We start from the raw sequence: 450390 nt of genomic DNA on the forward strand, positions 1-450390 counted from the left end.
CTGCGCGTTGAGGATGCGTTCCAGGTAATCGGGAGTGGAGCTCATGGCCGGCCAGTAGGCTGCTGCAAAGCGATCGAGCGTAACAGCCGGCGGCGCCGTGCCGCAAGTGCGGGTGGCTCAGTCGGCGCGGTAGGCCTCTTCGGCGTGCAGCGCGCGCGCCTGGCGGTCGATGAATTCCTGGGTGGAGTCGATGCCGCGCAGCTTGAGGATGGTCGAGCGCACTGCGGCCTCGAGCAGCACCGCGAGGTTGCGTCCCGCGGCCACCGGCAGCACGACGCGGGCGACCTTCACGCCGAGGATGTCCTGCGTCTCCTGCTGCAGCGGCAGCCGGCAGGGGTCGTCGGGACCGGGTTGGCGGCGGTCGAGGTGGCAGATCAGGCGCAGGCGCATCTTCCGCCGGCACGCGGTCTCGCCGAAGATGGTGCGGATGTTGATCAGGCCGAGGCCGCGCACTTCGATGAAATCCTGCAGCATCTCGGGGCAGCGGCCCTCGAGCACCGTGGGCGCGATGCGCGACAGCTCGACCACGTCGTCGGCGACAAGGCCGTGGCCGCGCGAGATCAGCTCGAGGCCGAGCTCGGATTTGCCCGCGCCGGAATCGCCGGTGATCATCACGCCGAGCCCGAGCACGTCCATGAACACGCCGTGCAGCGAGACCTTCTCGGCGAGCTCGCGCGACAGGTAGAGGCGGAGCTGGTCGATCACGCTCGCCGAGGGGTGGCGCGCGGTGAACAGCGCGACGTCGTGCGCCTCGCAGATGCCGTGGAGGATGTTGGGGATCTCGCAGCCGTCGGCGACGATGATCGCGGGGGGGTGCGCCGAGAGGATCTCGTTGAGGTGGTGGGCGACCTTCTCGTTCGCCTGGCGTTGCGCCCACGCGAGCTCTGCGGCGCCGAGCACCTGTAGCCGGGTGGGGTGGATCAGGTTGAGGTGGCCGACGAGGTCGGCCGGCCAGATGCGCTCTTCGGCGACCGACAGACGGGCACCGATCGGTCCGCTGACGTGGACGAGGCTCAGGCTTTCGCGGTGCGCCTCATACAGCCGGGTCAGGCTGGTTTGCCGCATCGGCACCCCAATTCACGAACAGGCGGTGGATCTGTGCGGCATCCGTCGCGCCGTGCAGGGTCTCGCGGAACTCGCGGTCGCTGAACATCTGCGCGAGCTCGGAGAGCAACTGCAGATGGGTTTCGTTGGCCTGTTCGGGCACGAGCAGCACGAACAGCATGTCCACCGGACGGCCGTCGGGAGCATCGAACTGCACCGGGGTGGCCAGGCGCAGAAAAGCGCCGGCGGCGTCCTTGAGCCCCTTGATGCGGCCGTGCGGGATGGCGATGCCCTGACCCAGTCCGGTCGAGCCGAGGCGTTCGCGGGTGAACAGGCTGTCGAACACGGTGCTGCGGGCGATGCCCTGGTTGTTCTCGAACAGCAGGCCGGCCTGTTCAAAGACGCGCTTCTTGCTGCTCGCGTCGAGATCGATCACCACGTTGGAAAGCGGCAGGAGTTGGGATATCAGGCTCATTCGCAGGTGGGCTCGCGCACTCTTCCGTCAGCTGCCGCCAGGGGGGCGGGAATCCGGTCCGGGGCGTGTGCGGCCGCGCTTCGTGAAAACGCGCGCATTATAACCACACCCCGGACGGGGAGCTTCAAGCCGGTCCTCAGGCCTCGGGGACCTGGTGCTTGAGCGACTCGTGGTTATGGTCGGACTGCTTCTGCTTGTACTTCTGAACCTGACGGTCGAGCTTGTCGGTCATCGCGTCGATCGCCGCGTAGAGGTCGGCGTCGTCCGCTTCGACGAAGAGGTCCTTGCCGCGCACGTGCAGCGTCACCTCGGCTTTCTGCTTGAGCTTTTCGACCGACAGGATGACGGTGACGCTGGTGACGTTGTCGAAATGGCGGATGACGCGATCGAGCTTGGAGGTCACGTATTCGCGGATGGCGGGGGTGACTTCGACGTGGCGCCCGGTGATGTTCAGATTCATGGATGACTCCTGTTGTTGTCAGAGGGATTTGCGCAGGCTGACCGGCGGGATGTTGAGGGACTCGCGGTACTTGGCGATCGTGCGCCTCGCCACGACGATTCCCTGTTGGCCGAGAATTTCGGCGATCTTGGCGTCGGACAGCGGCTTCTTGCTGTCCTCCGCGTCCACCAGCTGGCGAATCAGCGCACGAATCGCCGTGGAGGAAGCCGCACCGCCGGTGTCGGTCGCGACATGACTGCCGAAAAAATACTTGAGCTCGAAGACTCCGCGCGGCGTCGCCATGTACTTCTGCGTGGTGACGCGCGAGACGGTGGATTCGTGCAGCTCGAGCTGGTCTGCGATCTCCCTTAGGGTGAGTGGCCGCATCGCCACGTCCCCATGATCGAAGAACTGCCGTTGCTGGTCAACGATGGCCTGGGACACGCGCAGGATGGTGTCGAAGCGCTGCTGGACGTTCTTGATCAGCCAGCGCGCCTCCTGCAGCTGCCCGCCGAGGCCGCCGCCCTGTGCGCGGTTCTGCTGCAACAGGCTCGCGTACAGGCGGTTGATGCGCAGGCGGGGCATCGCTTCCTGGTTCAGGCTCACGGTCCATTGGCCGCGCAGCTTGCGCACGACGACGTCGGGCAGCACGTAGCGCGTCTCGGCGGTGGAGTAGCGCGAGCCGGGGTGGGGGTCGAGGCTGCAGATCAGGGCCTGCGCTTCGCGCAGACCCTCGTCGTCACAGCCGGTGAGCTTGCGGATACGGGCGAAGTTGCGCTCCGCGAGCAGTTCGAGGTGGCTGGTCACGATCTCGAGAGCGAGAGGGCGTATCGGGCACTCGGGCAAGGCCTGGAGCTGCAGGGCCAGACATTCCTGCGGGCTGCGCGCGCCGATCCCGGCCGGCTCGAGGCTCTGCACGTGGCGCAGGGCGATGGCGAGCTCGTCGAGATCGACCTCGGCGTCCTGCGGCAACAGCTCGAGGAGATCTTCCAGCGGCTGGTGCAGGTAGCCGTCGTCGTCGAGTGCCTCGATCAGGAAGCGCACCAGCGCGCGGTCGCGGTCGGACAGGGGCGAGAGGGCGACCTGCTGGTCGAGGTGTTCGCGCAGCGACACGCCGGCGGCCTGGATGTCCTGGTAGTCGCCGTCCTCGTCGTCCTCGCTGCGGCTGGACGCGCCCTGACCCACGTTGGACCAGTCGATGCCCTCGTCCTCGCTGCTGCCTTCGCCGCCCTCGTGCGTGATCGACTCGCCCGCCGGTTCGGCGGCGGGTTCCGGCGCGGCTTCGCGCTCGGGCGCGTTGCCCGGCGGCGGCGCGGGGGCGTAGTCGACGCCGCCGTCGCCATCCTCGCGCTCGAGCATGGGATTCTCGAGCAGCACGCGCTCGATCTCCTGGTTCAGCTCGATCGTAGACAGCTGCAGCAGCTTGATCGACTGCTGCAGCTGGGGCGTCAGCGTGAGGTGCTGGGAGAGCTTGAGCTGGAGGCTGGGTTTCATCGCGGTCGGCAGGAGGGCGGGCTCACAGGCGGAAGTGCTCGCCGAGGTAGACCTGGCGCACGCGCTCGTTCTCGATGATCTCGGTAGGCTCTCCGCTCGCCAGCACGCGACCTTCGCTGATGATGTAGGCGCGGTCGCAGATGCCCAAGGTCTCGCGCACGTTGTGGTCGGTGATCAGCACGCCGATACCGCGCTCCTTGAGGAAGCGGATGATCTTCTGGATGTCGATGACCGCGATCGGATCGACCCCGGCGAAGGGCTCGTCGAGCAGGATCAGGCGCGGGTCGGTGGCGAGCGCGCGGGCGATCTCGCAGCGCCGGCGCTCCCCACCCGAGAGCGAGATCGCGGTGTTGTCGCGCAGGTGATGGATGCCCAGTTCCATCAGCAGTTCCTCGAGCCGCTCCTCGATCTGGCGGCGTTCGAGCCCCTGGAGTTCGAGCACGGCGCGGATATTCTCGGCCACGCTGAGCTTGCGGAACACGCTCATCTCCTGCGGCAGGTAGGACAGGCCCAAACGCGCGCGGGCGTGGATCGGCAGGTGGGTGAGGTCGGTGCCGTCGAGGGCGATCTGGCCGCCGTCGGCGCGCACCAGACCCACAATCATGTAGAAGCAGGTGGTCTTGCCGGCGCCGTTGGGACCGAGCAGGCCGACGACCTCGCCCGAGCCGACCTCGAAGCCGACGTCATGCACCACGGTGCGCGCCTTGTAGCGCTTTTGCAGGCCGGCGACCTTAAGCAGACTCATCGTAGGGCTCTTTCAGCAGCTTGCGGATCAGCTCGGGGGCGAAGCCCCGGGTTTGCAGGAAGCGCGCCTGGCGCGCCCATTCGCGTGCGTCGGCGGGTGGGGTGGCGAAGCGGCCGTGCAGCACCGCGCGCGCCCGCTCGATCTCGGATTCTACGCACTCGTCGGCGAGCGCCTCGTCGATCCGGTCACGGTCGATGCCTCGCCGCACGAGCTCGTTGCGCAATCGTGCGGTGCCGAAGCGCGCCGCCTTGCCGCGCACGAAGGCCTCGGCGTAGCGCTCGTCGGACTGCAGGCCGAGCTCGCGCATGCGCTCGAGCACCGCTTCGATCTCGGCCGGCTCGCCATGGGGTGCGAGCTTGCGCGCAAGTTCGGCGCGCGAGTGGTCGCGCCGGGCGAGATGGCGGAGCGCACGTTCGCGCAGGCTCGGCTCGCCCATGTCGGTGCCGACGGGGTCAGGCCTCGGCCGGCGCCGGGGCGGACGCGGCGGCGGGCGGCAGCTCGGGCAGGCCGACCGCGACCCGCACCTTGTTCTCGATCTCGCGGGCCAGCACCGGGTTGGCGCGCAGGAACTCGCGCGAGTTGTCCTTGCCCTGGCCGATCTTGTCGCCCTTGTAGGCGTACCAGGCGCCCGACTTGTCGACGATCTTGTGCTCGACGCCGAGGTCGATGATCTCGCCTTCGCGCGAGATGCCCTCGCCGTAAAGGATGTCGAAGTGGGCTTCCTTGAACGGTGGCGAGACCTTGTTCTTGACCACCTTGACGCGGGTCTCGGAGCCGACCACCTCGTCACCCTTCTTGATCGTGCCGGTGCGGCGGATGTCCATGCGCACCGAGGCGTAGAACTTGAGCGCGTTGCCGCCGGTGGTGGTCTCCGGGCTGCCGAACATCACGCCGATCTTCATGCGGATCTGGTTGATGAAGATCACCAGGGTATTGGTGCGCTTGATGTTGGCGGTGAGCTTGCGCAGTGCCTGCGACATCAGGCGGGCCTGCAGGCCGGGGAGCTGGTCGCCCATCTCGCCCTCGATCTCGGCCTTGGGGGTGAGCGCGGCGACCGAGTCGATGACCACGATGTCCACGCCGCCCGAGCGCACCAGCATGTCGGCGATCTCGAGCGCCTGTTCGCCGGTGTCGGGCTGCGAGATCAGCAGATCCTCGATGTCGACGCCGAGTTTTTCCGCGTAGCCGACGTCGAGCGCGTGCTCGGCGTCGATGAAGGCCGCGGTGCCGCCGAGCTTCTGCATCTCGGCGATGACCTGCAGGGTGAGCGTGGTCTTGCCGGAGGATTCGGGGCCGTAGATCTCGACCACCCGACCGCGCGGCAGACCGCCGAGCCCGAGCGCGATGTCGAGTCCGAGCGAGCCGGTGGAGACGGTCTGGATGTCGCGCTCGATGCTGCCGTCGCCCATGCGCATGATCGAACCCTTGCCGAACTGCTTTTCGATCTGCGACAGCGCCGCGGAGAGGGCTTTGGCCTTGTTTTCGTCCATGGAAGTGCGTCCTGTTTGATTGCCTGATTATGGCACAAAGATTGCAGACATGCGGGGTGCAGGCCTGATGCCGTAAGTGTAGAGCCTGTATGCAATTACAGCAAACATGTCATGCGGATTTCCGGCGCGGGGCTGCGTCCGGCGAAGTGGCGAGGGTGGCGGTTCGGATTTCCCGGCCCCGTGCGCCCTGCGCCCCTCAGACGCAGCGTTCGAGTACGCCTTGCAGGGCGAGGATCACCGTCTGCCGGCGCACCGCGGCGCGGTCGCCGTCGAGATGGACGGTGACGACCCCGGTGGGGCCGTCGCGCCGTGCCCAAGCGAGGCAGACCGTGCCGACCGGCTTGGCGGGGCTGCCTCCACCCGGTCCCGCGACCCCGGACACGGCCACCGCGAGGTCGGCGCGGCTGCGGTCGAGCGCGCCCGCGGCCATTTCGCTCACGGTGGCTTCGCTGACCGCGCCGTGCGTCTCCAGCGTCGCGGCGCGCACGCCGAGCATGTCAGCCTTGGCGTCGTTCGAGTAGGTCACGAAGCCGCGGTCGAACCAGCCCGAGCTGCCGGCGATCGCGGTGACGGCCTCGGCGATCCAGCCGCCGGTGCAGGACTCCGCGGTGGCCAGCCACAGCCTGCGGTTGGCGAGGGCTTCGCCCACCCTGCGCGCGAGGGCGTCGAGTTCGTGATCGGTCATGGTCTCAGCTCCCCAGCAGGTGGACCAGCACCGCGAGCGCCAGCAGGGTGTAGCCGGCGGCGACGAGGTCGTCGAACATGACCCCGAAGCCGCCCTTGAAGCTGCGGTCGGCCCAGCGCACCGGAGGCGGTTTGACGATGTCGAAGAAGCGGAACAGTGCGACCGCGATCGCCTGCCACAGCAGCCCGGCGGGGGTGAACAGCAGCACCAGCCAGATCGCCACCATCTCGTCCCAGACGATGCCGCCGTGGTCTGGCACCCCCAGCGCTTGCCCGGTGCGCTCGGCGGCGAGCACGCCGGCGAGGAAGAAGCTGGCGAGCAGTGCGAGGAAGACGAACTCCGACACCGGGGTGCGGATCAGTGGGTAGATCGCCCACCCGAGCAGGGTACCGACCGTGCCCGGCGCCCACGGCGACAGCCCGGCGCCGAAGCCCAGCGAGATGAAGTGGGCGGGGTGGCTCATCAGCAGGCGGGCGGTGGGGCGCATGGTCGTTTCGAGAGGTGGGCCGGATCGGGCCTCAGGCGAAGTGATCGTAGCCGCATGCGGCCGGGGCCGCCAGGCCGCCGTCGGCCTCGCGCAGCAGCAGGCGCTCGCGTGCGGGGGTGAATTCGCCGATGCGATGCAGGGGGAGGTCGAGTCGGGCCGACAAGGCATCGATCTCGGCACGGTGTCGGGGCGCGGCCGCGAACAGCAGCTCGTAGTCGTCTCCGCCCGCGAGCAGGCAGCGCCGGCACAGCGCGGGATCGGCGCCGCTGGCGGCGAGCGCGGCGAGCGGCAGCGCCGCGACCTCGACGATGGCGCCCGTGCCCGAGCATTCGAGGAGGTGTCGCAGATCGCCGAGCAGGCCGTCGGAGACGTCCAGCATCGCGCTCGCCAGGCTGCGCAGCGCGAGCCCGAGCGCTACGCGCGGCTGCGGCCGTTGCAGGGCGTCGACGAATTCGGCGTGGTGGATGGCGTCCAGGCCGGTTTCGCCGCGCAGCGCCGCGAGCCCGAGCGCGGCGCGGCCGGGCTGGCCCGAGATCCACAAGTCGTCGCCCGCACGCGCTCCGCCACGGGTGATCGCGGCGCCGGCCGGGACCTCGCCGACGATGGTCACTGAAAGCGTCAGCGGTCCGCGCGTGGTGTCGCCGCCGGCGAGGTCGATCGCAAAGGCGTCGGCGCAGGCGAAGAAGCCGCGCGCGAAGGCAGCGATCCAGGCCTCGTCCGCCTGCGGCAGCGCGAGCGCGAGGAAGGCCCAGCGCGGCTCGGCGCCCATGGCGGCGAGGTCGGAGACGTTGACCGCGAGCGTCTTCCAGCCTAGCCCTTCCGGGTTGGTGTCGGCGAAGAAGTGGGTGCCGGCCACCAGCATGTCGGTGGACACCGCCAGCCGCATGCCGGGGCGCGGCGCGAGCAGGGCGGCGTCGTCGCCCACGGCGAGCTCGGTGTGGCGCGCGGGGCGGGTGAAGTGGCGCCGGATCAGGTCGAATTCGGAGGGCATGGCGGCAAACGTCGGGCAGCGGACCGCGAGCTTACCGCGGATGCGGACGGACGCGCTGCGGTCGATGCGCGGCGGTGGCCGGAGGGGCCGGTTCGCGGCTTGCGCCGCTCCTGCAGGGGGTCAGCCGTGGCGGCCGAGCAGCTTCGCCTTGAGGGCGTCCCAGTCCACCGCGTCGAGCGTGTTCTTGACCAGCAGGCCGAGATCGGTGTCGCCTTCCATGCGCAGGCGGCGGCTGAAGAAAAGGGTGTCGGGGTCTTCCTCGCGCAGTGCCAGCGCCATGAAGTCGCGCGTGGTGGCGGAGAGGATCAGGTCCGGTCTGGCGCCCGCGGCCGGGGTGGCACGGCGGAAGCCGCGCTCGCCGAGGGTGAAGTCGAGCGTCAGCCCGGCGTCGAGCACACGCATCTGCAGGTGGCGGCCGCTCAGCGGTTCGAGGGTGTCGCGCGGCAGGATGCGGTCGAGCGCGAGGTTGAGCGCGAGCGTGAGCACGTGGGTCGGCGGCTGCTGGGGCAGGCGCGACACCAGCTTCGCCACCGGGGCGGGCACGGTGAAGTCGGGGATGCGCAGGGTGGCGAGGCGTTCGCCGATGCGCTGGCGCAGGCTGCCGGGCAGCAAGTGCGAAGGCAGCGGCGGGCGGGGCAGGGCAGGCAGTGCGGGCATGTGCGGACTCCGGGTTTGCAGCAGGTCGGAAAGGGGTCAGGCGGCGACGTACTGTTCGACGCCGGCGCGGCCGTGCCAGAAGCCGTTGCAGGGCTCCTCGACCATCCACTCGCGGCTGGCGGCGAGCGCGTCCGCCGGACCGCGCTGCTCGTCGAGCGCGGCGCGGAAGAGTTCGACGATCTGGCGAGTGTGCGCCCCTTGCGGGCTGATGCGCAGCACCTCGGCGCTGGCGCGCACGGCGGGCAGGTCGCCGAGCAGGTTGTGCACCCGTGCAGACTGGGTCTGCACGCCGTTGAGCGTCAGGAAGGGCGCGCCCTCGCGGGTGCGCAGCGTGATCCCGTCCATGATCGACAGGCAGCGGAACTCGCAGGTGTCCTTTTGCAGGTTGAAGTGGCGGGCGGTGAAGCAGCGCGCCGAGTGCGCCAGTGGCAGGCGGCCGTAGGCGAAGACTTCGGTCTCGATCGGCCTGGCGAGCGCGGCGCGCACCTCGGCGAGCGCCGCGCCCGACATCTCGGGGGCGACCGCCCAGCGCGTCGCGCCCGAGTCGATCATGAGCTGCAGCGTCGTGGGGTTGAAGATGTTCAGCGTGGGGCCGGCGATCCAGTTGTCCACGCCGGCCTCGACGAGCAGGCGCACCGCGCCCATGTCGTTGGCCTCGACGCGGAAGTCGTGCTGCCGGACGATGCGGCGCAGGGTCTTGAGGTCGGACTCGGATTCGATCAGGGCCTGCGAGCTGATCACCACCTCCTTGCCGGCGGCGGCGAGAACCTTGCCGACCTCCAGCCAGTCGTCCAGGCGCAGTTCGTGGCGGCGCGAGCACACCGTCTCGCCGAGATAGACGCTGTCGAGCGGGGCTTCGGCCAGGTCGGCGTAGAAGTCGAGCACGCTCTGGTGGGGCCAGTAGTAGAGCAGGGGGCCGAGGGCGAGTTTCATCGGGCGGTTCTCATTCGGATGGGGGGCTCGACGCCGCGGGCGGGCGCGCTGCGGGCGCCTGCTCCGCGCGGCGGCGATCGGATCGGGTCGGGACGGCGCGGGCGGTCGGCGCGAGGCTCACTTCCACGGGCGGTAGTAGGCGCCGAGGGTGTGGCTCTGGCCTTCGGAGACCTTGTTGAGTTCGGCCATCCACGCCGGCAGCACGCTGAAACCTGCGGCGCCGCCGCTGTTCAACTTGTCGAGCGCGGCACGCCACACCTTGGTGACCTGGGCGACGTAGGCCGGGCTGCGCTGGCGACCCTCGATCTTGATCGCGCGGATGCCGATGCGCGCGAGTTCGGGCAGCAACTCGAGCGTGTTGAGGCTGGTGGGCTCCTCGAGGGCGTAGTAGGTCTCGTCGTTGACCTCGAAGCGACCCTTGCACAGGGTGGGATAGCCGGCACGCTCGCCTTCGGAGAAGCGGTCGATGAGGATGCCGTTGAGCCGCGTCTCCATGCCGCGCGGGGTGTCTTCCCAGCGCACGTGCTTGCCCGGCGAGCAGGCGCCGTTGCAGTTGGGCGACTCGCCGGTGGCGTAGGCCGACAGTGCGCAGCGGCCCTCGACCATCACGCACAGGCCGCCGAAGCCGAACACCTCGATCTCGACTTGGGTGTTGGCGACCACGCTCTCGACCTGGGCCATCGACAGCACGCGCGGCAGCACCGCGCGCTGGATGCCGAAGCGTTCGCGGTACCAGTTGATCGCCTCGTAGCTGGTCGCCGAGCCCTGCACCGACAGGTGCAGGCGCAGCTGCGGGTGGGTCTTTGCGGCGTAGGCCATGAGCCCGGGATCGGCGAGGATCACCGCGTCAACGCCGTAGTCGGCGGCGCGGTCGATCGCCTGTGTCCAGGACGACCAGTTGTCGGTCTGGGGATAGGTGTTGAGCGCCAGCAGCACCTTGCGCTTGCGTGCGTGCGCATAGGCGACACCCTCGCGCACCTGCGCCGGATCGAAGTTGAGCCCGGAAAAGTTGCGTGCGTTGGTGGCGTCCTTGAAACCGAGATAGACGCAGTCGGCGCCGTGATCGATGGCCGTCTTGAGGGCCGGGAGGCTGCCCGCGGGGCAGACGAGTTCGATCGGGGAAGACACGGACATGGAGCGGGGTTTCCAGAGGAAAAAAACGCCGCAACCATAAACGAGACCGGCGACCGACGCGTTGATCACCATCAAACGCGTCGGCCGCCGGTGCGGGCTGCACGCACCCGGGCGGGCGCGGGACGGTCAGCGATGCGTGTGGTGGGTGCCCGCCGCCGCATGGTGGCCGCCGATGTGCGGGCGGTGGTGCGGCTGCCGGCCGATCAGTCCACCCGCCAGCATGCCGAGCGCGCTCGCCGCCACGCCGTAGAGCTGGGGCTCGATGTCGCCTTCGGGGACGAAGAGCTCGAAGAGGATCCAGGTCGACAGGCCGAGGATGATCGCCAGCGCGGCGCCGAGGTTGTTGGCGCGCTTCCAGAACAGGCCGGCGGCGAGCGGCACGAAGGCGCCGGCCAGGGTGACGCGGTAGGCGTTCTCGACCATCTCGTGGATCGAGGATTCGGTGCTGGTGGCGTACCAGGTGACGAAGGCGGTGAACAGCACCACGGTGATGCGCGTGCTGAGCAGGAAGGCGCGGTCGCCCATGCCCGGGAAGAAGCCGCGCAGCACGTTCTCGGAGAAGGTCACCGAGGGGGCGAGCAGGGTGCCGGAGGCGGTCGACATGATGACCGACAGCAGCGCGCCGAAGAAGATCACCTGGGCGTAGAAGGGCATGTACTGCAGGATCAGCGTCGGCAGGATGAGCTGCGAGTCCTGCTCCATCAGGCGCTCGACCATGCCGGGATCGATGATGTTGGCGGTGTAGGCGAGGAAGAGCGGCACCGCGGCGAAGAAGAAGTAGCTCACCCCGCCGAGCGTCGTGCCCCAGATCGCGACGCGCTCGTTCCTGGAGGAATTCACGCGCTGGAACACGTCCTGCTGCGGGATAGAGCCGAGTGCCATGGTGGCGAACGCGGCGATCCAGGCGACGATCTCGACCGCGTCCAGCGCGGGCAGGAACTCGAACTTGCCTTCGGCCGCGGCCTTGGCGATCACGTTGTCGAAGCCGCCCGCCATGTCGCCGGCGATCCAGCTCACCCAGACCAGGCCGATCACGATCACGATCATCTGCACGAAGGTGGTCATCGCCACCGACCACATGCCACCGAACAGGGTATAGACGAGGACGACGCCGGCGCCGATCAGCATGCCCTGGTTCATCGTGACCGCGTCGCCCGAGAGCACGTTGAACACCAGCCCGAGCGCGGTGACCTGCGCCGCCACCCAGCCCAGGTAGGAGAGCACGATGCAGATCGACAGCACGAGTTCGGTCGTGCGGTTGTAGCGCACGCGGAAGAAATCACCCAGCGTGAGCAGGTTCATGCGGTACAACGGGCGGGCGAAGACGAGGCCGAACAGCACCAGGCAGGCCGAGGCGCCGAGCGGGTCGGAGATCAGGCCGTGGAAGCCTTCCTCGAGGAAGGTGGCGGAGATGCCGAGCACGGTCTCGGCGCCGAACCAGGTGGCGAACACCATCGCCAGCACGACGATCATCGGCAGGTTGCGCCCTGCGGTGATGTAGTCACGCGCATTGTGCACCCGGGTGGCGGCATACAGGCCGATGCCGATGGAGACGACCAGGTAGGCGACGACAAGCCAGAGCAGCATGGTTGGGCCTTTCGTGTTGGCGCATCCGCGCGCGGTGAGCGAAAAAAGAGGGCGCGAGTGTACCAACAGAACGCCGCCGCGGGGGGCGGGATGCGCGCGCCAAGGGCTTGATCGTTCGCGCTTTATTGCATGGGCGCAACGTCGGCGTTGAATGCCGCGGCGCGCGTCAGCCGAACAGGCGGTAGAGCTCCAGGCCGAGCAGGCCCATGGCGATGGCGCCGATGAAGAGCAGCAGGCGGCCCTGGGTGCGTTGCCCGGCGGCGAGCTCTTCGAGGCGCTGCTGCTGGGCGCTCTGGTGACGGGCCGATTCGGTGAGCGCCTGGTGCACCAGGCGCGGCAGCTGCGGCAGGGTGCCGGCCCAGGCCGGCGCCTCTTCCTTGACCCCGCGCACCAGCGCGCGCACGCCCATGCGCTCGTCCATCCAGCGCTCGAGGAAGGGCTTGGCGGTCTTCCACAGATCGAGCTCGGGGTCGAGCTGGCGGCCCAGACCCTCGATGTTGAGCAGGGTCTTCTGCAGCAGCACGAGCTGCGGCTGCACCTCCATCTCGAAGCGGCGCGCGGTCTGGAACAGGCGCAGCAGGGTCTTGCCGAAGGAGATGTCCTTCAAGGGCTTGTCGAAGATCGGTTCGCACACGGTGCGGATCGCCGCCTCGAACTCGTCCACCCGCGTCTTTGCCGGCACCCAGCCGGCCTCGATGTGGGCGAGCGCCACGCGCCGGTAGTCGCGCTTGAAGAAGGCGAGGAAGTTGGTCGCGAGGTAGTTCTTGTCCACCTCGTTGAGCGTGCCCATGATGCCGAAGTCGAGCGCGATGTAGCGCCCGTCCTGATGCACGAAGATGTTGCCCGGGTGCATGTCGGCGTGGAAGAAGCCGTCGCGGAAGACCTGGGTGAAGAAGATCTCCACGCCGGCACGGGAGAGTGCTTTCAAATCGGTGCCCTGGGCGAGCAGCGCCGGCGTCTGCGAGATCGGCACGCCGCGCATGCGCTCCATCACCATGACCTTGCTGCCGCACCAGTCCCAATACACCTCGGGCACGATCAGCAGCGAGGAGTCGGTGAAGTTGCGCCGCAGCTGCGAGCAGTTGGCCGCCTCGCGCATCAGGTCGAGCTCGTCGTGCAGGTACTTGCTGAACTCTGCGACCACCTCGCGTGGCTTGAGGCGGCGGCCTTCGGGCCAGATCTTCTCCAGCAGCACCGCGGCGACTTCGAGCAGGGCGAGGTCGTGCTCGATGACGCGCTCGATGCCCGGGCGCAGCACCTTGACCGCGACGTCGGTGCCGTCGGGCAGGCGCGCGAAATGCACTTGCGCCACCGAGGCCGAGGCCACCGGCGTGCGCTCGAAGTCGTCGAAGACCTCGTCGATCGGACGACCGTAGAAGCCTTCCAGCACTTCGAGCGCCTGCTCGGTCGGGAAGGGCGGGACGCGGTCCTGCAGCAGGGCGAGCTCGTCGGCGAGGTCGGGCGGCAACAGGTCGCGCCGGGTCGACAGCATCTGGCCGAACTTGACGAAGATCGGCCCGAGCGACTCCAGCGCCTGGCGCAGGCGCGCGCCGCGCGACTCGGAAAAGGTGCGCCAGAAGAAGACCTTGTGCCACACGTGCGCCAGCCGGCCACTGCTGTCGGCGTCGAGCACCATGCGGTCGAGGCCGAAGCGCAGGCTGACGGAGACGATCTTGGCGAGGCGGAAGAGGCGCACGTTAACAGGCCGGGCAGACGCAAACCGCGGACTTTAGCCCGAAAGCGCCTGCGGGGGAACGGGCGGGAGCGCACCGCAGCGCAACCTGCGCTCACATCCTCGCCGGGGCGGACCGTGCCGATCCGCTATAATCGCGCGTTTCGAATTCATTCCGAGTGCCATGAGCGCCGATCCCAAAGTCCTGCTGACCGACCTGCTCCAGACCGCGCTGAAGAGCGTCGCGCCGGATCTCGCCGCCACCCCCATCCTGCTGGAGCGCCCGAAGCAGGCGAGCCACGGCGACTTCGCCACCAACCTCGCGCTGCAGCTCGCCAAGCCGCTCAAGCGCAACCCGCGCGAGCTCGCCGGCCTGCTGCTCGCCGAGCTGCCGCCCTCGAAGCTGGTCGCCAGGGCCGAGGTCGCCGGCGCCGGCTTCATCAACTTCACGCTCGCCTCCGACGCCAAGACCGCGGTGGTGCGCGAGGTGCTGGCCAGGGGCGCGGATTTCGGCCGCGGGGCAGGCAAGGGCATCAAGGTGCAGGTGGAGTTCGTCTCCGCCAACCCCACCGGCCCGCTCCACGTCGGCCACGGTCGCGGCGCCGCCTATGGCGCCTCGCTCTCGGACGTGCTCGCCTTCGCCGGCTACGAGGTCAGCCGCGAGTACTACGTGAACGACGCTGGCCGCCAGATGGACATCCTGGCGCTGTCGACCTGGCTGCGCTACCTCGCCTTCTTCGGCATCGAGATTCCCTTCCCGCCCAACGCCTACCAGGGCGACTACGTGGTCGACATGGGTCGCGAGATGCGCGACGCCCATCAGGACCGCTTCGCCAAGGTCACCGCCATGCAGATCCTGGCCGGGACGCCCGGCCTGCCGCCTTCCGATCGCAAGGACGACGAGGCCAAGCAACAGCGCGAGGAACACCTCGACGCGCTGATCGCCAACGCCAAGAAGCTGCTCGGCGAGGACTACCCTTGGGTGCACGGCTTCGCGCTCAACGAGCAGCTCGGCGATGGTCGCGAGGACCTGCAGGAGTTCGGCGTGCGCTTCGACAAGTGGTTCTCGGAGCAGAGCCTGTTCGACACCGGCCTGGTCGAGCGCGCGGTGACCCAGCTCGAGAAGGCCGGTTACATCTATCTCCAGGACGGCGCGAAGTGGTTCCGCTCCACCGCCTTCGGCGACGAGAAGGACCGCGTCGTGCAGCGCGAGAACGGCCTCTTCACCTACTTCGCCTCCGACATCGCCTACCACCTCAACAAGTACGAGCGCGGCTTCGACCGCATGATCGACATCTGGGGCGCCGACCACCACGGCTACATCCCGCGCGTGAAGGGCGCGATCGCCGCGCTCGGGCTCGATCCGGCCCGACTGGACGTTGCCTTGGTGCAGTTCGCGGTGCTCTACCGCGACGGCCAGAAGACCTCGATGTCCACCCGCTCGGGCGAGTTCGTCACCCTGCGCGAGCTGCGCCGCGAGGTGGGCAACGATGCCTGCCGCTTCTTCTACGTGCTGCGCAAGTCCGACCAGCACCTCGACTTCGACCTCGACCTCGCCAAGAGCCAGAGCAACGAGAATCCGGTGTATTACGTCCAGTACGCCCACGCCCGCGTGTGCTCGGTGCTCGACCAGTGGGGCGGCGAGGCCGCGGAGCTGGCCGGTGCCGACCTCGGCCTGCTGCAGAACGAGCGCGAGCTCGCGCTGTGCGCGCGTCTGGCGAGCTTCGCCGAGCTGGTGCAGGACGCCGCCGCCGGCTACGCGCCGCACCAGATCGCGTTCTACCTCAAGGATCTCGCTGCCGACTTCCATAGCTGGTACAACGCCGAGCGCATGCTGGTCGAGGACGAGGCGCTCAAGCTCGCCCGCCTCGCGCTCGCCGCGGCGGTGCGCCAGGTGCTGGTCACCGGCCTGAAGATGCTGGGCGTGTCCGCGCCCGAGTCGATGTGATGCAGGGGGGGCAATCGTGAGTCGAGATCGCGGCCCGGTCCGCAAGCCGGCGCGCGCACCGGCCAAGAGCGCCGGCGGAACGCTGATCGGCATCTTCATCGGCCTCGTCTTCGGTGCGCTGATCGCGGCTGGCGCGGCGTGGTACTTCACCCGCAGCAATCCCTTCCAGGCTGCGCCGGTGGCGCCGCGCGTGCAGGCGCCGGCGGAGCAGGGGCCGGCGGCGCTGCCCGGCAAGCCGGGCGACCGCCCGGTGGCCAAGCAGGATTTCGAGTTCTACCGCATCCTGCCGCAGGGCGACAACGTGCCTTCGTCGGCGGCGCAGGTCGTGCCGGTGCCCGCGCCCCAGGTGCAGGCGCCGCCCCCGCCCGTGCCCGCGCAGCAGGCCCCCGCGCCGGTGTTCGAGGCCTCGCCGCAGCCCGCGGCGGTGACGCCGCCCGCGCCCCAGCGCAACGAGCGCATCTACCTGCAGGTGGGCTCGTTCGAGAACCCGTCCGAAGCGGACAACCTCAAGGCGCGGCTGGCGCTCTCGGGCATCCAGGCGAGCGCGCAGCGCACCCAGCTGCCCGACGGGCGCATCGTGCACCGCGTGCGCGTCGGTCCCTTCGCCAAGCCCGAGGACATGAACCCGATGCGGGCCCGCCTCTCCGATGCGGGTTTCAATGCCTCGGTGAGCCGCAACCAGTGAGCCTGGACACGCTACGGATTGAACGTCCGTGCGCCGTCCGCGTCTCACCCAGCCTCAGTCAAAGGAGTTCCGCATGAATCGTCGTGATGCCCTCAAGCTGGCCGGCCTGGCCCTCGCCCTTCCCGCCGCCTCGGTCGTGCAGGCGAACGAGCCCTTCCAGATCATCGAGCCGGCACAGAAGGCGGACGATCCCTCGAAGATCGAGGTGCTCGAGTTCTTCCACTACGGCTGCCCGCACTGTCGCGACTTTCATCCGCTGATCACCGCGTGGAAGAAGAAGCTGCCGGCCGACGTCGCCTTCCGCGCGGTGCCGGCGGTGTGGAACAACGCCCAGCTGAGCGGTCTCGCCCGGCTGTTCTACGCCGCGCAGATCACCGGCGATCTCGCCGCGCTCGAGCCGGCGATCTTCGCCGCGGTGCAGGACGACAAGCGTCCGCTGTTCAACGAGCAGCAGGTTTCCGAGTGGGTCGCCGGCAAGGTGGGCGATGCGGCGAAGTTCGTCGAGACCTACAAGTCTTTCGGCGTGGGTTCGATGGTGCAGCGCGCCGACCAGCTCGCGCGCGCGCTGAAGATCCAGGGCGTGCCGTCCATGGTGGTCGGCGGACGCTACCTGACCTCGGCCTCGCTCACCGGCAGCCACGAGAATACGCTCAAGGTCGCCGACGAGTTGATCGCCCGCGTACGCAAGGAGCGCGGCTGAAGATGAGCGATCGTGGCGCCAGCGCCGTGCCGCAGGCGGTCGAGGCCGCCGAGCGCCGCCGCATTCAGCGCTTCCTGGCCCAGCGCCGTGGCCAGCCTTGGTTCTGGGTGATGATCGGCGACGAGCGCATTGAGCTGCGCGACATCTCGGTCGATGGTTTCGCCATCGCCGCCGAAACGCCTCCGGCGGGCGGCGAGCCTTTCGACTTCGTGCTGCAGCGCGAGGGCGTTCCCGACCACATCCGCGGTCGGGCGCAGGCGGTGAATTTCATCGCTGCGAGCGGGCAGGCGGGCTGCCGCTTCCGCGCGCTCGAGGGCGATGGCGCCGAGCGCTTGCGCGACTGGCTGATCGCATTGGTGATCATGAACGCGAGCGTGCGCATCAGCGAGAAGGACGCGGCGGCAATCGTCGAGGGGCCGTCGCTGATCTGAAACTTCCTGACGTGCCCGGCAGTCGTGGGGGACGGACGTCGCTCTGGAGGTAGCGACGTCCGTCCCCCACGGTCTTTCAGGCGCGCGTGGGCTGCTGCCGTCGCGCGCGGCGAGTCTGCGCGAACCAGACGAAGCCCAGCAGCGCGAGCGCGGGCACGAACATCCATTCCCTCGACGGACGGTCGACGGACGGTACCTCGATGCGGGCGATCTTGTACCCCTGCTCCAGCCCCAGCTTCTCGCTCTGGCTCCCGAAGCGCACCGCGGCGACCTGGACTTCATCTCCAAGGCTCATCAAGGTCAGCCCGACCCTGCCCAGGCGCTCCCTGGCGCTGGGCGCAGTGTCGCCGAGCGGAAGCAGCATGCCTTTCGAGACTTCCTCGCCCTCGAGCGAAATCCCCTCCACCCAGATGCGCAGGTTGTCGTTGCGTGGAGCCTCCTCGACCAGGCGGGTCAGCTCCGAGGCCGGCAGCTCCTGATAGGGTGGGTACAGCATGTCCATCCAGAAGCCCGGGCGGAACAGCGTGAAGGTCACCAGCAACAGCAGGATCGACTCGTGCACGCGGTTGCGGGTGATGAACCAGCCCTGGGTGGCCGCCGCGAACATCAGGTTCGCCACGATCGCACTCGATACCGTCAGGGCGAACAGCCACACCGAATCGACGCCGATCATCAGCAACTGGGTGTTGAAGATGAACATGAAGGGCAGGATCGCCGTCCGCATCGAGTACAGGAAGGCCTGCACGCCCGCAGCGATCGGGTCGCAGCGTGCGATCCCCGCGGCGGCGTAGGAGGCGAGGCCGACCGGTGGGGTGACGTCGGCCATCAGGCCGAAGTAGAAGACGAACATATGCACCGCGATCAGCGGGACGAGCAGGCCGCTTTGCGCGCCGACCTCGACCACGACCGGCGCCATCAGGGTCGACACCACGATGTAGTTCGCCGTGGTGGGCAGGCCCATGCCGAGGATCAGGCAGATGACCGCGACCATGACCAGCATCACCATCAGATTGCCGCCAGACACCGCCTCGACGAACTCGGTGAGCACCAGGCCGACACCGGTCAGCGTGACGGTGCCGACGATGATGCCGGCGGTCGCGGTCGCGATGCCGATGCCGATCATGTTGCGCGCCCCGGTGACCAGGCCGGTGTGGAGGTCGGCGAAGCCCTGCCGGGTTGCCTCACCCACGTTGCCGGTGTTGCGGAAGATCGCCTTGAGCGGGCGCTGCGTGACCAGGATGAAGATCATGAACAGGGTCGCCCAGAACGCCGACAGCGCAGGCGAGAGCTCCTCCACCATCAGGTTCCAGATCAGCGCGACCACCGGCAGCAGGTAGTACAGGCCCGTCTTCAGCGTCGGGCCGGTCTCCGGCAGCTCGGTCAGGGGGCTGCTGGGGTCGTCCATGTGCAGCTCGGGGTGCCGCGTCGCGTACCACAGCAGGCCGATGTAGCAGCCGAACATGAGCACCGCGACGATGATCGCCGAGGCGTCGCCTGCCAGCGCCTTGATCCAGCCCATGCCGTAATAGACCGCCCCGGCAAGGACGATCAGGCCCGACACGGTGAGGCCGAAGGACAGCAGGCGATGTCCGGCGGATTTCGTCACCCGGCGCGGCAGCCCGCGGATGTCGGCCTTGAGCGCCTCGAGGTGCACCACGTAGAAGAGCGCGATGTAGGAGATCAGCGCCGGCAGGAAGGCATGCTTGATGACCTCGGTGTAGGGAATGCCCACGTACTCGACCATCAGGAAGGCCGCAGCGCCCATGACCGGCGGCATGATCTGGCCATCGACCGAGGCCGCGGCCTCGACCGCCGCCGCCTTCTTGGGCGCATACCCCACGCGTTTCATCAGCGGGATCGTGAAGGTGCCGGTGGTGACGACGTTGGCGATCGAGGAGCCGGAGATCAATCCCGTGCTCGCGGAAGCCACCACGGCGGCCTTGGCCGGGCCGCCGCGCAGATGCCCGAGCAGCGAGATCGCCGACTTGATGAAGTAGTTGCCGGCGCCCGCGGTCTCGAGCAGGGAGCCGAACAGCACAAAAAGGAAGATGAAGCTGGTCGATACCCCGAGGGCCACCCCGAACACGCCCTCGGTGGTCAGCCACAGGTGGCTCATCCCCTTCGCCAGCGAGGCGCCGCGGTGGGCGATCATCTCCGGCATGTAGGGGCCCAGAAAGACGTAGCCGATGAACACCACCGACAGCACGACCATGGGCAGGCCGAGTGCGCGGCGTGCGGCTTCGAGCAGCAGGATCAGGCCGCACACGGCGACCGCGAGGTCCGTCGTGGTCGGCAGGCCGGGGCGGGCGGCCAGTTCCCTGTAGAAGAGGAACAGGTAGCCCATGCAGAACGCCCCAACCGCTGCAAGTACCCAGTCCCCGAGCGGGATCCGGTCGCGTGGAGAGCGCTTCAGTGCCGGGTAGGCGAGAAAGGCGAGAAACACGGCCAGTGCGAGGTGGATCGAGCGCGCCTCGGTGTCGTTGAAGACGAACATGCCGAGCGAGAACGGCAGCGGCGAGGCGATCCAGAGCTGCATCAGGGACCATGCCAGTGCGACCAGCACGATGAGGCGCGCCGGCCATCCGGTCGGCTTGCGCCCACCCGTGTCGGCCTCGGCGACGATCTGGCGGAGTTGTTCGTCGGTGAGCTCGAAACCGTGTTCTTGTTTTTCCGGGCTGGCCATGGCCTACCTCGTCGTGAAAGTCCGCATTCGACGGACGATGGAAAGAAAACGGCGAGGGCCTCGGGACCGCCGCCGTTCTCGTGACATCGGGCTTGCTCGCCAGGGATGTGGCAAGCGGTGGACTTACATCCAGCCCTTTTCCTTGTAGTACTTCACCGCGCCCTCGTGCAGCGGGGCCGACATGCCGTTCTTGATCATGTCCTGCGGCTGCAGGTTGGCGAAGGCCGGGTGCAGCTTCTTGAAGTCCTCGAAGTTCTCGAACACCGCCTTGACCATGATGTAGACCGACTCCACCGGCACCTTGGCCGAGGTCACGATGCTCGCCACCACGCCGAAGGTCTTGGTCGCATCCGGGTTGTTGGCATACATGCCGCCCGGGATGGTGACCGGAGCGAAGTAGGGGTACTGGGCGAGGATCTTGTCCACGCCCGCGCCGGTGATCGGCACCAGCTTGGCGCCGCAGGTGGTGGTCGGATCCTGGATGTTGGCCGCCGGGTGGCCGACCACGAAGGCGAAGCCGTCGATCTTGTTGTCGCATAGCGCGGCGCCGTGCTCGTCGGGCTTGAGCTCGGAGGCGAGCGAGAAGTCGGCGAAGCTCATGCCCATCGCCGGCAGAAGCACCTCGAGGGTCGCGCGCTGGCCCGAACCCGGGTTGCCGATGTTGAAGCGCTTGCCCTTGAAGTCCTCCATCTTGCCGATGTTGGCTTCCTTGCGCGCCAGCACGGTCAGCGGCTCGCCATGCAGCGAGAACACCGAGCGCAGGTCTGCGAAGGCGCCGCCGTCCTTGAACTGGACCTCGCCCTTGAGCGCGTTGTACTGGATGTCCGACTGCGAGACGCCGAAGTCGAGTTCGCCGGCCTTGATGGTATTCACGTTGTACACCGAACCGCCGGTGCTTTCGACCGAGCAGCGCACGCCGTGCTGGGCGCGGTCCTTGTTGATCAGGCGGCAAATCGCGCCGCCCGCGGCGTAATAGACGCCCGTCACACCCCCGGTACCGATCGTGATGAACTTCTGCTGGGCGTGCGCGGGGGCGGCGCCGAGCGAGCCGGCGATTGCGAAGGCGGCAGCCAGGGCAGTCAGTCTTTTCATGTGAGCTTTCTCCGTGAAGGTGGAACGCCGGCTGGCCGAAGGGGCGCCGACAGGGAGGACACGTGCTGCGGATCGGGGCGGGAGCCGGGTGGCCGCGAAAGCGGCCACGAGCGCCCACCAAGGATGGCCAAGCTTGGCACAAAACGATTCCTGCCTGCACTCGGGATTTCCCGAGGTGCGCGGCTTGCGCATGAATTCCCCGCAGGGTGCGAGGACGGGAGGGTGTGGCGCGATAAGATGCGGCTCCGCACGTTTCATCCGAGCATCGACCATGCATTCCAAGGCTTCACAGGACGGGTGCCCGACCTGGATCGACGCTGCCGGGCGGCTGCATTCGCCCGCCGGCGCGGACGCGCGCATCGTCTCCCTGGTGCCCTCCCTGACCGAACTGGTGTTCGACCTCGGCCTGGGCGAGCGCCTCGTCGGGCGCACCGGCTTCTGCGTACACCCGCGCGAGGCCTTGCGCGCCGTTCCCAAGGTCGGCGGGACGAAGGACGTCAATCTCGCGCGCATCCGCGAGCTCGCGCCCACGCATGTTCTCGTCAACATGGACGAGAACCGCCGCGAGACCGTCGACGCGCTCGCCGCCTTCGTGCCCCACATCGTCGTCACTCATCCCAACACGCCGCAGGACAACCTCGTCCTCTTCGCGCTGCTCGGCGGCGTCTTCGGCGCTGAAGGAGCCGCCGCCCGGCTCGCCCACGAACTGCGCGCAGTGCTCGACGAGGCCGCGGCGTTGCGCGCGGCGCTCGCCGACGAGCGCGTGCTCTACCTGATCTGGCGCGAGCCCTGGATGACGGTCGCGCGCGACACCTACATCGCCGCCACGCTCGCCGAGGTCGGCTGGAGCACCCTGCCAGCGGTGGAAGGTGGCGAGACCGGAGCGGCGCGCTATCCCGCCTTCGACTGGAATGCGCCCTGGCTCGCCGGAGTCGAGCGCGTGCTGCTGTCCACCGAGCCCTACCGCTTCCGCGCGGCGCATCTCGCCGAGGTCGCGCGCCTGGCTGCGCGCCCGGCGCTGCTGGTCGATGGCGAGATGGTGTCGTGGTACGGTAGCCGTGCCGCGCGCGGCCTGCGCTGGCTGATGGCGCTGCGGCGCGGGCTGGCGTGAGCCGGGGGCTCAGGCCGGCGTTGCGCGCGGCTGTGCGAGCGTGTGCTGCACTCGTTCCGGGGTGAGGATGGCGAAGCGCTCGCGTACGAGGCGGTGGCGCGCCAGGCGCAACAGGGCTTTGTCGCGGGTGATCAGCGTCGCCATGCCGGCGGCGCCGGCGATTTCGAGGAACTTCTGGTCGTCGGGGTCGCGACAGCTGGGGAGCGTGCCGGCGTCGGCATCGTCCGCCAGCACTGCGATGCGGTCGATGTAGCGTGCGCGCAGGCCATCCTGGCGGCCCGGGTCGAGACCGAACTGCGCATAGGCGAGCACGCGGCGCAACTCTTCCAGCGCATCTGCACGCGAGACCAGGCGGCACGATCCTGCGTCGATCCACGCGCGTAATGCCTCGAGCGCGGGGTCGCGGAACATCCACAGCGCGAGCACCGTGTTGGTGTCGAGCACGAGGGTGGGCGGCAGGGGGGCTTGCGAGGAGGGTTCGGTCACGTTCGCAGTGGGTGAGCCGGGTCGCCGGCGCGGCGATGCAGCGTGGTGAACGAAAAACGGGGAGGGCTTCCCCTCCCCGTACTCGTCGCGACAAGGCTCAGGCGGCGGCCTTGGCGTCGATGCGGATCTTGACGAAGCTGCCCGGGGCGTCTTCGAGGACCTCGAGCTTGCCGTTCACCGGATCGCGCGCCTCGGTCTGCTCGCTGTCGTGTGCGGTGACCCAGGCCTGCCAGTCGGTCCACCACGAGCCCGGGTGCTGCTGCGCGCCTTCCAGCCAGGCGTCGGCGGTCTCGGCGAGCTTCGCGCTCGGGTTGAGCCAGTAGCCGTACTTGTTGGCGGCGGGCGGGTTCACGATGCCGGCGATATGGCCGGAGCCGCCGAGCACGAAGCGGGTCGGGCCGCCGAAGCGACGGGCGCCCATGTAGGTGCTCTTCCACGGCGCGATGTGATCCTCGATCGTGGAAATGAAGTAGCACGGCACCTTGATCTTGCCGAGGTCGATCGGGGTGCCGTCGATCTCGATGCCGCCCGGCTCGATCAGGCGGTTTTCCATGTACATCGTGCGCAGGTAGAAGCTGTGCATGGCCGCCGGCATGCGGGTCGAGTCCGAGTTCCAGTACAGCAGGTCGAACGGGAACGGATCCTTGCCGAGCAGGTAGTTGTTGACCACGAAGGACCAGATGAGGTCGTTGGCGCGCAGCATGTTGAAGGTGCCGGCCATCTCCGAGCCTTCCAGGTAGCCGCGCTCGAACATCTTCTTCTCGAGGCTGGACACCTGGCCTTCGTCGATGAACACGCCGAGTTCGCCCGGATCGGTGAAGTCGGTCATGGTGGTGAAGAAGGTCGCCGAGAGGATGCGCTTCTGGCGCTTGGCGGCGAGGTAGGCGAGCGTGGTCGCCAGCAGGGTCCCACCCAGGCAATAGCCCGCGGCATTCACTTCCTTCTCGCCGGTCTGGCGCTCGATCGCGTCGAGGGCGGCGATGACGCCTTCCTTGACGTAGGCGTCGAAGCTCTTCTGCGCCAGGCGCTCGTCGGGGTTGACCCAGGAGATCACGAACACGGTGTGGCCCTGGTCCACTGCCCACTTGATGTAGGAGTTCTTCTCGCGCAGGTCGAGGATGTAGAACTTGTTGATCCAGGGCGGCACGATCAGCAGCGGCTTCTTGAGGACCTTTTCGGTGCTCGGGGTGTACTGCAGCAGCTGCATCATCTCGGTCTGGAAAACGACCTTGCCCGGCGTGGTGGCGACGTTCTTGCCCAGCTCGAAGGCCGAGGTGTCGGTCATCTTGACGCGCAGGTTGCCGCCGCCGTCCTCGACGTCGCGCAGCAGGTTGTTGAGGCCCTTGAGCAGGTTCTGGCCGTGGCTCTTGACCGTCTCGCGGAAGACCTCGGGGTTGGTCATCGCGAAGTTCGACGGCGACAGCGCGTCGATATACTGGCGGGTGTAGAAGGTGACCTTCTTCTGCGTCTGCTCGTCGAGGCCGTCGACGCCGCTGACGGTGTCGTGGATGTGGCGCGCGGCGATCAGGTAGGACTGCTTGATGAAGTCGAACAGGAAGTGCTGCTCCCACTCCTCGTCCTTGAAGCGCTTGTCGCTCTTCTCGGGGGCGGCGACGGGCGAGGCGCTCAGGCCGGCGACACGCATCATCGAGTGCTGCCACAGCGAGAAGTAGTCCCACACCAGATTCATCTGCGCCTGGGCGAGCTTGTACGGGTTGGCCAGCAGCTTGGCCATCATGTCCATGAAGGCCTGGGCGATGCCGAGCTCGTCGGCGGGGGTGCTCACGCCCTTCTTGAGTTGGCGGTGCACGTGGTCGCTGATCAGGTGCGAGGCGCGGCGGGCGACTTCGGCATAGGTCTTGGCGACTTCCTGCGGGTCGGGCAGGTCGCAGGCGGGGGTCTCGTTGCTGGGTGCGGCCATCTTGTTCGGGCTCCTGTTTTTGCGGCGGGGCGGTCTGTTGCGGACAATGTTACGGACAATGGGTGAAACGGATCAGGCCGTCCGCATCGACGCGTCTCGAGAGCTCTCCCCTCTTCTCGAGATGGTTGAGGTGAGCGATCGCTTCCCCCATGGCGAACATGACCTGATGGGTATCGAGCTCGCGCGGAAACAGCGTCGGCAGCAATGCTGCGGCGCTTTGCGGCATGGCACAAGCCGCCACAAGCACCTCGCAACGTTCGCGATGATGCTCGACGAGCTGCTCCACGCGTGCCCGGATACCCTTGAAAGGTTTGCCATGTGATGGTAGCACGAGCGTGTCGTCGGGCAAGGTGCAGAATTCTCGCAATGAGTGGAGAAACCATCCCAGGGCGTCGCCATGCGGCGTTGCAGCATAAACGCTGACGTTGGTGGAGATGCGCGGCAGCAACATGTCGCCCGCGATCAACACGCCGAGCTCCGCGCAGTACAGGCTGGCGTGCTCGGGTGCGTGGCCGAAGCCGACGATGACGCGCCAGGTATGGGCGCCGATGCGCAACTCGTCGCCGGCAAACATGCGCTCGTAGCGGCCGGGCACCTGCGGCGCACCGATGCGGTAGGCGTTGCCGCGGGTCAGCAGGGCGTCGCGGCGCATCTCGTCGAGGCCGTGGCGGCGGAACTGCTCGACCATGTCGGTGGCGCAATAGCCCGGCAGCTGGTGCCACACTGCCTGGGCGGCGAAGAACTCGCCCTGGGTCATGTGGATCGCCGCGTCGTCGCGCGCGGCCAGCCAGGTGGCGAGGCCGATGTGGTCGGGGTGGTGGTGGGTCACCACGACGCGGCGCAGTGGCCGGCCGTCCGCGGCGAGCACGGCGTCCCACGCCTCGCGCGTCTCGTCGCGGGCGAAGCCGCAGTCCACCACCGCGAGCGTCTCGCCTTCGTCGAGCAGCCACAGGTTGATGTGGTCGAGCGCGAAGGGCAGGCGCATGCGCACCCAGCGCAGGCCGGGGGCGATCTCGATCGAGTGACCGGGCGAGGGCAGGCTGTCGAAGGGGTATTCGAGGACCGTGGGGTCGGGGGGGCTCATGGGGTCTCCTCTACGGGGGGGCGGGCACGTTCAGCGTGCGGACCGGCGTGCGCGGGCGGCGCTCACGCCGTCGGGCCGTTCCGGAATGGGATCGATTACGTTAACGTTAACGTATTGGCTGGCATAATTACACACTCGACGGAGACACGAAGATGCGCCCCGAATTGCCCCAGTTCCAGCCCCGCGACCCCGGCTACGCCGAGCGCGTGCGCGCCAGCTTCGCCCTGCAGCAGGCAATGCGCCTGATCGGCGCCGAGATTCCGGTGGTCGAGCCCGGCTACACCGAGATCCACCTGCCCTTCAAGGCGGAGATCTCCCAGCAGCACGGCTTCGTCCACGGCGGGGTGGTCGGGATGATCGCCGACTCGGCCGCGGGCTACGCGGCCAACACCCTGACCCCGGCCGACACCAGCGTGCTCACCGTCGAGTACAAGCTCAATCTCGTCGCCCCCGCCGACGGCGAGCGCCTGGTGGCGCGCGGCGAGGTGGTCAAGCCGGGGCGCACGCTGATCATCACCAAGGCCGAGGTCTTCGCCATCCGCGACGGCAAGTGGACCTTGTGTGCGCTGATGCAGCAGACGATCATGGCCATGCACGGCAAGAAGGAGCGCGCCGCCTGAAGGCTTGCTCTTCCCCCTCCCCCGAGAGATCCGTCCCCGAACCTTCCCGGAGTCCTGCCATGCCCACCCGTCTTTGCGCCCTCGGCGCCAACGACACCGTCGAGCTCGAGCACGTGCGCGGCTTCTTCCGCCAGTACGCCGCCTGGCTCGGCGTGGACCTGAGCTTCCAGGGGTTCGCCGACGAGATCGCCAACCTGCCGGGGGCCTACGGCGCCGCCGACGGCCGCCTGTTCTACGCCGAGGTCGATGGCAAGCCGGCCGGCTGCGTGGGCATCCGCCGCTTCTCCGAGGGCGTGTGCGAGATGAAGCGGCTCTACGTCGATCCGGCCTTCCGTGGTGGCGGCGTGGGGCGCAAGCTCGCGCTCGCCGCCATCAAGGCGGCGCGTCTGTTCGGCTACCGCCGCATCCTGCTCGACACCATCCCGTCGATGCGGATCGCGGTCAAGCTCTACCGCGAGCTCGGCTTCAAGGAAGTGCCCGCCTGCTACCCCTCGCCGATCGAGGGTGCGATCTTCCTGACCCTGGACCTGGAGAACTGGTCGGAGGACGACGTCAGCAACGAGAACCTCTTCCACCTCTTCGACTACAACCAGGCGTGGTCGCGCCAGATGCAGCAGCTCGACCCCGGCTTCTTCGGCAAGCTGGCGCAGCTTCAGGCCCCGGAGTACCTCTGGATCGGCTGTTCCGACTCGCGCGTGCCGGCCAACCAGATCGTCGGCCTGCTGCCGGGCGAGGTCTTCGTCCACCGCAACATCGCCAACGTGATCGTGCACACCGACCTCAACGCGCTGGCGGTGATCCAGTACGCGGTCGATGTACTGCAGGTGAAGCACATCATGGTCGTTGGCCACTACGGCTGCGGCGGCGTCAAGGCCGCGCTCGAACGTGCGCGCGTCGGCCTCGTCGATCTTTGGCTGCGCCACGTGCAGGACGTCCATGTGCGCCATCTGAAGGCCGTCGATGGCCTGGCGCCCGAACTGCGCCACGATCGCCTGTGCGAGCTCAACGTCATCGAGCAGGTGGCCAACGTGGCGCAGACCGTGGTCGTGCAGGACGCCTGGCGGCGCGGCCAGCGCCTCACCGTGCATGGCTGGATCTACGGCCTGCAGGACGGTCTGATCCGCGACCTCGGGATGAACCTCAGCCGTTCCGACGATCTCATGCCGCGCTACGTCGCGGCGCTGGAGGCGCTCGGCAACTGAGCGCCGCGCAAATCGAATCGATCAACACCCATAACAGGAGAGTTCCATGTCCGATCCCGTCGTCATCGTTTCCGTCGCTCGCACCCCGCTGGGTGGTTTCCAGGGCGACCTGTCCAGCCTCACCACGCCGCAGCTCGGCTCGATCGCGATCAAGGCCGCGGTCGAGCGTGCCGGCGTCGCGCCCGCGCAGGTGCAGGAAGTGATCATGGGCTGCGTGCTGCCCGCCGGTCTCGGCCAGGCGCCTGCCCGCCAGGCCGCGCTCGGCGCCGGCCTGCCGCTGTCGGCCGGCTGCACCACGATCAACAAGGTGTGCGGCTCGGGCATGAAGGCCACCATGCTGGCGCACGACCTCATCCTCGCCGGCAGCAACGAGGTCATGGTCGCCGGTGGCATGGAGTCGATGTCCAACGCCCCCTACCTGCTGCCCAAGGCGCGTGCCGGCTATCGCCTCGGCCACGGCCAGATGTTCGACCACATGTTCCTCGACGGCCTGGAAGACAGCTACTCCAAGGAGAACAAGGGCCGCCTCATGGGCACCTTCGCCGAGGATTGCGCCGGCCACTTCAACTTCACCCGCCAGGCCCAGGACGAGTTCGCGATCGCCTCGACCACGCGCGCGCAGGCCGCGATCAACAACGGCGACTTCAGCTGGGAGGTGGTGCCGGTCACCGTGGCCAGCCGCAAGGGCGACGTGGTGGTCGACAAGGACGAGCAGCCGCTGAAGGCGCAGATCGACAAGATCCCCTCGCTCAAGCCGGCGTTCAAGAAGGACGGTACCGTTACGCCGGCCAACTCGAGCTCCATCTCGGACGGCGCCGCCGCGCTGGTGCTGATGCGCAAGTCCACCGCCGAGAAGCTCGGCGTGAAGCCGGTCGCGACCATCATCGGCCACGCCACGCATGCGCAGGAACCGGCGCTGTTTACCACCGCGCCGGTGGGCGCGATGCAGAAAGTGCTGGCCAAGGCCGGCTGGAGCACCGAGCAGGTCGACCTGTGGGAGATCAACGAGGCCTTCGCGGTCGTCACCATGGCGGCGATGCACGAGATGAAGCTGCCGCACGACAAGGTCAACGTGAACGGCGGCGCCTGCGCGCTCGGCCACCCGATCGGCGCTTCGGGCGCGCGCATCCTGGTCTCGCTGATCGGCGCGCTGCGCAAGCGCGGCCTCAAGCGCGGCGTGGCCAGCCTGTGCATCGGCGGCGGCGAAGCCACCGCGATGGCGATCGAGGTCGATTCGTCGGTGGCCTGCGGCTGAATCGGATCAAGCGCTGCGGCCGCTCGCGAGACGACTCTGCCAGGACCCGCGTTTCGTTAGGGGCGACCCGCCGGGGCGCCCCTACGACGTGCAGCGCCACACCAGCAAGGATTTCTACAAGGACAGCAGTGCAATGATTCTCACCCAGGAACAGGAACTCATCCGCGACTCCATGCGTGCCTTCGCGCAGGAGCGCCTGGCCCCCTTCGCTGCCGAATGGGACCGTAACCACACCTTCCCGCGCGAGGCGCTGAATGAGCTCGCCGAACTCGGCGCGCTCGGCATGGTGGTGCCCGAGGAATGGGGCGGCGCCGGCATGGACTACATGAGCCTGGTGCTCACGCTGGAAGAGATCGCCGCCGGCGACGGCGCCACCTCGACCATCGTCAGCGTGCAGAACTCGCTGCCCTGCGGCATCCTCAACCGCTTCGGCAGCGACGCGCAGAAGGAGGCGTGGTTGAAGCCGCTCGCCCGCGGCGAGAAGCTCGGCTGCTTCTGTCTGACCGAGCCGCATGTGGGCTCGGACGCTTCGGCGATCCGCACCAGCGCGGTCCGCGACGGCAACGAGTGGGTGTTGAACGGCGTCAAGCAGTTCATCACCACCGGCAAGCACGCCGATGTTGCCATCGTGTTCGCGGTGACCGACAAGGCCGCCGGCAAGAAGGGCATCACCTGCTTCCTGGTGCCGGCCAATGCGCCCGGCTACCAGGTGGGCCGCATCGAGGAGAAGATGGGGCAGAAGGCCTCCGACACCACCCAGATCCTCTTCGAGGATTGCCGCATCCCCGCGGATTCGGTGGTCGGCAAGGAAGGCGAGGGCTACAGGATCGCGCTGTCGAACCTCGAGGCCGGCCGTATCGGCATCGCCGCGCAGTGTCTCGGCATGGCGCGTGCGGCGCTGGAGGCTGCGGTCAAGTACGCCCAGGAGCGTGAGAGCTTCGGCAAGCCGATCTTCGAGCACCAGGCGGTCAATTTCCGCCTCGCCGACATGGCCACGCAACTGGAGGCTGCGCGCCAGCTCGTGTGGCACGCCGCCAGCCTGAAGGACGCGGGCCGCCCCTGCCTCAAGGAGGCCTCGATGGCCAAGCTGTTCGCCTCCGAGATGGCCGAGCGCGTGTGCTCGGACGCCATCCAGGTGCACGGCGGCTATGGCTACGTCACCGACTTCCCGGTCGAGCGCATCTACCGCGACGTGCGCGTGTGCCAGATCTACGAAGGCGCCAGCGACATCCAGAAGCTGGTGATCGGGCGCGCGCTGGCGGGCTGACCCTCGGCCGCCATTTGCCGCGGGCGCAGCGAGGCCGGCCTTTCCTGCTAGGGGAGGCCGGCCTCGCCCCGTTTGCGCTGACTCCTCGCCATGGTCACCGGCACCGGCAATACGCGCACGGTCATCGGCCTGATGTGCAGCCGGCTCAAGGCCGAGCACGTCCGCCGCACCCGACTCCTTCGCGCAGCGCGTTGCCCAGGCCGAGGCGCGCATCGGCTCGACGTGCGCCTCGGCGACAGGCTGCAGGCGGTGCTCGAGTTCAGGTTGTCGAGGTTGCGAAGCAGGCTGCATTGCGGGGAAACCGGGGGCAAGTCGCCATTCCGCAAAAATTCTCATTTCGGCAGTGACAGCGTCGGTTTCCTTGCCTACTCTTCCGTGAGGCGCCAACCCTCGGGGCGCGGCATACGGAGGTTGTCATGGCTGATCCATTTCTGGGCGAGATCCGGGCCTTCGCCGGCAATTTCGCTCCCCTCGGGTGGGCGCTGTGTCAGGGGCAGCTTCTGCCCATCGCCCAGAACGACGCCTTGTTCGCGCTGATCGGGACGACCTATGGCGGTGACGGGCAAACCACCTTTGCGCTGCCCAACCTCGCGGGCCGCATCCCCATCCATCAGGGTGCGGGGCCCGGCCTGACCCCGCGGGCGCTAGGGGAGGCGGGCGGCAGCGAAACCGTCGCCCTCGGCGTCCCGCAACTCCCCAGTCACAGCCACGTTGCGATTGGCGCCAACTCGGGTGCGGACAGAATCGGGCCGGCCGCCGCCTACTGGTCCACCGATCCAGGGGGCAACACCGGTGCGTACAGCACAACGGCCGGCAGCCAGATGGCGACCGGCGCGATCGGCGCTGCCGGCGGCGGACAGGCCCACGCCAACATGCAGCCCTTCCTCGTGCTCAACTACATCATCGCGCTGGAAGGCATCTTCCCGTCGCAAAGCTGAGCACAATCCGTCCAGTACCCTGAAGCGCATCCGAAAGGAGAGATGTCGATGAGCGATCCCTACATCGGAGAAATCCGATCGTTCGGCTTCAACTTCGCGCCGCGCGGTTGGGCCCAATGCAACGGGCAACTGCTTCCCATCGCGCAGAACACCGCGCTGTTTTCCATACTCGGTACCATGTACGGTGGCGACGGAAGGACGAATTTTGCGCTGCCCAATCTGTCGGGAGCGGTCGCGATGGGCAGTGGCCAGGGCAGTGGTCTCACGCCGCGTAGCCAAGGCGAGCGCGGTGGTTCGGAGTCCGTGACCCTGACGCTGGGCGAGATGCCGGTCCACGGCCACGCGGCCAATGCCAATCCGGCGAACGGCAATCAACCCGGCCCGGGCGGCAACTTTTGGGCGCAGGACCTGGGTGGAAGCAAGGACTACGCTGACGCTGGCACGGTGGCGATGGCGCCCGGGGCGATCGGGATTGCCGGGGAGGGGCAGCCTCACTCCAACGTCCAGCCCTTCCAGGTGCTCAACTTCTGCATTGCACTGCAAGGGATTTATCCGCCGAGGGGCTAGCAAGATCTGCCTGCGTGCGCCCGATGGGCGGCTTGGCCCGCCAAGCATTCAACACACACTGGAGCCGCGGTTCGGCTTGGTGATCAGTGAGGAGGCAAGTTCATGAGTGAACCTTTCGTCGGCGAGATCCGGCCCTTCGGCTTTGGCCATGCGCCCAGGGGTTGGGCGACCTGCGACGGTCAATTGCTGCCGATCAACCAGAATCAGGCGCTGTTTGCGCTGCTGGGCACGATGTACGGTGGCGACGGGCGAACCACCTTCGCGCTGCCGGATCTGCGAGGCAGAGCCGCGATGCACATCGCTCAAGCCCATCCGCAGGGGCAATCGGCCGGCACCGAGACCGTCAGCCTCACTGTCGCCCAAGTGCCCCAGCACAGCCATGCAGCCATGGCCAGCGCGGCGCCGGGCACCCAGTCGAGCCCGGCCGGAAAGGTCTGGGCCCAGGACTCCAGCGGGAATGTGATCTTCAGCAGTGCGGGAAATGCACCACTGGCCGCCGGGGCGATCGGCCCCGCGGGGGCGGGCCAGGCACACGCGAATATGCAGCCCTATCTCGCCGTGAACTACTGCATCGCGCTGCAGGGCATCTTCCCGTCCCGCGACTAGCCGGGATGGACGGCGAAGCGAGACCACTGTCCGCCGCTGCGCTCCGCGCAAGCCGGGGGGTGGCGCTGCGGGCCGAATGCGGGAACGACGAAGCCTTCGTCTTCACGCTTTTTGTCGAAGCGCGTGCGCCCGGTTTCGCGAATATCCCTCTCGAGCCGGCTCAACGGGATGCGCTGCTCCGCCAGCAATTCACGTTGCAGACAACGCAATATCGGCGCAGTTTTCCAGCGGCATCGTTCAGTATCGTCGAGTGGGGTGCCGCGTCCATCGGTCGCCTGTACGTCGACCGGTCGGCGCCGAGCATGCACGTGATCGACGTGGCGCTGCTGCGGGCGTGGCAGGGGCGCGGCATTGGCAGCCGCCTGCTGGGTGAGTTGCAGGAGGAAGCCCGCGTGGCCGGCCGCGCGGTTAGCCTGCATGTCGAGCGCGAGAGTCCCGCGCAATCTCTTTACCTGCGGCTGGGGTTCCGTGTGCTCCGTGACAAAGGGGTCTATCTGGAAATGGAATGGCGGCCTGCCCCGGGGGGGCGGGCCGCCTGAATCTGCCCGCCGCGGTCGGTGGGCCGCCCCTACTGCGCTCGTCTGCGACGCGTGGCGGCGAAACCCGCCAATGCCATCGACAGCAAGGCACCGGTTGCCGGCTCTGGCACGTTGTTCGTCGGTGGCTGTGCGGTGGTCGTGATCCTCAGGGTCGAGAAATCGAGCGCTGCGCCGTTGAACGCGGTCTCACCGAACAGGCCCAGGCCCGGGCCCTGCAGCGCAAGGGCGAAGGTGGCCGTCCCGGTTCCGAGCGTGGCGAAAACGGAACTCGGTAGCGTAAGCGTATAGACGTCGTATTCCGATCGCGCCCCGCCACTGGCTTCGAACAGCGTGCTCATCGCGCTGGTCAGGTCGAAGCCATTCAGCGTGAAGGCTGCGACCTGATTCCCCGGCGCGGCGGACTCATGGTCGTAGATGCCGAGCGTCAGACTCGCGCCGAGGATGGTGGGCTGCGATCCGTAGGACGCGAAAGTCCAGCTTGTCGAGAAGTTGCTCGCGGTGTCGGCGCCGCTGAACACGCCGTCGAACGGTGCCGATTCGTTGCCCCCCGCCGTCAGGAAATCGGCCGTACCAGGCGTGCTGCCGTTGGTGAAGTCTTGCTCGCCTAACGTCAGCAGCACATCCGCTGCCGCGGCCTGCGATACCAAGGCAAGCGCAGCGGGTGCCAGCACTTTGAAACCTGTCCAGTTTCGATTCATCGATCTCTCCTTGGGGCTTGTGGGTGAATCAGCAACGTTCAACGGGCCTCGCCGCGATTTCCACACGGACAGCGGGTTGATGCGTGTCATTAAAGACGTGGCGCCTTCCGGTAGCAAGGCAAAGTGAAGGCTAAGAAAGGGATCCCGACAGCACCGTCCTTTCTGGTGAGTCGCGCCGTTCGGGGCTGCGGCGTTCGGTGGCAGTCCAGCCATCCAGCCGAGCGTCCACCTGGCGGATGTGATCCGTGCAACACGCAGCGAGGCTGATTTCGTGAGAACATCCGCGACAAGGGCATTGGATGAATCGCAGGGGCCGCCCGCGGGTGGCGGCTCCGGTGCGCTGGAATGATTGAAGAACGATCTGCGAGGCGAGTGTCATGGAAGCCGTGTCCTCTGGAATGAATCCGGTCTCCCGCGAAGTCATGCGACCGACCGATCCGCGTCAGGTCGCGAGCGCCGAGCGCGAGCAGCAGGGCGCGCGTGCGCAGGACGCAGCGCGCGACCCTTCTGCGCGCCAGGTCGCGCAGCCGAGCGCGGTGGTCACGCTGAGCGCGGCCGCGCGTGGCGAGGGCGTGGTGCAGCCGCCTGCGCAGGGCGGCTCGGTCGAGGCACGTGCGATCGAGCAGGCGCGTGCTGCGGCAGCCAACGGCGACCTGCGGAGCAACTACTCCGCGCAACGTGCGCTCGCGTCCTACGAGGCGATGTCGCAGGTGGGCGCCAACAATGCTGCCGCGCGCCCGAGCCAGCCTGAGCAACCGACGGCGCCGGGCCAGCGCGAGCCGGGCGTGTTGCGTACCTGAGTCCCCGCAGCGGTGCTCAAGCCCGCTGAGGGCCGGCCATCATGTCCATACAAGGTCTCGGATCCTCCGCCTCCACGGCCTCCTGGGTCGGCGCGCAGCTCTCGCGCGAGCAGGCACGGCGAAGTGCCGAACAGCTCGAGGCCAAGGCGGCCGCGCTCTCCGCGGAGGCTGCGAGCGCGCGTGACGAGGCGGACACTGCCCAACGTCGCGCCGACGAACTTCAGACCCAGGCGGGGCAGGCACGCACCCGCGCGGAAATCGGCAAGCAAGCGGTAGCCTCGGTGCGCGGCATGGACCGTGTGGCGCAGACCTTATCGGCGGCGGTCGGCCGGGTCGCCGATGCGGCCGAGGCGGGCCCTTCCCAGGGGCTTGGGCTGCAGGAATCCGGCCGGATCTCCGCGCCCACAGCATCCTCTGACCTGTACACCCCCGCGGCCGGTGTCCGGCCTGCGCTGAGCGTCCAGCCCGGGCAGGTCGTCGATCTGAAGGTGTGACCTGCGTCCGGCGGGTGGGCGTTGCCGGGTTCTGGCCTCAGGTTTCGTCCCGCTTCGCGGCGAACTCCGCCGCCAGCTCCGGATATTCCTGCCTGAGTGTGTCCCCGTCTTGCCGCCACGCCGCGCAGCCGCCGACGAAGCCGACCGCGCGGCGGTCGGTCCATTTTCGTGGGTCCGGCTCGGCGGCGAACTGGCGGGCGATCAGCGTCGGCCAGATCGCCTGGGTGTAGGTGTTGCCGACCTGCACGAGCAGGTCGGTGAGGTGGGTGCAGCCCTCCACCCCGCCCACGCGCTCACGCACCTCGCGCATGAAGCCCGCGCCGATCTGCAGCCCGATCAGGCGGCGGTAGGCGGCCTGGCTTTCCGGACAGGCCGCCCAGGGCACGGTCTGCATCCGCGCGGCGACGTCGTGGATCACGGCGTCGTCATCGATCAGCACGGCGATCGTGATGTCGTGGAGGGATTGCCCCGGGCGCACCATCGGACGAGAGCGGAAGGGCATGTCCTCGCCCTTCTCGTCGATCACCGTCGCCTCGATTTCCCACAGCCCGTCGCGGCGCCGAAAGGCCTCGCACACGATGCGGCGCGTGTGCACCCGTTTCCGTTCGCTGTTTCCCAGCATGTCGTCCGCCCTCTGATCCGTTCCGCCTTCGTGGCCCGCGCGCCGTGGCGCCTATACTGCCGTGGCTGGGAGGTGGACGATAACAAGAGAGCGAGGAGGCTGAAAGATGGATATCGAACAATTCATGCAAGGGTACAAGAAGGCCTGGGAGGAACGCGACGAGGCGCAGTTCTGCGCCCTGTTCGCGGAGGATGGCGAATACCACAACACCCCCTTTGCGGTGCAGCGCGGACATGCGCAACTCGCCGCCTACTGGCAGCGCGTGAAGCTGCAGGAGGACGTGCAGGTGCGCTACGAGATCCTCGCCACCTCGCCCGCCGGCGGCATCGCGCACTGGCACGTCACCTACCAGGTGGCCTCGGAGGAGTTGTTCCGGATCTGGGCGCAATCCACCGGCACCAACCTGGTCGCGCGCAAGCCGGGCGACCCGCTGCCGCGCATGGTGCTCGACGGCGTGTTGAAGGCGGAGTTCGGCAGTGGCGTGTGCACGCGCTGTGCCATCTGGTGGCACAGCATGCCGGAACCGGTGTAAGGGCTGCAGGGGTGTGCGCGGACCGGGGCGCCCCGAGTCGCTGATCCGGGCGTGCGGCGTGGTGCTGTGGTGTCGACCTGCACCCGTCCCGCCGCGGGGGGTGCGGGATCCCGGCCGGGTCATCAGCGCTGGAAGAGTGTCGCGATTCCCGCCACGAGCAGGTAGCCGGCGGCAGTGAGGACGATGGCGAATTTCATCGTTGCGCAGACGGTGATCCATCGCGCCAGCGGTTCGCTCGCACCGTGGTCGATCATGCGCAGCGTGGCCAGATTCTCGATCGCGTCGAGCGGTATCGCCGCAAGTGCGAGCCAGGCGACGAAGATCCCGATCGTCGGCAGAGGGTTGCCTCGCGCCTCGGCCAGCATCGCGCAGGCGAGCGAGAGTACCGCCGGGTAGACCAGCAGGAAGAGGAAGTCCCAGCGGGTCTGCGAGCGCAAGAGATCCTCCAGGCCGCGCCAGGCGACGAGGAGATGCGCGGCGCGGGCCGCCGATCCAGCGAACTGGAGCGCCATGATGCCACCCTCGCCCCTGGCCTTGATGAACTCGTCCAAGCTTGCGATGCGTCCGAACAACAAGAGCGCAGAAAGGGCGAGCAGCACGGCCAACAGCAGCCAGCGTTGCGGCCAGGTCAGGAAGGCGAGTAAGGGCGCGTTCATTGTGGGGGCCTGGGGGCCTGATACGCTCATTCTAGACCCGCCGGCGCGCAGTCCGCGGCGGCCTCCCGGCCGGGGGAACGTGGTGGGGGCGTGAGGACAGGGGGCCGCGCGAGCGGTCGGGCAGCGAGGCTAGAATGCGGCCTCCACTGCATCCCCGTTGCCGCCATGCACAAGACGCTCACCGCCTTCTCCGCCGCAAAGACGCAACCGAGCTTCGACTTCCCCCGCCTCGAGCGCCTGGTCGCGGGCAATCCGCAGCGCGCGACGTGGGCCCACTTCGAGCGCGACGGCATGTCCGCCGGGCTGTGGGGCTGCGAGCCGGGCGCGTGGCGGATCGCCTTCGCCGACGACACCGACGAGTTCTTCCATGTGCTCTCTGGACGCATCCGCATCACCGACGAGGGCGGTCTCGCACGCGAGTTCGGGCCGGGCGAGGCGTGCGTGATCCCGGCGGGCTTCAACGGGGTGTTCGAGGTGCTGGAGACGGTGGCGAAGCACTACGTGTTCGTGAAGCGTGGCGAGATGGGTTGAGGGGCGCGATCGGGCGGACGCCTTGCCCGTGGCGGGTGCAGCGTCTAGGCTGCAGAAGCCACCCGGAGGTCGCTGCCATGCCCGCAAGATTCTGTTCGCTCGTTCTTGGCCTCTGCGTCGCTTCGGCGGTCTTCGCGCAGGCGCGCCCACCCGTCCCGAACGTGGTGCTCGATCACATGGACGAGCTCGACCGGCGCTGCGTCGCCGCTGGCGGTCGCGCCGGGGCAGGGCGTTTCGTCGTGGCGCAGGATTTCACGGGCGATGGCCGGCTCGACTATCTGCTCTCCGAGGGCGATTACGACTGCCTCGGCCGGCCGGGTCTGTTCCGCCCGGGGGGCGTAGGGCGGGTGGATATCTTCGTCGTCGATGCGCGCAACGCGGCGCGCCGCGTCTATTCCGATCGGCTCGTCGGCTATCGGGTGCTCGCCGGCAAGCCGGCCAAGGTGCAGATCGCCCGCCAGGGGGCAGCCTGCGGTGCAGGCAGCAACCCCCGCACGCAGTGTGCCGCGCAACTGGCGTGGAACGGGCATGGCTTTGGTGAAGCGGTCGCGGTCAGTGATGCGGGGGCGGCACCATCCGCGGCCGCGCCTGTGCCGGCGGCGCCAGGTGTCGGCGCAGCGGCGGGTTCCCCGCCCGCGCCCCTGGTGGTGCCGCCCGCGGCGCGTTCGCGCTTCCTGGCCGGATGCCGCCAGGCCTATGTTTCGCGCAGTGCGGATGCTGCACGCTGGGCCGACGAGCAATGTGTGGCGGACTGGGGCAAGGTCACCGAGAGTGCGGAGGCGACCGATGCACTGCTGGCCGCCCTGCCGGCCTCGGCGGGTGAAGCGGTGCCGCTGGCGAGTCTGCGCCAGCGCCTGGCCGGCGTGCGCTGGGCGGCCAGGCCCCGCTCACGCGAGCTGTCGGCGAGCGGTCGCCTGGGCAAGTTCGAGGTCTCGGTGACCGGCTCACCCGCCGCGAAGACCTTGGGAATGAGCTGGATGGAGGTCGGCGCCGAGCCACCCTACGACATCGTCGGTGCAATGCGCGTGCGCGGCGTCACGCTCACCGAGATCGCTTGCGAGGAATTCGGCGCCGGCGAGTGGCAACGGGTGTTCTCGGGCAGCGCGCCGGGACGGGCACCGTTCCGGCTCGAGCTCGGACAGCGCATCGCACCCTTCGCGAATTCCAGTTCCTATTACGCTGCGACGATCGACCTCTCGGGGCGGCCGCCTGCGCCAGCGGTGTCGAAGTCGGCGTGCTCCAACCCGAGCAACCTGATCTAGGCCGTGGATGAAAGGCGTCCGCTAGCAGGCGGGCTCTGCGTTTGACCGGTACGCGCTTGGCGCGACCCCCGTCCACTCCCGGAACGCGCGCGCGAAGCTCTTCTCGCTGTCGAAGCCGACGGCGGCTGCGATCTGCTTCACCGGTCTGGCGCTCTGCAGCAACAGCTTCACCGCATGCTCCCGCCGCGCCGCGTTCTTCAGGCGCTGCAGCGACACGCCTTCTTCCTTGAGCTGTCGGTGCAGGGTGCGCACCGACAGGTTGAGCTGTGCGGCAACCTCCTCGGCGGTGTGGGCGGCGGCGGGGTTGGCGGCGAGCAATTGCGCGACGCCATGCACCAGCAGGCGGTCGCGGCGATACTGCAGCACGGTGAGCGGCAGCGCACGCTGCAGCATGGCCTGCAGCGCCTTCTCGTCGCGGCGCACCGGCAGGGCGAGGTAGCGCGCGTCGAAGCGGATGCAGGCGGCCGCGGCGGAGAAACGCGCCGGGCCGGCGAAGAGGTAGGCGTAGGCGTCGGCGTGCGCCGGGGCAGGGAAGGGGAAGGCGGCCTCGCCGAGCGCGATGCGCGAATCGACCAGCCAGCAGGCGTAGCCGAGCAGGTAGCGCAGCGTGCTGACGAGGCAGAACTCGCGCAGCTCGCCGAGTCCGGCGTGCTCGGCGACGTGGATCGTAGCCATGCCGCCGCGTTGCGCGAGCTCGAAGACGATGTCCTCGGTCAGCAGGCGGTGGTGACGGCACCAGCGCTTGAGCGCCACCTCCAGCGTCGGCGAGGTCAGTGAGGCGCGGCAGAGCATGCCGTAGCTGCCCCAGGGCAGGCGGCGCGAGAACCAGCCCAGCGCCTCGTCGTCGAGCTCCTGCATCGCCACGCCCGAGAGCAGCTCCATCTGCGCGGCGGTGACATGTGCGGCCGGATCTTCCAGCAGCGCGGGCGGGATCTGCGCCTGCGCCAGCGCGCTGGCCGGATCCATGCCCCGCAGCCGATACCCGGCAACGATCGCACGGATGAAGGCGATCGGCGTGGCGGCGCGGCCGCGGGTGAGTTCGGCGGGCGAGGGGGCGAGGATCTTCATGTGCCGGAATGCTAGCCGGCGTGGCACGAATTGCAACCTCGATGGCACTCGCCGCGCGAGCGGCCCGGTTAATCTCGCCCCATCCGCGGGCATGCGCCGTCCATAATGGATTTTCCGCGCACCGCCCCACGCGCCAGGACAACCTCGAGAAGGAGACACCCCATGAACGTGCCCAGCCTGAACTTCAACCTCGGCGAGACCATCGACGCCCTGCGCGACACCCTGCAGGCCTTCTGCGCCGCCGAGATCGCCCCGCGCGCGGCCGAGATCGACCGCGTCAACGAGTTCCCCGCCGACCTGTGGAAGAAGCTCGGCGACCTCGGCGTGCATGGCATGACGGTGAGCGAGGAGTACGGCGGCACCGACATGGGCTACCTGGCGCACATCGTGGCGATGGAGGAGATCTCGCGCGCGTCCGCCTCGGTGGGCCTCTCGTACGGCGCGCACTCCAACCTGTGCATCAACCAGATCCGCCGCAACGGTACCGAGGCGCAGAAGCAGAAGTACCTGCCCAAACTGATCTCGGGCGATCACGTGGGCGCGCTGGCGATGTCCGAACCCAACGCCGGCTCCGACGTGGTGAGCATGAAGCTGCGCGCCGACCGCAAGGGTGACCGCTTCATCCTCAACGGCAGCAAGATGTGGATCACCAACGGCGGCGACGCCGACACCCTGGTGGTCTATGCCAAGACCGACATCGCCGCCGGCCCCAAGGGCATCACCGCCTTCATCATCGAGAAGGGCATGAAGGGGTTCAGCCACGGCACCCACCTCGACAAGCTCGGCATGCGCGGCTCCAACACCTTCCCGCTGTTCTTCGACGACGTCGAGGTGCCGGCGGAGAACGTGCTCGGCGGCGAGGCCAACATCGGTCGCGGCGTGCAGGTGCTGATGAGCGGCCTGGACTACGAGCGCGCGGTGCTCTCCGGCGGCCCGCTCGGCATCATGGCGGCGTGCATGGACGTGGTGGTGCCCTACCTGCACGAGCGCAAGCAGTTCGACACCCCGATCGGCGAATTCCAGCTCATGCAGGGCAAGGTCGCCGACCTGTACTCCACCTGGAGCGCCTGCCGCGCCTATGCCTACGCCGTGGGCCAGGCCTGCGACCGCACCGACCATGCGCGCACGCTGCGCAAGGACGCTGCCGGTGTGATCCTGTACACCGCCGAGAAGGCCACCTGGATGGCCGGCGAGGCGATCCAGACCCTCGGCGGCGTGGGCTACACCAACGAATATGCCACCGGCCGCCTGTGGCGCGACGCCAAGCTGTACGAGATCGGCGCCGGTACCAGCGAGATCCGCCGCATGCTGATCGGCCGCGAACTCTTCTCCGAGACCCGTTGAGCGGAGCCACCCCCATGAGCGTGATCAAATCCGGCATCAACACCCGCAGCGCCGACTTCCAGGCCAACGCCAGCGCCATGCGCGGCCTGGTCGATGACCTGCGCGCCAAGGCCGCCGAGGTCAGCCTCGGCGGCGGCGAGGCGGCGCGCGCCAAGCACACCGCGCGCGGCAAGCTGCTCCCGCGCGACCGCGTCGGCCACCTGCTCGACCCCGGCACGGCCTTCCTCGAGATCGGCCAGATGGCGGCCTACGGCATGTACGACAACGACGCGCCGAGCGCCGGCGTGATCGCCGGCATCGGCCGCGTGCAGGGCCTCGAATGCATGATCGTGGCCAACGACGCCACCGTGAAGGGCGGCAGCTATTTCCCGATGACGGTGAAGAAGCATCTGCGCGCGCAGGAGATCGCCCAGGCCAACCGCCTGCCCTGCATCTACCTCGTCGACTCGGGCGGCGCCAACCTGCCGACGCAGGACGAGGTCTTCCCCGACCGCGACCACTTCGGCCGCATCTTCTTCAACCAGGCCAACATGTCCGCCCAGGGCATCCCGCAGATCGCGGTGGTGATGGGCTCGTGCACCGCCGGCGGCGCCTACGTGCCGGCGATGTCGGACGAGGCGGTGATCGTCAAGAACCAGGGCACGATCTTCCTCGGCGGTCCGCCGCTGGTGAAGGCGGCCACCGGCGAGGTGGTGAGCGCCGAGGACCTCGGCGGCGGTGACGTGCACACGCGCATCTCGGGCGTGGCCGACTACCTCGCCGAGAACGACAGCCACGCGCTCCACATTGCGCGCCGCATCGTCTCCAACCTCAACCAGCGCAAGGAGGTCGAACTGGCGCTCGCCGACAGCGAGGAACCCGCCTACGACCCCGAGGAGATCTACGGCATCATCCCTGCCGACCCGCGCAAGCCCTACGACGTGCGCGAGGTCATCGCGCGCGTCGTCGACGGCTCGCGTTTCGACGAGTTCAAGCCGCGCTACGGCACCACCCTGGTCACCGGCTTCGCCCGCCTCTACGGCTACCCGGTGGGCATCGTCGCCAACAACGGCATCCTGTTCGGCGAGTCGGCGCAGAAGGGCGCGCACTTCGTCGAGCTGTGCGGCCAGCGCGGCATCCCGCTGCTGTTCCTGCAGAACATCACCGGCTTCATGGTCGGGCGCAAGTACGAGAACGGCGGCATCGCCAAGGACGGCGCCAAGATGGTCACCGCGGTCGCCACCGTGCAGGTGCCGAAGATCACCATGATCATGGGCGGCAGCTTCGGTGCCGGCAACTACGGCATGTGCGGCCGCGCCTACTCGCCGCGCTTCCTGTGGATGTGGCCGAACGCGCGCGTCAGCGTGATGGGCGGCGAGCAGGCCGCGAGCGTGCTCTCCACGGTGCGCCGCGACGGCATCGAGGCCAGGGGCGGCACCTGGAGCAAGGAAGACGAAGAAGCCTTCAAGGCGCCGATCCGCGAGCAGTACGAGGTGCAGGGTCATCCCTACTACGCCACCGCCCGCCTGTGGGACGACGGCGTGATCGACCCCGCGCAGTCGCGCCGCGTGCTCGGCCTGTCGCTGTCGGCCACGCTCAACGCGCCGATCCCGCAGACGAAGTTCGGTGTGTTCCGGATGTAAGGGGGCGAGATGAGCTACGAGACCCTGGAGATCGTGCGCGCAGCCGGCGTGGCGACGATCTGGATGAATCGCCCGGACGTGCACAACGCCTTCAACGCGCAACTGATCGCCGACCTCACGACGGCCTGCATCGAACTGGATGCCGACGAGGCGGTGCGCGCGGTGGTGCTGGCCGGGCGGGGAAAAAGCTTCTCGGCCGGCGCCGACCTCAATTGGATGAAGGCTGCCGGCGAGGCGAGCGAGGCGGAGAACTTCGCCGACGCGATGCGGCTTGCCGGCATGCTGCGCACCCTGGCCGAGATGAACAAGCCCACGATCGCGCGCGTGCACGGCGCGGCGCTGGGCGGCGGCATGGGCCTGGCGAGCGCCTGCGACATCTGCATCGCCGGGGACAAGGCGGTGTTCGCGACCTCCGAGGTCAAGTTCGGGATCATCCCGTCGGCGATCAGCCCCTACGTGATCCGCGCCATCGGTGAGCGTCAGGCCACCCGCTACTTCCAGACCGCCGAGCGCATCGGCGCGGCGCGCGCGGCCGAACTCGGCCTGGCGCACGAGGCGGTGGCGAGCGAGGAACTGGACGCCAAGGTGAAGGAGGTCGTCGAGGCCCTGCTGCAGGGCGGTCCGAAGTCGCAGGCCGCGGCCAAGGACCTGATCCGCGCGGTGGCCAACCGGCCGCTGAGCGATGCGTTGGTGGAAGACACCGCGCGCCGCATCGCCAGCCTGCGCGCCACGCCCGAGGCCAAGGAAGGCCTGGCGGCGTTTCTCGACAAGCGCCCCGCGGCGTGGATCGCGCAGGCTTGAGCGGCCGACGTGCCGAACCGACACAAGACACGCTGGAGACGAAATGTTCGACAAGATCCTGATTGCCAACCGCGGGGAAATCGCCTGCCGCGTCATCAAGACCGCCCGCCGCATGGGCATCAAGACCGTCGCGGTGTATTCCGAGGCCGACGCCAATGCCCGCCACGTGCGCCTGGCCGACGAGGCGGTGCTGATCGGCCCGGCGGCGGCGCGCGAGAGCTACCTGGTGATCGACAAGATCATCGCTGCCGCGAAGCAGACCGGTGCCCAGGCCATCCACCCCGGCTACGGCTTCCTGTCCGAGAACGAGGATTTCTGCCACGCCTGCGAGCGCGAAGGCATCGTCTTCATCGGCCCGCCGGTGTCGGCGATCCGCGCCATGGGCTCGAAGTCCGAGGCCAAGAAGCTGATGGAGGCGGCCGGCGTGCCGCTGACGCCCGGCTACCACGGCGACGACCAGGACCCGGCCTGGCTGCACCAGCAGGCCGACGCCATCGGCTACCCGGTGCTGATCAAGGCTGCGGCCGGCGGCGGCGGCAAGGGCATGCGCCTGGTCGACAGGTCGGAGGACTTCATCGATCTGCTCGCCTCCTGCAAGCGCGAGGCGATCTCCAGCTTCGGCGACGACCACGTGCTGGTCGAGAAGTACATCACCAAGCCGCGCCACATCGAGATCCAGGTCTTCGGCGACACCCACGGCAACGTGGTGTACCTGTTCGAGCGCGACTGCTCGGTGCAGCGCCGCCACCAGAAGGTGCTCGAAGAAGCCCCCGCGCCCGGCATGACGCTCGAGCGCCGCGCCGCGATGGGCAAGGCCGCGGTCGATGCGGCCAAGGCGGTGGGCTATGTCGGCGCGGGCACGGTGGAGTTCATCGCCAACCAGGACGGTTCCTTCTACTTCATGGAGATGAACACCCGCCTGCAGGTCGAGCACCCGGTCACCGAGATGATCACCGGGCTGGACCTCGTCGAGTGGCAGCTGCGCGTCGCCTCGGGCGAGAAGCTGCCGCTGGCGCAGGAGCAACTGCAGATCCGCGGCCATGCGCTGGAAGCGCGCATCTACGCCGAAGACCCGGCCAAGGGCTTCCTGCCCTCGACCGGCAAGCTGGTGCATCTGGCGCCGCCGGCCGAGAGCCTGCACGTGCGCGTCGACACCGGCGTCGAGGAGGGCGACGAGATCAGCCCGCACTACGACCCGATGATCGCCAAGCTGATCGTGTGGGACATCAACCGCGACCGCGCGCTCGCCCGCATGCTGCAGGCCCTCGCCGACTACCGGGTGGTGGGCGTGGCCAACAACATCGAGTTCCTGTCGCGCCTCACGGCCTGTCCGGCCTTCGCCGGCGCCGACCTCGACACCGGGCTCATCGAGCGCGAGAAGGCCTACCTGTTTCCAGCCGACGAGGCCGTGCCGGCCGAGGTCCTGCAGATCGCCGCGCTTGCCGAGCTGCTGCGCGACGCCGCCTTCGCCGACCGCCGCGCGGCGCGCGGCGCCGATCCGGCCTCGCCCTGGCATGCCCGCGACGGCTGGCGCATGAACGCCACCGCCTGCCGCAGCCTGCTGTTCCGCCACGGCGAGAGCGAGCGCGCGGTCGAGGTGGCCTACCTGCCCGGCGCCTGGCGGCTGACGGTGGGCAGCAGCAGCGTGGTCGCGCGCGGCGAGCTCAACCCGCGCGGCCTGCTGCGGGTCGAGCTCGACGGCACCCGCATGGACGCCACCGTGATCGCCGCCGCCGGCCGTCGCCACGTCTTCGCCAGGGGCCGCGCCTGGCAACTGGCCGCGGTCGACCCGCTGCACCACGGTGGCGAGGGCGGTGGCGCCGAGGGCGGGCTGATGGCGCCGATGCCGGGCAAGGTGATCGCGCTGGTCGCCGCAGAGGGGGCGAAGGTGGAGAAGGGCGCGCCGCTGCTGATCCTGGAGGCGATGAAGATGGAGCACACCATCACCGCGCCGGCGGCCGGCACGGTCAAGGCCTTCCGCTTCGGCGTCGGCGACCAGGTCGGCGACGGTGCCGAGCTGGTGGAGTTCGAAGCCGCGGCGGTTTGAGGCCAACGCCGTGGCGGGGCGCCTGCGCCTGTTCGGCGCGGTCGCGGGTGCCCGGCGGCAATCGCGACTGGCGTCGCTCCCACATGGCCCCCGAGGCGCGGCGGTTTTCCGCAGGAGGCGTCCAAGCATGCCGCAGGGCGCACCGGCGCCACGCCTGTGCCGCGCAGCCGCCCGATCGCGACTTGCGTCGCTCGTACGGGAAGCGCCGGGCATCTGGCGCTTCCTGCCCACCTGCGATGGGGTGCGTCGGCGATGCCGGAAAACCGCGCGCGTGTGGGGCTCCCCGCCCGCTTGCGATGGGGTGGGTCGGTGATGACGGAAACCGTGCGCGCGTCTGGGGCGCCGTGTAGGAGCGACGCAAGTCGCGAATGAAGCGGTTCCGTGGTGGCGCGGGCACGGGATGGACAGGATTGCGAGCGCGACATGCCGCGCGACGACAAGAACAGGAGAGAGGACGACACGATGAGCAGCACTGCGAGCTATGTGCACGGCGCTTCCGCCAAACCCCTGATCGGCCAGACCATCGGCCGCTTCTTCGACGAGGCCTGCGCCCGCCACGCCGGCCGCGAGGCGCTGGTGGTGCGTCACCAGGACGTGCGCCTGACCTACGCGCAGCTCAAGAGCAAGGTCGACGCGCTCGCCTGCGGCCTGATGCGCCTCGGCCTGGAACCGGGCGAGCGCATCGGCATCTGGTCGCAGAACAACATGGAGTGGGCGCTGACCCAGTTCGCCAGCGCCAAGGCCGGCCTGGTGCTGGTGAACATCAACCCCGCCTACCGCCGCTCCGAGCTCGAATACGCGCTCGAGAAGGTCGGTTGCCGCGCGCTGATCCTGTCGCCCGCCTTCAAGACCAGCAACTACCTCGAGATGATCGCCGACCTTGCGCCCGAGCTCGGCCATTGCGAGCCCGGCCTGCTGCGCAGCCACCGCCTGCCCAGCCTGGAGATGGTGATCCGCATGGGCGCAGAGAAGTCGCCCGGCATGATGAGCTTCGACGACTTGCTGCGCGCGCCCAGCCGCGAGGAACTGACCGCGCTCGCCGTGCTGTCCGAGAAGCTGCAGTTCGACGACCCGATCAACATCCAGTTCACCTCCGGCACCACCGGCCACCCCAAGGGTGCGACCCTGTCGCACCACAACATCCTCAACAACGGCTTCTTCGTCGGCGAGGCGATCAAGCTGATGCCCGGCGACCGGCTGTGCATCCCGGTCCCGCTCTATCACTGCTTCGGCATGGTGATGGGTAACCTCGGCTGCCTGACCCACGGCGCCACCATGGTCTATCCGGGCGAGGCCTTCGAGCCCCTGGCGGTGCTGGAGACCGTGGCCCAGGAAAAATGCACCGGCCTCTACGGCGTGCCCACCATGTTCATCGCCGCGCTCGATCATCCGCGCTTCGCGGAGTTCGACCTTTCCAGCCTGCGCACCGGCATCATGGCCGGCAGCCCGTGTCCGATCGAGGTCATGAAGCGGGTGATCGGCAAGATGAACATGTCCGAGGTGACCATCGCCTACGGCATGACGGAGACCTCGCCGGTGAGCTTCCAGAGCGGCACCGACGACCCCATCGACCGCCGCGTATCCACCGTGGGCCGCATCCAGCCCCATCTCGAGGTGAAGATCGTCGACAACGAGGGCCGCATCGTGCCGCGCGGCCAGTCCGGCGAGTTGTGCACCCGAGGCTATTCGGTGATGCTCGGTTACTGGGACGACGAGGCCAGGACGAAGGAGGCGATCGACGCCGGCGGATGGATGCACACCGGCGACCTCGCGGTGATCGACGACGAGGGCTACTGCAACATCGTCGGCCGCATCAAGGACATGGTGATCCGCGGCGGCGAGAACATCTATCCGCGCGAGATCGAGGAGTTCCTCTACGCCCACCCCAAGGTGCTCGACGTGCAGGTGGTCGGCATCCCCGACCAGAAGTTCGGCGAGGAGCTGTGCGCCTGGATCATCCCGCGCGAGGGCGAGCGCCTCACCGAGGACGAGGTGCGCGAGTATTGCAAGGGCCAGATCGCCCACTACAAGATCCCGCGCTACATCCGCTTCGTCGACAGCTTCCCGATGACGGTGACCGGCAAGATCCAGAAGTTCCTGATCCGCCAGAGGATGAAGGAAGAGCTCGGGCTCGACGAGGCGAAGACCGCCTGATCGCGGGTCTGTCGTGCTCGCGTGTTCTTGTCGGCGTGGCGGCATCGGCCAAGACGGCTGATCGCTGCTCCTGCAGCCCAATTGAACGCTTCTTGAGGAGACCCCCTCCATGGCGAATTCCATCCTTCCCGCCGCCGTCCGCATCGTCGAGATGGGGCCGCGCGACGGCCTGCAGAACGAGAAGCAGCTCGTCTCCACCGACACCAAGCTCGAGCTCGTGCGCCGCCTCGAGCGCGCCGGGCTGAAGGCGATCGAGACCACGTCCTTCGTGTCGCCCAAGTGGGTGCCGCAGATGGGCGACAACGCCGAGCTGCTGCCGCGCGTGCTCGCCGCTGCGGCGCCCGGCGTCGCCTATCCGGTGCTCACCCCCAACCTCAAGGGCTTCGAGGCCGCGCTGGCGGCCGGGGCACGGGAGGTTGCGGTGTTCGGCGCCGCCTCCGAGTCCTTCAGCCAGAAGAACATCAACTGCTCGATCGCCAAGTCGCTCGAACGCTTCCGCCCGGTCACCGAGGCGGCGCACGCGGCCGGCGTGAGGGTGCGCGGCTACGTCTCCTGCGTGGTGGGTTGCCCCTACGAGGGGGCGGTCGCGCCGCAGGCGGTGGCCGACGTGGCGGCGACGCTGCTGGAGATGGGCTGCTACGAGGTCTCGCTCGGCGACACCATCGGCGTCGGCACCCCGGCCGGCATCCGGCGCATGCTCGAAGCGGTGGCGAAGCGCGTGCCGGTGGTCAAGCTCGCCGGCCACTACCACGACACCTACGGCATGGCGGTGGCCAACGTCTTCGCCTCGCTGGAGATGGGCGTGGCGGTGTTCGACGCCTCGGTCGGCGGCCTGGGCGGTTGTCCCTATGCGGCGGGCGCCTCGGGGAACGTCGCCACCGAAGACGTGGTCTGGTTGATGAACGGGCTCGGCATCGATACCGGCATCGATCTCGAGGCGCTCGTCGACACCGCCGCCTGGATCAGCGCCCAGCTTGGCCGCGAGCCTGCCTCGCGTGTGGCGCGTGCGGTGCTGGCCAAGCGCGCCAAGACGGCCTGCGCCTGAGCGCGGGATGAAGCGACGGAGGGTGCGTGCGACGCGGGCGGGGAGGCGGTCGAACGCGGTCCTCGCGAGCCATGGCTTGCCGACTGCTTCATAATCCGGCTTCCGGATCACGAGGCGGACCACACGCATGGCCCGCCCGCCGCCCTACAGAGATGACTGCCATGAGCGTTCCTTCCCCCTGCATCAACCTCTGCCGCATGAGTCCCGACACGGGCTGGTGCGAGGGCTGCCAGCGCACGATCGAAGAGATCACGCGCTGGAGCCGCAGCACCGACGACGACCGCCGCGCCATCCTCGCCGCCGTGGCCGAGCGCCGCACGCGCCTGGCCGCGGCTTCCCCCGCCGTGGACTTGCGCACATGAGCGGCGACGCGCTCTGTGTCGGCGTGTGCATGATCGATTGGGACTCGGGCGTGTGCCTGGGTTGCGGTCGCACTGCCGAAGAGATCAACGGCGTGCCCACGCCGGCGCCCGGAGCGCAGGTCGCGGGGCAGCCCGATGCGGCGGCGTCCCCGGCGCAGGCGGCCGGCGTGCCCTTGCCGCCCAACGTCGCGGCCCGCGTCGGGGAAGGCAGCGATTGAGCGCGCGTCCGCATCTGCCTGCCAGCCTGCAGGTCTTCGAGCGCGGCTGGCTGTCGGCCAACAACGTGCTCCTGTTCGACGGCGACGAGGCGACCCTGATCGACTCCGGCTACGTGAGCCATGCCGACCAGACGGTGAAGCTGGTGCGCGCCGCGCTCGATGGCCGCAGTCTCGGCCGCCTCATCAACACGCACTCGCATTCCGACCACATCGGCGGCAACGCCAGCGTGCAGCGCGCCTTCGGCTGCAGCATCACGGTTCCCGAGGGCATGGCGCGCGCGGTCGAGGAGTGGGACGAGGAGGCGCTGCTGCTGAGCGTCGGCGCGCAGGCCGGCGAGCGCTTCCGCCATGACGCGACGCTCGCGGCCGGGGCGCGCTTCGTCGCCGGCGAGCTCGAATGGCAGGCGGTGGCCGCCCCCGGCCACGACATGGACGCGCTCGCCTACTACAACCCCGATCGCCGCATTCTCATCTCGGGCGATGCGCTCTGGCGCGACGGCTTCGGCATCCTGTTCGCCGAGGTGATGGGCCAGGGCGACGCGCTCGGCGAGGCGCGCCGCACCCTGGAGGCGATCGGCCGGCTCGCGGTGGATGCGGTGATTCCCGGCCATGGGGCCCCCTTCGCCGAATTCGACGACGCGCTCGAGCGCGCCTTCGCGCGCCTCCGCGCCTTCGAGGACGACGGCGCGCGCATGGCACGCAACGCGATCCGCGCCTGCATCACCTTCAAGCTGCTCGAGGTGCGCAGCATGGCGCTCGTCGAGCTGCCGCGGCATCTCGACGAGACCCCGCTGTACCGCACCGCCAACGCGCGCTTCCTCGGCCTCGACGCCGATGCGCTCGCAGCCTGGCTGGTGAAGGAGCTCGAGCGCGCCGGTGTGGCGCGGCGCGAGCACGGCATGCTGGTCGCGAGCTGAGGCGGGCGATGCGCGTGCCTGGCCGCCTCTTCGTCGCGTGCGACCGCCAATGCGCAGCGGGCCCGATGGACGCGTCGTCGTCGCGAGCCGGGTCATGCTCGCCGGCCTGATCCATGCAGAGCGGCCCGACGAGTTGCGCCGCGGCCTGCGCTGGCTGTACGGCTTCGTGCGCCCGCAGCGCCGCCGCATTGCCGGCCTGCTGCTGCTCTCCTGCGCGGCCACCCTGCTGGTGCTGCTGCAGCCCTGGCTGACCAAGCTGCTGATCGACGAGGGCCTGCTCGCGCGCGACTACCGCACCCTGCTGATGGTCGCCGGCGCGATGATCGCGGTCGGCATCGTCGGCACCGTGCTCGCCGGGGTGAACCGGCAATTGCACACCCGTCTGTCCGGCTCCATCCTGTTCGCGCTGCGCAGCGACCTCTATCGCCACCTGCAGACGCTGTCGCCCGCCTTCTACGGCCGTCAGCGCATGGGCGACCTGCTGTCGCGCCTCGACGGCGACGTCGCCGAGATCCAGCGTTTCGCTGTGGATAGCCTGTTCGCAGCGGTGAGCAGCGTGATCGGCCTGCTCGGCGCGGTGGCGCTGATGCTGAGCCTGTCGTGGAAGCTGTCCTTGCTGGTGCTGGTGCTGGTGCCGCTCGAGACGCTGTGGTTGCGGCGGATGCGGCGCAAGGTCGAGGCGCGCACGCGCACCGTGCGCGAGCGCGCGGCGGATGTCTCGAGCTTTCTGGTCGAGACCCTGCCGGCGATGAAGTTCATCCAGGCTTCGCGCCGCGAGGCCGACGAGCGCAGCCGGCTCGACGATCTCGGCGCGCGCTACCTCGACGATCTGCTGCGCCTGCAGCGCACCGAGTTCCTCACCCATGCGATCCCGTCCACGCTGACCTCGGCGACGCGCGCCGCCGCGTTCATGATCGGCGGCTGGTGGGTGATCGAGGGCAGCTGGCAGCTCGGCGCGCTGATCGCGTTCTCCACCTACCTCGGCATGGCCACCGGGCCGGTCAACAGCCTGCTCGGCCTGTATGTCGCGATCCAGCGCATGAGCGTGAGTCTGCGGCGGGTGAGCGAGCTGCGCGAGGCGCCGGCCGACGTCGTGGATAGCGCGCACCCCGGCGCGGCACAGCGGGCCGTGCCGGCGTGGCAGGGCCGGATCGAGTTCGATGCGGTCGTCTTCCACCACCAGGGACGCGCCGAGGCGGTGCTCGACGGCGCCCGACTGACGGTACCCGCGGGCAGCAAGGTCGCACTGAGCGGCGCTTCGGGCGTCGGCAAGTCCACGCTGATCGACCTGCTGCACCGTCATTACGACCCCCAGGCCGGGACCATCCGGCTCGACGGCGCCGACCTGCGCGCGCTGCCGCTCGGCGCGCTGCGCCGCGCGGTGGCGGTGGTGAGCCAGGACATCGTGCTGTTCCGCGGCACGCTCGCCGAGAACATCCGCTACGCCGCGCCGCAGGCGGACGAGGGGGCGGTGCGTGCCGCGGCGCGGCGGGCGCACCTCGACGCCTTGATCGCAAGCCTGCCACTGGGGCTGGAGACAGCGCTCGGCGAGCGCGGTCAGCAGCTCTCCGGCGGCCAGCGCCAGCGCATCGCGATCGCGCGTGCGCTGCTGCAGGAGCCGTGCGTCCTGGTGCTCGACGAGGCGACCTCGGCGGTCGACGAGGCGACCGAGGCGGCGATCATCGCCGAGGTCGATGCGCTCTTCGCCGGACGCACGCGGATCCTGATCAGCCACCGCGCGGCGACGCTCGCCGGTTGCGATCTGCGCGTGCACCTCGAGCGCGGGCGGCTCGAGGTGCTGCCGCCGGCGGCGGTGACGGTGCGGTCATGACGGTGCGGATCGCCGTGGTCGATAGCGGGTGCACGCCAGCACAGGCGCTGCAGGTGCGGGACGCGGTCGCCCTGGTGCTCGAAGACCGTGCCGTGCGCCAGGCGCCGGCCACCGCCGACGCGCTCGGCCACGGCGGTCGCGTGGCCGGGATCCTGCTGCATTGCGCGCCGCAGGCCGAGCTGCTGGTCGTCCAGGTGTTCCGCGAGCGCCTCACGACCACCGCGGCGCAGGTGGCGGCGGCGATCGACTGGGCGGTGGCGAACGGCGCCCAGCTCGTCAATCTGAGTCTGGGCCTGCGCGAACCGCGGCCGGTGCTGGCCGAGGCCTGCGCGCGCGCACTGGCGGCCGGCACCGTGCCGTGCGCGGCGGCGCCCGCGCGCGGCCAGACCGTGTATCCGGCGGGTTTTCCGGGCGTGCTGCGGGTGACCGGAGATGCGCGCTGCGCACCCGGCGAGCTCGCCGCGATCGGCTCCGCCGAGATCGATTTCGGTGCCCATGTGCGGCCGCTCGACGGTAGCCTCGCCGGCGCGGGTGCGAGCATGGCCTGTGCCTGGTTCACCGGACTGGCCGCGCGGCACTTCGCGCGGGGCGGCGACGCGGACGCACTGCGTGCCTGGCTGGTCGAGCAGGCGCGCCACCACGGTGTGGACGACCCGAGGAGAAGACAGCATGGCGGCTGACGGCATCGTCATCCTCGGCGCCGGCCCCGCGGGCGCGGCGGTGGCGATCGGACTGGCGCGGATGGGCGAGCCGGTGGTGCTGGTGGGCGAGCCGCGCCGTTTCGCCGCGGTCGAGGGCGTCTCGGCGCGCGTCATCGACGCGCTGCGCGGCCTCGGCCTGCAGCGGGCGCTGACGGCGTTCGCGCCGCCTTCGCCGCGGCGGGCGGTGTGGAATGGCACCTACACCGAGGCGAACGTGGAGAGCCTGGTCGACCGCCAGCGCTTCGACCAGGGGCTGCTCGAGGACTTGGAGCGCCTCGGCGTGCCCGTGGTGCGCGGCCGGGTGACGGCGCTGCACCCCGCGCCAGGGGGCCATGAGCTGGAGATCGACACCGATGCCGGGCCGCGCCGCATGGCGGCGGGCTTCCTCGTCGAGGCGCGCGGCCGCGCCGCGCCCGGCGGGGGGGCGCCGCGGGTGCGCGGAGTGGAGACGGTGTCGCTGCTGCAGTACTGGCAGGGACCGGCGGGCGAGGCGGGCTCGACCGTTCTCAGCGTCGAGGATGGCTGGATGTGGATGGCCGCGTTGGCCGATGGACGGCGCTATCTGCAGCTGACGGTGGACGTTGCCAGCGCCGACCTGCCGCCGAAAAGGGCCCTGGGCGACTACTGCAGCGCACGGTTTCACGCGGTCGAGGCGGCGGCGCCCTTCGTCCGCGATGCGCAGCCGGTCGGCGAACCGCACGCGCGCACCAGCACGGCGGTGCTCAACGAATCGGTGGCCGGCGACGACTGGATCCGCGTCGGCGATGCGGCGATGGCGGTCGATCCGCTCTCGGGCAACGGCATCTTCCAGGCGCTGTCGTCCGCGCTGCAGGCACCGGCGGTGGTGGCTACCCTCCGTCACGATCGGGGCCGCACCGCGCTCGCGCAGCACTTCCATACGCGGCGTATCGAGCACCTGTTCCACCGCTTCGCCCGAATCGGGCGCGATTTCTACGCTCAGGAAGCGCGCTGGCCGCAGGCGCCGTTCTGGGCCGCGCGCCGCGGCTGGCCGGATGCCCTGCCGCTGCACGCCAAGGTGAGGCCGGAGACCGTGCGTGTTGCGCGCGGGCCGGTGGTGTGCGCGGGGCGGATCGTCGAGCAAGACGTCGTGGTGACGCCCGACCAGCCGCTCGGCGTTTGGCACCTCGATGGTCTGGCGGTGGCGCCCATGCTTGCCGCCTTGCGTCGAGAGGGAGGCGATGCGCTGGAAAAAGCTGCCGGCGAGGCGCTGCTGTGCGCGCGTTTCGGGCTCGAGCGTGCGCGTGCCGCCGCCTTGCTGGCCTGGATGCGGGCACAGAACTGGCTGGATTGAGCGCCGCCTGCATCCATTTCGTCTCCCGGACGGCGGAGCGTGTTGCCGATTTGGGCTAATGGTTCCAGCAAAAGATTTTATTTTTCGCCCGCCGCGCCTGCTCAGCCCGCGCGCCTGAGCGTGTCCGACGGCAGCTCGCCGAACATCGTCTTGTACTCGGCGGAGAAGTGCGACAGGTGCCAGAAGCCCCAGCGTGCGGCGATGTCGGCGACCGTGCCGCGACCATTGGGGTCCGCGGCCTTGAGCGAGCGGCGCACCGCATTCAGGCGGATCGCGCGCAGGAACTTGACCGGGTTGAGATCGAGCACGTCCTGGAAGCTGTACTGCAGGGTGCGGCGCGAGATGCCGAGCTCGATGCACAGGTCGGCGACCGTGATCGGCTCGTCGATGTGGGCCTCCATGTAGGCGCGCGCGCGCGCCACCACCTGCTGGCGGGCGCGACAGGACGGTGCACCGGCCCGTCCGCCGCCACAGGAGAGCGTGTCGAGTAGGGTCGCGAACAGCGCCTGTTCCATCGCCTTGCGCATCTGCGGGTGCAGAAGCAGCTCGGGGGTCGCCCGCAGGCTGGCCGTCATGGTCGCCAGCAGTTGCCCGAGCGCCGCGATTCCCGCCGGGGTGGTCGGTGCCAGCTTGCGCCCGGCGAGCTCGGCCTCGAGGTTGCGGTGGTCCACCTGATGCGCGTAGTCGTGGAGCGCGGCCGAGTCGGCGGTGCAGGCGAGGATCTCGAGCCGGCGCGGGGTGCGGAAGTCGAGCTCGTCGTCGCCTCCGAGTGTCAGCATGGAGTGCGCGTCATACATCTCGCCGCCGAACCAGCCCGTGCCCTCGATCGCGACCGGCACGGCGAAGGTGCGCGAGCCGGGCCACGCCCCGCCAGCCTGATGCACCGACTGGTTCAGGCCCTCGCGGAACAGCTGCACCCTGCCGAAGCAGAACTCCTCGAACACGCCGTCGAAGGCGCCCGCGGTGAGCTGGTCGTAGCGTTGATGCCAGTTGGTCAGGCAGGCGGCGTGCTCGTCGGCATCGAGCGTGTGGCGCAGGGTGTAGGAGTACGGGGCGTTTCCCGAAGGCTGGGCAGCCGGGCTCATTGCCCGCACCCCCTGGGCAGTTGCCGGGTGGCGTTGGCCAACATGTCTCTTCCTCTCTCGATCGGTGGCCGATCGTGCTTGTCGTTATGTTTGTCCCTGCCGCTCAGGGTGCGGATGAACGCTTCCCCAGTGCTGTGCGGCCGTTTTTCAGAATGGCACGGCGGCGGGTCGTTTTGCAACCCGGGGTCCGGGACCGGCCGCCGCCGTGGCTTGCCGTTTTCGGATAACGCGCACGGAAGGTCCGCGCCTACGATCTGCTCGCCTTCCACATCGACCCGGCGCCGACCGGGCGTGCGGAGGCAGAGGCAGCAGTTGTGCAGGCCCTCGCAGAAGGGCAGCAAGCGGACTCGCGTGACCTTGCGGTGGCGTGAGGAGGAGACAGGATCGGATCGCCCGTCGCGAGCGGTGTCCGTGCTTGCCCTCGGTCTGTGCAGCGCTGCGGTGTTCCCCGCGCACGGGACGGCGATGCCGGCCCACCGGGTGGACGCCTCATCCAAGGACACGAAGAGGAGATCCGGTCTTGAAAATCAGAACCCTTGCCACTGCCATGGGCAGTATGGCTGCGCTCGGCGTCGTGCTGGCCGCCCCCCCGGCGCATGCCTCGGCCGAAGCGCTGATCCGCGCCAAGTGCCTGCCCTGTCACACCGAAACCGAGGACGGCATCAGCCGCATCAGCCACCAGCGCAAGACCCCGGAAGGCTGGCTGATGTCGGTGGCACGCATGCAGATCGTCCACGGCCTGAAGATCACCGACGAGGAACGCCGCACGGTGGTCAAGCACCTGGCCGACCGCCAGGGCCTGGCGCCGTCCGAGACCACCGGCGTGCGCTACGCGATGGAGCGTCGCCTGAATACCGTCGAGGCCTTCGAGTCGGAGAAGTTCACCCAGATGTGCGCGCGCTGCCATTCCGGTGCGCGCGTGATGCTGCAGCGTCGCCCGGCGGCGGAGTGGGAGCATCTGGTGCATTTCCATCTCGGCCAGTTCCCGACGACCGAGTACCAGGCCCTCGGCCGCGACCGCGACTGGTTCGGCATCGCGTTGAAGGAAATGGTGCCGGAGCTTGCGAGCAAGCTGCCGTTGCAGTCCGAGGCCTGGAAGCAGTGGCAGGCGCGCGCGCCGCAGACGGTCAAGGGCGAGTGGAGCCTGAGCGGCCATCTGACCGGCCGCGGCGGATTCTCGGGCGTGATGAAGGTGACGGCGGGTGAGGGCCGGGACCGCTACACGCTCGCCTTCGACGGGCGTTGGGACGATGGCAGGCCGATGCAGGGCAGGGGGCGGGCGCTGATCTACACCGGTTACGAGTGGCGCGGCGACCTGGTCGTCGACGGCACGCCGATGCGCCAGGTGTTCGCGGTCGAGGACGGCATGATGCGCGGCCGCATGTTCCTGCGCGACCAGGACGAGGTCGGCGCCGACGTCGTCGCCAGCCTGCAACAGGCGGGCAACAGCCGCGTGCTGGCGGTGCATCCGGCCTACCTCAAGGCGGGTGAAGGCGCCGAACTGCGCATCGTCGGCTCCGGGCTGGCGGGCGAGGTGACGCTGCCGCAGGGCGTGAAGCTGGTCGGTACGGTCAAGCGATCGGCGACCGAGGTCGTGGTCCGCGTGCAGAGCGACGCCGCGGCGCGCGGGGTGCACGCGGTGGCGGTCGGCAAGGCTTCGGGCGGCAGCCTCGCGCTGTACGACAGCATCGCCGCGGTCAAGGTGTCGCCCGCGTTCGCGGTCGCACGCATCGGCGGCAACGGCACGCCCACGGCCAAGGTCGAGGCGCGCTTCGACGCCGAGGCCTGGGCAGCCGGCGCGGACGGCAAGGCTGGCACCGAGGACGACTTCCGCATCGGCGTGGTGCCGGCGAAGTGGTCGGTCGAGCCCTTCGACGAGGCGGCGGTGCGCGACCAGGACGTCGAGTTCGCCGGCCTGATGGATGCCGCGAGCGGGGTCTTCGTGCCGGGTGATGCCGGTCCCAACCCGGTGCGGCGGATGTCGGCGAGCAACGTGGGCAACCTGAAGGTGGTGGCCGAGGTGGCTCAGGGTGGCGAACGCCTGCGCGGCGAAGGCCAGGTGATCGTGGCGCCGCCACGCTGGAACAACCCGCCGCTGCCCTGATCGGTGGCGCGTCCTGTTCCGGCAGGCGCTGCCTGCCCTCCGCAATCCCGACCCCGAAGGAGGCTCCCATGGGTGCCGTCTTGAATCTGGTGCAGGACAACCTGCACGAGCTGCGCATCGATGAGACGCGCATGCTGTTCCACATCCCGAGCAGTTCGCTGTTCGCGCTCGACCCGCTGAGCGCGGCGCTGATCGATCGCATCCGCCGTCAGAGCCTCACCGTCGAGGCCCTGATCGACGGCCTGCGCACCGAGTTCGACGCCGACGAGGTGGCCGAGGCGATCCGCGAGCTGGTCGCGCTCGAGCTCATCGACGACGGCCGCCCCGCCGGCGCCGGCACGCTCGCGCACACCTTCGAGCGCTTCCCGCTCACCACGGTGGTGCTCAACGTCAACACCGGCTGCAACCTGAGCTGTACCTACTGCTACAAGGAAGACCTCGACAAGCCCTCGGCGGGCCGCAAGATGGCCTTCGGGACCGCGCGCGACGCGATCGAGATGATGTTGCGCGAGTCGCCGGACGAGCCGCGCTACAACGTCGTCTTCTTCGGCGGCGAGCCGCTCAGCAACCTGCCGCTGATCAAGGACGTGGTCGCGTACTGCGAGGCGCGCTTCGCCGAGCTCGGCAAGCAGGTCGATTTCGTCATGACGACGAACGCGACCCTGCTCGCCGACGACACCATCGACTGGCTCGATGCCCACCGCTTCGGGCTGTCGATCAGCATCGACGGTCCGAAGGCGATCCACGACCGCAACCGGCTCACCGTCGGCGGCCAGGGCACCTACGAGACCGTGCGGCGCAAGGCCGAGCGCCTGCTGGCGCGCTACCACGCGCGGCCGGTGGGGGCACGGGTCACGCTCACCCACGGCACCACCGAGGTCGAGCGCATCTGGGACCACCTGTTCAACGAGCTGGGCTTTGCCGAAGTGGGCTTCGCGCCGGTGACCTCGGGCGACATCAGCACCTTCAACCTCACGGGCGCGGAGCTGGTCGAGGTCTTCGCCGGGCTGAAGCGGCTCGGTGCGCGCTATCTGGAGGCGGCGCTGGAGGGACGCAACATCGGTTTCTCCAACATGCACCAGCTGATCACCGACCTGCACGAAGGCCACAAGAAGGCGCTGCCCTGTGGCGCCGGGTTGAAGATGCTCGCGGTCGACCACAAGGGTGAACTGAACCTGTGCCATCGCTTCACCGGCTCCACGCTGCCGACCTTCGGCGACGTGAAGAACGGTATCCAGCGCGCGCAGCTCGGCGATTTCCTGTCCCAGCGCCTGGATCGCACGGATACCGGCTGCGCGAGCTGCCGCATCCGCAACCTGTGCTCGGGCGGCTGCTACCACGAGAGCTACGCGCGCTACGGCGATCCCGCACATCCCACCTACCACTACTGCGATCTGATGCGCGACTGGGTGGACTTCGGCATCGAGGTCTACAGCCGCATCATGGCCGGGAACCCGGCCTTCATCGAACAGCATATTTCCCCGAGGAGGGCGTCATGAAACATCTCAAGGCGATCAACAACAAGGCGCGGCTGCTGGACAAGGCGGTCGCGGAGGACCGGGTCGAGGAGGTGGTGGCGATGAGCGCCATCGCCGGCTGCGCGGCGACGGTGGACCCGGGCTGGGAAGTGGACGCCTTCGGCGGTGTGTCCTCGCTGTGCCAGCCGATGGAATCCGATCTCTACGGCTGCGCCGATCCGTGCTGGTGGCCGGCCCAGGTGCCGGACGTGATGAACACCTACCCGGACTGGAACAAGGACGCGACCAACTCGCGCGAGGACTGGCGCAATCTCGGCTCGGTCTTCCCGGGCGACAAGCTGTAAGGGGGCGGACATGAAGAAGACGATGATCGGCGGCGCACTGCGCCGCAGCGCGGCCGCGCTCGCCTGCCTGGCCGCCGGAGTCCTGCCCGCCGCAGCGGCAAACGAGGCGCGGCCGCTCGAGCCGGGCAGCGAATACCTGATGGTGGCCAACTACCCGAACAACCTGAACGTGGTCGATCTGGCCAGCGAGAGCGTCTACAAGACCTGCCCGCTGCCCGACGCCTTCGGACCCGGCACCACGCAGATCGCGCCCGACCGCCGCACCGCCTACATCCTCAACAACCGTTTCGGCACGATCTACGGCATCGATCTCGACACCTGCAGGCTCACCTTCCGCGCCGAGATGTCGCAGGGCGACAACGAGCGTGCCAAGTCGATCGCATCCTTCACCGTCAGCGCGGACGGCAAGGAGGTCTATGCGGTGCAGAACCCGACCACCATCCATCGCGACCACTATCGCGTGGGGGCGCCGCGCTTCGCGGTCTACGATACCCGTGCCGGTCTGGAGGCCAAGCCTGTGCGTGTGTTTCCGGCGCCGCGCCAGGCCAACATCATGCAGGCGGGTGAGGACGGCTCGGTCTACCTGGCCGGACCGAACCTCTACAAGGTGGATGTGAACACCGGTGCGATGACCGTCGCCCTGCCGATCCGCGACTGGCAGCGTTCCACGCACGCGCCGCTCGATGTGCTGTACATCTGGCCGGTGCAGACGCCGACGCGGGACTTCACCATCCTCTACACCACGGCGAAGTACCAGGACGACAAGCAGGACATGGCGACCGCCGAGTACCAGTACGGCTATCTGAACGTGAACCTGAAGAGCGGCGAGACCGAGGCACGCGAGTTCGGACCGCTGACCGAGATCTACTTCACCGGGCTGCGTTCGCCGAAGGACCGCAACATCGTCTACGGCCTGCTGCACCGCCTGACCAAGTACGACATCGCGCAGCAGAAGCTGGTGCAGGCCGCCGAGCTCGACCACACCTACTACACCGTGCTGAGCAACCAGGCCGGCAGCCGGCTCTACCTCACCGGCACCTTCAACGACATCTCCATCCACGACGCCGACACGCTGGCCAAGGTCGGGCAGGTGAAGCTGCCGGGCGGGGACATGTCGCTCGGTACCGGGCAGGTCTTCGTGCGCTGAGCGCCCGCTTCCGGACGGGGCAAGCCCGCAGCAGCGGGACACCACGGCGCGCCAAGCGGCGCACCGCGGTGTCCCGCGCGCCAAAACAATCATCGAGGAGACGAACATCATGCGCATGCGCATCACCACGGCCGTCCTGCTGGCCGGACTGGCGGCGCTCGGCACGGCCCGGGCAGAGACCTTGCACGAACGCGACGGCACCACGCTGAGCGCGAATATCGACGGCATGGCCGGCGCCTTCTCCACGCGCGAGGACTATCTCGGCGAGGGCGGCAGGCAGTGGCGCGAGGGCTTCATCCATGGCGTGCTGGCGGGCACCACCCGTGCCGGCGGCGGCAAGCTGTACGGCGGCCTGGGCGCGATCGCACAAGGCACCTGGGGCGACGGCGATGCCGGCGGCTATACCGACGGCCGCGAGCGCGACGTCGACCTGGAGGATGCGTACGTCGGCTGGCGCAGCGCAGGTGGCGCGTTCGACGTCTCGTTCGGCCGCCAGCAGTTCGTGCTGGGCGACGGCTTCCTGATCGCGAGCGACCGGATCAACCTCGGCAAGGGGCTCGATGCGCTCGGTGTGGACGTGGATCGGGGCGGGGCCTACTACCTCGCCGCCAAGAAGAGCTTCCGCAACACCGCGATCGTGCGCATCGATCCCGAGGGGCCCTGGCGCGGCGACGCCTTCTGGCTGCAGTCGGGCAACCCCTACCAGCAGGACACCGAGCTCGGCGGCGCGAACCTGGAGTACGTGTCGGAGACGCATGGCACGCTCGGGCTGAGCTGGATGAAGGTGCTCGACGTCGACCAGGGCGCCGGGCTGGGCATCTTCGACCGTCGCGACGGCATGCGCATCGCCAGCGTACGCGGCCAGGGCAGCCTCGGCGTGGAGAACCTGTTCCTCGCCTTCGAGTACGTCGACCAGCGCGGCGGCAGCGCCGCGGTGAAGAACGACGCCGACGCCTGGCACGTCGAGGGCGGGTGGACCTTCGCCGACCTGCCCTGGCGCCCCACGCTCGACTACCGCCACGCACGCTTCTCCGCCGACAAGTCCGCCACTGCGCGCAACGAGGCCTTCGACCCGCTGTTCTTCGGCCTCAGCCGCGGCCTGGGGACCTGGTTCCAGGGTGAGGTCGCGTCCAACTACGCCGGCCCGGCCAACAGCGGCAATCGGGTGGACCGCGTGGAGCTGAGCCTGGCACCCCGCGAGGATCTCTCCATCGGCGTGCAGTACTGGAAATTCGCGCCCGAGGGCGAGGCCGCGGACCTGGCCGGGCGCGAGTTCGATCTGTTCGCGTTCTGGCAGATCGACAAGCACTTCACCTTCGTGCCCCTGATCGGCCTCTACGAGCCGCGCGGTGCGGACGTGAAGGCGCTGCAGGGCAACGACCGCCGCAATGTCTATCTGCAGGCGGTGCTGATTTTCAACTATTGAGGGGGCGGCCTGCGGCCGTCCCGGGCAACACACATCAAACACGGAGACGAGGAATGGACCGATACAAGGGTGAACTGCTGAGCGACGACACGCGCCGGTTCCTGGCGCAGCCCAAGCGCATGGCGATCGGCGGCGAATGGGTGGAGGCCCTCGGCGGTGGCATGCTCGAGGTGGTGGATCCCGCCAGCGGGCAGGTGTTCGATCGCGTGCCGGCGGGCGAGGCGACCGACATCGACCGCGCGGTGGCGGCGGCGCGGCGCGCCTTCGAGCAGGGCGACTGGCCGCGCATGCGACCGGTGGACCGCGAGCGCCTGCTGCTGCGCCTGGCCGAGCTGGTGGAGGCGCATGCGCAGGAACTGGCCGAGATCGAGGCGCTCGACAACGGCAAGCCGGTGACCATGGCGCGTGCGGTCGACGTGGCGCTGGTGGTGGACTTCCTGCGCTACATGGCCGGCTGGGCGACCAAGATCGAAGGCTCGACGATGGAGGTGTCGGTCCCCCTGGTGCGCGACCGCGAGTTCTTCGGCTACACCCGGCGCGAGCCGGTGGGCGTGGTGGGGGCGATCATCCCGTGGAACTTCCCGCTGCTGATGGTGGCGTGGAAGGCGGGGCCGGCACTCGCCTCCGGGTGCACGATGGTGCTCAAGCCCGCCGAGGAGACGCCGCTGTCGGCGCTGCGCTTTGCCGAGCTGGTGCAGCAGGCGGGCTACCCCGCGGGGGTGTTCAACGTCGTCACCGGCCACGGCCACTCCGCGGGTGCGGCGCTGGCCGCGCACAAGGGCGTCGACAAGGTGGCCTTCACCGGCTCGACCGAGATCGGCAAGCTGGTCGGCAAGGCCGCGCTCGACAACATGACGCGGGTGTCGCTGGAGCTGGGCGGCAAGAGCCCGGTGATCGTGCTCGACGACGCCGACCCGGCGGTAGCGGCTGCGGGCGCGGCGCAGGCGATCTTCTTCAACCAGGGGCAGGTGTGCTGCGCGGGTTCGCGCCTGTATGTGCACAAGAGTCGTTTCGAGCGCGTGGTGGAGGGGCTGTCGGGGATCGCCGCGGACATGAAGCTCGGCGCCGGCATCGAGCCCTCGACGCAGATCGGCCCGCTGGTGTCGGCCGTCCAGCAGCAGCGCGTGCTGGGCTACATCCGCAGCGGCTTCGAGGAGGGCGCGCGCGCGCTGGCGGGCGGCGCAGCGGGCGAGGGCGAGGGCTACTTCGTCAAGCCGACGGTGCTGGTCGATACCCGCGACGACATGCGCGTGGTGCGCGAGGAGATCTTCGGCCCGGTGGTGGTGGCGATGCCCTACGACGATCTCGACGAGGTCGCCCGCCGCGCCAACGACACCCCATACGGCCTCGGCGCCAGCATCTGGTCCAACGACCTGTCGCGGGTGCACCGCCTGGTGCCGAAGATCAAGGCCGGTACGGTGTGGGTCAACTGCCACAACATCCTCGACGCCTCGATGCCCTTCGGCGGCTACAAGCAGTCCGGCATCGGCCGCGAGATGGGGCGCGCGGTGCTCGACCTGTACACCGAGGGCAAGTCGGTGATCATGGCCCTGTAAGGGGGGCGCGTCGCGCGGCTGCGGCGCTCCATGCCCTTTCGATCCCTTGTCGCGGCACCCGAGGCCGCGGGGAGAAAGCGTGATGAGTTTTTCCGAGTTGGCGGTGACGGCAACGCACGCAGTCGATCTGGCGTGGGCCGCGGGGGGGCCCGCGGAGCGCGAACGCCACTGGCTGCGCATCCATGGCGATGCTGCCCTGGCCGCCTGGCTCGCGGGGCTGCAGCCGACGCATCTTCATTTCGGCAGCGAGTTCTGCGAGCACCTGCTGCCCGCGGAGCGGGTGCTGCGCGAGGCGCTGCGGCGGGTGGAGGAGGCGGGCCTGCGCTTCGTCCTGCTCACGCCGGTCGCCTCGCCCGATGTGTTGGCCCGACTGCACGGGCTGCTGCCCATGCTCCCCGCCGGGACGGAAGTGGTGGCGAACGACTGGGGTGTGGCGCACGAGTTGCACACGCGCTTTCCGGCCTTGCTTCCGGTGGCGGGCCGCGTGCTGTGCCGCATGACCAAGGATCCGCGCCTGCATCCCGGCTGGGCGGGGCGCTGCGGTCACGGCCTGGCCGCGCCGACGATGTGCGCACTGTTCGAGCGCCTCGGCATCCTCCGCCTCGAGCTCGACATGCCGGTCTTTGCCGACGATGGGGCGCTCGAGGGGCTGCCGCTCCCCGCCGGCGTGCATCTGCCCTGCGTCTATGTGGCCAAGGGCCGCATGTGCCGGGCAGGTGGGCTTTCCATGAAGGGGCCGGAGCGCTTCGCCGTCGGACGCTGCTGCCGCAAGGAGTGCCTGCGCCTTGCCGCCGAGGCCTCACGCCCGGGACGGGACGATGCCTGCCGGACGATCCAGCTCGGCAACACCTTGTTCAGCCGCCATTCGGACGCGATGGCGCAGGCCTTGCGGCGGGCCGCCGACGCAGGGCGGATCGCCCGCCTGGTCGTTGCCGGAGAACCGCTGTGAGAATCGTCGCGCCTGTTTCGCGCGTCGCCGAGGTTGCAGTGCTCGCCGAGGCCGGCGCCACCGAGCTGTATTGCGGCCTGGTGCCGCCCGACTGGCGCGGACGCTTCCAGTCGATCAGCGCCAATCGCCGGCCGTCGGGCAATCTTGCGAGCTATGCAGACCTGGCGGAGGCGGTGCGGAGCGCGCATGCCCACGCTGCCGCGCTGTCGCTGGTGCTCAATGCCCAGCACTACGCTGCAGCGCAGATCGAGGCCGCGGAAGAGATCGCCGGGCGCTTTGCGGACCTCGGTGGCGATGCCCTGATCGTCAGCGACCTGGGCCTGGTGGAGCGCCTGGCGACGCGTTTCCCGGCGCTGCGCGTGCACGTCAGTTCGGTGGCGACCTGCCGCAACGCGGCGGCGGCGCGGCTGTGCCAAGCCCTCGGTGCGCGCCGGCTGATCCTGCCGCGCGACGTGACCCTCGCCGAAGCCACCGCCATTGCCGAAGAGGTGCCGGACATCGAGATCGAAGCCTTCGTGCTCAATGATGGCTGCATCTTCGAGGAGGGCGCCTGCCACACGATCCACCTCCCGGGGCAACTGGGCGGGCCGATCTGCCTCGACCGCTACGGTTTCCGCCATCGTCGGCGCGACGGCGGGGAGCTGTCGGCACGCCTCGCCGCACGCTTGCAGGAGAACGACGAGGCCTACGAGCGCTGGCTGTGGTACCGCTTTTCCTGCGGCTTCAGCACCACGCCCGAAGGCTTGCCCTTCGGACCATGCGGGCTGTGCGCGCTGCCCGCGCTCAGGCGCGGACGGGTGGCCGCGGTCAAGATCGCCGGGCGCGAGGCGCCGACGGCGCGCAAACTGGCGAGCGTGCGCATGGTGAGGTCCGTGCTCGACCGGGTCTGCGCAGGGGCGGATGCCGCCGCGGTGCGCGCGTTCGCCACCCGCCTGCGGCCGTCCGAGGCGCATTGCGCCACCGGCCACATGTGCTACTACCCCGAAGTGCTGCGGGCGGCGGAATGCTGAAGTGAGCGCGCCACGTCGTGACCTGGCGGTCTGGATGCTGGTCGCCGCCGCGACCATCGCCTTGGCATGCCGGGCGGAGCTGGGGGCGTTCGTCCTCGCCGCCGCAGCGGCGCTGGGGGCGTATGCGGCGTGCAGATCGACGGGGCGCGCGAGTGCGCTCGCCCTGTCGGCGGCGCTGCTTTGGAGTTGCACGCTCGCCCTGGGCTGGCACTTCGCAGTCGACCATTTCGCGCTGCGCTACGTCTGGCTGTACAGCAGCACAGCGCTGCCGCTGCACCTGAAGATCGCCAACCTGTGGGGCGGCGATGAAGGCACCACGCTGCTGCTGCTGGCCTGCTGCGCGAGCCTGGCGGCGAGTGGTGCCCGCGCCGGACTGGACAGCGGGCGTCGCTCGGTGGCGGCTGCGATCGTCGCCGCCTATGGCGCGGTCGTCCTGTGGTTGGCTCCCTTCGCCGCAACGCCCGCCGACTGGCTGGCACAGTCGCCCTCGCAGGGCATGAACGCGCACCTGATGAAACCCTGGATGCTGTTCCACGCCCCGCTGGTGATTGCCGCCTACGCCTGGGTGCTGGCACTCGCCGGGCCTGCGCTCGACGCCCTGCGCGGCGGGCAGGGCAAGTGGCCGGCGCGCGCGCATGCGTGCGCGGAGGGCCTGGCTGCTGCTCACCGCAGGGATCGGATTCGGCATGCTGTGGGCCTTCGAGGATGCGATGTATGGCCAGGTGTGGCACTGGGATCCGGTCCAGACCGCGGTGTTCGTCCTGTGGTGCCTGCTGGGGGCGCACCTGCACGGGATCAACGGCTGGGGCGTGGGCCGCAGGCACTGGCGCATGATGCCGCTGGCCGCCGTGCTGGCCGCTGCGGCGGTGCCCTGCGTGATGGCGGTGACGCGCAATCCGGTGCTGGCGAGCTCGCACCGCTACGTGGGGGCCGAGTCCTGGGTGGCACATGGTGCGCTCGGCAGCGCGTTGCTGGTGCTCGCCCTCGTCGCAGCGTTTTCCGGTCGCGGTGCCGGCGCGAGCCTGCGGCAGGGGGGTGCGCGTTCGTCCGCTGGCCTGGGCCTGTGGCTGGCACAGCTCTGCTTCCTGGGCGCAGCCGCTGTCGCCGTGGTGCAGTTGCTGCTCGCGTCCGCTGCGGCGGCGAGCGGCGCGCCACGTCCGGAGGAATACAAGCCCTTCCTCGCGATGCTCGCCAACCTCGTGAGCGGAGGCGAACTGGAGGCGCTGCGCGCGGCCTTCGAGCAGTGGGACGTGGACGGCCATGTGCTCGCACGCGGCCTCTTGCCGTCGCTGGCCGGGGCCGGACTGGCTGGAGGCTGGTACTTCTTCCGCCGCATCTCGGTCGGGGCGGGCCGCCTGTCGCTGCTGGCGGCGCTGGCTGTGACGGGGGCGAGCGCAGCCTGGGGCGGGTTGATGACGCGGCACTACGAGGGTGCGGGGATCCTCTCCCAGCAGATCGTGGCGCTCCTGCCGCAGTTCGACGCCGTGCTCGCGGGCTGTGCGTATCTTGCGCTCGGCGGTGGCGCGTGGACGGTATTCATGGTGCATCGGCATGGGCTGCGCGGGATTGCGCCGGCCTTGCCACTGCTGGCCATCCACGCGGGGGTCGCGCTGGCCCTTTCCGGCGGCCTGCTGGCAACCGCGCTGAACAGCTACTCGCAGCATGAGATCGTCTTCGACGGCGCGCCGAGCGCGTGGACGCGCGATCGCCACGGCTACGCCTTCAGGCTGGTCGATCTGAGGGTCGCGAGCGCAGGCGATGGAGGCGTCGGTGGCGCCGCCGGCGTGCATGCGCTGACCGCGATCGAGGCGCGCGCTCCCTCGGGCAGGACCTTCGACGGAGAGACGCTCTACCGGGACTCGCGCGCGCCCCCGGAGCGCTACGATGGCCCGCTGCGGCAGATCTGCGAGATGCTGGACTACCGTTACGCCCGCCACATGGGCAGGCCCGGTTATCTGCTCGACCCCCTGGTCGATCAGGGCTGGAAGCATGCGGTGCAGTTCTGGGTTTCCCCCGCGGGTGTGGTGGAGGCGCTTGCGGGACGCGCTGGAGGCCGGGCGGTGTTCGTCGTGGTGAAGGTCTTCCCCCTGATCTCCCTGCTGTGGAGCGGGCTCGTGCTCCTGCTGCTGGGCAGTGCGTGGCTGGCTCTGGCGCCCCCGGGCGGGCCGGCTCGGGCGGAGCCCGGCGGAGGGCGTTGAATGGGCAGTGTCCGGGTTATTCCCAACGATGCTGCCGCTCATCCGCTCGCAACAAGCAGATACAATCGCGGCTCGTTTCTCGGGAAAACACAAGAATGCAAGCGACCGTCGACTGGATCAACGGCTGGGTCTGGAGCCCCGCCCTCGTTTACCTGTGCCTGATCGTGGGCCTGTACTTTTCCATCCGCACCCGTTTCATGCAGGTGCGCCACATCGGCGAGATGGTGCGGGCGATGTTCCGCGGCAAGAGCTCCGCGGCGGGCGTGTCGTCCTTCCAGGCGCTCACCATCGCGCTCTCCGGTCGGGTGGGTACCGGCAATATCGCCGGCGTCGCCACCGCGATCGGCTTCGGCGGTCCGGGCGCGGTGTTCTGGATGTGGATGGTGGCCTTCCTCGGCGCCGCCACGGCTTACGTCGAGTCGGCACTCGGGCAGATCTACAAGACCGAACACCACGGACTCTACCGTGGCGGTCCGGCGTATTACATCGAGAAGGGCCTGGGCTGGCGCGTCTATGCGATCGTGTTCGCGGTCGCCACCGTGTTCGCGTGCGGCGTGCTGCTGCCCGGCGTGCAGACCAACAGCATCGCGGCCAGCATGGAAAACGCCTTCGGCGTGGCGCCGGCGGTCACCGGCACCATCATCGTGATCCTGCTCGGCCTGATCATCTTCGGTGGCGTGCGCCGCATCGCCCAGGTCACCCAGGTGGTGGTGCCCTTCATGGCGCTCGGCTACATCCTCGCCGCGGCCGTGGTGGTGGCGCTCAACGTCGACAAGGTGCCCGAGGTCATCCGCCTGATCCTGTCCTCGGCCGTCGGTCTCGACGCGGGCTTCGGCGCGATGATCGGCCTGGCCATCCAGTGGGGTGTCAAGCGCGGCGTGTATTCCAACGAAGCCGGCCAGGGCACCGGCCCGCACGCCGCCGCTGCCGCCGAAGTGCCGCACCCGGCTGCGCAAGGCCTCGTGCAGGCCTTCTCGGTGTATGTGGATACCCTCTTCGTGTGCTCGGCGACCGCCTTCATGGTGCTGATCACCGGCACCTACAACGTCACCGGACCGGACGGCGCGCAGGTGTTCACCGGGCTGGCCAACATCTCGGCGGGCACCGGCTTCACCCAGGCGGCGATGGAGCAGGTGCTGCCGGGCTTCGGCTCGATGTTCGTGGCGGTGGCGCTGTTCTTCTTCGCCTTCACCACGGTGATCGCCTACTACTACATCGCCGAGACAAACGTCGCCTATCTGACGCGCAATCTGCGCTCGGAGGCCTTGATCTTCGTGCTGCGCGTGGCGCTGATCGGTTCGGCCCTGTATGGCTGCGTGCGCACCAGCGACCTGGCCTGGGGCCTGGGCGACATCGGCGTCGGCCTGATGGCGTGGCTCAACATCTTTGCCATCCTGGTGCTGCAGAAGCCGGCGCTGCTGGCGCTCAAGGACTACGAGGCGCAGCAGGCCCAGGGACGCCTCGAGCCCCAGTTCGACCCGCGCGCGCTCGGCATCGTGAATGCCGACCTGTGGGTGAAGATCGCCGATCGCAGGAAGCGCGAAGGCTGATCGGGCGGGGGAAGCCCGCCGTCCCCGCGTGCAGGACCCGCCCGCCGACACTGGGCTATAGTGTGGGCGGGCTTTTTCATCCGGAAGGGCAATGCAGATCGTTCTAATCAGCGGCTTGTCGGGTTCGGGCAAGAGCATCGCGCTCAACGTGCTCGAGGATGCCGGCTACTACGTGGTCGACAACCTGCCGGCGGTGCTGCTGCCACAGCTGGCGGCGCACCTGCACGGTGCGGGCTGGCGGCGGGTGGCGGTTGCGGTGGACATGCGCTCGGGCGCGAGCATCGCGGCCCTGCCGCAGCAGGTCGAGGTCTTGCGCTCGACGGTGCGCGACCTGCGCTTCATCTTCCTCGAGGCGCGCGACGACGCGCTGATCGCGCGCTTCTCCGAGACGCGCCGGCGCCATCCGATGGCGGTGGACGGCTACACGCTCGAAGAAGCGATCCAGCGCGAACGCGACGCGCTCGCCAGCGTGGCCGAGCTCGGTCACCGCATCGACACCAGCGACCTGCACCCGAACACGCTGCGCGCGTGGGTGAAGGACTTCATCCAGATGGCGCCGGCCGAGGGCATGACGCTGATGTTCGAGTCCTTCGGCTTCAAGTACGGCATCCCGCTCGATGCCGACCTCGTCTTCGATGTGCGCTGCCTGCCCAATCCGCACTACGACCCGCGCCTGCGTCCGCTCACCGGGCGCGACCAGCCGGTCATCGACTTCCTCCAGGGCGTGCCCGAGGTCGGGCGGATGTCGCAGGACATCCACGATTTCGTCGCCAACTGGCTGCCCGCCTACGTGCGCGACAACCGCAGCTACCTGACCGTGGCGATCGGCTGTACCGGCGGCCAGCATCGCTCGGTGTACATCGCCGAGTGGCTGGCCGAGCGTTTCCGCGGCCAGGTCGAGGTCATCGTGCGCCACCGCTCGACGGCGCGCCGGGCGGCGGACCGCGCTGCCGGCATCGTGGATGCGGCCGGAGACGGGAACGGGCGGTGAGGCTGGAGCTTGCGGACTGGCGCGGGCTGCTGCGGCCCGGCGATGTCCTGGTGGCGATCGGCGGGCTGCTCGTGTGCGGCTATGCGCTGCTCGCGCTGTGGCAAGGCGGTGCGCCGGACGGCGCGGTGGTTCGTGCCGGCGGCAAGGTGGTGGCGCGGGTGGACCTGGCAGCCGAGCGCACGATCGAGGTGCCCGGCCCGCTTGGCGTCACGGTGATCGAGATCCGGCCCGGGCGCGCGCGTGTCGCTTCCGATCCCGGGCCGCGCCAGTATTGCGTGCGTCAGGGCTGGCTCACCCAGGCCGGCGCGGTGGCGATCTGCGCGCCCAACGAGGTGAGCCTGAGCCTCACCGGGCGGGCTGCGGATTATGACTCCCTCAACTATTGAACTGACTCCCACCGCCGAGGACCGCCGCATCGCCCGCCATGCGGCGGCGGCGATCGTGCTGACCGTGGCCGAGGCGGCGATCCCGCTGCCGCTGCCCGGGGTCAAGCCGGGGCTGGCCAACATCGTGACCCTGGTGGTGCTGGCACGCTGGGGCTGGCGCGAGGCGGTGTGGGTGTCGCTGCTGCGCGTGCTCGCCGGCAGCCTGCTGCTCGGCCAGTTCCTCGCCCCCGGCTTCTTCCTGAGCCTTTCGGGCGCGCTCGCCAGCCTGGTGTCGCTCGGTCTGGCGGTGCGCCTGCCGGCACGCTGGTTCGGCCCGGTGAGCCACAGCATCCTTGCGGCATTCGCCCACATCGGCGCACAGCTGGTGGTCGCGCGCCTGTGGCTGGTGCCGCACGACGGGGTGTTCTACCTCACCCCGGTGTTCGCGCTCGCGGCGGTGGTGTTCGGCCTGATCAACGGGCTGATCGCCGCGCGCCTGCTGCGCGAGCTGCAGGCTGCGCAGCGGCCCGCGGGCGATCCGATGGAACGCTGACCCGCTCCTGCCGTCCAACCAGCCGATGCCGGCAAGGCAGCGCCGGCGCAGCGGAGGGTGGTGGCATGCACGGACGGTGGTGGAGGTGGCTTGGCACGGTGCTCGCGGTCGTCAGCGGCCTGGTGTTCGGCTGGGTCGCGGGCTCCGGCCTGGTGCATGCGGCACCCGTCGGGATGTCGCATGCCGTGCGGTACCCGCCGGCGCAGTGTGCGGCGGCGAGTGCTCAGCCGAGCGCCGCGCCAAGGTGCGCGAGCGCGCGCTTCCAGCCGTCCTCGGCCTCGGCCTTGCGGTAGCTCGGCCGGTAGTCGGCGTGGAAGGCGTGGGGTGCGTCGGGATAGACGTGGATGGTGCTGCGGCCGCCCGCAGCGGAGAGCGCCGCCTGCATCTTCTCCACGTCGGCGAGCGGGATGCCCTGGTCCTGGCCGCCGTAGAGCCCCAGCACCGGCGCGTGCAGCCTGCCGACGATGTCGAGCGGGTGCTGCGGGGTGAACTCCGAAACGGCGCCGCTCAGGCGTCCGTACCACGCCACGCCGGCTTTTACCGATGGCTTGTGCGCGGCGTACAGCCAGGTGATGCGCCCGCCCCAGCAGAAGCCGGTGATCGCGAGGCGGGCGGGGTCGCCGCCCTGGCTCGCCGACCATGCGGCGCAGGCGTCGAGGTCGCCCATGACCTGGGCGTCGGGCACCTTGGCGACGATGTTCTGCAGGATCGCGGGGATGTCGGGCTGGGTGGTGGGATCGCCTTGGCGGAAGAAGAGTTCAGGCGCGATCGCGAGGTAGCCCGCGTGTGCGAGGCGGCGGCAGACGTCGCGGATGTGTTCGTGGACGCCGAAGATCTCCTGCACCACGAGCACGACCGGCAACCTGTCGCCTGCGGCGGGCCGCGCGTAGTAGAGCGGCAACTCGCCGCCCTCGACGGCGATGGCGGCCGTGCCCGTGGCGAGGCCGGTGCCGCTCGTGCTGATCACGGTGCTGGCATGGACAGGCTGCACGGCGAGCGCGAAGCCGGTGGCGGCGATGCCTGCGAGAAAGCCGCGGCGGTCGAGGCGGGCGGCGGGGAGCAGGCTGTCGAACTGGCCGCGCTCGTCTTCGGTGGCGTGTTGCGCACGGCTGGGGGTGGCTTGCATCGTGGCGGTCTCCTCTGGGGGGTAGTGGTCATGCCCCGGAGAGACAGCGCCTTGTGCCTGGTCGTTCCGCGCGTGGAGCGGGAAAGGGGGCGCGTAAACGACGCGCGGCCCCCGAGGGGCCGCGTGGGGCTCGAGGGCGCCGCGATGCCGCCTCGAGGACTCAGCGCCGGCGCGGCGGGGGCGCTGCGGCGGCACCGGCCGGACGACCGGGCAGGTGGCGGAAGGTGATCCGGCCTTTGCTGAGATCGTAGGGCGACATCTCCAGCGACACGTTGTCGCCGGCGATGATGCGGATGTGGTGCTTGCGCATCTTGCCGCCCGAGTAGGCGATCAGGTTGTGACCGTTGTCCAGCGTCACGCGGTAGCGGCCGTCGGGCAGCACCTCGGTGACGGAACCGTGCATTTCGATGAGTTCTTCCTTGGCCATGTCGGGGCTCCTGTAGGGGTTCCGGTGCCCGCTCGTGTGCGGGATCGGAGAGGCGCGTTCCGCCGTGCACGGGCCTCGGAAGGGCCGACCGCCACGTTCTTGTGCGGCAGCGACCAAAAAAAAGACGGCACCAGATCGGCGGGCCGGCTGGAATGTTGCGATTGCGCATCCAGGCAAGAAGCCGGAGGCGTGCAGCGAAGGCGAGATCGAAGAGCGTACGCGGGGCGCTCGGGATCGCTGCGGGATGACGATGACGCGCTGCGTCACGCACGGTCGCGCCGGATTGAATGCGTACATTCCAAACCGGCCAAGAATCCAAATAGAACTATACCAGATCAGGCCTTGTCGGTCCATGGCTTCGTATTGCGTCGCAGCAAGCCATCGAGCCGGTTCGTGCAGCTGCGCGCATCGGCTGCGGAGAAGGTGCTCGGGCTGCCGGTGTCGCGCAACGTGCCCATGAAGTTGCGCAGGTCGAACAGCTCGCGGCCGTTCTTGCGGCCCTCGAGCTCGCCGGCGCGGAACAGGGGTGTCCTTGACGAACACCAGGCAGGCGTCGGCATCGCCCCGGATGCGCAGGGAGGGGCTCCTGCGGGACTGACGCAAAAAGAAAATGCCCGGACCGAAGTCCGGGCATTTTCCGTGAAACTTGGTAGGCCGTGCGGGATTCGAACCTGCGACCAACGGATTAAAAGTCCGCTGCTCTACCAGCTGAGCTAACGACCCAAAAGCGAGGCCGAATGATAATGGCCGATGGAAACGTCGTCAAGCGCCTTGCCGGTTTCGCGGTCCCCCGATGGAGCCGCAGGGTGGCTCGTCGGGGCAGAGCGGCCGGCGGTTTGCCTCTTCAGCCTGCGCGGGTCGGCAGCCAGTACTGGAGCTTCATCGTCGCAACGGCTCCCGCGATGATGGCGGCGGTGGTGATCGCGGCGCCGAGCGCGAGGGTCGACAGGCCCGAGACGCCCTGGCCGAGCGTGCACCCGAGCGCAGTGACGCCGCCGAAGCCCATCAGCAGGCCGCCGGCGATGTGACGCACGAGGTCGGCGGGGTCGCGGAAGCTCTCGATGCGGAAGCTGCCCGTGGCCAGCGCCATCGCCGCCGCGCCGGCGATCACGCCGAGCGCGCTGGCGATGCCGAAGCTCATCTGGCGGTTGGCATCGCTCCACAGCAGCAGCAGCTCGAGGGTGAAGGCCTGCGGGGCGACGAAGCTGAGCGACTCGGCGCGGCCGCTGTTGGTGGCGAGGAAGACCTCCTCGAGGGTGTCGGGGTGCTCGGCGATGTGGCCGAGGTGGCCGGTGACGTACCAGCCGGCCACCACCGCGAGGCCGACGATGGCCCCGCCGAGCAGCACCTCGGGGTGGCGCGCGTCGCGGCTGGCCAGCGCCCAGGCGAGCAGGCCGCCGCCGGCGAGCGCGCTGGCGGCGAGCGCGGCCTTGCCTGCCTCCATGCCGGCCGCCGCGAGGAAGGCGGGCAGGGTCTGGCCGTGGGGCAGCTGCAGCGCCACCGGGTCGAGGAACTCGACCCGCCACACGCCGGTGAGCCCGCGCAGCGTCATCGAGGCGCCGATGGCGAGGAAGACGAACACCACGACCGACTTGAGGTTGCCGCCGCCGATGCGGATCAGGGTCTTGCCGGCGCAGCCGGAGGCGAGCGTCATGCCGACGCCGAAGGCGAGTCCGCCCACGATGTGTGACAGCCAGGGCAGGCGGGCGCCGGTGTAGAGGGTCTTGGCAGGGTCGAAGAGCCCGAGGGCGTGCAGCGCGCCAGTGCCGAGGGTGGCGAGCGCGACCGCGAGCGCCCACATCCGCATCCGCGTCCAGTCGCCGATGTTCACCGCGTCGGAGACCGCGCCCATGGTGCAGAAGCCGGTGCGCTGGCTGGAAGCGCCGAACGCGGCGCCGATCGCGAAGCCGAGCCAGACGATGGTGGAGGCGGAGACGAGGGCGTGGTCCATGGCGCGGCAGGGGGTCAGGCCGAACGCGGCTGGTAGGGCGTCGGATCGGGCACGCCGGCGGCTTTGAAACCGGCAGCGCGCAGGCGGCAGGCTTCGCAGCGGCCGCAGGCGAGGCCGTCGTCGTCGGCTTGGTAGCAGGTGACGGTGAGGCCGTAGTCCACGCCGAGGGCGGTGCCGCGGCGGATGATGTCGGCCTTGGAGAGCTCGATCAGCGGGGCGTGGATGTGCAGCTGCGCGCCCTCGACGCCGACCTTGGTGGCCAGCCGCGCCATGTGCTCGAAGGCCTCGATGAAGACCGGCCGGCAATCGGGGTAGCCCGAGTAATCGACCGCATTCACGCCGACGAAGATGTCGTTGGCGCCGAGCACCTCGGCCCAGGCGAGTGCGATCGACAGCATGACCGTGTTGCGCGCCGGCACGTAGGTCACCGGGATGCCGGTGTTGTCCTGATCGAGCGGCACCGCGATGCCGGGGTCGGTGAGCGCCGAGCCCCCGAACTGGCCGAGTTCGACGCTGGCGGTGCGGTGCTCGCGCGCGCCGAGCGCTTGCGCCACGCGCTTCGAGGCGGCGAGCTCGGCGGCGTGGCGCTGGCCGTAGGCGACCGACAGCGCGTAGGTCTCGAAGCCCATGTCGCGCGCGATCGCGAGGCAGGTGGCGGAATCGAGGCCGCCGGAGAGCAGCACGACGGCGCGGGGTGGGGTGTGGAGGCTGGTCATTCCGGAGTCATTCTGGATGGCGGGGCGGGGTGGATCTGCTCGCGGCGTCGCCGGGCCGGAACAGCGGCGCTCAGCGGCCGCGGGCGTCGTTCCACAGGATCTTGTGGAGCTGGAGCTGGAAGCGCACCGGCAGGCGGTCGCGCACGATCCATCCGGCGAGCTCGGCAGGGTCCAGCGCGCCGGCGACCGGCGACAGCAGCACGCCGCAGCGTTCGGCGAGGCGGTGCTCGGCGATCTGCTGCCTGGCCCATGCGTAGTCGGCGGCGTCGGCGAGCACGAACTTGAGCTCGTCGTGAGCGCACAGCAGCGCGAGGTTTTCCCAGCGGTTGCGGGCGAGCTCGCCCGAGCCCGGGGCCTTGAGGTCCACGATGCGCGACACGCGAGGATCGACCCCCGCGATGTCGAGTGCGCCGCTCGTTTCCAGCGACACGTCGTGGCCGGCATCGCACAGCGCGGCGAGCAGCGGTAGGCAGCCCTTCTGTGCGAGCGGCTCGCCGCCGGTCACGCACACGTGGCGCAGACCGTGGCTGGCCACCTCGGCGAGGATGTCGTCGAGCGTGCGTGTCTCGCCGCCGCTGAAGGCGTAGGCAGTGTCGCACCAGGTGCAGCGCAGCGGGCAGCCGGTCAGGCGCACGAACACGGTGGGCAGGCCGACGCGGGTGGATTCGCCCTGCAGCGAGGCGAAGATCTCGGTGATACGGAGGCGCACGGCCGTCGCCGGCGCCGTTTCGACAGCGGACATGGATCAGCGCGCGCTCAGGCGCTGGCGGGCGACCTGGGCGGCGTTGCTCTGCGGATAGCGCTCGACAAGCGATTGCAGGGTGCGCTTGGCGCCGGCGGCGTCGTTCATGGCCTGCTGACTGTTGGCCAGGCCGAGCATGGCGTCGGGCGCGACGTTCTCCTTGGGGTACTTGTCCATCACCGTCTTGAAATGGCGATTCGCACTGGCGACGTCGCGCGCCTGCAGTGCGGCGTTGCCGGCCCAGAAGTGGGCGCCGGCGGTGAAGTTGCCTGCCGGGTAGCGGGTGATGAAGCGCTCGAACGCGGTCTGCGCGTCCTTGTGCTTGCCGTTCTTGAGCAGCGCGAGGGCGCCCTGGTAGTCGGCGGATTCGGTGTTCGCGGATGCGGGGGCTGGCGCGGGGGCAGGTGCCTGCGGGGGCGCTGCGGCCGCAGCCGGTGCCGCCGGCGCCGCATCCCCGGAGGCCGGGGCGGCGGAGGCGGCGCCCGCCGCACCGGATTCGTACCGGCGCAGGCGGGCGTCGAGGTCGACGTAGAAATCCTTCTGGCGCTGCTTGAGCGTCTCCACCTCGTTGGTCAGCAGTTCGATCTGGCCACGCAGGCGCGCCAGTTCGGCGCGCATCTGTTCGTTCTGCATGGCGAGCTCGAGCTGGCCGCGGCTGGTGGTCTCGATCTGCCCCTGAACGTCCTGCCGGAGCTGGAAGATCTGGTTGCGGGCCTCGGTGTCACCCCCGAAGAGCTGGGCGTGCGCCGGGGCGCTCGGGATGAGGACGAACGCTGCGGCGAGCGGCAGAAGGCGTTTCATGTCGGGACTCTCTTAGAACTCGCCCGTGTAGAGCATGTCGCCGCGGCGGTTCTCGGCGTAGCAGTTCTCGGTGCGGTCTTCGCAGCGCGGCTTCTCTTCACCCAGGCTCACGGACTCGATCTGCGATTCCTTGGCGCCGAGCAGCATGAGGGCCTGCTTGACGACGTCGGCGCGCTTCTGGCCGAGGGCGAGGTTGTATTCGCGGCTGCCGCGCTCGTCGGTGTTGCCCTGGACGAGCATGTTCATCTGCGGGTTCTGCACCAGGAAGCGGGCGTGGGCTTCGATCAGCGGGCGGGCTTCCTGCTTGATCACGAAGCTGTCGAAGTCGAAGAAGACGCTGCGCTTGGAGAGGATGTTGTTGGGGTCGGTGAGCGCCGCGATGCCGCTGCCCTTGGCGCTGCCGGCCGTCACGGTGGCGACGCCGGTGCCGCGGTCCTGGACGGAGGCGGCGCCGTTCTCGGGGCCGGTGCTCGAGCAGGCGGCCAGGGTCAGGGCGAGCAGCGCGGGGAGGACGAGTTTCTTCATGGGTGATGCTCCAGTACGAGTGTTGATGACAGCAGAGAGGGGTATGCGGCTTTGTTGCCGCTTCATGGTTACCGGATCTGCGGACCCCAGGCGGGTTCGCGGACATCGGCGGCCTGCACCGTGAGCCGCTGGCGGATGCGCCCGTCGGTCGACACCGCCGACAGCACGCCACGGCCACCGGTGTCGGTGGCGTAGAGGATCATGCGGCCGTTGGGGGCGAAGCTGGGCGATTCGTCGCGTGCCGAATCGGTGAGGATGGTGGTCTGCCGGGTGGCGACGTCCTGCACGGCCACCTGGAAGCGGCCGGCATTGCGGGTGATGAAGGCGAGCAACTTGCCGTCGAACGACAGGCGCGGCGTCACGTTGTAGTTGCCTTCGAAGCTCACCCGCTGGGCGCTGCCGCCACTGGCAGGAATACGGTAGATCTGCGGACTGCCGCCGCGATCCGAGGTGAAGTAGATGTGGCCGTCGGCGCCCCAGAAGGGCTCGGTGTCGATGCCGGAGGATTGCGCGAGGCGGCGCACGCCGGAGCCGTCGGCACCGATCGCGTAGAGCTGCGACAGGCCGTCCTTGGTGAGCACGACCGCGAGCTGGCTGCCGTCGGGCGACCAGCTCGGCGCGGAGTTCGAGCCCTTGAAGTTGGCGACCACGCGGCGCTGGCCGGTGGCGAGTGTGTGCACGTAGACGATCGGCTTCTTCTGCTCGAAGGACACATAGGCCAGGCGCTGGCCGTCGGGCGACCACGAAGGCGAGATGATCGGCTCGCGCGAGCGCAGCGCGGTGGCGGCGTTCATGCCGTCGGCGTCGGCGATCTGGAGCTCGAAGTTGGGACCGGACTTGATCACGTAGGCGATGCGGGTGGCGAAGTAACCCGGCAGGCCGGTGAGCTTCTCGTACACGAAGTCGGCGATGCGGTGGCCGACCAGGCGGTTCTGCGCCGGACTCATCGGCAGCGACATGGCGCCGAGTTCCTGCTGCTTCTGCGCGTCGAAGAGCCGGAAGCGCACGTCGTAGCGGCCGTCGGCCATCGGGATCAGGCTGCCGGTGAGCACCGCGTCGGCGCCGCGACTGCGCACCGCGGCGAGGTCGGGCGCCACCGATTCGGGCATCGGCAGCGGGCCGGTGTCGATCAGGGTGAACAGACCGCTGCGCTCGAGGTCGGCGCGCACGACGTCGGTGACGCTCTGCGGCAGGCGGCCCTCGTTCTCGAAGATCGGGATGATGACCGGAAAGCGCGAGGCGCCGGTGCCGGTGATCTCGATCGAGAGCTGGGCGTGCGCACCCAGCGCGAGGCTGGCGAGCAGGCCGGCGAGGAAGAGGCGGAATGCGTGCAGTGTTTTGATCATGCGGGGTTTTCTCCAGCCGCGGATTATAGACATGACGGACTCAATCGTCCGCCAGCGGACGGAATTTCAGTTCGAGGGTACGCTCGAACTGGTTCTTGTTGTCCGGCAGCGGCAGCGGGCTCGAGCGCCGGATCGCGCGCTCGATGGCCTCGTCGAGGGCGGGCACGCCGGACGAGCGCTTGAGGCGGACATTGAGCACTTCGCCACTCGGCAGCTGGTCGACCTCGAACACCGCCTCCGGGTTGCCGGACAGGCCGGGCGGGCGCAACAGGTTGCCGCGCACCTTGGCAGCGATCGCCGCGCGGTATTTGTCGATGTCGCCACCGGGCGGACCCTGGCGGCTCGGACCGGCCGCGGCCGCGCGCGCACCTTCCTGCGCCATCAGGCTGGACAGGCGGGCCTGCTCGGCGCGCTGGGTCTCCTGCGCGAGGCGCTGCGCCATGTAGTCGTCGATCGGCTTGGTGTCCGGCTTGGGCTGGGGCTTGGGTTCGGGCTTGGCCTGCGGCTTGGGCTCGGGTTTCGGCTCCGGCTTGGGTTGGGGCTTGGGCTCGGGCTTCGGTTCAGGCTTGGGCTCCGGCTTCGGTTGTGGTTTGGGTTCGGGTTTCGGTGGCTCGGGCTTGGGCGGCTCCGGCTTCTTCTCGGGCGCCTTGGCGACGATCTCGGGCTTGGCCTGGGGCTTGGGCGGTTCAGGTCTGGGTTCCGGCTTCGGTTCCGGCTTCGGTTCCGGTTTGGGCTCGGGCTTCGGTTCGGGTTTGGGCTCGGGCTTCGGTTCGGGTTTCGGCTCCGGCCGGGGCTCCGGCGCCGGCTGCGGGCGCGCTGCGGCTGGCGCGCTGCGCTCCGGTGCCGAAGCCAGCCCGACCTCGAGCGCCGCGGGCGGCGGGCTCTGCCAGCGGATGCCGAAGAACAGGAACAGGAACAATCCCAGGTGGACCGCCACGGTCAACCCGAGGGACTGCCACTTGCCAGGCGGCTCGCGGCGGTGCGGTGCGGGGCGGTCCCTCATTTCTGCGAAGTCGCGCTCTGGGTGACCAGGCTGATCTTGCGCACTCCGGCGTCGCGCGCGGTCTCGAGCACGTCGATCACCTTCTGGTAGTCGAGCTTGCTGTCGGCGGCGACCAGGAAGGGCTGCTCGGGGTTCTTCGCGAGGGCGTCCTTGAGCGCGGTCGACAGCTGGTCGCGGCGCACCGGGCGCGAGCTCCCGCTGTTGCTGGCGCGCAGCGCATAGGCCCCGTCGGCCTTGACCTCGATGAAGATGGCCTCGGACTGAGGCGGCGGCGTGCCGGCGCCGGCGGAGGGCACGTTGATCGTGCCCTGCTGGATCATCGGCGCGGTGACCATGAAGATCACCAGCAGCACCAGCATCACGTCAATGTAGGGCACGACGTTGATCTGGTTCATGAGACGGCGTTGGCGCATCGTTGGAACTCCGTCCGGGTCAGCGCAGGTTGCGTTGCAGGATGTTGGAGAACTCTTCCATGAAGCTCTCGAAGCGGATGCCGAGGCGGTCGATGTCGTGCGCGAAGCGGTTGTAGGCCACCACCGCCGGGATCGCCGCGAACAGGCCGATCGCCGTGGCGACCAGGGCTTCGGCGATGCCGGGCGCGACCTGCGCGAGGGTGGCGGCGCCGACGCTGGAGAGGCCGCGGAAGGAGTTCATGATCCCCCACACGGTGCCGAGCAGGCCGATGTAAGGCGACACCGACCCCACCGAGGCGAGGAAGGCGAGGTGGGCCTCGAGGTCGTCGATCTCGCGCTGGTAGGTGGCGCGCATGGCGCGGCGGGCGCCGTCGAGCGTGGCGCCGTGGTCGTGGCCCTTGCCGCGCAGCTTGGTGAACTCTCGGTAGCCGGCCTCGAAGATGCGCTCCATGCCTTCGGACTGGTGGCGGCCAGCCGACTCGTAGAGGGTGTTGAGGTCGCCGCCGCTCCAGAAGTCGCGCTCGAACTCGTCGGTCTGTGCACGCGCCTGGCGGATCTGGAAGGCCTTGCGGAAGATCCAGTACCAGGAGACGAGCGACAGGCTTGCCAGCAGCGCCATGACGAGCTGGACGAGGACGCTCGCCTGGGAGATCAGGCTGAGGATGGAGAGGTCGTGGGTGACGGTCATGCTGGGCTTTCGAGAAGGGCGTGCAGGGAGGCGGGGAGGGCTGCGGGCTTCATGCGCCGCATGTCCACGCAAGCCACGAGGACCTGCGCGGTGAAGAGAAGTTCGCCGCCGCGGCGGATCTCGTGGTCGAACACGAGACTCGCGCGGCGCCGGCTGGCGATGCGGGCGCTCACCTCGAGCGCGTCGTCCAGGCGTGCCGGAGCGCGGTAGTCGGCCTGCACCGAGCGCACCACGAAACCCACGCCCTGCTCGTCGAGCAAGGCGTGCTGGGCGACGCCGAGCGCACGCAGCCATTCGGTGCGCGTGCGCTCGCAGAATTTGAGATAGTTTGCGTAATAGACGACACCCCCTGCGTCGGTGTCTTCGTAATAGACTCGGACGGACAGGGAAAAACGCGACGACGCGGGGAGCGATTCGCCGCCCGCGTCGGAAACGGTTTTCGGTTGCATTGCAGCATTCTAGCCGAGCCGCGGCACCGAATGCACGTCTGTCGCGTTCTTGATCGATGGATTTTTCTCGCGCTTATTGCTTGTTGCAAAAGCGCTTTTCTGTGAATGTCGTTGGTTGCGGCGGCTCGCATGGGGCGTCCGCGACATCGGAATACGGACGTGGCGCTCCCCTTCTTCGGCAAGAAACCCGTTTCGCCCGCGCCCGGCGCACCGCGCGACGCGCGAGCCGGGCCGGGAGCGGACGCCCTGCGCGACGAGCGTCCCCCGCCTACCGAGTTGTCCGCGCTCGACTTCACCGGCACCGACCACGGGCGCGCGCTCGCACGCGTGGCCGGGCAGGTCGAGGTGCGCGAGTGCGGAAGCGGGATCGGCGCGGCCTTCGAGGAGGCTGCGGTGCTGTATGCGAACGGTAGCGACGACGACGCGCTCGCCGTGCTCGAGGCCGCCGTCGGCGCGGAAGGTGGCGAGGGCGGTGAGGGTGCCTGGCTGATGTTGCTCGATCTCTACCGCCTGCGCGGGGAGCGCCAGCGCTTCGAGTCGCGCGTGCTCGATTACGCCACCCGCTTCGAGCGCTCGCCGCCGCCCTGGGAGGATCTGTCGCGGGTGGCGGGCAAGGCGGCGGGCACCGAGCTGCCGCTGGTCAACCTGAGCGGGCAGCTCTCGGCAGCCGCCGAGCGCCAGTTCGCCCAGCTCGCCAAGATCGCGCGCCGCAGCGGCGGGGTGCGCATCGACGTCGCCAAGGTGCGCGGGGTGGACGATGCGGGCTGCGCCGTCTGGCGCGGCCTGCTTGCCGGGCTGGCGGCCGAGCGGCTTCAGGTGAGGCTGGTCAATGTGCGCGCGCTCGCCGACATCCTGTCGCAGGCCGTATCCCCCGGGAGGGCGCAGGCGCGCGATACCTGGCTGATGCTGCTCGAGCTGTTGCAGTACGCCGGCGACCAGGCGCGCTTCGAGGATGTCGCGGTCGACTATGCGGTGACCTTCGAGGAGTCCCCGCCGTCCTGGGAAGGTCGCGGCGACGCTCCCACGGCGCGCGCGGCGCAGGCGGACGAGGCGCAGTCGACCGATCCGGAAGCGTTCGCGTTCGAGGGCGAGCTCTGCGGGGCTGCCAACGATACCCTCCGGCGCCTCGCCGCCTTCGCGGTCGAGCGCCGCGAGGTCCGGATCGATTGCCGGCGCCTGCGCCGGCTCGATTTTGTCTGCGCCGGCACGCTCTTCAATATTCTCGCCACGTTGCAGGCTCAAGGTAAACTCGTCTGTCTTCGCGACGTGAACGCCATGGTCGCCGGCCTGCTGCGGGTCATGAGCGTCGACAAGGTGGCTCACGTCACCCTGCGTCATTGAACAACACACCAGCCCCGATTTCCGCGGGGACGGAGAATCCTTCATGGAACAGTATCGCGGCACCACCATCCTGTCGGTGCGGCGCGGCAACCGCGTCGCGCTCGGCGGCGACGGCCAGGTCACCCTTGGCAACATCGTCATCAAGGCCTCCGCGCGCAAGGTGCGCACGCTCTACAACGGTCAGATCCTCGCCGGTTTCGCCGGTGGAACCGCCGACGCCTTCACCTTGTTCGAGCGTTTCGAGGCCAAGCTCGACAAGCACCAGGGCAACCTGTTGCGCAGCGCGGTCGAGCTCGCCAAGGACTGGCGCACCGACCGCATGCTGCGCCGGCTGGAGGCCATGCTTGCGGTGGCCGATCGCGAGCATTCGCTGGTGATCACCGGCAACGGAGACGTGCTCGAGCCCGAGCAGGGCATCGTGGCCATCGGCAGCGGCGGCGCCTACGCGCAGTCGGCCGCGCGCGCACTGCTCGAGAATACCGAGCTCGAGCCCAGGGAAATCGTGTCCAAGGCGCTTTCCATCGCCGGCGACCTGTGCATCTACACCAATCACCACCACACCATCGAAGTGCTGGATTGAGGCTGACCGCATGACCCAGATGACCCCGCCGGAGATCGTCTCCGAACTCGACAAGCACATCGTCGGCCAGGACAAGGCCAAGAAGGCCGTGGCGATCGCGCTGCGCAACCGCTGGCGGCGCGCTCAGGTGGAAGAGCCGCTGCGCAGCGAGATCACCCCCAAGAACATCCTCATGATCGGCCCCACCGGCGTCGGCAAGACCGAGATCGCGCGCCGCCTGGCGCGCCTGGCCAACGCGCCCTTCATCAAGATCGAGGCGACCAAGTTCACCGAGGTCGGCTATGTCGGCCGCGACGTCGACACCATCATCCGCGACCTCATGGAGATCGCGGTCAAGGACGGGCGCGAGCGTGCGATGAAGTCGGTGCGCGACCGCGCGCTGGATGCCGCCGAGGACCGCGTGCTCGACGCCCTGCTGCCGCCGGCGCGCCCGGTCGGCTTCAACGCCGAGCCCGAGCCGGCGCAGGATTCGTCCACCCGGCAGAAATTCCGCAAGAAGCTGCGCGAGGGGGAACTCGACGACAAGGAGATCGAGATCGAGGTCGCCGCGCCCTCGATGCAGGCCGAGATCTTCGCCCCGCCGGGTATGGAGGAACTCACCCAGCAGATACAGGGCATGTTCCAGAACCTCGGCGGCGGCAAGAAGAAGCAGCGCAAGCTGCAGATCCGCGAGGCCATGAAGCTGCTCGCCGACGAGGAGGCCGCGCGCCTGATCAACGACGAGGAGGTCAAGCTCGAGGCCGTGCGCGCGGTCGAGCAGAACGGCATCGTGTTCCTCGACGAGGTGGACAAGATCGCCGCGCGCAGCGACGTGCAGGGCGCAGATGTCTCCCGTCAGGGCGTGCAGCGCGACCTGCTGCCGCTGGTCGAGGGCACGACGATCTCCACCAAGTACGGCATGATCAAGACCGATCACATCCTGTTCATCGCCAGCGGCGCCTTCCACCTGTCCAAGCCCTCGGATCTGATCCCCGAGCTGCAGGGGCGTTTCCCGATCCGCGTCGAGCTGGAGTCGCTGTCTGTGGAGGACTTCGCCCGCATCCTCACCAGCACCGACGCCTGCCTCACGCGCCAGTACGAGGCGCTGCTCGCCACCGACGGGGTGAAGCTGGAGTTCGCCGACGACGGCATCCGCCGCCTGGCCGAGATCGCCTACCAGGTGAACGAGAAGACCGAGAACATCGGCGCGCGCCGGCTGTACACCGTCATGGAGAAGCTGCTCGAAGAGGTTTCCTTCGAGGCCGGGCGCAGCAGTGCGGAGCAGACCGTGGTAGTCGACGCCGCCTATGTCGACAGCCGGCTCGTCATGCTCGCCCAGCGCGAGGATCTGGCGCGTTACGTGCTTTGATCCCGGCTCGCGTCCGTTCGCGGACAAGCTCGCTTCGTCCGCGGGGACCGCGCGACGACGGGCTTGTCCGTGACCGCATCCGTCGCACCCCCTTCAGTCCGCTCCCGGTTTGCCCTGAATGCTGATCCGAATCGTCTCCATCCTGTTCCCGCTGTTCGCGATCACCGCGCTGGGCTATTTCGTCGGCCGGCGCATGAAGCCGGACCTGTCGCACGCCAACAAGCTGAACATGGATGTCTTCGTGCCCGCGCTGGTGTTCGGTGCGCTGGTCGGCAAGGACTTCCGCCTCGGCGAATACCTGCCGCTGCTGTTCGCGACCGTGGTGATCATCGTCGGCTCCGGTGTGGCCGGCTGGCTGGTCGCGCGTGCGGCCGGGATCGCCACCAAGACGCTGGTGCCGCCGATGATGTTCAACAACTGCGGCAACCTCGGCCTGCCGCTGGCGGTGCTCGCCTTCGGCGAGTCGGCGCTGGCTCCGGCGGTGGTGATGTTCGTGGTGTCGAACGTGATCCACTTCTCCTACGGCGCCTGGCTGCTGGACCACCATACCAAGCTGACCACGGTGTGGCGCTCGCCCTCCATCCTGGCGACGATCGCGGGCCTGGCGGTCGGCTTCCTCGGCATCGAGGTGTGGCCGCCGCTGCTGATGTCGATCGAGATGGTCGGCGACATCTCGATCCCCCTGATGTTGTTCGCGCTCGGCGTGCGCCTGGCCGATTCGCGCATCAGCGCCGTCGGCTTCGGCCTCTTCGGTGCGGTGCTACGCCCGGTGGTGGGCATGGCGCTGGCCTGGGCCCTGCTGCAGATGCTCGAGCTTCCGCCGCGCGAGCAGGCGCTGTTGCTCGTGTTCGGCGCCCTGCCGCCGGCGGTGCTGAACTACATGTTCGCCGAGCGTTACGACCAGGAGCCCGACAAGGTGGCCTCGATGGTGCTGATCGGCAACCTCGCTGCGGTGGTTTTCCTGCCGATCGCGCTGGCGCTGGTACTCGACTGAGGCACGGGAGTCGGAGCGGAGCCGGTACGGATCGGGCACCGCGAGGGCTCGCGCTTGGGGACGCGAGCTCAGCATCCCCCGAAGCGGTCCATCCTGCGGCGGTCGCGCTTGGTCGGCCGGCCGTGCAGGTCGGCGCCGGGCGCGGCGGCGAACTTGCGCAATTCACGGGCGCGTTCGCGCGCCTCGATGCTTTCCGCGGTCTCCTCGTAGAGCGCCTGCGCCACGGCGGCCGAGCCGCGCTTGTCCGCGATCGCGCGCACGATCACCGTACGCGTATCCTCGCCGATCGTGATGTCGAGGCGGTCACCGACCTTGAGTTCGCGTGCCGGCTTGGCCGCCATTCCGTTGAGCTTGACCTTTCCTCCATCGACCGCCTCGGTCGCGCCCGTACGGTGCTTGAAGAAACGTGCCGCCCACAGCCACTTGTCGAGGCGGGTACGCGCGGTGTCGGAGGGATTGCGGTCGGTCATGATGGTGGCGCTCGGTCGAAGGGCGCCGGATTGGCAAGGCGCCGCCGTGATTATCGAACACCCGGCGGCGTGCTGGGGCAGATGAAGCCTGCGAGCGTTCAGAACAGCCCGGAGATCGAATTGATCAGGCCTTTCTTCAACTCGGGCAGCGCCTCCTCGAAGGCGAGGTTGACCTTGTTCGCGGTCGAGCCGATGCGGGTCTGATAAGTCTTGTAGGACGACTCTTCGTCGTACGACACCTGCGAACCACCGCTGTTGCCCTGGCGCAGGCTGTGGTTCGAACTCACCCTTGCCTTGCCGGCACCGCGGATGCGCTCCTTGATCTGCAGGTCGGTGATCATCGAAAAATACACGTCCTTGACCGCGGCGCCGGCGATGCCTTCGGCCAGCGAGCCGATCAGGCCGGCGGCGGCGATGCCACGGCCGCTGGCGCCGCCGGCGTATGCCGCTCCCGCCCCCAGGACCAGGCCGCCCGAGGCGGCTACCCCGTAGCCTTGGTCGATCGCCGCCTCGATCGCGGTGGGTGCCGATTTTCCGACCTGCAGGATGTTCGCCTGCAGGACGTAGTGCGCCGCCTCCGGGTCCTGCAGCAGGGTGTAACCCTTGGTCTGCAGCGCGGCGGCGATCTCGTCATTCACCGCAAGGTCGGGCTTGTCGGAGGTATTGCGGATCTGCAGGAAGATGGTGCGCTTGTCAGGGCCGACCGGGTCGAGGAAGACCGTGTCGGACATCTTGGTCTGCACATCGAGGTCGCGCTTGCTGATGGCGACGTGGGTGGCGGCGCAGCCGGCGAGGACCAAGGTGGCGACGGTGACGAGGGTGATTCGCTTGAGCATCGGGAGACCTCCTCGAGGACGGATGAAGATGGCAGGCGGCGGGTTTCGGTGCGATCCGGGGATGACTCTTGCAGGTGCTGAAAAGACCTGAAAACAGTCGTATGGAATTTCATTATAGAAAACTTTATGCCCGATTGTCATGTTCTGTGATGCGGTAGGAATTTCTTCGTCCCCAAAATGGAGAACCCCGGCGCCCTTGCGGGGGCCGGGGTTCGCTCGCTGCGGAGGGCGGGCGGCGATCAGCCGATCATGCCCGCGCCTACGGTGTTGTTGGTGCTCTCGTCGATGATGATGAAGGCGCCGGTAGCGCGGTTCTCCGTGTAGCGGTCGGCGATGATCGGCTGGGCGAGCTTGAGCGTGACGCGGGCGATGTCGTTCATCGCCAGCCCGGTGGTGGCCTCCTGTTCCAGGGTATTCACGTCCAGGCGGTAGTCGATCTTCGCGAGCTTGGCCTTCACCTCGCGCGTGGTGTGGCGTACCAGGTAGGTGCGTGCAGGCGACAGCGGGGTCTCGGACAGCCAGCACACCGTGGCTTCGATCTGCTTGACCGGCTCCCGCGCCTCGGCGGATTTCACGATCAGGTCGCCGCGCGAGATGTCGATCTCGTCTTCGAGCAGCAGGGTCACCGACTGCTCGTGGATGGCGCGCGGCAGCGCGACGCCGCCGAGCTCGATCTTCCTGACCCGGCTGCTGGCGCCCGAGGGCAGTACGGTGACCGCGTCGCCCACCGCGACCTCGCCCGATTCGACCCGGCCCATGAAGCCGCGATAGTCGTGCAGTTCGGGGTTGGCGGACTCTTGCGGTCGGCACACGAACTGCACCGGGAAGCGGAAGTCCTCGGCCTGTTCGGTGTGGGCTGCGGGGGCGTTCTCGAGGATGTCGAGCAGGGTCGGGCCGTCGTACCAGGACAGGCGCTCGCCGCGGTCGACGATCATGTCGCCCTCCAGCGCCGAGATCGGGATGAAGCGCACGTCCCGGATGCCGAGCTTGGCGGCGAATTCGAGGTATTCCCCCTTGATGCGCTCGAACACCGCCTGGTCGTAGTCGACCAGGTCCATCTTGTTGACCGCGACCACCAGATGGGGAATGCCGACCAGGCTGGCGAGGTAGGAGTGGCGGCGGGTCTGGGTCAGCACGCCCTTGCGCGCGTCGATGAGGATGATCGCCAGGTTGGCGGTGGACGCGGCGGTCACCATGTTGCGGGTGTACTGCTCGTGGCCGGGGGCGTCGGCGATGATGTACTTGCGCCGCCCGGTGGAGAAGTAGCGGTAGGCGACGTCGATGGTGATGCCCTGCTCGCGCTCGGCCTGCAGGCCATCGGTCAGCAGCGACAGGTCGACCGCGCTCATGCCGCGCTTGGCCGAGGTCTTCTCGATGGCGTTGAGGGTGTCGGCGAGGATGGTCTTGGTGTCGAACAGCAGGCGGCCGATCAGGGTGCTCTTGCCGTCGTCGACGCTGCCGCAGGTGAGAAAGCGCAGCAAGCCGTTGTCGATTTCGGGGAGGTGCTCGAGGGCGGACATGGTCATGATTCCGTGCAAAGGTCAGGCGTGAGGTGCGAAGAGTGGGGGGTGGGGGCTGCGACGAGCGCGGATGCGCTCAGAAGTAGCCTTCCTTCTTGCGTTGCTCCATCGACGCCTCCGAGGTCTGGTCGTCCATCCGCGTCGCACCGCGCTCGGTGATCGTGGTGGTCGCCGTCTCGGCGAGGATCTTCTCCACGGTGTCCGCGTCGGATTCCACCGGCGCCGTGCAGGTGATGTCCCCCACGGTGCGGAAGCGCACCCGCACGTCCTCCACGACGTCGCCATCCTTCGCCGGCGTCAGCTCGGTCACCGGCTGCAGCAGGCCGTTCTTGCGCACCACCGGGCGGGTGTGGGCGAAGTAGATCGATGGCAGTTCCAGCTGCTCGCGCTGGATGTACTGCCACACGTCGAGTTCGGTCCAGTTGCTGATCGGGAAGGCGCGGATGTTCTCGCCCTTGTGGCTACGCGCGTTGTACAGGTTCCACAGCTCGGGACGCTGGTTCTTCGGGTCCCACTGCCCGAACTCGTCGCGGAAGCTCATGATGCGTTCCTTGGCACGCGCCTTCTCCTCGTCGCGGCGGGCGCCGCCGATGCAGGCGTCGAAGCCGAACTCCTCGATCGCCTCGAGCAGCGTCACCGACTGGTGCTTGTTGCGCGACTCGCCCGCGTGCTTCAGCACCACGGTGCCGCGCGCCATCGAGTCTTCCACCGAGCGCACGATCAGGCGCTCGCCCAGTTCGGCGGCGCGCCGGTCGCGGAAGTCGGTGACTTCCTTGTAGTTGTGGCCGGTGTCGATGTGCATCAGCGGGAAGGGGAAGCGGCCCGGGCGAAAGGCCTTCTCGGCCAGGCGCAGCAGGCAGATCGAATCCTTGCCGCCGGAGAACAGCAACACCGGGTTGGCGCACTGGCCGGCGACTTCGCGCAGGATGTGGATGGCTTCGGCCTCGAGCCAGTCGAGGTGGGACAGCGTCTGTTTGGTCAGCGTGGACATGGTGCGGTTACCGTTGCGGATGCTTGATCGGATGGGTTCTGAAGGCGCGCAGCGCTGCCCTGAGTCCGGCGCGCAGCGCGAGCAGGCGCTGCTGCAGGCTGCGGCGGCCGGCACCGATCGCGGGGCTGTGCGTGCCCTGGGCGGGGTGCTTGCCGTTCATGGCTCAGCTCGCCTTGACGTGGAGACCGCACTCCTTGGTCTCCGGGTTTTCCCACCACCAGCGTCCGGCGCGCACGTCCTCGCCGACCGCGATCGCGCGGGTGCAGGGGGCGCAGCCGATGCTGGGGTAGAACTGGTCGTGCAGGGCGTTGTAGGGCACCTCGGCGAGGCGGATGTAGGCCCACACCTCGGTCTCGCTCCAGTCCGACAGCGGGTTGAGCTTCTCCAGCCCGTTGGCGGTGTCGGTCTCGCGTACCGGCAGGCCGGAGCGGGTGACCGACTGGGCTGCGCGCAGGCCGGTGATCCAGGCCTTGCGGCCGGTGAGCGCGCGACGCAGCGGCTCCATCTTGCGCACGCCGCAGCAGGCCTTGCGCAGCTCGACCGTGTCGTAGAAGGCGTTGATGCCGTGGCTGCGCACATAGGTTTCGACCGCGCCCGCGTCGGGGAAGTAGATCTCGAGCTTCGTGCCGTAGCGGCGCTCGACTTCGCCGATCAGGCTGTAGGTCTCGGCGGGGAGCCGCCCGGTGTCGAGCGAGAAGATGGTGATCGGCAGGCCGTTCGACAGGATGAGGTCGGTCAGCACCATGTCCTCGGCGCCGAAGCTGTTGGCGAAGGCGAGCTCGCCGTGCGCGCCGAACTCGGCGACGGCCTCGCGCAGCAGTGCGAGCGTGGCTGCGGACTTGGCACCCACGGTGGCGCGCAGTGCGTCGGTGAGCTGCGGGCGGGTGGCGGCGTTGGTCGGGGCGGGGCGCAGCAGGCTGACGGCGGCGTTCATTGCTGCACCTCGCGGCCGGTGCCGCGTTCGACGCGGCGGAACAGCGGCAGCGGGTCCTTCACCGAGCGCTGGTAGGGCTGGGTGAAGTCGTCGATGCTGGCCACCGCCGCCTCGAGCTGTTCGTCGGTGTAGCGCTCGGCTTGCGGCTGCAGGGCATCGAAGCCGCAGCGCGTCATGTAGTTGAACTGGTCGCGCAGGACCTGGCCGATCGCGCGCAGTTCGCCCTGGTAGCCGTAGCGGGTGCGCAGCAAGGTTGCCGCGGAGTAGCTGCGGCCGTCGGTGAACTTGGGGAAGTGCAGGCCGACGATCTGCAGCAGCCCGAGGTCGTCAGCGAGTGCGGCGACGTCCTCGCCCGCGGCCAGCCACACGCCCACCTCGCCGCTGCGCGCACGCGCCAGCAGCTCTTCGCGGCGCGCCTGCCATACGGCGAGCGGCACCAGCACGGGGCCGGCGGGCACCGCGATGTCGGCAGGCACCTCGCCTTCGGCGAGGCTCACGGTCAGGCGGTCGTCGGCGACGACGCGGCCGTTCTTGATGATCTTGTCAGACATGGGCGGCTTTCCTTTGCGGCTGGCGGTCGGCATACACGCGTGCCTTGAAGGGCTCGGTGCCGACGCGTTGTACGGTGTCGATGAAGCGCTCGTCCTCATGGCGCAGTTCGACGTAGGTTTCGAGCAGCTTCTCGATCACGCCCACGATCTCGTCGAGGGCGAAGGACGGACCGATCACCTTGCCGAGCGTGGTGCCGTTGCCCTGTGTGCCGCCGATGCTGACCTGGTACCACTCCTCGTCGTTCTTATCGACGCCGAGGATGCCGATGTGGCCGACGTGGTGGTGGCCGCAGGAGTTCATGCAGCCGGAAATGTTGAGGTCGATCTCGCCGATGTCGTGCTGGTAGTCGAGGTCGTCGAAGCGGCGCTGGATGGCGTCGGCGATCGGGATCGAGCGTGCGTTGGCGAGGCTGCAGAAGTCGCCGCCGGGGCAGCAGATGATGTCGGTCAGCAGGCCGATGTTCGGCGTCGCCAGGCCGGCGGCACGCGCCGCCTGCCACAGTTCGAAGAGGTCGGTGCGGCGCACGTCGGCGAGCGCGACGTTCTGCTCGTGCAGCATGCGCGCCTCGCCGAAGCTGAAGCGGTCGGCGAGATCGGCGATCAGGTCCATCTGCTCGGCGGTGACGTCGCCCGGGGCGGTGCCGGTCTTCTTCAGCGACAGGACCACCGCCGCGTAGCCGGGCTGGCGGTGGGCGCGCACATTGCGCTTGACCCAGGTGGCGAAGGCCTTGTTGCCGGCGAGGAGTTCGTCGAAGGCGGCGTCCTGCGCGGGCAGGGTCTCGTAGGCAGGCGGGGCGAAGTGGGCCGACACGCGCGCCAGCTCCGCCGCGGTGATGGTGTTGGGGCCGTCCTTGCCGTTGGCCCATTCTTCCTCCACCTGGCGGCCGAACTCTTCCGGCCCGAGCGCCTTGACGAGGATCTTGATGCGCGCCTTCCACAGGTTGTCGCGGCGGCCCCAGCGGTTGTAGACGCGCAGGATGGCCTCGCAGTAGCTGATCAGGTGCTGCCAGGGCAGGAAGGGCTTGATCTCCTCGCCCAGGATCGGGGTGCGGCCGAGGCCGCCGCCCACCAGCACGCGGAAGCCGAGCTCGCCGGCCTCGTTACGGACCAGGTCGAGGCCGATGTCGTACACCCGCAGCACCACGCGGTCTTCGGCGGCGCTGTTGAAGGCGATCTTGAACTTGCGCGGCAGGAAGGCGAATTCCGGGTTGTAGGTCGCCCACTGGCGCAGGATCTCGGCGAAGGGGCGCGGATCGGCGACCTCGTCGGCGGCCACGCCGGCGAAGGGGTCGGCGGTGATGTTGCGGATGCAGTTGCCCGAGGTCTGGTTGGCGTGCATCTGCACGCTGGCCAGTTCGGCGAGCATCTCCGGCACGTCTTCCAGCTTCGGCCAGTTGAACTGCACGTTGGTGCGGGTGGTGAAGTGGGCGTAGCCGTGGTCGTAGCTGCGCGCGAGGTGGGCGAGCTTCCTCAGCTGGCGGCTGGCGAGGTGGCCGTAGGGCACCGAGATGCGGAACATCGGCGCGTGGCGCTGGATGTACAGCCCGTTCTGCAGGCGCAGCGGACGGAACTCGTCGGCCGAGAGCTCGCCGGCCAGGTGACGCCGCATCTGGTCGCGGAACTGGGCGACGCGCTGGTCGAGCAGGCGCTGGTCGTGTTCGTCGTATTGGTACATATGGGCTCTCTCTGTCGTATGCGTGGATTCGGGCCGGGGAGGGGCGTCGCGTGCTTGGTCGCTGCGGCTCAGTGCGCCATCAGCTTGGCGCCGACCAGCACCAGCATCGTCGCCAGGATCGGGCGCAGGACGCGGTCGGGTACCTTGGTGGAAATGTGGCTGCCGAGCCAGATGCCGGGCAGCGAGCCGACCAGCAGGCTGCCCAGCAGCAGCCAGTCGACGCTGCCGAGAAACCAGTGGCCGATGCCGGCGACCGCGGTCAGCGGCACGGCGTGGGCGATGTCCGAGCCGACGATGCGTAGCGCCGGCATCGCCGGGTAGAGGAAGAACAGCGCGGTGACGCCGAGCGCGCCGGCGCCCACCGAGGAGATCGATACCAGCACGCCGAGCACGGCGCCGGTGAGCACGGTCAGGCGGGCGGTGCGCGCCGGATCGGCGGGGCGGCCACCCGAGCGCGTCGCGGCATAGGCCTGGATGCGCTTGCGGAAGATCAGCGCCACCGCGGTCAGCACCAAGGCGACGCCGAGCGAGACCTGGATCAGGTGGGCCGCGCCTTCGATGCCGCCGGGCGCGAAGTGTCCGATCAGCGCCAGCGTGATCGCCGCCGCGGGAATGCTGCCGGTGGCGAGCAGGCGGGTGATCTTCCAGTCCACCGTGCCCTTGAGTCCGTGCGCCAGGGTGCCGCCGGCCTTGGTGATCGCGGCGTAGAGCAGGTCGGTGCCGACGGCGACCGAGGGGTGGATGCCGAACATCAGCACCAGCAGCGGCGTCATCAAGGATCCGCCTCCAACGCCGGTCAGACCGACGATGGCACCGACTGCGAACCCGGCGATGGTGTAGGCGAAGTCCATGTAACGCGCTCCTGGATGTTGCGGCGCATCGTAAGGACTTCAGTTAAGCGCAAGAAGCGGTTTGCAGTTAGACTTTAAGAACTGGTTGTTATATCTAGCGCGCCATGAACCTGCAGCAACTGCGTTACGTGCATGAAGTCGCCCGTCGCGGGCTCAATGTCTCCGAGGCGGCCGACGCGCTGTTCACCTCGCAGCCGGGGGTGTCCAAGCAGATCCGCCAGCTCGAGTCCGAGCTCGGCATCGAGATCTTCACTCGCCACGGCAAGCGCCTGGTGGCGGTCACCGAGCCGGGGCGGGCGGTGCTGGCGATCGCCGAGCGCGTGCTGCGCGACCTCGACAACCTGCAGCAGGTGGGTGACGAATTCGCCAACGAGGCCGTGGGCCGCCTGTCGATTGCGACCACCCATACCCAGGCGCGCTACGTGCTGCCCGACGTGATCCGCCGCTTCATGCAGCGCTACCCGCAGGTCAAGCTCGAGCTGCACCAGGGCAATCCGCGCCAGGTTTGCGAGATGGTGCTCGACGGCAGCGCCGACATCGCGATCGCCACCGAGGCCATCGCCGAGTACGACGAGCTGGTGATGCTGCCCTGTTACCAGTGGAACCGCTGCGTGGTCGCCACCCCGCGCCACCCCATCCTGCAGGCCGCGCCGCTCACGCTCGAGGCGATCGCGCGCTATCCGCTGATTACCTACGACGACGCCTTCACCGGCCGCGGCCAGATCAACAAGGCCTTCCTCGGTCGCGGCCTCAAGCCCAAGGTCGTGCTCACCGCGATCGACTCGGACGTGATCAAGAAGTATGTCGAGATGGACCTGGGCATCGGCATCCTAGCGCGCATGGCCTACGACCCCGCGGAGGATCGCAGGCTCGGCATGGTCGATGCGGCCCACCTGTTCGAGTCGAGCACGACACGGATCGGCCTGCGCCGTCGCGCCTGGCTGCGCGCCTATGTGTACGCCTTCATCGAGGGCTTCGCGCCGCATCTGTCGCGGCGCATGGTCGAGACCGCGCTCGCCGGCGGCGGCACCGATCCGGGGCTGTGAGGGGCGCGCCGGGGCGACGCAAGCACTGCCGCGTCAGGCGCGCTCGAACCAGCGCCGCAGGCGTGCGCCGCGCAATCCGGCGCCGAGGCCCGCGATCAGGCGCACGCGCGCCTTGAGCGGGTCGAGCGCGCCGGCGTCGAGCCAGTTGGCGGGGGCGTTGCCATGGTGCCGCCGTACGCCGCCGCCGCAGCGGCTGGCGAGCACCACCGGTACCGCGTTGGGCAGTTCTTCCAGCGCGGGTCGCCAGGCCTCGGGCAGGCTGGCGTTGCCGGGCAGGGCCAGCACCAGGCCTGCGGCGCCATTGAGCAGTTGGGCGCGTGCGAGCGCGCGCGCCACCGCCGAGGCGAGTGCGGGCGAGCTGCCCGCAGCGACGGTGAGCAGCTCCACCGGCGGCAGGTGCTGCAACTCGTCCGGCAGCACGACACGGCTGTAGCGCGAGGGCGCGAGCGCGTGCAGCGCGGCGTCGCTGGCGAGCGTGGTGAGCGCGCCCTCGAACGAGAACGCATCGACCGCCGAGGGGTGGCGCTTGGCGAGGGCCGCGGCTGGCAGGATGCGGTCGCCGACCACCGCGAGCACGCCCGAGCGTGCGGCCGCCGGGCGGCAGGCGAGCTCGACCGCCTGGTAGAGGTTGAGCGGGCCGTCGGCCGATAGCGCGGTGGCCGGGCGCATCGCCGCAGTCATCACCACCGGCTTGGTGGTGGCGACGGTGACGTTGAGGAAACAGGCCGTCTCTTCCAGCGTGTCGGTGCCGTGGGTGATGACGATGCCGTCGACCGCGGGGTCGTCCATCAGCCTCTGCACCCGGCGCGACAGCACCAGCCAGTGCTGTGGCGTCATGTCCTTGCTGTCGACGCTGAAGATCTGCGTGGCGTCGATGCGGGCGAGCTCGGCCAACTGGGGCACGGCGGCGAGCAGCGCCGCGGGGCCGAGCTGGCCGGCGGTGTAATCGCGGGTGTCGGTGGCCGAGCCGGCCGTGCCGGCGATGGTGCCGCCGGTGGCGAGGAGCGCGATGCGCGGCTTGCGCAGGATCTGGAGGGCGTTGTGCTGCGGGATCATGTGGGCGGGATTCGTCAGGGGGCCGTCAGGCGTTGCCGGTGTCGCGCAGCGCGACGATGCGCCGCTCGCGTTCCAGCTCGACCAGGCGTAGCGCGGCATCGGGGGGTATGCCGAGGGTCTCCAGCACCCAGCCGGTGAGCTTGAGGCTGGACTCGAGGGTTTCGGGCACCACCACCGAGGCGCCGGCCTCGCGCAGCAGCAGGGCATGCTTCTCGTCGCGCGCGCGGGCGATGATCCGCATCATCGGCACCATGCGGCGGATGCCGTGCACCGCGTGGATCGCGGCGGCGGTGTGGTCCATGGTCAGCACCACCGCGCGCGCCTGGTCGAGGCGCAGCTTGCGCAGCAGCTCCGGGCGGCTGGCGTCGCCGAACACCAGCGGCACCCCCGCCTTGCGCTGGTGGGCGATGAGCTGGGCATTGTTCTCGATGGCGACGTAGCCCACGCCCTGCTCCTCGAGCATCTGCCCGACCAGCTGGCCGACGCGGCCGTAGCCGGCGATGATCACATGCCCGCCGAGCTCGCCGAGCTCGGCATCGTTCGCCTCGGCCGGCGGCGCGATGCGTCGGTCGATGCCGTCGCCCAGGCTCTGTCCGAGGCGTGCGACCACCGGCGCGGCGAGCATCGACACGCCGACCACGATCAGCATGAACTGGCCCACATCGCGTTCGAGCAGGCCCAGCGTGAGCGCCATGCCGATCACGATGAAGGCGAACTCGCCGCCCTGGCCGAGCAGCAGGCCGCCCTCGGCGGAGCGCCCCCAGGACAGGCCGAAAACGCGCAGCAGCACGAACACGATGAGCGCCTTCATGGCCAGCAGACCGACCACCGAGAGCGGAATCCACAAGGGCTCGGCGAGCAGCGCGCGCAGGTCGATGCCCATGCCCACCGACATGAAGAACAGGCCCATCAGCAGGCCCTTGAAGGGCTCGATGGTGATCTCCACCTCGTGGCGGAACTCGGTCTCGGCAATGATCAGGCCGGCGAGCAGGGCGCCGAGCGCCATCGACAGGCCGGCCACCCAGGTCAGCGCCGCCACGCCCAAGGTGGTCAGCAGGGTGAGCGCGGTGAAGGTGTCGGGTTGCTTGTCGACTGCGATCTGGTGGAAGAGCGGACGGACCACGCGGCGACCGACGAGGTAGATGCCCACCACGGTGAGCACGCCCTTGAGCATCGCGAGGCCGAGCAGGCTCGCGAAGCTGCCCTCGCCCGAGGCGGCACCGAGGATGCTGATCAGCACCAGCAGCGGCACCACCGCGAGGTCCTGGAACAGCAGGATCGCGAACGAGGCCTGGCCGAGCGGCGTGCCGAGTTCGTGGCGCTGGATCAGCAACTGCATGACGATCGCGGTGGACGAGAAGGCCAGCACCACGCCGAGTATGACCGCGGCCTCGATGCCGTTGCCGAACCACAGCGCGAGCCCCCCGACCGCCGCTGCCGAGAGCGCGACCTGCAGGCCGCCGAGCCCGAACACCAGCCGGCGCATCGACCACAGGCGCTCGACCGGCATCTCCAGACCGATCATGAACATCAGGAAGATGACTCCGAGCTCGGCGAGAAACTCCACCTCGTCGGGGCGAGCGAAGGTGAACCACGACAGCGGCGGCCAGGCCTTTGCGAGCGAGGCGAGGCCGTAGGGGCCGAGCAGCACCCCGACCGACAGGAAGCCGAGCACCGGATTGATCTTCAGCCGCGACAGCAGCGGCATCAGCACCCCGCTGAGCGCGAGGAAGAGGATGATTTCCTTGAGGAAGGGAAAGCTTTCGTGGGCTTCCATGCGGGCCTTGTGCGAGGACTATCTGGTCAGTCTACGCCACGCCAACCGCAGGCGCGGCGAAAGACTCGCCTTCCGGGTGCTCGTCGTCGCGGTCGGTCGGCGTACTGCCGGCTTCCTCTTCCTGCTGCTGCAGCAGCCACATCTGCGCATAGGCGCCACCCTGCGCCAGCAGCGGAGCGTGGCGGCCGCGCTCGACGATGCGGCCCTTGTCCAGCACGATGATCTCGTCGGCGTTCATGATCGTCGACAGCCGGTGCGCGATTACCAGCGCGGTACGCCCCTCTGCGGCCAACTCGATCTGCGCCTGGATGGCCTTTTCGGTCCGGGAGTCGAGCGCCGAGGTGGCTTCGTCGAAAATCAGGATCGCCGGATTTTTCAATAGCGCGCGTGCGATCGCCACGCGCTGCTTCTCGCCGCCGGAGAGCTTCAGGCCGCGCTCGCCGACCCGGGTCTCGTAGCCCTCGGGCAGCTGGCGGATGAAGTCCTCCAGCTGTGCGGCGCGCGCAGCGGCCTCGACCTCCTCGCGGCTGGCGCCGGGGCGGCCGTAGTGGATGTTGTAGTACAGCGTGTCGTTGAACAGCACCGTGTCCTGCGGGACGATTCCGATCGCCGCGCGCAGGCTGTCCTGGGTCAGGCTGCGCAGGTCGTGGCCGTTGATGCGCAGCGCCCCGCCTTGCACGTCGTAGAAGCGATACAGCAGGCGGGCGAGCGTGGATTTGCCCGAGCCGGAGTGGCCGACCACCGCCACCGTGCTGCCGGCGGGGATGTCGAAATCGACGTCGAAGAGGATCGGGCGCTTGGCATCGTAGGCGAAGCTGACGCTCTCGAAGCGCACGCTCGCCGGCCCGGCGGGCAGGGTGTGGGCGTCGGGGGCGTCGGCGATCTCGCGGTGCGTGTGCATCAAGCCGAACATGCGCTCGATGTCGGTGAGCGATTGGCGGATCTCGCGGTAGAGCACGCCGAGGAAGTTGAGCGGGATGTAGAGCTGGATCATGAAGGCATTGACCAGCACGATGTCGCCGATCGTCATCTCGCCGCTGGCCACGCGGTCGGCCGCCTGCCACATCATCGCCGTCACGGCGACTGCGATGATCGCCGCCTGGCCGACGTTCAGCGCCGACAGCGAGTACTGGTTGGTGACCTGCGCCTTGGTCCACTTCTGCAATTGCTCGTCGTAGCGCCGGGCCTCGAACTCTTCGTTGTTGAAATACTTCACCGTCTCGTAGTTGATCAGGCTGTCGATCGCGCGCGCGTTGGCGGCGGAATCGAGCTCGTTGGCCTCGCGCCGCAGCGCGGTGCGCCAGTTGGTCACCTTGACGGTGAACACGATGTAGATCGTCAGCGCGCTGAGCGTGATGAGCGCGAACACCGCGTCGTAATTGACCAGCAGGATGCCGATCACCATGCCGATCTCGATCAGCGTGGGCAGGATGGAATACAGCGTGTAGCTGATCAGCGAGCCGATCGAACGCGTGCCGCGCTCGATGTCGCGCGTGAGCCCGCCGGTCTGGCGTTCGAGGTGGAAGCGCAGCGACAGCGCGTGCAGGTGGCGGAACACGCGCAGCGAGATCTCGCGCACCGCCTGCTGGGTCACGCGTGCGAACACCACCTCGCGCAGTTCGGTCAGCAGCGAGGTGGAGAAGCGCAGCGCGCCATAGGCCAGCAGCAGCGCCGCCGGCACCACGATGAAGGCCTGCTCGGGCGTGATCGTGAGGCCGTCGATCAGGTGCTTGAAGACGATCGGCACTGACACGTTGGCGCCCTTGGCCGCGACCAGGCAGGCGAGCGCAAAGAGCACCCGGCCCTTGTAGGCCCAGATGAAGGGGAACAGGCTCTTGAGCGTCTGCCAGTCGTGGCGCTCGCCGGTGGCGGGGGCGGGCAGGGCGGCGGAGGGGGCGCGTCTCATCGGAGGTCTGCCGGTGCGTGGAAGGCGCCCGATTCTGTTGCGCAGCCCTGCTGCGAGTCAAACGGCAGGCTCCAGAATCAGCCCGGCTTGACAGGCGATAAAGAAAACGTATGATTCAAACAAACGTTTGAAACATGCTGATCTCGATGACTTCGACCCCGCCCGCGCCGACCAACGACACCCGCGACCGCATCCTCGATGCAGCCGAGCGCCTTTTCGTGGAGAACGGCTTCGACGGCACTTCGATGCGCATGATCACCGGCGCAGCGAACGCCAACCTCGCCGCGATCAATTACCACTTCGGCGGCAAGGACGCGCTGGTGCAGGAGGTCTTCCGCCGCCGTCTCGCCGCCCTCAACGCGCGCCGCCTCGACGAACTCGACCGCCTGGAGGCCGAGGCCGCGGGAGCCCCGCTCAAGCCCAGCCGCATCGTCGAGGCCTTCTTCGGCACCGCGCTGGAACTCGCCGCCGACACCGAGCACGGCGGGCGCACCTTCATGCGCCTGCTCGCGCGTACCTACAATGAGCCCAACGCCTTCGTGCGCCAGTTCCTCGCAGAGGAGTACGCCGAGGTGATGGATCGCTTCCTTGGCGCGCTCTTCCGCGCCCTGCCCGAGGTGCCGCGCGCAGAGATCCTGTGGCGCTTCCACTTCATGATCGGTGCGATGGCCTTTGCGATCGCCGGACTCGGCGGATTGAGCGAATTGATGGAAGTGGGGCCGCAGGACGAGGATCCCGCCCGGCTGCTGCCGCGCCTGATGAGTTTCCTGCTCGGCGGCCTGCGTGCGCCCCTGCCCGACGGTGGTCTGCAAGGCTGACGACGATTTCGAACGGTACGCCCTCCGGCGCGCCGGCAAGAGGAGATGAAGATGATGACCTGGATTCTGCTGTTTTCCCTCCCTCCCTTGGCAGGTGCGCTCGCCTACGGGCGAGCGCCACTTTTTGCCTGGCTCGGGGCGGGGTTGGCCTGGCTGCTGGCGATGGGGGGCGCCGCCGGCTGGGGTTTCTGGCTGACGCTGTTCGCGATGGCAGTTTTCGCCGGCGTGCTGAGCGTCTTCCTGGTCGATTCGCTGCGTATGAAGTGGCTGACTTCGCGCATCCTCGGCGCCTTCCGCGCCACCCTGCCCACCATGTCGCAGACCGAGAAGGACGCGCTGGAAGCCGGTACGGTGTGGTGGGAAGGCGAGCTCTTCGCCGGCAAGCCGGACTGGAAGAAGCTGCAGGCCTATCCCTGGCCGACGCTGAGCGCCGAGGAGCAAGCCTTCCTCGACAACGAGACCGACGAGCTCTGCCGCCTGACCCATGACTGGGAATGCACCCGGCACGGCGACATGCCCGCCGAAGTCTGGCGGTACATCAAGGCCAAGGGCTTCCTCGGCATGATCATTCCCAAGGAATATGGCGGAAAGGGCTTCTCGGCCTATGCGCACTCCCAGGTGGTGACCAAGCTGTCTACGCGCTCGTCGGCGCCGGCGGTCACCGTCATGGTGCCGAACTCGCTCGGCCCGGCCGAGTTGCTGCTGCACTACGGCACGCCCGAGCAGAAGCAGCACTACCTTCCGCGCCTGGCTACCGGCCAGGAGATTCCGGCCTTCGCGCTCACCAGTCCATGGGCGGGCTCGGACGCCGCCTCCATCCCCGACGCCGGCGTGGTGTGCAAGGGCATGTGGAACGGCGAGGAAGTGCTCGGCATGCGGGTCAATTTCGACAAGCGCTACATCACGCTCGCCCCGGTGTGCACCGTGTTCGGGCTGGCCTTCCATCTTCACGACCCCGAGCGCCTGCTCGGTGGTGACGAAGTGCTCGGCATCACCTGCGCGCTCATCCCGCACGACCATCCCGGCGTCGACATCGGCCGTCGCCACTTCCCCCTCAACGCGGTGTGGATGAACGGCCCGGTGCGGGGCAAGGACGTGTTCGTGCCGCTCGATTTCATCATCGGCGGGCCGAAGATGGCGGGCCAGGGCTGGCGCATGCTGATGGAGTGCCTGGCGGCCGGGCGCAGCATCTCGTTGCCCGGCTCCAACACCGGCATGCAGAAGATGGTGGCGCGCGCCGTCGGCGCTTATGCCCGCGTGCGCTATCAGTTCAAGACCGCGATCGGCCGCTTCGAGGGCGTGGAAGAGGCGCTCACCCGCATCGGCGCCAACACCTACCTGAGCGACGCGGCGCGCGTGATGACCGCCGGCGCGATCGACCTCGGCGAGAAGCCCTCGGTGGTGTCTGCGATCGTCAAGTACCACGTCACCGAGCGCGCCCGCCAGACGGTCAACGACGGCATGGACGTGATCGGCGGCAAGGGCATCTGCCTCGGCCCGCAGAATTTCCTCGGTCGCGCCTACCAGCAGATCCCGGTCGGCATCACCGTGGAAGGCGCCAACATCCTCACCCGCAGCCTGATCCTGTTCGGCCAGGGGGCGATCCGCTGCCATCCCTACGTGCTCGCCGAGATGCACTCGGCGCAGAAGGGCGACCTGAAGGCCTTCGACAAGGCGCTGTGGGGCCACGTCGGCTTTACCGTGTCGAACGCCGCGCGCGCGCTGATCATGGGCCTGACCGGATCGCACTTCGTCAAGGTGCCCGGTGACGTGGCGCCCGAGACGCGGCGCTATTACCAGCAGCTCACCCGCTTCTCGGCCGCCTTCGCCTTCATCGCCGACCTCTCGATGGGCACCATGGGCGGCGCGCTCAAGCGCAAGGAGAAGCTCTCCGCCCGCCTCGGCGACATCCTGTCGCTGATGTACCTTGCCAGCGCCACGCTCAAGCGCTTCGAGTCCGAAGGCCGCCATGGCGCCGACGCGCCGCTGATGCACTGGGCGATCTGGGACTGCATGTTCCGCATCCAGCAGGCCTTCGAGGGGGTGATCGCGAACTTCCCCAACAAACTCTTCGCCTTCGTGCTGCGCCGCGTCGTGGTGTTCCCGCTCGGGCGCCCCTACGTCGTGCCCTCGGACAGGCTCGGCCACAAGGTCGCCGCGCTGCTGCTCGAGCCCTCCCCGACGCGCGACCGCCTGACCTCCGACGTGCATCTGCCCACCGACATCGAGGAGCCGGTCGGCGCGCTCGAAGCCGCGCTCGCCGCCACCATCGCCGCCGAGCCGGTGGAGGCCAAGCTCAAGGACGCGCGTCGCCAAGGGCGTTTCGATCCGAGGAACCTCGCTTCCGGCGATGTGGACGAGATCTGGCGCGTGGCCCTGCACGCGGGCGTGATCGACGAGCGCGAGTTCGCGCTGGTCGAGCGCCGCAATCAACTCCGCAACAAGGTGATCCGCGTAGACGACTTCCCCTACGACCTCGACCTCGGTGCTGCCGTCCGGGCCATGCCCGAGCGCTCGCCGGCGCAACAGGTGAGCGCATGAACGCGACCGCACGGCATTCCGACGGGAAGCGCTCGCGTCCCGCAGGGAAAAAGGAAGGTAGCGCGGTGCCAAAGCCGATCTACATCGTCGATTACGCACGTACGCCCTTCCTGAAGGCGAAGAACGCGCCCGGCCCCTTTACCGCGTCCGATCTCGCCACCGCGGCGGGTAGCGCGCTGCTGATGCGCCAGCCCTTCGCGCCCGACCAGCTCGACGAGGTCATCCTCGGCTGCGCCAGCCCCTCCGCGGACGAGGTCAACATCGGCCGCGTGGTCGCGCTGCGCCTGGGGTGCGGCAACAAGGTGCCGGGGTGGACGGTGATGCGCAACTGCGCCTCGGGCATGCAGGCGATCGACTCCGCGATCGCCAACCTCCAGTGCGGCCGCAGCCAGCTCGTGCTCGCCGGCGGCGTCGATGCACTCTCGCACGCGCCGCTGCTGTTCTCCGAGAAGATGGTGCGCTGGCTCGCCGGCTGGTACGCGGCGCGCAGCACCGGCGACAGGCTGGCGATGCTGAAGACCTTCCGCCTCGGCCATCTCGCCCCGGTGATCGGCATCATGAAGGGCCTCACCGACCCGATCGTCGGCCAGCTGATGGGCCAGACCGCCGAGAACCTGGCATGGAAGTTCGGCATCACGCGCGAAGACATGGACGCCTTCGCGGTCGAGAGCCACCGCCGCGTGTGCGCCGGGCAGGACGCCGGGCACTACGCCGACGAGATCGTCCCGCTGATCGACCGCGACGGCCAGGTGTACGCGGCCGACGACGGCGTGCGGCGCGACTCCTCGATGGCCAACCTCGCCAGGCTGAAGCCCTTTTTCGACAGGAAATACGGCCGTGTCACCCCGGGCAACAGCTCGCAGATCACCGACGGCGCCGCCTGGCTGGTGCTGGCCTCGCAGGAGGCGGTCGAGCGCCACGGGCTGCAGCCGCTCGGGCGCATCGTCGACAGCCAATGGGCGGGTCTCGCGCCCGACCAGATGGGGCTCGGTCCGGTGCACGCCACAATGCCCATCCTGCAGCGCCATGATCTGGCGCCCGACGACCTCGACGCCTGGGAGCTCAACGAGGCCTTCGCAGCGCAGGTCATCGCCTGCCTGCGCGCCTTCGCGGACGACGGCTACTGCCGCACGCACTTCGGCGTCGATGCGCCGGGTGCGCCCGATGCCGCGCGGCTGAACGTGGATGGCGGCGCGGTCGCGCTCGGCCACCCGGTCGGGGCGAGCGGTGCGCGCATCGTGCTTCATCTGCTCGAAGTATTGCGCCGCAAGGGCGGCGGGCGCGGCCTGGCGTCGATCTGCATCGGCGGCGGGCAGGGCGGGGCGATGCTGGTGGAGACGGTGCGATGAGCGCGAACATGCGACACGACTGGAAGCACTGGCGCCTGCGCCGTGAGGACACCGGGCTGGCCTGGCTGGATCTGGATAAGGCGGATGCGAGCACCAATGTGCTGTCGTCCGAGGTAATGAGAGAATTCGCCCGCGTGCTCGACGCGCTCGATGCCGCGCCGCCCAAGGCGCTGGTGATCGCTTCCGCCAAGCCGGCCGGGTTCATCGCCGGCGCCGACATCGAGGAGTTCTCGCGGCTGGATTCGGTGCTCGCCGCGCGCATGCTGGTCGAGCGCGGCTGGCTGCTGTTCAACCGCCTCGCCGCGGTGTCCTACCCGACGCTGGCACTGATCCGCGGCCATTGCATGGGTGGCGGTCTGGAGCTCGCGCTCGCCTGCCGCCATCGCATCGTCGTCGACGAACCCGGCACCAAGCTTGCGCTGCCCGAGGTCATGCTCGGCATCGTCCCCGGCTGGGGCGGCATGCTGCGCCTGCCCGCGCTGATCGGCCCTGCGGCGGCCCTCGACCTGATGCTGACCGGCAAGAGCGTCGACTCGAAGAAGGCCAAGCGCATCGGTCTCGCCGATGACTGCGTTCCCGCGCGGGTCATGGAGTCGGCGGCGCGCATCGTGGCGCTCGGCGCCAAGCCCTTCCGACAACTGCCGGCGAAGGAGCGTGCCACGCGCTGGGCGATGAACGGCCCGCTGCGCAAGATGGTCGCCGACAAGGCGCGCGCCCAGGCTGCGCGCAAGGTCAGCCGCGCCAACTACCCGGCCCCCTTCGCGATCGTCGACATCTGGGAGAAATACGGTGGCAACGCGCTCGACGTGCCGGCCAGCGACCCGTCCGCGCTCGACGCCATCTTCACCTCGCCCACCGCGCGCAACCTGGTGCGCGTCTTCCACCTGCAGGAGCGCCTGAAGGCCTTCGGCAAGGACAGCGACTTCACGCCGCGCCATGTGCATGTGGTCGGCGCCGGCGTGATGGGCGGCGACATCGCCGCGGTGTGCGCGCTGCGCGGCATGACGGTGACGCTGCAGGACCAGTCGGTCGAGCGCATCGCGCCCGCCATCGCCCGCGCCGCCAAATTGTTCGAGCGCCGCCACAAGGGCGATGCGAAGCAGGTCCGCTTCACCCTCGACCGCCTGATCCCCGACCCCAGGGGCGAGGGTGCGGCGCGCGCCGACGTGATCATCGAGGCGATCTTCGAGAACCTCGAGGTCAAGCGCGGCCTCTTTGCCGAACTCGAGGCGCGTGCGAAGCCCGACGCGGTGCTCGCCACCAACACCTCCAGCCTGCGCCTGGAAGACGTCGCCACGGCCTTGAAGGACCCGTCGCGCCTGGTCGGCATCCACTTCTTCAACCCGGTGCCGATGCTGCCGCTGGTCGAGGTGGTGCAGGGCGAGGCCACCGACGCCGAGGTGCTGCGCCGCGCCACCGGCTTCGTGCGCCGCATCGACAAGCTGGCGCTGCCGGTGAAGAGCGCGCCCGGCTTCCTGGTCAACGCCGTGCTCGGTCCCTACATGCTCGAAGCCCTGCGCTGCGTTGAGGAAGGCGTCGCGCCCGAAACCGTGGACGCCGCGCTGGTTGCCTTCGGCATGCCGATGGGGCCGGTCGAGCTGGTCGACACCGTGGGCCTGGACATCGCCGTGGCCGCGGGCAAGGCCCTGGCGGGCGAAGGCGCCGAGCCGCCGGCGCGGCTGCTGAAGCTGGTCGGTGAAGGCAAGCTCGGACGCAAGAGCGGCGAAGGCTATTACCGCTGGGTGGATGGCAAGGCGGTCAAGGCCGGCGACGAGGACGAACGCAAGGGTGGGCTATTGCGCAAGCGCAGGCCCGCGCCGCCACCGCCCATCCCCGCCGGGCTCGCCGAGCGCGTGCTCGCGCCGCTGCTGGCGGCCACGCGGCGCTGCGTGGAGCTCGGCGTGGTGGACGATGCGGATCTCGCCGATGCCGGCGTGATCTTCGGCACCGGGTTCGCACCGCATACCGGCGGGCCGCTGCACTGCTGCAAGGCAAAAGGGCGGCCCGAATAGGCCGAGGCTTCGGGGAAGAGCAAGTGTCGTCGTGGCAGGCAGTGTCCGCGACGCGGACCGGATTCCCCGCCGATGACATTCGGTATCCGAACTGGAGCGGTCCGGTTCGGGACTCAGTTTTTGACCAACGCGGGGCTACCCCGTAATCGACGACAAGGCGAGGAGACGACTCATGCAGATGAACAAACTTGCGATCAACATCCTTGGCGCAACGCTCGCACTCGCGGGCGGCAACGCCATGGCTGCGGGTTTCGCACTGCAGAACCAGAACGGTGCGGGCACGGGGAACGCCTTTGCTGGCGCGGCCGCTGCGGCCGAAGATGCTTCGACCGTCTATTTCAATCCGGCAGGGATGCTGCTGTTGCCCAAGGGGCACAACATTACCGGTGCCGTCACTTTCCTCGACCGAAGCGTGGAGTTTTCCGATCGTGGAACGGCTCGCTTGGTGCCCTTCGCTCTGGGTAGCGACGGTGGCGATGGCGGCAGTCTCGCGATCGTGCCGGCTGCTTACTGGTCGTATGCAGTCAGTCCCGATCTGGCCGTTGGTCTGGGCGTTGGGCCGACCTTCGGCAACAAGACCGAGTTCGACCGGGATTTCATCGGGCGCTTCTCCGGGTATTTTGCCGAGATCAAACAGATCAACATCAATCCGTCGATCGCCTACCGCGTGAATGACATGGTCGCCTTGGGGTTCGGTCTCAATTTCGCCAAGAACGAAACCGAATTCAAGCAAATGGCGCCCCTTGCCGCAGGCATTCCGATTGGCGTCCCGGTCACCATCAAGGGAGACGACACCGCGTTCGGCTGGAATGCTGGCCTGATGATTCAAGCGACACCTGCGACTCGCGTCGGCGTCACTTATCGCTCGGAACTCAGTTTCGATCTGAAAGGGACTCAGGAGATTTCCGGCGTTCGCACCTTCGACGTGAAAGCCAAGCTGAAGACTCCCGATCAGTTCTCGTTTGGCATGCACCATGCCGTCGATTCGAAACTCGAGTTGCTCGCCGACCTGACGTGGACTGGCTGGAGCTCCATCGAATCCATCAAGGTCCGTGGTGGTACGAACCCCGAGTTGCCCTATCACTTTAAGGACACCTGGCGTGTCGGTCTGGGTGTCGGCTACCAGATGAACAACCAGTGGAAGCTCAGGGCTGGCGTCGCATTCGACGAGGCGCCTGTTCGTTCGGCGGCTGATCGCACGATGACCCTGCCCGATACGGATCGCACCTGGCTGGCGCTGGGTGCGCGTTACACGCTGAACAAGAACGCATCGATCGACGTCGGTTATGCACACATCTTCTTCAAGGAAGGGCCGACCGAGCGCATCGTCTACAACGGCAGTACGCCCATCCAGCAGATCAAAGGCAAGTTCGACGTGAGCGCCGATCTCCTTTCTGTTCAGTACAACCACAATTTCTGACTCGCCGAGTAGGGCGCGGCCGGGCCGGGTGGTCCGGCCGTGTCCTGTCAGGAGAACCGCATGAGCCGTCTCATCATCCGTAAAGTCGCCGTCCTGGGCGCCGGTGTCATGGGGGCGCAGATTGCCGCCCATTGCGCCAACGCCGACGTGCCGGTGATCCTGTTCGATCTGCCGGCCAAAGAAGGCCCGGCCAACGGCGTCGTCGACAAGGCGCTCGCCGGCATGAAGAAGCTCGACCCCGCGCCCTTCGCCGCCAAGGACCGCGCGCAGTACGTCGAGGCCGCCAACTACGGCAGCGACCTCGCCCGCCTGGGCGAGTGCGACCTCGTGATCGAGGCGATCGCCGAGAAGATGGAGTGGAAGCTCGACCTCTACGCCAAGGTCGCGCCGCACCTGAAGGCGGGGGCGATCTTCGCCTCCAACACCTCCGGACTGTCGATCGAGGCGCTCGCCACGGGCATGCCGGCCGATCGCCGCAGCCAGTTCTGCGGCATCCACTTCTTCAACCCGCCGCGCTACATGCCGCTGGTGGAGCTGATCCCCATTGCCGCCACCGACGCGGCGCTGCTTGACGGCCTCGAGGCCTGGCTGACCACGCACCTGGGCAAGAGCATCGTGCGTGCCAAGGACACGCCCAACTTCGTCGCCAACCGCGTCGGCGTGTTCTCCATCCTCGCCGTGCTGCACCACACCGCCCGCCTCGGGCTGGCCTTCGACGAGGTGGACCTGCTCACCGGCCCGCGCATCGGCCGTCCGAAGAGCGCCACCTTCCGCACCGCCGACGTGGTTGGCCTCGACACCCTGGTGCATGTGCTCGGCACCATGCAGGCGACGCTGCCCGACGACCCCTGGTGCGCGCACTTCAGGACGCCCGAGTGGCTGCAGGCGCTGATCGCCAAGGGCGCGCTCGGCCAGAAGACCAAATGCGGCATCTACCGCAAGCAGGGCAGGCAGATCCAGGTGCTGGACCTGCATCTGCAGGACTACCGCGAGAGCGGCGGCGAGGTGCTCCCCGAGGTGGCCGAGATCCTCAAGCTCAAGAACCCGGCGGAGAAGTTCGCCCAGCTCGCCGCGCACCCTCATCCGCAGGCGCAGTTCCTGTGGTCGATCTTTCGCGACGTGTTCCACTACTGCGCGGTGCATCTGGGCGACATCGCAGACAGCGCGCGCGACATCGACCTCGCGATGCGCTGGGGCTTCGGCTGGGCGCAGGGGCCGTTCGAGACCTGGCAGGCTGCGGGCTGGAGGGCAGTCGCCGAAATGATCCGCGACGACATCGCGCATGGCCGCGCCATGTCCGCGGTGCCGCTGCCGGCCTGGGTGTTCGAGCGCGACGGCGTGCATGCGCCGGCCGGCTCCTACAGCGCGGCCGAGGACTCGCTCAAGCCGCGCTCCGCGCTGCCGGTGTACCAGCGCCAGCTCTACCCCGACCGCGTGCTCGGCGAGGCGCCGGACGATCGCGGCGAGACACTGTGGGAGAACGCCGGCGTACGCCTGTGGCGGCGCGCCGACCAGGACGCGCGCATCGGCATCGTGTCGATCACCTCGAAGATGCACGCGGTGGGCGAGGAGGTCATGGATGGCCTCCTCGAGGCCATCGCGCGCGCCGAGACGGATCTCGACGGCCTGGTGATCTGGCAGCCGGCGCCCTTCGCGGTCGGCGCCAACCTGCAGCAGGTGGGCGAGGCCTGCCGTGCCGGGCAGTTCGAGCTGCTGGAAAGGATGGTGGCCAAGTTCCAGCGCACCTCGATGACGATCAAGCACGCGCAGGTTCCCGTCGTGGCCGCGGTGCAGGGCATGGCGCTGGGCGGCGGCTGCGAGTTCGTGATGCACGCGGCGCATCGGGTGTTCGCGCTCGAGAGCTACGTCGGCCTGGTCGAGGCGGGCGTGGGCCTGATCCCGGCGGGCGGCGGCAGCAAGGAGTTCGCCCTGCAGGCGCATACGCTGGCGCAGCGCGCGGCCGGGGGCGACGTCTTCCCTTACATCCAGAACGCCTTCCAGACCATCGCCATGGCCACCGTGGCGAAGAGCGCGCAGGAGGCGGTGCAGCTCGGCTTCGGCCGCACCGGCGACGACATCCTCTTCAACGCCAACGAGATCCTCTACGCCGCGATCCGCCGCGCGCGCGCGCTGGCCGAGTCGGCCTGGCGGCCGGCGCTGGTCAATCCGGCGGTCACCGTGGCCGGACGCAACGGCATCGCGACCTGCGAAATGATGCTGGTGAACATGGCCGAGGGCGGTTTCATCTCGGCGCACGATTACCGCGTCGCCAAGGCCGCAGCCACCGCGCTGTGCGGTGGCGAGGTCGACACCAACCGCCGCGTGAGCGAGCAGTGGATCCTCGAGGTCGAACGCGCGCAGTTCGTCGAACTGCTCAAGACCGAGAAGACCCAGCAGCGCATCGCGCACATGCTGGAAACCGGCAAGCCCCTGCGCAACTGAGGGAGAAACAGACAATGAGCAAACAGATCCAGGACGCCTACATCGTCGCCGCGGTGCGCACCCCCGTCGCCAAGCGCAACGGTGCCTTCCGCGCCGTGCGCCCCGACGACTTGCTGGCCAGGGTGCTGCGCGAGGTGGTCGCCAAGGTGCCCAGTCTAGACAGGACCGAGATCGGCGACGTCGTCACCGGCTGCGCGATGCCCGAGGCCGAGCAGGGCATGAACGTGGCACGCATCGGCCTGCTGCTGGCCGGGCTGCCCGACAGCGTGCCGGGCATCACCATCAACCGCTTCTGCGCCTCCGGCCTGCAGGCCGTGGCCGATGCCGCCAGCCGCATCCGCCTCGGCGAGGCGGACGTGATGATCGCCGCCGGCACCGAGAGCATGAGCGCGATGCCGCAGATCATGGGCAACAAGGTCAGCCTCAACCCCGAGATCTTCGCGCGTGCCGAGAACCTCTCCATCGCCTACGGCATGGGCCTCACCGCCGAGAAGGTCGCGCAGCAGTGGAAGGTGAGCCGCGAGGACCAGGATGCGTTCGCCGTCGAGTCGCACCGGCGCGCCTGCGCCGCCATCGCTGCCGGCCAGTTCGCGGACGAGATCCTGCCCTATGCGGTGAAGTCCTATGCCCCGGGTGTCGACGGCACGGTGCGCATCACCGAGCGCCTGGTCGAGCACGACGAGGGCCCGCGTCCGGACGCCGCTGCCGACAGGCTCGGCAAGCTCAAGCCGGTGTTCGCCGCACGCGGCTCGGTGACCGCGGGCAACAGCTCGCAGATGTCCGACGGCGCCGCGGCGGTGCTGCTGATGAGCGAGACCGCGTTAAAGCGCTACGACGTGACCCCGATCGCGCGCTTTTCCAGCTTCGCGGTCGCCGGCGTGCCGCCCGAGGTCATGGGGATCGGCCCCGTCGAGGCCATCCCGCGTGCGCTTGCGCGTGCCGGCGTGGCGCTGGCCGACATCGGCTGGACCGAGCTCAACGAGGCCTTCGCCGCGCAGGCGCTGGCGGTGATGCGCCAGCTCGGGATGGATCCGGCGAAGGTCAACCCGCTCGGTGGGGCGATCGCCCTCGGCCACCCGCTCGGTGCCACCGGCGCGATCCGCACCGCCACCCTGATGGCGGCGATGCAGCGCGACCCCGGCCTGCGCTACGGCATGATCAGCATGTGCATCGGCACCGGCATGGGTGCGGCGGGGGTGTTCGAGCGCGTGTGAGCGTGACCGGCGCACGGGAAGTCCATCCCCGACTTCCCTTGCGCCGAGCTTCTACCATGCTGAGCGTGAGCTGTCGTTTTGGAGGGCGCCTCGCGTGCTTCGGGAGCGCATCCCATTTGCAGCATTCTCATGCGAACGGAATTTCTTGGCCGGTTGATGGCGCGCTCGGCGTATTGTGGATTTCACCTAGTTCGCTGCCTTCGGGTATTCCCCGGCGTGATCGTCTGGTAACAATCTTTTATAATCCGCGCGTTTATCGACGCGGGACCGCCTCCGGCGTCCGGACGCCTGGCGCTCCCGGATGCGTTGACGGCGCCCGTGCCTCCAGTGGAATCAACGGGCGAGAAGCGCATGATCAGAATCAAACGCGGTCTGGACCTGCCCATCGCCGGCGCGCCCGAGCAGCGCATCGAGGCCGGCAGGCCGGTGCGCAGCGTGGCCGTCGTCGGCTTCGACTATCACGGCATGAAACCGACCATGGCGGTGCAGGTCGGTGACCGGGTGAAGCTCGGCCAGGTCCTGTTCTCCGACAAGAAAACGCCCGGTGTGGTCTTCACCGCGCCGGGTGCCGGCACCGTCAGCGCCATCCATCGCGGCGAGCAGCGCGTGCTGCAGTCGGTGGTGATCGACCTCGACGGCGATGATGCGGTCGAATTCACGCGCTACACGGACGCCGAACTCGACAGGCTCGACGACGCGACGGTGCGCAGCAAGCTGATCGACTCCGGACTGTGGACCGCACTACGCGCGCGGCCCTTCAGCAAGGTGCCGGCGATCGACGCGAATCCGCACTCGATCTTCGTCACCGCGATCGACACCCATCCGCTCGCCGCCGACCCGACCGTAGTGATCGCCGAGCACACGGACGACTTCGCTCGCGGCGTGCGTGTGCTCGCGCGCATCGCGCCGGTCGTCGTGTGCCACGCCGATGGGACCCGGATGCCCTGTTCCGGGCTGGCCGACGTGCGCACCGAGACCTTCGCCGGCCCGCATCCGGCCGGCCTCGCCGGCACGCACATCCATTTCCTCGATCCGGTGCATGCCGAGAAGTCGGTGTGGTCGCTCAACTACCAGGACGCGATCGCGATCGGCAAGCTCTTCTCCACCGGCCGCCTGTGGACCGAGCGCGTGGTGTCGATCGCCGGCCCCATGGCCGCGAAGCCGCGCCTCGTGCGCACCCGCCTCGGCGCCAACCTCGACGAGCTCGTCGCCGGCGAACTGAAGACCGGCAAGAAGGTGCGCGTGATCTCCGGCTCGGTGTTCGGCGGGCGGACCTCGCGCGGAGCCTGCGCCTTCCTCGGGCGCTACCACCTGCAGGTGTCCTGCCTGGAAGAAGGCTCCGAGCGCGAGATGCTGCACTACCTGCGCGCCGGGGCGAACAAGCACTCGGTGATGAACCTCTACATCTCCAAGCTCTCGCCGGGCAGGCTGTTCGACTTCACCACCTCGACCAACGGCTCGCCGCGCGCGATGGTGCCGATCGGGAACTACGAAGAGGTGATGCCGCTCGACATCCTGCCCACGCAATTGCTGCGCGCGCTCATCGTGGGCGACACCGACATGGCGCAGAAGCTCGGCTGTCTCGAGCTGGACGAGGAAGACCTCGCGCTGTGTTCCTACGTGTGCGCGGGCAAGTACGAATACGGTCCCATCCTGCGGGACAACCTGACCCGCATCGAGAAGGAGGGTTGAGCATGAGTCTGCGCTCCTGGCTCGACAGCATCGAGCATCATTTCGAGAAGGGCGGCAAGTACGAGAAGTACTACGCCTTGTACGAGGCCGTGGACACCGCGCTCTACAAGCCGCCCCTGGTCACCCGCAACACCGCCCATGTGCGCGATGGTCTCGACCTCAAGCGCATGATGATCACGGTGTGGCTGTGCACCTTCCCGGCGATGTTCTTCGGCATGTGGAACGTCGGCTACCAGGCCAACACCATCCTCGCCGGCAGCCCCGAGCTGATGGCCGCGCAGGAAGGCTGGCGCATCGCGCTCACCAGCGCGCTGGCCGGGCTCGATCCCGCGAGCCTGTGGGCCAACTTCCTGCACGGGGCGACCTACTTCCTGCCGATCTACCTGACGACCTTCATCGTCGGCGGCTTCTGGGAGGTGCTGTTCGCCTCGATCCGCAAGCATGAGGTCAACGAGGGCTTCTTCGTCACCTCGGTGCTGTTCGCGCTCACCCTGCCGCCCGACACCCCGCTCTGGCAGGTGGCGCTGGGCATCAGCTTCGGTGTGGTGATCGCGAAGGAAGTCTTTGGCGGCACCGGCAAGAACTTCCTCAACCCGGCGCTCGCCGGCCGCGCCTTCCTGTATTTCGCCTACCCGGCGCAGATGTCGGGCGACGCGGTGTGGACCGCGGTCGACGGCTTCACCGGCGCCACCATGTTGTCGCTCGGCGCCGCCGGCGGCATCGAGGCGGTGACCGGCGCGGGCATCGACTGGATGCGCGCCTTCCTCGGTACGGTGCACGGCTCGATCGGCGAGACCAGCACGCTCGCCATCCTGATCGGCGGTGCGGTGCTGCTGGTGATGAAGATCGCCTCGTGGCGCATCGTCTCCGGCGTCATGCTGGGCATGGTCGCCACCAGCCTGATGTTCAACGCGATCGGCTCCGACACCAACCCGATGTTCGCCGTGCCCTGGCACTGGCACCTGGTGATGGGCGGCTTCGCCTTCGGCATGATGTTCATGGCCACCGATCCGGTGTCGGCCTCGATGACCAACACCGGCAAATGGATCTTCGGTGCGGTGGTGGGGATCATGACCGTGCTGGTGCGCGTGGTGAACCCCGCCTTCCCCGAAGGCATCATGCTCGCCATCCTGTTCGGCAACCTTTGTGCGCCGCTGATCGACCACTTCGTGGTCACGGCCAACATCAAGCGGAGGCTTGCGCGCAATGTCCAATAGAGAATCCACAAGCCGAACGCTGATGGTGGCGCTCGCGGTCAGTCTGGTGAGCTCGGTCTTCGTCGCCGGCGCGGCGGTGTCGCTGAAGCCGGTGCAGGTGGAAAACCGCCTGCTCGACAAGCAGCGCAGCATCCTTTCGATTGCCGGCCTGGGCGATGCCGAGATGTCTTCGCGCGAGGTCAAGGATCTCTTCGCCGGGCGCATCAAGGCGCGCGTGGTCGATCTGCAGACCGGCGAATACACCGACGCCCACGATGCCCAGCTTTTCGACCCGCTCAAGGCTGCGCGCGATCCCAAGCTCTCCGACGCCCTCGACGGCGAGGAAGACATCGCGCTGATCAAGCGCCGCGAGCGCTTCACCACGGTCTACATGGTGGAGAAGGACGGCAAGCTCGAATCGCTGATCCTGCCGGTGCGCGGCTACGGCCTGTGGTCCACGCTGCATGGCTTCGTCGCCTTGAAGGGCGACCTCAACACCGTGGTCGGCCTCGGCTTCTACCAGCACGCCGAGACACCGGGCCTCGGCGGCGAGGTCGACAACCCGAAGTGGAAGGCGCTGTGGCCCGGCAAGGTGCTGTTCGACGCGCAAGGCAAGCCCGCGATCCACATCGTCAAGGGCGGGGTCGATCCGGCCAGCCCCGACGCGAAGCACCAGGTCGACGGCCTCGCCGGTGCCACGCTGACCAGCAACGGCGTCGACCGGCTGCTCCAGTTCTGGCTCGGCGAACAGGGCTTTGGCCCCTATCTCGCCAAACTCCGCACCCAGGGGGTCTGATCATGTCCAAGCCCACCGTCAAGGAAGTCCTCCTCAACCCCATCCTCAACAACAACCCGATCGCGCTGCAGATCCTCGGCATCTGCTCGGCGCTCGCGGTCACCTCCAACCTCAAGACCGCGGTCGTGATGTCGATCGCACTGACCCTGGTGACGGCGTGCTCGAGCATGTTCATCTCGATGATCCGCAGCCAGATCCCGAGCTCGATCCGCATGATCGTGCAGATGGTGATCATCGCCTCGCTGGTCATCGTGGTGGACCAGCTCCTGCGCGCCTACGCCTTCAGCCTGTCCAAGCAGCTTTCGGTGTTCGTCGGCCTGATCATCACCAACTGCATCGTGATGGGCCGTGCGGAAGCCTTCGCGATGCAGAACCCGCCGCTGCTGTCCTTCATGGACGGCATCGGCAACGGTCTCGGCTACAGCGCGATGCTGATCACGCTCGGCGTGATCCGCGAGCTCTTCGGTGCCGGCAAGCTGTTCGGCATCGAGATCATCGCGCTCGCCAAGGACGGCGGCTGGTACGTGCCCAACGGGCTGCTGCTGCTGCCGCCCTCGGCCTTCTTCCTGATCGGCCTGATCATCTGGGGCCTGCGCACCTGGAAGAAGGAGCAGGTCGAGAAGCCTGCCTTCCGGATGGCGCCGCAGGTCGTGGAAAAGGAGGCCTACTGAAATGGAACACCTCATCAGCCTGTTCGTGCGCTCCGTGTTCATCGAGAACATGGCGCTGTCCTTCTTCCTCGGCATGTGCTCGTTCATCGCGATCTCCAAGAAGGTCGAGACCGCGATCGGCCTGGGCGTGGCGGTCGTCGTCGTGCAGGCGATCACCGTGCCGGCCAACAACCTGATGTACAACCTGCTGCTGCGCGAAGGCGCGCTGGCGTGGGCGGGGCTGCCGGAGGTCGACCTGTCCTTCCTCGGCCTGCTGTCCTACATCGGCGTGATCGCGGCGATCGTGCAGATCCTCGAGATGCTGCTCGACAAGTACATGCCCAGCCTCTACAACGCGCTCGGCATCTTCCTGCCGCTGATCACGGTCAACTGCGTGATCATGGCCGGCTCGCTGTTCATGGTCGAACGCGACTACACGCTTGCTGAAAGCGCGGTGTATGGCGTGGGCTCGGGCGCATCCTGGGCGCTGGCGATCGCGCTGCTCGCCGGCATCCGCGAGAAGCTCAAGTACAGCGACGTGCCCGAGGGCCTGCAGGGCCTGGGCATCACCTTCATCACCATCGGCCTGATGTCGCTCGGCTTCATGTCGTTCTCGGGCGTGCAGCTCTAAGGAGACCGTGCAACGATGAATACCGAAATCATCCTCGGCATCGGGATGTTCACCGCCATCGTGCTCGCACTGGCCGTGTTCATCATCGCTGCCCGCTCCAAGCTGGTTTCGTCGGGCGACGTCACCATCGACATCAACGGCGAGAAGAAGATCGTCGTCCCCGCCGGCGGCAAGCTGCTGCAGACGCTCGCCGGCAACGGTCTCTTCCTGCCCTCGGCCTGCGGCGGCGGCGGCACCTGCGCGCAGTGCAAGTGCGTGGTCATGGAAGGCGGCGGCTCGATGCTGCCCACGGAGGAGTCCCACTTCACCAAGCGCGACGCCAAGGAAGGCTGGCGTCTGTCCTGCCAGACCCCGGTCAAGCAGGACATGAAGATCGAGGTCCCGGAAGAGGTCTTCGGCGTCAAGAAGTGGGAGTGCACCGTCGAGTCCAACCCCAACGTCGCCACCTTCATCAAGGAGCTCACCCTGCGCCTGCCCGAAGGGGAGGACGTGCACTTCCGCGCCGGCGGCTACGTGCAGCTCGAGTGCCCGCCCCACGTGGTCAATTACAAGGACTTCGACATCCAGGACGAGTACCGCGGCGACTGGGACAAGTTCAACCTGTGGCGCTTCGTCTCCAAGGTCGACGAGACCACGATCCGCGCCTACTCGATGGCGAACTACCCCGACGAAAAGGGTGTGGTGAAGTTCAACATCCGCGTGGCTTCGCCCCCGCCGGGGCGCGACGATGTCCCGCCCGGCAAGATGTCGTCCTGGGTGTTCAACCTCAAGAAGGGCGACAAGGTCACGGTGTACGGTCCCTTCGGCGAGTTTTTCGCGCGCGACACCGACCACGAGATGGTCTTCGTCGGCGGCGGCGCGGGCATGGCGCCGATGCGCTCGCACATCTTTGACCAGCTCAAGCGTCTGCACAGCAAGCGCAAGATCAGCTTCTGGTACGGCGCGCGCTCGATGCGCGAGGCCTTCTACGTCGAGGAGTTTGACAAGCTCGCTGCCGAGAACCCCAACTTCAAGTGGCACCTCGCGCTCTCCGACCCGCTGCCCGAGGATAACTGGACCGGCTACACCGGCTTCATCCACAACGTGCTGTACGAGAACTACCTCAAGGACCACCCGGCCCCCGAAGACTGCGAGTTCTACATGTGCGGTCCCCCGATGATGAACGCCGCGGTGATCAAGCTGCTGCTCGACCTCGGTGTCGAGCGCGAGAACATCATGCTCGACGACTTCGGCGGCTGAAGGCTGCCGCATCCGCGACCGCACCCGCCCGCGCATCCGCCTTCAGAGACGGGCGCGGGTTTTTTCATGAACGGCGAGACGGTCTGCCGGCGCCCTGCGGTACGACGGGGCGGTCGTCGTGTTCTGACCTCCCCGCAGGTCTCAGCGCGACCAGCGGTAGGCGAGCCGGCCCAGCAGCTCGTGCAGCGCGAACCAGGCCGCGTAGGCGGTGTTCTGGCTTGGCGCGAAAGGCAGGGGCTGGGCGTCGCCGGGGCTGTCGCCGCCGCCCAGCCAGGCCGTCGGAGCCGGGATCACGTCGAGTCCGGCGGCCTCGAACTCGGGGCGCGCGCGCTCCATGTGCATCGCGTGGGTCACCAGCAGGATCCGCTTCACCCCCGCAGCCTGCAGATGAACCGCCGAGAAACGTGCGTTCTCGCGCGTGTCGCGCGAGGCCGATTCCACCCAGCGCGGCGGCACGCCGTATTCGTCGCGCAGCAAGGCCTCCATCAGGTAGGCCTCGGGGGTGTCGCCGGCCGGTGCGCCGCCGCTCACCAGCACCGGCAGCCGGGTCTCGCGTGCGAGCGCGGCAGCGTAGCGCAGGCGCTCGAGCGCGAGCCGGTTGACCGTCTCGCCGCCGAACTCGGGCGCGTGCGTGCGCTTGCCGGCGCCGAGCACCACGATCGCCTGCGCCTCGCGCGCCCGCGCGCGATCGAGCATCTGCGGATATTCGACGCGCGCCACCAGCCACCCCACGCTCGGCGGGAAGATCAGCAGCAGGTTCAGCGCCACGCCCGCCCACGCGAACGCCAGGCCGAGCCGAGGCCGCCGGCGCAGGGTGATCAGGCCGATCACGATCGGCAGCAGCGGCAGCACCGGTGGCAGCGCGAGCACTGCGACCAGCTTCTTGAGCCAGAAGAGCAGGGTGTCGGGGTCGAGTTCCATGGTCGGTCGGGGCGGGTTTGGCGGCGGCTGCCGCGGCCAAGTATTATCGGTGCATCGAGCCTCTGTTGCCCTCATGCGCCCTCTCCTGAACTCCCGCCGTCGCCTGCTGCGAGATCGCTGCCGATTCCGTCTGGGCGATCGTGCCTCGTGGAGGGTCGCCGCTCATGCGTGAGGCCTTGTGGTCGCTGGCCCTGTTGCTGGCGGCCTATGCCGCGTTCGAGTTCCTGCGCGCGCTGCGCCTGCCGCGCGAAGGGGCGTCCGGGCTTGCCGTCGGGCCGCAGCCCGTCACGGGGACGCGGACGGCGGCGGCCGCGGCAGCCCACGACGCGAGAGATGACGAGGATGACGACTTCCTCGCCTATGCACCCTTGCCTTCCTCCGTTTCCTCCGCGGCGCCTGCCGGCGCTGCGCCTTCCGCCCCCACCTCCGCTCCTGCCGCCTCTTCCGGCGCCGCCGAGGCCGAGGCGGCCGCCGCAGCGCGCTTCGAGCTCGAGAACTCCCGGCTGCGCCAGGCACTGCAGGCGCAGCGGGACCTGGTGGCGCTGCAGCAGACCGAGATCGATCGTCTGGTGGAGGACATCGCCGCGTTGCGCGACGAACTGGACGCCCAGGCGTCGTCCGTCGCCAGCTCGCCCGAATACTCCGAAGCCATGGTGCTCGCCAGGCAGGGGCTTAACGCCGAGATGATCGCCGTGCGCTGCGGCATCACCCTCGCCGAGGCCGAGCTGGTCCTCGCACTCGGGCGCGGTGCGGAAGGGCACGGATGAAGCTGCCGCGCTTTCCGGCCACCCGCTCCGCGCTGCCGCGCGGCTCGCCGCGGCGCGCAGCGCTGCTCCGCGCAGCCGCGGCGCTGGCCGCCGCTCTCGTGCTGTTGGTGCTCGGGCTGCTCGACCGCGACCGTCCGGTGCCGTCGCGCGCGGGCGCTGGCGCGGCGGTTGGTGGGGCGGCGCCCGGCGCTGCGGCCTCGACTCCTCCTGCCATGCCCGCGAACCCGCTGTCGGCGGCCGGAAAGCCCGGCCCCGGTGCGCCAGCGTACGAGGCCGCCGTGCCGCTCGGGGCCGGGCAGGGGGCTGCATGCGCGCCCCCATCCGCGCCCCCACCCTCCTGCCCGACTCCGCCACCTGCGCCGGCATGCACTCCGCTTCCGGTTCCCACCGCAAAGCTCGATGGTGTCCTGCTTCCCCGTGCCGCCGTGGCGCCCGCCGGCTCCGGCTATCTCGTCCAGCTCGGCGTCTTCGCCGCCCCCGACAACGCGCTGCGCATCTACCAGCAGGCCGCAGCCGCGGGGCAGCCGGCGCACATCCAGAGCCGGGTGGTGCTCGGTCCTTTCGTCGACCGCGAGGCCGCCGAGCGTGCGCGCAAGCGGCTGCAGGCGGCGGGTGCCGGGCCTGGCGTGTTGATCCCCCCAGAACGCCCGCGTTGAGCGGACGTGAAGCGTGTCACGGCGGGTCCGCCGTGCCTCGGATGATGATGTTTTTTTGAAGCGAGGTTCCAGTCATGCAGATCAAGAGTCCGCTGTTCGGCAGCGCCGAGATTGCCGAAGACAAGATCATCGAGTTTCCCAAGGGCCTGCCCGGCTTCGAGGAGTGCCGCCGCTTCACCCTGCTGCACGAGGAAGGACGCGAGGCGCATGTGTTCCTGCTGCAGAGCGTGGACGAGCCCGATGTCGCCTTCTCGGTGACCGCGCCCGAGCGCCTCGGCGTTCACCTGGAATTCCCGCTGAGCGACGAGGAAGTCGCGATGCTGCGCCTGCGCACGCCCGAGGATGCCGCGGTCGCGGTGATCGTGCGCAAGGACGAAGGCGAAAGCCCGGCCGGCACCGGCCTGCGCGCCAATTTCATGGCGCCGCTGGTCATCAACACCGGCGAGCGTGTCGGCCTGCAGAAACTGATCGATCGCCTCGGCTGCGAGATCACCCTGCGCGCCGGCGGCTGAGCCGCCCGGGTGCCCTGCGGGCGGCATGTCCGCCCGCGCCCGCGGGTACAATGCCGGCTTTCCCCAAGCAGAGGCAAAACCATGGCCCGTCAGATCATCTCCACCCCCAAGGCACCCGCCGCCATCGGCCCCTATTCGCAGGCGGTAAAGGTCGGCAACCAGGTCTTCCTCTCCGGCCAGATCGGTCTCGACCCCGTCACCATGGAAATGGTCGAGGGCGTCGAGGCGCAGGCGCGTCGCGTGTTCGACAACCTCGCCGCGGTGGCCGAGGCGGCCGGCGGCTCCTTCGCCGACGTGGTCAAGATCACCATCTATCTCACCGACCTGGCCAACTTCGGCGTGGTCAACGAGATCATGAAGTCCTGCTTCGCCGAGCCCTATCCGGCACGTGCCACCGTCGGCGTGCGCGAGCTGCCGCGCGGCGCGCTGGTCGAGGCGGATCTGGTGCTCGTGCTCGGCTGAGGCCTGCAAGGGGCAAGGCACGAGGTGTGAAACGTAAGGGGCGGGGCGCTCGGAGCGCTGCCTCCTTGGCCTACCGCTTCGGTGTCCCGGTCGCGTGCCGGCCGATGAACGGCGGGCGCGCGAGACCTGTTGCCCCTTTCCTCCTTCCGAGAAGGATCGACGATTGAACGCGACGCAGCCGCCGCGCGGCTGGCCGGGGGTCGGGGCGCAGCTGGCGGGGCGGCTGGCCAGGCTCGACCTGCGCGGGCCACGCGATGTCCTGCTCCACCTGCCGCTGCGCTACGAGGACGAGACCCGGCTGACGCCGATTGCCCGGTTGCGCCCCGGCTTTCCCGCCCAGGTCGAGGGCGAGGTGCTCGGTAGCGAGGTGGTGCTGCGTCCGCGCCGCCAGCTGGTGGCGCGGATCGCCGACGACAGCGGCACCCTGGTGGCGCGCTGGCTCAACTTCTACCCCTCGCAGCAGAAACTGCTCGCGCCGGGCGGGCGCGTGCGCCTGTTCGGCGAGGCGCGCGGCGGCTTCTTCGGGCTCGAGATGGTGCATCCGCGCCTGCGCGCCGTGGCGCCCGGCGAGGCGCTGCCCGATGCGCTCACCCCGGTCTATCCCACCACCGCCGGCGTCGGCCAGATCACCCTGCGCAAGCTGGTCGCACAGGCGCTGCAGAGCGAGCCGCTCGACGAGCTGCTGCCGGCTGCCTGGCTGCACCGCCTGGGGCTGCCCGGCTTCGCCGAGGCCTTGCATGCGCTGCACCATCCCGCGCCCGACGCCGACCCCTTCGCGCTCGAGCAGCGCGAGCATCCCGCCTGGCAGCGCATGAAGTTCGAGGAGCTGCTGGTGCAGCAGCTCTCGCTGCGCCGCGCCTGGCTCGCGCGCCGTGCCCAGGCGGCGGTGGCGCTGCCGGCGCGCGCCCTGCTGACCGCGGCTTTGCTCGAATCGCTGCCTTTCCGTCCCACGGGGGCGCAGGCGCGGGTGGGCGCGGAGATCGCCGCCGACCTCGCGGCGCCGCATCCGATGCAGCGCCTGCTGCAGGGCGATGTCGGCTCGGGCAAGACCCTGGTCGCCGCGCTGGCGATGCTGCAGGCGGCCGAGAACGGGTGGCAGGCGGCGATGATGGCGCCCACCGAGATCCTCGCAGAGCAGCACTGGAAGAAGCTCTCGGCCTGGCTGGAGCCCCTGGGCATCGGCGTCGCCTGGCTGTCGGGCAGCCGCAGGAAGCGCGCGCGCGAGGCCGAGCTCGCCCGCCTGGCGAGCGGCGAGGTGCTGCTCGCGGTCGGCACCCATGCGCTCATCGAGGACCCGGTGACGCTGCCGCGGCTGGCGCTCGTGGTGGTCGACGAGCAGCACCGCTTCGGCGTGCGCCAGCGCCTGGCGCTGCGCGAGAAGGGCGAGGGCGGGCGGCGGCCGCACATGCTGATGATGTCGGCGACGCCGATCCCGCGCACGCTGGCGATGACCCACTACGCCGATCTCGACGTGTCGGTGCTCGACGAGCTGCCGCCCGGGCGCACGCCGATCCGCACCCGCCTGGTCTCCGACGTGCGTCGTGACGAGGTCGTCGCGCGCGTGCGCGCGGCCTGTCTGGAGGGCCGCCAGGCCTACTGGGTGTGCCCGCTGATCGAGGAGTCCGAGGCGCTGCAACTGCAGACCGCGCAGGACACCTTCGCGACGCTGGTCGAGGCGCTCCCCGAGCTGCGCGTGGGCCTGGTGCACGGCCGCCTCAGGAACGAGGAGAAATCCGCCACCATGGCCGCCTTCTCCGCCGGCGCGCTCGATCTGCTGGTGGCCACCACGGTGATCGAGGTCGGGGTGGATGTGCCCAACGCCAGCCTGATGGTGATCGAGCACGCCGAGCGCTTCGGGCTCGCCCAGCTGCACCAGCTGCGCGGCCGGGTGGGGCGCGGCACGGCGGAGTCGGTATGCATCCTGATCTATGCCCAGCCGTTGTCGCAGACCGGCCGCGAGCGCCTCAAGGTGATCTACGAGAACATCGACGGCTTCGCGATCGCGCGCGAGGACCTGCGCATCCGCGGTCCGGGCGAATTCGTCGGCGCGCGCCAGAGCGGCGTGCCCCTGCTGCGCTACGCCGATCTCGAACTCGACGCCGGGCTGGCCGAGCCCGCGCGCGAGCTCGCCGAGCACCTGCTCGCCCACGACCCCGCCGCCGCCAACGCGCTGATGCGGCGCTGGCTGGGCGGGCGCGAAGCCTTGCTGCGCGCATGATGGGCTGGCGAGTGCTGTCGGTGCCCTGTGGCACTTTTCGCCGCGCATCGGGTGGAGAACGGCAGATCGCGACTTGCGTCGCTCCCACGGAAAACCCGGAGCGCCCGGTGTGGGACGCAGGAGCACCGCAAGTCGCGATTGCTGCCGCCCGGACGCACCGCATCTCCCGTGGGAGCGACGCAAGTCGCGATTGCTGCCGTCCGGACGCCCCTCGCGTGCCCTTGCGTTGCAAGCGGCCTGCTCCTGCACGAAGAAACCGAAACCCGCTCCTGACCCGATGCGCCCCCTGACCGCCTTCCCCCTGCACACCGGCCCGCGCTACGAGACCTGGCTCGCCCATCCGCCGCGCGTCTTGCTCCCGCCCGCGCTGCTGCCCTGGCTGAAGGATGCCGGCTCGCTCACCGCGCGCATCCGCGCGCGCTGCACCCGCTTCGAGGTGCGCGTGCTGTGCCAGCGCCTCGCCCGTGTGCGGCGCGACGAGGCGTGGCTGCTCGGCCTGCGCGTCGGCGAGCTGGCCTGGCTGCGCGAGGTGCTGCTGGTGGCAGACGGCCGTCCGGTGGTGTTCGCGCGCTCGCTGCTGCCCCGCCGCAACCTGCGCGGGGCGTGGAACCTCTTCCACGGCATCGGCGCCCGCCCGCTCGGCGCGGCGCTGTTCTCCGACCCGGCGATCGCGCGCCTGCCGCTCGCCTGCAGGCGTCTGGACGGGCGCGATGCGCGGTATCATCGCGCGGCCGCGGCGCTCGCCCGCCAGTCCCGCGCGCCGGCACTGCCGCGCGCGCTGTGGGCGCGGCGCTCGGTCTTCCTGCTGCGGGGCCGCGCGCTGATGGTGAGCGAGGCCTTCCTCCCCGCAATCCTGGAACTGCGCAAATGACCCCCGCCATGAGCCTGAGCGACAAGCTTCCCCACTATGCCCGCCTGATGCGGATCGACAAGCCGATCGGCACCCTGCTGCTGCTGTGGCCCACGCTGTGGGCGCTGTGGATTGCCGCGGCAGGCTGGCCGCCGCTGCACATCCTGGTGATCTTCATCGTCGGCACCTTCCTGATGCGCTCCGCCGGCTGCGTCATCAACGACTACGCCGACCGCGACTTCGACGGCCACGTCGAGCGCACCCGCACTCGCCCGCTCGCCACCGGCGTGGTCAGCCCCGGCGAGGCGCTCGCGCTCGCCGCCGCGCTGTCGGCGGCCGCCTTCGTCCTCGTGCTGCCGCTCAACACCCTCACCATCCTGCTCTCGGTGCCCGCGCTGCTGCTCGCCGGCAGCTATCCCTTCACCAAGCGCTTCTTCGCGATCCCGCAGGCCTACCTCGGCATCGCCTTCGGCTTCGGCATCCCGATGGCCTTCGCCGCCGTCACCGGCACGGTGCCGGCGACCGGCTGGCTGATGCTGCTGGCCAACATCTTCTGGGCTGTCGCCTACGACACCGAATACGCGATGGTCGATCGCCCGGACGACCTCAAGATCGGCATCAAGACTTCGGCGATCACCTTCGGCCGCCACGACGTGCTGGCGGTCATGCTGTGCTACGCCGCCACCTTCGTGCTGCTCACCGTCGTCGGCGCGCTCGCCGGGCTGGGCTTCGCCTGGTACGCAGGCCTGGTCGTCGCCTGCGCCATCGCGGGCTACCACTACACCCTGATCCGCGCGCGCGACCGCGCCGACTGCTTCAAGGCCTTCCGCCACAACAACTGGGTCGGCGGCGCGATCTTCGCCGGCCTCTTCATCGACCTCCTGCTGCGCGCTTGAGCCCTGTCGGCGCGCGGCGCGCTCTGCCTCACACCGGACCGATCCCCATGCACTTCATGACCGCCCTCCGCGCCGCCTGGCAGCAGCGCGACAGCCTGCTCTGTGTCGGCCTCGACCCCGACCCCGCCAGGTTCCCCGCCCACCTGCAGGGGCGCTCCGACGCCATCCTCCGGTTCTGCACGCAGATCGTCGACGCCACCGCCGACCTGGTGTGCTGCTTCAAGCCGCAGATCGCCTACTTCGCCGCGCACCGCGCCGAGGATCAGCTCGAGGCGCTGGTCGAGCACATCCACGCCCGCCATCCCGGCACCCCGGTCGTCCTCGACGCCAAGCGCGGCGACATCGGCAGCACCGCCGAGCAGTACGCCATCGAGGCCTTCGAGCGCTTCAAGGCCGACGCCATCACGGTCAATCCCTACATGGGCCGCGACTCGGTCGATCCCTACCTGGCCTACCCCGACAAGGGCGTGATCCTGCTCTGCCGCACCTCCAACCCGGGCGGTTCGGACCTGCAGTTTCTGGAGGTCGATACGTCGAAGGGCCGCATGAAGCTGTATGAACACGTCGCGCGCACCGTCGCCGAGGACTGGAACGCCAGCGGCAACTGCGCGCTCGTCGTCGGCGCCACCTTCCCGGCCGAGATCGCACGCGTGCGTGCGCTCGTCGGCGAGCTGCCGCTGCTGGTGCCGGGCATCGGCGCCCAGGGCGGCGACATCGCCGCGACCCTGGCGGCGGGGCGCACGGAGAACGGCACCGGGCTGATGATCAATTCCTCGCGCGCGGTGCTGTATGCGGGGAAGGGGGAAGACTTCGCGGAAGCGGCGCGGAGGGTGGCGGAGGAGACGCGGGACGCGATCAATGCGTACCGCTGATCGAGTCCGATCGCTCGCGGCGGCAACTTACCGGCGGCGGGTGCGTCAACGCCGGCCGCTGCTTCGCACCCATCACGAGACGCACGAATGAAATACGACGACCTCCGCGACTTCCTCGCCCAGCTCGAAGCCCGTGGCGAGCTCCGGCGCATCAAGACCCCCGTCGACACCCACCTCGAGATGACCGAGATCGCCGACCGCGTGCTGCGCGCCGGCGGGCCGGCGCTGCTGTTCGAGAGGCCGGTGACCAGGGGCGTGGCGCAGGCGATCCCCGTGCTCGCCAACCTCTTCGGCACGCCGCAGCGGGTGGCGATGGGCATGGGGGAGGAGGTCGCCGACGGCGACTGGAGCACGCCCCTGCGCGAGGTCGGCAAGCTGCTCGCCTATCTCAAGGAGCCCGAGCCGCCCAAGGGGCTGAAGGACGCCTGGGACAAGCTGCCGGTGCTGAAGCAGGTGCTCAACATGGCGCCCAAGGAGGTGCGCTCCGCGCCCTGCCAGCAGGTGGTGTGGTCGGGCGACGAGGTCGACCTGGCGAAGCTGCCGATCCAGCACTGCTGGCCGGGCGACGCCGCGCCGCTGATCACCTGGGGCCTGGTGGTGACGCGCGGGCCGCACAAGAAGCGCCAGAACCTGGGCATCTACCGCCAGCAGGTGATCGGCCGCAACCGGGTGATCATGCGCTGGCTGGCGCACCGGGGCGGGGCGATCGACTTCCTCGAGCACCAGCGCGCGCATCCGGGCGAGCCTTTCCCGGTCGCGGTGGTGCTGGGCTGCGATCCGGCGACCATCCTCGGCGCGGTGACGCCGGTGCCCGATTCGCTCTCGGAGTACCAGTTCGCCGGCCTCCTGCGCGGTGCCAAGACCGAGCTGGTGAAATGTCTCGGCAGCGACCTGCAGGTGCCGGCGTCGGCCGAGATCGTGCTCGAGGGCGCGATTCACCCGGGCGACATGGCGCCCGAAGGCCCCTATGGCGACCACACCGGCTACTACAACGAGGTCTCCGATTTCCCGGTGTTCACGATCGAGCGCATCACCATGCGGCGCGATCCGATCTATCACAGCACCTACACCGGCAAGCCGCCCGACGAACCGGCGATGCTCGGCGTCGCCCTGAACGAGGTCTTCGTGCCGCTGCTGCAGAAGCAGTTCACCGAGATCGTCGACTTCTACCTGCCCCCGGAGGGCTGCTCGTATCGCCTGGCGGTGGTCAGCATCCGCAAGCAGTACCCGGGCCACGCCAAGCGGGTGATGTTCGGCATCTGGAGCTTCCTGCGCCAGTTCATGTACACCAAGTTCATCATCGTGGTGGACGAGGATGTGAACATCCGCGACTGGAAGGAGGTGATCTGGGCGCTCACGACGCGCATGGACGCCACGCGCGACACCACGCTGGTCGACAACACGCCGATCGACTATCTCGACTTCGCCAGCCCGGTCGCCGGACTGGGCAGCAAGATGGGGCTGGACGCGACCAACAAGTGGCCGGGCGAGACCAGCCGCGAGTGGGGGACGCCGATCGTGATGGATGCGGCCGTGAAGGCGAAGGTGGATGCGATGTGGGGCGAGCTGGGGCTGTAGGCTTACGTTTTGTTGTTGCACTGCAGCCGAACACCCGGCATGGTCCGCGGTCGAAGCCTTTGTCATGCGCTGCGGATGTCCCCGGCGCGGGCTTCCGTTCGAGGAAAGTCGATGAACAGTCCCTACCCCGCCCCGCTCGAGGCCGGCCAGCCGTCCGAGAACATGGTCACCGTCACCCACCTGGTGTATGCGCTGCACGCCTTCGCGGTGTTCTCGGCGGTGGTGGGCTCGGCCACCATCATCTTCAGCTTCGTGGCCAGCCTGCCCTCGATCGCTGCGGTGATCCTGAACTACTGGAATCAGAATGCGGTGCGGGGTACCTGGCTGGAGAGCCACTTCCGCTGGCAGATCCGCACCTTCTGGTTCGCGGTGCTGTGGATCGCGGTGTCGGTGCTGATGGTGGTGACCATCATCGGCGTGCCCTTCGCGCTCGCGCTGCTGTTGATCGCCGGGCTGTGGATCCTCTACCGCGTGGTGCGCGGGTGGTGGAACCTGATGCAGCGGCAGACGATGCCGATGGCGTGACGTCGCGATGGAGGAGTCGTGGCTGGCGCGAGCCAGCGGGCGCCTGTGCTTGCCGCAGCGCTTGCCGGAGCGCCGCATTCGCGGCTTGCGCCGCTCCTACAGGAGCCGCGGTGCTTCCTGACCCGCAGGAGCGCCGGAAGGCGCGAATGCGGCGCCGCCGTTGCGCGTGGGCCTCATTCCGCGCCGCTCCATAGCCACTCCAGCAGGGCGTCCTGCGCCGCGGCGCTGGCGGCGGCCTCGGGGTGGTTGACCATCATCACCACCGCGTGGCGTTGGCCATTGCGGTCGAGCAGGTAGCCGGCCATCGCGCGCACGCCATTGAGCGTGCCGGTCTTGATGTGGGCCTGGCCGCGTGCGGGGCTGTCGCCGAGGCGGCGGCGGGCGGTGCCGTCGACGCCCGCCACCGGCAGGGCGGCGATGAACTCCGGCATCCACGGCCGCTGCCAGGCGGCCAGCAGCAGCATTCCCAGGCTGTCGGCGCGGATGCGCTCGATCCGCGACAGCCCCGAGCCGTTCTCGATCACCAGCCCGTCGGTGTCGATGCCGGCGGCGGCCAGCGTCGCGGCGGCCGCGCGTGCGCCCGCGGTCACCATGTCCTCGGTCGCGTCCTCGCGCAGGCTCACCCGGCCCAGCGTGGCAAGCAGCTGGCGCGCGATCACATTGCTCGACCACTTGTTCATGTCGCGCACCACGTCCGCGAGTGGATCCGAGTCATCGGAGAACAGTTCTTCCGCCCCGGTCGGCAGGCGGCCTTCGCGCACCGTCCCGCCCAGGTGTCCGCCGACCTCGCTCCACAACGCGGCGACCAGCGCGCTGCCGAATTCGGCCGGCGGCAGCGGCGCGGCGCTCCAGGTGCGCGGGCCGCAGGCGGCGGGCAGGCTGCCGCTCAGTACCAGGCGGCGACCGGGTTCGACCACGGCCTGCAGGTCCTGGTACCAGCTGCCGCAAGGGGCGTCCGAGGTGAGGACGCGGTTGTCGATGACGAGGCCGGCGAGCGGCGGCTCGGCGGCCAGGGCGACCGGCGCGTTGGCCGCCTTGCCCGGGGTCAGGCCGAGCAGCAGGGTGTTGTATTGCAGCAACAGGCCGTACGGACCGCTGTTGTAGGGGCGCACGCCGCGGCCATCGAAGGCGTCGGGGTCGTGCGGCGGCAGGCGCAGCACCGAGGCGTCGAGCACGATGTCGCCCGCCACGCGCTCGATGCCGAGCGCGCGCAAGCGGCGCAGCACCTTCCACAGGCGGTCGTAGCCCAGTACCGGATCGGCGCCGCCGACGAGGTAGAGGTTGCCTTCCAGCACCCCGGCACGGATCGGGCCGTCGCGGGCGATGCGGGTCGTCCAGGTGTGGGCGGGGCCGAGGCGTTCGAGCGCGCTGAAGGCGGTGACGAGCTTCATCACCGATGCCGGATTCATCGGTGCGGTGGCGTTGATTGCGAGCGCGGGCGTGGCGTGGTCCACAGGGCGGGTCCAGAGGCTCACCGCCTCTGCCGGGATACGCGCGCTGTCGAGTGCAAGGCGCACCCCGGGCGGCAGGCCGGCGACGCCGGCGTGGGTGATCGGGGCCAGCAGCAGGCCGGCGATGAATAGCGCGCAAAGGGAAGGATTCTTCATGGGCAGCACAGGGATCCTGATCGAGTGCAGGCGGGCGAGGCGCTAGAATGCGCCCTTCGCCGGCGCAGCTGCGCGGCGGTTTCCATTCGGAGCGGCACACCCGCCGCGCATCTGCAGTCACGCGGCAGGCATACACGGGAAAGATGAGCGGATTCGGACACTACACGCGCACCGCGGATGAACTGGAGCGTGAAATCGTCAAGCGCGGCATCGCGATCGGCATCGACTGGGACGACGCGTCGAGGATGCGCGAGCTGGCACACCGTGCGCTGACTTGCACGCCCGCCTGCATGATGAAGCTGCTGCGCAGCCCGGTGCGCCAGGACAAGCTCACCGGCGAGCTCTTCGCGCTCTCCGAGCTGATGCTGCAGAACATGCGCCAGAGCGCCGAGATCGGCTTCGAAACGCACGGCGGACCGGCCTGGAAGGCCTTCGGGCGCGCGCTCAACGAGGAATACGACGCCGGGGCGCGCCCGCCGGTGGCGAGCGCCTGAGGCGGGCCCCATACGCCGAGCAGGTGCGTCGGTCCGATCGCGGGCCGATCGCGGGATCTGCGGCCGTTGCCCTCGCCACCGGGCTCCCGCCGTCTTACCCCGGCGTGCGCTCGCGCGCGAACAGCTCTTCCACCGTCTCACGCTCGCGCACCACGTGCGCGCTGGCGCCATCGACCAGGATCTCGGCTGCGCGCGGGCGGGTGTTGTAGTTCGAGGCCATCGTCATGCCATAGGCGCCCGCCGACAGGATCGCCAGCAGGTCGCCTTCGGCCACCGCCAGGCTGCGCTCGCGGGCGAGGAAGTCGCCGCTCTCGCAGATCGGCCCGACGACGTCGTAGGTGCTGGGGGCATGCGTGCGCGCAGCCACCTCGACCACTTCGTGCCAGGCGTCGTAGAGGGCCGGACGGGCGAGGTCGTTCATGGCCGCGTCGACGATCGCGAAGTTTTTCGTTTCGCCCGGCTTGAGGTACTCGATGCGGGTCAGCAGCAGGCCGGCGTTGCCGACCAGGGAGCGGCCCGGCTCGAAGCAGAGCTCTTCTGCGCGCCCGGCGAAGACCTCCAGCAGCGGGGCGAGGTATTCCGCGACCGGCGGCGGGGTCTCGTCACGGTAGCGGATGCCCAGCCCGCCGCCGAGGTCGATGTGTTCCAGCGCCATGCCGTCGGCGGCGAGGTGCTCGACCAGGTCGCGCAGCTTTTGCGCGGCCTCGGCGATCGGCGCGCGGTCGAGCAACTGCGAGCCGATGTGGCAGGCGACGCCGGTGATGTGCAGGTTGGGCAGCGCCGCGGCGCGGCGGTAGATCGCCGGTGCGTCGGCGAAGGCGACGCCGAACTTGTTGCCCTTGAGGCCGGTGGAGATGTACGGATGGGTCTTGGGGTCGACGTCCGGGTTGACGCGCAGCGACACCGGCGCGCGCACGCCGAGTTCGCCCGCCACGGCGTCGAGGTGCTCGAGCTCGGCGGCCGATTCGACGTTGAAGCAGCGGATGCCCGCCAGCAGTGCCTGGCGCATCTCGGCGCGTGTCTTGCCGACGCCCGAGAACACGACCTTGTCGGCACGCCCGCCGGCGGCCAGCACGCGCGCGAGCTCGCCGCCCGAGACGATGTCGAAGCCCGCGCCCAGGCGCGCGAACACCGACAGGATGCCGAGGTTGGAGTTGGCCTTGACCGCGTAGCATACCAGCGCCCGACGTCCGGCGAGCGCGTCCTGCCAGGCCGCGAAGGCGGCTGCGAGCGCGGCGCGCGAGTACACATAGGTGGGCGTACCGAAGCGCGCGGCGATCTCGGCGAGCGGCAGTTCCTCGAGCCAGAGCGCGCCGTCGCGCGCGGACAGGGTGGGGGCGGGCCAGCGGGAGGCGGGGGTGTTCATTCGAGCGGCGATTCCTTGATCAGATCCTTCGGCACGACGGGTTTGCTATGATCGGCGCCCGCCGGGGGCGCCGAGGCGGAGCCGGGTGCCGGCAGGTAGAGCGGGCCCTTGATGCCGCAGGCCGTCAACAGCGCGCAGGCAAGCGCGATCGCGGGGAGTTGGACTCGCTTCGGGACTCGCATCGTGGCTCGCATCGCCGTTCTTCGCAAAAAAACGGAATGCTAACAGAAGGAATCAGCATGGAAGAGTCTGCGTTCAATGCGCTTGCCGAGGCCGAACTGGCACGCATCGAGACTGCCCTGGAGGATTGCGGCGCCGAACTCGACGTCGAGCCCAAGCCGGGCGGCATCCTCGATATCGAGTTCGACAACGGCAGCAAGATGATCATCAATCGCCACACCGCGGCACGCGAGATCTGGGTAGCGGCGAAGTCGGGCGGCTTCCACTTCCGTCCCCAGGACGGGGCCTGGGTCAACACCCGCGATGGTCGCGAGCTGTGGGAGATGCTCGCCGCGCTGGTGACCGAGCAGTCCGGCGCAGCGGTGAGGCTGCCGCGGCCGAGCTGAGGCGGCGGGCGGGGCGGCGGCGTGATCCCGCGCCCGCTCCTTCCGCTCAAGGCCGGATCGGCGTGGGCCGGCGTTCCTCGACCGGGGCGGGCGCCTGCGCGCGCGCCGGGCTGGGCGGCGGCAGGATCAGCGGAGCCGGGCCGGGCGGGATCGCCTCGCTCTCGGCCTCCATCGCCGGCGCACTGTCGTTGGCGAACATCTCGCGCAGCCAGTCCGGAACCGGCGGCGGCGCCGGCGGGGCGTATTCCGCGTACTGCCAGTCCTGGCGGGTGCCCAGGCCGTTCTGCACCTGTATGAGCCCCTCGGGGCGCGGCAGCTCGACCTGCGGCGCGCCTTCGAGGGCCGAGGCCATGTAGTTGATCCAGATCGGCAAGGCGGCGGCGCCGCCGGTCTCGCCCTTGCCGAGGTTGCGCGGCTGGCTGTGGCCGACCCAGCTCACCGCGACGAGGTCGGGGTTGTAGCCGCAGAACCAGGCGTCGACGTAGTCGTTGGTGGTTCCGGTCTTGCCGGCGATGTCCTCGCGCTTGAGGCTGCGTGCGCGTGTCGCGGTGCCGCGCTGAACCACGTCACGCATCATCGAGTCCATCAGCCAGGCGTTGCGCTCATCGATCACGCGCGCTGCGCTCTGGCCCGCCACCGGCGGATCGGTACGCGCGATCAGGCGGCCGCTGCCGTCGTACATTTCCTTGACCACGAAGGGATCGACCCGGTAGCCGCCATTGGCGAATACCGCGTAGCCCGCCGCCATCTGCCAGGGGGTGGCGGCACCCGCGCCGAGCGCCATGGTGAGGTAGGGCGGATTCTGTGCGGGGTCGAAGCCGAAGCGGGCCAGGTAGTCGCGTGCATATTCGGGGGTGATCTTCTCCAGCAGGCGGATCGAGATCATGTTCTTCGAGCGCGCCAGGCCGTCGCGCAGGGTCATCGGTCCCGCATAGCGCCCGTCGTAGTTCTTCGGCTCCCAGGCCTTGCTGCCCGTGACCCCCGCCGGGTAGTAGAGCGGGTTGTCCTCGAGCACGCTTCCCGGACCGAACTGGCGGTCGAGCGCGGCCGAGAAGATGAAGGGCTTGAAGCTCGATCCGGGTTGGCGCACCGCCTGGGTCACATGGTTGAACTTGTTGCGGTGGAAGTCGAAGCCGCCGATCAGCGCGCGCACCGCGCCGCTGTGCGAGTCGATCGCCACCAGCGCGGCCTGCACTTCCGGCAGCTGTGCGAGCTCCCAACCATCCTTGCCGGTATTGCGCACGCGCACGATCGCCCCGCGGCGCACGCGTCGGGCTTGCGGGGCCTTGTCCGAGAGCATCGGCGCGACGAAGGACAGGCCCTTGCCGGTGATGCGGATCTCCTGGCCACGGCGGTAGGCGAGCACCTCCTTCGGGCTGGCCCTGAGCACCAGTGCGGCAAGCAGGTCGTCGTGGTCGTTGGTCTCGCCGAGTGCCTCGTCGAGTTGCTCGTCGGGCACCTGCCCGGAGGGCAGCTCGACGAAGGCCTCGGGGCCGCGATAGCCGTGGCGGCGGTCGTAGTCGAGCACGCCGCGGCGCAGCGCAGCGTAGGCCGCTTCCTGGTCCTTGCGGGTGACCGTGGTGATGATGCGGATGCCGAGCTCGTAGGCCTGCTCGCCGAACTGTTCCACCGCGATCTGGCGCGCCATCTCGGCGACGTAGTCTCCGGGGACGACGATGTCCTGGACGCGGCGGGCCGCGGCGATGTCGCGCTGGCTTTGCTTCGGAGTGGCGAAGGCGAGCGCATGCTGATACTGGGCATCGTCGATGAAGCCGGCTTCGAGCATGCGGCGCAGGACGTATTGCTGCCGCACTGCGGCGCGCGCGGGGTTCACGATCGGGTTGAAGGCCGAGGGGGCCTTGGGAAGGCCGGCGAGCATCGCCGCTTCGGGCAGGGTGAGCTGTTCGAGTGTCTTCCCGTAGTAGGCGCGTGCGGCGGCGGCGAAGCCGTAGGCGCGCTGGCCGAGGAAGATCTGGTTGATGTAGAGCTCGAGGATCTGGTCCTTGCCGAGGTTCTGCTCGATCTTGAGCGAGAGCAGGATCTCGTAGAGCTTGCGGTTGTAGGTCTTCTCCCGGGAGAGGAAGAAATTGCGCGCGACCTGCATGGTGATCGTCGAGGCCCCCTGGCCGCGGCCCCCGGACGACAGGTTGGCGAGTGCGGCGCGGGCGAGGCCGAGCGGGTCGATGCCGCGGTGTTCGTAGAAGCGCTCGTCCTCGGCGGCGAGGATGGCGTGCTTGAGGTGGGAGGGAACCTCTGCGATGCGAACTACGTCACGGCGCTCCTCGCCGAACTCGCCGATGAGGTGGCCATCGGCCGTATATACTCGGAGCGGAACACGCGGCCGGTAGTCGGTGAGCGTGTCGAGCGCGGGCAGGTTGGGCCAGGCGAAGAACGCCATCGCCGCGAGCGTGGCGATGCCGAGAATGGCCAGCGCGAGCAGCGCTGCGATCGGATACAGGACCCAGCGCATGGGCAATCCAGGATGGTTTCGAGCGGAGCGGCATTATACGGGATGCGCCCGCGTGGCTCGTGTGTCCGTGGATGAGCCGGTCTCGACCGTGACGGGGTTCGCTTTACACCCCAATGGCTTGTTGCTAGCATGCTAGAGCGTTGCTGAGCAATAGCGCGTAACATAAAGAAATTCAAGGGTTTTCTTTGTGATCGACCTCCCCTTTTTCAGCCCTTCGGCGCGCCAGCTCGTCGGGCTCGACATCTCGTCTTCATCCGTGAAGCTCGTCGAGCTATCGGCCGGGGAAAAGGACGCTTACAAAGTGGAGCGCTATGCGGTCGAGACCCTGCCGCGCGATGCGGTGGTCGATGGCAACATCGCCAACCTCGACGCGGTGAGCGAATCCGTGCGGCGCGCGCTGCGCCGCTTCGGCTCCGGCGTGCGCAACGTGGCGCTCGCGTTGCCGTCGTCCTCGGTCATCACCAAGAAGATCATTCTCCCCGAAGGCCTGCGCGAGACCGAGATGGAGTTCGCGGTCGAGGCCGAGGCCAATCAGTACATCCCTTTCGCGCTCGAGGAGGTCAATCTCGACTTCCAGAGGATCGGCCCCGCACCCGGCAGCCCCGGGGATGTCGAGGTCCTGATCGCCGCCTCGCGCAAGGACAAGGTGGAGGATCGCGTCGCGGTGGCGCAGGCGGCCGGGCTCAAGGCGGTGATCGTCGATGTGGAGTCGCTGGCCACCGAGTCCGCCCTGGAGTTGGTGTGCCGGCAGTTGCCGCGCGGCGGAGCCGACCAGGTGATCGCGCTGGTCGACATCGGCGCCTCGGTCATGAACGTGACGATGTTCCGCAACGGCCACTCCATCTATTCGCGCGAGCAGGCCTTCGGCGGCAGCCAGTTGACCCAGGACATCGCACGCCAGTACGGCATGAGCTTCGAGGAAGCGGAATCCGCCAAGCGCGCCGGCTCGCTGCCCGACAGCTACCCGCGCGACCTGATGCGTCCTTTCATGGACAGCCTCGCGCTCGAGGTCTCGCGCGCCTTGCAGTTCTTCTTCACCTCCACGCCGTTCAACCAGGTCGACCACGTCGTGCTTGCGGGCGGCTGCGCGGTGCTGCCGGGACTCGGCGACGTTGTCGCGGCGCGTACGCAGGTCGATACGCTCATCGCCAATCCCTTCGCGAGCATGACCTTGAGCGGCAAGGTCCGCCCTAAGGCGCTGCTCGCCGACGCGCCGGCGCTGATGGTCGCGTGCGGGCTGGCGCTGCGGAGGTTCGACGCATGATCCGCATCAATCTGCTGCCGCACCGGATTGCCAAGCGAAGGCAGCGCAGGCGGCAGTTCTACGCGCTCGCCGGCAGCATGGTGCTGCTGGGGGCGCTGATCGGCTTCGGCGTGCACGTGGTTTATACCGCACACATCGAGGACCAGGAGGCGCGCAACGCCTTCCTCAAGGAGGAGATCGTCCGGCTCGACCGCGAAATCGCGGAGATCCGCCGCCTGCGCGAACAGATCGATGCGATGCTGGCGCGCAAGCAGGTGATCGAGTCGCTGCAGGGGGCCCGGGCCGAAACCGTGCATCTGTTCAACGAGCTCGCCCAGCGCCTGCCCGACGGCGTATATCTGAAATCGGTCAAGCAGACCGGCAGGCAGGTGAGGGTCGTCGGGCTGGCGCAGTCGAACGCGCGGGTGTCGCACTTCATGCGCAACGTCGAGGCCTCCGCCTTCCTGGAGCAGCCCCGGCTGATCGAGGCCAAGGCCGTCACCCAGGACAACCGCCGCTTAAGCGAGTTCTCCCTCGACATCGCCATCCGCCCGCCGGTCCAGGCGGAGCCCGCGGGGGGCGCCGGCGTCGCGAAGACGGCCGCGAAGGGGGCGCAAAAATGAGCTTCGATCTGGGCGCGCTGCGCGAGGGCATCGACTTCCGCCGCCTGGCGGACGATTTTCGTGGGCTCGATCCGCACGATCCGGGCATGTGGCCCGCCGCGCCGCGGGTGGTGGTCGCGGTCTGCCTGCTGGTGCTGACGGTCGCCGGGTTCTGGTGGTTCGACTGGCAGGGTCAGGTCGAGACCCTCGAGGCGCGCCAGGCCGAGGAGGTGCAGCTGCGCGAGAGCTGGGTGACGAAGAAGCGCCAGGCAGTCAATCTCGACGAGCACCGCCGCCAGCTCGCCGAGATCGACCGCCAGTTCGGCGCCCTGCTCAAGCAGTTGCCCAACCGTGCCGAAATGGACTCCCTGCTCTCCGACATCAACCAGGCCGGCCTCGGCCGCGGCCTCCAGTTCGAGCTCTTCAAGCCGGGCGCAGACGTGGTCAAGGAGTTCTATGCCGAGATGCCGATCGACGTGCGCGTGACCGGCGTTTATCACGATCTCGGGGAGTTCGTCGCCGATCTCGCCAGCATGCCGCGGGTGGTGACGCTGGGCGACGTCGCCATCGAGGCCGACAAGGATGGACGCCTCAAGCTGCAGGCCAAGGCGGTCACCTACCGCTACCTCGACGAGGAAGAGCTCGCGCAGCAACGCAAGGCGGCGCAGGCCGCGAAGCAGGGGAACAAATGATGAACAGGGCCGCGCTGTTCGGCGCCTGTGTACTGCTCGCCGGCTGTGCCGGGGGTAGCCAGGACGACCTCGAGGTCTGGATGGACGAGCAGGCCAAGACCATGCGCGGCGCCGTGCGGCCCCTGCCCGAACTGCGCCAGGTCCCGCTCGTCGCCTATGCCGGAACGCAGGGAGACGATCCCTTCCGCAGCGCGCGCATGGAACCCGAGCGGCGGGCCTCGGCGAGCGCGCTGCGCCCCGACCTCGACCGCCGTCGCGAGCCGCTGGAGGCCTTCCCGATCGAATCGCTGCAGATGGTGGGCGTGCTGATGCAGGGAAACAACACCCATGCGCTGGTCAAGGCGGGGACCGTGCTCCATCAGGTGAAGGCCGGGAACTACATGGGACAGAATTTCGGCGTGATCACTCAGGTCACCGAAAACGAGATCAAGCTGCGCGAACTGGTCGAGGATGTCTATGGCGACTGGGTTGAACGGACCAGCACGCTGACATTGCAGGAGCGCCAGGAGGCAGGAAAATGAGACACCGCATCGGAGTGCTGCTGATCGCAGCCGCTTTCGCAGGCCTGGCGCCCGCGCCCGCCGTGCTGGCCCAGGACGCAGAGCAGGCGCACAGCTTCGGCAACCGGATCGAGGGACTGGAGGTCGCGGAGCAGGGTGGCGCGATCTACGTGCGCCTGACCTTGCGCGAGCCGCTCGCCAGCCCGCCGCCGAGCTTCAGCGTGGCCAACCCGGCACGCATCGCCTTCGACTTCCCGGGCACCGCCAACGCCCTCGGGCGTAACGTGCAGGCGATCGACCAGGGCGACCTGCGCAGCGCCAACATCGTCCAGGCCGGCGACCGCACCCGGTTGGTGCTCAATCTCACCCGCATGAGCCCCTACGAGGCGCGCGTGCAGGGTCGCGACCTCATCATCGCGCTCTCCCCGGCCGCGTCGCGCGCGGCGCAGGGCACGGTGGTGAGCGAAGCCGCGGCCAACTTCGCCGCGCCGCGTTCGAGTGCGGCGGCCGCGGGCGGGCTGGCGGTGCGCGACATCAACTTCCGCCGCGGTACGGGCGGCGAGGGGCGCGTGGTGGTCGACCTGTCCAACCCGGACACCGGCATCGACATCCGCCAGCAGGGCGGCAACCTCGTCATCGACTTCCTGCAGGCCGCGCTGCCCGAGCACCTGCGCCGCCGCTCCGACGTCACCGACTTCGCCACCCCGGTCACCTCGATGACCGCGCAGCAGGTGGGCGACCGCGTGCGCCTGACCGTGACGCCCAACGGCCTGTGGGAGCACAACGCCTACCAGAGCGACAACCGCTTCGTGCTCGAGGTGCGTCGCGTCGCCGAGGACCCCGCCAAGCTCGGCGGCGGGCGCAGCGACTACAAGGGCGAGAAGCTCTCGCTCAACTTCCAGAACGTGGACGTGCGCTCGGTGCTGCAGGTCATCGCCGACTTCACCGACTTCAACATCATCACCTCCGACTCGGTACAGGGAAATTTGACCCTGCGCCTGAAGGACGTGCGCTGGGATCAGGCCTTTGACATTATCTTGCGGGCCAGAGATTTGGATATGCGAAAGAACGGCAATGTGATTTGGGTGGCGCCGAGGGATGAACTTGCATTGCGTGAAAAGGCTCAGAACGAGGCGCTGGCGGACATCGAGTCCTTGGAGCCGCTGAGCACAGAGAGCATCCGATTAAACTACCACAAAGCGAGAGAGATTGGCGATTTGCTGTCGAGTGGTGGAAAAGGTGATCGCGGTTTTCTTTCAAAGAGGGGAAAGGTTGCATTCGACGAGCGCACTAATCGTATCTTTGTCACAGATGTGTCGTCTCGATTGCAGTCTGTACGCAACCTCATCAGTGATGTCGATGTCGCTCCGCGACAGGTCCTTATAGAGGCACGCATCGTGGAGGCAAACAAGACATTTTCCCGGGATCTTGGGGTGAGGCTCGGTTTAGGAAAGTCCAAGCCTTGGAAGATAAACGACGGTGGTGCCCAGATCGGATTTGGGTCCTCTACCTTGGGAGGCTCCGCAGGATCTTCCGGCTCCTTTAGACCAGAGACAGCTACAAGTGGCGCTGATATTCAAAATCCCTACGGATCTTTTGCGCTAAGCATCTTTAACAGCAGCGTTACGCGTTTCCTTAATCTGGAATTGCAGGCTCTTGAGTCTGACGGGCGTGGTCGGGTTGTTTCGAGCCCGAGGGTTTTAACCGCTAACCAAGTCGAAGCGTTGATCAAGCAGGGCACGCAAATCCCAATCCCGATTCCATCGACGCAAGTCGGTGGAGAGCCAACGGTGGAGTATAAGGATGCCGTTCTCTCGCTTAAAGTTAGGCCCAGCATCACTCCAGATGGCCGAATCCAGTTATCGGTATTGGTAAACAAGGATCGGCCGGATTTTACGAACGTTGTTCTCGGTCGCCCGTCGATTGACACGAAGAGCGTCCAGACTGAAGTTACAGTTGAAAATGGGGGAACGCTTGTCATCGGTGGTGTGTACGAAGAGCAAGAGCTGAATGGAGAGGACCGAGTGCCCGTGCTAGGCGAACTGCCGGTCCTTGGCGGCCTGTTCCGAACTCGATCGACGATTGCCGAGAAGAAGGAGTTGTTGGTTTTCATAACGCCTCGACTTGTCTCCGAAAGTCTTACGTTGCGCTGAGGCTAACGCTCCTTCTGCTGATACAATCCTCGGGGCGGGCGTCCGGCATGGATGCCCGCCCTTTTTCATCTGGATTTCCGGCGAGTCACGCGTGAGCTGTCTGATACTGATCGGCATGATGGGCGCCGGCAAGACCACGGTCGGCAAGGAACTGGCGCGCAGGCGCAGGATGCGCTTCGCCGATTGCGACCAGGCGATCGTGGCGCGCACCGGCGTCAGCATTCCGACCATCTTCGAGCTCGAGGGCGAGGCGGGCTTCCGCCGCCGCGAGACGCAGATGATCGACGAGCTCACCCGCGAGCCCGACCTCGTGCTCGCCACGGGCGGCGGGGTCGTCGTCACCCCGCTCAACCGCGAGCTGATGCGCGAGCGCGGCATCGTCATCTACCTCGACGTGCCGACGCAGGTGCTGTTCGAGCGCACCCGCCACGACCGCAACCGCCCGCTGCTGCAGGTCGAAAATCCGCGCCAGCGCATCGAGGAGCTTCACCGCGCGCGCGACCCCCTCTATCGCGAGACCGCCCACATCATCCTCGCAGGCGGGCGCGGCAACCCCTGCAACATGGTGCGCCAGATCGAGGAGGCGCTCGCCCGCTACAAGGCCGACACATGCAGACCCTGAACGTGGCGCTCGGCGAGCGCGCCTATCCCATTCACATCGGCCGCGGCCTGCTCGGACGCACCGACCTGATCCTCCCCCACCTCAAGACGCGGCGCGTCGCGATCGTCACCAACGCGGTGGTGGGGCCGCTCTACCTCGAGCGTCTGCGCGCCGGGCTGGAAGGGGCGGGGGTGCGCACCGCAGCGGTGGTGCTGCCCGACGGCGAGGCGCACAAGGACTGGGAGACGCTCAACCGCATCTTCGACATGCTGCTCGCGGAGCGCTGCGAGCGCTCGACCACCCTGGTCGCGCTCGGCGGCGGGGTGGTGGGCGACATGGGCGGCTTCGCCGCGGCCTGCTACCAGCGCGGCATGCCCTTCATCCAGGTGCCGACTACGCTGCTCTCGCAGGTCGACTCCTCGGTGGGCGGCAAGACCGCGATCAACCACCCGCTCGGCAAGAACATGATCGGCGCCTTCTACCAGCCCAGTATGGTGCTGGCCGACATCGACACCCTCGACACCCTGCCCGACCGCGAGCTCTCCGCCGGCCTGGCCGAGGTCATCAAGTACGGGCTGATCCGCGACCCCGAGTTCCTCGCCTGGCTGGAGGTCAACCTCGACCGCCTGGTGGCGCGCGACACCGACGCGCTGGCGTGGGCGATCGAGCGCTCCTGCCGCAACAAGGCCGAGGTGGTGGCGGCCGACGAGACCGAGCAGGGCGAGCGCGCGCTGCTCAACCTCGGCCACACCTTCGGTCATGCCATCGAGACCGGCCTCGGCTACGGCGAGTGGCTGCACGGCGAGGCCGTTGCCGCCGGCACGATGATGGCCGCCGAGCTGTCGTGCCGCCTGGGCTGGATCGACGCCGCCGCGGTGGCGCGCATCGAGGCGCTGTTCGAGCGCGCTCGCCTGCCGGTGTGGGGGCCGCGGCTCGGTGTCGAGCGCTACGTCGAGCTGATGTCGCACGACAAGAAGGTCGAGGCCGGCAAGCTGCGCCTGGTACTGCTGCGCGAGATGGGGCGCGCGGTGATGCACGGCGAGGCGCCGGCCTCCGAGATCGCCGCGGCGATCGAGGCGCGCTGCCGCTGAGCCGGCGGCGGGCGCAGGCTCGCCCGCGCGTGGTGCCGCACAAACGCCTGGCTGTTTTCGTCATGCCGCGTCATTTGAGGAGCCCGCATGCAGCAACTCGCCCCCTATGCCGTCACCGAGGCCGCCTCGCGCGGCCGCGTCCACGACGAGCCCGCCCCGGTCGCGCGCGGCCAGTTCCAGCGCGACCGCGACCGCATCGTGCATTCCACCGCCTTCCGCCGCCTGGAATACAAGACCCAGGTGTTCGTGAACCACGAGGGCGACCTCTTCCGCACCCGCCTCACCCACAGCCTCGAGGTCGCCCAGCTCACCCGCGGCCTCGCGCGCGAGCTCGGTCTCAACGAGGACCTCGCCGAGGCGATCGCGCTCGCCCACGACCTCGGCCACACCCCCTTCGGCCACGCCGGGCAGGATGCGCTCAACGCCTGCATGAAGGACTTCGGCGGCTTCGAGCACAACCTGCAGTCGCTGCGCACGGTGGACCTGCTCGAAGACCGCTACGCCGGCTTCGACGGGCTCAACCTGATGTTCGAGACCCGCGAGGGCATCCTCAAGCACTGCTCGCGCGCCAACGCCGAGCGCCTCGGCGAGCTCGGCCAGCGCTTCCTCGACAGCACCCAGCCCTCACTCGAGGCCCAGCTCGCCAATCTCGCCGACGAGATCGCCTACAACAACCACGATGTGGACGACGGCCTGCGCTCAGGGCTGATCACGCTCGAGCAGCTCGACGAGGTGCCGATCTTCGCGGTGCAGCGGCGCGAGGCCGAGGCGCGCTGGCCGGGGCTGTCGGGGCGCAAGCTGATCAACGAGACGGTGCGACGCATGATCCACCTGATGGTGATCGACCTCATCGAGCAGACCCGCGCCAACATCGCCGCCGAAGGCGTCCGGACGCTCGCCGACGTCCATGCCGCGCCGCGCCTGGTGGCGTATTCCGACACGCTGCTGCCGCGCCTGCGCGAGCTCAAGGTCTTCCTGCGCGACAAGCTCTATCGCCACTACCAGGTGCTGCGCATGACCAACAAGGCGCGCCGCATCGTCGGCGACCTGTTCACGGCGTTCATGGACGACCCCCACATCCTGCCGCCGCAGTATCAGGCGATGGCGCGCGAGGACAAGCCGCGCGCCATCGCCGACTACATCGCCGGCATGACCGACCGCTATGCGATGAAGGAGCACCGGCGGCTGTTCGCGGTGGGGGAGATCCATTAAGGCGTGAGGCGTGAGGTGTGAGGCGGGGAAGGCCGCCTTCCTGCGGTCGAAGCGTTTCGCCGTCGTCACGGTCGCATTCGCGCCGTTTGGCGCTGCTGCGGAAAGCGTCGTGGTTGGGGTTTTCGCCGCGTGCCGCAGTGCAAAAAAACTGTTGAATCCGGCGAGCTTTGGGGGGTATAGTTTTTTCGACCGCAGCGAACAGGACGGTAGTGTCCAAAATGGTGCATGAGGCCTGAAAAGGCTAGCCTTCGACCCCGTCTAGTCGCTGTTTCTGCACCAGATTGGTGCAGACTACAAAGCCGGTGCGCGCGCGCCCGGCTTTTTTGTGCGCGTTCGGTTTGTCGGTGATGGCCTTGCGGCCGATTTTTCCGGCTCCGAGCGCGTGATCTTGAGTGTCGTTTGAGGAATCGAAGATGGATCTGCCCCAAAAGCAGGGTCTGTACGACCCCGCCAATGAACACGATGCCTGTGGCGTGGGTTTCATCGCCCACATCAAGGGCGAGAAACGTCATGACATCATTCTGCAGGGCCTCGAGATCCTGAAAAACCTCGACCACCGCGGCGCGGTGGGCGCCGACCCGCTGCAGGGCGACGGCGCGGGCATCCTGATCCAGATCCCCGACCAGCTCTACCGCGAGGAGATGGCGGCGCAGGGCGTGACCCTGCCGTTGCCCGGCGAGTACGGCGTCGGCATGGTGTTCATGCCCAAGGAAGCCGCCTCGCGCCTCGCCTGCGAGCAGGAGATCGAGCGTGCGGTCGTGGCCGAAGGCCAGGTCGTGCTCGGCTGGCGCGACGTGCCGGTCAACCGCGACATGCCGATGTCGCCCACGGTCAAGGCCATGGAGCCGATGATCCGCCAGATCTTCATCGGCCGCGGTCCCGACGTCATGGTCACCGAGGCGCTCGAGCGCAAGCTCTACGTCGTGCGCCGCCGCTCCGCCAACGCCATCGGCGCGCTCAAGCTCAAGCACGCCAAGGAGTTCTACATGGTGTCGTGCTCGGCACGCACCGTGAACTACAAGGGCCTGCTGCTCGCCGACCAGGTCGGCGAGTACTACCCCGACCTGCTCGACAAGCGTGCGGTGTCGGCGCTGTCGCTGGTGCACCAGCGCTTCTCGACCAACACCTTCCCGAAGTGGAACCTCGCCCACCCGTTCCGCTACATCGCGCACAACGGCGAGATCAATACCCTGCGCGGCAACTACAACTGGATGCGCGCGCGCGAGAAGGGCGTGCATTCGCCGCTGCTCGGCGACGACCTGCAGAAGATCTGGCCGCTGATCTACCCCGGCCAGTCCGACTCGGCCTCCTTCGACAACGCGCTCGAGCTGCTGGTGATGAGCGGCTACTCGCTCGCCCACGCGATGATGATGATGATCCCCGAGGCCTGGGAGTCGCACACGCAGATGGACGAGAAGCGCCGCGCCTTCTACGAGTACCACGCGGCGATGATGGAGCCCTGGGACGGCCCCGCGGCGGTGGCCTTTACCGACGGCCGCCAGATCGGTGCCACCCTCGACCGCAACGGCCTGCGTCCGGCGCGCTACCTGATCACCGACGACGACCTCGTGGTGATGGCCTCCGAGTCCGGCGTGCTGCCCATCGCCGACAGCAAGATCGTCAAGAAGTGGCGCCTGCAGCCCGGCAAGATGTTCCTGATCGACATGGAGCAGGGCCGCATCATCGGCGACCAGGAGATCAAGGAGTCGCTCGCCCACGCCAAGCCCTACGCCGACTGGCTGCGCCGCATCAACATCAAGCTCGACACCCTCGAGGCGCCGGCCGTGCTCGACACCGCCGCCGCCGACGAGCGCGTCGCGCCGCTGCTCGATCGCCAGCAGGCCTTCGGCTACACGCAGGAGGACATCAAGTTCATCCTCGAGCCGATGGGCAAGGCAGGTGAGGAAGGCACCGGCTCGATGGGCAACGACTCGCCGCTGGCGGTGCTGTCCTCGAAGAACAAGCCGCTGTTCAACTACTTCCGCCAGCTCTTCGCGCAGGTCACCAACCCGCCGATCGATCCGATCCGCGAGCAGATGGTGATGTCGCTGGTTTCCTTCATCGGCCCGCGCCCCAACCTGCTCGAGATCAACGAGATCAACCCGCCCTTCCGCCTCGAGGTGAGCCAGCCCGTGCTCGACTTCGAGGGCATGGCCAAGATCCGCAACATCGCGCGCTACACGCAGAACAAGTTCCGCTCCGCCGAGCTGGACATCTGCTACCCGGCCGAGTGGGGCAACGAGGGCGTCGAGGCGCGCCTGGCCTCGCTGTGTGCCGACGCCGAGAACGCGGTGCTGGCGGGCACCAACATCCTCATCGTGTCCGACCGCAAGCTCGCCGCCGACCGCGTCGCCATCCCCGCGCTGCTGGCGCTGTCCGCGATCCACCAGCACCTGGTGGAGAAGGGCCTGCGCACCCGCACCGGCCTGGTGGTCGAGACCGGCTCGGCGCGCGAGGTGCATCACTTCGCGGTGCTCGCCGGCTACGGCGCCGAAGCCGTGCATCCCTACCTCGCGCTCGAGACCCTGGCCCACCTGGCCGACGACGCCGAGACCGCGGCCAAGTACGTCAAGCACTTCGTCAAGGCGATCGGCAAGGGCCTGATGAAGGTGATGTCCAAGATGGGCATCTCGACCTACATGTCCTACACCGGCGCTCAGATCTTCGAAGCCGTCGGCCTCAAGCAGGCGCTGCTCGACAAGTACTTCACCGGCACCACCAGCCAGGTCGAGGGCATCGGCGTGTTCGAGGTGATGGAAGAATCCATCCGCCTGCACAAGGCCGCCTTCGGCACCGACCCGGTGCTGCACGACATGCTCGACGCCGGCGGCGAGTATGCCTTCCGCATCCGCGGCGAGGAGCACATGTGGACGCCGGACGCGATCGCCAAGCTGCAGCACGCCACGCGCTCGGGCAAGGCCGACACCTACAAGGAATACGCCAAGATCATCAACGACCAGAGCCGCCGCCACATGACGCTGCGCGGCCTGTTCGAGCTCAAGGCCGCGCTCACCCCGGTGCCGCTCGACGAGGTTGAGCCCGCCAAGGAGATCGTCAAGCGCTTCGCCACCGGCGCGATGTCGCTCGGCTCGATCTCCACCGAGGCGCACACCACGCTTGCGGTGGCGATGAACCGCATCGGCGGCAAGTCGAACACCGGCGAGGGCGGCGAAGACCCGATGCGTTTCAAGCCGCTGACCGAGGCGATCAAGCTGTCGCAGGTGATCGGCGAGAAGCGCATCGCGCGCGACCTCGACCTCAACGCCGGCGACTCGCTGCGCTCGGCGATCAAGCAGGTGGCCTCGGGCCGCTTCGGCGTCACCACCGAGTACCTGATCAACGCCGACCAGATCCAGATCAAGATGGCCCAGGGCGCCAAGCCCGGCGAGGGCGGCCAGCTGCCCGGCCACAAGGTCTCGGAGTACATCGGCTTCCTGCGTCACTCGGTGCCGGGCGTTGGCCTCATCTCGCCGCCGCCGCACCACGACATCTACTCCATCGAGGACCTCGCGCAGCTCATCCACGACCTCAAGAACACCAACCCGGCCGCGAGCATCTCGGTCAAGCTGGTGTCCGAGATCGGCATCGGAACGGTGGCGGCGGGCGTGGCCAAGGCCAAGGCCGACCACATCGTGGTTGCCGGCCATGACGGCGGCACCGGTGCGAGCCCGTGGAGCTCGATCAAGCACGCCGGCTCGCCGTGGGAGCTCGGGCTGGCCGAGACCCAGCAGACCCTGGTGCTCAACCGCCTGCGCGGACGCGTGCGCCTGCAGGTCGACGGCCAGATCAAGACCGGCCGCGACGTCGTCATCGGCGCGCTGCTCGGCGCCGACGAGTTCGGCTTCGCCACCGCGCCGCTCGTCGTCGAGGGCTGCATCATGATGCGCAAGTGCCACCTCAACACCTGCCCGGTCGGCGTCGCCACCCAGGACCCGGTGCTGCGCGCGCGCTTCTCGGGCCAGCCCGAGTACGTGGTCAACTACTTCTTCTTCGTCGCCGAGGAAGTGCGCGAGCTGATGGCGCAGCTCGGCGTGCGGACCTTCGACGAGCTCATCGGCCGTGCCGACCTGCTCGACATGAAGAAGGGCATCGCGCACTGGAAGGCGCAGGGCCTCGACTACTCGCGCATCTTCTACCTGCCCAACGTGCCCGCCGAGGTGCCGCGCCTGCATCGCGAGACGCAGGACCACGGCCTCGACAAGGCACTCGACAAGCAGCTCGTCGTGCTCGCCAAGCCGGCACTGGAGAAGGGTGAGAAGGTCAACATCGACCTGCCGGTGCGCAACATCAACCGCACCGTGGGCGCGATGCTCTCGGGCGAGGTGGCCAAGCGCTACGGCCATGCCGGCCTGCCCAACGACACCATCCACATCCGCCTCAACGGCACCGCCGGGCAGAGCTTCGGCGCCTTCCTGGCGCGCGGCGTCACGCTCGAGCTGGTGGGCGAGGGCAACGACTACGTCGGCAAGGGCCTTTCGGGCGGCCGCATCATCGTGCGCCCGAAGGCCGAGTTCCGCGGCGACACGCCGCAGAACATCATCGTCGGCAACACCGTGCTCTACGGCGCGACCGAGGGCGAGGTCTACTTCGCCGGCGTCGCGGGCGAGCGCTTCGCGGTGCGCAACTCCGGCGCCACCGCGGTGGTGGAGGGCGTGGGCGACCACGGCTGCGAGTACATGACCGGCGGCACCGTGGTCGTGCTCGGCGAGACCGGGCGCAACTTCGCCGCCGGCATGTCGGGCGGCGTGGCCTACGTGCTCGACGAGGATGGCACGTTCGAGCAGCGCTGCAACATGGCGCAGGTCGCGCTCGAGCCGCTGCCCGAGGAGATCGCCGCGCGCAAGGGCTCGGAGTCGGGCGACGAGCTCGAGTCCCACGGCCGCGTCGATATCGACCACCTGACGATGGGCGACGAGCTCATCCTCAAGGGCCTGATCGAGCGCCACGTCCGCTTCGCCAGCAGCGTGCGTGCGCGCGAGATCCTGAACAACTGGGGCCTCTGGCGGAAGAAGTTCGTCAAGGTGTTCCCGCACGAGTACCGCCGCGCGCTGACCGAGATGGCTCAGCAGCGCGAAGCTGAGAAGGAGGCCGCATAAATGGGCAAGCCCACCGGATTCATGGAATATCAGCGTCTGTCCGAGGCCTACGAGCCGGTCGACAAGCGCCTGAAGACCTACAAGGAGTTCGTCGTCCGCCTCACCGACGAGCAGGCGTCGGTCCAGGGCGCGCGCTGCATGGACTGCGGCATCCCGTTCTGCAACAACGGCTGCCCGGTCAACAACATCATCCCGGACTGGAACGACCTCGTGTATCGCGGCCACTGGCGCGAGGCGATCGAGGTGCTGCACTCGACCAACAACTTTCCCGAGTTCACCGGCCGCATCTGCCCCGCACCCTGCGAGGCGGCGTGCACGCTGAACATCAACACCGACGCGGTGGGCATCAAGTCGATCGAGCACGCGATCATCGACAAGGCCTGGGAAGAGGGCTGGGTGGTGCCGCAGCCGGCCGAGGTCAAGACGGGCAAGAAGGTCGCCGTGGTCGGCTCCGGCCCGGCCGGCCTCGCGGCCGCGCAGCAGCTCGCGCGCGCCGGCCACGACGTCACCGTGTTCGAGAAGAACGACCGCATCGGCGGCCTGCTGCGCTACGGCATCCCCGACTTCAAGATGGAGAAGTCGCTGATCGACCGCCGTGTCGAGCAGCTCCAGGCCGAGGGCGTGGTGTTCCGCACCGGCGTGCTGGTCGGCGCGCAGAATGTGCCCGCCGGCATCGTCAATGATGCGAAGCAGGTCGTCAGCGCCGAGCAGCTCAAGCAGGACTTCGACGCCGTGGTGCTCGCCGGCGGCTCCGAGATCCCGCGCGACCTGCCGGTGCCGGGCCGCGAGCTCGGCGGCGTGCATTACGCGCTCGAGTTCCTCATCCCGCAGAACAAGCAGGTCGCCGGCGACAAGCCCAATCCGATCTCGGCCAAGGGCAAGCACGTGGTGGTGATCGGCGGTGGCGACACCGGCTCAGATTGCGTGGGCACCTCCAATCGCCACGGCGCAGCCAGCGTGACCCAGTTCGAGCTCATGCCGATGCCGCCCGAGCAGGAGAACAAGGCGCTGACCTGGCCCTACTGGCCGACCAAGCTGCGCACCTCGTCCTCGCACGAGGAAGGTTGCGAGCGCGACTTCGCCGTCGCCACCAAGGAGTTCATCGGCAAGAACGGCAAGGTCAAGGCGCTCAAGGCCTGTCGCCTGGAGTTCAAGGACGGCAAGATGTCCGAGGTGCCGGGCTCCGAGTTCGAGATCAAGGCCGACCTGGTGCTGTTCGCGATGGGCTTCACCCAGCCGGTGGGCGGCGTGCTCGAAGCCTTCGGTGTGGACAAGGACGCCCGCGGCAATGCCAAGGCGAGCACCGACGGTGCAGGCAGCTACACCACCAACGTGCCCAAGGTCTTCGCCGCCGGCGACATGCGCCGCGGGCAGTCGCTGGTGGTGTGGGCGATTCGTGAGGGCCGCCAGTGCGCCCGTGCGGTCGATGAGTTCCTGATGGGTGAGAGCTTGTTGCCCCGATAGGCGAATCGCCCACGAGGGGAGAGTTGACGATTGCGGGCCGACCGGCCCGCAAGGCGCGAGGGCCGCCAGTGTGCCCGTGCGGTCGACGAGTTCCTGATGGGTGAGAGCCTGCTGCCGCGCTGATATCCTCTGCGCTGAAGCGATTTGCGAAAGGCGGTCCGCGGACCGCCTTTTTTTCTACCCGCCGCCCGGAGCGCGCCCCCCATGCCCAAGGTCCTCGTCATCAACGGCCCCAACCTCAACCTGCTCGGCACCCGCGAGCCCGTGATCTACGGCGCGACCACGCTTGCCGACGTCGAGAGCGGCCTGCGCGCGCAGGGCGAGGCGCTCGGCATCGAGCTGCTGTGCTTCCAGAGCAACCACGAGGGCGCGATCGTCGATCGCATCCACGCTGCGCGCACCGAGGGCGTCGCGTGGATCCTCATCAATCCGGGTGCCTACACCCATACCAGCGTGGCGATCCGCGACGCGCTCGCCGGGGTGGCGATCCCCTTCGTCGAGGTGCATATTTCCAACGTGCACAAGCGCGAGCCCTTCCGCCACCACTCCTACCTGTCGGACGTCGCCGAGGCGGTCATGGCCGGCTTCGGCGTGCACGGCTACGGTCTCGCGCTGCAATACATCGCCCTCCGCCTGAGCTGATCGCACCCGCGCCTGCCCGGCGATGGACGCCCTCGGCTGGTTCGTCACCGCCTCGCCATCCTGCTCACCGGCATCTCCAAGGCTGGGCTGGCCGAGGCGCTCGGCGGGCTGGCGGTGCCCTTCATGTCGATGTGGATCCCGCCGCGCGACGCGGTGGCGGTGGTGTTGCCGATCCTGAGCGCGATGGACATCGTCGGTATCCGGGTGTGGCGCGGCAAGGCCGACCGGGGCGATCTGCGCCACCTGATCCCGGCCGCGCTGCTCGGCATCGGCGCGGGGACGCTGCTCTGCGGCGTGCTCTCCGACCGCATGGTCAAGCTCGTGCTCGGGCTGATCGTGCTCGCCTTCGTTGCCGACCGCCTGCTGCGCCGGCGCACCGCGGACGCCGCGACCGGCGAAGGACCGCGCGTGCTGCCCTTCGCCCGGTCGTGCGGCGCCAAGCTGCTATGGGACGGGCTGGGCGGCGGAAGCCGGCCGATCAGCCGGAAAAGTGGAACACCTCGGGGTCGTCCCAGTGCTCGACGAGTACGCGCCGGACGCGGTCCTGCCACAGCTGTCCGAAGCGCTGCAGTTCGCCGGCGTCGGCGTCGCCGCGCATGCAGCGGCCCATGCGCTCGGCCATCTCGGGGTGGGGCTGCACCTTTGCCAGTTCGGCGGCAGCGTCCACGGAGGCGCCGGTGTCGCTGCGGCTGAAGCGCAGCGCGAGCGGCTGCGGTTCGCCGAAGCGCTGCAGGTTGCGGCGCACGAAGCGCCCGGCGATGCCCTTGAAGCCGCCGTCCTGGGCGCTGCCGGTGAGGAGCCCGACCACCGCGGCGACGACGCCGGTCACGCCCTCGTCGAGAGGATGCTGGAAGCCCACCTGCACCAAGCCGCGCACGGGCAATGCGCCGGGGAAGAGCCGCGTCATCGCGTGATGGGCGAGGGCGTAGGCCGAGGCCACCGTCGGGCAGGAATGGCCGGCCAGGCGCACCGCGTCGGCGTAGCCGTACTCGAGCACGCCCCCCTCGGCGGCGCCGAGGAACTCGGCGAGCGGATCGCGCACCACGAGGCGTGGCACCTGGTCGAAGAAAGCGGGAAAACGTTCGCTGGACATGCTCGCTCCGGGGCGTTGGGGAGCGCCGATTCTCCGTCCGCGCCGGTGTCGGCCGCCTTGACGTGGCTCAGGCCGCCTGCTTGCCGAGGCGGCGCTCGATCGCCTTCGCTGCCGCGCGCACCCGGCATGCGGTGAGGCCTTCCCAGTCCGGATCGACGCTCCCGACCGGTCCCATCGCGGTGATCGCGAGCGCGAGCTGGCCGCCGCCGTCGAAGACCGGCGCGGAAAACGCATGGATGCCCGGGATCGGATTGCCGAGTGCGCGCGCGAGGCGCTGCGTGCGGATCTCGTCGAGCACCGCCCGGACGTCGGCGGGGGACATCTCCAGCGGTGGGGCGCCCACCGCAGCCGCTTCGGCGGCGAGCACGGGGGCGACGATGCGCTGCGGCAGGAAGGCCGCGAACACGCGCCCGGTGGCCGACAGCAGCAAGGGCGTCATGACCGTGCCGGGCCGCATGTTGATGTGGATCTGGCGGCTGCACTCCTCGATGTGCACGACGGTGGGGCCGTGGTTGCCCCACACCGCGATCGCCACGTTGAGCTCGATGTCGTCGGCGAGCCGGGCGGCTTCGGGCAGGGCCGCCTTGATCGGATCGAGGCCGTGCAGCGCGCTCAGGCCCATCTGCAGCGCGAACGGGCCGAGCCCGTAGCGGCCGGTGAGCGCGTCCTGCTCCACCAGGCCGAGCTTGCCGAAGCTCACCAGGTAGGGATGCGCCTTGGCCGCCGGCATGCCGGCCTCGCGTGCGAGGTCCTTCAGCATCATCGGCTTGCCTTCGCGCACCAGGGCGGACAGCAGGCTGCCGCCGACCTCGATGGACTGGATGCCGCGGCGCTCGGCGGCGGACTCGGCCGCATCGCGTGCGGTCGAGGGGGAGGGATTAGGGATGTCCTGCATGCTGCTCTCCGGATTCGCGGCGCATCTTAACAGTCCACCGGACTGGCCGCGTATCCGGAAGATTTGCCTATAACAAACGTATTGACTATTAACGAACTCACAACTAGTATGGATCCATCGCTGCACATCACCGGAGACCTCCCCTCATGAGCACCAAGAAATTCGCCTCCCAGGCCGACCTCGAAGAGAAGAAGATCAGCTGGGAGAAGCTGTCCGAAAACGCCTATGCCTATACCGCCGAGGGCGACCCCAACACCGGCGTGATCATCGGCGACGACGGCGTGATGATCATCGACGCCACCGCCACCCCGGTGGCCGCGCAGGGCGTGATCGCCAAGGTGCGCGAGATCACCGACCTGCCGATCAGGTATGTGGTGCTCACCCACTACCACGCGGTGCGCGTGCTCGGCGCCTCGGGCTACAAGGCCGAGGGCCTGGAGCAGATCATCGCCAGCAAGGACACCTGGGACCTCATCGTCGAGCGCGGCCAGCAGGACATGGACTCCGAGATCGGCCGCTTCCCGCGCCTGTTCCAGGCGGTCGAGAGCGTGCCCGGGCTGACCTGGCCGACCATGACCTTCAGTGGCGAGATGACCGTGTGGATGGGCAAGCTCGAGGTGCGCATCAAGCAGCTCGGCCGCGGCCACACCAAGGGCGACACCATCGTCTATCTGCCCGCCCAGGACATCTGCTTCTCCGGCGACCTGGTCGAGGCCGACGCCGCCTGCTACACCGGCGACGCCTACCTCGCCGACTGGCCGCAGACCCTCGACAACCTGGCAGCGATGAACTTCGCCAAGCTCGTGCCCGGCCGCGGCCCGGCGCTGATGACGCCGGAGAAGGTCCAGGCCGGCCTCGCCTACACGCGCGACTTCGTCTCCACGCTGTACCGCAGCGCGCAGGAGGCGGTCGCGAAGGGCATGGACCTGAAGGCGACGATGGCGCACACCCGCGCCAACATGGACCCGAAGTTCGGCCAGGTCTTCATCTACGAGCACTGCCTGCCCTTCGACGTCACCCGCGCCCACGACGAGGCGAGCGGCATCCGCGATCCGCGCATCTGGACCGCCGAGCGCGACCAGCAGATGTGGCACGCGCTGCAGCAGGGCTGAGCCTGCAGCGGGCAGGGCGTCGTGTGGCGCCGCGCCTCTCGCACCCCTGATTTCCAGCAGCGTCCGGCGCCGGCTGCGGCGCCCCGCACCGCACCGCAGGACCGCGCGCCAAGACGCGGCCCCGGCGCACACGAACAAACCCGGAGGAGACCGCCGTGCTGAGCACGTACCAATACCCCAAGTTCGAATACGTCCGTCCGCCCGAGATCGCCGAAGGGCGCGACGGCCACTACCCGGTGGTGATCGTCGGCGCCGGCCCGGTGGGTCTGTGCACCGCGATCGACCTCGCCCGCCAGGGCCGGCAGGTGCTGCTGCTCGACAACGACGACACGGTGTCGATCGGCTCGCGCGGCGTGTGCTACGCCAAGCGCACGCTCGAAGTGCTCGATCGCCTCGGCTGCGGCGAGGAGATGGTGCAGAAGGGCGTGTCGTGGAACGTCGGCCGCACCTTCTTCCGCGAGGACGAGGTGTTCAACTTCAACCTCTGTCCCGAGCCCGACCATCACCGTCCGGGCATGATCAACCTGCAGCAGTACTACCTCGAGGACTACCTGGTGCAGCGCGCGCGCAAGCTCCCGAACCTCGAGATGCGCTTCAGGAACAACGTGATCGCGGTCACCCCCGGCGAGAAGCAGGCGAGCCTGCGCGTGGAGACGCCCGATGGCGCCTATACGCTCACCACCGACTGGCTGGTGGTGGCCGACGGCGCGCGCAGCCCGATCCGCACCATGCTCGGGCTGGATATCGAGGGCAAGGTCTTCATGGACCGCTTCCTCATCGCCGACGTGGTCATGAAGGCGGACTTCCCCACCGAGCGCTGGTTCTGGTTCGACCCGCCCTTCCATCCCAACCAGTCGGTGCTGCTGCACCGCCAGGCCGACAACGTCTTCCGCATCGACTTCCAGCTCGGCTGGCAGGCCGATCCGGAGCAGGAGAAGAAGCCCGAGAACGTGATCCCGCGCATCCAGGCGATGATCGGGGACGATCGCGAGTTCGAGCTCGAGTGGGTCAGCGTGTATACCTTCCAGTGCCGGCGCATGAACCGCTTCAATCACGGTCGCGTGCTCTTCGTCGGCGACTCGGCGCACCAGGTCTCGCCCTTCGGCGCGCGCGGCGCCAACTCCGGCATCCAGGACGCCGACAACCTGGTGTGGAAGCTCGCGCTGGTGATGGACGGCAAGGCGCCCGCCACGCTGCTCGACACCTACGGCGACGAGCGCGGCTTCGCGGCGGACGAGAACATCATGAACTCGACGCGCTCGACCGACTTCATCACGCCCAAGAGCCGCACCAGCAGGACCTTCCGCAACGCGGTGCTGGGCCTGGCCGAGCACCATCCCTTCGCGCGCGCCCTGGTCAACTCCGGGCGCCTGTCGGTGCCGAGCTTCCTCGTCGATTCGCGGCTCAACACCGCCGACGATGCGGTGTTCGCCGGCAACATGGTGCCGGGCGCGCCGATGGACGACGCCCCGATCGAGTCCGTCGGCGGCGAGCCCTGGCTGCTGCAGGTGCTCGGCGACCGCTTCCAGTTGCTGCACTACGTGGCCGACGCCGCCGACCTCGACGCCGCCAGCGTGGCCGCGCTGCAGTCGCTCGCGGAAGGGCCGATTCCGGTGGAGCCGATCGTGGTCGCGGCGCGCGGCCGGGCGCCGGCCGGACTGCGCACGCTGATCGACGCCAAGGGCCGCATCCGCGAGCGCTACGACCTGCAGCCCGGCACCACCTACCTCGCCCGCCCCGACCAGCACGTCGCCGCGCGCTGGCGCGCCCTCGACCCGGCCCGCGTGCGCGCCGCCGTCGCCCGCGCCACCTGCAACGCCTGAAGGAGACCGTCATGGCCCTGAACACCCAGCCCAACCTGTTCGAACCCGGCAAGCGCTACTTCCGTGCCTTCTCGCCCGGCGACGATTTCTACGAAGCCCTGATCGAGACCCACCGTGATCTGAGCGACGAGCAGAGCGAGATGGTCAACGCCCGCCTGATCCTGCTGCTCGCCAACCACATCGGCGACATCGCGGTGCTGCGCGAGGCGATGAGCATCGCTCGCGCAGGGGTGGTCGCAAAGGACTGATCGTTACGCGAGCCGGTCGATGGTGGCCGTGCTGCAGACGACGTGCAGCGAGCGGGATCGCTGCAATGATGATGCCCGGACCGGAGCGCTCCGTTATCTTCCCGAAATGCCGCAACGGAGCTTCGGCACTGAACCAAGGACGAGGAGACCGCAATGACCCCGATCGTGAAGAAGATCCATCACGTCGCCTACCGCTGCAAGGACGCGCTCGAGACCGCGCGCTGGTACGAGAAGCACCTCGGCATGAAGCTCGTGCTGTCGATCGCCGAGGACGCCGTGCCCTCTACCGGCGAGCCCGATCCCTACATGCACATCTTCATGGACGCCGGCATGGGCAACGTGCTCGCCTTCTTCGAGCTGCCCACGCGTGCGCCGATGGGCCGCGACGAGAACACCCCGGCGTGGACCCAGCACCTGGCGATGGAGGTCGACTCGATGGAGACCCTGCTCGCCACCAAGGTCCGCCTCGAGTCCGAGGGCATCCAGGTCGTCGGTCCCACCGACCACGCCCTCTTCCAGTCGATCTACTTCTTCGACCCCAACGGCCACCGCCTCGAGCTCGCCTGCAACACCCACCGCCCCGGCATGCTGGAGGCGCTCGACAAGGTCAAGTGGGACATGCTCGAGGAGTGGGCGCAGACCAAGAAGGCCCCCAGGCACGCGGCCTGGATGCACGACGGCCGCTACAAGGAGATGTTCCAGTGAAACTCGCCACCCTCAAGCAAGGCGGCCGCGACGGCACCCTGGTCGTCGTCAGCCGCGATCTCACCCGCTGCCGTGCCGTGCCGGCGATCGCCCGCACCCTGCAGGCCGCGCTCGACGACTGGCAGGCCTGCGAGCCGCCGCTGCGCCAGGTGTATGAGGCGCTCAACAGCGGCGCGGTCGACGCCCAGCCCTTCGACCAGACCGCCTGCGCCTCGCCGCTGCCGCGCGCCTACCAGTGGGCCGACGGCTCGGCCTACATCAACCACGTCGAGCTGGTGCGCAAGGCGCGCAATGCCGAGATGCCGCCCTCGTTCTACACCGACCCGCTGATGTACCAGGGCGGCTCGGACAGCTTCATCGGCCCGCGCGACGCGGTGGTGGCCGACGAGGCCTGGGGCATCGACTTCGAGGCCGAGGTCACGGTGGTGACCGGCGACGTGCCGATGGGCGCCACCCCCGCCGAGGCGGCGCAGGCGATCCGGCTGGTGATGCTGGTGAACGATGTGTCGCTGCGCAATCTGATTCCCAACGAGCTCGCCAAGGGTTTCGGCTTCTTCCAGAGCAAGCCGGCCTCGGCCTTCAGTCCGGTCGCGGTCACGCCCGACGAGCTCGGCGAAGCCTGGAGGGATGCCAAGGTGCACCTGCCGCTGGTGGTGCACCTCAACGGCAAGCTCTTCGGCAAGCCCGAGGCCGGCGTCGACATGACCTTCGACTTCGGCCAGCTCGTCGCCCACGTCGCCAGGACGCGCGAGCTCGAGGCGGGCTCGATCATCGGCTCGGGCACGGTCTCGAACAAGCAGGGCGACCTGTGGGGCTCGTCGATCGATCACGGCGGCGTCGGCTACTGCTGCCTCGCCGAAGTACGCACCTACGAGACCATCGAGCAGGGCAAGCCGGCCACGTCCTTCATGCGCGACGGCGACGTCGTCCGCATCGAGATGTTCGACCGCCAGGGCCGCAACGTCTTCGGCACGATCGAGAACCGGGTGACGGCGCGCAAGGGCTGAGGCAAGTGAAGCTCTACACCTACTTCCGCAGTTCGGCCGCGTATCGCGTTCGCATCGCACTGAACCTCAAGGGCCTGGACTACGAGGCCGTGCCGGTGCACCTGGTGCGCGGCGGCGGCGAGCACCGCCAGCCCGCCTACCTGGGCCTCAATCCCGCCGGCCTGGTGCCGGCGCTGGAGGACCAGGGCCAGGTGCTGACCCAGTCGCTGGCGATCATCGAGTATCTCGAGGAGAGCCATCCGCAGCCGGCACTGCTGCCGGCCGCGCCGCTCGACCGCGCCCGCGTGCGTGCGATCGCGCAGGCGATCGCCTGCGACATCCACCCGGTGAATAACCTGCGCGTGCTGCAGTACCTCACGCGCGAGCTCGATGCCAGCGAAGAGCAGAAGAACGCCTGGTACCGGCACTGGATCGGCGTCGGCCTGCAGGCGGTGGAGGCGATGCTCGCCGGCGATGCGCGTACCGGTGCGTTCTGCCACGGTGATACGCCCGGCCTGGCCGACTGCTGCCTGGTGCCGCAGGTCTTCAACGCCCGCCGCTTCGGCTGCGAGCTGGCGGCGATGCCGACGGTGCTGCGCATCGCGGAGACCTGCGCCGGGCTGGAGGCTTTCCAGCGCGCCGCGCCCGAGGCCCAGCCCGACGCCGAGTGAGCGGCGCAGTCTGGCTTTCCGGTCTTGCAGGTGAGCGGTTGCGAATGGCTGCGCGCGCAGGCGAGGGAGACCGGGGCGCGTGCGCGAGTCGCGCAGGGATGCCCGGCGACGATCTTTTTTTGCCCTTCGTCCTGCCACCGGCGGTATCTTCCGCGGGCTTGGTCCCCGTTTTCGGAGTCCCGATGTCGACCGCTTTCGTCGTCCTTGCCTTGTCGCTGCTGCTCGGCCTCCAGCCGGTCACCACCGATCTCTATCTGCCCGCGCTGCCCTCGATCACCCAGGACCTGGGCGCCTCGGTGGCGCAGGCGCAGCTCACGCTGTCGGGCCTGCTGCTCGCCTTCGGCCTGTCGCAGCTGGTGTGGGGACCGATCTCGGACCGCTTCGGGCGCCGGCCGGTGCTCCTGCTCGGGCTGGCGATCTACGTCGTGGCGGCGGTGGGCAGCACGCTCGCCGGGTCGATGGAGGCGCTGCTGCTGTGGCGGATCGCCCAGGGCGCGGCGATGGGGGCGTCGGTGATGTGCGCGCGTGCGCTGGTGCGCGACCTCTACAGCCCCGAGGTCGGGGCGCGCGCGATCAGCAAGGGGCTCACCGGGCTGGGCGTGATCGCCTGCCTGAGCATCCCGCTCGGCGGCGTGCTCGCCGAGTTCTTCGGCTGGCGGAGCGCCTTGTCGGCGCTGGCGCTGTTCGGCGCGGCCACGCTGGCACTGATCGCGCTGCGCTTCGAGGAGACCCTGCAGCGTCCCGACCCCGATGCGCTGCGCCCGGCCACGCTGGTGCGCACCTGGATCACCATCCTGCGCAACCCCACCTTCCTCGCCTTCGCGCTGCTGGCTGCGGCGACCTACGGCGGCCTGTTCACCCTGCTGGCGGCCTCGTCCTTCGTGTTCATCCGCCTGATGGAACTGTCGCGCATCGAGTACGGCGTGCTGATGTTCGCGATCGTGCTCGCCTACGTCGGCGGCACCCTGCTGTGCCGGCGCCTGCTGGTGCGCTTCGGCGTGCAGCGCACGGTGGCGATCGGCGGCGTGTTCTCGCTCGCGGGCGGCAGCCTGCTCGGGCTCGGCGGGCTGGCGGGCCTGGAGGGGGTGTGGCCGATCCTGCTGCCGGCGCTGATCTACATGGTCGGCCACGGCATCCACCAGCCCTGCGGCCAGGCGGGCGCGGTCGGGCCCTTCCCGAAGGCGGCGGGCGCCGCCTCGGCGATGAGCGGCTTCCTGATGATGGTGGTGGCGTTCGCGATGGGGCAGTGGCTGGGCGCGAGCATGGACGGGACGCCGCTGCCGATGACCCACGGCATGTGGTTCTGGGGCGTGGCGACGGCCGCGGTGGCCTGGGGGCTGGTCGGCCGGGTGCCGCGCCAGGCTTGAATGCATGGGGCGGGTTGCGCGAAGCGGGGCGGCTCCGAGGGGAACGGAGCTCGTTCCACCGCTGCATTGGCGCCTGGCGGCGCTCCTGCATGGGGGGCCTGCATGGAGGTTGCCGGATCAGATCGCGCCGGCTGCGCGCAGCGCGGCGATGCGGGCCTCGTCGTAACCCAGGCCCGCCAACACCGCGTCGGTGTGCGCGCCCAGCGCCGGCCCGATCCATTCGCTGCCGCCGGGCGTGCCCGACAGCTTCGGCACCACGCCCGGCATGCGGCAGTCGCGCCCGTCCGGCAGCTTCACGCTGTGCAGCATCTCGCGCGCCAGGAATTGCGGGTCGGCGAACATGTCGGCCACCGAGTAGATGCGCGAGGCCGGCACCTCGGCGGCGGCCAGCGTGGCCAGCACCGCGGTCTCGTCGTGCTGCGCCACCCAGGCGTCGATCAGCGCGTACAGCTCTTCGCGTCGCGCGTCGCGGCCGGCGTTGTCGGCGAGCGTGGCGTCCTCGGCGAGGTCGTCGCGCCCCATCGCACGCATCAGGCGGCGGAAGATCGCGTCGCCGTTGGCGCCGATGGTGATGTGGCGGCCGTCGCGGGTGGTGTGGGTGTTGGACGGCGTGATGCCGGGCATGATGTTGCCGGTGCGCTCGCGCACGAAGCCGAACACGTCGAACTCGGGCACCAGCGACTCCATCATCGCGAACACCGCCTCGTAGAGCGCGACATCCACCACCTGGCCTGCACCGCCATTCACTTCCTTGTGGCGCAGCGCCATCAGCGCCCCGAGCGCACCCCACAGCGCGGCGATCGAGTCGCCGATCGAGATCCCGGTCTTCACCGGCGGGCGGTCGGGAAAGCCGGTCACGTAGCGCAGCCCGCCCATCGACTCGCCGATTGCGCCGAAGCCCGGCTGCTGCGCCATCGGCCCGCTCTGCCCGAAGCCCGACAGGCGCACCATGACCAGACCGGGGTTGATCTTCGACAGCGCCTCCCAGCCCAGCCCGAGCTTGTCGAGCACGCCGGGGCGGAAATTCTCCACCACGATGTCGGCCTCGGCGACCAGCCGGCGCACCACCTCGACGCCGTCGGGGTGCTTGAGGTTGACCGTCACCGACTTCTTGTTGCGCGCCTGCAGGTACCACCACAGCGAGGTGCCCTCGTAGAGCTTGCGCCACTTGCGCAGCGGGTCGCCGCCGTCGGGCGCTTCGATCTTGATCACCTCGGCGCCGAACTCGGCGAGGATGCGGGCGGCGAAGGGGCCGGCGATGAGCGTGCCGAGCTCGACGACCTTGATGCCGGCGAGGGGTTTGGTGGGCGTGGTCATGGTGGGGTGGGGCGGTGAAGGGGATGCGTCATTATCTCAGCCTCCGGGCGTGCATCCCTGCGTCACTTGGCCGAACCGGAGCAGGCGATAATCGCGACGTCTTCCATCCTGCCCGCCGCGCCCCATGCCCACCCTCGACCGCCGCCAGTTCTCCCCCTCCGCCGCGCGCAACCGCGGCCCCATCCTCGCCGTGCTGCAGCGCGTGCTGCCGGTCGACGGGCTGGTTCTGGAACTCGGCAGCGGCACCGGCGAGCATGCGGTGCATTTTGCCCGCCACCTGCCCGCGCTGTGCTGGCAGCCGAGCGACGCCGACCCCGCGGCGCTGGCCTCGATCACGGACTGGGTGGCGCACAGCGGGCTGCCCAACCTGCTGGCGCCCGTGTGCTTCGACCTCGCCGCCACCCCCTGGCCGGTCGCCGCCGCGGACGCGATCGTGGCGATCAACGTGCTGCATTACTCGCCCTGGGAGAGCACGCCGGCGCTGTTTGCGGGCGCGGCGGCGGTCGTGCCGGAAGGCGGCGTGGTGGTCTGCTACGGCCCGTATCGCCGCGGCGGCGCCCACACCGCGCCGAGCAACGCCGACTTCGACGAATGGCTGCGCAGCGTCGATGCGCGCTTCGCGGTGCGCGACCTGGAGGCGGTGGAGACCGAGGCCCGGCGTTGTGGCTTCGGGCTGGAGGCGGTGGTCGACATGCCGGCGAACAACTTCAGCCTGGTCTTCCGTCGCGGTGGGGGGCTCGGCGTGCGCGCATGATGTGCGCGGCCGGCGCATCGGCGACAATCGATGCTGATGCGTTTCCACGCCCCCGAACCGTTCCCGAGGCTCCCATGCCCATCTTCTGGCGACCGCAATTCCGCATTGGCCACGACGACATCGACGCCGACCACCGCTACCTGATCCTGCTCATCAACACGGTGGAGCTCGTGCTGCGCTTTCCGGACGACCCGCGCAATGTCGAGCTGGCGCTGACCGAGCTGCGACGCTACGCAGAGGACCACTTCGAGCGCGAGGAGCGCATCCAGATCGCCTACGGCTACCTCCACCTCGACCAGCACAAGCTCGAACACCGCGCCTTGCTGGCCGAGCTCGACATCCTCGTGCAGCGCATCCACGCCACGCTCGAGGATTCCGATGGCGGGGTGGAAGGTGTCAAGGCGCAGAGCGGCGAGATCACCGCCTTTCTGCGCAAATGGCTGGTGGATCACGTGATGAAGTCGGACATGCAGCTCGTGCCGCTGTTCCGCAAGTCGGTCGTGCGTTAGGAGCTCCGCTTTGAGCGAGCAGCCCTCGATGGATGGAGAAGATCTTGGTGCGGGCGGCTGTTGCGGCACGTGCGGTGGCGCGGCGCCCAAGCCGCGGCTGCAGCCGCTGGCGGCCGCCGAGGCGCGCACGCGCAGCGTGTTTCGCATCCCCGGCATGGACTGCCCGTCCGAGGAGCAGATGATCCGCCTGCGCCTGGCCGAGGCGCCGGTGGCGGCGCTGGCGTTCGACCTCGCCGGGCGGCGGCTGACGGTGGATCACGACGGCGACCCGCAGGCGATCCTCGCCCGTCTCGTCCCGCTGGGTTACGGCGCCGAGCTGGCGGAGTCGCATACGCTCGCCGCCGATGAGGCCGCGCCCGCCGCGCCCGCCGACGACGCGGCCGAGGCCCGCGTGCTGTGGATCCTGCTGGCGCTCAATGCCGTGATGTTCGTGGTCGAACTCGGCGCCGGCATCTGGGCGCGCTCGGCCGGCCTGGTTGCCGACGCGATGGACATGTTCGCCGACGCCGCCGTCTATGGCGTCGCGCTTTACGCGGTAGGACGGGCCGCGCGCTACAAGCTGGGTGCCGCGCGCCTGGCGGGGGGGCTGCAGCTGGTGCTGGCCCTTGGCGCGCTTGCCGAGGTCGTGCGTCGCATCGTCGGCGATGCCACGCCGGAGCCGATCGGCATGATGGGCATCGCGCTGCTCGCGCTCGCCGCCAACGTCGCCTGCCTGGTGCTGATCGCCCGCCATCGCGAGGGCGGAGTGCACATGAAAGCGAGCTACATCTTCTCGGCCAACGACGTCGTCGCCAACCTCGGCGTGATCGTCGCCGGCGTGCTGGTGGCGTGGACCGGCAGCGCGTGGCCGGACTGGATCATCGGCCTGGTGATCGGCGCGGTGGTGCTGACGGGCGCGGTGCGCATCCTGCGACTTGGGTGAACGCCACCGGGGGGCCGGTACGCCATCGGCAGTGCGCGGTCGTCGGCCGGGCCCCGTCGATGCGGGGGCATGCGCCTGCGCCTGATGACGCCGGCTCCGAGCATCCTGCAAGACCCGATCAACTTCTGTGAAAGCCGACATGAACGAAGCGAAAGACGTCGAGCACAGCCCCTGGGCGGTCTTCCTGATCTTCCTGCGCCTGGGCCTCACGTCGTTTGGCGGGCCGGTGGCGCACCTGGGCTATTTCCACGCCGAGTTCGTCGCGCGCCGGCGCTGGCTGGGTGAGCGCGCCTATGCCGATCTGGTGGCGCTGTGCCAGTTCCTGCCCGGCCCGGCGAGCAGCCAGGTGGGCATGGCGCTCGGGCTGCAGCGCGCCGGATACCGTGGTGCTCTGGCTGCATGGGCGGGCTTCACGCTGCCCTCGGCGATCGCGCTGATCCTCTTCGCGCTCGGTCTCGCACGACATGGCGACGCGCTGCTGTCGGGCGCGCTGCACGGGCTGAAGGTGGTGGCGGTGGCGGTGGTGGCGCAGGCGGTGTGGGGCATGGCGGGCAAGCTCTGCATCGGCCGCGCCCGCATCACCCTGATGGCGCTCGCGGCGTGCATGGTGCTGGCGCTGCCGACGGCGTGGACCCAGGTCGGGGTGATCGCGCTCGCGGGGCTGGCCGGGCTGGCGCTGTTCAGAGCGCAGGCGGAGGCCGGGGTGCGCGAGCCCTCGGCGGCGACGCGGCGCGCGGCTTCCTCGGGCGCGCGTGCGGGGGGCCTCGGGCCGCTTCCGAGTGTGTCGGTGCCACTTGCGGGCGTGTCCGAGCCGGACTCGGGGGTCTTGGGGGCGAATACGGGTGCGCCGGGGCCGCGCTCGGGGTGGCTGTGGCTGGCGGCCTTCTTCGCGCTGCTCGCCGCCCTGCCGCTGCTCGCCGCGCTGCAGCCCGATGGCTGGCTGGCGCGCGTGGATGCCTTCTACCGTTCGGGCGCGCTGGTGTTCGGCGGCGGGCACGTGGTGCTGCCGCTGCTGCAGGCCGAGGTGGTGCCGACGGGCTGGGTGGACGGGGAGGCCTTCCTCGCCGGATATGGCGCGGCGCAGGCGGTGCCGGGGCCGCTGTTCACCTTTGCCGCCTTCCTCGGTGCCGCGGCGCAGGACGGCTATGGCGGATGGGTGGGCGGAATCGTGTGCCTGCTCGCGGTGTTCGCGCCGTCCTTCCTGCTGGTGGCGGGCGCGCTGCCCTTCTGGGAGCGCCTGCGCGGGGATGCGCGCATGCAGGCCGCGCTCGCCGGCATCAACGCGGCGGTGGTGGGGCTGCTGCTGGCTGCGCTGTACCAGCCGGTGTGGACCAGCGCGATCCACCGCCCGCAGGATTTCGCGCTCGGCCTGGTGGCGCTGGTCGCGCTGATGTCGTGGAAGTGGCCGCCCTGGCTGGTGGTGGCGGCGTGCGGGGTGGCGGGCGGGGTGCTGGGGGGGCTGGCCGCGTAGCGCGGGACCGAGAGCCCGATCGCGACTTGCGTCGCTCCCACGAGAGGCCCGCAACGCCCGGGGTGGAGTCGTTCCCACGAGAAGCCCGCAACGCCCGAGGTGGAATGTGGGAGCGACGCAAGTCGCGATCGCGGCGGTGGAAGGCGCGCGGCGACGATCGCGCGCGCAAACGCTCGCCGCCGTCCTGCGCGGCCCCGGCGGTCTCCTCAGCCCTTGGCGTCTTCCTCCAGCATGCGCTTGAGGTAATCCGGCACGCCCGACAGCACCAGGGTGTCGGTGGCGCGGTCGTAGTGCACGGCGCCGGAATGCAGGCCGCTGCGCTCGAACTCCAGCTTCCAGTTCTCCGCGCTGGCGCTGAAGCGTACCAGCGGGCGGATGGCGCGCCGGTTGGGCACGAAGCCGGGGGCGATCTTGGTCTCCTCGGCGCGCAGCAACGCGTCCAGGCGCTCGGGCTGTTCGGGGAAGACCTCGCGCGCGAGCTCCTCGAACACCACCGGGGCGCCGGCCTCGCCGAGGGTGTCGAGGTAGTCGTGGGCGCGTTCGAGCACGGTGTCGCGGGTGGCGGGGGCGAGGCGCTCGGTGTCGACGAAGCGGTCGAGCGTGGCGACCAGCTTCTTGGTCTCCTGCAGCGCCACCATCACGTCGCTGCAGCCGAGCACGCGCTTGAACCAGGCGCCGCCCTTGCCGCGCCCGCGCAGGAAGCCGAGGTAGCGCTCGTCGCCGCGCCGCCAGCCGGCGAGGTCGACGCGCCCGGCGGCGTGCAGCGCGGAGAAGTCCACATGGGTGCAGTCGAGCGGTGCGAGGTCGCCGCCGATCGCCACCCCGTCGCTGCTGCCGAGCAGCGCCACCCACAGGCTGTCGCCCTCGCCCTCGCGGATGCGCGCGAGCACGAGATGGCCGCCTTCTTCCAGCTCTTCCTCGTCGGCGATCGCCTGCACGCGCTCGGCGAGCTGGCAGGAGAGGGCGGTGAAGTCGAGGGTCTCGTCGACGAGGTGCTCGCGCAGCCAGCGCGCGAGCGGGAAGCGCTCCTCGTCCTCCTCGAAGCGGCCGAAGCCCTTGGCGCTGCGGCTCTCGTACTGCGCGCACAGGCGCTCGGCCAGGCGCAGCGTCGCCGCGTCGAGCGCGCAGGGCGCCTCGCGCAGCACCAGGCGCGAGGGTGCGCCGGGCTCGCGCACCAGGGCGTGGAGGATCAGATGGGTGACGACGTGTTCGACGGTGCGCATGGGGCGGACTCGGGCGGGGCGGGGGGCGGGGTGCGGGGTGCGGGGGGCGGGGGGCGGGGGGCGATTCTGCCACGTGTGTCGCCGAGTCGAGTCATGATCGCGACTCGCGTCGCTCCTACGACCGGTCCCAGGCGCTGGCTGTAGCTCGACGGTTCTCGTGGGAGCGACGCAAGTCGCGAAAGGGCGGCGCACTGTGGGCGCGAGCTTTTTCACGGTCGGGCGAGGCGTTTGGCTGCCAGAATGAGCCATGTCCATCACGCCCGATCCGGGCAGGGGAGGTTCTCATGGAAACGACGCGTACCAAGCTGCGCGGGGTAAACCTGGGTAGCTGGCTGCTGCTGGAGAAGTGGATGGTGCCCAGCCTGTTCGAGGGCCTGGAGGCGACCGACGAGACCACCTGGTGCGCCGAGCTCGGCCCCGCCGCCACCGAGCGCCTGCGCCGGCACTGGAACACTTTCGTCACCCGCGAGGACTTCGCCTGGATCGCCGCACGCGGCCTCAACGCGGTGCGCATCCCGATCGGGCACTGGATCTTCGGCCCCGACTACCCCTACCACCCCAAGTACGGCGCCCACCGCCACCCCTTCGTCACCGGCGGCATCGAGGTGCTCGACCGCGCCCTCGACTGGGCGCAGGAGTTCGGCCTGCGCGTGATCATCGACCTGCACGCCGCGCCCGGCTGCCAGAACGGCTTCGATAACGGCGGCATCAAGGACGTGGTGGAGTGGCATACGAAGAAGGAATACCTCGAGCACTCGCTCGCCGTGCTCGAGCGCCTGGCCGAGCGCTACCGCGCGCACCCGGCGCTGCACGGCATCGAGCTGCTCAACGAGCCGCGCTGGGACGTGCCGACCGACTACCTGAAGTCCTACTACCTCGAGGCCTACGCGCGCATCCGCAAGCACTGCGCGCCGGAGACGGTGGCGGTGGTGTTCCACGACGGCTTCCGCAGCTTCCGCGAGTACCTCGGCTTCATGCAGGCGCCGGCCTTCCGCAACGTGGTGTTCGACTATCACCGCTACCAGTGCTTCGAGCGCTGTGACATCGACATGGACATCCACGGCCACATCCGCAAGGCGGCGGTGGACTGGCGCGAGGAAGCCGACGCGATCAACGCCGAGCTCGGCCTGCCGGCGGTGTGCGGCGAGTGGAGCCTGGGGCTGGACCTGAAGGTGGTGTCGCTGTGGGCCGAGGGGCCGTTCAACCACGCCCTCGAGCACATGGACGACTTCCAGCAGGACGTGGCCAGCCGCGCCTACGGCGACAGCCAGCTGATGACCTTCGAACGCCTGGCGGGCTGGTTCTTCTGGAGCTACAAGACCGAGACCACGCCGGCCTGGTGCTTGCGCGCGTGCGTGGAGCGCGGCTGGCTGCCCTCACGCTTCGGGTAGGGAGGGCGTTTCCGGCCGCGCCGCGGGTGCGGCCGGCGGCTGCAGGCCCGGGCGCGGGCGCTGCAGCAGCAGCCGGCGCTCGAAGAAGTGGTTCTGGCGTGCGCGCCGGCTGATCACCAGCAGGGTCGAGCTGGGCAGCTCGTGGTGCAGCAGCTCCAGGGTGTCGACCTCTTCCTTGGGCGCGAGCGCGTCGGTGGCCTCCTCGATGAAGATCCACCCCGGCTGGTGCAGGAACACGCGTGCGACGCCCAGGCGCTGCTGGATGCGCAGCGGCAGCTCGCGCCCCCAGTCCTCCTGGGTGTCGAGCTTGGGGGCCAGCCAGGCGATGCCGGCGCATTCGAGCGCACGCTCGAGCACGGCGTCGGCGTGGCGGTCGGCGTCGTCGGGATAGCTCAGCACCATGCGCAGGCTGCCCGCGGGCAGGAAGGGCTGGCGCGGCACGAACATCAGGTCGCGCCCGAGCGGCAGCCTCACCTCCCCGCTGCCCCACGGCCACAGCCCGGCCACCGCCTTGAACAGGCTCACGGTGACCGCAGGGTCGCCGCAGATCAGCACGCGCTCGCCGCGGCGCACGCGCAGGTCGAAGTCGTCGAGGAGGATCTCGCCCGACGGTGTCTGCAGGCGCAGTTGGCGCAGCTCGAGCTCGGGGTGGGGCGAGCTGCACACCGCGATGCGCTCGCGGCCGCGGCTGCGGGCTTCGGCGCGCTCGAGCGCGAGCATGTCCTCGTAGAGGCTGGCGACGCGGTCGATCGAGGCGCGGCAGCGCGCCAGCTCGCCGAGGTTGTCGATCGGCCACGACAGCGCCGTGGTCAGGCGCTGGAAGGCCTGTGCCGCCTGCATCAGCACGCCCAGCGTCATCGCCCCGGCGATGTACTGCGGCGCGGCGATCAGGATGGGGAACACCGGCAGCAGGGTGCCGTAGCCGGTGGAGAAGGACACGATGCCGAGGTAGGCCAGGGTCTGCCGGTTCCAGCCCCGCCCGACGTCGTCGAACAGACGCGCCGCCTCGCGGCGCTCGTGCGGCTCGCCGTGCATCATCGCGATCGGCTCGGCGTGCTCGCGCGCGCGCGCCAGCCCGAAGCGCAGGTTGGCCTCGACGGTCTGCAGGCGGTTGGTGGCGCGGATCAGCGGGCGACCGAGCATGAGCCCGAGCGCCGCGCCCACGCCCGCATACAGGAAGGCGGCGAGCACCATGTAGCCGTGCACCGCGATCGAGGTCCCCGGCAGCGGCGCGCTGCCCGAGACGCGCAGCAGGATGTCGATGAAGCTGCCCAGGATCAGCAGCGCGAACAGCAGCGAGTGGGCGAGCGAGACCGCCACGTCGGTGGCGATGCGGATGTCCTCGGCGATGCGGCCGTCGGGGTTGTCGTGCTCGCCGGCGGTGAACTGCAGGCGGTACAGGTGGCCGTGCGCCAGCCAGTGCTCGAGCAGCAGGTCGGTGAGCCAGCGCCGCCAGTCGAGCTGCAGCCGGCGCTTGACGTGCATGTGCAGCGCGGTCACCCCCATGGTGAGCGCGAAGATCAGCACGAAGACCCCGACCAGCTTCATCAGCTCGGACAGCGCACGCTCCTCGAGTGCGTCGAAGAGGTCGCGGTTCCAGTAGCTCACCCAGATCGCCAGCCCGACCTGCGCCATCGTCAGCAGCGCCAGCGCCAGCACCGTCCCGCGCACCTGCCACTTGCGCGCACAGTTCCAGTAGCCCCCCGCCAGCAGCAGGAAGCGCCGCCCGCCGTCACGGTGGGGCGGCCGGCGGTGGGGCTGCTTGGGAAGGGAGGCGGCGTGGGTGGAGGACATGAGGTAATCATGCCTCGTTACGGGGCGCTCGTCCGTGGAGGAAGACGCGGTTTGCTTGCGGACTGCAAGCGGGCTGCGAGACGGAGCGATCGTTTTGCTACGCGAGTCCCGAGCGACCCGGCTCTGCGAACCACCCGCAGAGGCTTCAGAGATGAAAAAAGCCGCTGACCCTTGCGGATCAACGGCTTCGTGTCTGGTGGTGGTGATGGGCGGAATCGAACCGCCGACCTATGGGTTATGAATCCATCGCTCTAACCGTCTGAGCTACATCACCAACAGAGCGCGCGAATATAGCGGGTCTGCGGCGGGGTCGTCAAGCGTCAGCGCGCCCGAAGAGGACCTTCTGCGGATGGGGCCATGCCGGTTGCGCGTGCGCCGCGGCACCGGGGCAGGGCGGCCATGCGCGCGCAGTGGCTCCGCAAGTGCGTGCAGGGGCTAGGGTTCTGCGAGTGGAACGCTTGATTTATAAGGCTTTTGCATTGACATCCCCGGGGCGATGGACGATCATCGGCGCCCTGTTCCCTACCGTTCCGGATCTTTCCGGCCCGTCCTTGCGCCCGCATTTCCTCTCCGTCCTGCTGGCCGGTCTCTCCGGCCTCGCGTCCTCCGTGGCCTTTGCTGCCTTGCCGCGGCCGATTCCCGACGACGCGGCGCGGGTGAAGATGACGTTTTCCTCGGCCAGCGTGGTGCAGGTCAAGGATGCCACGCTGCAACTCAGCCCCGGCGCGCAGATCCGCGATACCCACAACCGCATCGTGCTGCCCTCGCATGTGTCTGGCGAGTACGTGGTGCGCATGCTGGTCGACCGCAACGGCCAGGTGCATCGGGTGTGGATCCTCACCCCGGAAGAGGCTGCGGCGCCGATGCCCAAGGCGCCGTCCCGGCCTTGATGGATGCCGCGATGCCCGCCCGACCTGCCGCAAGGCCTTGCCTGACATTCCCTGATAGATGAAGAAACTCTACATCCGCACCTTCGGGTGCCAGATGAACGAGTACGACTCCGACAAGATGGCGGACGTGCTCGGCGCTCACGAAGAACTGGTCAAGACCGACAACCCGGAAGAGGCCGACGTGATCCTCTTCAACACCTGTTCGGTGCGCGAGAAGGCGCAGGAGCGGGTGTTCCACGATCTCGGCCGCGTGCGTCTGCTCAAGCAGAAGAAGCCCGGGCTGATCATCGGTGTGGGCGGCTGCGTGGCCAGCCAGGAAGGCGAGGCCATCGTCAAGCGCGCGCCCTATGTGGACGTGGTGTTCGGCCCGCAGACCCTGCACCGCCTGCCGAGCCTGATCGCGGCGCGCAAGCAGAGCGGGCGCTCGCAGGTGGATATCTCCTTCCCCGAGATCGAGAAGTTCGACGCCATGCCGCCGGCGCGCGTCGAGGGCGCGAGCGCCTTCGTGTCGATCATGGAAGGCTGCTCGAAGTACTGCACCTTCTGCGTCGTGCCCTATACCCGCGGTGACGAGGTGTCGCGCCCGCTCGAGGACGTGCTCGCCGAGATCGCCGGTCTCGCGGCACAGGGCGTCAAGGAGGTGACGCTGCTCGGCCAGAACGTCAACGCCTGGCGTGGCGTGCTCTCGCGCGAGGACGGCGAGCAGGGCGCCGACGTTGGTGATTTCGCCTTCCTTCTGGAATGCGTGGCCGAGATCCCCGGCATCGAGCGTATCCGCTACACCACCTCGCACCCACGCGAGATGACGCAGCGTCTGATCGACTGCTACGCGAAGCTTCCCAAGCTGGTGTCGCAGTTGCACCTGCCGGTGCAGTCGGGCTCGGACCGCGTGCTGGCGGCGATGAAGCGCGGCTACTCGGTGCTCGAGTTCAAGTCCGTGGTGCGCAAGCTGCGTGCGGCGCGGCCGGATCTTTCCTTGACCTCGGACTTCATCGTCGGCTTCCCCGGCGAGACCGAGGAGGACTTCGAGAAGACCATGAAGCTGATCGACGACGTCGGCTTCGACGGCTCCTTCAGCTTCGTCTACAGCTCGCGTCCCGGCACCCCGGCCGCCGACCTCGAAGACCCGGTGGCGCAGGAGACCAAGCTCGCCTGGCTCGCCCGCCTGCAGAAGCGCATCGACGAGCAGTACCAGGCCAACAGCGAGGCCATGGTCGGCACGGTGCAGCGCATCCTGGTCGAGGGCGCGGCGAAGAAGAACGCCGAGGCCGAGATGATGGGCCGCAGCGACAACAACCGCGTGGTCAACTTCCCCTCCGACTCGCCCGTCCGCGATCGCCTCGTCGGGCAGTTCGTCGAGGTGCGCATCACCGCAGCATTGCCGCACAGCCTGCGCGGCGAAATCCTCACCCGGGAATCCTGAATGGCGAAAATCCTGGAAGTCTTCTTCGAGCCGGTGGATAACGCCCGGCTGGCCAAGCTGTGCGGCGTACTCGACGAGAACCTGCGCCAGATCGAGAACGCCTTCGACATCACCGTGAGCCGGCGTGCCGAACACTTCACGCTGCAGGGCCACCCCGCGCAGGTGCTGCGCGGCGAGATGGCGCTCAAGCATTTTTACGCGCTCGCCGACAAGGATCTGTCGCGCGACGAGGTCCAGCTCGGCCTCATCGAGATCGCCAACAAGGGCGAGGCGGCGCAGCCCGCGCCGGTGCTGATGACGCGCCGTACGGAGCTCCACGGCCGCACGCCGCGCCAGGTCGACTACCTGCGCAACATCCAGGACTTCGACATCACCTTCGGCATCGGCCCGGCCGGCACGGGCAAGACCTATCTCGCGGTGGCGAGCGCGGTCGACGCCTTCGAGCGCGACCTCGTCGAGCGCATCATCCTCACCCGCCCGGCGGTCGAGGCCGGCGAGCGCCTGGGCTTCCTGCCCGGCGACCTGGCGCAGAAGGTCGACCCCTACCTGCGCCCGCTCTACGACGCGCTCTACGACCTGATGGGCTTCGACCGCGTCGGCAAGCTCTTCGAGCGCGGCAGCATCGAGATCGCGCCGCTCGCCTTCATGCGCGGGCGCACGCTCAATAATGCCTTCATCATCCTCGACGAGGCGCAGAACACGACCCCCGAGCAGATGAAGATGTTCCTCACCCGCATCGGCTTCGGCGCCAAGGCGGTGGTCACCGGCGACCTCACCCAGATCGACCTGGCACGCGGCCAGCGCAGCGGTCTCAAGGAGGCGCGCGCGGTGCTGGCGGGGGTGCGCGGCATCGCGTTCACCGAATTCAGCAAGGAAGACGTGGTGCGTCATCCGCTTGTCGCGCGCATCGTCGAAGCTTACGACCTCGAGGCTGCGCGCCTCGAGCGCGAGAAGGCCGCGGCCCGCGCCGCGCGCCAGCAGCCGCACCCGCAGGAGCAGGAAGCCGAAGATGGCGAATAAGACCAACAGGACCGACAGGACGAACCAGGCGGCCGCGCGCAAGTCGGCCGGCACCTGGCCCAGGATTATCGCCGTCGATGCCGACGGCAAGGCTGCGCGCATCCGCGCCGAGCGCCTGGAGATCGAGCTCGGCGACGGTCGCAAGCTGCTGCTCGCCTTCCCCGAGAAGGCCTGGGGCGACCTCGAGATCGAGGCCGAGACCGACGACGACAACGCGGTGCCGATGCTGTCGCTGCAGCCCGGTGCCTGCAACCTGATGACCCTGCGCGTGGATGTGCACCACGACATGAGCTTCGTCGAGCCGCTCGCGCTGCCCGCGGGCGAGCATCCGCCGGTGCTGAAGCTGCAGGTGCAGAAGGCGGTCGAGGGCGAGGACAAGGCCAACTGCCCCAAGAAGAACCACATCCGGCGCTGGGCCGCGGCGGCGCTGCGCGCCAGCGCCCAGGTCACGGTGCGCCTGGTGGGCGAGGCCGAGGGGCGCGCACTCAACCGCGACTACCGCGGCAAGGACTACGCCACCAACGTGCTGACCTTCGCCTACGCCGAGGGCGAGGACCTGCCCGGCCTGCCCGCGGCGGCCGCAGACGTGCCGCTCGCCGGCGACCTGGTGCTGTGCGTTCCGGTGGTGGTGCGCGAGGCCGCCGCCCAGGGCAAGACCCTGGAGGCGCACTTCGCCCACCTCGTCGTGCATGGCATGCTGCACCTGCAGGGTTACGATCACGAGAACGAGACCGAGGCGGCCGAGATGGAAGCGCTCGAGACCGCGATCCTGCGCGAGCTCGGCTATGCCGACCCCTACGCCTTGAGCGCCTGAAGCGGAGACACCGACCCCCAAAATGGACAGTTCCCCCAAACCCTCCTTACTCGAGCGACTTTCGGCCCTTCTCTCGCGCGAACCGGAAGATCGCGATGAACTCCTCGCGCTGCTGCACTCGGCCTTCGACCGCAACCTGATCGACGCCGACGCCCTCACCATCATCGAAGGCGCCCTGCAGATGTCCGACATGCAGGTGCGCGACGTGATGGTCCCGCGCGCCCAGATGGACTGCGTGCATCTGGACGACCCGATCGACACGATCGCCAACTTCGCGATCGACACCGCCCACTCGCGCTTCCCCGCGATCGGCGACGGCAAGGACGACGTCGTCGGCATCCTGCTCGCCAAGGACCTGCTGCGCTACTTCGCCGGGCGCGAGTTCGACCTGCGCGACATGCTGCGCCCCGCAGTCTTCGTGCCCGAATCCAAGCGTCTCAACGTGCTGCTGCGCGAGTTCCGCGTGTCGCGCAACCACATGGCGATCGTGGTCGACGAGTACGGCGGCGTGGCCGGCCTGGTCACCATCGAGGACGTGCTCGAGCAGATCGTCGGCGACATCGAGGACGAGTACGACTTCGACGAGGTCGGCGACAACATCCGTCTCGACCACAGCGGCCGCTACCGCGTGAAGGCGACCACCGAGATCGAGGACTTCAACGAGGCCTTCGCCACCCACTTCAGCGACGAGGAATACGACACCGTCGGTGGCCTGGTGATCCGCCATTTCGGCCGCCTGCCCAAGCGTGGCGAGGCGGTGGAGCTCGAAGGCCTGAAGATCCAGGTGCTGCGCGCCGACAGCCGGCGGGTGTACACGCTGATCGTCGAGCGCCTGCCGCAGCCGCTGTCCGAACAGGCGTGATGCGGCGCGCCTGGCTGCTCGCGCTGCTCGCCGGCGGCGCGACGGTGTTCGCCTTCGCGCCCTTCGGGCTGTTCCCGCTCGCTTTCCTCGGCCTCGGCGTGCTCGTCTGGCTGCTCGCCGGCGCGGCGCGCGCGCGCGAGGGCTTCGCGCTCGGCTTCGCGTGGGGCTTCGGTGCCTTCGCCGCCGGAGTGTCCTGGCTCTACGTCGCGCTCGAACGCTACGGCGGCGTGCCCGCGCCGGTCGCCGCGCTGGCGATCGCGCTGTTCTGCGCCTACCTCGCGCTCTATCCGGCGCTCGCCGGGGCGGCCTTCGTCGCGCTGCGCGGCGAGCGCGTGGCAGGCGCGCCGGTGCGCGCAGCGGCGCTCTTCGGCGCGCTCTGGCTGGGCTCCGAATGGCTGCGCGGCGTGCTCTTCACCGGCTTCCCCTGGCTTGCCATCGGCTATGCGCAGACGCCGCCCAGCCCGCTTGCCGGCCTGCTGCCGGTGCTCGGCGTGTATGGCTTGGGGGGGCTGAGCGCCTTCATCGCCGCGCTGTGCGCTCTCGCGCTGCGGGCGGGTGGCGTGCGCGTGCTGCTCGCCTGGCGCCCGGCGTTGGCGCTGTGCGCTCCCTTCGCCGCCGGCTTCGCGCTGCTCGGCCATGCCTGGACCCAGCCGGTCGGCGCGCCCTTGAAGGTGGCGCTGGTGCAGACCGATTTCGCGCAGAGCCTCAAATGGGATCCGGCGCGCTTCGAGGAGGTGCTGCGGGTCAACCTCGAGCTCGCGCGCGACGCCTTCGGGCAGGCGCAGCCGCCTGCGCTGGTGGTGCTGCCCGAGACCACCGTGCCGACCCTGCTCGACCGCCTGCCCGCTGGCTATCTCGAAGCCTTCGCCGGCCTCGCCGCCGCGTCCGGCGCCGACCTGGTGATGGGCGCCTTCCGCCGCGACGCCGAGGAGCGCATCTACAACGCCGCGATCAGCCTCGGCAGCGCGCCCGTGCAGCTCTACGCCAAGCAGCACCTGGTGCCCTTCGGCGAATATTCACCGCCGCTGTTCGGCTGGTTCTACGCGCTGGCGCAGATTCCGATGTCCGACCAGACCCGCGGCGCGCCCGACCAGGCGCCGATGCGCTTCGGCGCGCAGCAGGTCGCGCTCAACATCTGCTACGAGGACCTCTTCGGCGCCGAGCTGATCCGCGCGCTGCCTGCGGCCACGCTGATGCTCAACCTCTCCAACCTGGCCTGGTACGGCGACTCGCTCGCCCAGCCGCAACACCTGCAGATCGCCCGCGTGCGCGCGCTCGAGACCGGTCGTCCGATGCTGCGCGCCACCAATACCGGCATGACCGCGGTGGTGCAGCCCGACGGCAGCGTCGCCGCCGTGCTGCCCGCGTTCGCGCGCGGCGTGCTCCATGCCGAGGTGCGCGGCCACCAGGGCATGACTCCTTATGCGCGCTGGGGCGATCGCCTCGCGCTCCTCGCCGCCGCGATCCCGATCGTCCTCGCACTCCTCGCCGCCGCCGCGGCACGCCCGCGCCGGACCGAAGCCCGGTAAAATCATCGTTTTTGCGTGCGCTGCGCAGCCCGGAGGCTGCCCGAGACCATGACCACCGAATCCCGACTCGTGAAACCGACCTTCCAGCAAGTCATCCTCACGCTCCAGCACTTCTGGGGCGAGCGCGGCTGCGTGCTGCTGCAGCCCTACGACCTCGAGGTGGGCGCCGGCACCAGCCACACCGCCACCTTCCTGCGTGCGATCGGCCCCGAGCCCTGGAACGCCGCCTATGTGCAGCCCTCGCGCCGCCCCAAGGACGGCCGCTACGGCGAGAACCCCAACCGCCTGCAGCATTACTACCAGTTCCAGGTGGTGCTGAAGCCCTCGCCGCTGAACATCCAGGAGCTCTACCTCGACAGCCTGCGCGCGCTCGGCATCGACCCGACGGTGCACGACATCCGCTTCGTCGAGGACGACTGGGAGAACCCCACCCTGGGCGCCTGGGGACTGGGCTGGGAAGTCTGGCTGGACGGCATGGAGGTCACCCAGTTCACCTACTTCCAGCAGGTCGGCGGCCTCGATTGCAAGCCGGTGCTGGGCGAGATCACCTACGGCATCGAGCGCCTGGCGATGTACCTGCAGGGCGTGGAGAACGTCTATGACCTAGTGTGGTCTGTCGCGCCGGACGGTCGCAAGGTCACCTACGGCGACGTTTACCACCAGAACGAGGTCGAGCAATCGACGTTCAACTTCGAGCACAGCAACGTCGACTTCCTGTTCTCGCTATTCAACAACTACGAGTCCGAGGCCAGGCGCGTGATGGAGGTCGGGCTGGCACTGCCGGCCTACGAGATGGTGCTCAAGGCCGCCCACACCTTCAACCTGCTCGACGCCCGCGGCGCGATCTCGGTGACCGAGCGCGCCGCCTACATCGGCCGCATCCGCAACCTCTCGCGCGCGGTCGCCCAGGCCTATTTCGAATCCCGCGAAGCCCTCGGCTTCCCGATGCTGAATGCTGAAAAGGAGGCCGCGTGATGACCGTTGCGACCCTGCTCGTCGAACTGCTCACCGAAGAACTGCCGCCCAAGGCCCTGCCGCGCCTGGGCGAGACCTTCGCCACCAGGATCGCCGAGGGCCTGAAAGCCAAGGGACTGGCGCCTGTCGACGCCGCCTTCCGCAGTTTCGCCAGTCCGCGCCGGCTGGCGGTGACCGTGGCGCAGGTGGCTGCCGAGGCCGCCGCGAAGGAGGTCACCGAAAAGCTGATGCCCGTGTCCGTGGCGCTCGACGCCGAGGGCAAGCCCACCCCGGCGTTGCTGAAGAAGATGGAAGCGAAGGGCATCGCCGCCGAGGCCGTCGCCCGCTTCGAGCGCCGCCTGGACGGGAAGGCCGAGGCTTTGTTCCACACCGCCATGGTGCCGGGCGCGAAGCTCGCCGATGTGCTGTCGGGGGTCGTGCAGGACGCCATCAAGGCGCTGCCCATCCCCAAGGTCATGCGCTGGGGCGATGGCGACGCCACCTTCGTGCGCCCGGTGCACAAGCTCACCCTGCTGCACGGCGCCGAGGTGGTGCCGGGCCGCGTGCTGGATCTGGATTCCGGCCGTACCTCCCGCGGCCACCGCTTCATGAGCCGCGGCGACCTCTCCATCGCCACCGCCGACGCCTACGAGCCCACGCTGCTCGCCGAGGGCAAGGTCATCCCGAACTTCGCCGAGCGTCGCGCCGACATCGAGCGCCAGCTGCTCGCCGAGGCCGCGAAGCAGGGTGCGCTGCTCAATGAATACGCCGACCTGCTCGACGAGGTCGCCGCGCTGGTCGAACACCCGACGGTGTACGTGGGCGAGTTCGAGGCCGAGTTCCTCGCCGTGCCGCAGGAGTGCCTGATCCTGACCATGCGCGCCAACCAGAAGTATTTCCCGCTCTTCGATGGCGCCGGCAAGCTGCTCAATCGTTTCCTGATCGTCTCCAACATGCAGGTGGCCGACCCGATCAACATCGTCGCCGGCAACGCCCGCGTGGTGCGCCCGCGCCTGTCGGACGCGCGCTTCTTCTTCGAGCAGGACAAGAAGCAGAAGCTCGAGGCCCGCCTGCCGCGCCTGGCGCCGGTGGTCTATCACAACAAGCTCGGCAGCCAGCTCGAACGCGTCGAGCGCCTCGAGGCGCTGGCCGGTGCGATCGCTGCACAGCTGCACGGCGACGTCGCCGCGGCGAAGCGTGCCGCGCGCCTGGCCAAGGCCGACCTCGTCACCGACATGGTCGGCGAGTTCCCCGAGCTGCAGGGCATCATGGGACGCTACTACGCGCTCGCCGACGGCGAGGGCGAGGTGGTGGCCGACGCCATCCAGGCCCACTACCAGCCGCGCTTCGCCGGCGACGCACTGCCCGCCGGTAACGTCGCCGCCGCGGTGGCGCTGGCCGACAAGCTCGACGCCCTGGTCGGCTTCTTCGGTATCGGCATGGTGCCCACCGGCGACAAGGATCCGTTCGCGCTGCGCCGCGCCGCGCTCGGCGTGCTGCGCATCCTCATGGAAGCGCCGCTGCCGCTCGAGCTGCCCAGGCTGATCGACACCGCGGCTGCCGGCTTCAAGCCCGGCCTGCTGACGGCCGAAGGCTTCGCCGCGCAGCTGCAGGACTTCATGTACGAGCGTCTGAAGAACCTGCTACGGGAGACGGGCCGTGACGGCGCCGTGATCGACGCCGTGCTGGCGCTGAGACCCGCGCGCATCGACCTGGTGCCGGCCAAGCTCGCCGCGGTGGAGGCCTTCCGCGCGCTGCCCGAGGCCGAGGCCCTGGCCGCGGCCAACAAGCGCATCGTCAACATCCTCAAGAAGGCCGAAGGCGCGCCGGGCGAGCCCGACCTCGCGCTGCTGCAGGAAGCTGCCGAGAAGGCGCTCTTCCGTCAGGTGGTCGAGGTGGCGCCGCTGGTGCGTTCGCACGTCGCCAACGAGGACTACACGGATGCGCTGCGGGCACTCGCCGGACTGCGCGCAGCGGTGGACCAGTTCTTCGAAGACGTCATGGTGATGGCGGAGGAGCCGCTGACCCGTGCCAACCGCATCGCGCTGCTGGCCCAGCTCGCCGGCCTGATGAACCAGGTGGCGGACATCTCGCGCCTGTCGGCCTGATCGTCATAGCCCCCGCGGCGTGCGTCGCCGCGGGCTTCGCCCCCGCAAGGAGCCCGTGATGAAGCTCATCATTCTCGACCGCGACGGCGTGATCAACGTCGACTCGGGGCAGTACATCAAGTCGCCCGAGGAGTGGAAGCCGATCCCCGGCGCGCTGGAGGCGATCGCACGGCTCAACCAGTGGGGCTGGCGGGTGGTGGTGGCGACCAATCAGTCCGGCATCGGCCGTGGGCTGTTCGGCATGGACACGCTCAACGCCATCAACGACCGCATGGTCAGGAGCCTCGCCCAGGCGGGCGGGCGGCTCGACGGCATCTTCTTCTGTCCGCACGCGGCCGACTCCACCTGCGACTGCCGCAAGCCCAAGCCGGGCATGCTGCTGCAGATCGCCGAGCGCTTCAACGTCGAGCTCGCCGACGTGCCCTGCGTCGGCGACGGCCTGCGCGACCTCCAGGCCGCCGCGGCGGCTGGCGCGCAGCCCTGGCTGGTGCTCACCGGCAAGGGCGAAGCCACGCGCGCGAGCGGCGAGCTTCCGCCTGGGACGCTGGTGTATCCCGACCTCGATGCGGTCGCCGCCGCGCTGACCGCCTGAGCGGCGCGGCGCGACAGCGCTGCCGCATCCCTCACGCACTCTTCACCGGACGAGAATCGTGCATCTGCTCCGCTCCATCCTGTTCGCACTCGTGCTTACCGTGATCACGGTGCCCTACGCGTTCTTCGCCACCCTCATCTTCTGGCTGCCGCCGATGACCCGGCACCGGCTGATCACGAGCTGGGTGCCGATCATGATGTGGGTGATCCGCCACGTGCTCGGCATCCGCTACCGCGTGATCGGCGCCGAGAACATCCCGGCCGGTCCCGCGGTGGTGCTGTCCAAGCACCAGTCGGCATGGGAGACGATCGCGCTGCAGGTGATCTTTCCGCCGCTGTGTTACGTGCTCAAGCGCGAGCTGCTGCGCGTGCCCTTCTTCGGCTGGGCGCTGGGCAGGATCCCGGGCATCGCCATTGACCGCTCCGCGGGCAAGGACGCGCTCACCCAGGTGGTGGAGCAGGGCCGCGAGCGCCTCAAGGAGGGCCTGTGGGTGGTGGTCTTCCCCGAGGGCACTCGGGTGGCGCCGGGTGCGACGCTGCGCTACAAGCCCGGCGGGGCCATCCTCGCCAAGCGCGCGGGCGTCCCCGTGGTGCCGGTGGCGCACAACGCGGGCGAGTTCTGGAGGCGCAACGCCTTCATCAAGCGCCCGGGCGAGATCGTCGTCAGCATCGGCCCGGTGATCGACGTCAAGGGTGCCAAGGCCACCGATGTGAACGAGCAGGCGGAGGCCTGGATCGAAGGCGAGATGCGCCGGCTGTTCCCGCATCTCTATCGCGAAGAGGCGGGCATGCCGCCGGCCGCGGGCGATGCCGCGGCGGAAGACGAGGGGAACTGAGCGCGTTCTCGCCCGGTCTCCCGCATAGGCCGCCGGGGCGGCCCCAGACATCGGGAGAGGGACGATGGGTGAAGAAATCCGCGCACTCGGCGAGGACGAGATCCTCGCCAGCCTTGCGGCGGGGCTGCCGCACTGGCGCCTCGAGGCCGGCGCCCTGGTGCGCGACTACCGCACCGGCGGCTGGAAGGCGACACTGATGGTGGCCGGTGTGGTCGGGCACCTGGCCGAGGCGGCTTGGCATCATCCCGAGCTGGAGCTGTGCTGGGACCGGGTGCGGGTGCGCCTGTCCACGCATTCGCCGCGCGGCATCACCGCACGCGATTTCGCGCTCGCGCGCAAGATCGAGGAGGTCGTGCACTGGCAGCCCGCGCGCGAGGGCGGGGCGCTCGAAGGCACGCCGAACGCGGACGACCGCTTCCGTTACATCCGCTACGACTGAAGCGGCGTGCGTGCGTTTCCGCTGCAGTCCGCGCCCTGCCGCGTCACCAGCCGGTAGACGCAAAAAGGCCCCGCACGCGGGGCCTTTTTGCCAGACGGTGCCGGAGGAAGCTTAGGCAGCCTTCTTGGCGGTGGTCTTGGCGGTGGTGCTGACGGCCTTGACGGTGGCGTTGGTCGCGGCAGCCACGTTGGCTTCGGCGATCTCGGCGACCTGCTTGGCGGCCTTGCTCATGCTGTCGTAGGCGCTGTTGGCGGCGGCGATGGCCGACTTGACAGCGGCGACGGCGACGTCCGAACCGGCGGGAGCCGACTTGGCAGCCTTGTCGAGCGCGGTGGCGACGCCCTTGTTGAGCTCGGCGACCTGGCCTTCGAAGACCTTCGACATCTCTTCCTGGCTCTGCGACGAGATCTCGTAGACGCTGCGGGCGTAGGCGACGGCCTTCTCGACGATCGGCTGGGCCAGCGAAACCTGCAGGTTCACCAGCTCCTGCACGTCCTTGGCAGCCAGCAGGGCCTTGGTGTTGGCCACGCCGTCTTCCAGCAGCGAACGGGCGGTGTTCAGGTTCAGGGCGGCGAGGCGCTCGGCGCTGGCGAAGGCGGTGTTGGCCAGGGTCAGCAGGGTCTCGATGTTGGCCTTGTTGGCGGTGGCGAACTGCTCGGGGGTGACGAAGTTGCTCATGTGGATCTCCTTGGAAAGTGTGGGTGCATCAACATCGCTCGGGTAGCTGCGATGTTGCGTTGCAGCATGGTTCGGATTATACGGACCCGATCGAGGCTGTCAAGCATATTTTGGTGCATCGCAACATCCCGGATTGATTGAAGGAATCAATCACTTGCGCCAGGACGCCATTTCGTCCGGTGAAGGGTTCGGGGTGTTGCATTGCACGGGCGGCGAGTACGCCGAAGCAGTGTGCCGGGCACGGGTTGCAGGCGCATGACGTCTTCCCGCGGTTAAACGCAAGCGGCCGGCTGGACGCCGGCCGCGGTGCGGATCGAGCGCGGGACGATCAGTCGTGGCGGAAGTTCGCCTTGCGCTTCTCGACGAAGGCCGCCATGCCTTCCTTCTGGTCGTTGAGCGCGAACGCGGAGTGGAAGACGCGGCGCTCGAACAGTAGGCCCTCGTTGAGGCTGCTCTCGAAGGCGCGGTTGATCGATTCCTTGATCATCATGACCACCGGCAGCGAGTAGCCGGCGATGGTCTCCGCGGTGGCGAGCGCGTCCTCGAGCAGCTTGTCGGCCGGCACCACGCGCGCGACCAGGCCGGCGCGCTCGGCTTCGACCGCGTCCATCATGCGTCCGGTCAGGCACAGCTCCATCGCCTTCGCCTTGCCCACCGCGCGCGGCAGGCGCTGCGTGCCGCCCGCGCCGGGCAGGGTGCCGAGCTTGACTTCCGGCTGGCCGAACTTCGCGGTGTCCGCGGCGATGATGATGTCGCACATCATTGCCAGCTCGCTGCCGCCGCCGAGCGCAAAGCCCGCCACCGCGGCGATCACCGGCTTGCGGCAGGTCTTCACGCGCTCCCAGTTGCGCGTGATGTACTCGCTCTTGTAGGCATCCATGTAGGAGAAGTTCGCCATCGCGCCGATGTCGGCGCCTGCGGCGAAGGCCTTCTCCGAGCCGGTGATGACGATGGCACCGATGCCATCGTCGGACTCGAAGTCGTTGAGGGCGGCGGTGATCTCGTTCACCACCTGATCGTTGAGCGCGTTGAGCGCCTTGGGGCGGTTGAGGGTGATGAGGCCGACACGGCCGCGTTTCTCGGCGAGGATCATCTCGAAGCTCATGCTGTCTCCTTCCTGGTTATCCGATCGTGGGGGGGAATCATTGTCCGCCGGAGGGCTGTCCGTCGGACTTGGGCTGGATCACCGCGCGCACCCGGCCCGCGGGCGCACCCTGGCGGCTGCCCGGGGCGTTGGTGGCGAGATAGTTCTCGGTGATCGCGTCGTACTCGATGTAGTGACCGCTGACCTGGTCGCCGCCGCTGCTCACCTTGGCGCGGTTGAAGAGCCTGGCCTTCTCGGTCCGGCTGTCGTACTCGATGCGTTCGGCCTCGCCTTCGACGTATTCGGCGCTGCCGTCGCGGCGCTGGCGGAAGGTGGCCAAGCCCTTGCCGGCTGCGGTGGCGACGCCGTTCTGGAAGCCGGCGGCGTCCTGCGTCACGACCAGCTTGTCGCCGCGGATGGTGAGCGTGCCCTGGGTCAGGACCACGCTGCCCTCGAAGATGTGCACCTTGTTGCGGTCGTCCACCGTGAGGCGGTCGGCCTCGATGTTGACCGGCTGGTCGCGGTCGGCCTTCTCGGCGAGCGCCGGGGTGGTGACGGCGGCGAGCAGCGCGGCCACGGTAGCGAGGAGGATTCGCTTCATGAGGGGGATCCTTGGCGGCGGGGTGGCATCGTCGTGCTGACCTCGCCGATGAGTTCGAGCGTGCCGAACAGGTTGTCCGCACGCATGCCCTTGGCCGTCGCGCGTCCGGCGCCGCGGGTCATCAGGACCGGCGAGTCGGTGCGTGCGCGCTGGGCGTCCGGCCACACCGCGAGCGTCTCCGAGTCGAGCGCGAGCGGCAGCGCCCCGGCCTGGCCCGGACGCCGCACGCGCACTTCGCCGGTGAGGTCCACCTGCTCGCCACCGGGCGAGACGTCGGCCGCGCGCGCGGTGATCGTGGTCGTGCCTTCCGCGCCGTGCAGCTGCAGGCGGGGCGTGTGCAGCCGGGTGATGTCGCCGACGGGGAAATGCTCCAGGCGTTCGGCCACGAGCTCGTAGCGCTGCGCACCGTCGGCGCCGAAGCCGACCACGCGGGTGTCGTGGGCGATGAAGTCCGGACCGGTCTGCTCGATGCTCGCCGCCGGATCGTCGATCCGGGTGATGCGCTCGAGCCACACCGATCCGCCCGCCAGCAGCGCGAGGGCGAAGACCGGATACAGGCGCCAGGTGTCGACCCGCATTCAGATGACCTTCGCGAGCATCAGGTCGTGGGTGGTGAGCGCACCGGCGAGCCGGCCGGCGTCGTCGAGCACCAGGAGCTGGCTGATGCGCATGTTCTCCATCGTCGCGGCGGCCTCGGCCGCGAGCGCGCCGGGCGCGATGCTGCGCGGACTGCGCGTCATGACCTCGCTGACGCGCGCGCTGCGCACGTCGCAGCCCTTCTCCAGCGCGCGCCGCAGGTCGCCGTCGGTGAAGATGCCCACGGGCACCTCGTCGGCGTCGACCACCGCAGTCATGCCCATGCCGCCGGCGGTCATCGCCAGCAAGGCCTGGGTGAGGGGGGCGTCGCTGCCCACGCGCGGGACCGCCGGCGCGGGACGCATGACGTCGCCGACGTGGGTCAGCAGCCGGCGGCCGAGCGCGCCGCCGGGGTGGGAGCGGGCGAAATCCTCGGCGGCGAAGCCGCGGGCGTCGAGCAGCGCGACCGAGAGCGCGTCGCCGAGCGCGAGCGCCGCCGTGGTGCTCGCGGTGGGCGCGAGGTTGAGCGGGCAGGCCTCCTCGGCCACGCCGGCGTCCAGATGCGCATCGGCCTCGCGTGCGAGCGGCGAGTCCGGCTTGCCGGTCATCGCGATCAGGCGGGCGCCCTGGCGCTTGACCAGGGGCACGATGGTGAGCAGCTCCTCGCTGGAGCCGGAGTTCGACAGTGCGATCACCACGTCTTCCGGCGTGATCATGCCGAGATCGCCGTGTGCGGCCTCGGCGGCATGCACGAAGTAGGCCGGGGTGCCGGTGCTGGCGAGCGTGGCGGCGAGCTTGCGGCCGATGTGGCCCGACTTGCCAACGCCGGTGACGATCACCCGGCCATGGCGCGCGAGGATGATCTCGACCGCGCGCTCGAATTCCTCGCCGATGCGCGCCCCGAGCGCGGCCACGGCGTCTGCCTCGATGCGCAGCACGCGGCGGGCGAGGGCGACGGCTCGGCTTTCGCCCGAAGCGGAAATTGGGTCCATGGATTCGATGCTTTAAACTGGCGCGGAAGGGAGACCGGTGGCTCGACGGGATGACGGCGCGCCGTTGCCGGCAAGCTCCCGATCGAGCGGATTGTATACCAAACACCCGCGCCGCCGCCCGGCAGCGCTGGCGCCACACGCGGCCGGGCTTCCATGCTGAATACCCTCGAATTCGTGGTCCTGCTGCTGGCCGCCGCCGTGGTGATGGTGGCCCTCTTCCGCAGCATGAACCTGCCGCCGGTGCTCGCCTACCTGCTCGTCGGCGCGCTCGGCGGGCCGCATGCGCTCGACCTGATGCAGGAGTCCGCCGGCGCGCGCCACCTCGCCGAGTTCGGCGTGGTGTTCCTGATGTTCTCGATCGGGCTGGAGTTCTCGCTCGGGCGCCTGATGGCGATGAAGCGCATCGTGTTCGGGCTCGGACTCGCCCAGGTGCTGACGACGATCGCGCTCGCCACCCTGCTCGGTCGCCTCGGCGGGCTGGGCTGGATCACCAGCTTCGCGCTCGGCGGCACGCTGGCGATGTCGTCCACCGCGATCCTCTCCAAGCTGCTCGCCGACCGCATGGAGCTCGACAGCCGTCATGGCCGCGAGGTGATCGGCGTGCTGCTGTTCCAGGACATCGCGGTGGTGCCGCTGCTGATCCTGCTGCCGGCGCTGTCGCGCCCGGCCGAGGAGATGATGTTCACCCTCGGCCTGGCGGCCTTCAAGGTGGTCTTCCTGCTCTCGCTGGTGCTGGTCTTCGGCCAGCGCCTGATGCGCTGGTGGTTCACCGTGATGGCGCGGCGGCGCTCGGGCGAGCTCTTCATGCTCAACGTGCTGCTGATCACGCTCGGGCTGGCCTGGCTGTCCGAGCGGGTCGGGCTGTCGCTCGCGCTCGGCGCCTTCCTTGCCGGCATGCTGATCTCGGAGACCGAGTACCGCTACCAGGTGGAAGAGGACATCAAGCCCTTCCGCGACGTGCTGCTCGGGCTCTTCTTCGTCACCGTCGGCATGTTGCTCGACGTCGCCGAGATCGTGCGCAACCTGCCGGCAGTGCTCGGCCTGCTCGGCGCGCTGCTGGTGCTCAAGTTCGGGCTGGTGTTCGCGGCCTCGCGCGTGTTCGGTTCGCCGGCGGGCACGGCGATGCGCTCCGGGCTGTGGTTGTGCGCGGGCGGCGAGTTCGGTTTCGTCCTGCTGTCGCAGATCCTCGACCTCGGGCTGATGCCCTACGGCCTCGCCCAGGCCGCGGTGGCCGCGCTGGTGCTGTCGATGCTGGTCGCGCCGCTGATCGTGCAGGTGAGCGACCGCCTGGTCATGCGCTTCGTCGCCTCGGAATGGTTGCTGCGCTCGATGGAGCTCACCCGGGTGGCGGCGCAGTCGCTCAACACCGAGCGCCACATCATCGTGTGCGGCTACGGACGCAGCGGCCAGTACCTGGCGCGCTTCCTCGAACAGGAGAACGTCGCCTACGTCGCGCTCGACCTCGACCCGGAGCGCGTGCGCGAGGCGGGCGCGGCCGGGGACACCGTGGTGTACGGCGACGCCGCGCGGCGCGAGACCCTGGTCGCCGCCGGCATCCAGCGCGCGAGCGCGCTGGTGGTGTCCTTCGACGCGCTGGAGGCGGCGCTGCGGGTGATCCATCACGCCCACGCGCTGCGTCCCGGCCTGCCGGTGGTGGTGCGCGCCGGCGACGAGGCCGACCTGGAGAAGCTTGCCCAGGCGGGGGCGGCCGAGGTGGTGCCCGAGGCCTTCGAGGCCAGCATCATGCTCGCCTCGCACGCGCTCGCGCTCACCGGGGTGCCGCTCAGTCGCGTGGTGCGGCGCATCCGCGAGATCCGCAGCCAGCGCTATGCGCTGATGCGCGGCTTCTTCCAGGGCAGCAGCGATGCGGGCGATGCGGGCGCCGGCGCGGAGGCGCGCCTGCGCTCGGTGATCGTCCCGGAGGGCGCGGCGGGAGTCGGGCGCAGCATCGGCGAACTCGGGCTGGAGGAGTTCGGCGTGGCGGTGTCGGCAGTGCGTCGGCGCGGCATCCGCGCGCTCTCGCCGGGTGCCGAGACACGCATCCAGAGCGGTGACGTGATCGTGCTGCTCGGCGTCCCCGGCGGCCTGGAAGCAGCCGAGGAGCGCCTGCTGGGTGGCTGAGCCGCCCGCGCTCCGCACGCCTCACGCCTCACAGATTCGAACACACCGTGTGCGCGTTCGCTTCGAGCAGCCGGTTGGCCGCGGAGATCGCCACCAGCCCGGTGTCGCCGGGTGTGCCGGCACGCAGCGAGCCGGCCGCGGGGTCGCCGTCGTCGAGCGCGATGTCGATCTGTGTGACCAGCTTGCCGGGCACGTTGTCCGAGCACACCACCAGGCTGCCCGGCAGGCCGAGCACGCTGCCACCGCGCTGCACGCCGAGCCGGCCACCGAGTGCGTTGCGCGGCAGGAAGCCGGCGTCGGCGGTGTCGGTGCTGCCGGTGGCGATGCCGGCCAGGCGCAGGTGCTGCCAGAGGCGGACGGACTCGGTGTCGGCGCCCGCATCCCAGGTGCCGTCGATCACGCCGTTGCCGTTGCCGGCCACGGTGCAGCCGCTGCCGCCGGAGCAGAGATGGCGGACGGCGGCGGGGTCGTCGCCGGGGAGGGCGCGGAAGCGGTCCTGATAGGCATGGACCATCGCCGGCACGCTGCGCAGGTCCTGGGCGAGGTTCTTGACACGGGCACTGTCGATCAGCGCCTGCCCCTTCATGACCCCGCCGAGCAGCAGGCCGACGACGAGCAGCACGATCGCGATCTCGACGAGGGTGAATCCGGTTTGCGGTTTCTTTTGCATGGTTTGTCTCCCGGGTGATGTGGCAGTGGTGATGGAAAGGGCTTTGTGCGGATGCGCGGCCGGGATCACAGCCGCCCGGCCTGGGCGAGACGGGCGATCAGCAGCGGGCGCCCGAGCCAGGCGAGCAGATCGTCGAAATCGGCGCCCGGTTCGCCGGCCTGGTAGCTCGGGGTGGCGCTGGCGTGGCTGGTGTTGTCGCCGTCGGCGTGCAGGTTGGCGCCGGTCGACCACACGATCGCGACCGCCTGCGAGTCGGTCGTGGTGATGCGCCGGCCGTCGTGATCGCGGATCTGCAGGCGTGCGCCGGGTGTGGTGGCGGCGCCGATCGGCGCCACGCTGAAGGCGGGGTCGACGCGGTAGCGCCAGTACCCCGTCCAGTCGTCGGCGGCGGAGTGGCGGTCGCGGCCCCAGGCGTCGGTCGCCGGCATCGCCAGGCTGCGCCAGGGCAGCACGCCCTCGCGCGCGAGGTTGCAGGGCGGGCCGTCCTCGAGCCCGTAGCCAGGGCTGGCGGGATCGGTTTCGGTGCTCGGGCAGGGCAGGCGGCCGTGGATGATGGCGAAGCCGGTAAGCGCGAGCTGGATGTCGTGCAGACGCTCGAGCGTGGCGTTGCGGTCGCGCGCTTCCAGCCGGCTCGCCACCGGGACCAGCAGGCTGCCGCCAAGCAGGGCGAGGATCACCAGCACCATGGCGAGCTCGACCAGCGTGAAGCCGCGCGCGGGAGCGCTCGAATGCGCGGGCTTGTGCATGCGAGCGGGAGGCGGGGTCAGGGCAGGCATCGGACAACGTCCTCGCTGGCGGGGCGATCGGGCGCGGTGACGCGGAAGTGCGCGGCACCCTCGAACTCGGGATTGCCCAGGCGTAGCGCGGCGACGTTCCGGCCCTCGAACCAGGCCGCCGGATCGGCGCGCTCGGCAGCGGTGGTTCGCAGTTGGCGCTCGGGGCCGCTGCGGATGCGCTCGCCCCCGAATGCCAGCACCGCCCGGCAGCGCTCGCCGGGTGCCGCGGGCCGCGTCACGCCGATGCAGTCGCTGCCGTCGGGGCAGGCGGCGAAGCGGATCTGCTCGTGCCAGTCGTCGATGAGCGGACGTTGTGCGGCGGCGATGCCCAAGGTCTCCGCCGTGGGCAGCACACCCACCGCGAGCGTGCCGAGCGGGCGGGCGTGGCGTGCGAGCCATTCGGTGCGGCTCGCCGCAAGCCGGCCGGCAAGCGCGTTCGCGCTGCGGGCGAGGAGCGCATCGAGATGGCTGGCGTGGTCGCGGCGCCGACGCAGTGCGTCGAAGACGTCGTCGATTCCGATCCAGGTGGCGAGGTCGTTGGGCGCCTCGTCGTCGAGGGTGGCCGGGTGGAGGGTGATCTCGATCACCCCGCTGCCTGCGCGCGCATGGCCGGGGTCGAGGTAGTGCGAAAGGTCGGCTGCGGCCGAGTCGCTGCCTGTGCAGCTCGTGCCCCGGGTGGGCGGACGGATCTGGCTGCTGCGTGGCGGCCCGGGGCTGAACACGATCGCCACCGCCATGCCGTCGCCGGACGCTGCCTGAAGGCTGCGCCCGGCGGGATCGAGCAGGCCGAACTGGCCCGGGCTGTCCCAGTTCAACGCCGCCGGCTTGGGGTTGTGCTTGACGCTGCCGGCGACCGCGTACCACAGGCATTCGCCCCAGCCGTCGCGCAGCTCGGGCAGGCCGAGGGTGCGCCAGGGCAGGCGCCCGATCGCGGCGGTGCCGCGCGCACCGCAGGCACCGATCGGGGTGGAGCCGGTGTTGCCGGCATCCGGACAGGGCAGGAAACCGTAGCCCTCTCCGGGGTGGGTCTCGGCGTAGCTGATCGCGTAGCCGATCAGCGCGGCGCGTGCGGTGGCGAGCACCTCGACGCTGCGCGCGTGGGCGAGCGCGTGGGCGCGGGCGCGCAGTTCGCCGCCGGCGAGCAGGCCGCCCGCCGCGAGCAGGGTGAGCACCAGCAGGGCGGCGATCAGGGCCTGACCGCGGATCGCGCCGGGTCGCCGGGGACGCATCACCCGCGCGGGCACGCGAGCGGAGTGCGGATCCCGCTGGCGGCGCCGCTCCCGGCAGGGCAGGCGGGCCCTCCGGATCATGGCCGCGCTCCGCGCATGTCGACACCGGGCCTTGCAGCGCTGTCGGCGGGGCCCGCTGCTCGATCTGCGGGTGCCGCATCGTCGCGCTCGGGGTAGGCCTGCCCAGGCCCGGCCGTGACCGTCGCGACGGCGGTCGGCACGAGCTCTCCGCTGCGTAGCTGCGTGCGCCGGCCGGCCGCCACTACCACCGCGGCGTCGCCTGCGATCGGGTGCAGGCCGAGTGCGCGCGCGGACTGCCAGGTTCCCTCCACCCAGAGCAGGATCTCGCCATCCGGGCGACGCAGGACGCCGTCGATGCGCCTGGCGATGGGCCCGGGCGGCGGGCTGGAGGCAGGCGGACAGGCTGCCGGTGCAGGCTCGGCGGGGGCCGGCGCTGGGGTCGGAAGGGGCGGCGGCGCTGCATCGAGGGCGGCGAGTGCGGCGCGTTCGGCCTCGCGTGCGGCGAGTTCCGCCTCCTCGGCCGCAAGCGCGGCGGCACGCGCCGCACGGGCGCGCTCGGTCGCGGCCAGGGCTGCGGCCTCGACCTGCGCCTGGTGCTCCATCCAGACGAGGGCTCCCAGGATCGTCGAGGCGACGAGCGCGAGCGCGCCGAGCACGCGCCTTTCGGGCAGCCTGGGCCAGCGCCGTGCGCCGGCCGCGAGCGGCCAGCCGATCGTCGTGGGGGCGTGGCGCAGGGCGAGCAGCAAATGGGCGTCGTAGCTGTTCGGGAGTCCGCAGCCCGCGAGCGTGTCGGCGGCGGCGACGCCGATCGGAGGCAGTGTGGCGTGCTCCGTCCCGGTCTGAGCCGGAAGGTCCGCGACGATGCGATCGAGTGGCGCATCGCTGGCGATGCGGTGCTGGGCGGCCAGGTAGTCGCGGGTGCGCTCGAGCTCCGTCGCCAGCGCTTGCGGATCGGCGAGGGAGTCGGCGTGGCCGCGCACGAGGCGGGAGAACAGGGTGTGTTCGCCGGCCAGCAGCGAAATGCGCAGGCCCGCGCGCCCGTGGGTGGCGAGCAGGCGCGGCCGTGGCGGCGCCTTGCCGTGGCGGCGCTGGCGTGCTCCTGGCAGGGGCAGGCGTGGCAGGAGGGCGCTGGCGGGGACGAGGATTTGGGGGCGGCGTCCGTCGGCCGCGAGGCGATCCAGCCAGGGCAGGAGTTCGGTGCTGCGCTCCATCCCGGCGAAAAGCACCCGCTCGGCGCCCTGGCGTCCGTCGGGCAGGGCGCCGAGCGGCGTGGCGCGTGCGAAGCGCGGCTCGGGGAACCAGTGAGCGAGTCGGCGCGCGAACAGGGCGCGACGGTCGCTGCCGCGCACGCGCGGCAGGTCCTCGATCTGGTAGGCCTCGTCGGGCAGGTCGACCAACATCCGGCAGGGCTCGTCCGGCGGGCGGCGGGCGAGCCAGCTTGCGAAGGCGGCCTCCTCGCCGCAGGTGAAGGCAGCGAGGAGGGTGATGCCGTCGTCATTCCCGATGCATGCGAGGAGGCCGGACGGAGCCACGGCGAGGAGCAGGGGTTCGCGACGCATGGTCAGACCGGCAGGCGGGTGATGAGCTCGTAGATCGGCCCCAGGACCGCGCTCGCGATCCACAGCAGCAGGCCGCCCATGAGGATGGTGAGTGCGGGTTCGGCCGCGGCCTGCAGGCGGGCGATGCCCTCGGCGACGTCGCGGCGGTAGAGGCTGGCGACCTTGGCGAGCGCGTCGTCGAGCGCGCCGGTGTGTTCGCCCAGGCGCAGCATGCGGATGACGAGGGGCGGGAAGACCCGGGTCGCCTCGAAGGCGACCGAGATCGGGCGGCCCTGCTCGATCGCGCCCGTGGCCTCGCGCAGTCCGGCGCGCAGGGCGAGGTTGGCGGTGGCGCCGGTGCTGGTGTGGAGCGCGTCGATGACGTTGATGCCGGCGCCGTAGAGGGTGGCGAAGAGCGCGGCGAAGCGCGCGAGGGCGAGCTTTCGCAGGATCCCGCCGACCAGCGGCAGTTGCAACAGCAGGGCGTGCACGCGGGTGCGCAGCGCTTCGGAGCGGGCGAGCGCGTGGGCGCTGCTCGCCGCGCCGGCGAGCGTGACGAGCAGCATGGCCCAGCCCCAGTCGCGCACCGCCGCGGACAGTCCCACCAGAATGCGCGTCTGCAGCGGCAGGCGCTGGCCGGTGCCGCGCAGCAGACGCTCCAGTTCGGGCACCACGTGGATGAGGGCGACCACCACCGCGGCCAGCAGCACCGTGGCGACGATGGCGGGATAGATCGCGATGCGGCGCGCGTGGCTGGCGAGTTCTTCTTCCTGCGCGAGCGCGGCGCCGATGTCGCGGATCGCCTCGGGCAGGCGGCCGGCCTGTTCGCCCGCGCGCAGCAGGCTCACCGCGACCGCGGAGAAGGCCTCGGGCTGGCGAGCGGCGGCGCCCGACAGCGGCAGGCCGCGCTCGACGTCCGCGATCAGTGCGCCGATCACCTGCTGCAGCCGCGGCTCGGCGCCGGCGTCGCGCAGCAAGGCCAGGCTCTCGAAGGGCGGCACGCCGGCGGCGAGGAGTTGCTCGAGGTGGTAGCAGAAGGGAATCAGCTCGCGGCGCGCGATGCGCCGGCGCGGCAGCAGGCCGCGCACGCCGCGTGGTTGGGCGTCGATCAGCAGCAGGGCGCGCGCTTCGAGCAGGCGCTCGAGTTCGCCGAGGTCGGCCGCATCGAGCTCGCCGCGCACGCGGCGGCCGTCGGCAGCGAGCGCGCGGTAGCGCCAGGTGCTCATGGGGCCTTCCTCCCGTCGCTGCACGACATCCTCCGCGGCGGACGAGCGCGCTGCCCTTCGGGCGGCCGCAGGGGCACGCTCATGCCTCACCTCCGTGCGCGGTCTTCGCCGTAGCCGCGAGCGCGGAGAGGTCGACCACGCGGGCGAGCTCGGCGAGGCTGGTGTTGCCGTCGAGCACCCGGCGCAGTCCGTCCTCGGCCAGACTGCGATGGCCGCGCGTGCGTGCGGCTGCACGCAGCTCGCCCGGGCTGGCGCGGCGTGCGACGAGCTCGTCGAGCTCGGCGTCGAAGGGCAGGATCTCCATGATCGCGAGACGGCCGCGATAGCCGCGGAAGTCGCATTCGGGGCAGCCGCGCGCGCGCCAGCTCGGCGCTGGCGGGGCATCGGCGGCGAGGCCGGGCAGGTGACGCTCGGGGGCGTCGTCCGGCACCGGCTCGCGGCAGGTGGGGCACAGCCGGCGCACCAGGCGCTGGGCGAGGATGCCGCACAGGTTGCCGGCGAGCAGTTCGGCGCCGATGCCGATCTCGTGCAGGCGCGGCAGAGCGCCGAAGATCGAGTTGGCGTGCAGGGTGGCGAACACCTGGTGGCCGGTGAGTGCGGCGCGCAAGGCCATGGTGGCGGTGTCGGCGTCGCGGATCTCGCCGATCAGGATCACGTCGGGGTCCTGGCGCAGCAGCGCGCGCACGCCGTCGGCGAAGTCGAGCCGTGAGGCGTCGCCGACCTGGGTCTGGCGGATCAGCGCGAGCGGATACTCGACCGGATCTTCCAGAGTCATGATGTTGACCGCCTCGGTGTTGAGGTGGCCGAGCATGGAGTACAGCGTCGTGGTCTTGCCGCTGCCGGTGGGACCGACCACCAGGATCAGGCCCTCGGGGCGGGCGAGGATGCGGTCGAGGGCGGCGCGTTGCGCGGGGTCGAGGCCGAGCGCGTCGAGCGGGACGATGCCCTTGTCGCGGTCGAGGATGCGCAGCACGATGTTCTCGCCGTGCAAGGTGGGCTGGGTGGCGACGCGGAAGTCGATCGGCCGGCCGCCGAGCGCAAGGCCGATGCGCCCGTCCTGCGGGCTGCGCGACTCGGCGATGTCCATGCCGGCGAGCACCTTGATGCGCACGGCGAGCTCCGCCCAGCACGACTTGTGCATCGCGCGCACCTGGCGCAGCGTGCCGTCGATGCGGTGGCGCACGCGCAGGAAGCCGGCCTCGGGCTCCAGGTGCAGGTCGGAGGCGCCGCGCGCGGCGGCCTCGGCGAGCAGGGCGTCGACCAGGCGCACGACGAGTTGCGGGTCGCGCGCGCCAGCGATGGGCTGTCCGGCGCGGCGTTCGAGCTCGCGCACCATGTCCTCGATCGAGCTCGCCTGACCGTAGTGCTGTTCGATCGCGCGGCCGAGTTCGTTGTCGCCGGCCAGGCGCAGTTCGACGTGCACGTCCGGCCCGAGCTCGGCACGCAGACGGTCGAGGGCGACGATGTCGTGGGCGTCGGCCATCGCGACGATCAGGCGGTGGCGGGCGGCGTCGTACTGGAGCGGCAGCAGGCGGTGGCGCCTTGCGAGCGCCTGCGGCACGCGCGCGATCGCGTCGGGGTCGGCGAGCGCGCTGGCCAGGTCGACGCAGGGCAGGCCGCTGCGTGCGGCGAGCGCCTCGCGCAGCGCGGCCTCGCTGACGAAGCCGAGTTCGACCAGCACGCGGCCGAGCGGCCGGGCGCGGCCGCGTTGCTCGTGGAGCGCGATGCGGAGCTGGTCCTCGCCGATCAGGCCGGCGGCGATGAGGATCTGGCCGATGGGGAGCGGAGCGTTCATGGCGGGCTCGTGCCGGCATCCGCGTTGGCGGCGCTGGCGGACGTGGAGGAGGCGGCAGGAGAGCGGGGATCGGCAGGGTCGGGATAGGCCGCTTCCGAAAAGCCTTCGGCGGCGGAGACCGCGCCTGCGGGGGCGAGCAGCGGGCGCAGCGGCAGGTGGGGGAAGTTGCGCTGGCCGGGCGAGGGCGAGTCGAGGAGGAAGTCGTCGTCGGGCAGGTGGCCGGCGTATTCGGCGTAGCCGCCGCGCATGCCCGGCTCGTCGATCAGCAGGGGGCGCAGGAAGATGAGCAGCTCGGTGCGGCGCACGTTGTTGTCGCGGCGGGTGAATAGTTCGCCGACCACGGGCAGGTCGCCGAACAGCGGGATGCGGCCGGTGTCGTGGTCGATGCGGTCCTCCATCAGCCCGCCGAGGACGGCGACCTCGCCGCTGCGCAGGCGCAGCATGGACTCGATTTCGCGTGTGCGGATCTGCGGCACGCGGTTGGGGATGTCGCCGAGCGAGGGGTTGGGGTCGTCCTTGAAGCCGGAGATGCCCGAGATGGTCGGCCGCACGTTGAGGGTGATGTCGCCGTCGGCGGAGATCTGTGGCGTGACCGACATGACCATGCCGACCGAGACCGATTGCGGCGTGGTGGTCGCGGAGATGCGGGCCTGCTTGCGGTCGTCGTACTCGGTGGTGGTGCTGTCTACGAGGAAGTAGACGACCTCCTCGACGACCTTGAGCATCGCGGTCTGGTTGTTGAGCACCGACAGGCGCGGGCTGGAGAGCACCTTGACGGTGCCGAAGGTCTCCAGCAGTTCGAGACGGATGTCGGAGTTGGCCGACAGGTAGCTCAGCGTGGGCTGGCCGGATGTGGCGTCGCCGCTGCCGCGCGGGCGCACGCTCCAGCTCGGCACGCCGAGCCGGGTCCAGTCGATGCCCTGGCGGTAGCCGTCGGCGAGGGTGACCTCGACGATCGTGGCTTCGATCATCACCTGGCGCCGCGCCGCGCGCTGCACCCCCGCGAGGAAGGCCTCCAGCTGCTCGTGCTGGCGCTGGGTGGCGCGCGCCATGACGATGCCGCTCTCGCGGTTGAGCATCAGGTCGGCGTTGCGGCAGCCGGCGGGGGACTCGCCGCGGCGCTCGCCCCCGCAGTCGGGCGCGCGCCCCGGCCCGGCGAGGATGGCGGCGAGGTTGTGCTCGAGCGTGTTCCAGAAGTCGTTGGCCGAGCGCGTCTCGATCTGGGTGATCGAGGCGTTGCCAGCGCCGCCTGTCGAAGACGCGCGCTGACCGGCGCCGCCGGCGCTGCCCGAGGTGGCGATCTGCGTGCTGGTGGCGACGGTGCCGTGCATGTCGCGGCTCAGGTTCACATAGTCCACCGCATAGCTGCGGATGTAGGGGGTGTCGGGGCGCACGCGCAGGTGGCGGCCGCGCAGCTCATAGCGCAGGTCGACCTGGCGGGCGATGCGCTCCAGCAGCTCGCCGAGCGGGCGGTCGTGGGCCTGCAGGCTGACGTTTCCGGTGATTCCGGCATGGAGGTCGAGCTCCAGCCCGGCGTCGCGGCCGATGGCGAGCAGCAGCTGCTCGGCCGGGATGTCGAAAACGTCGATCGAGTATCCGCGCACCGCGGGAGCTGCTCGCCCGCGGGCCGGAGCGGGCGGAGGCGCGCCCGTCGCCGCGCTCGCTGCAGCACCTCGGCTGGAAGAAGGCGACTCCGCGATCGGCGGCGCGAGGCTTCTTGTCGCCGTGCCGACAGGCGCGGTGCGCTCGATCGCGGTGCGCTTGTCGAGATGCCCCTCGAGTGCGGGCGGGCGGCCGAGCGGCGCACATGCAGCGGTCGCCAGAAGCGCCGCGGTCGCGAGCAGCCTGCGCAGGTCGGTCGATGTGCATGTCATGCGAACATGCTATTCGTATTGAAATAAAATGTGAATAAGCGCATGGAATTATTTTCTGGGTGCCGCGGTCGTCACCGGAGCGGAGGAGGTGTCCTGCGGGGGAATGGCCCGGACCTGCTTGCTGCGCTGCAGCATCAGTCCGCCAGCGGGCGCAAATCTCTGATATATTCAAGAGTTTTCACATTCGGCCGATCGACGTGACCGTGTCCGCCCCACATCCCTCCCCGCTGGTTTCGCTGCGCGACGTGCGCTTCGCCTATGGCGAGCGCGAGGTGCTGCGCGGCATCGACCTGAGCGTGCATCGCGGCCAGGTGGTCGCCATCATGGGCGGCAGCGGCTGCGGCAAGACCACGCTGCTGCGCCTGATCGGCGGGCAACTGCGCGCGACCGGCGGCACCGTGGAGGTGGAGGGGCGCGACGTGGCGCGGCTGTCGGGCAGCGAGCTCTACGCGCTGCGTCGGCGCATGGGCATGCTGTTCCAGTTCGGCGCGCTGTTCACCGACATGAGCGTGTTCGACAACGTGGCCTTCCCGCTGCGCGAGCACACCGACCTGCCCGCGGGCATGGTGCGCGACCTGGTGCTGATGAAGCTGCAGGCGGTGGGGCTGCGCGGCGCGGCGAAGCTGCATCCCAACGAGCTCTCGGGCGGCATGGCGCGGCGGGTGGCGCTGGCGCGCGCGGTGGCGCTCGACCCGATGCTGATCCTGTACGACGAGCCCTTCGCCGGCCTCGACCCGATCTCGCTCGGCATCATCGGCCAGCTCATCCGCAAGCTCAACGACGCGCTCGGCGCGAGCTCGGTGATGGTGACCCACGACGTGCACGAGTCGCTGGCGATCGTGGACTACATCTACTTCGTCTCCGACGGCCGCATCGTGGCGCAGGGCACGCCGGACGAGATCCGCGCCTCGAGGGATCCCTTCGTGCATCAGTTCGTCCACGCCGAGGCCGACGGGCCGGTGCCCTTCCACTATCCGGCCGAGCCGATCGAGCGCCTGCTCGGCGGGGAGGGCGCATGAGCGCGATCGCCTCCGCGCTGCGCCGCATCGGTGCGCTGACCATCGATGGCATCTGGCGCCTGGGCTTCGCCACCCGCTTCCTGTTCGCGGTGCTGCTGAACTCCGGGCAGTCGCTGCGGCGCATCCATCTCACCATCCGCGAGCTCTATTTCAGCGGCGTGCTGTCGCTGCTGATCATCATGGTCTCGGGGCTCTTCGTCGGTCTCGTGCTCGGGCTGCAGGGCTACGACATCCTGCAGCGCTACGGCTCGGCCGACGCGGTGGGGGTGATGGTGGCGCTGTCGCTGCTGCGCGAGCTCGGTCCGGTGATCGCCGCGCTGCTGTTCGCCAGCCGCGCCGGCTCGGCGATCACCGCCGAGATCGGCCTGATGAAGACCACCGAGCAGTTGAAGGCGATGGACATGATGGCGGTCAACCCGATCGCGCGCGTGGTCGCGCCGCGCTTCTGGGGTGGCGTGCTGTCCATGCCGCTGCTGGCGGCGCTGTTCTCGGCGATGGGCGTGTTCGGCGGCTGGCTGATCACCGTGGTCGTGATCGGCGTCGATGACGGCGCGTTCTGGTCGCAGATGCAGGCCGCGGTCGAGTTCCGCTACGACGTCGTCAACGGCGTGATCAAGTCCGCGGTGTTCGGCACCGTGGTGTCGCTGATCGCGGTGTTCGAGGGCTACGATTGCCAGCCGACCGCCGAGGGTGTGTCGCGCGCGATCACCCGCACCGTGGTGACCTCCGCGCTGGCGATCCTGGCGCTGGATTTCGTGCTTACCTCCTTCATGTTCAGGGGTTGATGATGAGTCGTACCGCGCTCGACCTGTGGGTCGGCCTCTTCGTGGCGATCGGCTTTGCCGCGCTGGTGTTCCTCGCCATGAAGGTCGGCAATTTCTCCGGCCTCGACGGCGCCGAGACCTATCGCGTCGAGGCCCCCTTCGACAACATCGGCGGGCTCAAGGTGCGCGCGCCGGTCAAGAGCTCCGGCGTCCTCGTGGGCCGGGTCGCGGTGATCCGCTTCGATCCCGCGATCTACCGCGCGGTGGTCGAGCTCGAGATCGACAAGCGCTATGCGTTTCCCGCCGACACCACCGCGTCCATCCTCACCTCCGGCCTGCTCGGCGAGCAGTACGTGGGGCTGGAGGCCGGTGCCGACACCGCGATGCTCAAGGGTGGCGACCGCGTGCTGATCACGCAGTCCGCGGTGGTGCTGGAGAAACTCATCGGCCAGTTCATGTTCGACCGCGCCGCCGACGCGCCCGCCCAGTAGGTCGGCAAGGAACTCCGGAGAAAACAGCAATGCGAAACGTCTTCCGCTCCTCCCGTGCAGGCCTGGTCGCGGCCGCGCTGTCGGCCGCGCTCGCGACCGGCTGTGCGACCACCGCGAATCCCGATGATCCACTCGAGGGCTACAACCGCGCGATGTTCGGCTTCAACGAACAGGTCGACAAGGTGGTGATCAAGCCCGCAGCCCAGGTCTACGAGGCGGTGCTGCCGCATCCGGTGCGTACCGGTGTCGGCAACGTGCTAGGCAACCTCGGCGATCCCTGGGTCGCGCTCAACAACCTGCTGCAGGGCAAGGTCGCCGAGGGCATGGGCGATTTGATGCGCTTCGCGCTCAATTCCACCTGGGGCCTGCTCGGCCTGCTCGACGTCGCCGGTGAGGCGGGCCTGCCCAAGCACGACGAGGACCTCGGGCAGACGCTCGGCCGTTGGGGCGTGGGCGAGGGCGCCTACATCGTGCTGCCCTTCTTCGGTCCGCGGACCGTGCGGGATGCGGTCGCGCTGCCCGCCGACTTCATCGCCAACGAGCCTTTCAGCATCGATCACGTGGCGACGCGCAACACCGTGCTGGGCACGCGCGTTGTGCACCTCCGCTCCACGCTGCTCGGTGCCGACCGCACGCTCGAGGAGGCGGCGCTCGACCGCTATGTCTTCGTGCGCGACTTCTATCTCGAACAACGCCGTTACAAGGTCAGCGATGGCCGCCAGGAACGCGTGTACGAAGATTTCGACGAACAGTCGGCCGCACCGCCCGGTGGCGACGTCGATACGGCCGCGGCCTCTGCGGTCGGGAACCTCGAACACGCGGACATCGGTGCGAGCCCGGCCACGGCCGGCCGCCGCGTCGCCCGCCAATCCGTCCAGTAAGCGAGAACCATGAACAAGATCCTCGATTTCCTCCGCGCCTTCCTTCTTTGCGCCTTGCTCGGCGCCGCGCTGCCCGCGACGGCCAGCGCCGACAAGGCGCCCGATGTGCTCGTGCGCGACGTCACCACCGAAGTGCTCGAGATCGTGCGCGCCGACAAGGCGATCCAGGCCGGCGACACCCAGCGCGTGATCGCGCTGGTCGACGCCAAGGTGCTGCCGCACTTCGACTTCCGCCGCATGACCATGCTCGCGGTCGGGCGCGACTGGCGCCAGGCCAGCGCCGAGCAACAGACCAGGCTGACCGATGCCTTCCGCACCCTGCTGGTGCGTACCTATTCAAACGCGCTGACGCAGTACCGCGACCAGCGCATCGAGTTCCGTCCCTCGCGCTTCGCCCCTGCAGACACGAGGGTGCAGGTCCGCACCGAGGTGGTGCAGGCCGGTGCGCAACCGATCGGCATCGACTACATGCTGGAGAAGGGCGAACAGGGCTGGAAGGTGTTCGACGTGATCGTCGCCGGCGTCAGCCTGGTCACCAACTACCGCAGCAGCTTCGGACAGGAGATTGCGCGCGGTGGCATCGATGGCCTGATCCGCTCGCTCGAGGAGCGCAACCGCGCGCTCGCCGAGCAGCAGGGCATGAGCCAGGGCGACGCGGGGCGCGGCGCGTGAGCGATCCCGCGCTGTTCGCGCCCGCGGGCGCGCTGACCATGCAGAGCGCGCCGGCGCTGCTCGCCGAGGGGCAGCGGCGCGCGCGCGCGGGCGACCTGGTGGTCGATCTCGCGGCGGTTTCCGCCGCGGACTCCGCGGCGCTCGCGCTGATCCTCGACTGGATGCGCTGCGCGCGTGCGGCCGGCCACGCGCTGATGCTGCGCAACCCGCCTGCCGGGCTGACCAGCCTGGCTGCGCTCTACGATATCGACGGCCTGCTGCCGCTGGAGCGCGCCGCATGAGCACGCCGGCGATCCGTATCCAGGGTGTAAGCAAGCACTACGGCAGCCTGAAGGCGCTCGGCGGGGTCGACCTCGAGGTTGGCCAGGGCGAGTTCTTCGGCCTGCTCGGCCCCAACGGTGCGGGCAAGACCACGCTGATCTCGGCACTCTCCGGTCTGGTGCGGCCCGACAGCGGGACGCTCGCGATCATGGGGCACGACGTCGTCGCCGACTATCGCAACGCCCGCCGCAACCTCGGCGTGGTGCCGCAGGAGCTCGTCTTCGATCCCTTCTTCTCGGTGCGCGAGCTGCTGCGCATCCAGTCGGGCTACTTCGGCATCCGCAGCAATGACGACTGGATCGACGAGATCCTCGCCAGCCTCGACCTGACCCACAAGGCGAGCGCCAACATGCGCATGCTCTCGGGCGGCATGAAGCGGCGCGTGCTGGTGGCACAGGCGCTGGTCCACCGGCCGCCGGTGATCGTGCTCGACGAGCCCACCGCGGGCGTGGATGTGGAGCTCCGCCAGGGCCTGTGGCAGTTCATCCGCAAGCTCAACCGCGACGGCCACACCATCGTGCTCACCACGCATTATCTGGAAGAGGCCGAGGCCTTGTGCGGACGCATCGCGATGCTCAAGGCCGGGCGCATCGTCGCGCTCGACACGACCGCCAACCTGCTGCGCCGCTTCGCCACCCACAGCCTGTCCGTGCGCCTGGAGCACCCCGCGCGCGGCGTCGAGCTGGGCGGCAGCGCCGGCGAGGGCGGCTGGGTGGACTTCGCCTTCGACAGCTATGGCGAGGTGGAGACCTTGCTCGCCCGTCTGCGCGAGGGTGGAGCCGGCCTCGTCGAGATGCGGCTCGGCGAGCCCGATCTCGAACGCGTCTTCGTCGAGGTGATGAACCGTGCCTGAACAATCTCCCCACGCCGTCCCGCGCATCGAGCCGATGGCGGCCGAGTCGCCGCTCGCCGGCTTCCGCACCCTCCTCTACAAGGAAGTGCTGCGCTTCTGGAAGGTCAGCTTCCAGACCGTCGCTGCGCCGGTCCTCAACGCGCTGCTGTTCCTGCTCATCTTCTCCCATGTGCTCGACCGCCACGTCACGGTCTACGGCGAGGTCGCCTACACCAGCTTCCTGGTGCCCGGCCTGGTGATGATGTCGGTGCTGCAGAACGCTTTCGCCAACAGCTCGTCCTCGCTGATCCAGAGCAAGATCACCGGCAACATCATCTTCGTGCTGCTGCCGCCCTTGTCCTACCGTGAGTTCTACGCCGCCTACGTGATCGCCTCGATCCTGCGGGGCTTGATGGTGGGGGCGGGCGTGCTCGCGGTGTCGGCCGCCTTCGTCGTGGTGCCGATGGCGCATCCGCTGTGGGTGCTGGGCTTTGCCGTGCTCGGCGGCGCGATCCTCGGTTCGCTCGGGGTGATCGCGGGGATCTGGGCGGAAAAGTTCGACCAGCTCGCCGCCTTCCAGAACTTCCTCATCATGCCGCTGACGATGCTGTCGGGGGTGTTCTACTCCATCCACTCGCTGCCACGGTTCTGGCAGGACGTGTCGCATTTCAACCCGTTCTTCTTCATGATCGACGGGTTCCGCTACGGTTTCTTCGGTCAATCGGACACCTCGCCCTGGCTTTCGCTCGGCGTCGTGGGCCTGTGTTTCGTCCTGCTCGCGGCGCTCACCCTGGCGATGCTCGCGCGCGGTTACAAGTTGCGTTCGTAAAGGATTCCAAATGTTCGAAGCAAGTGAAGTCAAGCGCCTGATCGAGCAGGGCCTGCCCTGCGAGCTGGTGGTCATCGAGGGCGAGGATGGTGTGCATTTTCGCGGCATCGTCGTCAGCGCTGCCTTCGAGGGCAAGATGAAGGTGCGCCAGCACCAGGCGGTGTATGCCACCCTGGGCCGCCTGATGGGTAACGAGATCCACGCCCTGCAGCTGCAGACCTTCACGCCCGCGCAGTGGGAAGAAGGCCGCGGCGAACTCGGGATGTGAGCCGCGCATGGACAGACTGCTGATCGAAGGCGGCGCCCGCCTGGCGGGCGAGATCGCCATTTCCGGCGCCAAGAACGCCGCCCTGCCCATCCTGTGCGCGGCCTTGCTGACCGCGGAGCCGGTCACCTTCACCAACGTTCCGCGTCTCAACGACATCGATACCCTGCTGGCGCTGCTCGCTCAGATGGGCGTGCGCGTCAAGCGCGAGGCCGACGTGGTGATGCTCGACGCCTCCGCGCTCGACAACCCGGTCGCACCTTACGAGATGGTCAAGACCATGCGCGCCTCCATCCTGGTGCTCGGCCCGCTGGTCGCGCGCTGCGGCGAGGCGCGGGTGTCGCTGCCCGGCGGCTGTGCAATCGGCGCGCGTCCGGTGGATCAGCACATCAAGGGCCTGCAGGCCATGGGCGCGGCGGTGGGCGTCGAGCACGGCTACGTGCATGCGACCGTGCCGCGCCTGAAGGGCGCGCGCCTGTTCACCGACATGGTGACGGTGACCGGTACCGAGAACCTGATGATGGCCGCGGCGCTGGCCGATGGCGAAACCGTGATCGAGAACGCCGCGCGCGAGCCCGAGGTGGTCGATCTCGCCAACTGCCTGGTGGCGATGGGTGCGCAGATCTCGGGCGCCGGCAGCGACGTGATCCGCATCCGCGGCGTCGAGCGGCTCCACGGCGCGACCCACCGCATCATGCCCGATCGCATCGAGACCGGTACCTACCTGTGCGCGGCGGCGGTCACCGGTGGTTCGGTGCGCCTGACCGGCACCTCGTCCTGCTACCTCGACGCGGTGATCGACAAGCTCATGGACGCCGGCTGCGAGGTGGTGTCCGAGCGCGACGCGATCCGCCTGACCGCGCCGGCACGGCTCAATGCCGTGAGCCTGCGCACCGCGCCTTATCCGGCCTTCCCGACCGACATGCAGGCGCAGTTCATGGCGCTCAATGCGGTCGCCAAGGGCGTGGCGATGATCCGCGAGACCATCTTCGAGAACCGCTTCATGCACGCGGTCGAGTTGCAGCGCCTCGGCGCCGACATCCGCATCGACGGCAACACCGCGGTGGTGCAGGGCGTGGACAGGCTGCAGGGCGCGACCGTGATGGCGACCGACCTGCGCGCGTCGGCGAGCCTGGTCGTAGCCGGCCTGGTGGCGGAGGGCGACACCACGATCGAGCGCATCTACCACCTCGATCGCGGCTACGAGCGTCTGGAGGAGAAGCTCGCCGCGCTCGGGGCGAGGGTGCGGCGGCTCGGTTGAGAGGAGTTTGAGAGCTGCGACGGCGGCATGCGCTCGCGTGCACGCGGCCGTCGTGCCGTCGCCGAACTGCGACTTGCGTCGCTCCCGCAGGGCAGCCGCGGAACGCTGCGGGAGCGCTTACAGTTCGAACTGTCCGTTGGCTTCAGGTTGCCAGGTGACTTCCAGCACCTTCAGGCGGATTTCCTTGCCGTCGGCCGACTTCCAGTCGATCGACTGGCCGGCCGAAAGACCGAGCAGGGCGCTGCCCGCGGGAGAGAAGATCGACACGCGGTGCGCCTCGGCGTTGGCGTCCTTGGGGTAGGCCAGGGTCAGCTCGTATTCGCGGCCGGTACCTTCCTCGACGAAGCGCGCGCGGCTGTTCATCGTGATGACGTCGGCCGGCATGTCCTGCGGCTCGCGCACGTCGGCACGCTCGAGTTCCGCGCGCAGGCCGTCGAGGTCGCTGCGGCTGCGGAAGGCGGGGAGGGTGAGCAGACCCTCGAGGCGCTCGAGGTCGCTGCTGGAGACGATGATCGACGGTTTCATGGTGCGGGTTTCCTGCCTGAGGTGCGCGCCGACGCTGCGGCGAAACAAAAGAAAAGGCCGAACCGCCGCGTGCGGTTCAGCCAGTCGCGTCGAAGGTTAACAGAAGCGGCGCCGGGTTACAATGACGAGTCCCCCCGATCAAGGCTTTTCACGTGTCCAGCATCACGCTCGCCCTGTCCAAGGGCCGCATCTTCGAAGAGACCCTGCCGTTGCTCGCCGCAGCGGGCATCGTGCCCACTGACAACCCCGAGTCCTCGCGCAAGCTGATCATCGGCACCAACCGGCCAGATGTGCGCCTGGTCATCGTGCGCGCCACCGATACGCCCACCTACGTCCAGTACGGCGCCGCCGACCTCGGCATCGCCGGCAAGGACGTGCTCGTCGAGCACGGCGGTGCGGGTCTCTACCAGCCGCTCGACCTCGAGATCGCCAAGTGCCGGCTGTGCGTGGCGGTGCAGAAGGGCTTCGACTACGCCGCCGCGACCCGCCCGGGCGGGCGCATCCGCGTCGCCACCAAGTACATGAACGCGGCCAAGGCCCACTTCGCCGGCAAGGGCATGCATGTGGACCTGATCAAGCTCTACGGTTCGATGGAGCTCGCACCCCTGGTCGGGCTCGCCGACGCCATCGTCGACCTGGTGTCGACCGGCGGCACGCTGCGCGCCAACAACCTCGAAGAGGTCGAGGACATCATGCCGATCAGCTCGCGCCTGATCGTCAACCAGGCCTCGCTCAAGCTCAAGCGCGAACTGCTGCAGCCGGTGCTCGACGCCTTCGCCGGCGCGATCCAGTCCTGAGGAGTCCCTACCGATGAGCCAGACCCCGATCCGCCGCCTGGCCGCGCGCGAACCCGAATTCCTGTCCACCCTCGATGCCCTGCTCGCCTTCGAGGCCGAGGCCGACGGCCGCATCGACGCGGCGGTCACCGAGATCCTGCAGGCGGTGCGCACCACCGGCGACGCCGCGGTGGTCGAATACACCCGCCGCTTCGACGGGCTCGACGTGCAATCCATGGTCGCGCTCGAGCTGCCCAGGAGCGAGCTGCTGCTCGCGCTCGACAGCCTGCGCCCCGAGCAGCGCGAGGCGCTCACCATCGCCGCCGACCGCGTGCGCGTCTATCACGAGCGCCAGAAGGGCGAGTCCTGGGAATTCACCGAGGCCGACGGCACCCGCCTGGGCCAGAAGGTCACCCCGCTCGACCGCGTCGGCCTCTACGTGCCGGGCGGGCGCGCCTCCTACCCGAGCTCGGTGCTGATGAATGCGATCCCGGCCAAGGTCGCCGGTGTCGGCGAACTGATCATGGTCGTGCCCACCCCGCGTGGCGAGAAGAATCCGCTGGTGCTGGCGGCGGCGGCGATCACCGGCGTCGACCGCGTGTTCACCATCGGCGGCGCGCAGGCGGTGGCGGCGCTGGCCTACGGCACGCAGACCATCCCGCAGGTGGACAAGATCGTCGGCCCGGGCAATGCCTACGTGGCCGAGGCCAAGCGCCGCGTGTTCGGCACCGTCGGCATCGACATGGTCGCCGGCCCGTCTGAAGTGCTGATCATCTCCGATGGCTCCGGCCACGCCGACTGGGTGGCAATGGACCTCTTCGCCCAGGCCGAGCACGACGAGCTCGCGCAGTCCATCCTGCTGTGTACCGACGCCGGCTTCATCGACGCGGTGCACGACGCGATCGACCGCCTGCTGCCCACCATGCCGCGCCGCGACACGATCGCCAGGTCGCTTGCCAACCGCGGCGCGCTGATCCACGTCGACAGCCTGGAGCAGGCCTGCGCGCTCGCCAACCGCATCGCGCCCGAGCACCTCGAGCTGGCGCTGGAAGATGCCGAGGACTGGATCGCCCACATCCGTCACGCCGGCGCGATCTTCGTCGGCCACTGGGCGGTGGAGGCGCTCGGCGACTACTGCGCCGGCCCCAACCACGTGCTGCCGACCATGCGCAGCGCGCGTTTCTCCTCGCCGCTCGGCACCTACGACTTCCAGAAGCGCACCAGCATCGTCCACATCTCGCAGGCGGGCGCGCAGCACCTGGGCAAGGTGGCTTCCATCCTGGCCCATGGCGAGGGTCTGCAGGCGCACGCCCGCTCGGCGGAGATGCGGCTGAAGGTTTGACGCCTGCCCGCCCGGGTCCCCCGACCCGGGCGGGCAGGCGGTGTTCCCTTGTCGATCGCGGGGAGGCGGGCATGACGCTGAAGTTCGGCTGGATGGCGGTGCTGGCCCTGGCCGCCGGGGCGGCGGTGGCGGCCGAGGAGCCCATCCTCAACGTCTACAACTGGAACGACTACATCGCCGCCGACACCATCCCCGCCTTCGAGAAGGCGAGCGGGATCGAGGTGCGCTACGACCTCTACGACAGCAACGCCACGCTGCAGGGCAAGCTGCTGACCGGCGGCAGCGGCTACGACGTTGTGTACCCGAGCGTGGAGTACGCCGGCAAGCAGATCCAGGCCGGCATCTTCCAGCCACTCGACAAGTCGCGCCTGCCCAATCTCGTCCATATCGACCCGCTGATCCTCGAGGCGGTGGCGGTCGCCGACCCCGGCAACCGCTACCTCGTACCCTACATGTGGTTCACCATCGGGGTGGCGATCAACGTCGACAAGGTCATGAAGGCGCTCGACGGCAAGCTGCCCGACAACGCCTGGGACCTGCTCTTCGACCCTGCGCTGACCGCGCGCCTGAAGGGCTGCGGCATCGCGCTGATGGACGAGGCCAGCGACGTGATCCCCGCGGCCATGCTCGACGCCGGCCTCGACCCGGTGAAGATGGACCCGGCCGACATCCGCGCCGCGGTCGAGCACATCCGCCCGGTGCGCAAGGACATCCGCAGCTTCAACACCGCGCCCATCGAGCAGATGGCCAAGGGCAGCCTGTGCGTGGCGATGATGTTCTCGGGCGACGCCCGCATCGCCGCGCGGCGCGCGCAGATCGGCGGCTCCGAGGTCAGGCTGCAGTACCTGATCCCGGCCGTGGGCGCGATGATGTCGGTGGACGTGATGGCGATCCCGCGCGACGCGCCGCACCCGCATAACGCCCACCGCTGGATCGACGCGATGATGGACCCGGCCACGGTGGCGCGCATCTCCAACGAGACCTTCTACATCAGCGCCAACACCGCGGCGCTCGCGCTCACCGACGCCACGCTGCGCGACGACCCGGCGATCAACGTGCCGGAGGCGGTCAAGCGTACGCTGCGCGCCAAGCCGGTGCTCGGCAAGGACGTGCAGCGCGAGCTGACCCAGGCGCTGAATCGCTTCAAGGCGGCGCGCTGAGCGGCGGGCGGGCGCAGCGGGTGATGCGATGAACGAGCGCATGCCGCAGGATGGACCCGAAAGCTTGGCCCGCGAGCGCGTCCATCTGCGCATCGAACGCCTGGGAAAACGCTTCGGCGACACCTGGGCGGTGCGCGAGGTCTCGCTCGACATCGGCGAGCGCGAGATCTTCGCGCTGCTGGGCAGCTCGGGCTGCGGCAAGTCCACCTTGCTGCGCATGATTGCCGGCCTGGAGACGCCGAGTTGCGGGCGCATCCTGCTCGACGGCGAGGATCTCGCCGCGGTGCCCGCGCACCGTCGTCCGACCAACATGATGTTCCAGTCCTACGCGCTGTTCCCGCACATGACCGTGGCGGGCAACGTCGCCTTCGGCCTGCGCCAGTTGCGGCCGCGCATGGCGCGCGCGGCGATCGCGGCCCGCGTCGACGAGATGCTCGAGCTGGTGCAGATGCGCGCCTACGCCGGGCGCCGCCCACAGGCGCTCTCCGGCGGACAGCAGCAGCGCGTGGCGCTGGCGCGCAGCCTGGCGCGCGAGCCGCGCCTGCTGCTGCTCGACGAGCCGCTCGCCGCGCTCGACAAGCGCATCCGCCAGCAGACCCAGTTCGAGCTCGTCGGCCTGATCCGGCGTGTGGGGGTCACGTGCATCCTCGTCACCCACGACCAGGAGGAGGCGATGACCATGGCCGACCGCATCGGCATCCTGTCCGAGGGCGGGCTGGTGCAGGTCGGCACGCCGGGCGAGATCTACGAGCGCCCCAACTGCCGCTTCAGCGCGAGCTTCATCGGTGAGACCAACCTCTTCCACGGCCGCATCGAGGGCGATCGCCTGGTCGGCGGCGAGTTTCCGCAGCCGATTCGCTTCGTGGCCACCGTTGCGCTGCAGCAGGGGGGTGAAGCCTGGCTGTCGCTGCGCCCCGAGTGCGTGCGCGTGCATCATCGCGCCGCCGGCGATGCGTGCGTGCCGGAACGGCCCGATGACAACGCCGCGCCGGCCGAGGTCGCCGAGATCGCCTATCTCGGCGGCCGCTCCATCTACCACCTGCGCCTGCCCGGCGGTGGCTCGATGATCGCCAGCGTGCCCGCGGCGCACTGGGGCAAGGCCGCGCCGCCGGCGCGCGGCGAGCCGGTGCGGGTGTCGTGGCCGGCGCCCGACGGCGTGCTGCTGCTGCGATGAAGGCGCGTCCGGCTTCTGCGCAAGGGCATGGCCGCTTCTGGGTCGGCCTGCTGCCGTGGATGTGGATGCTGTTCTTCTTCGTGCTGCCCTTCGCGCTGATCGTGAACGTCAGCCTGTCCACGCCGGACCTCGCCGTGCCGCCCTACGTGTCGCCCTTCGCCGGCGCGGCTGCGGACGGGGCGCCGGCCTTCCGTCCCGATCCCGCCAGCTACGCCCGCCTCGGCGGCGAGCTGGCGGCACTCGGCACGCTCGCCGCGGACCGGCCCTATCTCGCCGCCTACGCCAATTCGCTCCTGCTCGCGACGCTCACCACGCTGTGCTGTCTGGTTCTCGGCTATCCCTTCGCCTATCGTCTCGCGCGCGCGCCCGAGGCGATGCGCAACCTCCTGCTGATGCTGGTGATGCTGCCGTTCTGGACCTCCTTCCTGCTGCGCGTCTATGCCTGGATGGGCCTGCTCGACAGCAGCGAGACCGGGCTGATCAACCAGGTGCTGCTCGGCCTCGGCCTGGTGGCGGAGCCGCTGCCGCTGCTCTACAACACCGGCGCGGTGCTGGTCGGCATGGTCTACAGCTACCTGCCCTTCATGGTGCTGCCGCTCTACGCCAACCTGGTCAAGCTCGACCAGCGCCTGCCCGAGGCCGCGCGCGACCTCGGCGCGCGGCCGGCCACGGTGTTCCTGCGCATCACCCTGCCGCTGTCCTCGCGCGGCATCGTCGCCGGCTCGATGCTGGTGTTCATCCCGGCGGTGGGTGAGTTCGTCATCCCCGATCTGCTCGGCGGCGGCAGCGTGATGACGATCGGGCGCAGCATCTGGGACGACTTCGGCCCCAACCAGGACTGGCCGATGGCGGCGGCGGTCGCGGTGCTCATGGTGGCGATGCTGATCGCGCCGATCGTGCTGCTGCAGCGCCATGGGCGCGGGGCCGGGAGGGGCGAATGAACGGCGGCGGCTGGGGCGGACGGATGTGGGTGGTCGGCGTGTACGCCTTCCTCTACGTGCCCATCCTGTGCCTGATCGTGTTCTCCTTCACCGCCGGGGAGATCACCACCCGGTTCGACGGCTTCTCGCTGCGCTGGTACGCCGCGCTGGCGCGCGACGCAGAACTGCATGCGGCCGTGCTGCTGTCGCTGCGTGTCGGCGCGCTCGCCGCCACCGCCGCGGTGGTGGTCGGCACCGCCGCCGGGGTGATCCTGGTGCGCGCCGGGCCCTATCCCGGCAGTCGCTTCTTCGTCGGCATGATGAGCGCGCCGATGGTGATGCCCGAGGTGGTGGTCGGTCTGTCGCTGGTGCTGCTGTTCACCCATCCGGCGCTCGCCGTGCTGGGCGGGCGCGGGGTGGCGGCGATCTGGGTGGCGCACACCACGCTGTGCGCGGCCTACGTGGCGGTGCTGGTGGCGTCGCGCCTGCGCGAGATGGACCGCGCGCTCGAGGAGGCCGCGCTCGACCTCGGCTGTCCGCCGCTGAAGGTCTTCTTCGTGATCACCGTGCCGGTGATCGCGCCTGCGCTGGCGGCCGGCTGGCTGCTCGCGTTCACGCTGTCGATGGACGACTTCGTGCTCGCCGCGATGCTGTCCGACCCGGGCAGCACGACGCTGCCGGTGCTGGTGTTCGCGCGCCTGCACCACGGCCTCAAGCCCGAGATCAACGCGCTCGCCACGGTGATCGTGGTGGTGGTGTCGATCGCGGTGCTCCTCGCCAACCGCCTGTTGCTGGCGCCGCCGCGCGCGTCGGCGCCAGCGGTGGCGCGCGGCGGCTGATCGGCTTCAGCCGGCGAGGATCTCGCGCAGGGCCGCCACCAGAATCGCGCACTGCGCGTCGGTGCCGACGGTGATGCGCATGAACTGGTCGATGCGCGCCGCCTTGAAGTGGCGCACGATGATCGCGCGCCTGCGCAGTTCGGCGGTGAGTTCGGCGCCGTCGCGCGTCGGGTGGCGGGCGAAGATGAAGTTCGCCGCCGAGGGCAGCACCTCGAAGCCGAGCGCCTGCAGGTCGGCGACCAGCCGCGCGCGCGTCTCGATCACCTGGGCGCAGCTGGCGCGGAAGTAGTCCTCGTCCTCCACCGAGGCCACCGCGCCGGCGATCGCGAGGCGGTCGAGCGGGTAGGAGTTGAAGCTGTTCTTGACCCGCTCCAGCGCCTCGATCAGCGCCGCGTCGCCCACCGCGTAGCCCACGCGCAGGCCCGCCAGCGCGCGGCTCTTGGAGAAGGTGCGCGTGACCAGCAGGTTGGGGTGGCGATCCACCAGCGCGATCGCGCTGTCGCCGCCAAAGTCCACGTAGGCCTCGTCGACCAGCACCACGGCCTCGGGGTTGGCGGCGACGATGCGCTCGACCTCGGCGAGCGCGAGCAGCCGTCCGGTGGGTGCGTTCGGGTTGGGGAAGATGATCGCGCCGGCGCGCTCGTCGCCGCGCGGCAGGTAATCTTCCACGCGGATCGAGAAGTCCTCGGCCAGCGGCACGATGCGCGGCTGGATGTCGTACAGCCCGCAATACACCGGATAGAAGCTGTAGGTGATGTCCGGGAACCACAGCGCGCGCTCGTGCTTGAGCAGCGCCATGAAGGCGTGCGCGAGCACCTCGTCGGAGCCGTTGCCGACGAAGATCTGCTCCGGGCGCACGCCGTGATGGCGGGCGAGCGCGGCCTTGAGCGCGTCGGCGTTGGGGTCGGGGTAGAGGCGCAGGCCGTCGCCGGTGGCGGCGCGGATGGCCTCCAGCACCTTCGGCGAGGGGCCGCAGGGGTGTTCGTTGGTGTTGAGCTTGACGAGGTTGTCGAGCTTGGGCTGCTCGCCCGGCACGTAGGGGGTCAGGCCGTGGACGACGGCGCTCCAGAAGCGGCTCATGCGGGTGTCTGCGGTTGGGGTGGAACGGAGGCTTGGACGCGCACAACGCACCTTGCGGCGCATCGCGGCGAGTTCGCTGCGCGATGTTATCATGACGGGCAGACAACCCATTTTGGCCGGTAGCTCCCATGCGGCAAGCAGAAGTCACGCGCAACACCCTCGAAACCAAGATCACCGTGCGCATCGACCTCGATGGCAGCGGGCAGGGCCGGCTCGACACCGGCGTGCCCTTCTTCGACCACATGCTCGACCAGATCGTCCGCCACGGCCTGTTCGACCTCGACATCCACTGCGAGGGCGATACCCACATCGACGACCACCACACCGTAGAGGACGTCGGCATCACGCTCGGGCAGGCCTTCGCCAAGGCGCTCGGCGACAAGAAAGGGCTGCGCCGCTACGGCCATGCCTACGTGCCGCTCGACGAGGCGCTGTCGCGCGTGGTGGTCGATTTCTCCGGCCGCCCGGGGCTGCACTACTTCGTGAATTACACCCGCGCCCGCATCGGCAACTTCGACGTGGATCTGGCGCGCGAGTTCTTCCAGGGCTTCGTCAATCACGCCGGCGTCACGGTGCACATCGACAACCTGCGCGGCGACAACGCCCACCATCAGTGCGAGACCGTGTTCAAGGCCTTCGCCCGCGCGCTGCGCATGGCGGCCGAGCACGACGAGCGCGCCGCCGGGACCATCCCCTCGACCAAGGGCGCGCTCTGATTCCTCCCTTCCCGCGGTCGCGTCGCGCGGCCGCCATCCTGTCGAAAAGCGAGTCAAGCCGATGACCAGCGTGGCCATCATCGATTACGGCATGGGCAACCTGCGCTCGGTCGCCAAGGCGATCGAACACGTGGCGCCCGGTCACGAGGTCTTCGTCACCTCCGACCCGGCGCGTGTCGCCGCCGCCGAGCGGGTCGTGTTTCCGGGGCAGGGCGCGATGCCCGACTGCATGCGCGAACTCGACGCGCGCGGCCTGCGACCTGCGGTACGCGCCGCGGCGGCCGAAAAACCCTTCCTCGGCATCTGCATCGGCCAGCAGATGCTGTTCCAGCACAGCGCCGAGGGCGACGTGCCGGGCTTGGGCATCCTGTCCGGGGAGGTCGTGCGCTTTCCCGAGACCGGCATGTTCGCGGCCGACGGCAGCCGGCTCAAGGTGCCACACATGGGCTGGAACGAAGTACGTCAGTGCGGACCGCACCCGATGTGGGACGGCATCCCCGACGGCGAGCGCTTCTACTTCGTGCACAGCTACTTCGTGGTGCCTGCGGAGGCCTCGCTGACTGCGGCCGAGACCGACTATGGCGTTCGCTTTACCAGTGCGGTAGCGCGGGCTAATATCTTCGCGGCTCAGTTCCACCCCGAGAAGAGCGCCGCGGCCGGCCTGCGCCTGCTCGCCAATTTCATCCGCTGGCAGCCCTGAGCGGCCGGTGATTCCCTCTACGTTTCTCCACTGCTGATCCCGGTATGCTGCTCATTCCCGCCATCGACCTCAAGGACGGTCAATGTGTTCGCCTGAAACAGGGCGAGATGGACGACGCCACGGTGTTCTCCTCCGATCCGGGCGCCATGGCGCGCCACTGGCTCGAGGCCGGCGCGCGCCGCCTGCACCTGGTGGACCTCAACGGTGCCTTTGCCGGCAAGCCGAAGAACGGCGCCGCGATCCGTTCGATCACCGACGTCGTCGGTGACGACATCCCGGTCCAGCTCGGCGGTGGCATCCGCGACCTCGACACGATCGAGCATTACCTCGACAACGGCATCAGCTACGTCATCATCGGCACCGCCGCGGTCAAGAACCCCGGCTTCCTGCACGACGCCTGCAGCGCCTTTCCCGGCCACATCATCGTCGGCCTCGACGCCAAGGACGGCAAGGTGGCGGTGGACGGATGGTCCAAGCTCACCGGCCACGACGTGGTCGATCTGGCGAGGAAGTTCGAGGACTACGGCGTGGAGTCGGTGATCTACACCGACATCGGCCGCGACGGCATGCTTTCGGGCGTCAATATCGAGGCCACCGTGCGTCTGGCGCGCGCGCTGCGCATCCCGGTCATCGCCAGCGGCGGCATCACCGACCTGCGCGATATCGACGCGCTGTGCGCGGTCGAGGACGAGGGCATCATGGGCGCGATCACCGGGCGCGCGATCTACGAGGGCACGCTCGACTTCGCCGCCGCGCAGGCGCGCGCGGACGAGCTCGAGGGCGCGCGCGAATGAGCTTCTCCCGCAGGGGCAGCCGATGCTAGCCAAGCGCATCATTCCCTGCCTGGACGTGAAGTCCGGGCGCGTGGTCAAGGGGGTCAATTTCGTCGAGTTGCGCGACGCCGGCGATCCGGTCGAGATCGCCCGCCGCTACGACGAGCAGGTCGCCGAGCAGGTCTTCATCCCGCTCACCGTCGGTGGTGGTGTGCGCGTGGTCGAGGACGTGCGCCGGCTGCTCAACGCCGGCGCCGACAAGGTCAGCATGAACACCGCGGCGGTGAACAACCCGCAGCTGGTCTTCGAGGCCGCGAGCAAGGTCGGCAGCCAGTGCATCGTGGTGGCGATCGACGCCAAGCAGACCGCGCCCGGCAAGTGGGAGGTGTTCACCCACGGCGGGCGCAACAACACCGGGCTGGACGCCATCGAGTGGGCGCGCAAGGTCGAGTCGCTGGGGGCGGGCGAGATCCTGCTCACCAGCATGGACCGCGACGGCACCAAGAGCGGCTTCGACCTCGCGCTCACGCGCGCGGTGTCGGATGCGGTGCGCATCCCGGTGATCGCCAGCGGTGGCGTCGGCACGCTCGAGCATCTCGCCGAGGGGGTCTCCGAAGGCCGCGCCGACGCGGTGCTGGCGGCGAGCATCTTCCATTTCGGACAGCACACCGTGCGCGAGGCCAAGGAGTTGATGCGCGCGCGCGGCATCGAGGTACGCTTGTGAGTGCGAGCACGCGCTGGTTGAACGAAATCAAGTGGGACGAGCACGGCCTGGTGCCGGTCATCGCGCAGGAAGCCGCCACCGGCGACGTGCTGATGTTCGCCTGGATGAACCGCGAGGCGCTGCAGCGCACGGCCGAGACCGGCGAAGCCATCTACTGGTCGCGTTCGCGGCGCAAGCTGTGGCACAAGGGCGAGGAGTCCGGCCACGTGCAGAAGGTGCTGGACATGCGCATCGACTGCGACAACGACGTGGTCCTGCTCAGGATCGAGCAGGTGGGCGGGATCGCCTGCCACACCGGACGTCACAGCTGCTTCTTCCAGAAGTATTTTGCCGATGGCCGCTGGGAGGCCGTCGAGCCGGTTTTGAAAGACCCGCAGGAGATCTACAAATGATCGATATCGAAGTGCTGCACCGCGTGTCCGAGACCCTCGCCGCGCGCAAGAAGGCCGATCCGGATTCTTCCTACGTCTCCAGCCTGTACCAGAAGGGCACCGACACGATCTGCAAGAAGGTCGCCGAGGAGGCCGCCGAGACCATCATGGCGGCCAAGGACAAGGACATGCTGCACCTGGTGTGGGAAGTGACCGACCTCTGGTTCCACTCCATGGTGCTGCTCGCCCACCACGGGCTGTCCGTGGACGACGTGCTCGCCGAGTTCCGTCGCCGCGAGGGCGTGTCGGGCATCGACGAGAAGAAGTCGCGCACTGCGGAAGGTTCGCGCGCATGAGCGACTGCGTCTTCTGCCGCATCGTGCGCGGCGAGATTCCGTCGAAAAAGGTCTACGAGGACGAGCACGTCTTCGCCTTCCACGACATCCATCCCGCCGCACCCGTGCATGTGCTGGTGGTGCCCAAGGTGCACGTCGACTCGATGGCGCACCTCGACGGGGAACACGAGGCGGCGATGGGGCGTCTGATGGTTGCGGCGGGCAGGATCGCCCGCGAGCAGGGCTGTACCGACGGCTTCCGCACCATCGTCAATACCGGAAGGGTCGGCCTGCAGGAGGTGTATCATCTGCACCTGCACATTCTGGGCGGGCCCGATCCCCTGCCGCCCATGTTGAAGCGTTAAGGAGAGCGGTATGGGTTCTTTCAGCATCTGGCACTGGCTGATCGTGCTGGTCATCGTCCTTCTGGTGTTCGGCACCAAGAAGCTGCGCAACATCGGTTCCGACCTCGGTGGTGCGGTGAAGGGCTTCAAGGAAGGCATGAAGGAGGGTGATTCGGCCGGAGCGGGCGACGCCTCCCAGCAGAAGCTCGCCCAGGGCCAGACGATCGAGGGCGAGGCGCGCGAGAAGGTCGACCAGAACCGGTCCTGAGCCTCGCGTCTCGAACCAGCATCGGGGGCGCCCTGACCGGAGCGCCCCTTCGTTTTACGGCGGGCCGGTGGCGGCCCCTGTCTCGAGCGAGCACACATGTTCGATTTCGGCTTTTCGGAACTCGTGGTGATCGGCATCGTGATGCTGATCGTGGTCGGGCCGGAGCGCCTGCCCAAGGTCGCGCGCACCGCCGGGCACCTGCTCGGGCGCGTGCAACGCTACGTCTCCGACGTCAAGTCCGACATCCAGCGCGAGATGCAGCTCGAGGAACTCAAGAAGCTGCAGGAACAGGTGCGGCACCAGGCGCAGGAACTCGAGACCTCGGTGCGCACCGGCGTCGCCGGGGTCGAGTCGGGAATCGGCGAGACGGTCGCCGAGGTGCGCTCCATCCTCCCCGAGTCGCCTGCCTCCGCGTCGGGCACCGCGGCGCCCGCGCCGGCCGGCGCTCCGACGCCCGTCGCGAATCCGGCGGCAGCGCCCGCGCCGGCCGGAGCGGATGCGACGCCCGCCCGTCCCGCCCCGCAACTCGAGCTCGGGCTGGATAGCACGCCCCGCACCGCGCCTGGAGCTGACAAGGTCAAGGCATGAGCGAACAACAGGAAACCTTCATCGCCCACCTGATCGAGCTGCGCGACCGCCTGATCCGCGCGCTGCTCGCGATCGTGATCGTCTTCGTCTGCCTGATGCCGTGGGCGGGCGCGATCTACGACATCCTCGCCAAGCCGATGATGGACACGCTGCCTGCGGGTACCAACATGATCGCCACCGGCGTGGTGACGCCCTTCTTCGTCCCGGTCAAGGTGACGATGATGGTCGCCTTCGTGTTCGCGCTGCCCTGGGTGCTCTACCAGGCCTGGGCCTTCATCGCGCCCGGGCTGTACGCGCACGAGAAGCGCCTCGCCCTGCCGCTGGTGCTCGGCAGCACGCTGCTTTTCCTGCTCGGCATGGCCTTCTGCTATTTCTTCGTGTTCGGCACGGTGTTCAAGTTCATCGCCGAATTCGCTCCCAAGAGCATCGTCCCGGCGCCGGACATCGAGCAGTACCTGTCCTTCGTGATGTCGATGTTCATCGCCTTCGGCATCACCTTCGAGGTGCCGGTGGCGGTGATCCTGATGGTCAAGGCCGGCATCGTCGATGTCGCCAAGCTGCGCGAGTCGCGCCCTTACGTGATCGTCGGCGCCTTTGTGGTCGCCGCCATCGTCACCCCGCCGGATGTGGTCTCGCAGTTCATGCTGGCCGTGCCGATGTGCCTGCTCTACGAGCTTGGCATCGTGCTCGCGGGCATGCTGTCCAGGCCTTCCCCTCAGCAGGAGGCCGCCGGCGAGACGGTACAGCAGCTCGCCGGGCCGGCTGCTGCGGATGGCGAGGGCGAGCCCCGCTGAGTGCCGCGGGCCGCGTCGGTCGGTGCCTCAGCGCGCGGCGGGCGGGATCGGGCGGCGGCCCACTTCCACCTCGAGGTCGAGCGCCTCGGCGCCGCGCCGCACCCTGAACACCGCACGCTTGCCGGGTGAGAGCGCCGCGACCATGTCGAGCATCGCGCGCGGGTCGCGCACGCTCTCGCCGTCGAGCGCGACCAGGACGTCGCCCGGACGCACGCCCGCCCGATCTGCCGGGCTGCCGCGCAGTACGCCGGCGATGAGCGCGCCGCCGGCGTCGCGATAGCCGAACGAGGCGGCCAGTTCGGGTGTGAGGTCCTGGATCTCCACGCCCACCCAGCCGCGCACGACCTCGCCGGTGGCGACGATCTGCTCGAGCACGTCGCGCGCGATCGAGACCGGGATTGCGAAGCCGATGCCGAGCGAACCGCCCGAGCGCGAGTAGATCGCCGTGTTGATGCCGACCAGGCTGCCCGCGCTGTCGACCAGCGCGCCACCCGAGTTGCCCGGGTTGATCGCGGCGTCGGTCTGGATGTAGTTCTCGAAGGTGTTGATGCCGAGCTGGCTGCGACCGAGCGCCGAGACGATGCCCATGGTGACCGTCTGGCCGACGCCGAAGGGGTTGCCGATCGCCAGCACCACGTCGCCCACCGCGAGGCTGTCGGCGGCCGGGAAGGTGATCGCCGGAAGCGCCTCGGCGCCGTCGATGCGCAGCACCGCGAGGTCGGTCTCGGGGTCGCGCCCGACCAGGCGGGCGGCGAACTTGCGGCCGTCGTTGAGCGCGACCTCGATCGCGTCGGCGGTCTCGATGACGTGGTTGTTGGTGAGTACGTAGCCGTCGGGGCTGACGATGACGCCCGAGCCGAGGCCGGATTCGCTCGGTGCGCTGTCCGGGCGCTCCCCGAAGAAGTGGCGGAACAGCGGGTCGTCGAGCAGCGGGTGGCGCTGGCCGCGACCGCCCTTGCTGGTGAAGATGTGCACTACCGCCGGCATCGAACGCTGTGCAGCCGGGGCGTAGGAGCCTGCCGCCGGCGCACGCTCGCTGCCCGCAGGTGCCTCGAGGATCGCCACCACCGCCGCGGGCGTGGCCTTGCGCAGCCATTCCGGCTTGAGGGTGTTGAGCACGAACAGCACGGCGACGCTGACGGTCACCGCCTGCGCGAAGATGAGCCACAAGCGGCGCATAATGTCGGGCTTCAAAGAAGAGGGGGTCGCGCCCGGCCGGCCGGAGCGTTCTCCGGTCGAGGAGCCACGCGCGAAGCAAGGATGAAGGAGGACGCATGCAGCTCACCGAACTCGGGGGTCATCTCGACACCCTGCTCGACGCTTCACGGCTGAAGGATTATTGCCCAAACGGCCTGCAAGTGGAAGGACGCGCGGAGGTCCGGCGCGTGCTGTGCGGGGTGACTGCCAGCCAGGCCCTGCTCGACCTTGCAGCAACGGGGGCGTATGACGCCGTCTTCGTTCACCATGGCCTGTTCTGGAAGGGCGACGACGGTCGCGTGACCGGCTTCCGGCGTCGGCGCCTGCACACCCTGCTCGCCAACGACATCAGCCTGTTCGCCTACCATCTGCCGCTCGACGTGCATCCGGAGCTCGGCAACAACGCGCAACTCGCGCGCCTGATGGGCTGGCAGGGGACGGCGCGCTTCGCCGACCAGGAGCTGGGCTGGATCGGCCGGCCGGCGCGGGAGGGCGAGCGTGCGGACGAGATCGCGCGCGCGCTTGCCCGGCGGCTCGGGCGCGAGCCGCTGCTGGTCGGTGACGGCGAGCGTACGGTGCGCCGGATCGCCTGGTGCACCGGCGGTGCGCAGGGCTTTTTCGAGCCGGCGATCCTGGCCGGGGCCGAGCTCTACGTGTCGGGCGAGATCTCCGAGCCCACGGTGCATCTGGCGCGCGAGTCGGGTGTGCCCTACATCGCCGCCGGCCACCACGCCACCGAGCGCTACGGCGCACGCGCCATGGCGCACTACCTGAACGAGGTGCTCGGGCTGGAGGCGAGCTTCGTCGACCTCGACAACCCGGTCTAGCGCCGGGGGGGCTCGTCCGCGGCCGGCGGGCAGGGGCCGAGGTCTTCCTCGAGGATGGCGGTGAGGGTGAGGATCTCGTCGATCACCGAGAACGGGAAGCCGGCGCGGGTGCCGTTGCGATTGTCGCGCAGCAGCTGCTGCAGGTGGCGCTGGCAGGCGGCGGTGCGCCATGTCTTCTGCAGGGCCTCGCAGATGTGCGGCAGGTCCTCCAGGCTCATCTTCGACGCCCGCAGCGCGTCGTAGCTCTGCCAGTTGACCGTGGTGACGTTGAAGGTCTTGTTGAGCTCCCCGGCGATCGCGTTGAACTCGTCGCGCAGGCCCGCTGCCCGGTAGACCTCGAGCAGCTTGAGCCAGGGCGAGACCGCTTCGCGCGGATTGCCGCGGATGAACTCGGCGAGCGTCTCGGCTGCGCCGCGGACGCGGCCGAAGCTCATCATGATGTCGGCGAGCTCGACCGCGGACTTGTGCTCCTGGATGGTCTCGGTTGCCGTCCCCGCCGGCCACTCGAGGCGAGTGTCGACGGTGCCGACGCCGAAACCGAAGCCGGTTTCTTCGGCCCGCGCGCGGCCCTTGCGGGACTCCGCGCTGCCGAGCGTCGTCGCGGTGGCGGTGTCCGTCGGCCGACTGGACGGCGCTGCCGGCGTCGGACGCCGCGAGCGGCGCAACAGCGCGACGAGAGCCAAGGCGGCAAACCCGAGTCCGCCGAACAGGTAGGCGTCGCGGCCCCAGGCGTTCTCGGCCGCGAGCGCAGGGCGCGTTTCGGCGGGGGTGACCGGCTCGGTCCGCGGCGGAGGCGAGGCGGGGACTGCGACGGCCGGGGCGGTTGCGACGGCGGGGACGGCCTGCATCCTGAGCAGGCGCTCCTTCAGCCCGGCCTGGATTTCCTCGAGTTCCTTGATGCGGGCGAGCAACTCCATCTCGGCGATGATGCTGCGGTCGATCGCCGCGGCAAGCGCGCGCTCGCGCTCCGCGTGATTGCGCGGGGGGGCGTCGCCATGCGCCGCCGTGGTCCCGCCCGTGCTCCGCGTGGCGACGGTCTTGTCCACGACGAGCCGGTCGGGTCCCTGGGCGACAACCGGTGCCGGTGCCGCTTCGGGCTGCGGCGCGGCGGGGCGCAGGTCGGGCAGGCGCAGCGCCGTGCCTGCGGGCAGGACGCGGGTGAGTGCGGCGGCGTCGGCGAACAGCTTCGGGTTTGCCGCGGCGGTCGCCTCGATGAAGCGCGCCTGCGCTGCGGGGTCGTCCGGGTACAGCGACGACGCCAGGGTGACGAGCGATTCGTCGCCGCTCGTGCCGAGGGTGCGCGCGCGTGGTTTCGGCGCCGCCTTCGCCTGCGCGGGCGGTGCCGTGCGCGGTGTCCGCGCGGGCGCGCGGGCGGCCGGGGGTGGTGCGGCGGCTGCCACCGCAGCCGCCGGCAGGCGGGCGCCGGGTGCGAAGGGCATCAGCAGCGTGTACTCGCGCCGCAGGCGCGCCTCGCACACGTTCTCGATCGCCAGCTTCAGCACCGGCTCGTTGACGCGGGCGGCGTCCCGCACCACCAGGCGCGCTTCGGCACCGCTGCCGCTGACGGCGATACGGCCCTGGCGCAAGGCCGGAAACTCTCCACCGGAGAGGGGGACGACGCGAAAGCATTCGGCATCGGCAGGTTGTCCGTCCGGCAGGCGGATCTCCGCGCGGAAGCTCTCCCCCATCGCGGAGAGTGCGGCGACCTCGCCGAGCGCCACCGCCGCCGCGGGAGGGGCGGTGCCGAGCGAGGCGAGGGCGATTGCGACTGCGATTGCGAGCGGCATGCTGTTGTTGTTCATATTCCGCGCGTCCGGCGGTGGATCGAATGATTGCCGAGTTTTAGCAGACTCGCCGTAGGCATTCCAGCGACTCGTGCCGCAATGCGACCGTGTTTTGTTGCAGGTGTGACGTATTCAGCGTTCCCGGATGCTTCCGCCACACGGCAGCCGGCGCGGTGCGGGATGCGGGTGGAGCGGGCCCGGTGCGGCTGCCGGCGCATGGCTGTGCACCGCGCAAAACCAGTTATAATTATGGGGTCTTGCGACCGCGGCGTGCGCGCCCGGTCCGCGGGTCGGGTCGGGGGGTCCCGATTCCAGTGCGGCGGGCGACGGTCGAGGGAGACGGCGCCGGTCGTGGAGCGATCGCTCCGAAGCATGCCATCAACCTGTCCGCGGCGGCGGCTGCCGTCGCGGCTTCGATCGAAGGGCAACCATGAAAATTCATGAGTATCAGGCAAAAGAACTGTTGAGGAAGTACGGCGTCGTCACGCCGCGCGGTTTCCACTGCGTATCGGTGGACGCTGCCGTGAAGGCGGCCGAGGAACTCGGCGGCAAGATCTGGGTGGTCAAGGCCCAGATCCACGCCGGCGGCCGCGGCAAGGGCGGCGGCGTCAAGCTCGCCCGCTCGCTCGACGAAGTGCGCCAGCACGCCAACGACATCCTCGGCATGCAGCTCGTGACCCACCAGACCGGCCCCGAAGGCCAAAAGGTGCGCAACCTGCTGATCGAGGAAGGCGCCGACATCAAGCACGAATACTACGTCGCGGCGCTGACCGATCGTGCCACCCAGACGGTCGCCATGATGGCCTCCTCCGAAGGCGGCATGGACATCGAGGAAGTCGCCCACAACACCCCCGAGAAGATCATCAAGGTCTTCGTCGATCCGCTCGTCGGCCTCACCGACGCGCAGGCCGCCGAGCTTGCCAAGGGCATCGGCGTGCCGGAAGGCTCGGTCGCCAAGGCGGTCGACGCCTTCAAGAAGCTCTACACCTGCTACATGGAAACCGATGCCTCGCTGGCGGAAATCAACCCGCTGATCCTCGAGGGCAACGGCAACATCAAGGCGCTCGACGCGAAGTTCAACTTCGACTCCAACGCCCTCTACCGTCACCCGGAGATCGTCGATTTCCGCGACTTCGACGAAGAGGATGCCGACGAGATCGAAGCCTCCAAGTACGACCTCGCCTACATCAGCCTCGACGGCAACATCGGCTGCCTGGTGAACGGCGCCGGCCTGGCGATGGCCACCATGGACACGATCAAGCTGTTCGGCGCCGAGCCGGCCAACTTCCTCGACGTCGGCGGCGGCGCGACCACCGAGAAGGTCACCGAAGCTTTCAAGATCATGCTCAAGAACCCCCAGGTCAAGGGCATCCTGGTCAACATCTTCGGCGGCATCATGCGCTGCGACACCATCGCCACCGGCGTGGTCGCCGCGGCCCGCGAAGTGAACCTCTCCGTCCCCCTCGTGGTGCGCATGAAGGGCACCAACGAAGACCTCGGCAAGAAGATCCTCGCCGATTCGGGCCTGCCGATCATCGCCGCCGACACGATGGCGGAAGCCGCGACCAAGATCGTCGCTGCGGTCAAGTAAGGAGCACTTCGAATGTCCATCCTGATCAACAAAGACACCAAGGTCATCACCCAGGGCATTACCGGCAAGACCGGCCAGTTCCACACCGAGAAGTGCATCGAGTACGCCAACGGCAAGAACTGCTTCGTCGCCGGCGTGAACCCGAAGAAGGCCGGCGAGAAGATCCTCGACGTGCCGATCTACGGCTCGGTCAAGGATGCCAAGGACGCCACCGGCGCCACCGTCTCGGTGATCTATGTGCCGCCCGCCGGCGCGGCCGCCGCGATCTGGGAGGCCTGCGAGGCCGACCTCGACCTGGCGATCTGCATCACCGAGGGCATCCCGGTCCGCGACATGCTGGTCGTACGCAACAGGATGAAGCAGAAGGTCGCCGCCGGCGGCAAGGAAACCCTGCTGCTCGGCCCCAACTGCCCCGGCCTGATCACGCCCGACGAGATCAAGATCGGCATCATGCCCGGCCACATCCACCGCAAGGGCCGCATCGGCGTGGTCTCGCGCTCCGGCACGCTGACTTATGAAGCAGTCGCCCAGCTCACCGAGATCGGTCTCGGTCAGTCCTCGGCGGTCGGCATCGGCGGCGACCCGATCAACGGCCTCAAGCACATCGACGTGATGCGCATGTTCAACGACGATCCGGACACCGACGCGGTGATCATGATCGGCGAGATCGGCGGTCCGGACGAAGCCGAAGCCGCGCAGTGGTGCAAGGCCAACATGAAGAAGCCGATCGTCGGCTTCATCGCCGGCGTCACCGCGCCGGCCGGCAAGCGCATGGGCCACGCCGGCGCGCTGATCTCCGGCGGCGCCGACACCGCCGACGCCAAGCTCGCCATCATGGAAGAGTGCGGCTTCAAGGTCACGCGCAACCCGTCCGAGATGGGCAAGCTGCTCAAGGCGATGCTGTAAGCCGTCCCCCGGGGCATGGCAAGGGGCGCCGGATTTTCCGGCGCCCTTTTTTGTTAACCGGCGCGGTGCGCGCGCTAGAATGGGCGGAGGATTCCTCGCAGGCGGCGCAGGCGCGCCGGCCGTTCCACTTACAGACGGGTATGGGCATGCCGAAGTTGGTTCTCAGCATGGACGGGCTGGTGCTCAAGGAAATGGCGCTCGTCAAGGAGCGCACCACCATCGGGCGCAAGCCGGACAACGACATCCAGATCGATAATCTCGCGATCAGCGGCCATCACGCGGTGATCACCTGCATCACCAACGACGCCTTCCTCGAGGACCAGAACAGCACCAACGGCACCTACCTCAACGGCCAGCCGGTCAAGAAGAACGTGCTGCGCAACAACGACGTCATCGAGCTCGGCAAGTACCGCATCAAGTACATCGTGGACGATGCCAAGCCCGGGCTGGCGCCGTCCGAGATGATCGAGACCGCGGCCTACAAGGCCTTCGAGATGCCGCGCGCCACGACCGAGACGGTGCTTCCGCCGGGTGCGCCGGCGCCGAGCGACACGCAGATCCTCTCCGCCGCCGCGCGCCAGGCCGGCACCGCGGCCGCGGCCGCCACCGCCGCCTCCGCGGCGGGCGAAGGGCAGGGTGTGATCCAGGTGCTCAGTGGCGCCAACGCCGGGCGCGAGCTGCCGCTCACCAAGTCGCTCACCACGCTCGGCAAGCCGGGGCGCCAGGTCGCGGTGATCACGCGCCGCCCGCACGGCTACTTCATCACCCACGTCGAGGGGGCGAGTTTTCCGCTCGTCAACGGCAGGGCGATCGACGCCCAGGCGCGTCCCCTGCGCGACCACGACATCATCGAGATCGCGGGCGTCAAGATGGAGTTCTTCCTGCGCGCCTGAGGGGCCGGGGAGGGCGTGACATTCTCCCGCGCGGCCGGCGCGCGGTCGGTGCTAAGGTTTCGCATGGGTTTGCACGGTGGCCTCCGGCCGCCGCGGACGCGGATGACGGAGGCCATGAAGCTCAAGGTGCTGGGGTGCAGCGGCGGAATCGGCGGGGCGCAACCGCGCACCACCTCGTTCCTGCTCGACGACGACATCCTGATCGACTGCGGGACGGGCGTCGGCGACCTGACGCTGGACGAGCTGGCGCGGATCGACCACGTCTTCCTCACCCATGCGCACCTCGACCACATCGCCGCGCTGCCGCTGATGATCGACTCGGTGGGCGAACTGCGCCAGGCGCCGGTGCAGGTGCATGCGACGCCCGAGACCATCCGCATCCTGCACTCGCACATCTTCAACTGGCTGGTGTGGCCCGATTTTTCCGCGATTCCCGACCACCACCAGCCCTTCATGCGCTTCCATCCGATCCACGTCGGCGAGCGCCGCGATTGCGGCGGGCGCGGCATCACCGCGCTGCCTGCCCGCCATACCGTCCCCGCGGTGGCCTACCGGCTCGACAGTGCGCACGGGCAGCTGGTGTTTTCCGGAGATACCGCCTACTGTCCCGAGCTGATCGAGGCGATCAACGACTGTCCGCAACTGCGCCACCTCATCCTCGAGACCGCCTTCGCCGAGGAACAGCACGGGCTCGCCGTGGCTTCGCGCCACCTCTGCCCGAGCATGGCGCGCGCGGTGCTCGACGAGATCCGCGGCACGCCCGAGATCCACATCAGCCACCTCAAGCCGGGCGTCGGGCAGCGCATCATCGACCAGCTCGGGGCCTGCGCGCCCGGACGACCGCTGCGCGCACTCGGTCGCGGCGACCTCCTGGAGTTCTGATGCGGGTACCGGGCGCGGCGCGGAATCCGCTACCTTGCATGCCACCGCTCGCCCCCGGGCGTCTCCATCCCGAGGAATCCTCATGAACACCTCCGTGTCCAGCGCCGTCACGCACCGTCTCGCCTTCTTCAAGGGCTTGCAGACGCTGACCAACCGCATCCATGCGAGCAAGGACACCGACGAGATCATGCTCGAGCTCGCGCCCGAGCTGTGCTCGCTGTTCGAGGCCGAGCGCTTCACCATCTACGCGCTGGAGGAGGGCGGGGCCTCGATCGTCACCCGGGTCAAGACCGGGCTGAGCGGGGTGCAGAGCATCCGCCTGCCGATCGGCGAGAACAGCATCGCCGGCTTCGTCGCGCTCAGCGGCCAACTGGTCAATATCCGCGACGTGTACGACGACGAGGAGCTGCGCCGCATCTCGCCGCACCTCGCGCTGCGCCGCGAGGTCGACGCCAGCACCGGCTTCCACTCGCGCCAGATGCTGGTCGCGCCCATCCGCGATCCCGACACCGGCAGCCTGCTCGGGGTCGTGCAGCTCATCAACACGCTCAACCGCGAACCCTTCTCCAAGATGACCGAGGAGGGGCTGATGGGGCTCGCACAGACGCTCGGCGTTGCCTTCCTGCGCCACAACCGCCAGGCCGGGCGCCTGCGTTCGCGCTTCGAGGCGCTGGTGGTCGATGGCCGCATCACCGCCGAGGAGTTCGCCGACGCCACCCGCGAGGCGCGCGAGAGCGGGGCGGGCACCGAGAACCTGCTGATCGAGCAGCTCGGCCTCAGCCACGCCGAACTCGGCGCAGCGGCCTCGCGCTATTTCGGCGTGCCCTATCAGCCCTTCGTCGCCAACCACGTCAAGCCGATGGACCTGCTGCGCAACATCAAGCGCGAGTTCGTCGAGCGCAGCCTGTGGCTGCCCTGGGAGGAGAACCCCGAGGGCGTGGTGATCCTGTGCGTCGACCCCGAGCAGGTGCGCAGCTCGGGCGTGGCGCAGAACGTGCTGCCGAAGAAGCGGCTGACCTACCGCGTCACCACCCAGCGCGACTTCGAGCTGACGGTCGAGCAGTTCTTCGGTGTGACCCTGGACGACGCCTCGGTCTCGGACCTGCTGTCCGGTCTCGACGATCACGAGGAGGACGCCCTCTCGCTCCGGGACGAGGTCAACGCCGCCGCCGACAACGAGCTCGTCAAGCTGGTCAACAAGATCATCATCGACGCCTATCGTCAGGGCGCCTCCGACATCCACATCGAGCCCCGCCCGGGCAAGGAGAAGACCCAGATCCGCTTCCGCAAGGACGGCTCGCTGGTGCCCTACATCGAGATCCCGGCAAGCTACCGCAACCCGCTCGTCACCCGCATCAAGATCATGTGCGACCTCGACATCTCCGAGCGCCGCAAGCCGCAGGACGGCAAGATCCGCTTCCGCAAGTTCGCCCCGGTCGACCTCGAGCTGCGCGTGGCCACGCTGCCCACCCAGGGCGGCATGGAGGACGTGGTGATGCGCCTGCTCGCGCACAGCGAGCCGATCCCGATCGACCAGCTCGGCCTGCTGCCCTTCAATCTCGAGCGCCTCAAGAGCGCGATCGCCAAGCCCTACGGCATCTTCTTCGTGTGCGGCCCCACCGGCTCGGGCAAGACCACCACGCTGCACTCCATCCTGAGCTACATCAACACCCCGGATACCAAGATCTGGACGGTCGAGGACCCGGTCGAGATCACCCAGAAGGGCCTGCGCCAGGTGCAGGTCAACCGCAAGGCCGGCATCGACTTCGCCACCATGATGCGCGCCTTCCTGCGCGCCGACCCGGACGTGATCATGGTCGGCGAGATGCGCGACCACGAGACCGTCTCGGTCGGCATCGAGGCCTCGCTGACCGGCCACCTGGTGTTCTCGACCCTGCACACCAACAGCGCGCCCGAATCGGTCGTGCGCCTGCTCGACATGGGCATGGACCCGTTCAACTTCGCCGACGCGCTGCTCGGCGTGCTCGCCCAGCGCCTGGCCAAGCGCCTGTGCCTGAAGTGCCGGGTACCCTACCGCGTCGGCGAGGACGAGCTCGCCAGCCTGCTCGACGAATATTGCGAGGACATGCACCTGACCCCGGACTTCGCCGCCGACCCGAAGACCGCCCGCGAGCGCGTGCTGGGGCGCTGGCGCGAGGCCTTCGGCGACAAGGACGGCGGCTTCCGGCTCTACCGCGCGGTCGGCTGCGAGCACTGCAACCAGGGCTACAAGGGGCGGGTAGGCCTGCACGAGCTGATGCTCGGCTCCGACGCGATCAAGCGCCAGATCCAGTCGCGCGGCCGCGTCGACCAGATCCTCGGCCAGGCGCTCGCCGAAGGCATGCGCACGCTGCGCCAGGACGGCATCGAGAAGGTGCTCGCCCGGCATCACCGACATGAAGCAGGTGCGCAAGGTCTGCGTGCGCTGAGCGCGGCAGGGGCGGCCGATCGGCGGGGCGCGGGTTAGAATCCGCGCTGCCACCCGCACCGGAGCCCACCATGTACCGCATCGCCCCCAGCCTGCTGTCCGCCGACTTCGCCCGCCTCGGCGAGGAGGTCCGCGACGTCATCGCCGCCGGCGCCGACTGGATTCACTTCGACGTGATGGACAACCACTACGTCCCCAACCTCACCATCGGCCCGCTGGTGTGCGAGGCCATCCGCCCGCACACCTCGGCGCCGATCGACGTGCACCTGATGGTGAAGCCGGTCGATCGCATCGTGCCCGACTTCGCCAAGGCCGGCGCCAACGTCATCACCTTCCACCCCGAGGCCTCCGAGCACGTCGACCGCACGCTCGGGCTGATCCGCGACGCCGGCTGTCAGGCCGGCCTGGTGTTCAACCCGGCCACCCCGCTCGACTGGATGGACCACGTCATGGACAAGCTCGACGTGGTGCTGCTGATGAGCGTCAACCCCGGCTTCGGCGGGCAGAAGTTCATCCCCGAGACCCTCAACAAGCTGCGCGCCGCGCGTGCCAGGCTGGACGCCTACGAGGCGCGCAGCGGTCGCCGCATCCTGCTCGAGATCGACGGCGGGGTGAAGACCGACAACATCGCCGCGATTGCCCGCGCCGGAGCCGACACCTTCGTCGCCGGCTCCGCGGTATTCGGTGCCGCGAAGGCCGCCGATCCGCACCGCTACGACTCGATCCTGGGTGCGCTGCGCGCCGAGCTCGCCGCGGTGCAGGCATGAGGATGGACGCGCGCTTCGCGCCGCGCGCGGTGCTGTTCGACCTCGACGGCACCCTGCTCGACACCATCGCCGACCTCGCCGACGCCGCCAACCTCATGCTCGCCGAGCTCGCCCGCCCGGCGCGCAGCCTGGAGGAGATCCACAGCTTCGTCGGCAAGGGCATTCCCAACCTGGTGCGGCGCTGCCTCACCGAGGGCACGCACGCCGATGAGGACGAGATCGACTCCGCCGTGGCCGTGTTCCGCCGCCACTATGCTGTGGTCAACGGCGCGCGCACGCGCATCTACCCCGGGGTCGGCGAACTGCTCGAGCGCCTGCGCGGACACGGGCTGCCGCTGGCGGTGGTCACCAACAAGGCCGAGGCCTTCACGCTGCCGTTGCTCGAGCGCATGGCGATTGCGCACTATTTCGACGCCGTGGTCAGCGGCGACACCTTGCCGGTCAAGAAACCCGACCCGGCGATGCTGCACCTGGCCTGCGCGCGCCTCGGCGTGGCCGCCCGGCAGGCGCTGATGGTCGGCGACTCGGCCAACGACGCCTTCGCCGCGCGCGACGCGGGCATGCCGGTGCTGCTGGTGCGTTACGGCTACAGCGAAGGCATGCCGGTGGACAGCATCGAATGCGATGGGCTACTATCGAACGCACTCGAAGTGTTGGACCATATCGGTCCTGCATAGGCGCAAACCGGCGGCAGGGGCGGCGCAATCCCTCGCAATCCCGCTGCGGGCTCGCAAGGTCCGGTGGCTGCGCCGGCGCCCTTTCATCCGCCCTCGTCCGTCTCTCCACCAACGACTTCATCGTGATGCTCGCACCCCGGGATCGCCTGTTCTCCGCCTCGTCCTCCGCCCAGCCCGACTGGCGCGGCGGCTGGCGTTGGCCTTTGGGCCACTGAACGCGACCTCCCCCTGCGGGGCCCGCCGCGCACGCTGCGCGACGCCTTCCCCGCCCGCTGCAAGCCCTTCCGATCGATCCGTCCCACGTGGAGCCCCCATGCTCGAACACGAATTCAACGCCCTCGCCGCCGAGGGCTACAACCGCATCCCGCTCACCCTCGAGACCTTCGCCGACCTCGACACCCCGCTCTCCATCTACCTGAAGCTCGCCAACGAGCCCTACACCTACCTGCTCGAATCGGTGCAGGGCGGCGAGCGCTTCGGGCGCTATTCCTTCATCGGCCTGTCCTCGCCCACCCGCATCGAGGTCTATGGCCGCTCCGCCCTGCTGCTCACCGGCAACCGCCTGGTCGAGCGTCGCGACTACGGCGACCCGCTCAACTTCGTCGCCGAGTTCATGAACCGCATCAAGGTGCCGCCGCGCCAGCACCTGCCGCGCTTCGCCGGCGGTCTGGTGGGCTGTTTCGGCTACGACACCGTGCGCTACATCGAGCCGCGCCTGGCCAAGACCGAGAAAACCGACACCGTCGGCACGCCCGACATCCTGCTGCTGCTGTCGGAAGAGGTCGCGATCGTCGACAATCTAAGCGGCAAGCTCACCCTCGTCGTCTATGCCGAGCCCGAGGTGCCGGGCGCGTACAAGCGCGCGCAGAGGCGCCTGCGCGAGCTCCTCGCCCGCCTGCGCGAGGCGGTGGAGATCCCCGAGGAGTTCCGCGGCGAGTCCGCCGAGCCGGTGTCGAGCTTCGGCGAGGAAGCCTTCAAGGACGCGGTGCGCCGCGCCAAGCAGTACATCGTCGACGGCGACCTCATGCAGGTCGTGCTGTCGCAGCGCATGAGCAAGCCCTACGCCGCCAGCCCGATGGCGCTGTACCGCGCGATCCGCTCGCTCAACCCCTCGCCCTACCTGTTCTACTTCAACCTCGAGGACTTCCACGTCGTCGGCGCCTCGCCCGAGATCCTCACCCGGCTCGAGGACGACGTCGTCACCGTGCGTCCGATCGCCGGCACCCGCAAGCGCGGCGCCACCCCGGCCGAGGACCTTGCGCTCGAACAGGAACTGCTCGCCGATCAGAAGGAGATCGCCGAGCACGTGCAACTGCTCGACCTCGGCCGCAACGACGCCGGCCGCGTCTCCGAGGTCGGCACGGTCAGGGTCACCGAGCGCTTCACCGTCGAGCGCTACTCGCACGTGATGCACATCGTCTCCAACGTCGAGGGCAAGCTGCGCGAGGGCCTCGACGCGCTCGCCGTGCTGCGCGCCACCTTCCCCGCGGGCACCGTGTCGGGCGCGCCCAAGGTGCGCGCGATGGAGATCATCGACGAGCTCGAGCCGGTCAAGCGTGGCATCTACGCCGGCGCGGTGGGCTACCTCGGCTTCCATGGCGACATGGACCTGGCGATCGCGATCCGTACCGCGGTGGTGAAGGACGGCCAGATCCACGTCCAGGCCGGCGCCGGCATCGTCGCCGACTCCGACCCCGACGCCGAGTGGAACGAGACCCAGAGCAAGGCGCGCGCGATGCTGCGCGCCGCCGAGATGGCTGAAGGCGGACTCGACACCCGCTTCTGAGCGCGGCGCCTGCGCCGCCCTCCGTCCACCACGCCTCGATACTGGCGATGCCCGCGCGGCGCGCGGCTTCGCGAAGGGAAAGACCATGCTGCTGATGATCGACAACTACGATTGACGTCCATCAAGCTCCGCTGCATTCCGTGGAAGTCGCGCAAGACAATGATTTAAAGCGATTCTTATTCCTTGTTGGTCCAGTGACGGCTAGGCCAATCTGCCGCAAGTGTGTATATTTCCGTGTATATCGAACCTCCTGAGAGGTGATATACACAGATGGCCATGAACCTGCTCTCGGCCCGCAAGGTCGAGACCATCCTCCCTCAAGCAGAACCGTACTGGCTCAAGGATGGAGGCAGTCTCTTTCTGTACGTCACGCCCAACGGCAGCAAGCTGTGGCGCTATCGCTATCGGCTTGGCGGCAAGCCTGCGATCTACGCGATCGGCAAGTACCCCGCGGTGTCGCTGGAAGCCGCGCGCAACGAGCGGGATCGCGCGCGGGAACTCGTCAAGAAGGGCGTGCATCCCGTCGTGGAGAAGCGGATCAGCATCTCCACCCAGCTCGAAAAGGGCGACAATACCTATGAGGCCGTAGCGCGCAGGTGGATGGCAAGCAACGTGCAGTGGAGCGAGGGTTATGCCGCGCAGGTCAAGCGCACCATGGAGAAGGACGTCTTTCCCAAGGTGGGCAAGCTGCCGATCAGCTCGGTTCGCACCGCGCATTTGCGTCCGCTCATCCAGGGCGTTGCCGAGCGTGGTGCCGCCACTGTGGCGATCCTGATCAGGCAATGGTCTAGCCAGCTCTTTGCATACGCGGCAGGTGAGGAGCTTTGCGACAGTGATCCGACGGCGCTGCTGAAACGGTCGGTCAAGCGCCCGCGGGTTCGCCACCATCCACCGCTGGCGTGGCAGGACATTCCCAAGTTCCTGAGCCGTGTGGATGATGCGGGCTATCGCGTCACCGTCATCGCGCTGCGGTTGATGGCTCTCACCTACGTCCGTACGGCCGAACTCCGCAAGGCGCACTGGTCTGAGTTCGATCTGGACAATGCAATCTGGACAGTGCCGGCGGGTCGCATGAAGATGCGGCAACCGCATATCGTTCCGCTTTCGAGGCAGGCCACCGTGCTCTTGAAAGAGCTGCACACGCTGACAGGTGGAGGGGAGGTGCTGTTCCCCAGCTTCCGCAAGCCTGGAGAGGTGATGTCAGCCACGACGCTCAACAAGGTGCTGGAACGCATGGGCTACGGAGGCCAGTTTTCCTCGCATGGCTTCCGCGCGACAGCGACCACACTGCTTGGCTTGTTGAGCTATCCCGAGAATCGCGTCGACCTGCAACTGGCGCACTCGAAACGGAAGAAGGATTCCTCGCGCGCACCGTATGACCACACCAAGTACATCGCCTCGCGCACCATCATCATGCAGGATTGGGCGGACATCCTTGATGTGCTGGCCCGTAGCGACTCGATGAGCAAGATCATGGAAGCCTTCGGCCCGCTGTCGAAGCGGCGCAGGGCGCTGCTGAGAGTCATCGAACGAGAGTGATGCCTGCGAGATGCGTTCAGGATATTGAGCGAGCGCGCCGGACGAACCTTGCCCGCGAGCCTGCCAGGGGAACGTCAGGCCGCAGCAGATAAACCATGACGATCGTCGGCGCACCAGCCGGTGGTCGCAACGCGATGCCTCTGCGCGAGTAGCTGGTGAGTCTTGCGGTCGGCGCAATGGCGATCCCGTACCTTGCGGCAACAAGCGTCATCGCCACGTCGAAGGTCTCCACCGTTTTCTCTCGGCCCTGCAGCGCGTTCTCGAACACACGCTGAACTGTCATTCGCCGTGGCTCCCCGGCCGTGGACTGCGAGCAGATCAAGAGCTGCTTCAGCACTTCCTGGCCTGGACTGTGTGTAGGCCGGATCGCAGGCACCCGTAATGTATGACCGCTTTGTGGCCGCGCTGACGTGCGGTCGCTCCTGGCCGCTATGTGCGATCTCCATAACGGCCAAAAGCGGACGGGCGTCCTCACGCTGGTCGGCGGGCGTTAGAATGTGAGCACAAGCTATCGGCGACGTCGGCAGTCTCGGATTGTGTTATCGTCGGGAACCCGACGCTGAAGCGCGCTCCCATCAGCTGTCCAGCGCTGGTGCCGGGCCGACTCCGGTCCAAGACCGTCCGGTACCGCCACTCCAACGACGGGGCAGCGGCGCAGGTGCTGCTTGACGAATCGCCTCTTGGCGGAGCCGCTCGGGTGGCAGCGACGGCTATTTGTTCCTACGTAATGACCTGGGTATCGACCGCCGTCTGCCTGGGGCGCAAGGAGGGGGTAGGGATGACCGATCACATGCCCGACGACGTGTCTGCCGCCGGCAGGGACCTGAGGGCCTATACCGACGAGTTGCGTCCCCGGCACGGCGTGGTGCGCAACGTCCATGGCGAGTGGGTGCTGCTGAGGCACGAGCTGGTCGTGCAGGCTGCGCTGAGTGATGATCGGTTTTCCAGCGCGGTGTCGAGCCAACTCCACGTCCCGAATGGCATGGACTCAACCGAGCACACGGCATACCGGGAGGCCCTGGACCGCTTCCTTACCCCGGAGGCGCTCACCCCCTTCCGTGAGAGATTCCGTCGGGTGGCGGCCGACTTGGTCGCGTCGCTGCCCAGGGGTGTCGCCATCGACGCCGTGTCCCAAGTGGGCGTTCGGTTTGCCGTCCGGGCGCAAAGCGCGTGGCTGGGCTGGCCGGCTGATCTCGAAGATCGCCTCGTGGACTGGGTTGCCGAGAACCATGCCGCGACGCGCTCGGGCGACAGGTCCTGGACGCGGCAGGTGGCGGAGTCGTTCGACGATCTGATCCGGTCGGTGCTCGAGCCGCGCCGCGGGGCGCGCGAGGACGACACTGACGATGTCACCGTTCGGCTCATGCGGACCGAAGTGAACGGCCGGCCCCTGACCGACGCAGAGATCGTGTCGGTTCTGCGGAACTGGACGGGAGGGGACCTGGGCTCCATCGCGCAGTGTATCGGCGTGCTGGTTCATTACTTGGCGACGCACCCCGCTGTGCAGGATCAACTGCGCTCGGGCGTGCCTGACGCCGAGATCGATGCCATGATCGACGAGATCCTTCGGATCGATGATCCGTTCGTATCCAATCGGCGCGTGACGACGTGCCCCGTCACGATCGGCGGCGTTGAACTGCCGCAAGGGGCACGCGTGAAGCTGAACTGGACCTCCGCGAACCGAGACGAGACGGTCTTTGGCGACCCCGACGCCCTGGATGTGGAGCGCAACGCCGATCGAAACCTGGTGTACGGCATCGGAAGGCACGCGTGCCCCGGGCGCTCGCTGGCGACGCTGGAAATGCGCATCGCGGTACAAGAACTCCTCGCCGCAACGTCGTCGATTGCACTTGAGCCACAGCAACCGGCCGAACGGGCGGTATCTCCAGTCGGTGGGTGGGCCAAGGTGGCGGTTGTGTTGGCGTAGCCCCGGTTGCCTTGCATGGCAATCGTCGGACTGCCTGATCAGCAACAGTGGTATCCGCCGGGCACAACTTTGCCACGTAGCTGCGGCACTCGAGGCATCAGGACACGCTGCGAGCGCGTTGAATGAACCTGGCCACGGGTTCGGTCAGGCGCGCACGTGGATACAGGAGATAAGCCATCACGACGGTTGGTGCGCCAGCCAAGGGTCGCGCGGCGATGCCGCGGTTCGCGTAGCCGGCCAGCTTCACCGACGGCGCAATGGCGATCCCGTACCCGGCGGCAACCAGCGTCATCGCCACATCGAATGTCTCCACCGTTTGCTCCCGCTCCTGCAGCGCGTTCTCGAACACGCGCTGTGCGGTCATGCGCCATGGTTCATGAGCCGTGGATTGCGAGCAGATCAAGGGCTGCTTGAGCACTTCCTGGCACGGCACTTCACGGTAGGCCAGCAGGTGGGAGCGCTTGGCCACGGCGACCGCCAGCGTGTCATGCCACAGCGGTTCGCATACCCAGCCAGGCCACTGCCGGGCAACCGCAGACAAGGCGAAGTCGAAGCCGTCGCCCGGCAGCTCCGCGCCTCGACCGGGATCTGTCCACCCGGCCAGGACGGCATGGGTCTCCGGCTCTTCGGCACGCTGCAGGGCGAGCACGTCGGCGAGCTGGGGAGGCACCCATTCGCCGAGGACGGCCATGCGAATTTCGGCGGTGATGTCACTCGATTCCACGTCCAGCTCCCCCAGGCGGTGAACTCGTGGCAACTGATCTCGAAGCCGTTGGATGAGTTAAGTTTAACGTGGTTTAAATCGTGACCGTGTTCGACGCTCTTGGCAATGCCAAAGCGTTCGATCCAAAGGGGCCGCCCCACCGGCACCACTACCTACGAAGCGGAACCAGCCATCGCGTTTGGGGCTGCCGTGCGGGAAGAAAGAACCAGCCAGGGCATCGCTCAGGAAACGCTGGCCCACATGGCCGGCATCGAACGGTCGCACATGGGCAAGATCGAGCGCGGCGAGCATGTCCCCACGCTCCCTCTCATCCTCAAGATTGCCCGTGCGCTGAAATGCAGTTCCGCCCACTTGATGACTCTGACCGAAGCCAAGCTGGCGGAGTCGGCCCCATCCGCAGATTGAAGCCGGCCCGCACAGCGGTCGCATGCCTACGCCTGATCGTCGTCCTTGGTCCCAAGGGCTGAATCTTCGCGCTTTGCGGCCTCGTTGAGGAGCCGCAGGTATGGGTTGTCTGGCGGCGCTTCCCGGAACAGCGCCTCCGGGCTGGCGAGCAGGTAGCCGTGCAGCCGGCGCGACTTGCGCGGCCCCGTGACTTCGCAGGTCCAGATGTTCAGCCCGCTCGGCTGCTTGCGGTGCTGTCCCAACTTCTCGAAGCGCTTCTGCACCCACTGCCACCCCTCCAGCTTCTCCTGCTTGGCCAGCGCGGCGACTTGAAGGTACTCCTGCGCGTAGCGCTGGAACACGCCGGGGCTGACGAGGTAGGTCGTACCGGCGACGGTATGCACCAGGGCCTTGGCGTCGTTGATGATGAGCTTGCGCGTCTGGATGCTCTGACGCAGCCAGGCCATGAAGTGCGCCCCGGAGGGCTCCGCGCGATCCTGGGCAGGCGCGAGGCCCATCTGCGGCGGGGGCACGGTCGAAGGGGCCGGCTCGGGCTCGGCAACAGGGGAACTCGGGATCTCCGGTGCCGGGGGTGGAGCGGTGTCGCCCAGCAGGTCGAGCAGCGCGGCCACGCCGGTGTCCATGGCTGCGGATGCGATCGGCGTCGTGCTCGCGGATGCAGCTTCGATGCCTTCCGCGCGCGGCCCATCGGGCACCGCCGGCGCCTGCGGCGTCGGCTCCGCTTGTTCCTCTTCGACCTGCACACGGCCTGCGAACGGCGCCGGCCGGTCGGCGGCATCCCAGATCATCGCCGGCGAGAGTTTCAGGAAGGTGAAGGCGTGCGACCAGCCGGTGTCGCTGGTGACAGCAGCCTTCCAGATCGCCTTGCCATCCGGCGTCGGTTGCACGATGCCGTGATCCTGCAGCACGTTGAACACCGCCGTGTTGCTCGCCGGGATGCCGTCGATGCCCTGCGACAGCAGATGGGCGCGCAGCTTGTCGGAGACGGTCTTGCTCACCAGCCACAAGGCGTCCTGGGTCAGCCAACCGTCCGCCGGGCCGGCCTGGTTCAACTTGAATTCTTCCTTGAGCAGGTAGCGCAAGCCGTCGAGCAATTTGCGTTGCAGCGCATGCTTAGGCGCCGCCAGCGCCTTGCTGGGATCGCCGCCGAGTTCCTGGGCGACCGATGCCTGGTCGGCCTGCACGACCAGCTCGCCGAGCGTGCCGGCGTGCTCGTACTGGCCGGCCAGCACATACAGCAGCGCGGCCCAGAGGTCGGGATAGCCGCTGAGCCAGTCGAAGATGTCCCGATCGAGAAGGCGCGTGTAGAGCAGCCCGGTGGCGGCGCTGTGCAGGCGGTATTCACGCTCCTTTCGGTAACGGAAGCGGTAGGGCTTTCGCAGCGGGCCGTGCCAGGGATGCCAGACGCTGCCGTCAGCGTGCTCGACGTACAGATCGACCGCAATCTTGCCGATGTCGTGCAGCAGGGCCGCGTAGGCCGTGCCTGCGGTCCAGGCTTCGGCCTGGGCCGCCTGTGCCTCGGGTGTGACGCCGGCAGGCAGCAGGTACGACTGCCGCAATTTCAATGCATAGGCGACGATCTCCAGGCTGTGGTCCAGCATGCCGCCCGGATAGGCGTGGTGGTGGTTCTCGGATGCCGGGAACTGCTGGACCAGTTCGGCGTAGCGCTCCAGTGGGGCGAGGTAGAGCGTGGCGAACTGCCGGCGCGAGAGCGATGTGCGCTGCCAGATGTGCTCCAGCAGTTTCTGCCGACGCGGCGTGGCCAGCAGCGATGCGGCCGACTCCGGCCGCATCGACCCTTTCGGAGCTTCGATGGCGGATGTGGGCGGTGTGCCGGCGGTGGGTGGCACCCGTTTGCGCTGGAACAGCGAGAGCATGACGAACCCCGGATGACGGGCTGCTCGGGGCGCCTTTTGGCCTTTTCAGGATAGGGCCTTTCCCCTTGGCATCCTTCCTTTGCCCCTTCCCAGCCCTTTGGCCTTTGTCGGAAGCCTTTGGGTATAGGGCCGCTGCTTCGCGGGTGCCACGATGAATGCGGCATGGGGCAATCCCGGCATTGGGGCGCTGCGGGACGTTCGTCAGCTCTGGCCCAAGCCGGTGTCGAGGGCGGCGGATTGCGCTGCGAAGTCGTCGGGACGGCGCTTGCGGAAGGTTTCGAGATTGGCGAGCTTCCAGCGCAGTGCCGGCAGTTGCGCGGCGTGCCGGCATTGCACCAGCGACCAGTCCGGTTCTGCGCGCGCCAGCCCGCTCAGAAACTGCTTGTGCGCGGTGCTCAGTCGCTGTGGCAGCTCGCGCCGCACCCTGGCGCGAGCGTCGAGCAGTGTTTCCAGGGAGCAGCCCACTTCGGCCATGCCGACAAAGGCCCGCTCGTACTCGCCGGCGATGTCCTTGTCGTTACCGAACAGCACTTCGTGGGGCGGCCGGTTGTGGCCCGCCAGATAGATCACGAAGCACTCGACCATGCCGTCGCTGATGTCGCCCGACTCAAAGAGCTGCCACACGTCGAACAGATCGCGCGGGTGCTGCCGATCCAGCGCGGCCACCAGCTTGCTGGCGCTCAGCGGCCGCCGCTCGACGGGCAGCACGCTGCCTCGGAACACGACGTTGACCTCGATCTTCACCTGGCTGGCGTCGTTCTCGACGATCAGCTTGGTGTCTCCCAGGTCCTTGGCGCGAACCAGGCGTGTCTGCACGCCCAGTGGTGCAACGCGCATGGCGATGGCGGCCAGCTCCTGGTTGATGGCTTGCAGCGCTTCGTCGCGCGGCGTCTGCCACGGGAGGTACACCACGTCGATGTCCACCGACAGGCGCGGCATGTCCCGCACGAAGAGGTTGATGGCCGTGCCACCCTTCATGGCGAAGATATCGTTGGCGAACACGTCGGGCGCGACGGCCAGCAGCAGGCGAACGGTGTCCGCGTAGGTCTTATCCATGGGGTTTCAGGCTCAGCAAGGTGCCGTCATCGAGCCGGCTCATCCAGCGCGCGTTGCTGCCGGTGCGAACCGGATACTGCTCGAGCAGGGCATCGACATCCACGAGGCGGGTTTCGCGCGCCCAGGTGAGGAACAGGCGCACGGCCTTCACGCTGACGCAGCAGGACAGCAGTTGCCCGAGCAAGTCCTTGCGGGGGGAGCGCAGTCCATCAAAGATGTTGCGGGCCTCTTCGAGGCTCTGCTTGACACCGGCCTCGTAAAGCAGCTCCAGAACGGCACGCTCGGAGGCTGCCACCCGCAGCTCGTCGGGGAGGCCAGGCGGCGTGGTCAGGGTCCTGCCGGCCAGCGTCGCGTCCGGCCAGTCGAACAGACGGGCGTGTACGTAGCGGGCCGGAAAGCGCGAGGTGAACCAGGCCGGCAACGCGAAACGACCGTCGCCCCACAGCACCAGCGTCTCCCGGCTACCCAGGTTGTGCCGCACGCCCTGCAGGGCCAGGGCGCTCTTGCCGCCGACGTGCAGGCCGGGCACGCGCTGCTGCAGGAACTTCAGCGCACCGTAGACCCCGAATTCATCGTTCGGGAAGGCATAGACGCCATGGGCCAGGCGCACGAGCCACCCGCCGTCGGCATAGTGGGCGGCGAGCTGGGGCGACACCCCGAACTGGCTCAGGGTGGCAAGGTCGAACGGCGCCCCGCGGGGGAGTCCCGCCTGCAGCCCCTTGATTACTTGGTGCCTAGAATTTCCATCCATGTTATAAAGATAGCACGGAATCCAATCAGCCCTAGAGTCATCGCTAGAACGCGCAGAGAAAGTAGCATAAGGTTTGATTTTCAATGAAAAATCTAATCGCCCTGCGACCCAAGCCAACCCGGCTCGGCCAGCCGTATCCTTCGAACGGTGGCCTGATGCCTGAGCCGCTGTGCCCAATCTTGCTGGCATCGCTCCAAGGGCCGGCGCTCCCAGTCGAGGGGCGCGATGAGTAGCCTTGCCGATGGATATGGCGGCTATGCCGACTTAGCCAGCGCGCAAGCCGAAGGAACGGACTACAGGGTGCATGTACGCCCGTTCGCCGGATCATCCATCGCCGTCATCGCACCGCATGGCGGAGGTATTGAGCAGTTCACGTCGGACATCGCGCGAGCGGTCGCTGGCACGGACACCAATCTCTATCTGTTCGAAGGAATTCGTCAGGCTGGCAACTACGCTGCACTTCATCTGACCAGCCACAAATTTGATGAACCGCGCTGCCTGGCACTGCTATCCGCCTGCGACCACGTGGTCGCGATCCACGGCTGCGGCGGCAAGGCACAGCGCGTCCTGATGGGCGGCCTTGACGACTCATTGAAGATATCCATCGGACAAGCCATTGCTCGGCTTGGTGTGGAAGTCGATCTGAAGGGACACTCGTTCCCGGCAACGGATCCGAACAACATTTGCAATCGGGGACGGCGCGGTCTTGGTGTGCAAGTTGAATTGACCCTCGGTCTCAGGCTGCATGGGCCGCGTGATGCGGTGTCCGCAGCTATCCGCTCCGTACTCTTGAACTTGCCAAACGAACTGCCAGGGGGAGATCAACGCCGATGATTCTGACCGACAACGAAACCCGGGTCGACCTGCTGAACAACGAGGCCATCGCGACCACGATCATCGAGTTGCTTCGCGCCAGGCCCGACCATCCGGTGACGATCGGCGTGCATGGCGACTGGGGTGCGGGCAAGTCCAGCGTGCTCGAAATGATCGAGGCGGGGTTCGCCGACAAGGACGAAGTCCTGTGCCTCAAGTTCAACGGATGGCGCTTTCAAGGCTTCGAGGATGCCAAGATCGCCCTGATCGAGGGGATAGTCACGGGCTTGGTCGAGAAGCGTCCGGCCCTGAACAAGGCCGCGGCCGCGGTCAAGGATGTCTTCCGGCGCATCGACTGGCTAAAGGTGGCGAAGAGAGCCGGCGGCCTCGCCCTGACCGCGTTCACAGGCATTCCGACACCCGATCAAATCGGAGCTATCGTCGGCTCGCTCGAAGCGGTGATGGCGGATCCTGCCAAGCTCGCCACGAAAGAAAACCTCTCGACGGCGATCGACGAGGTGAAGGCCGTGCTGAAGCCGGGCGAGACAAAGAATGTGCCCGAGGAAGTGGAAGCGTTCCGCATGGCCTTCGACCAGCTCCTGAAGGACGCGGGGATCAAACAGCTCATCGTCCTGATCGATGACCTCGACCGCTGCTTGCCAGACACCGCCATCGAAACGCTCGAAGCGATCCGGTTGTTCGTGTTCACCGCCCGGACGGCGTTCGTCGTCGCGGCCGACGAGGCGATGATCGAGTATGCGGTGCGCAAGCACTTTCCCGATCTGCCGGACAGCACCGGACCGCGGGACTACGCACGCAACTACCTCGAAAAGCTCATCCAGGTCCCATTCCGTATCCCGGCGCTGGGCGAGACCGAGACACGGATTTACGTCACGCTGCTGCTGGCCGGCGCCGAAATCGGTGAAAACGACGCCGACTATGCGAACTTGATTGGCGTGGCGCGTGAGAAGCTGAAGCGTCCTTGGACCAGCGGCGGTTTGGATGCGGCGACCGTCAAGACGGCGCTCAGCAAGCAAGCCGAGAAGGCGAACAACGCACTTGCCCTCAGTGACCAGATTGGCCCCATCCTGGCGAGCGGTACGAAGGGCAACCCGCGTCAGATCAAACGCTTCCTCAACACGCTGCTGCTGCGTGAGCGTACTGCGGCCGCGCGCGGATTCGGGGACGATATCAAACTGCCCGTGCTCGCGAAGCTCATGCTCGCTGAGCGCTTCATCCCGAGGCTGTTCGAGCAGATCGCGTTTGTCGCCGCGGTCCACCCGCAGGGGCTATGCGAGGACCTCGAAACACTTGAAAAGGGGCTGGCGACGGCCGACGGTAAGGAATCGCAGGGCGGCGAGCGGAAGGGACAGAGAGCCGGCGAGCCAGGGCCCGCGCTTGACAACGCCGTGTTGACTGAATGGCGGTCGTCAGAGACGGTGTGCGACTGGGCGCGCCTGTCACCCAAACTCTCGGGTCTCGATCTACGCCCCTACTTGTTCGTGACAAAGGACAAGAAGGACTACTTCGGCCCGGTGTCCGTGCTGGGTCACTTGGCCGGCGTGGTGGAGAAGCTGTTCAGCGGCAAGATGACCGTCCAGGGCTATGAGGCCGAGTTGAAGCAGCTCGTGCAGCCCGAAGCGGAGAAGGTGTTCGAGGCCGTGCGCACCAAGATCATGAGCACGGGCACCTTCGACACCAAGCCCGCGGGTGTTGATGGACTTGTCGTCCTCGTGAAGGCGCAACCTGGCTTGCAGGGCCGGTTGATGGACTTCTTGGAAGCATTGCCAAGTGGCAAGTGTGGCCCATGGGCTGTCAGCGGCTGGCAGGGTGTCATCAAAGATGCCGAATGCGCCGCTCGTCTGACAAAGCTGCTGGGCGAGTGGAGCAAGGTCGCCAATAACCCCGGCCTCAAAGCAAGCGCCGAAGCGGCCCTCAAGGACGTAAAGGGAGGACGCTGATGGGCACTTCGACAGCTTACGGTGGCCCTGGCGGCGGCACTCCGCTTGTTCCATCATGGCTCGGCGGCGCTGATGGCGGTGACGCTCCCGCTGCTCCTGCAGGCACGGGAGCTGGACCGGACGGCCAGCCACCGGCCGACGGCGGCGCGCCGCCTGTGCCGCCAAATCACCTGCCAATTCCAAGAACGGCAGACCCGCAGCGTTTCTCCGGCGCCCGCAATTGCTTCACGCGATTTGCCGGTTCCGGCGGCACTGACAGGGCCAACCTTGGCCGGGCCGTTTCAAGATACGTCTCCACATCCGCCGGCGGTGCCCGGCAGGCAGCCCAGCGAATGGGAGCCTCTCGCAGTGCCGGCGCGCGCCTTCTCGGCTTCCTGGTTGACGCGCAGGCGCGGGGGGTGCGCGAGGCCTTGCGCGCGCTCGACTTGGAGTCCCTGGCAGGTCGCCCGATCACCGAGATTTTCGTGGGCCTGGCCGACTACATCTGCCCAGGCGCAGGCACCGTCGATGAAGGCGTCGCCCGTGAGGCTTACATCGAAACCGTCGTTGAACTGGCCAGCGAAGGGTTGACTGACCTGACCACTTTCACGCCGGATCAGATGCAAACGGTCTTCGAGCTGTACGCCACGCATGCGATCGAAGCGCGGATCTGCAATGACATCGGCACCAAGGCCGTGACCATGCCGGTGGACGCCCAAGCGGCACACCGCGTCGAACAGCAGTTGCGTGACTTCATTCGGGGCGGGGTGAGCGACGCGCTGACCCGGGCCCGGGCGGAGTCACCGAATCTCACGCCCGAACGCATTCAAACCTTCGTCGACACCGTGTACGAGTCCGCGTTTGCGATCCTGCAGGCCCTGGGGGATGCGGAGGCCAACCAATGAAGCGACAACTCTTGGCGGGGCGCTTCGGCCCCGATGACCACGTTGACGTTCCGGTCGGTGTGGATGAACAGAGGACCTACTTGCAACTCGCCGCTGGCGAGAAGTCCCTGGACCATGGCATCGGTGGTGCGCTAACCAGCTTGAAGAAGATCGGCGTCTTTCCCTCGGAGATTGGCATCGACCTGCTAGTGCTGGCTGCTCACGTGCATGCCGCGGACACGCGCATCTCGCGAGCTGAGCAATCGCAAGACTCCTGGACGCGCGAGATTCGTCTGGTTGTTCCGGTCAGTGATCCGGTTCGTTGGGGAACTGCGACAGCGATGCTGAAGAAGTCGCTGGATTTCTTGACGGGAGATCGATGGACGATCGGGTTCAGGGCGCGTCCGGCTCGGTTCGCGACGATTGCTGAGGAGGCGCCCCCGAGTCTTATCTGTCCACCCTTCGACTCCCTGAGCCTCTTTTCGGGCGGGCTGGACAGCCTTATCGGCGCCATAGACCTCTTGGAGGACGGCGCGACCCCATTGCTGGTCAGTCACTTCGGTGAAGGCGCCACCAGCGACGCGCAGGGCAAGTTGCTTACGGGCTTGAAGAAGCACTACGACAGGTCATCCTTCGAGCGGCTACGCGTCGGAATGACCTTCGACGATGGCCTCGTGGAAGGAGTCGGCTCGGAGAACAGCACGCGGGGAAGATCGTTCCTGTTCCTCGCGCTCGGGGTGTTCGCTGGTACTGGACTAGGACGACGCTTCACGTTGCGGGTTCCCGAGAACGGGCTGATCGCTCTGAATGTGCCGCTGGACCCACTGCGGCTGGGCTCGAACAGTACCCGCACGACGCATCCGTACTACATGGCAAGGTGGAACGACCTGCTCGGCTCACTCGGCATAGACGGGGAGATCCTGAACCCCTATTGGGACAAAACGAAAGGGGAGATGGTCGCGGGCTGTCGCAACCCAGCACTCTTGAAGAAGTTGGCGACGGACTCTCTGTCGTGTTCCTCCCCCACCAAGGGTCGGTGGCAGGGACTCGGAATCGAGCACTGCGGGTATTGCTTGCCGTGCCTGATTCGCCGTGCGGCGCTGATGACGGCATGGGGCAACGGAAACGATGCGACTACGTACACCGTGCCGGACCTCCGCGCGCAGCCACTGGACACGCGCGAGTCGCCCGGAAAGCAGGTCAGGTCGTTTCAGTACGCAATCGAGCGCTTGAAAGGGCGACCGCAGCTTGCGAACCTCTTGATCCATAAACCCGGCTCGCTTGCTGACGAAGCCGCGCACCTCGATGAACTCGCCGATGTCTACCGGCGCGGCCTTGATGAAGTCGCCCGGCTCATCGATGGCGTCGAGGCGCGGCCGAGTTGACTAGGGCGCGCGCATGATCGCAACAACCGGTCTCGTGGACTTTCACTGCCACTTGGACCTTTATCCGGACCATGCCGTGGCTGTTCGGAACGCGGACGCGGCCGGGGTGTTCACGCTTGCGGTGACGACGACACCTCGCGCCTGGCCTCGCAATCACGAACTCGCACAGTGCACGAAGCATGTTCGAGCGGCGCTCGGGCTGCACCCCCAGTTGGTCGCAGAGCGCGAGAAAGAAATCGAGCTATGGGACCGGTATCTTTCAGAGACTCGCTATGTCGGCGAGGTCGGGTTGGACGCCGGTCCTCGGTTCTTCAAGTCGCTCGATGCCCAGAAGCGCGTGTTTCAGCACGTGTTGCAACGTTGCGCTGAGGCGGGTGGCAAGATCATCACGACCCACAGCATTAGATCGGCCAAGGCGGTGCTCGATCTTGTCGAGGCGCACCTGCCGCCGGAACGTGGCAAGATCGTTCTCCACTGGTTCACGGGAACGAAAAGCGAGGCGAAGCGAGCGTTGGAGCTGGGTTGCTACTTCTCGATCAATGCGGGAATGCTGGACAAAGAGAGGCACGTCGCGATGGTTCAGACCATCCCCTTGGATCGGATATTGACTGAGACAGATGGGCCCTTCACCCGCACCGGCAAGCGACCCTCGCAACCGGTCGATGTGGCAATCGTGGTGGAAGCTCTGAGCCGGTTGCGCGGTATACAAGCGGCCGAAATGGCGGACGTCATTCGCGGCAACCTTCGGACCCTTTTGGCATAACCCTTGGTAATCATCATGAAACCCGTTGTACATACAACTTTCGCGGAGCGCCTGGGCCGGATGTTGGGTCAGGCATGGCGAGGTTGCGTGCGTTTGGATCGGCGGGCGAATGGATGGCTGGTGGCTCAAGGATGGACGCCGAACGTTGCCAAGGTCGTTCTCGCGGTAATCAAGCTCACAGCGCTCGGGATACTGCTCTACGTCGCGTTCTGGCTGGCGTTGCTGATCGGGGGCATCTTGGCTGCGGCTTGGATCGCAAGGCAAGACAACACGGAAGGCGATTCCGATTTTCTTGGTCGCAAGGCAGAGGAGCGCGATCACCGCGAAGGTCTGTTCTATCACCCAACGATGCACAACGACGATCCAGACCCGCGGTTTGAAGGCGACTGATGTACGGCAAGCTACTTTTTGGCAGCGCTGATCAATAGATTCGATCCCTTGCCACCCGCTTGCCCTGCGTCCCTGGTCCCGTTTGCCAAACCTTGAAGCATGCCGCCAGCACGAACACCTACCCAGCCCAGTGCGGTAACCCACAAGCTCGGCAGTACGAGGAACATTGTCGCCATGACGAAGTTCAGCAGCATGTCCCCGAAGGCGTTGTTCAGACCGATCAAGGGATCGAAGTTCGAGTGCGGCCGGCTCGCGCCGAACCCCCAGCCATAGAGCGCATTGAGGATCGTGCTGTCGAGCCAGCGCGCGAGCTGGAACCAGAAATCCACGAAGAACAGCGCGAACTCCACGCAGCTCACCGCGACCAGGGCCTTCAGCTCGTAGGTGCCGAAGAGCAGCACCAGCGGGATGCAGATGACGAGTGCCATCTTGAGCAGCGACAGCACCATCGGCAGCGCCTGGCGCACCACGTCCATCGCCGGAAAGAAGCCCAGCGAACCGACGGTCAGACCCAGGTCGCTCGCGCCGCGCGTGACGATGTTCGGCAGCGTCTTGTCGATCTGGCCGCCGTAGTCGGTGTAGACGGCGCCCTGGTTCATCTTCTGCTGCCGCGGTGAGACGACGGCGCGGATCACCGAGTCATTGACCTCGCGCTGCGACAGGAAGCCCACCCAGCGCCCGATGCGGGTCAGCAGGTCCGGGTCGACCTGTGCCAGCAGCCGGCTGCGCAGTCCCTGGCCGCCATCGGCCCACCACTGCCGGCAGGACGGATAGCCGCCGCCGCTGTCCACCTGTGCCAGCCCCGCATCGCGGGTCGCGTCGTAGGGCCAGGCCGTGCGTGGGGTCTTGGCGCGATAGGTGTCATAGAAGCCGGGCGTGTCGAGGAAGTAACTCGACCCGATCCAGGTGACGTCGTTCATCTGCTCGTCGGAGAGCGTCGGCCGGTTCATGAACAGCTTGGCGCGCGACGGCCCGTAGCAGTCGTGCGTGAAGTCGGCGACCTCCTGTGCCAGCACCGGATCGTCGATGCGCGTGGCATCCACATCCATGCGAATCTGACGCAGGTCCGTGCCGCAGGGAATCGCCGCCACCGCGGAGCCCGTCACGGCTTTCGACAGCGCGTGCATGAAGAACCACCACACCGGCACCAGCGCGCTCTGGTCGTTGAGCGCCGTGTAGACGTTGGACCAGCCCGTGTCGTTGGGCAGCGGGACACTGACCTGGCATTGCGCGGAGCGCGTGGTGTCAAACCTGATCGTGGCGAGATCCACCGGGATGAACGGGATGCCGGCGAACATGATGACCACGATCGCCACCCACACCCGGTTCTCGATGCGCATCGACGACAGCACGCCCTTGTTGCCTTCGTCCGCACCTTCGCTGCGGGCCTTGAGCCACTCCTGGATCACGATGGCCACGAACGGCAGCGCGAACACGCCGCTGGCCACGAGAATGCTCCAGATGCCGTTGTTGACCACCCAGGCCACCAGGGTCAGGTAATACTCCAGGTAGTCCGTGGTGTAGAGCGTCATGCCTGCCTCCCGGTCTCAGCCGTGCCGCAACAGTTGGCTGACTTCCAGCGCGACCACGGCGATCACGGCCGCGATCGCCGTGCGCAGCAGGCGCTGATGCGTCTCGCGGGACGGCTCCCGCCGCAACAGGCGCCGACGCATCCACCACCAGCCGTAAGCCGTCGCTCCGTAGAGGCACAGCCGCCACACGAAGAAGTGGCCGGCGTGCGCCTGCAGCCAGTGCTGCCAGCCCTCGACGCCGCCGACCACGTGGATGCCGGCGATGTTCACCGCCACCGCGGCGGCGGCCACCAGCAAGGTCCACAGCAGCGCCACGCCGACGCGGCGGTTGAACAGCCATGGCAGCCGCAGCCAGGCCAGCCGGCTCATGGCGTACCGCTCCGCGGCTTCTGGACTTCCCGCAGACGGTCGCGTGTGGTGTCGCCCTCGAAGACGCCGCGCGAGCCGGCCGCGCGGGTGCTGTGGCGCTGGATGATCGCCATCGCCGAGTTGCCGGCCAGCGTGCGGCGCAGCTCCAGTTCGGTCTTGAGGTTGTTGATCTCCTGCTCCAGCGCGCTGTTCTCCTGGTCGACCGCCTGCACGGCCAGCTCGTTGGCAGCGACGTTCGGCTCCTTCTTGCCGGTCAGCAACGTGCGTTGCAGCAGCAGGGCCTTCTCCAGCACGCTGGACAGCGCCGCCTCGGACGCGAGGCGCTTGCCCAGCAGGTCCTGGTCGGGTTCGTCCCGCAAGGCCTCGATCACGCCGCGGGTGATCGGCAGCGAGCTGCTGCCGGCCGCGTCGAGATTGGCCAGCGTCGTCGGCCGGGCGCCCGTCACCAGTTCCTGCAGCACCTGCAGCTTGGTTTCGTACTCTTCCTGGATCATTGGCGTCAGCCCGACGCCAGGCGTGGTCTGGGTCTTCGTGCAGTTTTCGCAGGTGCGCTGCTCACGCTCGCCCAGCACGCGGATCGCCCAGGCCGAGGCCGCCTGCGGCGAGGACCAGGTTTGGCAGGTCAGGCGGTTGCCGCAGGCGCTGGGTGCGATCGACGAGCTATCGGTGGCGCTGCGCCCGTTGAGCAGGTTGTAGCCCGCGCGCGTCACGTCGCCGACCACCTTGATCGAACTCTGACCGGAGCCGCCCGCGTTGCCGCCGCCGACCCATGGCACGCCGTTGTTTCCTTTGTTGGACTCGGCCTGCTCGATGGCGGAGACGGCATCGGTGCTGCTGACCGCATCCCGCAGCGCCATCCCCTCGGCGAGCTGGTCCCAGCCGGCCTGGCCGCCGGCCATATCCGCCATGCGATTGGCGATGGCCCGGCAGGTCATCTTCGAGCGGTCGAAGTCCAGGCGCGCCTGGAGGATGCCGTTGGTCAGCAGGTTGTAGAGCCCCGGGTCGGCGCGCTGGATGATCAGCGCCGGCAGCGAGGCCACGGCGCTGGTGGCGTTCTGGATCACGTTGCTCATGATCGTCTGGAAGCCGTTGGTGATGCCGTTGAGCTGGTTCTGCAGTGTCGTGGTGATACTCATGTCGCCGCAGATCAGGTTGCTGTTCCAGCCGACGCCGACGCCGATGCTCTGCATGTTGCCGGCACCACCCATCGACACGGCCCGGCCGCCGCCGATGCTGTAGAGCACGTCGTCGCCGATCACGCTGCCGCTGACGTTCACGCCATTGGGGTCGATGCGGGTCTGCGCCCAGGCGACGCCGACGACCAGCGTGATGGCCGCCACGAGCTGCGTGGCCCGCAGGGGCGACTTCGCGCGGTGCAGGAAGTCAGGGAGGGAGGCGTTCATCGTGGGTTCCTCACATGAAATCGACGCTGCCGAGGAAGACCTGGCCACGGCGCCGGCAGCAGGAGTACGGCCGCCACAAGGCCCAGGCGTAGTCGCCCTGCTGGGCCTGCACGCGGGTGCGGCTGTGCGGGAAGACCACGCAACTGTTCGAGAGCGTGGGCGTCAGCTCCTGCCACTTGCCCGTCGAGGCGTCGGTCTCCATCAACGCGCCGGCCGGCCAGTACCCGTCGCGGGCGTTGGCCAGCAGTGGCTGGTACACGTGAATCTGGTTGCGGCGCGTCACAATGTCGCCCGCGCGCTGCGCGACCACGGCGCCGCTCTTGTGGTCGTCGGTCTGGTGCAGGAAGCCACCGCGGGGATACACGTTGCCCCAGAGGTTCAGGCCGGTGCGCGTACCGATTTCGCGCCGGCCGGGGATGAGCGCTTCGGGGTAGAGCGCTTCCGGGACGTTGTAGCGCCAAGCCAGCGTGTCGAGCGTGCTCAGCAGATACGGCACGAAGGCCGTGCCCGCGCCTTCGCAGGTGTAGCCGGAAGCCCTGGCGAACTGGCTGAACACCATCCCGGCCGGATGGCCGATGACATCCGCGTTCTTGAACTTGGCGAGGTTGTTCTCGTTGTCGTGATTGGTCGTGCCGTCACCGCCAGCCTTGGCGGTCGGGTTGGGCATGCTCATCGCCCTGACTTCCAGCCACGGGTTTTCGCCGGTGTTCGAGTAACTCGACACCACCGCATCGGGGACATAGTGGCGCACCTTGACGGAAGTGCGCACCGAGCAGCCGAAGGGCGTGCAGTACAGCCAGTAGCAGATTCCGACCACGCGGTATTCGAGGCAGTCGGGGGACAACGCCGACGAGACGATGGTGGCGGTGTCCAGCGCGAACGTCGACGTGGCCGCGCTCAGCAGCAACGAGGCGGCGGTGGCGCGCAGGCGCCGGCGTGCCAGCAGGAGGCTCATGGCTGCGTGCTCCGGTAGGCATCGATGCGCGCGACGGCACGGGGCACGTCGGACTCGCCGTAGACCACGTAGCGCCGATCGACCACCACGGCGGGAATCTTGGCGATGCCCAGCCCCCAGGCATCCGCGACGCCTTGGTAGGCATGGCCGATGCGGCGCTGCAGGGCCTCGCCGCCGTCATGCACCCGCTGCCGCACCAGGGCCGCGGCCTGTTGCGGGTCGGCCGGCAGGTGCGCGGCGAGTTCGACCTCGATGCGCGTGGCCTGGTCCAGCTCGATGACCCGCACGCCGGCCGGGGCCTGCACCGGATGACGGCTGTCGGTGACCACGAGCACATCGGCGGCCGCCGCGATGGGACCGAGCAGCGCGGCGCACAGTCCAGCGGCCAGCCGGGCGGCCAGGGGGCGCCGCGAGGCGGCAGGAAGGTTGGGGGAATGAGCCGGCATGGCGCGCCTCCGCGGAGTCGATGCAGGCTCGTAGTCGAGCGCAACGCAGATCAGGGAACGACAAAGAAACCGAAACCGGTCAGTCCCGATTTCCTGCGGACCGGCGAAAAGAAACGGGAGCCAAGGGCTCCCGTGGTGATGAAATGAGTGCGCTACAACAAGCCGGCTTCGGCGAACGAGTACGGGCTGCCCTTGCCGACGATGAAATGGTCCAGCACCCGGACATCGACGGTGGCCAGGGCGCTCTTCAGCCGCTCGGTGATCGCACGATCAGCGGCCGATGGCTCGGTGTTCCCCGAGGGGTGCTGATGCGCCAGGATCAGCGCCGAAGCGTTGAGCGCCAGCGCACGCTGGACCACCACCCTCGGATACACCGAAGTCTGGTCGACCGTGCCCTGGAACAGCGGCTCAAAGGCGAGCACCTGGTGCTGGTTGTCGAGAAACACGACGGCGAAGATTTCGTTCGGCTCCGCGACCAGTTTCAGGCGCAGGTAGTCGCGCACGGCGGCGGGACTGCCCAGCGCCGGACCGGCCTTGAACACGCGGTTCTCCAGCAGGGTGATGGCCTGCTGGATGATCCAGTCTTCGTGCTGGGCGGCGATCAGGGTGAGCGACTCCGGGCGGGAGTCGGCGATGACGAGAGACATGGCGAACCTCCAATGGATGAGATCGGAGGGCGCCTGCCCCCTGGAGGGCAAACCCTCCTGGGGACGATGGGGATGGAACAGGTGACGAGCGGGCATCCACCACCGCGGATGCGGTGGCTGTTCGCGTCAAGGGATGCGATGCGAACGGGTTTCGATCAACGCGGACGAGCCGCGCCGCAGCCTTGAAGATCGATGGCTACCTGGGCATGTCACCGGCAACGCCGGCGGGCATGTCTGGGGAATGGGCGGGTTCGGCTACGGTCGTGCTGCCGGCGGCGAGCAGGTCGATGGCCGACAACAAGGCATCGCCTTCGACGGGACCGTGCAGCAGGAGGGTCTTGCCGGACTCGCGGTCGCGCAGTTGCAGGGCCGGCGTGGCCGCGATGCCCTGCTGTGCTGCTTCCGCCGCCTGGGCACGGATGACGGCATCGGGGCGATCGCTGTCGAGACAACCCTGCATGGCTGGCGTTAGGTCGGGATAGCGCAGGCCCTCCGGCAGGCCCTGGCCGTCGCCACGGGTGTTCGAGTAGAGCCACGCCACGGCCTGCCAGAACGTGGCATGTCCGCCAGTCTCGCCCGCGCACTCGGCCAGGCGTGCCTCGGCAGTCGCGGCCGGCTCGTGCATGGACAGCGGCAGGTGGTGCCACTGCCAGTTCACCTCGGCATGGGCGTCGATCCAGCGCTTGAGCGCGGGGAAGTAGGCCCGGCAGTACGGACACTCCAGGTCGGCGTACCCGACCACCGTGAAGCGCGCATCGGCACGGCCATACAGCCAGGGCGGGCCGGCCGGTTTCGGCGCTTCGGACCCGGCGGCGGCCAGGGGCATGGACTCGGTTGCCGGATGCGGCGCGCGCAGCAGCATCCACGAGGCCACCGCAATCGTCACCACGATCAGCAGACCGATCCGAGGATGACGGCGGGCGAATGAAGGCAGGCGCATCGTGTCGCTCCCGTCAGGCCAACGTGTCCAGCGCCAGCGGTTCGATGCCCCGCGCGCGGTCGATCTTCTCGGCCACGCGGAAGGCGGCATCCAGCTCGCTGATGCCGTGCTGCTGCATCAACTGGAAGCGTTCGGCCTTCTCCTCGGGCTCGGTCATCGCCATCGCCAGGTAGAGGCTGGGCGGCACAGCGCGGAACAGCACTTCCATCGACTTGGACAGGATGACGCCCTCGCTGAACTTGCCGGCCTCCTTGCGTGCCGAGAGCATCAGCGCCTTCTGCGAAGCGTTGAGTTCGCGGAAGCGCGCGATCTTCTCGACTTCATCGGGCGGCATCGACAGGCAGATCCACCACTCGATCATGTTGAGCATGGGCTCGGCCGCTTTCGGCAGGTCGTCCAGGTTCTGCGTGGCGAGCCAGAACCAGGCGCCGAGCTTGCGCCACATCTTGGTGATCTTGACCACGTAGGGCGCAAGCAGCAGGTTCTTCGTGATGATGTGGCCTTCGTCCGTCACGTTGATGATCGGGCGGCCCAGGAACTGGTCGCGCTCGGCGATGTTGTTGACGGTGTTGATGAGCGAGATGTAGGCAATCGAGAGTTGGGCGTTGTAGCCCTCGCGCGCGAAGGTGGCGAGATCCACGATGGTGATGTCCGCCTCGGGCCACGGCGTGCCGGACCGGTCGAACATCTCGCCGTCCACGCCCTGGCAGAACATATCCATGGCGTCGGCCATCTCCAGCAGCCGTGCGCGCCGCATCTCCGGCAGCGTCGCATCGCGGGCGCGCTCGCGCAGCGCGTCGCGCACATCGCGGGTCAGTACCGTGCGCTTCTCCGCTACGCAGCGCTGTGCCGCATCGAGAATGCACTGGCGGATCAGGCTGCGGTCGGCGCGCGTCATGCGCGCTTCTTCCTTGTCCTCGCCGCCGGTGATCATCAGTCGTGCAGTGATCTCCAGCTCGCCGAGCACGTCGCGCTGCTCGTCGCCCTCCACGGCCATGCCGGCATCGGTCTGGTCTTCGTCGAGCGCATCGGCGTCCAGCGTCTGTACCTGGCTCGGCGTATCGACCAGGCGCCAGGCGTCGGCGAACGGAGCCAGACTGACGCCCGCGCCGGGTGCAAGTTTCACCCGATGCACGGTGAGACCCAGCCGTGCCGCGAAGTCGCCAAACAGGCCGAAGCTGTTGCCCGCCTCGACGATGAACAGGCGCGGCCGATAGATCGCCGTGACCTGGTTCAGGATGTTGTTGAGCGTCGCGCTCTTGCCCGAACCCGTGGGGCCGAACAGGAACAGGTGCGCGTTCATCTGCCGGTCGAGGCGGTTCAACGGATCGAAGGTGATCGGGCCCCCGCCGCGGTTGAAGAACGTGATGCCCGGATGCCCCGTGCCCTGACTGCGGCCCCAGACCGGCGCCAGGTTCGCCACGTGTTGCGCGAACATGAGCTGTGTGTACCACTGGCGCTTGTCGGAAGCCGGATCGAACACGCACGGCAGCCAGCGCAAATAGCTGTTCAGCGGCGCCACCTCGTCCTCTTCGCGTACCGGTTGCAGGCCGGCGTTGAGCATCACGTTGACGAGCTGCAGGCCGCGCGCATCGAGCTGGGCCAGGTCGCGGCCGCGCAGGTAGAACGCCAGCGCGCCGCGGTAGAGCTTGTGCGCGCTGCCGATCAGGCCGCGTGCCTGCTGCACGTCCTGCCGGGTCTGCTCCGAGGCCAGGGTCTCGCCGACGGCCTTCCTGGCGAGGTGGTTGAGGTGTGCCTCCAGCACGTCCTGGGGCGTGGCGACCAGCGTCAGGCACATCACCGTGTCTTCGGGCATCTGGTCGAACAGCGCGTTCATGGCATCGCCGCCTTTGCGCGTCTCGCCCGTCAGATGGCCCGTCACGGGTGGCGTGCGCAGGCGATCCATCACGATCACCCGATGCGACATGCCGTCGAAGAACCACAGGCCGTTGGGCACGTCCGAACGGGGCTGGCCGAAGAACAGGCGCTGCGCGAAGTCGGTGCCGCTGGCGAGTTCGATCTCGCCCTCCTCCTGCTCTTCCGGGTAGCGGGTCAGCGCGTAGAAGCGTTCTCGATCTTCGGCAGTGGTGCCGAGCAAGGTCGGATTCGGGTTGAACCAGCGCAGCAGCCAGGCGTGGATGTCCGCCGCGCCGAGACGCCGAGCCTTCACGCCGGCATTCGCCAGCCCGCCGGCGAGGCGGTCGCAGATCGTGGTCAGCGCCTGCTCGGGCGACTGGCCACGCCGCGGGGTCGTGGCCGCGGACGTGCGGCGGTAGACCACCATGCGCACGCGCCGCACCTGGCCGCGCCACGGCAGGCGCGTCACCGTGGTGTCCTCAAACAGGCCACCCGGCTTGGCGATGGCCCGCAGGTGATGGGCGAAGAAGCGCAGGTAGAAGTCGCTGAACGCGCTGCCCTGCGCACGCGGCTGCAGATAGTTCGCCAGGGAGCGCAGATAGTTGTCCCAGTCGGCCTCGTCCTGGGCGTAGAGCTGCACTACCCAGGGGTTGTCGTCCAACTCGTCGAAGGAGTCCTGCAGGGCGTTCTCCAGCGCATCGCGCGCCTGCCACAGCCAGGCCATCTCGCGGCCCTCGGTGCCGACCGGCGCCAGTTCGAAGAAGGCCGCCACCGACTGGCCGTCTTCCAGCAACATGCACTTGCTGCCGGGCAGGTACTCGACCCAGGGCAGCAAGTCCGCGAACGACGGCGCGACGCCATAGAGCGCATCGTGGTCGGCCTGGGTGGCCGGTCTGCGCCGGCCCCGGCCGAGCGCGCTGCCCGGCTCGGCGACACCCTGTGCCGCCAAGGCCGTCACGTGCCGTGCCCAGGCATCATCGGTCGTATCCGCGGCGTCAACAGGCGATGCGTCGGACTTGCGTGACCACGGCAGCGACCAGGCCATCAATAGTCCTCCACGCGCTCGCCCGGCATCGCGTACTGCACGCGCTGGTAGAGCGGGAACACCGTGCTGTAGCCGGGCACCGGCACCGGGTCGGTGCCCGCCAGGTGCGGGAACACGTACATCACCAGGTCGGGGTTCGGCAGGCGGTGGAACTGGCGGTAAATCTCGTTCTGCGCGGTTCGGGTGTAGCGCGCCTGCACGCCGGGCGCCGCCTGTACATCGGCCTCGACCAGCGGCCGGCGCAGGCCCTGGCGCGCATCGAGCAGTTGCCGGGCGGCCTGGCCGCCGCCCGCGCTGCCGCCGGTCTCCTGATGCCAGATGTCGAGCATGGTGTTGTCGCCGTGCGGCAGCAGCTTCTCCTTGCTGGTGGCGCAGCCGCCGAGCAGGGTGGCCGCCAGCAGCACGGCGGCCGCGTCAATCCAGATCCGAGGCATGGGTTTCTCCGGTGCGGTGGTGGACCCGACGCCCCTTGGCGTCGTAGTCGATGTCGAGCGGCTGCTCCAGATGCACGGCCACCCTGGCGCCGGGCTGCACGTAGACCGCCGCGAAGGCCTGGCCGTAGAGCTTGTTGACCCAATCGGCCATGTCGCGCACGCCGCCCGCGAGGATGCGGCCCATCGCTTCGTTGCCGCTGATGCCGACGGTGCCCAGCGAGCCGTTGCTGTTGGCGACTACGGCAACGCTGCCGTTGTCGGACTTGATGAGCGAGGCCGCGCCGGCGCCGGCCGCGGTGATGAGCGCCTGGCTGCCCAGGTACTGCTGGGCGTTGCTGCGCCGCTCGCCGCTGACGCAGGGAATGCCGTAGGGGTCGCTGATCCAGCCCAGGCCGCCTTGGATGCTGGCGCCGTTGTGACCCGCGTTGCCGCCGCTGCTGCCGCCCTTGCTGCTGTCCTCCGGCACCGTGCGGATGGTGCCGTCCTGGAATACGAACGTGACCGAGCGGATTTGCCCGCGCACGCACGAGAGCGTCCAGTCGCCCGAGGCCGTGCCGCTGACCACGGCGCCGGCCACGTCGGGGATGTCGATGCCGTTGGCCGTGAGGTTGTCCGGGCCGATCAGCACCTTGAACGGATAGGGATCGTTGACGGTTCCGTCGATCGGCACGCGCCCGATCAGCGCCGTCATGGCAATCGACCCCATGAGCGTCGAGTTCGACGGCACGGTGTAGACCGCCTTCGCGGATGCGCCCACCGCGCGACTGCCGACGTCGGCGACGGATTCCACTGTGGCCGACAGGCTTTTCTGGGCTGGCCCGAAGCTCAGGGGAAAGCTCGGCTCCTTGCTGCCGTTCTTGGCGTCGACCTTGGCATCGTCGGGCTCGACCCACTGCGTGCCACTGACGCCGCGGTTGAAGCGCTTGCCGTCACCCTCTTCCAGCCCCAGCCCGACGGGCAGGTCGGACGGGCCGCCCTTGCCGGAAAGCCCGTCCAGTTGCCGCTGCAGATCCTGCAGCAGCCCCTGGGTCTGCTGCCTGTCGCTGACCACCTGGGTGCGTTCCTGCTCCAGGCGGTTGCGTTCGCCTTCCAGCGCGCTCTGGATGCGCTGGTCGATCGCGCTTTCTCGGGCACGCAGGCGCTCGTTCTCGGCCTTGTGCTGCTTGTTGTCGCCGAGCGCGCTCTGCAGTTCGGTGCGCAACTGCTTCACCTGGGCCACCAGCGTGGCGACGGTATCGCGCGGCGTGTCGCCGGCGATGCCCAGGGCCTTCATCTCCTCGGGCGAGAGCGTACCGGCCGCGCCCTTGGGGGCGGGCTGGCCGCCGGGGGCGCCGGAGAACAGTTTGATGCCGACGAACACCAGCAGCAGCGCCATCGGGATCAGCAGCCACTTGAGCAGCGGATTACTCTTCATCGCGCGCTCCTCCGGTCGAGCCGGCCGCGGCGGCCGGCGGCAGGTTCACAGTGGCGTCGATCGGGCTCAGCGCCGGCAGCAGCGACTCGGCCAGGCCGTGGCCGCGCGTGACCAGGTAGAGCACCGTGGTGTCGGACGGGGTGCCGGCCGGCCCCAGGTTCGGATGCTGGAAGGTCGCCGCCACGAAGTTCCCCTGCAGGGCGCGCGGTTCGAGGTCGAGCCAGCGCGCGGCGGTGTTGGTGAGTCGCACGGCCGTCACCCACTGGTCTTCCAGGCGCCATGCGGCCAGTGCCCGCGCGTGCACCGGCAACGTCGGCAGCAAGGTGTCCAGCGCGAGGCCGCGGCGCAGGTTCACGCGCCCGATGCCGGCTACCGGCTCGACGGTGCGCAGCGGCGCGTACAGGTTCTGCGCGGCATGGCGCGTCAGCACGACCGGTACCGGCGTTTCGCGCCGGGGTAGGGATTTGTCTGCGGGCGCAATGGCCTGCTCGTCCGCGCCGCTTGCTGCACCGCCGCCATAGCGCTTCGCGGGGGCCTCCGCTTCCACGATGCGCACCGGCTCCAGCGGCGCCTGGCCGTCCTTCGCCGGCTCGGCGGCGATGTCGAGCAGGATCAACGTGCCGGATTCCACGTCCTGCAGTTGCAGCCGCGTGGGTGGAATCGGCTCGCTCGCCCGCAGGTAGATTGCGCCGCCCGCACTCTGCACACGCAGATGGTCGCCGACGCTGGCCGGCACGCCGACGCGCACATTGCGGTCGATGAAGACCACGCGCTCCTGGCCGACCACCAGCGGCACCGGCAGGGGCAGGCGCTCCCAGCGCAGGATTTCCACAGCCTGGCTGGCCGGCACGAAACCGAGGATCAGCAGGACGCCGGCCAGGGCCGACAAGGCAACGGGCTTCATGGGGAGTCTCCCTGCAGGTGGCCGGAGGCGTTGGCGGGCGCGCCGGCCTGGGTCGGCGTCGGCGGCGTTTCGATGCGCTGGGGTGCGCTGGCATAGCAGTCCAGCGCCAGGCCGAAGGGGTTGTGCTCGGGGTCGATGTCCAGCCGGACGACCTTGATGGGGTAGCGCACCAGGGCGCGCTTGACCTGCTCGGAGCCGTAGTATTCGTCCGCGCTCACGTCGAGCGTGACGATCCAATCGCGGTCGGAAACCACCTTGACGCGCGTGGCCGGATCATCGCCGTAGCCGCGGCCGGGAATCTCGTAGATGCCGCGCACGCGCTGACGCAGCTCGCCACTGGCGCGCCGGTACTCGTAGTCCTGTTGCAGAAAGGCCCGGCAGCTCGGCGTCAGGTAGGCCGACAGCGCGCGCAGGTTGCGCGGATAGTCTTCTTCGCCGTTCGTGGGCCAGCGCTGTACCTGCTGCCAGATGTAGAACGAGAAGGCATACACGCTCTCGGGCGGCACGTCCCACCACTTGCGCGTGCTGCCCGAGCGCAAGTCCGGCGGCACATGGATGGTGAGACTCTTCGGCGCACTCCACCAGCCGAAGCCGAGCAGCAACGCCACCACGAACAGTGCGCCGGCCCCCAGGCGTAGCGTCTTCACGTGCGCCTGCAGGTGCGCAACCTCGTTCTTGAAACGGCTCATGGCGCACCTCGATCGGTGTTGCGCCGGGTCGTCCAGCAGCCCGAGCGGGTGATGAGGCGCTTGCCGCACAGGAGCGCCGCCAGCGCCGGGTGCCGCAGGGCCAACCGCCACTGGAGCTGCCGGTACAGCCAGGTGTCGGGCCGGCCGCGCTTCTGCGCGCGCAGGAAGCCGCCGCCGACGAAGACGCCCAGCGCGATGCCGGCGACGATCAGCGTGGGCACCATGGCGATGCTGTGCGTGAGCCAGGCCAGCGGCAGGCCGAGCGCGAACCCGGCTGCGGCAGACAGGCCGGCGCAGATCCACAACTCGTCGGCGGTCAGCCCGCGCACGACCACCGGCTGGCGGTTCAGCCGGTGCGGCAGGAAGGCCACCAGCGTGTCGCGCGGGGTCTCCGAAGGGACGGCCATCGTTTGCCGCCCTCACAGCACGCCGGTGGCCTTGGTGAGCAGCCAGATGCCGACCACCAGCAGGATGGCGCCCACGGCGACCGTCAGGCCGAACTGGCCCCAGGTGGCGCGGCCGGTGTGGATCTCCGAGTAGCGCGTGTAGGCGTGATAGCAGACACCGACGAACATCGAGGCGACCACGAGCAGCGCGATCAGCAGCACGATGTCGTAGCCGTAGTTCTGCAAGGTCTGCAGGATGCCGCTGCCCTGGCCGCGCGATGGGTCTTCCATGGTCGGCAGGCCCTGCGCGAAGGCCGACAGCGGCAGGCCCGCGAGCGCCAGCGGCAGCAGCGGAGCGGCGATGCGGGACGGAATGCGATGGGATGTCGTTGGAGTGTTCATGGCGTATGGCCCTTCGTGACGGTCAGGAGAGGAGAAAGAAGGTCAGCACCAGGTACATCGCCACGAAGCGCACGACGACGCCGAGGAACTGACGTTCAGTGATGCGGTGCTCGGCCCAGCCGACGTAGGCGGTGCGCATGGCCCACACGCCCCACAGCAGCAACACGGCGAACACGAAAGCGAGCACCACGGCAGAGACGGCCGAAGGCGCAAAGCCGCCGTTGGCCTGGAAGGCAGCGACCTGATCGGCGGAGGGCGTCATGGCGACGGCTCCTCGTCGTCGGCGCGATCGCGCCGGACGTAATCGCCGGCCAGCGGGACGGGATCGCGCGGCTGGGCGCGCTGGGGCACGAGGTAGTCCTGCAGGCCGGCGCGAACGCGCTTCAGGTCTGCGCGCAGCCGGGCGTAGTCGAAGTGGTAGCGGGCGCGCGCCTGCGGCGAGGTGTTGGCGGCGTGCTCGGCCAGGCGGTCGAGCAGGTCGAGTTGGCGGGTGAGCGCGGCGAGCTGCTCACGCTCCGAGGCGAGGCTGTCGGCAGCGACGGCAGGCTGCAGCGCCGAGAACGACACAGCCAACACCACGGCAAGCGCAGGCCATGCGGATGTGCGGCGGTTGGTCTGTCCCATCGTGCCATTCCCCGTTGAAGCGGATGGCCAGATGCTGTGACGCGCTCTCGCTTTGCGCCGCAGGGAATGGGAACTATGGCATGACCGGATTCCCGATCCAGATCGTGACGCCTCGCCCTTGAGGGTGTGGATTCGATGATTTGGCTGTTTGTGGCCTGGCCACGCAACGCGGTCTGCCCGCTGGCGCACGCACAGAGGTGATAGATCGCTCTTGGCTCGCCAGATGAGCCTCCCCTTTGGAAAATTCTCCGCAAATCAGCTACCTGTCGTTGCTGGTTTGAAAATTCTGCACTATTCTGTCGCGGTTTGACCTGGATTGGCCATGACCGTGCCTACAAGCAACAGCGAGGGCGAGATCCTCACCATCAAGCAGGTCGCCGACTACCTGAAGGTCACGGAGCGGACGATCTATCGACTCGCGGCAGCCAAGAAAATACCGGCCTTCAAGGTCGGCGGGACATGGCGCTTCCGGGCGACGGACATCGACGGCTGGATAGCCGACCAGTCGAAGAAGGCGGAGGGAACCGATTGATCTCCGCCTACCACGCCAAGTACTACGCCCACGAGCTGACACGGCGACACGCCGCCGATGGCGTAGATCGCCTCTCCCAATCGCTGTTCGACGCCAGCGTCGATTTGAACCCGCATCAGATCGAGGCGGCGCTGTTCGCCCTTCGGAACCCATTGCAGGAAGGTGTACTGCTGGCTGACGAGGTGGGGCTGGGCAAGACCATCGAAGCCGCGCTGGTGGTTTGCCAATACTGGGCTGAGCGCCGCCGTCGGCTCCTGGTCATCTGCCCGGCAAGCCTGCGCAAGCAATGGGCGCAGGAGCTGCACGACAAGTTCGCCGTGCCCACCACCGTGGTGGATGCCGTTTCTCTGCGCAAGCAGTCCGCTGGGGACATGCTCGCCACCCTGCAACGGCTGGTTGGCAAGGCGGTCGTGATCATGTCCTACCAGTTCGCCGCCAAGCTGGAAGCCGAGCTGCGTGCCGTGCCCTGGGACGTGGTGGTCATCGACGAAGCGCACAAACTGCGCAACGCGCACCGCGCCAGCAATCGCACCGGGCAGGCGCTCAAGCGCGCACTGCAAGGCCGCAAGAAGCTGCTGCTTACCGCCACGCCGCTGCAGAACTCGCTGATGGAGCTGTATGGCCTGTCCACGGTGATCGACGAGCACCTGTTCGGCGACGAGACGGCTTTCCGCAAGCAGTTCATGAACAGCGGGACGGGTCTTGATGAATTGCGCGAGCGTCTTGCCAGTTTCGCCAAACGCACACTGCGCCGCGACGTGCTGGAGTACATCAAGTACACCGAGCGCAAGGCGCTCACCCAGCCGTTCAATCCCACGGACGACGAGCAGGCGCTGTATGAGCGCATCTCGGCCTTTCTGCAAAAGGAAGACTCCTACGCCCTGCCTAAGCAGCAACGCCATCTCACGGCACTGATCTTGCGCAAGCTGCTGGCCTCCAGTTCGCACGCCGTCGCTGCCACGTTGGTCACCATCCGCGAGCGCCTGCAGGGCTTGCTCACGGCAGACAAAACGGAAGACGACGGCAGCCAACTGGTCGAACAGCTCATTGCCGAGGACGACCTGGAGCAGGACTATCTGGAAGAGGAAGCCAGCGAGGCCGACGAAGACACCGAAGCTCCTACGCCCGCGCCAGCGGAAGACGACAAGACGGGCGCTGCAAAAGATGCGCATGCCGTCCGCGCTGCCATCAGCGCCGAGATCGCGGAGCTGACCGCGTTCGTCGATGCCGCGCAAGCGCTGCAAACCGACACCAAGGCGCAGGCGCTACTGAAGGCGCTCGGCTTGGGCTTCAGCAAGATGGCCGAGCTGCGCGCGCCGCGCAAAGCCATCATCTTCACAGAGTCCAAGCGCACGCAGGAGTACCTGCACCGCTTTCTCTCCGCCAACGGCCACGCGGGCAAGCTGGTGCTGTTCAGCGGCACCAACAATCATGAAGACTCCACCGCCATCTACCAGCGCTGGCTGGAAGAGTACAAAGGCACGGATCGCGTCACCGGCTCGCCGCAAGTAGATCGCCGCACCGCGCTGATCGACCACTTCCGCAAGGACGACGGCACCGGCGCGGAAATCATGATCGCCACCGAAGCAGCGGCCGAAGGTGTCAACCTGCAGTTCTGCGCGCTGATCATCAACTACGACCTGCCGTGGAACCCGCAGCGCGTCGAGCAGCGCATTGGCCGCTGCCACCGCTACGGCCAGCGTTTCGACGTGGTGGTCATCAACTTCCTCAACACCCGCAACCAGGCCGACCAGCGCGTGCTGGAACTGCTCACTGAGAAATTCAACCTGTTCTCAGGGGTGTTCGGTGCGAGCGATGAAGTGCTGGGCCGCATTGAAGGCGGCCTCGACTTCGAGAAACGCATCCTCCAGATCTACGACACCTGTCGCCAGCCCGAGCAGATCGAAGCCGCCTTCAACGCCCTGCAAGCGGAGCTGGAAGAAGTCATCGCCGACCGCATCAAAGACACCCAGTCCCAACTTCTGGAGAACTTCGATGAGGACGTTCACGACCGCCTCAAACTGCGTCTTCAAGACGCCGAAGCGCGGCTCGACAAGCTGGGGCGCTGGTTCTGGGGTGTCACCTGCTTTGCATTGGACGGCCGCGCGCGCTTCGACGAGCAGTCCTACGCGTTCTCTCTGAGCGCGCCGCCAACTGGAATCGCCACAGGCCGCTATCAGCTCATTCGTGGTGCGGCGCAGCCGGACATGCTGGCGCACGCCTACCGCCTCAGCCACCCGCTGGGGGAATGGAGCATTGATGCCAGCCTGAACGCGGCCACGCCCGTCGCCACATTGAAACTCGACTACGGCAAACACGGCGCACGCGTCTCCGTCATCGAGAGACTGCGCGGCATGTCCGGCTGGTTGACGCTGGCCCGGCTGGAAGTCACCGCCTTCGAGACTACCGAGGCACTGCTGTTCTCCGGCCTCACCGACGATGGTCAGGTGCTGGATCAGGAAGCCTGCGAAAAGCTGATGGCCATTCCAGCAGCAGGCAAGCCCACTCCTTTTAACAACCCTGTGCCCGAGGCCCTGCTGGCCAACAGCCAGCGCGCGGTCGCAGCCACCGTTGCCCAGGTGCTGGAAGCCAACCAGCGCCTGTTCAATGAAGAACGCGACAAGCTGGAACGCTGGGCCGACGACAAGCTGTTGGCCGCAGAGGAAGCCCTGAAGAACACCAAGGCGCGCATCGCCCAGTTGAAGCGCGACGCCCGCAAGGCCGCCACCTTGCAGGAGCAAGACGGCATCCAGCGCGAACTGTCTGAGTTGGAGCGCAAGCAGCGCCGCCTGCGGCAAGAGATTTTCGCCGTCGAGGACGAGATCATCGCCAAGCGCGACGATCTGATTGCCTCGCTCCAGCAGCGCCTGCAAGAAAAAACAAGCCACGAGATCCTGTTCAGCGTGCGCTGGCAGGTCATCTGACACGCAAATCCTTCGAAGAATCAGAAATCCCGAGAGTAGGGCAAACCATGACCACCAAACAGAATCCCAAATTCCAGGAGCTCGTCGTCAAGCTGCGCGAAATCTTCCAGATTGACCGCCCGGAACTGGACTTCGGCATCTACCGCATCCTCAACGCCCGTGCAGGTGAGATCAACGACTACCTGCAAAACCGGCTTGTCGAGAAGGTGCAGGCAGCGCTCAGCAGCGGCAATGAATCGCAACGCGAGCAAGTGGCGCGCGAACTGAAGGAAAAAGAAGCCCAGTACCAAGCCGATGGGATCAACCCGGAGACGGTGCCCAAGGTTCAGGAACTTCGGCAGAAGCTGGCGCAGTACAGCACCGGCGCCAGCGAACACGAGAACGCTGTGTTCTCGCACCTGCTCACCTTCTTTTCCCGCTATTACCAGGACGGTGACTTCATCAGCCAGCGCCGCTACAAGGGTGACACCTACGCCATCCCCTATGCGGGCGAAGAAGTGATGCTGCACTGGGCTAACAAGGATCAGTACTACACCAAGAGCGGCGAGAACTTCAGCAACTACAGCTTCAAGCTCGAAGACGGTCGCACGGTGCATTTCCGCCTCGCCGCCGCCGACACTGCCAAGGACAACCGCAAGGACAACGACAAGGAGCGTCGCTTTGCCCTGGTGGCGGCGAAAACCGTCACTCGCCTGGATGAAAATGGCGACGAATACGAAGAGGAACTGGTGCCCGTGGAAGAGGCATTGGGCAGTGACGGCAATAAGGAGCTGATCATTCGCTTCGAGTACGCCGCCCAGACCAAAGGCACCAAGCAGGAGGCGCTGGTTACCAAGGCCGTAGAGGCAGTGCTGGCGGATGCTTCCGTCAAGGCCCGCTGGCTGGCCCTGGGCAACCGCGCGCCCACCGAGAAGAACCCGCAGCGCACCCTGCTGGAAAAGCACCTGAGCGACTACACCACCAAGAACACGGCGGACTACTTCATCCACAAAGATCTGGGTGGTTTCCTCCGGCGCGAGCTGGACTTCTACATCAAGAACGAGGTCATGCACCTGGATGATGTGCAGAACGCGGGCGCGTTCGCGGACATCGAGAAGAACCTTCGGATGATCCAGTGCCTGCGCAGCATCGCGCTGGAGCTAATCACTTTCTTGGCCCAGTTGGAAGACTTCCAGAAGAAGCTGTGGCTGAAAAAGAAGTTCGTTGTCTCCAGTCACTACTGCATCACGCTGGATCGGGTGCCGGAAGCGCTGTGGCCGGAAGTGGTAGCGAACGCGCAGCAATGGGCGCGGTGGAAACAGCTGGGCGTTTGGGATGGCGACGCACCGGGGACGGTGGAGGACTTGAAGGCTGCGCAGTATCGGATGGTCGATACGGCTTTATTCAATGACGACTTTAAGCAGCGCCTTTTGGCAAAAATCGAAGATATCGAAGCAAGCCTCGGCGGCATCGTCATCAACGGGGATAACTTCCAGGCGCTCAATTTGGCGAAGTATCGTTACCGAGCGAGCATAGATTTCACCTATATTGATCCGCCCTACAACACTGTCCATTCAAAGATCGCATACAAGAACCAGTTCGAGCACTCAAGCTGGTTGGCTTTGATTTCCAACACGCTGCCATTTACTCGCGATCTATTCGGGGAAATTTATTCATTTGGATTCGCCATTGACGATTACGAATATAACAATGCCTTTCACTGCTTGAGGGGGCATTTCACTGAATGCGATGTCTCGACCATCGTGATCAATCACCATCCACAAGGATCGGGCGGAAGGCTGTCACGGACGCACGAGTACTACATCGTCGCCTCTCCCAAAGATGCGCCGCAATACCTTGGTTTTCCGAAAGAGGACGAGACCGAGGACAGGCAGTTCATGCGAAGTGGAACGGCTGACAATAACTACCGCGCGCCGCGTGCTGGGGGAGTTGGTCGTTGGCGTAGCTTCTACGCTCTTCTCGTCGACCCATCTACCAAGAAAGTTGTAGGAGCAGAGCCGCCGCCGCCACTTGGAACTGATTATCCAACCGGGCCAACGGCGGAAGGATTACAAAGAATCTACCCAATCAATACCACTGGTGAGGAGCGCGTTTGGCGGTCATCATACGAGACGGGCAAAGTACGTGCAGCAAATGGCGAGCTGATCGTTACTGACCGTGGTGCCGTGAAGCAGCTTATCGATCATCAGGACAAGCGGGAAACGCTCTTCAGTAATTGGATCGGCGCAGACTTCAATGCCGGAACCAATGGTACCAACGTCTTGGATAATCTCGGGCTCGGTGGAATTTTTGATTACCCGAAGTCAGTGAAAACCCTCGAACAATCCTTCTGGATGCAGTCATTCGGGAAGACAAACTTTACCGTTCTAGATTACTTTGCAGGCTCAGGAACAACTGCGCATGCAACAATTTCCCTAAATCGACAGGACAATGCATCGCGCAAGTACGTTCTAGTCGAGCAAGGTGAGTATTTCGAGACCGTTCTCAAGCCACGAATTCAGAAAGTCGTCTTTTCGGCTGATTGGGTTGGCGGCAAGCCGACGTCTTCAGAGACAGGCATTTCGCATTGCTTTAAGGCAATCAAACTCGAAAGCTACGAAGACACACTGAACAACCTGCAACTGAGCCGTACGTCCGCGCAGGGCGATCTGCTGAACACCCTGCCGCAGCCGGCCAAGGAGGACTACCTGCTCAACTACGTGCTGGACGTGGAAAGCCGGGGCTCGTTGCTGTCGGTGGAGGACTTCAGGAAGCCCTTCGACTACACCCTCAACGTGGCGGTGGACTCGGCGGGCGCGTTCGAGCCGCGCAAGATCGATCTGGTCGAAACTTTCAATTTCCTGATCGGCCTGCGCGTCAAGCACATCGATGCCCAGCCGCAGCGCGGCTTCGTCACGGTCACCGGAACCCTGCCCAGCAATGAGACCTGCCTCGTGCTGTGGCGCGATTGCGATGTGCTGGACTACGAAGGCATCAGCAAGCTCTGCGACAAGCTGGCCATCAACCCGGCGGACAATGAGTTTGACGTGGTCTACATCAACGGCGACCACAACATTCCCACCGTGCTGACGCAGACGGCCGAGGAAGGCGGTGCCACCCGCGTGCTCAAGCTGCGCCAGATCGAGCCGGAGTTTCTGGAGCGCATGTTCTCCGTGGAGGACATCTGATGGCACGACCACGCAAGACCCCTGCCGCCGGTTCGGGCGCAAGCGGCGCAGCCGGTTCCAGTCGCGGCGGCAAGAAGCGCAGCTTCCATCAGGAATTGGTGCTCAACCGCTGGGTGCTGGGTTTCTTTCAGGGCGGCACGCTCGCGGCACTCAAGATGCGCTTGGGCGATGACCGCTTTGAGGGCATCGACGAGGACGGCCAGACCAAGTTCTTCCACGAACTGATCCGAGGCTTGTTCGATCCCAACAAGGTGCCCGAGGCCGACTTGCGACGCTACGACTTGAACGTCGTCGCCCACTGGCAGGCCATTACCGCCCAGCGCAACAAGCTGGAAGGCCACGAACTGCAGATGAAGTACTTCCAGTACCTCTCGCTGCTGTTCACCGAGCTGTATCTGGACTGGTACTTCAACCACCGTCAGGACTTGCTCGATGGCCTGAACGAGGAAATGACGCGCTACCGCGCCGAGACGGGCGCGGAACCGTTCCGCGATTTCGAGGCGGACGACCTGAACAAGATCGCCTTCTGGAATGCCACCGGCAGCGGCAAGACCCTGCTGCTGCACGTCAACATCCGGCAGTACCTGCACTACTTCCAGGCGGGCAGCAGTGGGCAAATGCGCGATCACTTTCCCGACAAGATCATCCTGCTCACGCCCAACGAAGGGTTGAGCCGTCAGCATCTGGAGGAGCTGCACCTGTCTGGCTTCGGGTTCTCGCAGTTCTTCAACAAGGCCCAGTCACCGGCGCGCGGCACCATCGAAATCATCGATATAAACAAGCTGGGCGATGAGATGGGAGACAAGACCGTCGCCGTGGATGCCTTCGAGGGCAACAACCTGGTGCTGGTGGACGAAGGCCACCGTGGTACGGGTACGGCGGCGGGCGCGTGGATGGCGCGGCGCGATGCGCTGGTGCGCGGTGGTTTTGCCTTCGAGTATTCGGCCACATTCGGGCAGGCGGTGGCTAAGGGGCTGATCGTTGAAAAGGCGGAGGAGGAAAGCCTCAAGTCCAAATGGAAGCTGGCTTACCCTGGGCAACGCTTCAACCTTGCCTCCGCCAAGGCGGATACGGGTTTGGCATTGACCGCCGAGGATAAGCGCCGCGCGCGTATCACTGCTACGCGCGAAATCTACGCCAAGTGCATCCTGTTCGATTACTCGTACAAATTTTTCTATGAAGACGGCTACGGCAAGGAGTCGCTGATCCTCAACATGAACGGCGAGGCCTACGAGCAGGCGGACAACGCGCGCAAGTATTTCACCGCCTGTCTGCTGGCCTACTACCAGCAGCTCTGGCTGTGGAGCACGCACCGTTTGGCGCTTGCCGACTTCAACATCGAAAAGCCGCTGTGGGTGTTCGTGGGCAACACGGTGTCAGGCGAGGAGTCGGACATCCTGGAAGTGGTGAACTTCCTCGCCGATTTCCTGAACAGCGACACGCAGATCAAGAGCTGGCTGACCGACCTGATTGCGGACAAGGCGCAGATTCTCGATGCCAAGGGCAAAAACATCTTCAGCGGGCGCTTCACACCCTTGATGGGCTTCAGCGGTCGTGTGGACGAGCTGTACGCCGACATCCTGTTGCGCGTGTTCAATGCCTCGGCCCGCCAGCGCTTGAAACTGGTCAACATCAAGAGCAGCAAGGGTGAGCTGGCGTTGCGCGTGGGCGATGCAGAGCCCTTCGGCCTGATCAACATCGGCGACGATGCAGGCTTCTTCGGGATGGCGGAGGACGTCGAGACCTTCGACAGCGAACGCGACGACTTCGGCGGCGCGCTGTTCGGCACACTGAACGACAAAGACAGCCGCCTCAACGTGTTGATCGGATCACGCAAGTTCACCGAAGGCTGGAGCAGTTGGCGCGTGTCCACGATGGGTCTGCTGAACATGGGCCAGGGCGAGGGCTCGCAGATCATCCAGTTGTTCGGACGCGGGGTGCGCCTCAAGGGCAAGGGCTTCTCGCTTAAGCGCAGCTTGCCCCAGGACAGGCCCAAGGGCGTGCATCTGGACAAGCTGGAGGCGCTGAACATCTTCGGCGTGCGCGCCAGCTACATGGCCGCGTTCAAGGACTACCTGCGCGAGGAAGGCATCACGCCCAGCGATGAAGTGCTGACACTGGACTTCGAGACCAAAGCCAACCTGCCCGCCAGTAGATTGAAGACCTTGGCGCTTAAGGATGGCTACAAGGACAACCAGAAACTCGGGTTCAAGCGCACGCACTTCCCGTGGCTGTACGAAATTCCCGCGCAGTTCCAGGGCAAGATCAAGCCCCCCCATGTGGTACTCGATCTTTACCCGCGCGTCGAGGCGCTGTCCAGCAAGGACAAGGGCACAGCCCCCACGACGGAAGCCCGCAACAAGGGCAAGCTGAACCAGACACTGTTCCCGGCTTTCAACTGGGATCGGGTCTATCTGGCCTTGCAGGATTACAAGCTGCAGCGCAGCTGGAGCAACTTGCGGCTGGAACGTCAGAAGCTGATCGACTTCTGCGCGGGCGCGCAGGACTGGTACACGCTGTTCATTCCGGCGGCGGAGCTGAACGTGAAGACCTTCGCCGACATCCGCAAGCAGGAAGACATCCTGCTGCGACTGCTGACGGACTACACCGACCGTTTCTACAAGGTCCTGAAGACGGGCTACGAAGGCCAGTTCTACGACATCGCCCACATCGATGAAGATCACGGGTCGATGCTCAAGCTGTACCAGTTCGAGATCGAGAACAGCGACGATGGTCTGGAGTATCAGGCGAAGCTGGAAGTGCTGAAGAAGCTGGTGACGGACGGCAAGATCGGCGAGGCCAGCAAATGGAACGCGCCGCACATGGTGGCCATCAGCTTCGACCGGCATTTGTACTACCCGCTGCTGGCATTGGAGGACAAGGATGCGGTGCCGCTGAAGCTGCGTCCGCTGGCGTTTGACGCGCCGAGCGAATGGGAGTTTGTCCGCGATCTGGAGGCGTTCTACAACTCCGGCGAAGGCAAGGAAGCGATTGGCCCACGCAGTCTGTACCTATTGCGTAATGCGGATCGGGAAGAGAAAGGGCTGGGCTTCGCGTTGGCGGGTAACTTCTATCCGGACTTCCTGCTGTGGCTGGTGGACGATGCCAGCGGCAAGCAGTGGCTGACCTTTGTCGATCCGAAGGGACTGCGCAATCTCGACCTGTCGCATCCCAAGCTGGGTCTGTACAAGGAAGTGAAGACCCTGGAAACAACGCTGGCGGCGCAGGCCACGGCGGGCGAAGCACCGCTGGTCTTGAATGCTTTCGTGCTGTCACCGACGAAGTTCGCTGATCTGCTCAACGTTGGAGATCCGACGAAGAAGGCCGATCTGGAAAACCGCCACGTACTGTTCATGGAGGATGGCAGGGACATGTACTTAAAGAAGCTGTTTACGGTACTGACATAGTAGGACAGCGATTCCAATGGCCACGGAGCAATCTCGATGAGTCATTCCAATCTGCGTTTTCAGGTGGATTCCCGCCTCGCCACCTTGTTGAGTCAGGAATACACATCATCCGAGCGAGCGCTCAAGGAACTCGTGGACAACGCGTGGGATGCCGACGCGGAGCAAGTAACCATCGTGCTCCCGAAGCCCCTGAGCGGTGACCCCATAGTCATCCAGGACGATGGTACCGGCATGACGGAGGAGGAACTGCGCCGTCACTACTTGTCCATCGCAGCAGACCGGCGTTCGCGGCGCGGCGAGCGCACAAGCGGGAAGAATCGTTTGGTCAAGGGGCGCAAGGGTATCGGCAAGTTCGCCGGGCTCATGGCCGCAGCGGTGATGACGCTTGAAACCCGTGCGCGCGGTCGATTGTGCTGTATCACCTTGCGGCTGGACGATCTGTCCCAAGTCGAAGACATTGAACAGTTGAATATCGGCCTGCAAAGCGATCCTTGTGGGCCGGAACTGCATGGCACGACAATCACGCTGAGCGATCTGCATCAGGGCCTGGCTTATCCGGATGCCAATCGGCTGCGCCAGATCCTTTTGCAGGACTACGGGCGACAGGATGATTTTGCAATCACGATCGACGGCAAGCGGCTCGACGTCGATGATGTATCCGGTAGCTACTCGGAGCAGGAAGAGGAGCTTCCAAGTGCCGGTAAGGTAAAGCTGCGTTTCTCCATCAGCGACGGCAAGTCCGGGTTGCGTCAGCCAGGCATCACTCTGCGTGTGGACGGCAAGGCCGTTGGGCGGCCTGGGTTCTTCGGCCTTGATCAACGAGATGACTTTCCATCCAAGCTGCTGCGAAAGCTCTACGGCGAGATCGAAGCAGATGGACTGCGCGACCACATCACGGCGGGCTGGGATGCGGCGGTCGAGAACAGCGAGCTTCTGAGAGAGGTTGAGGGCTACGTCCAGCCCATCTTGCGAGAAGCCTATGAGCAGCAGTACCGGCGCGAAATTCAGTTGGCGCAGGCCCGCTTGCAGAGAGCGATCCTCGCGCGCTTGTCGGCTCTGCCAGAGCACAAGCGTGTATTTGCCGACCGCGCGATCAAGAAGATTCTCGACAAGTATTACGGCGAGCCGGAGAGCAAAGTCGAGCCGGTGGTAAATGTGCTGTTGGAAGCGATGGAGCGTTCCGACTACCGCATCCTCCTGGAGCACATCGCAGAAGCAACACCGGGCGATGTCGCTGGGGTAGCCGAGCGCCTTGATGAATTTGGCTTGGCAGAGATGGCCTTCCTTGTACAGCAAGCGACGGCTCGCCAGGTCTTCCTTGATCAACTGGACGCGCTCGCTCGTGACGCCGCTACGACGGAAGCCGTCGTGCACAAAGCCCTGGAGCGAAACCTGTGGGTATTCGGTCCCGAATACTCGCTATTCAGCTCGAACAGTACATTGCGGCGGCAAGTGGAAGATGTCCTCGGAGAGACCTACACAGGTGACAAGGCCAACAGGCGCCCCGACCTGCTCCTCAACGAGAACCTCGGCGGACAGTACCTGTTGATCGAGTTCAAGCGGCCGAGCCACGCGCTGAATCACGATGATTACGTGCAAGCGATTGGTTACAGGCACGAACTGGCAAAGTATCTCGGTTCTCCGATTCAGGTTCTGCTCGTCGGCGGCAGTCGGTCTTCCGACTTTCCTACGGACAATCGTGAACCGCATGTCGAGGCTCGGATTTTTGGTCAGGTCATCTCCACCGCGCGGCGGCAGATTGAGTGGCTGCTACGTACAGCGGAGACATGTTCAAACTGATCCACATGTCGCTACGAACTTGACGGCGCATACTCCATCGCAGCGGCACCCAGGTCACAGGTACTTCTTAAACGTCGCCGCCGCAATGCACACCGCCACGCCGAGCAGTGCGGCGCTGGGCAGCAGGATCAGCAGCGGGTTCACGCTGACCGGCAGTGCCAGGTAAGTCACCCACGGCAGCACGGCCAGCGGGATCAGGCTGGCCCTGGCGCGGTGATAGATGAACCCCGACTCGCGTCCCGCGCCGAAGCGGCGGATGTCCCGGCGCACCAGGCCATCCACCAGCCCGACGAAGGCGGCCATCAGGAACAGCGGCAAGGTCAGGCACAGCACCAGCAGCCGCACGAGGAAGACCAGTGTCGTGTAGGCCGCCGCGATCAGGTAGCTCTCCACGTTCACGGAGACCAGACCCAGGTAGTAGCGGAAGTCCTTGGTCGGGCGATGGCTGCCGGCGCTGGCCTGCGCCGAGGCGTCGCGTATCCAGTCCAGCAGACCGCTTTTCACGAACAGCCAGTCGTAGCCCTGCTCGACCAGCCGGTGCGCGGTGCGCCCCGGCTCCTGCAACAGCGCGCTGCGCGTGAAATGCGTGGAGAGCTGATCCAGCTCGTAGTGCAGCATGCCCTGCGCGTGGCGCCAGCCCTGCTCGGGCCAGAAGAAGTGCATGCCGACGCATTCGATCAGGATGCACAGCAGCAGCGCGCCGCACAGCACGCCGAAGAAGCGGAACGGCAACGTGACCAGGCCGGCGATCAGCCCCTGCTGTCGTTGCTGCTGGCGCTGGGCCGCGACGGCCGGATCGCTCATGTTTCGGCCTCTTCAGCGGCGGCCATCTGCTTGAAGTCGTCCAGCAGGTCTTCGGGCAGCGCCTTGTCCTGCAGGTCGGGGATGCCTTGGTTCTCCCACCAGTCTCCCGCCTCGACGTAGTGCTGCCGCATGTAGCCGGCCAGCTCCTGCAGATCCTTCGGCATGGCTTCGTCGGGGTCGGGCGCAGGCAGCGGCATGCGGACTTTCCAGAGGTTGCCGCCCTCGATCAGCGCGAAGCACTGCCCCTTGGGTAGCGCCACCACATGCGCCGGCTCGATCAACGGCACGCTGTTGCTGCTGATGCGGTCCTGGGTGTTGGACGTGAACGCCGTGTTGCCCTGCGGATCGGAGCTGTCGGTGGCGCCGCTCATCAGTGCCGTGGCGTACACCTCGACCTTGGGAAGTTGTCGCGTCAGCAGTTCGGCGGTGGCGGTCTCGCGCACGCGCAGCATGAACAGGTTGTTGAAGTTGCCGACCACCTGGCCGGCCTTGGCACGGTTGCCGATGCGGGCCTCGATGTCGCTCAAGGTCTGCGTGTAGGCCGTCACCTGCACGCCGGCACCGCCGCCCTTGTTGACCATCGGGATGAACTCGTCGCCCATGAGTTCATTGAATTCGTCGGCGTGGACGTTGATCGGAATCTTGGCGCCCGCCGCGGCGCCGGGCAGCCCGTCATCGATGCCGAACTTGTAGATGTGGCCGGCAACCGAGACCAGATCGCTGAACATCGAGTTGCCCACCGCCGCCGCGACTTCGGCGTCGGACAGCGCATCCAGCCCCACGTAGACCACCGCGCGTTTGCGGATGACCTGCATCCAGTCGAAGATCGGCCGCGGGTCGGACAGGTCCGAATAGTTCGGTGCGAGCAGTTGCGCGATCTTGCCGGTGGTGAGCTTCTCCAGCAGCGGCAGCAGCGAAGCGACGATCTTGTCGAAGTACGTCCGGTCGTAGCGCACGGCGCTGCGCAGGCCGTCGAGCACCGGGTCATAGATGCGCACCTGGGACAGGTACTGTTCGAGGGCCACCACGCGCTTCTCGCGCCCGATCATGTTGCGCGGGATGTTCTTGTCGTTCAGCTTCGCTTCGAGCTGGACGATGACCTCCCAGGCCTTCGGCTCGTTCTTGGCGAAGTAGTGCTGGGCGTACTCGATGAACAGCGCGTCGATGTTGATGACGTGGCGCTGGATCAGCAGATAGTCCGGCCGCTGCCCCAGCTCGACCAGCGCGCGCGCGATGATGTTGACGAAGCGCCAGGCGAATTCGCGGAACGCGGCGCTGTTGCCTTCGCCCGAGAGCTGTCCGGCGATGCGCGTGGCCACCTCGGAGATCCGCCCGAACCGGCCCACTGCGTTGTAGCGCGCCGAGATGTCCGGCCAGCCCAGATGGAACACGTAGAACTCGCCTTCGCGCCCGGCGCGCTTGGCCTCGACGTACATGCGCTTCAACAGGTCCGCATCGCCCTTGGGGTCGAAGACGATCACCACCTCGTGCTCGCCGCGGACCTTGCGGCGGATGTCCTGGGTGATGAACAGCTCGGCCAGCCGCGTCTTGCCCACGCGCGTGGTGCCCAGCACCAGGGTGTGGCCGACCCGCTCGCCCAGCGGCAGGGTGACGTCGACCTCGTGCGGCTCGATGCCATGCAGGCGCGGCAGTCCGCCGACCGGCGGCAGCGGCCGCGCCGGGTTGAGCGGGCTGTCCCAAGCCAGCGCGCGCGCCAGCGTCGAGACGGGAAACGGCGCGAACTCAAGCCGCTCCTCCAGCCGCCGGGCGGCCCGGTAGATCGCCGTCGGCTCGACGTAGCGGCGGAACTCCGGCCGGTAGGTCTGCATCAGCCGGTGCGTGTGCCGCTGCTCCCAGCGAAAGCCCCGGCCGACGAACAGCCGTTGCTGACTCACCGGCACGTCGCGGCTGGTCATCACGTAGCGCGGCAGGCGGCGGATGTTGCGGCGATAGCGCAGGATCGCCCAGGCATCGCGCAGGCGAATCGCGCCGAAGGTCAGGAAGGCCAGCGCCGAGCCCAGGCCGAGCAGCGGATTCAGCGCGAGCGACCACGGTGCCACCAGGCACAGAATCGCGGCGCCGGTGCAGACCGCCACGGTATGAAGCTCCACCGCTGGCCGCAGCAGAACCTCGACCGCATGCGGTTGTGCCATTGGCGCACCTACTGCTCGACGCCGGTGGACGTGATGAGCACCGGGTAGTGGCGCAGGCCCAGGCGCTGGGCCAGGTCGTCGCCGGAGGCCGGCGAGAGGGTCAGGCCGGGAGCCAAGCGGCGCAGTTCTGCGAGTGCCGTCGCCGATTCCACGTTGACCACCAGGCCCACGGCCTGCAGCTCGCGCAGCGCCGCCTGCCGCTGCCGCAGCCAGGCGCGCGACCGCTCGTCGTCGCCGATCAGGAACAGCGCCGTCAGGCCCGGCGCCCGGATGACGCGGCGCTGCACCTCGCCCGGCGACAGTTCCGTCGAGCGCACCGGCAGCATGGCGGCTTCGGCGTCGGCCGTGTTGCCCGCGCGCGGGGCTGGCATCGGGGCCGGCGGCGTGGCCTTGTCCGGCTGGGGATTCAGCGGCCGGTAGTACGGCAGCGCGGAGGCGCCGCCACGATCTTCGACGACGATCAGCGGCGCGGAGGCGGTCTGGGCGAAGACGGTGGTCGTGGACAGCAGCCCGATGGCGGCGATGAGGACGATGTGGTTCATGGCGTGGTGGCCTGGAGGGTTGGAACGGGAACGCCGGGGTCGAGCACGCGGGTCAGGTGCCGATGCACACTGCGCCGGTAGCGCGCCGCAGGTGCCCCGCCGGCGGGCCGGTGGTAGCGGCCGATGGCAAGCAGCCAGTCCTCGCCCGGCGTGTGCTGTTCGCGCAGGATTTCCGCGGCGATGGCGAGGTTGCGGTATGGGTCCAGCAGCTCGCAGGGCTGCGTGTAGCGATGCGTGTGGTAGCCGAGATTGACCTGGCCGAGGCCGGCGTCGATGCGATTGGCCGGCGTGTGGGTGAGCGCACGGTGCAGCCCCGCGCAGGCCTCGGCGCGGGTGGCGTAGCGCTGTGGCGTGCCGGCGACGTTGAGCGTCCACGGCCAGGGGATCAGGCGCCCGCGCAGCATGGCGCCGCTCTCCTGCAAGGCCACCGCGTACAGCACCGCCGCCGGCACGTCTGCACGATGCGCCGCCATTTGATAGGCCGGAGGTGGCACATCACGCGCCAGCGCCGCCAACGACCAGCCCCCGCTCGCGAGCAGCAGCGCGGCACCGATCAAGCGGATGGCGACGCGGGACGGCCGACGCTCCCGGCCCGGAGTACCTATTGCCGCTGCCATTGGCCGTTCACCTCGCGCACCACGGCCGGCAGATCGCCGGGCAGGCCGAGCGACAGCCAGCGTCCCGCATCGTGGTTGAGCGTGATGGTGCGGGCGCGCACCCTGGCCGGGTCGATGCCCGCCTGGGTGGCCCACTGCCGGATGCGCGCGTCGTCCTGACGGCTGCCGACCATGTAGAGATCGAAGGCCGTACCGGCCGCCTGCAACTGCTGCACGCGCTGCGCACACGGTGCGCAGTCGGCCTTGACGAAGACCGCCAGGCGCCCGGAGCCGGTGTTGCCGGCACCCTGCGCCTTGGCGCCGGGCAGGCTCACGCGCGGCTGGCCGGGAAACAGGCGCTGCCACGCCGCGTCGTAGGCCCGCTGGTAGGCCAGCGTCTTGCCGACGCGCCGGGCCTCGGCCTGCACCTGCAACTCCGCGTAGCGCCTGCGCTCCTCCTCGCTGCGGGCCTCGATGCCCAGCGCCGTGAGCGGATCGAGCTGGGGCGAATAGACCCCGAGCGGCCCCTGCATCAGTTGCCGGTAACGGGCCCACTCCTCCGGGTGAAGCCCCCACTCCCGCGCCTGCCTCTCGTCGAGCGCAGCATCGGCGCCCGGCTGCACCTGGGCGGGCACCATGCGCGAGTTCGTCACCGGGGCCGGCTGGGCGGATGCGCCGAAAGCGGCGAACAGGACGATGGCAGCGAGCAACGGCCACAGGTTCATGGCGACCTCCTACGGTACCGCAACGCGCTGCGTCTGCCCGTTCACCCGGAACACGCCCGCCTGCGCCTCGATGGACTGCAGTTGCCAGCCGCCCTCGGCATCGCCCTCGCGCAGCAGCCGGGTGCCCGCGAGCGAGGCCGCGGCGGTGGAGGTGATCGACAGAAAGCGCTCGCCTCCCCGCAGCTCCACGCCGAGCACCCGGAACGGCGGCTCCGGCACCTTGGGCTTCGTCGCAACCGGAGCGCGCGGGCGAGCGGCGGATGCCACCTGCCGGGTCTTCTCCAGGCGGGTTTCGATTCCGTTCACGCGCGCCTGCAGCGTCTGCAGGTCGATGGCCAGGGCCCTCGCCTCATCGGCCTCTTCGAGGCGCGTCATCCGTTCGTCCAGCGCCTGCCGCGCGTTGGCGAATTCGGTCCGGCTGATCGGCGCCGGCCGGCGCTTGTCCGCATCGGCCTGTCGTTCGAGATCGGCCACGCGCAGGCCCAGCGCATTGACCTGCGCATCCTGTGCGCTGCCCTGGGTCTGTTCGGCGAGCCGCGACAGGCCGACGCTGTTGATGAGTGCCACGGCACTGATGAGCAGCAGCCAGAAGGCCGCGGAGATCCTGAGCCAGCGCGTGCGGGAATTGCGCTCGGATGGCGCTTGGGGAAAGGTCATGGCTGCATCTCCTCGGGCCGGTCGGCGTCCGGCACGGGCGTGGCGGTGCCGGGCGGGTTGGCGGAAAGGAAGGCGGGATCGCCGTGCCGGCTGAAGCAGACCTGGCGGGTCAAGTCATCGACCGACAGCTCCCAGGCGGGGCCGGCAAGGGTCAGCAAGGCATCGCGCAGCATCAGCGGACCCAGGCGCAGGTGTGCGGCAGGCAGCGGCAGCGCGTAGAGCGTGGTGGCTTCGGCCGCATCGCAAAGCCGGTAGCCGGAGCGCAGGAGCACATGGCGCATGGCATCGCCCACGCTGGCATCGAGCATGGGCGGAATCGAGACCTCCACCGCCTGCTGCAAGAGATCACGCTGCGCAGGTTCCGGCACCAGCTCGACCAGGGTGTAGCGTCCGTAGCGGGCCACGGGGATCAGCGTGGGTGCTATGGCATCGGGCGGTACCCTGACCGCCTCTTCCACGAGTGGCGGGCTCGGCGGCGCCGCGGTGGTGGCACATCCGGAGGCCAGGACGCAGACCGCCAGCAAGCCGGGCGCGACCGGGCGGCGAAGGAAACGGTTGGACAGTCGCATGTGACGGCTCCCTGGAACGTGGAACCGTCACCATCGCCGCGGCAGGTATTCGCATCAGCAAACAAAGGGAACCGCGATTCAACCGACTTCCTGGAGGGCGGATGGTCAGGTGCGGCCTCCCTGGGGATTCAGGGAAGCGGCTGGCGAAGCCGGGTGAGCAATTTGTTCGCGTTAAGTCACGAATAATGATATGTTGCGCGAAACGCTTGAGGAAACTCCATGGCCGCCCCCAGCCCCTTGTCTGCCGTACTCGACGCGGCCGAACGTTCCGGCAAGCTGAACCTGCGCACAGAGGACATTCGCGCAGAGCTGCCTGGCGTCAGCCCAGCAGCACTGCACCAGGCACTGCATCGGCAGCAGCGGCGTGGCCGGCTCGTCCGCCTGTCCCGCGGCTCGGATCACTGGCTCATCGTGCCCCTGCAGCACGCCGCCTCCGGTGCCCCACCCCCGGAAGCCTGGCTGGACCGCTACATGAGCAAGACGCTGGGTGTTCCCTATTACGTCACGCTGCTGAGTGCCGCCGAAACCTATGGAGCGTCGCCTTACGCGGTGATGGTGACGCAGGTGATGGTGCCCGAACGTCGGCGTCCCATCACGGTCGGTCGCCACGAGGTGGTGTTTCACACCCGCGCACGGATCGAAGACATGCCGACCCGCTGGCACGAGACGCCGGACGGGCGCTTCAAGGTCGGTACACCGGAACTGACTGCGCTGGAACTGGTAGAGCGCGTGGCCCTGGTCGGCGGCATGGCCCGAGTTCGAGAGGTACTGCGGGAGTTGTGGGTGTCCTGCACGCCGCAGGGGTTGATCGAGGCGCTGAATGCCCTGCAGGAAGTCCCGACCGCACAACGTCTCGGGGCCTTGCTTGCCCTGGAGGACCAGGGCGCCCTCGGGTCGCGGGTCGCCGAATGGTTGCGCGACAAGGCGCTGCGTCTCATCCCCCTGGAGCGAGGACAAGCGCCGGATACATCGTCTGAAGTCGATACCACTTTCAAGGTGCGACTGACCTTTGATGCCAGGAGCGCCAATACATGATCCAGCATGCCCACCTGACGGCCTGGCAGAGCCATGCGCCGTGGCCCAAGCGCAGTCAGATCGAGCAGGATCTGCGGCTATCCCGTGGTGTGGCGGCCATCTTCGCCGATCCTGTCCTGGGCGAACATTTGGCGATGCGCGGTGGCACGGTCCTACACAAGGCGCACCTGGCACCGGCCGCACGCTATTCGGAAGACATCGATCTGGTGCTCGTCAAGGCGATGGATACGGAAACGCTGGATCAACATCTGCGCCGCGTGCTGACGCCGGTGCTGGGACAGCCGGCCGACTCGCTGATCGCCGACGCCTGGCTGGCGATTCGCAACGTACTGCGGCCGTCGAAGATTCTGCGCACCGCCTATCGATTCGTACCAGTGGGCCTGCGGCGCGAGGAAACCATCAAGGTCGAGGTCAACCTCAACGAAAGCGCGTCGCTGTACCCGCTGGTTGGCGTCGAACTGGACACGCTGGACGAAGAAGGCGAGCGCATTCGTGCCGTCGTGCGCTCCTACGACATCAATGAAATGTTGGGCACCAAGACGCGGGCGTTGATGCAGCGCGAGCAGGGACGCGATCTCTTCGATCTTTTTCATGCCTGGCAACTCAGTGAGGCGGGTACCACCCCCTATCCGGTGGACGGCGCCATGGCGATGGAAGCCTTCGCCTGGTATCTGGACAAGGAAGGAACTCGAATGGACTGCGACGAAGCCAATGCACTGCTTGATGCCAGGCTGCGTAAGGCGGCCTTTCGTCGCGACATGGACACGCTGTTGCGGCCGGGATTGCCCAAATTCGATGTTGATCAAGGTGCCGTAATTGTGCGGGCGGCTTATTTCAAGCACTTGAAGCCATAGTGTTATGGCACGGGAGATTAGGTTCTCTACCGAGTTGCACGAAGCATTGAACGACCTTTCACGGCGACCGGAGGCCGAAATAACCGGGGACATCAGCATGCCATGGCTGCCTTGGAATGCTTGCGACGCGATGTCACTGGCAGCAAAGATATGCTCGGGCAAACGCATCAGCAAACAAAGGGAAGCCTATGCGCCTTGGCCAACGCGCAGTCAGATCAAGCAGAACCTGCGCCCGCCCCGAGGTGTCGCCGCCGTCTTCGGCGACGAAGTACTGCGCGAGCAGACGCTTACAGTGGTTGCACCAATTTGGCCAAATGAATCGAACTGATTATGAGTGATGATGACGCTGGCGCAGCACCAATAACCATCGACAAAGTTCGAGCATCAAAGGCGGGCCATGCCTTTCATGAAGCTTGGGCCGCGCGCTCCGCTCTTGAACTCCTGCCCCCGTCGACCGACCTTACCGCTATCACGCTCGAGGGTTTCGATGAGCGAGACGAACAGAGCTTGGGAACTGGTGCGGTCGAGATTGCCGATCTCGTCCGGTACCACGGCGCCACCGATGTTGCCCGGGCGCATCGAGTCACGGTCGTTCAGTTCAAATACTCGATCGCAAGCGCCGACACGGCAGTGCGAGCTGCTGACTTGGCATCAACTCTTGCCAAGTTTGCCGCGACCGATGCCGAGCTTCGGGCGATGCATGGGGATGATCATGTTCTCGCCGTGGTCCGGTATGAATTTGCTACGAACAGGCCCATCCACGAGAACTTGGGGAAGGCGATCGCAGCGGTTGTCGCAGGCACGCAAGAAGCCGGTGATGTAGCCCGCCAAGCAGGCCAGATCAGTGAAGCTCTGAAAGAGTATCCCCATCCCTTTGCAGACCTACTGCGGCGAATGGAAATGGTCGGTAGCAAGGGAAGCTTGATAGAGGCTGAGCGTGCGATTTCAACAACGCTCGCCGCATGGAGCGAGCCAGGGGATCCGGATGCGGAGAAGCGCCTGCTGAAGTTGCGGAATCTCATCAGGATCAAGGCCGGTCCCGGTAGCGAGACGGACAAACGCGTTGACCGGGTAGCGGTTTTGGCTGAGTTGGAAGTGGAGCACGAGGATCGGCTGTATCCCACGCCCGACGCGTTCCCCGAGGTTGAGGTAGTCATTCAGCGCGATGTTCTTGGCGACATTGCGACCCTCGCCCGTGAAGCTGGTCTTCCTCTCGTTGTCCATGCTGCGGGCGGGATGGGCAAGACTGTCTTGATGCAAGGCCTCGCCGACCGATTGCGAGCCGATGGCCCCGTGGTGCTCTTCGATGGCTTCGGCGCCGGTCGCTGGCGGGATCCTGCTGACGGTCGGCACCTCCCGGAAAGGACGCTTGTCCACCTTGCCAATCTCATGGCCGGACAAGGCCTGTGCGACATTCTGTTGCCAGTGGCGGACGTTACGGGCTTGCTCAGGGCATTCCGCCGACGGCTCGCTCAATCGGTGGAGACGGCTCGGCGAACTCGCAGCGATGCATGTGTATCACTAGTGCTCGATGCGATCGACCACGCCGGGCTTGCCGCGCGGGAAACCGCGACATCATCCTTCGCACACCTTCTCATGCGCAGCATCAGCGTAGAGCCAATCGACGGCGTTCGCATCGTCGTATCGTGCCGGACTGAACGGCTCGCGCTGGCAACCGGCGATACCTCGCATCGTCCTTTCACAATTCCACTGTTCACTGACGCGGAAGTACGAGCCCTCGTCGAGCGGCGTGTGCCGGATGCTTCGGCCGACGAGATCGCCGCTTTGCTGACACGGTCAGGTCGCAACCCACGCTGTCTCGACAACCTGATCGCGGCCGGACGGCCGTTTGATCCCGTGTCTTTCCCTGACACCCCGGGAGAGCCGCAAGATCTGCTCGACGTGCTGCTTCGCAAGCGTCTCACCGAAGCGCGCGAAACCGCACGCGCTCGTGGTGCAAGCGATGCGGACATTGACCTCCTGCTCACAGGCATCGCCTTGCTGGCGCCCCCAGTTCCTATTGAAGAGCTTGCTGCGGCTCACGGCTTGATCGCGGAGCAGGTTGAGAGCTTCGCGGCCGACCTCGCCCCCTTGCTTGAGCGAACGCCACACGGCCTGATGTTCCGCGACGAGCCGACCGAAACCCTGATCCGATCGAGCTACGGCGCGAGCCAGGCCGGTCGAGATCGCGTTATCGCCGCTCTCCAAGAACGCCAACTCACTTCAAACTATGCAGCCCGGGCACTGCCCGCGTTGCTCACCTCGCTACGTGATGCCGATCAGCTCATCCAACTCGCCTACGACTTGCGTGTTCCCCGAGGCGCTTCACAGGTAAGCGCACGCGACATCCGTCTGTCGCGGATCACTGCCGCGATAGCGCTGGTGGGAGAGCTGAAGCGGCGCGATGATCTTCTCCGTCTGCTGCTGGAAGCATCGCTCGTTGCCGCGGGCCATGAGCGATCCGACCGCTTCCTATACCAGTATCCTGATCTCACCGCGGTAGCGGGTGACCCAGAAGCCTTGCGACGGCTTTTCGCGACCAATGTTGGCTGGCCTGGAGGGAAACACGCCGCGCTTGCACTTGTGAACGCCTTCGCCGGTGACCGAGACGAAGCCCGTCGCCATGCTCGGCGATCAATCGATTGGCACAATTGGGCCGCGCATAGCAAACGTAGCGCGCGCTTTAGCGAATCGAGCACCTCAAGGCAATGGGACGACATTGGCTTCGCCTATGTCGAGATGCTGGCGGGCAATGACGTGCGCGTTGCAGAGTTCTTCGCCCGTCGAGAGGACGGTGTGGCCTTCGCCAAGTTTAGCGACTTGTTCGATCTTCTGGATCGACACCAGTGTTCGGCGCATCCGCCCAAGACGCGCGTCGCAACGCGGCTGTTGCGTTGTCGACTGCCATCTCGCGCACTCTACGCCGCCGCGCTTCCATTCGTCGGCCGTGAACCATCCCACGCCAGAAGGCTTGTCACGGCACTTGCAGCCGCATCTTCTGGGACTGGCAAAAGCGAAGCCTTGGCGATGGCCAGCGTACTGGCATCGGCCCTGGCGATAGTGCTCGGCATGGAGAAAGAGGCAGCAAGCATCCTCGCTGGAGCTGCACTTACACCACCAAGCGTTTATGACTATTCCAGTCACTATCCGAGCGACCGTGCGATCCACGTGACCGTACTGGCCGCCGGTGTTCGAGCCGCCTTGAGCCGGAAGCGCGCCGCCTTGGCTGACATAGCGCCAGCGGAATTCATCGGGTTGGTGCCTGCAAGTGCTCGATCGCGGGGCGCAGCAACCTTCAGTCGGGTGCTTAACCAGAAGCTAGCGGCTCCCAAGTTCGATGGAACTCGGCACCGACGGAAGAGGCGCAATGAACTCGACGAGGAAAAACGATCAAATTACTCGCGTGCGCTTGGCAGCCGAATCCTGCCGATGCTGAACTATGCGCAGGATGTCGCCGACATCATTCGACCGCCAAATGGAAAGGCGCGGGACGAGATGGTGGCCGCGGCCTTTGACCGACTTGTCCATGAAGTCGCGCAGTCATCCGACTATCCGTATCGGGACGGGAAGGCATATCTCGCGCGAAACGGCTTCCGAGTGATTTTCGACCTTGCCGACTCGTTAGGTGCGCTCAATGCCGCGATGGCGAAGCGCATGGTCGAGTGGGCAGCGAGCGCGCCGGGCCTATTCACGCCGGAACTTACCCAGGCGGTTGCTCGACTATCGCGCCTCCCACAGTGCCATGATGCAGCGCTCCTCCTTGCTGGCCATGTCGAGCGCAAGATCCAACTCGATACCGATGTCGGATCCCGCATCTCATCCTACGGTGACCTCGCTCGCGCAGCCTGGCGAGTGAGCACCGAAGAGGCTGCGGCCTATTTTCGCCGTGCGCTCGATCTTGCCGAGGCCATTGGATCGGATGACTTCGATCGTACCAATCACTTGCTGGAGCTGACCGGCCACTATTCGGGTCCCGAACTTTCGCCGGCGGCGGTGCACACCCTGGCGCGTATCCTCGAACTGAATCAGAACGAGGATGGCAAATTCCCCTGGACGGAGTACGCGAAAACGATGGTGCCGATTGCTGGTCGGGCGATGTTGGCTACGTTGGCACGGCTGGATGATCGTGACGCTGCTCGGCTCGGACTGTCGCTCGGCCCAGCGTTAACTGTCCTCGTTCGTGATTCGAAGCTTTCAGTTGAAGCCGCCGTCGCGCTATTTGGTTTGGCTGCTCCAGTCGAAACGTGGACGTGGCACATCTCGGGCTTCGCGTCAGAGGTCATTGGTCGCCTACCTCAAGAGCGGCGGGAATGGTTCTTCGACCTCCTTCTGGTCGAGATCGATCGTGAGGATCAACTGTCTCCCGCACGGGAGACGATCGAAGGGCTACATGACCTCGCTGAGCGCAGTCTTCCTGCCACTTCTCATGCTCGAACACGAATTGAGGGCCTGCTCACTCGCCTTGGACCCCAATCCGAATCGCGAACGGTCATCTCCCCGTCAACCGCGATGGAGCCGCCGGTCGTCTTCCCGGTGGACCTCACGGACTCGGACGACATTGACCGCCAGATTCTCAGCGAGGAGATTGATCAGTCGGGACGGCGCTGGCCGGTTCGGACACTGATTGATCTGGCCAAGCGAGCAAACTCTCCCGCCGAACGCCTCGGGTTCGTCCGCGCGGTCGTTGAAGCAACCGCTGCCACGCTTGCCGACAAAATCCACGCGCTGGACGACTACTTGGAGGAATGGGGTAGGTCGTCGGCGGCTATGCGCGATGCTCTGCCTGACTTGGGACTGCGCCTTGCCACCAAGCACGCCGCCGAACTTGCCAGTTCAAGCACCGACGCGTGGGGCAACTGGCGGGGGCTGGAGCAGCATTTTCATGCCGACCGTGCAGTTCTTGTCGAGCACGTAGTTGCAGCGCTCCGGAGCACCGCGGACAGTCTTGGTGGTAATGCCTGGCTCGCACTCGCCGCGAGACTGGCGTCTGACGTCAGTGCCAGCGCCATTGCGGAAGGCCTCGAACGGTTTCTGGAGAACACAGATGAAAAGCTGCCGTCCGAAGTTGGGGACGGGCCGTGGGACGCGCGTTTTACGGTTCCGTCTGACGAGGCGACATTCGTGGCGGGACTCGTGTGGGCGAGGCTCGGCCATCCCATCGCAGCAATGCGCTGGCGCGCAGCCCATGCGGTGCGGCGCCTGGTGGTGGCCGGACGGTTCGATGTCATTGAACGACTGATCGAGCGATTCGGGTCTGCTTCGAGCTTGCCGTTCGGCGATGCGAAGCTGCCTTTCTACTTAATGCATGCGCAGCTCTGGCTGTTGATCGCACTCGCTCGCGTAGCGAAAGACGCTGCTTCCGCGTTTGCCTCCCATCGCGCGTTCTTCGAGCGAATCGCCTTTTCCGCTGAGTTCCCGCACGTTGTCATGCGTGCGTTCGCGATAGACGTACTTCGCGAGCTTGCGCCTGCACTCGCACCCCAAGAGCGCGAAGCTCTGATCGCCAAGCTTGGCCTCGCAAACCGGTCGCCCTTCCCATCGGCTCCTCGAACCGACTACCGCGAGTTCCGGTATGCGCCTAGGCCAGACGCCTCGCCGCGCCCAGAGGATGGCTTCCACCTCGACTACGACTTCAACAAATATCAGGTCGAGCGTTTGTGCCACGTCTTCGCTTGTCCAGGCTGGGAGGTGGAGGACCGCATCAGCGCGTGGGTGCGGCGTTGGGACACAACCGTGCGAGGAATGCATGATTGCCCGCGTGGCAGAAGCGATGACGCATCTTGGTCTTCGGGGTATGTTCCGGATCGAGATCCGTACGGGGGATATCTCGGATGGCACGCACTCATGCTTGTCGCCGGTGAGTTGCTGGCGACACGGGCGGTTGTCGGCGAAGACTGGGGCGGTGATGCTTGGGCCGCGTTCCTGGGGGAGTACACGCTGTCAAGAAGCGATGGTCTCTGGCTTGCCGATCTCACCGATCCGTTTCCGCTCGACCTTACCAAGGAGGCGGACATGCCTATGCCGGAGAGCGGTGAGAGAGGCACCGTTCGCGAAGACAGCAATCTGCTGGCACCGTTGCTCGGCTTACTGGACGGCAAGGCGGCGACGGATTGGCTTCCGGTCGCAGGACGTTGGTCGATCGGGCGAGACACAACTGTCACGCTTCAAAGCGTACTGGCGAATGCCGGCGATGCGCGAGCGGTGGTCTTGACCGTGCTGTCAGCTGAAGCATTCTTTAGATGGTTGCCGGACGATGAAGATGAGATTGCCCGTCACTTCGGCGGCGACGGTCACACGGTTCAGCCATGGGTCGCAAAGACACCGAACACCGAGCGCCAGCTCGATCGGCATGATCCTTATGGTGCCGCCACCGCACTCGACAGACCTTTCCCATCGGATTGGACGCGAGAGCTGTTGGGGACAGTCGCGGATGATGAGGTAGTCCGCAGTTGGTCAATCGGCGGGAGAACAGCGTATCGCGCAGAAGCTTGGGGTGCTGAGGGCGGACGGGGTGAATACGCCTGGAGCGAGACTGGGTACCGCTTGTTCGTCGGTCGTGACGCATTGCTTTCCCTGCTCAAGGTGTCCGAGCGTAGTCTTGTCGTCGCACTCACGCTCCAGAAATACCATAAAGGGAAATCGAGCGGACGTGCCGGAGACTCCAGCGGCTTTACCCATCGGTCGCTGGTGGTTGTCATCGATGAACGTGGCCAGATTTGGTCGCCGCGAGGCCTCTCTCGACAAGCCAAGGGAGCTCTTGCGACGCTCGACCCCGATCAGCGACGCGATTTCTATCCGCGGTTCCGCGCAATCGCGGGCCTGCCCGATGAGCGGCGCCGTCGGCGCGACAACCTACTGGATCTCGACGGCATTGACTTGGCGTTCATCAAGAATCCGAATGGAAGTTAACCGGCTCACTGCCGACCGATACTGACATCCGGTCGTATGACCGCTGTGGCCGAGCAAGAGACGCCCTCGTGGCATCAGCCTGAACGACCGCGGTGGGTCGATTGGAGTCCCTCATTCCCGGCTCCAATCGCAAGTTGAACGAGTAAAAAACAGCGGCCCCCGAAGGGGCCGCGAAAGCTCGTCGAACTCAATGCACCAACTGCCGAGCCAGTGCCACCTCCACCGAGTCGCCATCCTGGTTCAGGACATCGAGCCCGGATTCAGGAACGTCGCCCGAGGTGGATTGCGACACCATGATCTTCCGGGCCATCAACCCCAGGCAGGTCATCTGCGAGGAGTTGGCGTAGCCGAGGTAGATCACGCGCACCGGCTGCTTCTGGCCGATGCGCCATGAGCGCCGGGCGGCCTGCTGCAACGAATACACGTTGTAGCCGGACTGGAGGAACACGATGGTCGGGAACTCCAGCAAGTCCAGGCCGGTTTTCACCAGCTCGGGATTGGTGATGAGCACGTCGATGCCACGGTCCAACTGCTCGGCGATCCAGTCCTCGCGGCGGGAGGCATCCACGCTCGCGCGCAGCACCGCCACCTTGAAGCCTTCCTGCTCCAGCAGCACCTTCAAACGCGACGTGGTGTCGCGGGTGCCGGTGTAGACCGAATAGACCAGGGTCTTGCGACCTTCTGCCTTCTCCTGCTTGCAGATCTCGATCAGCTCGCGTTCCTTGGGCATCACCTCCAGCCCGTTGAACTGAGCCGGAACGAACGCCAAGGTGTTGCGCGTGCGCGGATGCACCACCGTTTCCGACCGGAAGCAGCAGTCCGGCCAGGCCAGCAGCACGTTGAGGACTACACCGAGCAGCGTCGTGTCGCGCTTCGCCAGGGCCTGCTTCAGCTCCTGGGTCAGGCGACCCGCCAGATCGCGGTAGGCCGCGGCCTGCGCCGTGTCCATCGCGACTTCGCGGAACTCCTCGTCGTAGGGCGGCAGCACATTGCCGCCGATGTCCTTCAACTTGAGGAAGACCGTGAACGGCAGAACGCAACGCAGCACGCCCTTCGGACCGAAACCCGGCGCCTTGACCGTGCGCACCGATACCTTGGTGCCTTTGGCCGTCTTGTGCGCCGTGCCGGTGCTCTCGGAGTAGATGTCCTTCAAGACACCGTGATCGCGCATGAACGCCATCGCGGCCGAGGTCATGCTGCCGCTCTTCGTCGGCCGGTAGCCGTCTTCGATCATCCGCCCCGGCAGGGCGCGGAACAGCAGGTGGAACAGGTCGTCGCCGTAGCCGCCCATCAGTGTGCCGGTGAGCAGCAGCGTCTTGCGCGCCTTGGCCGCCAACACCCCCATGGCCTGGCCCTGGGCGGAGCCGCCGTTCTTGTACTCGTGCGCCTCGTCGGCGATGAGCAGGTCGAACGTACCTTGGGGAAGCTGCCTCTTGATGAACTCGGACGGCTGGTAGCCGCCCTCGCCGAAGCCGAACTCCATGTTGGCCATCGCGCGTTCCATCCGATGGGCTTGCCGGTCCGAGAAGACCAGCTCGCCGTTGCCATCCATCAGGTTGATGAACTCGTGGATGTTGTCCCCGAGCATCGACGCGAGGAAGGCGTCACCGAACTTCTGCATCAGCTTCTGCGCGGTGACTTCCCCGATGGTTGGAATACGCTTCAGTGCCTTGAGCACGCTCGAGGACTGGTCGCTGGCGGACAGGCCTCTGGGACGGATCAACGACCACAGCGGTGCGCGGCAGTGGCTGCATTTGCGGCGGGACTCTTCCGCTTCTAGATCGATGGTGTTGACAGGCTCGCCGTCCAGGTCGGTGATGACATGCCCGCAACCCGGGCAGGCCCCCACGTCGCCGTGAGGCGTGCGCCGCCGAACGAAGATAGGCTTCCAGTGGAACCCCATCCGCATCCGCACACGGCCCAGGACGAAGAACTCCTGGCCCTGGGCCGGCACGCCCAACTGCTCGCGCAGTTTCAGCAGCTTGACCAGCGTGTCCGGGCCATTGAGCACCCAGACCTTGGCGCCGGCCACCGTCTCCTGGATTTCGCGCCGCCACTTGTAGACCAGGTGGGGTGGCGAGAGCACCAGGGTGCGGCGGTAGCCTTCGGCGTTGAGCACGGCGGCGGTGGCAATACCCACCGTCGTCTTGCCGCAGCCCATCTCGCCATTGACGATCGCGGCGCGTTCGCCACGGTCGACCAACAGCTCGGTGACGGCGTGGACCACATCGGCTTGCGCCGGGAACAGCTTGCGCTTGAGCGCGGCGAGGATCAGTTGCCGATGCACCCGCACCTGGCCGGTGTAGACCGGAGGATTGGCGCGGTTGAGCGAGTCGAGAAGCTCGTCGCCGAACTCCGATACGAAGTCCTGCAGGCTGAGCGTGAGGGGTGAAGCGGCCGTTTCGAGCAGGTCGCCCTGCACAGCGGTTTCGGGAACGGTTTCGAGATCGAGGGACATGGTGATGCTCCAAGGCAATGGGGCATGCACCTCCCCCACGGGGCGGTGACATGCCCCTGGGTGGGAAGAAAGAAGCGGCAAAGAAACGTGTAGGTGCCGCTGGATGCGGATCAGTATTCGCTGGGCAACAGCAGTGTGGTGACGCTGCGATCCCATTCGGTGATGATCCAGAGCTTCAGGTCGCGCGTGACCTGGTAGGACGAGAACAGACGATCCTCGCCGGATTGCAGCGCGGCGTCGTTCTGCCGCCGATCGCTGTCGCTCAGGTCGCCCCAGTCGCCATGAAGATGGCGGCTCAGGTACGGCGTGGGGTTGAGCCGGCCCTGTCGGACCAGCTCGTCGACGCCGGCGGTCATGACCAACTGCCCGGGCGAAAAGCGTGCTTGTGACGCGAGGTTGAGGACTGCGAGTGCCATGGTGGTATCTCCTTCTGGAAGAAGGGGCCACGGCACCCCATCGGGGCAACGTGACCCCGGTGGGTGGATGAAAGCGACGGCGAACCGTCAGGGAACAGCGATCAGCGGATGGTCAGCACTTCGCCCCACGTGGGCGAGCCCAGCGTCAAATCCCATGCGCGAATGACCGGCACGAACTTGTCGGTGAGGATGCGCGTCTCGGCCACGGAGCCGTCGTCGCGCTCGGTGTACTCCGTCTGGAGGGTCTTCTCCTTGTGGGTATCACCTTTGACGACCAGCACGCGCCCGCTCTTGGACGTCACCACGCCGGAGATCGCGCCTGCGGCCAAGGCCAGGGCGAGATGCCAGTGCGACAAGGCCCGCGCGGGCGGACGCAGCGATTGCTGCGCGGCGCCCAGGTGCGTATCGAGCGCCGGCCAGAGTCCTTGTAGCCGGCCGACTTCATCGGCGAACTGCTCGGGCTCCATCGTCACGCGATAGAAGTGCTCCGGCTCGGCCGGGCTGGCAGGTAGGGTGTACGGCAGGAACGGCCATTCGAGCGGCAGCTCCTCGGCTTCGGCGTCGCCCTGTCCGATCTGCAGCAGCAGTCCACGCAGGGCCTTGGCCGACTCCGACGCCTGGTCGCGCTGGCGAACCCGGCGGCCGAAGATCACTACCTGCTTGAACTGCGTTTCCACCGCACGGTAGATGCGCAGGTCGGCGAAGTGGCGCGTCAGCCATCCGACCAGCTCGGCGTCGAGCACGTAGGACGGCACGATGAAGATCAGCACGCCACCGTACTGCAGCAGCGGCAGCGCGCGCTGATAGAACAGCTTTTCCAGCCGCGCACGGCCCTGGCCCTGATAGCCGATGTTGCCGTTCACGTCCTTGCTCAGATCGCCATACGGCGGGTTCAGCCACAGCAGCCCGAAGGACTGGCGCGAGATCAGCGTGTCCATCAGGTCACCGTGGATGCAGCGATCGACCAGTTGCCGTGCGTGGCGGGCACGCTCGGCGTCGTACTCGACGGCGAAGGCCTGGACCTGCTCGCGCCCGAGGGTGTGGGCCGCTTCGGCAATCGCCACGCCTTCGCCGGCGCAGGGATCGAGGATGGACATGGAGCCGGGAGACGGCGCCAGTGCGGACAAGGCCCGCTCCAGCGTCGGCTCGTCGGTGGGGAAGTAGCCGTTACGGATGAAATTGCGCGCCAGGCGCGGAAACATGAGAGCCATGGATTTCTCCTGGTGATGGATGAGGGAAGGCGGGCACGCGCGGCGCGCATGCCCGTGGGGATGGCTCACGCCACACGCCGAAGCGGTGCGTTCGCGGCCAGTTCGTACTGCGTGGCGCCGAGGGTGCCGTTGCGGATCAGCTCGCCCAGCGCCTTCGTCAGCGCCGGGACATCGAGGGCCAGCCGATGGCCTTCCAGCGGCCCGAGGGCCAAGGGAAGACCGGTCAGCATCCGTCGTGTCTGCAACAGCTCCAGCACGGTGTCGCGCCAGTGGTCGAGCAGTGGCAGCGGGCAGGTGTCCTGCACCAGCGTCCACAGCCGGTCGAGCCGGTGAGCGGAATCCCTGGGCAGAAGCGCCAGCGCGCTGGCGTTGGCCTTGTCTGGCTTCACGCAGCGACGATCGAACAGCCACACATTCGTCAGCGAACCGAACAGCGTTCGCCGATAGGCGCGGGTGATGCGCCTTTCCAGGTTCTCGACGTTGCCGATGAAGACCGGGATGGATGCGCCCTGCTCGGTGATGACATGGAACTGGTCCAGCCCCTGTTCATCCCGGCCGAGGGTCAGGCGGGCGAGGAACTCCTGAACGGCGGTGTCGCGCGCCCAGATCGAGAGAAAGACGAGATTGCCCTGCTCGTCACCGACGCAACCGTCGGCCATGAGGTCGGGGCATTCGTCGATGCGGTACAGCGGTTTCGCGGAAGAAGGTGCAGGCATGGTGATGTCCTCTTGGAAATGAAGGAGCAACCACAGCCCACGGGGCCGTGCTCGCCCCGGTTGGGTGAAGGAAGATGCGTGCCGCTAGACAGCGCGTCCCGCGTGGAAGCGGTGAACCCGCTCGCGCCACTCGGGGCTTTGCACCGGCGCCATGTCGAGATAGCGCAGCGGGCACGAGTAGTAGTACGGATGCACGGACTCATCGAGGGACTTGTAGCCCCAATCGCCGCCCGAGCTTTCCAGCAGATGGCAGCCGATGTAGCAGATGGACTCACCGGCCGCGAAGCCCATGACGCCCGCCTGCCTGGCGGTGACGCGAACCACGGTCCACAGAACGTCGCCGTCCAGCGTGTGGTCGATGACTTCGCAGCAAGCGCGTTCGGACGCCTGCGGAGCGAGCAGCTCGCGGATCATCTGACCGCGCGTCTGACGAACGAAGGTCCAGCCCATGAGGGTCTCCTTGAAGAAAAGGCCGGAGCCCTCCCCGTCGGGGGAGAACCCCGGCGGGTGGCGGTATGCCGCGCAAGGCGGCGGATGGATCAGGCAGCTTTGAGGTGCCAGTCCTGGGACAGCGGAGCGAACTCGTAGCCCAGCTTGTCGAGGCGGTCGCGCTGCTGACGCAGCACACGACGATCCACGGTCGCATCGAGCTTCACGGTCTCGCCCAGGGGCCACAAGGAAGCGAACAGCGCCGCGTCGTCTGCCTCGGCCGAGGCCGCAGCGGACACGGGAGCCGGTTCGCTGCCGAACGGCGTGGTATCGACCAGGGGATCGCGCGGACTGCGCGGCTTCGCCTTCGGCTTGGCCGGGGGCGATGCCTGCACGGGCGCCTGCGCCTCCTCGTCGATCGGATCGACTTCCTGCGGACTCAGCCGGCGGGCTTCGTCGCGGCTCAGGGCGTCGATGTTGGACAGCGTCATCCCGCCCAGATGGGCGCGGATCTCGATGACCAGGCGGCCGTTGGCGTTGTACGTGGAGGGGCGAATCTCGACGATGACGAAATCACCGTCGTACTTGCCCTCGCGATACTGATCGAGTTCGGCGTTCTTCACGACGAACTCGCCGATCGAGGTCGCCAGGCGGCCGACGTTGAAGTCGCCGTTCCTGCCGTGGATGGTCTTGATGGCCAACTGGCCGGGGATGGTGATCATGAAAGTCTCCTGCTGACGAAGAGCGGACAAGGCCCCGGGAATGCACCTTGCGGATCAGAACGACTCGGCAACAGCCCATGCAGGGACGTCGGCAGCGTCGACGTCGGCAGTTTCGGTGACGGGCTCGGATGACGCCGGCGCCGGACCTTGCTGCGCGGCGGGTACGTCGGATGCCAGAGTGACCTCCGGATCCCGGTCGTCGGTCTCGGTCGGCTTGGGTTCGGCCTTGTAGACGAGCCTGCCGTCGACCTTGATCCAACTGACGAACAGCAGGCGGGCCTTGAGGCTCACACCCTGCTCGCCGGCACGCTTGCCCTTGGAGTAGGTGAAGGTGTCGGTCCACAGGTCGCCCAGGCGGAAGCCGATCATCACCTTCTTCTCGGCGTCGACCGCCTGAATGCAGCGGCGCACCAGGTGCTGCGCTTCCGAACCCGATACGCGCGTGTCGAAGCGCACATACGAGACGTCATCGCTGAGACCGTTCAGGGCCGCGATGTCGCAGGCCAGGAACGCATCGCCTTTCTTGGGCTTCACTTCGCGGATGCGATTGAGATACCCGAGGCCGGTGATGTGCAGATCGAAGTAGGATTTTTCGGTGGAAGTGGTCATGGTGAATCTCCTGGGAACAAAGAGGCGGAGACACACCCGACCCAGGCGGGGAAGGTGTGGAACCCCCGCGTGGGTTGATGAAACAGCTTGGAGGCATCGCCATCGAGAACCGATGGCCGTTCGCGCATGGATGCCGGTGCGAACTGGGGTGATCAACGCGGTCGGAACCGCGTCGCAGCCTTGAAGATCGTGGCTGCCTGGGCATGTCGCTGACGGACGTCAGCGGAACATGGCCGGAAGCGTGGCGCCGGGACGGCGCGCAGGCGAGCGGCAATCGGCACTCGCGGCTGTCCGCATTGCCGGGAAGAAAGAGCCCCCGGAGCGGGGGCCAGGGATGGGCGGTCAGTTACCGCTGGGCGTGGGAGGAACCGCCTGCAGCGACAGGTGTGTCGCGGTGGCGGACACGTCCAGGTCGTCCTCGCTGCGCAGGATGCGCGCAAACACGCCCTCCTGCGGATCGAAGAACTCGCCGAAGTCGTCGCCACCGAACTCGGCACACGCCAGTTCCCACCAGTCGTCGAAGGCATCGACATCCGGGTTGCAACCGGCGGCATAGGCGATGGTCTTCTGGCGACCATCGGGTCGGCGCTCGCCGCACTCGGCCAGGAAGTACACGCCCTGATCCTTGACCAGGATGACGCGGCATTGATTCGCCACCGCTTCGGCGAGCACGGGCCGCAGCTCCGTGCCTTTGAATCGAACAGTCATGGGTGTGATCTCCAGGGGGTAGGAAGAGAGGCTTCCCGCCGCGAGGGCGGGAAGCTGCTGAGAGGTCAGTGCCGGACAGCCTTGCGACTCGACAGGCACTGCACGCGGATGCGCCTCCAGCTCCCGTCGTCGATCAGCCGTTCCAGCGTCTCGCCGAGGGTGTCGAAGAACACCTCATCGACCCGTTCAATCAGCTCGCCGTCGCGGCGCAGCTCCACCGCGTAGAGGTCGAGGCCACGCTCATACAGCACGGTGACGCAACCCTGGAACTTCATCGTGGCGACGGTGAAGCCGATGGCCGGCGGCGTGCGGATGATGTCGGCGGGCAGCGGATCGACCCAGGTGATGTCCCGCGCACCGGCATCCACCAGCATGTGGGTGATGCGCCGGAAGCCGTCGGGAGCGGGCAACTGCTCCAGTTGGTCGATCAGTTCCTGCAGCTCGGGGCAGCGCGGCTCGGGGATCGGCAGCTTCGCCGGTGCGGAACCGAGCACGAACCGCTTCACCGTGTAGGGCTGGCCGTCGGCGGTGAACTCGGTCTGCTCCTCGGGCGTGTCCGCCCGCTGACCGTCGAAGCGGCGTCTGACATAGGGTTCGACCTGCACCTTGGCGCCCTCGTCGGGCACTTCGGTCACGAGGGTGCGATCGAGCACCGCGAACTCGGCCCGTGCCGTCTTGACGACGATGGCCTCGTCGGTGGTGGCGATGACCTTGCCCTCGAAAGGCTTCGGGTCGATGTGAAAGCCCAGCGTCGAAACCTTGGGCTGGCCGTCGAAGATGTTGAACTTGAATGTGCGGATGTTGGAAGGCACGTGGCCGCGAACGAGCGTCGGCATCTGTGCGCGGATGGCTTGGGTATCCATGGATGGACTCCTTGTGGAAACCAAGGGACGTCCGCCCTGCAAGGGAGGAAATCCCTTGAGGGTTGAGGAAGTGACGCGCCGAGGCGTCGAGCAGGACAACGACCAGCGCGACGGATCGCGCCGCAGCCTTGAAGATCTTGGCTGCCTGGGGTGCTGCCGACGTCAGTCGGCGGGGCAAGGCGTCAGCCTGCCACGGACGTGGATCGGGATTTCCGACCAATCGGGATCGGTAGCCGTCTCATTCTTTGGGGGCGCGGCTACCGCACGCGGCATTACGAAATCCAGCAGCGCCTACCGATAGACGGGATGGCGACGACACAAGGCCACCACCTGCTCCCGAATCCTCCCTGCCACCTGCTCGCTGCTGCCGGCCTCCAACGCATCAAGCACGTCGCACAGCCAGCCGGCCAGGTCCTCGCATTCCGCCGCACCGAATCCGCGCGTGGTCACGGCGGGTGTACCGATGCGCAGCCCCGAGGTCACGAAGGGCGAGCGCGGGTCGTTGGGCACCGAGTTCTTGTTGGCGGTGATGTACGCGGCGCTGAGTGCGGCGTCCGCTTCCTTGCCGGTATAGGGTTTGTTTGAGAGGTCGATCAGCATCAGATGGTTGTCGGTACCGCCGGACACGATGCGGTAGCCGCGGCGCTGGAGTACGGCGGCCATGGCGCGGGCATTGACCACCACCTGCCGCTGGTAGGACTTGAACGCCGGAGACAGGGCTTCCTTGAAGGCCACCGCCTTGGCGGCGATCACGTGCATCAGCGGGCCGCCCTGGATGCCGGGGAACACAGCGGTGTCGAGCTTCCTGTAAAAACCATCATCCTGGCCTTTGGCCAGGATGATGCCGCCGCGCGGGCCGCGCAGCGTCTTGTGGGTCGTGCTGGTCACCACGTGGGCATGCGGCAGCGGATTCGGGTATTCGCTGGCGGCGACCAGGCCGGCCACGTGCGCCATGTCCACCCAGAAGATGGCGCCCGCCTTGTCGGCGATTGAGCGCATGCGCGCCCAGTCCTTGTAACGGGAGTAGGCGGAGAAGCCGCCGATGAGCATCCTGGGCCGGGTGTCCAGCGCAATGCGCTCCATCTCGTCGTAGTCGATCAGTCCCGTTTCCGGATCGAGGCCATAGGGCACGATCTTGTAGTGCCGGCCGGAGAAGTTGGACGGATTGCCGTGGGTCAGGTGGCCACCCTGGGCCAGGTTCATACCCATCACGGTGTCGCCGGGATGGGTCAGCGCCAGGAAGACCGCGGCATTGGCCTGCGCGCCGGCATGAGGCTGGACGTTGGCGTAGTCGCAGTCGAACAGCGCCTTGGCCCGCTCGATGGCCAGGCGCTCGGCCACATCCACGTACTCGCAACCGCTGTAGTAGCGCTTGCCCGGATAGCCCTCGGCATACTTGTTGGTGAAAACGGTGTTCTGGATGGCCATCACCAGCGGACTGGCGTAGTTCTCGGAGGCGATCAGCTCCGCGTGGTCTTCCTGCCGGCGTTCCTCGCGCAGCACGGCTGCGGCCAACTCGGGATCGAACGTGGCGAGTGTCAGGGATGGTTCATACATGGGTGGGTCGTCCTGTGGTCTGGAATGCTCAGGTTCGATACGGGTGGGGGCGTCGATGCCCAGCTTCATGCCGCTGCTTCCTGCGGCGTCGTTTCGGAGGGCGCTGCAGGGCCGTCCGATGCGGTCGGCGACAGCAGGTGGGCGAGGCGCGCCACGATGTCGTCGATCTGCGCTTCGTCGCAGACCAGCGGGGGCAGCAGCCGGATGGTGTTGTCGCGGGTCACCGTGATGAGCAAGTGCTGTTCGGCCAGGGCGCGCCCAACCAGCTCATTGCAGTTCCTGTTCAGTTCGATCCCCGCCATCAAGCCCTGGCCACGGATGGCGACCACATCGGGGTGGCTGCCCAGTGCCCGCTGCAGGCCGTCGAGCAGGCGCGTACCGAGCAGGGCGGCCCGCTCGGGCAGGTTCTCGCGGGCCATGATGTCGAGCACCGAGCACGCGACCCGGCAAGCGAGCGGGTTGCCGCCAAAGGTCGAGCCGTGCTGCCCGGGTGAGAACAGGTCGGTGGCTTGCCCCCGCGCCAGGCAGGCGCCGATTGGAAAACCGTTGCCCAGCGCCTTCGCCAGCGTGACGACATCGGGCGTGATGCCCGCATGCTGGTGGCCGAACCAGGCGCCGGTCCGGCCCATGCCGGCCTGGATTTCGTCGACCATCAGCAGCCAGTCGTGTTGGTCGCACAGGGCACGCAGTCCGCGCAGGTAATCGGCTGCGGCAACCCGGATTCCCCCTTCGCCCTGCACCGGCTCGACGAGCACCGCCACGATGTCGGGCCACCGCGCGGCAGCCTGGCGCACCGCGTCGAGATCGCTGTAGGGCACGCGCACGAAGCCCGGCATCAGCGGCTCGAAGCCGCGTTGTTTCGCGGGGTTGCCGGTTGCCGAGAGCGTTGCGAGGGTGCGACCGTGAAAGCCGTTCTCCATCACGAGGATCTGGGGCTGCGCCACCTGCTTGCGATGTCCATGCAGGCGCGCCAGCTTGAGCGCCGCTTCGTTGGCTTCTGCCCCCGAGTTGCAGAAGAAAGCCTTCTGCATGCCGGTCAATGCACACAGCCGCGCGCCCAGCCGCTCCTGCCAGTCGATGCGAAAGACGTTGGAGGTGTGCAGCAGCAGCCCGGCCTGCTCGCTGATGGCGGCGGCGATCTCGGGGTGGGCGTGGCCCAGGCTGGTGACCGCGATGCCGGCAATGGCATCCAGGTACTCGACGCCTTGTGCATCCCACAGGCGTGCGCCGGAGCCGCGGACGAAGGAAACGGGTTGACGGGCATAGGCCCGCATCAGGTGCGACGCGTGGTATTGCATGATTGCTGCCTCAGGTAGCTGTCTTGGGAAACGTGGGATGGGCTGGAGCAAGTCGAACCGAAGTGGCACGGAGAGTGTTTCGCCGTCATGGCTGGCTGCAGGGCGGTTCCGATTCGACGCCGTCGAGCCAGCGGGAGAACGCCGCCCGCGCGGCCTGCGGTAGCCGTGTGTGCAGGGCGCATGCCTGGGTGCGCAGTGCACGCGGGTCGATTCCCGCCTGGGCCAGTTCGCAGGCATGTCCGACCAGCCAGCGTTCGATCTGGCGCGGGTCTGCCTCCAGGTGGCATTGCAGCCCGAGCACATGGCGCCCGACCGAAAAGGCCTGGTTGGGGCACACATCCGTCCCTGCCAGCCGCAGCGCGCCGGGTGGAATGTCGAACTGATCGCCATGCCAGTGCAGGACCGGCACGTTGCCCAGCGCCACCAGCGGCGAGGCTTGACCTTCCTGTGTCAGCGTCAGTGGCGCAAAGCCGATTTCCTTGACACCCATGGGGGCCACGCTGGCGCCGAGCGCGCGCGCGATGAGTTGCGCGCCCAGGCAGATCCCCAGCAGCGGGCGATGGCCGTCCAGCCGCCGACGCACCAAGGCCAACTCATCCACGATGAATGGATAGGCCTCGTCGTCAAAGGCGCCGATGGGGCCACCGAGCACCACCAGCAGGTCAGCAGTATCGACAGCGCGGGTGTTCAACGCATCTCGAGTCGCATCGACATACTCGATCGTGTAGCCGCGTGCTTGCAGCAGGGGTTCCAGCGTTCCCAGGTCTTCGAAATCCAGGTGGCGAATGGCGATGGCGGTCTTCACGATCGGGGCTCCTCTGTTTCGGGGTTTGCTGGCCAATAGTGGCTGTCGGGCAAGGGGCGGGCGCCGAAGAGGGCCTGGCCGACACGCACCACGGTGGCACCTTCCTCGATGGCGATCTCGAAGTCGTCGGACATGCCCATGGACAGTTCGTCCAGACCAATTCCTGTGGGTGCGCTCTGGCGCAGTCGGTCCCGCAGCGTGCGAAGCAGGATGAAGCACTGCCGTACCCGTTCGGCCTCACTGGAGAACAGCGCGAGCGTCATCAGGCCGCGCACGCGAAGGGCAGAGAAGGCCGGCAGGGCGCGCACGAAGCCTGGGACATCCTCGGGTGCCAGGCCATACTTGCTGGCCTCGCCCGAGGTGTTGACCTGCACGAACACGTCCAGTGAGCGTCCCTCGACCTGCAGGCGGCGTTCCAGTGCCTCGGCCACGCGCAGGCTGTCCAGCGCCTGGAACTCATCGGCGAAGCGCGCCACCATCCGCGCCTTGTTGGTCTGCAGGTGGCCGATGATCGACCAGCGCAGCCCGCCGAGATCCTGCGTGGCTTCCCATTTGCGATGGGCCTCCTGCACCTTGTTTTCGCCCAGCATCCGGCAACCGGCCGCGTAGGCCATGCGAACACTGGCCTCGGGCTTGGTCTTGCTCACCGGGAGCAGACGCACGTCCGCCGGATCGCGACCCGCGCGACGGCAGGCGGCGTCGATGCGTGCCCGCACGGCAGCCAGCTTGTTCCGGAAGTCCTCGACGGTGAGGGCCTCGGGATAGCGTCCATGCGGGTCGTGGTGAAGCACGGCACCGACAGAGGGGCGCATCAGCTCACCCCCTTGTTCGCGGGGGCGGGCGCCATCACCTGCCTTGGCGCTCGTTGGGGCAGGCGGCCGTTGAGCACCGCATGCGCCAGCAGCCCGATCACCAGGCCCCAGAACGCACCGCCGATGCCCACCAAGCTGATGTTGGCGGCTGCGGCCAGAAAGGTGATCAGCGAGGCCTCGCGCGCCTGTGCGTCGGCCATGGCGCCGGCCAGGCTGCCGCCGATGGCGCCCAGTAGCGCGAGGCCGGCCAGTGTGGTGATGAAGGTCGCCGGAAAGGCCATGAAGAGGGCGGCCAAGGTCACGCCGAACACCCCTACGAGGATGTAGAAGACCCCCGCCGCGATGCCGGCGATCCAGCGCCTGGACGGGTCTTCGTGCGCTTCCCGGCCGGTGCAGATCGCGGCCGTGATGGCGGCGATGTTGAACGCATGGGAGCCGAACGGTGCCATGAGCAGCGAACCGAGCCCGGTGACGGTCACGATGGGGTTCGCACTGGTCTTGAAGCCGTCGTTGCGCAGCACCAGCATGCCCGGCATGTACTGGCCGGTCAGCGTGATCAGGAACAGCGGCAGTGCCACGCTCAAGGTGGCGTTGAGCGAGAACGCCGGCATGGTGAAAACCGGCGCGGCGAGTTGCAATGCCAGCCCGGACAGATCGACGCGATCCTCGATGAGCAGGAAGGCCAGCCCCAGCACCAGGATGCCCACCACGGCATAGCGTGGGGTGAGGCGCTTGAGCACCAGATACGCCATGATCAACAAGCCCGCCAGAACGGGGTCGATGCTCATGCCACCGAAGGCACCGATGCCGAACTGCAGCAGGATGCCGGCCAGCAATCCGGCGGCAATGCCCGGTGGGATCAGCCGGATGGCTTTCTCGAAGTACCCGGACAACCCCAATGCCACGAAGGCCGCCGCCGAGAGCAGGTAGGCACCGATCGCCTCGGCATAGGGCGTGGTCGCAAGTGCGGTGATGAGGAACGCGGCGGCCGGCGTGGACCACGCGGTAATGATCGGCTCGCGTGCCGTCCAGCTCAGGACTATCCCGGTGACGCCCACGCCGATCGAGATCGACCACACCCAGGAGGCTGTCAGCCCCGGGCTGAGGCCGGCCACTTTCGCGGCCTGGAAGACGAGGATGAAGGTGCCTCCGTAGTTGACGATGACCGAGACCAGCCCGGCCACCAGGGGATGGGCGAGATCGCTCGGACAGATGGGTGAAGGCGAGGTGGATGACGACATGGCGGGCTTGGGGCTCCAGGAGAGTGGGGGATCGATCTGCTCCGAAAGCAGCTTTTTAAGCCTAAAATGGCCCGTTGTTCCCCACCACTTTCGTTAAGCGCTACCGGCCAATTGTTCAAGCACGCTCAACTCGAATCGGTCAAAGCCTGGATTGGAGACCCCGCGCATGGCGCCTTGCCGCTGCATGCCCGCATTCAGCGCGCCCTCCGGCAACTGATCCTCGACGGCGCACTCGACGTCGGCAAACCGCTGCCGGCGTCGCGGGCATTGGCCCGGTCGCTCGGCGTCTCGCGCGATACGGTCGAGTCGGCATACAGCCAGTTGCATGCGGAAGGCTTCATCGAACGGCGTGTGGGGAGCGGCAGCTTCGTGTCCGAGCGGGCGCAGGCCTCGTCAAGGCGTGGCACCGCGCGGCGCCCCGGGCCCCAGCGCGAGTCGGTGCGTCTGAGTCAGCGTGGCGCGGCGATACTCCAGGGCGGCGGCGTGCGCGACTTTGTTGCGCCAAGGCCGTTCGCCCCCGGGGTGCCGGAGACGCGCAGCTTTCCGCTGCGAACCTGGGAGCGCCTGGAACGCCAGGTGTTGAAGGACTATGGCACCCAGGCCTTGCGACACAGCCCACCCCAAGGCGTGGAGCCGTTGCGCCGCGCCATCGCGGACTACGTCAATCTTGAGCGGGGGGCGCGCGCCACGCCCGAGCGTGTGCTGGTGCTGACCAGCTCGCAACAGGCGTTGGCCCTGTGCGCAACCGTATTGCTCGACGCGGGCGACCGGATCTTCATCGAAGACCCCGTCTACCACGGTGCCCGCAAGGCGTTCGATGCCGCCGGGCTAGCGTGTGTCCCCGTGCCGCTCGACGACCAAGGCATGCAGGTGGCGCGCCTGCACGATGCGGCGAGCCCGGCCAGGGCGGTCTTCCTGACGCCCTCGCATCAGTTCCCGACCGGCGCGACGCTGGCGCTGGATCGGCGGCTCGCGGTGATCGAATGGGCGCGGCAGAACCAGGCCTGGATCATCGAGGACGACTACGACAGCGAGTTCCACTACGCCGGCAAGCCCACGGCCTGCGTGCAGGGGCTCGACCCGTACGATCGCACGATCTACATCGGCACCTTCACCAAGTCGCTGTTCCCCGGCCTGCGCATCGGTTACGTGGTCTTGCCGCCCCAGCTCGTGGCGCCCATGACCGTGGCGCGGACCCTGCTGGACGGGCACAGCGCATCCATCCCGCAGCTGACGCTGGCACGCTTCATCGAAGGGGGGCATTTCGGCGCCTATGTGCGCGCGATGCGTGGAGTCTATGCCGACCGGCTCGACGTGCTGGCAGGGCTCGTGCGCGCGCATCTGGCCGACTTCGTCGAACCGAGGGTGCCGGCCGGCGGAATGCAGATGCCCTGTGTCTTGACCCGCGACATCTCCGAGCGCGCGGTCATCGATGCCGCGGCTCGGGCGGGAATCGATCTCCTGGGGCTGACGGCGCTGCATGCTTCAACCAGGCACAGGGCCGGTTTCCTGATGGGGTTCGCGGCTTACACGCCGGCTGAACAGGAGACGGCGGTCGAGCGGCTCGCCAGGGTGCTTCGGGAACTGGAACGCCGGTAGCAGCATGTGGGCGGACGCATACAAATCGTCGGATGGAAAGCCCGAATCGGCAAAAGTGGGACGAGCCCCGCGAGGGGGCTCAAGTGAGGGTCATTCGTCACCGTACACCGTCAATGCCTGCAGTATCGGCGCGTCGGCATCGAACACCAGCAGGCGAACGTCAGCGAGCGCAGCCAGGTGCAACACTTCCACAAGGGACTCCGGCACGCCCTTGGCCCGGTGCTCCTGCCGCAGCTCTTCGGCGGTGATGCCCTCGACATGCTGCAGGTTCGCATCCGTCCAGGGCGTGGCGATCAGCTTCACGCCGACCGCTGGGCTGTAGGGAATGCGGAAGGCAACGAACAGGAAACGGGTTGGCGTGGCGATGTCGGCCAGGTTGGCCAGATAGCGGCCGGCCTCCTCGGTGATGTGCGCCGAACTGATTTCCCAGGCACGGCTGTAGAACCCGGTCTCGAAGCGCAGGCGGCGTACCACCTCTCCCGCGGCTTCCTCGGAGTAGGTGTCGCCGACGTGCAGCGGCTTGCCGGCTTCTTCGGCCATGACGGCGTAGACGAGGTTTCGGGCGATGCCATGGCTGGGGCACTGCGCGTCCAGCTCGGGCGGCACGTTCTGGCCTTCCGTGATCAGCGCGAAGTCGTCGCAGAAGACGCAGGCATGGAGCTCGACCTGGCTGTCCGGCAGGTGCGACTGCGAGACGTGCAGCGGGAGGTAGCTCAGCGGGCAGTCGTCGTCGTAGGCAATCGCCAGCAGCCGTTGCACGGACAGGCTATCGTAGCCGCGGACGAAGGGATTGTTGGAATGGGACATGGGATTCCTCCAGCAGAGGATGGCCGAGGCAATCCCCTGCCGGGGATTGAACCCCAGCGAGTGGATGAAGTGGCAGCCGGTCAGCCGGCCGCGGCGTCGGACCGCCCTGGTGGCGGGCGGTGCGGGTCAGTGGAAGATGCTGATTCGGGACATGGCCGCTCCTGCGAAAAGAAGGAGGGACATGGCCCCGAACGGGGACGCATGTCCCTCGTGGGGTGGGATGAAAGGACGGTGGGTTGCCAGGCGCGGCTCACCAGCCGTTGTAGTGCAGCGTGAGGTCAGCGATGACCTGGCGCCGTTCCAGATCGAGGCCGCCGAAGTCGGACAGCCCCTCGAAGCCGCAACGCTTGAGCATCGCGCCACCCTCGCGGGCGTTGTAGAAGCTCACCATCGCGGACAGGAACATGCGTTGACCGCTGCTCAGCACGCCCAGGGCGTCGTTGAGCATCAGCATGTTGGGCCGCAGATCCCACTTGGTGGTGGCACGCTGCAGACCTTCGCGTGTGCCGTCGCCGAACCACTCGTGGCCGGCGATCTGCGCGCCGCGCTTCCAGGCCTCGAAGAAGGCCTGCGGTGCAGCGTCGAAGTGCGCCTGTTCCAGCGCCATCTGATCGAGCACGTCTTCGGGTAAAGACAGATTCATGAGAGAACTCCTTGAAGGGTGGGAATCAGGGGTGAGCGCGCTGTGTCCAGGCATGGGTATCCAGGGCGCGCTGTGCTGCGAGGTGGGTCGGGAAATACTCGACGGACTCCCGCGATACCGGGCCTTCGTCGTCTTGCGTGCCGATGTAGTGACCGGCCGCGCTGCGCAGCACCTGTAGCGGCAGACGCTTGCCGGTCCAGGCCAGCGCCAGCGCACCACTGCGCACTGCGGTTGCAGAGGAAGATGCGGAAGGTTCAGACATGCCGTGCTCCTTGGTGGTGGGGCGGGGAGCACGCATCCCGCAGGGGATGGGGTTCCCCTCGGGTGGTTGAGAAAAGTGCATCGTCGCCAGGCCGGCGAGCGTCCGCGGTGGGCGATGCGAAGCGGACTGGATCGGTCGACGCGGCGAACCGCGTTGCAGTCTTGAAGACCGAGACTGCCAGGGCATGCCGCTGACGACTTTCAGCAACGCATGGCGTGAGGATGGGCGCGAAGCATGGCTGCCGTCGCAGGGAAAACCGAATCGCGGACGGCCCGCTTTAGGGCAGGCCCGCGTCACGGGACAAGGCAAGGACCAGGGCGCCGAAGGCCACGCGGGCCTTCGGCTGGAGAGGAAGGAAAACCACCTGTGGGCTGCGTCAGCGCAGGCCGTCGTCAAAGCCGTTCGCTGCGTCAGCAATCGCACCCGGCCCGTTTCGTGGCTGGGGCCGGAAACCTCTGGCGTGCATCCACACACAAAGGGAGCCCGTTGTTCCGCCGGCGGGCACCGGCACGGAATACCCTCGGCCCAAGGGGCCTCCTCACGGCTCGCGCGGCGGCAAGGCGTCAGGAAGCCCCTCGTGGCCGAGGCAAGGCACACCGATCAAGGGAATGGCGGCGGGCGCGATTCGTGGAGCAATGACCTTCTCGCCCCGTCGCCCGATGGTGGGCAGACGGGGCGCGCACACCGTTGCAGAAGGAGACGCGCGCTTTGGAGTCCCGCGCGGTGCGGGACGTTTGCCTCGCCGCCAGTGAAGGGCCGGCGCGGCAGGGGGAAGCGAGGATCAGGACGCCTTGGAGGCAGCGCGCCGCTTGCGCGGTGCGCTGCGCCGGCCCGTCGGGGACTCGAGCGGCAACGTGCCCTTGCAGTCCGGGTAGCGCGAGCAGGACCAGAACGCGCCGCTCTTGCCCGTGCGCTGCTGCATCGGTGCGCCGCACTGCGGGCAGGCCGGCGCCGGCGGCAGCTTGAGCGAGAGCGTCGCGCCGCGGTACTGCTGCACGAGCTGGCCGACCCACACGGACTGCTTCTCGATGAAGGTGTCCAGCGCCATCTGGCCGGCCTCGATCATGTCGAGCGCCTGCTCCCACACCGCCGTGGTGCCGGGGTCGGCGATGGCCGAGGGCACCGCGTCGATGAGCGTGAATGCCGCGTCGGAAGCGCGGACGGCGCGGCCTTTCTTGACCAGGTAGCCGCGACCGATCAGACCGTTGATGATGTTGGCGCGTGTCGCCTCGGTGCCGATGCCGGTGGTATCTCGCAGCTTCTGTTTCAGGCGCGGGTCGGTCACGAACTTGGCGACGGTCTTCATGGCCTTGATCAGCTCGCCCTGCGTGTAGGGTTTGGGCGGCAGCGTCTTCAGCGCCTTGAGATCCACCTTGCCGACCGGGCAGGACAGGCCCGCATGCAGGGCGGGCAGCACCTGGCTGCGCTGCGCATCCTCGCCATCGGCATCGTCCGGCCCCGGCGTCGCCAGCACCTCACGCCAGCCGGTGACGGCGATCTGCTTGCCCACGGCCGCCAGCGACTGACTGCCGCACGAGAACTGCGCTACCGTCCGGTCGAACTCATGGTGCGGGAGGAACTGCGCGAGGTAATGGGCGCAGATCAGCCGGTAGACGGCCAGTTCCTTCTCGTTCATGGCCGACAGGTTGGCGGGCTCCAGCGTCGGGATGATGCCGTGGTGAGCCGACACCTTGCCGTCGTTCCATGCACGCGAGCGCTGTTGGCGATCCAGGCGCTCGATCAGCGGCCGCAGGCTGGGGTCGGTCTTGACCAGACTGTCGAGTACGGTCGGCACCTCGGCCAGCATGCTCTCGGGCAGGTAGCCCGAATCCGAGCGCGGATACGTTGTCGCCTTGTGCGTCTCGTACAGCGCCTGGGCAATGTCCAGCGTCTCCTGCACGTCGAGGCCCAACTGCTTGGAGCACACCTCCTGCAGCGTGCCCAGGTCGAACGGCAGCGGCGGTGCCTCGCGCACGCGCTCGGTGTCCACCGACACGACCTGCGCATCGCGTGCCGCGCGAATGCGATCCGCAGCCTGCTGCGCCACCGGCTGCTGAAGGCAGCGACCCGCTGCATCCGTGCTGCCTTCGGGCGGTATCCAGCTCGCGGTGAAGGATTGGCCGGCATGGGATAGCAGCACATCCACGGCCCAATACGGCATGGAGACGAATCGCGCGATCTCGCGATCACGATCCACGACCAACTTCAGCGTCGGCGTCTGCACGCGCCCCACCGACAGCACGCCCGTATAGCCGGCCTGACGCCCCAGCAGTGTGAACAAGCGGCTCAAGTTCATCCCGATCAGCCAGTCGGCGCGCGATCGGGCGAGTGCGGAGAAATACAGCGGCAGCGTCTCGGCGGACGGCTTGAGCGCACCCAGTGCCTTGCGGATCGACGCATCGTTGAGCGCCGACAGCCACAGGCGCTGAATCGGCCCGCGGTAGCCGCACAGGTCGATGATCTCGCGGGCGATCATCTCGCCCTCGCGGTCGGCGTCGGTCGCTATCACCAGCTCGCCCGCCTTGGCGACGAGCTGCTGCACGACCTTGAATTGCGCTGCGGTCGCCGCCTTGGGCTCGACACGCCAACGCTCAGGAAGAATGGGCAGTTGCTCGATGGCCCAGCGCTTGTATTGCTCGCCGTAGCCTTCGGGCGGAACCGCCTCCACCAGATGACCGATGCACCAGGTCACGACGACACCCGCGCCGCTGTAGCAGCCGTTGCCGCGTTGAACGGCACCCAGCACACGGGCGATGTCCTTGCCCTGGGAGGGCTTCTCGCACAGGAACACGCGCATGAAGCCTCCTTGGAAATGTGCGGTTCATCGGATGGGCGTCAGCTTGGCGGGGCCAGGAGATGCCGGCAGCAAGGAAGCCGATTGATGCAGACACCGCTTTGTGATCGGCAGGCGGTCCGTTGCCGCAGCGGTGCGCATAGACCGCAGGAGTTGGCACAGCAAGAGCGTCGTTTCTGGAGGGCGGCTGGAACTCCGTGGACGACCTTGGAGCTATCCCCTGGGGATAGCTCGCTGGTGCATCGCGGGCGTATGACGGTTGCTACAGCCGCCCTCGGGGGAACGGCGATGGGCGAATTACTGTCCGCCGGCGGGCTTGGCGCTGAGCGCCACCGACTCGATGCGGTACGGCAGGATGCCCACGCGCCGCGCCTCGACCTTGAACGTCACGCGCTCGTTCTCGTCGGCGTCCTCCCATTCGTCGCGCACGGTGCGGCCCTCGACCAGCACCCGCATGCCTTTCTGGTACAGCGTCTTCCAGTGCTCGGCGTCGCGGTGCCACAGCTCCACGGGCGCCCAGAAGCCGCCGCGATCTTCGTACTCGCCGTCCTTCTTCGGGATCGGGTTGTCGAAGTAGACGTTCAGGCGCAGCAGCCGGCGCGGCTCGTCGTTGCCGTTCGGAAATTCGCGGTAGTCCGGCGCAGAACCGATGTTGCCCTCGCCGACGAAGTGCGTGCTCATGGTGACTCCTTGGTGGTGGGTGGAACGGACGCGGTATGCCCGTGGACGCGCCGCAGGTAAGCCGCTTCGGCCTGCGCGGCCTTGTTGGCGCATTCCAGGGCTTGGCGAGCGATGCTGTGGGTCAGACTGATCTGCATGTTCAGCACGATGCGCTGCAGTTCGATCGCGTACAGCTCGTCGATCAGCGAGGCCGGCGTCGCGGGGTTGGCCAGCAGGGCCTCCCACAACGCCACGCCCATGGAGGAACGGTCGAGGTTGCGCCAGCGCAGGAAGGTCGTCCCTGCGCCAGTGGCCTGCTGGGCCAGTTGCACGTCGAGCAGGCTGAAGGGATAGGCGCGCGCCTGGGGCAGCACGCGCCGCTGCGCCAGGCCAATCACGTCGTCGCGCAGCGCTGCGCACTGGCTGGCCCAGGTCTCCAGACTCCCCTTACCCTTAAAAGGCTGTAAAAGGCCTTTTAGGTAGCCTGCGTGTTCCAGCCGCTGGAAGTCCGCCTGTTCCAGCGCCACGAAGCGCGTGGAGTGGCTGATGGGGATCGATGCTGTCATGCGCCCGCAGCCTCATCGCCCGCCGCACCATCGGCTGTGCCATCCGTGTGAGCCGGCGCATCGGGCTCGATGGCGGGCGCTGCAAGCGGCGTGCCGGGCTTGGTCGTCCGCCGCGCGATCGGTGGCGCGAAGCGCGAGCGGCGCGTGCCTTCCAGCACGTCCTGCGGCAACTCGCCGAACTTCTCCAGCGCCGCTCGCGCCGCCGCGTTCTTCGCCGCGAAGTCGTCGCGCGTGGTGCCCGAGTAGCGGTACTGCTGGGCCAGCGAGAACAGGCTGCGCAGCGCGTGCGCGCCATCATTGAGCCAGCGCTCCAAGGTGCTGCGGTCGATCAGCGCCGTGTGGTGCGCCAGGATGAGTTTGCGCGCCAGGTCGTCGTAGTCAGCCAGCAGGTACACCGCCATGAAGCCGAGCTGGGCGTTCACGAACAGCGGCAGCTTCACCGGCTGCACGTTCATGTTCTCGCCCAGGGACAGCGCCGCTGGCACGTCGGCCAAGGCCTGATCCACCTGTTCGCGCAGGGTCTGCAGGCGGGTCTTGGTGTCGGCGAGCTTGTCCTCGATCCGCAGCATCCACCAGTCCGAGTACGGGTCGTCCTGCTCGGCGCCGCGCTTCATCTTGTTCATGGCGCCGATGAAGCCGTTGAGACCGATGATGCCTGGGCGCCCCTCGGTCGGCGCGCGGCCGTGCCAGATGCGCGAAGCGTGGTGCGTGTGCAGCGTCAGCGACATCGCGCTGCGCAGCGATCCGAGATTCAGTTGCAGGGGTTCTGTGCGTTCGTTGGCCATTGGAGCGACTCGCGGTGAAGGGGCGAGTCGCCAGCATCGGCATCGGCCGGAAGGCTGTCAGTCAACAAACCGCAGCCCATGCGCGCCCGGTTTGTTCTGCGCGGAAGGCTGTGTGTGCCGGCTATCCCCTGGGGATAGCTCGGCGGATGTGTTCGCGGCTCGCGCGGAGGTGAGACCGCGTTGCGGGGCTATGCCTCGCGAGGTCTGTACCAGGCGGCCCGTTGCCCCTCCACCTCACGGTAGCGAAGCTCGAACAGGCGGCACTCGTGCACCACCTGCCGCCAACTGCTGCAGCCGTAATTGGCTGGAAGCTGCTCGGGATGCCGGTCCGCGATCCAGCGGCCAGCGGCGGCGATCGGTGTCCAGCCCTCGACGGCCAACTGCGCGGCGGCCTCGCGTAGCGCACGAACGATGCCGGCGGCCGGCCAGTCCACCGTGCCGTCCGGCGCGATGCCATTGACCACCAGGTCGTGGAACACATCCGAGTGGACGAATTCCGCTGCCAGGCGCCGCGCCTGATCCATGTGCTCGGCCCAGCCGCGCAACTGCTCGAAGTGCTGATCGATGCGCGTGTAGGCGGAACCGAGTTCGTCCTGTGCAGCGCGGCACCCGTCCACGGTCCATAGATCGTGCTGGTCGATGAAGTGGTGCACCAGTGTGTTGCGCAGCGATACCAGGTCTTTGAGGTCGGCCTGGGTCTTGGCGTAGTCCTGCGCAGACAGGCTCAATTGCACGCGCGTGCGAAAGGAGATCACGTCGCCGGGAAGATCGTCGTCGCGTTCCTCGCCGCCATTTCCATCGGTGACGACATACGAACCAAACAGTTGTCCGATCAACGTGCCCAGGGTCTTGGTCGCGGCATCTTCAATCCGCGCTGCGCGAATGGCCTCCAGCGAATGCGCCGGGCCTGAAATCTCGTGGTGGGCCACGATGGCTTTCATGAGGCGCTCGTATTGTTGAAGGCGCAACAGGCATCTGCCCAGCAAGCGCTGAACGTCTGGCTGTAGTGGTTGCAGTGCGTTTGTGGCGGGGGAAGTCGTCATGTCCATCGTCGGCCGGGCTCGTGCGTGGCTGTCCTCGTCTGATTCACAGGCGACAGTTTCGCCTGTCATTCGGCGGGCGACAATCGAGCGCGGCGGAAAGATGTCTGTTCCAGCTATCCCCTGGGGATAGTCAACATCAGCGATCACGCAAGGCTTCTCGGAGCTGAGCCAGGTAGGCTCGTGCGACCTCGGGGTCAGCCGCACGGGATGCCGGCGGTGACGAGGGCGCAGGTGACGGGGGCGCTGGCGGTGCCGATGCACTTTCTCCGGCCCAGGCCTTGAACTCCCCGCGGATCGCCTTCTGGATGATGCCAAACAGGTAGCCGGCCGGGTTGCGTACCGCGCTGTTGTGGCAGCGTGCCGCCCACTCGTCGAGAACGGCCTGCCTCTGCGCCTCGTCCACCTGCTGCAGCGCCACCAGCGCGCCGGCCTGCTGCTCGTCCTTCAAGCGCAGGAAACGCTCGGGTAGCCGCAGGTTCTGCAAGGCCCTCGCGCGCGGTACTGTACGTACTTCATTTATACGATCATTACGTACTGTACGGTCCTCCTTCGGAATCCGAAGAGAGCCGTCCGGCGCGGGTTTCGGTCCTGCTTCGGATTCCGAAGACGGGCGCGCAGCATTCCGAAGAAGGGCTTCCTGGCCTTCTTCGGATTCGTGGTCCGCACCCTCCTGTGGATAACCTGGCGTCGTCCAGCCATGCAGCGCCATGCGCTGCGCCAGCACCTGCAAGCGGGTCGGCAATGTGCGGCCGCTGAGCAGCGGGTCTTCGGCAATCTCCTTGAGCGTGTTCATGCCCACGATCTGTACCGCCTTGGCGGCATGGGTCAGCGCCTGGCTGACCAGGCCGAGGTAGTCGGCATCGAGTTGCATCGCCTCGAAGGGTGTCAGCGGTTCGTCGTGCAGCACGTAGAGGTTTCCCTGGATGCGGCCGGTCTTCGGGTCGCGCCGTCGTCGCACCAGGCTCAGCCAGCGCGTCAGCCGCAGCAGCGTCAGGGCGCGCGCCACGGTCTCGTGCGATGCCTGCGCCGCACAGGGCATCGAGGCCAAGTAGGGGCGCAATTGGTCGTAGGTGGGAAAGGCGGTCACGCCGTCGTCGTTGAGCTGCAGGCGGAACACCTGCCAGGCATTGCGCTCCAGCGGCGTCAGGCGTCGATCGAGGAACAGCGCGCGCGGCACGCTCTCGTGCCGGTTGCCGCTGTAGAGAAAACCGTCCTGGCTCGGCGCCGTGCCCTGCGCCGGTTCCTTCGGCTCAAGGTGCCGCAGCGCCTCGTCGAACAACGCCGACAGCGCAACCGGGCCATCGCGCCGTGGTGCGCTGCCCGTGGTCATGGCTACACCAGCCCCTGGTCGATCCAGTTCCGTATCGCCGACCAGATCACCGACATGGGCAGGGTCATGGCCTCGGCCAGGTCCATGGTCAGCGCCAGCATCGCCATGTCGTCGGTCAGGGCGACATGGCGCTCGGCGACGCCGGCCTTCCAGCGCTCCCACAAGGCCACGTCCTGCGCCTCGTCGAGCACCGGATGCCGGCCCTTGCGCTTGGGCAGCCCGAGGATGTTGCGGCGCAGCGCCACTTCCTGATGCGTGAGGCCGTAGAACTTGCTGACCATCTCCGTGCTCGCCCCCAGGCGCAGCATGCGGTCCACCGTGGCGATCTCCCGCTCCACGTCGTGCACCTGGCTCAGCAGCCGCTTCAACACTTCCCGGTTCACCGACACCGAACACCACGACACCGTGGCATTCACCAGCATGCTCACGAGCTCGGGGTGTTTCAGCGCATCCAGCTCCTCCTCGCCGAAGCCCATGGCCTTGCAGCGGCGCAACTGGCCGTTGCGCAGGTCATGCAGAGCCTGGGCGATCACGGCCTGGTTGAGCGGGTGCGGTGCCGACATACGGGAGCCTCCTGCGCTCAGGAATCCTGGCTCGCTACGCCGGCTTCCAGATCCAGCAGCCGGCGCGCCAGGCGCAGCAGACGGAACAGCTTCACCAGCGCAGCATCGCTCAGGCGTGTGGCCGAGCCGCCGTGGCCATGCAGCAGCGCCGCCAGCTCGTCGGCCAGCCGCGCGCGGTCCAATCCGTTCGCGGAGGGCGGAGCCGCACTCAGCACATGCAGCAGGGTCAGCACCGCCCGCGCGAACGCCGGCAGCGCCTTCGCCTGGCCCACAACCGGCGCCGCGCAGACGAAGCCGATGCCGCCGACGCTGGCCTCGATGTGGTCGCCGACCGCCGCTTCCTCGCCGATCTCGCGCGCGAACTGCGCGATGTGCACGCGCAGGCGATCCGGCACGTCCAGCCCCGGCTCGACGTACCAGACGTCCGAGATGGGATAGAGCCCGCCGACCTGCACGGGGATCGCACGCAGCGCATCGGCCTCGAAGTCGGGCAGCTTGTCGCCGAGCTGGTCCGCGACCATCCGCTGGATGGACTGCAGGCGCTCGGTGGTCGGTGCCGGTGTCACGATGTGCCCTTGCAGGCGCTCTTCGCGTTCCCCGTGCTGGTCCTCCGGCGCTTCGGGCGATGCAGGCGGTGTCGCTGCTGGCGCCGAAGGCGCGACCGGCGTGGTGTCGCGCGGCACAGACGAGGCGGGTGGCTGCTGAGGCGCGGAGACCGGCGGGGGAGGATCAGCAGGCACGACAGGCGCTGCCGGTGGCGTCGGCGCCGCCGGTTCGCTGGTCAGCGCACGCTGGCGGCTTTCGCTGTCGTTGATCTCCAGCGCCAGCGTGTCGTAGTCCGCCTCCAGCAGCTCGGCCATCTGGCCGACCAGCTCGTCCTGCACCCGCTGCGGCGAGAAGTCGTCCGGCTGTGTGTCGAACTGCGTCAGCACGTCCTGAAACAAGGTGGCGAAGTCCACGGCCACGGTGCGGCCCAGCGCACGCCGCTCCCAGGTGCGCTCGCACGCCTTGCGCAGCACCGCGAGCCGGTCCACCTGATGCCGGCCCAATCCGCCGTACAGCAGCGTCGGGATCGCCGGCAGCAGATAGCGCACCGCATCGTTCATGCGGCTGATGTGTGACTGCGGCACCGGATAGCCGTCGGCCGTCAGCCGCCGCGCGAGTTCGCTCTGTGACAGCGCCTGGCCGCTTTCCTGCTCGTAGAACTCGCGCGCCTTCTCGATGCCCAAGGCCCGCTCGATGAAGCTCAGCCCGCCGCGCAGCTCGTTCTCGGCCAGATGTCCAGTCAGCGCCACGATTTCGCCGCGCGCCGGCCACGGGCGGAACAGGCACGCAATGCGGAAGAAGCGTTCCTCCTTGGTCTCGCTCCACAACTCGCGCAGGATCGCGAGCCGCGTGTTGCCGCCGTTGCGAATGATGTAATGCGCCTCGCCCGGCCTGCGCGTGATCGCGGGGGGCGCGTCCAGCCCGCGTTCGCGGATGGACGCCTTGATCTCCGCATAGGCCGGGTTGCGCGTCACGCGCGGGTCGTGGTCGTAGGGCCGCAACTGGTCCAGCGTCACCACCATCGGCGTGTCGGCGATGGGGTCGCTCAAGGTCGCGGCCGAAGGGCCGCTGCGCTCGAAGCCGGTGGCCAGAAGCTTGGCAGCCATGTCCTGCGGCGTCAGCTCAGCCACGGCCGTTCTCCTGCGCCTGCCGGTCGGCGCGGCGAAGTTGCGCGCGTGCATTGCGGTCGGCACGGTGGTCGCTCGCAGTCGAGCTGGTGTAGATCGACGCGCAGCCTTGTTTCGTGAATTTCAGGTGCCCACCGGACGTGCGCACCACGCGCCAGCCTTCGCCCAGCGCGAACTCGATCAGCGCGCGCAGCCGTTCACGGCCGCGCGCCAGTTCATGCGCGCTCGCCATGGCCGGCCCCTCCCGCATCGGCCCGGCCGGTGACTAGCGCGAAGCGCTCCCGCCACACGGGGAACAGCTCGCCGGCCAGCGTGCGCATGGTCTCCAGCGCCGCGGGCGCGGTGCGCCCCGCCGGCTGCCGGTACTCCACCCGATGCACCGGCAATCCTCGTGTCGCAGCGCGCGGATAGGCCTCGATGGCCGGCACGTCGGTGCCCAGCACCTGCACGCCGGCCTGTTCCTGGAACACCTGTCGCAGCGCCTGCTGGACCAGCCGCGCGTTCGACGACACCGGATGCACACGGTTGATGAGCAGGCGCAGCGGTGGCGGCTCGATGCCCAGGTGCCGATACGGCGCGATGTCCTCGATCAGTTGCAGCGTGCCGCGCCGCAGCTCGCGCGCCGCGAGGATCTCCGGCGTCACCGGCGACAGCGCCAGGTCGGACGCCAGCACCGCCATCTCCAGCAGCACGCTGCGCGCGCCCTGGGTGTCGACCAGCAGCAAGTCATAGTGCGTGCGGAAGACGGGAAGCAAATGGCGCAGTCGAAGGCGCCCATCCGGTGCGTGCAGCAGCAGCGTGTTCAGCTCGCCGCGGTCGTCGTTGGAGAGCACCAGGTCCAGGCCCGCGATCGCGGTGCGCGACACCAGTTGCTCGATGCGCCGCTCATTGAAGGCCAGCATCTCGTAGATGCCGCCGGGCGCGCGCACGTCCAGCGTGAAGTAGCTCGACAGCGTGGGCTGCACGTCCAGGTCCAGCAGCAGCACGCGCAGCCCGGCATCGGCGATGAAGCCGCCCAGGTTGGCCGCCGTCGTGGTCTTGCCCACGCCGCCCTTGGTCGAAATGATGGACACCACCTGCATGGGCTTCTCCTCGTCGAATGGCATGAACCGAGAAGAAGCGTCAGGCGCGTTCTTTGAGGCGATCAGCGATCCACTGTTCGATCTCCACCGAGTCCCAGCCCACCGCGCGCACGCCCAGGCGCAGCGCCTTGGGGAACTTGCCTTCCTTCATCAGGCTGTAGATGTGCGCGCGCTTGAAGCCGGTCTTGGCTTCGACCTCGGCGCGGCGCAGGATGCGGTGCTCGGGCGGCAAGGCCGGCGCGATGGTCTGCGAAGACATGAGAGGCACTCCTTGACGCTCGATGGCGTTGTTCAGAAAGTGCCTCGCATTCCATATGCTGCTGCTGCGAGATTCACTGCAACTGCAGAACACGCAACTGCAATTGCAGTCTGCTGTTACAGGCTCAGCGCGATGCCTCCAGGTGGCGACGCGCCTGTGCCAGCTTGCTCCACAGCGTCCGCTCGCTGATGCCGGGCCGCCCTTCATGGTGGGCCAGTAGTGCACTGATCACCGCATCCATGTTGCGGAAGGACGAGTAGGCAGAGCCCGCGGGGGACTTGCCCAACAGCAATGTCAGCAGGCCGCCAATGATGTTCAGGTAAGTCGATTCGCTGCGCAGGCCCGGTTCACTCGTATCGCCCTCATGAATGCTAATGGCATGTTCCTTCGCCAACGCTTCGTGCTGTGCCTTCAGCGCCGCATGTAGTTGTGCGAGTTCGGCAAGCTGCAGCTTGGCGGCCTCGCGATCGGCCAGCAACACGTTCAGCATGGCGACGCTCACCGCAGGATGCAGTTCGCGCTCGATGCCGTCGAACAGGAACGGAGGCCGCTCACCGGGGTAGTAATGCGACATCCACGCCTTCAGATCGACGTGGCGCACGATCAACGCAGGATCGTCGAGTGCGGGGCGCTGAGATTCCTGCGCCATGCCTGCCTTGCCGTAAGAAAGTTCATCGTGTGCCAATGCGTCGAAGATGCGCTCGGAGAAAAGGCGCAGCAAGGGCCAGCGCGGAAAGTCGTTCGGCTCAGGCATGGCACGTGGCCCGAGCGTTTCCAGAATCCGCGGCTCAAAGCGCAACAGTCCCGCCCAACGGACGGCCGCCTCGATCGGGCGGTAGTAGATCCTGGCGCCAAAGGCAAGGCAACTCGATTTCTCCATGTCGCGTGCGTCCCATCGTCGGATCGAACTCTGGCAGACGCGCACCGCCCAAGTGGGCGAGGCGATTGCCCAGAAATCCGGATGAAGCGCAGGGCCGGCCGGGATCGTGGAAGGAAGCGTTGCATCGGCGCTGACGGCCGGCCAAGGGCGAACTACATCTTGCTACGCTTGAAACTCCTCAACCATGATGCGGGCGCTTTGCCTTTGGACCGGCACGCGGCTTGGTGGTCGCGCTCCCCTGGAGTCAAGCATGGGTGCCGCGCTTTACCCGAAACCTGGTCAAAGTTTTCCGTAGGAATTCCAACGGCGTAAAGTGCCAATGCGTCAACGGGATGAGCCGGTTTGCAACCAGCAAAAGCTCATGCGTTCCGCGTCAGTGAAATGACCGCGGCGGCGAGCCCGCAGGCGAGTGCCGGAGTACGGAAGGGCGCAGCAATTGCGTCGAAACTGGAATCAGTACAGCGCATGAGCCATGCCGATCGGGTCAGTCGCAAGACCAAAGATGAATCGCGCAATCCGAGAAAACTAGCCGCGCACCTTCCGATAGATCCGCGTCAGATCGCGCGTGATGTGCTTGCGTCCTGATGACATATACGTTCGGCGCGTTCGATGAACCGCTGCAACGGCTCCGTCATGCCACCCTCGGTTCGTAACAGATAGGTGGTTATCGATGCGCTCTGACCGGCCAACGGGCGGACAACAACATCCGCCGGCTGGCAAGTTGCCAAGTGCGCGGCAGTGGAAAAACCTAGCCCGTACCCTGCGGCCACCAACGTCAGCATCAGCCCGTGAGAAGCGGCATACTCAGCCACAATCGGTTGGACATCGACAGAGCGGAACAGTCGTTCGCTCTGCCGACCGCAACCTTGGCATGCCCGTGGATCACAAAGTACCAGCGGATAGCTCACCACTTCCTGCAACGGCACTTCCTTGAAGGCTACAAGCGGGTGCCGTGCGGGCAGGATCACTACCAAGGGGTCGGCCCACAGCGGCTCAGCAATGATCCCGTCCTCCACTTCATTGACCATTGCAAAGCCGGCGTCGAACAGATGTGCGTTCAGCCCCTGCACGAGTTCGGTCAGCGGTACTTCGGAGAGCCGGATGTTTACCTGCGGCGACTCTTCGCGGCACAGCGCAAGCAGTGCTGATAGCCTCGCCCGTCCTATGTCTCTCGACAGCGCGATTCGCAAAATGCCCTGAGAACCGGAGGCAGCAGCCTTCGCGCTGGCCACTGCCTGCTCAACGCTCAACATGACGCGGCGGGCGTCGTCGAGGAAGACTCGCCCTGCCCAAGTCAGGGTTGCGCCCCGCGGCGTGCGACTGAGCAACGTCACGCCTAGAGTTGTCTCCAGCTTGCGGATCGTGCGTAAGCGCTCCACGAACCCCATCCTTCCCGGGCTCTTTACGCCGTGATCAACTGCTCAGCCTTGAGATTCCAGGGCAGGAGGGCCTCGAAATGTTCGACGTTGGTCGCGGTGGGCAAGGCGCGCAGCACGTGGCGCAGCCACAGATACGGCTCGAAGCCGTTGGCCTTGGCGGTTTCGACCAGCGAGTAGAGGAGTGCGCTGGCACGCGCACCGGCCTGAGTGTCCGAGAAGAGCCATGCCTTTCTCCCGACCACGAAGGGACGGATGGCGTTTTCGGCGGGGTTGTTGTCGATCGGCAGATCGCCGCGCTCGAGGTAGCGCGTCAGACGCGGCCACTGCCGATGCAGGTAGCCCAGGGCACCCCCGAGCACCGAGGTGGGCGGCACGGTGGGGAGCACTTGGTCGAGCCAACGGCGCAGTTCGTCGATGACGGCGCGGCTTCTGCTCTGGCGTAGCGCCAGGCGCTGGGCGTCGTTCAGTTCGCGCGCGTCCTTCTCGATGGCGTAGAGCTTGCCGATCAGGGCCAGCGCTTCGTGGGCGCGGCCGCGCTTGCCGGCAGGCAGCACCTTGCTGGCATCGACGAAACGACGTCGCGCGTGCACCCAGCAACCGAGCCGGGTCACCCCTTCGGTGAAGGCAATTGCGCCGTAGCTCTCGAGCCCGTCGGCCATCAGATGCCCCTTCCAGCCTTCGAGCAGGCGTAAGGGCACCGCCTGCGCGCGGCTCGGATCGTACTCGAAGAGGACCACCGGCTTGCCCGGCGGTCCGCCGCGCTGCACCCACATCTGGCTCTTGCTCGTGGCTGCCCGGCCAGGCTCCTTGAGCACCTGCACCGGGGTTTCGTCCATGTGGATGACGTCGTGCCCGAGCAGCACGTCGCGCATCAGGTTGGCGAGCGGCTGCAGCGCCTGGGCGGTACCGATCACCCAGCGCGCCAGGGTCTGGCGCGGCACAAGCACGCCTGCGCGAGCGAGCACGTACTCGAAACGCGCCAGCGGCAGCCCATCGACGTACTTGATGACGATCAGCAAGGCCAGCAGGTCGTTGCTGGCGTTGCTCTTGGGCAGCACCTGCGCCGGGGCGCGGGCGGTGACCGGCGCCTGGTCGCCCTCGGGGCAGCCGTAGCGCTTGCGGATATGGCGCAGCACACGCACCTGCATCGGGACGATGTCGAGCTGTTCGCTGACGTCCTGGCCGATCTCGACCATGGGCGTGCCGCAGGCGCAGGTGCGCTCGGCCTCGGGGACGTCATGGACGACGTCGATGCGCGGCAGCTCGATGGGCAAGGGCTTGCGCTTACCACGCGCCTTCTTCTTGCCGGTGTCGGCGGACGCCTCACCCGTCGTCTCGGTGGCCGGCGGCGGCAAGGTTGCGGTGTCGAGCGCCTCGGGTGCGGACTCGGCCAGCGCCTCGGCCTCGTCGAAGAGCCAGGCCTGGCCCGCGTGCGATTCGCTGCTGGGCCCGAACATGCGCCGACGCGCCAGGCGAAGCTGCTCGTAGAGCTCGAGGATGCGTGCCTCGAAGGCCTTTTGCAGTTCAGCCTCCCGCGCATCGAAGGCTCTTTGGCGTTCAGCCTCCCGCGCATCGAAGACTTTCTGGAGTGCGGCCTCACGGGCCTCGAAGGCTGCCTGCCGTTCGGCTTCACGCGTCTCGAAGGCACGCTGCTGTGCCAGCAACAAGGCTTTGAGCGTTGCTGGATCGTCGGGCAACAGCTCGGCCAGGACGGATGCGCACACGCCAACGGAAGGGTTCGAGCGAGGGGCGGCGGTACGTTGCGGCATGCCGGAATTATACCCGATCACGCTACGTAACTGATTGGTATTGCAGCGTTTTATGCGGCCTTGCCGCCCACAGATCGAAGCCCTCAAGCAGCCATTCGAGCTCCTTCATCGTCAGTACGCAGGTGGGCTCGCCCGCCTCGGCCGCCGGCCAGGCGAAGCGCTCGGCTTCGAGCCGCTTGTACCAGAGGCAAAAGCCGTTGCGGTGCCAGTACAGCGCCTTGAGCTTGTCGCGGCGACGGTTGATGAACAGGTACAGTGCGTCGCCGAACGGGTTCAGCCCCAGCTCCTGCTCGACCAGTGCCGACAGTCCGCCGATGGATTTGCGAAAGTCGATCGCCGGCCGGTACAGATACACCGCACCGATCGAATGCCCCGGGTGCATCAGCGCCCCCGCTCGGCAAGGGCCACCGACAGCGCGGCCAGCCAGTCGACGCCGGGCAGCATCGCGCATTCGAGCCGCAACTGCGCGTCGATCACCACCGTGCAGCCCGCGCGGGGCGTCATCGAGGGTTCGATCTGGATCGGGACGAATCCGCCAAGCTTGGCGCGGCTACGACGGCCACCGGCCACCAGGCGCTTGCGCCACTGGTAGAGCGCCTGCGGCGACAGCCCCTCGCGCTCGGCGTACGCCTTCGTGGTGATGCCCTCGGCTTCGATTGCCGACAGGTGCGACAACCAGAACGTACTGCGCTCCGACATGCTCGTGCTCCCCGAAAAACGGAAGCCGAAGCATGAGGGCTCAACGGGGGCTACGTAAGGATGGGGTTCGTGGAGCGCTTACGATCGTGCGTGATAGAGGAGATTGTTCTATGTGCAGCCGCCGAGCGGCTCGGCCGAAGTGCAGTTCCTCGGCTACAGCGATGAAGCAGCGAAGATGACGTAAGTTCATGCGCAGTCCCTCGTGACGTGACCAGTCCTTATGATCGTAGGGAGGCGCATGGGTGCGGGGAAGAGACCGACATGTCTTGCATGTGTCTGCCGTCGTCGGCTCACTGCACGCGGGCAATGGTGTCCGGAGTTATTGCAACGCTGCTTGAACGCGGGCGGCGGTCATGGCGGATGGCTAGAGCACTTGCACCAGCGCGCCTCGCGTAGTCTTCTGTGGCCGCAGCGTCCCGAGGGAGACATTCGCGGCGTCTTACGCAAGCCCCGACGACGAGCGATTTGGTCTGTCGATACGGGCGGCGGCGCGGGGTCTGAAGTTCGCGCCAGCGGGCAACGCGCCGGATGAACTGTCGATGTGCATGTCGCGGCGACTTCGAAATCGCCACCTGTAACCGCGCTGCTGAAGCACTGCGGCCGGAGCAGCCGCAGCAAGCGGCTGACGCGGGCGGGCAAGCCATTCCTCGAACATGTGCCACGTATCTTCACTGCCTTGCAGCAGGCACGCGACAGCGTGAAGGCAGCGGCCAACGGCTTTCACGGTCAGCTGCGCATTGCGCTGTCCGATGGCATCACCCCGTCGCGCATGCCGACCTTGCTGGCGCTATGCTGGCAGGAGGAGCCCGACGTCGAGTTGCGCCTGTTCGAGGTGTCACTGTCGCAGCAAATCAAGGGGCTGCATGGCGATCTGTATGACCTAGGGCCCAGTCTGGTGAAGTGGGTGACGACATCGTGGCTAAGGCGCTTTGGAGCGCCCCCCTCATGGTCGCGGCGCCGGCATGGCATCCGCTGCTCAAGCACAAACGTATCTCACTGGACGAGGTGCTGCGTTATCCGCTGGTGCTGGTGACCCACATGCATACGGGAGTCATGCACGTCAGATCCAACGAGTGCTGCCGCGGGTGAAGCAGGAACCCGTGATCGCTGCACGGGTGGCTTCCTGGGAACCTGAAACGCGTCGAGGTATATTGATTAGACAGAAGCTAGTCTTCCGTCAACAGGTGTAGCCATCCCTTGCTAGCGGCTTCCATAGAACCTTTCCACGAACGAGCGACGGTAACTCTGGTGGCAGGCTAGGCAGCTTTGCTGGGTCTTGGAGAAAGCCGCGATGACTGCTTGGCCGTCATTCCGCTGTGCAGCCTCGCCCATGGCGGTCGCGGCGTCATGGACCTGTCCATCAAGACCCCGAAACTTTCCAGCGTCTGCCCCAAGCCAAGCAAGGATGCGCATCTTTTCCGACATGGGCGGCTCGGCATGCTTGGCGATTCGTGGTGCTAGCTCGGCGACCAGTGGCCAGTCTTCCTTGGAAATCGCGCCCGTGACGGCTTGCATGTCGCGCCCGAGTCTTTCCATTATGGTACGAAGCGCCATTGGCTTTGCCGCCTCTACGGACTGCGCACCGAGTGCCGTGGCGAAGGTTGCCAAGAGCACGGACAGCGAGACGGTGAAGAACGATCTGGGTTTCAAGGGCTGGTTCACGAATTTCTCCATTGATGTTGTGACGAATGCTTTGGGTCTAACGAATGGTTGCAGGTGTCCTCAAAATTCCAGACTCAGCGCGATCGATCCGAATGCGTGATGGCCCGCCTGCTGGTCGAACTCGCGGGTTCTCCAACCGCGCATCACGGCGAGCCGCACGCCGCGTCCAGCAACGATCCATTGGCTACTGATGCCGAGAGCTGCTTGCGCGACCCAAGGCCGCCGGCTGACATGATGGCTATGCCGGAACATGTTTCCGTCGAGTGAGAAGTCCCAGGCGACGGCTTTACCCTCCAGGTTCAGGAAGACATGTGCCCCAGGTTTGGGCGCCAGGACCGATTGCGGCGTTGTCGTGCGCAGATCGGCAACACCAGAGGGCGGGCGGTTCTCTGCGCCAGGGCGGATCGGATAGCTGCCGAAGTCGTTCGGTATGTTCCAGCCCGCGCGAAACTCCACGCCGGTACTGGCGGCGGTTTCGATGTTTCCGACCCGCAAGGCATAGCTGCCGATCACGTCGCTGCCCCATCCAGGACGGACGGCACCCTCCGTGTACGGCTTGAACTTGCGCTCCATGGCCATCTGAAATGCCAGCTCGTTGTGCAACTGGTTGTCCCAGCCGCGAAAGCGCTCAATGCCGCGTGCGCGATGCACCAGATCCTGAGATTGCTCGGCCAGCGACCAGGGGCCGATCACGCCCAGGGTCAACTCACGCACTTCAAGCATTTCGTAGCTGGCAGCCTGTGGGTGGATTCGGCGATTCCACGCCAGGCCCAGGTAGAGCAGGCCAGCGTACGGCCGATCGTCGGGAATCAGATCGGTGCGCGTCTTGTCCTCGGGTGTGTACATAGACTGGCCAAAGCGAACGACGAGGTTCTGCGATGCCGGTTGGTCGCCGGTATCGCGCCAGAAGCCGGGATCGGCCCAGCCGATGAAGCGGGCGTACAAACCAATCGGCTGTGGCAGGCACTCGGGACGGAGCTCGCCTTGCAGATCACGTGAGACTGCTGTTAGCGCGACACCGTTGGTGTAGTTGCGGTCGGAGCCGGTGAATAGATCGTTCTCCAGGCGCAGGGTGCCACCCCGCCAGCGCAGGGAGTGCTCTGGCGAGCAGGAGGGAGGATCTGCAGAGAGCGAGAAGTCGGAACCGAAAGCAGAAATCGGGCTGAACAATGCACAGGCAATCAACAAGGTGGCGCACTGCATCGACTGCTGCACCTTGGTGCCGCGCAGGCTCCGGCAATACCCGTCGATGCCGATCATGTCGCCCCATCGCCTGCTGCCCTGTTGACGTAAAAGCGTTCGAGGGCACTAACGATTTCCTCGGCTTCGTCTACGCAGGTGAACAAGTCGAGATCGGATGGAGAGATATAGCCTTCGTCGAGCAGAAGATCGAAATCAACTACGCGACGCCAGAATGCACGGCCGACCAGCACCACCGGAATCCGCTGCATCTTTCCGGACTGGATCAAGGTGAGCACCTCGAACAGCTCATCAAGCGTTCCATAGCCACCGGGGAAGGCCACCAAGCCCTTGGCGTGCAACAAGAAGTGCATCTTGCGCAGGGCGAAATAGTGGAATCGGAACGCCAAATCCGGGCACATGTAGGGGTTGGGTGCCTGTTCGTGGGGCAGCGTGATGTTGAGGCCAATCGAACGTGCGCCAACCTCGAAAGCACCGTGGTTGGCTGCTTGGCTCTTCACGGCTTTCCTACGGGGCCGTCGCCCATCCCGCGCCCTCCGCCCCTGGCCTGTATTGATGCCTGCGCGACCTCCTTGGCCTTTTCCTGCAGATCGTCGCTAGCCTTGGTGTTGAGGAGCCCGGCGCCGGAAAAATCCGGCTTGGGCGGCGATGCAGGCACACTCCGATCTCTAAGACGCTGATACAGCGCCCAGTGAGCCGCACCAGCCGACCCGCATTGCGATTCCGCGTCACTGATCGCCGGAGCCGCGGATACATTTCCATCCTCCTGTGCCTCCCCCGTGACGAAGCTCATGACGACACCGCCGTCATGATCTTGCGCTGGGGAAGGCGGCGCGGCCATGGCGCTGGCGGCCAATGCCAGACCGAGCCACAGCACGGTGGCGAGATGCTTCTTCAGGTTCATTTCATATCTCTCGCCGTCATGGCGGGTTTCCCGCACGACAGGCCGTGCCAGGAAATGGCTGCGATTGCTACCCACACCAGCGTTCGGAAGCTCATCGCGATGACCGTACGCATTTCATAGGCCCCGCCGGCATAGACGTGTGCGCCGAGTGCCGCAAAGGCAAACGCAGTCGCTGCGGCGATGACGACGGCCAGCCACACCGCCCAGCGATGCCGCAGCCACAGTACAGCGCCAGCGATGACGTAGGCGAAGCCGGCCAGAAAGTTGAACCAGAGCACGAACGGCACGAAGTTCCCGGCAGAGGCTTGCGCCGCTTCTCCACCGAACAGGATCGCGCCGCCTTCCTTGATGGTCAGCAGACCGAACCCGACCGCGATCAGGGACATGGCCCGGATGAGAAATCCGCGCTGCTGCATGGGTCCTCGCATAGTCATTACTCCATGACTCGCTTTTGCCTTCAGCCCCTAAGAGACAGCCAGTCCCGCCCGGTATAGGGCGAAGGCCTCGACGGCCTCCCGCAAGAACCACCCCCTCCACTGCGGCGCGGTAGGGGTCCGGAGCACCAGTTCCTGGATGACACTGACAAGCGAAATTGCCTCAGCACTTGGTTGCACGTCGGCCCTGACCAGGCCCTGCTGTTTGGCGCGGGCGATGATTCGGGCTAGGCGGGTGGCGTAGTTAGCGATGAGCATCCGGATGCGCCGCTGAAGGCTGGGGTCGCCATCCTGTGCCAACCACGACAACAGTCGCCGGGGAACGCCGGGGTGCCTGGCGATGAACGCGATCTGCTGCTGGAATACGCTCTCCAGTTCCCGCAGCGGGTCGTCTTTCCTCTCGCTCTTGACTGAGCGCAAGAGCCGGCCTCTCACTCTGGCAATAAACCTTTTTCGGCCACCGCGGCTGTCCGTCTGCGGAGGCGACCATCGATCCTCGGCCGCGGCGGCGGTTCCAAGCAGACTTTTCATATCCGCGAACAGGTAGTGGCGCGTGGTTTCCCACCACCGCTTGAGATGCTCCTGCTCGAAACGATTCATGATGTCGTCCGTCATGGTGCCTCCTCCCTTATTTGCAAGGTCATTCAAACCCCCGCCCTTCACCGGCGTCTCCATGGGTCACGCCATCGCGGATGTGGTAGATGCGCTTGAATGTGGGGATGATCTTTTCGTCATGGGTGACGACGATGATGGCGGTCTCGAACTTCCGGGCCATGTCATTGAGGATGCGGATCACAGCCATGGCGCGCTCGCTGTCGAGAGGCGCGGTGCGCTCATCGGCCAGGATCACCGGCGGGCGATTGACCAATCCGCATGCGATGGCGACCCGTTGCTGCTCGCCACCGGAGAGTTGCGAGGGCATGGCGCGAGCCCGGTGTTGCACATCGAGCGCCGTAAGCAGTTCCAGCGCCTTCGCGCGCGACTCCCCATTCGCGACGGATGCCGGATCGAACTCGAATGGCTTGCGGTTACGCGTCGGTGCCTCTCGCCCGCCTTGCACCATGCCGCATTCCACCAGGAGGCGGGCGTTGGCAGCTTCCACCAGAAAACACGAGCCCGTGACTTCGCGTGCCGCACCCAGAAAACTCAGCTTCATGGGATGTTCACTCCGGCTTCTTCTCTTGCATCGGGCAGGTGCTCAGGCCGAACAGGCGGTAGCCTGGGCAGCGGCCAGCCAGCCCTGTGATGAGAGGCATGAATCCAATGAGTCCCAGCCAACGCCAGGATGAGTCCAGCCACAATGGGAGACTGAGGAGAACCAGTCCGATGACGACGCGCACAATGCGGTCGAGCCGTCCAACGTTGATTTGCATGACGGTCTCCTTGTGTTGAGTCAGCGGCTTGAAAACGCGACGGGGGCGGCAGCGTCCCGCAGCGGATGGGTTGCGGTCGATGCCGTCGTGGATACTTCCCAGCCACCGCCAAGGGCCTTGTACAGCGCCACCAATTGCACGGCGGCGTTGGTATGTGCCCGCGCGGCTGCGGTTTCGGCCTCATGCAGGCTGCGCTGGGCAGCCAGCAGTTCGACCAGCGCGATGTCGCCCGCCGCGTAGCGCGTCCTGGTGTGGCCGTAGGTTGTGCGCGCGGCATCCAGTGCCATGCCGCGGCGTTCCAGTGTGTCCAGCCCGCCGTGGTAGTCGCCCAGCGCGCGCTCGGCGTCGCCCAGCGCCGTCAGCACGGCCTGCTCGTAGGCCAGCGCGGCCTGCCGCTCGGCCGCCTCGCGTGCCCGAATTTCGGCTCGCACACGGCCACCGTCGAACAGGCGCCAGGAAATCAGCGGCAGGATGGAAAAACGCGAGCTGGATGCATCGAACCAATCGCCCGTACTGAGCGCCTGAAACCCGCCGCCGACACCGATGGAGAGTTTGGGGAACAACTCGGCCGTGGCCACGCCGATGTCGGCAGAACTCGCTGCGAGGCGACGTTCCGCAGCCAGCACGTCAGGACGTCGGCGCAGCATATCTGCGCGCTCGCCCACCGGCAGTGCCCGCAGCGTGCTCGGCGTCAAGGGGCCATCAAGCAGTGCCAGCTCCCGCTCCGGCGGTGCGCCCAGCAGCACGCCCAGGCTGAGCACCGCGGTGCGCTGGCGCGCCTGGATATCCGGGATGAGCGCGTTGACTGCTGTCCATTGGGCGTACGCCGCCTCCACGTCGGCGGCCGACGCGTCGCCCAGCGCGTGCCGCAGGCGCACCAATTCAAAGGTCTGCTGCAGCGTATCCAGCGTGGCGCGTTGTGCGTGCAACTCGTAGCGGGCGCCGACGGCGGTGAACCAGGTGCGCGCGACCTCGGCCACGATACGCATGCGTACGCCCTGTGCCTCGGCTTCGGTCGCCCGCAGGCGGGCGCTGGCGCCTTCCAGGGCGCGCCGCTTGGCCCCGAACAAGTCGGCCTCCCAGGCCGCGTCGAAGCCCGCGTCGTAGATGGTCTGCGTGGCGTCAAGACCGGGGATGGAGCCTACGGGCAAGGGGCCGTTCTCGCTTTGACGGCGCCGGTTGACGCTCGCGCCTGCGGCGGCGGTGGGCAGTGCCTCGCCGGCCACACGTTCGCGCAGGGCGCGTGCCTCATCGATGCGTGCCGCAGCCTGGCGCAGATCCAGGTTCAGTGCCAGCGCTGTGGCCATCAGGCGATCGAGGACTGGATCGTCCAGTGCAGACCACCATTGGCTCAAGTCTGCGGACTGGGATTCACTTGCCAACGGCAAGGTCCAGCCGCTGCCGACGTCGACCGGCGGCGGCTCGCGGTAGTCGGGGCCCACGGTTGCGCAGGCAGTCAGCAGCACGCACGACAGGGCCAGCGCGACCGGACGCACGCGCCCAGGGGTCAGGCCGGTGACGGTTGCGCGAAGAAAGGGAGTGCGGGTCTTGGATTTCATTGCAGGCGTCCTCGGACGAATACGGTGGCCATCGTCAGCGTGGCGAGGGCGATGATCGCCAGCGGCCACAGGCTGGCGAGAATGTCACCGGGCGGCATGGCCTTGAGAAAGCTGCCTTCGACGATGATGAGGAAATGGGTCAGCGGAATGGCCTGAGCCAGCCATTGCAGAACGACGGGCATGTTTTCCACAGGCGTCGCAAAGCCTGACATCAGCACCGCCGGCACGCCGACGGCGAACGCCCCCAGGATGGCCTGCTGCTGCGTCATGCTGACCGCGGAAATCATCAGACCGATGCCGACCACCGAGGCGATGAACAGCACCAGGCTGGCAAGCAGGAGTGCAAACGAGCCCGTAAATGGGATGCCGAACAGGAAGACGCCCGCGCTGATCATGAACAGGCCCAGCCCGGTGCCAATTGCGAGTGCCGGCAGCGACTTGGAGATGATGATCTCGGGCGTCGAGGTGGGCGACACCAGCAACTGGTCGAAGGTGCCCAGCTCGCGCTCGCGCGCGATCGACAACGAGGTGATCAAGAGCGAGCTGAACAGCGCCAGGATGCCCGTCAGCCCGGGCACGATGAACCAGCGGTAGACCAGATTCGGGTTGAACCAGTGGCGCACGACCACGGGCGTTGGTGCCTGAGCGTCGGGCACGACCTCGGCGCCGACATCGGCGGCGATGGTGGACAGATAGGCCACGGTGATCTGCCCGGAGTTGCTGCGCCGGCCATCGACCAGTACCTGCGCGCGGCCACTTTCGCCGGCCGCGATGGAGCGCGAGAAATCCACCGGGATGGCGAGCGCGGCGATCACCTCGCCACGGTCGATCAGCTCGTGGAGCTGCTGCTGGCTGTCGACATGCCGGACGTGGGTGATGAAGCGGGCGCTGTCCAGTCGCTGTACCAACTCGTGCGACCACCGCCCCGCATCCTGATCGTAGACGGCGATATCGACGTTGCGCACTTCCAGCGTCGCGGCAAAGGCGAACACTAGCAACTGCAGGATCGGCGGCACGAACACCACCATGCGGCTGCGCGGATCGCGCAGGACGCTGAGCACTTCCTTGATGAACTGGGCGCGCAGGCGGGTGAACGAGAATGCGGAAGTCAACATCGCGTCACTCCAAGTTCTTGCGCGTGGCGCGCTTGGCGATCACGAAGAACAGCACCCCGATCGCCGCCATGGCCGCCAGGTTGGGCAGGAACACGGCCCAGATGTCGCCGGCCAGGAACACCGTCTTCAGCGAATCGACGAAGTAGCGCGCCGGAACCACCAAGGTGATGGCGCGGATCGGTGCCGGCATGGCGTCGATCTCGTACAGAAAGCCCGACAACATGAAGGCCGGCAGGAAGCCCGTGAACAGCGCGATCTGCGCGGCCAGGAACTGGTTGCGTGCCAGCGACGAGATCAGCAGACCCTGACCCAGCGCCGGCACCATGAACACCGCCGACAAGAGCAACAGGGACAGCAAGGAGCCGCGCATCGGGACGCCGAACACGAACACCGCCAGCGCCGATGCGCCCAGCGTGGACAGCATGCCGAGCGCGAAGTACGGCAGCAGCTTGCCGATCAGGATTTCGGCCACCGAGGCCGGCGTGGACAGCACTGCCTCCATGGTGCCGCGCTCCCATTCACGCGCCACCACCAGTGCAGTCAGCATGGTGCCGATGATGGTCATGACGATGGCGATGGCGCCGGGAATCAGTGCGCGTCGGCTTTCCAGTTCGGGGTTGAACCAGTAGCGCGGCTCCAGCATGATGGACTGCGCCGGTGCTCCGACGTCCAGTCCGGCACGCCAGGACTGGACCACGCCACGGGCGTAGTTCTCGACGTAGTTGGCGGTATTGGGGTAGGAGCCATCGGTGACGATCTGCACCAGCGGCTCGCTGCCACGGAGGGCCAGACGCTGCTCGAAATCCTGCGGGATCACCACGTAGCCGCGCAGGTCGCCTGAGACCAGTTGGTCGGCTACTTCGCGCCGGTCATGGGCGAAGTGCGTATTCAGGAAGCGAGTGCCCGAAAACGCTGCGGCCAGCGACTGTGCCGATGCGCCGGGCGACTCCAGGACCACGCCGACACGGACATCCTTCGCATCCAGCGACACCGCATAGGCGAACAGCAGCAGCAACACCACCGGGAGCACGAACGCGATCAGCAGCGTCGAGGGGTCGCGCAGCGCCTGGTAGCTTTCCTTGGTCACCAGGGCGATCAAGCGCCGTAGATCAAAATGGCGCAAGTCGGTCTGCAGGGAGTCACTTCCGTCTTTGTGCATTGTGGCGCCGTTCATGTGGCGGCCTCCAGCTCGCGGTCTGACGACTCCACCAGGTGGATGAAGGCGTCCTCCATCGTCGGGTCGGGCCGTTCGGGGCTGACCGCCGAACGTTTGAGCGCGTCGGGCGTATCCAGCGCGATCAGTTGCGCACGCGAGAGCATGGCCACGCGGTCGCAGTATTCGGCCTCGTCCATGAAGTGGGTGGTGACCATGATGGTCACGCCCTTGCGGGCCAGTCCGTTGATGTGGGTCCAGAATTCGCGCCGGGTGATCGGGTCCACGCCCGAAGTGGGCTCATCCAGGAACAGCACGGGCGGCCGGTGCATCAGCGAACAAGCCAAGGCCAGGCGCTGCTTATGTCCCAGCGGCAGGGAATCGGGCGTGGCGGACAACCAGTCGCCCAGATCGAAGGTTTCGATCATCTCGGCAATGCGCTCGCGCCGGGTGTTGCCTTCCAGTCCGTAGACGCCGGCCGAGAATTCCAGGTTCTGCTGCACCGAGAGCAGGCCGTAGAGCGAAAACTTCTGCGCCATGTAGCCGAGCCGGCTCTTGGCTGCGCCGGTGGCGCGGCGCAGATCATGGCCCACCACATGCGCTTCGCCAGCAGTGGGTTTCAACAGGCCGCACAACATCTTGAAGGTGGTGGACTTGCCGGCGCCGTTGGGGCCGAGCAGGCCGAAGATTTCGCCCTTTTGCACCTCGAAGCTGACGTTGTCGGTGGCGGTGAACTCACCGAAGCGCTTGGTGAGGTTTCGGCACGACACGGCAATATCGGAACCCAGCTCAACCGGCGGCAGACGCTCGGCCAGCGTCGAAGTGCCGCCGGGGCCGCCACCGAGCAGATCGATGAAGGCGTCTTCGAAGCGCGCGGGCACCTGCGCCAGTCGCACCTGCGCCTGATCGGACAGGGCCTGGAGCTGCTCCGCTTGAGCGCCCTCGCGCAACACCACGCGCACGCCGGCGCCCTGGATCACGCCATCGCTCACGCTGGGCAGGTCGAGTGCCTGGGTCAGGACCGCTCGGCGCTCGGCACCGACGTCTTCCAGACGGAAACTGCGGCCTTCGAGCTGCGCGGTCAGCTCCTGCGGCGGGCCCTCGAACAGGAGCTGCCCTTGGTTCAGCAGCAGCACGCTCTCACAGCGCTCGGCTTCGTCGAGATAGGCGGTGGACCAGACCACGGCCATGCCTTCATCGGTCAGCGCCTGCACCATGCGCCACAAGTCCTGGCGGCTGACCGGGTCGACACCCACGCCCGGCTCGTCCAGCAGCAGCACCTTCGGCCGCGCCATGAGCGCACAGGCCAGGCCCAGCTTCTGCTTCATGCCGCCGGAGAGCTTGCCGGCCAGGCGTTTGGTGAAGGGTCCGAGCCGCGTGAAGTCCAGCAGCTCGGCAAACAGATCGGCGTTGCGGTCCGCATCCATTCCGCGCAACTGCGCATACAGGCGCATGTTCTCCATCACCGACAGGTCTTCGTACAGTCCAAAGCGTTGCGGCATGTAGCCGCTGGCGACGTGAATGGCGTCGTTGTCCTTGACCACGTCATAGCCTGCCAAGGTGACGTGGCCGGCGTTCGGCACCAGGAGGCCGGTCAGAATCCGCATCAGCGTCGTCTTGCCGGCGCCGTCCGGGCCGACCAGACCGGTCAGCCGCCCATAGTGGATGCGCGCGCTCAAGCCCCGCAGAGCCTTTATGTCGCCGAAATGCTTGTCCACGCCCTCGATGACGACGGCAGCGTCTTCGCCCGCACCAGCAGGCACGGCGGCGATGGCACGGCTTGCCTGCATTTCACCGCTCCCCCGGGATACCGGTGCCGGCTTTCGCATCGACCTCGATCGTCACCGGCATGCCCTGGCGCAAGGCACTGTCGCTGTCGGCTTCGTCGATGACGATGCGCAGGCGGTACACCAGATCCGTGCGCAAATCCGTCGTCTCCACCGTCTTGGGGGTGAACTCGGCGCGCGGCGAGATGAAGCCGATCTGGCCGCGATAGACCTTCTCTGATGAATCGCTTTTGACGCGTACCACAGTACCGGGCGCGATGCGCCCCAAGTCCGACTCGCCCACGTAGGCGCGCACGTAAACCGGCTTGTCCAGGCTCAGGCTGTAGACCGCGCTCTGGCTTGCAACCATGCTGCCGGGCTCGCGCACCCGTGCGATGACGGTGCCACTACTGGGCGCCACCAATTCGGTGTCCGCCAAGGCTGTCGTGGCTTGCGCTGCGGCAGCCTGAGCGGCCGCAAGGCGAGCTTCTGCCGCGGCGATGTCTTCCTTGCGGAAGCCTTCGGATGCTTGCGACAGGGCCGCCTTCGCTGCTTCGACGCCAGCGGCTGCCTGGTCTCGCGCCGTGCGGGCGGCATCGACCGTACGCTGGCTGCTGGCACCCGATGTCAGCAGGCCACTCTGGCGCTTGAAATTCCGCTCGGTCTCGGTGGCGAGCGCCTGTGCCTGCCTGAGGGCCTCGCGCGCCTGGGTGATTTCCTGCGGTCGCAGGCCGCGGCGCAGCTTGGCCAGTTCCGCCTGCGCCACCTGCACCTGGGCCTGCGCTGCCGCAAGGGCTTCCCGATAGGGTTGCGCGTCAAGCGCCGCCAGGCGCGCGCCCACGCTGACGGCATCGCCCTCGTCGAAAGCCATTTGCATCACGCGCCCGGGCTGACGGAAGGCCAGTTGCACCTCGCGGATATCGACGTTGCCGTAGAGGCGCAATGCATCTTGTTGTCCATGGTCGCGCGACAGCCAGAACGCCAGTGCGCCGCCAAGAGCGAGCAAGACGACGGCGATCACGACCCAACGGGTTTTTCTGGAGAGGAGGTTTGGAGTTTTCATCGATGGGTTTCCGCTGGATAAAGGTGCTCAGTGCTCGCGTGCGACCGGCGCATTCGCCGCTGACCGGCGCCAGGCGATGGCCGCTATGCCAGCCCACACCAACGTGCGCAGCGTCATGGCGACCACCGTGCGTCGCTCCCAGGCGCCACCCAGAGCCACATGCACTCCGAAAGCGAGGAACACGAGTGCGGTCGCCACCGTGATGACAATCGCCAACCACGCGGCCCAGCGCCGGCGCATCCACAAGCCGACGCCGGCGACGATGTAGGCGAACCCGGCCAGAAAATTGAACCAGAGCACGAAAGGCACATAGTGGCCGGCGGCTTGGCGCGCCGCGCCGTCGACAAACAGAACGGCGCCGCCCTCCCGAAGAGTGAGCAGGCCGAAGCCGATCGCGAGCAGGGAGATCAGCCAGTTCCAGAGGCTGCGTTGTGGATGAGTGGTCATCTTCATGGCCTTTACTTGATCGCGGAAACTCCCAAGCCTTCGCCGTCGTCGCGGCGTGCGTGTGCGTTCCGCCGGGCGGTCGGGCTGAGTGTTGAATGACGCGGATTCGCGCTGGAGGCGCAACGCGATCGCATGACCGTGGTGTGCCTCTCGGCCGACCGGGCAACTGCGTGGCGGCAGGATGGAAGGCGTTTCATCGGGTGTGCGTGATGCCACGGAGATAGATGGCAAACACGGCTGGCGCATCACGACGAATGCGACTGACCTTGCCGGCCAACAGCGACTGCATGACCAGTCCCTGGATCGTGCCGATGAACAACACGGCGGCGGCATCCACGTCCAGATCCGCATCCAGGTCGCCTTGCGCCTTGCCTGCCTCCATCAGGCGGCGCAGGCGCTGTTCGTATTGACGGAGCAAGGTCTGCACCATCCGCTTGGCGAGCGTCTCGCCAGAGCGTTGCAGTTCTCCGAACAGCATGCGCGGCACGCCGGGATGCTTGGCCACGAAGTCGATGTGCGTCATGAACATGGCTTCGAGTGCTGCGGCAGGAGACGCGGCGCCCTCGGCCGCCTTGTCCACGCGCACCAGTAGACGCTCACCGACCCAGGTCATCGTTGCCTCCAGGATCGCGTCCTTGGTGGGGAAGTGGCGAAACAGCGCGCCCTGCGTCAAACCCATTCGATCGGCGATGGCCGTGGTCGTGATTTCGGCCGGGTTTTGCTCCGCGGCCAAGTCCACCACCGCTTGCACTGTGGCAGCACGCCGCTCTTCAGCGGACAGATGTTGAGGACGTTCGCTCACCGATCAGACTCCATAAAGTAAGTGACCTATTACTATCCTAACATGCAAAACATCCGCGTCGCAAGATCGGGAATACGGTTCATCGCACGGGAAAGGATGGTTCCTGCCCCATCCATGGATCGTGGCCAAGTGAGCTGACGAGACCCAGGAAGCGAACACACCCCTCAGGCGGATCATGAGTAATCGGTCGGCAAGTCGGCCACCTCAGTCAGAGCAAGAGAAGCGATTTCGTTCGAGCGAAGGCGGAAATCCCCCGGGCGTTCTTCAAGGCTTTGCATCTTTTCCCGTAGGCATTATGATAGTAATAAGTTACTTACAACATCGGAAGATCAGAGATGAACACCCTTGCCATACCTGACAAGCCCGCGCCGGCACCGTCCGTCTGTCACCCCGATGTCCTGGATACGCTTGCGAACGCGTGCCGGGCACGCGGCACTGGCGGGTTGTCGCCGGCGGCGGGTTTGCTGGCTTGGTACGACTGGGCGCTGCACCTGAGCCTTTCACCGGGCAAGCAGCGCAGCCTGATCGACAAGGGGTTGCACAAGCAGCGACGCTTGGCGCGTTACGTCGCGCACGCTGCAAGTGCCCACGGCTGCCCCACGTGCATCGAGCCATTGGAGCAGGATCGGCGCTTCGAGGCGCCGGCCTGGCAGCAATGGCCGTTCAACGTGATCCACCAGGGCTTTTTGCTGCAGCAGCAGTGGTGGCACAACGCCACCACCGGCGTGCGCGGCGTGTCGCGCCATCACGAGAACATGGTCACTTTCGCCGGGCGGCAGTGGCTGGACATGTGGTCGCCATCGAATTTCATCTGGACCAACCCGGAAGTGCTGGAAGCCATCAGAACCAGCGGCGGCGCCAACCTGTGGCGCGGCGCGATGAACTTCCTCGACGATGCACAGCGTCTGGCGCTTGACGATGAACCGGCCGGGGTCGAAGGCTTCAAAGTCGGCCAGGACGTGGCGGTCACGCCAGGAAAGGTGGTGTTTCGCAACCACCTGATCGAGCTGATCCAGTACACACCCACGACCCCCGATGTGTATGCCGAGCCGGTGCTGATCGTGCCCTCCTGGATCATGAAGTACTACATCCTCGACCTGTCACCGTACAACTCGATGGTGAAGTACCTGGTCGACCAGGGGCATACGGTGTTCATCCTTTCATGGAAGAACCCGACCGCGGCCGATCGCGACCTCGGCCTGGAGGATTACCGGTGGTTGGGGGTCATGGATGCACTGGACGCGGTCACGGCCATCGTGCCCGAGCGCAAGGTGCAGGCGGTTGGCTATTGCCTGGGCGGCACCTTGCTGACGATCGCCGCAGCCGCGATGGCGCGCGATGGCGACGACCGGCTGCACAGTTTGACGCTGCTGGCGTCGGAGACCGACTTCCGCGAGTCGGGCGAAATCGCGCTTTTCATCGACGACAGTCAACTCGCCTGGCTGGAAGCCGGGATGTGGGACAAGGGCTATCTCGACGGCAAGCAGATGGCCGCCTCTTTCCAGATGCTCAACTCGCGCGACCTGATCTGGTCGCGCCGCGTGCGCGAGTACCTGCTGGGCGAACGGCAGGAGTTCAATGACCTGATGGCCTGGAATGCCGACGTGACGCGCATGCCGTATCGCATGCACAGCGAGTACCTGCGGCGTTTGTATCTGAACAACGATCTGGCCGAGGGACGCTACCAGGTCGGCGGACGGCCGGTGGCGATCGCCGACATCGAAGTGCCGATGCTCATCGTCGGCACGGTGCGCGACCACGTCGCCCCCTGGCCATCCGTGTACAAAATGCACCTGCTCAGTGATGCGGAACTGACCTTCGTACTGACCAGCGGCGGGCACAACGCCGGCGTGGTCAGCGAGCCGGGGCACCCCCGGCGCAGCTACCAGATTGCGACCCGCAGCGCCGGCGCTCGCTACATCGATCCGCAAACGTGGCGTGCCGAAACCCCGCTGAACAAGGGCTCCTGGTGGCCAGCCTGGCAGCAGTGGCTGGCGCGACGTTCGACCGAGCGGGTATCGCCACCTGCCATGGGAGGCACGCAGGCGCCGCTCGGTGATGCGCCTGGTACCTATGTGGCAATGCGGTGACAAGACGCACTGAAGCCAAGACGCACTGAAGCCGAGACAAGGCTAGACCATTTCAGCAGGGACATCACTAGGGATGGCCCACACCCGCCCCAAAGGGGGCCCACCATGACCGAAGGGCACTGCAATGAGCAACGAACTGCCAATCCATCTCTACAAAGCCAATGCCGAGCTGCAACTGCAGATCACGCGCTTGCTGCAGGAGAGCAGCCATCACTGGCTCGAAGCCATGCAACAGCTCAGCGCTGGCGGCGTGCTGGAGACCACCTCGCGCATCCAGGGCCTCCAACAGGCGGCCGACTGGCAGGCGCTCGCGACTTTGCCGTCAGAGGTGTTCTGGCGCCTGTGCCAAGGCCGCATGGGCGATGCCCAAGCGGTCGGGCAAGTAGCAGCCAAGAGCCAGGCGGCCTTTGCCAATGGTCTGCGTCAAGCACTTACGACTTGGCAGGAATCTGTCTCCGAGGCATTCGGCACCAGTGGCGACGCAGCCTCTTTCACGCAGCTTTGCCAGCGCTGGGCGCAGCCCTGGACCGCCCCAAGCGCCGTACCCCAAGGCAAGACCAAGAAATGAGGGGACGGCAATGTATACGACGCAACGGACGGCGCTGGTGACGGGAGGCAACCGGGGATTGGGCGCTGCAATCGCCCGTACCCTGCACGACGTCGGCCACCGCGTGATCGTCACGCATACCCCCGGCAACATCACGATTGGCCAGTGGCAGCAAGCGCAAGCGACACAGGGCTACACATTTGCTGCCTACGGGGTGGATGTATCCGACTACGAATCAACGCAGGAACTGGCGCGGCGCATCCACGCCGACGGTCATCGGATCGATATCCTGGTGAACAACGCCGGCATCACCCGCGACGCAACGCTGCGCAAGCTCGACAAGGCCGGGTGGGATGCCGTACGGCGCACCAACCTAGACTCCATGTTCAACGTCACCAAGCCGTTCGTCGATCCGATGGTCGAGCGCGGCTGGGGTCGCATCGTCAATATCTCGTCGATCAACGGCAGCAAGGGCCAGTTCGGGCAGACCAATTATTCGGCGGCCAAGGCCGGGGTACATGGATTCACCAAGGCGCTCGCACAGGAGGTGGCGCACAAGGGCGTGACGGTCAACACCGTCTCGCCGGGCTATTTCGCCACCAAGATGGTGATGGCGGTGCGCGAGGATGTGCGCCAGAAGATCATCGATGCGATTCCGATTGGCCGTCTCGGTCAGCCGGCCGAGATTGCGGCACTTGTCGCCTTCATCGCCAGCGAAGCCGCCGCCTTTATGACCGGCAGCAACGTGGCGATGAACGGCGGCCAGCATATGTATTGAGTAGTCGAGGGGCCTGCGGCATGAAAGTCTGGACCATTCGCTTGGGCAGTTCACCGAAGAGCATCCTTTACACACTCGGGTGCTCGGATACGAAGCATGCGCATTGACACGAGGGTGTTTGCGTGCTGACGGATAGTGATCTGCAAGTCCTCCGGTTGACCGCACGTTTAGCAGGCGTCGTCACCCTGATCCTGATTGACATCCCCATCGCTTGGTGGCTGGCTCGTACCAAGACCTGGTGGAAAGGGCCGATGGGAGGCTGCCTTGGAGCCTAGATTGCTACGCTATTTCGTTGCAGTCGCGGAAGAGCTGCATCTCGCCCGCGCGGCCGAGCGTCTCGGGATCGAGCAATCTCCCGTATCGCGAGCAATGCGCGACCTGGAAAGCCAGCTTGGCGTGCAGTTGTTCGACCGCAGCACCCGCCTGACGCGGCTGACCTGGGCCGGCCAGGTGTTCCTAGGCGAATGCCGACGCGTGATGGCCACCGTGGAGCAGGCAGTCAAGAGTGCCAAGGCGGCGGCACAGGGCTACCAGGGCCATCTGCGCATCGCGATCTGCGACGGCCTGGCGCAGCCCCGCATCGCCACCTTGCTGGCACGCAGCCGCGAGGAGGAGCCCGAGATGGAGATTCGCGTCTTCGAGCTGCCGTTCGCGCAGCAGCTCAAGACGCTGCACGACGATCTGCTGGACATCGGCTTTGCGTTGTCAAACGCGGTACATGATGGCCTCGTCGCCGAGCCGGTGTGGACCGATCCGCTGTCGGTGATCGTGCCCGCACGCCACCCCTTGCTGGCACACGTGCAGGTGCCGCTGGCCGAAGCCCTGAAGTTCCCGCTGGTTCTGTGCCATCCCGAATCGGGATCGGGCTGCCGCCATCAGATTCAAGCGCTGCTGCAGGACGCAGGCACGCCGCTCAAGCTGGTCGATGAAGTGACCAGCCTGGGCGTGATGCTGACCCTGGTCGGTGCCGGCTACGGCATCGGCTTCGCCATCGCCTCGCAGGTGCAGACGCTACAGCGCCCGGACATCTCCATTCGTCCCTTGGCCGGCAGCCCACCGGTGCTCTCTACCTACCTGCTGCGCCGCCGGGGCGAACCCTCGGAGCCCATGAAGCGGTTCATCGAGCGGGCGAAAGGCGGGCGGGACCGCGCCGCCGGAGGAGTGACCACCCCCAGAGAAGGGTGCCAGCGTCGATGGGATGCGCGTAAGGTGGTGTGATGGTAGACGGCCGTCCAGGGATGCGTGGTAAAATCAACTCGTTATGAAGCTGCTGTAGGAAGCTTGGTTTCCGCACGCAACTTCCGGTTAGCTCAACTCGGTCTGCCCATGAACCGTACCGCTTCGATCACCGTTTCTCAGTGGTGGCGCTTCCACTAGGAAGCGGCACGTCGTCGCGGTTTCGTACCGCGCCTTGCCGCCGTATCGGTAGGCAAGGTCCAGCAGATGGCTCTCCGGCACGGCGGCTCCAAGATCTTAGGAGATTGCCCGATGCCGTCAAGACGCTCAGCCTTGCCTCACTCCCCGCCAAGTCGGTTGGCGGGTAGAGTTCCTTTCGCTTCTTCTCGTCCCCGTCACCCGCGTCGAGCCGCGGGTGTCATGGGTAGTCTGTGGGCGCTGCTGCCCCTGGGCCAGCCCGGTGTGGGCGAGGCGTCGAGCCGGCGTACCGGCCCCCATCAGGCCCTGATCGACGCATCTTCCACCGCAGTCGCCCGCCAGTGTGTATATATCTGTGTATATGAAAACGCAGTTGCGCCGCACGAGTCATTAATAATCAATATGTTGGAGCAGTCATGCTGCTGATGATCGACAACTACGACAGCTTCACCTACAACCTCGTGCAGTACTTCGGCGAACTCGGCGCCAAGGTCAAGGTGTATCGCAACGACGAGATCACCCTCGAGCAGATCGGCCGCCTCGCGCCCGAACATCTCGTCATCTCGCCCGGGCCGTGCTCCCCGGCCCAGGCCGGCATCTCGGTGGCGGCGATCAAGACCTTCGCCGGCAAGCTCCCCATCCTGGGCGTCTGCCTCGGCCACCAGAGCATCGGCGAGGCCTTCGGCGGGCGCGTCGTGCACGCGAAGCGCCTCATGCACGGCAAGACCTCGCCGGTGCATCACATCGACCAGGGCGTCTTCCGCGGCCTGCCCAACCCGCTCACCTGCACGCGCTACCATTCGCTGGCGATCGAACGCGCCAGCCTGCCCGATTGTCTGGAAGTGACGGCGTGGACCGAGGACGGCGAGATCATGGGCGTGCGCCACAGGACGCTCGACGTCGAGGGCGTGCAGTTCCACCCCGAGTCCATCCTCACCGAGTGCGGCCACGCCCTGCTGAAGAACTTCCTCGACCGCGGCGCCAGCCAGCCGGCGGCCGCCTGAAACGAACGCTGCGAGAGCCTCATGACCACGATTACCGCCCAGCAAGCCCTGCAACGCACGATCGAGCACCGCGAGATCTTCTTCGACGAGATGCTCTCGCTGATGCGCCAGATCATGGCCGGCGAGATCTCCCCGGTGATGACCGCCGCCATCCTCACCGGCTTGCGCGTCAAGAAGGAGACCATCGGCGAGATCACCGCCGCTGCCACGGTGATGCGAGAGATGTCCACCAAGGTCGTGGTCGAGCCGCCGCACGACCACTTCCTCGACGTCGTCGGCACCGGTGGCGACGGCGCCAACACCTTCAACATCTCCACCACCACGATCTTCGTCGCCGCGGCCGCCGGCGCGCGCGTCGCCAAGCATGGCGGACGCGGGGTGTCGTCGAAGTCGGGCGCGGCCGACGTGATCGAGGCGCTCGGCGTCAACCTGGAGCTCACCCCGCAGCAGGTCGCCGAGTGCATCGAGGCCACCGGCATCGGCTTCATGTACGCGCCCGCCCACCACAGCGCGATGAAGAACGTCGCCCCGGTGCGGCGCGAGATGGGTGTGCGCACCATCTTCAACATCCTCGGCCCGCTCACCAACCCGGCCGGCGCGCCCAACACGCTGATGGGCGTGTTCCATCCCGACCTGGTCGGCATCCAGGCGCGCGTGATGCAGCGCCTCGGCGCCAACCACGTGCTGGTGGTGCATGGCCTGGACGGCATGGACGAGGTCAGCCTGGGCGGTGCCACCCTGGTCGGCGAGCTCAAGGACAACAAGGTCGTCGAGTACGAGATCCACCCCGAGGACTTCGGCCTCGCCATGGCGGGCAGCCGCCAGCTGCGCGTCGAGGACGCCGCCGAGTCGCGCGAGGTGCTGCTTGGCGTGCTCGACAACCGCCCCGGCCCGGCGCGCGAGATCGTCGCCTTCAACGCCGGCGTGGCGCTGTACACGGCCAACCTGGTCGACACCATCGGCGCCGGCATCCTGCGTGCGCGCGAGATCATCGAGAGCGGCGCCGCGCGCGCCAAGCTCGACGAGTTCGTGCGTTTCACCCGGCAGTTCGGGAGCGGCCGATGAGCGACATCCTGCAGAAGATCTGCGCGGTCAAGGTCGAGGAGGTCGCCGCCGCCGCCGCCGCGCGGCCGCAGTGTCTGGTGCGCGAGGACGCCGCGGCGCAGCCGCCCGCGCGCGATTTCGTCGGCGCGATCCGCGCCAAGCACGCCGCCCGCCGTCCCGCGGTGATCGCCGAGATCAAGAAGGCCAGCCCCTCCAAGGGCGTGATCCGGCCCGACTTCCACCCCGCCGAGATCGCCGCCGACTACGAGCGCGCCGGCGCCGCCTGCCTGTCGGTGCTCACCGATCGCGGCTTTTTCCAGGGCGCCCCCGAATACCTCCAGGCCGCACGCGCCGCCTGCCACCTGCCGGTGCTGCGCAAGGACTTCCTGGTCGATCCCTACCAGGTCTTCGAAGCGCGCGCGATGGGGGCCGACGCCATCCTGCTGATCGCCGCCTGCCTCGACCTGGCGCGGATGCGCGACATGGAGCAGCTCGCGGTCGAGCTCGGCATGGCAGTGCTGGTCGAGGTGCATGACGCCGCAGAGCTCGAGCACGCGCTGCAGCTCGAGACCCCGCTGATCGGCATCAACAACCGCAACCTGCGCACCTTCGAGGTCTCGCTGCAGACCACGCTCGACTTGTTGCCGCGCATCGCCAGCGGCGCGGCGGGCCGCATCGTGGTCACCGAGTCCGGCATCCTCGAGGCCGAGGACGTCGCCCTGATGCAGGCCAATGCGGTGCACACCTTCCTGGTCGGCGAGGCCTTCATGCGTGCGCCGCATCCGGGCGCCGAGCTGCAGGCACTGTTCGGCCGCTGAGGCGCCCGGGTGAGCGCGCACGACCACGACGCCGCGCCCGCCGCGCCGCCACGCCGGCGCCGGCTGGCGCGCGCGCTCGGCTGGGGCGTCGCGCTGCCGCTGGCGCTGCTGTGCGGCGGCAGCGCCTGGCTCGCCGGCACGCAATCCGGCCTCGACGCCGCGCTCGGCCTCGCCGCACGGGCCACTTCCGGCGCGCTGCAGGTCGAGGGCGCGCGCGGCCGGCTGTTCGGCCGTCTCGACGTGGATCGACTGGCCTGGCGCGGGCCGGGGCTGGAGCTCGAAGTGCGCGCGCTCTCGCTCGAGTGGACGCCCGCGGCGCTGCTGCAGCGCCGCGTCGATATCGAGCATCTGACCGCGGGTCGCGTGCTGCTCGCCCAGGCGGTGGCCGAGGACCCGCCCGCCTCTGCGCCCCTGGCGGCGCCATCCTCCTTGGCGCTGCCGGTCGCGATCGCGCTGCGCCGGCTCGCCGTCGGCGCCTTCCTGATGCGCGAGCTGCCCGCAGGCGGTGACCTTGCCGTGCCGCTCGCCGGCGCCGCACCGGGTTCGGCGGATGCTGCCGTGCCGGTGCAGGGCGAGGTCGCGGCTGCGGCGGGCGAGGCGGCGCAGGCGCTCGATCGCGCCGCCGACGTCGCCAGCGACCCGGCGCTCGCCGCCGAGGCCACGACCGAGGTCGCCGCCGAGCAGGGCCTGGTGTTCTCCCGCCTGGAGGCCGCGCTCTCCAGCGACGGCCGCCATCACCGCCTCGAATCCCTCTCCGTCGCGCTGCCGCAGGGCCGCGCTCGCGCGGCGCTCGCGCTCGACGGCGTGGCGCCCTTCGCACTCGCAGGCGAGGCGGGCTTCGACGGCGTGGTCGAGACCCACGCGGTCGCGGTGCAGGCGACGCTGGCCGACAGCCTGCTCGAACCGCGCCTGCAGGCCAAGGCCACGCTGGGTGCGGCGCATGCCCAGATCGAGGCCCGGGTCGAGAGCTTCGCCGCCGATCCCCTGCGGCAACTGCGGCTGAAGGCCGGCGGCATCGATCCGGCGGCCTTCGCTGCCGGTGCGCCCAGCGGCGAGTTCGCCATCGAGGCCGAGCTCGCCGCCCCCGCCGCGGGCGAAGGCCTGCTCGCCGGCCCGATCCGCGTCACCAACGCCCGCCCGGCCGCGGTGGACGCCGGCGGGATTCCGCTCGAGGCGCTGTCGGCGCAACTCGACTGGAAGCGCGCCGAGCTCGCCCTCGACGCCGTCGAGTTCCGCCTCGCCGGCGGCGGCACCATCGCCGGTCGCGTGGCCTGGCACCCGCCTGCGCTGCCCGACGCGACCGCTTCCGCCGCGCCAGCGGCCGAGGCCGGGTTCGGCCAGTTCGTCGCTGCGCTCGAACTCGCCGGCATCGATACGCGCGCGCTCGACGGCCGCCTGCCGCGTCAGATCGTCGCCGGCCGGGTGGATGCCGAGGCCGGCGCGCAGCGCCAGACGGCGCGGCTGGCCCTCATGGTGGGCGCGGCGCGCATCGACGCCGACGCCAGCCTGAGCGTCGTGCCCGCCGCGCCCCCCTCGCCGGTGGCCGCTGCGAGCGCCGCCGGCGAGGGGGGGGCGCAAACCGCTCGTGAAGGCGCCGCTGCCCCCCCTGTTCCTGCGCAGGCAACGGACCTGCCCGCCGCCGTGCACGCCGGAGCGGCACGCAGCTTCACCCTCTCGGCCCGCCTGCGCGGCGTCGATCCGCGCGCGCTGCGGTCCGAGCTGCCGAGCGCTCGCCTCGACCTCGATCTGGACGCGCGCGGCGACCTGTCTGCCGAGGGGCTGCCGCAGGCGGTCGCGCTCGACTTCACCCTCCCCGACAGCCGCCTCGACGGGCGCCCGCTGCGCGGTGAGGGCCGCCTGCGTGTCGAAGGCCTGCGCGTGCCCGAGGCGAAGATCGACCTGAACATCGCCGGCAACACCCTGCGCGCCGACGGCGCCTTCGGTGCGCCCGGCGACAGCCTGGCGCTGCGCCTGGACGCGCCCGCGCTGGCGGCGATCGGTTTCGGGCTCGGCGGCCGCGCCGGCGCCGAGGGCCGCATCGGTGGCACGCTGGAGGCGCCCAACGGCCGCCTGGACCTCTTCGGCGAGAACCTCGCCCTGCCCGGCGACGTGCGCCTGGCGGGCTTGAACGCCCGTGTCCGCCTCGATTCCGGCATCGACGGCCCCTTCGAGCTCGCGCTCGGCCTCAGCCGGCTCGGCAGCCGCGTGCGCGGCGCCGACGGTGCGCCACCGCCCGACTGGCTGGCGAGTGCGCGCATCGAGGCCGGCGGCACGCGCGCGCGCCACCGCCTCGACGCCGACCTCGCCACACCGAAAGTGGAGGGCGTCGCCGACACCCTGCGCCTCGCGCTCGAAGGCGGCCTGCCTGCGGGCGAGGTGCCGCGCTGGAGCGGCCGCCTCGCCGCGCTCGAGGTCGGCGGACGCTTCCCCGCCCGTCTGCAGGCGCCGGCCACGCTCGAGCTCGGCGCCGATCGCGTGCGCCTCGGTCGCGTCGAGATCGAGGCCGGCGACAAGGGCCGCATCCGCCTGCTCGAGACCGCCTGGTCGCCGACGCAGAGCGTGCTGCGCGGCGACCTCGCCGGGCTGGTGGTCGAGACCGAACCCCGGCGCCGCGACGGCCGTCCGCGCCGCAACGCCGACCCGCTGAGCCTGGGGGCGCGCTGGGACCTCGCGGTCGGGCGCACGCTGGAAGGCGAGGCGCGCGTGTTCCGCGAATCCGGCGACATCAGCGTGGAGGGCGAGCTGCGTACCCGGCTCGGCCTGGAGAAGCTCGAGGCGGTGCTGAACGCGCGCGGCGATCGCATCGACCTCGCCGTCGACGTGCAGGGCAAGGAGCTCGGCAGCGTGCAGGGCGAGGCCGGGCTGCGCGCGCGACGCGGTGCCGACGGCCTGTGGAGCGTGCCGCCGGCGACCGCGATCCGCGGCGCGGCGCGGATCGACATGCCCTCGCTCGCCTGGCTCGGGCGCCTCTCACAGGAGAGCGTCGAGCTCGCCGGGCGCATCCGGGGCGACTTCACCGTGGGTGGCACGATCGCGGCGCCGCGCGCGAGCGGTCGCATCGAGGGGCGCGAGCTCGGCTTCACCCTCGTCGACCAGGGCCTGATGCTCGCCGGTGGCGAGCTCGATGTCGACTTCGACCAGGAGCGCGTGCGCCTGGAGCGGCTCGAGTTCGTCTCCGAGAACCGCGTGCGTCCGCGCGAGAATCGCATCCCCTTCGAGCGCCTCACCGCCACGCCCGGGCGCTTCACCGCGCGCGGCGAGCTTGCGCTCGACAGCGGCGCGGGCGATTTCCGCTTCGACGCCGACCGCCTGCCGCTGCTGCAGCGCGACGACCGCTGGATGCTGCTGTCGGGCGGCGGCACGGCGCGCAGCACCTTCGAGTCGCTGGCGCTGGACGCGGAGTTCCGCGCCGACGCCGGCTACCTCGAGTTCGCCGAGGCGCTGCCGCCCAGCCTCTCCGACGACGTCGTCGTGCTCGGGCGTGAGCCCGCACCGGCGCAGCAGGGCGGCGGCTTCGCGGTGAATGCGGATGTCAGCGTCGGCCTCGGTGACGCGCTCTACCTCTCGGCGCTCGGCCTCGAGACGCGGCTCGCCGGCGGGCTGCGCATCCGCCTGCAGCCGGGGCGGCCGCTGTCGGCGGTGGGCACGATCGAGACCGTGGGCGGCGGCTACCGCGGCTATGGGCAGAACCTCACCCTGGAACGCGGCCTGATCAACTTCCAGGGCCCGCTCGACGCGCCCGGACTCAACATCGTCGCGCTGCGCAAGGGCCTGGAGGTGGAGGCCGGGGTGGCGATCACCGGCAGCGCCAAGCGCCCGCAGATCAAGCTGGTGTCCGATCCCGAGGTGCCCGACCCCACCAAGCTGTCGTGGATCGTGCTCGGGCGCGCGCCGGACGCCGGCTCCGGCGCCGACCTCGGCCTGCTGCTTCCGGCCGCCGCGGCCCTGCTCGGCGGGCCGGGTGGCGGCATGACCGAGGAGCTCTCGCGCAGCCTCGGCTTCGACTCCTTCTCGATCGGCCAGGGCGAGCTCAACAGCACCACGCGCACGCGCAGCAGCCGGGTGCTCGGCAGCGGTCAGACGGTCTCGGGCGGGCCCTCGGTCGCCGGCCAGGTGCTGAGCCTGGGCAAGCGCCTCGGGCCGGACCTTTTCCTCAACTTCGAGCAGGGCCTGGGCGGGGCCGCCACCCTGGTCAAGCTGACCTACCAGGTCTCGCGCCGCCTGTCGGTGATCGCCCGCGGCGGCACCGACACCGCCCTCGACCTCCAGTACGGCTTCTCCTTCCGTTGAGGCGCGTGGCGGGCGGGGAATGATTCCCCTCCCGTGCGGTCTCTCCGATGCCATGACCAACCCCGATGGAGCGAACAGATGACAGAGAGCAAGAACGATCCGGTACGCGAGACCGCCATCCTGGGCGGGGGCTGTTTCTGGTGCCTGGAGGCGGTGTTCGACCTGGTGGCCGGCGTGGATGAGGTCGTGCCCGGCTATTGTGGCGGCCACGTCGAGCTGCCGAGTTACCGCGACGTGTGCTCCGGCGGCACCGGTCACGCCGAAGTGGTGAAGATCGTGTTCGATCCGGCGAAGGTGAGCTACCGTGAGCTGCTCGACGTCTTCTTCACCATCCACGACCCCACCACGGTCGACCGCCAGGGCAACGACGTGGGCCCGCAGTACCGCTCGGTGATCTTCGCCACCTCCGAGGCGCAGCTGCACACCGCGCTCGCCACCATCGAGGCGCTCGGCGAGCGCCGCGTGTTCCCGAAGGCGATCGTCACCCGGGTCGAGCGTGCGCCGCGCTTCTGGCCGGCCGAGCCGGAGCACCACGACTACTATGTGAACAACAGCGACCAGCCGTATTGCCAGTACGTGGTGGCCCCCAAGATCACGAAATTCCGCAGCCACTTCGACCTGCGCCGCTGGCCCGAAGGCAGCAGGTAGAATGCGCGCTTTCACTCACGGCAGGAGAACGGCATGACCCAGACCACCACCGCCAGCGGGCTCGTCATCGATGAACTCGAGCTCGGCAGCGGCGATACCGCCGAGAAGGGCCGCATGGTGTCGGTGCATTACACCGGCTGGCTCACCGACGGGCGCAAGTTCGACTCGAGCAAGGATCGCAACGATCCCTTCGTCTTCCCGCTCGGCGCCGGCCACGTGATCCGCGGCTGGGACGAGGGCGTGCAGGGCATGCAGGTGGGCGGCAAGCGCAAGCTCACCATCCCGCCCGAGCTTGGCTACGGCGCGCGCGGCGCCGGCGGTGTGATCCCGCCTAACGCCACCCTGGTGTTCGAGGTCGAACTGCTCAAGGTGCTGTGATCCCACGCGGGGGCGGGCGCCCCCGCCGCGAGGCGGTGCGGCCGCCTCGCCATCGACACCAGGAGAACCCGGCGTTTCGAGCCGGGCAAGGCAGGGAGACATGAAACTCGACCCGGCGCAGCGTCACATCCTGACCCTGCTGCAAAAGGACTCCACCCTCAGCACGCAGGCGCTCGCCGACAAGGTCGGCATGTCGCCGACGCCGTGTTGGCGGCGTGTGCGCGAGATGGAGGAGGCGGGCGTGATCCGCGGCTACGTCGCGCTGGTCGACCGCCACAAGGTGGGCCTGGGCACCTGCGTGTGGGTGCGCGTCAAGCTCAAGCAGCACAGCGCCGACGTGCTCGATCGCTTCGAGCGCGTGGTCAAGGCCTGCGAGCAGGTGGTGGAGTGCTACGAGCTGCTCGGCGAGACCGACTGCCTGCTCAAGCTCTACCTGCCGAACCTCGAGGCCTTGTCGGTGTTCATGCACGAATTCCTGCTCAAGATCCCCGAGATCGACGTCACCCATTCCGCGGTGGCCCTGCGCGAGATCAAGAACGAGACCGCCCTGCCGCTGTGAGGCGGGCAGGGCGGTCGCGGTGTCGGCACGATGCAGGCTTCGCGCCGCGCTTGCTGGAGCGCCGGATCGCGACTCGCGTCGCTCCTACGGGCGAGGCAGGATCGCGACTCGCGTCGCTCCTACGGGCAGGGCGGAATCGCGACTCGCGTCGCTCCTACGGGCGCGGCTGGACGCGCCGCGATTTTGTAGGAGCGACGCAAGTCGCGATCGGTGCGTCGGTTCCTACAGGTTGCTCCAGAACACGAACAGCACGCCCACCGGCGCGACGTAGCGCGACAGCAGGGTCCACAAGCCGAATGTGGCATCGCCAAGGCCCAGTTCCGCCTTCACGCCCTGCTGGTCCAGCTTCCACGCCGCGAACACGATTGCACCCAGGCCGGCGAGCGGCAGCATGAACTTGCTGGTCGCATAGTCGAGCAGGTCGAAGATGTTCATGCCGAGCAGCTTGACGTCGCTCCACACGTTGAAGGACAGCAGCGCGGCGATGCCCAGCGCCCAGATGGTGATGCCGGCGATCAGCGTGGCGGCGACGCGGCCGAGCGGGGTGCGCTCCTCGATCAGCTCCACCACCGGCTCGAGCAGCGAGATCGACGAGGTCAGCGCGGCGAAGGTCAGCAGCAGGAAGAACAGTGCGCCGATGACCAGGCCGCCGCCCATGTGGCCGAAGGCCAGCGGCAGGGTCACGAACACCAGGCCGGGGCCGGCCGCGGGGTCCAGGCCGTTGGCGAACACGATCGGGAAGATCGCCATGCCGGCGCACAGCGCGAACACCGTGTCCATGATCACCACGGTGCGCGCGGCGCGCAGCAGGTTCACCTCCTGCCCGAGGTAGGAGCCGTAGGCCATCATGATGCCCATGCCCAGCGACAGGGTGAAGAAGGCGTGGCCGAGCGCGGCGAGCAGCACCTTGCCGTCGAGCTTGCTCCAGTCCGGGTTGAAGAGGTAGGCGAGGCCCTGGCCGAAGCTGCCGGTGGTCATCGCGTAGCCGACCAGCACCAGCAGGATCACCCCGAGCGCCGGCATCATCAGCTTGGTGCCGCGCTCCAGGCCGGCGGACACGCCGAGCGCCACGACGACGACGGTGAGCAGCATGAAGATCGAGTGCCAGGTCAGCAGCTCGGCCGGGCGGGCGAGGAAGCCCTCGAAGGCGCCGCCGATCGCCGCCTTGTCCAGGCCGATGAAGGCGCCGGTGGCGGCGTCGCGCATGTAGGCCAGCGCCCAGCCGCCGATCACCGAGTAGAAGGACAGGATCAGGAAGGCGGCGAGCACGCCGATCGCGCCCACCACGGCCCAGTTGGTGCTGTGGCCGTTGTCGCGCGCGACCTGGGCCATGGTGTTGATCGGGTTCTTCTGCCCGCGCCGGCCGATCATCCACTCCGCGACCAGAATGGGCACGCCGATGAAGGCGATGCAGGCCAGGTAGACCAGCACGAAGGCGGCGCCGCCGCTCTGGCCGACCATGTAGGGAAACTTCCAGATGTTGCCGAGGCCGACGGCGGAGCCGGTGGCGGCGAGCACGAAGCCCATCCGCGACGACCATTGGCTGTGTGCGTGCTTGGCCATGTCAGCGTTCCCTGCGGAGAGTGGGTGCGACGGGGGCGTGCGGCCGCGCGGGGGCGGCGCCGCGGGTGGCGGCGTTCGGGTTCATGCAGGTCTCCTCGGATCGTTTCACGCTCGTGGCGTGTGGAGGGAAAAGGCGCGGATTCTAAACGTCCGAGGCCTGCCGCCCAAGCGGGGATGCCTGCGCCGCGACGTGTGCGGATCCGTGCCGACCCCTTTTGTGGTCGCCGGACGGTTGGGTCCGGATGGCGCGCATCGTACGGCTTGATGCGTGAAATAATTTTTCTTATATCGGCGTCCGCAGCCCCGATTGCGCAAAATCTTTTCCGCCGCTCGCCCTAGCATGTGCATCCACGAGCGCCGCAGGCCGAGCCGGCCGCGGTTGCGCACCGACCCACCCGCAGAGGAGACCACGCCGACCCGCCGGCAGCCCGCGCCAGACGCGCAGGCCTGCCGACCGGCGGCGGTTCACGCCACCATGTCGAACATCGCCCCCACCGTCAGCCTCGACGATAAATACACCCTCAAGACCGGCCGCGCCTGGATGACCGGCATCCAGGCCCTGGTACGCCTGCCGATGATGCAGAAGCTGCGCGACGAGGCCGCCGGCCTGAACACCGCCGGCTTCGTCACCGGCTACCGCGGCTCGCCGCTCGGCAGCGTCGACCAGGAGTTCTGGAAGGCGAAGCGCTTCCTCGAGCCGATGAACATCCGCTTCCAGCCCGGGCTCAACGAGGACCTCGCCGCGACCTCGGTGTGGGGCACGCAGCAGCTCGGCCTCGACCCCAACGCCAAGGTCGATGGCGTGTTCTCCATCTGGTACGGCAAGGGACCCGGCGTGGACCGGACCTGCGACGTCTTCCGCCACGCCAACGCCGCCGGCACCTCGCAGCATGGCGGCGTGCTGGTGATCGCCGGCGACGACCACGCCGCCAAGTCCTCGACCCTGCCGCACCAGACCGAGCACGTGTTCAAGGCGCTGATGATGCCGGTGCTCGCCCCCGCCGGCATCCAGGAATACCTGGAATACGGCCTGCACGGCTTCGCGATGTCGCGCTACTCGGGCTGCTGGGTGGCGTTCAAGGCGCTGACCGACACGGTGGAGACCTCGTCCTCGGTCGACATCGATCCCTTCCGCGTGGACATCCGGGTCCCGAGCGCGCAGGAGTTCCCGCTGCCGCTCGACGGCCTCAACCTGCGCTGGCCCGACCCCCCGCTGGTGCAGGAGGAGCGCCTGCTCCACCACAAGCTCTACGCCGCGCTCGCCTACGGCCGCAAGAACGGGCTGGACCGCATGGTCATCGACCCGCCGCAGGCGCGCCTGGGCATCCTCACCAGCGGCAAGAGCTACCTCGACGTGCGCCAGGCGCTCGACGACCTCGGCATCGACGAGACCACCGCCGCGGCGATCGGCCTGCGCCTGTACAAGGTCGGCATGGTGTGGCCGCTCGACGCCGAGGGCGTACGCCGCTTCGCCGACGGCCTCGACGAGATCCTCGTGATCGAGGAGAAGCGCCAGTTCCTCGAGTACCAGCTGAAGGAAGAGCTCTATAACTGGAAAGATGAGGTGCGCCCGCGCGTGATCGGCAAGTTCGACGAGAAGGGTGAGTGGAGCCTGCCGCACGCCGACTGGCTGCTGCCCGCCGCCGGCGAGCTCACCCCGGCGATGATCGCGCGCGCGATCGCCGGCCGCATCGCGCGCTTCCACACCTCGGACCGCATCAAGGCGCGGCTCGCCTTCATCGAGGCCAAGGAGGCCGCGCTCGCCAGGCCGCGGCTGTCCATCCAGCGCGTGCCGCACTACTGTTCCGGCTGCCCGCACAACACCTCGACCAAGGTGCCGCAGGGCTCGCGCGCGATCGCCGGCATCGGCTGCCACTACATGGCGACCTGGCTGTCGCCCGAGCACACGCAGACCTTCTGCCAGATGGGCGGGGAGGGCGTGCCCTGGATCGGCCAGGCGCCGTTCACCAACACCCCGCACGTGTTCGCCAACCTCGGCGACGGCACCTACATGCACTCGGGCATCCTCGCCATCCGCGCCGCGGTGGCGGCGAAGGTGAACATCACCTACAAGGTGCTCTACAACGACGCGGTGGCGATGACCGGCGGCCAGCCGCACGACGGCACGCTGTCGGTGCCGATCATCGCCCGCCAGCTGCTCGCCGAGGGCGTGGGCACGGTGGTGGTGGTCAACGACGGCACGCCGCGCGCCTACGGCCCGGCCGATCTGCCGCACGGCGTGGCGGTGCGCCACCGCGACGAGCTCGACGCCGTGCAGCGCGAGCTGCGCACCGCGCCGGCCGTCACCGCGATCATCTACGACCAGACCTGCGCCGCCGAGAAGCGCCGCCGCCGCAAGCGCGGCAAGTTCCCCGATCCCGCCAAGCGCGTGGTGATCAACGACCTCGTGTGCGAGGGCTGCGGCGACTGCAGCGACAAGTCGAACTGCATGTCGGTGGGCGCGGTCGAGACCGAGTTCGGCCGCAAGCGCTTCATCGACCAGTCCTCGTGCAACAAGGACTATTCCTGCGTGAAGGGCTTCTGCCCGAGCTTCGTCACCGTCGAGGGCGGCAAGCTTCGGCGTGGCAAGGCGAGCGGCGCGAGCGCCCTCGGCGGCCGTCTCGCGGACGAGCTCCCCGAGCCGCAGCTGCCCGACACCGCCGCGCCCTGGGGCATCCTCATCACCGGTGTCGGCGGCACCGGCGTGGTGACCATCGGCGCCCTGCTCGGCATGGCCGCGCACCTGGAAGGCAAGGGCATCTCGGTGCTCGACATGGCGGGGCTGGCGCAGAAGGGCGGCGCGGTGTGGTCGCACGTGCGCATCGCCGACCGCCAGGAGCAGCTCCACGCCGCGCGCGTCGCCGCCGGCGAGGCCAACGCCGTGATCGGCTGCGACCTCGTGGTGGCGGCCAGCGACGAATCGCTCGCCAAGATGCAGCATGGGCTCACCCGCGTCCTCATCAATCGCGATCAGACCAACACCAGCGAGTTCGTGCGCGGCTTCGCCGCCCAGGCGCGCAGCGGCGACGTGCTCGCCAACCCCGACCCGCAGTTCCCGGCGGCGGCGATGGAGGCACAGATCGTCGACGCGGTCGGTGCGGACAAGGCCGAGTTTCTCGACGCCACCGCGCTCGCCACCGAGCTGCTCGGCGATTCGATCGCCACCAACCTGTTCATGCTCGGCTTCGCCTGGCAGCGCGGCCTGGTGCCGCTTTCGCGGCAGGCGATCGAGCGCGCGATCGAGATCAACGGCACCGCGATCGAGGCCAACAAGGCCGCCTTCCTGTGGGGCCGGCGCGCCGCGGTCGATCTGCGTGCGGTGCGTGAGGCCGCCAAGCCGCGCTTCGGCACGCCCGCGCACCACCGCCTGTCGACCAGCGTCGACGAGCTGATCGCGCGTCGCAAGACCCATCTGACCGACTACCAGGATGCCGCCTACGCCGAGCGCTACCTGCGCCTGGTCGAGCGCGTGCGGGTCGCGGAGGCGAAGGTCGCGCCCGGCATCACCCTGCTGACCGAGGCGGTGGCGCGCGGCTACCACAAGCTGCTCGCCTACAAGGACGAGTACGAGGTCGCGCGCCTGTATACGGACAGCGACTTTCTCGCGCGCGTCGAGGAGCAGTTCGAGGGCGACTACAAGCTCGTCTTCCACCTCGCGCCGCCGATGCTGGCCGACAAGGACCCAGCCAGCGGCGAGCTGAAGAAAAAGGCTTACGGTCCCTGGATGCTGAAGGCGATGCGTGTGCTGGCGAAGCTCCGCCACCTGCGCGGATCGAGGCTCGACCCCTTCGCCCGCAGCCACGACCGCAAGCTCGACCGCGAGCTGATCGCCGACTACGAGCGTGTGGTCGACGAGATCGTCGTCAACCTCGACCGCGCCAACCACGAGGCCGCGATCGAGCTGGCGGCCCTCCCCGAGCAGATCCGCGGCTACGGCCACGTGCGCGAGCGCTACCTCGCCGGCGCACGCAGGCGCCAGGCCGCACTGCTGGAGGACTTCCGCCACCGCCGCGCACCGGGCACGCCGCTCGCCACCAAGGCGCGCAAGACCATCGCGATCATCCCGGGCTGAGGCACGCCGCCGTAATCGCGACTTGCGTCGCTCCTACGAAGATCGCCGCGCTGGCGGAGGCGCTGTGGGAGCGACGCAAGTCGCGATCGACGATCGCGAAACGAGCGCGGTACAGACCGGCAGCGCCGTAATCGCGACTGGCGTCGCTCCTACGGAAAACCGGCGCGCTTCCGGAGGTGCCGGTGGGAGCGACGCAAGTCGCGATCGACGGCGAACCGAAACCCCTCTTCACCCCTGCCGCAGCGCCGGCGTCGCCACCCCTGGCGCCGAGACTGTGGAAATCATCCACGTTCCCACAAGGAAGGAGACACAGCATGGCCGTATTTTCCCTGAGCGACTTCGCCGACCACGAGCAGGTGGTCTTCGTCAGCGACGACAAGAGCGGACTGAAGGCGATCATCGCCGTCCACAATTCCAACCTCGGCCCCGCGCTCGGCGGCTGCCGCATGTGGCCCTATGCCAGCGAGGAGGAGGCGGTGCGCGACGTGCTGCGCCTGTCGCGCGGCATGACCTACAAGTCGGCGATGGCCAGGCTCAAGCTCGGTGGCGGCAAGTCGGTGATCATCGGCAACCCGCGTACCGACAAGACGCCCGCGCTGCTCGCCGCCTTCGCGCGCGCGCTCGAGCAGCTGAACGGCCGCTACATCGCCGCCGAGGACTCCGGCACCAGCGTTGCCGACATGAAGTACATGACGCAGTTCACCCGTCACGTCGCCGGCATCCACGACAAGCCTTCGGACGAGGGCACGCGCAGCGGCGACCCGTCGCCGGCCACCGCCTACGGCACCTTCGTCGGCATCCAGACGGCGGTGAAGGAGCGTCTCGGCCGCGACTCGCTCGAAGGCCTGCGCGTGGCCGTGCAGGGCGTGGGCAACGTCGGCTTCGATCTCGCCCGCCAGCTCGGGGAGGCGGGCGTGAAATTGTGGGTCACCGACATTCACCGCGAGCCGCTGGTGCAGGCGGGCAAGGAACTGGGTGCCACCGTGGTCGCGCCGGAGGAGATCTTCGGGCTCGACGTCGATGTGTTCGCGCCCTGCGCGCTCGGCGCCATCCTGAACGATTCGACCATCCCGCAGCTGAAGGCGAAGATCGTCGCCGGCGCCGCCAACAACCAGCTCGCCGAGCCCCGCCACGGCCTCGAGCTGATGAAGCGCGGCATCCTCTATGCGCCCGACTACGTCATCAACGCCGGCGGCATCATCGACGTGTATCACGAGCGCATCGGCTTCGAGCGCGCCGCACTGATCCGCCACATCGAGGGGATCCGCGACAACCTCATGGAAGTCTTCGAGCGCGCGCGCGAGGAGGACCGTCCCACCGCCGAGGTCGCCGACGCGATCGCCGAGGAGCGCTTCCGGCGCTGAGCCGCGGGCGTCGCGCGGGGCGGTTGCACGGCACGGCACGTCCACCATGCCCCGAGCGAAGGCACGATCGAACGCTCGGAGGCGTTCGGATCGCGCCCGGGCACGGCAAAGAACGCCTCCGGGCATTCGGCCATGCCCGAGGCTCGGTGCAGCCCCCAGCGGCCCGGCCGTGCGCGTCCCTGTGCTGCGCGCGCGAGGCATCGTCTTGCGCTTGCCGATGCGCCTGCATGCAGTGCGAATGCGAATGGCTCGCGCTGCCGTTCGCATCCATCCTTGCCTTTCGTATTTTCCCGCATATATTGACGTAAGAGTTCCGCCCGTCGTGATGGCGGCCGCCCAGGCAAGGCCTGGCGGCCCGGGTCCGTTCCCCAGGACCGCGCACCACGCCATGACGCCGACTCGGGACGGCGGACCTTCGTGCACGCATTCGCGGCGGTTTCACGCCCATAACGATAAAGGGGGGTCGGCAGTGAGACACCATTCATCCGGGGCGAGGCCCGGGACGCTCCCTCCCGGCCGTGCCCTGGTCGCGGCCTCGATGCTGGTGGCCGGCGTTCCTGCGGGCGCGCAGGACATGCGCCTGAACATGACGCGCGGCGCCACCGAGCTCAGCCGGCAGGTCTTCGACCTGCACATGACCATCTTCTACATCTGCGTCGCCATCGCGCTGGTCGTGTTCGGCCTGATGTTCTGGTCCATCGTGCGTCACCGCAAGGCCAGGGGGGCAGTGCCGGCGCAGTTCCATGGCAGCCTGAAGGTCGAGATCCTGTGGACCGCGATCCCGGTTCTGATCCTCGTGGCGATGGCGGTTCCGGCCACCCGCACGCTGATCGCGATGGAAGACACTTCCGCATCCGAGCTCACCGTGCTGGTGACCGGTTCGCAGTGGAAGTGGCACTACAAGTACCTCGACTACCCGATCGAGTTCTACTCGGTGCTCGCCACGCCGCGCGCGCAGATCGCCAACGCGGCGGACAAGACGCCGGACTACCTGAGGGCGGTGGACAAGCCGCTGGTGCTGCCCAGTGGCAAGAAGGTGCGCTTCCTGCTGACCGCCGACGACGTCATCCACTCGTGGTGGGTACCCGACTTCGCGATCAAGAAGGACGCGGTGCCCGGCTTCATCAACGAGACCTGGGCGCGCATCGACAAGCCCGGCTTGTACTACGGCAAGTGCGCCGAACTGTGCGGGCGCGACCACGGCTTCATGCCGGTGGCGGTCGAGGTGAAGACGCCCGCGGACTTCGAGGCCTGGGCGGCGCAGCAGGTGGCCGCCGCCGAGCAGGCCAAGGCCGAGGCCGAGAGCGCCGGACCGATGAGCATGGACGAACAGATGGCGCTCGGCCGGCAGGTCTATGAGCGGGCCTGTGTCGCCTGCCACCAGGCCGGCGGCGAGGGCCTGCCCGGCGTGTTCCCGGCATTGAAGGGCAGCGCGATCGCCACCGGCGAGCCGGCGGCCCACCTCCACATCGTGCTGTTCGGCAAGACCGGCACCGCGATGCAGGCTTTCGGCAAGCAGCTCGGTGTCAAGGAGCTGGCCGCGGTCATCACGTACGAGCGCAACGCCTGGGGCAACGCCAAGGGCGACCAGGTGCAGCCGGCCGACATCGCGGCCGCGATCGCGAAGGGGGAGTGAGTCATGAGCACCCAGGTCACCGGCACCCTCGATGCACACGGCGCTGCAGGGCGTCCGCGCGACCACGACCACAAGCCGCGCGGCCTCGCGCGCTGGCTGTTCAGCACCAACCACAAGGACATCGGCACGCTCTACCTGCTGTTCTCGCTCGCCATGCTGTTTACCGGCGGCAGCCTGGCGATGGTGATCCGCGCCGAGCTCTTCCAGCCCGGGCTGCAGTTCGTCGATCCGCACTTCTTCAACCAGATGACGACGGTGCACGGCCTGGTGATGGTGTTCGGCGCGGTGATGCCGGCCTTCGTCGGCCTGGCGAACTGGATGATCCCGCTGATGATCGGCGCTCCCGACATGGCGCTGCCGCGGATCAACAACTGGAGCTTCTGGATCCTGCCGTGCGCGTTCGCGATCCTGCTGTCCACGCTGTTCATGGAAGGCGGCGCGCCGGCCGCCGGATGGACCTTCTACGCGCCGCTGTCGACCAAGTACAGCGGAGATTCGACCGCCTTCTTCGTGCTCGCGGTGCACCTGATGGGGGTGTCCTCGATCATGGGGGCGATCAACGTCATCGTCACCATCTGGAACATGCGCGCGCCGGGCATGGGCTGGATGAAGCTGCCGCTGTTCGTGTGGACCTGGCTCATCACCGCCTTCCTGCTGATCGCGGTGATGCCGGTGCTCGCCGGCGTCGTGACCATGGTGCTCACCGACAAGTACTTCGGCACCAGCTTCTTCGACGCCGCGGGCGGCGGCGACCCGGTGATGTTCCAGCACATCTTCTGGTTCTTCGGCCATCCGGAGGTCTACATCATGATCCTCCCCGCCTTCGGCATCGTCTCCACCATCATCCCCACCTTCGCGCGCAAGCCGCTGTTCGGCTACGAGTCGATGGTGATCGCCACCGCCAGCATCGCCTTCCTGTCCTTCATCGTCTGGGGCCACCACATGTTCACCACCGGCATGCCGGTGGTCGCCGAGCTGTTCTTCATGTACGCCACCATGCTGATCGCCGTGCCCACCGGCGTGAAGGTGTTCAACTGGGTGGCGACGATGTGGCGCGGCTCGATGACTTTCGAGGTGCCGATGATGTTCTCGCTCGCCTTCATCGTGCTGTTCACCATCGGCGGCTTCTCCGGGCTGATGCTGGCCATCATCCCCGCCGACTTCCAGTACCAGGACACCTACTTCGTCGTCGCCCACTTCCACTACGTGCTGGTGACCGGCGCGGTGTTCGGCATCATCGCCGCGGTGTACTACTGGATCCCGAAGTGGACCGGCGTGATGTACAACGAGCGCCTCGCCCAGGTGCACTTCTGGTGCTCGCTGGTGTCGGTGAACATGCTGTTCTTCCCGATGCACTTCGTCGGCCTCGCCGGCATGCCGCGGCGCATTCCCGACTACGCGCTGCAGTTCGCCGACCTCAACGCCTTCATGAGCATCGGCGGCTTCCTGTTCGGCCTGTCGCAGCTGCTCTTCCTGTGGGGCGTGGTGCGCTGCATGCGCGGCATCGGCGACAAGGCCACCGATCGCGTGTGGGAGGGCGCACAGGGGCTGGAGTGGGAGGTGCCGTCGCCCGCGCCTTACCACACCTTCGACACTCCGCCGGTGGTCAAGTGAGCGCACGGCGGCACAGGGAGGACGCGAGATGTCTGCCCACCGTAGTTTGATCAACAAGCTGCTGCTGGCCTGTGCGGCGATGTTCGCCTTCGGCTTCGCGCTCGTGCCGCTGTACGACGTGTTCTGCGACATCACCGGCATCAACGGCAAGACCGACAAGGTGGCGGCGGCGGCCCCGGACCGCGTCGACCGCGGGCGCGAGGTCAGCGTCGAGTTCCTAGCCACCCACGACCCCGCGGTGGCGGTGGACTTCGCGCCCGAGACCGCGCGCCTGCGGCTCAACCCGGGGGAGCTGCAGCTCGTGTCCTTCGTGGTCGAGAACCGCAGCGACCAGCCGATCGTGACCACCGCCGTACCCTCGGTGTCGCCCGGCGAGGCCGCCCGCCACTTCATGAAGATCGAATGCTTCTGCTTCCAGGAGCAGCCGCTGGCGCCGGGCGAGCGCAAGCTCATGCCGGTGCAGTTCTACGTCGATCCGGAACTGCCCGAGCGTTTCAAGAACCTGACGCTGTCGTATCGCCTGTATCGCAGCGTCGGCCAGCGCGCGAGCCGCTGACGCGGCGCGGCCCGGGCGCGCGCGACCGCAGCAAGGGAGAAGCACCATGGCGACGACCACGCATCAGAAGTACTACGTCCCGCACGACAGCGCCTGGCCGATCGTCGGGGCGCTCGCCCTGCTGCTGATCGGCTACGGCGCGGCGACCTGGATCAGCCAGCTCGACCAGCCCGAGGCGCGTAGCGGCCCCTGGGTGTTCGGCGCTGGCTTCGCGCTGCTGGTGGTGACGCTGTTCGGCTGGTTCGGCAAGGTCATCGACGAATCGCAGCGCGGGCTCTACAGCGCGCAGCTCGAGCGTTCCTTCCGCCAGTGCATGAGCTGGTTCATCTTCTCCGAGGTCATGTTCTTCCTCGCCTTCTTCGGCGCGCTGTTCTATGCGCGCGTGGTGGCGGTGCCGTGGCTGGACGGCGCCGGCGACAACGCGATGACCGCCGCGATCCTGTGGCCGAATTTCGAGGCCGCCTGGCCGCTGCTCCAGACCCCCGGCGGCACCGCGACCCAGGCCATGCCATGGACCGGCATTCCGCTGCTCAACACCCTGATCCTGCTCGCCTCGTCGGTGACGCTGCAGGTGGCGCACGTGGCGATCGAGCAGGGCAAGCGCCTGCGCCTGAAGCTCTTCCTGTCGATCACCGTGCTGCTCGGCGTGGTGTTCCTGTTCCTGCAGGGCTACGAGTACATGCACGCCTATCGGGATCTCGGCCTGCGCCTGGATTCGGGCGTGTATGGCAACACCTTCTACCTGCTCACCGGCTTCCACGGCCTGCACGTGACCATCGGCGCGCTGATCCTGCTCGTGATGCTGCTGCGCGTCGTGATCAAGGACCACTTCACCGCCCAGCGCCACTTCGGTTTTCAGGCCGCGGCGTGGTACTGGCATTTCGTGGACGTGGTGTGGCTCAACCTCTTCGTCTTCGTCTATGTGCTGTGAGGCCCGGCCATGCGGACTCAGTACGGACGTGCATGCGGCGTGATCACCCCGGTGGCGAGCAGCACCAGCAGCAGCCCCAGCACTGCCGCCGAGAACGCCAGCCGGCGGCCGAGGAACTTCGACATCGGCGGGGCGCTGCCGTCGCCCTTCAGCATCACGTACAGCGCCTGGAACAGGCTGACGACGACCAGCACGAGCAGCACGACGATGACGAGCTTGAAGGCCATGGGTGAGCTCCGGCGGAGGACCGATGAAGATTAGCGCGTTCGGCCACGCCTGGGTGCTGCGCTGGCGATGGATGCTCGCGGTGCTCGCGATCGCCGCGCTGCCGGCAGGCCTGTCGGCGTGGCAATGGCAGCGCGGCGAGGACAAGGCCGCCACGCTGGCGCGGATCGCGCGGTGGGCGAGCGAGGGCGCGGTGGGCTTGGACGGTCTCGGTGCGCGTACCGATGCGGCACAGATCGACGGCATGGTGCTCGACTTCGAGGCGCGCTGGATCGCGCCGATGGTGTGGCTGGTGGATAACCGCGTCGTCGACCGCAGGCCGGGTTACGACGTGGTGATCGCGGTCGAGGACATCGGCGCGGCCCGCGTCGCCGGCAGCCGCAACGCCCCGGCGCGGGCGGCGCTGGTGAATCTCGGCTGGATCGCGGCCGAGGGCGGACGCGAGGTGCTGCCGACGCCGGTCATCCCGTCGCAGTTGCGCGTGCACGGCCTCTTGCGCACCGAGCTTGGCGGCCTGCTGCTCGGCACCAACCTAGAGGACCACGGGCATTGGCCGATGCGCATCCAGCGCGCGGACCCGGCGCAACTCGCGGTCTGGCTGGCGGTGCCTCTGGCGCCGGGGCTGATCTACCAGCAGCAGGCCTCGCCCTTCCATATCCATTACCGGCCGGTGGTGCTGCCGCCCGCGCGCCACCGCGCCTACGCGCTGCAATGGGGCCTGCTCGCACTCGCGGTGGTCGCCGTCGCGCTGGCTGCGAGCGCACGCCGGGTGCCGGCCGTTTCAGGGGAGATCGCGCATGAGCAGCCGTAAGTTCTTCAGCCTCTTCGTGCTCTGTGCGCTGGTCCCGCTGGCGGCGGCGTGGGCGAGCCTGCGCTGGGGCTGGTTTTCCGCCGCGCCGACCGTCAATCACGGCGAGTGGCTGACGCAGGAGCTGCGGCTGCTGCCGGCGCCGGAACGTGGCGGCGGGCGCTGGCATCTGGTCTACGTGCCGGCGGCGGAGGGCGAGCCGGCGTGCGCGGAGGAGGGCGGGGCGGGCACTCCCGCGTCCCGCTGCGCGCAGGCACTGCGGATCCTGCAGCAGCTTCACGCCGGCCTCGGCCGCAAGCAGGCGCGGGTGCAGGCGCTGGTGCTGGCGGTGGAGAGCCCGGTCGTGCGCGCGCGCTTTCCGCACGTCGAATGGCAGGCCGCGCAGGTCGGCGATGTCGAGGTCCAGGGGCGGATCGTGCTGGTCGATCCGCGCGGCCTCGCCCTGCTGCGCTACGCGGTCCAGCCCGGCCCGCAGCAGGCGCAGCGGGTGGCGGGCGACATCCGCAGCGACCTGCTGCGCCTGATGAACTACGAGCGCAGCGGTGTGTGAGGAGAGGGCGATGACGCGCGTGCGCTGGCTGGTGGATGCAACCCTGGTGCTCGCCCTGGCGGTGATCGCGCTCGGCGCCTACACCCGGCTCACCGACGCCGGGCTGGGCTGCCCCGACTGGCCGGGTTGCTACGGACGGCTGACGCCGCCGGTGCATGACGAGCACATCGCGGCGGCGCAGGCGCGCTTCCCCGCTGCGCAGGTCGATCCCTTCAAGGCGCGCAACGAGATGGTGCACCGCTACCTCGCCGGCCTGCTCGGGCTGTGCGTGCTGGCGATCTTCGCGGTCTCGCGCCGCCTGCCGCGCGGGCGCGGGTTGGCCGCGGCGCTGCTGGCGCTGGTGGTGTTGCAGGCCGCGCTCGGCATGTGGACGGTGACGCTGAGCCTGATGCCGGTGGTGGTGGTGGCGCACCTCTTCGGCGGCTTCGCGCTGCTGTCGATGCTGGCGCTGCTGCGCGTCGAGCTCGGCCACGACCGCCCCGAGCCTGCCCGGCCCGCCGAGCCCGGGCTTGTCCGGCTGCTGCCGCTGGCCTGGCTCGCCGTCGTCGTGCTGCTGGCGCAGATCGCGCTCGGCGGCTGGACCTCGGCCAACTACGCAGCGGCGGTGTGCCATCAACTGCCTTTGTGCGAAAGCGGCTGGAGCGCGCGGTTCTCGCTGCGCGCCGCCTTCGGTTTGCCGCTGGGACACGAGACCTACGAGTTCGGCGTGCTGCCCTACGAGGCCCGGATGAGCATCCACGTGCTCCACCGCATCGGTGCACTGGTGGCCACCGCCGTGCTCGCCAGCCTGGTGCTGCTGTGCCGGCGTCGGGCGGCGAGCGTGCGCCTGCGCCGGCTCGCGGCGGCGGTCGGCGCCTTGCTGGTGCTGCAGGTGACGCTCGGCCTGGTCAACGTCGTCGGCCAGGTACCGCTCTTCAATGCGGTCGCCCACAACCTGACCGCGGCCTGCCTGCTGGCCGCCCTGGTGCTGCTGGTGCGGCAGATCCGGGTGAACGCGGCTCGAGGGGCGGGTGCCCGAGGACGGGCGTGGGCGGGACCTTCGCACGGGGGAGCGCTCGAGGGCCCGCTAAGGGCCCGCTAAGGGCCCGCTGAGGGCTCGATGAGGGCTCGCGAGCGGCTTGCCGGAGAGTGGCGCGCGATCTCGGGCGGCAAGGCCCGACGGAGAGAGGCAGGGGAGGCGGACATGGACGGCTACAAGCGAATTCCGACGGCGGCAGGCAGCCTGGGCGAGGCGCTCGCGCTCGGTCGCGCGTTCTGGCAGCTCACCAAGCCGCGCGTGGTGGCGCTGCTGGTGCTGACCGCCTGGGTGGGCATGATGCTCGCCACCACCGGGCTGCCCGACTTCGCGCGCATGCTGGTGGCGAGCCTGGGCATCGCCATGGTGTCAGGCGCGGCGGCGGCCTTCAATCACGTGCTCGACCACAAGATCGACGCCCGCATGGCGCGTACCCGGCTGCGTCCGCTGCCCAGCGGGCGCCTGAGCGGCGCGCAGGCGCTGGGCTTCGCGTGCGCGCTCGCCGCGGCGGGCTTCGTGCTGCTGCTGGTGGAGGTCAATGCGCTCACCGCGTGGCTGACGCTGGCCGGGCTGTTCGGCTACGCGGTCGTCTACACCGTGTTCCTCAAGCGCGCCACCCCCCAGAACATCGTCATCGGCGGGGTCGCGGGCGCGCTGCCGCCGGTGCTGGGATGGACGGCGATGACGGGCACGGTCGGCGCCGAGGCCTGGCTGCTGATGATGATCGTCTTCACGTGGACCCCGCCACACTTCTGGGCGCTGGCCATCCACCGCGTCGAGGACTACCGCCGCGCCGGCCTGCCGATGCTGCCGGTCACCCATGGCATCGAGTTCACCCGCACGCTGGTGCTGCTCTACACCGTGCTGCTGCTTGCAGTGTGCCTGCTGCCGTATCTGGTGGGGATGAGCGGGCCGTTCTACCTGGCGGGCAGCCTGGCCCTGAACCTGCGGTTCCTGCACCACGCCTGGCGGCTCAAGTTCGCTCCGCGCGCCGACACGGCGATCCGCACCTTCCGCTTCTCGATCACCCACCTGATGCTGCTGTTCCTCGTGCTGCTGGCGGACCACTATCTGTGATCGAGGATCAGCCCGCTTCGGCGACCAGCTGCAGGATCGCCGCCCCGTAGTGCTCCAGCTTGCGATCGCCCACGCCGCTGATGCCGGCCAGCTCCGCCAGCGTGTGCGGACGGGCGATGGCGATCTCGCGCAGCGTCGCGTCCTGGAAGACCACGTAGGCCGGCACGTTGCGCTCCTTGGCGGTGGCGAAGCGCCAGGCGCGCAGGCGGTCGAAGAGCGTGGTGGGGATGCCGTCGGGGATATCCAGGCTTGCGCCGCTGCGCCGCCGGGCGCGGCTGCGGCTGCGCTCGGGCTCCAGGCGCAGGTGGAACTCGGCCTCGCCGCGCAGCAGCGGGCGGGCCGCGTCGGTGAGGCGCAGCGCGTTGTAGCGCTCGTGGTCCACCGCGACCAACTCGCGCGCGACGAGCTGGCGGAACACCGTGCGCCAGCGCTTCTCGTCGAGCTCGCTGCCGATGCCGAAGGTGGTGATGTCCTGGTGGCGGCGCTCGACCACCTTTTCGGTGAGCTCGCCGCGCAGCACGTCGATCAGGTGGCCGGCGCCGTAGCGCTGGCCGGTGCGGAATACGCAGCTCAAGGCCTTGCGCGCCGCCTCGGTGGCATCCCACGTCTGCGGCGGGTGCAGGCAGTTGTCGCAGTTGCCGCAGGGGGTCGATTGTTCACCGAAGTAGGCAAGGAGGTGCTGGCGGCGGCAGTCGGTGGCCTCGACCAGGCCGACCAGCACGTCGAGCCGGTTGCGCGCCAGGCGCTTGAACTCCTCGTTCGCCTCCGACTCGTCGATCATGCGGCGCTGCTGCACCACGTCCTGCGCGCCCCAGGCCATCCAGGCCTGCGCCGGCAGGCCGTCGCGCCCCGCGCGGCCGGTCTCCTGGTAATAGCCCTCGATCGAGCGCGGCAGGTCCAGATGGGCGACGAAGCGCACGTCGGGCTTGTCGATGCCCATGCCGAAGGCGATCGTCGCCACCATGATCAGCCCGTCCTCGCGCAGGAAGCGGCTCTGGTGCTCGGCGCGGATCTCCTGCGTCATGCCGGCGTGGTAGGGCAGGGCGGCGAGGCCCTGCTCCTGCAGCCAGGCGGCGGTCTCCTCGACCTTGCGCCGCGACAGGCAATACACGATGCCGGCCTGGCCGGGACATTCCTCGCGGATGAAGTCGAGCAGCTGGCGGCGCGGGTCGTTCTTCTCGACGATGGTGTAGCGGATGTTGGGGCGGTCGAAGCTGGAGACGAAGCGGCGCGCCGCCTGCAGGTTGAGGCGCTCGGCGATCTCCTCGCGGGTCTGGCGGTCGGCGGTGGCGGTGAGCGCGATGCGCGGGATGGCCGGGTAGCGCTCGGGCAGGATGGAGAGCTGCAGGTACTCGGGGCGGAAGTCGTGGCCCCACTGCGACACGCAGTGCGCCTCGTCGATCGCGAACAGCGAGAGCCGGCCGGTGTCGCGCAGGTGGTCGAGCTGGTCGAGGAAGCGCGGTGTCATCAGGCGCTCGGGGGCGACGTAGAGCAGCTCGAGCTCGCCGTCCCAGAGCGCGCGCTCCACCGCGCGTGCGCGCTCCATGTCCAGGCTGGAGTTGAGGAAGGCGGCGCGCACGCCGGCCTCGACCAGCGCGCTCACCTGGTCCTGCATCAGCGCGATCAACGGCGACACCACGATCGCGGTGCCGTGGCGCAGCAGCGCCGGGATCTGGTAGCACAGCGACTTGCCGCCACCGGTCGGCATCAGCACCAGCGCGTCGCCGCCGCCAGCCACGTGCTCGACGATCTCCCCCTGCTCGCCGCGGAAGGCGGGGTAGCCGAAGACGTGCTCGAGCACGCGATGCGCGGCGTCGCCGAGGGGAACGTCGCGCTGGTCGAACGTGGTCGGGGGGGGCGTGCGTGGTTCGCCGGGCAGGCGGGGGAAGTCGGTGGGCATGGCGCGCATTTTACCGCGCCGGGTCTCGTCCGATGACACGGACCGGTGGCAGCCGGGCGTCTGCGACGCCCGGGCCCGCATCCGTCATTCCTCGAGGACGACCTTCTTGTATTCCTTGAGGGCCTTGGTCCACCAATTGAAGGAGTCCTCGATGTTCTTGGCGCTGACGCCGTAGTCGAGGTTCACCTCCATCTCCAGGTTCGGATCACCGTCCTTGTCGAGGTAAGCCTTGCCGAAGCGCTTGGTCCGGTTCCAGTCGTTGATCTTCTCAAGCGAGACCTTGGGGCCGCTCCAGCTGGCGGAGAACTGGATGTCGTCGCAGTCGGCGCCCTTCACGCAGCCGTAGAAATAAATGCCGTATTTCGTGCCCTCGATCCGTCCGGTGATGCGCGGATCCCCCTGGCTGTCCTTGTCGAGCTCGGCGGAGCCGAATCCTCGGGCGATCTCGTAGAGGCGTTCGGGCTTGGTCGCGTCGATCAGCGCGTCGGCGAACGCGGGACCGGCTGCTGCGCTCAGCAGGGCGCAAAAAAACAGACTTCCCTTCGAAAGTCCCTTCATGGAATCACTCCTGTTGTGGAAACACGGGCGGTGGCGCATCCGGCAGAAGCGCGCGCCCTGACGGACGCGCGCGAGCGCAAGAATATGCTTGCGAGATTCTACGGGGCGGCTTGGCGCGGATGCCGTGAAGTTTTACCGCACATGAACCCGGAATAGGCCCGTCGTCAGCGGGCGCGCGCACGGTCGCAGGGCGCGTGCGGCGCTCAGGCGCTCGCCTTGCGCCATTCCTGCAGCGCCGCCAGCGTGTCCGCCAGGTCGCCTACCACACGGATGCCCGGCAGGCGCTTCTGCTTGTCGCGGACCGCGCCGCCGCCGGCCCAGATCCCGATTTCCTCCGGCAGCAGCGCGCGCAGCTCGAGCAAGCCGTCGATCGCCTGGCGTGCCGGATAGGCGATGCTGAAGGACAGCCCGACGATGTCGAAACCGCCACCCACCGCCGCGCTGCGGATGTCCGCGAGCGGCGTGCGCGTGCCGAGCGACAGGCAGCTCGCGCCCTCCGGCACCAGCATCGCCTCCGCCATCAGCAGGCCGAGCACGTGCTCCTCCTCGGGGAAGGTCGTCAGCAGCACGCGCGGTCGGCCTTCGCTCGCGGCATGCGCGCCGATCGCGCTGCGCAGCAGGTTCTGCACCTGCTCGGTGAACAGATGTTCCTCGGGAACATCCACCTCGCCGCGCATCCACGCCTCGCCCACCGCCGCCGCCAGCGGCGCCACCGTCTCGGCGACGAAGCGCTGCAGCCCCTGCTTCATCAGCGCCTGGCGCAGTGCAGCGGCGAGCTCCACGCTGCGATGCAGGCGCACGAGCTGCAGCAGACCGTCGTCGCGACCGGCAGGCGTGCCGCCCTCCGGGCACAGGCAGGAATCGAGCATCGAAGACAGCTCCTCGACGCTTGCGCCCACGATCCGGGCCGGTCGACGGCCGTGGTCGAGCAGGCGGCGGATCATGCGCAGCTTCTCCACCTGGTCGGACGGGTAGACACGCTCGCCGTTGGCGTCGCGCGTCGGCGCAGGGAAGCCGTAACGCCGCTCCCACACCCTCAGAGTGTCCTTCGCCAGGCCCGTGTCGCGTTCGACGGCAGCGATGCTGAAGGCGGTTTCAGACGGGTTCGGGGCGTTCATCGGCAGCAGCTTTCGGGAGATGGTCGTTAAGAGGATGGTAGGCGGGAGAGTTTATTTTGTCCAGGACAAATGAGGCGCCGACGCTGGAGGCGACTTCATTTTCCGACCGCGATGCATGCGCCCACGCCCCCAATCGATCGGCGCTCACTCCACCCCGTTCTCTCCCGCCTTTTCCTCCGCCTGCTGCGGCGTCAGGTCGCCGTCCAGTACCGCCAGCATGCGCGCCGCCTTGGCCACCTGCTCGATCGCGCGGCGCTCCAGGCTGGCCAGGCGCAGCCAGTCCTGCAGCGTGCGAATGTCGATGCGGGCGTGCGCACCCTCCAGCAGCAGCGCCTCCTTGAAGGCCTGGTAGCGCAGCTCCGCCTCCTCCAGCCGCACCTCGACCGCCGGCGCGGAGAAGTCCTCGCGCGCCGCGTCCGCGCTCGCGGCCAGCGCCCCGGTGGCCTGGCGGAAGGCCGCGGCGATCGGCTCGAGCTCGCTGCCCGGCGGCGCGCCGAGCGTGGTGGCCAGCGCGCACGCCTGGCGCACCGCGGTGACCGCGCTCTCCTGATACTGCAGCGCGCGCAGGCTGTGCGCCACCGCCTCGACCAGCGCCGGCGGCAGGCGCATGGCGTTGAGCTTGCGTACGTAGTCGCCGATCGCCGGCGCCAGCGCATCGAGCGTGCTCGCCTGACGCTCGATCCAGGGCTCGTCCGGCGGCACCCGCGTGGCGGCGGTGAGCGCGGTGAGGGCGAAGGACTGCGTGCGGCCCAACTCCAGGCGCAGCGCGCGCAGCGCCAGATCGGGCACCGCCAGCGAGGGCGCGTCGAGATAGCGCGGGCGGGCGATCTCCTCCTCGCGGCTGCGGAAGTGGCTCGCCAGGAATCGGCGCAGGGGGCGTGCCAGCGGCACCATCAGCAGCACCCCGAGCACGTTGAAGGCGGTGTGGAACATTGCCAGCATCACCGCCGGCGTGGCCGGCTGCTCGAACCAGTTGCGCAGCGCGCCGAGCAGGCCGATCAGCAGCGGCAGCAGCGCGATCGCCACCGCGCCGGTCACCAGGTTGAAGATCACGTGGGTGGCCGCGACCCGGCGCGCGTTCGAGGTCGCGCCCAGCGCCGACAGGATCGCCGTCGAGGTCGTGCCGATGTTGGTGCCGATCACCATCGCGCACGCCGCCTCGATCGACATCAGCCCGCCCTGGGCGGCAGTGATGATGATCGCGATCACCGCGCCCGAGGCCTGCATCAGCACCGTCAGCACGGTGCCGATGCCGACCAGGATCAGCCAGCCGGTGAAGCCGGGTGCGATGTGGTCCTGCAGGTTCATGGTCGCGCCGAAACCCGAGAAGGTGTCCTTGAGTGCGTCGATGCCGAGGAAGAGCACGCCGAAGCCGGCCAGCGCCTGGCCGAGCGCGCGCTGGCGGACCGTGCGTCCGGCCAGCATCAGGGTCGCGCCGATGCCGACGAAGGGCAGCGCGAAGGCGTCGATCCGGAAGCTGAAGCCGAGCGCCGCCACCAGCCAGGCGTTGAGCGTGGTGCCGACGTTGGAGCCGAAGATCACCCACATCGCGTTCTGCAGCGACAGCAGCCCGGTGTTGACGAAGCCGATGCTCGCCACCGTGACCGCGGTGGAGGACTGCACCAGCGCGGTCATGGTCATGCCGGCGCCGAGGCCGCGCACCGGCGTGGCGGTGCCGCGCTCGAGCAGGCCCTCGAGCGCGCGGCCGGCGGCGAGCTTGAGGCCCTCGGTGAGCATGTGCATGCCGAGCAGGAACAGGCCGATGCCGCCGAGCAGGCCGGCGACGATCGGATAGATGGCGAGCGGGCTGGTGTCCAGGGCGGGCCTCTCGTGCGGGAAGGGGGCGTCACGACAGCGTAATGCCGGATCGCGCGGGCGGGGAGGGCATTGTTCGCGGCGGGGACCATCGCGCTTTGGACCGGATGGCAAACAATTTCAATTTGTCCTGGACAAATTCTTGACAGCCCTGCGGTGCTCGCCTATCGTGGAATCGTTATCCACGCTTGTCCAGGACACGGCCATGAACGCGAGAATGCTCTCCAGGCGCGCCGGCATCCTCTCCGCCGCTACGGTGCTCGTCTCCTTCGGGATCTCCGCGGCTTCGGCCGCACCGCCCCAGGTCGTCGCGGCGGCAGCTGCCGTCGCTCCTGCCGGGCCCGTCGTGGACAACACGGTCGCGACCCCGGCCCCGGCCTCGATCCAGACCCCGCTCGAACTCCTGCTCTTCGTGCACCGCGCGGATCTTCCGCTGCGCCCCCTCCCCACCAAGCAAAAGGATCATTCATGAACGCCCCGGAAAAATTCTTCCTGCCCGACGTGCAATCCAGCGCCGACCACCGCGCGCTGGCGATCCAGCAGGTCGGCGTGCGCGGTCTGCGCTACCCCATGGCGGTGCGCGATCTCGACGGCGGCGTGCAGCACACCGTCGCCAGGCTGGAGATGACGGTCGGCCTGCCCGCCGAGGTGAAGGGCACCCACATGTCGCGCTTCGTCGAGCTGCTCGAGGCCGAGCGCGACGCGCTCGATCTCGACGGTCTGCGCGGCCTGTTCGCCGACATGCTGGTGCGGCTCGAAGCCGAGAGCGGCCGCATCGAGGCGCGCTTTCCCTGGTTCATGAAGAAGGCCGCGCCGGTTTCGGGCGTCGAAAGCCTGCTCGACATCGACGCCCGCGTGGTGGTGGAAAAGACCGCGGGCGGCGAGATCCGTAGCACCCTCGAGGCGGTGGTGCCGGTCACCAGCCTGTGCCCGTGCTCCAAGAAGATCTCCGCCTACGGCGCGCACAACCAGCGCTCGCACATCACCCTGTCGGCCACGCTGCGCGGCGACCTCGGCCTGCGCGAGCTGGTGCGCATGGCCGAGGAAGAAGCCTCGTGCGAAGTCTTCGGCCTGCTCAAGCGCCCGGACGAGAAGTGGGTCACCGAGCGCGCCTACGACAACCCCAAGTTCGTCGAGGACCTCGTGCGCGACATCGCGTTGCGCCTGCGTGCCGATGCGCGCGTGGCCTCGTGGCGGGTGCAGTCGGAGAACTTCGAGTCCATCCACAACCATTCCGCCTACGCCCTCGTCGAGGGCGAGAACGCGCCGGAGTAATCGCCATGAAGATGGGTGAGATCGAGCGCCTGCACGCCACGGGCGAGGCGGGCCGGGGTGCCGAGGGGCGGCGGATCGCCGTGATCGGCGGCGGCATCGCCGGTCTGTCGACCGCCTGGCTGCTCGCGCCGCAGCACAGCGTGACGCTGTTCGAAGCGGGCAGCTACGTCGGCGGTCACACCAACACCATCGACGTGACCGTCGACGGCCTCACCCATCCGGTGGACACCGGCTTCCTGGTCTTCAACCGCCGCACCTACCCCAACCTGTGTGCGCTGTTCGCGCTGCTGCAGGTCGAGGCGGTGGAGACCGAGATGAGCTTCGGCGTCAGCCTGGCCGAACCCGAGCTCGAATGGGCCGGCACCGACCTTGCCAGCGTGTTCGCCCAGCGCGGCAACCTGGTGCGTCCTGCCTTCCTCGTCATGCTGCGCGACATCCTGCGTTTCAACCGCGAGACCACGCGGATGGCGAGCGAAGGTGGCATGCCGGCCCTGTCGCTCGGCGAGTATCTCGACCTGGAGGACTACTCGCAGGCCTTCCGCGACTGGTACCTGCTGCCCATGGCCGCGGCGATCTGGTCGTGTCCGACGCACACCATGCTCGCCTATCCGCTCGCGACCTTCGTGCAGTTCTGCCACAACCACGGACTGCTGCAGATCCTCGATCGTCCGACCTGGATGACGGTGAAGGGCGGCGGACGCAGCTACGTGCGCCGCATGCTCGCCCGCCTCGACGACGTGCGGGTGAACGCGCCGGTGCAGCGCGTGGTACGCGGCGAGGACGGGGTGTGGGTGCACACCGCGGCCGGGCCGGAGCGCTTCGACGAGGTCGTCTTCGCCTGTCACAGCGACCAGGCCCTGGCCATCCTCGGCAGCGAGGCCACGCCGGACGAGCGCCGCATCCTCGGCGCCGTGCGCTACCAGGCCAACGTTGCGTACCTGCACACCGACACCGCGCTCCTGCCACGCCGCCCGAAGGTGTGGTCGGCGTGGAACTACCTCGCCGGCAAGGGCGCGCCCGACGCGCGTCCGGTGTCGGTCAGCTACCTCATCAACCGCCTGCAGCCGCTGCCTTTCCAGACCCCGGTCGTGGTGTCGCTCAACCCCTTCATCGCGCCCGCAGCCGACAAGACCTTCCGTCGCATCGAGTACGCCCACCCGGTGTTCGATCACGGAGCGATCGACGCCCAGGCCGCGCTGCCTTCCATCCAGGGCCGCGAGCGCTGCTGGTTCGCCGGCGCCTGGACCGGCTACGGCTTTCATGAAGACGGCCTCAAGTCGGCGGTGGCGGTGGTCGAGGCGATGGGCGTGGAAGTGCCGTGGCGGCGCGGCCGCGTGCCGGCGGCGAAGCGGGCCGGGACGGCGCTGGAGGCGGCGTGATGCCCGACGCGCTCCAGCCCGCGGTGTGCTTCGGCGCGGTCATGCACGAGCGCCACGTGCAGGCGCACAACCGCTTCGTGTACCCGAGCGCCTTCCTGCGCCTGCCGCTCGGCCGCCTGGACCAAGTGCGCGCTCCGCTGCTCGGCATCGAGCGTGCCAACCTGTTCAGCTTCCGCAGCCGCGACCACGGCGCGCGCGACGGCTCGCCCTTGCTGCCGTGGATCCGCGCCCTCCTGAACGAGCGCGGGCTGGCCGCGGCATGCGACGGCGAGATCGTGCTGCAGACCATGCCGCGCATTCTCGGCTTCGTCTTCAACCCGGTGAGCTTCTGGTTCTGCCACGACCGCGCGGGCGGCCTGCGTGCGGTGCTGGCCGAGGTGAACAACACCTTCGGCGAGCGTCACAACTACCTGCTGCACCACGCCGACCTGCGCCCCATCGGCGCGGGCGATGAGCTGCGCGCCAGCAAGCGCTTCCATGTCTCCCCCTTCTTCCCGGTGCGCGGCGAGTACCGCTTCCGCTTCGAGCAGCGCGGCGCCGTGCATGCGGTGTCGATCGAGCTCTGGGACGGCGGCGAGCGCCAGCTCTCCACCCGCCTGGCGGGCCGCGCCGAGGCCGTCGGTGGGGCCAGCATGGCGAAGTGGCTCGCGCGTCAGCCCTTCATGACCCTGGGCGTCGTCGCCCGCATCCACTGGCAGGCGCTGCGCCTGGCCCTGCGGCGGGTGAGCTTCTTCCGCAAGCCCGCGCCGCCGCTCGAGGAGACCACCTGATGAACGCACTCGACCACGCCCTGCAGCCGCTCGCCGGCCTGCGCCTCGCGCGCCTGCCGCGCGCCACCCGGCTGTGCCTGGAGATGCTCGACCGCCTCGACGGCGGCGCGATCGCGGTGGAACTGCCCGACGGCGTGCGCGTGCGCGCCGGCCACGGTGCGCTCGTCGCCCACCTGCGCGTGCGCGACCACGCCGTGTTCGACGAGGCGCTCGCACGCGGCGACATCGGCTTCGGCGAAGCCTGGATGGACGGCCTGTGGGACACCGAGGACCTCCCCGGCCTGCTGCGCCTGCTCTCGGCCAACCGCAGCCGCCTGCAGGGCGCGATCTACGGCCGCATGATCCGCCTGCTCAGCCACCGCCTGCAGCACCTGCTGCGCGCCAACACGCGCAGCGGCTCGCGGCGCAACATCGAGGCCCACTACGACCTCGGCAACGACTTCTATGCGCTCTGGCTCGACCCCACCATGACCTACTCGGCGGCGGTGTTCGCCTCGCCCGACGAGTCGCTGCAGGACGCCCAGCTGCGCAAGTACCGCCGCATCCTCGGCGAGCTCGGCGCGCGGCCCGGGCAGACCATCCTGGAGGTGGGCTGCGGCTGGGGCGGCTTCGCCGAGGTCGCCGCCACCGAGTTCGGCTGCAAGGTGCTGGGCATCACGCTGTCGCCGGCGCAGCTGGCGTTCGCGCGTGCGCGCGCCGAGCGCGGCGGCTTCGCCGACCGGGTGGATCTGGAGCTGTGCGACTACCGCGACGTGCGCGGCCAGTACGACCATGTGGTGTCGATCGAGATGATCGAGGCGGTGGGCGAGCGCTTCTGGCCGACCTACTTCGCCCAGCTCTCCGCACTGCTGAAGCCGGGCGGGCGCTGCGTGGTGCAGGCGATCACGATCGCCGACGCGCTGTTCGCGCGCTACCGGCGCGGCACCGACTTCATCCAGCGCCACGTCTTCCCCGGCGGCATGCTGCCCAGCCCGGGCGCGGTGGCGCAGCAGGCCGGGCGCGCCGGGCTCGAGGTGGTGGGCGACTTCGCCTTCGGGCGCGACTATGCGCGCACGCTCGCGCACTGGCATCGAAGCTTCGACGCGCAGGCTGCAGCGGTGCGCGCCCAGGGCTTCCCCGAGCGCTTCCTGCGCATGTGGCGTTTCTATCTCGCCTACTGCGAGGCGGGCTTCGACACCGGCGACCTCGACGTGCATCACTACGTGTTCGCGCATGCCGCCGCAGGGTCGCAAGGCGGCTGAATGGTGATGGGCGCGGCGGAGGGAAGCGATCTGTGCCGACCCCCTGGCCGCGCCGTCCCCGCATTTCAGGGCCTGGAGGTGACCCCATGAGCGCCCCGATCCGCTTTCCCGCACGCTCCCCGCGGAGCCTGCGTCGCAGCTTCGAGCGGTTCGCCCGCCTCCCGCGCGCGCTCGGCGCAGTGCTGGCGTGCTGCATGCTGCTGGCGCTGGAGACGGTGCACGCGCTCGGCCTGCCGCCGCAGCTCGTGGCGAGCACGGTCGGGCTGCGCGAGGTCGGCCGCGGCGAGCTGCGCTGGCTCGGCTTCAAGCTCTACGACGCCGCGCTGTGGGCGCGCGCGCCGGGCGAACAGGCCACGGCAGACGAGCACGTTCTGTCGATCCGCTACGCGCGCGCGGTCACGTCCGCGCGTCTGGTCGAGCTCAGCCTCGACGAGATGCGCCGCCTCGGTCTCGCCGACGAGCCGACGCTGGCGCGCTGGGGCGAGGTGCTCGCCGCCGCGCTGCCTTCGGTCGCGGCCGGAGACACGCTGACCGGCCTGCACCGTCCGGGGCAGGGCGCGGCCTTCTGGCACGACGGCCGCGCCACCGCCGAACTCGACGACCCGGCGCTGGCGCAGGCCTTCTTCGCCATCTGGCTCGACGAGCGCACCCGCGAGCCCGCGCTGCGCGCACGCCTGCTCGGGCTCGAGGAGGTCACGAGATGAGCGACCGCGCACGCGCCGCGCCGGATCGCCACCACGGGGGCGGAGCATGTGCCCGCGCGGCCTGCGCGCCTGGCGCCGGGCGTGCTCCGGATGCCGACCGCGTCGAGTGGGGTGCGCTGCTCGCCTACGGCGCCCTCGGCCTGCCGCTCGCCTTCGCGGCGCTGCCGATCTACGTGCATGTGCCGCGCCTGTATGCGGAAGGCCTGGGCCTGTCGCTCGCGCTGGTCGGTGCCGTGCTGCTCGCGGCGCGCGTCGTCGACGCCATCACCGACCCGCTCATCGGCTGGGCCAGCGACCGCCTGCCGCGGCGCCGGCTGTGGATCGCGCTGGCGCTGCCCGCGCTCGGGGCCGGCATGCTCGGTCTGCTCGTGCCGCCCGCGGGGGCCGGGGCGGGCTGGCTGTTCGCGCTGCTGGTCGCGGTGTCGCTGGCCTACTCGGTGGCGAGCATCGCCTACAACGCCTGGGGCGCCGAGGTCGCCTCCACCCCCGCGGCGCGCACGCGCTTCGTCGCCAGCCGCGAGGCCTTCGCGCTCGCCGGCGTGGTGCTGGCGGCGGCGCTGCCGGGGCTGCTGGGCGAGGGGGTGATCGGTGGCACGGCTGGCGTCGGCCAGTCGGCGGTCGCCACTGAAGGCGGCGCCGCGGGCGGTGTCGGTGCGTCAGGGGGCGGTGGCGACGGCGGCGCGGCGGGGCTCGCACGGCTCGCCTGGCTTTTCCTTCCGCTGCTCGTGGTCTTCGGCCTGTGGACGCTGTGGCGTGCGCCCGCTCCGCCGCGGCTCGCTGCGACGCACGCGCCGGTGTGGCGGGGCCTGCGCGCGGCGCTCGCCGACGCGGCCTTCCTCCGCCTGCTCGCGGTGTTCGCGGTCAATGGCATCGCCGCCGCGATCCCCTCGGCGACGGTGCTCTTCTTCGTCGCCGACGTGCTGCAGGCCGAGGCGCTTGCCGGCGCCTTCCTTGCCCTGTATTTCCTCGCCGCCGCGGCCGGGCTGCCGCTGTGGACGCGGCTGTCGCAGCGCATCGGCAAGCTGCGCGCCTGGCTCGCCGGCATGGCGCTCGCCGTGGCGGTGTTCGCCTGGGCAGGCCTGCTCGGCAGCGGCGATCTGTTCGCCTATGCCTGCATCTGCGCGCTCTCGGGCCTGGCGCTCGGCGCCGACCTCACCCTGCCGCCTTCCATGCTCGCGGACCTGCTCGCGCGCGGGCGGGACGGGCGTGCGCCGGCCCGCTCGCGCGCGCTCGAGGCGGGTGCCTGCTTCGGCTGGTGGAGCTTCGTCACCAAGGCCAACCTGGCGCTCGCCGCCGGCCTGGCGCTGCCCCTGCTCGCGCTGCTCGGCTACGCCCCGGGCGCGCGCGAGCCCACTGCGGTCGCCGCGCTCGGGGCGGTGTACGGCTTCGCACCGGTCGCTCTCAAGCTCGCCGCCATCGCCCTGCTCTGGCACGGGCGAGCCGTGCTCGATCCCGGCACGGGACACGACCCGCCCGGGATCGCGACTTGCGTCGCTCCCACAAGCGTCGACCGGCGCCGCACTGGAAACGACGGCGGGTGAGGCGGCCCGTAGGAGCGACGCGAGTCGCGATAACGCGGCGACCGGCGCTGGGGGGGGAACGGCAGCGGGTGAGGCGGCCCGTAGGAGCGACGCAAGTCGCGATCGCAGCACCGACGCTGCGACGACGCAGCAAGCCGGAATCTGGTCGGAGGAGAGGAATCGTGAAACGCTTTTTCCTGATGTGCGTCGCCCTGATGGGGCTTTGGGGGTGCAGCAGCGTGAAGATCGACGAATACCGTGCCGAAACGCCCGTGCTCGAGCTGCGCGACTACTTCGACGGCACGATCGACGCCTGGGGCATGTTCCAGGACCGCTCGGGCAAGGTGGTCAAGCGCTTCCACGTGCTCATCGAGGCGAGCTGGCAGGGTGACACCGGCACGCTCGACGAACAGTTCACCTACTCCGACGGCACGACCCAGCGCCGCGTGTGGACGATCACGCGCCTCGGTCCCGGGCGCTACAGCGGCCGTGCCGACGACGTGGTCGGCGAGGCCGCCGGCGAGGCGGCCGGCAACGCGCTGCGCTGGCGCTACGTGCTGGCGCTGCCGGTGGATGGCAAGGTGTACAACGTCGACTTCGACGACTGGATGTTCCTGATGGACGAGCAGGTCATGCTCAACCGCTCGCTGATGAGCAAGTGGGGCTTCCGCCTCGGCGAGGTCACGCTGTCCTTCCACAAGAGGCCGCGCCCGTGACCGCACCGGCTGCCCGCCGCGGCGGGTTCGCGCCGCTCAACACGCCGATCCGCGAATGGGCGGGGCGGCGGGTGTGGATCGTCGGTGCGTCCTCGGGCATCGGCGAGGCGCTCGCGCTCGCGCTCGCCCGCAGGGGCGCGCGCCTCGCGCTCTCCGCGCGCGGGCGCGAGCGCCTCGAGGCGGTGTGCGCGGCCTGCGACGCGGCTGCCGGCGCGGGCCCGACCGCCGGGGACGCGGGCGCGCTCGCGAATGCGGCCGTCGAGCCTGCGCACCGCGCCGAGTCGCCCGCTTCCGCCGGAGTGCTCGCGCTTGCGCTCGACTTGTCGCGCGCGGGCGAGATCGAACGGGCGCGCGACCGGCTGCTCGCCGCCTGGGGCGGCATCGATCTCGTGGTCTTCAACGCCGGCACCTACCGCCCGTTGCGCGCCTGGGAGCTCACTGCGGAGGCCGTGCGCGAGACGCTGGAGACCAACCTCGTCGGCACCATGAGCGGCACCGCGGCAGTCCTGCCGACCCTGCTCGCGCAGGGTCACGGCGCCATCGCGCTGGTCGGCAGCGTCGCCGGCTACGGCGGACTGCCGAAGGCGCTCGTCTACGGCCCGTCCAAGGCGGCGCTGATCAACTTCGCCGAGGTCCTCCACCTCGACCTGTCGCCGCGCGGCATCGGCGTCTTCCTGATCGACCCCGGCTTCGTCGCCACGCCGCTGACCGCGCAGAACGACTTCGCCATGCCCGCGCTGCAGACGCCCGAGCAGGCGGCCGCTGCGATCGTCGACGGCTTCGCGCGCGGCGACTTCGAGATCCACTTCCCGAAGCGCTTCACGCGCGCGCTCAAGCTCCTGCAGCTGCTGCCGCGGCCGCTGTATTTCGCGCTGATCCGCCGCGCAACGGGCCTGTAGGGCTTGCCGCCATGACCGACCCGAAGCCTCCGGAGCACCTTCCATCGAGCGCCGCTTCGGCGGAACTCGTACGGCAATCTCCCGCCCGGCGCCTGGCGCGCTTCTACGAGACGTTCACCCCCGCCGCACTGCCTGGGCTCGACCAGCTCTACGCCCCCGACGCGCGCTTCAAGGACCCCTTCAACGAGGTCGCCGGCACCGCCGCCATCCGCCGCATCTTCGCGCACATGTTCGCCACCACCGAGGCGCCGCGCTTCGAGGTCACAGACTGCATCGAGCAGGGCGAGCAGGCGATGCTGGGCTGGGCGTTCCACTTCGCGCTGCGCGGACGGCCGCTCGTGGTGCGCGGTGTCACGCATCTGCGCTTCGACGCCGACGGCCGCGTCGTGCTGCACCGCGACTACTGGGATGCCGCCGAGGAGCTGTACGAGAAGCTGCCGCTGATCGGCGCCCCGCTGCGCTGGCTGCGGCGCAGGATGTCGGCGGGGTGAGGTGTGGGGGGAGGTGACGGGCGCACTGCGATCGCGACTTGCGTCGCTCCCACAGGGGCCTTCGGAAGCGCGGCGGTTTTTCGTAGGAGCGACGCAAGTCGCGATTCCCGCCGCGCGGGGAATCCGCGTCGGCGCGTGTTCCAGCGCTGCGATCGCGACTTGCGTCGCTTCCACAGGGGCCTTCGGACACGCGGCGGTTTCTCGTGGGAGCGACGCAAGTCGCGATTCCCCGTTGCGGCGCGGGTTCCGGCCTGCTGGCGAAGGGACTATCATCGACCCCTGATCCGCTTGCCCGTCCCCTCATGCCCTCCAGCCTCTGCGCGCCGCTGCGCACCCTCCTCCTCGCCGTCATCGCGCCCCTTCTCCTGCTCGCCGGCTGCACGCCCGCCGAGCCGGTGTTCAAGAGCACCGACATCACCGGCACGAGCTATGGCAAGACGCTGCGCCTTACCGACCACAACGGCCGCGAGCGCACGCTCGCCGACTTCAAGGGCAAGGTGGTGACGATCTTCTTCGGCTACACGCAATGCCCCGACGTCTGCCCCACCGCGCTGTCGGGCATGAGTACGGTGATGCAGGAGCTCGGCCCCGACGCCGAGCGCGTGCAGGTGCTCTTCGTCACCGTCGACCCCGAGCGCGACACGCCCGAGCTGCTCGCGCAGTACGTGCCGGTGTTCGATGCGCGCTTCCTCGGCCTCTACGGCACGCCCGAGAAGATCGCCGAGCTGGCGAAGGAATTCCGCGTGTTCTACCGCAAGAGCGGTGACCTCGCCGGCCACTACACCATCGACCACACCGCCGGCACCTACGTCTTCGGCCCCGACGGCCGGCCGCGGCTGTACGTGAGGCACGCCGAGGACCCGCAGGTGGTCGTGGCGGACATCAAGGCCTTGCTGGCGGGGAAGTGAGGGCGCGCGCTCCAAGGGAAAACGGCGGCCTCGGGCCGCCGTTTCGTTGTCTGGGGCCGGTGGTCACGCCACCGCGGCCAGCATCCCGCGCATCTTCTGCATCGCCTTGGCCTCGATCTGGCGGATGCGCTCGGCCGACACGCCGTATTCCGCCGCCAGCTCGTGCAGCGTGGCGCTGTCGCCCTCGGCGAGCCAGCGCCGCTGCACGATCGCGCGGCTGCGCTCGTCCAGGCTGGCGAGCGCGTCGCGCAGGCCGCTGTCCTGCAGGCGGGCGAGCTGAGCCTGCTCGACCTGCTCGGAGGGCTCGGCGTGCGGATCGGGCAGGTAGGCGATGGGTGCGAAGCGCTCGTCCTCGTCATCGCTGCCGGCGTCGAGCGGGATGTCGCGACCGCTCAGCCGCGTCTCCATCTCGACCACTTCCTCGGGCTTCACGCCCAGCTGCGCCGCGATCGAGCGCACCTCGGCGGGCTGCAGCGTGCTGCTGTCCTGCTTCATGCCGCGCAGGTTGAAGAAGAGCTTGCGCTGCGCCTTGGTGGTGGCGATCTTCACCAGGCGCCAGTTCTTCAGGATGTATTCGTGGATCTCGGCCTTGATCCAGTGGATCGCGAACGACACCAGACGCACACCGCGCGTGGGGTCGAAGCGCTTGACCGCCTTCATCAGTCCGATATTGCCTTCCTGGATCAGGTCGGCGTGGGGCAGGCCGTAGCCGAGGTATCCGCGCGCGATCGCCACGACGACGCGCAGATGCGACATCACCAGTTGCCGTGCCGCATCCACGTCGCCCTCGTCGCGCAGCCGCGTCGCCAGTTCCACCTCCTGCTGCTCGCTCAGCATGGGCATGCGATTCACGCTCTGGATGTACTGGTCCAGGCTGCCGGCGGCGGGAACGGGGAAAGTCAGGGCTTGTGACATGGGCTTGGGTCCTCCTTGCGCATCAATCTTAGCACTCGGGGCGTGAGAGTGCTAAGGGGCGGCGGGAGTTCCGGAGTAGTCCTCGTCAGTCCTCGTCGGAGGACACCCAGTCCTCGACGCGCAAACCAGCAATGCGCCTGAACTCGCGCGTATTGTGGGTGACCACGGTGGCGTCTTCGGCCAGTGCATGGCAGGCGATCCACAGGTCGTTTGCGCCGATCGGTGTGCCGGCCTCCTTGAGGCGGGTGGCCTGTTCCGCGTAACGCCGGCAGATGGCTGGGTCGGCGGGATAGCGCACCGGTATCTGGCGCGCCAGGGAGTTCAGCCGCCGCAGCACCTCCGTCTTGCGGGTGCTGCGCTCGGCGCCCTTCAACAACTCTGCCCAGGTCACGAAAGACATGCACAGGGTGTCGCTATCAGGAAGTGCGTCGATGCGCTGCGCGATGCTGGGCGGCTGGTTCTTGATCAGGTAGATCAGGATATTGGTGTCGAGCAGGTAGATCACAGCGCCTCGCGCTCCTGCACCGGCAGCGGCGCTTCCCGCTCGGCCTCGAGTGCGCCGACGAAGTCGTCGTCCACTTCGCCCAGCGCTTTCAGGGCCTGCATCAGCGCGGTGCCACGCTGTACCCGCAAGGGGTGGATCACCAGGTCGCCCGCGTCGTTGCGCGTGATGCTGACGCGGTCGGTATCGAGGCGGAACTCTGCCGGGATGCGGACCGCCTGGCTGTTGCCGTTGTTGAAGACGCGGCTGGGCAGTGTTTCCATGGCATCACCTTTTGTAAATACGCTGGCGTGTGTATTTTAGTGCTCGCGTAGCAACAGCGCAAACGTCCGTTGTTTGTTTCGAGTGGGCGGGCTATGCCTCGAACTCGTAAGCCGACCGGTCTGCTGCGCTGCGCCCTTCATTCAACGCATGAGGAACTCGGCTGGCGTCAGGATGGGAATGCCGTGCCAGGGATTCAGCACGAGCAGATCCTTGTCTCCGCTGATGATTGCCGCGGCTTCGCCTGCGAGCGCAACGTCCAGGAACTTGTCGTCGCGCGGATCGCGGCAGGCCGCCACCCTGCGGAGGATCGGCACGATCTGCATGACGCCGCCGAGCAGACGGATGAACTCGCGCCGGTCTTCTCGAGATACATACGGGTCGAACTTGGGCCGTGCCAGCACTTCGGCGAGCTCGGCCAAGGTTTCCTCCGAGCCGAGCAGGCTGCCGCGGGCGAGCGCCTGATCGACCGCCCGGGCGGCGGTGCTGCGCGGTGCCAGCAGGCGGCTGACGAGGACGTTCGTGTCGACGGCGAAGCGCAGGAATTCAGTCATCGGCGAGCAATTCGGCGAGCTTGTCCTCGGTCAGCCCCGCCGCTGCGGCTTTCTCGCCGACTGCGTCGCAAAAGCGCTGGAACTCGGCGACGTTGAGTCGCGTGAGGCGCTCGTACTCCTTCATCGACAGAACAACCGCGACATCGCGCTTCTGGCGGCGGATCACGACGGGTTCGTGCGCGGCCAGGTCGAGCACGCCGGCCAGCCCTTGTTTTGCCTCGGTGGCGGAGACGGTGCGCATGGTGGCGACTCCTGTTCATTCTGGTGAAATTGAATTGTATGTTTTGTACAAAATGGACGCAATTTCGTATTGAATGAACCCGTGCATGCTGCATGCCCCAAGGCCTTGTTGCATTCGCATGCAACCATGGTCATGATCATGGTCATCGATTATCCAGGGAGTACGACCATGCAAACCATCCAGGCCTCCGAATTCAAGGCTCGCTGCCTCGCCCTGATGGACCAGGTGGCGGCCTCCGGCGAGATCCTTGTTGTCACGAAGAACGGCAAGCCGGTCGCCGAACTGCATCCCTATCAGGGCGCGCGCGCATCCTCGCCTTTTGGCCTGCACCCGGGCGTGCGCATCCTGGGCGACATCGTGTCGCCGGTCGCGGACGAGGACTGGGAGGCCTTGTCGTGATCGTCCTCGACACCCACGCGCTCATCTGGATGGATGCCGACGATGCCGCGCTCGGCCCGCAGGCGCGTGCGCGCATCGAACAGGCGTGGCGCGCGGGCGAGGTCGCGGTAAGTGCGATCAGCTTCTGGGAATGCGCGATGCTTGTGAAGAAGGGGCGTGTCGTCCTGCCGCTTGCGGTTGAAAGCTGGCGGGCAGGCCTGCTGGGTGCGGGGCTGGTCGAGATTGCGCTCGATGGTCGCATCGCGCTCGCGGCCGCGGGCTTCGCCGATCTGCATCGCGACCCCGCGGACCGCTTCATCGCCGCCTCCGCGGCGGTGCGCGGCGCGGCGCTGGTGACGGCGGACGAAAAGCTGCTGGCATGGAACTCGGACCTGCCGCGGCTCGATGCGCGGCGCTGATCGGGGATTGTGTTGCACGTCCGCAACAACCTAGCCCGGAATGTCGCGTTTTCGCGTTGTCATGCTTGCAAGGCCGGCCGCAGGTTTGCAGAATCGCCCCAACTTCTCGCCAGAGAGGTGAGTAGGGCCAAGGCAAGTGCCAAGGTCTCAACTTCAAATTTGAGGAGAAACACATGCAAAAGAAACTGATCGCGCTGGCTGTTGCTGGCCTCGTTTCGGCCCCGGCCTTCGCTCAGTCGAACGTGACCATCTACGGTGTGGCTGACGCTTACATGGGCTTCGGTTCGCACGGTGACAATGACAAGGCCGCTATCAACAGCGATGGCCTGTCGGGCAGCCGTCTGGGCTTCCGCGGCGTCGAAGATCTGGGTAACGGCCTGAAGGGTGTGTTCACCGTTGAGCAAGGCTTCGACATTTCGAACGGTACGGGCATGGGCAACGCCTCCCGTCAGGCTTTTGTCGGTCTCGGTGGTTCGTTCGGTACCGTCAGCCTCGGCCGTCAGTACGCTCCTGGCTATGACTTCCAATACGACGTCACCGCCAGCGCCCCGATCGGTCCCCAGTCGATCCTGTCGAACCAGTCGGGCATGACCATCACCCCGAACAGCGGCGCTCGTTGGGACAACTCGGTCGCTTACAACGGTTCGTTCTCGGGCCTGAAGGTCCGTGCGATCTATGGCATGGGCGGCAACGAAGACACCTATGAAGTTGTTACGGCTGTTGATCCGGTCACGGGTCTGCCGACCGCTAGCAAGCTGATGGATCCGCAGGATGACGATCGCTTCGGCCTGGGGGTTGAGTACGGCAATGGCCCGCTTAAGGTTGGTGCTGTCTATCACTACCTGAAGGACGGCGCCGACATCAATGGTCTGTCCGATGACCAGCAGGAATGGCTGGTTGGCGGTAGCTACAACTTCGGCGTGCTGACCCTGGCTGGTTCGTACCAAGAAGTCGAGGGCATTGGCAACCTGAAGGGTGTTGATGCTGACCTGTGGCAGATTGGTGTGCTCGTCCCCGTTGGCGCTGCTGGCAATGTGCACTTGGCCTACGGCGAAGTTGACTTTGACATCAACGCCATGGGCGTGAACGAAAGCGCTAAGGCCAAGTCTTACACCCTGGCTTACACCCACGCTCTGTCGAAGCGCACCACCGCCTACGCTGGTTGGAACCGCACTGACAACGACAATGGCCTGGATCTGGGTCTGGTTGACTACATCCAACCCGCTGGCGCCACCACTTACGGCGGTGACGAGTCCGACCTGTTCTTCGTCGGTATGCGTCACACCTTCTAATCTGTCACCTAGACAGGTTTGAAAGTAAAAACGGGAGCTTCGGCTCCCGTTTTTTCGTACACGCTCACGACATCAACCGTCGCGTTACACGACGCTTTAGCGCAGTGGATCGAGCTTGAAGAACTCGCCTGTTGACGCGCACTGAAAACTACCCAGATTTCGCGGGGCCTGCGCGCTGAAAAGTACCCAGGTGATTAACCTCCGCCGCTTCCGTCGAGGAGCGGGGAACAAAGGAGATGATCACCATGAATCTGCTGGGGAAGGTCAGAAGGCTGTACTACCGGGAGGGGCTCACGCTCTCGGAGATCGAGCGTCGCACGGGGCTGACGCGCAAGACGATCCGCAAGTGGCTGAAGGCGCCCGAGGGGGTTGAGCCGAAGTATCGACGCAAGGTCGTCGACACCAAGATCGCGCCGTACGCGGCGCAGTTGGTCAAGATGTTGGAGACCGATGCGCGGCGACCGCAACGGGACCGACGCACGGCGCTGAAGCTGTTTGGTCAGTTGCAGGTGCAGGGGTTCGACGGCGATTACAGCCGCGTCACCGAGTTCATCCGGCGCTGGAGGGCCGAAGGCGGTGCCTCGGTCACGAAGGCCTTCGTTCCGCTGCAGTTCGAGCCGGGAGAGGCGCACCAGTTCGACTGGAGCGAGGAGCATCTGGTCATCGGTGGGGTGTGGCGCAAGGTGCTCGTGGCGCACCTGAAGCTGTGCTACAGCCGTGCCTTTGTCGTGCAGGCGTATCCGACGCAGAGCCACGAGATGCTGTTCGATGCGCACGCGCGGGCGTTTGCTGCGCTCGGGGGCGTGGCCCGGCGCGGGATCTACGACAACATGAAGACGGCCGTCGACCGGGTGAAGAAAGGCAAGGCGCGGGTGGTCAATACACGCTTTGCGGCGATGGCCTCGCACTACCTGTTCGAAGCGGACTTCTGCAATGTTGCCAGCGGTTGGGAGAAAGGCGTCGTCGAGAAGAACGTGCAGGACAGCCGACGGCGGATCTGGCAAGAGGCGGCCGAGACGCGCTTTGGTTCCTTCACCGAGCTGAACCTGTGGTTGCTGGCGAAGTGTCGCAGCCTGTGGCAGGAGCTCAAACATCCGGAGTACGACCTCAGCCTGGCGGAGATGCTCGAGCAGGAGCAGCCCAGCCTGATGCCGATGATCACGCCCTTCGACGGCTACGTGGAGACGCTGGGCAAGGTCTCGAGCACCTGCCTGGTTACGTTCGAGCGCTGCCGCTATTCAGCGCCGTGTGAGTTGGTGGGTCAGATGGTCGGCATCCGGGTGTATCCCGAGCAGATCGAGCTCGTCGCGCACGACACCGTCGTGGCCCGTCACGTGCGCAGCTTTGCGCGCAACGAAGCGCGCTACGACTGGCAGCACTATGTGTCGCTGATCGAGCGCAAGCCGGGCGCGCTCAGGAATGGCGCGCCCTTCGCCGACATGCCTGCGCCATTGCAAGCGCTGCGCGCGTTGCTGCTCAAGCGCGAAGGGGGAGATCGGGTCATGGCGAAGGTGCTCGCCGCCGTGCCTCAGCATGGCCTGGGGGCGGTGATCGTGGCGGTGGAGTTGGCGCTCGAAGCGGGCCGCCCCAGCCCCGAGCACATCGAGAACGTGCTCAACCGCCTGAAGTCAGCCCCTGCCACGCCGACCGTCGACACGGTACTGACCCTCAGCGAAACACCGGTGGCAGACCCGCAGCGTTACGACCGGCTGCGTGCGGAGGTGAGCCATGCGTGATGTGCTTGCCGAACTGAAGGCCCTGCGCCTGTACGGGATGGCCGACGCCTGGGCGGAGTTGGTGTCCACGAGTGATCTCGGGTGTCAGAGTTCGGGCTGGCTGCTCGAGCACCTGCTCGAGGCCGAGCATACCGACCGTCACCTGCGCTCGATCCGCTATCAACTGCAGGCGGCCCGGTTCCCGGTGCATCGAGATCTGGCCGGGTTCGACTTCGAGCAGTCGAAGGTGGAGCGGGCACTGATTCAGGAACTCGCCACGCTCGACTTCACCGCGCAGGCCCACAACGTCGTGTTCATCGGCGGCACCGGCACAGGCAAGTCGCACCTGGCCACGGCGCTGGGCGTGTCCGGGATCACCCGGCACGGCAAGCGGGTGCGCTTTTACTCGACCGTTGATCTGGTCAATCTGCTCGAGCAGGAGAAGGCGGCCGGCAAAGCCGGCAAGCTCGCCTTCTCGCTGCTGCGCATGGATCTGGTGATTCTCGATGAGCTGGGCTACCTGCCGTTCAGCCAGAGCGGCGGAGCGCTGCTGTTTCACCTGCTCTCGAAGCTGTACGAGCACACCAGCGTGATGATCACGACTAACCTGAGCTTCGGTGAATGGGCGAGCGTGTTCGGCGACGCAAAGATGACCACGGCACTGCTCGACCGGCTGACCCATCACTGCCACATCGTCGAGACGGGCAACGAGTCCTATCGCTTCCGTCAGAGCTCGGCCAGCGCGCGCTCGCGGATCAAGGACCGTGAGCAATCCAAGCGCGACACCCTTACCGAGGACGAGCCGTTCTGACCCGGCGCCCGCGCAGAGAAGCCCGCTTCGGGCTACGCCCTTTGCGGGCTTCTCTGCGCACACTCGCGGTCAGCAACTCGACTACACTGAACATCGGCTGCTCCATGACGAGCAGCTAAAGTGCCTGGGTAAAATTCAACGCGCACCGCTGGGTAGTTTTAGACGCGCGCCGACACTCGCCCGACAGCCTGCCTGCGTGCCAGTTCGCCATCAGCTCTTCCTTGTGTAGCTCGATCCAAGCATTCACCAGCATCTGCTTGTTGCGGGGCAGCTCGCCGAAGATGGGCTTGTTGGCGGCAATGTCGAAACCCGCTTCCAGTCCCTCATACATCGCCAGCAGAAACGGCGCGGTGGGCTTCTTGGTCTTGGGCATGGGAAGCGCAACGATGATGCCGTGGTAAGCGGAGATCATCCGCAGGTCGGTGACACAGGGGCGCTGCGAGGGTGGCCGCGTGTACAAGTGCGCGATGTCGAGTCCCGAGAACTCCAACCTGCTGACAGCTTCGAACAGGGGTTCCAACGGATACTGCTCGTTGCCATAACGACGACTGGCACGCTGCTGCGTGTGACCTGACAGTGCGTCGTGCACTTCCTCCTCGATGCCCACAGCGCGACACGCATCCTTGAATGTGTGACGGAACGAGTGGAACACCTTGCGACTGTCGGTGATGCCCACTTTGTTGCGCAGGTAGATCGAGAACCACGTGCTGAAGTAGCCACCGAGCTTGCCGCGACCATTGGCACGCAGTTCGGGGAACAGCAGACCAGGTCGCCGCGCACGTGCCACATAGTCGAGAAAGCCACAGTCGAGCAGTTGGGGATGTAGTGGGATGCGACGACGGGACGCGGCGTTCTTCAACTGTGCGTGTGCTGCGTCGTCGGTGATGCCGAGGTAGTGACCCAGCGTGTCGTCGTGCCGCACATCGGCCACCATCAACTGTGCCAACTCTTCCACCCGCGCACCCGTGAACAGCGCCAGCAGCGGCAACCAGTAAGCCGCTTCACGGCCGCCGCCTTTGGGAAACTTGCGCTGGGTATAAACCTCGCTTTGAAACAGGCGGTTCAGCTCGTCGGCAGTAAAGGCCACACGTGCTTTCTGCTGCGGCGTGGCGATGGCCCGCACATCGGCTGCTGGATTGTGGGCCGCGTGCTGGTAGTCGATGGCAGTGCGGAAGAAGCCTTTGAGAATGCCGACTTTGTGGTTTGCGGTGACGGCGCTTTGTCCTGCTACCAGCAAGTGATCACGAAAGGCCAGCACATCACGGCGTTCGATGTCGGCAAGCGGCTTGTGCTCCACGAACACGGCGAACGAGTCGAACACCTTGCGATACTCGACGATAGTTGTCGCTCGTCGCTTGGTCGATGTGCGCTGCCACTGCTCGAACAGTTCGTCGTAAGCGGCGGTGGCTGGAGCTGTTGTCGTGCTCGTTGTGGATGTGCTTGTGCGTGTCATCGCTGTGCGTGAGCGTCGTGAAACGCGACGCTACGAGAAAGAGTGTCTGACCGTCCCATTACGCGACGCTTGGCAGATCGAATACGTGAGCGTCGCGCAACGAGACGCTTGCGATCACTTCGGCTTGCGCGCGATGCTGGCTGTGACGCTCTCGATGGCGCGGTCCAGTTCGCCCGCTTCGGCAGCCTGCTTGATCGTGGTGAGCGTCGGCACAATCTCAGCCGTGCTTTCCAGCTCGACCGCGTTCGTGTTCTTGCTGAGCGGCAGCACCTTGTTGCCGTAGCGGATCGCAAGTTGAACCTTGCCGTTTGCCTCCCACCACCACGCCTTCACTTTCTTTTGCGCTTCGACGGTGACGCGCTCGCCCGTCTCCTCGTTGCGCACCTTGCGCTTGCTCTTGCGCTCGAAGCTTGCGCCTTCGTACACCGAGCGTGCCCACTCAATCTGCTCGGTAAGCTGCTTGATGAGTTTCGCGCGGCGTTGCTGTTGCGGGGAAAGCTCGTTAGGACGCTTGGCGGAAACAAGCTTGAGGGTGTTCAGCAGTGCCATTTTCAACGCTCCATGTGTGTATGTCGTATGGATAGTGTATGACCGCTAAGTGCTAAGGGCGACCTAAATCTGTCGCGGGCTGCTCCAGAGCTAAACGCTGTTGGCGTGCTGCCTTCGCGGATGCGTATTGGATCGCGAGCTGCTGATCCTCACGCATCCGTCGCATGTGCGCCTGTTCCTCTCGCGCTACGTCGGCAGAGTCGCTGAGGTATGGCTCCAGTTCTTTACCTTCCAGATGCCAGTAAGGAATGCCCGTCTGCTCTCTCATTTCAAGTTCGATGGTCGCTTTTAGCTCAGCGCCCAGTTTTCGATCCAAAATCACTGCGTCGTGTATCGAGGCGACGACCTGGCGCCCCTTGCTGGTTATGATTTGCTTCACGACATCCATCGCCCATGTTTCGCAATGCTGATAGAGAAATGCGATAACAAGCGGTTTGCTGATGCGACCGCTCTCCGTTCTCAATCGTGGGTTGTCAAGTAAGGTCGGCATTTCTTTCACTGCGTAGGCATAGATCAACGCATCTAGCACCTTCTGTTCCTGTATGAAGCCGCGGATGGGTGCGCAAGTCAGAAAGCGACGGCGATGGTTCTCGTTCTTTAGAATGTCGACTAATGCGGGATTGTGCCAAATTCCATTCTTTAGCCAGCCGCTTCGATGCTCGCGTGCGCCAAAACTGATCGCCGTGATCGCTTGCTTGACGATGCGCTTCTGTAAATCCTCGTGCACGTTATCGTCCTTCCTGAATGTCAGTAAGCATATCTCCTTGACGATCGCAGGTTTGTTGTCGATAAAGTAAATGCTGTTTCTGAATAGTGATTCGGGTTCCGCATCTGGGTCAATGGTTCGTGCTAAATCACTTCCCATACCGACTTTCCACGATATGACGGCTGATCGTATGTCGTATTCCCAGCACCCGCCATACATCGCTTGCCGAAGTTGCTTTCGCACTGACTGCGCACTGATGCCTTCGTAGTAGGTTCGACCAAACGCGCTTGGCTTGCGTCGCTGAAGATAAATGCCGCCCAGCTCGGTCGCGATGTTCAGAATGTGCGCAGCTTGGGTGAGGTCGGTGAGCCGCTTCTCCTCGGTTAAATGCTTGGGCTTTGTCTTGAGCCAATCGATGTAAGCCTGTAGTGACTTTGTGTTGATCGGTGTTGGGTCGAAGATTTCGAATAGCTCAGCTAGGCTGTTGATGGTCGCTGCTTCTGGATAGGTGCGGTCGGTGAGGCTGCGTCCAGTTTGACTGCTGTCACTGCCGCTCAACAGTTGAGCAGTTGCGTTATCAGTGCTTTCGCACTGAGCGATGTTGCCGAAGGTGATTGTGACTAAGGGCGAGAGCTTTACTTGCGAGACTTTGTGGGTGAGGTTATTGCCTCGTTCGACGGCAACGACCAACGGCAGCTTGTTTTGTTCGAGCCACTTATGGAGTCGTATCTTGTCGCGTCCGATCTGTCCGCCTTTATTGCTCAGCGTGTGTAGCGATAGGCTGTATAGGTTGAGTTTACTTTGCGCGGGTGTACGCCCGTTGACGACAGACCTGGTAATAAGGTCTTCGAGGGTGGTGACGTATTTCTTCAGCGCGCGTTCGATGTTTGACGTTGGGAATGCCTCGGTAAGTGCGCGCGATACTTTCTCATCTACTTGTATATGGATCGACATAAATCCTCCTTTCTCATATTTATGCGCTGAAAAAGTAGGTGTGTGACTTTTAAAAAGTCACACGCTTATAGTAATAAGTTGTCTCTCTCTATTGATGAGTGATGATGGGTGTGATGGGTGCGAAGCAAGCGCATTCCTCCTTTCTTTTTTTTGTTGCGCTCTTTTTGTTTGTTTGGCTTTTTTGCGCAGCGCAGGCGTAGACGCGTTAAAAAGCGCTGTAGCCCATTTTTTTGGCGTCGGGAATGCTTGGGTAGCTGGGCGGCGCGCTTTCCGCTTAAAACGCGTTTAAATGCGTCGCGGTGTTGCGCACTAAAAACCAAAGAGAAGTATGAAAAGCTTTGATTCTGCGCTAAGTCGTTGAAAGTTAATAACCCGCTGCTGCGCAATGCGCGGTTGTCCTCATATAACCAAAGAAAACATAATAAATGCGCTTGAATTATTTGATTCTGGAGGGCGTATGGGACAAGCGAGAGTGATGACGGCAGCAGAGGTGCGGCGGGTGCTGGACTACGTGGCAACGAGGCCGCACGCAGCACGCAACAGGGCGTTGGTGCTGATGTCACATTGGGCGGGGCTGCGCGCGAAGGAGATCGCCGCGCTGCGCTGCTGCGATGTGGTCGATGGAGCGGGGCGGATGAAGGAAGAAGTGCTGCTGTCGGTCGACCAGACCAAGGGCAAGCGTGGGCGCGTGGTGTACTTGGGGACCAAGATTCGCAAGGAACTCGCCACCTACCTGCGCGCCTGTCCGCCGCGCAGTGACGCATCGCCACTCTTTCCGACGCAGAAAGCACCAACGCGCGGCTTCACGGCGAACACGATGGCGCAGTTCTTCCACAAGCTCTACAAGGAAGCGGGCATCGAGGGCGCAAGCTCACACAGCGGTCGGCGCAGTTACTTGACGACCCTTGCCGACAAAGGCACAAGCATCCATATTCTCAAGACGCTGGCGGGGCATCAGAGCATCAGCACCACTGCGGTGTACTTGTTCAGCAGCCCATCGCAACTGAAGGCAGCAGCCGATTTGATCTGAACGGTATAAAGCTGAACGACAGTGTGGAGCAAACAGCAGGACGAAAATGAGCAACGTGGTAGCGTCGTTTAACGCGACGCTGTGACTTACAGCTTGGGTGGGAGTTGCTTGGTGATTTCGAGGTTTCGTAGTTGTCGCAGTAGCTGGTCTTTCTGCTGCTGCTCGGCGTCACGCTTGAGTCTGCCGTAAGCCATCAGTCCCATCACCAGTTCGGCTTTTGTTGGTTTCTTGCGTTTTTCGCTCTGTGCGCTTTGCTGGATGACAGATTGTATGCGCGACAAGCTCTGTGCGGAGTCAGTGGCGACTGAAGGTGGGTTGGCTGGCTGAACGATTTCGTTGATTTTCATGGTGTGCTCTCTGCTGTATTTATAGGCGCAGAGATAATAAAAAAGGGTTTGCGCCGTAGAAAGCGCAAACCCTTTTTTCATAGCACTGTTAGTTGTAGTCGTTTAGGAGGAATCGGTGTTTTTCGAGTGGCTATTAGATCGTCAAGTTGGTTGAGGTAGCCGCGAAGGTCACCAGTTTTGACGACAGAGAGTTGTTTAACGAGCTCCGCTTGTGTAATCGCGATGTTCTCGTTGGCAAGTATTGAGGTCGCGCGAGGCAAGAATGAGTGAACGGAAATGGCTGGAAACTCGACACAGCGGCAGCGGGAGCGGATGCTTTGATGGATGGCCATTTGATTGTTGGTTGTGGCGAAGAGTGTGATGCGATCAGCGAACGAATCCAGCGCCGTCCAGAGCTTTACGAGGTTTTTGGTGGCGTTATCGAACTCGTGTAGCACGAGGTAATAGCGCGCGTTCTCGTCCCCTAATTTAGTTAACTGGCATTGACGTTGTATGTAGTCTTTCAAGTCTTTTTGGTCGAGAAGCTCAGAATAGTCCTTTTCTTCGACTATGGCGGACTCACCGCTGATCGCGTAGGGCAGTAGATCAGCAACGGTCGTTTTTCCAGTTCCGTTTGGCCCATAAAAGATGATGTTTTGGATGAGGTCGCCTCGGGCGACGGTGTTGATAAACTCGCGAACACTTTCGTTCGGGTAAATCACATCGGCAAGCGTGGTGGGCTTGTATTTGATTTGGCAGTTCATGATCGACTCCGTGTATAAGTGAGGTTGTTATTAAGCGGCGAGGCGCTCAACGGTAGGTTTCTTGGCGTAAGCGGACAGTTCCGCGTTGTCGCGGTTTTGCGCGTGGGCAGTTTCGAGATTTTGTTTTGCGATTCGAGTCAGCAGTTGGTTATAGATGGTGTCATCGACGTCGAGCAGCGCAGCGACCACATCGACAGTGCCATCGAGTTTGGGTCGAGCAAGAAAGATAGCGTGATTTTTTGTGGCACCCGCAAACTCGAACGTGGCAAGAGGTTTTGCCGTATTCGTTTCAATGTCAGCGAGAGTCGCGTTTTTGGATTTATCGAGGTCAGCGGCCTTTTTGATGGCTTCTTCGCTTTTTTTGATTTGGCGACGAACTTCTTCAATGCCGCCGTTATCGCGCAGCCAGTTTGCGAGGCCGTCATGGGTCACGCCGTGGGACTTTGCGGCAGTGAGAACGGACACATAACGATTGGCGCGCTTGCGGTCGGAGTTGAAGACGTAGCGGATGAACATGGTGAGCATGGTCGTGTTGCTTTGAACTTTGATGCCGCGTTCGTTGAGCGCCGCGGTGAGGTCGAGGCGGAGTTTTTTGCGCTCAGCGTCTTTTGCGTTGATGAAGTTTTCGTCGTAGAGCTTCAGGCAGTCAGCCAGCAGTCCGTAAAGGATGTCGGTCGCGGTTTTGTATTCGTTGTCAGTCCATGCCGCGCAACGCGTATGGATAGCGTCGAGAGACGCGACGGTGGTGTTGGCGAACAAGTCGGCGTGAGCGTTGGTGGTTGCGCGGGCGATGGAGGCGCGAACAGTGGCGTTGAGGCGGGAAGTGGAAGTCTTAGTCATTTGGATTACCTCGTTAGGTTGTCGACGTAGCGGGTTGGAAGGAGATGTCGTGTGTGCTGCGTCGATGGGTGTAGTATCCGCTGTTAGCTGGTTGGGTAATACAAACCACAAAAACGTCGATCGAACTGGTTAACATCTTTGTATGGCTACGAAGCGGCCGCGCCAGGCGTGGCATCTCTCAGGCACCGACTTCACGCAGCCAAGGCTCTACGCGCGGCAGGACTGGCGCTTCTTGCTCTTCTTTCAGTTCCTGCGGATCAGCCCGAGCTACGCGTTGGCGCTCGACTGTGAGCGCGAGCAGGAACTCGCGGAGCGTCTAGGCAGCGCAGATCGAGCGCGCAAGGTGTGGCGCACGCGGTGTGATATGGGGGATGTGTTCACCGTCCTGTTCAAGGACTGGTGGCAGGCACGCGGGCTCTCGCTTTTCGGCATACACACGGCCAAGCCCCGAGTAGTGGGCATCCGTCGCTTGCGGCCAAATGAAGACGCCGATGAGCGGCGTAAGCGTGTAGGTGCTGCTTATCGCCGCTTTGTCGAGGGGCGGTATAGAGAGCAGGGAAACCCTGACTCAGTGCTGATCTCGGTTCCGTTGGGAATGAAGCCTGCGTTGATGGTGCGACAGTTGAAACAACTGCTGGCAGCGGTCCAGGCTGAGCATCCGCCCGAACTACCAGTAGCGGCATACGCCCTTGAGGAAAACAAGTTGCGCGAGGCGAGGCTCCTTGCGTGCTTGCGCCTGATCTACAAGCGCAGCGCGCGGCCCGACGAGGAACTATGGCGCGCTGCGGCACGGGCCAAGATCAGCGAAACGCATGTCGTCGATCCGCTGGCGAAGAAGAAGGACGCCAAGAGTGCCGAGGCACGACGTATGCTGACGATCATGGCAAGTCGCCTGTCGCGTGACGCACTCATGATTGCCGAGAACGCTGCGGCGGGTAAGTTTCCATCGATGGAGGTCGTGGCGCACGCGCAGCCGTTCGATTTCCCGACGCTCGGCCAACGGCTCAAGGTGATGTCGGCGTGGGAAAAGAAGCGCAAGAAGGAACTTGCGCAGAGCGCTGCGCCCAAGGTGGAGGCGGAGCATTGAACGGCGATTCACAACCGTCGCGTAACGAGACGCTTGCGCGTGCTGTGCGCTTGAAAACGCCTATGTAAATGAGCTGCGCACGCGAAAACACAAAAAGTGTCCGCTTGCTCAGCTTGAAGCAAAAACCATATTTCGAATAATGGCTTGCGCGATCGCTGCCCACGGGCTGGTTGCGATTAGCATTTTTACGTTATGTCTTTTGCTTGTGGTAATGCGTCTTTGCGTTAAATTCTGCGCGGTCTTTTGCTTTGTTTTTCGTGTTGCCGCGTTGTTTGACATGTTCCGCGGCGCTGTCATAGCCCGTGCTGCGCACCAGCTAACTCATTGAGCACACAAAGGTTTTCAGCAACTTTGCGGGCGGATGGAACGCATGCTGTAAAGGAAACTGATCGCGCTGGCTGTCGCTGGCCTCGTTTCGGCCCCGGCCTTCGCTCAGTCGAACGTCACCATCTACGGTGTGGCTGACGCTGGCCTCGCCTTTGGCGGCCACGGTGACAATGACGCCAGCGGTGTCGTGAGCGGCGTTCTGTCGGGTTCGCGTATCGGCTTCAAGGGTGCCGAAGATCTGGGCAACGGCCTGAAGGCTGTGTTCACCCTCGAGCAGGGCTTCGACATCGGCACCGGCATCGGCAGCCCGCAAGTCGGCGGCTCGACTGACAAAGACTCCGTCTTCTCGCGTCAGGCCTATGTTGGCCTGGGCGGCGCCTTCGGTGTCAGTAGGAACCCAATAATCCCCAGTTGTGGGAATTGAATTTTCCCCACCCATTTTTGAAGAGGAGTTCAGAAATGGAAGGGAAGGAAGTGTTCGACGATGTCGCCCCGAGGGGCGACATCGTCGGCGGCGCCTCGGCTACTGTGCCCGTATCGGGTCAGTCCGAGGAGGCGCGTATGCTCACCAGGGAACGCTGGGAAGAGGTCCATCGTTTGCGTGCAGGCGGGCTGAGCGTGTCGGCCATCGCACGCGGGCTCGATCTCGATCGCAAGACGGTTCGACGCTGTCTGCGCCAGCCGGCGTGGTCGCCGTACCGGCGTGAGGCGTCGGCCGTGTGCCTGCTGGATGCACATCGGCCGTGGCTGCTCGAGCGGGCGCCGCAAGTTGGCTACTCGGCACGGATCCTGTACCAGGAGCTTCGAGCTCGGCACGGCTACCGGGGCGGCTACGACACGGTCAAGAACGCGGTGCGACCGCTGCGCAAGGAGGCGACACTCGCGGCGTTGACGCAGCGGCGCTTCGAGACCGGACCCGGCGAACAGGCCCAGGTCGATTGGGGGCAGGTGAAGGTACGCTTGGGCGACGAGACCAGGACCGTTCACGTGTTCGTGATGACCCTGGGGTACTCGCGGCGATGCTGGGTCGAGGGCTTCGAGAACGAACGACTGACCAGCCTGCTGGCGGCCCACGAGCATGCCTTTGCCCACTTCGGCGGGCGCACGGCGCAACTGCTCTACGATCGCATGCGCACCGTGGTGCTCGGCAGCGAGGCCGGCCGCATCCGCTGGAACCCGACCTTCGAGGCCTTTGCGCGTCACTGGGGCTTCGAGCCCCGGCTGTGCAAGCCGTATCGGGCGCAGACCAAGGGCAAAGTCGAATCCGGCGTGAAGTACGTCAAGCGCAACTTCGTGCCAGGGCGCAGCTTCCATGACCTGGACGACTTCAACGCGCAACTGCTGCAGTGGGTGCAGGAGGTGGCCGATGTACGCGTGCATGGCACCACCCACCAGCGCCCGATCGAGCGCTTTGCCGAGGAAGCGGCGGCACTGGTGCCGACCGCCAGCCAGGCGAGCTTCCTGCAGGCGATGGTGCGCGACCGGGTGGTAGCCGATGACTGGCTGGTGTCGATCGATGCCAATCGCTATTCGGTGCCGTGCCGGCTGATCGGCAAGACCGTACAGGTCGTGCGCGCCGGCGGCCTGTGGCAGATCCGCTATCGCGGCGAGCTGGTGGCCGAGCACGCGGTGCTGGCCGGTCGCCATCAACTGAGCATCGAGCCTGAACACGGCCCGGGCGCGGCGGCCCGCAATGCCCGTCAGCGCTACGGCACGGCCCCCGCGCCAGCGCAGAGCTCCGTGCAGCACGACGACTGGGTCGAGGTGCGCGATCTGTCGATCTACGAGCAGATGCTGGAGGCCGCATGAATCCCGCCCAACTCGAACGCCTGGCCGATCACCTGACCAAGCTGCGCCTGTTCAAGAGCCGTGAGCGGCTCGAGGCCTTGCTGCAGCAGGCCGCCGCCGAGGACATGGCTTATGCCGATTTCCTCGAGCAGGTGCTCGCCGAGGAGGTTGCCGCCAAGACCAGCAAGAACGTCACCATGCGCACGGCGATGGCGCGCTTTCCCTTCGTCAAGCCGCTGGAGACCTTCGACTTCGCCTACCAGCCCTCGATCGACAAGAAGCAGGTGCACACGCTGGCCATGTGCCACTTCATCGAGCACGGCGACAACGTGCTCGTGCTCGGACCGCCGGGCGTGGGTAAGACGCATCTGGCGGTCGCGCTCGGCCTGAAAGCGATCGAGGCCGGCTACCGTGTGCTCTTCACCACCGCCGCCAGCCTGATCGCGGCACTTACCAAGGCCCATGCCGAGGGGCGCCTCGACGAGAAGCTCAAGATCTACACCACGCCCCGTCTGCTGATCATCGACGAGATCGGCTACCTGCCGATCGAGCGTCAGGGCGCAAACCTGTTCTTCCAGTTGATCAGCCGCCGTTACGAGCGCGGACCGATGATCCTGACCAGCAACCAGAGCTTCGGCGCCTGGGGCGAGGTGTTCGGCGACCGCGTCATCGCCACCGCGATCCTCGACCGGCTACTGCATCACGCCGTCACGTTGAACATTCGCGGTAACTCGTACCGGCTGAAAGAGAAGTTGAAAGCCGGCCTCGTCCGTCCGGAAGAGGCTGAGGCTTGAACAGGGTGGGGAATTTTCGATTCCCATGGGTGGGGAAAATTGGGTTCCCCTTGACATTCGGCACCGTCAGCCTCGGCCGTCAGTACGCTCCGGGCTACTTCTTCAACTACGACGCCGTCCTCGGTGCCAACGTGTCGCCGCAGTCGATCCTGTCGAACAACGCCAAGCTGTCGATCACCCCGAACAGCGCCGCTCGTTGGGACAACTCGGTTGCTTACACCGGCTCCTTCTCGGGTCTGACCGCTCGTGCGATCTACTCGATGAATGCTGTCGAAACCGATCCGAACCCGAACGACGACGACGCTTACGGTCTGAGCCTCGACTACGCCAACGGCCCGCTGTCGGTTGGTGGCGTCTATCAGGTCAAGCAAAACAACACGGAAGACCAGGAAGAATGGGGCATCGGTGCTGGCTATGACTTCGGCATGGTCAAGCTGACCGGTTCGTACCAGGCTGTTGATGGTCTTGGTTTCGTGAAGGGCGCTGAAGGCGACCTGTGGCAAGTTGGTGTCATCGTTCCGGTTGGCGCGGCTGGCAACGTCCACCTCGCTTACGGCGAGTTCGATCGTGACGACGTGAGCAATGTTGGCGCTGAAAGCTACTCGATCGCTTACACCCACGCTCTGTCGAAGCGCACCACCGCTTACGTCGCCTACAACAACACCGAGAACGAAAGCAATACCAACGCCTTCGGTCTGGTTGCTGGCAGTGCTGGCGACCTCGGCGACGATTCCGACCTCTTCACCGTCGGTATTCGCCACACCTTCTAATCTGTCGTCAAGACAGGTTTGAAAGTAAAAACGGGAGCTTCGGCTCCCGTTTTTTCGTGCACGCCCAGCATGGGCGCATTCCTGAAAAAATAGGGGACAGAACCCGATTTCGCGCGAAACGACGTAGATCCAGCGGTTGTGCGGGGAAGGAGCGCGTCCTTGCCTGGGGAGATCTCGCCTCGCGCCCGAATCACGCTGGCGACATTCAAGCAAGGTATCCGGCAACGCACGTCTCGCTCGGGCGGGCGCAAGCTGGACGGGATTGCCGAACGGCTGCGGCCCGCGCCTGCGCTCCGCAACCGCAACGCCTGGTTCGCAGGACCGGGTTCGAGTGCTAATCGGGTTAACAAATCAGCCTGCTGCATTAACCATTCCGCGCCTGCCATTAACACCCTCTGCCTATCCTTGCCTGCGGGTTCCGGTTGCTGCATGAGACCGGATTACAGCGTTTCGATCCAAGGAGAAGCAGATGCAGAAGAACTTGATCGCCCTTGCCGTTGCCGGGCTCGCCGCCCTGCCGGCCTTCGCGCAGTCCAATGTGACGATCTACGGCCTCGTCGACATGGGCTACAAGTGGTCGGGCGACAATATGGACGATCGCGTGTCCAGCCGGTCGGCGCTCGATTCGGGCATGAGTGCAGGAAGCCGCCTCGGCTTCAAGGGCACCGAAGATCTGGGTAACGGCATGAAGGCGGGCTTCGTGCTCGAGCAGGGCCTCAATCTCGATACCGGGACGCTCGGCCAGGGCGGTCGCGCTTTCGGGCGCCAGTCCTTCGTCAGCCTTGGCGGCGGCTTCGGGACCGTCGCGCTCGGGCGCCAGTACCCGGCCGGCTACCTGCTGACGGCGACGGTCGACCCCTTCGGCAGCGGCACCGCGGGGCAGTACAACAGCGTCTACCTGACCGAATACCGCTGGGATAACGCCGTGACTTACGTCTCCCCGACCTTGGGCGGGTTCTCGATTTCCGCGGCCTTCACGATGAACGTCAATGGCGAGGAGTCGCCGGACAACCGTGGAGAGGGGGACGTCGGGGACATCCATGCGTGGTCCGTCGTGCCGCAATACGTGAACGGCCCCCTGTTTGCGGGCATCCACCTCCAGGAGATGCGTGCCAAGTCCACCGGCCTGTACGACGGCGAGACGGTGCGCGTGTATGACGTCGCCGGCACCTACGATTTCGGTGTCGCCAAGCTCGCCGCCTCGTACGGGCTGCGTCGCGCCAGCGCTGCCGATTTCAGCCCCGATTCGGCGGCCGTGAACGGAAAGGACTCCCGCCAGTGGTTCGTCGGCGTGACCGTGCCGGTCGGCGCGGCCGGCACCGTGCGCGCCTCCTACGTGGCGCGCGAGACCGAAGTCGTTTCCGGCGGGCCCGACGCGAAAGTCAGCCAGTGGGCGCTCGGCTACGAGCATGCACTGTCGAAACGCACTGCCCTCTACGCGGTGTATGCGGACATCGACAACAACGAAGCCGCGAAGGACAGCGGCCTGTATGCCTCGATCGGCGATGCGATGGCTGGCGGCGTCGCGGGCGGGGACGGCTACCAGAGGGGCGTGAACCTGGGCCTGCGGCATAGCTTCTGAGTGGGCTTCGTGCGGGGCCCTCTGGGTCAGGTCGGTCACTTGCTCATCTGTTCTTCGTCGGAGACGGTTTCGGGGTCAGCGATGCCCACAGGCGCTCCCGTGAGGTACTGTTCACGCGTTTGCGAAACGGAGTTCGTCATGGAAGCGACGATTCGGGATTTGCGCCTGCACACGACGGAGGTGCTCGCGGATGCCGACCGCGGTGAGCGCGTGACGATCACCCGTCGTGGCCAGGTGCGGGCGGTGTTGATGCGTTGCGAAGACCCTGGAGGAGGCGCGCGACCGTCGCGCAATCCGGCATGCGGCTCATGGCGCGATCGGCACGAGGCGGTGGATGAGCAGGTACGGGGGATGCGGCAGCCAAGGGCATTGCCGTCATGCGCGTCGACACCGATGTGCTGATCTGGAACCTGCGCGGCAATGCGCGGGCCGCTGATCGCTTGGATGGGATGAGCGGTTTCCTCGTTTCTGCCGTCACCTGCATGGAACTCGTGCTGGGGGTTCGCGACAAAGGCGAGTCGCGTGCACTTCGGCAGGCCTTGAACTTCGGGTCGGCGCGGGTCGTGCAGGTAGACGAGGCCATTTCTGCGCGTGCCTGCTTTCTTGTAGAGCAGTTCGCCCTGTCGCATTCCATGCAGTTGAGCAAATGAAAGACCTGACCCCACGGTGTTCCAACCACGACGAGCGCCCAGCGGGCGAGCGCGTCCGCCTCATCGTCGTCCACGCCATCAGCCTCCCTCCCGACGAGTTCGGCGGTCCCGGCGTCGAGCAACTCTTCACCAACACGCTGGATCCCGACGCCCACCCCTACTACGCGACCATCCACCACCTGCGCGTGTCGGCGCACTACTTCATCCGTCGCGACGGACAGACGCTGTGCTTCGTCGACCCCGATCGCCGCGCCTGGCATGCCGGGGTGTCGTGCTGGAACGGGCGCGAGCGCTGCAACGACTTCTCCATCGGCATCGAGCTCGAGGGTTGCGACACGATGCCTTTCGAGCCCGCGCAGTACGAGCGTCTGGCGGCGCTGATCGTCGCGCTGGAGCGGCGCTATCCGATCGAGGCGGTGGTGGGACACTCCGACATCGCGCCCGGTCGCAAGACCGATCCGGGGCCTTTTTTCGACTGGATGCGCCTTGATGCGTTGCGCGAACAGCGCCGCGCAAGCTGCTGATCGGTTGAAACTTCCCGCAAATTCAAGTGTTTCTTGCTGTTGCCCTGGGGGCGTCAGGTTTTGACAATAAACCTGTGAGCGAATACAATCCGCTCCCTGTTGCATTGCAACATTCCTAATCCGATCTCGGTGCGGCGCCTCCTGGAAGGGAGACGCAGTTTCATGGACGCACGCACCGCGGGGCCCGTCGTCTGGTTGCGGCGATGGGTCTTAACACCTACTGGCGACCGAGTACTCCTGCCCGTCGTGCCGGCCAACCCGCCGAGCGACGCGGATGCTGCCCGACAGGGCGGCACCGGGCGGCCCCCACCACAGGGCTCTTCCACGGCAGGACTCAGGCCACAGCATGGAGGACACCATGAAACACGCAACTCGATTCAAGGCGCTCGCGCGTCAGGCGGGCGGCGCTGCGCGCAGTCTGGCGCACGGTGCAGTTCTTTCCGTTGGTCTCATGGGCATGAGCTGGCTCGGCACGCAAGGGGCGGGTGCGGCGGATGTGCGCTACGGCGACGTCCTCGGCCTGCAGGCCGAACCGACCGCTTCCGAACTGGCCATGGCCTCGGTGCTGTCCTTTGCCCCCCGCCGGGGCGAGATGGGCGCTTCGGCTCCCTCCTTCGCGGCCTCGATTCCGTCCCTCGCCGCCTCCACCCGCTTGCACGAGAGCTTGCCGGTGGTCGCGCCGGGGCTGATCGAGCGCAAGGCCGCGCGCGCCGTGGCGGAGCCGATCCCGCCGGTCTTCCATCAGCCTGCGCTGCGCGACATCGCGGCGCTGGTCGACAACCCATTCGAGGACGAGGGCGCGCTCTCGGACGAGATGGAGCGTGTGCGCGACTGGATCGCCGACACCTACCAGGTTTCCGAGGAGACGATCGAGCCCGCGCTGGCCGCGGCCGAGACGCACGCCGAGGAACTCGGTTTCGACCCCCTGCTGATCGTCGCGATCATGGCGGTGGAGTCGAGCTTCAACCATCGCGCGGTCAGCAACATGGGCGCGCTCGGGTTGATGCAGGTGATTCCGCGCTATCACAAGGACAAGATCGGTCCCAATCGCGGCCGCAACGTCCTGTTCGATCCCGAGGTCAATGTCCGCGTCGGCACCCTGGTGCTGCACGAGGGGCTGCAGCGCTACGGCAGCATGCAGCGCGCGCTGCAGTACTACAACGGTGCGCTCAACGACCCGAAGGCACGCTACACGCGCAAGGTCATGGCGCTGAAGAAGCGCCTGATGCTGATCGCCGGCCGCGATCGTTCCAGCGCGGAGCAGGCGAGCTGAGTTCCTGCGCCCTGCAAGCGCGCGGGCGGGGCGTCGGACGGGGGATCGCGACTTGCGTCGCTCCTACGCCGCGCCCGGCGGGGGATCGCGACTTGCGTCGCTCCTACATCGCAGGCGGGGGGGATCGCGACTTGCGTCGCTCCTACATCGCAGCCGGGGCGGTTCATCGCAGCCGGGGCGGTTTCGAGGGCGTGGGGCGTTGCTGCATCCTACGCCGGGGCTCTGCGGGTCTTGCCGTAGGAGCGACGCAAGTCGCGATTCGGGCGCCGATCGAAGTTTGGCGCCGGTCGCAGGCGCCGACCGCCCACCCCTCGGGCGAGCGGCCTCCGGCTCAGCTTCCCAGTCCTAGTCGGCGGATCCGCTCCGCAGCCTCCAGCAGTCGCGCGCCGTGCGTGGTGTACGCGATGCGCAGGTGGCGGCGGGGCAGGTGGTGGCCGAAATCCAGGCCGGGCGTCGCGGCCACGCCCGCTTCCTCGATCATCCGGCGCGCGAGCGCTTCCGAGTCGTCGGCGAGCGCCGACACGTCCGCATACACGTAGAACGCCCCCTGCGGCTCCGCGGCGATGCCGAAGCCGAGCGCGCGCAGCGCCGGCAGCAGCACGTCGCGGCGCTGGGCAAACTTGTGGCGGCGCTCCTCCAGGATCGCGATCGTCGCCGGCGCGAAGGCCGCGAGCGCGGCGTGCTGCGCCGGCGTCGACGGCGAGATGAAGAAGTGCTGGGCGAGCTTCTCGAGCTCGCGCACGAAGCCCGCCGGCGCCACCAGCCAGCCGAGCCGCCAGCCGGTCATGCCGAAATACTTCGAGAAGCTGTTCACCACGAAGACGTCGTCGGCCGCGTTCAGCACCGGGTCGGCAAGTGCGCTGGCCGATTCCACGCCGTAGGTCAGCCCCTGGTAGATCTCGTCGACCAGCAGCACGCCGCCACGCGCGCGGGTGCGCCGGTGCAGCGCGGCGATCTCCGCGACCGAGAGCAGCGTGCCGGTGGGGTTGGACGGTGTCGCCACCATCAGCCCGCGGGTGCGCTTGCCCCAGGCGGCGTCGACCTGCTCGGGGCGGGGCTGGTAGCGGCTCGCGGCATCGACCGCGAGCGCGCGCGCGACCCCTTCGAAGGCGCGGATCAGGTGGCGGTTGGAGGGATAGCCGGGGTCGGGCAGCAGCCACTCGTCGCCCGGATCGGTGGTGGCGGCGAGCGCCAGCATCAGCGCGCCCGAGGCGCCGGCGGTGACGACGATGCGCTCGGGCGCGACGTCGGCGCCGAAGCGGTCGTGATAGAAGCGCGCGATCGCCTCACGCAGCGCCGGCAGGCCGAGCGCCGGGGTGTAATGCACGTCGCCGCCGGCGAGGAAGCGGGTGGCGGCCTCGACCACCGGCGCCGGGGTGCCGAAGTCGGGCTCGCCGACCTCCATGTGGATGATGTCGCGCCCCTGCGCCTCGAGTTCGCGCGCGCGGCGCAGCAGTTCCATGACGTGGAAGGGCTGGATGTCGGCAGCGCGTTGCGAGAGCAGCGTAGAGCGGAAAGTCGGGGAAGCGGTCATTTCGAGTCCGGGGGGCGGTGTGCCTGCGCTGCACGCAGGGCGTCGCGCAGTTGTCGCAAGCGTTTGCGGTCGGGTAGATCGGTATCGCGCGAGGTCTGTTTCGTCATCAGCATGCCGTCGATATCGAGGGTGCGGATCGGGACGCCTTCGAAGACCACCGTCTGGAGGTGTGGGCGAAGCGCTTCGAAGGTGTGGCCCGCCGCGACGAACAGGAGATCGATGCTGATTTCGCCGTCCGCAGCGGTCGAAAAGCCCTGATCCAGCCACTCCTGCCTGAGCTCTCGCAAGACCTCGCGGCTTTCCGGGATCGTCGCCAGTGCGGCCAGCAAGCGCTTGTTGTTCTCGGCCGCGACGGGCAGGAAAAGGTCGATGTCCTTCGTCGCACGCGGAAAGCCGTGCAGGGCCATCGCGATTCCGCCGATCACCGCATACTCGACGCCGTGTTCCTGCAGGGCTCGTGCGACTCGCCGGACGTCGCTGGTCCGTGGAGCCCGTCTCCTTTCAGTGCTCATCACGACGCCGGTCGAGCGCAAGTCGAAGCGCGCGATCGAGTTCGCGCGCCTCGTCGAAGCGCTGCTTTTCTTCGCGGCTGGTGAAGTGGCGCGCCCTCGCCCGGCCGGCGTCGATATCGAAATCGAGCGCGGGGCCGGCAAGCTGCTGGAGCGGGTCGAGGGCCTGCCTGAGCCAGGCGCTGAAGGCAGCGACCGACATGCCCTGAACACGGATTGCCTGCATCAGCTCCTGCTCGCGCTGGTGATGCGACATCGACTCCAGGTCGGCAAAGTGTCGAACCGTCATGATCGTCTTCCCTGGCCTCGGGAGCAGCTAGTCTAGCCTGTCCCCCCAGCCGCTTCAATTTCGGGCTTGAAAAAGAAAAAGCGCCGGACTGCGGCGCTTTTTCGGAGCGGGCAAGCTCAGGCTCAGTCCGCGTTCAGCGCCAGTTCGAACAGCTCGCGCTTGAGCACCAGCTGGCGCGGCAGGCGGTCCTGCAGCTTGTCGAACCACTCCTTGTGCGAGTTCAGCTCGGCACGCCAGGCGTCGGCGTCGACCTTGGTGAGCGCCTCGAACTCCTCGCGGCCGACGTCGGCGCCGTTCCAGTCGAGGTCCTCGAAGCGCGGCATCCAGCCCAGCGCGGTTTCCTTCGCGGAGATCTTGCCCTTGCAGCGGTCGACGATCCACTTGAGCACGCGCATGTTGTCGCCGAAGCCCGGCCACATGAACTGGCCCTGCTCGTTCATGCGGAACCAGTTCACGCAGAAGATCTTGGGGGTGTCCTCGACCACGTGGCCCATGCGCAGCCAGTGGTTGAAGTAGTCGCCCATGTGGTAGCCGCAGAAGGGCAGCATCGCGAACGGGTCGCGGCGCACCACGCCCTGCGCGCCGAAGGCGGCGGCGGTGGTCTCGGAGCCGAGCGTCGAGGCCATGTACACGCCGAAGTTCCAGTTGAAGGCCTGGTACACCAGCGGCACGGTGGTGGCGCGGCGGCCGCCGAAGATGAAGGCCGAGATCGGCACGCCGGCGGGATCTTCCCAGGCCGGATCGACCGACGGGCACTGGCTGGCCGGCGCGGTGAAGCGCGCGTTCGGGTGCGCGGCCTTGCGGCCGGTTTCCTTGGCGATCTCGGGCGTCCAGTCCTTGCCCTGCCAGTCGACCAGGTGGGCCGGGGCCTCCTTGGTCATGCCTTCCCACCACACGTCGCCGTCGTCGGTGAGTGCGACGTTGGTGAAGATGATGTTTTCCTTCAGCGTGGCCATCGCGTTGAAGTTGGTCTTCTCGGAGGTGCCGGGGGCGACGCCGAAGTAGCCGTACTCGGGGTTGATGGCGCGGAACTTGCCGTCGGGGCCGGGCTTGATCCAGGCGATGTCGTCGCCGACGGTGGTGATCTTCCAGCCGTCGAAGGACTTCGGCGGGATCAGCATGGCGAAGTTGGTCTTGCCGCAGGCCGACGGGAACGCGGCGGCGACGTAGGACTTCTCGCCTTCGGGGGACTCGACGCCGAGGATCAGCATGTGTTCGGCCAGCCAGCCCTCGTCACGCGCCATGGTGGAGGCGATGCGCAGCGCGAAGCACTTCTTGCCGAGCAGGGCGTTGCCGCCGTAGCCCGAGCCGTAGGACCAGATCTCGCGCGTCTCGGGGTAGTGCACGATGTACTTGGTGGTCGGGTTGCACGGCCAGCGGCTGTCCTTCTCGCCCTGGGCGAGCGGGGCGCCCACGGTGTGCACGCAGGGCACGAACTCGCGGTCGGTGCCGAGCACCTCGACCGCACCGCGGCCCATGCGGGTCATGATGCGCATGTTGGTGACGACGTAGGGGCTGTCGGAGATCTCGACGCCGATGTGGGCAATCGGGCTGCCGAGCGGACCCATCGAGAACGGGATCACGTACATGGTGCGGCCGTGCATGCAACCCTTGAACAGGCCGTTCAGGGTCTCGCGCATCACTTCCGGGGCTTCCCAGTTGTTGGTCGGGCCGGCGTCCGCCTTGTCCTGCGAGCAGATGAAGGTGCGGTCCTCGACGCGGGCGACGTCGGAGGGGTCGGACCAGGCGAGGAAGGAGTTCTTGCGCTTTTCCGGGTTCAGCTTGATCAGCATGCCGGATTCGACCATCTCGGCGCACAGGCGGTCGTACTCCTCCTGCGAGCCGTCGCACCAGACCACGCGGTCGGGCTCGGTGAGCGCGGCGATCTCGCCGACCCACTTCTTCAGGCCTTCGTGGCGGACGTATTCGGGGGCAGCGGCGATGGCCGCCTGGGCGTGGTTCTGAGACATGTGTACAGCTCTCCCGTGCTGTGATGCGAAACCATTCCCGTCGGTCGGCCATCGTTGTTGCAGGGGCTGCCTGGCCGGCGGGCTGCATGGGCGCCCGTGGCGGGCGCTCCGACTTCCGCTCGCGAGCGCCACTCGGGCAGATCGCCAACGGTTGAGCCCATAATTATGCCATGGTCGGCACGCGGCCATGAATGCGATCGTAACGATCGGTGTGATGCAGTCCGCCTGCCGCGACGGACCCTCACGGGCGCGGTATACGTAATTTTCACATCGCAGATTTTGTTTTCGTAATGCGAAAATAAGCGGGTCCGCGGTATGCTTGTGCCGTTGACGCGCGGCGCGCCGGCATGGCGCCCGTCCCACACCCAAAAGACCAAGGAGGAAGACCATGGACGAGCTGATCCGCAGTGCGGCCCTCGACTACCACCGCTACCCGCACCCGGGCAAGATCTCGGTGACCCCGACCAAGGTGCTGTCCAACCAGCGCGACCTGTCGCTGGCCTACTCCCCCGGCGTGGCCGCGGCCTGCGACGCGATCGTCGAGGACCCGGCGCAGGCCGCCGAGCTCACCGCGCGCTCCAACCTGATCGGCGTGGTCACCAACGGCACCGCGGTGCTCGGCCTGGGCAACATCGGCCCGCTCGCGGCCAAGCCGGTCATGGAAGGCAAGGGCGTGCTGTTCAAGAAGTTCGCCGGCATCGACGTCTTCGACCTCGAGATCGACGAGCCCGACGCCGACAAGCTGATCGACATGATCGCCGCGCTCGAGCCCACCTTCGGCGGCATCAACCTCGAGGACATCAAGGCGCCCGAGTGCTTCTACATCGAGCAGAAGCTGCGCGAGCGCATGAAGATCCCGGTCTTCCACGACGACCAGCACGGCACCGCGATCGTGGTCGGCGCCGCGGTGTTGAACGGCCTGCACCTGCAGGGCAAGGACCTGAAGAAGGTCAAGCTGGTCACGTCCGGCGCCGGCGCCGCGGCGCTCGCCTGCCTGGGCCTCCTGGTCAAGCTCGGCGTGCCGGTCGAGAACATCTGGGTCACCGACATCGAGGGCGTGGTCTATGAAGGCCGCACCGCGCTGATGGACCCGATCAAGGCGCGCTACGCCAAGAAGACCGACGCCAGGAAGCTCGCCGAGGTCATCGAGGGCGCGGACGTGTTCCTGGGGCTGTCGGCCGGCGGCGTGCTCAAGGGCGAGATGGTGGCGAAGATGGCGGCGAATCCGCTGATCCTCGCGCTCGCCAACCCGACCCCGGAGATCCTCCCCGACGAGGTCAAGGCGGTGCGCAGCGACGCGATCATCGCCACCGGCCGTTCGGACTATCCGAACCAGGTCAACAACGTGCTGTGCTTCCCGTTCATCTTCCGCGGCGCGCTCGACGTCGGCGCGACCACCATCACCGACGAGATGCAGCTCGCCGCGGTGAAGGCGATCGCCGAACTCGCGCGCGTGGAGCAGAGCGACATCGTCGCCGCCGCCTACGGCGAGAAGGTCGCCGGCTTCGGTCGCGAGTACATCATCCCGCGCCCCTTCGACCCGCGCCTGATCGTCAAGATCGCGCCCGCCGTGGCCGAGGCCGGCATGGCCTCGGGCGTGGCGACGCGTCCGATCACCGACTGGAACGCCTACCGCAGCCAGCTCAACAACTTCGTCTGGCACTCCGGCCTGATCATGAAGCCGGTGTTCGCCGCCGCACACAAGAACCCGAAGCGGATCATCTTCTCCGAGGGCGAATCCGAGAAGGTGCTGCGCGCGGTGCAGCAGGTGGTGGACGAGGGCCTGGCGCGTCCGATCCTCATCGGCCGTCCCGAGGTCGTGGCCAAGAACATCGAGCGCTTCGGCCTGCGCCTGGCCGCCGAGCGCGACTTCGAGCTGGTCAACCCCGACTCCGACCCGCGCTTCAACCAGCTCTGGCAGCACTATCACGGCCTGATGGAGCGCCGCGGCGTATCGGTGGAGTACGCCAAGAAGGAAGTGCGCCGCCGCACCACGCTGATCGGCGCGCTGCTGCTCAAGTTCGGCTACGGCGACGGCCTCATCTGCGGCACCTACGGCATGCACCGCCTGCACCGCGAGTTCGTCGAGGACGTGCTCGGCCGTCGCGAGGGCGTCGATCACCTGTACACGGTGAACCTGCTCAGCCTGCCGGGCCGCACGCTCTTCCTCGCCGACACCTACGTCAACTACGACCCCACGCCCGAGCAGGTGGTCGAGATGACGCTGCTCGCCGCCGAGGAGATGAAGCGTTTCGGCATCGAGCCGCGCATCGCGCTGCTGTCGCACTCGTCCTTCGGTTCGGCCGATTCGCCCACCGCCGAGAAGATGCGCACGGCAATGCGCATGCTGCACGAGCACCATCCCGAGCTGCAGGTGGAAGGCGAGATGCACGGCGACTCGGCGCTCGACGCCCGCCACCGCCTGCAGATCTTCCCCAACGCGAAGATGCGCGAGGACGCCAACCTGCTCATCTTCCCCACCCTGGACGCGGCCAACATCGCCTTCAACCTGCTCAAGAACGCGGCCGGCAGCGGCATGACCGTGGGCCCGATCCTGCTCGGCGCGGCCAAGCCGGTGCACATCCTCACCCCCTCCGCCACCGTGCGCCGCATCATCAACATGACCGCGCTCACAGTGGTCGAGGCCGGGCAGGCGGGCTGAGCGAAGCCGCGCCCGCCGCCCGATCGCGACTTGCGTCGCTCCCACCGCGCCGGTTTTCCGTGGGAGCGACGCCAGTCGCGATCGCGGCGCTTCCGCACCGACCACGCCCCTCGCCACCGCACCGCCCGATCGCGACTTGCGTCGCTCCCACCGCGCCGGTTTTCCGTGGGAGCGACGCCAGTCGCGATCGCGGCGCTTCCGCACCGACCACGCCCCTCGCCACCGCACCGCCCGATCGCGACTTGCGTCGCTCCCACCGCGCCGGTTTCCCGCCCGATCGCGACTTGCGTCGCGCCTACCGCGCCGGTTTTCCGTGGGAGCGACGCCAGTCGCGATCGCGGCGCTTCCGCATCGACCACGCCCCTCGCTACCGCACCGCGCCCGCGCATTCCTTCCTTGTCCGGTCGGCCTGCGCTGCGCGAAGCTGACGCCATCCCATGGCCGGAGGCGGGCGGATGAGCGCGGACGAAGGGCGGGCGGCGTTGGTGCTGACCGGGGGTGGCGCGCGCGCCGCCTACCAGGTCGGCGTGCTGGCTGCGGTCCGCGAACTGCGCGGCAAGCGCCCCGGCAACCCCTTCCCGATCCTGTGCGGCACCTCGGCGGGGGCGATCAACGCGGTCGCGCTCGCCGTGCACGCGGGCGACTTCGGCCGTGCGGTGCGGCACATCCAGCGCGTCTGGCGCAGCCTGCACGTGGATCAGGTGTACCGCGTCGATCCGCTCACGCTCTTCGGCAGCGGCCTGCGCTGGGGCGCGGCGCTGTTCGGCGGCTGGCTGGTGCGGCAGACGCCACGCTCGCTGCTCGACAACACGCCCTTGCGCGGCCTGCTCGAGCGCGTGCTCGACTTCCCCGCGATCGAGGCCGCGATCGGCCGCGGCGACCTGCGCGCGCTCAGCGTCACCGCCTCGGGCTATTCCTCCGGCGAGAGCCTCGCCTTCTTCCAGGGCGCGCCCGAGCTGCAGCCCTGGCGGCGCGCGCAGCGCCTGGGCGTGCGCGCCGAGCTCGACGTCTGCCACGTGCTGGCGAGCGCGGCGCTGCCCTTCGTCTTCCCCGCGGTGAAGATCCATCGCGAGTATTTCGGCGACGGCTCGATGCGCCAGCTCGCGCCGGTGAGCCCGGCGATCCACCTCGGCGCCGACCGCATCCTGGTGATCGGCGCCGGACGCACCGCCGAGGAGGGGAGAGTGCGTGCAGCGGGCGGCTACCCGTCGCCGGCGCAGATCGCCGGCCACGCCTTGTCGAGCATCTTCCTCGACACCCTCGAGGTCGATCTCGAGCGCCTCGCGCGCATCAACGACACGGTGGGCCGCCTCGACGAGGCCCGCCGCGCCGAGGCGGGGATCGCGCTGCGTCCGCTCGAGTGCCTGGTGATCCAGCCCTCGCAGCGCCTCGACATCATCGCCGCGCGCCATGCGCACAGCCTGCCGGCACAGCTGCGCATCGTGCTGCGCGGGCTGGGCACCTTTCGCCGCGAGGGCTCGACCCTGCTCTCCTACCTGCTTTTCGAACCGAGCTTCACGCGCGCGCTGATCGAGCTCGGCTATCATGACGCGATGACGCGCGCCGGCGAACTGCGCCGCTTCCTGCGCATCGACTCCTGACCCGGGGCGGGGGTGGCGAGCGGACTCGCCGGCGACGCCGCTGCGGGAGTAGAATTCCGCCAGAGTTGGAAACAACTTGAAATCCATTTCGTATCTGCCTATTTTTTAAAGCAGAACGCCTCGAATCCGCCTTCCACCGCTCTCCGTCCCGTCGCCATCATGAAAGTTCGCCCCCTGATCGCCGCGATTGCCGCGATGTTCGCGCTGCAGTCCGGCATGGCCATCGCAGCCCCGAAGGCATCCGGCAAGGCTGCGACGAGCAAGGTTTCCAAGCCGGCCGCGAAGAAGGCCGCGGCCACCGCCCCGGTGCGCAAGGCCGCCGTCAAGCCCGCGCCGAAGAAGGGCGTCGTGGCCAAGGCCACGGCGTCCGACACCAAGGCGGCCCGTTCCGCCAAGGCTGCGACCCGTGCGTCCGCCAACGCCCGCGGCAAGGCGCCGACGATGCGGGTGAGCCTGCGCAAGCCGGCGGTCGCCGCCGCCGCGCTCGCCGCCCCCGCCGCGGTGCTCGCCGACGAACCGGATACCCCGGTCGCGCTCGACGGCAGCGGCATGCCCGTGCTCGCTTCGAACGCCTTCTACGTGATCAACCAGCGCACCGGCGAGGTGCTGCTCGAGCGCAACGCCACCGAAGTGTTGCCGATCGCCTCGATCACCAAGCTGATGACCGCGATGGTGGTGCTCGATGCGGGGCTGAGCCTGTCCGAGCCGATCGAGATCAACGACGCCGACATCGACCAGCTCAAGGGCACCGGCTCGCGGCTCGCGCTCGGCACCACGCTGTCGCGCGAGGAGATGCTGCAGCTCGCGCTGATGTCGTCCGAAAACCGCGCGGCCTCGTCGCTGGCCCGCCACTATCCGGGCGGCGAGGCCGCCTTCGTCGACGCGATGAACGTCAAGGCTCGCCTGCTCGGGCTGTGGAACACCCGCTTCCATGACAGCACCGGGCTCAACCCGGCCAACGTCTCCAGCCCGCGCGACCTCGCCAAGATGGTCGCAGCCTCGGCCTCCTACCCGCTGATCCGCGAGTTCTCCACCGCGCACGAGCGCTACGTGCCGGTGCACGGCCGCATGCTGCGCTTCGGCAACACCAACTCGCTGGTGCGCAGCCCGGAATGGACGATCAGCGTGTCCAAGACCGGCTACATCTCCGAGGCGGGGCGCTGCCTGGTCATGCAGACCTGGCTGCACCAGCAGCCGGTGGTCATGGTGCTGATGGATTCCTCCGGCCGCTACACCCGCACCGCCGACGCCAAGCGCGTGCGCAAGTGGCTCGAACAGACTGCTCCCCAGCGCCTGGCGGCCGCACCGCAGGGCGCGGGCGGCTGAGCTTCCCGATTACGCAGGTCGAACGACGCGGGGCCGCCCGGTGGGGCAGGCCCCGCGTCGCGTTTGGTCTGATCGAGCGCACTGCCGCTGCGGGTGCGGCATCGGCGCCCGTCGCGGGTGCTCCGTGGCGACCACGACTGCAGGGCGGTTGATCTTCGTCAATGGAGCCGGGCAGGGCGCTCACTAAGCTCGCGGGTTCCGACCCCGAACCCACCAGAGAGGATCTCCCCATGGGTGCTGCCCTGCCCGAAACCGCCCCGAGCCGCCTGTTCCTGTCCGGCAACGAGGCCGTGGCGCTCGCCGTGCGCGACGCCGGCTGCCGCGTCGCCGCCGCCTATCCGGGCACGCCGGCGACCGAGATCCTCGAGGAGCTGTCGCGCTTTCCCGACCTGTACACCGAATGGTCGGTGAACGAGAAGGTCTCGCTCGAGGTCGCGCTCGGCGCCTCGATGGTGGGCGCGCGCGCCTTCTGCGCGATGAAGCACGTCGGCCTCAACGTCGCCGCCGACGCGCTGATGACCATGACCGTCACCGGCACCGAAGGCGGCCTCGTGATCGCGGTCGCCGACGACGTCGGCATGTCCTCGTCGCAGAACGAGCAGGACTCGCGCTTCTGGGCGCGCTTCGCCCACCTGCCGCTGTTCGAGCCCGCCGACGCGCAGGAGTCCTACGACATGGCGCGCGAGGCCTTCGCGGTGTCCGAGCGCTTCCGCTGTCCGGCGATCGTGCGCCTGACCACCCGCATCTGCCACGTCAAGGGCCGCGTCGTCGCGGGCGAGCGCGAGGCCCACGAGCCCGCCGGCTTCGTCAAGGATCCGCAGCGCTGGGTCATGGTGCCCGGCCACGCCAAGCCGCGCGTGGCGCTGATGTACGAGCGCGAGGAGGCCTTGCGCGCCGCCTCCGCGCAGAGCCCGTTCAACCTGCTCGTCGAGGGCAGCGACCGCCGCATCGGCTTCGTGACCTCGGGCCCGGCCTACATGCACGTGCGCGAGACCTTCCCCGACGCGCCGGTGTTCAAGCTCGGCCAGTCCTACCCGCTGCCGCTCGAGCGCCTGCGCGAGTTCGCCGCCGGCGTCGACCAGCTCCTGGTGGTCGAAGAGACCGAGCCCCTGGTCGAAAGCGAGCTGCGCGCCGGCGGCATCGCCTGCACGGGCAAGGACGTGCTGCCGCGCGTCGGCGAGCTCTCGCCCGACCGCCTGCGCCCGGCCGTGGCCCGCCTGCGCGGCGAGGAAATCCCAGTCACCGCGCAGCCCCGCCTGGTGCCGCAGCAGGTCTTCCCGCGCCCGCCCACCATGTGCGTCGCCTGTCCGCACCTGGGCATCTATTACACCCTCGCGCAGCTGCGCAACCTCACCATCTCGGGCGACATCGGCTGCTACACCCTGGGCGCCGGCCACCCCTGGAACGCGCTCGACACCTGCATCTCCATGGGCGCCTCGATGGGCGTGGCGCTCGGCATGGACAAGGGCCGCGGCCAGGCCGACGCCAAGAAGGCGGTGATCGCCGTGATCGGCGACTCCACCTTCATGCACATGGGCATGCAGGGCCTGCTCGACATCACCTGGAACCGCGGCAACGTCACCGTGCTGCTGCTCGACAACCGCGCGGTGGGCATGACCGGCGGCCAGGACAACCCCGGCACCGGCCGCGACATCCACGGCGAGAGCGCGCAGCGGGTCGACTTCGCCAAGCTGTGCGAGGCGCTCGGCGTCAAGAAGGAGCGCATCCACACGCTCGACCCCTACGAGCTGCCCACGCTGTTCAAGACCCTGCGCGAGGAGATCAAGATCCCCGAGCCCTCGGTGATCATCACCGACCGGCCCTGCGTGCTGATCGACCACTACAAGCCCACGCAGCCCTACAAGGTGATCGCGGACAAGTGCACCGGCTGCGCCAACTGCATCGACGTCGGCTGCCCGGCGATCCACGTCACCCGGCGCGAGACCCAGGTCAAGCCCTCGGGCAAGGAAGTCGAGCTCGCCTTCGTGCGCATCGAGACCTCCGCCTGCACCGGCTGCGGCCTGTGCGTGCAGCCGTGTGCGCCCGAAGCCATCGTCCATGCCCTGCCGGAGCATCCGGTGAAGTTCCTGCACGCCAAGGTCTGAGGAGGCCGCCATGACCATCACCAACATCGCGGTTTGCGGAATCGGCGGCCAGGGTGTGATGACCGCCACCGAGATCCTCGCCGAGGCGGCGCTGTCGCTCGGCTTCGACGTCAAGAAGACCGAGGTCGCCGGCATGAGCCAGCGTGGCGGGGTGGTGACCTCGCACCTGCGCTTCGGTCCGCAGGTGCTGTCGCCGCAGATCATGCCGGGCGAGGCCGACCTGCTCGTCGGCTTCGAGGCCGCCGAGGCGCTGCGCTGGGCGCACATGCTCAAGCCGGGCGGGATCGCGCTGGTCAACCAGGGTCGCTTCGTGCCGCCGGTGGTGACGATCGGCCTCTACGACTACCCCGAGGACCCGATCGGCGAGATGCGCAAGCTCGGGCTGGCGGTGTTCGATTTCGACGCCAGCGCGCTCGCGCTGCAGCTCGGCAACATCCGCCTCGGCAACACCGTGATGCTCGGCGCCATGTCCGACCGCCTGCCCTTCCCGGCCGACGTGCTGCGCAACGCGGTGCTGGCGCGCTTCGGCGCCCGCAAGCCCGAGCTGCTGGAGCTCAACCGCCAGGCCTTCGAGCTCGGCCGCGCCGCAGTCGCCCAGCCCGCCCCAACCCCGGCCACCGCCTGACCCATCGCGGCGCGCAACGCATCCGGCTATCGGTGTCTTGCCGTGGGAGCGACGCAAGTCGCGATTGCAGCCGCATCCGGCCTTCGGTGTCTTGCCGTGGGAGCGACGCAAGTCGCGATTGCAGCCTTTCCGCCTCGACCACGCCTGTCGCAGCCGCAGCGCAGGATCGCGACTTGCGTCGCTCCCACATCCCACCCCGGGCGCCGTGGTTTTCCCACCTCCCACCCCGGGCACCGTGGTCTTCCCGCACCGGGCCTCGGCGCGTCGGTGTTCGGTCGCAACGCATCCGGGTGTCGGCGTTCGCGCAACGCGTCCGGGTGTCGGCGTCTTGCCGTGGGAGCGACGCAAGTCGCGATTGCAGCCTTTCCACCTCGACTTCGGTGTCTTGCCGTGGGAGCGACGCAAGTCGCGATTGCAGCCTTTCCACCTCGACCACGCCCGTCGCCGCCGCGGCGCAGGATCGCGACTTGCGTCGCTCCCACATCCCACCCCGGGCGCCGTGGTTTTTCCACCTCCCACCCCGGGGGCCGTGGTCTTCCCGCACCCGGCCTCGGGGCATCGGTGTCCGCGTGCAGACCTTGCGGCCGTCGCCGCTGCGAGGGGGGCTGCCCGCAAGCGGGCTTATCCCGTCTTTGGCGGAAGGTGGCCGAGGGCGCGGGAGATCTCGTCGGCGGTCTCGCGCACCAGTGGGGCCCAGTCGGGGTTGAAGCGTTCGGAAGGGGTCGATAGCGACAGGCCGGCGATCAGCTCGCCGCTGTCGTCGCGGATGCCCGCGGCGATGCAGCGCACGCCGGCCTCGACCTCGTCGAGGTCGAAGGCCACGCCGTGGCGGCGCACGCGGTCGAGCTCCTTCTCCAGCGCCGGCAGCGCGGTGATCGAGGCCGGGGTGGAGGCGGGCAGGGCGGTGCGGCGGGCGTAGTCGCGGATGCGCTCGAGGCCGTCCTCGACCAGGAAGAGCTTGCCGGTGGCGGTGGTGTGCAGCGGCGCGCGCGCGCCCACGATGTGCACCACGCGCACCGAGGCGCGCCCGCTCGAGGTGCGCTCGACATACACGATCTCGTCGCCGGCGCGCACGCCCAGGTTCACGCTCTCGCCGGTGGCGGCGTGCAGCTTGAGCATGTAGGGCATGGCGGTCTCGCGCAGCGAGATGCGCGACTTCACCAGGCTGCCGAGCTCGAGCAGGCGGATCCCGAGCCGGTAGGCGCCGGCCTCGGAGCGCTCGACAAAGCCGCTGTGCGTCATCGCGCCGAGGATGCGGTGCGCGGTCGACGGATGCAGCCCGGTCTCGATCGCGAGCTGCTTGAGCTGGACCGGATCGGCATGTTCGGCCAGCACGTCGAGCAGCTTCATCATGCGTTCGATGACCTGGATCGAGGTCTTGCCTTCGGCACTGGGGGCGGATTCGGTCTTCTTCGGCTGCACGGAGGTTCGGGGAAGGATCGGAAGCTTGCCGGGGCCGGCAAGGAGATCTGGCGAATGGTACCCGTGCGATCCGATTTCGCCTAGTGAAATCAACCCCGATTTGGCGGGGGTCGCATCACCGATATACTCCGCCCGGAATTCGTCCTCATGCGGGGTGTGGGTGGCCCCCGCCACCCGCGATTCACGTCGCCTTTCCCATCGACCACGCCCGAGGAGCCCCCCGATGAGCCTCGCCCTGATCGTGCTGCTGCCCTTCATCGGCGCGCTCTTTCCCGCGCTGATGATCCGCGCCGGCCGCAGCGCCTGCGCGACCACCGCCTTCGTCTTTCCGCTCATCGCCCTCGTGCTGCTGCTCGCGCAGGCGCCGGCGGTGTTCCGCGGCGAGGTCCTCGTCGCCGCCTGGGACTGGGTGCCCGCGCTCGGCCTGCAGGCGGGCTTCTTCCTCGACGGGCTGGGCATGTTCTTCGCCGGGCTGATCCTGGGCATCGGCCTGCTCGTGATCGTCTACGCCCGCTTCTATCTCGCCAAGAGCGACCCGATGGGCGTGTTCTACAGCTATCTGCTGCTCTTCCAGGGCGCGATGGTGGGCGTCGTCCTGTCCGACAACATCCTGCTGCTGCTGGTGTTCTGGGAGCTCACCAGCCTGTCGTCCTTCCTGCTCATCGGCTACTGGAAGCACCTGCCCGAGGGCCGCCAGGGCGCGCGCATGGCGCTCGCCGTGACCGGCGCCGGCGGCCTGGCGATGATCGCCGGCATGCTGATCCTGGGCGACATCGCCGGCTCCTGGAACCTCACCGACATCCTGCAGCAGAAGGAGGCGATCCAGGCCTCGCCGCTCTACCTGCCGGCGCTGGTGCTGATCCTCGCCGGTTGCTTCACCAAGAGCGCGCAGTTCCCCTTCCACTTCTGGCTGCCGCACGCGATGGCGGCGCCCACCCCGGTGTCGGCCTACCTGCACTCGGCGACCATGGTGAAGGCGGGCCTCTTCCTGATGGCGCGCATGTGGCCGGTGCTCGCCGGGACGACCGAGTGGTTCTACCTCGTCGCCACCACCGGCCTGGTGACCATGCTGGTGGCGGCCGGCATCGCGCTGTTCAAGGACGACCTCAAGGGCCTGCTGGCCTACTCCACCGTCAGCCACCTCGGCCTGGTGACCATGCTGCTCGGCTTCGGCACGCCGCTCGCGGCGGTGGCCGCCGTGTTCCACATCCTCAACCACGCCACCTTCAAGGCCGCGCTGTTCATGAACGCCGGCATCGTCGATCACGAGGCCGGCACGCGCGACATCCGCCGCCTCGGCGGCCTGCTCCAGCTGATGCCGATCACCGCGACCATGGCGATGGTGGCGGGGGCCTCGATGGCCGGCCTGCCGCCGCTCAACGGCTTCCTCTCCAAGGAGATGATGCTGCACGAGGCGGTCGACACCACCTGGCTGGGCAACGGCTGGATCGTCGCCGCGCTGGCCACGCTGGCGGCGTGCTTCTCGGTGGCCTACTCGTTCCGCTACATCGTGCACGTCTTCTTCGGTGCGCGCCGCGACGACGATGCGCACACGCCGCACGACCCGCCCGCCGGCATGTGGTTGCCGCCGGCGCTGCTGGTGGTGCTGGTGGTGGCGATCGGGCTCTTCCCCGACAGCGTGGCGGGGCCGCTGGTGGCGGTGGTGGCGCGCGCCGTCACCGGCGGGGCGGTGATGGACTATCACCTCGCGCTCTGGCACGGCTTCACCCCGGCGCTCGGCCTGTCGGCGATCGCGGTCGCGGTCGGCCTGGGCGCGCTCGTCGCCTACCGGCGCGTGCGCGCGCTCTGGCAGGCGGGGCCGCACCCCGAGGCCAAGGCGATGTTCGACGCCTTCATCGAGGGCGCGGCCGCGCTCGCCCGCGGCATCACCCACGGCCTGCACAACGGCTCGCTGCAGCGCTATCTCGCCTTCGCGCTCACCGCCTTCACGCTCGCCGGCTTCGCCGCCTTCCTCGCCGCGCCCCACGCCGCGGGCACGCGCGCGCTGCTGCCGGCGCACCCGGCCGCGATCGCCGCCTGGGTGCTGCTGGTGGGCGGCTGCGCGCTCACCGTGATGCTGTTCCGCCGCCGCGTGCTGTCGGTGCTGGTGGTGGGCACGGTGGGGCTGATCGTGTGCCTGGCCTTCATCTACCTGTCCGCGCCCGACCTCGCGCTGACGCAGATCTCGGTCGAGGTCGCCACCGTGATCCTGATCCTGCTCGCGCTCTACTTCCTGCCCAAGGAAGGTCCGCAGAGCTCCTCGGTGCGCGCCGATCCGCTGCGCCACCTGCGCGACGGCGTGCTCGCCATCGTGGCCGGCATCGGCATGGCCGGGGCGAGCTGGGCGATGCTCACCCGCGACGGCAGCTCGCTGTCGAGCTACTACCTCGACAACTCGGTCTCGGGCGGCGGCGGCACCAACGTGGTCAACGTGATCCTGGTCGACTTCCGCGGCTTCGACACCTTCGGCGAGATCACCGTGCTCGGCATCGCCGCGCTGGCGATCTACGCCCTGCTCGACGGCGCGCTCTTCGGCCGCACCGGCCGTCGTCTGGGCGCGTGGTCCCCCGACCGTCCGCAGTCGGCCGACCGCCACCCGATGATCATGGTGGTGGCCACCCGGGTCATGCTGCCGCTGGCGATGCTGGTCGGCGCCTACATCTTCCTGCGCGGCCACAACCAGCCGGGCGGCGGCTTCATCGCCGCGCTCGTGGTGTCGATCGCGCTGATCATGCAGTACATGGCGAGCGGCTTCGGCTGGGCGGCGCATCGGGTCAAGGTCAACTACCACGCCATGATCGGCCTTGGCGTGCTGGTGGCCGCCGCCACCGGCATCGGCGCGATGGTGCTCGACCAGCCCTTCCTCACCTCCACCTTCGGCCACTTCCACCTGCCGCTGGTGGGCGAGTTCGAGCTCGCCAGCGCGATGGCCTTCGACACCGGGGTCTTCCTCACCGTGGTCGGCGCGGTCATGCTCGCGCTCGCCAACCTCTCGCGCATGGGGCGCTGGACCAGCCCCTACACCATCAACACCGGCGCGATGGACGTGGATCCGCGCGCCGCCTCGGGCAAGGAGCAGGGCTGATGGAATTCCTCGTCGCCAGCGCCATCGGCGTGATGACCGCGGCCGGCATCTACATGGTGCTGCGCGCGCGCACCTTCCCGGTGGTGATCGGCCTGTCGCTGCTCACCTACGCCACCAACCTGTTCCTGTTCGCCACCGGCCGCCTGGCGATCGGCCAGCCGCCGGTGATCTCCGCCGCCGCCACGGGCTACATCGACCCGCTGCCGCAGGCGCTCGTGCTCACCGCGATCGTGATCTCCTTCGGCATGACCGCGGTGGTGGTGGTGATGGCGCTGCGCGCCTACCTCGAGACCGGCAACGACCACGTCGACCTGCCCGGCGACGCCTCGCCCGAGGCCGCCGAGGACGACTGGAAGCTGCGCGCCCGCAAGCCGGCGCCGGCGACGGCGCGCAGCGGTCGCGGGGAGCGCGCATGAACCACCTGTTGATCCTCCCCATCCTGCTGCCGGCCGTGGTCGGCGCGCTGCTGGTGCTGGCCGCGCGCCACGACGGCGTGCTCGCGCGCACCTTCGCGGTGGCCTCCACCGTGCTGCTGCTCGCCATCGCCGTCGCGCTGCTGGTGCTCGCCAGCGACGGCCAGGTGCGCAGCTACGCGCTCGGCGCCTGGCCCGCGCCCTTCGGCATCGTGCTCGCGCTCGACCGCCTGGCGGCGCTGATGCTGGTGCTCAATGCCATCCTCGGCCTCGGCGTGCTGCTGTACGCGATCGGCGGCTGGGACCAGCGCGGCAAGCACTTCCACCCGCTCTTCCAGTTCGAGCTGATGGGCATCAACGGCGCCTTCCTCACCGGCGACTTCTTCAACCTCTTCGTGTTCTTCGAGATCCTGCTGATCGCCTCCTACGGCCTCATGGTGCATGGCGGCGGCGGGCTGCGGGTGAAGGCGGGCGTGCAGTACGTGGTCACCAACCTGGTCGGCTCCTCGGTGTTCCTGATCGCGGTCGGCATGATCTACAACGTCACCGGCACCCTCAACATGGCCGACCTCGCGCGCATCGTCCCGCAGGTGCCGGCGGCCGACCAGGCGCTGCTGCAGACCGGCGCGGTGCTGCTGCTGCTGGTGTTCGCGGTCAAGGCCGCGCTCGTGCCGCTGCACTTCTGGCTGCCCGGCACCTACGCCAACGCGCCCGGCCCGGTGGCGGCGCTGTTCGCGATCATGACCAAGGTGGGCGCCTATTCCATCCTGCGCCTGTACGTGCTCGCCTTCGGCGCCGACGCCGGGGCCGCGGCCTGGCTCGCCGCGCCCTGGCTGCTGCCGGCCGGGCTGCTCACCCTGGTGCTGGGCATGACCGGCGTGCTCGCCGCGCGCAGCCTCGGCCAGATGGCCAGCTTCGCGGTGATCGGCTCGATGGGCATGCTGCTCGCCACCGTGGCGGTGTTCACTCCGCAGGCCACCAGCGCCGCGCTGTACTACCTCATCCACTCCACGCTCGCCGCCGGCGCGCTCTTCCTCGTCGCCGACCTCGTCGCCGAGCGCCGCGGCGCGCAGCGCGACCGCTTCGCCGCGGCGCCGCGCATCGCCCAGGGCGGGCTGGTCGGCGGCCTGTTCTTCGTCGCCGCCATCGCCATGACCGGCATGCCGCCGCTGTCCGGCTTCATCGGCAAGCTGCTGGTGCTCGACGGCGTGCGCGCCTCGGCGCACGCGGCCTGGTTCTGGGCGCTGATCCTGACGACCTCGCTGATCGCCATCGTCGGCTTCGCGCGCGCCGGCAGCTTCGTGTTCTGGAAGGCGCACGCGCTGCCCGCCGCGCCCGCGTCCGCCTATCGCCCGGACGGCGCGCTGTCCTTCGTCGCCGTGGGCGGGCTGCTGGCCTGCCTGGTGCTGCTCACCGCGTTCGCCGGCCCGGTGCACGCCTGGCTGGAGCTCGTCGCGGCGCAGCTCTACGCCCCGGCCGGCTACATCGACGCGGTGCTCGGCACCGCACAGGGGGTGCGCTGATGGGCGCGAAGCACGACAAGCTCGACCCGCGCAGCTTCACCGAACGCTGGCTGCCGCATCCGCTCATGAGCGCGGTGCTGGTGCTGCTGTGGATGCTGCTGCTCAACAGTTTCAGCTTCGGCGGGCTGGTGGTGGGCGTGGTGCTCGCGGTGGTGATCACGCGGGTGACGAGCAACTTCTGGCCCGAGCGCCCGCCGGTCAAGTCCTGGACCAAGGCCTTCGCCTACCTCGGCGTGGTGGCCTGGGACGTGGTGGTCGCCAACCTGCAGGTCACCCGCCTGATCCTGTTCCGGCCGGTGGGCAGCCTGGCCACGCGCTGGGTGGTGGTGCCGCTCGAGCTGCGCTCGCCCGAGGCCATCACCGTGCTCGCCGGCACCATCACGATGACGCCCGGAACGGTGTCCTGCGACCTCTCCGCCGACGGCCGCAGCCTGCTCGTGCACTGCCTCGACGCGCCCGACGCCGAGGAGGCCGTGCGCCAGATGAAGGAACGCTACGAGGACCGCCTCCAGGAGATCTTCCCGTGATCGAATACGCCCTGCAGTTCGGCTTCGCCACCGCCTCGCTCGCGCTGCTGCTCAACCTGTGGCGGCTGCTGCGCGGCCCCGCGCTCATGGACCGCGTGCTCGCGGTCGACACCATGGTGATCAACATCATCGCGCTGATCGTGCTCGCCGGCATCCAGCAGCGCGCCACCTACTTCTTCGAGGCCGCGCTGCTGTTCGCGATGTTCGGCTTCATCTCCACCGTCGCCTACTGCCGCTTCATCCTGCGCGGCGACGTCATCGAGTGAGCGGAGACCCCTCATGACCTTCGTGCTCGAACTCCTCGTCTCGCTGCTGATCGTCGCCGGCGGCAGCTTCCTGCTCATCGGCTCCATCGGCATGGTCAAGCTGCCCGACCTGCTCACCCGCCTGCACGCGCCCACCAAGGCGACCACGCTCGGCGTGGGCGGCGCGCTCGCCGCGTCCATGGTGTTCTTCGCCGGGCTGGAGGGCACGCTGTCCATCCACGAGGTGCTGATCACCGCCTTCCTGTTCATGACCGCACCGCTCAGCGCCCACTTCATCGCCAAGGCCCACCTGCACGAGCACACCGAACTGCGCGACGGCCTCCCGCCCACCGGCCGCCCCTACGGCTGGAGCACCTTCGACGCCGCCCCCGGCCCCAGCGAGCCCGACGACGAAGACGAGCGCCGCGGCGCCCACGACTGAGCCCCGCCAGTCGCCCGATCGCGACTCGCGTCGCTCCCACAGCCCCGCGGTTCTCCGTAGGAGCGACGCAAGTCGCGATCACAGCCTTCCCGCCCCGACCCCGCCCCTCGCCGCCGCACCGCCCGATCGCGACTTGCGTCGCTCCCACAACGCCCCCCGAAGCGCCGCGGTTCTCCGCCCGATCGCGACTTGCGTCGCTCCCACAGGGCCCCCCGAAGCGCGGCGGTTCCCCGTAGGAGCGACGCAAGTCGCGATTACAGCTCCCCCGCAAGCGCGGCGGTTCTCCGCAGGAGCGGCGGGCGCGCCCTGGCACGCGGCCGGGCGCGCTCGGATGTCATCCGAAGCGCTCGTCCTCGCGCAGGAAGCGCCACTGCCCGAGCGGCAGGTCGCCGAGCTTCACGTGGCCGATGCGGACGCGCTTGAGGCCCACCACCTTCAGCCCCACCAGCTCGCACATGCGGCGGATCTGGCGTTTGCGGCCCTCGCGCAGCACGAAGCGCAGCTGGTCGTCGTTGATCCATTCGACCTCGGCCGGGCGCAGCGGGCGGTCGTCCAGCCACAGCCCGTGGTTGAGCAGCGCCAGCCCGTTCTCGGCCAGCGTGCCCTCGACGCGGACGATGTATTCCTTTTCGACCTTCGAGTCCTCGCCGATGAGCTGGCGGGCGATGCGGCCGTCCTGGGTGAGGACCAGCAGGCCGGTGGAGTCGATGTCGAGCCGGCCCGCGGGGGCGAGGTTCTTCAGGTGGCTGGGGTGGAAGCGCTGGGCGACGTCGCGGTCGGCCTGGTTGTCGGGGCCGATCAGGCTCACCGCGGGGGAATAGCCCGGCTCGGGCTGCCCGGAGACATAGCCCACCGGCTTGTGCAGCAGGATGGTGGCGCGCTGCTGCTGGGTGCGCGTGGCCTCGGGGGCGAGGGTGACGCGGGCGTCCTGGCCGACGCGCACGCCGAGCTCCGACACGCGCCGGCCATCGACGAAGACCCAGCCGCGCTCGATGAACTCGTCGGCCTCGCGCCGCGAGCACAGGCCGCGCTCGGCCATCAGCTTCGACAGCCGCACGCCCTCGACGGCGGCCCGCGCCTGCGCGGCTTCGGCGATGGCGGCCGCGGAGGCGGCGCGCGCTTCGAACGTGGTCGCGGCGGGGGGAGACGGGCGCTGGTCGCCTCTGCGCTCCGGCGCGGATTCCCGGCGCTGGGGACGCTCCTCGCCCGTGCGTTGCGGACCCGACGAGCGCGGCGCGGCGCGTCCGCCATCCTCGCGATTCGAGGAGAAGTCGCGCCGCGGCGCACGTTCGTCGTCCCGGCGGCCCTGGGCGGACTCCCGGCGCGGGGCGCGTTCGTCCGCACCGCGTGCCGGCGCCCCGTCCCGGCGTGGCGGACGTGCATCTCCGCGCGGTGCGCGATCCTCGGCGCTGCGGCGCGGCGCGAAGTCGCCACGCGGGGCGCGCTCCTGGTCGCGCGCGGCAGCGCCCGGGGTACGTGGCGTGCGTTCCTTGTCGCGTGGGGCAGCGCCCGGAGTACGCGGTGTGCGTTCCTTGTCACGTGAAGCGGCGCCCGGAGTACGCGGCGTACGCTCCTGGTCGCGTGGGGCAGCGCCCGGAGTACGCGGTGTGCGTTCTTGGTCACGCGGGGCGGTGCCTGGAGTACGCGGTGTGCGATCGCCACGTGCCGGCTTGGCGCCGTCTTCGCGGCGCGCGGGTTTGGCGCCTTCGTCCCGACGCGGGCCGCGTTCGTTCCGTTCCGGCTTCGCGGCACGCTCGGGGCGCCGCGAGGGCCGCTCGCCGGCGGCGGGCCTCGCGGGGGCCGGGTCCCGCGGCGTGCGCGATTCGGCCGCGGACTCGCGCCCGGAAGACGCCTCCTCGGCAGGCGCTTCGTCGTCCGCAGGCTTGCGCACGCCGAGCGTGCCCTGGATGCGCGAGGGTTGAGGGGTGGGCGGCTTTCTGCGGATGGTGTTCAACGTGATTCCCCGACGGTTCGAGAGCGCATTATCGCCGATGGCCGTGGCGATCACGAACGCACGTGAGCGGCCGCTGATCGCGACTGTGGGAGCGACGCAAGTCGCGATCGTGCGGTGGGGAGGCGAGGAGCGTGGTCGGGGCGGGAAGGCTGTGATCGCGACTTGCGTCGCTCCTACGGGAAACCGCCGTGCTTCGGGCGGGGCTGTGGGAGCGACGCAAGTCGCGATGGGGCGGAGAACCGCCGGGCTTCGGGGGGTGTTGTGGGAGCGACGCGAGTCGCGATGGGGCGGAGAACCGCCGGGCTTCAGGGGGTGTTGTGGGAGCGACGCGAGTCGCGATGGGGCAGAGAACCGCCGCGCTTCAGGGGGTGTTGTGGGAGCGACGCGAGTCGCGATCGGACAGAGAACCGCGGCGCTTCGGGGGGTGTGGTGGGAGCGACGCGAGTCGCGATCGTGCGGTGCGGTGGCAAGGGGCGTGGTCGGGGCGGGAAGGCTGTGATCGCGACTTGCGTCGCTCCTACATCTCGCTTCGGGCGTTGTGGTGTGGCGGAGACGCGTTCCCTTCGGCTTCCGCGAGCGCGTCTCCGAGTGCGCCGGTGATCGGAGCGATGCCCGAGCGGTGCGCGGCGCGGGACATGGCGTGGGCGGCGAGGGGGGCGGTGGCGAGGAGGACGAGCATCGCGAACAGCGCGGCGAGTGCGAAGCCGCCTTCGCTCGCGGCGGCCACGCCGGCGAGGATCAGCGCGGCGCCGAGCGCGCCGGCCTTGCTGGCGGCGTGCATGCGGGTGTAGCTGTCGGGCAGGCGCAGCACGCCGATCGCGCCGATCAGGCCGATCGACGCGCCGAGCAGCAGCAGGGCCGAGGATAGCCAGGCAAGGAATCCACTCATCGCGCAGCCTCCCCGTTCGCGCAAGGTTCCCGCTCCGTGACCGCACCGCCACTCGCTTCCCACTCCGTCCGCTCCGTCCCCGCCGCCTCCCCACCCCCCGGCGCGCGACCATGCGGGCCCGCTGCCGGGTCGGCCTCGCGGCCGCGGCGGTGGAAGAGGAGGATGAAGGCGGTGGTGCCGAGGAAGGACACCAGGGACAGCACCACCGCGGCGTCGAGCAGCATGGGCTGGCCGGTGGACAAGGCGAGCAGGGCGATCGTGGCGATGGCGATCATGCTCAGCGCGTCGATCGCCACCACGCGGTCGGGCGCGCGCGGGCCGCGCACCAGGCGCAGCAGGATCAGCGCGGCGGCGAGGGCGAGCAGCGCGAAGGTGAGCGGCAGCACCCACGCCGCCCCGGCGATGCCGGCGTTCATGGCGTGTCCCTCCCGGTCGCATCCCCGGCATCCGCAGGCGCGCCGGCGTCGAGCCAGCGCAGCAGGCGGCGCTCGATCTCGCGCACCCCGGCCTCGACCTCGGCGGCCGTGCGCGCGTCGAGCGCGTGGATGTACATGAGGCCGGATTCCGGCCGGTAGTCGAGCGCCATCGTGCCCGGCGTGAGCGTCAGCAGGCAGCCGAGCAGGGTGGCGAAGCGATCGTCCGGACGCGCCAGGCGCATCGCCACCACCGCCGGTTGCGGCGCCGCCGCGCGACCGAGCACGATGCGCGCCACCCCCACGCTGGCGCGGAAGATCTCGCCGACGAACCACAGCGCGAACGCGCTGCCGAGCTCGAGCCGGCGCAGGTAGCGGCGGATGCCCAGGAGGTCGATCGCCAGGCGCAGCGCGACATATACCGCGACGAAGGCGGCGCACACGCCCAGCGGCCGCAGCGCGTCGGCATAGGCCGCGAGGCCGATCGCGAGCAGGAGGTGCAGGCCCAGCATGCTCAGTTTCCTCCCGCGCGCACGACCGCGTCGATGTAGGCCGCCGGGGCGGCGAGCTGCTGCGCCGCGGCCACCGCGTAGTCCATCACCGGCCCGGCCGCGAGGCCGATCGCCACCGTCATCGCCGCCAGCGCGCCCACCGCCCACAGCGCGGGCCGCAGCCCGTCCGCGCTGCGCAGGCCGCCCCCGCTTCCGTCGCCCCCGCTTCCGCCCCCAGCGCTCCCGCTCCCCTCGCCGGCCGGATGCGGCTTCAGGAAGGCCTCGTTCCAGATCTTGCTCATCGACAGCAGCGTGAACAGGCCGGTGAGCAGCGCCACGCCGGCGGCGACCCAGGCGCGTGCGTCCAGGCTGGCCTCGACCAGCACGAACTTGGCCCAGAAGCCCGACAGCGGCGGAATGCCGGCCAGCGACAGCGCGGGAATCGCGAACAGCACCGCCAGCCAGGGCGCGTGCGCGTACAGCCCGCCCATCGCCGCCAGGCGCTCCGAGCCGGTCAGGCGCGCGGCGATGCCGCCGATGAAGAACAGGTTGGCCTTCACCACGATGTGGTGGATCAGGTAGAACACCGCTCCGGCGAGCGCGAGCGGCGTCGCCAGCGCCAGCCCCAGGATCATGTAGCCGACCTGGCTGACGATGTGGAAGGACAGGATGCGCCGCACCTCGACCTGCGCCGCGGCGCCGAGCACGCCGATCAGCATGGTCGCGCACGCCACCCACAGCAGCACCTCGTGGGCGATGCCCGCTTCCGGCCAGAACAGCGTGACGAGGCGGATCAGCGCATACACGCCGACCTTGGTGAGCAGGCCGGCGAAGAGCGCCGACACCGGCGTCCACGCCACGTGGTAGGAGGCCGGCAGCCAGCCGAAGACCGGGAACAGCGCGGCCTTGATCGAGAACGCGGTCAGCATCAGCACCACCGCCGCGTGCGCGGTCACGGGCACCTCGCCGGCGGCGAAGGCCTGCGCCAGCAGCGCCATGTTGAGGCTGCCGCTGGCGCCGTAGAGCAGGCCGGCAGCGAGCAGGAACATCATCGTCGCCACCAGGTTGAGCACCACATACACCACCGTGCCCGCCAGCCGGCGCTTGCCGCCACCCAGCACCAGCAGCGCGAAGGAGCCCACCAGCAGCACTTCGAACCAGACGTAGAGGTTGAACACGTCGCCGGTGATGAAGGCGCCGCACACACCCACCAGCAGGCCGTGCACCAGCACGTGGAAGTCGCGCCCGCGCGCCGGGTCTTCGTCGCGTGCGAGTGCGAACACGATGGTCGCGCTGCCGACGATGCCGGTGATCGCCACCATCGCCGCGGAGAGCCGGTCGATCACCAGCGTGATGCCGTAGGGGGCCACCCAGCCGCCGGCCTGGCTGGCTAGGATCCCGCCCTGCGCCGCCAGCGCCACCAGCGCGAGCCCGACGCCGGCGAGGGCAAGCGCGCCGGCCAGGCTCAGCGCCGCCACCGCGCGTGGCCAAGGGCGCGCGAACAGGGTCGCCACCAGGGTGGCGAGCGGGATCAGCAGCGGGGCGACGACGAGCGCGTTCATGCGGCGTCTCGCGGCGCGGGCAGGTCCGGCGCCGGCTCCTCGGCCACCGCGGTGATGCGGTCGGTCTCGACGTGGCCGTGCAGCGCCCAGCTGCGCTCGAGCACCGCGAGCGCGAACACGAAGAGCGCGAAGCCGATCACGATCGCGGTCAGCACCAGCGCCTGGGGCAGCGGATTCGCGGCCAGCGCCGGCGCGCCCGCCGTGGTCGCGAAGGCCGCGGCGAGCCCGTCGAGCCGCCCCGCGGAGAACACCGCCAGGTTCACCCCGTTGCCGAGCACCACCACCCCGAGCACCACGCGCAGCAGCCCGCGGTCGAGCATCATCCAGATCCCGATCGCCACCAGCACGCCGACGGTGAGCGCAACGACGATTTCCATCTTCAGTCCTCCCGCTCGAGCACGCCGAGCAGCACGTGCAGCACCGCGCCGAGCACGGTCAGGAACACCCCGAGGTCGAACAGCAGCGGCGTGCCCAGCGCCAGCCCGGCGGGGAAGATCCAGTGGCCGGCGAGGAAGGGGCCGCCGTGGAACAGCCCCACCAGCCCGGCGCAGGCCGCGACCCCCAGCCCGCCCGCCAGCATCGCCAGCGGCGGCACGCGCAGCAGCGCGCGCGCCCGCGTGGTGCCGAAGGCGAGCGCCACCAGCACCGCCGCGCTCGCCGCCACCAGGCCGCCGATGAAGCCGCCCCCGGGCAGGTTGTGGCCGCGCCACAGCAGCATCAGCGCCACCAGGGCGAGCAGCGCCGACAGCGGCAGGATGCCCTGACGCAGCAGCACCGAGCCGAAGTCCGCGCTGCCCGCGGTCGCGCCGCGCGTCCGCGCGCCGGGGTCGCCGCCGGCGAGCAGCCCGGCCGCCGCCAGCCCGGCCAGCCCGACGACGAGGATCTCGCCGAGCGTGTCGAGCGCGCGGAAGTCCACCAGGATCACATTCACCACGTTGGCGCCGTGGCCGCCCGGCAGGCTGTTGTCCAGGTACCAGCGCGCGATGTCGCCGGGGAGCGGCTGGCTCACCGTGGTCAGCATCATCGCCGCCACCACCGCGCCGATCACGATCGCCACCACGGCGTGGAAGCGCTTCGCCGCCGGCTTGCGCGAACCCACCAGGCGGGTCGGCGGCAGGCGGCGCAGCACCAGGGCGAGGAAGATCACCGTCAGGGTCTCGACCATCAGCTGCGTGATCGCCACGTCGGGCGCGCGCGCGGCGAGGAAGAACAGCGCCATGCCCAGCCCGCTCGCCCCCAGCGTGGCGACCAGCGCGACGCGGCCGGGGCTCACTGCGGCGGCGGCCGCGCCCGCCACCGCGAGCACGCAGCCGAGCGCCGCGGCGAGGTTGATCGGGCTGGTGGCCTGCGGCCAGGCAAGGCCGTCGCCGGTCGAGGCGAACAGCCCGATCAGCGCGCAGCCGGCGATCGCCAGCACCAGCGCGCTGATGTGCTGGCGCAGCGAGCCGTGCTGGAAGCGGTCGGCCACGCCGCCGGCGAACACGAACACGCGCTTCAGCAGGCGGTCCCAGATGCGGTCGCCGCTCACCCGCCACAGCACGCGCCACAGCGACAGGCGGCGGCGCAGGCGGGTGCGCTGCAGGTAGAAGAACACCCCCAGCGCCACGGTGAGCAGGCTGGCGAGCAGGGCCGGGGTGACGCCGCCCCACAGATACAGGTTCACCGGCACCGTGGCGCGCGACACCGCCTGCACCGCGGCGTCGATCAGCCACACCTCGGCGAGGTTGTTGAAGGCGCCGAACACGAAGCCACCGATCGCCAGCAGCATCGGCCCCAGCCACATCGGCAGGCTCACCTCGTGCGGCGGCTGCGGGTAGCGCCCCTCGCGGCCGAGGAAGGCGCGCACGAAGACGAGGCCGGCGGCGGTCAGCAGCAGCGCGTTGGTGAGGATCATCACCGCGGTGGTGACCCAGCCCGCTACGCCGAGCTCGATCAGCCCGGCGTACTTGAACTCCTTGGCGATGAAGCCGAAGAAGGGCGGCAGCCCGGCATTGGAGAAGGCCGCCAGCGCCACCGCGAAGCCGGTCAGCGGCATGTGGCGGATCAGCCCGCCCAGCAGCGCGATCTGGCGCGTGCCGGTGGCGTGGTCGATGGCGCCCACCGCCATGAACAGCGCCGCCTTGTAGAACGCGTGCGCCACCAGGTAGATCGCGAAGGCCTGCAGGCCGTAGTGGGTGTTGGTGCCGAGCAGCATTACGAGCTGGCCGAGCACGGTCACCGTCGTGTAGGCCAGCACGCGCTTGAGGTCGGTCTGGCGGATCGCCAGCACCGCGCCGACCAGCGCGGTGGCGGCGCCCACGGTGATCAGGATCGTCCCCCAGCTCGTCGAGCCCCCGAGCGCCGGGTTGAGGCGCGCGAGCAGATACACCCCGGCCTTCACCATCGTCGCCGAGTGCAGGTAGGCCGACACCGGCGTGGGCGCCGCCATCGCGTTGGGCAGCCAGAGGTGGAAGGGCAGCTGCGCCGACTTGGTGAAGGCGCCGATCAGCACCAGCGCGAGGATCGCGGGGTAGAGCGCGTGCTCGGCGATCGCCTCGCCCGACAGCCCGGAGAACTGCCAGCTCCCGCCCACGCTGCCGAGCAGGATCAGCCCCGCGAGCAGCGCCAGCCCGCCGCCACCGGTGATCAGCAGCGCCTGCAGCGCCGCGCGGCGCGACTCCGCCTTGTCGTGCTGGAAGGCGATGAGCAGGAAGGAGCAGACGCTGGTCAGCTCCCAGAACACGAACATCGCGATCAGGTCGTCCGCCAGCACCAGCCCGAGCATGGCCGCCATGAAGCCGAGCAGGCAGGCGTGGAAGCGGCCGAGGTGGTGGTGGTCGGAGAGATAGGCGCCGGCATAGAGCACGATCAGCGTGCCGATGCCGGTGATCAGCAGCGCGAACAGCAGCGACAGCCCGTCGAGCCGGAAGGCGAGCTCCACCCCCAGCGCCGGCACCCAGGCCAGGCTGGACGTGACGACCCCGCCGCCGGCGACGGTCGGCATGTGGACGAGAAAGTGGACAAAGGCCGCCAGCGGCGCCAGCGCGAGCACCCAGCCCGCGCGCTCGCCGAGGCGGCCGACCAGCGGCACCGCGGCCAGCATCGCGAAGGCGATCAGGCCGATGCTGGCAAGCACGTCCTACCCCGGCAGGTGCTGGTCAAGATGAAGTCTCCCAAACGAAGCCAGCGCGCCGATCGGGCACGCCTTGCGTGTTTCTGTCCGGAGACTGACCGTCGGCTTGCGGGCGGGGTTCCGCAAAACGGCGGGAGGGGGGGCGGGGAGAAGCGGGAGAAGCGGGAGAAGCGGGAGAAGCGGTGAAGCGGGGGAGGCGGGGAGGCGGGGAGGCGGGGAGGCGGGGCAGTGGTGAAGCGGGGAAAACGGGAAGCGGCAACGCGCTCCCCCTCCTTGCGGCGGGGAGCGCGGATGCCGGGCCGGGCCCTAGTGTGCGTGGTGGGCAACGCGCGGCTGGCCGTGCGCGCCGATTTCCGGGTGGGCGTCGTAGAGGCCGCTCTGGCGAGCGAAGCAGCCGTTCAGCGGGCATTTCTGACCGGGCGGGCAGCCATGTTCGAAAGCGCATTCCCTACGGGTTTCGTCCAGCAGCACCATTTGATTCATGGCTTCGCAACGGGCGATCGGGGCGTCGAATGTACACATGATGGTCTCCTTCCAATGTCGCGGTCTCTTCTCGGTAGAGTCGGAAAACCGTGACTTATTTCACGAACTGTTCGCTTCCAATCTAGGTGCTTGTTGCGCAAACGCAGCGTGAATATGGACAAAGGTTGACCAGGATCAAGCTTCAGCCAATTTTTCCGCCAAGGCCGCCTATCGGCCCCGCCAGCGCCGAACCGCACCGGGCCACGGCCGAAGATCGCCGCCGGCGCTGAACGACATCGGGCCACAGGCGTTGGCATGGTTTTCGTAGGAGCGACGCAAGTCGCGATCGGGCGGTGCGGTGGTGGTGGGCGTGGTCGGGGCGGGAAGGCTGCAATCGCGACTTGCGTCGCTCCCACGAAAACCGGCGCGCTTCGGGAGGGGCTGTAGGAGCGACGCAAGTCGCGATCAGGCGGTGCGGTGGCGATGGGCGTGGTCGGGGCGGGAAGGCTGCAATCGCGACTTGCGTCGCTCCCACGAAAACCGGCGCGCCTCCGCAGGTGTTGTAGGAGCGACGCAAGTCGCGATCAGGCGGTGCGGTGGTGGTGGGCGTGGTCGGGGCGGGAAAGCTGCAATCGCGACTTGCGTCGCTCCCACGAAAACCGGCGCGCCTCCGCAGGTGTTGTAGGAGCGACGCAAGTCGCGATCAGGCGGTGCGGTGGTGGTGGGCGTGGTCGAGGCGGGAAGGCTGCAATCGCGACTTGCGTCGCTCCCACGAAAACCGGCGCGCCTCGGGAGGGGCTGTAGGAGCGACGCAAGTCGCGATCGGGTGGTGCGGTGGCGGTGGGCGTGGTCGGAGCGGGAAGGCTGCAATCGCGACTTGCGTCGCTCCCACGAAAACCGGCGCGCCTCCGCAGGTGTTGTAGGAGCGACGCAAGTCGCGATCGGGCGGTGCGGTGGTGGTGGGCGTGGTCGGAGCGGGAAGGCTGCAATCGCGACTTGCGTCGCTCCCACGAAAACCGGCGCGCTTCGGGAGGGGCTGTAGGAGCGACGCAAGTCGCGATCCGGGCGGCGGGAGACGCGATCCGGGCGGGGCGGTTTTGCGCATGCTGGCGTAATCCCCTACAATTCGCCCAACTTGGGTGCTGCAACGCAGCAATGAGGAATAGTTCCTCAGGGGCTGCGCGTGGCATGGTCCACAAGGTGTCGGGAATCTTTACACTTTGCTCGGACAGCAGATCGGAGCGGCGCGGCGCGGGGGCTTTAACCTCTCCGTAACGCACTGACTCGACACTGGTTTGGTGCAATGCATTATTTGCTGGCGCGTTTTTTGCTGTAAACCACGGCGCCGAGTTGCCTGCGATGACCCCCCTGGAACCGGCTCCACGCCTCGATCCGGGCATCATCGGCAAGGCACCCGAAACGCATATCGTGCAAGCAAACATGCCGGCATGTCGCGACGCCGCCGCCGAGGCGCGCGCGGGGCAAGCCGCAAAACTCGAACGGGGTTTTCGATGAGTCGCTTCACCACCGACCGGATCGCCCACTGCGGCGCATCCAATGGCGCCGTGCGCGCCACCGACGCCAGTGGCCTTGACGCCCGCGCGGCCGGTCCCGCCACCCGCGCGGACGCCATCCGCAGCGGCGGTCTCGTCCGCACGGCCGTGATCGCCTTCGCCGCCGCAGCCATCGGCGGCTGCACCCTCATCCCCGGCACCAGCGGCAGCCTCATGCGCGAGGAGTCCAGCGTGCCGCTGCCGGTCACCGAGGGCACCGACACCGTCCCGGCCAACGTCAAGCTCAAGCCCATCACCGCCGAGCTGATCATCGAACAGCACCAGGCCAAGGAGTCGCGCTTCCGCAGCGGCAAGGCCGGCGGCCAGACCGCCACCCGCGCGAGCGATCCCAAGAAGATCCCCGGCTTCGACTACCAGGACTACAAGCTCGGCCCCGGCGACATCATCAACGTCATCGTCTGGGACCACCCCGAGATCACCATCCCGGCCGGCTCCTACCGCTCGGCCGAGCAGTCCGGCACCCTGGTCGCCGAAGACGGCACCATCTTCTTCCCCTTCGCCGGCGTGGTGAAGGTCGCCGGCCTCACCACCCGCGAGGTGCGCCAGGTCCTCGCCAAGCGCATGGCCAGCGTCATCGAAAACGTCCAGCTCGACGTGCGCATCGTCTCCTTCCGCAGCAAGCGCGTGTATGTCGTCGGCGAAGTCGCCAAGCCCGGCCTGCAGCCGATCGACGACATCCGCATGACCCTGGTCGAGGCCATCAACCGCGCCGGCAACATCACCGAAGAGGCCGACCACGGCAACGTGCTGCTCACCCGCAACGGGCAGACCTGGCGGGTCGACCTGCAGGCGCTGTACGAAGAGGGCGACGTCAGCCAGAACGTGCTGCTGCAGCCGGGCGACATCATCAACGTGCCCGACCGCCAGCTCAACAAGGTCTTCGTGCTCGGCGAGGTGCGCAACCCGGGCTCGTTCGTCATGAACAAGCGCCGCACCACGCTCGCCGAGGCGCTGTCCGACGCCGGCTTCGTCAACCAGAGCACGTCCGACCCGGCCTGGGTGTATGTGATGCGCAGCGACAACGGCAGCGCCGAGCTCTTCCACCTCAACGCCCGCTCCCCCGACGCGCTGCTGCTGGCCGAGCGCTTCCCGCTGCTGCCGCGGGACGTGGTGTATGTCGATGTGGCGGCGATCGCGCGCTGGAACCGCGTGGTCAGCAACATCCTGCCGACCTCGCAGATGCTGCAGCTCACCAGCGAGACGCGGTATCCGCTGTTCGGCGGCCGGCAGTAACAAGGAACCGCGCCGGCCCGATTCCCGCGACGGAACGGGCTTTGCACGGTTCTTGTAGGAGCGACGCAAGTCGCGATCGTCGCGTTCGATGAGCCGCGGCGCGCAATGGGGGCGCTGGGATCGCGACTTGCGTCGCTCCCACGGGGAGCCGGAGGGGGCGCTGGGATCGCGACTTGCGTCGCTCCTACGGGGAGTCGGATGGAGGCGCTGGGATCGCGACTTGCGTCGCTCCCACGGGGAGTCGGATGGGGCGCGGGGATCGCGACTTGCGTCGCTCCTACGGGGAGTCGGATGGGGCGCGGGGATCGCGGACTGCGTCGCTCCTACGGAAATTGATTGGCAACACACAACTACACAACAGGAACCTACACCCTTGCGTCGAGAAACTGCACCCTCCGCCGTGGCTGAAGTCGGGAATCCTGTCCGCGCCAAGTCCATGCGCGACGACCGGGACGACTTCATCAACCTGGGCGAGATCATCGCCGTCCTGCTCGAATACAAGTGGCTGATCCTCGCCGTCACCTTCTTCGCCGTCTTCATCGGCGCGGTGGTGGCCTTCGTGTCCACGCCCATCTACCGCGCCGACGGGCTGGTGCAGGTGCAGGACAGCAAGGGGCCCAAGGGCGGGCTGGCCGCGCTGCGCGACGTCGAGGCCGTGCTCGGCGAGAACAGCTCGGTCACCGCCGAGCTCGAGATCCTGCGCTCGCGCATGATCCTCGGCCGCGTGGTCGAGCGCCTGCGCCTCGACATCCGCGCCACCCCCGACTACTTCCCCATCTTCGGCCGCGCCCTCGCGCGCCGCTATAACGGCGACCAGCCCGCCGCGCCGCTGCTCGGCCTGGGCAGCTACGCCTGGGGCGGCGAGCGCATCACCGTGCAGACCCTCGAGGTGCCGTCCTACCTGGTCGGCCTGCCGCTCACCCTCATCGCCGGCGACAACGGCGGCTTCACCCTCTACGACGACCAGGACCAGCCCCTGCTCGACGGCAGCGTCGGCCAGCCCGCCAGCAGCGCCGACGGCAAGACCACGCTCTTCGTCGCCGAGCTCGTCGCCCGCCCCGGCACCCATTTCGATCTCGCCCGCATCAGCCAGATCCAGGCCATCGCCGCCCTGCGCGAAGACCTCGAAGTGCGCGAGCGCGCCCGCCAGTCCAACGTGATCGAAGCCGCCTACAGCGACGCCGACCGCGCCGAAGCCGAGCGCCTGCTCAACGAAGTCCTCAACGCCTACGTGCGCCAGAACGTCGAATACCGCTCCGCCGAGGCCGACGCCACCCTGGCCTTCCTCGAAAAGCAGCTCCCCGAGCTCAAGGCCCAGCTCGACACCGCCGAAGCCGCCTACAACGACTACCGCCAGACCCGCGGCTCGGTTGACCTCACCCTCGAGACCCAGTCGGTGCTCAGCTCCATCGTCAAGGTGGACGCCGACGTCGTCGAGCTCCAGCAAAAGCGCGACGAGCTGCGCCAGCGCTTCACCCCCGAGCACCCCCAGGTCAAGGCCATCGACTCGCAGCTCGGCCGCCTGCGCGCCGTGCGCGGCACCCTCGACAAGGACGTCAATCGCCTCCCCGACACCCAGCAGACCGCGCTGCGCCTGCGCCGCGACGTCGAGGTCGCCACCGCGCTCTACACCAACCTGCTCAACAGCGCCCAGCAGCTGCGCGTGGCGCGCGCCGGCACCGTCGGCGACGTGCGCGTGATCGACCCCGCCGCCACCGCGCCGCTGCCGGTCGCGCCGCGCAAGGCGCTCATCCTGCTGCTCTCGGGCGTGCTCGGCGTGCTCGGCTCGCTCGGCCTGGTGTGGGCCATCCGCAGCCTGCGCGTGGTCGTCGAAGACCCGCAGACCATCGAGCGCGAGCTCTCGCTGCCGGTGTACGCCACCGTGCCCGACAGCAAGGACGAAGCCGTGCTGTCGCGCGCCATCGCCCGCGGCAAGACCGACAAGGGCCAGCTCCTCGCCACCGCCCACCCCGACGACGACGCCATGGAGAGCCTGCGCAGCCTGCGCACCACGCTGCACTTCGCGCTGCTCGGCGCCGAGAAGGGCTCGGTGCTCATCACCGGCCCGGCGCCCGGCGTGGGCAAGAGCTTCATCAGCAAGAACCTCGGCGCCGTGCTCGCCCAGGCCGGCAAGCGCGTCATGCTGGTCGACGGCGACCTGCGCAAGGGCCACATCAACAAGGCCTTCGGCATCGGCCGCGGTGTGGGCGTGTCCGACTACATCATGGGCGCCGCCAGCATCGAGCAGATCGTCAAGCCCACCGGCATCGACAACTTCTCCCTCGTCACCACCGGCCAGATCCCGCCCAACCCGTCCGAGCTCCTCATGCACCCGCGCTTCGCCGCGCTGCTCGCCGAGCTCGAAAAGCAGTGCGACGTGCTCATCATCGACGCGCCCCCGGTGCTCGCCGTGTCCGACGCCGCCATCATCGGCCGCCAGGTCGGCGCCACCCTCCTGGTCGCCCGCGCCGGCCGCCACCCGGTGCGCGAGCTCGAGCAGGCCATCAAGCGCTTCGACCAGGCCGGCGTGGAGGTCAAGGGATTCGTGTTCAACGGCTTCGACCTCACCCGACAACGGCATCGCTTCGGGTACGAGGGGTATCACTACCAGTACAAGTACAAGGCGTGAGGATCGATTGGGGCGCCCGAGACGATCCGGGCGGCCCAAATCGCGACTTGCGTCGCTCCTACGAGAACCACACCCCCTGTGGGAGCGACGCAAGTCGCGATAGCCACCTCCGAGCCCCCGCCACTACACCCCTGTGGGAGCGACGCAAGTCGCGATAGCCGCCATCCCGACCCGCCCACGCCCAACTTGGCCGCACCCGGAACCGCCTGAATCGCGACTTGCGTCGCTCCTACAAAACCAAAACCCAAACCCTAAACCTCCAAAACCTTCCCACCTTCACTTCCACTCGACACCATCATGCACACCCTCGACACCCTCAAGCTCGCCATCATCGGCCTCGGTTACGTCGGCCTGCCGCTCGCGGTCGAATTCGCCAAGAAGCGCTCCGTCGTCGGCTTCGACATCAACCAGGCCCGCATCGACGCCCTCAAGACCGGCCACGACGCCACCCTCGAGGTCTCCGACGAAGAACTGCGCGAAGCCACCGGCCTGCAATACAGCGCCAACCTGCAGGACCTCGCCGCCTGCAACACCTTCATCGTCACCGTCCCCACCCCCATCGACGAGCACAAGCAGCCCGACCTCACCCCGCTGGTCAAGGCCAGCGAGACCATCGGCAAGGTGCTCAAGAAGGGCGACATCGTCATCTACGAATCCACGGTCTACCCCGGCGCCACTGAGGAAGACTGCGTCCCGGTGCTGGAGAAGTTTTCCGGCCTCAAATTCAACGTCGACTTCTACGCCGGCTACAGCCCCGAGCGCATCAACCCGGGCGACAAGGAACACCGCGTCTCCACCATCAAGAAGGTCACCTCCGGCTCCACCCCCGAAGTGGCCGAGCTGGTCGACCAGCTCTACCGCCAGATCATCGTCGTCGGCACCCACAAGGCCGAAAGCATCAAGGTGGCCGAAGCCGCCAAGGTCATCGAGAACACCCAGCGCGACGTCAACATCGCCCTCATCAACGAGCTGGCCATCATCTTCAACAAGATGGGCATCGACACCGAGGCCGTGCTGCAGGCCGCCGGCAGCAAGTGGAACTTCCTGCCCTTCCGTCCGGGCCTGGTCGGCGGCCACTGCATCGGCGTGGACCCCTACTACCTCACCCACAAGGCGCAGTCCATCGGCTACCACCCCGAGATCATCCTCGCCGGCCGCCGCCTCAACGACGGCATGGGCGCCTACGTGGTGTCGCAGCTCGTCAAGGCCATGCTCAAGCGCCGCATCACCGTCGAAGGCGCGCGCGTGCTGGTCATGGGCCTCACCTTCAAGGAAAACTGCCCGGACCTGCGCAACACCCGCATCGTCGACATCGTCAAGGAACTCGGCGAGTACAACATCCAGGCCGACGTGTACGACCCGTGGGTGGACGTGGCCGAGGCCCAGCACGAATACGGGCTCACTCCGATCGACAAGCCGGAGCCCGGCGCCTACGACGCGATCATCGTCGGCGTGGCGCATCAGCAGTTCAAGGACATGGGAGCCGAGGCCATCCGCGCGCTCGGCAAGCCGGAACATGTGGTGTATGACCTCAAGTATGTGATGCCGAGGAATGCGGCGGATCTGCGACTTTAACGGTCAGACATTCTTTCAGTTTCTGTATCGCGCATCCTTTTGAGATTTTATTAAAGAAATTTCTAAGGGGTGCGCACAAGCTATGTTCTTGACAACCCAAAGCATTAATTCGCAACGCCAAAGCGTGAGCGGCGAAAATAATCTTGATTGCAAGAAAGTGCCTCCCTAAAAGAATATTGGCGTTCCGTGGATAGCGCGCCTCATCCTTCGTAGCGCAAGAAAATTGTTTTAAATCCTTGCGAGTGTGCGTGGTTTGATTTTTTGGCCCTGCCGGTTTTGTTGTTGAAAAATCATTAAAAGCAGCTGCGATCTATTTATAGAAAGGCTAGGCCTTTATGCTTTATCGGCGCGAAATAGATGGGCTTAGAGCGTTTGCGGTTCTTCCCGTTATTTTCTTTCATGCTGGTTTCGAAACATTCAGCGGCGGCTTTGTGGGCGTTGATGTTTTCTTTGTGATCAGCGGTTACCTCATAACGACAATTCTTCTTCAGGAGTTCGAACAAGAGAAATTTTCGATTGTTGGTTTCTATGAGAGACGTGCTAGACGCATCTTGCCAGCACTGTTTCTTGTGATGTTGGTTTGCTTGCCGTTTGCTTGGTTCTGGCTGCTGCCAGGCGACATGAAGGACTTCTCACAAAGCCTTGCGGCGGTTGCGTTATTTTCCTCAAATATTCTCTTCTGGAGTGAGGTTGATTACTTCGATACAGCCGCTGAGCTAAAGCCACTCCTGCATACCTGGAGTCTGGCTGTCGAAGAGCAGTACTACGTACTCTTTCCGCTCTTTTTGATGACCGTGTGGCGATTCGGAAGGAAATGGATTCTGGCGCTAATGGCCATAGTCGGAACCGCCAGCTTGGTTTTGGCAGAATGGAGCTCTGTTACCAACCCTCCTGCTGCATTTTATCTCTTGCCGACTCGTGGCTGGGAGTTGTTAATAGGTGGGTTAACAGCGCTTTGGTTGACTGCAAAGGCGCCACCAAGACTCTCTCTTCGGTTTCAGGAGCTTCTTAGTTGGGTCGGGCTAACTCTTTTAATTTATGCAGTTTTTGCATACACACGTGAGACTACTTTCCCCAGCTTGCACACCCTCGCGCCGACGCTAGGCACTGCGTTGATTATTCTTTTTGCGTCTAGTGAAACATATGTTGGTCGAATTCTTAGTATTAAGCCGCTGGTCGGTGTCGGTCTGATTAGCTACAGTGCCTATTTGTGGCATCAGCCTTTGTTTTCGTTTGCTCGCCATCTGTCGCTAGGCGAACCGAGCGGAACAATTCTTACGACACTTGCCGTTCTCTCTTTGTTGCTGGCTTACATTAGCTGGCGCTATGTAGAAAACCCGTTCAGATCTCGAGCCAAAATAAGTCGAAGGACTGTATTTCTGTTAGCTTTGTTTTTTAGCATCTTCTTTGTGATTATTGGCGCAATCGGTCATCGGACCGGTGGGTTTTCCAGTCGTGTTCCACGCGTAGAGGGTGCTGACCTACCTAGAGTGAATAATGGATGGTGTTTTTATAGTATTGATTCTATGCGTGGCCTTTCGTACGGCGCAGATGCGCTGAATTGCTTCCTTGGTGACAAAGAATCGAACGTGAAAGCGATTCTTTTCGGGGACTCACATGCAGGTCAGTATGAGCCGCTGTGGGATAAGGCTGGGCGTGAGGCAAAGATCAGTATTCACTCTGTGACAACAAATTGGTGTTACCCCTCACTGGGGGAAGGGTTTACGGGGCCACCGAGTAGTCGTGCGTTCAAGCAATGCCTTTTTAATCGGTCATACCTGAAGTCCAATCTCAAAGACTATGAAATTGCAATATTCGCCGGCGCTTGGGGCGACGTCCAAGAGAAAGGCAAAATTGAGGACTCGTTGAGGGTCATAGAGTATGCCGCCTCGATTGTAGATCTCGTGATTGTTATGCCCTCACCAAAGGCGTTTGATAGCAGTCCTCTAAAGCAATATCAGCGTAGTTTGATGCGTGGTTACGAGTTTGATATAACAAAAATTCCCTTTGCTAGTGATAAGAAAAATCTAGTCGCGAACGAGGCTATTAAGAGGTTTGCTGGAAATTTCGAGAATGTTCTCTTCGTTGATCGAGATGTGCTATTCAATGTTGATGGCCAGCCAGCAGCGATCACCTCATCCGGTGTCCCATTTAGCCTTGATGGACGCCATATTAGTATTCTTGGCTCTCAAGCAGCCGCAAGTGCTTTCGTTAGATCGCACCACTTTAGGTTGCTTAATGACTATGTGGGCAAGCGCCCGACTCACCAGTAATGCTTGATTATGCCGTAGTTGCCGGTGGCGCCTTTGTCAATCTCTTCACGACTTCTGAAGATTTCATTGCTTGCATTGTCGCTTAGTAAATATTTCCTGGTGCGCCTGAGTACTGGTTTTTAATTAATTGGATAAGGTGGAATGCCTAATTGGCTCAAGCATTGATCGAGCCTCTCCCAGTAGGCCTAGAAATGGCGTCTAATCTAAGAGCGGTGATTGCAAAATCATGCCTTTCCGGGTGTTCTTAATGCAATTAGAGTTAAGCGTCAATTACTATTAGGATTTAAAGTCAAAGCCAAAGCTACGCGGCAGGCTAAATCCCCTGGAAGTCCCGATGACGAGTTTGTTTAAAAAAGTATCAAATGGCGTGCTGTGGGTAGCTTTTGGAACTGGTGCTCAGGTCTTCCTGCAGTTTCTATTGCTCGTTGCCCTATCGCGCCTACTAACTCCATCGGAGTTTGGTCAAGTCACGGCAGCGCTGACAGTCGTGAGCCTCTCGACTATTTTCTCTCAGATGGGGGTCGGGCAAGCATTGGTCCAGTCGGAGTCAGTAACCGTAGAGCACAAGCGCGTAGCTTGGACGTTATCCATGCTGTCAGGTGCTTTTATTTGCTCCGGAATATTTTATATTTCTGATGAAATTCAATCCTTTTATGCTATCGATGGATTGGGCGATCTGGTCAGAATCTTAGCCTTTGTTTTTCCAATCGTTGGCTTTGGGGTAGTCTCTGAATCATCGCTGCAAAGAAGCCTTAGATTTAAAGAGCTCATGGGAGCTCGTGTCACTTCGTATCTGTTTGGATATGGGCTGGTGAGCTTAGTGCTCGCTTACGCTGGCCTTGGTGCGAGTGCTTTGGCTTACGGATTTCTTGCGCAGGCCTTCTTGTTTTCGAGCTTGGTATATATCGCATCCTCGCACAGCTTACGACCTTCTCTTCGCTTAGGGGTGCTGAAAGGGCTTGTTCGCTTCGGGTCGGGTCTAACTTTAGCGAAAGTGGGTAACTATCTAGCAACGCAAGGCGACTACGTTATCGTTGGGAAGCTGTTGGGGGTGACATCGCTCGGTGTTTATAGCCGCGCCTATCAGCTTCTTATGTTGCCGACAAATCTGATCGGCACTGTCTTGGAGAAGGTTCTTTTTCCGACTCTTTCTTTGATTCAAGAAGATAAGAAGCAGTTGCAGAGTGTTTATGAGAAAGGTTTTGCTCTCGTGGCGTTGCTAACCTTTCCGTTGATGGCTTTTTCGATTGTTTTCGGTGATGAAATTGTAAAGACTATTCTGGGCTCACAATGGCACGATGTGGTAGCGCCTTTTCAGATTTTAATTGCAGTTTTATTCTTTCGAACTGCCTACAAGCTCAATGAATCACTCATCAAAGCTGCAGGCAGAGTTTTTCAATTAGCTACGATTCAGTGGGTCTATGCCTCGGCTGTAGTTTCATTTTCAATTGCGGGGGCTTCGTGGGGGCTAAACGGTGTTTCTGTAGGTGTCGGCCTCTCCGTCCTAGTTAACTATTTTCTTACGGCACACCTGCTGGGTAGAGTTATCCCCGTTTCTTGGGGGCAAAACATGAAGCTTCTAGTTCCAGGTCTTGCTACTGGTGGGGTTGTGCTTTGCACCTCCCTACTGGTTAAGATCATTGCCCACGGTGATTTGGTGCCACTTTTGATGCTAGTCGTGGGTGCTGGGCTTTCGGTTATATCTTTGGGCTGCCTTTCTTACGTCTTTCCGAATATGTTCCTTGGGGCGGAGGGAGTATGGCTCGTAAAGAAGTTGAAGCGGTTTTGATTTAGATTGCAAGAATATGTTGTTGCATTATTTTCAAGAGCGCTATGAAGAAAATACTGATTCAAAAAGACGATATAAAAGCACGCTTATGGGCCAAAGAGGCTGAGCGGCTTGGTTTGGGTGAACTGTACCCGTGTCCGGGGAGCCCGATGGGACTGCCGTTCCATTTTTTGAAATTAATCCTGCAGGATAGAAAGTTTTCGGGTGTTTGCTTTCGGTATTTAAACGACTATCCGAGCTACTTAAAGTCACTGGTTCGGCTTTTTACTGACTTTTTGACAGTGGTCCTTGCAATAACGTTTCAGAAGGATGTGTATTGGATTTGTCATAACGTAGATAAAGAGACTAATGAGTTTCATCCTGGTTTGGTTGCTCTGCGGAGGACGGTGTTAAAAAAAGTAGCCCAAAAAATTTTCGTTACGGACGAGTTGTTGCTGCAGCCCGCAGAAAAGCTGCTAGATGTTTGTGTGCATCGTTTGCGTGTGATTACGTTTGGACTTGAAAGTGCTTTAGATAACAACGATTCTTCAAAGCTAAGCGAAATTCAGGCGATTAATAATTGGGTTCTCAACAAGAAGCGCGAGGATCGAGAGGCGCGAGTAGGTCTCTGGATCGGCACGCTTGAAGAGAAGAAGTTGGTGGGGCTTCGCAAAGCCCTGGAGCTCGCGCAGGAAGCCGTTGCTGGTGATGGATCATTATATTTTGTGATCGTAGGGCCAATCAATGCTTGGCTTGCGAAGAACGCTCCGCAGTTGCTCGTTCAACTGCAGTCTTGTCCAAATATTCTTTTCGTCGGAGTGGCGCTTGATGTTCCTGCGAGCACATGGGGCGAACTCTTTGATTTTATTTGGAAGCCGCTTGATGATTTGTCGGTTTCATTAACGGCATTTAACAGTGCAACCGCTAGAGTTCCCCTTTTTTGCGAGGCCGGCACGTTCATGGGGAAGTACGTAGAGCACTATAAAATTGGATATGCTGTTGCGTTCGATAAGCTTAGCTGTACGGATGTGCAACAAAGGCTGGATTGTTGGTCTTCCGAACCTTGTGAGCACTTTCTTGAGACGCACACTTGGACGCGTGGTGCGCGGGCGCTTTTTGGGTCTTAGGCTTGCAAGAGTCGCTCGGATGGTTAATCGAAATAAATTAAGAATAGGTAGTAGAGCCACATGGTATATGTGTCCTGCTTTTTGTTTGTCTTCTCGCTCACGTTTGCGGCTACATACAGGCTTTCAGCGCCAGATCAGGGCCTAGGTCGTTATCAAGGTGCTTTTGACGGGTGCTGGCTTCGGAAGATGTCGCTTGTTTGGCCAATTCAGACGCTCGTTCTGACGATAGTTATTGGGCTGCGGTTTGAGGTTGGTACAGACTGGTATGGTTATGTTTCGATCTACGAGAGTTTATACTATCTTGAATTTTCGGACTTAACGTTTCGATTTTTCCAAGGGTTTGAGCCCGGCTTCGTGGCGCTAAATATTATTTTGAACAGGCTTGGTTTCGATTATTACGCGATTTTTCTTGCGTCAGCCTTGCTTACATATGGATTTCTGTTTTATGCAATGGCCCGAGACTCTGAAGATCAGCTGATTGCTATCGTTGCTTTATTTGGGTTGGGCTTTGTTTTTTGGCATACTAATCATGTCCGTCAAGCAATTGCAGCGTCAATTGTTTTTTGGTCGATCAGGTTTCTTTGGGAGCGTAAGCTAGTTTCTTATTTTGCTGCAATCGCGTTTGCTACGCTTTTTCACTATACTGCGATAGTCCTGATTCCATTGGGTTTAATCGCTCGTTTGCATTTTTCAAGCAAATTGCTCTGTGTTGCGGTTGTGGTTTCGTTTGTTTTTCCCTTCTTTGGGGATGGGTTGCGCGCCGCCGTGTTGCAGGTTTTGCCGCAACTGGCGCCAGAAACGTATTTGTCGATCTTGGAGAGGCAGGCAGAAACTGAGGTTCAGGGGACTGGATTATTTAGGATCTTGCAGTTTCTACCGGCTGCTGCGCTGGTTTTCTTGTTTGGGTTATCGAAAGAGCGTGACGATAAGCTGAATTGTCTAATGAACTTGACCGTTTTTTATCTATTAGTTGCTGCGCTTTTTAGCGGGGTATATGGGGTCTTTCGGATAGCGATTTATTTGGGGCTCGTGTCTGTGCTCTTTGTTTCTTGTGCAACAGTCGGTAGGTTGGGGGCATCCAGAGCGATCGCTTATCGAAAGTTTGCAGGCTTTATTTACCTGTTTTCTTTCGTTGCTCTTCTCGTTATGGGAACGCATTCGGCGGTCCCCTATAAATCTCTTGTCCTTGGGCTGTAGTGCTAGAAGCTGCGCTTGTCGGGTTCGGCGGTGCGAGTTGCCTCGCTTCATTGGTTTTGGCGCTGTGGTGGTGGTTGTTGCGAAGTTCAAAAATTTTTGCTATTGGGGATTAAGGATGAGGCTTTCGATTTTTGGGACTGGTTATGTCGGCCTTGTTACTGGCGCATGTTTGGCTGAGGTCGGTCATAAGGTGGTATGTTTGGATATCGACGCGGCCAAGATTGATCGTCTTAATCGTGGTGAGCTGCCAATCTGGGAGCCAGGCCTGGAGGCGATCGTTTCTCGAAACGTTGCTGAAGGCCGCTTGGAGTTCACCACTGACATCGCTCGCGGTGTAGCGCATGCGGATATCCAGTTTATTGCTGTGGGTACTCCACCTGATGAAGATGGGTCGGCGGACTTACAGTATGTACTTTCGGTGGCGGAGAGTATTGCCCGTGAGATGAATACGTTCAAAGTGGTCGTCAATAAATCGACTGTGCCAGTAGGAACGGCTGACAAGGTACGGCAGAGAATTGAAGGGATTCTCCGAGAGAGAGGTGTGGCGCTGACGTTCGACGTTGTGTCTAATCCCGAGTTTCTAAAGGAAGGGGCCGCAGTTGGGGATTTTTTGAAGCCGGATCGTATAATTATTGGGGCTGGCTCGGAAAATGCTCGTAAAGTCATGCGGGAACTCTATGAGCCTTTTAATAGGAGTCATGAGCGAACCATGTTTATGGATGTTCGCAGCGCGGAGCTAACGAAGTATGCGGCGAATGCTATGCTTGCTACGAAGATTAGTTTCATGAACGAGCTGGCAAACCTGTCGGAACGACTTGGCGCTGATATCGAGGAGGTCCGTAAGGGCATTGGCGCCGATCCACGCATAGGCTATCATTTTATTTATCCAGGTTGTGGGTATGGGGGTAGCTGTTTTCCGAAGGACGTACAGGCTCTTGCTCGAATTGCGGATGACGTTGGGTATGAGGCGGAACTGGTTAAGGCTGTGGAGGCGGTTAATAATCGTCAGAAGAACGTTCTTTTCGACAAACTGGCAAGCCGGTTCGGTGGTGCGCGGGCACTTGGCGGAAAGGTGATTGCGGTTTGGGGGCTTTCGTTTAAGCCGAATACGGACGATATGCGGGAAGCTCCGAGCAGGACGCTTTTAGAATCGCTTTGGGCCGTAGGTGCCGAGGTGAGAGCGTTTGATCCGGTTGCGATGGAGGAGGCTCGTCGGCTCTATAGAAGTCGCGAAGCTTTTTTTCTCGCGAGCGATAAATATAGTTGCCTTGATGGGGTGGACGCACTGTGTATTTGCACCGAGTGGCAGGCGTTTCGGGCCCCCGATTTCGACGAGATGCAGTCTCGTATGCGGGCGCGCGTGATTATAGATGGTCGGAATCTTTATCACCCTGAGCGGTTGCGCGAGATGGGCTGGGTTTACGATAGTGTTGGGCGGCCGTCGAGTTTGGTTGCTTAGATAGTGCTTGTTCTGAGTCGGCATCACGATCTGAAGAGATGAGTCGCCGTGTATGGGTTCTGGCAATCTTGTTTTGCAGGGGCCCATGTTTTGAATAGTGGATTTAGGGAACTAGTGGGGTAAATGGTCTTAGTGCTTGTGGCTTCCTTGACTGAGGTGATGCGCCGACGGCAATTTGATGGGCGTTTTAGGGGCTCAGCGTGGATGATTTTAGGTAAATGCTGTTTAAAGAGCGGCAGCTAATGTTGTTATATGAGGTCTTCGGTGGCTGCATTTTTGCGCATTTGCTTCGTACTCGATCACCGTCTGATGCATTATCGTGCGCCGCTATTCGAGCGACTAGCCGAGTGGCACGATATCGAGGTGGTGCATCGCGGCCCTGAATTGAGTGGAGACTGGCGTTTCAAGCAGCGCGTCGTGGAATATAGAAAGTTCGGCCCGTTCGATTTGGTTACGGACGACCTGTCGTCGGATATCGACGTCCTGGTGGTCATGCAGAACCTCCGCTTGATCCAGTATTGGTTGCTGCCGTTCAGATTCTGGCGCAGGTTTGCATTTGTTTTTTGGGGTATTGGGGTTTCGTCGTCTGGTGGTTTGGCGCGTAAGAAGAATCTGATCTCATGGGTGCGCGGCTTCTGTAGCAGCTTTGCTGACGGTATTGGCTTTTACTCTGCGTATCCCTTGTCCTTTTATCCGCAAAAGGCGCTCGACAAGGCAGTGGTGGTCGGTAACTCGGTCGAATCGCCCACGGCAGAGAACACTTCGGCGGGCGAAAAGGACAGCATCTTGTTCATTGGCACCCTGGATGCGCGAAAGGGTCTGCCTTTGCTGTTAAACGTCTTCGCTCGCTACCTGAAGGCTTTGCCAGCAGGGTCGGCAGTGCGCTCGCTGCGCGTCGTCGGAGATGGCCCGCAGCGCAAGGAGCTCGAAGCCTTGGCGAAGAGCTTGGGTATTGGGGACTCTGTGCGATTCGAGGGCGCAGTTACCGATGCGGAAGCGAAAAAGGTTTTCTTCGAAAAAGCTGCGGTGACGGTTTCTCCATTGCAGGCGGGGCTTAGCGTCGCTGAGAGCTTTTCGTTCGGCGTTCCGTTCATCACACACAAGAATCCGGTTAGTGGCGGTGAATACCTCTCGATTGAGGATGGCGAGAATGGATTCCTATTCGAAACGGAGGACGAGTTGCTCGCGGCGCTGTTGAAAGTCGGGGGGGATCCTGCCGTGAGGGTCCGCCTAGGCAACAATTCATACGAGTTTTATCGGGCGAATTTGCAGATGAGCCAGTTCGCCGAACGTTTCGACAAACTGTTGCGCGACTCGTACGCACGATTCAAACACTGATTTTTTAGCTTGTGGGGGTTAGGGAAATGGCTGCTGAGTATCTGGTCGACATTATTGCAGGCGCGCGCCCCAATTTTATGAAGATCGCGCCGATTATTCGTGCGTTCGAGGCCCGCAAGGCAGCGGGTGGTGCGCTGCGGTTTCGCCTGATCCACACCGGCCAGCATTACGATCCGCGCATGTCGGGCGAGTTTTTCCGTCAACTCGGCATTCCCGAGCCCGATGTGAACCTGGAGGTGGGTTCGGGCACTCAAGCGGAGCAGACCGGCGCGATCATGTCGCGTTACGAGGCGCTGCTGCTGGAGAAGCCCAGCAATCTTTGCCTGGTGGTGGGCGACGTCACGTCGACCATGGCGTGCGCGATCGCCGCGCAGAAGCTGCGCATTCCGGTGGCGCACGTGGAGGCGGGTATCCGTTCGGGCGACTGGACGATGCCGGAAGAGATCAACCGCATGGTGACGGATTCGATCACCAACTGGTTTTTCACGACCAGCGAGGTGGCGAATGAAAACCTGCGCCGCACCGGGGTGAGCGACGATCGGATCTTCTTCGTCGGCAACACCATGATCGACACGCTGCTGGTAAATCTGCCGCGCCTGCAGAAGCCGGAGTTCTGGGACGAGCTTGGTCTGAAGGCGGGCGAGTATTTCGTTGTGACGCTGCATCGGCCGGCCAACGTGGATAAGGGCCATGGTTTCGCCCGCCTGCTGGCGGCGATCGGCGAAGGTACGCGCGGCTTGCCGGTGGTGTTCCCGGTTCATCCGCGTACGGCAAAGACGCTGCGGGATTTGAATGAGGTTCCGGCCAATTTCCGCCTGGTCGATCCGCAGCCTTATCTTGAATTCAACTATCTGGTGAAGAACGCCAAGGCGGTGATCACCGATTCGGGCGGCATCACCGAAGAGACGACGGTGATGGGCGTGCCCTGCATGACCTTGCGCGACAACACCGAGCGCCCGGAAACGGTGACGACCGGCACCAACGAGCTGATCGGCACCAACCCCGATGCGCTGGCGCCGGCATTGGAGAAACTGTTTGCCGGGCAGTGGAAGAAGGGCGGCATTCCGCCGCTGTGGGATGGCAAGACGGGCGAGCGCATCGTCGCCGAGCTTGAAAGGCTGCTTGTCGCATGAGGACCCGCGGGCGAGGAGGTTTGCTGGCGCTGCCGTTTTCGGCTAAGGGACGTTGATGCGATGAGTGTCGCAATCAAGGCGCGGACGGCGCTGGCGCTCGGTGTGCCGAACCTGGTGCGGGCGCTGTCGTATCGCCTGGGGGTGAAGACGGGGCTCAACCCGGTGCGCCGCCTGCGCGGGGCTGCGCCGGCGGGACCGTTCTTTGCCATGCCCGCGTGCGCTGCACGCCCTCCGAAGCCCGAGCGCTTGCTCGTGGCGTCGCAGGCGTGGCAGACGAGCGCGCGGCTGTTCAGCCATTGGCCGATCGCGGTGACGGACGAGCCGCCCGACTGGCACAGCAATCTGCTTACAGGTAAGCAGATTGCCGAACCCGATCGGGAGTGGTGGCGGATCCCGGACTTCGATCCGGCAGTGGGCGACATCAAGCAGATCTGGGAGGCGTCGCGTTTCGACTGGGTGCTGGCCTTCGCGCAGCGTGCGCGCAAGGGCGACGCGGCCTCTTACGAGCGTCTTGAGCGCTGGCTTGCCGACTGGAGCGCACGCAATCCGCCCTACTGCGGGCCGAACTGGAAGTGCGGGCAGGAAGCGTCGATGCGGGTGATGCATCTCGCCATGGCGGCGGTGATGCTGGGGCAGGTCGATACGGCCAGCCCGGCGCTGCTGGAGCTGGTGCGCCTGCACCTGCAGAGGATCGCGCCGACGCTGCGCTATGCGATGGCGCAGGACAACAACCACGGCACGTCCGAGGCGGCGGCGCTGTTCATCGGCGGGAGCTGGCTGTCGCGCAAGGGCGTGGCGGGTGGTGCGCGCTGGGCGGCGCTGGGGCGCAAATGGCTGGAGAACCGGGCTGCACGGCTAATTTCGCTGGATGGCACCTTCAGCCAGTATTCGGTGACCTACCACCGGGTGATGCTCGACACCTATTGCATGGTGGAGGTGTGGCGCAGGCGCCTGGCCCTGACGGCGTTTTCGGGGCAGATGGCGGTGTTCATGCAGGCGGCGACGCGCTGGCTGTATGTGATGACCCGCCCCGAGAACGGCGATGCGCCCAACCTGGGGGCCAACGACGGTGCCCGCCTGCTGCAACTGACGGATACCGACTACCGCGATTTTCGGCCGAGCGTGCAGCTTGCTGCGGCGCTGTTCTGGGGCATGCGCGCCTACGCCGAGGACGGCGCCTGGAACCAGCCGCTGCGCTGGCTCGGGGTGGACGTGCCGGAGCGCGTCTTTACGCCCGGCTGGCTGGAGCTTTTCGACGACGGCGGTTTCGGAGTGTTGCGCCGTGGCGATGTGCTCGCGGTGCTGCGTTATCCGCTGTTCCGCTTCCGGCCCAGCCAGGCGGATGCGCTTCACCTCGACCTGTGGGTGGGTGGGCGCAACCTTCTGCGCGACGGTGGCAGCTACAGCTACAACACCGAGCCGAAGTGGTTGAACTACTTCGGCGGGACAGAAAGCCACAACACGGTGCAGTTTGACGATCGCGACCAGATGCCGCGCTTGAGCCGCTTCTTGTTCGGCGACTGGCTGCGGACGATCGAGCACGAAGGGCGCAGGGAGGCTGCCGATGCGCTGACCTATGGCGCGGCTTACCGCGACCGCCAGGGCGCCTATCACCGTCGCCGGGTCGCGTTGGCAGGCGATGCCTTGCATGTGCAGGACCGCATCGAAGGCTTTGCGCGCAAGGCCGTGCTGCGCTGGCGGCTTGAGCCGGGCGAGTGGCAGGTGGAGGGCCATTGCGTGCGCAACGGCGCGCATACGCTGCGCGTGCAGGCCGACGTGCCGCTGGTCCGCTTCGAGCTGACGACCGGCTGGGAGTCGCGCTACTACCTCGAGAAAACCGAACTACCGGTGCTGGAGATCGAAGTCGATCAGCCCGGTACATTGATGAGCGAATATCGCTGGGCACCATGAGAGTTCTTTACTTCCATCAGCATTTCTCCACCCCCAAGGGCGCCGCGGGTATCCGGTCCTATGAAATGGCGCGCCGCCTGGTCGCGCGCGGGCATCAGGTGACCATGGTGTGCGGCAGCTACGGCCTCGGCGAGACCGGGCTGTCGGCGCCGTTCGCCAAGGGCGTGCGGCGCGGCAACGTCGATGGAATCGACATCGTCGAGTTCGACCTGGCGTATTCCAACGCCGATGGCTTCGTGAAGCGGGCGATGACCTTCGTGAAGTTCGCCCTGCGCAGCGTGAAGTTGGCGCTGACCGAGCGCTACGACGTGGTCTTTGCCACCACCACGCCGCTGACCGCCGGCATCCCCGGCATCTTTGCGCGCTGGCTGCGCGGCAAGCCCTTCGTGTTCGAGGTGCGCGACCTGTGGCCGGAGCTGCCCAAGGCGATGGGCGTGATCCGCAACCCGCTGGTGCTGGGCGCAATGTCCTTCTTGGAGTGGGCGAGCTACCGTTCGGCGCACCGCCTGGTCGGGTTGTCGCCCGGCATCGTGGAGGGCATCGCCCGCCGCGGTGTGCCGCGTGAGCGCATCACGCTGGTGCCCAACGGCTGCGACCTGGAGATCTTCGGCGGCGAGGTTGTGCCGTGGCGGCCGGAGGCGGTCAAGCCGACCGACCTGCTGGCGGCCTTCACCGGCACGCACGGCATGGCCAACGGGCTGGATGCGGTGCTGGATGCGGCGGCGGTGCTCAAGCGCCGCGGGCGCGACGACATCAAGATCCTGCTCATAGGGCAGGGCAAGCTCAAGCCCGCGCTGCAGGCGCGTGCCGAGCGCGAAGGGCTGTGGAACGTGGTGTTCCATGACCCGGTGAACAAGGCCAGGCTGGCCGGGCTGATGGCAGGCACCGACGTGGGCATGCAGATCCTGGCGAACGTGCCGGCCTTCTACTACGGCACCTCGCCCAACAAGTTCTTCGACTACATCGCTGCCGGGCTGCCGGTGCTGAACAACTATCCGGGCTGGCTGGCCGGGATGATCGAGGAGCACCGCTGCGGCTTCGCCGTGCCGCCGGACAACCCCAACGCCTTTGCCGATGCGCTGGAGAAGGCGGCCGACGACCGCGGGGCGCTGAAGGAAATGGGTCAGCGCGGCAAGGAACTGGCGATCCGCGAGTTCGACCGCCAGAAGCTGGCCGACCGCTGGGTGGATTGGCTGGAGGGCGCGCGGCGATGATCAAGCGGGCCTTCGACATCGTCGCCTCGGCGATCGGCCTGCTGTTGCTGGCGCCGGTAATTGCGTTGCTCGCCTGGCAGATCCGCAAGAAGCTTGGTTCGCCCGTCCTCTTCCGGCAGACCCGCCCCGGCCTGCACGGCCAGCCCTTCCAGATGGTCAAGTTCCGCACCATGCGCGACGCCATCGGCCCGGACGGCCAGCCGCTGCCCGATTCCGAGCGCATGACGCCCTTCGGCAGCTTTCTGCGTTCGGCAAGCCTGGACGAGCTGCCCGAACTGTGGAACGTGCTCAAGGGCGACATGAGCCTGGTGGGGCCGCGGCCGCTGCTGATGGAATACCTGCCGCTGTATTCGCCCGAGCAGGCGCGCCGCCACGAGGTGCGCCCGGGGGTGACGGGCTGGGCGCAGATCAACGGGCGCAATGCGTTGAGCTGGGAAGAGAAGTTTCGCCTGGACGTGTGGTACGTGGACAACCAGTCGTTCTGGCTGGACCTGAAGATCCTGGCGCTGACGGTGAAGAAGGTGTTCGTGCGCGAGGGGATCAGCGCGGCGGGGGAGGTGACGGCGGCGAAGTTCACCGGGTCCGGCGACAAGGGCGTCTGAGTTTCCCGGGCGGTACTCGAGGTCCTGTCCCGTGTCCCGGGACAGGATGAAGCAGCGAAACGTGTTGGAGGGTGTGCAGTGAATTCACCTCTTTTTGCGGTGTATGGCGCGAGCGGATACGGACGTGAAGTCATGCCGCTGGCGCGCGAGCAACTGCGCCGGCAGGGCGTGGCGCCGGAGCGGCTGATGTTCGTCGACGATGCTGCGGTGGGCAGCACGGTGAACGGGCAGCGGGTGCTGTCGTATGCCGATTTTGTGGCCGAGCCGGCGAGCGCGCGCCATGTGGTGCTGGCGATCGCCAACAGCCCGGTGCGCGAGCACCTGGCAGCGCGCTGCGCGGCGGATGGCGTGCGTGCGTGGACGGTGGTGGCGGGTAATGTGGTGGTGATGGATGCGGTGGAGATCGGCGATGGCGCGGTGTTGAGCCCCTTCGTGACCATCACCTCGAACATCCGCATCGGCCGGCACTTCCACGCCAACCTGTACAGCTATGTCGCGCATGACTGCGTGATCGGCGACTTCGTGACTTTTGCGCCTGGCGTGAAGTGCAATGGCAACATCATCATCGAGGACCATGCCTACATCGGCACCGGCGCGGTGATCAAGCAGGGCAAGCCCGGCCAGCCCCTGGTGATCGGCCGCGGCGCGGTGGTGGGCATGGGCGCGGTGGTGACGAAGAGCGTGCCCGCCGGCGCCACGGTGGTCGGCAACCCCGCGCGGGTGATGGAAAAGGCGGTCTGAGGTTCCTGTAGGAGCGACGCAAGTCGCGAATAGGGCGCCAGGAATGGGCGGCGGCGGTTGGGGACGGCTGCAATCGCGACTTGCGTCGCTCCCACAGTGGCAAATCGCACGCGCCGCTAGGTTTTGTAGGAGCGACGCAAGTCGCGATGCAGCGGATCGGCTGCGCCGCAAGGTTTTGTAGGAGCGACGCAAGTCGCGATTTTGGCGGTGGGAATGGGCGGCGGCGGTTGGGGACGGCTGCAATCGCGACTTGCGTCGCTCCCACAGTGGCTAATCGCACGCGCCGCAAGGTTTTGTAGGAGCGACGCCAGTCGCGAGTGATCGGGGGCGTAATGAGGAACCGAACCGGCAACAACCCGAAGCGACGGATCGTCAAGGACGCGTTGCCGGACATGGCCGCCCGCGAGTTGCTGCTCGCCCATGTGCGCTACGTGGGTAGCGGCCACCACAAGATCTACCCGGCGAACTATGGACTTGGGCGGACAAACCCGCGGCCGACTTCGTCGGTTTGTGATGCGCTGCGTCCCTTGCCGCTTGCCGAGGCGACGGAATTGTTGCGGCAAGGCGTGCTGCGGGCGATGTTCAGCACCTATGTACAGGATGGGTTTCCGAAGTACATCTGGAGCGTGTCGGCCGATGGCACGGTGTACGAGGCGAAGACGCATCCGAATACGCCGGGGCAGTACCACGGCTATCCGCTCGAAAAGGAAGACCGTATGTGCGACGAGGTGAAGGCCGCATGGGAGGCCCGATGCTAGGGACTTGGGAGATCACTGCTGGCTGGGAGGCGCTCGATACGGGCAGCGACGAGGAGCGTGCCTGCTTTGCGGCGGTGGGGATTCGCGCACATTCGATCTGGTTGACCGAGGGGCATGACGCGATCGTGAATCGGCTGCGCCAGGCGCCGTACCTGTCGGCCTACGATTTGGCCGAGTGGCTGGCGTGGAATTGGTGGCGGCTGCGTTGGGAGCCGCGCTCGATGGCCGAAGGGTGGGATTTTTCGCACAGGATGGCGAGCATCGGGGGCGGCTACATCTGGCCGGACATTACGATTTTTTCGGACGGCGAGCGCACGGTGCTGCTGTCGCGGGCCACGGCGGAGCGGCCACAGACGCCGTTTCGCTACATCAACCAGGTGGCGCCGGTGATTTCTGCGCTCGACTTCGAGCGGGGCGTGGAGGTTTTTGTGGCGCAGGTGCTGGAGCGCCTCGAGGCCATGGGGGTGCGCGAATCGAACCTGAGCCGCGTGTGGCACGATGTGCAGGCGGAGCGCGGCGACGCGACGCTGGGGCGGCGGCGCAAGCTCGAGGCGCTGATGGGGGTGGATCCGGATGAATCGGATCCGGAGCTTGTCGAGCGCGTGCTGGCGGATGCGGTGCGCTTGGGCCAGGGCGCGGTGGAAGAGCTGGCCGCCGATGCGGGTGGCGCGGCCGAGCGGCGGCGGGTGTTGTCTGCGGACGAACTGGCGGGCCTTGCCGTGCGCAGCGGGTTTGCGGCCTCGTTCGACGACGCCGTGCGGCTGGCGGCGCCTGCGACGGTGGCGCCGCGCGGACAGTTGGCGGCCTGGCAGCTTGGCGCGGACGCGGCGAAGGCGCTGCGCGCGCAGGAGGCGCTGGGAGAGGGCGCGATCGACGATGTGGCGCTGGCTGCGTTGCTGGGGGTGACGCCCGCTGCGTTGAAACGCCCCGCGGGCGGTGAGGCGGTGGGCATTTCGTTTGCGTTGCGGCAGGCGGGCGAGGCGGATCGTGTGTTGTTGCGCTCGCGTGTGCCGGCGGGCCGCCGCTTTGAGCTTGCGCGCTTGCTGGGCGATCGCTTGCTCGGGGATGTCGCGGAGTCGCTGCATCCGGCGACCCGTTCCACGACCTACCGGCAAAAGGCCCAGCGCGCATTCGCCGCCGAGTTGCTGAGCCCCTTCGCGCAGGTGTGGGGCATGCTCGACGGAGATTTTTCGGCCGAGAGCCAGCAAGAGGTGGCTGAGCATTTCAAGGTGTCGGAGCTGACGATCCGGACGCAGCTGGTGAACCATCGGATTCTGGACCGCGACGAGCTGGAGTCGGAGGAGTTTTCGATTGCGGCGTGATGGGTCGGTGTGGTTCCGGCCCGATGGGTTTTGTAGGAGCGACGCAAGTCGCGATGCAGCGGATCGGCGACGCCGCAAGGTTTTGTAGGAGCGACGCAAGTCGCGATCTGGGCGGTGGGAATGGGCGACGGCGGTTGGGGACGGCCGTAATCGCGACTTGCGTCGCTCCCACAGCGCTCGGAGCCGCCGTAATCGCGACTTGCGTCGCTCCTACACGTGGGCGGCGATGCGGTGGACTTTTTTGCCTGGTCGTGCGCGACGGTGATGTCGCGGTACGGGCGGGCGCGGATTTTTGACTACGGGCGATTTTTCGATGCTGAACACTCCTTTTAGCCCCTGGCCTTCCTTCACGACCGAAGAGGCCGACGCGGTGCGCGATGTGCTGCTGTCGAACAAGGTGAATTACTGGACCGGTACCGAGTGCCGCGCGTTCGAGAAGGAATACGCCGCCTGGGCGGGCACGCGCTACGCGGTGGCGCTGGCCAACGGCACGCTGGCGCTGGACGTGGCGCTGCACGCGCTGGGCATCGGCCCGGGCGACGAGGTGGTGGTGACGCCGCGCACCTTCATCGCGAGCGTGTCGTGCGTGGTGAATGCGGGGGCGACGCCGGTGTTTGCGGACGTGGACCCCGACAGCGGCAACCTGTCGGCCGAGACCATCGCGCGCGTGCTGACGCCGCGCACGCGGGCGGTGATCTGCGTGCATCTGGCGGGGTGGCCGTGCGACATGGATCCGATCATGGCGCTGGCCGAACAGCATGGGCTGAAGGTGATCGAGGACTGCGCGCAGGCGCATGGGGCGCGCTACAAGGGGCGCAGCGTGGGCTCGATCGGGCACGTGGGGGCGTGGTCCTTCTGCCAGGACAAGATCATGACGACCGGCGGCGAGGGCGGCATGGTGACGACCAACGACGAGGCGCTGTGGCGCGACATGTGGTCGTTCAAGGACCACGGCAAGAGCTACGCGGCGGTGTACGAGCGCGAGCATCCGCCGGGCTTCCGCTGGCTGCACGAGGGCTTCGGCACCAACTGGCGCATGCTCGAGATGCAGGCG

At 67.5% G+C, this 450390-nt stretch carries 421 protein-coding genes, 2 tRNA genes and 5 pseudogenes (2 of these 428 only partly in view); 242 read left to right on the forward strand and 186 right to left on the reverse strand.

Annotated elements, in window-relative coordinates:
- The 16 genes from ilvA to ubiB form a co-directional block, all read right to left on the reverse strand.
- Positions 1–45 carry the 5' end (the start) of a threonine ammonia-lyase, biosynthetic gene (ilvA, locus tag TMZ1T_RS03425; RefSeq protein ID WP_004306745.1) on the reverse strand. 1479 nt of this gene lie to the left of the window's left edge, so the window shows 45 of its 1524 coding nt (coding positions 1–45); the start codon lies at positions 43–45; its stop codon lies off the left edge, out of view.
- Positions 46–117: 72 nt separating this feature from the next.
- Entirely contained in the window at positions 118–1065 is a 948-nt protein-coding gene (hprK, locus tag TMZ1T_RS03430; protein ID WP_004306747.1) for an HPr(Ser) kinase/phosphatase, read from the reverse strand.
- Positions 1034–1519: a PTS IIA-like nitrogen regulatory protein PtsN gene (ptsN, locus tag TMZ1T_RS03435; RefSeq protein ID WP_012584594.1), complete on the reverse strand. Its 486-nt coding sequence runs from the start codon at positions 1517–1519 to the stop codon at positions 1034–1036. The genes hprK and ptsN overlap by 32 nt, the downstream gene beginning before the upstream one ends.
- 136 nt (positions 1520–1655) lie before the next feature.
- Positions 1656–1979: a ribosome hibernation-promoting factor, HPF/YfiA family gene (gene hpf / locus TMZ1T_RS03440; protein WP_004306751.1), complete on the reverse strand. Its 324-nt coding sequence runs from the start codon at positions 1977–1979 to the stop codon at positions 1656–1658.
- 18 nt (positions 1980–1997) lie between these two features.
- Complete coding sequence (locus TMZ1T_RS03445) at positions 1998–3452, reverse strand: RNA polymerase factor sigma-54 (protein WP_004306755.1); 1455 nt, start codon at positions 3450–3452, stop codon at positions 1998–2000.
- 22 nt (positions 3453–3474) lie between these two features.
- Positions 3475–4197: an LPS export ABC transporter ATP-binding protein gene (lptB, locus tag TMZ1T_RS03450; RefSeq protein WP_004306760.1), complete on the reverse strand. Its 723-nt coding sequence runs from the start codon at positions 4195–4197 to the stop codon at positions 3475–3477.
- Complete coding sequence (gene recX, locus TMZ1T_RS03455; protein WP_004306763.1) at positions 4184–4633, reverse strand: recombination regulator RecX; 450 nt, start codon at positions 4631–4633, stop codon at positions 4184–4186. Before recX ends, lptB begins: the two co-directional genes overlap by 14 nt.
- A 16-nt stretch (positions 4634–4649) precedes the next feature.
- Positions 4650–5687 carry a recombinase RecA gene (gene recA / locus TMZ1T_RS03460; RefSeq protein ID WP_004306766.1) on the reverse strand — a complete coding sequence of 346 codons (1038 nt, stop codon included), beginning with the start codon at positions 5685–5687 and terminating at the stop codon, positions 4650–4652.
- A 196-nt stretch (positions 5688–5883) separates the two neighbouring features.
- The gene (gene pncC / locus TMZ1T_RS03465) at positions 5884–6372 is read right to left on the reverse strand and encodes a nicotinamide-nucleotide amidase (RefSeq protein WP_012584595.1); all 489 of its coding nucleotides are present in this window, start codon (positions 6370–6372) and stop codon (positions 5884–5886) included.
- 4 nt (positions 6373–6376) lie between these two features.
- Positions 6377–6859, reverse strand: a complete 483-nt coding sequence (locus tag TMZ1T_RS03470; protein ID WP_004306772.1) for a phosphatidylglycerophosphatase A family protein — start codon at positions 6857–6859, stop codon at positions 6377–6379.
- A 31-nt stretch (positions 6860–6890) separates the two neighbouring features.
- On the reverse strand, positions 6891–7850 hold the full coding sequence (thiL, locus tag TMZ1T_RS03475; RefSeq protein WP_012584596.1) for a thiamine-phosphate kinase: 960 nt from the start codon (positions 7848–7850) through the stop codon (positions 6891–6893).
- A gap of 120 nt (positions 7851–7970) precedes the next feature.
- Positions 7971–8507, reverse strand: coding sequence for a ubiquinone anaerobic biosynthesis accessory factor UbiT (ubiT, locus tag TMZ1T_RS03480; protein WP_004306779.1), 537 nt, complete (start codon positions 8505–8507; stop codon positions 7971–7973).
- Between the two features lie 36 nt (positions 8508–8543).
- Positions 8544–9440 (reverse strand): U32 family peptidase, encoded by an 897-nt coding sequence (locus tag TMZ1T_RS03485; RefSeq protein ID WP_004306781.1) that lies wholly within the window; start codon positions 9438–9440, stop codon positions 8544–8546.
- 117 nt (positions 9441–9557) lie between these two features.
- Entirely contained in the window at positions 9558–10574 is a 1017-nt protein-coding gene (gene ubiU / locus TMZ1T_RS03490; RefSeq protein WP_012584597.1) for a ubiquinone anaerobic biosynthesis protein UbiU, read from the reverse strand.
- A gap of 126 nt (positions 10575–10700) precedes the next feature.
- Positions 10701–12161, reverse strand: coding sequence for a sodium:solute symporter family protein (locus TMZ1T_RS03495; RefSeq protein WP_012584598.1), 1461 nt, complete (start codon positions 12159–12161; stop codon positions 10701–10703).
- 166 nt (positions 12162–12327) lie between these two features.
- Entirely contained in the window at positions 12328–13857 is a 1530-nt protein-coding gene (ubiB, locus tag TMZ1T_RS03500) for a ubiquinone biosynthesis regulatory protein kinase UbiB (RefSeq protein WP_012584599.1), read from the reverse strand.
- Between the two features lie 160 nt (positions 13858–14017).
- Between ubiB and argS the strand changes: the two genes are divergently transcribed.
- The 4 genes from argS (at position 14018) to TMZ1T_RS03520 (ending at position 17597) form a co-directional block, all read left to right on the forward strand.
- Entirely contained in the window at positions 14018–15781 is a 1764-nt protein-coding gene (gene argS / locus TMZ1T_RS03505; RefSeq protein ID WP_012584600.1) for an arginine--tRNA ligase, read from the forward strand.
- Between the two features lie 16 nt (positions 15782–15797).
- Positions 15798–16466 (forward strand): SPOR domain-containing protein, encoded by a 669-nt coding sequence (locus TMZ1T_RS03510; protein ID WP_012584601.1) that lies wholly within the window; start codon positions 15798–15800, stop codon positions 16464–16466.
- A 73-nt stretch (positions 16467–16539) separates the two neighbouring features.
- Positions 16540–17166, forward strand: a complete 627-nt coding sequence (locus TMZ1T_RS03515; protein ID WP_012584602.1) for a thiol:disulfide interchange protein DsbA/DsbL — start codon at positions 16540–16542, stop codon at positions 17164–17166.
- 2 nt (positions 17167–17168) lie between these two features.
- Complete coding sequence (locus TMZ1T_RS03520) at positions 17169–17597, forward strand: PilZ domain-containing protein (RefSeq protein WP_004312080.1); 429 nt, start codon at positions 17169–17171, stop codon at positions 17595–17597.
- 76 nt (positions 17598–17673) lie between these two features.
- Here TMZ1T_RS03520 and TMZ1T_RS03525 read toward each other — a convergent pair whose 3' ends face one another.
- Together TMZ1T_RS03525 and TMZ1T_RS03530 are read right to left on the reverse strand one after the other, a co-directional pair.
- Complete coding sequence (locus TMZ1T_RS03525; RefSeq protein ID WP_004312079.1) at positions 17674–20280, reverse strand: TRAP transporter permease; 2607 nt, start codon at positions 20278–20280, stop codon at positions 17674–17676.
- Between the two features lie 123 nt (positions 20281–20403).
- Positions 20404–21372: a TAXI family TRAP transporter solute-binding subunit gene (locus TMZ1T_RS03530; protein WP_004312078.1), complete on the reverse strand. Its 969-nt coding sequence runs from the start codon at positions 21370–21372 to the stop codon at positions 20404–20406.
- Between the two features lie 271 nt (positions 21373–21643).
- Here TMZ1T_RS03530 and TMZ1T_RS03535 point away from each other — a divergent pair, with 271 nt between their 5' ends.
- Entirely contained in the window at positions 21644–22483 is an 840-nt protein-coding gene (locus tag TMZ1T_RS03535) for a helical backbone metal receptor (RefSeq protein WP_012584603.1), read from the forward strand.
- 9 nt (positions 22484–22492) lie between these two features.
- On the opposite strand, the gene TMZ1T_RS03540 is transcribed toward TMZ1T_RS03535, so the two are convergent.
- The 3 genes from TMZ1T_RS03540 to TMZ1T_RS03550 form a co-directional block, all read right to left on the reverse strand.
- Positions 22493–22969 carry a PIN domain-containing protein gene (locus TMZ1T_RS03540; RefSeq protein WP_004312075.1) on the reverse strand — a complete coding sequence of 159 codons (477 nt, stop codon included), beginning with the start codon at positions 22967–22969 and terminating at the stop codon, positions 22493–22495.
- Positions 22970–23066: 97 nt separating this feature from the next.
- Positions 23067–24890, reverse strand: coding sequence for a class I poly(R)-hydroxyalkanoic acid synthase (phaC, locus tag TMZ1T_RS03545; protein WP_004312074.1), 1824 nt, complete (start codon positions 24888–24890; stop codon positions 23067–23069).
- A gap of 49 nt (positions 24891–24939) precedes the next feature.
- On the reverse strand, positions 24940–25974 hold the full coding sequence (locus TMZ1T_RS03550; protein ID WP_012584604.1) for an MBL fold metallo-hydrolase: 1035 nt from the start codon (positions 25972–25974) through the stop codon (positions 24940–24942).
- Positions 25975–26126: 152 nt separating this feature from the next.
- On the opposite strand from TMZ1T_RS03550, the gene TMZ1T_RS03555 reads away from it, so the two are divergent.
- The 8 genes from TMZ1T_RS03555 to TMZ1T_RS03590 all read left to right on the forward strand — a co-directional run bounded on the left by TMZ1T_RS03555 (position 26127) and on the right by TMZ1T_RS03590 (position 32968).
- Positions 26127–26594 carry a PaaI family thioesterase gene (locus TMZ1T_RS03555; protein ID WP_004312072.1) on the forward strand — a complete coding sequence of 156 codons (468 nt, stop codon included), beginning with the start codon at positions 26127–26129 and terminating at the stop codon, positions 26592–26594.
- A gap of 59 nt (positions 26595–26653) precedes the next feature.
- Positions 26654–27796 carry a carbonate dehydratase gene (gene can / locus TMZ1T_RS03560; protein WP_004312071.1) on the forward strand — a complete coding sequence of 381 codons (1143 nt, stop codon included), beginning with the start codon at positions 26654–26656 and terminating at the stop codon, positions 27794–27796.
- A 46-nt stretch (positions 27797–27842) separates the two neighbouring features.
- A complete protein-coding gene (locus tag TMZ1T_RS03565) occupies positions 27843–29051 on the forward strand; it encodes an acetyl-CoA C-acetyltransferase (RefSeq protein ID WP_004312070.1) in 1209 nt (402 codons plus the stop codon).
- A 133-nt stretch (positions 29052–29184) separates the two neighbouring features.
- A complete protein-coding gene (locus tag TMZ1T_RS03570) occupies positions 29185–30318 on the forward strand; it encodes an acyl-CoA dehydrogenase (RefSeq protein ID WP_004312069.1) in 1134 nt (377 codons plus the stop codon).
- Between the two features lie 416 nt (positions 30319–30734).
- Positions 30735–31256, forward strand: a complete 522-nt coding sequence (locus TMZ1T_RS03575) for a phage tail protein (protein WP_012584605.1) — start codon at positions 30735–30737, stop codon at positions 31254–31256.
- A gap of 48 nt (positions 31257–31304) precedes the next feature.
- Complete coding sequence (locus TMZ1T_RS03580) at positions 31305–31823, forward strand: phage tail protein (protein ID WP_012584606.1); 519 nt, start codon at positions 31305–31307, stop codon at positions 31821–31823.
- 102 nt (positions 31824–31925) lie between these two features.
- Complete coding sequence (locus TMZ1T_RS03585; protein WP_012584607.1) at positions 31926–32429, forward strand: phage tail protein; 504 nt, start codon at positions 31926–31928, stop codon at positions 32427–32429.
- Positions 32430–32434: 5 nt separating this feature from the next.
- The gene (locus tag TMZ1T_RS03590) at positions 32435–32968 is read left to right on the forward strand and encodes a GNAT family N-acetyltransferase (protein WP_012584608.1); all 534 of its coding nucleotides are present in this window, start codon (positions 32435–32437) and stop codon (positions 32966–32968) included.
- A gap of 29 nt (positions 32969–32997) precedes the next feature.
- Here TMZ1T_RS03590 and TMZ1T_RS03595 read toward each other — a convergent pair whose 3' ends face one another.
- Complete coding sequence (locus TMZ1T_RS03595) at positions 32998–33666, reverse strand: PEP-CTERM sorting domain-containing protein (RefSeq protein WP_012584609.1); 669 nt, start codon at positions 33664–33666, stop codon at positions 32998–33000.
- A 398-nt stretch (positions 33667–34064) separates the two neighbouring features.
- On the opposite strand from TMZ1T_RS03595, the gene TMZ1T_RS03600 reads away from it, so the two are divergent.
- Together TMZ1T_RS03600 and TMZ1T_RS03605 are read left to right on the forward strand one after the other, a co-directional pair.
- On the forward strand, positions 34065–34466 hold the full coding sequence (locus TMZ1T_RS03600) for a hypothetical protein (RefSeq protein WP_187283024.1): 402 nt from the start codon (positions 34065–34067) through the stop codon (positions 34464–34466).
- Positions 34467–34507: 41 nt separating this feature from the next.
- On the forward strand, positions 34508–34960 hold the full coding sequence (locus TMZ1T_RS03605; RefSeq protein ID WP_012584611.1) for a hypothetical protein: 453 nt from the start codon (positions 34508–34510) through the stop codon (positions 34958–34960).
- 37 nt (positions 34961–34997) lie between these two features.
- Here TMZ1T_RS03605 and TMZ1T_RS03610 read toward each other — a convergent pair whose 3' ends face one another.
- Positions 34998–35582 (reverse strand): DUF2889 domain-containing protein, encoded by a 585-nt coding sequence (locus tag TMZ1T_RS03610; RefSeq protein WP_012584612.1) that lies wholly within the window; start codon positions 35580–35582, stop codon positions 34998–35000.
- 106 nt (positions 35583–35688) lie between these two features.
- Here TMZ1T_RS03610 and TMZ1T_RS03615 point away from each other — a divergent pair, with 106 nt between their 5' ends.
- A complete protein-coding gene (locus TMZ1T_RS03615; RefSeq protein WP_012584613.1) occupies positions 35689–36114 on the forward strand; it encodes a nuclear transport factor 2 family protein in 426 nt (141 codons plus the stop codon).
- A 122-nt stretch (positions 36115–36236) separates the two neighbouring features.
- On the opposite strand, the gene TMZ1T_RS03620 is transcribed toward TMZ1T_RS03615, so the two are convergent.
- Positions 36237–36713 (reverse strand): hypothetical protein, encoded by a 477-nt coding sequence (locus tag TMZ1T_RS03620; RefSeq protein ID WP_261789194.1) that lies wholly within the window; start codon positions 36711–36713, stop codon positions 36237–36239.
- A gap of 222 nt (positions 36714–36935) precedes the next feature.
- On the opposite strand from TMZ1T_RS03620, the gene TMZ1T_RS03625 reads away from it, so the two are divergent.
- Together TMZ1T_RS03625 and TMZ1T_RS03630 are read left to right on the forward strand one after the other, a co-directional pair.
- Positions 36936–37301 carry a cupin domain-containing protein gene (locus TMZ1T_RS03625; protein ID WP_004312062.1) on the forward strand — a complete coding sequence of 122 codons (366 nt, stop codon included), beginning with the start codon at positions 36936–36938 and terminating at the stop codon, positions 37299–37301.
- Between the two features lie 77 nt (positions 37302–37378).
- The gene (locus tag TMZ1T_RS03630) at positions 37379–38563 is read left to right on the forward strand and encodes a hypothetical protein (protein ID WP_012584615.1); all 1185 of its coding nucleotides are present in this window, start codon (positions 37379–37381) and stop codon (positions 38561–38563) included.
- Positions 38564–38584: 21 nt separating this feature from the next.
- Here TMZ1T_RS03630 and TMZ1T_RS03635 read toward each other — a convergent pair whose 3' ends face one another.
- The gene (locus TMZ1T_RS03635) at positions 38585–39631 is read right to left on the reverse strand and encodes an AraC family transcriptional regulator (RefSeq protein WP_012584616.1); all 1047 of its coding nucleotides are present in this window, start codon (positions 39629–39631) and stop codon (positions 38585–38587) included.
- Between the two features lie 162 nt (positions 39632–39793).
- Between TMZ1T_RS03635 and TMZ1T_RS03640 the strand changes: the two genes are divergently transcribed.
- The 12 genes from TMZ1T_RS03640 to qhpG all read left to right on the forward strand — a co-directional run bounded on the left by TMZ1T_RS03640 (position 39794) and on the right by qhpG (position 53985).
- Entirely contained in the window at positions 39794–40975 is a 1182-nt protein-coding gene (locus TMZ1T_RS03640; protein WP_012584617.1) for an isovaleryl-CoA dehydrogenase, read from the forward strand.
- Positions 40976–40989: 14 nt separating this feature from the next.
- Positions 40990–42597: a carboxyl transferase domain-containing protein gene (locus TMZ1T_RS03645; protein ID WP_012584618.1), complete on the forward strand. Its 1608-nt coding sequence runs from the start codon at positions 40990–40992 to the stop codon at positions 42595–42597.
- A gap of 9 nt (positions 42598–42606) precedes the next feature.
- On the forward strand, positions 42607–43398 hold the full coding sequence (locus tag TMZ1T_RS03650; protein WP_004315431.1) for an enoyl-CoA hydratase/isomerase family protein: 792 nt from the start codon (positions 42607–42609) through the stop codon (positions 43396–43398).
- A 43-nt stretch (positions 43399–43441) separates the two neighbouring features.
- The gene (locus tag TMZ1T_RS03655; protein WP_012584619.1) at positions 43442–45445 is read left to right on the forward strand and encodes an acetyl/propionyl/methylcrotonyl-CoA carboxylase subunit alpha; all 2004 of its coding nucleotides are present in this window, start codon (positions 43442–43444) and stop codon (positions 45443–45445) included.
- Positions 45446–45907: 462 nt separating this feature from the next.
- Positions 45908–47599 (forward strand): AMP-binding protein, encoded by a 1692-nt coding sequence (locus TMZ1T_RS03660; protein WP_040829322.1) that lies wholly within the window; start codon positions 45908–45910, stop codon positions 47597–47599.
- 109 nt (positions 47600–47708) lie between these two features.
- A complete protein-coding gene (locus TMZ1T_RS03665) occupies positions 47709–48644 on the forward strand; it encodes a hydroxymethylglutaryl-CoA lyase (RefSeq protein ID WP_012584620.1) in 936 nt (311 codons plus the stop codon).
- Between the two features lie 161 nt (positions 48645–48805).
- A complete protein-coding gene (locus tag TMZ1T_RS03670) occupies positions 48806–49006 on the forward strand; it encodes a DUF1289 domain-containing protein (RefSeq protein WP_012584621.1) in 201 nt (66 codons plus the stop codon).
- Positions 49003–49224 (forward strand): DUF1289 domain-containing protein, encoded by a 222-nt coding sequence (locus tag TMZ1T_RS03675; protein ID WP_012584622.1) that lies wholly within the window; start codon positions 49003–49005, stop codon positions 49222–49224. The genes TMZ1T_RS03670 and TMZ1T_RS03675 overlap by 4 nt, the downstream gene beginning before the upstream one ends.
- The gene (locus TMZ1T_RS03680; protein ID WP_004315441.1) at positions 49221–50141 is read left to right on the forward strand and encodes an MBL fold metallo-hydrolase; all 921 of its coding nucleotides are present in this window, start codon (positions 49221–49223) and stop codon (positions 50139–50141) included. Before TMZ1T_RS03675 ends, TMZ1T_RS03680 begins: the two co-directional genes overlap by 4 nt.
- A 94-nt stretch (positions 50142–50235) precedes the next feature.
- Positions 50236–51972: an ABC transporter ATP-binding protein gene (locus TMZ1T_RS03685; protein ID WP_012584623.1), complete on the forward strand. Its 1737-nt coding sequence runs from the start codon at positions 50236–50238 to the stop codon at positions 51970–51972.
- On the forward strand, positions 51969–52652 hold the full coding sequence (gene qhpE / locus TMZ1T_RS03690; protein ID WP_012584624.1) for a subtilisin-like serine protease QhpE: 684 nt from the start codon (positions 51969–51971) through the stop codon (positions 52650–52652). The genes TMZ1T_RS03685 and qhpE overlap by 4 nt, the downstream gene beginning before the upstream one ends.
- The gene (qhpG, locus tag TMZ1T_RS03695) at positions 52642–53985 is read left to right on the forward strand and encodes a flavin-dependent monooxygenase QhpG (RefSeq protein WP_012584625.1); all 1344 of its coding nucleotides are present in this window, start codon (positions 52642–52644) and stop codon (positions 53983–53985) included. The genes qhpE and qhpG overlap by 11 nt, the downstream gene beginning before the upstream one ends.
- Positions 53986–54086: 101 nt before the next feature.
- Here the strand turns inward: qhpG and TMZ1T_RS03700 are convergent, their stop codons facing one another.
- The gene (locus TMZ1T_RS03700) at positions 54087–55070 is read right to left on the reverse strand and encodes a helix-turn-helix domain-containing protein (protein ID WP_004308019.1); all 984 of its coding nucleotides are present in this window, start codon (positions 55068–55070) and stop codon (positions 54087–54089) included.
- Between the two features lie 556 nt (positions 55071–55626).
- On the opposite strand from TMZ1T_RS03700, the gene peaA reads away from it, so the two are divergent.
- The 13 genes from peaA to TMZ1T_RS03765 all read left to right on the forward strand — a co-directional run bounded on the left by peaA (position 55627) and on the right by TMZ1T_RS03765 (position 70741).
- Entirely contained in the window at positions 55627–57174 is a 1548-nt protein-coding gene (gene peaA, locus TMZ1T_RS03705) for a quinohemoprotein amine dehydrogenase subunit alpha (protein WP_407083904.1), read from the forward strand.
- Between the two features lie 68 nt (positions 57175–57242).
- Positions 57243–58673, forward strand: coding sequence for a quinohemoprotein amine dehydrogenase maturation protein (gene peaB / locus TMZ1T_RS03710; protein ID WP_012584627.1), 1431 nt, complete (start codon positions 57243–57245; stop codon positions 58671–58673).
- On the forward strand, positions 58670–58996 hold the full coding sequence (gene qhpC, locus TMZ1T_RS03715; protein WP_004308014.1) for a quinohemoprotein amine dehydrogenase subunit gamma: 327 nt from the start codon (positions 58670–58672) through the stop codon (positions 58994–58996). The genes peaB and qhpC overlap by 4 nt, the downstream gene beginning before the upstream one ends.
- 10 nt (positions 58997–59006) lie before the next feature.
- Positions 59007–60143 carry a quinohemoprotein amine dehydrogenase subunit beta gene (gene peaD, locus TMZ1T_RS03720; protein ID WP_004308012.1) on the forward strand — a complete coding sequence of 379 codons (1137 nt, stop codon included), beginning with the start codon at positions 59007–59009 and terminating at the stop codon, positions 60141–60143.
- 109 nt (positions 60144–60252) lie between these two features.
- Positions 60253–61569 carry an alginate export family protein gene (locus tag TMZ1T_RS03725; protein WP_012584628.1) on the forward strand — a complete coding sequence of 439 codons (1317 nt, stop codon included), beginning with the start codon at positions 60253–60255 and terminating at the stop codon, positions 61567–61569.
- A gap of 53 nt (positions 61570–61622) precedes the next feature.
- A complete protein-coding gene (locus TMZ1T_RS03730) occupies positions 61623–63125 on the forward strand; it encodes an aldehyde dehydrogenase family protein (RefSeq protein ID WP_004308006.1) in 1503 nt (500 codons plus the stop codon).
- A gap of 82 nt (positions 63126–63207) precedes the next feature.
- Positions 63208–64074 carry a hypothetical protein gene (locus tag TMZ1T_RS03735; RefSeq protein WP_012584629.1) on the forward strand — a complete coding sequence of 289 codons (867 nt, stop codon included), beginning with the start codon at positions 63208–63210 and terminating at the stop codon, positions 64072–64074.
- Positions 64071–65084: a U32 family peptidase gene (locus tag TMZ1T_RS03740; protein WP_041589609.1), complete on the forward strand. Its 1014-nt coding sequence runs from the start codon at positions 64071–64073 to the stop codon at positions 65082–65084. Before TMZ1T_RS03735 ends, TMZ1T_RS03740 begins: the two co-directional genes overlap by 4 nt.
- A gap of 635 nt (positions 65085–65719) precedes the next feature.
- Positions 65720–67282 carry a cytochrome c biogenesis protein gene (locus tag TMZ1T_RS03745; RefSeq protein ID WP_261789169.1) on the forward strand — a complete coding sequence of 521 codons (1563 nt, stop codon included), beginning with the start codon at positions 65720–65722 and terminating at the stop codon, positions 67280–67282.
- A 95-nt stretch (positions 67283–67377) separates the two neighbouring features.
- Complete coding sequence (locus TMZ1T_RS03750) at positions 67378–68832, forward strand: alanine/glycine:cation symporter family protein (protein WP_004307999.1); 1455 nt, start codon at positions 67378–67380, stop codon at positions 68830–68832.
- Between the two features lie 91 nt (positions 68833–68923).
- Complete coding sequence (gene rapZ, locus TMZ1T_RS03755) at positions 68924–69823, forward strand: RNase adapter RapZ (protein WP_004307996.1); 900 nt, start codon at positions 68924–68926, stop codon at positions 69821–69823.
- Entirely contained in the window at positions 69820–70209 is a 390-nt protein-coding gene (locus tag TMZ1T_RS03760; protein WP_004307994.1) for a NusG domain II-containing protein, read from the forward strand. Before rapZ ends, TMZ1T_RS03760 begins: the two co-directional genes overlap by 4 nt.
- Positions 70190–70741 carry a Gx transporter family protein gene (locus tag TMZ1T_RS03765; protein WP_012584631.1) on the forward strand — a complete coding sequence of 184 codons (552 nt, stop codon included), beginning with the start codon at positions 70190–70192 and terminating at the stop codon, positions 70739–70741. The genes TMZ1T_RS03760 and TMZ1T_RS03765 overlap by 20 nt, the downstream gene beginning before the upstream one ends.
- Before the next feature lie 223 nt (positions 70742–70964).
- On the opposite strand, the gene TMZ1T_RS03770 is transcribed toward TMZ1T_RS03765, so the two are convergent.
- The 14 genes from TMZ1T_RS03770 to ybgC form a co-directional block, all read right to left on the reverse strand.
- On the reverse strand, positions 70965–71867 hold the full coding sequence (locus TMZ1T_RS03770; RefSeq protein ID WP_012584632.1) for a dienelactone hydrolase family protein: 903 nt from the start codon (positions 71865–71867) through the stop codon (positions 70965–70967).
- A 160-nt stretch (positions 71868–72027) separates the two neighbouring features.
- On the reverse strand, positions 72028–72294 hold the full coding sequence (gene infA / locus TMZ1T_RS21275) for a translation initiation factor IF-1 (RefSeq protein WP_002925671.1): 267 nt from the start codon (positions 72292–72294) through the stop codon (positions 72028–72030).
- Positions 72295–72629: 335 nt separating this feature from the next.
- On the reverse strand, positions 72630–72854 hold the full coding sequence (locus tag TMZ1T_RS03780) for a hypothetical protein (RefSeq protein ID WP_041589610.1): 225 nt from the start codon (positions 72852–72854) through the stop codon (positions 72630–72632).
- An 87-nt stretch (positions 72855–72941) separates the two neighbouring features.
- Positions 72942–73017: transfer RNA gene (locus TMZ1T_RS03785), tRNA-Lys, on the reverse strand.
- A gap of 121 nt (positions 73018–73138) precedes the next feature.
- A complete protein-coding gene (locus TMZ1T_RS03790; RefSeq protein ID WP_012584633.1) occupies positions 73139–74245 on the reverse strand; it encodes a YeeE/YedE family protein in 1107 nt (368 codons plus the stop codon).
- 14 nt (positions 74246–74259) lie between these two features.
- Complete coding sequence (gene queC / locus TMZ1T_RS03795; protein ID WP_012584634.1) at positions 74260–74961, reverse strand: 7-cyano-7-deazaguanine synthase QueC; 702 nt, start codon at positions 74959–74961, stop codon at positions 74260–74262.
- 70 nt (positions 74962–75031) lie between these two features.
- Positions 75032–75703, reverse strand: a complete 672-nt coding sequence (gene queE / locus TMZ1T_RS03800; RefSeq protein ID WP_012584635.1) for a 7-carboxy-7-deazaguanine synthase QueE — start codon at positions 75701–75703, stop codon at positions 75032–75034.
- A gap of 3 nt (positions 75704–75706) precedes the next feature.
- Entirely contained in the window at positions 75707–76504 is a 798-nt protein-coding gene (gene ybgF, locus TMZ1T_RS03805; protein ID WP_012584636.1) for a tol-pal system protein YbgF, read from the reverse strand.
- Between the two features lie 12 nt (positions 76505–76516).
- The gene (pal, locus tag TMZ1T_RS03810) at positions 76517–77029 is read right to left on the reverse strand and encodes a peptidoglycan-associated lipoprotein Pal (protein WP_004300882.1); all 513 of its coding nucleotides are present in this window, start codon (positions 77027–77029) and stop codon (positions 76517–76519) included.
- A 68-nt stretch (positions 77030–77097) separates the two neighbouring features.
- Positions 77098–78375, reverse strand: a complete 1278-nt coding sequence (gene tolB, locus TMZ1T_RS03815; protein ID WP_004300883.1) for a Tol-Pal system beta propeller repeat protein TolB — start codon at positions 78373–78375, stop codon at positions 77098–77100.
- A gap of 40 nt (positions 78376–78415) precedes the next feature.
- Complete coding sequence (locus TMZ1T_RS03820) at positions 78416–79378, reverse strand: energy transducer TonB (RefSeq protein ID WP_012584637.1); 963 nt, start codon at positions 79376–79378, stop codon at positions 78416–78418.
- A complete protein-coding gene (gene tolR, locus TMZ1T_RS03825) occupies positions 79375–79791 on the reverse strand; it encodes a protein TolR (protein WP_012584638.1) in 417 nt (138 codons plus the stop codon). Before tolR ends, TMZ1T_RS03820 begins: the two co-directional genes overlap by 4 nt.
- 19 nt (positions 79792–79810) lie before the next feature.
- Positions 79811–80479, reverse strand: a complete 669-nt coding sequence (gene tolQ, locus TMZ1T_RS03830) for a protein TolQ (RefSeq protein WP_004300886.1) — start codon at positions 80477–80479, stop codon at positions 79811–79813.
- Positions 80476–80928 (reverse strand): tol-pal system-associated acyl-CoA thioesterase, encoded by a 453-nt coding sequence (ybgC, locus tag TMZ1T_RS03835; protein ID WP_004300887.1) that lies wholly within the window; start codon positions 80926–80928, stop codon positions 80476–80478. The genes tolQ and ybgC overlap by 4 nt, the downstream gene beginning before the upstream one ends.
- Before the next feature lie 159 nt (positions 80929–81087).
- Between ybgC and TMZ1T_RS03840 the strand changes: the two genes are divergently transcribed.
- The 4 genes from TMZ1T_RS03840 (at position 81088) to TMZ1T_RS03855 (ending at position 85191) form a co-directional block, all read left to right on the forward strand.
- On the forward strand, positions 81088–82269 hold the full coding sequence (locus TMZ1T_RS03840; RefSeq protein ID WP_041589611.1) for an STAS domain-containing protein: 1182 nt from the start codon (positions 81088–81090) through the stop codon (positions 82267–82269).
- 43 nt (positions 82270–82312) lie between these two features.
- A complete protein-coding gene (gene hslV, locus TMZ1T_RS03845) occupies positions 82313–82849 on the forward strand; it encodes an ATP-dependent protease subunit HslV (protein ID WP_004300889.1) in 537 nt (178 codons plus the stop codon).
- A gap of 10 nt (positions 82850–82859) precedes the next feature.
- A complete protein-coding gene (hslU, locus tag TMZ1T_RS03850) occupies positions 82860–84197 on the forward strand; it encodes an ATP-dependent protease ATPase subunit HslU (RefSeq protein ID WP_004300891.1) in 1338 nt (445 codons plus the stop codon).
- 118 nt (positions 84198–84315) lie between these two features.
- Positions 84316–85191: an AEC family transporter gene (locus tag TMZ1T_RS03855; RefSeq protein WP_004300892.1), complete on the forward strand. Its 876-nt coding sequence runs from the start codon at positions 84316–84318 to the stop codon at positions 85189–85191.
- 68 nt (positions 85192–85259) lie between these two features.
- Here TMZ1T_RS03855 and TMZ1T_RS03860 read toward each other — a convergent pair whose 3' ends face one another.
- From TMZ1T_RS03860 to TMZ1T_RS03895, 9 genes are all read right to left on the reverse strand, one after another.
- Entirely contained in the window at positions 85260–85661 is a 402-nt protein-coding gene (locus TMZ1T_RS03860; RefSeq protein WP_012584640.1) for an RNA-binding S4 domain-containing protein, read from the reverse strand.
- A 98-nt stretch (positions 85662–85759) separates the two neighbouring features.
- Positions 85760–86497, reverse strand: coding sequence for a complement resistance protein TraT (locus TMZ1T_RS03865; RefSeq protein WP_004300896.1), 738 nt, complete (start codon positions 86495–86497; stop codon positions 85760–85762).
- Between the two features lie 239 nt (positions 86498–86736).
- Positions 86737–88017, reverse strand: coding sequence for a sulfate adenylyltransferase subunit CysN (gene cysN, locus TMZ1T_RS03870; protein ID WP_004300897.1), 1281 nt, complete (start codon positions 88015–88017; stop codon positions 86737–86739).
- 76 nt (positions 88018–88093) lie between these two features.
- On the reverse strand, positions 88094–89008 hold the full coding sequence (gene cysD, locus TMZ1T_RS03875; protein WP_004300898.1) for a sulfate adenylyltransferase subunit CysD: 915 nt from the start codon (positions 89006–89008) through the stop codon (positions 88094–88096).
- Between the two features lie 7 nt (positions 89009–89015).
- Complete coding sequence (locus TMZ1T_RS21280) at positions 89016–89168, reverse strand: hypothetical protein (protein WP_004300900.1); 153 nt, start codon at positions 89166–89168, stop codon at positions 89016–89018.
- A gap of 3 nt (positions 89169–89171) precedes the next feature.
- Positions 89172–89942 (reverse strand): phosphoadenylyl-sulfate reductase, encoded by a 771-nt coding sequence (locus TMZ1T_RS03880; RefSeq protein ID WP_004300901.1) that lies wholly within the window; start codon positions 89940–89942, stop codon positions 89172–89174.
- Positions 89939–90493 carry a DUF934 domain-containing protein gene (locus TMZ1T_RS03885; RefSeq protein WP_004300903.1) on the reverse strand — a complete coding sequence of 185 codons (555 nt, stop codon included), beginning with the start codon at positions 90491–90493 and terminating at the stop codon, positions 89939–89941. Before TMZ1T_RS03885 ends, TMZ1T_RS03880 begins: the two co-directional genes overlap by 4 nt.
- Entirely contained in the window at positions 90486–92168 is a 1683-nt protein-coding gene (locus TMZ1T_RS03890; protein ID WP_012584641.1) for a nitrite/sulfite reductase, read from the reverse strand. Before TMZ1T_RS03890 ends, TMZ1T_RS03885 begins: the two co-directional genes overlap by 8 nt.
- Before the next feature lie 68 nt (positions 92169–92236).
- Complete coding sequence (locus TMZ1T_RS03895) at positions 92237–93019, reverse strand: sulfite exporter TauE/SafE family protein (RefSeq protein ID WP_004300907.1); 783 nt, start codon at positions 93017–93019, stop codon at positions 92237–92239.
- Between the two features lie 104 nt (positions 93020–93123).
- Between TMZ1T_RS03895 and cysB the strand changes: the two genes are divergently transcribed.
- Complete coding sequence (cysB, locus tag TMZ1T_RS03900; RefSeq protein ID WP_004300909.1) at positions 93124–94065, forward strand: HTH-type transcriptional regulator CysB; 942 nt, start codon at positions 93124–93126, stop codon at positions 94063–94065.
- A gap of 33 nt (positions 94066–94098) precedes the next feature.
- Here the strand turns inward: cysB and TMZ1T_RS03905 are convergent, their stop codons facing one another.
- From TMZ1T_RS03905 to TMZ1T_RS03915, 3 genes are read right to left on the reverse strand one after another with little or no spacing between them, the layout of a single operon-like run.
- Positions 94099–95121: an asparaginase gene (locus TMZ1T_RS03905; protein ID WP_004300911.1), complete on the reverse strand. Its 1023-nt coding sequence runs from the start codon at positions 95119–95121 to the stop codon at positions 94099–94101.
- A 25-nt stretch (positions 95122–95146) separates the two neighbouring features.
- A complete protein-coding gene (locus tag TMZ1T_RS03910; protein ID WP_012584642.1) occupies positions 95147–96898 on the reverse strand; it encodes a cation:proton antiporter domain-containing protein in 1752 nt (583 codons plus the stop codon).
- Between the two features lie 31 nt (positions 96899–96929).
- The gene (locus tag TMZ1T_RS03915; protein ID WP_012584643.1) at positions 96930–98804 is read right to left on the reverse strand and encodes an ABCB family ABC transporter ATP-binding protein/permease; all 1875 of its coding nucleotides are present in this window, start codon (positions 98802–98804) and stop codon (positions 96930–96932) included.
- 134 nt (positions 98805–98938) lie between these two features.
- On the opposite strand from TMZ1T_RS03915, the gene TMZ1T_RS03920 reads away from it, so the two are divergent.
- From TMZ1T_RS03920 to nqrF, 13 genes are all read left to right on the forward strand, one after another.
- The gene (locus tag TMZ1T_RS03920) at positions 98939–99622 is read left to right on the forward strand and encodes a TetR/AcrR family transcriptional regulator (protein WP_012584644.1); all 684 of its coding nucleotides are present in this window, start codon (positions 98939–98941) and stop codon (positions 99620–99622) included.
- Positions 99623–99676: 54 nt separating this feature from the next.
- Positions 99677–102163 (forward strand): acyl-CoA dehydrogenase, encoded by a 2487-nt coding sequence (locus TMZ1T_RS03925; protein ID WP_041589779.1) that lies wholly within the window; start codon positions 99677–99679, stop codon positions 102161–102163.
- Positions 102164–102228: 65 nt separating this feature from the next.
- Positions 102229–103512, forward strand: a complete 1284-nt coding sequence (locus tag TMZ1T_RS03930) for an acetyl-CoA C-acetyltransferase (RefSeq protein WP_041589612.1) — start codon at positions 102229–102231, stop codon at positions 103510–103512.
- The gene (locus tag TMZ1T_RS03935; RefSeq protein ID WP_012584647.1) at positions 103509–105524 is read left to right on the forward strand and encodes a 3-hydroxyacyl-CoA dehydrogenase NAD-binding domain-containing protein; all 2016 of its coding nucleotides are present in this window, start codon (positions 103509–103511) and stop codon (positions 105522–105524) included. The genes TMZ1T_RS03930 and TMZ1T_RS03935 overlap by 4 nt, the downstream gene beginning before the upstream one ends.
- 172 nt (positions 105525–105696) lie before the next feature.
- Positions 105697–106944, forward strand: coding sequence for an OmpP1/FadL family transporter (locus TMZ1T_RS03940; protein ID WP_012584648.1), 1248 nt, complete (start codon positions 105697–105699; stop codon positions 106942–106944).
- 60 nt (positions 106945–107004) lie between these two features.
- Entirely contained in the window at positions 107005–109386 is a 2382-nt protein-coding gene (locus TMZ1T_RS03945; protein ID WP_012584649.1) for a 3-hydroxyacyl-CoA dehydrogenase/enoyl-CoA hydratase family protein, read from the forward strand.
- Positions 109387–109400: 14 nt separating this feature from the next.
- The gene (locus tag TMZ1T_RS03950) at positions 109401–110600 is read left to right on the forward strand and encodes an acetyl-CoA C-acyltransferase (protein WP_012584650.1); all 1200 of its coding nucleotides are present in this window, start codon (positions 109401–109403) and stop codon (positions 110598–110600) included.
- 351 nt (positions 110601–110951) lie between these two features.
- Positions 110952–112292, forward strand: a complete 1341-nt coding sequence (locus tag TMZ1T_RS03955; RefSeq protein WP_004300934.1) for a Na(+)-translocating NADH-quinone reductase subunit A — start codon at positions 110952–110954, stop codon at positions 112290–112292.
- Positions 112293–112294: 2 nt separating this feature from the next.
- The gene (locus TMZ1T_RS03960) at positions 112295–113509 is read left to right on the forward strand and encodes an NADH:ubiquinone reductase (Na(+)-transporting) subunit B (RefSeq protein WP_004300936.1); all 1215 of its coding nucleotides are present in this window, start codon (positions 112295–112297) and stop codon (positions 113507–113509) included.
- Positions 113499–114284, forward strand: coding sequence for a Na(+)-translocating NADH-quinone reductase subunit C (locus TMZ1T_RS03965; RefSeq protein ID WP_012584651.1), 786 nt, complete (start codon positions 113499–113501; stop codon positions 114282–114284). Before TMZ1T_RS03960 ends, TMZ1T_RS03965 begins: the two co-directional genes overlap by 11 nt.
- A 2-nt stretch (positions 114285–114286) precedes the next feature.
- Positions 114287–114955: an NADH:ubiquinone reductase (Na(+)-transporting) subunit D gene (locus TMZ1T_RS03970; RefSeq protein WP_004300940.1), complete on the forward strand. Its 669-nt coding sequence runs from the start codon at positions 114287–114289 to the stop codon at positions 114953–114955.
- Position 114956: 1 nt separating this feature from the next.
- Complete coding sequence (gene nqrE, locus TMZ1T_RS03975) at positions 114957–115565, forward strand: NADH:ubiquinone reductase (Na(+)-transporting) subunit E (protein ID WP_004300942.1); 609 nt, start codon at positions 114957–114959, stop codon at positions 115563–115565.
- A 15-nt stretch (positions 115566–115580) separates the two neighbouring features.
- Positions 115581–116804: an NADH:ubiquinone reductase (Na(+)-transporting) subunit F gene (gene nqrF, locus TMZ1T_RS03980; RefSeq protein ID WP_004300944.1), complete on the forward strand. Its 1224-nt coding sequence runs from the start codon at positions 115581–115583 to the stop codon at positions 116802–116804.
- A gap of 141 nt (positions 116805–116945) precedes the next feature.
- Here the strand turns inward: nqrF and TMZ1T_RS03985 are convergent, their stop codons facing one another.
- A complete protein-coding gene (locus tag TMZ1T_RS03985; RefSeq protein WP_012584652.1) occupies positions 116946–117725 on the reverse strand; it encodes a YdcF family protein in 780 nt (259 codons plus the stop codon).
- A gap of 164 nt (positions 117726–117889) precedes the next feature.
- Between TMZ1T_RS03985 and TMZ1T_RS03990 the strand changes: the two genes are divergently transcribed.
- The 10 genes from TMZ1T_RS03990 to TMZ1T_RS04035 all read left to right on the forward strand — a co-directional run bounded on the left by TMZ1T_RS03990 (position 117890) and on the right by TMZ1T_RS04035 (position 127061).
- A complete protein-coding gene (locus TMZ1T_RS03990) occupies positions 117890–118492 on the forward strand; it encodes a DUF2802 domain-containing protein (protein WP_012584653.1) in 603 nt (200 codons plus the stop codon).
- Positions 118489–119148, forward strand: a complete 660-nt coding sequence (locus TMZ1T_RS20215) for an SPOR domain-containing protein (RefSeq protein WP_012584654.1) — start codon at positions 118489–118491, stop codon at positions 119146–119148. The genes TMZ1T_RS03990 and TMZ1T_RS20215 overlap by 4 nt, the downstream gene beginning before the upstream one ends.
- 74 nt (positions 119149–119222) lie before the next feature.
- Positions 119223–119660 carry a flagellar assembly protein FliW gene (gene fliW / locus TMZ1T_RS04000; RefSeq protein WP_004326451.1) on the forward strand — a complete coding sequence of 146 codons (438 nt, stop codon included), beginning with the start codon at positions 119223–119225 and terminating at the stop codon, positions 119658–119660.
- An 81-nt stretch (positions 119661–119741) separates the two neighbouring features.
- The gene (locus TMZ1T_RS04005) at positions 119742–120122 is read left to right on the forward strand and encodes a RidA family protein (RefSeq protein ID WP_004326450.1); all 381 of its coding nucleotides are present in this window, start codon (positions 119742–119744) and stop codon (positions 120120–120122) included.
- Between the two features lie 94 nt (positions 120123–120216).
- A complete protein-coding gene (recG, locus tag TMZ1T_RS04010; protein ID WP_261789170.1) occupies positions 120217–122340 on the forward strand; it encodes an ATP-dependent DNA helicase RecG in 2124 nt (707 codons plus the stop codon).
- A 277-nt stretch (positions 122341–122617) separates the two neighbouring features.
- Entirely contained in the window at positions 122618–123211 is a 594-nt protein-coding gene (locus tag TMZ1T_RS04015; RefSeq protein WP_012584656.1) for a chorismate--pyruvate lyase family protein, read from the forward strand.
- Positions 123208–124086, forward strand: a complete 879-nt coding sequence (gene ubiA / locus TMZ1T_RS04020; RefSeq protein ID WP_012584657.1) for a 4-hydroxybenzoate octaprenyltransferase — start codon at positions 123208–123210, stop codon at positions 124084–124086. Before TMZ1T_RS04015 ends, ubiA begins: the two co-directional genes overlap by 4 nt.
- Before the next feature lie 47 nt (positions 124087–124133).
- The gene (gene pyrF, locus TMZ1T_RS04025; RefSeq protein ID WP_004299508.1) at positions 124134–124958 is read left to right on the forward strand and encodes an orotidine-5'-phosphate decarboxylase; all 825 of its coding nucleotides are present in this window, start codon (positions 124134–124136) and stop codon (positions 124956–124958) included.
- Positions 124959–125045: 87 nt separating this feature from the next.
- Positions 125046–126536 carry a 4-hydroxy-3-polyprenylbenzoate decarboxylase gene (gene ubiD / locus TMZ1T_RS04030; protein WP_004299506.1) on the forward strand — a complete coding sequence of 497 codons (1491 nt, stop codon included), beginning with the start codon at positions 125046–125048 and terminating at the stop codon, positions 126534–126536.
- A gap of 111 nt (positions 126537–126647) precedes the next feature.
- Positions 126648–127061: a DUF4870 family protein gene (locus TMZ1T_RS04035; RefSeq protein ID WP_004299505.1), complete on the forward strand. Its 414-nt coding sequence runs from the start codon at positions 126648–126650 to the stop codon at positions 127059–127061.
- Positions 127062–127234: 173 nt separating this feature from the next.
- Here TMZ1T_RS04035 and dacB read toward each other — a convergent pair whose 3' ends face one another.
- Positions 127235–128668, reverse strand: coding sequence for a D-alanyl-D-alanine carboxypeptidase/D-alanyl-D-alanine endopeptidase (gene dacB / locus TMZ1T_RS04040; protein WP_012584658.1), 1434 nt, complete (start codon positions 128666–128668; stop codon positions 127235–127237).
- A gap of 143 nt (positions 128669–128811) precedes the next feature.
- Here dacB and TMZ1T_RS04045 point away from each other — a divergent pair, with 143 nt between their 5' ends.
- Entirely contained in the window at positions 128812–129162 is a 351-nt protein-coding gene (locus TMZ1T_RS04045) for a hypothetical protein (RefSeq protein WP_004299503.1), read from the forward strand.
- Between the two features lie 94 nt (positions 129163–129256).
- Here the strand turns inward: TMZ1T_RS04045 and lysA are convergent, their stop codons facing one another.
- Positions 129257–130528 (reverse strand): diaminopimelate decarboxylase, encoded by a 1272-nt coding sequence (lysA, locus tag TMZ1T_RS04050; RefSeq protein ID WP_012584659.1) that lies wholly within the window; start codon positions 130526–130528, stop codon positions 129257–129259.
- Entirely contained in the window at positions 130525–130710 is a 186-nt protein-coding gene (gene lptM / locus TMZ1T_RS04055) for an LPS translocon maturation chaperone LptM (RefSeq protein ID WP_012584660.1), read from the reverse strand. Before lptM ends, lysA begins: the two co-directional genes overlap by 4 nt.
- Positions 130711–130767: 57 nt before the next feature.
- Between lptM and cyaY the strand changes: the two genes are divergently transcribed.
- A complete protein-coding gene (cyaY, locus tag TMZ1T_RS04060) occupies positions 130768–131094 on the forward strand; it encodes an iron donor protein CyaY (protein ID WP_012584661.1) in 327 nt (108 codons plus the stop codon).
- A 46-nt stretch (positions 131095–131140) separates the two neighbouring features.
- On the opposite strand, the gene TMZ1T_RS04065 is transcribed toward cyaY, so the two are convergent.
- On the reverse strand, positions 131141–133564 hold the full coding sequence (locus TMZ1T_RS04065; protein WP_012584662.1) for a penicillin-binding protein 1A: 2424 nt from the start codon (positions 133562–133564) through the stop codon (positions 131141–131143).
- Positions 133565–133751: 187 nt separating this feature from the next.
- Between TMZ1T_RS04065 and TMZ1T_RS04070 the strand changes: the two genes are divergently transcribed.
- From TMZ1T_RS04070 to TMZ1T_RS21505, 12 genes and pseudogenes are all read left to right on the forward strand, one after another.
- On the forward strand, positions 133752–134828 hold the full coding sequence (locus TMZ1T_RS04070) for a pilus assembly protein PilM (protein WP_004299498.1): 1077 nt from the start codon (positions 133752–133754) through the stop codon (positions 134826–134828).
- On the forward strand, positions 134825–135430 hold the full coding sequence (locus TMZ1T_RS04075) for a PilN domain-containing protein (protein WP_012584663.1): 606 nt from the start codon (positions 134825–134827) through the stop codon (positions 135428–135430). Before TMZ1T_RS04070 ends, TMZ1T_RS04075 begins: the two co-directional genes overlap by 4 nt.
- On the forward strand, positions 135427–136101 hold the full coding sequence (locus TMZ1T_RS04080; RefSeq protein ID WP_012584664.1) for a type IV pilus inner membrane component PilO: 675 nt from the start codon (positions 135427–135429) through the stop codon (positions 136099–136101). The genes TMZ1T_RS04075 and TMZ1T_RS04080 overlap by 4 nt, the downstream gene beginning before the upstream one ends.
- Positions 136098–136622 carry a pilus assembly protein PilP gene (locus tag TMZ1T_RS04085; RefSeq protein WP_012584665.1) on the forward strand — a complete coding sequence of 175 codons (525 nt, stop codon included), beginning with the start codon at positions 136098–136100 and terminating at the stop codon, positions 136620–136622. Before TMZ1T_RS04080 ends, TMZ1T_RS04085 begins: the two co-directional genes overlap by 4 nt.
- The gene (gene pilQ / locus TMZ1T_RS04090) at positions 136619–138754 is read left to right on the forward strand and encodes a type IV pilus secretin family protein (RefSeq protein ID WP_012584666.1); all 2136 of its coding nucleotides are present in this window, start codon (positions 136619–136621) and stop codon (positions 138752–138754) included. The genes TMZ1T_RS04085 and pilQ overlap by 4 nt, the downstream gene beginning before the upstream one ends.
- Before the next feature lie 91 nt (positions 138755–138845).
- Complete coding sequence (locus tag TMZ1T_RS04095; RefSeq protein WP_004299493.1) at positions 138846–139376, forward strand: shikimate kinase; 531 nt, start codon at positions 138846–138848, stop codon at positions 139374–139376.
- Positions 139364–140446 (forward strand): 3-dehydroquinate synthase, encoded by a 1083-nt coding sequence (gene aroB, locus TMZ1T_RS04100; protein ID WP_012584667.1) that lies wholly within the window; start codon positions 139364–139366, stop codon positions 140444–140446. The genes TMZ1T_RS04095 and aroB overlap by 13 nt, the downstream gene beginning before the upstream one ends.
- A gap of 87 nt (positions 140447–140533) precedes the next feature.
- The gene (locus TMZ1T_RS04105) at positions 140534–141658 is read left to right on the forward strand and encodes a deoxyguanosinetriphosphate triphosphohydrolase (protein ID WP_012584668.1); all 1125 of its coding nucleotides are present in this window, start codon (positions 140534–140536) and stop codon (positions 141656–141658) included.
- 413 nt (positions 141659–142071) lie between these two features.
- Positions 142072–146754, forward strand: a complete 4683-nt coding sequence (locus TMZ1T_RS04110; RefSeq protein ID WP_012584669.1) for a glutamate synthase-related protein — start codon at positions 142072–142074, stop codon at positions 146752–146754.
- Entirely contained in the window at positions 146755–148218 is a 1464-nt protein-coding gene (locus tag TMZ1T_RS04115; RefSeq protein ID WP_004299478.1) for a glutamate synthase subunit beta, read from the forward strand.
- A gap of 204 nt (positions 148219–148422) precedes the next feature.
- Positions 148423–148860, forward strand: coding sequence for a type II 3-dehydroquinate dehydratase (gene aroQ / locus TMZ1T_RS04120; RefSeq protein ID WP_012584670.1), 438 nt, complete (start codon positions 148423–148425; stop codon positions 148858–148860).
- A gap of 108 nt (positions 148861–148968) precedes the next feature.
- Positions 148969–149193: pseudogene (locus TMZ1T_RS21505) on the forward strand (TSUP family transporter); the annotation flags it as partial.
- A 145-nt stretch (positions 149194–149338) separates the two neighbouring features.
- Here TMZ1T_RS21505 and TMZ1T_RS04130 read toward each other — a convergent pair.
- Together TMZ1T_RS04130 and TMZ1T_RS04135 are read right to left on the reverse strand one after the other, a co-directional pair.
- Positions 149339–149953, reverse strand: a complete 615-nt coding sequence (locus tag TMZ1T_RS04130) for a hypothetical protein (RefSeq protein WP_012584671.1) — start codon at positions 149951–149953, stop codon at positions 149339–149341.
- A 67-nt stretch (positions 149954–150020) separates the two neighbouring features.
- Positions 150021–150848, reverse strand: a complete 828-nt coding sequence (locus TMZ1T_RS04135; RefSeq protein ID WP_004299458.1) for an IclR family transcriptional regulator — start codon at positions 150846–150848, stop codon at positions 150021–150023.
- Positions 150849–150994: 146 nt separating this feature from the next.
- Here TMZ1T_RS04135 and TMZ1T_RS04140 point away from each other — a divergent pair, with 146 nt between their 5' ends.
- The 7 genes from TMZ1T_RS04140 (at position 150995) to TMZ1T_RS04170 (ending at position 157760) form a co-directional block, all read left to right on the forward strand.
- Complete coding sequence (locus TMZ1T_RS04140) at positions 150995–151960, forward strand: MBL fold metallo-hydrolase (RefSeq protein ID WP_012584672.1); 966 nt, start codon at positions 150995–150997, stop codon at positions 151958–151960.
- Positions 151961–152115: 155 nt separating this feature from the next.
- A complete protein-coding gene (locus TMZ1T_RS04145; RefSeq protein ID WP_004299454.1) occupies positions 152116–153783 on the forward strand; it encodes an FAD-dependent oxidoreductase in 1668 nt (555 codons plus the stop codon).
- An 11-nt stretch (positions 153784–153794) separates the two neighbouring features.
- A complete protein-coding gene (locus tag TMZ1T_RS04150; protein ID WP_004299452.1) occupies positions 153795–154031 on the forward strand; it encodes a DUF2783 domain-containing protein in 237 nt (78 codons plus the stop codon).
- Between the two features lie 153 nt (positions 154032–154184).
- Positions 154185–154736 carry a VOC family protein gene (locus TMZ1T_RS04155; protein ID WP_012584673.1) on the forward strand — a complete coding sequence of 184 codons (552 nt, stop codon included), beginning with the start codon at positions 154185–154187 and terminating at the stop codon, positions 154734–154736.
- Complete coding sequence (locus TMZ1T_RS04160; protein ID WP_012584674.1) at positions 154733–155743, forward strand: fumarylacetoacetate hydrolase family protein; 1011 nt, start codon at positions 154733–154735, stop codon at positions 155741–155743. The genes TMZ1T_RS04155 and TMZ1T_RS04160 overlap by 4 nt, the downstream gene beginning before the upstream one ends.
- A gap of 5 nt (positions 155744–155748) precedes the next feature.
- Positions 155749–156393, forward strand: a complete 645-nt coding sequence (gene maiA / locus TMZ1T_RS04165; protein ID WP_004299448.1) for a maleylacetoacetate isomerase — start codon at positions 155749–155751, stop codon at positions 156391–156393.
- Positions 156394–156575: 182 nt separating this feature from the next.
- On the forward strand, positions 156576–157760 hold the full coding sequence (locus TMZ1T_RS04170) for a Bcr/CflA family efflux MFS transporter (RefSeq protein WP_012584675.1): 1185 nt from the start codon (positions 156576–156578) through the stop codon (positions 157758–157760).
- Positions 157761–157877: 117 nt separating this feature from the next.
- Here the strand turns inward: TMZ1T_RS04170 and TMZ1T_RS04175 are convergent, their stop codons facing one another.
- Entirely contained in the window at positions 157878–159077 is a 1200-nt protein-coding gene (locus tag TMZ1T_RS04175) for a CaiB/BaiF CoA transferase family protein (protein WP_012584676.1), read from the reverse strand.
- A 124-nt stretch (positions 159078–159201) separates the two neighbouring features.
- Here TMZ1T_RS04175 and TMZ1T_RS04180 point away from each other — a divergent pair, with 124 nt between their 5' ends.
- From TMZ1T_RS04180 to TMZ1T_RS04195, 4 genes are all read left to right on the forward strand, one after another.
- The gene (locus tag TMZ1T_RS04180) at positions 159202–159831 is read left to right on the forward strand and encodes a DUF938 domain-containing protein (protein ID WP_012584677.1); all 630 of its coding nucleotides are present in this window, start codon (positions 159202–159204) and stop codon (positions 159829–159831) included.
- A gap of 74 nt (positions 159832–159905) precedes the next feature.
- The gene (locus tag TMZ1T_RS04185; RefSeq protein ID WP_012584678.1) at positions 159906–160340 is read left to right on the forward strand and encodes a bacteriohemerythrin; all 435 of its coding nucleotides are present in this window, start codon (positions 159906–159908) and stop codon (positions 160338–160340) included.
- Between the two features lie 10 nt (positions 160341–160350).
- Positions 160351–161262 carry a cation transporter gene (locus TMZ1T_RS04190; RefSeq protein ID WP_012584679.1) on the forward strand — a complete coding sequence of 304 codons (912 nt, stop codon included), beginning with the start codon at positions 160351–160353 and terminating at the stop codon, positions 161260–161262.
- 139 nt (positions 161263–161401) lie between these two features.
- Positions 161402–162733, forward strand: a complete 1332-nt coding sequence (locus TMZ1T_RS04195) for a chromate transporter (RefSeq protein WP_012584680.1) — start codon at positions 161402–161404, stop codon at positions 162731–162733.
- A gap of 206 nt (positions 162734–162939) precedes the next feature.
- Here the strand turns inward: TMZ1T_RS04195 and TMZ1T_RS04200 are convergent, their stop codons facing one another.
- A complete protein-coding gene (locus TMZ1T_RS04200; RefSeq protein ID WP_012584681.1) occupies positions 162940–163956 on the reverse strand; it encodes a nucleoid-associated protein in 1017 nt (338 codons plus the stop codon).
- Positions 163957–164240: 284 nt separating this feature from the next.
- Here TMZ1T_RS04200 and TMZ1T_RS04205 point away from each other — a divergent pair, with 284 nt between their 5' ends.
- Entirely contained in the window at positions 164241–165347 is a 1107-nt protein-coding gene (locus tag TMZ1T_RS04205; RefSeq protein WP_012584682.1) for a glycoside hydrolase family 5 protein, read from the forward strand.
- Here the strand turns inward: TMZ1T_RS04205 and TMZ1T_RS04210 are convergent.
- Positions 165333–167141, reverse strand: a complete 1809-nt coding sequence (locus TMZ1T_RS04210; protein WP_012584683.1) for an ABC transporter ATP-binding protein/permease — start codon at positions 167139–167141, stop codon at positions 165333–165335. The two genes, TMZ1T_RS04205 and TMZ1T_RS04210, sit on opposite strands and share 15 nt — an antisense overlap.
- 197 nt (positions 167142–167338) lie before the next feature.
- A tRNA-Met gene (locus TMZ1T_RS04215) sits at positions 167339–167415 on the reverse strand.
- 175 nt (positions 167416–167590) lie between these two features.
- Between TMZ1T_RS04215 and TMZ1T_RS04220 the strand changes: the two genes are divergently transcribed.
- From TMZ1T_RS04220 to TMZ1T_RS04270, 11 genes are all read left to right on the forward strand, one after another.
- Positions 167591–168031 carry a hypothetical protein gene (locus TMZ1T_RS04220; RefSeq protein ID WP_012584684.1) on the forward strand — a complete coding sequence of 147 codons (441 nt, stop codon included), beginning with the start codon at positions 167591–167593 and terminating at the stop codon, positions 168029–168031.
- 58 nt (positions 168032–168089) lie between these two features.
- Entirely contained in the window at positions 168090–169454 is a 1365-nt protein-coding gene (gene miaB / locus TMZ1T_RS04225) for a tRNA (N6-isopentenyl adenosine(37)-C2)-methylthiotransferase MiaB (RefSeq protein ID WP_004323401.1), read from the forward strand.
- Positions 169455–170474, forward strand: coding sequence for a PhoH family protein (locus TMZ1T_RS04230; protein ID WP_004323400.1), 1020 nt, complete (start codon positions 169455–169457; stop codon positions 170472–170474). It begins immediately after the preceding gene.
- Positions 170464–171288, forward strand: a complete 825-nt coding sequence (gene ybeY / locus TMZ1T_RS04235) for an rRNA maturation RNase YbeY (protein ID WP_004323399.1) — start codon at positions 170464–170466, stop codon at positions 171286–171288. Before TMZ1T_RS04230 ends, ybeY begins: the two co-directional genes overlap by 11 nt.
- Positions 171289–171310: 22 nt before the next feature.
- Positions 171311–172150, forward strand: coding sequence for an HlyC/CorC family transporter (locus TMZ1T_RS04240; RefSeq protein WP_004323398.1), 840 nt, complete (start codon positions 171311–171313; stop codon positions 172148–172150).
- Positions 172150–173679 carry an apolipoprotein N-acyltransferase gene (lnt, locus tag TMZ1T_RS04245; protein ID WP_012584685.1) on the forward strand — a complete coding sequence of 510 codons (1530 nt, stop codon included), beginning with the start codon at positions 172150–172152 and terminating at the stop codon, positions 173677–173679. Before TMZ1T_RS04240 ends, lnt begins: the two co-directional genes overlap by 1 nt.
- A gap of 48 nt (positions 173680–173727) precedes the next feature.
- Positions 173728–174654 (forward strand): glycine--tRNA ligase subunit alpha, encoded by a 927-nt coding sequence (gene glyQ, locus TMZ1T_RS04250; RefSeq protein ID WP_004322709.1) that lies wholly within the window; start codon positions 173728–173730, stop codon positions 174652–174654.
- Positions 174654–176741 (forward strand): glycine--tRNA ligase subunit beta, encoded by a 2088-nt coding sequence (gene glyS / locus TMZ1T_RS04255; RefSeq protein ID WP_004322707.1) that lies wholly within the window; start codon positions 174654–174656, stop codon positions 176739–176741. Before glyQ ends, glyS begins: the two co-directional genes overlap by 1 nt.
- 58 nt (positions 176742–176799) lie before the next feature.
- Positions 176800–177333: a D-glycero-beta-D-manno-heptose 1,7-bisphosphate 7-phosphatase gene (gmhB, locus tag TMZ1T_RS04260; protein ID WP_004322705.1), complete on the forward strand. Its 534-nt coding sequence runs from the start codon at positions 176800–176802 to the stop codon at positions 177331–177333.
- Positions 177334–177391: 58 nt separating this feature from the next.
- Positions 177392–178168, forward strand: a complete 777-nt coding sequence (locus TMZ1T_RS04265) for a lysophospholipid acyltransferase family protein (RefSeq protein ID WP_012584686.1) — start codon at positions 177392–177394, stop codon at positions 178166–178168.
- A 64-nt stretch (positions 178169–178232) separates the two neighbouring features.
- Positions 178233–178607, forward strand: coding sequence for a 4a-hydroxytetrahydrobiopterin dehydratase (locus TMZ1T_RS04270; protein ID WP_004322701.1), 375 nt, complete (start codon positions 178233–178235; stop codon positions 178605–178607).
- A gap of 111 nt (positions 178608–178718) precedes the next feature.
- Here the strand turns inward: TMZ1T_RS04270 and TMZ1T_RS04275 are convergent, their stop codons facing one another.
- From TMZ1T_RS04275 to TMZ1T_RS04295, 5 genes are all read right to left on the reverse strand, one after another.
- On the reverse strand, positions 178719–179285 hold the full coding sequence (locus TMZ1T_RS04275) for a phasin family protein (RefSeq protein ID WP_012584687.1): 567 nt from the start codon (positions 179283–179285) through the stop codon (positions 178719–178721).
- A gap of 328 nt (positions 179286–179613) precedes the next feature.
- Complete coding sequence (locus TMZ1T_RS04280) at positions 179614–180390, reverse strand: enoyl-CoA hydratase (RefSeq protein WP_004322698.1); 777 nt, start codon at positions 180388–180390, stop codon at positions 179614–179616.
- Positions 180391–180427: 37 nt separating this feature from the next.
- Complete coding sequence (gene lptA / locus TMZ1T_RS04285; protein ID WP_004322696.1) at positions 180428–180970, reverse strand: lipopolysaccharide transport periplasmic protein LptA; 543 nt, start codon at positions 180968–180970, stop codon at positions 180428–180430.
- On the reverse strand, positions 180967–181548 hold the full coding sequence (gene lptC / locus TMZ1T_RS04290) for an LPS export ABC transporter periplasmic protein LptC (protein WP_012584688.1): 582 nt from the start codon (positions 181546–181548) through the stop codon (positions 180967–180969). The genes lptA and lptC overlap by 4 nt, the downstream gene beginning before the upstream one ends.
- Entirely contained in the window at positions 181549–182538 is a 990-nt protein-coding gene (locus TMZ1T_RS04295; protein ID WP_012584689.1) for a KpsF/GutQ family sugar-phosphate isomerase, read from the reverse strand. It abuts the gene before it with no gap.
- A gap of 153 nt (positions 182539–182691) precedes the next feature.
- Between TMZ1T_RS04295 and TMZ1T_RS04300 the strand changes: the two genes are divergently transcribed.
- Positions 182692–184659, forward strand: a complete 1968-nt coding sequence (locus TMZ1T_RS04300; protein WP_012584690.1) for a monovalent cation:proton antiporter family protein — start codon at positions 182692–182694, stop codon at positions 184657–184659.
- 28 nt (positions 184660–184687) lie between these two features.
- Here TMZ1T_RS04300 and TMZ1T_RS04305 read toward each other — a convergent pair whose 3' ends face one another.
- The 7 genes from TMZ1T_RS04305 to TMZ1T_RS04335 form a co-directional block, all read right to left on the reverse strand.
- Entirely contained in the window at positions 184688–185329 is a 642-nt protein-coding gene (locus TMZ1T_RS04305; protein WP_012584691.1) for a prepilin-type N-terminal cleavage/methylation domain-containing protein, read from the reverse strand.
- 65 nt (positions 185330–185394) lie between these two features.
- Positions 185395–186105 carry a type II secretion system protein gene (locus TMZ1T_RS04310; protein ID WP_004325900.1) on the reverse strand — a complete coding sequence of 237 codons (711 nt, stop codon included), beginning with the start codon at positions 186103–186105 and terminating at the stop codon, positions 185395–185397.
- On the reverse strand, positions 186093–187334 hold the full coding sequence (locus tag TMZ1T_RS04315; protein WP_041589614.1) for a hypothetical protein: 1242 nt from the start codon (positions 187332–187334) through the stop codon (positions 186093–186095). The genes TMZ1T_RS04310 and TMZ1T_RS04315 overlap by 13 nt, the downstream gene beginning before the upstream one ends.
- A gap of 77 nt (positions 187335–187411) precedes the next feature.
- Positions 187412–188914 carry a hypothetical protein gene (locus TMZ1T_RS04320; protein WP_012584693.1) on the reverse strand — a complete coding sequence of 501 codons (1503 nt, stop codon included), beginning with the start codon at positions 188912–188914 and terminating at the stop codon, positions 187412–187414.
- Between the two features lie 2 nt (positions 188915–188916).
- Positions 188917–190119: a type II secretion system F family protein gene (locus tag TMZ1T_RS04325; protein ID WP_004307385.1), complete on the reverse strand. Its 1203-nt coding sequence runs from the start codon at positions 190117–190119 to the stop codon at positions 188917–188919.
- 79 nt (positions 190120–190198) lie between these two features.
- Entirely contained in the window at positions 190199–191914 is a 1716-nt protein-coding gene (locus TMZ1T_RS04330; RefSeq protein ID WP_012584694.1) for a GspE/PulE family protein, read from the reverse strand.
- Complete coding sequence (locus TMZ1T_RS04335) at positions 191911–193518, reverse strand: pilus (MSHA type) biogenesis protein MshL (protein WP_041589615.1); 1608 nt, start codon at positions 193516–193518, stop codon at positions 191911–191913. Before TMZ1T_RS04335 ends, TMZ1T_RS04330 begins: the two co-directional genes overlap by 4 nt.
- Positions 193519–193985: 467 nt before the next feature.
- On the opposite strand from TMZ1T_RS04335, the gene TMZ1T_RS04340 reads away from it, so the two are divergent.
- The 10 genes from TMZ1T_RS04340 to murA are packed head-to-tail and all read left to right on the forward strand — an operon-like array spanning position 193986 to position 201123.
- Positions 193986–194807, forward strand: coding sequence for an ABC transporter ATP-binding protein (locus TMZ1T_RS04340; RefSeq protein WP_012584696.1), 822 nt, complete (start codon positions 193986–193988; stop codon positions 194805–194807).
- Positions 194804–195592, forward strand: coding sequence for a lipid asymmetry maintenance ABC transporter permease subunit MlaE (gene mlaE / locus TMZ1T_RS04345; protein ID WP_012584697.1), 789 nt, complete (start codon positions 194804–194806; stop codon positions 195590–195592). Before TMZ1T_RS04340 ends, mlaE begins: the two co-directional genes overlap by 4 nt.
- Positions 195593–195594: 2 nt before the next feature.
- On the forward strand, positions 195595–196062 hold the full coding sequence (gene mlaD / locus TMZ1T_RS04350; protein ID WP_040828939.1) for an outer membrane lipid asymmetry maintenance protein MlaD: 468 nt from the start codon (positions 195595–195597) through the stop codon (positions 196060–196062).
- 29 nt (positions 196063–196091) lie between these two features.
- Positions 196092–196943, forward strand: a complete 852-nt coding sequence (locus tag TMZ1T_RS04355) for an MlaA family lipoprotein (protein ID WP_004307374.1) — start codon at positions 196092–196094, stop codon at positions 196941–196943.
- Positions 196944–196952: 9 nt separating this feature from the next.
- Positions 196953–197615, forward strand: a complete 663-nt coding sequence (locus tag TMZ1T_RS04360) for an MlaC/ttg2D family ABC transporter substrate-binding protein (protein ID WP_004307372.1) — start codon at positions 196953–196955, stop codon at positions 197613–197615.
- Entirely contained in the window at positions 197612–197896 is a 285-nt protein-coding gene (locus tag TMZ1T_RS04365) for an STAS domain-containing protein (RefSeq protein ID WP_004307370.1), read from the forward strand. The genes TMZ1T_RS04360 and TMZ1T_RS04365 overlap by 4 nt, the downstream gene beginning before the upstream one ends.
- Positions 197893–198789 carry an ABC transporter ATP-binding protein gene (locus tag TMZ1T_RS04370; protein ID WP_004307368.1) on the forward strand — a complete coding sequence of 299 codons (897 nt, stop codon included), beginning with the start codon at positions 197893–197895 and terminating at the stop codon, positions 198787–198789. The genes TMZ1T_RS04365 and TMZ1T_RS04370 overlap by 4 nt, the downstream gene beginning before the upstream one ends.
- Positions 198790–198823: 34 nt before the next feature.
- Positions 198824–199597 carry an ABC transporter permease gene (locus tag TMZ1T_RS04375; protein WP_004307366.1) on the forward strand — a complete coding sequence of 258 codons (774 nt, stop codon included), beginning with the start codon at positions 198824–198826 and terminating at the stop codon, positions 199595–199597.
- Positions 199598–199607: 10 nt separating this feature from the next.
- Entirely contained in the window at positions 199608–199865 is a 258-nt protein-coding gene (locus tag TMZ1T_RS04380; RefSeq protein ID WP_004307364.1) for a BolA family protein, read from the forward strand.
- Positions 199866–199872: 7 nt separating this feature from the next.
- On the forward strand, positions 199873–201123 hold the full coding sequence (gene murA, locus TMZ1T_RS04385; RefSeq protein WP_004307362.1) for a UDP-N-acetylglucosamine 1-carboxyvinyltransferase: 1251 nt from the start codon (positions 199873–199875) through the stop codon (positions 201121–201123).
- Between the two features lie 117 nt (positions 201124–201240).
- On the opposite strand, the gene rnk is transcribed toward murA, so the two are convergent.
- Entirely contained in the window at positions 201241–201648 is a 408-nt protein-coding gene (rnk, locus tag TMZ1T_RS04390) for a nucleoside diphosphate kinase regulator (RefSeq protein WP_004307360.1), read from the reverse strand.
- A gap of 152 nt (positions 201649–201800) precedes the next feature.
- Here rnk and hisG point away from each other — a divergent pair, with 152 nt between their 5' ends.
- The 6 genes from hisG to TMZ1T_RS04420 all read left to right on the forward strand — a co-directional run bounded on the left by hisG (position 201801) and on the right by TMZ1T_RS04420 (position 207859).
- Positions 201801–202445, forward strand: a complete 645-nt coding sequence (hisG, locus tag TMZ1T_RS04395; RefSeq protein ID WP_004307358.1) for an ATP phosphoribosyltransferase — start codon at positions 201801–201803, stop codon at positions 202443–202445.
- Between the two features lie 13 nt (positions 202446–202458).
- Complete coding sequence (gene hisD / locus TMZ1T_RS04400) at positions 202459–203766, forward strand: histidinol dehydrogenase (RefSeq protein ID WP_012584699.1); 1308 nt, start codon at positions 202459–202461, stop codon at positions 203764–203766.
- 71 nt (positions 203767–203837) lie between these two features.
- A complete protein-coding gene (locus TMZ1T_RS04405; protein ID WP_004307355.1) occupies positions 203838–204926 on the forward strand; it encodes a polyamine ABC transporter substrate-binding protein in 1089 nt (362 codons plus the stop codon).
- A gap of 64 nt (positions 204927–204990) precedes the next feature.
- Positions 204991–206100: an ABC transporter ATP-binding protein gene (locus TMZ1T_RS04410; protein WP_261789171.1), complete on the forward strand. Its 1110-nt coding sequence runs from the start codon at positions 204991–204993 to the stop codon at positions 206098–206100.
- The gene (locus tag TMZ1T_RS04415; protein ID WP_012584701.1) at positions 206097–207041 is read left to right on the forward strand and encodes an ABC transporter permease; all 945 of its coding nucleotides are present in this window, start codon (positions 206097–206099) and stop codon (positions 207039–207041) included. The genes TMZ1T_RS04410 and TMZ1T_RS04415 overlap by 4 nt, the downstream gene beginning before the upstream one ends.
- Positions 207038–207859, forward strand: coding sequence for an ABC transporter permease subunit (locus tag TMZ1T_RS04420; RefSeq protein WP_004307351.1), 822 nt, complete (start codon positions 207038–207040; stop codon positions 207857–207859). Before TMZ1T_RS04415 ends, TMZ1T_RS04420 begins: the two co-directional genes overlap by 4 nt.
- Before the next feature lie 6 nt (positions 207860–207865).
- Here TMZ1T_RS04420 and hisC read toward each other — a convergent pair whose 3' ends face one another.
- Entirely contained in the window at positions 207866–208939 is a 1074-nt protein-coding gene (gene hisC / locus TMZ1T_RS04425; RefSeq protein WP_004307348.1) for a histidinol-phosphate transaminase, read from the reverse strand.
- A 128-nt stretch (positions 208940–209067) separates the two neighbouring features.
- Between hisC and hisB the strand changes: the two genes are divergently transcribed.
- The 10 genes from hisB to tatC all read left to right on the forward strand — a co-directional run bounded on the left by hisB (position 209068) and on the right by tatC (position 214552).
- Positions 209068–209655, forward strand: coding sequence for an imidazoleglycerol-phosphate dehydratase HisB (gene hisB, locus TMZ1T_RS04430; RefSeq protein WP_004307346.1), 588 nt, complete (start codon positions 209068–209070; stop codon positions 209653–209655).
- Positions 209656–209716: 61 nt separating this feature from the next.
- Entirely contained in the window at positions 209717–210355 is a 639-nt protein-coding gene (hisH, locus tag TMZ1T_RS04435) for an imidazole glycerol phosphate synthase subunit HisH (protein ID WP_012584702.1), read from the forward strand.
- A gap of 44 nt (positions 210356–210399) precedes the next feature.
- Positions 210400–211149, forward strand: coding sequence for a 1-(5-phosphoribosyl)-5-[(5-phosphoribosylamino)methylideneamino]imidazole-4-carboxamide isomerase (gene hisA / locus TMZ1T_RS04440; RefSeq protein WP_004307342.1), 750 nt, complete (start codon positions 210400–210402; stop codon positions 211147–211149).
- 22 nt (positions 211150–211171) lie between these two features.
- The gene (gene hisF / locus TMZ1T_RS04445) at positions 211172–211852 is read left to right on the forward strand and encodes an imidazole glycerol phosphate synthase subunit HisF (protein ID WP_012584703.1); all 681 of its coding nucleotides are present in this window, start codon (positions 211172–211174) and stop codon (positions 211850–211852) included.
- Positions 211849–212244, forward strand: a complete 396-nt coding sequence (gene hisI, locus TMZ1T_RS04450; RefSeq protein ID WP_012584704.1) for a phosphoribosyl-AMP cyclohydrolase — start codon at positions 211849–211851, stop codon at positions 212242–212244. The genes hisF and hisI overlap by 4 nt, the downstream gene beginning before the upstream one ends.
- A complete protein-coding gene (locus tag TMZ1T_RS04455) occupies positions 212241–212579 on the forward strand; it encodes a phosphoribosyl-ATP diphosphatase (RefSeq protein ID WP_004307336.1) in 339 nt (112 codons plus the stop codon). The genes hisI and TMZ1T_RS04455 overlap by 4 nt, the downstream gene beginning before the upstream one ends.
- Positions 212576–212923: a histidine triad nucleotide-binding protein gene (locus tag TMZ1T_RS04460; RefSeq protein WP_004307334.1), complete on the forward strand. Its 348-nt coding sequence runs from the start codon at positions 212576–212578 to the stop codon at positions 212921–212923. The genes TMZ1T_RS04455 and TMZ1T_RS04460 overlap by 4 nt, the downstream gene beginning before the upstream one ends.
- Positions 212924–212933: 10 nt before the next feature.
- Positions 212934–213170 carry a Sec-independent protein translocase subunit TatA gene (gene tatA, locus TMZ1T_RS04465; protein WP_004307332.1) on the forward strand — a complete coding sequence of 79 codons (237 nt, stop codon included), beginning with the start codon at positions 212934–212936 and terminating at the stop codon, positions 213168–213170.
- A 96-nt stretch (positions 213171–213266) separates the two neighbouring features.
- The gene (gene tatB / locus TMZ1T_RS04470) at positions 213267–213758 is read left to right on the forward strand and encodes a Sec-independent protein translocase protein TatB (RefSeq protein WP_012584705.1); all 492 of its coding nucleotides are present in this window, start codon (positions 213267–213269) and stop codon (positions 213756–213758) included.
- Entirely contained in the window at positions 213755–214552 is a 798-nt protein-coding gene (tatC, locus tag TMZ1T_RS04475; protein ID WP_004326515.1) for a twin-arginine translocase subunit TatC, read from the forward strand. The genes tatB and tatC overlap by 4 nt, the downstream gene beginning before the upstream one ends.
- Before the next feature lie 27 nt (positions 214553–214579).
- Here tatC and TMZ1T_RS04480 read toward each other — a convergent pair whose 3' ends face one another.
- Positions 214580–215731: a trypsin-like peptidase domain-containing protein gene (locus TMZ1T_RS04480; RefSeq protein WP_012584706.1), complete on the reverse strand. Its 1152-nt coding sequence runs from the start codon at positions 215729–215731 to the stop codon at positions 214580–214582.
- A gap of 95 nt (positions 215732–215826) precedes the next feature.
- Here TMZ1T_RS04480 and TMZ1T_RS04485 point away from each other — a divergent pair, with 95 nt between their 5' ends.
- Positions 215827–216576, forward strand: coding sequence for a Nif3-like dinuclear metal center hexameric protein (locus TMZ1T_RS04485; protein WP_012584707.1), 750 nt, complete (start codon positions 215827–215829; stop codon positions 216574–216576).
- On the opposite strand, the gene TMZ1T_RS04490 is transcribed toward TMZ1T_RS04485, so the two are convergent.
- The gene (locus tag TMZ1T_RS04490) at positions 216573–218378 is read right to left on the reverse strand and encodes a type IV pilus assembly protein FimV (RefSeq protein ID WP_012584708.1); all 1806 of its coding nucleotides are present in this window, start codon (positions 218376–218378) and stop codon (positions 216573–216575) included. The genes TMZ1T_RS04485 and TMZ1T_RS04490 overlap by 4 nt on opposite strands.
- Positions 218379–218790: 412 nt before the next feature.
- On the opposite strand from TMZ1T_RS04490, the gene sucC reads away from it, so the two are divergent.
- From sucC to TMZ1T_RS04535, 9 genes and pseudogenes are all read left to right on the forward strand, one after another.
- Positions 218791–219951, forward strand: a complete 1161-nt coding sequence (gene sucC, locus TMZ1T_RS04495) for an ADP-forming succinate--CoA ligase subunit beta (RefSeq protein ID WP_012584709.1) — start codon at positions 218791–218793, stop codon at positions 219949–219951.
- A gap of 12 nt (positions 219952–219963) precedes the next feature.
- Complete coding sequence (gene sucD, locus TMZ1T_RS04500; protein WP_004327115.1) at positions 219964–220857, forward strand: succinate--CoA ligase subunit alpha; 894 nt, start codon at positions 219964–219966, stop codon at positions 220855–220857.
- A 146-nt stretch (positions 220858–221003) separates the two neighbouring features.
- Complete coding sequence (locus tag TMZ1T_RS04505) at positions 221004–221750, forward strand: FHA domain-containing protein (RefSeq protein ID WP_041589783.1); 747 nt, start codon at positions 221004–221006, stop codon at positions 221748–221750.
- A 114-nt stretch (positions 221751–221864) separates the two neighbouring features.
- A complete protein-coding gene (locus tag TMZ1T_RS04510; protein ID WP_004322784.1) occupies positions 221865–222632 on the forward strand; it encodes a 3',5'-cyclic-nucleotide phosphodiesterase in 768 nt (255 codons plus the stop codon).
- Positions 222633–222714: 82 nt separating this feature from the next.
- A pseudogene (locus TMZ1T_RS04515) lies at positions 222715–225061 on the forward strand (ATPase, T2SS/T4P/T4SS family).
- Between the two features lie 70 nt (positions 225062–225131).
- Positions 225132–225827, forward strand: coding sequence for a ribulose-phosphate 3-epimerase (gene rpe / locus TMZ1T_RS04520; protein ID WP_004322782.1), 696 nt, complete (start codon positions 225132–225134; stop codon positions 225825–225827).
- Positions 225824–226504 carry a phosphoglycolate phosphatase gene (locus TMZ1T_RS04525; RefSeq protein WP_040829465.1) on the forward strand — a complete coding sequence of 227 codons (681 nt, stop codon included), beginning with the start codon at positions 225824–225826 and terminating at the stop codon, positions 226502–226504. Before rpe ends, TMZ1T_RS04525 begins: the two co-directional genes overlap by 4 nt.
- Before the next feature lie 313 nt (positions 226505–226817).
- Positions 226818–228290 carry an anthranilate synthase component I gene (trpE, locus tag TMZ1T_RS04530; RefSeq protein WP_012584713.1) on the forward strand — a complete coding sequence of 491 codons (1473 nt, stop codon included), beginning with the start codon at positions 226818–226820 and terminating at the stop codon, positions 228288–228290.
- A 270-nt stretch (positions 228291–228560) separates the two neighbouring features.
- A complete protein-coding gene (locus TMZ1T_RS04535; protein ID WP_012584714.1) occupies positions 228561–229829 on the forward strand; it encodes a tyrosine-type recombinase/integrase in 1269 nt (422 codons plus the stop codon).
- Positions 229830–229845: 16 nt separating this feature from the next.
- Here TMZ1T_RS04535 and TMZ1T_RS04540 read toward each other — a convergent pair whose 3' ends face one another.
- On the reverse strand, positions 229846–230112 hold the full coding sequence (locus TMZ1T_RS04540; RefSeq protein ID WP_261789173.1) for a type 2 periplasmic-binding domain-containing protein: 267 nt from the start codon (positions 230110–230112) through the stop codon (positions 229846–229848).
- Between the two features lie 495 nt (positions 230113–230607).
- Between TMZ1T_RS04540 and TMZ1T_RS04545 the strand changes: the two genes are divergently transcribed.
- Complete coding sequence (locus tag TMZ1T_RS04545) at positions 230608–231756, forward strand: cytochrome P450 (RefSeq protein ID WP_012584715.1); 1149 nt, start codon at positions 230608–230610, stop codon at positions 231754–231756.
- A gap of 97 nt (positions 231757–231853) precedes the next feature.
- On the opposite strand, the gene TMZ1T_RS04550 is transcribed toward TMZ1T_RS04545, so the two are convergent.
- Complete coding sequence (locus TMZ1T_RS04550; RefSeq protein WP_012584716.1) at positions 231854–232480, reverse strand: LysR substrate-binding domain-containing protein; 627 nt, start codon at positions 232478–232480, stop codon at positions 231854–231856.
- A 105-nt stretch (positions 232481–232585) separates the two neighbouring features.
- Here TMZ1T_RS04550 and TMZ1T_RS04555 point away from each other — a divergent pair, with 105 nt between their 5' ends.
- Complete coding sequence (locus TMZ1T_RS04555; RefSeq protein ID WP_012584717.1) at positions 232586–232885, forward strand: helix-turn-helix domain-containing protein; 300 nt, start codon at positions 232586–232588, stop codon at positions 232883–232885.
- Positions 232886–232911: 26 nt separating this feature from the next.
- Here the strand turns inward: TMZ1T_RS04555 and mobH are convergent, their stop codons facing one another.
- From mobH to TMZ1T_RS04570, 3 genes are all read right to left on the reverse strand, one after another.
- Positions 232912–234762: a MobH family relaxase gene (mobH, locus tag TMZ1T_RS04560; protein ID WP_012584718.1), complete on the reverse strand. Its 1851-nt coding sequence runs from the start codon at positions 234760–234762 to the stop codon at positions 232912–232914.
- A gap of 201 nt (positions 234763–234963) precedes the next feature.
- Positions 234964–235818, reverse strand: coding sequence for a nucleotidyl transferase AbiEii/AbiGii toxin family protein (locus TMZ1T_RS04565; RefSeq protein WP_012584719.1), 855 nt, complete (start codon positions 235816–235818; stop codon positions 234964–234966).
- On the reverse strand, positions 235811–236569 hold the full coding sequence (locus TMZ1T_RS04570) for a type IV toxin-antitoxin system AbiEi family antitoxin domain-containing protein (RefSeq protein WP_012584720.1): 759 nt from the start codon (positions 236567–236569) through the stop codon (positions 235811–235813). Before TMZ1T_RS04570 ends, TMZ1T_RS04565 begins: the two co-directional genes overlap by 8 nt.
- A gap of 225 nt (positions 236570–236794) precedes the next feature.
- Here TMZ1T_RS04570 and TMZ1T_RS20455 point away from each other — a divergent pair, with 225 nt between their 5' ends.
- The 6 genes from TMZ1T_RS20455 to TMZ1T_RS04600 are packed head-to-tail and all read left to right on the forward strand — an operon-like array spanning position 236795 to position 242744.
- The gene (locus tag TMZ1T_RS20455) at positions 236795–237403 is read left to right on the forward strand and encodes a poly-gamma-glutamate hydrolase family protein (RefSeq protein WP_012584721.1); all 609 of its coding nucleotides are present in this window, start codon (positions 236795–236797) and stop codon (positions 237401–237403) included.
- A complete protein-coding gene (gene qatA, locus TMZ1T_RS04580) occupies positions 237400–239343 on the forward strand; it encodes a Qat anti-phage system ATPase QatA (protein WP_012584722.1) in 1944 nt (647 codons plus the stop codon). Before TMZ1T_RS20455 ends, qatA begins: the two co-directional genes overlap by 4 nt.
- Positions 239343–240227 carry a Qat anti-phage system associated protein QatB gene (qatB, locus tag TMZ1T_RS21720; protein WP_012584723.1) on the forward strand — a complete coding sequence of 295 codons (885 nt, stop codon included), beginning with the start codon at positions 239343–239345 and terminating at the stop codon, positions 240225–240227. The genes qatA and qatB overlap by 1 nt, the downstream gene beginning before the upstream one ends.
- Positions 240224–241591: a Qat anti-phage system QueC-like protein QatC gene (qatC, locus tag TMZ1T_RS04590; protein WP_012584724.1), complete on the forward strand. Its 1368-nt coding sequence runs from the start codon at positions 240224–240226 to the stop codon at positions 241589–241591. The genes qatB and qatC overlap by 4 nt, the downstream gene beginning before the upstream one ends.
- A gap of 13 nt (positions 241592–241604) precedes the next feature.
- Positions 241605–242354: a Qat anti-phage system TatD family nuclease QatD gene (gene qatD / locus TMZ1T_RS04595; protein WP_012584725.1), complete on the forward strand. Its 750-nt coding sequence runs from the start codon at positions 241605–241607 to the stop codon at positions 242352–242354.
- A 15-nt stretch (positions 242355–242369) separates the two neighbouring features.
- Entirely contained in the window at positions 242370–242744 is a 375-nt protein-coding gene (locus TMZ1T_RS04600) for a DUF3742 family protein (protein WP_012584726.1), read from the forward strand.
- An 11-nt stretch (positions 242745–242755) separates the two neighbouring features.
- Here TMZ1T_RS04600 and TMZ1T_RS04605 read toward each other — a convergent pair whose 3' ends face one another.
- The 16 genes from TMZ1T_RS04605 to TMZ1T_RS04680 form a co-directional block, all read right to left on the reverse strand.
- Complete coding sequence (locus TMZ1T_RS04605) at positions 242756–244276, reverse strand: conjugal transfer protein TraG N-terminal domain-containing protein (protein WP_012584727.1); 1521 nt, start codon at positions 244274–244276, stop codon at positions 242756–242758.
- A 15-nt stretch (positions 244277–244291) separates the two neighbouring features.
- Complete coding sequence (locus TMZ1T_RS04610) at positions 244292–244645, reverse strand: hypothetical protein (RefSeq protein WP_003140982.1); 354 nt, start codon at positions 244643–244645, stop codon at positions 244292–244294.
- On the reverse strand, positions 244642–246048 hold the full coding sequence (locus TMZ1T_RS04615) for an integrating conjugative element protein (protein ID WP_012584728.1): 1407 nt from the start codon (positions 246046–246048) through the stop codon (positions 244642–244644). Before TMZ1T_RS04615 ends, TMZ1T_RS04610 begins: the two co-directional genes overlap by 4 nt.
- A gap of 10 nt (positions 246049–246058) precedes the next feature.
- Positions 246059–247003 carry a TIGR03756 family integrating conjugative element protein gene (locus tag TMZ1T_RS04620; RefSeq protein WP_012584729.1) on the reverse strand — a complete coding sequence of 315 codons (945 nt, stop codon included), beginning with the start codon at positions 247001–247003 and terminating at the stop codon, positions 246059–246061.
- Complete coding sequence (locus TMZ1T_RS04625; RefSeq protein WP_012584730.1) at positions 247000–247449, reverse strand: TIGR03757 family integrating conjugative element protein; 450 nt, start codon at positions 247447–247449, stop codon at positions 247000–247002. Before TMZ1T_RS04625 ends, TMZ1T_RS04620 begins: the two co-directional genes overlap by 4 nt.
- Positions 247450–247601: 152 nt before the next feature.
- Entirely contained in the window at positions 247602–248096 is a 495-nt protein-coding gene (gene radC, locus TMZ1T_RS04630) for a RadC family protein (protein ID WP_012584731.1), read from the reverse strand.
- Positions 248097–248292: 196 nt separating this feature from the next.
- A complete protein-coding gene (locus TMZ1T_RS04635; protein ID WP_012584732.1) occupies positions 248293–249036 on the reverse strand; it encodes a DsbA family protein in 744 nt (247 codons plus the stop codon).
- A 13-nt stretch (positions 249037–249049) separates the two neighbouring features.
- A complete protein-coding gene (locus TMZ1T_RS04640) occupies positions 249050–251938 on the reverse strand; it encodes a conjugative transfer ATPase (protein ID WP_012584733.1) in 2889 nt (962 codons plus the stop codon).
- Entirely contained in the window at positions 251938–252372 is a 435-nt protein-coding gene (locus TMZ1T_RS04645; protein WP_012584734.1) for a TIGR03751 family conjugal transfer lipoprotein, read from the reverse strand. The genes TMZ1T_RS04640 and TMZ1T_RS04645 overlap by 1 nt, the downstream gene beginning before the upstream one ends.
- Positions 252353–253786: a TIGR03752 family integrating conjugative element protein gene (locus TMZ1T_RS04650; RefSeq protein WP_012584735.1), complete on the reverse strand. Its 1434-nt coding sequence runs from the start codon at positions 253784–253786 to the stop codon at positions 252353–252355. Before TMZ1T_RS04650 ends, TMZ1T_RS04645 begins: the two co-directional genes overlap by 20 nt.
- Positions 253776–254690 carry a TIGR03749 family integrating conjugative element protein gene (locus TMZ1T_RS04655; protein WP_012584736.1) on the reverse strand — a complete coding sequence of 305 codons (915 nt, stop codon included), beginning with the start codon at positions 254688–254690 and terminating at the stop codon, positions 253776–253778. The genes TMZ1T_RS04650 and TMZ1T_RS04655 overlap by 11 nt, the downstream gene beginning before the upstream one ends.
- Positions 254687–255379: a PFL_4703 family integrating conjugative element protein gene (locus TMZ1T_RS04660; protein WP_012584737.1), complete on the reverse strand. Its 693-nt coding sequence runs from the start codon at positions 255377–255379 to the stop codon at positions 254687–254689. Before TMZ1T_RS04660 ends, TMZ1T_RS04655 begins: the two co-directional genes overlap by 4 nt.
- On the reverse strand, positions 255376–255786 hold the full coding sequence (locus TMZ1T_RS04665; protein WP_012584738.1) for a TIGR03750 family conjugal transfer protein: 411 nt from the start codon (positions 255784–255786) through the stop codon (positions 255376–255378). The genes TMZ1T_RS04660 and TMZ1T_RS04665 overlap by 4 nt, the downstream gene beginning before the upstream one ends.
- Before the next feature lie 12 nt (positions 255787–255798).
- Positions 255799–256167: a TIGR03745 family integrating conjugative element membrane protein gene (locus TMZ1T_RS04670; RefSeq protein ID WP_003294215.1), complete on the reverse strand. Its 369-nt coding sequence runs from the start codon at positions 256165–256167 to the stop codon at positions 255799–255801.
- A gap of 22 nt (positions 256168–256189) precedes the next feature.
- Positions 256190–256429: a TIGR03758 family integrating conjugative element protein gene (locus TMZ1T_RS04675; protein WP_012584739.1), complete on the reverse strand. Its 240-nt coding sequence runs from the start codon at positions 256427–256429 to the stop codon at positions 256190–256192.
- Positions 256426–256791: an integrative conjugative element protein, RAQPRD family gene (locus TMZ1T_RS04680; RefSeq protein ID WP_012584740.1), complete on the reverse strand. Its 366-nt coding sequence runs from the start codon at positions 256789–256791 to the stop codon at positions 256426–256428. Before TMZ1T_RS04680 ends, TMZ1T_RS04675 begins: the two co-directional genes overlap by 4 nt.
- A 322-nt stretch (positions 256792–257113) precedes the next feature.
- On the opposite strand from TMZ1T_RS04680, the gene TMZ1T_RS04685 reads away from it, so the two are divergent.
- Genes TMZ1T_RS04685 through TMZ1T_RS04705 form a run of 5 tightly spaced genes read left to right on the forward strand, consistent with a single transcriptional unit; the run spans position 257114 to position 268621 of the window.
- Complete coding sequence (locus tag TMZ1T_RS04685; protein ID WP_012584741.1) at positions 257114–257323, forward strand: helix-turn-helix domain-containing protein; 210 nt, start codon at positions 257114–257116, stop codon at positions 257321–257323.
- A complete protein-coding gene (locus TMZ1T_RS04690) occupies positions 257320–260247 on the forward strand; it encodes an SNF2-related protein (RefSeq protein ID WP_012584742.1) in 2928 nt (975 codons plus the stop codon). The genes TMZ1T_RS04685 and TMZ1T_RS04690 overlap by 4 nt, the downstream gene beginning before the upstream one ends.
- Before the next feature lie 47 nt (positions 260248–260294).
- Positions 260295–263414, forward strand: coding sequence for a site-specific DNA-methyltransferase (locus tag TMZ1T_RS04695; protein ID WP_012584743.1), 3120 nt, complete (start codon positions 260295–260297; stop codon positions 263412–263414).
- Positions 263414–266821 carry a DEAD/DEAH box helicase family protein gene (locus TMZ1T_RS04700; RefSeq protein WP_012584744.1) on the forward strand — a complete coding sequence of 1136 codons (3408 nt, stop codon included), beginning with the start codon at positions 263414–263416 and terminating at the stop codon, positions 266819–266821. Before TMZ1T_RS04695 ends, TMZ1T_RS04700 begins: the two co-directional genes overlap by 1 nt.
- Before the next feature lie 36 nt (positions 266822–266857).
- The gene (locus TMZ1T_RS04705) at positions 266858–268621 is read left to right on the forward strand and encodes an ATP-binding protein (protein ID WP_012584745.1); all 1764 of its coding nucleotides are present in this window, start codon (positions 266858–266860) and stop codon (positions 268619–268621) included.
- A 54-nt stretch (positions 268622–268675) separates the two neighbouring features.
- Here the strand turns inward: TMZ1T_RS04705 and TMZ1T_RS04710 are convergent, their stop codons facing one another.
- Genes TMZ1T_RS04710 through pilL2 form a run of 7 tightly spaced genes read right to left on the reverse strand, consistent with a single transcriptional unit; the run spans position 268676 to position 274667 of the window.
- On the reverse strand, positions 268676–269425 hold the full coding sequence (locus tag TMZ1T_RS04710; RefSeq protein WP_012584746.1) for a TIGR03747 family integrating conjugative element membrane protein: 750 nt from the start codon (positions 269423–269425) through the stop codon (positions 268676–268678).
- A complete protein-coding gene (gene traD / locus TMZ1T_RS04715; RefSeq protein ID WP_012584747.1) occupies positions 269422–271578 on the reverse strand; it encodes a type IV conjugative transfer system coupling protein TraD in 2157 nt (718 codons plus the stop codon). Before traD ends, TMZ1T_RS04710 begins: the two co-directional genes overlap by 4 nt.
- A gap of 8 nt (positions 271579–271586) precedes the next feature.
- Positions 271587–272120 (reverse strand): integrating conjugative element protein, encoded by a 534-nt coding sequence (locus TMZ1T_RS04720; protein WP_012584748.1) that lies wholly within the window; start codon positions 272118–272120, stop codon positions 271587–271589.
- Complete coding sequence (locus TMZ1T_RS04725) at positions 272117–272737, reverse strand: lysozyme family protein (RefSeq protein WP_012584749.1); 621 nt, start codon at positions 272735–272737, stop codon at positions 272117–272119. Before TMZ1T_RS04725 ends, TMZ1T_RS04720 begins: the two co-directional genes overlap by 4 nt.
- The gene (locus tag TMZ1T_RS04730; protein ID WP_012584750.1) at positions 272722–273441 is read right to left on the reverse strand and encodes a TIGR03759 family integrating conjugative element protein; all 720 of its coding nucleotides are present in this window, start codon (positions 273439–273441) and stop codon (positions 272722–272724) included. The genes TMZ1T_RS04725 and TMZ1T_RS04730 overlap by 16 nt, the downstream gene beginning before the upstream one ends.
- 9 nt (positions 273442–273450) lie before the next feature.
- On the reverse strand, positions 273451–274098 hold the full coding sequence (locus TMZ1T_RS04735; RefSeq protein ID WP_012584751.1) for a hypothetical protein: 648 nt from the start codon (positions 274096–274098) through the stop codon (positions 273451–273453).
- On the reverse strand, positions 274095–274667 hold the full coding sequence (gene pilL2, locus TMZ1T_RS04740) for a PFGI-1 class ICE element type IV pilus protein PilL2 (RefSeq protein WP_012584752.1): 573 nt from the start codon (positions 274665–274667) through the stop codon (positions 274095–274097). The genes TMZ1T_RS04735 and pilL2 overlap by 4 nt, the downstream gene beginning before the upstream one ends.
- Before the next feature lie 219 nt (positions 274668–274886).
- Here pilL2 and TMZ1T_RS20220 point away from each other — a divergent pair, with 219 nt between their 5' ends.
- The 4 genes from TMZ1T_RS20220 to TMZ1T_RS04755 are packed head-to-tail and all read left to right on the forward strand — an operon-like array spanning position 274887 to position 283465.
- Complete coding sequence (locus TMZ1T_RS20220; RefSeq protein ID WP_012584753.1) at positions 274887–275702, forward strand: type IV toxin-antitoxin system AbiEi family antitoxin domain-containing protein; 816 nt, start codon at positions 274887–274889, stop codon at positions 275700–275702.
- Positions 275699–276556: a nucleotidyl transferase AbiEii/AbiGii toxin family protein gene (locus TMZ1T_RS04750; protein ID WP_012584754.1), complete on the forward strand. Its 858-nt coding sequence runs from the start codon at positions 275699–275701 to the stop codon at positions 276554–276556. The genes TMZ1T_RS20220 and TMZ1T_RS04750 overlap by 4 nt, the downstream gene beginning before the upstream one ends.
- Positions 276557–276602: 46 nt before the next feature.
- Entirely contained in the window at positions 276603–276884 is a 282-nt protein-coding gene (locus TMZ1T_RS21030; RefSeq protein ID WP_187283025.1) for a hypothetical protein, read from the forward strand.
- A gap of 2 nt (positions 276885–276886) precedes the next feature.
- Positions 276887–283465, forward strand: a complete 6579-nt coding sequence (locus tag TMZ1T_RS04755; RefSeq protein WP_012584755.1) for a hypothetical protein — start codon at positions 276887–276889, stop codon at positions 283463–283465.
- Positions 283466–283652: 187 nt separating this feature from the next.
- Here the strand turns inward: TMZ1T_RS04755 and TMZ1T_RS04760 are convergent, their stop codons facing one another.
- The 14 genes from TMZ1T_RS04760 to TMZ1T_RS04825 form a co-directional block, all read right to left on the reverse strand.
- Entirely contained in the window at positions 283653–285923 is a 2271-nt protein-coding gene (locus tag TMZ1T_RS04760) for a helicase-related protein (protein ID WP_012584756.1), read from the reverse strand.
- A 110-nt stretch (positions 285924–286033) separates the two neighbouring features.
- Positions 286034–286339, reverse strand: a complete 306-nt coding sequence (locus TMZ1T_RS04765; RefSeq protein ID WP_012584757.1) for a hypothetical protein — start codon at positions 286337–286339, stop codon at positions 286034–286036.
- Between the two features lie 101 nt (positions 286340–286440).
- A complete protein-coding gene (locus TMZ1T_RS04770; RefSeq protein WP_012584758.1) occupies positions 286441–287550 on the reverse strand; it encodes a DUF6094 domain-containing protein in 1110 nt (369 codons plus the stop codon).
- Between the two features lie 65 nt (positions 287551–287615).
- The gene (locus TMZ1T_RS04775; protein ID WP_012584759.1) at positions 287616–288266 is read right to left on the reverse strand and encodes a hypothetical protein; all 651 of its coding nucleotides are present in this window, start codon (positions 288264–288266) and stop codon (positions 287616–287618) included.
- 84 nt (positions 288267–288350) lie between these two features.
- Complete coding sequence (locus TMZ1T_RS04780) at positions 288351–288716, reverse strand: hypothetical protein (protein WP_012584760.1); 366 nt, start codon at positions 288714–288716, stop codon at positions 288351–288353.
- A gap of 89 nt (positions 288717–288805) precedes the next feature.
- A complete protein-coding gene (locus TMZ1T_RS04785; protein ID WP_012584761.1) occupies positions 288806–289417 on the reverse strand; it encodes a DUF3275 family protein in 612 nt (203 codons plus the stop codon).
- A 54-nt stretch (positions 289418–289471) separates the two neighbouring features.
- Entirely contained in the window at positions 289472–290026 is a 555-nt protein-coding gene (locus tag TMZ1T_RS04790) for an STY4534 family ICE replication protein (protein ID WP_012584762.1), read from the reverse strand.
- A gap of 342 nt (positions 290027–290368) precedes the next feature.
- The gene (locus tag TMZ1T_RS04795; protein ID WP_012584763.1) at positions 290369–290734 is read right to left on the reverse strand and encodes a DUF3085 domain-containing protein; all 366 of its coding nucleotides are present in this window, start codon (positions 290732–290734) and stop codon (positions 290369–290371) included.
- A 65-nt stretch (positions 290735–290799) separates the two neighbouring features.
- Positions 290800–291597, reverse strand: coding sequence for a hypothetical protein (locus TMZ1T_RS04800; protein ID WP_012584764.1), 798 nt, complete (start codon positions 291595–291597; stop codon positions 290800–290802).
- 291 nt (positions 291598–291888) lie between these two features.
- Positions 291889–293154, reverse strand: a complete 1266-nt coding sequence (gene glyA, locus TMZ1T_RS04805) for a serine hydroxymethyltransferase (protein ID WP_012584765.1) — start codon at positions 293152–293154, stop codon at positions 291889–291891.
- Between the two features lie 65 nt (positions 293155–293219).
- Complete coding sequence (locus tag TMZ1T_RS04810) at positions 293220–294452, reverse strand: aspartate aminotransferase family protein (protein ID WP_012584766.1); 1233 nt, start codon at positions 294450–294452, stop codon at positions 293220–293222.
- 85 nt (positions 294453–294537) lie between these two features.
- Entirely contained in the window at positions 294538–295257 is a 720-nt protein-coding gene (locus tag TMZ1T_RS04815; RefSeq protein ID WP_012584767.1) for a glutamine amidotransferase, read from the reverse strand.
- The gene (locus TMZ1T_RS04820; RefSeq protein WP_012584768.1) at positions 295254–296069 is read right to left on the reverse strand and encodes a YggS family pyridoxal phosphate-dependent enzyme; all 816 of its coding nucleotides are present in this window, start codon (positions 296067–296069) and stop codon (positions 295254–295256) included. Before TMZ1T_RS04820 ends, TMZ1T_RS04815 begins: the two co-directional genes overlap by 4 nt.
- Positions 296069–297310 (reverse strand): benzoate/H(+) symporter BenE family transporter, encoded by a 1242-nt coding sequence (locus TMZ1T_RS04825; RefSeq protein ID WP_012584769.1) that lies wholly within the window; start codon positions 297308–297310, stop codon positions 296069–296071. The genes TMZ1T_RS04820 and TMZ1T_RS04825 overlap by 1 nt, the downstream gene beginning before the upstream one ends.
- A gap of 111 nt (positions 297311–297421) precedes the next feature.
- Here TMZ1T_RS04825 and pdxR point away from each other — a divergent pair, with 111 nt between their 5' ends.
- Positions 297422–298909, forward strand: a complete 1488-nt coding sequence (pdxR, locus tag TMZ1T_RS04830) for a MocR-like pyridoxine biosynthesis transcription factor PdxR (protein ID WP_012584770.1) — start codon at positions 297422–297424, stop codon at positions 298907–298909.
- Between the two features lie 90 nt (positions 298910–298999).
- Here the strand turns inward: pdxR and TMZ1T_RS04835 are convergent, their stop codons facing one another.
- From TMZ1T_RS04835 to TMZ1T_RS20460, 20 genes and pseudogenes are all read right to left on the reverse strand, one after another.
- Positions 299000–299716, reverse strand: coding sequence for a DUF5983 family protein (locus TMZ1T_RS04835; RefSeq protein WP_012584771.1), 717 nt, complete (start codon positions 299714–299716; stop codon positions 299000–299002).
- A gap of 250 nt (positions 299717–299966) precedes the next feature.
- Positions 299967–300359 (reverse strand): hypothetical protein, encoded by a 393-nt coding sequence (locus TMZ1T_RS04840; RefSeq protein WP_011829941.1) that lies wholly within the window; start codon positions 300357–300359, stop codon positions 299967–299969.
- A gap of 25 nt (positions 300360–300384) precedes the next feature.
- Entirely contained in the window at positions 300385–300621 is a 237-nt protein-coding gene (locus TMZ1T_RS04845) for a hypothetical protein (protein ID WP_010792170.1), read from the reverse strand.
- 781 nt (positions 300622–301402) lie between these two features.
- Positions 301403–303418 carry a DNA topoisomerase III gene (locus tag TMZ1T_RS04850; protein ID WP_012584772.1) on the reverse strand — a complete coding sequence of 672 codons (2016 nt, stop codon included), beginning with the start codon at positions 303416–303418 and terminating at the stop codon, positions 301403–301405.
- Between the two features lie 294 nt (positions 303419–303712).
- A complete protein-coding gene (locus TMZ1T_RS04855; RefSeq protein WP_004362284.1) occupies positions 303713–304096 on the reverse strand; it encodes a single-stranded DNA-binding protein in 384 nt (127 codons plus the stop codon).
- Positions 304093–304641: a DUF3158 family protein gene (locus TMZ1T_RS04860; RefSeq protein ID WP_012584773.1), complete on the reverse strand. Its 549-nt coding sequence runs from the start codon at positions 304639–304641 to the stop codon at positions 304093–304095. The genes TMZ1T_RS04855 and TMZ1T_RS04860 overlap by 4 nt, the downstream gene beginning before the upstream one ends.
- The gene (locus tag TMZ1T_RS04865) at positions 304638–305426 is read right to left on the reverse strand and encodes a PFL_4669 family integrating conjugative element protein (RefSeq protein WP_012584774.1); all 789 of its coding nucleotides are present in this window, start codon (positions 305424–305426) and stop codon (positions 304638–304640) included. Before TMZ1T_RS04865 ends, TMZ1T_RS04860 begins: the two co-directional genes overlap by 4 nt.
- Positions 305427–305614: 188 nt before the next feature.
- Complete coding sequence (locus TMZ1T_RS04870; protein ID WP_041589616.1) at positions 305615–306367, reverse strand: OST-HTH/LOTUS domain-containing protein; 753 nt, start codon at positions 306365–306367, stop codon at positions 305615–305617.
- A 238-nt stretch (positions 306368–306605) separates the two neighbouring features.
- Positions 306606–307799 (reverse strand): STY4528 family pathogenicity island replication protein, encoded by a 1194-nt coding sequence (locus tag TMZ1T_RS04875; protein ID WP_012584776.1) that lies wholly within the window; start codon positions 307797–307799, stop codon positions 306606–306608.
- Positions 307800–307801: 2 nt separating this feature from the next.
- Positions 307802–308362, reverse strand: coding sequence for a DUF2857 domain-containing protein (locus TMZ1T_RS04880; RefSeq protein ID WP_012584777.1), 561 nt, complete (start codon positions 308360–308362; stop codon positions 307802–307804).
- Between the two features lie 17 nt (positions 308363–308379).
- Complete coding sequence (locus tag TMZ1T_RS04885) at positions 308380–310038, reverse strand: ParB family protein (protein WP_012584778.1); 1659 nt, start codon at positions 310036–310038, stop codon at positions 308380–308382.
- The gene (locus tag TMZ1T_RS04890) at positions 310031–310267 is read right to left on the reverse strand and encodes a hypothetical protein (RefSeq protein ID WP_012584779.1); all 237 of its coding nucleotides are present in this window, start codon (positions 310265–310267) and stop codon (positions 310031–310033) included. Before TMZ1T_RS04890 ends, TMZ1T_RS04885 begins: the two co-directional genes overlap by 8 nt.
- Complete coding sequence (locus TMZ1T_RS04895) at positions 310251–311117, reverse strand: ParA family protein (protein WP_012584780.1); 867 nt, start codon at positions 311115–311117, stop codon at positions 310251–310253. The genes TMZ1T_RS04890 and TMZ1T_RS04895 overlap by 17 nt, the downstream gene beginning before the upstream one ends.
- Positions 311118–311157: 40 nt before the next feature.
- Positions 311158–311376 (reverse strand): AlpA family transcriptional regulator, encoded by a 219-nt coding sequence (locus TMZ1T_RS04900; RefSeq protein WP_004255100.1) that lies wholly within the window; start codon positions 311374–311376, stop codon positions 311158–311160.
- A gap of 124 nt (positions 311377–311500) precedes the next feature.
- Positions 311501–312256 carry a hypothetical protein gene (locus tag TMZ1T_RS04905; RefSeq protein ID WP_012584781.1) on the reverse strand — a complete coding sequence of 252 codons (756 nt, stop codon included), beginning with the start codon at positions 312254–312256 and terminating at the stop codon, positions 311501–311503.
- Positions 312257–312810: 554 nt separating this feature from the next.
- A complete protein-coding gene (locus TMZ1T_RS04910; RefSeq protein ID WP_012584782.1) occupies positions 312811–313644 on the reverse strand; it encodes a LysR family transcriptional regulator in 834 nt (277 codons plus the stop codon).
- 14 nt (positions 313645–313658) lie between these two features.
- Entirely contained in the window at positions 313659–315404 is a 1746-nt protein-coding gene (gene tnpC, locus TMZ1T_RS04915; RefSeq protein ID WP_012584783.1) for an IS66 family transposase, read from the reverse strand.
- 22 nt (positions 315405–315426) lie between these two features.
- Positions 315427–315786 (reverse strand): IS66 family insertion sequence element accessory protein TnpB, encoded by a 360-nt coding sequence (tnpB, locus tag TMZ1T_RS04920; protein ID WP_012584784.1) that lies wholly within the window; start codon positions 315784–315786, stop codon positions 315427–315429.
- The gene (gene tnpA / locus TMZ1T_RS04925; RefSeq protein WP_012584785.1) at positions 315786–316103 is read right to left on the reverse strand and encodes an IS66 family insertion sequence element accessory protein TnpA; all 318 of its coding nucleotides are present in this window, start codon (positions 316101–316103) and stop codon (positions 315786–315788) included. The genes tnpB and tnpA overlap by 1 nt, the downstream gene beginning before the upstream one ends.
- An 82-nt stretch (positions 316104–316185) precedes the next feature.
- A pseudogene (locus TMZ1T_RS20460) lies at positions 316186–316293 on the reverse strand (LysR family transcriptional regulator); the annotation flags it as partial.
- Positions 316294–316872: 579 nt separating this feature from the next.
- On the opposite strand from TMZ1T_RS20460, the pseudogene TMZ1T_RS21825 reads away from it, so the two are divergent.
- Both TMZ1T_RS21825 and TMZ1T_RS21830 read left to right on the forward strand, forming a co-directional pair.
- Positions 316873–316929: pseudogene (locus TMZ1T_RS21825) on the forward strand (hypothetical protein); the annotation flags it as partial.
- Positions 316930–317048: 119 nt separating this feature from the next.
- Positions 317049–317192: a hypothetical protein gene (locus TMZ1T_RS21830; RefSeq protein WP_455431906.1), complete on the forward strand. Its 144-nt coding sequence runs from the start codon at positions 317049–317051 to the stop codon at positions 317190–317192.
- A gap of 111 nt (positions 317193–317303) precedes the next feature.
- Here the strand turns inward: TMZ1T_RS21830 and TMZ1T_RS04935 are convergent, their stop codons facing one another.
- From TMZ1T_RS04935 to TMZ1T_RS05005, 15 genes are all read right to left on the reverse strand, one after another.
- Positions 317304–317765 carry a cytochrome c gene (locus tag TMZ1T_RS04935; protein ID WP_261789175.1) on the reverse strand — a complete coding sequence of 154 codons (462 nt, stop codon included), beginning with the start codon at positions 317763–317765 and terminating at the stop codon, positions 317304–317306.
- Between the two features lie 60 nt (positions 317766–317825).
- The gene (locus TMZ1T_RS04940; RefSeq protein WP_041589617.1) at positions 317826–319025 is read right to left on the reverse strand and encodes a lipid A deacylase LpxR family protein; all 1200 of its coding nucleotides are present in this window, start codon (positions 319023–319025) and stop codon (positions 317826–317828) included.
- The gene (locus TMZ1T_RS04945; protein WP_012584788.1) at positions 319022–319465 is read right to left on the reverse strand and encodes an LOG family protein; all 444 of its coding nucleotides are present in this window, start codon (positions 319463–319465) and stop codon (positions 319022–319024) included. Before TMZ1T_RS04945 ends, TMZ1T_RS04940 begins: the two co-directional genes overlap by 4 nt.
- On the reverse strand, positions 319462–319869 hold the full coding sequence (locus tag TMZ1T_RS04950) for a hypothetical protein (RefSeq protein ID WP_012584789.1): 408 nt from the start codon (positions 319867–319869) through the stop codon (positions 319462–319464). The genes TMZ1T_RS04945 and TMZ1T_RS04950 overlap by 4 nt, the downstream gene beginning before the upstream one ends.
- A complete protein-coding gene (locus tag TMZ1T_RS04955; protein ID WP_261789176.1) occupies positions 319866–320255 on the reverse strand; it encodes a hypothetical protein in 390 nt (129 codons plus the stop codon). The genes TMZ1T_RS04950 and TMZ1T_RS04955 overlap by 4 nt, the downstream gene beginning before the upstream one ends.
- Positions 320256–320333: 78 nt before the next feature.
- Positions 320334–320918, reverse strand: a complete 585-nt coding sequence (locus tag TMZ1T_RS04960; RefSeq protein WP_012584791.1) for a hypothetical protein — start codon at positions 320916–320918, stop codon at positions 320334–320336.
- Between the two features lie 25 nt (positions 320919–320943).
- The gene (locus tag TMZ1T_RS04965) at positions 320944–321459 is read right to left on the reverse strand and encodes an ATP-binding cassette domain-containing protein (protein ID WP_004255139.1); all 516 of its coding nucleotides are present in this window, start codon (positions 321457–321459) and stop codon (positions 320944–320946) included.
- 7 nt (positions 321460–321466) lie between these two features.
- Entirely contained in the window at positions 321467–321676 is a 210-nt protein-coding gene (locus TMZ1T_RS04970; protein ID WP_004255140.1) for a YgaP family membrane protein, read from the reverse strand.
- Positions 321677–321696: 20 nt separating this feature from the next.
- Positions 321697–323235, reverse strand: coding sequence for an efflux transporter outer membrane subunit (locus TMZ1T_RS04975; RefSeq protein ID WP_012584792.1), 1539 nt, complete (start codon positions 323233–323235; stop codon positions 321697–321699).
- Positions 323232–324347: an ABC transporter permease gene (locus tag TMZ1T_RS04980; protein WP_455431907.1), complete on the reverse strand. Its 1116-nt coding sequence runs from the start codon at positions 324345–324347 to the stop codon at positions 323232–323234. The genes TMZ1T_RS04975 and TMZ1T_RS04980 overlap by 4 nt, the downstream gene beginning before the upstream one ends.
- Positions 324348–324354: 7 nt before the next feature.
- Positions 324355–325524 (reverse strand): ABC transporter permease, encoded by a 1170-nt coding sequence (locus tag TMZ1T_RS04985; protein ID WP_004255145.1) that lies wholly within the window; start codon positions 325522–325524, stop codon positions 324355–324357.
- Positions 325521–327293, reverse strand: coding sequence for an ATP-binding cassette domain-containing protein (locus TMZ1T_RS04990; RefSeq protein WP_012584793.1), 1773 nt, complete (start codon positions 327291–327293; stop codon positions 325521–325523). The genes TMZ1T_RS04985 and TMZ1T_RS04990 overlap by 4 nt, the downstream gene beginning before the upstream one ends.
- Position 327294: 1 nt before the next feature.
- Positions 327295–328332 (reverse strand): secretion protein HlyD, encoded by a 1038-nt coding sequence (hlyD, locus tag TMZ1T_RS04995; RefSeq protein ID WP_012584794.1) that lies wholly within the window; start codon positions 328330–328332, stop codon positions 327295–327297.
- A gap of 27 nt (positions 328333–328359) precedes the next feature.
- Entirely contained in the window at positions 328360–328785 is a 426-nt protein-coding gene (locus TMZ1T_RS05000) for a hypothetical protein (RefSeq protein WP_083768689.1), read from the reverse strand.
- Positions 328786–328972: 187 nt separating this feature from the next.
- Entirely contained in the window at positions 328973–329581 is a 609-nt protein-coding gene (locus tag TMZ1T_RS05005) for a TetR/AcrR family transcriptional regulator (protein ID WP_004255154.1), read from the reverse strand.
- A gap of 335 nt (positions 329582–329916) precedes the next feature.
- On the opposite strand from TMZ1T_RS05005, the gene TMZ1T_RS05010 reads away from it, so the two are divergent.
- The 11 genes from TMZ1T_RS05010 to TMZ1T_RS05060 all read left to right on the forward strand — a co-directional run bounded on the left by TMZ1T_RS05010 (position 329917) and on the right by TMZ1T_RS05060 (position 343111).
- A complete protein-coding gene (locus TMZ1T_RS05010; protein ID WP_012584796.1) occupies positions 329917–331671 on the forward strand; it encodes a PHA/PHB synthase family protein in 1755 nt (584 codons plus the stop codon).
- A gap of 124 nt (positions 331672–331795) precedes the next feature.
- The gene (locus tag TMZ1T_RS05015; RefSeq protein ID WP_004255160.1) at positions 331796–332239 is read left to right on the forward strand and encodes a phasin family protein; all 444 of its coding nucleotides are present in this window, start codon (positions 331796–331798) and stop codon (positions 332237–332239) included.
- A 10-nt stretch (positions 332240–332249) separates the two neighbouring features.
- Entirely contained in the window at positions 332250–332996 is a 747-nt protein-coding gene (gene phbB, locus TMZ1T_RS05020) for an acetoacetyl-CoA reductase (RefSeq protein WP_012584797.1), read from the forward strand.
- A 276-nt stretch (positions 332997–333272) separates the two neighbouring features.
- Positions 333273–334214 carry a LysR family transcriptional regulator gene (locus TMZ1T_RS05025; protein ID WP_455431908.1) on the forward strand — a complete coding sequence of 314 codons (942 nt, stop codon included), beginning with the start codon at positions 333273–333275 and terminating at the stop codon, positions 334212–334214.
- A gap of 572 nt (positions 334215–334786) precedes the next feature.
- A complete protein-coding gene (locus TMZ1T_RS05030; protein WP_012584799.1) occupies positions 334787–335374 on the forward strand; it encodes an aminodeoxychorismate/anthranilate synthase component II in 588 nt (195 codons plus the stop codon).
- 21 nt (positions 335375–335395) lie between these two features.
- A complete protein-coding gene (gene trpD / locus TMZ1T_RS05035; protein ID WP_012584800.1) occupies positions 335396–336439 on the forward strand; it encodes an anthranilate phosphoribosyltransferase in 1044 nt (347 codons plus the stop codon).
- On the forward strand, positions 336436–337236 hold the full coding sequence (trpC, locus tag TMZ1T_RS05040) for an indole-3-glycerol phosphate synthase TrpC (RefSeq protein ID WP_012584801.1): 801 nt from the start codon (positions 336436–336438) through the stop codon (positions 337234–337236). Before trpD ends, trpC begins: the two co-directional genes overlap by 4 nt.
- A gap of 9 nt (positions 337237–337245) precedes the next feature.
- The gene (locus tag TMZ1T_RS05045) at positions 337246–341526 is read left to right on the forward strand and encodes a translocation/assembly module TamB domain-containing protein (protein ID WP_012584802.1); all 4281 of its coding nucleotides are present in this window, start codon (positions 337246–337248) and stop codon (positions 341524–341526) included.
- Positions 341527–341604: 78 nt separating this feature from the next.
- The gene (msrA, locus tag TMZ1T_RS05050; RefSeq protein ID WP_004307886.1) at positions 341605–342174 is read left to right on the forward strand and encodes a peptide-methionine (S)-S-oxide reductase MsrA; all 570 of its coding nucleotides are present in this window, start codon (positions 341605–341607) and stop codon (positions 342172–342174) included.
- A 33-nt stretch (positions 342175–342207) separates the two neighbouring features.
- The gene (locus tag TMZ1T_RS05055) at positions 342208–342552 is read left to right on the forward strand and encodes an FKBP-type peptidyl-prolyl cis-trans isomerase (RefSeq protein WP_004307885.1); all 345 of its coding nucleotides are present in this window, start codon (positions 342208–342210) and stop codon (positions 342550–342552) included.
- A 100-nt stretch (positions 342553–342652) separates the two neighbouring features.
- On the forward strand, positions 342653–343111 hold the full coding sequence (locus TMZ1T_RS05060; RefSeq protein ID WP_004307883.1) for an Lrp/AsnC family transcriptional regulator: 459 nt from the start codon (positions 342653–342655) through the stop codon (positions 343109–343111).
- Positions 343112–343333: 222 nt separating this feature from the next.
- Here TMZ1T_RS05060 and TMZ1T_RS05065 read toward each other — a convergent pair whose 3' ends face one another.
- A complete protein-coding gene (locus TMZ1T_RS05065) occupies positions 343334–344674 on the reverse strand; it encodes a sodium-dependent transporter (protein ID WP_004307881.1) in 1341 nt (446 codons plus the stop codon).
- Positions 344675–345149: 475 nt separating this feature from the next.
- On the opposite strand from TMZ1T_RS05065, the gene TMZ1T_RS05070 reads away from it, so the two are divergent.
- The 6 genes from TMZ1T_RS05070 (at position 345150) to TMZ1T_RS05100 (ending at position 354847) form a co-directional block, all read left to right on the forward strand.
- Positions 345150–348746 (forward strand): indolepyruvate ferredoxin oxidoreductase family protein, encoded by a 3597-nt coding sequence (locus TMZ1T_RS05070; RefSeq protein WP_012584803.1) that lies wholly within the window; start codon positions 345150–345152, stop codon positions 348744–348746.
- A gap of 314 nt (positions 348747–349060) precedes the next feature.
- A complete protein-coding gene (locus TMZ1T_RS05080; protein WP_012584804.1) occupies positions 349061–350110 on the forward strand; it encodes a Glu/Leu/Phe/Val dehydrogenase dimerization domain-containing protein in 1050 nt (349 codons plus the stop codon).
- Positions 350111–350579: 469 nt separating this feature from the next.
- On the forward strand, positions 350580–351746 hold the full coding sequence (coxB, locus tag TMZ1T_RS05085; RefSeq protein WP_012584805.1) for a cytochrome c oxidase subunit II: 1167 nt from the start codon (positions 350580–350582) through the stop codon (positions 351744–351746).
- Between the two features lie 3 nt (positions 351747–351749).
- Positions 351750–353360, forward strand: a complete 1611-nt coding sequence (gene ctaD / locus TMZ1T_RS05090; RefSeq protein WP_012584806.1) for a cytochrome c oxidase subunit I — start codon at positions 351750–351752, stop codon at positions 353358–353360.
- 28 nt (positions 353361–353388) lie between these two features.
- Positions 353389–353916, forward strand: a complete 528-nt coding sequence (locus tag TMZ1T_RS05095) for a cytochrome c oxidase assembly protein (RefSeq protein WP_012584807.1) — start codon at positions 353389–353391, stop codon at positions 353914–353916.
- A gap of 46 nt (positions 353917–353962) precedes the next feature.
- On the forward strand, positions 353963–354847 hold the full coding sequence (locus TMZ1T_RS05100) for a cytochrome c oxidase subunit 3 (protein WP_012584808.1): 885 nt from the start codon (positions 353963–353965) through the stop codon (positions 354845–354847).
- A gap of 17 nt (positions 354848–354864) precedes the next feature.
- Here TMZ1T_RS05100 and TMZ1T_RS05105 read toward each other — a convergent pair whose 3' ends face one another.
- Positions 354865–355074 (reverse strand): DUF2909 domain-containing protein, encoded by a 210-nt coding sequence (locus TMZ1T_RS05105; RefSeq protein ID WP_004307868.1) that lies wholly within the window; start codon positions 355072–355074, stop codon positions 354865–354867.
- Positions 355075–355097: 23 nt separating this feature from the next.
- Between TMZ1T_RS05105 and TMZ1T_RS05110 the strand changes: the two genes are divergently transcribed.
- The 4 genes from TMZ1T_RS05110 to cyoE all read left to right on the forward strand — a co-directional run bounded on the left by TMZ1T_RS05110 (position 355098) and on the right by cyoE (position 358522).
- Positions 355098–355883, forward strand: a complete 786-nt coding sequence (locus tag TMZ1T_RS05110) for an SURF1 family protein (protein WP_004307865.1) — start codon at positions 355098–355100, stop codon at positions 355881–355883.
- The gene (locus tag TMZ1T_RS05115) at positions 355870–356430 is read left to right on the forward strand and encodes a hypothetical protein (protein ID WP_012584809.1); all 561 of its coding nucleotides are present in this window, start codon (positions 355870–355872) and stop codon (positions 356428–356430) included. Before TMZ1T_RS05110 ends, TMZ1T_RS05115 begins: the two co-directional genes overlap by 14 nt.
- A gap of 10 nt (positions 356431–356440) precedes the next feature.
- A complete protein-coding gene (locus TMZ1T_RS05120) occupies positions 356441–357511 on the forward strand; it encodes a COX15/CtaA family protein (RefSeq protein ID WP_004307862.1) in 1071 nt (356 codons plus the stop codon).
- Positions 357512–357613: 102 nt separating this feature from the next.
- Complete coding sequence (cyoE, locus tag TMZ1T_RS05125) at positions 357614–358522, forward strand: heme o synthase (protein WP_012584810.1); 909 nt, start codon at positions 357614–357616, stop codon at positions 358520–358522.
- Between the two features lie 7 nt (positions 358523–358529).
- Here the strand turns inward: cyoE and recQ are convergent, their stop codons facing one another.
- The 4 genes from recQ to TMZ1T_RS05145 all read right to left on the reverse strand — a co-directional run bounded on the left by recQ (position 358530) and on the right by TMZ1T_RS05145 (position 364027).
- Positions 358530–360422 (reverse strand): DNA helicase RecQ, encoded by a 1893-nt coding sequence (recQ, locus tag TMZ1T_RS05130; protein WP_370695902.1) that lies wholly within the window; start codon positions 360420–360422, stop codon positions 358530–358532.
- 84 nt (positions 360423–360506) lie between these two features.
- Positions 360507–360980: a YbjN domain-containing protein gene (locus TMZ1T_RS05135; RefSeq protein ID WP_004307858.1), complete on the reverse strand. Its 474-nt coding sequence runs from the start codon at positions 360978–360980 to the stop codon at positions 360507–360509.
- A 203-nt stretch (positions 360981–361183) separates the two neighbouring features.
- On the reverse strand, positions 361184–362098 hold the full coding sequence (locus tag TMZ1T_RS05140) for a MerR family transcriptional regulator (RefSeq protein ID WP_004307857.1): 915 nt from the start codon (positions 362096–362098) through the stop codon (positions 361184–361186).
- A gap of 144 nt (positions 362099–362242) precedes the next feature.
- Complete coding sequence (locus TMZ1T_RS05145; RefSeq protein WP_012584812.1) at positions 362243–364027, reverse strand: Na/Pi cotransporter family protein; 1785 nt, start codon at positions 364025–364027, stop codon at positions 362243–362245.
- Positions 364028–364118: 91 nt separating this feature from the next.
- Between TMZ1T_RS05145 and TMZ1T_RS05150 the strand changes: the two genes are divergently transcribed.
- The 11 genes from TMZ1T_RS05150 to TMZ1T_RS05200 all read left to right on the forward strand — a co-directional run bounded on the left by TMZ1T_RS05150 (position 364119) and on the right by TMZ1T_RS05200 (position 373816).
- Positions 364119–364385, forward strand: a complete 267-nt coding sequence (locus TMZ1T_RS05150) for a hypothetical protein (RefSeq protein ID WP_012584813.1) — start codon at positions 364119–364121, stop codon at positions 364383–364385.
- Positions 364382–365188, forward strand: coding sequence for a GTP cyclohydrolase FolE2 (folE2, locus tag TMZ1T_RS05155; protein WP_012584814.1), 807 nt, complete (start codon positions 364382–364384; stop codon positions 365186–365188). Before TMZ1T_RS05150 ends, folE2 begins: the two co-directional genes overlap by 4 nt.
- Positions 365189–365193: 5 nt before the next feature.
- Positions 365194–366567 (forward strand): NAD(P)/FAD-dependent oxidoreductase, encoded by a 1374-nt coding sequence (locus tag TMZ1T_RS05160; RefSeq protein ID WP_012584815.1) that lies wholly within the window; start codon positions 365194–365196, stop codon positions 366565–366567.
- Complete coding sequence (locus tag TMZ1T_RS05165) at positions 366567–367337, forward strand: DUF1365 domain-containing protein (RefSeq protein WP_012584816.1); 771 nt, start codon at positions 366567–366569, stop codon at positions 367335–367337. The genes TMZ1T_RS05160 and TMZ1T_RS05165 overlap by 1 nt, the downstream gene beginning before the upstream one ends.
- Entirely contained in the window at positions 367337–368578 is a 1242-nt protein-coding gene (locus tag TMZ1T_RS05170) for an SAM-dependent methyltransferase (protein ID WP_012584817.1), read from the forward strand. Before TMZ1T_RS05165 ends, TMZ1T_RS05170 begins: the two co-directional genes overlap by 1 nt.
- 86 nt (positions 368579–368664) lie before the next feature.
- Positions 368665–369282, forward strand: coding sequence for a chalcone isomerase family protein (locus TMZ1T_RS05175; protein WP_012584818.1), 618 nt, complete (start codon positions 368665–368667; stop codon positions 369280–369282).
- A complete protein-coding gene (locus TMZ1T_RS05180) occupies positions 369279–370823 on the forward strand; it encodes an MFS transporter (protein WP_012584819.1) in 1545 nt (514 codons plus the stop codon). Before TMZ1T_RS05175 ends, TMZ1T_RS05180 begins: the two co-directional genes overlap by 4 nt.
- 161 nt (positions 370824–370984) lie before the next feature.
- The gene (locus TMZ1T_RS05185; protein ID WP_004330039.1) at positions 370985–371518 is read left to right on the forward strand and encodes a DUF3833 domain-containing protein; all 534 of its coding nucleotides are present in this window, start codon (positions 370985–370987) and stop codon (positions 371516–371518) included.
- Entirely contained in the window at positions 371515–372417 is a 903-nt protein-coding gene (locus TMZ1T_RS05190) for an SDR family NAD(P)-dependent oxidoreductase (protein WP_012584820.1), read from the forward strand. The genes TMZ1T_RS05185 and TMZ1T_RS05190 overlap by 4 nt, the downstream gene beginning before the upstream one ends.
- Positions 372418–372428: 11 nt before the next feature.
- Positions 372429–372908, forward strand: a complete 480-nt coding sequence (locus TMZ1T_RS05195) for a nuclear transport factor 2 family protein (RefSeq protein ID WP_012584821.1) — start codon at positions 372429–372431, stop codon at positions 372906–372908.
- Positions 372909–373210: 302 nt separating this feature from the next.
- A complete protein-coding gene (locus TMZ1T_RS05200; RefSeq protein ID WP_004303907.1) occupies positions 373211–373816 on the forward strand; it encodes an SCO family protein in 606 nt (201 codons plus the stop codon).
- A gap of 63 nt (positions 373817–373879) precedes the next feature.
- On the opposite strand, the gene rpoH is transcribed toward TMZ1T_RS05200, so the two are convergent.
- The 5 genes from rpoH to TMZ1T_RS05225 all read right to left on the reverse strand — a co-directional run bounded on the left by rpoH (position 373880) and on the right by TMZ1T_RS05225 (position 376289).
- Positions 373880–374731 (reverse strand): RNA polymerase sigma factor RpoH, encoded by an 852-nt coding sequence (rpoH, locus tag TMZ1T_RS05205; RefSeq protein WP_012584822.1) that lies wholly within the window; start codon positions 374729–374731, stop codon positions 373880–373882.
- 85 nt (positions 374732–374816) lie between these two features.
- Positions 374817–375236, reverse strand: a complete 420-nt coding sequence (locus TMZ1T_RS05210; RefSeq protein ID WP_012584823.1) for a type II toxin-antitoxin system VapC family toxin — start codon at positions 375234–375236, stop codon at positions 374817–374819.
- Positions 375233–375496, reverse strand: a complete 264-nt coding sequence (locus tag TMZ1T_RS05215) for an antitoxin (RefSeq protein WP_012584824.1) — start codon at positions 375494–375496, stop codon at positions 375233–375235. The genes TMZ1T_RS05210 and TMZ1T_RS05215 overlap by 4 nt, the downstream gene beginning before the upstream one ends.
- 141 nt (positions 375497–375637) lie before the next feature.
- Complete coding sequence (locus TMZ1T_RS05220) at positions 375638–376048, reverse strand: putative toxin-antitoxin system toxin component, PIN family (RefSeq protein ID WP_012584825.1); 411 nt, start codon at positions 376046–376048, stop codon at positions 375638–375640.
- Entirely contained in the window at positions 376041–376289 is a 249-nt protein-coding gene (locus TMZ1T_RS05225; protein WP_004303917.1) for a type II toxin-antitoxin system Phd/YefM family antitoxin, read from the reverse strand. The genes TMZ1T_RS05220 and TMZ1T_RS05225 overlap by 8 nt, the downstream gene beginning before the upstream one ends.
- Positions 376290–376421: 132 nt before the next feature.
- On the opposite strand from TMZ1T_RS05225, the gene TMZ1T_RS05230 reads away from it, so the two are divergent.
- The 5 genes from TMZ1T_RS05230 (at position 376422) to istB (TMZ1T_RS05250) (ending at position 380904) form a co-directional block, all read left to right on the forward strand.
- Entirely contained in the window at positions 376422–376688 is a 267-nt protein-coding gene (locus TMZ1T_RS05230; protein WP_187283026.1) for a type II toxin-antitoxin system Phd/YefM family antitoxin, read from the forward strand.
- A complete protein-coding gene (locus tag TMZ1T_RS05235; protein WP_012584827.1) occupies positions 376685–377086 on the forward strand; it encodes a type II toxin-antitoxin system VapC family toxin in 402 nt (133 codons plus the stop codon). The genes TMZ1T_RS05230 and TMZ1T_RS05235 overlap by 4 nt, the downstream gene beginning before the upstream one ends.
- 173 nt (positions 377087–377259) lie before the next feature.
- Positions 377260–378378 (forward strand): porin, encoded by a 1119-nt coding sequence (locus TMZ1T_RS05240; protein WP_012584828.1) that lies wholly within the window; start codon positions 377260–377262, stop codon positions 378376–378378.
- Positions 378379–378623: 245 nt separating this feature from the next.
- Positions 378624–380114 carry an IS21 family transposase gene (gene istA / locus TMZ1T_RS05245; RefSeq protein ID WP_012584829.1) on the forward strand — a complete coding sequence of 497 codons (1491 nt, stop codon included), beginning with the start codon at positions 378624–378626 and terminating at the stop codon, positions 380112–380114.
- Positions 380107–380904 carry an IS21-like element helper ATPase IstB gene (gene istB / locus TMZ1T_RS05250; RefSeq protein ID WP_004299831.1) on the forward strand — a complete coding sequence of 266 codons (798 nt, stop codon included), beginning with the start codon at positions 380107–380109 and terminating at the stop codon, positions 380902–380904. The genes istA (TMZ1T_RS05245) and istB (TMZ1T_RS05250) overlap by 8 nt, the downstream gene beginning before the upstream one ends.
- A 115-nt stretch (positions 380905–381019) precedes the next feature.
- Here istB (TMZ1T_RS05250) and TMZ1T_RS05255 read toward each other — a convergent pair whose 3' ends face one another.
- The 3 genes from TMZ1T_RS05255 to TMZ1T_RS21035 all read right to left on the reverse strand — a co-directional run bounded on the left by TMZ1T_RS05255 (position 381020) and on the right by TMZ1T_RS21035 (position 384566).
- Complete coding sequence (locus TMZ1T_RS05255) at positions 381020–382357, reverse strand: DUF4160 domain-containing protein (RefSeq protein ID WP_083768690.1); 1338 nt, start codon at positions 382355–382357, stop codon at positions 381020–381022.
- 114 nt (positions 382358–382471) lie between these two features.
- The gene (locus TMZ1T_RS05260) at positions 382472–382906 is read right to left on the reverse strand and encodes a DUF6641 family protein (RefSeq protein WP_012584831.1); all 435 of its coding nucleotides are present in this window, start codon (positions 382904–382906) and stop codon (positions 382472–382474) included.
- 52 nt (positions 382907–382958) lie between these two features.
- A complete protein-coding gene (locus tag TMZ1T_RS21035) occupies positions 382959–384566 on the reverse strand; it encodes a hypothetical protein (RefSeq protein WP_012584832.1) in 1608 nt (535 codons plus the stop codon).
- 475 nt (positions 384567–385041) lie between these two features.
- Here TMZ1T_RS21035 and TMZ1T_RS05270 point away from each other — a divergent pair, with 475 nt between their 5' ends.
- The gene (locus TMZ1T_RS05270) at positions 385042–385596 is read left to right on the forward strand and encodes a tyrosine-type recombinase/integrase (RefSeq protein WP_222702382.1); all 555 of its coding nucleotides are present in this window, start codon (positions 385042–385044) and stop codon (positions 385594–385596) included.
- Between the two features lie 86 nt (positions 385597–385682).
- Here the strand turns inward: TMZ1T_RS05270 and TMZ1T_RS21040 are convergent, their stop codons facing one another.
- The 3 genes from TMZ1T_RS21040 to TMZ1T_RS05275 all read right to left on the reverse strand — a co-directional run bounded on the left by TMZ1T_RS21040 (position 385683) and on the right by TMZ1T_RS05275 (position 387526).
- Positions 385683–385943, reverse strand: a complete 261-nt coding sequence (locus TMZ1T_RS21040) for a hypothetical protein (protein WP_144312146.1) — start codon at positions 385941–385943, stop codon at positions 385683–385685.
- Positions 385944–386020: 77 nt separating this feature from the next.
- Entirely contained in the window at positions 386021–386686 is a 666-nt protein-coding gene (locus tag TMZ1T_RS20475) for an AAA family ATPase (RefSeq protein WP_012584835.1), read from the reverse strand.
- Positions 386687–386716: 30 nt separating this feature from the next.
- Complete coding sequence (locus TMZ1T_RS05275; protein ID WP_012584836.1) at positions 386717–387526, reverse strand: hypothetical protein; 810 nt, start codon at positions 387524–387526, stop codon at positions 386717–386719.
- A 232-nt stretch (positions 387527–387758) separates the two neighbouring features.
- On the opposite strand from TMZ1T_RS05275, the gene TMZ1T_RS05280 reads away from it, so the two are divergent.
- The 10 genes and pseudogenes from TMZ1T_RS05280 to TMZ1T_RS05320 all read left to right on the forward strand — a co-directional run bounded on the left by TMZ1T_RS05280 (position 387759) and on the right by TMZ1T_RS05320 (position 396321).
- The gene (locus tag TMZ1T_RS05280) at positions 387759–388613 is read left to right on the forward strand and encodes a hypothetical protein (RefSeq protein WP_187283027.1); all 855 of its coding nucleotides are present in this window, start codon (positions 387759–387761) and stop codon (positions 388611–388613) included.
- 385 nt (positions 388614–388998) lie between these two features.
- Positions 388999–389325, forward strand: a pseudogene (locus TMZ1T_RS05285) (porin); the annotation flags it as partial.
- 74 nt (positions 389326–389399) lie between these two features.
- Positions 389400–390749 carry an IS21 family transposase gene (gene istA, locus TMZ1T_RS21515; protein WP_012584254.1) on the forward strand — a complete coding sequence of 450 codons (1350 nt, stop codon included), beginning with the start codon at positions 389400–389402 and terminating at the stop codon, positions 390747–390749.
- Positions 390746–391522: an IS21-like element helper ATPase IstB gene (istB, locus tag TMZ1T_RS05295; protein ID WP_012584253.1), complete on the forward strand. Its 777-nt coding sequence runs from the start codon at positions 390746–390748 to the stop codon at positions 391520–391522. Before istA (TMZ1T_RS21515) ends, istB (TMZ1T_RS05295) begins: the two co-directional genes overlap by 4 nt.
- Positions 391523–391572: 50 nt before the next feature.
- On the forward strand, positions 391573–392292 hold the full coding sequence (locus TMZ1T_RS05300) for a porin (protein ID WP_049766895.1): 720 nt from the start codon (positions 391573–391575) through the stop codon (positions 392290–392292).
- A gap of 469 nt (positions 392293–392761) precedes the next feature.
- Entirely contained in the window at positions 392762–393874 is a 1113-nt protein-coding gene (locus tag TMZ1T_RS05305) for a porin (protein WP_012584838.1), read from the forward strand.
- Between the two features lie 138 nt (positions 393875–394012).
- Positions 394013–394276 carry a type II toxin-antitoxin system Phd/YefM family antitoxin gene (locus tag TMZ1T_RS20480; RefSeq protein ID WP_012584839.1) on the forward strand — a complete coding sequence of 88 codons (264 nt, stop codon included), beginning with the start codon at positions 394013–394015 and terminating at the stop codon, positions 394274–394276.
- On the forward strand, positions 394252–394524 hold the full coding sequence (locus TMZ1T_RS05310) for a PIN domain-containing protein (RefSeq protein WP_012584840.1): 273 nt from the start codon (positions 394252–394254) through the stop codon (positions 394522–394524). The genes TMZ1T_RS20480 and TMZ1T_RS05310 overlap by 25 nt, the downstream gene beginning before the upstream one ends.
- Complete coding sequence (ampD, locus tag TMZ1T_RS05315; protein ID WP_012584841.1) at positions 394521–395048, forward strand: 1,6-anhydro-N-acetylmuramyl-L-alanine amidase AmpD; 528 nt, start codon at positions 394521–394523, stop codon at positions 395046–395048. Before TMZ1T_RS05310 ends, ampD begins: the two co-directional genes overlap by 4 nt.
- 358 nt (positions 395049–395406) lie before the next feature.
- Entirely contained in the window at positions 395407–396321 is a 915-nt protein-coding gene (locus tag TMZ1T_RS05320) for a lytic transglycosylase domain-containing protein (protein WP_012584842.1), read from the forward strand.
- 331 nt (positions 396322–396652) lie between these two features.
- Here the strand turns inward: TMZ1T_RS05320 and TMZ1T_RS05325 are convergent, their stop codons facing one another.
- The 4 genes from TMZ1T_RS05325 to TMZ1T_RS05340 all read right to left on the reverse strand — a co-directional run bounded on the left by TMZ1T_RS05325 (position 396653) and on the right by TMZ1T_RS05340 (position 400623).
- Positions 396653–397855: a pyridoxal phosphate-dependent aminotransferase gene (locus TMZ1T_RS05325; protein ID WP_012584843.1), complete on the reverse strand. Its 1203-nt coding sequence runs from the start codon at positions 397853–397855 to the stop codon at positions 396653–396655.
- Positions 397852–398367 carry a nucleotidyl transferase AbiEii/AbiGii toxin family protein gene (locus TMZ1T_RS05330; RefSeq protein WP_012584844.1) on the reverse strand — a complete coding sequence of 172 codons (516 nt, stop codon included), beginning with the start codon at positions 398365–398367 and terminating at the stop codon, positions 397852–397854. Before TMZ1T_RS05330 ends, TMZ1T_RS05325 begins: the two co-directional genes overlap by 4 nt.
- Positions 398357–398653 carry a hypothetical protein gene (locus tag TMZ1T_RS05335; RefSeq protein WP_004303936.1) on the reverse strand — a complete coding sequence of 99 codons (297 nt, stop codon included), beginning with the start codon at positions 398651–398653 and terminating at the stop codon, positions 398357–398359. The genes TMZ1T_RS05330 and TMZ1T_RS05335 overlap by 11 nt, the downstream gene beginning before the upstream one ends.
- Positions 398654–398775: 122 nt before the next feature.
- On the reverse strand, positions 398776–400623 hold the full coding sequence (locus TMZ1T_RS05340) for a phosphoenolpyruvate carboxykinase (GTP) (RefSeq protein ID WP_004303938.1): 1848 nt from the start codon (positions 400621–400623) through the stop codon (positions 398776–398778).
- Positions 400624–401011: 388 nt separating this feature from the next.
- Between TMZ1T_RS05340 and TMZ1T_RS05345 the strand changes: the two genes are divergently transcribed.
- The 5 genes from TMZ1T_RS05345 to TMZ1T_RS05365 all read left to right on the forward strand — a co-directional run bounded on the left by TMZ1T_RS05345 (position 401012) and on the right by TMZ1T_RS05365 (position 408942).
- Entirely contained in the window at positions 401012–403285 is a 2274-nt protein-coding gene (locus TMZ1T_RS05345; protein ID WP_012584845.1) for an NADP-dependent malic enzyme, read from the forward strand.
- A 455-nt stretch (positions 403286–403740) separates the two neighbouring features.
- Positions 403741–404886, forward strand: coding sequence for a patatin-like phospholipase family protein (locus tag TMZ1T_RS05350; protein ID WP_004303940.1), 1146 nt, complete (start codon positions 403741–403743; stop codon positions 404884–404886).
- Positions 404887–405045: 159 nt separating this feature from the next.
- Complete coding sequence (gene pbpG / locus TMZ1T_RS05355) at positions 405046–406212, forward strand: D-alanyl-D-alanine endopeptidase (RefSeq protein ID WP_004303942.1); 1167 nt, start codon at positions 405046–405048, stop codon at positions 406210–406212.
- A gap of 230 nt (positions 406213–406442) precedes the next feature.
- Positions 406443–408317 (forward strand): thiamine pyrophosphate-dependent enzyme, encoded by a 1875-nt coding sequence (locus TMZ1T_RS05360; RefSeq protein ID WP_004303943.1) that lies wholly within the window; start codon positions 406443–406445, stop codon positions 408315–408317.
- 10 nt (positions 408318–408327) lie between these two features.
- Complete coding sequence (locus TMZ1T_RS05365; protein WP_012584846.1) at positions 408328–408942, forward strand: indolepyruvate oxidoreductase subunit beta; 615 nt, start codon at positions 408328–408330, stop codon at positions 408940–408942.
- Between the two features lie 621 nt (positions 408943–409563).
- Here TMZ1T_RS05365 and TMZ1T_RS05370 read toward each other — a convergent pair.
- Positions 409564–410364, reverse strand: coding sequence for an IclR family transcriptional regulator (locus TMZ1T_RS05370; RefSeq protein WP_012584847.1), 801 nt, complete (start codon positions 410362–410364; stop codon positions 409564–409566).
- Between the two features lie 223 nt (positions 410365–410587).
- Here TMZ1T_RS05370 and TMZ1T_RS05375 point away from each other — a divergent pair, with 223 nt between their 5' ends.
- Genes TMZ1T_RS05375 through TMZ1T_RS05400 form a run of 6 tightly spaced genes read left to right on the forward strand, consistent with a single transcriptional unit; the run spans position 410588 to position 416599 of the window.
- A complete protein-coding gene (locus TMZ1T_RS05375; RefSeq protein WP_012584848.1) occupies positions 410588–413449 on the forward strand; it encodes a monovalent cation/H+ antiporter subunit A in 2862 nt (953 codons plus the stop codon).
- A complete protein-coding gene (locus TMZ1T_RS05380) occupies positions 413449–413865 on the forward strand; it encodes a Na+/H+ antiporter subunit C (protein WP_012584849.1) in 417 nt (138 codons plus the stop codon). The genes TMZ1T_RS05375 and TMZ1T_RS05380 overlap by 1 nt, the downstream gene beginning before the upstream one ends.
- The gene (locus TMZ1T_RS05385) at positions 413862–415385 is read left to right on the forward strand and encodes a monovalent cation/H+ antiporter subunit D (protein ID WP_012584850.1); all 1524 of its coding nucleotides are present in this window, start codon (positions 413862–413864) and stop codon (positions 415383–415385) included. Before TMZ1T_RS05380 ends, TMZ1T_RS05385 begins: the two co-directional genes overlap by 4 nt.
- On the forward strand, positions 415385–415912 hold the full coding sequence (locus TMZ1T_RS05390) for a Na+/H+ antiporter subunit E (RefSeq protein WP_012584851.1): 528 nt from the start codon (positions 415385–415387) through the stop codon (positions 415910–415912). Before TMZ1T_RS05385 ends, TMZ1T_RS05390 begins: the two co-directional genes overlap by 1 nt.
- Complete coding sequence (locus TMZ1T_RS05395; protein ID WP_004303955.1) at positions 415909–416178, forward strand: K+/H+ antiporter subunit F; 270 nt, start codon at positions 415909–415911, stop codon at positions 416176–416178. The genes TMZ1T_RS05390 and TMZ1T_RS05395 overlap by 4 nt, the downstream gene beginning before the upstream one ends.
- Positions 416179–416191: 13 nt before the next feature.
- Positions 416192–416599, forward strand: a complete 408-nt coding sequence (locus tag TMZ1T_RS05400) for a Na+/H+ antiporter subunit G (RefSeq protein WP_004303956.1) — start codon at positions 416192–416194, stop codon at positions 416597–416599.
- Between the two features lie 334 nt (positions 416600–416933).
- Here TMZ1T_RS05400 and TMZ1T_RS21520 read toward each other — a convergent pair whose 3' ends face one another.
- The 8 genes from TMZ1T_RS21520 to TMZ1T_RS05440 all read right to left on the reverse strand — a co-directional run bounded on the left by TMZ1T_RS21520 (position 416934) and on the right by TMZ1T_RS05440 (position 425542).
- Complete coding sequence (locus TMZ1T_RS21520) at positions 416934–417656, reverse strand: pseudouridine synthase (protein WP_261789177.1); 723 nt, start codon at positions 417654–417656, stop codon at positions 416934–416936.
- 1414 nt (positions 417657–419070) lie between these two features.
- The gene (gene mnhG, locus TMZ1T_RS05410; protein WP_004326693.1) at positions 419071–419442 is read right to left on the reverse strand and encodes a monovalent cation/H(+) antiporter subunit G; all 372 of its coding nucleotides are present in this window, start codon (positions 419440–419442) and stop codon (positions 419071–419073) included.
- Entirely contained in the window at positions 419439–419858 is a 420-nt protein-coding gene (locus TMZ1T_RS05415) for a monovalent cation/H+ antiporter complex subunit F (RefSeq protein WP_012584853.1), read from the reverse strand. The genes mnhG and TMZ1T_RS05415 overlap by 4 nt, the downstream gene beginning before the upstream one ends.
- The gene (locus tag TMZ1T_RS05420) at positions 419855–420367 is read right to left on the reverse strand and encodes a Na+/H+ antiporter subunit E (protein ID WP_012584854.1); all 513 of its coding nucleotides are present in this window, start codon (positions 420365–420367) and stop codon (positions 419855–419857) included. The genes TMZ1T_RS05415 and TMZ1T_RS05420 overlap by 4 nt, the downstream gene beginning before the upstream one ends.
- Positions 420368–420369: 2 nt before the next feature.
- On the reverse strand, positions 420370–421908 hold the full coding sequence (locus TMZ1T_RS05425) for a proton-conducting transporter transmembrane domain-containing protein (RefSeq protein ID WP_012584855.1): 1539 nt from the start codon (positions 421906–421908) through the stop codon (positions 420370–420372).
- Positions 421905–422285, reverse strand: a complete 381-nt coding sequence (locus TMZ1T_RS05430) for a Na+/H+ antiporter subunit C (RefSeq protein WP_012584856.1) — start codon at positions 422283–422285, stop codon at positions 421905–421907. The genes TMZ1T_RS05425 and TMZ1T_RS05430 overlap by 4 nt, the downstream gene beginning before the upstream one ends.
- Before the next feature lie 2 nt (positions 422286–422287).
- Positions 422288–425023 (reverse strand): hydrogen gas-evolving membrane-bound hydrogenase subunit E, encoded by a 2736-nt coding sequence (gene mbhE, locus TMZ1T_RS05435; protein WP_012584857.1) that lies wholly within the window; start codon positions 425021–425023, stop codon positions 422288–422290.
- Positions 425024–425326: 303 nt separating this feature from the next.
- Positions 425327–425542, reverse strand: coding sequence for a hypothetical protein (locus tag TMZ1T_RS05440; protein WP_012584858.1), 216 nt, complete (start codon positions 425540–425542; stop codon positions 425327–425329).
- Positions 425543–426841: 1299 nt separating this feature from the next.
- Between TMZ1T_RS05440 and TMZ1T_RS21285 the strand changes: the two genes are divergently transcribed.
- The 18 genes from TMZ1T_RS21285 to TMZ1T_RS05510 form a co-directional block, all read left to right on the forward strand.
- On the forward strand, positions 426842–426997 hold the full coding sequence (locus TMZ1T_RS21285; protein WP_157277038.1) for a hypothetical protein: 156 nt from the start codon (positions 426842–426844) through the stop codon (positions 426995–426997).
- Complete coding sequence (locus TMZ1T_RS05445) at positions 426994–428289, forward strand: polysaccharide export protein (RefSeq protein ID WP_004308818.1); 1296 nt, start codon at positions 426994–426996, stop codon at positions 428287–428289. The genes TMZ1T_RS21285 and TMZ1T_RS05445 overlap by 4 nt, the downstream gene beginning before the upstream one ends.
- A gap of 436 nt (positions 428290–428725) precedes the next feature.
- A complete protein-coding gene (locus TMZ1T_RS05450) occupies positions 428726–430918 on the forward strand; it encodes a polysaccharide biosynthesis tyrosine autokinase (protein ID WP_012584859.1) in 2193 nt (730 codons plus the stop codon).
- A gap of 297 nt (positions 430919–431215) precedes the next feature.
- Positions 431216–432493 carry a Vi polysaccharide biosynthesis UDP-N-acetylglucosamine C-6 dehydrogenase TviB gene (gene tviB, locus TMZ1T_RS05455; protein ID WP_012584860.1) on the forward strand — a complete coding sequence of 426 codons (1278 nt, stop codon included), beginning with the start codon at positions 431216–431218 and terminating at the stop codon, positions 432491–432493.
- A 335-nt stretch (positions 432494–432828) separates the two neighbouring features.
- Positions 432829–434766 carry an acyltransferase family protein gene (locus TMZ1T_RS05460; RefSeq protein WP_012584861.1) on the forward strand — a complete coding sequence of 646 codons (1938 nt, stop codon included), beginning with the start codon at positions 432829–432831 and terminating at the stop codon, positions 434764–434766.
- 334 nt (positions 434767–435100) lie between these two features.
- Complete coding sequence (locus tag TMZ1T_RS20485) at positions 435101–436555, forward strand: lipopolysaccharide biosynthesis protein (RefSeq protein WP_012584862.1); 1455 nt, start codon at positions 435101–435103, stop codon at positions 436553–436555.
- A 44-nt stretch (positions 436556–436599) separates the two neighbouring features.
- Complete coding sequence (locus TMZ1T_RS21050) at positions 436600–437661, forward strand: hypothetical protein (RefSeq protein ID WP_012584863.1); 1062 nt, start codon at positions 436600–436602, stop codon at positions 437659–437661.
- Between the two features lie 60 nt (positions 437662–437721).
- Positions 437722–438858, forward strand: coding sequence for an EpsG family protein (locus TMZ1T_RS20490; protein WP_012584864.1), 1137 nt, complete (start codon positions 437722–437724; stop codon positions 438856–438858).
- A 115-nt stretch (positions 438859–438973) separates the two neighbouring features.
- On the forward strand, positions 438974–440317 hold the full coding sequence (locus tag TMZ1T_RS05465; protein WP_012584865.1) for a UDP-glucose dehydrogenase family protein: 1344 nt from the start codon (positions 438974–438976) through the stop codon (positions 440315–440317).
- 264 nt (positions 440318–440581) lie between these two features.
- Positions 440582–441655 (forward strand): glycosyltransferase, encoded by a 1074-nt coding sequence (locus tag TMZ1T_RS05470; protein WP_261789178.1) that lies wholly within the window; start codon positions 440582–440584, stop codon positions 441653–441655.
- A gap of 26 nt (positions 441656–441681) precedes the next feature.
- Positions 441682–442788 carry a non-hydrolyzing UDP-N-acetylglucosamine 2-epimerase gene (wecB, locus tag TMZ1T_RS05475; protein WP_012584867.1) on the forward strand — a complete coding sequence of 369 codons (1107 nt, stop codon included), beginning with the start codon at positions 441682–441684 and terminating at the stop codon, positions 442786–442788.
- Between the two features lie 60 nt (positions 442789–442848).
- Positions 442849–444699 carry a heparinase II/III family protein gene (locus TMZ1T_RS05480; protein WP_012584868.1) on the forward strand — a complete coding sequence of 617 codons (1851 nt, stop codon included), beginning with the start codon at positions 442849–442851 and terminating at the stop codon, positions 444697–444699.
- Positions 444696–445913, forward strand: a complete 1218-nt coding sequence (locus TMZ1T_RS05485; RefSeq protein WP_012584869.1) for a glycosyltransferase family 4 protein — start codon at positions 444696–444698, stop codon at positions 445911–445913. The genes TMZ1T_RS05480 and TMZ1T_RS05485 overlap by 4 nt, the downstream gene beginning before the upstream one ends.
- Complete coding sequence (locus TMZ1T_RS05490; protein WP_012584870.1) at positions 445910–446515, forward strand: sugar transferase; 606 nt, start codon at positions 445910–445912, stop codon at positions 446513–446515. The genes TMZ1T_RS05485 and TMZ1T_RS05490 overlap by 4 nt, the downstream gene beginning before the upstream one ends.
- A 78-nt stretch (positions 446516–446593) precedes the next feature.
- Positions 446594–447256 (forward strand): acetyltransferase, encoded by a 663-nt coding sequence (locus TMZ1T_RS05495; protein WP_012584871.1) that lies wholly within the window; start codon positions 446594–446596, stop codon positions 447254–447256.
- Positions 447257–447588: 332 nt separating this feature from the next.
- Positions 447589–448014: a hypothetical protein gene (locus TMZ1T_RS05500; protein ID WP_012584872.1), complete on the forward strand. Its 426-nt coding sequence runs from the start codon at positions 447589–447591 to the stop codon at positions 448012–448014.
- Entirely contained in the window at positions 448008–449336 is a 1329-nt protein-coding gene (locus tag TMZ1T_RS05505; protein ID WP_012584873.1) for a hypothetical protein, read from the forward strand. Before TMZ1T_RS05500 ends, TMZ1T_RS05505 begins: the two co-directional genes overlap by 7 nt.
- Positions 449337–449649: 313 nt before the next feature.
- Positions 449650–450390, forward strand: partial view of a DegT/DnrJ/EryC1/StrS family aminotransferase gene (locus TMZ1T_RS05510; protein ID WP_004315162.1) — the 5' portion only. It continues 474 nt past the right edge of the window; only the first 741 of its 1215 coding nucleotides appear in the window; it begins with the start codon at positions 449650–449652; its stop codon lies off the right edge, out of view.

The sequence above is a fragment of the Thauera aminoaromatica genome (genome assembly GCF_000021765.1).
Classification (GTDB): domain Bacteria; phylum Pseudomonadota; class Gammaproteobacteria; order Burkholderiales; family Rhodocyclaceae; genus Thauera; species Thauera aminoaromatica.

Bases quoted from the DNA above. Each gene is read 5' to 3' on its own strand.
- queC (WP_012584634.1), bottom strand. From the start codon at position 74,961: ATGACCAGCCTCCACACCCCACCCCGCGCCGTCGTGCTGCTCTCCGGC.
- lptB (WP_004306760.1), bottom strand. From the start codon at position 4,197: ATGAGTCTGCTTAAGGTCGCCGGCCTGCAAAAGCGCTACAAGGCGCGC.
- TMZ1T_RS03550 (WP_012584604.1), bottom strand. From the start codon at position 25,974: ATGAGCCCCCCCGACCCCACGGTCCTCGAATACCCCTTCGACAGCCTG.
- istB (WP_004299831.1), top strand. From the start codon at position 380,107: ATGCGTGATGTGCTTGCCGAACTGAAGGCCCTGCGCCTGTACGGGATG.
- TMZ1T_RS03685 (WP_012584623.1), top strand. From the start codon at position 50,236: ATGCTCGCCGGCCTGATCCATGCAGAGCGGCCCGACGAGTTGCGCCGC.
- TMZ1T_RS04325 (WP_004307385.1), bottom strand. From the start codon at position 190,119: ATGAGCACCTGGCGCTACCGCGCGCTCGCTGCCGACGGCCGCCGCGTG.
- TMZ1T_RS05460 (WP_012584861.1), top strand. From the start codon at position 432,829: ATGCTTTATCGGCGCGAAATAGATGGGCTTAGAGCGTTTGCGGTTCTT.
- TMZ1T_RS21280 (WP_004300900.1), bottom strand. From the start codon at position 89,168: ATGAACGGCAAGCACCCCGCCCAGGGCACGCACAGCCCCGCGATCGGT.
- TMZ1T_RS04570 (WP_012584720.1), bottom strand. From the start codon at position 236,569: ATGGATGGAAATTCTAGGCACCAAGTAATCAAGGGGCTGCAGGCGGGA.
- tatC (WP_004326515.1), top strand. From the start codon at position 213,755: ATGAGCGAACAACAGGAAACCTTCATCGCCCACCTGATCGAGCTGCGC.
- TMZ1T_RS05415 (WP_012584853.1), bottom strand. From the start codon at position 419,858: ATGAACGCCGGCATCGCCGGGGCGGCGTGGGTGCTGCCGCTCACCTTC.
- tolQ (WP_004300886.1), bottom strand. From the start codon at position 80,479: ATGACCGTCACCCACGACCTCTCCATCCTCAGCCTGATCTCCCAGGCG.
- TMZ1T_RS05060 (WP_004307883.1), top strand. From the start codon at position 342,653: ATGAAACTCGACCCGGCGCAGCGTCACATCCTGACCCTGCTGCAAAAG.
- fliW (WP_004326451.1), top strand. From the start codon at position 119,223: ATGCAGATCAAGAGTCCGCTGTTCGGCAGCGCCGAGATTGCCGAAGAC.
- TMZ1T_RS04330 (WP_012584694.1), bottom strand. From the start codon at position 191,914: ATGAACGCTCCGCTCCCCATCGGCCAGATCCTCATCGCCGCCGGCCTG.
- hisH (WP_012584702.1), top strand. From the start codon at position 209,717: ATGACCAGCGTGGCCATCATCGATTACGGCATGGGCAACCTGCGCTCG.
- TMZ1T_RS21050 (WP_012584863.1), top strand. From the start codon at position 436,600: ATGAAGAAAATACTGATTCAAAAAGACGATATAAAAGCACGCTTATGG.
- TMZ1T_RS03625 (WP_004312062.1), top strand. From the start codon at position 36,936: ATGCACAAGACGCTCACCGCCTTCTCCGCCGCAAAGACGCAACCGAGC.
- qhpE (WP_012584624.1), top strand. From the start codon at position 51,969: ATGACGGTGCGGATCGCCGTGGTCGATAGCGGGTGCACGCCAGCACAG.
- TMZ1T_RS04645 (WP_012584734.1), bottom strand. From the start codon at position 252,372: ATGCCTCGGATCTGGATTGACGCGGCCGCCGTGCTGCTGGCGGCCACC.
- TMZ1T_RS20455 (WP_012584721.1), top strand. From the start codon at position 236,795: ATGAGTAGCCTTGCCGATGGATATGGCGGCTATGCCGACTTAGCCAGC.
- TMZ1T_RS04770 (WP_012584758.1), bottom strand. From the start codon at position 287,550: ATGGCTCTCATGTTTCCGCGCCTGGCGCGCAATTTCATCCGTAACGGC.
- TMZ1T_RS05110 (WP_004307865.1), top strand. From the start codon at position 355,098: ATGAAGATTAGCGCGTTCGGCCACGCCTGGGTGCTGCGCTGGCGATGG.
- TMZ1T_RS04210 (WP_012584683.1), bottom strand. From the start codon at position 167,141: ATGTCCTCCACCCACGCCGCCTCCCTTCCCAAGCAGCCCCACCGCCGG.
- mobH (WP_012584718.1), bottom strand. From the start codon at position 234,762: ATGCTCTCGCTGTTCCAGCGCAAACGGGTGCCACCCACCGCCGGCACA.
- TMZ1T_RS04750 (WP_012584754.1), top strand. From the start codon at position 275,699: ATGATCCAGCATGCCCACCTGACGGCCTGGCAGAGCCATGCGCCGTGG.
- TMZ1T_RS04840 (WP_011829941.1), bottom strand. From the start codon at position 300,359: ATGAATCTGTCTTTACCCGAAGACGTGCTCGATCAGATGGCGCTGGAA.
- TMZ1T_RS05150 (WP_012584813.1), top strand. From the start codon at position 364,119: ATGAACGCGAGAATGCTCTCCAGGCGCGCCGGCATCCTCTCCGCCGCT.
- hisF (WP_012584703.1), top strand. From the start codon at position 211,172: ATGCTAGCCAAGCGCATCATTCCCTGCCTGGACGTGAAGTCCGGGCGC.
- TMZ1T_RS04970 (WP_004255140.1), bottom strand. From the start codon at position 321,676: ATGCAAATCAACGTTGGACGGCTCGACCGCATTGTGCGCGTCGTCATC.
- TMZ1T_RS03725 (WP_012584628.1), top strand. From the start codon at position 60,253: ATGCGCATGCGCATCACCACGGCCGTCCTGCTGGCCGGACTGGCGGCG.
- TMZ1T_RS03970 (WP_004300940.1), top strand. From the start codon at position 114,287: ATGTCCAAGCCCACCGTCAAGGAAGTCCTCCTCAACCCCATCCTCAAC.
- TMZ1T_RS05055 (WP_004307885.1), top strand. From the start codon at position 342,208: ATGACCCAGACCACCACCGCCAGCGGGCTCGTCATCGATGAACTCGAG.
- TMZ1T_RS05065 (WP_004307881.1), bottom strand. From the start codon at position 344,674: ATGGCCAAGCACGCACACAGCCAATGGTCGTCGCGGATGGGCTTCGTG.
- TMZ1T_RS03910 (WP_012584642.1), bottom strand. From the start codon at position 96,898: ATGGAAGCCCACGAAAGCTTTCCCTTCCTCAAGGAAATCATCCTCTTC.
- TMZ1T_RS05450 (WP_012584859.1), top strand. From the start codon at position 428,726: ATGCGCGACGACCGGGACGACTTCATCAACCTGGGCGAGATCATCGCC.
- TMZ1T_RS05120 (WP_004307862.1), top strand. From the start codon at position 356,441: ATGACGCGCGTGCGCTGGCTGGTGGATGCAACCCTGGTGCTCGCCCTG.
- TMZ1T_RS21830 (WP_455431906.1), top strand. From the start codon at position 317,049: ATGGTCGCGGCGCCGGCATGGCATCCGCTGCTCAAGCACAAACGTATC.
- TMZ1T_RS04605 (WP_012584727.1), bottom strand. From the start codon at position 244,276: ATGACGCTCTACACCACGGACTACCTGGAGTATTACCTGACCCTGGTG.
- hslU (WP_004300891.1), top strand. From the start codon at position 82,860: ATGACCCAGATGACCCCGCCGGAGATCGTCTCCGAACTCGACAAGCAC.
- pyrF (WP_004299508.1), top strand. From the start codon at position 124,134: ATGCACTTCATGACCGCCCTCCGCGCCGCCTGGCAGCAGCGCGACAGC.
- tnpB (WP_012584784.1), bottom strand. From the start codon at position 315,786: ATGCACCCGGGGCATTCGATCGGTGCGGTGTATCTGTACCGGCCGGCG.
- mlaE (WP_012584697.1), top strand. From the start codon at position 194,804: ATGAGCGCGATCGCCTCCGCGCTGCGCCGCATCGGTGCGCTGACCATC.
- murA (WP_004307362.1), top strand. From the start codon at position 199,873: ATGGACAGACTGCTGATCGAAGGCGGCGCCCGCCTGGCGGGCGAGATC.
- pilL2 (WP_012584752.1), bottom strand. From the start codon at position 274,667: ATGCGACTGTCCAACCGTTTCCTTCGCCGCCCGGTCGCGCCCGGCTTG.
- TMZ1T_RS05140 (WP_004307857.1), bottom strand. From the start codon at position 362,098: ATGAACGCCCCGAACCCGTCTGAAACCGCCTTCAGCATCGCTGCCGTC.
- lptA (WP_004322696.1), bottom strand. From the start codon at position 180,970: ATGAAGCGAATCCTCCTCGCTACCGTGGCCGCGCTGCTCGCCGCCGTC.
- TMZ1T_RS04540 (WP_261789173.1), bottom strand. From the start codon at position 230,112: ATGACAGTTCAGCGTGTGTTCGAGAACGCGCTGCAGGGCCGAGAGAAA.
- TMZ1T_RS04420 (WP_004307351.1), top strand. From the start codon at position 207,038: ATGAACGGCGGCGGCTGGGGCGGACGGATGTGGGTGGTCGGCGTGTAC.
- mlaD (WP_040828939.1), top strand. From the start codon at position 195,595: ATGAGTCGTACCGCGCTCGACCTGTGGGTCGGCCTCTTCGTGGCGATC.
- TMZ1T_RS05430 (WP_012584856.1), bottom strand. From the start codon at position 422,285: ATGGAAATCGTCGTTGCGCTCACCGTCGGCGTGCTGGTGGCGATCGGG.
- rpe (WP_004322782.1), top strand. From the start codon at position 225,132: ATGTACCGCATCGCCCCCAGCCTGCTGTCCGCCGACTTCGCCCGCCTC.
- TMZ1T_RS05080 (WP_012584804.1), top strand. From the start codon at position 349,061: ATGGCCGTATTTTCCCTGAGCGACTTCGCCGACCACGAGCAGGTGGTC.
- TMZ1T_RS04140 (WP_012584672.1), top strand. From the start codon at position 150,995: ATGAGCACCAAGAAATTCGCCTCCCAGGCCGACCTCGAAGAGAAGAAG.
- TMZ1T_RS03635 (WP_012584616.1), bottom strand. From the start codon at position 39,631: ATGAAGATCCTCGCCCCCTCGCCCGCCGAACTCACCCGCGGCCGCGCC.
- TMZ1T_RS05225 (WP_004303917.1), bottom strand. From the start codon at position 376,289: ATGCGCACCGTCTCCGCCACCGAGGCAAAACAAGGGCTGGCCGGCGTG.
- trpD (WP_012584800.1), top strand. From the start codon at position 335,396: ATGACCACGATTACCGCCCAGCAAGCCCTGCAACGCACGATCGAGCAC.
- TMZ1T_RS04510 (WP_004322784.1), top strand. From the start codon at position 221,865: ATGAAGCTCAAGGTGCTGGGGTGCAGCGGCGGAATCGGCGGGGCGCAA.
- TMZ1T_RS04905 (WP_012584781.1), bottom strand. From the start codon at position 312,256: ATGGAGAAATCGAGTTGCCTTGCCTTTGGCGCCAGGATCTACTACCGC.
- TMZ1T_RS05010 (WP_012584796.1), top strand. From the start codon at position 329,917: ATGAACACCCTTGCCATACCTGACAAGCCCGCGCCGGCACCGTCCGTC.
- TMZ1T_RS05490 (WP_012584870.1), top strand. From the start codon at position 445,910: ATGATCAAGCGGGCCTTCGACATCGTCGCCTCGGCGATCGGCCTGCTG.
- TMZ1T_RS04955 (WP_261789176.1), bottom strand. From the start codon at position 320,255: ATGTCCCTGATCGCGGTCGGGTTCGGTCTGCTGACCATCAAGGAAGGC.
- tviB (WP_012584860.1), top strand. From the start codon at position 431,216: ATGCACACCCTCGACACCCTCAAGCTCGCCATCATCGGCCTCGGTTAC.
- queE (WP_012584635.1), bottom strand. From the start codon at position 75,703: ATGTCCGCTGTCGAAACGGCGCCGGCGACGGCCGTGCGCCTCCGTATC.
- TMZ1T_RS04375 (WP_004307366.1), top strand. From the start codon at position 198,824: ATGGCGGCCGAGTCGCCGCTCGCCGGCTTCCGCACCCTCCTCTACAAG.
- TMZ1T_RS04455 (WP_004307336.1), top strand. From the start codon at position 212,241: ATGATCGATATCGAAGTGCTGCACCGCGTGTCCGAGACCCTCGCCGCG.
- TMZ1T_RS04405 (WP_004307355.1), top strand. From the start codon at position 203,838: ATGACGCTGAAGTTCGGCTGGATGGCGGTGCTGGCCCTGGCCGCCGGG.
- TMZ1T_RS04725 (WP_012584749.1), bottom strand. From the start codon at position 272,737: ATGGCAGCGGCAATAGGTACTCCGGGCCGGGAGCGTCGGCCGTCCCGC.
- TMZ1T_RS04105 (WP_012584668.1), top strand. From the start codon at position 140,534: ATGCAGCAACTCGCCCCCTATGCCGTCACCGAGGCCGCCTCGCGCGGC.
- TMZ1T_RS03565 (WP_004312070.1), top strand. From the start codon at position 27,843: ATGTCCGATCCCGTCGTCATCGTTTCCGTCGCTCGCACCCCGCTGGGT.
- ubiD (WP_004299506.1), top strand. From the start codon at position 125,046: ATGAAATACGACGACCTCCGCGACTTCCTCGCCCAGCTCGAAGCCCGT.
- TMZ1T_RS04195 (WP_012584680.1), top strand. From the start codon at position 161,402: ATGAACGAAGCGAAAGACGTCGAGCACAGCCCCTGGGCGGTCTTCCTG.
- TMZ1T_RS04835 (WP_012584771.1), bottom strand. From the start codon at position 299,716: ATGTCCCATTCCAACAATCCCTTCGTCCGCGGCTACGATAGCCTGTCC.
- tnpA (WP_012584785.1), bottom strand. From the start codon at position 316,103: ATGTCGGAGCGCAGTACGTTCTGGTTGTCGCACCTGTCGGCAATCGAA.
- TMZ1T_RS05170 (WP_012584817.1), top strand. From the start codon at position 367,337: ATGAACGCACTCGACCACGCCCTGCAGCCGCTCGCCGGCCTGCGCCTC.
- TMZ1T_RS05350 (WP_004303940.1), top strand. From the start codon at position 403,741: ATGAGCGCGGACGAAGGGCGGGCGGCGTTGGTGCTGACCGGGGGTGGC.
- TMZ1T_RS04305 (WP_012584691.1), bottom strand. From the start codon at position 185,329: ATGCAAAAGAAACCGCAAACCGGATTCACCCTCGTCGAGATCGCGATC.
- TMZ1T_RS04985 (WP_004255145.1), bottom strand. From the start codon at position 325,524: ATGAACGGCGCCACAATGCACAAAGACGGAAGTGACTCCCTGCAGACC.
- recX (WP_004306763.1), bottom strand. From the start codon at position 4,633: ATGGGCGAGCCGAGCCTGCGCGAACGTGCGCTCCGCCATCTCGCCCGG.
- recA (WP_004306766.1), bottom strand. From the start codon at position 5,687: ATGGACGAAAACAAGGCCAAAGCCCTCTCCGCGGCGCTGTCGCAGATC.
- TMZ1T_RS03790 (WP_012584633.1), bottom strand. From the start codon at position 74,245: ATGGACCACGCCCTCGTCTCCGCCTCCACCATCGTCTGGCTCGGCTTC.
- TMZ1T_RS04185 (WP_012584678.1), top strand. From the start codon at position 159,906: ATGCCCATCTTCTGGCGACCGCAATTCCGCATTGGCCACGACGACATC.
- TMZ1T_RS04175 (WP_012584676.1), bottom strand. From the start codon at position 159,077: ATGACCACGCCCACCAAACCCCTCGCCGGCATCAAGGTCGTCGAGCTC.
- TMZ1T_RS20475 (WP_012584835.1), bottom strand. From the start codon at position 386,686: ATGAACTGCCAAATCAAATACAAGCCCACCACGCTTGCCGATGTGATT.
- TMZ1T_RS04130 (WP_012584671.1), bottom strand. From the start codon at position 149,953: ATGTCCAGCGAACGTTTTCCCGCTTTCTTCGACCAGGTGCCACGCCTC.
- TMZ1T_RS21040 (WP_144312146.1), bottom strand. From the start codon at position 385,943: ATGAAAATCAACGAAATCGTTCAGCCAGCCAACCCACCTTCAGTCGCC.
- phbB (WP_012584797.1), top strand. From the start codon at position 332,250: ATGTATACGACGCAACGGACGGCGCTGGTGACGGGAGGCAACCGGGGA.
- TMZ1T_RS05400 (WP_004303956.1), top strand. From the start codon at position 416,192: ATGACCTTCGTGCTCGAACTCCTCGTCTCGCTGCTGATCGTCGCCGGC.
- TMZ1T_RS05375 (WP_012584848.1), top strand. From the start codon at position 410,588: ATGAGCCTCGCCCTGATCGTGCTGCTGCCCTTCATCGGCGCGCTCTTT.
- cysD (WP_004300898.1), bottom strand. From the start codon at position 89,008: ATGTCCACGCTGACCAAACAGACGCTGTCCCACCTCGACTGGCTCGAG.
- TMZ1T_RS04990 (WP_012584793.1), bottom strand. From the start codon at position 327,293: ATGCAGGCAAGCCGTGCCATCGCCGCCGTGCCTGCTGGTGCGGGCGAA.
- TMZ1T_RS03860 (WP_012584640.1), bottom strand. From the start codon at position 85,661: ATGACCGACCGCAATCCCTCCGACACCGCGCGTACCCGCCTCGACAAG.
- radC (WP_012584731.1), bottom strand. From the start codon at position 248,096: ATGTCTCTCGTCATCGCCGACTCCCGCCCGGAGTCGCTCACCCTGATC.
- TMZ1T_RS04975 (WP_012584792.1), bottom strand. From the start codon at position 323,235: ATGAAATCCAAGACCCGCACTCCCTTTCTTCGCGCAACCGTCACCGGC.
- TMZ1T_RS03645 (WP_012584618.1), top strand. From the start codon at position 40,990: ATGAGCGTGATCAAATCCGGCATCAACACCCGCAGCGCCGACTTCCAG.
- hisA (WP_004307342.1), top strand. From the start codon at position 210,400: ATGCTGCTCATTCCCGCCATCGACCTCAAGGACGGTCAATGTGTTCGC.
- TMZ1T_RS03770 (WP_012584632.1), bottom strand. From the start codon at position 71,867: ATGCAAGCCACCCCCAGCCGTGCGCAACACGCCACCGAAGACGAGCGC.
- peaD (WP_004308012.1), top strand. From the start codon at position 59,007: ATGAAGAAGACGATGATCGGCGGCGCACTGCGCCGCAGCGCGGCCGCG.
- TMZ1T_RS04460 (WP_004307334.1), top strand. From the start codon at position 212,576: ATGAGCGACTGCGTCTTCTGCCGCATCGTGCGCGGCGAGATTCCGTCG.
- TMZ1T_RS03650 (WP_004315431.1), top strand. From the start codon at position 42,607: ATGAGCTACGAGACCCTGGAGATCGTGCGCGCAGCCGGCGTGGCGACG.
- mnhG (WP_004326693.1), bottom strand. From the start codon at position 419,442: ATGAGTGGATTCCTTGCCTGGCTATCCTCGGCCCTGCTGCTGCTCGGC.
- miaB (WP_004323401.1), top strand. From the start codon at position 168,090: ATGAAGAAACTCTACATCCGCACCTTCGGGTGCCAGATGAACGAGTAC.
- TMZ1T_RS04825 (WP_012584769.1), bottom strand. From the start codon at position 297,310: ATGTCGTCATCCACCTCGCCTTCACCCATCTGTCCGAGCGATCTCGCC.
- TMZ1T_RS05270 (WP_222702382.1), top strand. From the start codon at position 385,042: ATGACGGCAGCAGAGGTGCGGCGGGTGCTGGACTACGTGGCAACGAGG.
- hisC (WP_004307348.1), bottom strand. From the start codon at position 208,939: ATGAGCCGCTTCTGGAGCGCCGTCGTCCACGGCCTGACCCCCTACGTG.
- TMZ1T_RS03590 (WP_012584608.1), top strand. From the start codon at position 32,435: ATGGACGGCGAAGCGAGACCACTGTCCGCCGCTGCGCTCCGCGCAAGC.
- TMZ1T_RS03530 (WP_004312078.1), bottom strand. From the start codon at position 21,372: ATGAAAAGACTGACTGCCCTGGCTGCCGCCTTCGCAATCGCCGGCTCG.
- TMZ1T_RS03940 (WP_012584648.1), top strand. From the start codon at position 105,697: ATGCAGATGAACAAACTTGCGATCAACATCCTTGGCGCAACGCTCGCA.
- TMZ1T_RS04150 (WP_004299452.1), top strand. From the start codon at position 153,795: ATGGCCCTGAACACCCAGCCCAACCTGTTCGAACCCGGCAAGCGCTAC.
- TMZ1T_RS04110 (WP_012584669.1), top strand. From the start codon at position 142,072: ATGGATCTGCCCCAAAAGCAGGGTCTGTACGACCCCGCCAATGAACAC.
- hisB (WP_004307346.1), top strand. From the start codon at position 209,068: ATGCGGCAAGCAGAAGTCACGCGCAACACCCTCGAAACCAAGATCACC.
- TMZ1T_RS04080 (WP_012584664.1), top strand. From the start codon at position 135,427: ATGAGCTTCGATCTGGGCGCGCTGCGCGAGGGCATCGACTTCCGCCGC.
- TMZ1T_RS04795 (WP_012584763.1), bottom strand. From the start codon at position 290,734: ATGACTGTTCGATTCAAAGGCACGGAGCTGCGGCCCGTGCTCGCCGAA.
- TMZ1T_RS03555 (WP_004312072.1), top strand. From the start codon at position 26,127: ATGCGCCCCGAATTGCCCCAGTTCCAGCCCCGCGACCCCGGCTACGCC.
- TMZ1T_RS04965 (WP_004255139.1), bottom strand. From the start codon at position 321,459: ATGAAGCTGAGTTTTCTGGGTGCGGCACGCGAAGTCACGGGCTCGTGT.
- TMZ1T_RS03745 (WP_261789169.1), top strand. From the start codon at position 65,720: ATGCGTGCGCGGAGGGCCTGGCTGCTGCTCACCGCAGGGATCGGATTC.
- cyaY (WP_012584661.1), top strand. From the start codon at position 130,768: ATGGAAGAGTCTGCGTTCAATGCGCTTGCCGAGGCCGAACTGGCACGC.
- TMZ1T_RS04315 (WP_041589614.1), bottom strand. From the start codon at position 187,334: ATGCGTCCCCGGCGACCCGGCGCGATCCGCGGTCAGGCCCTGATCGCC.
- glyQ (WP_004322709.1), top strand. From the start codon at position 173,728: ATGACCACCGAATCCCGACTCGTGAAACCGACCTTCCAGCAAGTCATC.
- thiL (WP_012584596.1), bottom strand. From the start codon at position 7,850: ATGCCCTCCGAATTCGACCTGATCCGGCGCCACTTCACCCGCCCCGCG.
- TMZ1T_RS05070 (WP_012584803.1), top strand. From the start codon at position 345,150: ATGTCGAACATCGCCCCCACCGTCAGCCTCGACGATAAATACACCCTC.
- TMZ1T_RS04720 (WP_012584748.1), bottom strand. From the start codon at position 272,120: ATGAACCACATCGTCCTCATCGCCGCCATCGGGCTGCTGTCCACGACC.
- TMZ1T_RS03895 (WP_004300907.1), bottom strand. From the start codon at position 93,019: ATGGACTTCGCCTACACCATCGCCGGGTTCGCAGTCGGTGCCATCGTC.
- TMZ1T_RS04785 (WP_012584761.1), bottom strand. From the start codon at position 289,417: ATGATCACCATCCCCGGCCAGTTGGCCATCAAGACCATCCACGGCAGG.
- TMZ1T_RS03495 (WP_012584598.1), bottom strand. From the start codon at position 12,161: ATGCTGCTCTGGCTTGTCGTCGCCTACCTGGTCGTCTCCATCGGCATC.
- tatB (WP_012584705.1), top strand. From the start codon at position 213,267: ATGTTCGATTTCGGCTTTTCGGAACTCGTGGTGATCGGCATCGTGATG.
- hpf (WP_004306751.1), bottom strand. From the start codon at position 1,979: ATGAATCTGAACATCACCGGGCGCCACGTCGAAGTCACCCCCGCCATC.
- TMZ1T_RS05000 (WP_083768689.1), bottom strand. From the start codon at position 328,785: ATGAAGATGACCACTCATCCACAACGCAGCCTCTGGAACTGGCTGATC.
- TMZ1T_RS05330 (WP_012584844.1), bottom strand. From the start codon at position 398,367: ATGAGCACTGAAAGGAGACGGGCTCCACGGACCAGCGACGTCCGGCGA.
- TMZ1T_RS04710 (WP_012584746.1), bottom strand. From the start codon at position 269,425: ATGAGCGATCCGGCCGTCGCGGCCCAGCGCCAGCAGCAACGACAGCAG.
- TMZ1T_RS03580 (WP_012584606.1), top strand. From the start codon at position 31,305: ATGAGCGATCCCTACATCGGAGAAATCCGATCGTTCGGCTTCAACTTC.
- TMZ1T_RS05230 (WP_187283026.1), top strand. From the start codon at position 376,422: ATGATCATGGTCATCGATTATCCAGGGAGTACGACCATGCAAACCATC.
- rpoH (WP_012584822.1), bottom strand. From the start codon at position 374,731: ATGTCACAAGCCCTGACTTTCCCCGTTCCCGCCGCCGGCAGCCTGGAC.
- lptM (WP_012584660.1), bottom strand. From the start codon at position 130,710: ATGCGAGTCCCGAAGCGAGTCCAACTCCCCGCGATCGCGCTTGCCTGC.
- TMZ1T_RS05345 (WP_012584845.1), top strand. From the start codon at position 401,012: ATGGACGAGCTGATCCGCAGTGCGGCCCTCGACTACCACCGCTACCCG.
- peaA (WP_407083904.1), top strand. From the start codon at position 55,627: ATGGCTGCGCTCGGCGTCGTGCTGGCCGCCCCCCCGGCGCATGCCTCG.
- TMZ1T_RS04135 (WP_004299458.1), bottom strand. From the start codon at position 150,848: ATGCAGGACATCCCTAATCCCTCCCCCTCGACCGCACGCGATGCGGCC.
- TMZ1T_RS05505 (WP_012584873.1), top strand. From the start codon at position 448,008: ATGCTAGGGACTTGGGAGATCACTGCTGGCTGGGAGGCGCTCGATACG.
- folE2 (WP_012584814.1), top strand. From the start codon at position 364,382: ATGAACGCCCCGGAAAAATTCTTCCTGCCCGACGTGCAATCCAGCGCC.
- TMZ1T_RS03630 (WP_012584615.1), top strand. From the start codon at position 37,379: ATGCCCGCAAGATTCTGTTCGCTCGTTCTTGGCCTCTGCGTCGCTTCG.
- TMZ1T_RS04845 (WP_010792170.1), bottom strand. From the start codon at position 300,621: ATGTCTGAACCTTCCGCATCTTCCTCTGCAACCGCAGTGCGCAGTGGT.
- TMZ1T_RS05305 (WP_012584838.1), top strand. From the start codon at position 392,762: ATGCAGAAGAACTTGATCGCCCTTGCCGTTGCCGGGCTCGCCGCCCTG.
- TMZ1T_RS03750 (WP_004307999.1), top strand. From the start codon at position 67,378: ATGCAAGCGACCGTCGACTGGATCAACGGCTGGGTCTGGAGCCCCGCC.
- lptC (WP_012584688.1), bottom strand. From the start codon at position 181,548: ATGCGGGTCGACACCTGGCGCCTGTATCCGGTCTTCGCCCTCGCGCTG.
- TMZ1T_RS04810 (WP_012584766.1), bottom strand. From the start codon at position 294,452: ATGCAATACCACGCGTCGCACCTGATGCGGGCCTATGCCCGTCAACCC.
- TMZ1T_RS05500 (WP_012584872.1), top strand. From the start codon at position 447,589: ATGAGGAACCGAACCGGCAACAACCCGAAGCGACGGATCGTCAAGGAC.
- TMZ1T_RS03765 (WP_012584631.1), top strand. From the start codon at position 70,190: ATGACTCCCTCAACTATTGAACTGACTCCCACCGCCGAGGACCGCCGC.
- TMZ1T_RS04850 (WP_012584772.1), bottom strand. From the start codon at position 303,418: ATGCGCGTGTTCCTGTGCGAGAAGCCCTCCCAGGGCAAGGACATCGCC.
- pal (WP_004300882.1), bottom strand. From the start codon at position 77,029: ATGAAGAAACTCGTCCTCCCCGCGCTGCTCGCCCTGACCCTGGCCGCC.
- glyS (WP_004322707.1), top strand. From the start codon at position 174,654: ATGACCGTTGCGACCCTGCTCGTCGAACTGCTCACCGAAGAACTGCCG.
- TMZ1T_RS04600 (WP_012584726.1), top strand. From the start codon at position 242,370: ATGAAACCCGTTGTACATACAACTTTCGCGGAGCGCCTGGGCCGGATG.
- TMZ1T_RS21285 (WP_157277038.1), top strand. From the start codon at position 426,842: ATGACCCCCCTGGAACCGGCTCCACGCCTCGATCCGGGCATCATCGGC.
- qhpG (WP_012584625.1), top strand. From the start codon at position 52,642: ATGGCGGCTGACGGCATCGTCATCCTCGGCGCCGGCCCCGCGGGCGCG.
- tatA (WP_004307332.1), top strand. From the start codon at position 212,934: ATGGGTTCTTTCAGCATCTGGCACTGGCTGATCGTGCTGGTCATCGTC.
- TMZ1T_RS03950 (WP_012584650.1), top strand. From the start codon at position 109,401: ATGAGCAAACAGATCCAGGACGCCTACATCGTCGCCGCGGTGCGCACC.
- gmhB (WP_004322705.1), top strand. From the start codon at position 176,800: ATGAAGCTCATCATTCTCGACCGCGACGGCGTGATCAACGTCGACTCG.
- TMZ1T_RS05380 (WP_012584849.1), top strand. From the start codon at position 413,449: ATGGAATTCCTCGTCGCCAGCGCCATCGGCGTGATGACCGCGGCCGGC.
- TMZ1T_RS03735 (WP_012584629.1), top strand. From the start codon at position 63,208: ATGAGTTTTTCCGAGTTGGCGGTGACGGCAACGCACGCAGTCGATCTG.
- TMZ1T_RS05325 (WP_012584843.1), bottom strand. From the start codon at position 397,855: ATGACCGCTTCCCCGACTTTCCGCTCTACGCTGCTCTCGCAACGCGCT.
- TMZ1T_RS04800 (WP_012584764.1), bottom strand. From the start codon at position 291,597: ATGGATACCCAAGCCATCCGCGCACAGATGCCGACGCTCGTTCGCGGC.
- ampD (WP_012584841.1), top strand. From the start codon at position 394,521: ATGAAAGACCTGACCCCACGGTGTTCCAACCACGACGAGCGCCCAGCG.
- TMZ1T_RS03655 (WP_012584619.1), top strand. From the start codon at position 43,442: ATGTTCGACAAGATCCTGATTGCCAACCGCGGGGAAATCGCCTGCCGC.
- lnt (WP_012584685.1), top strand. From the start codon at position 172,150: ATGCGGCGCGCCTGGCTGCTCGCGCTGCTCGCCGGCGGCGCGACGGTG.
- TMZ1T_RS03920 (WP_012584644.1), top strand. From the start codon at position 98,939: ATGCTGATCTCGATGACTTCGACCCCGCCCGCGCCGACCAACGACACC.
- TMZ1T_RS04370 (WP_004307368.1), top strand. From the start codon at position 197,893: ATGAGCACGCCGGCGATCCGTATCCAGGGTGTAAGCAAGCACTACGGC.
- TMZ1T_RS03985 (WP_012584652.1), bottom strand. From the start codon at position 117,725: ATGGAACTCGACCCCGACACCCTGCTCTTCTGGCTCAAGAAGCTGGTC.
- tolB (WP_004300883.1), bottom strand. From the start codon at position 78,375: ATGATCAAAACACTGCACGCATTCCGCCTCTTCCTCGCCGGCCTGCTC.
- TMZ1T_RS05360 (WP_004303943.1), top strand. From the start codon at position 406,443: ATGGGTGCTGCCCTGCCCGAAACCGCCCCGAGCCGCCTGTTCCTGTCC.
- TMZ1T_RS21035 (WP_012584832.1), bottom strand. From the start codon at position 384,566: ATGTCGATCCATATACAAGTAGATGAGAAAGTATCGCGCGCACTTACC.
- TMZ1T_RS05420 (WP_012584854.1), bottom strand. From the start codon at position 420,367: ATGCTGGGCCTGCACCTCCTGCTCGCGATCGGCCTCGCGGCCTATGCC.
- hslV (WP_004300889.1), top strand. From the start codon at position 82,313: ATGGAACAGTATCGCGGCACCACCATCCTGTCGGTGCGGCGCGGCAAC.
- TMZ1T_RS05180 (WP_012584819.1), top strand. From the start codon at position 369,279: ATGAGCGACCGCGCACGCGCCGCGCCGGATCGCCACCACGGGGGCGGA.
- TMZ1T_RS04240 (WP_004323398.1), top strand. From the start codon at position 171,311: ATGGACAGTTCCCCCAAACCCTCCTTACTCGAGCGACTTTCGGCCCTT.
- TMZ1T_RS03640 (WP_012584617.1), top strand. From the start codon at position 39,794: ATGAACGTGCCCAGCCTGAACTTCAACCTCGGCGAGACCATCGACGCC.
- TMZ1T_RS03855 (WP_004300892.1), top strand. From the start codon at position 84,316: ATGCTGATCCGAATCGTCTCCATCCTGTTCCCGCTGTTCGCGATCACC.
- TMZ1T_RS03675 (WP_012584622.1), top strand. From the start codon at position 49,003: ATGAGCGGCGACGCGCTCTGTGTCGGCGTGTGCATGATCGATTGGGAC.
- TMZ1T_RS03890 (WP_012584641.1), bottom strand. From the start codon at position 92,168: ATGTACCAATACGACGAACACGACCAGCGCCTGCTCGACCAGCGCGTC.
- qatB (WP_012584723.1), top strand. From the start codon at position 239,343: ATGGGCACTTCGACAGCTTACGGTGGCCCTGGCGGCGGCACTCCGCTT.
- TMZ1T_RS04900 (WP_004255100.1), bottom strand. From the start codon at position 311,376: ATGTCTTCGCAGACCATCGCGCCGGCCTTGCCGCCCGAGCACCGCATC.
- TMZ1T_RS05095 (WP_012584807.1), top strand. From the start codon at position 353,389: ATGTCTGCCCACCGTAGTTTGATCAACAAGCTGCTGCTGGCCTGTGCG.
- argS (WP_012584600.1), top strand. From the start codon at position 14,018: ATGAGCGCCGATCCCAAAGTCCTGCTGACCGACCTGCTCCAGACCGCG.
- TMZ1T_RS05100 (WP_012584808.1), top strand. From the start codon at position 353,963: ATGGCGACGACCACGCATCAGAAGTACTACGTCCCGCACGACAGCGCC.
- TMZ1T_RS04320 (WP_012584693.1), bottom strand. From the start codon at position 188,914: ATGCGTCGCGAACCCCTGCTCCTCGCCGTGGCTCCGTCCGGCCTCCTC.
- TMZ1T_RS04005 (WP_004326450.1), top strand. From the start codon at position 119,742: ATGGCCCGTCAGATCATCTCCACCCCCAAGGCACCCGCCGCCATCGGC.
- TMZ1T_RS03535 (WP_012584603.1), top strand. From the start codon at position 21,644: ATGCATTCCAAGGCTTCACAGGACGGGTGCCCGACCTGGATCGACGCT.
- TMZ1T_RS04670 (WP_003294215.1), bottom strand. From the start codon at position 256,167: ATGAACACTCCAACGACATCCCATCGCATTCCGTCCCGCATCGCCGCT.
- TMZ1T_RS04790 (WP_012584762.1), bottom strand. From the start codon at position 290,026: ATGACCACTTCCACCGAAAAATCCTACTTCGATCTGCACATCACCGGC.
- TMZ1T_RS04180 (WP_012584677.1), top strand. From the start codon at position 159,202: ATGCCCACCCTCGACCGCCGCCAGTTCTCCCCCTCCGCCGCGCGCAAC.
- TMZ1T_RS05390 (WP_012584851.1), top strand. From the start codon at position 415,385: ATGGGCGCGAAGCACGACAAGCTCGACCCGCGCAGCTTCACCGAACGC.
- TMZ1T_RS03470 (WP_004306772.1), bottom strand. From the start codon at position 6,859: ATGCGCCCCACCGCCCGCCTGCTGATGAGCCACCCCGCCCACTTCATC.
- TMZ1T_RS20485 (WP_012584862.1), top strand. From the start codon at position 435,101: ATGACGAGTTTGTTTAAAAAAGTATCAAATGGCGTGCTGTGGGTAGCT.
- TMZ1T_RS03665 (WP_012584620.1), top strand. From the start codon at position 47,709: ATGGCGAATTCCATCCTTCCCGCCGCCGTCCGCATCGTCGAGATGGGG.
- trpE (WP_012584713.1), top strand. From the start codon at position 226,818: ATGCTCGAACACGAATTCAACGCCCTCGCCGCCGAGGGCTACAACCGC.
- TMZ1T_RS20220 (WP_012584753.1), top strand. From the start codon at position 274,887: ATGGCCGCCCCCAGCCCCTTGTCTGCCGTACTCGACGCGGCCGAACGT.
- trpC (WP_012584801.1), top strand. From the start codon at position 336,436: ATGAGCGACATCCTGCAGAAGATCTGCGCGGTCAAGGTCGAGGAGGTC.
- pbpG (WP_004303942.1), top strand. From the start codon at position 405,046: ATGAAAGTTCGCCCCCTGATCGCCGCGATTGCCGCGATGTTCGCGCTG.
- TMZ1T_RS04865 (WP_012584774.1), bottom strand. From the start codon at position 305,426: ATGGCCAACGAACGCACAGAACCCCTGCAACTGAATCTCGGATCGCTG.
- TMZ1T_RS04960 (WP_012584791.1), bottom strand. From the start codon at position 320,918: ATGACGGACGACATCATGAATCGTTTCGAGCAGGAGCATCTCAAGCGG.
- TMZ1T_RS04755 (WP_012584755.1), top strand. From the start codon at position 276,887: ATGAGTGATGATGACGCTGGCGCAGCACCAATAACCATCGACAAAGTT.
- TMZ1T_RS03925 (WP_041589779.1), top strand. From the start codon at position 99,677: ATGACCTGGATTCTGCTGTTTTCCCTCCCTCCCTTGGCAGGTGCGCTC.
- TMZ1T_RS03485 (WP_004306781.1), bottom strand. From the start codon at position 9,440: ATGAAACTCGCCCTCGGCCCCCTGCTCTACTACTGGCCCCACCAGAGC.
- nqrF (WP_004300944.1), top strand. From the start codon at position 115,581: ATGAATACCGAAATCATCCTCGGCATCGGGATGTTCACCGCCATCGTG.
- infA (WP_002925671.1), bottom strand. From the start codon at position 72,294: ATGGCCAAGGAAGAACTCATCGAAATGCACGGTTCCGTCACCGAGGTG.
- TMZ1T_RS03520 (WP_004312080.1), top strand. From the start codon at position 17,169: ATGAGCGATCGTGGCGCCAGCGCCGTGCCGCAGGCGGTCGAGGCCGCC.
- TMZ1T_RS04685 (WP_012584741.1), top strand. From the start codon at position 257,114: ATGACCGTGCCTACAAGCAACAGCGAGGGCGAGATCCTCACCATCAAG.
- aroQ (WP_012584670.1), top strand. From the start codon at position 148,423: ATGCCCAAGGTCCTCGTCATCAACGGCCCCAACCTCAACCTGCTCGGC.
- TMZ1T_RS03615 (WP_012584613.1), top strand. From the start codon at position 35,689: ATGGATATCGAACAATTCATGCAAGGGTACAAGAAGGCCTGGGAGGAA.
- TMZ1T_RS04170 (WP_012584675.1), top strand. From the start codon at position 156,576: ATGTCGACCGCTTTCGTCGTCCTTGCCTTGTCGCTGCTGCTCGGCCTC.
- TMZ1T_RS03780 (WP_041589610.1), bottom strand. From the start codon at position 72,854: ATGCCGACGCCTGCCTGGTGTTCGTCAAGGACACCCCTGTTCCGCGCC.
- msrA (WP_004307886.1), top strand. From the start codon at position 341,605: ATGACAGAGAGCAAGAACGATCCGGTACGCGAGACCGCCATCCTGGGC.
- TMZ1T_RS04295 (WP_012584689.1), bottom strand. From the start codon at position 182,538: ATGGACCCAATTTCCGCTTCGGGCGAAAGCCGAGCCGTCGCCCTCGCC.
- TMZ1T_RS05465 (WP_012584865.1), top strand. From the start codon at position 438,974: ATGAGGCTTTCGATTTTTGGGACTGGTTATGTCGGCCTTGTTACTGGC.
- TMZ1T_RS05485 (WP_012584869.1), top strand. From the start codon at position 444,696: ATGAGAGTTCTTTACTTCCATCAGCATTTCTCCACCCCCAAGGGCGCC.
- cysB (WP_004300909.1), top strand. From the start codon at position 93,124: ATGAACCTGCAGCAACTGCGTTACGTGCATGAAGTCGCCCGTCGCGGG.
- TMZ1T_RS03700 (WP_004308019.1), bottom strand. From the start codon at position 55,070: ATGAGCCCGGCTGCCCAGCCTTCGGGAAACGCCCCGTACTCCTACACC.
- pncC (WP_012584595.1), bottom strand. From the start codon at position 6,372: ATGACCGATCACGAACTCGACGCCCTCGCGCGCAGGGTGGGCGAAGCC.
- TMZ1T_RS04705 (WP_012584745.1), top strand. From the start codon at position 266,858: ATGAGTCATTCCAATCTGCGTTTTCAGGTGGATTCCCGCCTCGCCACC.
- TMZ1T_RS04660 (WP_012584737.1), bottom strand. From the start codon at position 255,379: ATGAGCCGTTTCAAGAACGAGGTTGCGCACCTGCAGGCGCACGTGAAG.
- TMZ1T_RS03525 (WP_004312079.1), bottom strand. From the start codon at position 20,280: ATGGCCAGCCCGGAAAAACAAGAACACGGTTTCGAGCTCACCGACGAA.
- TMZ1T_RS04700 (WP_012584744.1), top strand. From the start codon at position 263,414: ATGGCACGACCACGCAAGACCCCTGCCGCCGGTTCGGGCGCAAGCGGC.
- TMZ1T_RS04485 (WP_012584707.1), top strand. From the start codon at position 215,827: ATGCAGCTCACCGAACTCGGGGGTCATCTCGACACCCTGCTCGACGCT.
- TMZ1T_RS05165 (WP_012584816.1), top strand. From the start codon at position 366,567: ATGCCCGACGCGCTCCAGCCCGCGGTGTGCTTCGGCGCGGTCATGCAC.
- TMZ1T_RS04115 (WP_004299478.1), top strand. From the start codon at position 146,755: ATGGGCAAGCCCACCGGATTCATGGAATATCAGCGTCTGTCCGAGGCC.
- TMZ1T_RS05200 (WP_004303907.1), top strand. From the start codon at position 373,211: ATGCCCTCCAGCCTCTGCGCGCCGCTGCGCACCCTCCTCCTCGCCGTC.
- TMZ1T_RS05240 (WP_012584828.1), top strand. From the start codon at position 377,260: ATGCAAAAGAAACTGATCGCGCTGGCTGTTGCTGGCCTCGTTTCGGCC.
- TMZ1T_RS04765 (WP_012584757.1), bottom strand. From the start codon at position 286,339: ATGGCACTCGCAGTCCTCAACCTCGCGTCACAAGCACGCTTTTCGCCC.
- TMZ1T_RS03885 (WP_004300903.1), bottom strand. From the start codon at position 90,493: ATGTCTGACAAGATCATCAAGAACGGCCGCGTCGTCGCCGACGACCGC.
- TMZ1T_RS04615 (WP_012584728.1), bottom strand. From the start codon at position 246,048: ATGAACGCCTCCCTCCCTGACTTCCTGCACCGCGCGAAGTCGCCCCTG.
- TMZ1T_RS04205 (WP_012584682.1), top strand. From the start codon at position 164,241: ATGGAAACGACGCGTACCAAGCTGCGCGGGGTAAACCTGGGTAGCTGG.
- TMZ1T_RS04045 (WP_004299503.1), top strand. From the start codon at position 128,812: ATGAGCGGATTCGGACACTACACGCGCACCGCGGATGAACTGGAGCGT.
- TMZ1T_RS04300 (WP_012584690.1), top strand. From the start codon at position 182,692: ATGCTGAATACCCTCGAATTCGTGGTCCTGCTGCTGGCCGCCGCCGTG.
- TMZ1T_RS04610 (WP_003140982.1), bottom strand. From the start codon at position 244,645: ATGAGCCGGCTGGCCTGGCTGCGGCTGCCATGGCTGTTCAACCGCCGC.
- TMZ1T_RS05440 (WP_012584858.1), bottom strand. From the start codon at position 425,542: ATGTGTACATTCGACGCCCCGATCGCCCGTTGCGAAGCCATGAATCAA.
- TMZ1T_RS04760 (WP_012584756.1), bottom strand. From the start codon at position 285,923: ATGTCCCTCGATCTCGAAACCGTTCCCGAAACCGCTGTGCAGGGCGAC.
- TMZ1T_RS03955 (WP_004300934.1), top strand. From the start codon at position 110,952: ATGATCAGAATCAAACGCGGTCTGGACCTGCCCATCGCCGGCGCGCCC.
- TMZ1T_RS03670 (WP_012584621.1), top strand. From the start codon at position 48,806: ATGAGCGTTCCTTCCCCCTGCATCAACCTCTGCCGCATGAGTCCCGAC.
- TMZ1T_RS04355 (WP_004307374.1), top strand. From the start codon at position 196,092: ATGCGAAACGTCTTCCGCTCCTCCCGTGCAGGCCTGGTCGCGGCCGCG.
- TMZ1T_RS03935 (WP_012584647.1), top strand. From the start codon at position 103,509: ATGAGCGCGAACATGCGACACGACTGGAAGCACTGGCGCCTGCGCCGT.
- TMZ1T_RS03605 (WP_012584611.1), top strand. From the start codon at position 34,508: ATGTCCATACAAGGTCTCGGATCCTCCGCCTCCACGGCCTCCTGGGTC.
- recQ (WP_370695902.1), bottom strand. From the start codon at position 360,422: ATGCCCACCGACTTCCCCCGCCTGCCCGGCGAACCACGCACGCCCCCC.
- TMZ1T_RS04310 (WP_004325900.1), bottom strand. From the start codon at position 186,105: ATGCCTGCCCTGACCCCGCCTCCCGCTCGCATGCACAAGCCCGCGCAT.
- TMZ1T_RS03595 (WP_012584609.1), bottom strand. From the start codon at position 33,666: ATGAATCGAAACTGGACAGGTTTCAAAGTGCTGGCACCCGCTGCGCTT.
- ybgF (WP_012584636.1), bottom strand. From the start codon at position 76,504: ATGAAACGCCTTCTGCCGCTCGCCGCAGCGTTCGTCCTCATCCCGAGC.
- TMZ1T_RS04735 (WP_012584751.1), bottom strand. From the start codon at position 274,098: ATGACCTTTCCCCAAGCGCCATCCGAGCGCAATTCCCGCACGCGCTGG.
- TMZ1T_RS04525 (WP_040829465.1), top strand. From the start codon at position 225,824: ATGAGGATGGACGCGCGCTTCGCGCCGCGCGCGGTGCTGTTCGACCTC.
- TMZ1T_RS03880 (WP_004300901.1), bottom strand. From the start codon at position 89,942: ATGAACGCCGCCGTCAGCCTGCTGCGCCCCGCCCCGACCAACGCCGCC.
- TMZ1T_RS04035 (WP_004299505.1), top strand. From the start codon at position 126,648: ATGAACAGTCCCTACCCCGCCCCGCTCGAGGCCGGCCAGCCGTCCGAG.
- TMZ1T_RS05320 (WP_012584842.1), top strand. From the start codon at position 395,407: ATGAAACACGCAACTCGATTCAAGGCGCTCGCGCGTCAGGCGGGCGGC.
- traD (WP_012584747.1), bottom strand. From the start codon at position 271,578: ATGGCACAACCGCATGCGGTCGAGGTTCTGCTGCGGCCAGCGGTGGAG.
- TMZ1T_RS03575 (WP_012584605.1), top strand. From the start codon at position 30,735: ATGGCTGATCCATTTCTGGGCGAGATCCGGGCCTTCGCCGGCAATTTC.
- TMZ1T_RS04065 (WP_012584662.1), bottom strand. From the start codon at position 133,564: ATGCGCTGGGTCCTGTATCCGATCGCAGCGCTGCTCGCGCTGGCCATT.
- cyoE (WP_012584810.1), top strand. From the start codon at position 357,614: ATGGACGGCTACAAGCGAATTCCGACGGCGGCAGGCAGCCTGGGCGAG.
- qatA (WP_012584722.1), top strand. From the start codon at position 237,400: ATGATTCTGACCGACAACGAAACCCGGGTCGACCTGCTGAACAACGAG.
- TMZ1T_RS20490 (WP_012584864.1), top strand. From the start codon at position 437,722: ATGGTATATGTGTCCTGCTTTTTGTTTGTCTTCTCGCTCACGTTTGCG.
- TMZ1T_RS03585 (WP_012584607.1), top strand. From the start codon at position 31,926: ATGAGTGAACCTTTCGTCGGCGAGATCCGGCCCTTCGGCTTTGGCCAT.
- TMZ1T_RS03515 (WP_012584602.1), top strand. From the start codon at position 16,540: ATGAATCGTCGTGATGCCCTCAAGCTGGCCGGCCTGGCCCTCGCCCTT.
- TMZ1T_RS05220 (WP_012584825.1), bottom strand. From the start codon at position 376,048: ATGACTGAATTCCTGCGCTTCGCCGTCGACACGAACGTCCTCGTCAGC.
- TMZ1T_RS05195 (WP_012584821.1), top strand. From the start codon at position 372,429: ATGACCGACCCGAAGCCTCCGGAGCACCTTCCATCGAGCGCCGCTTCG.
- tolR (WP_012584638.1), bottom strand. From the start codon at position 79,791: ATGCGCCAACGCCGTCTCATGAACCAGATCAACGTCGTGCCCTACATT.
- TMZ1T_RS04490 (WP_012584708.1), bottom strand. From the start codon at position 218,378: ATGAACAACAACAGCATGCCGCTCGCAATCGCAGTCGCAATCGCCCTC.
- TMZ1T_RS05160 (WP_012584815.1), top strand. From the start codon at position 365,194: ATGAAGATGGGTGAGATCGAGCGCCTGCACGCCACGGGCGAGGCGGGC.
- peaB (WP_012584627.1), top strand. From the start codon at position 57,243: ATGGGTGCCGTCTTGAATCTGGTGCAGGACAACCTGCACGAGCTGCGC.
- TMZ1T_RS04655 (WP_012584736.1), bottom strand. From the start codon at position 254,690: ATGAAGCCCGTTGCCTTGTCGGCCCTGGCCGGCGTCCTGCTGATCCTC.
- ubiT (WP_004306779.1), bottom strand. From the start codon at position 8,507: ATGCCCGCACTGCCTGCCCTGCCCCGCCCGCCGCTGCCTTCGCACTTG.
- TMZ1T_RS03945 (WP_012584649.1), top strand. From the start codon at position 107,005: ATGAGCCGTCTCATCATCCGTAAAGTCGCCGTCCTGGGCGCCGGTGTC.
- istA (WP_012584254.1), top strand. From the start codon at position 389,400: ATGGAAGGGAAGGAAGTGTTCGACGATGTCGCCCCGAGGGGCGACATC.
- TMZ1T_RS04855 (WP_004362284.1), bottom strand. From the start codon at position 304,096: ATGAGCACGCACTTCGTCGGCGAGGGCAACATCGGTTCTGCGCCGGAC.
- TMZ1T_RS04480 (WP_012584706.1), bottom strand. From the start codon at position 215,731: ATGCGCCGCTTGTGGCTCATCTTCGCGCAGGCGGTGACCGTCAGCGTC.
- TMZ1T_RS03865 (WP_004300896.1), bottom strand. From the start codon at position 86,497: ATGCTCAAGCGAATCACCCTCGTCACCGTCGCCACCTTGGTCCTCGCC.
- hlyD (WP_012584794.1), bottom strand. From the start codon at position 328,332: ATGAAAACTCCAAACCTCCTCTCCAGAAAAACCCGTTGGGTCGTGATC.
- hisD (WP_012584699.1), top strand. From the start codon at position 202,459: ATGAGCCAGACCCCGATCCGCCGCCTGGCCGCGCGCGAACCCGAATTC.
- qhpC (WP_004308014.1), top strand. From the start codon at position 58,670: ATGAAACATCTCAAGGCGATCAACAACAAGGCGCGGCTGCTGGACAAG.
- TMZ1T_RS03915 (WP_012584643.1), bottom strand. From the start codon at position 98,804: ATGAGACGCGCCCCCTCCGCCGCCCTGCCCGCCCCCGCCACCGGCGAG.
- TMZ1T_RS03965 (WP_012584651.1), top strand. From the start codon at position 113,499: ATGTCCAATAGAGAATCCACAAGCCGAACGCTGATGGTGGCGCTCGCG.
- TMZ1T_RS03445 (WP_004306755.1), bottom strand. From the start codon at position 3,452: ATGAAACCCAGCCTCCAGCTCAAGCTCTCCCAGCACCTCACGCTGACG.
- TMZ1T_RS03730 (WP_004308006.1), top strand. From the start codon at position 61,623: ATGGACCGATACAAGGGTGAACTGCTGAGCGACGACACGCGCCGGTTC.
- TMZ1T_RS04230 (WP_004323400.1), top strand. From the start codon at position 169,455: ATGGCGAAAATCCTGGAAGTCTTCTTCGAGCCGGTGGATAACGCCCGG.
- TMZ1T_RS04880 (WP_012584777.1), bottom strand. From the start codon at position 308,362: ATGTCGGCACCGCACCCGCTCAACCAGGCCGTGATCGCCCAGGCTCTG.
- TMZ1T_RS03570 (WP_004312069.1), top strand. From the start codon at position 29,185: ATGATTCTCACCCAGGAACAGGAACTCATCCGCGACTCCATGCGTGCC.
- qatC (WP_012584724.1), top strand. From the start codon at position 240,224: ATGAAGCGACAACTCTTGGCGGGGCGCTTCGGCCCCGATGACCACGTT.
- cysN (WP_004300897.1), bottom strand. From the start codon at position 88,017: ATGTCCGCCCTCGAGCACCTCCCCGAAATCGACAACGGCTTGCTGCGC.
- TMZ1T_RS05340 (WP_004303938.1), bottom strand. From the start codon at position 400,623: ATGTCTCAGAACCACGCCCAGGCGGCCATCGCCGCTGCCCCCGAATAC.
- TMZ1T_RS04275 (WP_012584687.1), bottom strand. From the start codon at position 179,285: ATGAGCAACTTCGTCACCCCCGAGCAGTTCGCCACCGCCAACAAGGCC.
- sucD (WP_004327115.1), top strand. From the start codon at position 219,964: ATGTCCATCCTGATCAACAAAGACACCAAGGTCATCACCCAGGGCATT.
- TMZ1T_RS05255 (WP_083768690.1), bottom strand. From the start codon at position 382,357: ATGACACGCACAAGCACATCCACAACGAGCACGACAACAGCTCCAGCC.
- aroB (WP_012584667.1), top strand. From the start codon at position 139,364: ATGCAGACCCTGAACGTGGCGCTCGGCGAGCGCGCCTATCCCATTCAC.
- TMZ1T_RS04635 (WP_012584732.1), bottom strand. From the start codon at position 249,036: ATGCGCCTGCCTTCATTCGCCCGCCGTCATCCTCGGATCGGTCTGCTG.
- TMZ1T_RS04680 (WP_012584740.1), bottom strand. From the start codon at position 256,791: ATGGGACAGACCAACCGCCGCACATCCGCATGGCCTGCGCTTGCCGTG.
- TMZ1T_RS04505 (WP_041589783.1), top strand. From the start codon at position 221,004: ATGCCGAAGTTGGTTCTCAGCATGGACGGGCTGGTGCTCAAGGAAATG.
- lysA (WP_012584659.1), bottom strand. From the start codon at position 130,528: ATGAACACCCCCGCCTCCCGCTGGCCCGCCCCCACCCTGTCCGCGCGC.
- TMZ1T_RS04940 (WP_041589617.1), bottom strand. From the start codon at position 319,025: ATGATCGGCATCGACGGGTATTGCCGGAGCCTGCGCGGCACCAAGGTG.
- TMZ1T_RS04950 (WP_012584789.1), bottom strand. From the start codon at position 319,869: ATGAACCTGAAGAAGCATCTCGCCACCGTGCTGTGGCTCGGTCTGGCA.
- rapZ (WP_004307996.1), top strand. From the start codon at position 68,924: ATGCAGATCGTTCTAATCAGCGGCTTGTCGGGTTCGGGCAAGAGCATC.
- TMZ1T_RS04675 (WP_012584739.1), bottom strand. From the start codon at position 256,429: ATGACGCCCTCCGCCGATCAGGTCGCTGCCTTCCAGGCCAACGGCGGC.
- TMZ1T_RS04895 (WP_012584780.1), bottom strand. From the start codon at position 311,117: ATGCAGGTGGTGTCCATCATTTCGACCAAGGGCGGCGTGGGCAAGACC.
- TMZ1T_RS04640 (WP_012584733.1), bottom strand. From the start codon at position 251,938: ATGGCCTGGTCGCTGCCGTGGTCACGCAAGTCCGACGCATCGCCTGTT.
- TMZ1T_RS04890 (WP_012584779.1), bottom strand. From the start codon at position 310,267: ATGGCGAGCGCGCATGAACTGGCGCGCGGCCGTGAACGGCTGCGCGCG.
- ybgC (WP_004300887.1), bottom strand. From the start codon at position 80,928: ATGCAACCGAAAACCGTTTCCGACGCGGGCGGCGAATCGCTCCCCGCG.
- tnpC (WP_012584783.1), bottom strand. From the start codon at position 315,404: ATGCCGCAACGTACCGCCGCCCCTCGCTCGAACCCTTCCGTTGGCGTG.
- TMZ1T_RS04870 (WP_041589616.1), bottom strand. From the start codon at position 306,367: ATGAAAGCCATCGTGGCCCACCACGAGATTTCAGGCCCGGCGCATTCG.
- glyA (WP_012584765.1), bottom strand. From the start codon at position 293,154: ATGTATGAACCATCCCTGACACTCGCCACGTTCGATCCCGAGTTGGCC.
- TMZ1T_RS03905 (WP_004300911.1), bottom strand. From the start codon at position 95,121: ATGATCCCGCAGCACAACGCCCTCCAGATCCTGCGCAAGCCGCGCATC.
- TMZ1T_RS03660 (WP_040829322.1), top strand. From the start codon at position 45,908: ATGAGCAGCACTGCGAGCTATGTGCACGGCGCTTCCGCCAAACCCCTG.
- TMZ1T_RS05425 (WP_012584855.1), bottom strand. From the start codon at position 421,908: ATGAACGCGCTCGTCGTCGCCCCGCTGCTGATCCCGCTCGCCACCCTG.
- TMZ1T_RS05445 (WP_004308818.1), top strand. From the start codon at position 426,994: ATGAGTCGCTTCACCACCGACCGGATCGCCCACTGCGGCGCATCCAAT.
- can (WP_004312071.1), top strand. From the start codon at position 26,654: ATGCCCACCCGTCTTTGCGCCCTCGGCGCCAACGACACCGTCGAGCTC.
- TMZ1T_RS04860 (WP_012584773.1), bottom strand. From the start codon at position 304,641: ATGACAGCATCGATCCCCATCAGCCACTCCACGCGCTTCGTGGCGCTG.
- TMZ1T_RS04535 (WP_012584714.1), top strand. From the start codon at position 228,561: ATGGCCATGAACCTGCTCTCGGCCCGCAAGGTCGAGACCATCCTCCCT.
- TMZ1T_RS04015 (WP_012584656.1), top strand. From the start codon at position 122,618: ATGCGCCCCCTGACCGCCTTCCCCCTGCACACCGGCCCGCGCTACGAG.
- ybeY (WP_004323399.1), top strand. From the start codon at position 170,464: ATGGCGAATAAGACCAACAGGACCGACAGGACGAACCAGGCGGCCGCG.
- TMZ1T_RS05480 (WP_012584868.1), top strand. From the start codon at position 442,849: ATGAGTGTCGCAATCAAGGCGCGGACGGCGCTGGCGCTCGGTGTGCCG.
- TMZ1T_RS05310 (WP_012584840.1), top strand. From the start codon at position 394,252: ATGCGCGTCGACACCGATGTGCTGATCTGGAACCTGCGCGGCAATGCG.
- TMZ1T_RS03600 (WP_187283024.1), top strand. From the start codon at position 34,065: ATGAATCCGGTCTCCCGCGAAGTCATGCGACCGACCGATCCGCGTCAG.
- TMZ1T_RS04730 (WP_012584750.1), bottom strand. From the start codon at position 273,441: ATGAACCTGTGGCCGTTGCTCGCTGCCATCGTCCTGTTCGCCGCTTTC.
- phaC (WP_004312074.1), bottom strand. From the start codon at position 24,890: ATGGCCGCACCCAGCAACGAGACCCCCGCCTGCGACCTGCCCGACCCG.
- TMZ1T_RS04075 (WP_012584663.1), top strand. From the start codon at position 134,825: ATGATCCGCATCAATCTGCTGCCGCACCGGATTGCCAAGCGAAGGCAG.
- TMZ1T_RS05175 (WP_012584818.1), top strand. From the start codon at position 368,665: ATGAGCGCCCCGATCCGCTTTCCCGCACGCTCCCCGCGGAGCCTGCGT.
- TMZ1T_RS05335 (WP_004303936.1), bottom strand. From the start codon at position 398,653: ATGACGGTTCGACACTTTGCCGACCTGGAGTCGATGTCGCATCACCAG.
- pilQ (WP_012584666.1), top strand. From the start codon at position 136,619: ATGAGACACCGCATCGGAGTGCTGCTGATCGCAGCCGCTTTCGCAGGC.
- TMZ1T_RS05260 (WP_012584831.1), bottom strand. From the start codon at position 382,906: ATGGCACTGCTGAACACCCTCAAGCTTGTTTCCGCCAAGCGTCCTAAC.
- TMZ1T_RS05105 (WP_004307868.1), bottom strand. From the start codon at position 355,074: ATGGCCTTCAAGCTCGTCATCGTCGTGCTGCTCGTGCTGGTCGTCGTC.
- TMZ1T_RS04270 (WP_004322701.1), top strand. From the start codon at position 178,233: ATGGGTGAAGAAATCCGCGCACTCGGCGAGGACGAGATCCTCGCCAGC.
- ubiA (WP_012584657.1), top strand. From the start codon at position 123,208: ATGACCCCCGCCATGAGCCTGAGCGACAAGCTTCCCCACTATGCCCGC.
- TMZ1T_RS05015 (WP_004255160.1), top strand. From the start codon at position 331,796: ATGAGCAACGAACTGCCAATCCATCTCTACAAAGCCAATGCCGAGCTG.
- TMZ1T_RS20480 (WP_012584839.1), top strand. From the start codon at position 394,013: ATGGAAGCGACGATTCGGGATTTGCGCCTGCACACGACGGAGGTGCTC.
- ubiU (WP_012584597.1), bottom strand. From the start codon at position 10,574: ATGTCCGTGTCTTCCCCGATCGAACTCGTCTGCCCCGCGGGCAGCCTC.
- TMZ1T_RS04415 (WP_012584701.1), top strand. From the start codon at position 206,097: ATGAAGGCGCGTCCGGCTTCTGCGCAAGGGCATGGCCGCTTCTGGGTC.
- rnk (WP_004307360.1), bottom strand. From the start codon at position 201,648: ATGAAACCGTCGATCATCGTCTCCAGCAGCGACCTCGAGCGCCTCGAG.
- dacB (WP_012584658.1), bottom strand. From the start codon at position 128,668: ATGAAGAATCCTTCCCTTTGCGCGCTATTCATCGCCGGCCTGCTGCTG.
- TMZ1T_RS05030 (WP_012584799.1), top strand. From the start codon at position 334,787: ATGCTGCTGATGATCGACAACTACGACAGCTTCACCTACAACCTCGTG.
- TMZ1T_RS04665 (WP_012584738.1), bottom strand. From the start codon at position 255,786: ATGGCCGTCCCTTCGGAGACCCCGCGCGACACGCTGGTGGCCTTCCTG.
- TMZ1T_RS04780 (WP_012584760.1), bottom strand. From the start codon at position 288,716: ATGGGCTGGACCTTCGTTCGTCAGACGCGCGGTCAGATGATCCGCGAG.
- TMZ1T_RS03610 (WP_012584612.1), bottom strand. From the start codon at position 35,582: ATGCTGGGAAACAGCGAACGGAAACGGGTGCACACGCGCCGCATCGTG.
- TMZ1T_RS04380 (WP_004307364.1), top strand. From the start codon at position 199,608: ATGTTCGAAGCAAGTGAAGTCAAGCGCCTGATCGAGCAGGGCCTGCCC.
- TMZ1T_RS04360 (WP_004307372.1), top strand. From the start codon at position 196,953: ATGAACAAGATCCTCGATTTCCTCCGCGCCTTCCTTCTTTGCGCCTTG.
- TMZ1T_RS04910 (WP_012584782.1), bottom strand. From the start codon at position 313,644: ATGGGGTTCGTGGAGCGCTTACGCACGATCCGCAAGCTGGAGACAACT.
- TMZ1T_RS04820 (WP_012584768.1), bottom strand. From the start codon at position 296,069: ATGCGCCCCTCTGTCGGTGCCGTGCTTCACCACGACCCGCATGGACGC.
- TMZ1T_RS04875 (WP_012584776.1), bottom strand. From the start codon at position 307,799: ATGACCACGGGCAGCGCACCACGGCGCGATGGCCCGGTTGCGCTGTCG.
- TMZ1T_RS05115 (WP_012584809.1), top strand. From the start codon at position 355,870: ATGAGCAGCCGTAAGTTCTTCAGCCTCTTCGTGCTCTGTGCGCTGGTC.
- TMZ1T_RS04625 (WP_012584730.1), bottom strand. From the start codon at position 247,449: ATGCCGGCTCATTCCCCCAACCTTCCTGCCGCCTCGCGGCGCCCCCTG.
- TMZ1T_RS03960 (WP_004300936.1), top strand. From the start codon at position 112,295: ATGAGTCTGCGCTCCTGGCTCGACAGCATCGAGCATCATTTCGAGAAG.
- TMZ1T_RS03820 (WP_012584637.1), bottom strand. From the start codon at position 79,378: ATGAGGGACCGCCCCGCACCGCACCGCCGCGAGCCGCCTGGCAAGTGG.
- TMZ1T_RS04775 (WP_012584759.1), bottom strand. From the start codon at position 288,266: ATGCCTGCACCTTCTTCCGCGAAACCGCTGTACCGCATCGACGAATGC.
- TMZ1T_RS04085 (WP_012584665.1), top strand. From the start codon at position 136,098: ATGATGAACAGGGCCGCGCTGTTCGGCGCCTGTGTACTGCTCGCCGGC.
- TMZ1T_RS04650 (WP_012584735.1), bottom strand. From the start codon at position 253,786: ATGAAGAGTAATCCGCTGCTCAAGTGGCTGCTGATCCCGATGGCGCTG.
- TMZ1T_RS04200 (WP_012584681.1), bottom strand. From the start codon at position 163,956: ATGCGCACCGTCGAACACGTCGTCACCCATCTGATCCTCCACGCCCTG.
- TMZ1T_RS05215 (WP_012584824.1), bottom strand. From the start codon at position 375,496: ATGGAAACACTGCCCAGCCGCGTCTTCAACAACGGCAACAGCCAGGCG.
- TMZ1T_RS03990 (WP_012584653.1), top strand. From the start codon at position 117,890: ATGCGTGAGGCCTTGTGGTCGCTGGCCCTGTTGCTGGCGGCCTATGCC.
- TMZ1T_RS04545 (WP_012584715.1), top strand. From the start codon at position 230,608: ATGACCGATCACATGCCCGACGACGTGTCTGCCGCCGGCAGGGACCTG.
- nqrE (WP_004300942.1), top strand. From the start codon at position 114,957: ATGGAACACCTCATCAGCCTGTTCGTGCGCTCCGTGTTCATCGAGAAC.
- TMZ1T_RS04620 (WP_012584729.1), bottom strand. From the start codon at position 247,003: ATGAGCCTCCTGCTGGCACGCCGGCGCCTGCGCGCCACCGCCGCCTCG.
- TMZ1T_RS05385 (WP_012584850.1), top strand. From the start codon at position 413,862: ATGAACCACCTGTTGATCCTCCCCATCCTGCTGCCGGCCGTGGTCGGC.
- ptsN (WP_012584594.1), bottom strand. From the start codon at position 1,519: ATGAGCCTGATATCCCAACTCCTGCCGCTTTCCAACGTGGTGATCGAT.
- ctaD (WP_012584806.1), top strand. From the start codon at position 351,750: ATGAGCACCCAGGTCACCGGCACCCTCGATGCACACGGCGCTGCAGGG.
- istB (WP_012584253.1), top strand. From the start codon at position 390,746: ATGAATCCCGCCCAACTCGAACGCCTGGCCGATCACCTGACCAAGCTG.
- sucC (WP_012584709.1), top strand. From the start codon at position 218,791: ATGAAAATTCATGAGTATCAGGCAAAAGAACTGTTGAGGAAGTACGGC.
- TMZ1T_RS04565 (WP_012584719.1), bottom strand. From the start codon at position 235,818: ATGGATAAGACCTACGCGGACACCGTTCGCCTGCTGCTGGCCGTCGCG.
- TMZ1T_RS05135 (WP_004307858.1), bottom strand. From the start codon at position 360,980: ATGAAGGGACTTTCGAAGGGAAGTCTGTTTTTTTGCGCCCTGCTGAGC.
- wecB (WP_012584867.1), top strand. From the start codon at position 441,682: ATGGCTGCTGAGTATCTGGTCGACATTATTGCAGGCGCGCGCCCCAAT.
- TMZ1T_RS04695 (WP_012584743.1), top strand. From the start codon at position 260,295: ATGACCACCAAACAGAATCCCAAATTCCAGGAGCTCGTCGTCAAGCTG.
- TMZ1T_RS05365 (WP_012584846.1), top strand. From the start codon at position 408,328: ATGACCATCACCAACATCGCGGTTTGCGGAATCGGCGGCCAGGGTGTG.
- TMZ1T_RS04155 (WP_012584673.1), top strand. From the start codon at position 154,185: ATGACCCCGATCGTGAAGAAGATCCATCACGTCGCCTACCGCTGCAAG.
- TMZ1T_RS04555 (WP_012584717.1), top strand. From the start codon at position 232,586: ATGCCAAAGCGTTCGATCCAAAGGGGCCGCCCCACCGGCACCACTACC.
- TMZ1T_RS05275 (WP_012584836.1), bottom strand. From the start codon at position 387,526: ATGACTAAGACTTCCACTTCCCGCCTCAACGCCACTGTTCGCGCCTCC.
- hprK (WP_004306747.1), bottom strand. From the start codon at position 1,065: ATGCGGCAAACCAGCCTGACCCGGCTGTATGAGGCGCACCGCGAAAGC.
- TMZ1T_RS04280 (WP_004322698.1), bottom strand. From the start codon at position 180,390: ATGAGCTTCGAGATGATCCTCGCCGAGAAACGCGGCCGTGTCGGCCTC.
- TMZ1T_RS20215 (WP_012584654.1), top strand. From the start codon at position 118,489: ATGAAGCTGCCGCGCTTTCCGGCCACCCGCTCCGCGCTGCCGCGCGGC.
- qatD (WP_012584725.1), top strand. From the start codon at position 241,605: ATGATCGCAACAACCGGTCTCGTGGACTTTCACTGCCACTTGGACCTT.
- istA (WP_012584829.1), top strand. From the start codon at position 378,624: ATGAATCTGCTGGGGAAGGTCAGAAGGCTGTACTACCGGGAGGGGCTC.